General features: G+C 43.1%; 415 protein-coding genes, 16 tRNA genes, 3 rRNA genes, 1 other RNA gene and 10 pseudogenes (1 of these 445 only partly in view). 196 read left to right on the forward strand and 249 right to left on the reverse strand.

Annotation, left to right across the window (positions count from 1 at the left end; genetic code table 11):
* Positions 1-1,419, reverse strand: partial view of a calcium-binding protein gene (locus AC30SF_RS05665; protein WP_489607844.1) — the 5' end (the start) only. It extends 1,950 nt beyond the left edge of the window; 1,419 of the gene's 3,369 nt are visible here — the first part of the coding sequence; the start codon lies at positions 1,417-1,419; its stop codon lies off the left edge, out of view.
* Between the two features lie 400 nt (positions 1,420-1,819).
* On the opposite strand from AC30SF_RS05665, the gene AC30SF_RS05670 reads away from it, so the two are divergent.
* Positions 1,820-3,952 carry a type I secretion system permease/ATPase gene (locus tag AC30SF_RS05670; RefSeq protein ID WP_314401733.1) on the forward strand — a complete coding sequence of 711 codons (2,133 nt, stop codon included), beginning with the start codon at positions 1,820-1,822 and terminating at the stop codon, positions 3,950-3,952.
* A 2-nt stretch (positions 3,953-3,954) separates the two neighbouring features.
* Positions 3,955-5,382: an HlyD family type I secretion periplasmic adaptor subunit gene (locus AC30SF_RS05675; RefSeq protein WP_489607845.1), complete on the forward strand. Its 1,428-nt coding sequence runs from the start codon at positions 3,955-3,957 to the stop codon at positions 5,380-5,382.
* A gap of 109 nt (positions 5,383-5,491) precedes the next feature.
* Here AC30SF_RS05675 and AC30SF_RS05680 read toward each other — a convergent pair.
* The 3 genes from AC30SF_RS05680 to dnaQ form a co-directional block, all read right to left on the reverse strand.
* Positions 5,492-5,568, reverse strand: a tRNA-Asp gene (locus AC30SF_RS05680).
* A 22-nt stretch (positions 5,569-5,590) separates the two neighbouring features.
* Positions 5,591-5,667 (reverse strand) — tRNA-Asp (locus AC30SF_RS05685).
* Between the two features lie 94 nt (positions 5,668-5,761).
* Complete coding sequence (gene dnaQ, locus AC30SF_RS05690; RefSeq protein ID WP_489607846.1) at positions 5,762-6,526, reverse strand: DNA polymerase III subunit epsilon; 765 nt, start codon at positions 6,524-6,526, stop codon at positions 5,762-5,764.
* Between the two features lie 67 nt (positions 6,527-6,593).
* On the opposite strand from dnaQ, the gene rnhA reads away from it, so the two are divergent.
* Complete coding sequence (rnhA, locus tag AC30SF_RS05695; RefSeq protein WP_489607847.1) at positions 6,594-7,070, forward strand: ribonuclease HI; 477 nt, start codon at positions 6,594-6,596, stop codon at positions 7,068-7,070.
* On the opposite strand, the gene uvrD is transcribed toward rnhA, so the two are convergent.
* Entirely contained in the window at positions 7,067-9,241 is a 2,175-nt protein-coding gene (gene uvrD / locus AC30SF_RS05700) for a DNA helicase II (RefSeq protein WP_489607848.1), read from the reverse strand. The two genes, rnhA and uvrD, sit on opposite strands and share 4 nt — an antisense overlap.
* A 232-nt stretch (positions 9,242-9,473) precedes the next feature.
* Here uvrD and rbfA point away from each other — a divergent pair, with 232 nt between their 5' ends.
* Entirely contained in the window at positions 9,474-9,860 is a 387-nt protein-coding gene (gene rbfA / locus AC30SF_RS05705; protein WP_005700694.1) for a 30S ribosome-binding factor RbfA, read from the forward strand.
* Positions 9,860-10,777 (forward strand): tRNA pseudouridine(55) synthase TruB, encoded by a 918-nt coding sequence (truB, locus tag AC30SF_RS05710; protein WP_489607849.1) that lies wholly within the window; start codon positions 9,860-9,862, stop codon positions 10,775-10,777. The genes rbfA and truB overlap by 1 nt, the downstream gene beginning before the upstream one ends.
* A gap of 68 nt (positions 10,778-10,845) precedes the next feature.
* Here the strand turns inward: truB and AC30SF_RS05715 are convergent, their stop codons facing one another.
* From AC30SF_RS05715 to AC30SF_RS05730, 4 genes are all read right to left on the reverse strand, one after another.
* Positions 10,846-10,968, reverse strand: coding sequence for a hypothetical protein (locus AC30SF_RS05715; RefSeq protein WP_376922810.1), 123 nt, complete (start codon positions 10,966-10,968; stop codon positions 10,846-10,848).
* Positions 10,969-11,038: 70 nt separating this feature from the next.
* The gene (locus AC30SF_RS05720) at positions 11,039-11,722 is read right to left on the reverse strand and encodes a hypothetical protein (RefSeq protein WP_489607850.1); all 684 of its coding nucleotides are present in this window, start codon (positions 11,720-11,722) and stop codon (positions 11,039-11,041) included.
* A gap of 106 nt (positions 11,723-11,828) precedes the next feature.
* Positions 11,829-13,409 (reverse strand): peptide ABC transporter substrate-binding protein, encoded by a 1,581-nt coding sequence (locus AC30SF_RS05725; RefSeq protein ID WP_489607851.1) that lies wholly within the window; start codon positions 13,407-13,409, stop codon positions 11,829-11,831.
* A 29-nt stretch (positions 13,410-13,438) separates the two neighbouring features.
* On the reverse strand, positions 13,439-13,804 hold the full coding sequence (locus tag AC30SF_RS05730) for a YbaN family protein (RefSeq protein ID WP_290521603.1): 366 nt from the start codon (positions 13,802-13,804) through the stop codon (positions 13,439-13,441).
* Positions 13,805-13,941: 137 nt separating this feature from the next.
* Between AC30SF_RS05730 and prlC the strand changes: the two genes are divergently transcribed.
* On the forward strand, positions 13,942-15,981 hold the full coding sequence (prlC, locus tag AC30SF_RS05735) for an oligopeptidase A (protein ID WP_489607852.1): 2,040 nt from the start codon (positions 13,942-13,944) through the stop codon (positions 15,979-15,981).
* Between the two features lie 129 nt (positions 15,982-16,110).
* On the opposite strand, the gene dcuC is transcribed toward prlC, so the two are convergent.
* From dcuC to wecA, 19 genes and pseudogenes are all read right to left on the reverse strand, one after another.
* Positions 16,111-17,469 carry an anaerobic C4-dicarboxylate transporter DcuC gene (gene dcuC, locus AC30SF_RS05740; protein ID WP_489607853.1) on the reverse strand — a complete coding sequence of 453 codons (1,359 nt, stop codon included), beginning with the start codon at positions 17,467-17,469 and terminating at the stop codon, positions 16,111-16,113.
* A gap of 171 nt (positions 17,470-17,640) precedes the next feature.
* Positions 17,641-18,420, reverse strand: a complete 780-nt coding sequence (locus AC30SF_RS05745; RefSeq protein ID WP_489607854.1) for a uracil-xanthine permease family protein — start codon at positions 18,418-18,420, stop codon at positions 17,641-17,643.
* 20 nt (positions 18,421-18,440) lie between these two features.
* Positions 18,441-19,013 carry a solute carrier family 23 protein gene (locus AC30SF_RS05750; protein ID WP_489607855.1) on the reverse strand — a complete coding sequence of 191 codons (573 nt, stop codon included), beginning with the start codon at positions 19,011-19,013 and terminating at the stop codon, positions 18,441-18,443.
* A gap of 780 nt (positions 19,014-19,793) precedes the next feature.
* Positions 19,794-20,087, reverse strand: a complete 294-nt coding sequence (gene cas2 / locus AC30SF_RS05755; RefSeq protein WP_109860519.1) for a CRISPR-associated endonuclease Cas2 — start codon at positions 20,085-20,087, stop codon at positions 19,794-19,796.
* A 3-nt stretch (positions 20,088-20,090) separates the two neighbouring features.
* Positions 20,091-21,104: a type I-C CRISPR-associated endonuclease Cas1c gene (gene cas1c, locus AC30SF_RS05760; protein ID WP_489607856.1), complete on the reverse strand. Its 1,014-nt coding sequence runs from the start codon at positions 21,102-21,104 to the stop codon at positions 20,091-20,093.
* A gap of 302 nt (positions 21,105-21,406) precedes the next feature.
* Positions 21,407-22,165 carry a hypothetical protein gene (locus AC30SF_RS05765; protein WP_489607857.1) on the reverse strand — a complete coding sequence of 253 codons (759 nt, stop codon included), beginning with the start codon at positions 22,163-22,165 and terminating at the stop codon, positions 21,407-21,409.
* A 275-nt stretch (positions 22,166-22,440) separates the two neighbouring features.
* Positions 22,441-23,091 carry a CRISPR-associated protein Cas4 gene (gene cas4 / locus AC30SF_RS05770; RefSeq protein ID WP_489607858.1) on the reverse strand — a complete coding sequence of 217 codons (651 nt, stop codon included), beginning with the start codon at positions 23,089-23,091 and terminating at the stop codon, positions 22,441-22,443.
* Between the two features lie 14 nt (positions 23,092-23,105).
* Positions 23,106-24,026, reverse strand: a complete 921-nt coding sequence (gene cas7c, locus AC30SF_RS05775) for a type I-C CRISPR-associated protein Cas7/Csd2 (RefSeq protein ID WP_489607859.1) — start codon at positions 24,024-24,026, stop codon at positions 23,106-23,108.
* 21 nt (positions 24,027-24,047) lie between these two features.
* Positions 24,048-26,120: pseudogene (gene cas8c, locus AC30SF_RS05780) on the reverse strand (type I-C CRISPR-associated protein Cas8c/Csd1).
* Between the two features lie 11 nt (positions 26,121-26,131).
* Entirely contained in the window at positions 26,132-26,839 is a 708-nt protein-coding gene (gene cas5c / locus AC30SF_RS05785) for a type I-C CRISPR-associated protein Cas5c (RefSeq protein ID WP_489607860.1), read from the reverse strand.
* A 7-nt stretch (positions 26,840-26,846) separates the two neighbouring features.
* A complete protein-coding gene (cas3, locus tag AC30SF_RS05790; protein ID WP_489607861.1) occupies positions 26,847-29,333 on the reverse strand; it encodes a CRISPR-associated helicase Cas3' in 2,487 nt (828 codons plus the stop codon).
* Between the two features lie 162 nt (positions 29,334-29,495).
* Positions 29,496-29,611 (reverse strand): 5S ribosomal RNA (gene rrf, locus AC30SF_RS05795).
* A gap of 173 nt (positions 29,612-29,784) precedes the next feature.
* Positions 29,785-32,681, reverse strand: a 23S ribosomal RNA gene (locus AC30SF_RS05800).
* Between the two features lie 250 nt (positions 32,682-32,931).
* A tRNA-Glu gene (locus AC30SF_RS05805) sits at positions 32,932-33,007 on the reverse strand.
* Positions 33,008-33,112: 105 nt separating this feature from the next.
* A 16S ribosomal RNA gene (locus AC30SF_RS05810) occupies positions 33,113-34,652 on the reverse strand.
* Together the 16S, 23S and 5S rRNA genes with 4 tRNA genes alongside form the textbook arrangement of a ribosomal RNA operon.
* A gap of 187 nt (positions 34,653-34,839) precedes the next feature.
* Positions 34,840-34,916, reverse strand: a tRNA-Pro gene (locus AC30SF_RS05815).
* A 1-nt stretch (position 34,917) separates the two neighbouring features.
* A tRNA-His gene (locus AC30SF_RS05820) sits at positions 34,918-34,993 on the reverse strand.
* A 31-nt stretch (positions 34,994-35,024) separates the two neighbouring features.
* Positions 35,025-35,101, reverse strand: a tRNA-Arg gene (locus AC30SF_RS05825).
* Positions 35,102-35,267: 166 nt separating this feature from the next.
* Complete coding sequence (wecA, locus tag AC30SF_RS05830; protein ID WP_489608311.1) at positions 35,268-36,341, reverse strand: UDP-N-acetylglucosamine--undecaprenyl-phosphate N-acetylglucosaminephosphotransferase; 1,074 nt, start codon at positions 36,339-36,341, stop codon at positions 35,268-35,270.
* Between the two features lie 125 nt (positions 36,342-36,466).
* Here wecA and hemL point away from each other — a divergent pair, with 125 nt between their 5' ends.
* Entirely contained in the window at positions 36,467-37,750 is a 1,284-nt protein-coding gene (hemL, locus tag AC30SF_RS05835; protein WP_489607862.1) for a glutamate-1-semialdehyde 2,1-aminomutase, read from the forward strand.
* 46 nt (positions 37,751-37,796) lie between these two features.
* Here hemL and AC30SF_RS05840 read toward each other — a convergent pair whose 3' ends face one another.
* The 4 genes from AC30SF_RS05840 to map form a co-directional block, all read right to left on the reverse strand.
* The gene (locus AC30SF_RS05840) at positions 37,797-38,603 is read right to left on the reverse strand and encodes an IS3 family transposase (RefSeq protein WP_489607421.1); all 807 of its coding nucleotides are present in this window, start codon (positions 38,601-38,603) and stop codon (positions 37,797-37,799) included.
* Complete coding sequence (locus tag AC30SF_RS05845; protein ID WP_489607422.1) at positions 38,600-38,974, reverse strand: transposase; 375 nt, start codon at positions 38,972-38,974, stop codon at positions 38,600-38,602. Before AC30SF_RS05845 ends, AC30SF_RS05840 begins: the two co-directional genes overlap by 4 nt.
* A gap of 102 nt (positions 38,975-39,076) precedes the next feature.
* Positions 39,077-41,668 (reverse strand): bifunctional uridylyltransferase/uridylyl-removing protein GlnD, encoded by a 2,592-nt coding sequence (gene glnD, locus AC30SF_RS05850; protein ID WP_489607863.1) that lies wholly within the window; start codon positions 41,666-41,668, stop codon positions 39,077-39,079.
* Positions 41,669-41,733: 65 nt separating this feature from the next.
* The gene (gene map / locus AC30SF_RS05855; RefSeq protein ID WP_314401601.1) at positions 41,734-42,537 is read right to left on the reverse strand and encodes a type I methionyl aminopeptidase; all 804 of its coding nucleotides are present in this window, start codon (positions 42,535-42,537) and stop codon (positions 41,734-41,736) included.
* Between the two features lie 135 nt (positions 42,538-42,672).
* Between map and erpA the strand changes: the two genes are divergently transcribed.
* From erpA to mrcB, 3 genes are read left to right on the forward strand one after another with little or no spacing between them, the layout of a single operon-like run.
* On the forward strand, positions 42,673-43,014 hold the full coding sequence (gene erpA, locus AC30SF_RS05860; RefSeq protein ID WP_021616501.1) for an iron-sulfur cluster insertion protein ErpA: 342 nt from the start codon (positions 42,673-42,675) through the stop codon (positions 43,012-43,014).
* A gap of 1 nt (position 43,015) precedes the next feature.
* Positions 43,016-43,378 carry a YacL family protein gene (locus AC30SF_RS05865; protein WP_315542901.1) on the forward strand — a complete coding sequence of 121 codons (363 nt, stop codon included), beginning with the start codon at positions 43,016-43,018 and terminating at the stop codon, positions 43,376-43,378.
* 30 nt (positions 43,379-43,408) lie between these two features.
* On the forward strand, positions 43,409-45,766 hold the full coding sequence (mrcB, locus tag AC30SF_RS05870) for a penicillin-binding protein 1B (RefSeq protein ID WP_315542898.1): 2,358 nt from the start codon (positions 43,409-43,411) through the stop codon (positions 45,764-45,766).
* Positions 45,767-45,897: 131 nt separating this feature from the next.
* Here mrcB and AC30SF_RS05875 read toward each other — a convergent pair whose 3' ends face one another.
* A complete protein-coding gene (locus tag AC30SF_RS05875) occupies positions 45,898-46,149 on the reverse strand; it encodes a YcgL domain-containing protein (RefSeq protein ID WP_021616498.1) in 252 nt (83 codons plus the stop codon).
* Positions 46,150-46,235: 86 nt separating this feature from the next.
* Between AC30SF_RS05875 and minC the strand changes: the two genes are divergently transcribed.
* On the forward strand, positions 46,236-46,898 hold the full coding sequence (gene minC / locus AC30SF_RS05880; RefSeq protein WP_314401603.1) for a septum site-determining protein MinC: 663 nt from the start codon (positions 46,236-46,238) through the stop codon (positions 46,896-46,898).
* Here the strand turns inward: minC and AC30SF_RS05885 are convergent.
* From AC30SF_RS05885 to AC30SF_RS05935, 11 genes and pseudogenes are all read right to left on the reverse strand, one after another.
* A pseudogene (locus tag AC30SF_RS05885) lies at positions 46,899-47,461 on the reverse strand (TorD/DmsD family molecular chaperone).
* Positions 47,440-48,072, reverse strand: a complete 633-nt coding sequence (locus AC30SF_RS05890) for an NAD(P)H-dependent oxidoreductase (RefSeq protein ID WP_315542893.1) — start codon at positions 48,070-48,072, stop codon at positions 47,440-47,442. The pseudogene AC30SF_RS05885 and the gene AC30SF_RS05890 overlap by 22 nt, the downstream one beginning before the upstream one ends.
* A gap of 49 nt (positions 48,073-48,121) precedes the next feature.
* A complete protein-coding gene (locus AC30SF_RS05895; protein WP_021616494.1) occupies positions 48,122-48,385 on the reverse strand; it encodes an NfeD family protein in 264 nt (87 codons plus the stop codon).
* 14 nt (positions 48,386-48,399) lie between these two features.
* Positions 48,400-49,407, reverse strand: a complete 1,008-nt coding sequence (locus AC30SF_RS05900; RefSeq protein WP_489607864.1) for a CAP domain-containing protein — start codon at positions 49,405-49,407, stop codon at positions 48,400-48,402.
* A gap of 30 nt (positions 49,408-49,437) precedes the next feature.
* Positions 49,438-50,172, reverse strand: a complete 735-nt coding sequence (locus AC30SF_RS05905) for an ATP-binding cassette domain-containing protein (RefSeq protein WP_315542889.1) — start codon at positions 50,170-50,172, stop codon at positions 49,438-49,440.
* A gap of 4 nt (positions 50,173-50,176) precedes the next feature.
* Positions 50,177-51,154: an iron chelate uptake ABC transporter family permease subunit gene (locus tag AC30SF_RS05910; RefSeq protein WP_315542886.1), complete on the reverse strand. Its 978-nt coding sequence runs from the start codon at positions 51,152-51,154 to the stop codon at positions 50,177-50,179.
* 72 nt (positions 51,155-51,226) lie between these two features.
* Positions 51,227-51,709, reverse strand: coding sequence for an REP-associated tyrosine transposase (locus AC30SF_RS05915; protein ID WP_489607865.1), 483 nt, complete (start codon positions 51,707-51,709; stop codon positions 51,227-51,229).
* A 100-nt stretch (positions 51,710-51,809) separates the two neighbouring features.
* Positions 51,810-52,616 carry a helical backbone metal receptor gene (locus AC30SF_RS05920; protein ID WP_315542880.1) on the reverse strand — a complete coding sequence of 269 codons (807 nt, stop codon included), beginning with the start codon at positions 52,614-52,616 and terminating at the stop codon, positions 51,810-51,812.
* Between the two features lie 66 nt (positions 52,617-52,682).
* Positions 52,683-54,611 (reverse strand): TonB-dependent receptor plug domain-containing protein, encoded by a 1,929-nt coding sequence (locus tag AC30SF_RS05925; RefSeq protein WP_315542873.1) that lies wholly within the window; start codon positions 54,609-54,611, stop codon positions 52,683-52,685.
* Positions 54,612-54,700: 89 nt separating this feature from the next.
* Positions 54,701-55,645, reverse strand: coding sequence for a 2-hydroxyacid dehydrogenase (locus tag AC30SF_RS05930; protein WP_315542870.1), 945 nt, complete (start codon positions 55,643-55,645; stop codon positions 54,701-54,703).
* Positions 55,646-55,797: 152 nt separating this feature from the next.
* The gene (locus AC30SF_RS05935; RefSeq protein WP_315542868.1) at positions 55,798-56,364 is read right to left on the reverse strand and encodes an anthranilate synthase component II; all 567 of its coding nucleotides are present in this window, start codon (positions 56,362-56,364) and stop codon (positions 55,798-55,800) included.
* Positions 56,365-56,458: 94 nt separating this feature from the next.
* On the opposite strand from AC30SF_RS05935, the gene AC30SF_RS05940 reads away from it, so the two are divergent.
* Both AC30SF_RS05940 and AC30SF_RS05945 read left to right on the forward strand, forming a co-directional pair.
* Positions 56,459-57,451 (forward strand): aminodeoxychorismate synthase component I, encoded by a 993-nt coding sequence (locus AC30SF_RS05940; RefSeq protein WP_489607866.1) that lies wholly within the window; start codon positions 56,459-56,461, stop codon positions 57,449-57,451.
* A 2-nt stretch (positions 57,452-57,453) separates the two neighbouring features.
* On the forward strand, positions 57,454-58,041 hold the full coding sequence (locus AC30SF_RS05945) for an aminotransferase class IV family protein (protein WP_489607867.1): 588 nt from the start codon (positions 57,454-57,456) through the stop codon (positions 58,039-58,041).
* 578 nt (positions 58,042-58,619) lie between these two features.
* Here AC30SF_RS05945 and hldE read toward each other — a convergent pair.
* Positions 58,620-60,050, reverse strand: a complete 1,431-nt coding sequence (hldE, locus tag AC30SF_RS05950; protein ID WP_489607868.1) for a bifunctional D-glycero-beta-D-manno-heptose-7-phosphate kinase/D-glycero-beta-D-manno-heptose 1-phosphate adenylyltransferase HldE — start codon at positions 60,048-60,050, stop codon at positions 58,620-58,622.
* Between the two features lie 116 nt (positions 60,051-60,166).
* On the opposite strand from hldE, the gene AC30SF_RS05955 reads away from it, so the two are divergent.
* Entirely contained in the window at positions 60,167-61,099 is a 933-nt protein-coding gene (locus AC30SF_RS05955; RefSeq protein ID WP_489607869.1) for a Kdo(2)-lipid IV(A) acyltransferase, read from the forward strand.
* A 95-nt stretch (positions 61,100-61,194) separates the two neighbouring features.
* Here AC30SF_RS05955 and AC30SF_RS05960 read toward each other — a convergent pair whose 3' ends face one another.
* From AC30SF_RS05960 to fdnG, 3 genes are read right to left on the reverse strand one after another with little or no spacing between them, the layout of a single operon-like run.
* Positions 61,195-61,911 (reverse strand): formate dehydrogenase subunit gamma, encoded by a 717-nt coding sequence (locus tag AC30SF_RS05960; protein WP_033002614.1) that lies wholly within the window; start codon positions 61,909-61,911, stop codon positions 61,195-61,197.
* Positions 61,904-62,836, reverse strand: coding sequence for a formate dehydrogenase subunit beta (gene fdxH / locus AC30SF_RS05965; protein WP_489607870.1), 933 nt, complete (start codon positions 62,834-62,836; stop codon positions 61,904-61,906). The genes AC30SF_RS05960 and fdxH overlap by 8 nt, the downstream gene beginning before the upstream one ends.
* 1 nt (position 62,837) lies before the next feature.
* Positions 62,838-65,921, reverse strand: coding sequence for a formate dehydrogenase-N subunit alpha (gene fdnG / locus AC30SF_RS05970; protein ID WP_489607871.1), 3,084 nt, complete (start codon positions 65,919-65,921; stop codon positions 62,838-62,840).
* A gap of 242 nt (positions 65,922-66,163) precedes the next feature.
* Here fdnG and fdhD point away from each other — a divergent pair, with 242 nt between their 5' ends.
* On the forward strand, positions 66,164-67,006 hold the full coding sequence (gene fdhD / locus AC30SF_RS05975) for a formate dehydrogenase accessory sulfurtransferase FdhD (RefSeq protein ID WP_489607872.1): 843 nt from the start codon (positions 66,164-66,166) through the stop codon (positions 67,004-67,006).
* 60 nt (positions 67,007-67,066) lie between these two features.
* Here fdhD and mdh read toward each other — a convergent pair whose 3' ends face one another.
* From mdh to ung, 8 genes are all read right to left on the reverse strand, one after another.
* Entirely contained in the window at positions 67,067-68,002 is a 936-nt protein-coding gene (gene mdh, locus AC30SF_RS05980) for a malate dehydrogenase (protein WP_489607873.1), read from the reverse strand.
* Between the two features lie 141 nt (positions 68,003-68,143).
* Entirely contained in the window at positions 68,144-69,481 is a 1,338-nt protein-coding gene (locus AC30SF_RS05985; protein WP_489607874.1) for a replication-associated recombination protein A, read from the reverse strand.
* A 12-nt stretch (positions 69,482-69,493) separates the two neighbouring features.
* Complete coding sequence (lolA, locus tag AC30SF_RS05990; RefSeq protein WP_489607875.1) at positions 69,494-70,111, reverse strand: outer membrane lipoprotein periplasmic chaperone LolA; 618 nt, start codon at positions 70,109-70,111, stop codon at positions 69,494-69,496.
* A 223-nt stretch (positions 70,112-70,334) separates the two neighbouring features.
* Positions 70,335-71,300, reverse strand: coding sequence for a 6-phosphofructokinase (pfkA, locus tag AC30SF_RS05995; RefSeq protein ID WP_209362051.1), 966 nt, complete (start codon positions 71,298-71,300; stop codon positions 70,335-70,337).
* 50 nt (positions 71,301-71,350) lie between these two features.
* A complete protein-coding gene (locus tag AC30SF_RS06000; protein ID WP_297931717.1) occupies positions 71,351-72,271 on the reverse strand; it encodes a cation diffusion facilitator family transporter in 921 nt (306 codons plus the stop codon).
* On the reverse strand, positions 72,271-72,831 hold the full coding sequence (locus tag AC30SF_RS06005) for a hypothetical protein (RefSeq protein WP_295976549.1): 561 nt from the start codon (positions 72,829-72,831) through the stop codon (positions 72,271-72,273). The genes AC30SF_RS06000 and AC30SF_RS06005 overlap by 1 nt, the downstream gene beginning before the upstream one ends.
* 5 nt (positions 72,832-72,836) lie before the next feature.
* On the reverse strand, positions 72,837-73,613 hold the full coding sequence (gene yaaA, locus AC30SF_RS06010; protein ID WP_489607876.1) for a peroxide stress protein YaaA: 777 nt from the start codon (positions 73,611-73,613) through the stop codon (positions 72,837-72,839).
* A 31-nt stretch (positions 73,614-73,644) separates the two neighbouring features.
* Positions 73,645-74,313: a uracil-DNA glycosylase gene (gene ung, locus AC30SF_RS06015; protein ID WP_489607877.1), complete on the reverse strand. Its 669-nt coding sequence runs from the start codon at positions 74,311-74,313 to the stop codon at positions 73,645-73,647.
* Between the two features lie 285 nt (positions 74,314-74,598).
* On the opposite strand from ung, the gene grcA reads away from it, so the two are divergent.
* On the forward strand, positions 74,599-74,982 hold the full coding sequence (gene grcA, locus AC30SF_RS06020) for an autonomous glycyl radical cofactor GrcA (protein ID WP_021616414.1): 384 nt from the start codon (positions 74,599-74,601) through the stop codon (positions 74,980-74,982).
* A gap of 838 nt (positions 74,983-75,820) precedes the next feature.
* On the opposite strand, the gene hchA is transcribed toward grcA, so the two are convergent.
* On the reverse strand, positions 75,821-76,684 hold the full coding sequence (hchA, locus tag AC30SF_RS06025) for a glyoxalase III HchA (protein ID WP_489607878.1): 864 nt from the start codon (positions 76,682-76,684) through the stop codon (positions 75,821-75,823).
* Positions 76,685-76,810: 126 nt separating this feature from the next.
* On the opposite strand from hchA, the gene AC30SF_RS06030 reads away from it, so the two are divergent.
* Complete coding sequence (locus tag AC30SF_RS06030) at positions 76,811-77,713, forward strand: LysR family transcriptional regulator (protein ID WP_489607879.1); 903 nt, start codon at positions 76,811-76,813, stop codon at positions 77,711-77,713.
* A gap of 31 nt (positions 77,714-77,744) precedes the next feature.
* Here the strand turns inward: AC30SF_RS06030 and AC30SF_RS06035 are convergent, their stop codons facing one another.
* Together AC30SF_RS06035 and AC30SF_RS06040 are read right to left on the reverse strand one after the other, a co-directional pair.
* The gene (locus AC30SF_RS06035) at positions 77,745-78,785 is read right to left on the reverse strand and encodes an LLM class flavin-dependent oxidoreductase (RefSeq protein WP_489607880.1); all 1,041 of its coding nucleotides are present in this window, start codon (positions 78,783-78,785) and stop codon (positions 77,745-77,747) included.
* Positions 78,786-78,796: 11 nt separating this feature from the next.
* Positions 78,797-79,027 carry a zinc-binding dehydrogenase gene (locus AC30SF_RS06040; protein ID WP_109104074.1) on the reverse strand — a complete coding sequence of 77 codons (231 nt, stop codon included), beginning with the start codon at positions 79,025-79,027 and terminating at the stop codon, positions 78,797-78,799.
* Between the two features lie 203 nt (positions 79,028-79,230).
* Here AC30SF_RS06040 and AC30SF_RS06045 point away from each other — a divergent pair, with 203 nt between their 5' ends.
* From AC30SF_RS06045 to era, 5 genes are read left to right on the forward strand one after another with little or no spacing between them, the layout of a single operon-like run.
* Entirely contained in the window at positions 79,231-79,461 is a 231-nt protein-coding gene (locus tag AC30SF_RS06045) for a hypothetical protein (protein ID WP_489607881.1), read from the forward strand.
* Positions 79,462-79,481: 20 nt separating this feature from the next.
* A complete protein-coding gene (lepA, locus tag AC30SF_RS06050) occupies positions 79,482-81,278 on the forward strand; it encodes a translation elongation factor 4 (protein WP_295976515.1) in 1,797 nt (598 codons plus the stop codon).
* A gap of 11 nt (positions 81,279-81,289) precedes the next feature.
* Entirely contained in the window at positions 81,290-82,312 is a 1,023-nt protein-coding gene (gene lepB, locus AC30SF_RS06055) for a signal peptidase I (RefSeq protein ID WP_489607882.1), read from the forward strand.
* A 1-nt stretch (position 82,313) separates the two neighbouring features.
* Entirely contained in the window at positions 82,314-82,994 is a 681-nt protein-coding gene (rnc, locus tag AC30SF_RS06060; protein ID WP_290521418.1) for a ribonuclease III, read from the forward strand.
* Positions 82,991-83,896 carry a GTPase Era gene (gene era / locus AC30SF_RS06065; protein WP_489607883.1) on the forward strand — a complete coding sequence of 302 codons (906 nt, stop codon included), beginning with the start codon at positions 82,991-82,993 and terminating at the stop codon, positions 83,894-83,896. The genes rnc and era overlap by 4 nt, the downstream gene beginning before the upstream one ends.
* Before the next feature lie 91 nt (positions 83,897-83,987).
* Here the strand turns inward: era and murA are convergent, their stop codons facing one another.
* From murA to mlaF, 7 genes are read right to left on the reverse strand one after another with little or no spacing between them, the layout of a single operon-like run.
* On the reverse strand, positions 83,988-85,265 hold the full coding sequence (murA, locus tag AC30SF_RS06070) for a UDP-N-acetylglucosamine 1-carboxyvinyltransferase (RefSeq protein WP_295976519.1): 1,278 nt from the start codon (positions 85,263-85,265) through the stop codon (positions 83,988-83,990).
* An 18-nt stretch (positions 85,266-85,283) separates the two neighbouring features.
* Complete coding sequence (locus tag AC30SF_RS06075; protein WP_314116096.1) at positions 85,284-85,541, reverse strand: BolA family protein; 258 nt, start codon at positions 85,539-85,541, stop codon at positions 85,284-85,286.
* Positions 85,541-85,900 (reverse strand): STAS domain-containing protein, encoded by a 360-nt coding sequence (locus AC30SF_RS06080; protein ID WP_021616403.1) that lies wholly within the window; start codon positions 85,898-85,900, stop codon positions 85,541-85,543. Before AC30SF_RS06080 ends, AC30SF_RS06075 begins: the two co-directional genes overlap by 1 nt.
* A gap of 3 nt (positions 85,901-85,903) precedes the next feature.
* Positions 85,904-86,545 (reverse strand): phospholipid-binding protein MlaC, encoded by a 642-nt coding sequence (gene mlaC, locus AC30SF_RS06085; protein ID WP_489607884.1) that lies wholly within the window; start codon positions 86,543-86,545, stop codon positions 85,904-85,906.
* Positions 86,546-86,572: 27 nt separating this feature from the next.
* Positions 86,573-87,085: an outer membrane lipid asymmetry maintenance protein MlaD gene (gene mlaD, locus AC30SF_RS06090; RefSeq protein WP_314116098.1), complete on the reverse strand. Its 513-nt coding sequence runs from the start codon at positions 87,083-87,085 to the stop codon at positions 86,573-86,575.
* A gap of 22 nt (positions 87,086-87,107) precedes the next feature.
* Complete coding sequence (gene mlaE, locus AC30SF_RS06095; protein ID WP_454901121.1) at positions 87,108-87,893, reverse strand: lipid asymmetry maintenance ABC transporter permease subunit MlaE; 786 nt, start codon at positions 87,891-87,893, stop codon at positions 87,108-87,110.
* Positions 87,887-88,684 carry a phospholipid ABC transporter ATP-binding protein MlaF gene (gene mlaF, locus AC30SF_RS06100; RefSeq protein ID WP_296027431.1) on the reverse strand — a complete coding sequence of 266 codons (798 nt, stop codon included), beginning with the start codon at positions 88,682-88,684 and terminating at the stop codon, positions 87,887-87,889. The genes mlaE and mlaF overlap by 7 nt, the downstream gene beginning before the upstream one ends.
* Before the next feature lie 246 nt (positions 88,685-88,930).
* On the opposite strand from mlaF, the gene lptC reads away from it, so the two are divergent.
* Genes lptC through rapZ form a run of 5 tightly spaced genes read left to right on the forward strand, consistent with a single transcriptional unit; the run spans position 88,931 to position 92,167 of the window.
* Positions 88,931-89,515, forward strand: coding sequence for an LPS export ABC transporter periplasmic protein LptC (lptC, locus tag AC30SF_RS06105; RefSeq protein ID WP_290521846.1), 585 nt, complete (start codon positions 88,931-88,933; stop codon positions 89,513-89,515).
* Positions 89,496-90,017: a lipopolysaccharide transport periplasmic protein LptA gene (gene lptA, locus AC30SF_RS06110; RefSeq protein ID WP_489607885.1), complete on the forward strand. Its 522-nt coding sequence runs from the start codon at positions 89,496-89,498 to the stop codon at positions 90,015-90,017. The genes lptC and lptA overlap by 20 nt, the downstream gene beginning before the upstream one ends.
* An 8-nt stretch (positions 90,018-90,025) precedes the next feature.
* A complete protein-coding gene (lptB, locus tag AC30SF_RS06115) occupies positions 90,026-90,751 on the forward strand; it encodes an LPS export ABC transporter ATP-binding protein (RefSeq protein WP_489607886.1) in 726 nt (241 codons plus the stop codon).
* A gap of 3 nt (positions 90,752-90,754) precedes the next feature.
* A complete protein-coding gene (gene ptsN / locus AC30SF_RS06120; RefSeq protein ID WP_489607887.1) occupies positions 90,755-91,282 on the forward strand; it encodes a PTS IIA-like nitrogen regulatory protein PtsN in 528 nt (175 codons plus the stop codon).
* A gap of 30 nt (positions 91,283-91,312) precedes the next feature.
* Positions 91,313-92,167, forward strand: coding sequence for an RNase adapter RapZ (gene rapZ / locus AC30SF_RS06125; protein ID WP_209361989.1), 855 nt, complete (start codon positions 91,313-91,315; stop codon positions 92,165-92,167).
* Positions 92,168-92,256: 89 nt separating this feature from the next.
* On the opposite strand, the gene ybeD is transcribed toward rapZ, so the two are convergent.
* From ybeD to rhlB, 8 genes are all read right to left on the reverse strand, one after another.
* Positions 92,257-92,559 (reverse strand): DUF493 family protein YbeD, encoded by a 303-nt coding sequence (ybeD, locus tag AC30SF_RS06130; RefSeq protein ID WP_021616393.1) that lies wholly within the window; start codon positions 92,557-92,559, stop codon positions 92,257-92,259.
* 98 nt (positions 92,560-92,657) lie between these two features.
* Positions 92,658-93,845, reverse strand: coding sequence for a serine hydrolase (locus tag AC30SF_RS06135; RefSeq protein WP_489607888.1), 1,188 nt, complete (start codon positions 93,843-93,845; stop codon positions 92,658-92,660).
* Positions 93,846-93,871: 26 nt separating this feature from the next.
* Positions 93,872-94,744: a septal ring lytic transglycosylase RlpA family protein gene (locus AC30SF_RS06140; RefSeq protein ID WP_448757166.1), complete on the reverse strand. Its 873-nt coding sequence runs from the start codon at positions 94,742-94,744 to the stop codon at positions 93,872-93,874.
* 48 nt (positions 94,745-94,792) lie between these two features.
* Positions 94,793-95,914, reverse strand: a complete 1,122-nt coding sequence (gene rodA / locus AC30SF_RS06145; RefSeq protein WP_489607889.1) for a rod shape-determining protein RodA — start codon at positions 95,912-95,914, stop codon at positions 94,793-94,795.
* Positions 95,901-97,841: a penicillin-binding protein 2 gene (mrdA, locus tag AC30SF_RS06150; protein ID WP_489607890.1), complete on the reverse strand. Its 1,941-nt coding sequence runs from the start codon at positions 97,839-97,841 to the stop codon at positions 95,901-95,903. Before mrdA ends, rodA begins: the two co-directional genes overlap by 14 nt.
* The gene (gene rlmH / locus AC30SF_RS06155) at positions 97,842-98,309 is read right to left on the reverse strand and encodes a 23S rRNA (pseudouridine(1915)-N(3))-methyltransferase RlmH (protein ID WP_489607891.1); all 468 of its coding nucleotides are present in this window, start codon (positions 98,307-98,309) and stop codon (positions 97,842-97,844) included.
* A 57-nt stretch (positions 98,310-98,366) separates the two neighbouring features.
* On the reverse strand, positions 98,367-98,675 hold the full coding sequence (gene rsfS / locus AC30SF_RS06160) for a ribosome silencing factor (protein WP_489607892.1): 309 nt from the start codon (positions 98,673-98,675) through the stop codon (positions 98,367-98,369).
* Between the two features lie 65 nt (positions 98,676-98,740).
* Positions 98,741-99,997: an ATP-dependent RNA helicase RhlB gene (rhlB, locus tag AC30SF_RS06165; RefSeq protein ID WP_489607893.1), complete on the reverse strand. Its 1,257-nt coding sequence runs from the start codon at positions 99,995-99,997 to the stop codon at positions 98,741-98,743.
* Between the two features lie 286 nt (positions 99,998-100,283).
* Here rhlB and rho point away from each other — a divergent pair, with 286 nt between their 5' ends.
* Positions 100,284-101,546, forward strand: a complete 1,263-nt coding sequence (gene rho, locus AC30SF_RS06170) for a transcription termination factor Rho (protein ID WP_021616385.1) — start codon at positions 100,284-100,286, stop codon at positions 101,544-101,546.
* An 89-nt stretch (positions 101,547-101,635) separates the two neighbouring features.
* Here rho and AC30SF_RS06175 read toward each other — a convergent pair whose 3' ends face one another.
* The 5 genes from AC30SF_RS06175 to AC30SF_RS06195 all read right to left on the reverse strand — a co-directional run bounded on the left by AC30SF_RS06175 (position 101,636) and on the right by AC30SF_RS06195 (position 109,506).
* The gene (locus tag AC30SF_RS06175; protein ID WP_489607894.1) at positions 101,636-103,957 is read right to left on the reverse strand and encodes a hypothetical protein; all 2,322 of its coding nucleotides are present in this window, start codon (positions 103,955-103,957) and stop codon (positions 101,636-101,638) included.
* Positions 103,958-104,088: 131 nt separating this feature from the next.
* Positions 104,089-105,135 (reverse strand): ferric ABC transporter ATP-binding protein, encoded by a 1,047-nt coding sequence (fbpC, locus tag AC30SF_RS06180; RefSeq protein WP_479744193.1) that lies wholly within the window; start codon positions 105,133-105,135, stop codon positions 104,089-104,091.
* A 16-nt stretch (positions 105,136-105,151) separates the two neighbouring features.
* Positions 105,152-107,209, reverse strand: coding sequence for an ABC transporter permease (locus AC30SF_RS06185; protein ID WP_489607895.1), 2,058 nt, complete (start codon positions 107,207-107,209; stop codon positions 105,152-105,154).
* A 66-nt stretch (positions 107,210-107,275) separates the two neighbouring features.
* The gene (locus tag AC30SF_RS06190; protein ID WP_315542272.1) at positions 107,276-108,310 is read right to left on the reverse strand and encodes an extracellular solute-binding protein; all 1,035 of its coding nucleotides are present in this window, start codon (positions 108,308-108,310) and stop codon (positions 107,276-107,278) included.
* A 155-nt stretch (positions 108,311-108,465) separates the two neighbouring features.
* Complete coding sequence (locus AC30SF_RS06195; RefSeq protein ID WP_311461372.1) at positions 108,466-109,506, reverse strand: extracellular solute-binding protein; 1,041 nt, start codon at positions 109,504-109,506, stop codon at positions 108,466-108,468.
* 259 nt (positions 109,507-109,765) lie between these two features.
* On the opposite strand from AC30SF_RS06195, the gene udk reads away from it, so the two are divergent.
* The 4 genes from udk to AC30SF_RS06215 are packed head-to-tail and all read left to right on the forward strand — an operon-like array spanning position 109,766 to position 113,394.
* Positions 109,766-110,416 carry a uridine kinase gene (gene udk / locus AC30SF_RS06200; RefSeq protein WP_311461374.1) on the forward strand — a complete coding sequence of 217 codons (651 nt, stop codon included), beginning with the start codon at positions 109,766-109,768 and terminating at the stop codon, positions 110,414-110,416.
* Between the two features lie 9 nt (positions 110,417-110,425).
* Entirely contained in the window at positions 110,426-111,010 is a 585-nt protein-coding gene (gene dcd / locus AC30SF_RS06205) for a dCTP deaminase (protein ID WP_296027585.1), read from the forward strand.
* Entirely contained in the window at positions 111,011-112,216 is a 1,206-nt protein-coding gene (locus tag AC30SF_RS06210; RefSeq protein WP_489607896.1) for a hypothetical protein, read from the forward strand.
* Positions 112,216-113,394 carry a sugar transporter gene (locus AC30SF_RS06215; RefSeq protein ID WP_489607897.1) on the forward strand — a complete coding sequence of 393 codons (1,179 nt, stop codon included), beginning with the start codon at positions 112,216-112,218 and terminating at the stop codon, positions 113,392-113,394. The genes AC30SF_RS06210 and AC30SF_RS06215 overlap by 1 nt, the downstream gene beginning before the upstream one ends.
* 27 nt (positions 113,395-113,421) lie before the next feature.
* Here AC30SF_RS06215 and AC30SF_RS06220 read toward each other — a convergent pair whose 3' ends face one another.
* From AC30SF_RS06220 to AC30SF_RS06270, 11 genes are all read right to left on the reverse strand, one after another.
* Entirely contained in the window at positions 113,422-113,946 is a 525-nt protein-coding gene (locus tag AC30SF_RS06220) for a DUF1523 family protein (protein ID WP_209364677.1), read from the reverse strand.
* 31 nt (positions 113,947-113,977) lie between these two features.
* Positions 113,978-114,760 (reverse strand): TatD family hydrolase, encoded by a 783-nt coding sequence (locus tag AC30SF_RS06225; protein WP_489607898.1) that lies wholly within the window; start codon positions 114,758-114,760, stop codon positions 113,978-113,980.
* Between the two features lie 3 nt (positions 114,761-114,763).
* Positions 114,764-115,747 (reverse strand): DNA polymerase III subunit delta', encoded by a 984-nt coding sequence (locus AC30SF_RS06230; RefSeq protein WP_489607899.1) that lies wholly within the window; start codon positions 115,745-115,747, stop codon positions 114,764-114,766.
* Entirely contained in the window at positions 115,744-116,376 is a 633-nt protein-coding gene (gene tmk / locus AC30SF_RS06235; RefSeq protein ID WP_489607900.1) for a dTMP kinase, read from the reverse strand. Before tmk ends, AC30SF_RS06230 begins: the two co-directional genes overlap by 4 nt.
* A 1-nt stretch (position 116,377) precedes the next feature.
* Positions 116,378-117,421 (reverse strand): endolytic transglycosylase MltG, encoded by a 1,044-nt coding sequence (gene mltG / locus AC30SF_RS06240; RefSeq protein WP_489607901.1) that lies wholly within the window; start codon positions 117,419-117,421, stop codon positions 116,378-116,380.
* Positions 117,422-117,708: 287 nt separating this feature from the next.
* Positions 117,709-119,760 carry an AAA family ATPase gene (locus tag AC30SF_RS06245; RefSeq protein ID WP_489607902.1) on the reverse strand — a complete coding sequence of 684 codons (2,052 nt, stop codon included), beginning with the start codon at positions 119,758-119,760 and terminating at the stop codon, positions 117,709-117,711.
* 63 nt (positions 119,761-119,823) lie between these two features.
* Positions 119,824-121,776 (reverse strand): DUF262 domain-containing protein, encoded by a 1,953-nt coding sequence (locus AC30SF_RS06250; protein ID WP_489607903.1) that lies wholly within the window; start codon positions 121,774-121,776, stop codon positions 119,824-119,826.
* A 1-nt stretch (position 121,777) separates the two neighbouring features.
* Positions 121,778-123,133 carry a DUF262 domain-containing protein gene (locus AC30SF_RS06255; protein WP_489607904.1) on the reverse strand — a complete coding sequence of 452 codons (1,356 nt, stop codon included), beginning with the start codon at positions 123,131-123,133 and terminating at the stop codon, positions 121,778-121,780.
* 77 nt (positions 123,134-123,210) lie between these two features.
* A complete protein-coding gene (locus AC30SF_RS06260) occupies positions 123,211-123,975 on the reverse strand; it encodes a PP2C family protein-serine/threonine phosphatase (RefSeq protein WP_489607905.1) in 765 nt (254 codons plus the stop codon).
* Positions 123,976-123,985: 10 nt separating this feature from the next.
* On the reverse strand, positions 123,986-124,819 hold the full coding sequence (locus AC30SF_RS06265; protein ID WP_489607906.1) for an SIR2 family NAD-dependent protein deacylase: 834 nt from the start codon (positions 124,817-124,819) through the stop codon (positions 123,986-123,988).
* A complete protein-coding gene (locus AC30SF_RS06270) occupies positions 124,816-125,016 on the reverse strand; it encodes a DNA translocase FtsK (RefSeq protein WP_489607907.1) in 201 nt (66 codons plus the stop codon). Before AC30SF_RS06270 ends, AC30SF_RS06265 begins: the two co-directional genes overlap by 4 nt.
* A 222-nt stretch (positions 125,017-125,238) precedes the next feature.
* Between AC30SF_RS06270 and AC30SF_RS06275 the strand changes: the two genes are divergently transcribed.
* Positions 125,239-126,234: a virulence RhuM family protein/type II toxin-antitoxin system death-on-curing family toxin gene (locus tag AC30SF_RS06275; protein ID WP_489607908.1), complete on the forward strand. Its 996-nt coding sequence runs from the start codon at positions 125,239-125,241 to the stop codon at positions 126,232-126,234.
* 57 nt (positions 126,235-126,291) lie between these two features.
* Here AC30SF_RS06275 and AC30SF_RS06280 read toward each other — a convergent pair whose 3' ends face one another.
* The 5 genes from AC30SF_RS06280 to rng form a co-directional block, all read right to left on the reverse strand.
* A complete protein-coding gene (locus tag AC30SF_RS06280; RefSeq protein WP_485862255.1) occupies positions 126,292-127,008 on the reverse strand; it encodes a hypothetical protein in 717 nt (238 codons plus the stop codon).
* Between the two features lie 204 nt (positions 127,009-127,212).
* Positions 127,213-127,515 (reverse strand): hypothetical protein, encoded by a 303-nt coding sequence (locus tag AC30SF_RS06285; protein WP_489607909.1) that lies wholly within the window; start codon positions 127,513-127,515, stop codon positions 127,213-127,215.
* A gap of 86 nt (positions 127,516-127,601) precedes the next feature.
* Positions 127,602-128,312 carry an SIR2 family NAD-dependent protein deacylase gene (locus tag AC30SF_RS06290; protein WP_489607910.1) on the reverse strand — a complete coding sequence of 237 codons (711 nt, stop codon included), beginning with the start codon at positions 128,310-128,312 and terminating at the stop codon, positions 127,602-127,604.
* A gap of 160 nt (positions 128,313-128,472) precedes the next feature.
* The gene (locus AC30SF_RS06295; RefSeq protein WP_489607911.1) at positions 128,473-129,426 is read right to left on the reverse strand and encodes a helix-turn-helix transcriptional regulator; all 954 of its coding nucleotides are present in this window, start codon (positions 129,424-129,426) and stop codon (positions 128,473-128,475) included.
* A gap of 181 nt (positions 129,427-129,607) precedes the next feature.
* The gene (gene rng / locus AC30SF_RS06300; protein ID WP_311463256.1) at positions 129,608-131,083 is read right to left on the reverse strand and encodes a ribonuclease G; all 1,476 of its coding nucleotides are present in this window, start codon (positions 131,081-131,083) and stop codon (positions 129,608-129,610) included.
* A gap of 137 nt (positions 131,084-131,220) precedes the next feature.
* Here rng and putP point away from each other — a divergent pair, with 137 nt between their 5' ends.
* The 5 genes from putP (at position 131,221) to AC30SF_RS06325 (ending at position 138,082) form a co-directional block, all read left to right on the forward strand.
* Positions 131,221-132,741, forward strand: coding sequence for a sodium/proline symporter PutP (gene putP / locus AC30SF_RS06305; RefSeq protein ID WP_489607912.1), 1,521 nt, complete (start codon positions 131,221-131,223; stop codon positions 132,739-132,741).
* A 23-nt stretch (positions 132,742-132,764) separates the two neighbouring features.
* Positions 132,765-133,730: a tRNA 5-methoxyuridine(34)/uridine 5-oxyacetic acid(34) synthase CmoB gene (gene cmoB / locus AC30SF_RS06310; RefSeq protein ID WP_489607913.1), complete on the forward strand. Its 966-nt coding sequence runs from the start codon at positions 132,765-132,767 to the stop codon at positions 133,728-133,730.
* Positions 133,731-133,818: 88 nt separating this feature from the next.
* Entirely contained in the window at positions 133,819-135,117 is a 1,299-nt protein-coding gene (gene purA / locus AC30SF_RS06315) for an adenylosuccinate synthase (RefSeq protein ID WP_489607914.1), read from the forward strand.
* Between the two features lie 66 nt (positions 135,118-135,183).
* Entirely contained in the window at positions 135,184-135,855 is a 672-nt protein-coding gene (locus AC30SF_RS06320) for a DUF484 domain-containing protein (RefSeq protein ID WP_489607915.1), read from the forward strand.
* Between the two features lie 640 nt (positions 135,856-136,495).
* Complete coding sequence (locus AC30SF_RS06325) at positions 136,496-138,082, forward strand: carbon starvation CstA family protein (protein ID WP_489607916.1); 1,587 nt, start codon at positions 136,496-136,498, stop codon at positions 138,080-138,082.
* A gap of 74 nt (positions 138,083-138,156) precedes the next feature.
* Here AC30SF_RS06325 and nagK read toward each other — a convergent pair whose 3' ends face one another.
* On the reverse strand, positions 138,157-139,071 hold the full coding sequence (gene nagK, locus AC30SF_RS06330; RefSeq protein WP_489607917.1) for an N-acetylglucosamine kinase: 915 nt from the start codon (positions 139,069-139,071) through the stop codon (positions 138,157-138,159).
* A gap of 53 nt (positions 139,072-139,124) precedes the next feature.
* The gene (locus AC30SF_RS06335) at positions 139,125-139,868 is read right to left on the reverse strand and encodes a phosphatase PAP2 family protein (protein WP_489608312.1); all 744 of its coding nucleotides are present in this window, start codon (positions 139,866-139,868) and stop codon (positions 139,125-139,127) included.
* A 73-nt stretch (positions 139,869-139,941) separates the two neighbouring features.
* Here AC30SF_RS06335 and ribA point away from each other — a divergent pair, with 73 nt between their 5' ends.
* The 5 genes and pseudogenes from ribA (at position 139,942) to AC30SF_RS06360 (ending at position 143,021) form a co-directional block, all read left to right on the forward strand.
* Positions 139,942-140,595 (forward strand): GTP cyclohydrolase II, encoded by a 654-nt coding sequence (ribA, locus tag AC30SF_RS06340; protein ID WP_489607918.1) that lies wholly within the window; start codon positions 139,942-139,944, stop codon positions 140,593-140,595.
* A gap of 267 nt (positions 140,596-140,862) precedes the next feature.
* Positions 140,863-141,093 (forward strand): annotated as a pseudogene (locus AC30SF_RS06345) (vitamin B12 dependent-methionine synthase activation domain-containing protein); the annotation flags it as partial.
* A gap of 48 nt (positions 141,094-141,141) precedes the next feature.
* Positions 141,142-141,609, forward strand: coding sequence for a hypothetical protein (locus AC30SF_RS06350; protein ID WP_489607919.1), 468 nt, complete (start codon positions 141,142-141,144; stop codon positions 141,607-141,609).
* Complete coding sequence (locus AC30SF_RS06355) at positions 141,599-142,306, forward strand: caspase family protein (RefSeq protein ID WP_223894099.1); 708 nt, start codon at positions 141,599-141,601, stop codon at positions 142,304-142,306. Before AC30SF_RS06350 ends, AC30SF_RS06355 begins: the two co-directional genes overlap by 11 nt.
* A gap of 421 nt (positions 142,307-142,727) precedes the next feature.
* Positions 142,728-143,021 (forward strand): hypothetical protein, encoded by a 294-nt coding sequence (locus AC30SF_RS06360; RefSeq protein WP_489607920.1) that lies wholly within the window; start codon positions 142,728-142,730, stop codon positions 143,019-143,021.
* Between the two features lie 96 nt (positions 143,022-143,117).
* On the opposite strand, the gene selD is transcribed toward AC30SF_RS06360, so the two are convergent.
* Positions 143,118-144,158, reverse strand: coding sequence for a selenide, water dikinase SelD (gene selD, locus AC30SF_RS06365; protein WP_489608313.1), 1,041 nt, complete (start codon positions 144,156-144,158; stop codon positions 143,118-143,120).
* Between the two features lie 633 nt (positions 144,159-144,791).
* Here selD and accA point away from each other — a divergent pair.
* The gene (accA, locus tag AC30SF_RS06370) at positions 144,792-145,745 is read left to right on the forward strand and encodes an acetyl-CoA carboxylase carboxyl transferase subunit alpha (RefSeq protein WP_021615598.1); all 954 of its coding nucleotides are present in this window, start codon (positions 144,792-144,794) and stop codon (positions 145,743-145,745) included.
* A gap of 65 nt (positions 145,746-145,810) precedes the next feature.
* A complete protein-coding gene (gene tilS / locus AC30SF_RS06375) occupies positions 145,811-147,121 on the forward strand; it encodes a tRNA lysidine(34) synthetase TilS (RefSeq protein WP_489607921.1) in 1,311 nt (436 codons plus the stop codon).
* A gap of 64 nt (positions 147,122-147,185) precedes the next feature.
* On the opposite strand, the gene AC30SF_RS06380 is transcribed toward tilS, so the two are convergent.
* Positions 147,186-148,517, reverse strand: coding sequence for an NCS2 family permease (locus AC30SF_RS06380; RefSeq protein WP_489607922.1), 1,332 nt, complete (start codon positions 148,515-148,517; stop codon positions 147,186-147,188).
* Positions 148,518-149,046: 529 nt separating this feature from the next.
* Positions 149,047-149,457 carry a DUF805 domain-containing protein gene (locus AC30SF_RS06385; RefSeq protein ID WP_489607923.1) on the reverse strand — a complete coding sequence of 137 codons (411 nt, stop codon included), beginning with the start codon at positions 149,455-149,457 and terminating at the stop codon, positions 149,047-149,049.
* A gap of 114 nt (positions 149,458-149,571) precedes the next feature.
* Here AC30SF_RS06385 and galE point away from each other — a divergent pair, with 114 nt between their 5' ends.
* The 4 genes from galE (at position 149,572) to adk (ending at position 153,025) form a co-directional block, all read left to right on the forward strand.
* Positions 149,572-150,588: a UDP-glucose 4-epimerase GalE gene (gene galE, locus AC30SF_RS06390; protein WP_489607924.1), complete on the forward strand. Its 1,017-nt coding sequence runs from the start codon at positions 149,572-149,574 to the stop codon at positions 150,586-150,588.
* A gap of 5 nt (positions 150,589-150,593) precedes the next feature.
* Positions 150,594-150,935: a hydrogenase maturation nickel metallochaperone HypA gene (gene hypA, locus AC30SF_RS06395; protein ID WP_489607925.1), complete on the forward strand. Its 342-nt coding sequence runs from the start codon at positions 150,594-150,596 to the stop codon at positions 150,933-150,935.
* 18 nt (positions 150,936-150,953) lie between these two features.
* Positions 150,954-152,249, forward strand: coding sequence for an AmpG family muropeptide MFS transporter (locus AC30SF_RS06400; protein ID WP_489607926.1), 1,296 nt, complete (start codon positions 150,954-150,956; stop codon positions 152,247-152,249).
* A gap of 131 nt (positions 152,250-152,380) precedes the next feature.
* Positions 152,381-153,025: an adenylate kinase gene (adk, locus tag AC30SF_RS06405; protein WP_048750318.1), complete on the forward strand. Its 645-nt coding sequence runs from the start codon at positions 152,381-152,383 to the stop codon at positions 153,023-153,025.
* A 96-nt stretch (positions 153,026-153,121) separates the two neighbouring features.
* Here the strand turns inward: adk and AC30SF_RS06410 are convergent, their stop codons facing one another.
* Positions 153,122-154,336: an aromatic amino acid transporter gene (locus AC30SF_RS06410; protein ID WP_295975330.1), complete on the reverse strand. Its 1,215-nt coding sequence runs from the start codon at positions 154,334-154,336 to the stop codon at positions 153,122-153,124.
* A gap of 166 nt (positions 154,337-154,502) precedes the next feature.
* Between AC30SF_RS06410 and AC30SF_RS06415 the strand changes: the two genes are divergently transcribed.
* Positions 154,503-157,556, forward strand: a complete 3,054-nt coding sequence (locus AC30SF_RS06415) for a glycoside hydrolase family 2 TIM barrel-domain containing protein (protein WP_315541757.1) — start codon at positions 154,503-154,505, stop codon at positions 157,554-157,556.
* Between the two features lie 405 nt (positions 157,557-157,961).
* Here the strand turns inward: AC30SF_RS06415 and AC30SF_RS06420 are convergent.
* The 5 genes and pseudogenes from AC30SF_RS06420 to uvrB all read right to left on the reverse strand — a co-directional run.
* Positions 157,962-158,555, reverse strand: a pseudogene (locus AC30SF_RS06420) (hypothetical protein); the annotation flags it as partial.
* Between the two features lie 104 nt (positions 158,556-158,659).
* Positions 158,660-159,130 carry a phosphohistidine phosphatase SixA gene (sixA, locus tag AC30SF_RS06425; RefSeq protein WP_489607927.1) on the reverse strand — a complete coding sequence of 157 codons (471 nt, stop codon included), beginning with the start codon at positions 159,128-159,130 and terminating at the stop codon, positions 158,660-158,662.
* Positions 159,131-159,148: 18 nt separating this feature from the next.
* A complete protein-coding gene (gene glmM / locus AC30SF_RS06430; protein ID WP_489607928.1) occupies positions 159,149-160,483 on the reverse strand; it encodes a phosphoglucosamine mutase in 1,335 nt (444 codons plus the stop codon).
* A gap of 93 nt (positions 160,484-160,576) precedes the next feature.
* Entirely contained in the window at positions 160,577-161,404 is an 828-nt protein-coding gene (gene folP / locus AC30SF_RS06435) for a dihydropteroate synthase (RefSeq protein WP_489607929.1), read from the reverse strand.
* Between the two features lie 120 nt (positions 161,405-161,524).
* A complete protein-coding gene (gene uvrB / locus AC30SF_RS06440; protein WP_489607930.1) occupies positions 161,525-163,567 on the reverse strand; it encodes an excinuclease ABC subunit UvrB in 2,043 nt (680 codons plus the stop codon).
* Positions 163,568-163,991: 424 nt separating this feature from the next.
* Between uvrB and AC30SF_RS06445 the strand changes: the two genes are divergently transcribed.
* A tRNA-Asn gene (locus AC30SF_RS06445) sits at positions 163,992-164,067 on the forward strand.
* A 129-nt stretch (positions 164,068-164,196) separates the two neighbouring features.
* On the opposite strand, the gene zevB is transcribed toward AC30SF_RS06445, so the two are convergent.
* Positions 164,197-165,207 (reverse strand): zinc transporter permease subunit ZevB, encoded by a 1,011-nt coding sequence (gene zevB, locus AC30SF_RS06450; protein WP_489607931.1) that lies wholly within the window; start codon positions 165,205-165,207, stop codon positions 164,197-164,199.
* A 121-nt stretch (positions 165,208-165,328) separates the two neighbouring features.
* Positions 165,329-167,020: a D-lactate dehydrogenase gene (dld, locus tag AC30SF_RS06455; protein ID WP_489607932.1), complete on the reverse strand. Its 1,692-nt coding sequence runs from the start codon at positions 167,018-167,020 to the stop codon at positions 165,329-165,331.
* Between the two features lie 265 nt (positions 167,021-167,285).
* On the opposite strand from dld, the gene AC30SF_RS06460 reads away from it, so the two are divergent.
* The 13 genes from AC30SF_RS06460 to yhbY all read left to right on the forward strand — a co-directional run bounded on the left by AC30SF_RS06460 (position 167,286) and on the right by yhbY (position 180,452).
* Entirely contained in the window at positions 167,286-168,908 is a 1,623-nt protein-coding gene (locus tag AC30SF_RS06460; protein ID WP_489607933.1) for a lactate permease LctP family transporter, read from the forward strand.
* 97 nt (positions 168,909-169,005) lie between these two features.
* Positions 169,006-169,737 (forward strand): (Fe-S)-binding protein, encoded by a 732-nt coding sequence (locus AC30SF_RS06465; protein WP_021616716.1) that lies wholly within the window; start codon positions 169,006-169,008, stop codon positions 169,735-169,737.
* A 1-nt stretch (position 169,738) separates the two neighbouring features.
* Positions 169,739-171,151, forward strand: a complete 1,413-nt coding sequence (locus AC30SF_RS06470; RefSeq protein WP_489607934.1) for a LutB/LldF family L-lactate oxidation iron-sulfur protein — start codon at positions 169,739-169,741, stop codon at positions 171,149-171,151.
* On the forward strand, positions 171,151-171,858 hold the full coding sequence (locus tag AC30SF_RS06475; protein ID WP_489607935.1) for a LutC/YkgG family protein: 708 nt from the start codon (positions 171,151-171,153) through the stop codon (positions 171,856-171,858). Before AC30SF_RS06470 ends, AC30SF_RS06475 begins: the two co-directional genes overlap by 1 nt.
* A gap of 195 nt (positions 171,859-172,053) precedes the next feature.
* The gene (locus tag AC30SF_RS06480; RefSeq protein ID WP_489607936.1) at positions 172,054-173,958 is read left to right on the forward strand and encodes an FTR1 family iron permease; all 1,905 of its coding nucleotides are present in this window, start codon (positions 172,054-172,056) and stop codon (positions 173,956-173,958) included.
* Between the two features lie 42 nt (positions 173,959-174,000).
* Complete coding sequence (locus tag AC30SF_RS06485; RefSeq protein WP_048749093.1) at positions 174,001-174,522, forward strand: iron transporter; 522 nt, start codon at positions 174,001-174,003, stop codon at positions 174,520-174,522.
* A gap of 175 nt (positions 174,523-174,697) precedes the next feature.
* A complete protein-coding gene (locus AC30SF_RS06490; protein ID WP_489607937.1) occupies positions 174,698-176,116 on the forward strand; it encodes a Fe-S-containing protein in 1,419 nt (472 codons plus the stop codon).
* Between the two features lie 2 nt (positions 176,117-176,118).
* Complete coding sequence (locus tag AC30SF_RS06495; RefSeq protein ID WP_489607938.1) at positions 176,119-177,444, forward strand: ABC transporter permease; 1,326 nt, start codon at positions 176,119-176,121, stop codon at positions 177,442-177,444.
* On the forward strand, positions 177,431-178,570 hold the full coding sequence (locus tag AC30SF_RS06500) for an ABC transporter permease (protein ID WP_109433368.1): 1,140 nt from the start codon (positions 177,431-177,433) through the stop codon (positions 178,568-178,570). Before AC30SF_RS06495 ends, AC30SF_RS06500 begins: the two co-directional genes overlap by 14 nt.
* A 1-nt stretch (position 178,571) precedes the next feature.
* On the forward strand, positions 178,572-179,243 hold the full coding sequence (locus AC30SF_RS06505; protein WP_209364577.1) for an ABC transporter ATP-binding protein: 672 nt from the start codon (positions 178,572-178,574) through the stop codon (positions 179,241-179,243).
* Positions 179,233-179,727: a TlpA family protein disulfide reductase gene (locus tag AC30SF_RS06510; RefSeq protein ID WP_489607939.1), complete on the forward strand. Its 495-nt coding sequence runs from the start codon at positions 179,233-179,235 to the stop codon at positions 179,725-179,727. Before AC30SF_RS06505 ends, AC30SF_RS06510 begins: the two co-directional genes overlap by 11 nt.
* A gap of 8 nt (positions 179,728-179,735) precedes the next feature.
* The gene (locus AC30SF_RS06515) at positions 179,736-180,047 is read left to right on the forward strand and encodes a c-type cytochrome (RefSeq protein ID WP_290521480.1); all 312 of its coding nucleotides are present in this window, start codon (positions 179,736-179,738) and stop codon (positions 180,045-180,047) included.
* 102 nt (positions 180,048-180,149) lie between these two features.
* The gene (gene yhbY / locus AC30SF_RS06520) at positions 180,150-180,452 is read left to right on the forward strand and encodes a ribosome assembly RNA-binding protein YhbY (RefSeq protein WP_314117153.1); all 303 of its coding nucleotides are present in this window, start codon (positions 180,150-180,152) and stop codon (positions 180,450-180,452) included.
* 77 nt (positions 180,453-180,529) lie between these two features.
* On the opposite strand, the gene AC30SF_RS06525 is transcribed toward yhbY, so the two are convergent.
* Both AC30SF_RS06525 and AC30SF_RS06530 read right to left on the reverse strand, forming a co-directional pair.
* Entirely contained in the window at positions 180,530-180,985 is a 456-nt protein-coding gene (locus AC30SF_RS06525) for an outer membrane lipoprotein (protein ID WP_021616729.1), read from the reverse strand.
* Between the two features lie 86 nt (positions 180,986-181,071).
* On the reverse strand, positions 181,072-181,659 hold the full coding sequence (locus tag AC30SF_RS06530; RefSeq protein WP_489607940.1) for a VOC family protein: 588 nt from the start codon (positions 181,657-181,659) through the stop codon (positions 181,072-181,074).
* A gap of 86 nt (positions 181,660-181,745) precedes the next feature.
* On the opposite strand from AC30SF_RS06530, the gene argS reads away from it, so the two are divergent.
* On the forward strand, positions 181,746-183,479 hold the full coding sequence (gene argS, locus AC30SF_RS06535; RefSeq protein WP_489607941.1) for an arginine--tRNA ligase: 1,734 nt from the start codon (positions 181,746-181,748) through the stop codon (positions 183,477-183,479).
* A gap of 119 nt (positions 183,480-183,598) precedes the next feature.
* Here argS and AC30SF_RS06540 read toward each other — a convergent pair.
* From AC30SF_RS06540 to rsgA, 5 genes and pseudogenes are all read right to left on the reverse strand, one after another.
* Positions 183,599-183,682: pseudogene (locus AC30SF_RS06540) on the reverse strand (IS200/IS605 family transposase); the annotation flags it as partial.
* Between the two features lie 362 nt (positions 183,683-184,044).
* Complete coding sequence (gene crr / locus AC30SF_RS06545; protein ID WP_033002689.1) at positions 184,045-184,545, reverse strand: PTS glucose transporter subunit IIA; 501 nt, start codon at positions 184,543-184,545, stop codon at positions 184,045-184,047.
* 62 nt (positions 184,546-184,607) lie between these two features.
* Positions 184,608-186,335, reverse strand: coding sequence for a phosphoenolpyruvate-protein phosphotransferase PtsI (gene ptsI / locus AC30SF_RS06550; RefSeq protein WP_489607942.1), 1,728 nt, complete (start codon positions 186,333-186,335; stop codon positions 184,608-184,610).
* A gap of 139 nt (positions 186,336-186,474) precedes the next feature.
* The gene (gene ptsH / locus AC30SF_RS06555; protein WP_209364563.1) at positions 186,475-186,732 is read right to left on the reverse strand and encodes a phosphocarrier protein Hpr; all 258 of its coding nucleotides are present in this window, start codon (positions 186,730-186,732) and stop codon (positions 186,475-186,477) included.
* A 230-nt stretch (positions 186,733-186,962) separates the two neighbouring features.
* On the reverse strand, positions 186,963-188,003 hold the full coding sequence (rsgA, locus tag AC30SF_RS06560; protein ID WP_489607943.1) for a small ribosomal subunit biogenesis GTPase RsgA: 1,041 nt from the start codon (positions 188,001-188,003) through the stop codon (positions 186,963-186,965).
* A 71-nt stretch (positions 188,004-188,074) separates the two neighbouring features.
* Here rsgA and orn point away from each other — a divergent pair, with 71 nt between their 5' ends.
* The 3 genes from orn (at position 188,075) to AC30SF_RS06575 (ending at position 188,892) form a co-directional block, all read left to right on the forward strand.
* Positions 188,075-188,623: an oligoribonuclease gene (gene orn, locus AC30SF_RS06565; protein WP_489607944.1), complete on the forward strand. Its 549-nt coding sequence runs from the start codon at positions 188,075-188,077 to the stop codon at positions 188,621-188,623.
* A gap of 98 nt (positions 188,624-188,721) precedes the next feature.
* Positions 188,722-188,797 (forward strand) — tRNA-Gly (locus AC30SF_RS06570).
* A gap of 19 nt (positions 188,798-188,816) precedes the next feature.
* Positions 188,817-188,892: transfer RNA gene (locus AC30SF_RS06575), tRNA-Gly, on the forward strand.
* Between the two features lie 135 nt (positions 188,893-189,027).
* Here AC30SF_RS06575 and AC30SF_RS06580 read toward each other — a convergent pair.
* From AC30SF_RS06580 to AC30SF_RS06590, 3 genes are all read right to left on the reverse strand, one after another.
* Positions 189,028-190,773 (reverse strand): ABC transporter ATP-binding protein/permease, encoded by a 1,746-nt coding sequence (locus AC30SF_RS06580; protein WP_489607945.1) that lies wholly within the window; start codon positions 190,771-190,773, stop codon positions 189,028-189,030.
* Between the two features lie 55 nt (positions 190,774-190,828).
* Complete coding sequence (locus AC30SF_RS06585; RefSeq protein WP_489607946.1) at positions 190,829-193,060, reverse strand: TonB-dependent siderophore receptor; 2,232 nt, start codon at positions 193,058-193,060, stop codon at positions 190,829-190,831.
* A gap of 157 nt (positions 193,061-193,217) precedes the next feature.
* A complete protein-coding gene (locus tag AC30SF_RS06590; RefSeq protein ID WP_489607947.1) occupies positions 193,218-194,615 on the reverse strand; it encodes an MATE family efflux transporter in 1,398 nt (465 codons plus the stop codon).
* 24 nt (positions 194,616-194,639) lie between these two features.
* Between AC30SF_RS06590 and AC30SF_RS06595 the strand changes: the two genes are divergently transcribed.
* From AC30SF_RS06595 to AC30SF_RS06660, 14 genes are all read left to right on the forward strand, one after another.
* Entirely contained in the window at positions 194,640-195,248 is a 609-nt protein-coding gene (locus tag AC30SF_RS06595; protein ID WP_489607948.1) for a riboflavin synthase subunit alpha, read from the forward strand.
* A gap of 72 nt (positions 195,249-195,320) precedes the next feature.
* A complete protein-coding gene (locus tag AC30SF_RS06600) occupies positions 195,321-197,039 on the forward strand; it encodes a class I SAM-dependent DNA methyltransferase (RefSeq protein WP_489608314.1) in 1,719 nt (572 codons plus the stop codon).
* Positions 197,032-198,369 carry a restriction endonuclease subunit S gene (locus tag AC30SF_RS06605; RefSeq protein ID WP_489607949.1) on the forward strand — a complete coding sequence of 446 codons (1,338 nt, stop codon included), beginning with the start codon at positions 197,032-197,034 and terminating at the stop codon, positions 198,367-198,369. Before AC30SF_RS06600 ends, AC30SF_RS06605 begins: the two co-directional genes overlap by 8 nt.
* A gap of 1 nt (position 198,370) precedes the next feature.
* Positions 198,371-198,958, forward strand: a complete 588-nt coding sequence (locus tag AC30SF_RS06610; protein WP_489607950.1) for a HEPN domain-containing protein — start codon at positions 198,371-198,373, stop codon at positions 198,956-198,958.
* 280 nt (positions 198,959-199,238) lie between these two features.
* Entirely contained in the window at positions 199,239-202,403 is a 3,165-nt protein-coding gene (locus AC30SF_RS06615) for a type I restriction endonuclease subunit R (protein WP_489607951.1), read from the forward strand.
* Between the two features lie 748 nt (positions 202,404-203,151).
* Positions 203,152-203,733, forward strand: a complete 582-nt coding sequence (rsxA, locus tag AC30SF_RS06620; protein ID WP_290522172.1) for an electron transport complex subunit RsxA — start codon at positions 203,152-203,154, stop codon at positions 203,731-203,733.
* Complete coding sequence (rsxB, locus tag AC30SF_RS06625; protein ID WP_290522171.1) at positions 203,733-204,326, forward strand: electron transport complex subunit RsxB; 594 nt, start codon at positions 203,733-203,735, stop codon at positions 204,324-204,326. The genes rsxA and rsxB overlap by 1 nt, the downstream gene beginning before the upstream one ends.
* On the forward strand, positions 204,327-206,729 hold the full coding sequence (gene rsxC, locus AC30SF_RS06630) for an electron transport complex subunit RsxC (protein WP_489607952.1): 2,403 nt from the start codon (positions 204,327-204,329) through the stop codon (positions 206,727-206,729).
* A 10-nt stretch (positions 206,730-206,739) separates the two neighbouring features.
* Positions 206,740-207,819 carry an electron transport complex subunit RsxD gene (rsxD, locus tag AC30SF_RS06635; RefSeq protein ID WP_489607953.1) on the forward strand — a complete coding sequence of 360 codons (1,080 nt, stop codon included), beginning with the start codon at positions 206,740-206,742 and terminating at the stop codon, positions 207,817-207,819.
* A 9-nt stretch (positions 207,820-207,828) separates the two neighbouring features.
* The gene (gene rsxG / locus AC30SF_RS06640; RefSeq protein WP_489607954.1) at positions 207,829-208,440 is read left to right on the forward strand and encodes an electron transport complex subunit RsxG; all 612 of its coding nucleotides are present in this window, start codon (positions 207,829-207,831) and stop codon (positions 208,438-208,440) included.
* Entirely contained in the window at positions 208,440-209,156 is a 717-nt protein-coding gene (locus tag AC30SF_RS06645) for an electron transport complex subunit E (protein WP_489607955.1), read from the forward strand. The genes rsxG and AC30SF_RS06645 overlap by 1 nt, the downstream gene beginning before the upstream one ends.
* Positions 209,157-209,367: 211 nt before the next feature.
* Positions 209,368-210,003 carry an endonuclease III gene (gene nth / locus AC30SF_RS06650; RefSeq protein WP_489607956.1) on the forward strand — a complete coding sequence of 212 codons (636 nt, stop codon included), beginning with the start codon at positions 209,368-209,370 and terminating at the stop codon, positions 210,001-210,003.
* 16 nt (positions 210,004-210,019) lie between these two features.
* Entirely contained in the window at positions 210,020-211,393 is a 1,374-nt protein-coding gene (locus AC30SF_RS06655; protein ID WP_314116770.1) for a sodium-dependent transporter, read from the forward strand.
* A gap of 321 nt (positions 211,394-211,714) precedes the next feature.
* Positions 211,715-213,169, forward strand: a complete 1,455-nt coding sequence (locus AC30SF_RS06660) for a glycoside hydrolase family 32 protein (RefSeq protein ID WP_489607957.1) — start codon at positions 211,715-211,717, stop codon at positions 213,167-213,169.
* Between the two features lie 14 nt (positions 213,170-213,183).
* Here the strand turns inward: AC30SF_RS06660 and prmB are convergent, their stop codons facing one another.
* Positions 213,184-214,134, reverse strand: a complete 951-nt coding sequence (prmB, locus tag AC30SF_RS06665; protein ID WP_489607958.1) for a 50S ribosomal protein L3 N(5)-glutamine methyltransferase — start codon at positions 214,132-214,134, stop codon at positions 213,184-213,186.
* A 62-nt stretch (positions 214,135-214,196) separates the two neighbouring features.
* Between prmB and smrB the strand changes: the two genes are divergently transcribed.
* Positions 214,197-214,706, forward strand: a complete 510-nt coding sequence (gene smrB, locus AC30SF_RS06670; protein WP_314955561.1) for an endonuclease SmrB — start codon at positions 214,197-214,199, stop codon at positions 214,704-214,706.
* Here the strand turns inward: smrB and yccS are convergent.
* From yccS to AC30SF_RS06690, 4 genes are all read right to left on the reverse strand, one after another.
* A complete protein-coding gene (gene yccS / locus AC30SF_RS06675; protein ID WP_489607959.1) occupies positions 214,703-216,844 on the reverse strand; it encodes a YccS family putative transporter in 2,142 nt (713 codons plus the stop codon). The genes smrB and yccS overlap by 4 nt on opposite strands.
* 15 nt (positions 216,845-216,859) lie before the next feature.
* Positions 216,860-217,315: a YccF domain-containing protein gene (locus AC30SF_RS06680; RefSeq protein ID WP_311462865.1), complete on the reverse strand. Its 456-nt coding sequence runs from the start codon at positions 217,313-217,315 to the stop codon at positions 216,860-216,862.
* 8 nt (positions 217,316-217,323) lie between these two features.
* Entirely contained in the window at positions 217,324-217,782 is a 459-nt protein-coding gene (mgsA, locus tag AC30SF_RS06685; protein WP_489607960.1) for a methylglyoxal synthase, read from the reverse strand.
* Positions 217,783-217,854: 72 nt separating this feature from the next.
* Entirely contained in the window at positions 217,855-218,520 is a 666-nt protein-coding gene (locus AC30SF_RS06690; protein WP_489607961.1) for a curli polymerization inhibitor CsgI-related protein, read from the reverse strand.
* 159 nt (positions 218,521-218,679) lie between these two features.
* Between AC30SF_RS06690 and AC30SF_RS06695 the strand changes: the two genes are divergently transcribed.
* Positions 218,680-218,952: an acylphosphatase gene (locus AC30SF_RS06695; protein ID WP_489607962.1), complete on the forward strand. Its 273-nt coding sequence runs from the start codon at positions 218,680-218,682 to the stop codon at positions 218,950-218,952.
* Here the strand turns inward: AC30SF_RS06695 and AC30SF_RS06700 are convergent.
* The 6 genes from AC30SF_RS06700 to AC30SF_RS06725 all read right to left on the reverse strand — a co-directional run bounded on the left by AC30SF_RS06700 (position 218,927) and on the right by AC30SF_RS06725 (position 223,576).
* The gene (locus tag AC30SF_RS06700) at positions 218,927-219,775 is read right to left on the reverse strand and encodes a metal ABC transporter permease (RefSeq protein WP_489607963.1); all 849 of its coding nucleotides are present in this window, start codon (positions 219,773-219,775) and stop codon (positions 218,927-218,929) included. The genes AC30SF_RS06695 and AC30SF_RS06700 overlap by 26 nt on opposite strands.
* On the reverse strand, positions 219,772-220,629 hold the full coding sequence (gene afeC / locus AC30SF_RS06705; RefSeq protein WP_209364529.1) for an iron ABC transporter permease subunit AfeC: 858 nt from the start codon (positions 220,627-220,629) through the stop codon (positions 219,772-219,774). The genes AC30SF_RS06700 and afeC overlap by 4 nt, the downstream gene beginning before the upstream one ends.
* Positions 220,623-221,519, reverse strand: coding sequence for an ironABC transporter ATP-binding protein AfeB (gene afeB, locus AC30SF_RS06710; protein ID WP_290521534.1), 897 nt, complete (start codon positions 221,517-221,519; stop codon positions 220,623-220,625). Before afeB ends, afeC begins: the two co-directional genes overlap by 7 nt.
* A complete protein-coding gene (gene afeA / locus AC30SF_RS06715) occupies positions 221,519-222,400 on the reverse strand; it encodes an iron ABC transporter substrate-binding protein AfeA (protein WP_021616593.1) in 882 nt (293 codons plus the stop codon). The genes afeB and afeA overlap by 1 nt, the downstream gene beginning before the upstream one ends.
* A 99-nt stretch (positions 222,401-222,499) precedes the next feature.
* Entirely contained in the window at positions 222,500-222,829 is a 330-nt protein-coding gene (locus tag AC30SF_RS06720; RefSeq protein ID WP_021616592.1) for a TusE/DsrC/DsvC family sulfur relay protein, read from the reverse strand.
* 84 nt (positions 222,830-222,913) lie between these two features.
* A complete protein-coding gene (locus tag AC30SF_RS06725) occupies positions 222,914-223,576 on the reverse strand; it encodes a Bax inhibitor-1 family protein (protein WP_006717583.1) in 663 nt (220 codons plus the stop codon).
* A 373-nt stretch (positions 223,577-223,949) separates the two neighbouring features.
* Between AC30SF_RS06725 and AC30SF_RS06730 the strand changes: the two genes are divergently transcribed.
* The 4 genes from AC30SF_RS06730 (at position 223,950) to metE (ending at position 229,540) form a co-directional block, all read left to right on the forward strand.
* Positions 223,950-224,990: a Slam-dependent surface lipoprotein gene (locus AC30SF_RS06730; protein WP_489607964.1), complete on the forward strand. Its 1,041-nt coding sequence runs from the start codon at positions 223,950-223,952 to the stop codon at positions 224,988-224,990.
* A 12-nt stretch (positions 224,991-225,002) separates the two neighbouring features.
* Positions 225,003-225,257 carry a hypothetical protein gene (locus tag AC30SF_RS06735; protein WP_295973969.1) on the forward strand — a complete coding sequence of 85 codons (255 nt, stop codon included), beginning with the start codon at positions 225,003-225,005 and terminating at the stop codon, positions 225,255-225,257.
* Positions 225,258-225,518: 261 nt separating this feature from the next.
* Positions 225,519-227,051 (forward strand): ribosome biogenesis GTPase Der, encoded by a 1,533-nt coding sequence (gene der, locus AC30SF_RS06740; protein WP_290521346.1) that lies wholly within the window; start codon positions 225,519-225,521, stop codon positions 227,049-227,051.
* Between the two features lie 215 nt (positions 227,052-227,266).
* Complete coding sequence (metE, locus tag AC30SF_RS06745) at positions 227,267-229,540, forward strand: 5-methyltetrahydropteroyltriglutamate--homocysteine S-methyltransferase (protein ID WP_489607965.1); 2,274 nt, start codon at positions 227,267-227,269, stop codon at positions 229,538-229,540.
* Positions 229,541-229,593: 53 nt separating this feature from the next.
* Here the strand turns inward: metE and AC30SF_RS06750 are convergent, their stop codons facing one another.
* Positions 229,594-229,824, reverse strand: coding sequence for a YgjV family protein (locus AC30SF_RS06750; RefSeq protein WP_209364521.1), 231 nt, complete (start codon positions 229,822-229,824; stop codon positions 229,594-229,596).
* A 280-nt stretch (positions 229,825-230,104) separates the two neighbouring features.
* On the opposite strand from AC30SF_RS06750, the gene lspA reads away from it, so the two are divergent.
* The 6 genes from lspA (at position 230,105) to nhaA (ending at position 236,286) form a co-directional block, all read left to right on the forward strand.
* Positions 230,105-230,605 (forward strand): signal peptidase II, encoded by a 501-nt coding sequence (lspA, locus tag AC30SF_RS06755; RefSeq protein ID WP_489607966.1) that lies wholly within the window; start codon positions 230,105-230,107, stop codon positions 230,603-230,605.
* Positions 230,602-231,546, forward strand: coding sequence for a 4-hydroxy-3-methylbut-2-enyl diphosphate reductase (gene ispH, locus AC30SF_RS06760; protein ID WP_314402259.1), 945 nt, complete (start codon positions 230,602-230,604; stop codon positions 231,544-231,546). The genes lspA and ispH overlap by 4 nt, the downstream gene beginning before the upstream one ends.
* Before the next feature lie 72 nt (positions 231,547-231,618).
* Positions 231,619-233,859 (forward strand): transglycosylase SLT domain-containing protein, encoded by a 2,241-nt coding sequence (locus tag AC30SF_RS06765; RefSeq protein WP_489607967.1) that lies wholly within the window; start codon positions 231,619-231,621, stop codon positions 233,857-233,859.
* A 39-nt stretch (positions 233,860-233,898) separates the two neighbouring features.
* Positions 233,899-234,207, forward strand: coding sequence for a trp operon repressor (gene trpR, locus AC30SF_RS06770; protein WP_021616581.1), 309 nt, complete (start codon positions 233,899-233,901; stop codon positions 234,205-234,207).
* Positions 234,185-234,946 (forward strand): monofunctional biosynthetic peptidoglycan transglycosylase, encoded by a 762-nt coding sequence (gene mtgA, locus AC30SF_RS06775; protein WP_489607968.1) that lies wholly within the window; start codon positions 234,185-234,187, stop codon positions 234,944-234,946. Before trpR ends, mtgA begins: the two co-directional genes overlap by 23 nt.
* Before the next feature lie 176 nt (positions 234,947-235,122).
* Entirely contained in the window at positions 235,123-236,286 is a 1,164-nt protein-coding gene (gene nhaA, locus AC30SF_RS06780; RefSeq protein ID WP_489607969.1) for a Na+/H+ antiporter NhaA, read from the forward strand.
* A 416-nt stretch (positions 236,287-236,702) separates the two neighbouring features.
* On the opposite strand, the gene AC30SF_RS06785 is transcribed toward nhaA, so the two are convergent.
* Positions 236,703-238,358: a sulfatase-like hydrolase/transferase gene (locus tag AC30SF_RS06785; RefSeq protein WP_489607970.1), complete on the reverse strand. Its 1,656-nt coding sequence runs from the start codon at positions 238,356-238,358 to the stop codon at positions 236,703-236,705.
* 117 nt (positions 238,359-238,475) lie between these two features.
* On the reverse strand, positions 238,476-238,688 hold the full coding sequence (rpmE, locus tag AC30SF_RS06790; RefSeq protein WP_021616576.1) for a 50S ribosomal protein L31: 213 nt from the start codon (positions 238,686-238,688) through the stop codon (positions 238,476-238,478).
* Between the two features lie 225 nt (positions 238,689-238,913).
* Here rpmE and priA point away from each other — a divergent pair, with 225 nt between their 5' ends.
* Positions 238,914-241,112, forward strand: coding sequence for a primosomal protein N' (gene priA / locus AC30SF_RS06795; RefSeq protein ID WP_489607971.1), 2,199 nt, complete (start codon positions 238,914-238,916; stop codon positions 241,110-241,112).
* Positions 241,113-241,215: 103 nt separating this feature from the next.
* Positions 241,216-242,097, forward strand: a complete 882-nt coding sequence (gene ftsN, locus AC30SF_RS06800) for a cell division protein FtsN (RefSeq protein ID WP_489607972.1) — start codon at positions 241,216-241,218, stop codon at positions 242,095-242,097.
* Between the two features lie 75 nt (positions 242,098-242,172).
* Here ftsN and pgeF read toward each other — a convergent pair whose 3' ends face one another.
* Entirely contained in the window at positions 242,173-242,910 is a 738-nt protein-coding gene (pgeF, locus tag AC30SF_RS06805) for a peptidoglycan editing factor PgeF (RefSeq protein WP_489607973.1), read from the reverse strand.
* A 1-nt stretch (position 242,911) separates the two neighbouring features.
* Entirely contained in the window at positions 242,912-243,886 is a 975-nt protein-coding gene (rluD, locus tag AC30SF_RS06810; protein ID WP_489607974.1) for a 23S rRNA pseudouridine(1911/1915/1917) synthase RluD, read from the reverse strand.
* A gap of 106 nt (positions 243,887-243,992) precedes the next feature.
* Here rluD and AC30SF_RS06815 point away from each other — a divergent pair, with 106 nt between their 5' ends.
* Entirely contained in the window at positions 243,993-244,781 is a 789-nt protein-coding gene (locus tag AC30SF_RS06815; RefSeq protein ID WP_489607975.1) for an outer membrane protein assembly factor BamD, read from the forward strand.
* A 35-nt stretch (positions 244,782-244,816) separates the two neighbouring features.
* Here the strand turns inward: AC30SF_RS06815 and AC30SF_RS06820 are convergent, their stop codons facing one another.
* The 3 genes from AC30SF_RS06820 to AC30SF_RS06830 all read right to left on the reverse strand — a co-directional run bounded on the left by AC30SF_RS06820 (position 244,817) and on the right by AC30SF_RS06830 (position 246,007).
* Positions 244,817-245,410, reverse strand: coding sequence for a 5-formyltetrahydrofolate cyclo-ligase (locus tag AC30SF_RS06820; protein ID WP_314402195.1), 594 nt, complete (start codon positions 245,408-245,410; stop codon positions 244,817-244,819).
* Positions 245,411-245,425: 15 nt separating this feature from the next.
* Positions 245,426-245,609, reverse strand: a non-coding RNA gene (ssrS, locus tag AC30SF_RS06825) — 6S RNA.
* 89 nt (positions 245,610-245,698) lie between these two features.
* A complete protein-coding gene (locus AC30SF_RS06830; RefSeq protein ID WP_021616569.1) occupies positions 245,699-246,007 on the reverse strand; it encodes a cell division protein ZapA in 309 nt (102 codons plus the stop codon).
* 130 nt (positions 246,008-246,137) lie between these two features.
* Here AC30SF_RS06830 and AC30SF_RS06835 point away from each other — a divergent pair, with 130 nt between their 5' ends.
* The 4 genes from AC30SF_RS06835 to AC30SF_RS06850 are packed head-to-tail and all read left to right on the forward strand — an operon-like array spanning position 246,138 to position 249,421.
* Positions 246,138-246,686 (forward strand): YecA/YgfB family protein, encoded by a 549-nt coding sequence (locus tag AC30SF_RS06835; RefSeq protein ID WP_489607976.1) that lies wholly within the window; start codon positions 246,138-246,140, stop codon positions 246,684-246,686.
* Between the two features lie 12 nt (positions 246,687-246,698).
* Positions 246,699-248,015: a Xaa-Pro aminopeptidase gene (gene pepP, locus AC30SF_RS06840; RefSeq protein ID WP_489607977.1), complete on the forward strand. Its 1,317-nt coding sequence runs from the start codon at positions 246,699-246,701 to the stop codon at positions 248,013-248,015.
* A 9-nt stretch (positions 248,016-248,024) separates the two neighbouring features.
* Positions 248,025-248,363 (forward strand): nitrogen regulatory protein P-II, encoded by a 339-nt coding sequence (gene glnB, locus AC30SF_RS06845; RefSeq protein ID WP_021616566.1) that lies wholly within the window; start codon positions 248,025-248,027, stop codon positions 248,361-248,363.
* Between the two features lie 2 nt (positions 248,364-248,365).
* Positions 248,366-249,421, forward strand: coding sequence for an AI-2E family transporter (locus AC30SF_RS06850; protein WP_489607978.1), 1,056 nt, complete (start codon positions 248,366-248,368; stop codon positions 249,419-249,421).
* 29 nt (positions 249,422-249,450) lie between these two features.
* Here AC30SF_RS06850 and mfd read toward each other — a convergent pair whose 3' ends face one another.
* On the reverse strand, positions 249,451-252,894 hold the full coding sequence (gene mfd, locus AC30SF_RS06855) for a transcription-repair coupling factor (RefSeq protein WP_489607979.1): 3,444 nt from the start codon (positions 252,892-252,894) through the stop codon (positions 249,451-249,453).
* Between the two features lie 204 nt (positions 252,895-253,098).
* Here mfd and AC30SF_RS06860 point away from each other — a divergent pair, with 204 nt between their 5' ends.
* On the forward strand, positions 253,099-253,329 hold the full coding sequence (locus AC30SF_RS06860; protein ID WP_311461286.1) for a zinc ribbon domain-containing protein: 231 nt from the start codon (positions 253,099-253,101) through the stop codon (positions 253,327-253,329).
* 66 nt (positions 253,330-253,395) lie between these two features.
* Here AC30SF_RS06860 and dusA read toward each other — a convergent pair whose 3' ends face one another.
* Both dusA and AC30SF_RS06870 read right to left on the reverse strand, forming a co-directional pair.
* On the reverse strand, positions 253,396-254,379 hold the full coding sequence (dusA, locus tag AC30SF_RS06865; protein WP_489607980.1) for a tRNA dihydrouridine(20/20a) synthase DusA: 984 nt from the start codon (positions 254,377-254,379) through the stop codon (positions 253,396-253,398).
* Between the two features lie 2 nt (positions 254,380-254,381).
* The gene (locus AC30SF_RS06870; RefSeq protein WP_489607981.1) at positions 254,382-255,770 is read right to left on the reverse strand and encodes a chloride channel protein; all 1,389 of its coding nucleotides are present in this window, start codon (positions 255,768-255,770) and stop codon (positions 254,382-254,384) included.
* Positions 255,771-256,031: 261 nt separating this feature from the next.
* Here AC30SF_RS06870 and AC30SF_RS06875 point away from each other — a divergent pair, with 261 nt between their 5' ends.
* The 4 genes from AC30SF_RS06875 (at position 256,032) to AC30SF_RS06890 (ending at position 260,181) form a co-directional block, all read left to right on the forward strand.
* Positions 256,032-257,036, forward strand: a complete 1,005-nt coding sequence (locus AC30SF_RS06875; protein ID WP_314116923.1) for an ornithine carbamoyltransferase — start codon at positions 256,032-256,034, stop codon at positions 257,034-257,036.
* 10 nt (positions 257,037-257,046) lie between these two features.
* Entirely contained in the window at positions 257,047-257,979 is a 933-nt protein-coding gene (arcC, locus tag AC30SF_RS06880; protein ID WP_021616559.1) for a carbamate kinase, read from the forward strand.
* Between the two features lie 109 nt (positions 257,980-258,088).
* Positions 258,089-259,618 carry a YfcC family protein gene (locus AC30SF_RS06885; protein WP_489606846.1) on the forward strand — a complete coding sequence of 510 codons (1,530 nt, stop codon included), beginning with the start codon at positions 258,089-258,091 and terminating at the stop codon, positions 259,616-259,618.
* Between the two features lie 95 nt (positions 259,619-259,713).
* Positions 259,714-260,181, forward strand: a complete 468-nt coding sequence (locus tag AC30SF_RS06890) for an Lrp/AsnC family transcriptional regulator (RefSeq protein ID WP_295974040.1) — start codon at positions 259,714-259,716, stop codon at positions 260,179-260,181.
* A gap of 79 nt (positions 260,182-260,260) precedes the next feature.
* Here AC30SF_RS06890 and lysS read toward each other — a convergent pair whose 3' ends face one another.
* On the reverse strand, positions 260,261-261,769 hold the full coding sequence (gene lysS, locus AC30SF_RS06895) for a lysine--tRNA ligase (RefSeq protein WP_489607982.1): 1,509 nt from the start codon (positions 261,767-261,769) through the stop codon (positions 260,261-260,263).
* A gap of 49 nt (positions 261,770-261,818) precedes the next feature.
* A protein-coding gene (gene prfB, locus AC30SF_RS06900) for a peptide chain release factor 2 (protein WP_442542017.1) occupies positions 261,819-262,917 on the reverse strand; the annotation gives its coding sequence in 2 pieces (ribosomal slippage) (positions 261,819-262,841 and positions 262,843-262,917; 1,098 coding nt in all).
* A gap of 175 nt (positions 262,918-263,092) precedes the next feature.
* Here prfB and dsbC point away from each other — a divergent pair.
* From dsbC to aqpZ, 14 genes are all read left to right on the forward strand, one after another.
* Positions 263,093-263,776 (forward strand): bifunctional protein-disulfide isomerase/oxidoreductase DsbC, encoded by a 684-nt coding sequence (gene dsbC / locus AC30SF_RS06905; protein ID WP_489607983.1) that lies wholly within the window; start codon positions 263,093-263,095, stop codon positions 263,774-263,776.
* A gap of 13 nt (positions 263,777-263,789) precedes the next feature.
* Positions 263,790-265,523 (forward strand): single-stranded-DNA-specific exonuclease RecJ, encoded by a 1,734-nt coding sequence (gene recJ / locus AC30SF_RS06910; protein ID WP_489607984.1) that lies wholly within the window; start codon positions 263,790-263,792, stop codon positions 265,521-265,523.
* A gap of 7 nt (positions 265,524-265,530) precedes the next feature.
* Positions 265,531-266,190, forward strand: coding sequence for a thiol:disulfide interchange protein DsbA/DsbL (locus AC30SF_RS06915; RefSeq protein WP_489607985.1), 660 nt, complete (start codon positions 265,531-265,533; stop codon positions 266,188-266,190).
* Positions 266,191-266,210: 20 nt separating this feature from the next.
* Positions 266,211-266,903, forward strand: coding sequence for a 5'-methylthioadenosine/adenosylhomocysteine nucleosidase (locus AC30SF_RS06920; protein WP_489607986.1), 693 nt, complete (start codon positions 266,211-266,213; stop codon positions 266,901-266,903).
* 151 nt (positions 266,904-267,054) lie between these two features.
* Positions 267,055-267,750, forward strand: a complete 696-nt coding sequence (locus tag AC30SF_RS06925; RefSeq protein ID WP_489607987.1) for a DUF4198 domain-containing protein — start codon at positions 267,055-267,057, stop codon at positions 267,748-267,750.
* A gap of 4 nt (positions 267,751-267,754) precedes the next feature.
* A complete protein-coding gene (locus AC30SF_RS06930; protein WP_489607988.1) occupies positions 267,755-268,258 on the forward strand; it encodes a carboxypeptidase regulatory-like domain-containing protein in 504 nt (167 codons plus the stop codon).
* A 2-nt stretch (positions 268,259-268,260) separates the two neighbouring features.
* Complete coding sequence (cbiM, locus tag AC30SF_RS06935; protein WP_489607989.1) at positions 268,261-268,911, forward strand: cobalt transporter CbiM; 651 nt, start codon at positions 268,261-268,263, stop codon at positions 268,909-268,911.
* Positions 268,908-269,573 (forward strand): energy-coupling factor transporter transmembrane component T family protein, encoded by a 666-nt coding sequence (locus tag AC30SF_RS06940; RefSeq protein ID WP_489607990.1) that lies wholly within the window; start codon positions 268,908-268,910, stop codon positions 269,571-269,573. Before cbiM ends, AC30SF_RS06940 begins: the two co-directional genes overlap by 4 nt.
* Entirely contained in the window at positions 269,570-270,193 is a 624-nt protein-coding gene (locus tag AC30SF_RS06945; protein WP_489607991.1) for an energy-coupling factor ABC transporter ATP-binding protein, read from the forward strand. Before AC30SF_RS06940 ends, AC30SF_RS06945 begins: the two co-directional genes overlap by 4 nt.
* Positions 270,194-270,271: 78 nt before the next feature.
* Positions 270,272-271,078: a hydrogenase nickel incorporation protein HypB gene (gene hypB / locus AC30SF_RS06950; RefSeq protein ID WP_489607992.1), complete on the forward strand. Its 807-nt coding sequence runs from the start codon at positions 270,272-270,274 to the stop codon at positions 271,076-271,078.
* A 15-nt stretch (positions 271,079-271,093) separates the two neighbouring features.
* Positions 271,094-272,206: a hydrogenase formation protein HypD gene (gene hypD, locus AC30SF_RS06955; protein ID WP_489607993.1), complete on the forward strand. Its 1,113-nt coding sequence runs from the start codon at positions 271,094-271,096 to the stop codon at positions 272,204-272,206.
* Positions 272,206-273,219, forward strand: coding sequence for a hydrogenase expression/formation protein HypE (hypE, locus tag AC30SF_RS06960; RefSeq protein WP_489607994.1), 1,014 nt, complete (start codon positions 272,206-272,208; stop codon positions 273,217-273,219). The genes hypD and hypE overlap by 1 nt, the downstream gene beginning before the upstream one ends.
* A 466-nt stretch (positions 273,220-273,685) precedes the next feature.
* Positions 273,686-274,552 carry a hypothetical protein gene (locus AC30SF_RS06965; RefSeq protein WP_489607995.1) on the forward strand — a complete coding sequence of 289 codons (867 nt, stop codon included), beginning with the start codon at positions 273,686-273,688 and terminating at the stop codon, positions 274,550-274,552.
* Positions 274,553-275,066: 514 nt separating this feature from the next.
* Complete coding sequence (aqpZ, locus tag AC30SF_RS06970; protein WP_489607996.1) at positions 275,067-275,756, forward strand: aquaporin Z; 690 nt, start codon at positions 275,067-275,069, stop codon at positions 275,754-275,756.
* Between the two features lie 742 nt (positions 275,757-276,498).
* On the opposite strand, the gene AC30SF_RS06975 is transcribed toward aqpZ, so the two are convergent.
* Positions 276,499-277,314, reverse strand: a complete 816-nt coding sequence (locus AC30SF_RS06975) for a shikimate 5-dehydrogenase (RefSeq protein ID WP_489607997.1) — start codon at positions 277,312-277,314, stop codon at positions 276,499-276,501.
* Positions 277,315-277,556: 242 nt separating this feature from the next.
* A complete protein-coding gene (locus AC30SF_RS06980) occupies positions 277,557-279,926 on the reverse strand; it encodes a carbamoyltransferase HypF (protein WP_489607998.1) in 2,370 nt (789 codons plus the stop codon).
* A 253-nt stretch (positions 279,927-280,179) separates the two neighbouring features.
* Between AC30SF_RS06980 and queA the strand changes: the two genes are divergently transcribed.
* The 4 genes from queA (at position 280,180) to AC30SF_RS07000 (ending at position 283,619) form a co-directional block, all read left to right on the forward strand.
* Positions 280,180-281,271, forward strand: a complete 1,092-nt coding sequence (queA, locus tag AC30SF_RS06985; RefSeq protein ID WP_489607999.1) for a tRNA preQ1(34) S-adenosylmethionine ribosyltransferase-isomerase QueA — start codon at positions 280,180-280,182, stop codon at positions 281,269-281,271.
* Between the two features lie 353 nt (positions 281,272-281,624).
* Positions 281,625-282,776, forward strand: coding sequence for a tRNA guanosine(34) transglycosylase Tgt (gene tgt / locus AC30SF_RS06990; protein ID WP_083014874.1), 1,152 nt, complete (start codon positions 281,625-281,627; stop codon positions 282,774-282,776).
* Positions 282,777-282,859: 83 nt separating this feature from the next.
* Positions 282,860-283,378: a hemerythrin domain-containing protein gene (locus tag AC30SF_RS06995; protein WP_489608000.1), complete on the forward strand. Its 519-nt coding sequence runs from the start codon at positions 282,860-282,862 to the stop codon at positions 283,376-283,378.
* A gap of 19 nt (positions 283,379-283,397) precedes the next feature.
* Positions 283,398-283,619, forward strand: a complete 222-nt coding sequence (locus tag AC30SF_RS07000; protein WP_489608001.1) for a sulfurtransferase TusA family protein — start codon at positions 283,398-283,400, stop codon at positions 283,617-283,619.
* A gap of 175 nt (positions 283,620-283,794) precedes the next feature.
* On the opposite strand, the gene trhP is transcribed toward AC30SF_RS07000, so the two are convergent.
* A complete protein-coding gene (gene trhP, locus AC30SF_RS07005) occupies positions 283,795-285,183 on the reverse strand; it encodes a prephenate-dependent tRNA uridine(34) hydroxylase TrhP (RefSeq protein WP_489608002.1) in 1,389 nt (462 codons plus the stop codon).
* Positions 285,184-285,410: 227 nt separating this feature from the next.
* Between trhP and lrp the strand changes: the two genes are divergently transcribed.
* Positions 285,411-285,896 (forward strand): leucine-responsive transcriptional regulator Lrp, encoded by a 486-nt coding sequence (lrp, locus tag AC30SF_RS07010; RefSeq protein WP_033002642.1) that lies wholly within the window; start codon positions 285,411-285,413, stop codon positions 285,894-285,896.
* Positions 285,897-285,907: 11 nt separating this feature from the next.
* Positions 285,908-288,676: a DNA translocase FtsK gene (locus tag AC30SF_RS07015; RefSeq protein ID WP_489608003.1), complete on the forward strand. Its 2,769-nt coding sequence runs from the start codon at positions 285,908-285,910 to the stop codon at positions 288,674-288,676.
* Positions 288,677-289,673: 997 nt separating this feature from the next.
* Here the strand turns inward: AC30SF_RS07015 and AC30SF_RS07020 are convergent.
* From AC30SF_RS07020 to lptF, 3 genes are all read right to left on the reverse strand, one after another.
* The gene (locus AC30SF_RS07020; RefSeq protein ID WP_489608004.1) at positions 289,674-291,473 is read right to left on the reverse strand and encodes a pilus assembly protein TadG-related protein; all 1,800 of its coding nucleotides are present in this window, start codon (positions 291,471-291,473) and stop codon (positions 289,674-289,676) included.
* Between the two features lie 165 nt (positions 291,474-291,638).
* A complete protein-coding gene (gene lptG / locus AC30SF_RS07025) occupies positions 291,639-292,706 on the reverse strand; it encodes an LPS export ABC transporter permease LptG (RefSeq protein WP_489608315.1) in 1,068 nt (355 codons plus the stop codon).
* 5 nt (positions 292,707-292,711) lie between these two features.
* Positions 292,712-293,815 carry an LPS export ABC transporter permease LptF gene (lptF, locus tag AC30SF_RS07030; RefSeq protein WP_290521458.1) on the reverse strand — a complete coding sequence of 368 codons (1,104 nt, stop codon included), beginning with the start codon at positions 293,813-293,815 and terminating at the stop codon, positions 292,712-292,714.
* Between the two features lie 150 nt (positions 293,816-293,965).
* Between lptF and AC30SF_RS07035 the strand changes: the two genes are divergently transcribed.
* The 7 genes and pseudogenes from AC30SF_RS07035 to accC all read left to right on the forward strand — a co-directional run bounded on the left by AC30SF_RS07035 (position 293,966) and on the right by accC (position 300,231).
* Positions 293,966-295,456 (forward strand): leucyl aminopeptidase, encoded by a 1,491-nt coding sequence (locus AC30SF_RS07035; protein WP_489608005.1) that lies wholly within the window; start codon positions 293,966-293,968, stop codon positions 295,454-295,456.
* Positions 295,457-295,501: 45 nt separating this feature from the next.
* Positions 295,502-296,302: a class I SAM-dependent methyltransferase gene (locus AC30SF_RS07040; RefSeq protein ID WP_489608006.1), complete on the forward strand. Its 801-nt coding sequence runs from the start codon at positions 295,502-295,504 to the stop codon at positions 296,300-296,302.
* Positions 296,303-296,388: 86 nt separating this feature from the next.
* Positions 296,389-296,655, forward strand: a pseudogene (locus AC30SF_RS07045) (nucleotidyltransferase domain-containing protein); the annotation flags it as partial.
* A gap of 21 nt (positions 296,656-296,676) precedes the next feature.
* Positions 296,677-297,678: an o-succinylbenzoate synthase gene (gene menC, locus AC30SF_RS07050; protein WP_489608316.1), complete on the forward strand. Its 1,002-nt coding sequence runs from the start codon at positions 296,677-296,679 to the stop codon at positions 297,676-297,678.
* Positions 297,679-297,783: 105 nt separating this feature from the next.
* Positions 297,784-298,233 (forward strand): type II 3-dehydroquinate dehydratase, encoded by a 450-nt coding sequence (gene aroQ, locus AC30SF_RS07055; RefSeq protein ID WP_489608007.1) that lies wholly within the window; start codon positions 297,784-297,786, stop codon positions 298,231-298,233.
* A gap of 148 nt (positions 298,234-298,381) precedes the next feature.
* On the forward strand, positions 298,382-298,843 hold the full coding sequence (gene accB, locus AC30SF_RS07060) for an acetyl-CoA carboxylase biotin carboxyl carrier protein (RefSeq protein ID WP_209364473.1): 462 nt from the start codon (positions 298,382-298,384) through the stop codon (positions 298,841-298,843).
* A gap of 41 nt (positions 298,844-298,884) precedes the next feature.
* Positions 298,885-300,231 (forward strand): acetyl-CoA carboxylase biotin carboxylase subunit, encoded by a 1,347-nt coding sequence (accC, locus tag AC30SF_RS07065; protein ID WP_311461261.1) that lies wholly within the window; start codon positions 298,885-298,887, stop codon positions 300,229-300,231.
* Positions 300,232-300,381: 150 nt separating this feature from the next.
* On the opposite strand, the gene AC30SF_RS07070 is transcribed toward accC, so the two are convergent.
* The 3 genes from AC30SF_RS07070 to AC30SF_RS07080 form a co-directional block, all read right to left on the reverse strand.
* A complete protein-coding gene (locus tag AC30SF_RS07070; protein ID WP_489608008.1) occupies positions 300,382-300,672 on the reverse strand; it encodes a YfcZ/YiiS family protein in 291 nt (96 codons plus the stop codon).
* Positions 300,673-300,783: 111 nt separating this feature from the next.
* A complete protein-coding gene (locus AC30SF_RS07075; RefSeq protein WP_489607421.1) occupies positions 300,784-301,590 on the reverse strand; it encodes an IS3 family transposase in 807 nt (268 codons plus the stop codon).
* A complete protein-coding gene (locus AC30SF_RS07080) occupies positions 301,587-301,961 on the reverse strand; it encodes a transposase (RefSeq protein WP_489607422.1) in 375 nt (124 codons plus the stop codon). Before AC30SF_RS07080 ends, AC30SF_RS07075 begins: the two co-directional genes overlap by 4 nt.
* Positions 301,962-302,157: 196 nt before the next feature.
* On the opposite strand from AC30SF_RS07080, the gene AC30SF_RS07085 reads away from it, so the two are divergent.
* The 4 genes from AC30SF_RS07085 (at position 302,158) to AC30SF_RS07100 (ending at position 305,644) form a co-directional block, all read left to right on the forward strand.
* Entirely contained in the window at positions 302,158-303,558 is a 1,401-nt protein-coding gene (locus tag AC30SF_RS07085; protein ID WP_489608009.1) for an outer membrane protein transport protein, read from the forward strand.
* 70 nt (positions 303,559-303,628) lie between these two features.
* Complete coding sequence (locus tag AC30SF_RS07090) at positions 303,629-304,168, forward strand: methylated-DNA--[protein]-cysteine S-methyltransferase (RefSeq protein ID WP_314117139.1); 540 nt, start codon at positions 303,629-303,631, stop codon at positions 304,166-304,168.
* The gene (gene mutH, locus AC30SF_RS07095; RefSeq protein ID WP_489608010.1) at positions 304,165-304,833 is read left to right on the forward strand and encodes a DNA mismatch repair endonuclease MutH; all 669 of its coding nucleotides are present in this window, start codon (positions 304,165-304,167) and stop codon (positions 304,831-304,833) included. The genes AC30SF_RS07090 and mutH overlap by 4 nt, the downstream gene beginning before the upstream one ends.
* A 64-nt stretch (positions 304,834-304,897) precedes the next feature.
* On the forward strand, positions 304,898-305,644 hold the full coding sequence (locus AC30SF_RS07100) for a TerC family protein (RefSeq protein ID WP_296026079.1): 747 nt from the start codon (positions 304,898-304,900) through the stop codon (positions 305,642-305,644).
* Between the two features lie 198 nt (positions 305,645-305,842).
* Here the strand turns inward: AC30SF_RS07100 and proB are convergent, their stop codons facing one another.
* Positions 305,843-306,949, reverse strand: a complete 1,107-nt coding sequence (gene proB, locus AC30SF_RS07105) for a glutamate 5-kinase (protein WP_489608011.1) — start codon at positions 306,947-306,949, stop codon at positions 305,843-305,845.
* 162 nt (positions 306,950-307,111) lie between these two features.
* Here proB and AC30SF_RS07110 point away from each other — a divergent pair, with 162 nt between their 5' ends.
* On the forward strand, positions 307,112-307,897 hold the full coding sequence (locus AC30SF_RS07110; protein WP_489608012.1) for a threonine/serine exporter family protein: 786 nt from the start codon (positions 307,112-307,114) through the stop codon (positions 307,895-307,897).
* A 1-nt stretch (position 307,898) separates the two neighbouring features.
* Positions 307,899-308,363 (forward strand): threonine/serine exporter family protein, encoded by a 465-nt coding sequence (locus AC30SF_RS07115; RefSeq protein ID WP_489608013.1) that lies wholly within the window; start codon positions 307,899-307,901, stop codon positions 308,361-308,363.
* A gap of 163 nt (positions 308,364-308,526) precedes the next feature.
* Here AC30SF_RS07115 and AC30SF_RS07120 read toward each other — a convergent pair whose 3' ends face one another.
* From AC30SF_RS07120 to AC30SF_RS07130, 3 genes are all read right to left on the reverse strand, one after another.
* Complete coding sequence (locus AC30SF_RS07120) at positions 308,527-308,874, reverse strand: YgiW/YdeI family stress tolerance OB fold protein (protein ID WP_295974142.1); 348 nt, start codon at positions 308,872-308,874, stop codon at positions 308,527-308,529.
* A 171-nt stretch (positions 308,875-309,045) separates the two neighbouring features.
* The gene (locus AC30SF_RS07125; RefSeq protein ID WP_489608014.1) at positions 309,046-311,694 is read right to left on the reverse strand and encodes a PqiB family protein; all 2,649 of its coding nucleotides are present in this window, start codon (positions 311,692-311,694) and stop codon (positions 309,046-309,048) included.
* A complete protein-coding gene (locus AC30SF_RS07130) occupies positions 311,654-312,940 on the reverse strand; it encodes a PqiA/YebS family transporter subunit (RefSeq protein ID WP_311461281.1) in 1,287 nt (428 codons plus the stop codon). Before AC30SF_RS07130 ends, AC30SF_RS07125 begins: the two co-directional genes overlap by 41 nt.
* Positions 312,941-313,160: 220 nt before the next feature.
* Here AC30SF_RS07130 and proQ point away from each other — a divergent pair, with 220 nt between their 5' ends.
* Positions 313,161-313,778: an RNA chaperone ProQ gene (proQ, locus tag AC30SF_RS07135; protein ID WP_084422199.1), complete on the forward strand. Its 618-nt coding sequence runs from the start codon at positions 313,161-313,163 to the stop codon at positions 313,776-313,778.
* Between the two features lie 67 nt (positions 313,779-313,845).
* Positions 313,846-315,906: a carboxy terminal-processing peptidase gene (gene prc, locus AC30SF_RS07140; protein WP_489608015.1), complete on the forward strand. Its 2,061-nt coding sequence runs from the start codon at positions 313,846-313,848 to the stop codon at positions 315,904-315,906.
* Between the two features lie 494 nt (positions 315,907-316,400).
* Here the strand turns inward: prc and radA are convergent, their stop codons facing one another.
* Together radA and AC30SF_RS07150 are read right to left on the reverse strand one after the other, a co-directional pair.
* The gene (gene radA, locus AC30SF_RS07145; RefSeq protein ID WP_489608016.1) at positions 316,401-317,774 is read right to left on the reverse strand and encodes a DNA repair protein RadA; all 1,374 of its coding nucleotides are present in this window, start codon (positions 317,772-317,774) and stop codon (positions 316,401-316,403) included.
* 9 nt (positions 317,775-317,783) lie between these two features.
* Positions 317,784-318,857 carry a CYTH domain-containing protein gene (locus tag AC30SF_RS07150; protein ID WP_489608017.1) on the reverse strand — a complete coding sequence of 358 codons (1,074 nt, stop codon included), beginning with the start codon at positions 318,855-318,857 and terminating at the stop codon, positions 317,784-317,786.
* Positions 318,858-319,020: 163 nt separating this feature from the next.
* Here AC30SF_RS07150 and AC30SF_RS07155 point away from each other — a divergent pair, with 163 nt between their 5' ends.
* The 7 genes from AC30SF_RS07155 to AC30SF_RS07185 all read left to right on the forward strand — a co-directional run bounded on the left by AC30SF_RS07155 (position 319,021) and on the right by AC30SF_RS07185 (position 325,591).
* Entirely contained in the window at positions 319,021-319,701 is a 681-nt protein-coding gene (locus tag AC30SF_RS07155; protein ID WP_021615149.1) for a TIGR00153 family protein, read from the forward strand.
* Between the two features lie 24 nt (positions 319,702-319,725).
* Complete coding sequence (locus tag AC30SF_RS07160) at positions 319,726-320,991, forward strand: inorganic phosphate transporter (protein ID WP_489608018.1); 1,266 nt, start codon at positions 319,726-319,728, stop codon at positions 320,989-320,991.
* A 141-nt stretch (positions 320,992-321,132) separates the two neighbouring features.
* Complete coding sequence (locus tag AC30SF_RS07165) at positions 321,133-321,744, forward strand: TIGR04211 family SH3 domain-containing protein (protein WP_290521526.1); 612 nt, start codon at positions 321,133-321,135, stop codon at positions 321,742-321,744.
* Complete coding sequence (locus AC30SF_RS07170; protein ID WP_489608019.1) at positions 321,744-323,036, forward strand: multifunctional CCA addition/repair protein; 1,293 nt, start codon at positions 321,744-321,746, stop codon at positions 323,034-323,036. Before AC30SF_RS07165 ends, AC30SF_RS07170 begins: the two co-directional genes overlap by 1 nt.
* 6 nt (positions 323,037-323,042) lie before the next feature.
* Positions 323,043-323,669: a lipoprotein insertase outer membrane protein LolB gene (lolB, locus tag AC30SF_RS07175; protein ID WP_489608020.1), complete on the forward strand. Its 627-nt coding sequence runs from the start codon at positions 323,043-323,045 to the stop codon at positions 323,667-323,669.
* A gap of 3 nt (positions 323,670-323,672) precedes the next feature.
* Entirely contained in the window at positions 323,673-324,599 is a 927-nt protein-coding gene (gene ispE, locus AC30SF_RS07180; RefSeq protein WP_489608021.1) for a 4-(cytidine 5'-diphospho)-2-C-methyl-D-erythritol kinase, read from the forward strand.
* Between the two features lie 41 nt (positions 324,600-324,640).
* Positions 324,641-325,591, forward strand: coding sequence for a ribose-phosphate pyrophosphokinase (locus tag AC30SF_RS07185; RefSeq protein ID WP_021615156.1), 951 nt, complete (start codon positions 324,641-324,643; stop codon positions 325,589-325,591).
* Positions 325,592-325,872: 281 nt separating this feature from the next.
* Here AC30SF_RS07185 and trxA read toward each other — a convergent pair whose 3' ends face one another.
* The 3 genes from trxA to AC30SF_RS07200 all read right to left on the reverse strand — a co-directional run bounded on the left by trxA (position 325,873) and on the right by AC30SF_RS07200 (position 328,441).
* A complete protein-coding gene (gene trxA, locus AC30SF_RS07190) occupies positions 325,873-326,196 on the reverse strand; it encodes a thioredoxin (RefSeq protein ID WP_021615158.1) in 324 nt (107 codons plus the stop codon).
* Positions 326,197-326,316: 120 nt separating this feature from the next.
* Entirely contained in the window at positions 326,317-327,312 is a 996-nt protein-coding gene (locus AC30SF_RS07195) for a 2-hydroxyacid dehydrogenase (RefSeq protein WP_033002311.1), read from the reverse strand.
* A 19-nt stretch (positions 327,313-327,331) separates the two neighbouring features.
* Positions 327,332-328,441, reverse strand: coding sequence for a methionine biosynthesis PLP-dependent protein (locus AC30SF_RS07200; RefSeq protein WP_314117324.1), 1,110 nt, complete (start codon positions 328,439-328,441; stop codon positions 327,332-327,334).
* A 241-nt stretch (positions 328,442-328,682) separates the two neighbouring features.
* Between AC30SF_RS07200 and AC30SF_RS07205 the strand changes: the two genes are divergently transcribed.
* The 4 genes from AC30SF_RS07205 (at position 328,683) to AC30SF_RS07220 (ending at position 329,078) form a co-directional block, all read left to right on the forward strand.
* Positions 328,683-328,758, forward strand: a tRNA-Gly gene (locus AC30SF_RS07205).
* 7 nt (positions 328,759-328,765) lie between these two features.
* Positions 328,766-328,839 (forward strand) — tRNA-Cys (locus AC30SF_RS07210).
* A gap of 27 nt (positions 328,840-328,866) precedes the next feature.
* A tRNA-Leu gene (locus AC30SF_RS07215) sits at positions 328,867-328,953 on the forward strand.
* 49 nt (positions 328,954-329,002) lie between these two features.
* A tRNA-Lys gene (locus AC30SF_RS07220) sits at positions 329,003-329,078 on the forward strand.
* 628 nt (positions 329,079-329,706) lie between these two features.
* On the opposite strand, the gene pal is transcribed toward AC30SF_RS07220, so the two are convergent.
* The 9 genes from pal to AC30SF_RS07265 all read right to left on the reverse strand — a co-directional run bounded on the left by pal (position 329,707) and on the right by AC30SF_RS07265 (position 337,646).
* Positions 329,707-330,174, reverse strand: coding sequence for a peptidoglycan-associated lipoprotein Pal (gene pal / locus AC30SF_RS07225; protein WP_295976232.1), 468 nt, complete (start codon positions 330,172-330,174; stop codon positions 329,707-329,709).
* 14 nt (positions 330,175-330,188) lie between these two features.
* Positions 330,189-331,469 carry a Tol-Pal system beta propeller repeat protein TolB gene (tolB, locus tag AC30SF_RS07230; RefSeq protein ID WP_489608022.1) on the reverse strand — a complete coding sequence of 427 codons (1,281 nt, stop codon included), beginning with the start codon at positions 331,467-331,469 and terminating at the stop codon, positions 330,189-330,191.
* A 35-nt stretch (positions 331,470-331,504) separates the two neighbouring features.
* Entirely contained in the window at positions 331,505-332,773 is a 1,269-nt protein-coding gene (gene tolA, locus AC30SF_RS07235; RefSeq protein ID WP_489608023.1) for a cell envelope integrity protein TolA, read from the reverse strand.
* Positions 332,774-332,791: 18 nt separating this feature from the next.
* Positions 332,792-333,214, reverse strand: coding sequence for a colicin uptake protein TolR (tolR, locus tag AC30SF_RS07240; RefSeq protein WP_021615164.1), 423 nt, complete (start codon positions 333,212-333,214; stop codon positions 332,792-332,794).
* Between the two features lie 82 nt (positions 333,215-333,296).
* Positions 333,297-333,986: a protein TolQ gene (tolQ, locus tag AC30SF_RS07245; protein ID WP_021615165.1), complete on the reverse strand. Its 690-nt coding sequence runs from the start codon at positions 333,984-333,986 to the stop codon at positions 333,297-333,299.
* Between the two features lie 23 nt (positions 333,987-334,009).
* Positions 334,010-334,420: a tol-pal system-associated acyl-CoA thioesterase gene (gene ybgC, locus AC30SF_RS07250; RefSeq protein WP_209364449.1), complete on the reverse strand. Its 411-nt coding sequence runs from the start codon at positions 334,418-334,420 to the stop codon at positions 334,010-334,012.
* Positions 334,421-334,526: 106 nt separating this feature from the next.
* Complete coding sequence (gene ybgE, locus AC30SF_RS07255; RefSeq protein ID WP_021615167.1) at positions 334,527-334,814, reverse strand: cyd operon protein YbgE; 288 nt, start codon at positions 334,812-334,814, stop codon at positions 334,527-334,529.
* Between the two features lie 112 nt (positions 334,815-334,926).
* Entirely contained in the window at positions 334,927-336,066 is a 1,140-nt protein-coding gene (cydB, locus tag AC30SF_RS07260; protein ID WP_209364448.1) for a cytochrome d ubiquinol oxidase subunit II, read from the reverse strand.
* Between the two features lie 14 nt (positions 336,067-336,080).
* Positions 336,081-337,646: a cytochrome ubiquinol oxidase subunit I gene (locus AC30SF_RS07265; protein WP_021615169.1), complete on the reverse strand. Its 1,566-nt coding sequence runs from the start codon at positions 337,644-337,646 to the stop codon at positions 336,081-336,083.
* A 445-nt stretch (positions 337,647-338,091) separates the two neighbouring features.
* Between AC30SF_RS07265 and AC30SF_RS07270 the strand changes: the two genes are divergently transcribed.
* A complete protein-coding gene (locus AC30SF_RS07270) occupies positions 338,092-338,433 on the forward strand; it encodes a DUF5339 domain-containing protein (protein ID WP_021615170.1) in 342 nt (113 codons plus the stop codon).
* A gap of 48 nt (positions 338,434-338,481) precedes the next feature.
* On the opposite strand, the gene ruvB is transcribed toward AC30SF_RS07270, so the two are convergent.
* The 12 genes from ruvB to aspS form a co-directional block, all read right to left on the reverse strand.
* A complete protein-coding gene (gene ruvB / locus AC30SF_RS07275) occupies positions 338,482-339,495 on the reverse strand; it encodes a Holliday junction branch migration DNA helicase RuvB (RefSeq protein WP_290521997.1) in 1,014 nt (337 codons plus the stop codon).
* Positions 339,496-339,510: 15 nt separating this feature from the next.
* Entirely contained in the window at positions 339,511-340,125 is a 615-nt protein-coding gene (gene ruvA / locus AC30SF_RS07280; RefSeq protein ID WP_489608024.1) for a Holliday junction branch migration protein RuvA, read from the reverse strand.
* 64 nt (positions 340,126-340,189) lie between these two features.
* Positions 340,190-340,762, reverse strand: coding sequence for a crossover junction endodeoxyribonuclease RuvC (ruvC, locus tag AC30SF_RS07285; RefSeq protein WP_489608025.1), 573 nt, complete (start codon positions 340,760-340,762; stop codon positions 340,190-340,192).
* Positions 340,763-340,819: 57 nt separating this feature from the next.
* Positions 340,820-341,251: an ACP-like domain-containing protein gene (locus AC30SF_RS07290; RefSeq protein ID WP_489608026.1), complete on the reverse strand. Its 432-nt coding sequence runs from the start codon at positions 341,249-341,251 to the stop codon at positions 340,820-340,822.
* 9 nt (positions 341,252-341,260) lie between these two features.
* Positions 341,261-342,001 (reverse strand): YebC/PmpR family DNA-binding transcriptional regulator, encoded by a 741-nt coding sequence (locus tag AC30SF_RS07295; protein WP_021615175.1) that lies wholly within the window; start codon positions 341,999-342,001, stop codon positions 341,261-341,263.
* 12 nt (positions 342,002-342,013) lie between these two features.
* Entirely contained in the window at positions 342,014-342,460 is a 447-nt protein-coding gene (gene nudB, locus AC30SF_RS07300; protein ID WP_489608027.1) for a dihydroneopterin triphosphate diphosphatase, read from the reverse strand.
* A 112-nt stretch (positions 342,461-342,572) separates the two neighbouring features.
* A complete protein-coding gene (locus AC30SF_RS07305) occupies positions 342,573-343,841 on the reverse strand; it encodes an NRAMP family divalent metal transporter (protein WP_489606892.1) in 1,269 nt (422 codons plus the stop codon).
* 266 nt (positions 343,842-344,107) lie between these two features.
* Positions 344,108-344,410: a hypothetical protein gene (locus AC30SF_RS07310; protein ID WP_489608028.1), complete on the reverse strand. Its 303-nt coding sequence runs from the start codon at positions 344,408-344,410 to the stop codon at positions 344,108-344,110.
* Positions 344,411-344,894: 484 nt separating this feature from the next.
* A complete protein-coding gene (locus AC30SF_RS07315) occupies positions 344,895-345,707 on the reverse strand; it encodes an IS3 family transposase (RefSeq protein WP_489608317.1) in 813 nt (270 codons plus the stop codon).
* Complete coding sequence (locus AC30SF_RS07320) at positions 345,692-346,045, reverse strand: transposase (RefSeq protein WP_489608029.1); 354 nt, start codon at positions 346,043-346,045, stop codon at positions 345,692-345,694. The genes AC30SF_RS07315 and AC30SF_RS07320 overlap by 16 nt, the downstream gene beginning before the upstream one ends.
* Before the next feature lie 154 nt (positions 346,046-346,199).
* Entirely contained in the window at positions 346,200-347,438 is a 1,239-nt protein-coding gene (locus AC30SF_RS07325) for a hypothetical protein (RefSeq protein ID WP_489608030.1), read from the reverse strand.
* 53 nt (positions 347,439-347,491) lie between these two features.
* A complete protein-coding gene (gene aspS, locus AC30SF_RS07330) occupies positions 347,492-349,261 on the reverse strand; it encodes an aspartate--tRNA ligase (protein ID WP_489608031.1) in 1,770 nt (589 codons plus the stop codon).
* A 164-nt stretch (positions 349,262-349,425) separates the two neighbouring features.
* Between aspS and cmoA the strand changes: the two genes are divergently transcribed.
* Positions 349,426-350,148: a carboxy-S-adenosyl-L-methionine synthase CmoA gene (cmoA, locus tag AC30SF_RS07335; protein ID WP_489608032.1), complete on the forward strand. Its 723-nt coding sequence runs from the start codon at positions 349,426-349,428 to the stop codon at positions 350,146-350,148.
* Between the two features lie 94 nt (positions 350,149-350,242).
* Here the strand turns inward: cmoA and gdhA are convergent, their stop codons facing one another.
* The 9 genes and pseudogenes from gdhA to AC30SF_RS07380 all read right to left on the reverse strand — a co-directional run bounded on the left by gdhA (position 350,243) and on the right by AC30SF_RS07380 (position 358,933).
* Positions 350,243-351,592 (reverse strand): NADP-specific glutamate dehydrogenase, encoded by a 1,350-nt coding sequence (gdhA, locus tag AC30SF_RS07340; RefSeq protein ID WP_489608033.1) that lies wholly within the window; start codon positions 351,590-351,592, stop codon positions 350,243-350,245.
* 252 nt (positions 351,593-351,844) lie between these two features.
* Positions 351,845-352,039, reverse strand: a pseudogene (locus AC30SF_RS07345) (hypothetical protein); the annotation flags it as partial.
* Positions 352,040-352,427: 388 nt separating this feature from the next.
* Positions 352,428-353,663: an NADH:ubiquinone reductase (Na(+)-transporting) subunit F gene (gene nqrF, locus AC30SF_RS07350; RefSeq protein WP_209364440.1), complete on the reverse strand. Its 1,236-nt coding sequence runs from the start codon at positions 353,661-353,663 to the stop codon at positions 352,428-352,430.
* A gap of 11 nt (positions 353,664-353,674) precedes the next feature.
* Positions 353,675-354,271, reverse strand: coding sequence for an NADH:ubiquinone reductase (Na(+)-transporting) subunit E (nqrE, locus tag AC30SF_RS07355; protein WP_005633378.1), 597 nt, complete (start codon positions 354,269-354,271; stop codon positions 353,675-353,677).
* 3 nt (positions 354,272-354,274) lie between these two features.
* Complete coding sequence (locus tag AC30SF_RS07360) at positions 354,275-354,904, reverse strand: NADH:ubiquinone reductase (Na(+)-transporting) subunit D (RefSeq protein WP_295973685.1); 630 nt, start codon at positions 354,902-354,904, stop codon at positions 354,275-354,277.
* Complete coding sequence (locus AC30SF_RS07365) at positions 354,904-355,689, reverse strand: Na(+)-translocating NADH-quinone reductase subunit C (RefSeq protein WP_489608034.1); 786 nt, start codon at positions 355,687-355,689, stop codon at positions 354,904-354,906. The genes AC30SF_RS07360 and AC30SF_RS07365 overlap by 1 nt, the downstream gene beginning before the upstream one ends.
* Positions 355,682-356,917 carry an NADH:ubiquinone reductase (Na(+)-transporting) subunit B gene (locus AC30SF_RS07370; RefSeq protein ID WP_489608035.1) on the reverse strand — a complete coding sequence of 412 codons (1,236 nt, stop codon included), beginning with the start codon at positions 356,915-356,917 and terminating at the stop codon, positions 355,682-355,684. The genes AC30SF_RS07365 and AC30SF_RS07370 overlap by 8 nt, the downstream gene beginning before the upstream one ends.
* A 2-nt stretch (positions 356,918-356,919) precedes the next feature.
* Positions 356,920-358,260, reverse strand: a complete 1,341-nt coding sequence (locus AC30SF_RS07375; RefSeq protein WP_489608036.1) for a Na(+)-translocating NADH-quinone reductase subunit A — start codon at positions 358,258-358,260, stop codon at positions 356,920-356,922.
* A gap of 361 nt (positions 358,261-358,621) precedes the next feature.
* On the reverse strand, positions 358,622-358,933 hold the full coding sequence (locus tag AC30SF_RS07380) for a BolA family protein (RefSeq protein WP_489608037.1): 312 nt from the start codon (positions 358,931-358,933) through the stop codon (positions 358,622-358,624).
* Positions 358,934-359,028: 95 nt separating this feature from the next.
* On the opposite strand from AC30SF_RS07380, the gene AC30SF_RS07385 reads away from it, so the two are divergent.
* Entirely contained in the window at positions 359,029-359,622 is a 594-nt protein-coding gene (locus tag AC30SF_RS07385) for a YajG family lipoprotein (protein ID WP_489608038.1), read from the forward strand.
* A gap of 573 nt (positions 359,623-360,195) precedes the next feature.
* Here the strand turns inward: AC30SF_RS07385 and AC30SF_RS07390 are convergent.
* The 5 genes and pseudogenes from AC30SF_RS07390 to mutY all read right to left on the reverse strand — a co-directional run bounded on the left by AC30SF_RS07390 (position 360,196) and on the right by mutY (position 363,026).
* Positions 360,196-360,271: transfer RNA gene (locus tag AC30SF_RS07390), tRNA-Asn, on the reverse strand.
* 4 nt (positions 360,272-360,275) lie between these two features.
* Positions 360,276-360,351 (reverse strand) — tRNA-Phe (locus tag AC30SF_RS07395).
* 203 nt (positions 360,352-360,554) lie between these two features.
* Positions 360,555-361,632, reverse strand: a pseudogene (mltC, locus tag AC30SF_RS07400) (membrane-bound lytic murein transglycosylase MltC).
* A 1-nt stretch (position 361,633) separates the two neighbouring features.
* On the reverse strand, positions 361,634-361,909 hold the full coding sequence (locus AC30SF_RS07405; RefSeq protein WP_033002507.1) for an oxidative damage protection protein: 276 nt from the start codon (positions 361,907-361,909) through the stop codon (positions 361,634-361,636).
* The gene (gene mutY, locus AC30SF_RS07410) at positions 361,887-363,026 is read right to left on the reverse strand and encodes an A/G-specific adenine glycosylase (RefSeq protein ID WP_489608039.1); all 1,140 of its coding nucleotides are present in this window, start codon (positions 363,024-363,026) and stop codon (positions 361,887-361,889) included. The genes AC30SF_RS07405 and mutY overlap by 23 nt, the downstream gene beginning before the upstream one ends.
* 220 nt (positions 363,027-363,246) lie before the next feature.
* On the opposite strand from mutY, the pseudogene trmB reads away from it, so the two are divergent.
* The 3 genes and pseudogenes from trmB to mutT form a co-directional block, all read left to right on the forward strand.
* Positions 363,247-364,008: pseudogene (trmB, locus tag AC30SF_RS07415) on the forward strand (tRNA (guanosine(46)-N7)-methyltransferase TrmB); the annotation flags it as partial.
* 23 nt (positions 364,009-364,031) lie between these two features.
* Positions 364,032-364,373, forward strand: a complete 342-nt coding sequence (locus AC30SF_RS07420; RefSeq protein WP_021616006.1) for a YggL family protein — start codon at positions 364,032-364,034, stop codon at positions 364,371-364,373.
* Positions 364,374-364,452: 79 nt separating this feature from the next.
* A complete protein-coding gene (mutT, locus tag AC30SF_RS07425; RefSeq protein ID WP_209364430.1) occupies positions 364,453-364,872 on the forward strand; it encodes an 8-oxo-dGTP diphosphatase MutT in 420 nt (139 codons plus the stop codon).
* On the opposite strand, the gene rlmC is transcribed toward mutT, so the two are convergent.
* From rlmC to hinT, 4 genes are read right to left on the reverse strand one after another with little or no spacing between them, the layout of a single operon-like run.
* Positions 364,861-366,036: a 23S rRNA (uracil(747)-C(5))-methyltransferase RlmC gene (gene rlmC / locus AC30SF_RS07430; RefSeq protein ID WP_489608040.1), complete on the reverse strand. Its 1,176-nt coding sequence runs from the start codon at positions 366,034-366,036 to the stop codon at positions 364,861-364,863. The two genes, mutT and rlmC, sit on opposite strands and share 12 nt — an antisense overlap.
* A 1-nt stretch (position 366,037) precedes the next feature.
* Complete coding sequence (gene nagZ, locus AC30SF_RS07435) at positions 366,038-367,084, reverse strand: beta-N-acetylhexosaminidase (protein WP_489608041.1); 1,047 nt, start codon at positions 367,082-367,084, stop codon at positions 366,038-366,040.
* Position 367,085: 1 nt separating this feature from the next.
* On the reverse strand, positions 367,086-367,439 hold the full coding sequence (locus AC30SF_RS07440; protein ID WP_489608042.1) for a YcfL family putative periplasmic lipoprotein: 354 nt from the start codon (positions 367,437-367,439) through the stop codon (positions 367,086-367,088).
* Entirely contained in the window at positions 367,439-367,789 is a 351-nt protein-coding gene (gene hinT, locus AC30SF_RS07445) for a purine nucleoside phosphoramidase (RefSeq protein ID WP_314401249.1), read from the reverse strand. The genes AC30SF_RS07440 and hinT overlap by 1 nt, the downstream gene beginning before the upstream one ends.
* Before the next feature lie 288 nt (positions 367,790-368,077).
* Between hinT and focA the strand changes: the two genes are divergently transcribed.
* From focA to pflA, 3 genes are all read left to right on the forward strand, one after another.
* Positions 368,078-368,929 carry a formate transporter FocA gene (focA, locus tag AC30SF_RS07450; protein ID WP_489608043.1) on the forward strand — a complete coding sequence of 284 codons (852 nt, stop codon included), beginning with the start codon at positions 368,078-368,080 and terminating at the stop codon, positions 368,927-368,929.
* A gap of 87 nt (positions 368,930-369,016) precedes the next feature.
* Complete coding sequence (pflB, locus tag AC30SF_RS07455; RefSeq protein WP_489608044.1) at positions 369,017-371,329, forward strand: formate C-acetyltransferase; 2,313 nt, start codon at positions 369,017-369,019, stop codon at positions 371,327-371,329.
* A 165-nt stretch (positions 371,330-371,494) separates the two neighbouring features.
* Positions 371,495-372,235, forward strand: coding sequence for a pyruvate formate lyase 1-activating protein (gene pflA, locus AC30SF_RS07460; protein ID WP_489608045.1), 741 nt, complete (start codon positions 371,495-371,497; stop codon positions 372,233-372,235).
* Positions 372,236-372,324: 89 nt separating this feature from the next.
* On the opposite strand, the gene AC30SF_RS07465 is transcribed toward pflA, so the two are convergent.
* The gene (locus AC30SF_RS07465; protein ID WP_021615996.1) at positions 372,325-373,188 is read right to left on the reverse strand and encodes a DMT family transporter; all 864 of its coding nucleotides are present in this window, start codon (positions 373,186-373,188) and stop codon (positions 372,325-372,327) included.
* A gap of 178 nt (positions 373,189-373,366) precedes the next feature.
* Between AC30SF_RS07465 and psiE the strand changes: the two genes are divergently transcribed.
* Entirely contained in the window at positions 373,367-373,786 is a 420-nt protein-coding gene (gene psiE, locus AC30SF_RS07470; RefSeq protein WP_376922972.1) for a phosphate-starvation-inducible protein PsiE, read from the forward strand.
* Between the two features lie 1,249 nt (positions 373,787-375,035).
* On the opposite strand, the gene AC30SF_RS07475 is transcribed toward psiE, so the two are convergent.
* From AC30SF_RS07475 to frdA, 5 genes are all read right to left on the reverse strand, one after another.
* A complete protein-coding gene (locus tag AC30SF_RS07475) occupies positions 375,036-377,285 on the reverse strand; it encodes a nitric-oxide reductase large subunit (RefSeq protein WP_489608046.1) in 2,250 nt (749 codons plus the stop codon).
* A gap of 368 nt (positions 377,286-377,653) precedes the next feature.
* Positions 377,654-377,998 (reverse strand): fumarate reductase subunit FrdD, encoded by a 345-nt coding sequence (frdD, locus tag AC30SF_RS07480; protein WP_448757488.1) that lies wholly within the window; start codon positions 377,996-377,998, stop codon positions 377,654-377,656.
* A 9-nt stretch (positions 377,999-378,007) separates the two neighbouring features.
* Entirely contained in the window at positions 378,008-378,400 is a 393-nt protein-coding gene (gene frdC, locus AC30SF_RS07485; protein WP_021615989.1) for a fumarate reductase subunit FrdC, read from the reverse strand.
* A gap of 11 nt (positions 378,401-378,411) precedes the next feature.
* The gene (locus AC30SF_RS07490) at positions 378,412-379,182 is read right to left on the reverse strand and encodes a succinate dehydrogenase/fumarate reductase iron-sulfur subunit (RefSeq protein WP_065295345.1); all 771 of its coding nucleotides are present in this window, start codon (positions 379,180-379,182) and stop codon (positions 378,412-378,414) included.
* A gap of 4 nt (positions 379,183-379,186) precedes the next feature.
* Positions 379,187-380,995 (reverse strand): fumarate reductase (quinol) flavoprotein subunit, encoded by a 1,809-nt coding sequence (gene frdA / locus AC30SF_RS07495; protein ID WP_021615987.1) that lies wholly within the window; start codon positions 380,993-380,995, stop codon positions 379,187-379,189.
* Between the two features lie 324 nt (positions 380,996-381,319).
* Between frdA and epmA the strand changes: the two genes are divergently transcribed.
* The 8 genes from epmA (at position 381,320) to AC30SF_RS07535 (ending at position 388,941) form a co-directional block, all read left to right on the forward strand.
* Positions 381,320-382,291, forward strand: a complete 972-nt coding sequence (epmA, locus tag AC30SF_RS07500; protein WP_296026163.1) for an elongation factor P--(R)-beta-lysine ligase — start codon at positions 381,320-381,322, stop codon at positions 382,289-382,291.
* A 168-nt stretch (positions 382,292-382,459) separates the two neighbouring features.
* A complete protein-coding gene (gene rlmN, locus AC30SF_RS07505) occupies positions 382,460-383,614 on the forward strand; it encodes a dual-specificity RNA methyltransferase RlmN (protein ID WP_209364414.1) in 1,155 nt (384 codons plus the stop codon).
* A gap of 25 nt (positions 383,615-383,639) precedes the next feature.
* Positions 383,640-384,194 carry a type IV pilus biogenesis/stability protein PilW gene (gene pilW / locus AC30SF_RS07510; RefSeq protein ID WP_376922179.1) on the forward strand — a complete coding sequence of 185 codons (555 nt, stop codon included), beginning with the start codon at positions 383,640-383,642 and terminating at the stop codon, positions 384,192-384,194.
* Between the two features lie 216 nt (positions 384,195-384,410).
* Positions 384,411-385,397, forward strand: coding sequence for a RodZ domain-containing protein (locus AC30SF_RS07515; RefSeq protein WP_489608047.1), 987 nt, complete (start codon positions 384,411-384,413; stop codon positions 385,395-385,397).
* Positions 385,398-385,407: 10 nt separating this feature from the next.
* Complete coding sequence (gene ispG, locus AC30SF_RS07520; RefSeq protein ID WP_021615982.1) at positions 385,408-386,511, forward strand: flavodoxin-dependent (E)-4-hydroxy-3-methylbut-2-enyl-diphosphate synthase; 1,104 nt, start codon at positions 385,408-385,410, stop codon at positions 386,509-386,511.
* Positions 386,512-386,536: 25 nt separating this feature from the next.
* Positions 386,537-387,814: a histidine--tRNA ligase gene (hisS, locus tag AC30SF_RS07525; RefSeq protein ID WP_489608048.1), complete on the forward strand. Its 1,278-nt coding sequence runs from the start codon at positions 386,537-386,539 to the stop codon at positions 387,812-387,814.
* A 9-nt stretch (positions 387,815-387,823) separates the two neighbouring features.
* Entirely contained in the window at positions 387,824-388,438 is a 615-nt protein-coding gene (locus AC30SF_RS07530) for a YfgM family protein (protein WP_489608049.1), read from the forward strand.
* A 50-nt stretch (positions 388,439-388,488) separates the two neighbouring features.
* Entirely contained in the window at positions 388,489-388,941 is a 453-nt protein-coding gene (locus tag AC30SF_RS07535; RefSeq protein WP_489608050.1) for a methyltransferase family protein, read from the forward strand.
* Between the two features lie 6 nt (positions 388,942-388,947).
* Here AC30SF_RS07535 and hda read toward each other — a convergent pair whose 3' ends face one another.
* The 4 genes from hda to ppiD form a co-directional block, all read right to left on the reverse strand.
* Positions 388,948-389,652: a DnaA inactivator Hda gene (gene hda, locus AC30SF_RS07540; protein WP_489608051.1), complete on the reverse strand. Its 705-nt coding sequence runs from the start codon at positions 389,650-389,652 to the stop codon at positions 388,948-388,950.
* Positions 389,653-389,766: 114 nt separating this feature from the next.
* A complete protein-coding gene (locus tag AC30SF_RS07545) occupies positions 389,767-391,011 on the reverse strand; it encodes a nucleobase:cation symporter-2 family protein (protein ID WP_109128241.1) in 1,245 nt (414 codons plus the stop codon).
* 132 nt (positions 391,012-391,143) lie between these two features.
* Positions 391,144-391,770: a uracil phosphoribosyltransferase gene (gene upp, locus AC30SF_RS07550; RefSeq protein ID WP_006719274.1), complete on the reverse strand. Its 627-nt coding sequence runs from the start codon at positions 391,768-391,770 to the stop codon at positions 391,144-391,146.
* A 123-nt stretch (positions 391,771-391,893) separates the two neighbouring features.
* Positions 391,894-393,741: a peptidylprolyl isomerase gene (gene ppiD / locus AC30SF_RS07555; RefSeq protein WP_489608052.1), complete on the reverse strand. Its 1,848-nt coding sequence runs from the start codon at positions 393,739-393,741 to the stop codon at positions 391,894-391,896.
* Between the two features lie 144 nt (positions 393,742-393,885).
* On the opposite strand from ppiD, the gene AC30SF_RS07560 reads away from it, so the two are divergent.
* Positions 393,886-393,980: transfer RNA gene (locus AC30SF_RS07560), tRNA-Sec, on the forward strand.
* 45 nt (positions 393,981-394,025) lie between these two features.
* Here AC30SF_RS07560 and AC30SF_RS07565 read toward each other — a convergent pair.
* The 7 genes from AC30SF_RS07565 to AC30SF_RS07595 all read right to left on the reverse strand — a co-directional run bounded on the left by AC30SF_RS07565 (position 394,026) and on the right by AC30SF_RS07595 (position 401,011).
* Positions 394,026-394,781, reverse strand: a complete 756-nt coding sequence (locus tag AC30SF_RS07565) for a Nif3-like dinuclear metal center hexameric protein (protein ID WP_489608053.1) — start codon at positions 394,779-394,781, stop codon at positions 394,026-394,028.
* 209 nt (positions 394,782-394,990) lie between these two features.
* On the reverse strand, positions 394,991-396,964 hold the full coding sequence (gene cpdB / locus AC30SF_RS07570; RefSeq protein WP_489608054.1) for a 2',3'-cyclic-nucleotide 2'-phosphodiesterase: 1,974 nt from the start codon (positions 396,962-396,964) through the stop codon (positions 394,991-394,993).
* A 365-nt stretch (positions 396,965-397,329) separates the two neighbouring features.
* Complete coding sequence (locus tag AC30SF_RS07575; protein ID WP_489608055.1) at positions 397,330-398,184, reverse strand: cysteine ABC transporter substrate-binding protein; 855 nt, start codon at positions 398,182-398,184, stop codon at positions 397,330-397,332.
* Positions 398,168-398,932 carry an amino acid ABC transporter ATP-binding protein gene (locus AC30SF_RS07580; protein ID WP_296026124.1) on the reverse strand — a complete coding sequence of 255 codons (765 nt, stop codon included), beginning with the start codon at positions 398,930-398,932 and terminating at the stop codon, positions 398,168-398,170. The genes AC30SF_RS07575 and AC30SF_RS07580 overlap by 17 nt, the downstream gene beginning before the upstream one ends.
* A gap of 9 nt (positions 398,933-398,941) precedes the next feature.
* The gene (locus tag AC30SF_RS07585) at positions 398,942-399,610 is read right to left on the reverse strand and encodes an amino acid ABC transporter permease (RefSeq protein WP_006719332.1); all 669 of its coding nucleotides are present in this window, start codon (positions 399,608-399,610) and stop codon (positions 398,942-398,944) included.
* Positions 399,600-400,259, reverse strand: a complete 660-nt coding sequence (locus AC30SF_RS07590; protein WP_021615968.1) for an amino acid ABC transporter permease — start codon at positions 400,257-400,259, stop codon at positions 399,600-399,602. The genes AC30SF_RS07585 and AC30SF_RS07590 overlap by 11 nt, the downstream gene beginning before the upstream one ends.
* A 170-nt stretch (positions 400,260-400,429) precedes the next feature.
* Positions 400,430-401,011 carry a TetR/AcrR family transcriptional regulator gene (locus AC30SF_RS07595; protein WP_489608056.1) on the reverse strand — a complete coding sequence of 194 codons (582 nt, stop codon included), beginning with the start codon at positions 401,009-401,011 and terminating at the stop codon, positions 400,430-400,432.
* Positions 401,012-401,181: 170 nt separating this feature from the next.
* On the opposite strand from AC30SF_RS07595, the gene AC30SF_RS07600 reads away from it, so the two are divergent.
* The 4 genes from AC30SF_RS07600 to AC30SF_RS07615 are packed head-to-tail and all read left to right on the forward strand — an operon-like array spanning position 401,182 to position 407,943.
* Positions 401,182-403,245, forward strand: coding sequence for a TonB-dependent receptor (locus AC30SF_RS07600; protein WP_489608057.1), 2,064 nt, complete (start codon positions 401,182-401,184; stop codon positions 403,243-403,245).
* A gap of 3 nt (positions 403,246-403,248) precedes the next feature.
* Positions 403,249-404,973 (forward strand): ABC transporter ATP-binding protein, encoded by a 1,725-nt coding sequence (locus AC30SF_RS07605; protein ID WP_489608058.1) that lies wholly within the window; start codon positions 403,249-403,251, stop codon positions 404,971-404,973.
* 8 nt (positions 404,974-404,981) lie between these two features.
* Positions 404,982-406,754, forward strand: a complete 1,773-nt coding sequence (locus AC30SF_RS07610) for an ABC transporter ATP-binding protein (RefSeq protein ID WP_489608059.1) — start codon at positions 404,982-404,984, stop codon at positions 406,752-406,754.
* On the forward strand, positions 406,711-407,943 hold the full coding sequence (locus AC30SF_RS07615) for an MFS transporter (protein ID WP_489608060.1): 1,233 nt from the start codon (positions 406,711-406,713) through the stop codon (positions 407,941-407,943). Before AC30SF_RS07610 ends, AC30SF_RS07615 begins: the two co-directional genes overlap by 44 nt.
* Before the next feature lie 132 nt (positions 407,944-408,075).
* Here AC30SF_RS07615 and gnd read toward each other — a convergent pair whose 3' ends face one another.
* The 14 genes and pseudogenes from gnd to AC30SF_RS07685 form a co-directional block, all read right to left on the reverse strand.
* Positions 408,076-409,530, reverse strand: coding sequence for a decarboxylating NADP(+)-dependent phosphogluconate dehydrogenase (gnd, locus tag AC30SF_RS07620; protein ID WP_489608061.1), 1,455 nt, complete (start codon positions 409,528-409,530; stop codon positions 408,076-408,078).
* An 82-nt stretch (positions 409,531-409,612) separates the two neighbouring features.
* Entirely contained in the window at positions 409,613-410,044 is a 432-nt protein-coding gene (locus AC30SF_RS07625; protein WP_489608062.1) for a toxin-antitoxin system YwqK family antitoxin, read from the reverse strand.
* A 129-nt stretch (positions 410,045-410,173) separates the two neighbouring features.
* On the reverse strand, positions 410,174-410,593 hold the full coding sequence (locus AC30SF_RS07630; protein ID WP_489608063.1) for a hypothetical protein: 420 nt from the start codon (positions 410,591-410,593) through the stop codon (positions 410,174-410,176).
* 157 nt (positions 410,594-410,750) lie between these two features.
* Complete coding sequence (locus AC30SF_RS07635; RefSeq protein ID WP_489608064.1) at positions 410,751-411,452, reverse strand: aspartate/glutamate racemase family protein; 702 nt, start codon at positions 411,450-411,452, stop codon at positions 410,751-410,753.
* Between the two features lie 228 nt (positions 411,453-411,680).
* On the reverse strand, positions 411,681-412,355 hold the full coding sequence (locus AC30SF_RS07640; RefSeq protein ID WP_489608065.1) for a hypothetical protein: 675 nt from the start codon (positions 412,353-412,355) through the stop codon (positions 411,681-411,683).
* A gap of 136 nt (positions 412,356-412,491) precedes the next feature.
* Positions 412,492-412,650: pseudogene (locus tag AC30SF_RS07645) on the reverse strand (GNAT family N-acetyltransferase); the annotation flags it as partial.
* 16 nt (positions 412,651-412,666) lie between these two features.
* Positions 412,667-412,999, reverse strand: a complete 333-nt coding sequence (locus tag AC30SF_RS07650; protein ID WP_005695120.1) for an avidin-fold protein — start codon at positions 412,997-412,999, stop codon at positions 412,667-412,669.
* A 32-nt stretch (positions 413,000-413,031) separates the two neighbouring features.
* Positions 413,032-413,448, reverse strand: coding sequence for a hypothetical protein (locus tag AC30SF_RS07655; protein WP_032822542.1), 417 nt, complete (start codon positions 413,446-413,448; stop codon positions 413,032-413,034).
* Positions 413,449-413,474: 26 nt separating this feature from the next.
* On the reverse strand, positions 413,475-413,867 hold the full coding sequence (locus AC30SF_RS07660; RefSeq protein WP_489608066.1) for a GNAT family N-acetyltransferase: 393 nt from the start codon (positions 413,865-413,867) through the stop codon (positions 413,475-413,477).
* A 33-nt stretch (positions 413,868-413,900) separates the two neighbouring features.
* On the reverse strand, positions 413,901-414,599 hold the full coding sequence (gene pgl, locus AC30SF_RS07665) for a 6-phosphogluconolactonase (protein WP_489608067.1): 699 nt from the start codon (positions 414,597-414,599) through the stop codon (positions 413,901-413,903).
* A gap of 94 nt (positions 414,600-414,693) precedes the next feature.
* Positions 414,694-416,178, reverse strand: a complete 1,485-nt coding sequence (gene zwf, locus AC30SF_RS07670) for a glucose-6-phosphate dehydrogenase (RefSeq protein ID WP_489608068.1) — start codon at positions 416,176-416,178, stop codon at positions 414,694-414,696.
* Positions 416,179-416,249: 71 nt separating this feature from the next.
* On the reverse strand, positions 416,250-417,068 hold the full coding sequence (cysQ, locus tag AC30SF_RS07675; protein WP_489608069.1) for a 3'(2'),5'-bisphosphate nucleotidase CysQ: 819 nt from the start codon (positions 417,066-417,068) through the stop codon (positions 416,250-416,252).
* A 25-nt stretch (positions 417,069-417,093) separates the two neighbouring features.
* Positions 417,094-417,522: a hypothetical protein gene (locus AC30SF_RS07680; RefSeq protein ID WP_314954336.1), complete on the reverse strand. Its 429-nt coding sequence runs from the start codon at positions 417,520-417,522 to the stop codon at positions 417,094-417,096.
* 64 nt (positions 417,523-417,586) lie between these two features.
* Positions 417,587-419,593 (reverse strand): OPT family oligopeptide transporter, encoded by a 2,007-nt coding sequence (locus AC30SF_RS07685; protein WP_489608070.1) that lies wholly within the window; start codon positions 419,591-419,593, stop codon positions 417,587-417,589.
* Positions 419,594-419,944: 351 nt separating this feature from the next.
* Between AC30SF_RS07685 and AC30SF_RS07690 the strand changes: the two genes are divergently transcribed.
* Together AC30SF_RS07690 and AC30SF_RS07695 are read left to right on the forward strand one after the other, a co-directional pair.
* Complete coding sequence (locus AC30SF_RS07690; protein ID WP_005715604.1) at positions 419,945-420,571, forward strand: YkgB family protein; 627 nt, start codon at positions 419,945-419,947, stop codon at positions 420,569-420,571.
* A 72-nt stretch (positions 420,572-420,643) separates the two neighbouring features.
* Positions 420,644-421,519 (forward strand): cupin domain-containing protein, encoded by an 876-nt coding sequence (locus AC30SF_RS07695; protein ID WP_489608071.1) that lies wholly within the window; start codon positions 420,644-420,646, stop codon positions 421,517-421,519.
* Between the two features lie 8 nt (positions 421,520-421,527).
* Here the strand turns inward: AC30SF_RS07695 and nudE are convergent, their stop codons facing one another.
* Positions 421,528-422,091 (reverse strand): ADP compounds hydrolase NudE, encoded by a 564-nt coding sequence (gene nudE, locus AC30SF_RS07700; RefSeq protein ID WP_489608318.1) that lies wholly within the window; start codon positions 422,089-422,091, stop codon positions 421,528-421,530.
* 81 nt (positions 422,092-422,172) lie between these two features.
* Here nudE and yrfG point away from each other — a divergent pair, with 81 nt between their 5' ends.
* From yrfG to hslO, 3 genes are all read left to right on the forward strand, one after another.
* Entirely contained in the window at positions 422,173-422,832 is a 660-nt protein-coding gene (gene yrfG, locus AC30SF_RS07705; RefSeq protein WP_308666496.1) for a GMP/IMP nucleotidase, read from the forward strand.
* 12 nt (positions 422,833-422,844) lie between these two features.
* Entirely contained in the window at positions 422,845-423,261 is a 417-nt protein-coding gene (gene hslR / locus AC30SF_RS07710) for a ribosome-associated heat shock protein Hsp15 (protein WP_489608072.1), read from the forward strand.
* Positions 423,262-423,327: 66 nt separating this feature from the next.
* Positions 423,328-424,200, forward strand: coding sequence for an Hsp33 family molecular chaperone HslO (hslO, locus tag AC30SF_RS07715; RefSeq protein WP_489608073.1), 873 nt, complete (start codon positions 423,328-423,330; stop codon positions 424,198-424,200).
* Between the two features lie 49 nt (positions 424,201-424,249).
* Here hslO and lysA read toward each other — a convergent pair whose 3' ends face one another.
* Together lysA and lptM are read right to left on the reverse strand one after the other, a co-directional pair.
* On the reverse strand, positions 424,250-425,500 hold the full coding sequence (gene lysA / locus AC30SF_RS07720) for a diaminopimelate decarboxylase (protein ID WP_489608074.1): 1,251 nt from the start codon (positions 425,498-425,500) through the stop codon (positions 424,250-424,252).
* A gap of 18 nt (positions 425,501-425,518) precedes the next feature.
* Positions 425,519-425,638: an LPS translocon maturation chaperone LptM gene (gene lptM / locus AC30SF_RS07725; protein ID WP_245193475.1), complete on the reverse strand. Its 120-nt coding sequence runs from the start codon at positions 425,636-425,638 to the stop codon at positions 425,519-425,521.
* A 122-nt stretch (positions 425,639-425,760) separates the two neighbouring features.
* Between lptM and cyaY the strand changes: the two genes are divergently transcribed.
* The 3 genes from cyaY to gyrB all read left to right on the forward strand — a co-directional run bounded on the left by cyaY (position 425,761) and on the right by gyrB (position 430,507).
* Positions 425,761-426,069 (forward strand): iron donor protein CyaY, encoded by a 309-nt coding sequence (gene cyaY, locus AC30SF_RS07730; protein ID WP_489608075.1) that lies wholly within the window; start codon positions 425,761-425,763, stop codon positions 426,067-426,069.
* Positions 426,069-427,964: a DNA helicase RecQ gene (gene recQ / locus AC30SF_RS07735; RefSeq protein WP_489608076.1), complete on the forward strand. Its 1,896-nt coding sequence runs from the start codon at positions 426,069-426,071 to the stop codon at positions 427,962-427,964. The genes cyaY and recQ overlap by 1 nt, the downstream gene beginning before the upstream one ends.
* A gap of 122 nt (positions 427,965-428,086) precedes the next feature.
* Positions 428,087-430,507, forward strand: a complete 2,421-nt coding sequence (gene gyrB, locus AC30SF_RS07740; RefSeq protein ID WP_489608077.1) for a DNA topoisomerase (ATP-hydrolyzing) subunit B — start codon at positions 428,087-428,089, stop codon at positions 430,505-430,507.
* Positions 430,508-430,591: 84 nt separating this feature from the next.
* Here gyrB and ilvC read toward each other — a convergent pair whose 3' ends face one another.
* Positions 430,592-432,070 carry a ketol-acid reductoisomerase gene (ilvC, locus tag AC30SF_RS07745; protein WP_314115745.1) on the reverse strand — a complete coding sequence of 493 codons (1,479 nt, stop codon included), beginning with the start codon at positions 432,068-432,070 and terminating at the stop codon, positions 430,592-430,594.
* A 588-nt stretch (positions 432,071-432,658) separates the two neighbouring features.
* Here ilvC and ilvY point away from each other — a divergent pair.
* Both ilvY and rarD read left to right on the forward strand, forming a co-directional pair.
* Entirely contained in the window at positions 432,659-433,537 is an 879-nt protein-coding gene (gene ilvY / locus AC30SF_RS07750) for an HTH-type transcriptional activator IlvY (RefSeq protein ID WP_489608078.1), read from the forward strand.
* A 27-nt stretch (positions 433,538-433,564) separates the two neighbouring features.
* Complete coding sequence (gene rarD / locus AC30SF_RS07755; protein WP_489608079.1) at positions 433,565-434,437, forward strand: EamA family transporter RarD; 873 nt, start codon at positions 433,565-433,567, stop codon at positions 434,435-434,437.
* 2 nt (positions 434,438-434,439) lie between these two features.
* On the opposite strand, the gene aroE is transcribed toward rarD, so the two are convergent.
* From aroE to AC30SF_RS07770, 3 genes are read right to left on the reverse strand one after another with little or no spacing between them, the layout of a single operon-like run.
* Complete coding sequence (aroE, locus tag AC30SF_RS07760) at positions 434,440-435,240, reverse strand: shikimate dehydrogenase (protein WP_489608080.1); 801 nt, start codon at positions 435,238-435,240, stop codon at positions 434,440-434,442.
* Between the two features lie 3 nt (positions 435,241-435,243).
* Positions 435,244-435,795, reverse strand: coding sequence for an L-threonylcarbamoyladenylate synthase type 1 TsaC (tsaC, locus tag AC30SF_RS07765; RefSeq protein ID WP_489608081.1), 552 nt, complete (start codon positions 435,793-435,795; stop codon positions 435,244-435,246).
* 4 nt (positions 435,796-435,799) lie between these two features.
* Positions 435,800-436,348: a DNA topoisomerase family protein gene (locus tag AC30SF_RS07770; protein ID WP_489608319.1), complete on the reverse strand. Its 549-nt coding sequence runs from the start codon at positions 436,346-436,348 to the stop codon at positions 435,800-435,802.
* A gap of 165 nt (positions 436,349-436,513) precedes the next feature.
* Between AC30SF_RS07770 and AC30SF_RS07775 the strand changes: the two genes are divergently transcribed.
* Positions 436,514-438,154: a DNA recombination protein RmuC gene (locus AC30SF_RS07775; RefSeq protein WP_489608082.1), complete on the forward strand. Its 1,641-nt coding sequence runs from the start codon at positions 436,514-436,516 to the stop codon at positions 438,152-438,154.
* A gap of 206 nt (positions 438,155-438,360) precedes the next feature.
* On the opposite strand, the gene lon is transcribed toward AC30SF_RS07775, so the two are convergent.
* Positions 438,361-440,775 carry an endopeptidase La gene (gene lon / locus AC30SF_RS07780; protein WP_489608083.1) on the reverse strand — a complete coding sequence of 805 codons (2,415 nt, stop codon included), beginning with the start codon at positions 440,773-440,775 and terminating at the stop codon, positions 438,361-438,363.
* A gap of 356 nt (positions 440,776-441,131) precedes the next feature.
* Here lon and AC30SF_RS07785 point away from each other — a divergent pair, with 356 nt between their 5' ends.
* Together AC30SF_RS07785 and rnb are read left to right on the forward strand one after the other, a co-directional pair.
* On the forward strand, positions 441,132-441,920 hold the full coding sequence (locus AC30SF_RS07785; protein ID WP_005703676.1) for an enoyl-ACP reductase FabI: 789 nt from the start codon (positions 441,132-441,134) through the stop codon (positions 441,918-441,920).
* A 121-nt stretch (positions 441,921-442,041) separates the two neighbouring features.
* Positions 442,042-444,021 (forward strand): exoribonuclease II, encoded by a 1,980-nt coding sequence (rnb, locus tag AC30SF_RS07790; protein ID WP_489608084.1) that lies wholly within the window; start codon positions 442,042-442,044, stop codon positions 444,019-444,021.
* Positions 444,022-444,076: 55 nt separating this feature from the next.
* Here rnb and bamJ read toward each other — a convergent pair whose 3' ends face one another.
* The 3 genes from bamJ to AC30SF_RS07805 all read right to left on the reverse strand — a co-directional run bounded on the left by bamJ (position 444,077) and on the right by AC30SF_RS07805 (position 446,361).
* On the reverse strand, positions 444,077-444,709 hold the full coding sequence (gene bamJ, locus AC30SF_RS07795) for a BamJ family beta-barrel-assembly machinery protein (protein WP_489608085.1): 633 nt from the start codon (positions 444,707-444,709) through the stop codon (positions 444,077-444,079).
* A 25-nt stretch (positions 444,710-444,734) separates the two neighbouring features.
* Positions 444,735-445,604: an archaetidylserine decarboxylase gene (gene asd / locus AC30SF_RS07800; RefSeq protein WP_489608086.1), complete on the reverse strand. Its 870-nt coding sequence runs from the start codon at positions 445,602-445,604 to the stop codon at positions 444,735-444,737.
* 274 nt (positions 445,605-445,878) lie between these two features.
* Positions 445,879-446,361, reverse strand: coding sequence for a Dps family protein (locus tag AC30SF_RS07805; protein ID WP_489606945.1), 483 nt, complete (start codon positions 446,359-446,361; stop codon positions 445,879-445,881).
* A 197-nt stretch (positions 446,362-446,558) separates the two neighbouring features.
* Between AC30SF_RS07805 and AC30SF_RS07810 the strand changes: the two genes are divergently transcribed.
* Together AC30SF_RS07810 and AC30SF_RS07815 are read left to right on the forward strand one after the other, a co-directional pair.
* Positions 446,559-447,719: an EmrA/EmrK family multidrug efflux transporter periplasmic adaptor subunit gene (locus tag AC30SF_RS07810; RefSeq protein WP_489608087.1), complete on the forward strand. Its 1,161-nt coding sequence runs from the start codon at positions 446,559-446,561 to the stop codon at positions 447,717-447,719.
* A gap of 12 nt (positions 447,720-447,731) precedes the next feature.
* A complete protein-coding gene (locus AC30SF_RS07815) occupies positions 447,732-449,246 on the forward strand; it encodes a DHA2 family efflux MFS transporter permease subunit (RefSeq protein ID WP_489608088.1) in 1,515 nt (504 codons plus the stop codon).
* A 7-nt stretch (positions 449,247-449,253) separates the two neighbouring features.
* Here AC30SF_RS07815 and AC30SF_RS07820 read toward each other — a convergent pair whose 3' ends face one another.
* The 6 genes from AC30SF_RS07820 to mobA form a co-directional block, all read right to left on the reverse strand.
* Positions 449,254-449,496, reverse strand: coding sequence for a recombinase RecA (locus tag AC30SF_RS07820; protein WP_489608089.1), 243 nt, complete (start codon positions 449,494-449,496; stop codon positions 449,254-449,256).
* Between the two features lie 78 nt (positions 449,497-449,574).
* Positions 449,575-451,239 carry a fructose-specific PTS transporter subunit EIIC gene (locus tag AC30SF_RS07825; protein WP_489608090.1) on the reverse strand — a complete coding sequence of 555 codons (1,665 nt, stop codon included), beginning with the start codon at positions 451,237-451,239 and terminating at the stop codon, positions 449,575-449,577.
* A gap of 4 nt (positions 451,240-451,243) precedes the next feature.
* Complete coding sequence (fruK, locus tag AC30SF_RS07830) at positions 451,244-452,185, reverse strand: 1-phosphofructokinase (protein WP_489608091.1); 942 nt, start codon at positions 452,183-452,185, stop codon at positions 451,244-451,246.
* Positions 452,186-452,187: 2 nt separating this feature from the next.
* Positions 452,188-453,726 carry a fused PTS fructose transporter subunit IIA/HPr protein gene (gene fruB / locus AC30SF_RS07835; protein WP_489608092.1) on the reverse strand — a complete coding sequence of 513 codons (1,539 nt, stop codon included), beginning with the start codon at positions 453,724-453,726 and terminating at the stop codon, positions 452,188-452,190.
* A 111-nt stretch (positions 453,727-453,837) separates the two neighbouring features.
* The gene (locus tag AC30SF_RS07840) at positions 453,838-454,359 is read right to left on the reverse strand and encodes a hypothetical protein (protein WP_290521611.1); all 522 of its coding nucleotides are present in this window, start codon (positions 454,357-454,359) and stop codon (positions 453,838-453,840) included.
* A gap of 65 nt (positions 454,360-454,424) precedes the next feature.
* Positions 454,425-455,033 (reverse strand): molybdenum cofactor guanylyltransferase MobA, encoded by a 609-nt coding sequence (gene mobA, locus AC30SF_RS07845; RefSeq protein ID WP_489608093.1) that lies wholly within the window; start codon positions 455,031-455,033, stop codon positions 454,425-454,427.
* Between the two features lie 66 nt (positions 455,034-455,099).
* On the opposite strand from mobA, the gene AC30SF_RS07850 reads away from it, so the two are divergent.
* From AC30SF_RS07850 to deoC, 6 genes are all read left to right on the forward strand, one after another.
* Positions 455,100-455,366 carry a YihD family protein gene (locus tag AC30SF_RS07850; RefSeq protein WP_033002488.1) on the forward strand — a complete coding sequence of 89 codons (267 nt, stop codon included), beginning with the start codon at positions 455,100-455,102 and terminating at the stop codon, positions 455,364-455,366.
* 22 nt (positions 455,367-455,388) lie between these two features.
* Positions 455,389-456,006, forward strand: a complete 618-nt coding sequence (gene dsbA, locus AC30SF_RS07855) for a thiol:disulfide interchange protein DsbA (RefSeq protein ID WP_209364358.1) — start codon at positions 455,389-455,391, stop codon at positions 456,004-456,006.
* Between the two features lie 58 nt (positions 456,007-456,064).
* Positions 456,065-456,394: a MaoP family protein gene (locus AC30SF_RS07860; protein ID WP_209364357.1), complete on the forward strand. Its 330-nt coding sequence runs from the start codon at positions 456,065-456,067 to the stop codon at positions 456,392-456,394.
* A 74-nt stretch (positions 456,395-456,468) separates the two neighbouring features.
* Complete coding sequence (trmA, locus tag AC30SF_RS07865; protein WP_489608094.1) at positions 456,469-457,566, forward strand: tRNA (uridine(54)-C5)-methyltransferase TrmA; 1,098 nt, start codon at positions 456,469-456,471, stop codon at positions 457,564-457,566.
* Between the two features lie 2 nt (positions 457,567-457,568).
* Positions 457,569-458,339: a class I SAM-dependent methyltransferase gene (locus AC30SF_RS07870; protein ID WP_489608095.1), complete on the forward strand. Its 771-nt coding sequence runs from the start codon at positions 457,569-457,571 to the stop codon at positions 458,337-458,339.
* Between the two features lie 89 nt (positions 458,340-458,428).
* Positions 458,429-459,100: a deoxyribose-phosphate aldolase gene (gene deoC / locus AC30SF_RS07875; RefSeq protein ID WP_489608096.1), complete on the forward strand. Its 672-nt coding sequence runs from the start codon at positions 458,429-458,431 to the stop codon at positions 459,098-459,100.
* A gap of 59 nt (positions 459,101-459,159) precedes the next feature.
* Here the strand turns inward: deoC and hpt are convergent, their stop codons facing one another.
* Positions 459,160-459,702, reverse strand: a complete 543-nt coding sequence (hpt, locus tag AC30SF_RS07880; protein WP_489608097.1) for a hypoxanthine phosphoribosyltransferase — start codon at positions 459,700-459,702, stop codon at positions 459,160-459,162.
* A gap of 242 nt (positions 459,703-459,944) precedes the next feature.
* Positions 459,945-461,306: a metalloprotease PmbA gene (gene pmbA, locus AC30SF_RS07885; protein ID WP_489608098.1), complete on the reverse strand. Its 1,362-nt coding sequence runs from the start codon at positions 461,304-461,306 to the stop codon at positions 459,945-459,947.
* Between the last annotated feature and the right edge of the window lie 67 nt (positions 461,307-461,373).

The raw sequence follows: 461,373 nt of genomic DNA on the forward strand, positions 1-461,373 counted from the left end.
GTTTTTATTAATTAAAAAACTATCCATGGAAAATACTTCTTTATATATTGTTTTCGATTCTATTTGCGCAAGTACATAATCTGTAAACTTCTTAAATTCAAGCTCTAATACTGCAGCAGAATTTCTATTAGGATTTGGCTCATTTCCTTGTCTAAATTCCCTGCCAGTTAATAATTCCAATACAGCGAATTTTCTTGCATCAAAATATCCACCTCGACTATCAGACGCAAGTTGTGCAACACCAGCCCATTCATAAACTAATTCATTAATTAGGTAAGATCTATCTTCTAAATTAGAATCAATATATTCTTGAATTACATGTTTTAAGATCTTATTTTTCTCCATTGCAGAATGTAAGTCTAATAAATTACCAAAAGCAATAACATTCGGCATGGATTTTATTTCATCACTAATAGTAATTTCTTCTCGAGAATAAGCTTTTGCTGTATTCACATCAAACCATACATCAGCAATTTCAGACTTTCTTCCATCTTTCCAAGAGACTGAGGAACGTTGACGATGATGATTTCCACTCTCATCGATATGATCAGTATTATTATATGATAAATTGATACTTTTAATGCCAGACTCAGATAATTTAACTAACTCTCCCGCTTCCGAAATTCCATTTTGATTACGATCAAACCATAATTGTAACTTAAACCATGCTTCATCTTTTTCATCAAAGATATTATCTTGGTTACTATCTAATTCCGCTAACGCAGCAAAACCATTTTCCGCTTTTTTACCAGAAGATAAGCGTGTATGATTTCCAAACAATTCATTACCAGAATCAATCACACCATTATTATCTCTATCCCAAACTAAGAAAGCATCACCTTTATCCACCCACCCTGTACTTTCTGCAAATAAATTATTATCCAAATCAAAGAAAACATTTTTATTAATTGAAATAGTTTTAATACCATTGTCATCCATATCAATAATTAATGGACAAGATGCATTTTCTCCCGGCTTCATATCAGGGCTACCACTACCAGGAGGAATAAGATCACCAAGAGGTATATGGGGAGGATTAACACAGCCATCACTTCCTTTATATTTCATTGCATCATATAGTGTAACAGCCAGTCCACTTACTGCAAAAACCGCCATTGCAGGCGTTATACCAAGCAAACCTGCAACCCCTCCCAAAATAGCAAAGAGATCACTCGCAGTTAATTTCCCGCTCCTACCAACATTAATCGCCGCTCCTGCTGTCGTCAATATATTACCACCTATTCTTCCTAGTGTAGATTTACTAAAAGAACCACCTATAAAACTTACAAGTGAAGATCCACTAGAAATTCCAACAGAAATACTATCGCTTTCTTTACAACTTCCTACAATTCCTGTCTTAACAACCCCCTTTAGAGCACCTATATTTCCCAGGAATTTTGCAATTAATGCCTCTTTCATAAGTTTTCCTCAATCTACTAAGTAGATAGTTATAGTATGACAACAATAAAACCTAAGTTTTAACATTAACATCTAGCTAATAAAATCCCAAAATAATTTTATTTAAATTGTGATAAAGATCACATTTATTTTTATAATTCTTTGCAATAGATACCTAATAGTAAACTTACCATTGCATAAGATATACTCTTTACTTGTTATACTTTAATGATACTAAATACTATTTCTAAATATCTTTTAGTAGATATGAGATACTAGCCATAAAAAGCAAAAATTACTCAAATTTTAAAATTTCAATTAAAAATGTGATCAGTATCACATAATATAGTATTCTCTAAATACTTACTTAGCGATATAATAAGCAAAATTATATTGTCTAGTTTTAATATTATCTACATATATGAAAGACACATCTGCATTAAAAGACGTTGCTTTACACGCTTTAGTTTTACTAGCTCGGTTTCATGGTATCGCTGTTAATCCTATGGATATTCAGCATCAATTTGATCCTCAAGGGACAGGATTGGACGTAATTAATTGGCAGCGAGCAGCTAAATCTCTTGGACTAAAAGTGCGGTTAATTCATAAAGAGATTTCTCGCTTGCCATTTGTTTCATTACCTGTGTTAGTTTGGGATGATAAGGAAAATAAACATTTTATTCTTGCCGGTATAGATAAAAAACAAGATAAATACCTTATTCATGATTTAGAAATAGAACAACCTAAAACATTATCTCAGCAAGAATTCAAACAGCGTTACTCTGGACAGATTATTGTTGTTGCTTCTCGGGCTTCTGTTTTAGGTCATTTATCTAAATTTGATTTCACATGGTTTATTCCTGCTATTATTAAATATCGCCATATTTTTATTGAAGTTATTATCGTTTCATTAGTTCTTCAATTACTCGCGCTCATTACACCTCTCTTTTTCCAAGTTGTTATGGATAAAGTATTGGTCCATCAGGGCTTCAATACATTAAATGTTATTGCTATTGCACTTTTTATCATTGTTATTTTCGAGATTATATTAGGTGGATTGCGAACTTATATTTTTTCCCATACAACAAGTAGGATGGATGTAGAATTAGGCGATAATCTATTTCGACATCTATTAAAATTACCATTGGCCTATTTTGAAAATCGACGTATAGGAGAAACAGTTGCTAGAGTTCGTGAATTAGAACAAATACGAAATTTTCTCACAGGTCAGGCATTAACTTCTTTATTAGACTTATGCTTTTCATTTATCTTCCTAACAGTAATGTGGTTTTATAGTAGTACATTGACAATCGTCGTACTCTGCTCTATTCCTTGTTATATTGCTTGGTCTTTAATTATTACGCCTATTTTACGTAAGAAATTAAATGATAAATTTGCACGTAATGCAGATAATCAAGCATTTTTAGTAGAATCTATTACAGCAATGAATATGATTAAATCTACCGCAGTTTCTCCACAAATGATAGCACATTGGGATAAACAATTAAGCGGTTATGTCAGTGCCGGATTTAGTGTTTCCAAAACTGCAATGATAGGAAGTCAAGGGGTTCAATTAATCCAAAAATTAGTGATGGTTATTAATCTTTGGTTAGGTGCTAATTTAGTCATTAGTGGTGATTTAAGTATCGGGCAACTTATTGCCTTTAACATGCTTGCTGGACAAGTTACAGCACCAGTTATCCGATTAGCTCAGCTTTGGCAAGATTTTCAACAAGTCGGGATTTCCGTAGAACGTTTAGGCGATATTCTTAATGCAATCACAGAAACGCCCAAAAGTCGTCTAGCATTACCAGAAATTAAAGGTCAAATTGATTTTGAGAATATAAGTTTTAAATATAAACCTGAAGGGAAATATATTCTGTCCAATATATCCTTTTCGATTCCTGCAGGAAATATTATCGGAATCGTTGGTCGTTCTGGTTCAGGGAAAAGTACAATAGCTAAATTAGTTCAGCGTTTATATATTCCGACGTCCGGCCAAATTCGTATTGATGGACAAGATATTTCACTTGCAGATCCAAATTGGTTACGAAGACAAATTGGTGTGGTATTGCAAGAAAATATTTTACTAAATCGCAGTATACGAGATAATATTGCCTTATCCGATCCTGGCATGCCTATGGAAAGAGTATTGTATGCAGCAAAACTTGCCGGTGCCCATGATTTTATTATGGAGCTAAGTGAAGGCTATGATACTCTCGTCGGAGAGCAAGGTACTGGTTTATCGGGGGGACAGCGGCAACGAATTGCAATAGCAAGAGCATTAGTCAATAATCCTCGTATTCTCATTTTTGATGAGGCAACTAGCGCTCTTGATTATGAATCTGAACATATTATTATGAAAAATATGAAGGCAATTTGTAAAAATAGAACAGTAATTATTATTGCCCATCGCCTTTCAACCGTGCAAATAGCAGATAATATTCTCGTGTTGGATAAAGGTAAAATCGCTGAATTTGGTACATCGGATGAACTGCTCAGTAATCCTGAGGGATTGTACTATTATCTTCATCAATTACAGAGCACGAGGTAAACATGGGAATTTATTGTGATGGAATAAAAATATTTTTCAGTCGATATATTCGATATTTTTATAAAGTTTGGAAAATACGTTCCGAACTAACACCTGCCGTGCGTAATAAGGATGAGTACGAATTTTTACCGGCACATTTAGAATTAATAGAAAAGCCTATTTCTCCCCTACCTAAATGGACGAGTAGAATCATTATACTATTAATTCTCATTACGATTTTTTGGTCAATCTTAGGCAAAGTAGATATTGTTTCTGTTGCTAGTGGGAAATTAGCTTATAGTGGAAAGAGCAAAACAATTCAACCTATTGAAACTGCTATGGTAAAAAAGATTTTTGTTCAAGAGGGACAAAAAGTTGAACAAGGTCAGATATTGCTTGAATTAACCGCATTAGGGGCTAAAGAAGATCAAGACAAATCACGACAATCTTTACAACTAGCATTACTGGCTCAAGCAAGAGCAAGAGCATTGTTAAAGGCCATTGAGCAAGATAAATTACCTGAGCTTACTTTACCAGAAGAAATTCCACAAGATAATAAAGATGTGCTACAGGCACAGCAACTCATTAATGAACAATTTAATACTTATCGCTCACAAAAAAGACAGATGGAGGCCCAATTTAATCAAAAACAAGCTCAGTTGAATTCAATTCAAGCACAAATTACAAAGTATGAAAATCTTTCTAAAGTAGAAACCGAGCGTTTTAAGGACCTTCACTCTCTTTATAAGATTAAAGCTATTTCTAAACATGAGTACTTTACACAAGAAATGAAATTGAATGAAGCCAATAATGAACTAAATTCGCAACGAAGTCATTTAAAAGAAATTGAAGCCTCAATTGAGCAAACTCGAGAAGAAAATGATCTGCTTAGCTATACTTTTAAACGAGATACACAAGAAGCCTTACGTCAAGCGAATGAACAAGTGGAAAACCTTAAATTCGAATTAGAAAAAACTTCACAGCGCTATGGAACAACAGAAATAAAATCACCTGTTACCGGCACAGTGCAGCAACTGAGTATCCATACCATAGGCGGTGTCGTCACTGCAGCACAACCATTAATGGTAGTAGTTCCCCAGGAAGATAAATTAGAAGTCAATGCTCTAATTAGCAACAAGGATGTTGGTTTTGTTCGACCAGGTCAGAAAGTTGTTATTAAATTAGAGGCATTTCCTTATACTCGTTACGGATACATTACTGGTATGGTAAAGTCAATTAGCTTTGATGCTATTGAAAATGACAAACTCGGACTCGTTTTTTCAGCTATTGTAGAAATGGACAAAGATTACTTAATATATGAAGATCAAAAAATTAATTTAACAGCAGGTATGAGCGTATCCGCTGAAATAAAAACAGGTACAAGAAAGGTAATTAGTTATTTATTAAGTCCATTACAAAGTACCTTAGATGAAAGTTTTAGAGAAAGATAATGTACGACTAGGTCATTGATTTTGTAAAATTTTAACAAAAAATAGCTTGCTATTTTAAAACATAAATTAATGAATAGATAATTTTTGAATTTGGGATCTATTTAAGAAGTGGCGGAACGGACGGGACTCGAACCCGCGACCCCCTGCGTGACAGGCAGGTATTCTAACCAGCTGAACTACCGCTCCGAATTAGAATTGAGATAAAAATTGGCGGAATGGACGGGACTCGAACCCGCGACCCCCTGCGTGACAGGCAGGTATTCTAACCAGCTGAACTACCACTCCGCACAGGTGAGGTGCATAATAATGTTGAAGGATAGCAACGTCAACTCTTTTTTGTTTTTTTCCGTCTGTTTGTCTAATCAGTGAACGATTCTTTTTACTGCAAGGTTTCCTCTTTTGTGCGGTGATCCCACAAGCAATTTTCTTTGCTTTTTTTGTTAATTAATTTGAGATATTCCAAATGGGCTGACAGTTCTTCTTCTGTCGGTGTAAGCAAGCGTAAATGATGCGAAAAAGCCACCGCACTTTTTACCTGCTGATCCGTTACCACTTGTGGAATGACATCCGCTTCGTTTTCATCAAATAAACTGGTTTGCCCGCCGGTCATGGCAAGGTAAACGTCTGCTAAAATTTCCGCATCCAACAACGCGCCGTGCAAGGTGCGCTTACTGTTATCAATGCCTAAGCGGGAACATAATGCGTCCAAATTGTTCTTTTTGCCGGGATACATTTGGCGCGCCATCACCAAGGTGTCGGTGACCGTGCAAATATCGTTGGTTTTTATCGGTAAATTCAGCTTACGAAATTCATAATCCATAAAGCCCACATCGAAGGGCGCATTATGGATCAATAACTCAGCACCTTTGATGTATTCAATAAATTCATTCGCGACTTGGCTAAAATCCGGTTTGTCCGCCAACATTTCATCAGTAATGCCATGCACTTTAATCGCATCGGGATCGACCGGCCGATCAGGTTTAATATAAATGTGGAAATTATTGCCGGTGTAACGACGGTTAATTAGTTCCACCGCACCGATTTCAATAATGCAGTGGCCTTCATAGTGAGCGCCTAATTGATTCATACCGGTGGTTTCCGTATCCAGTACGATCTGGCGATTTGGATGGGGTTGAATACTCATATCTTGACTTTTTATCCGCAAAAATTTCGGGTATTATCGCCTCATTTGCAATAAATTAGTAGTCAATATGTGTAAACAAATCGAAATTTTTACCGACGGTTCCTGCCTTGGAAACCCAGGCGCCGGCGGCATTGGCGTTCTGCTTCGTTATAAACAACATGAAAAAAGCCTCTCAAAAGGTTATTTCCTCACCACCAATAATCGCATGGAGTTATTAGCTGTTATTGAAGCGTTAAATAGCCTCAAAGAACCCTGCGACATTCATTTATACAGCGACAGCCAATACATGAAAAACGGCATCACGCAATGGATTTTCAATTGGAAAAAAAACAATTGGAAAGCCAGTAGCGGCAAACCGGTAAAAAACCAAGATTTATGGATAGCATTAGATCAAGCTATCGCTCGTCATAAGGTTGATTGGCGCTGGGTCAAAGGACACGCCGGGCACCGTGAAAATGAACTCTGCGACCAGTTGGCAAAACAAGGCGCGGAGAACCCGACATTGAATGATGAAGGGTATCGGCCGGAAAACGGAGAGGCTTAAAGTCTCTCCAACTTCGCCAAATGCGCAATCAACCATTTTATTCCTTGATTTTGGAACGCGATTTGTAAGCGCAAATTATTATCAGCCCCCTCTACATTAATCACCGTGCCAACACCGAACTTTTCATGTTTCACTTTTTGCCCCATTTTCCATTCGCTTTCGTTAGCAATCGGCGAAACGCTACCTACTTTGGCTTGATTTAAGGCGCGGGTAACGGTGCCGCGTAAACGGATTTCCTGCAAACATTGTTGTGGTAATTCCGTGATAAAACGAGAAGGCAAATGGCGTTCTTCTTTGCCATATAAACGACGGCTTTCCGCATAAGAAATGGTGAGTTTTTGTTTGGCACGGGTAATCCCCACATAAGCCAAACGACGTTCTTCTTCCAAACGCCCGGCTTCTTCAAAAGAGCGGAAACTTGGGAATAACCCTTCTTCCACGCCAATCATGAAGACCCGAGGAAACTCCAAGCCTTTTGCCGAGTGCAAGGTCATCATTTCCACACAGGCTTGATGCGGTGCTGCTTGTTCTTCACCTGCTTCTAATGAGGCGTGCGTCAAGAACACGGTGAGCTCTGTCATGTCTTCCGCCTCTTCTGGCTTGATAAATTCGCGGGCGGCAGAGACCAACTCTTCCAAGTTTTCAATACGCACTTCGCCTTTTTCGCCCTTTTCCTGTTTATACATTTCATACAAACCGGAATGCTTAATGACAAAATCCGTTTGTGCAAACAACGGCATTTCTTCCGTATGCCGTTGCAAGGAATTAATTAATTCCATAAAGCGAAGCAAAGCGGTCGCGGCACGGCCTGCCAGTTTATTTTCCTGCAATGCCAAATTGGTGGCTTGCCATAACGTGATTTGATGTTCGCGAGTCAGATTACGCAAGGTGTCCAACGTGCGATCGCCAATGCCCCGTGGAGGCGTATTAATAACGCGCTCAAAGGCGGCATCGTCTTGGCGATTGGCAATTAAGCGCAAATAGGCTAACGCATCTTTAATTTCCTGACGTTCGAAGAAGCGCATACCACCATAAATACGATACGGAATTTGTGAACGAATTAACGCTTCTTCAATCACCCGTGATTGACTGTTACTGCGATATAAAATGGCGCAATCGTTGAGTTTGCCGCCGTCTTCAATCCACGTTTTAATTTGTGAGGCAACAAACAGTGCTTCATCCAATTCGTTAAAAGCCGCATAAATGCCTACAGGGTCACCTTGATTGCCTTCCGACCATAAATTTTTCCCTAGTCGATTGTTGTTATTGGAAATCAGCTCATTGGCCGCCTGCAAAATATTCATAGTAGAACGGTAATTTTGCTCCAATCGAATGGTTTGTGCATTGTCAAATTCTTTTAAAAATAACTGAATATTTTCGATTTTTGCACCGCGCCAGCCATAAATAGATTGATCATCATCCCCCACAATCATTACTTTGCCGGTGTTGCCCGCCAACAAACGAATCCATTCATATTGAATTTTGTTGGTGTCTTGAAACTCATCCACCAAAATATGCTGAAAACGTTGTTGGTAACGTTGCAAAATCAGTGGCTTATGTAAAAACAATTCATATGAGCGCAATAAAATTTCAGCAAAATCTACCAGTCCTGCACGATCGCAAGCATCTTGATAAATCTGATAAATTCGAATCCACTCTCGTTCTTGACGATCGTGATGATCATCAATTTGATTCGGGCGCAAGCCTTCGTCTTTTTTATTATTAATATACCAAGCGGCTTGTTTTGGCGGGAAACTTTTTTCGTCAAAATGATGTAATTTCATGAGGCGTTTAAGTAAACGCAATTGATCTTCCGAATCTAAAATCTGGAAATCCTGTGGTAAATCCACATCAAGATGATGGGCACGCAGAAGTCGATGAGCAATGCTGTGAAAGGTGCCGACCCACATGCCAAACAAACGCTGATTGCCGTCGGACAAGACGGATTCAATACGATGGCGCATTTCTGCGGCCGCTTTGTTGGTGAAGGTTACCGCCATAATGCTCCCTTCGGAGACACCTTCAACACCAATCAACCACGCAATTCGGTGCGTCAATACGCGGGTTTTACCGCTCCCTGCGCCCGCCAACACCAAATAATTGCCCAACGGCGCACTCACCGCTTCCCGTTGTTTATCGTTTAAACCGTCTAATAATTCTGCGAAATCCATTATTCTCACTCACAAATACTGTTTTTTTGTACAGGCGAAATTATAGCGAGTTTTGCTAAAAACTCAATGAAGGAAAGGGAAAAGAAGAAAAAGTGCGGTGGTTTTTAAATACGATTCGTTGCTTTCTAGTCTAATAACGCAAAAATCAGATTCACATATCACATTGCTTTTTCGTGCTAATTGACATGAATTCCAGTAGAATAAGCCCCTTATATCACAAAGGGTAATCATTATGGCTCGAGAATTCAAACGTAGCGACCGTGTCGCACAAGAAATCCAAAAAGAAATCGCGGTGATTTTACAACGCGAAGTGAAAGATCCGCGTATCGGTATGGTGACGGTGTCCGACGTGGAAGTATCCAGTGATTTGGCTTATGCAAAAGTGTTCGTCACTTTTTTATTTGATCACGATGAACAGGCGATTGCACAAGGCATGAAAGGCTTAGAAAAAGCCGCGCCTTATATTCGCACGCTGTTAGGCAAAGCTATGCGTCTGCGTATCGTGCCGGAGATTCGTTTTATTTACGATCAATCTTTGGTGGAAGGTATGCGCATGTCTAACTTGGTGACAAATGTTGTGCGCGAAGATGAGAAAAAACACGTTGAGGATAAAGACTAATGTCCAAACCGCGTAAACGTGGGCGTGATATTCACGGCGTGTTTTTGTTGGATAAGCCGCAAGGTATGTCTTCCAATGACATCATGCAAAAAGTGAAACGTATTTTTCAGGCGAACAAAGCTGGGCATACCGGCGCGTTAGATCCGCTTGCCACCGGCATGTTGCCTATTTGTTTGGGCGAAGCCACTAAGTTTTCGCAGTTTTTGTTGGATGCCGATAAGCGTTATTTAGTGACGGCAAAACTGGGGGAACGTACTGATACATCCGATGCGGAAGGGCAGATCGTTGAAACCCGTGATGTGAATGTTAAAACGTCTGAAATTTTGACCACACTTGAACAATTCCGTGGGGATATTTTGCAAGTGCCGACGATGTTTTCGGCGTTGAAGTACAATGGCAAACCGCTTTATGAATACGCCCGTCAAGGTATTACGGTAGAGCGGGAAGCGCGCCCGATTACAATCTTTGAACTGAACTTCATCGAATATAATGCGCCCTATTTAACCCTTGAGGTGCATTGTTCCAAAGGCACTTATATTCGCACTTTGGTAGATGATTTGGGTGAGGCGTTGGGCTGTGGTGCTCATGTGACGATGTTACGTCGTACAGCAGTGGCGGATTATCCGACAGAAAAAATGTTGGATTGGAATGCGTTGCAAGCTTTGGCAGAACCACAAGATTTGAGTTCGTTAGATGCCTTATTATTGCCAATGGATACTGCCGTGGCGAAGTTGCCGGCGTTAACCTTAAATGAAAGCCAAACGCAAGGCATTGGATTTGGTCAACGTATCAAATTCGATAACCTTAACAGGCTACAAGGTCAAGTGCGGTTATTTTCCCATGAAAATCGCTTTCTTGGCGTGGCGGTGATTGATGAGAATAACGTGATTCGTCCACAGCGATTAGTGGTGTATTGATAAACCCTTAAACGTTAAAAGCATTGCAATGAGCAATACTTTTAACGTTTAAGTGATTGATTCAAGAATTAAAATCGGACACCGGTTCCCACACCAATGCCTACGCCATTTGATCCGCCACCGGCGCCCACGCCGAATGAACAGGCGGTCAAACTCAGGCATAACAGACCAACCATGAGCCCTCTTTTCATATTAGATGTCCTCCACTTATTAAGCCCAATAACGGCATTATTGGGCATTAATCTATTGTGTATTTATCCTTTATTTTTTACTCAAACTTAATTTTACAACGCGATTACCGCTTAACTGACAATCCATTTTATAAAATTGATTACCGTTTAAACGCACATCCGCAATTAAGCGAGAATCACTTTTCGCCATATTTGCCGAACTACGGAATACCCGTTGCGTTTGAGCCACTTGTTGCAGTTTAGTAATACATAAATAATTTAATTTTGCATCGCTGCCGGTTTTAATATTCTCAGCATTTTTATCTGCACTATTTAAACCCAATATTTTTTGTAATTTCGCCCCTTCTTGAACAAGTGATGGCGGAATATTTTTATCCTCTGCACGATAACGTTGTTGTTGATGTTCAACTAACGTGAGCGCACCATTTTTATAGGCAAACGTCGTCGTTTCACTGCCTTTATTGACTTTAATGAGTTCCGGTTGTGGATTCAAAAATGCCGTATATTGCGTATCCAGTAAAATATACTCAAAGCGCGGTAAGTTTTCTGCCTGTTTTATGGCATTTTGTGATTCAGCCATTTCCGCTTTTGGCAATTTCGCTTTAGGGGATTCACTCTGCGTCTGCGGAGCTGTTGCAGAAGGTTTTGGTGAGTCATCACCGATCATGGAATTCCATGCGGACTCTAATGATGAACATCCGGTAAATAAAAATACCGAAGAAAATAAAACAGCTTTCGTGATAGATGAATGCATCATAACTCCTTATTCATAATCAAATTTGGCATAGTTTACCGATTTTTTCTATTTTCACAATATGACGGCACGGGGTTTATTATGCGCATAATCTTTCGTGTGATAGTTAGAAATTTCTACGAAATAAATCTTTACTGTAAATGACCTCAGTAGGATTGGATAAATCATAGCCGTTTAGGGTGGGATGAAGATAAATGGGGATCGTAGTTTGATATAAGGGCAATACCACATTTTCTTGTTGCAGAATTTGTTCGATTCGACTGTAAAGTGCGGTGCGTTCTGACGATGGAATCCGTTGTAAACTTTGCTCAAATAAGCGATCTACCTCTTCATTGTGGTAACCACTTATATTGTCCGGGCTGTGGCTGTAAAACAAACTTAAAAATGCAGAAGGATCGTAATAATCGGCGCACCAGCCGGCACGAGCAATCTGAAAATCGCCTTTTGCCATCTTCTCTAATAATTGTTGTTTCGGCAGTGCTTCTCCGCTAACCCGAATCATATCCGATTGTGCCCACATACGCATTAATGACTGAGCCATTTGATGTTGAAATTCGGTTTGATCATAACTTAACGTAACCTTTAACGGTGATTTCTCATTAATATCACTTTGAATTAACAACTGCTCCATTGGCGTTTGCTCCCAATGGCTTTCTATTGTTTGCATCGATATCGGCAAGAAATTATCACTTAAATAAATAAAATTTTTGCCACTCAGATTCACGTGACGAGAAGAGGCCATAATAGATAACGCTTTTCTGACCGAACTTTGTGCCAATTTCGGGTGTTTCATATTAAAGGCGTAGAAATAGGTACAAAGTTGCGGAAAATATTGCGCTTGCTCAGTTTGCGTAGGATTAATCACCAAATCCAAGTCGCCAAGCGCTTGTTGTGTCGTCATTTTTTGGTAATCCACCTGCTGAAACGACACCTTCTCTTGCGCCCAATAATGCGGATTTTTTTCTAAGTGAATCACATTATTTTCTTGCCCTGTCACATAATAAGCGCCATTTGTAATAATCTCTTTTTGTTCTGATGAATACTGAGGTAATAAACTGATATGCGCTAACATTTGTGGCAAATAAGGCGTCACTTTATCTAAGCTAATAAGCAAAGTGCGGTCATTTTCTGCCGCAATTCCAAGCTTATCAGCCGATAACTCCCCTTTTAATACTGCATCGGCATTGGCTAAATTCATGTATACCAAATACGATTTTAATGGACTCGTCGAGGTAGCTAAGACTTGCCAACTCGCCACAAATTGTTGCGCCGTTACCGGTTCGCCGTTCGACCATTTGGCATCTTGTCGCAAACGAAATGTCCATGTTTTGTTATCTTTCGTTTGCCAGCTTTCCGCCACCGCCGGAATCACATTACCACGCGGATCGTAAATCACTAATCCTTCAAATAAATCACGCAAAAGCGCCACTTGTGTGACATCTTCGGCTTGCGCAGGATTCAACACAAAATCCTTATATCCTGCGCGAATCAATAAATGCCGATTGTTCTGTGACGGCGTTGGTAGCGACGTTGACTGCGGCTGTAAGGTTTCCGTTGGGAGAGAAGAGACAACAGGTTCGTTTGACTTTTCATCACAAGCACTCAAGGCAAAAACGCAACAAAAAAGCACCGCACTTTTTAATGGAAGAAGACGAAAAGGCGCGCGAAAAAAGTGAACTCTATGCATGGCAATCATTTCATGAAAACAAAACTACCCTATTCTTCTTCCAGCGTTTTAATCCAGAAAAAGAAGAACCAATATTTGATCAATAAGACAGCAACGATGATGCTTTTACCGACAATGCTCGGCGTAAAATAAAACCCGATCATCAACATCGTGGTGGAAAACATCAGAATGGTCATTTTCGTTTTTTTCGTTAATGCCCGCTGTTCGTGGAAATCTTTTAAATGATTTTGATAAATCTTCGTGCCGATAAACCAATTATGTACACGTTCGGAGCCTTTTGCAAAAAAGAAAACGGTTAACAATAAAAATGGCGTGGTAGGCAAAATCGGCACCACAATACCGATCAAACCAAGAATAAGAAAAAGAAAACCTAACGTGATATAAAAATACTTCATAGATACCTCAAAACAAAAATTATTCGCAATTATCCCTGAATGGCTGGATTTTTCAACCTTGAAATCATAAAATCCTCCCCAATTTATTCAACGTTTAATCGTTATTTCCATCCGTTTTTCTTTTTAAGGAAGTCTTTATGTCAAACCCACTACTTACACCAACCGATTTACCTGCTTTTAGTAAAATTGAACCGCAATACATTGAATCCGCCATCAAACAACTTATTCAAGAAAACCGCGAAACCGTAGAACGCGTGGTAAATCAACCGCACTTTACTTGGGAAAATTTCATTCTACCGCTAACCGAAGCCGGTGATCGCTTAAGCAAAGTATGGTCGCCAATCTCGCATTTAAACTCGGTGAAAAATAGCCCGGAATTACGTGAAGCCTATCAAGCCTGTTTGCCATTATTGGCAGAATACAGCACGTGGGTCGGTCAACATCAAGGATTATATGAAGCCTATTTACAATTAAAAAATAGCCCTGAATTTGCCGGTTATACTCAAGCGCAAAAGAAAGCCATTGAAAACAGCTTACGCGATTTCAAATTATCGGGCATATCCTTGCCGGCAGAAAAACAAAAACGCTATGGTGAAATCGCGGCTCGTTTATCCGAACTCAACTCACAATTTAGCAATAACGTATTAGACGCCACCATGGGCTGGGAAAAGATCGTTGAAGATGTCAGCCTGCTCAAAGGCTTGCCGGAATCTGCCCTGGAAGCAGCCAAACAATCCGCAGAAAGCAAAGGTGTCAGCGGCTATCGCTTCACCTTGGAATACCCAAGCTATATTCCGGTCATGACGTATTGTGAAAACTGTGAATTACGCGAAGAAATGTATCGTGCCTTTGCCACCCGCGCGTCCGATCAAGGGCCAAATGCCGGTAAATGGGATAACTCGGCGATTATGCAGGAGATCCTCAGCCTACGCGTAGAATTAGCCAAATTATTGGATTTCAACACCTATACCGAATTATCCCTTGCCACCAAAATGGCAGAAAATCCGCAGCAGGTGTTGGATTTCTTAGAAAATCTCACTACACGTTCTAAAGCCCAAGGCGAACGTGAATTGCAAGAATTAAAAGACTTCTGCAAAACACACTATAATTTGACCGCACTTGAACTTTGGGATCTGTCTTTTTATAGCGAAAAACAAAAGCAACATTTATATGCCATCAACGATGAAGAATTGCGTCCGTATTTTCCGGAAGATCGCGTATTGAGCGGTTTATTTGAATTAATTAAACGCATTTTCAACATTCGCGCGGTAGAACGTCATGGCGTTGAGACTTGGCATAAAGATGTCCGTTTCTTCGATTTGCTTGATGAAAAAGACGAGATTCGCGGCAGTTTCTATCTAGACCTATACGCTCGTGAACATAAACGCGGTGGCGCTTGGATGGATGATTGTATCGGTCGTCGTAAAAAGATTGACGGCAGCCTACAAAAACCGGTGGCGTACTTAACTTGTAACTTCAACCGCCCACTTGGCGACCAACCTGCCTTATTCACGCACGATGAGGTCACTACTCTATTCCATGAATTCGGCCATGGCTTACATCATATGTTAACAAAAATTGATGTGGCGGATGTTGCCGGTATTAATGGTGTGCCTTGGGATGCCGTGGAATTGCCAAGCCAATTTATGGAAAACTGGTGTTGGGAAGAAGAAGCGCTACAGTTCATTTCCGGTCATTATCAAACCGGAGAGCCTCTACCAAAAGAAAAACTCAGCCAATTACTCAAAGCTAAAAACTTCCAAGCGGCGATGTTTGTTTTGCGTCAGTTAGAGTTTGCGCTGTTTGATTTCCGCTTGCACCACACATTTGATCCGAGCAAGCAAAATCAAGTATTAGCGATGTTACACGAAGTGAAAAGCCAAGTTGCCGTCATCCCTGGCGCAGAATGGGGAAGAATGCCACACAGCTTCAGCCATATCTTTGCCGGTGGCTATGCAGCCGGCTATTATAGCTATTTATGGGCGGAAGTCTTATCGGCAGATGCCTACTCCCGTTTTGAAGAGGAAGGGATTTTCAATCCACAAACCGGTCAATCCTTCTTGGATGAAATTCTTACCAAAGGCGGCTCTGAAGAACCGATGACCTTGTTCAAAAACTTCCGTGGCCGTGAGCCGCAATTAGATGCGTTATTACGTCATAAAGGCATTGCCTCATAATCAGTATGACGAACTAAAAAACGGCGCACTGTTTAATGCCGTGCGCCCTTTTCTTTTCTTTAAATAAGTAATAACGCCTTTCTCAATCTCAAAATACGGTGAAAACTCACCGCACTTTAAGTCAGAAAATTAAGCGCCCGGAATAAAAAATTCGGTGGCGATAATCACGCAAATGAAACCGACTGCCATTGGTACGGACATCCGTTTGACAATTTCAAATGGGGAAATTCTTGCCATACCGGATACGGCAACCACAACGCCGGACACCGGCGATAAGCCGCGACCTAAGTTGGAGGCTTGTAACATTGGCACGGTTAAATAGGCGGGATTTGCACCCATTTGGGTAGCGAGTTTTGGAATTAATTCGGCGAAGGCATAGAATGCCGCATTGCCCGAACCGGTCGCCATGGTGGCTAGAATCGTAATCACTGCTAAAACCAACATCATAAATAATCCGCTACCGCCGAAGGATTGGGCAGAATTAATCAGATTGGTGATAAAGCCAATGGTGCTTAAACTTTGTGCGAATACGCCGGCGGCAACCAATAACATCACCACACCGGCAAAGGCATCTGCCATGCCACGATAGGCAATCACTAAATTGTCGAAGGTTTTTTTCGCACTGAAATTACGTATGAAGTCGATGACTGCGGTGATCACAAAGCAAAGAATAATGACGGTGACGATGTGTAATTCAGGCAAGTTAAACCATTTACCATCAAAGAGGATTACACCGATGATAGGTAATAATGGCAAAATGGCGTAAAAGGTCGGTACATCGGTTCTGATTTCGGACATATCGACCGGTTTTGCACTCACTTTTTCTTTGCGATCCAAATAACGTTGCCAGAAGAAATGAGCCGCACCAATGCCACAAATCGCCACAATGGACACCGGCAAGCTGGTGGAAAAGGCGAATTCGCTTAATGATTGTTTGGAAATCTCCGCCGACAACACCACGTCTCCTGAGGTTGGCGATAAGATAATAGAAATCGGCGATGCACAAATGGCGGCGGCTGCACCACGAGAAATGCCCATATTAACCATGACAGGGAATAAAGTTGCCATTAATAACACACCCAAGCCTGTTGCAGAAGCAACCGCAAAAGACATCAAACAAGCAAGAAAATACGCCAATACCATCAGCACGTAAGGGGAGCGAATATTTTTTAACGGCATGGAAACGATTTTTACCACCATGTCGTTGGCGCCTAAGTGAGTCATGTAGGCGGAGAAACCGCATAAGATCATGATCATTAAGCCTAACCCACCACTGCGGTTGGAAAGCAAATATTTCACGTATTCAAGAATATCGAAATAGGCTGAGCCGGTACTTTTGACGTTTTCCGGCAAAATGGAATGTCCCATTAACACCGAAATCAATAACAAGACTAAACCGCCGAACATGAGCACGCCCGTCGCGGAATAGCCTTTCACGATATAGTAAGCGACCATAATAATCGCCACTAACCCGATGATTAAATCCATAATATCTCCTTAGGTTTAAAATCAGTTACGAGGGAAAATTTAGCGAAAAAATAGCAAGTTTGTAAACGACCTTATGTGGAAAACTTGAAATAGATCATAGAAAAAGTGCGGTGATAAATCATAACGTTTTTTTTAGACGTTTTTATCACCGCGCGTCTATCGTGCATTCGTTTATTTTTCGGTCAAATAAATGCTTTTATCCTGCTCATCTCGCGGCAGAATTAAATTTAACACCACTGCCGTAATTCCGCCTGCCGCAATGGCATTACGGAAAACTTCCGGCAACATTTTGAATACGTCCGGTTCAAAAGCAACACCCAATCCCACGCCGACGGCTGTTGCAGCAATGACCGCTTCACGACGGTTGATGCCGTGAGTCATGATAATCCGCACACCGGCAATAGCGATTAATCCGAACATTAATACCATAGCGCCGCCGAGTACCGGGCTTGGAATGGTGGTGAAAGCGCGACCGACAATCGGGAATAAACCAAATAACACCAAAATAGCCGCGATAAATTTCCCCACATGACGGGAAGCCACGCCCGTCATTTGAATGACACCGTTATTTTGGGCAAAGGTGGTCAGCGGTAGAGAACCTAGCGCAGTGGCGATCACAGACACTAATCCATCGGCAAACACCCCGCCGCGTAAACGTTGGCGAAATGCTTCGCCTTCATAAGGCTGACCGGAAACCATCGCCGTTGCGGTTAAATCACCAACGGCTTCAAATACGCTTAATAAATAGATGATGGCCGCAACCCAAAAGGCTGACCAATCAAACGCAAAACCATATTTAAAGGGCATCGGGATGGTGAAAAAGTCCACGTCTTTTAACGGTGAAAAATCAACCATGCCTAAGGTTAATGCTACGATGTAGCCTGCAATGAGTCCTACGGCAATGCCACTCATGCGTAAAAACGGATTGCGCATACAGTTAAAAATGAGCACAACAACCAAGACTAAGGAAGCTAAACCGATATTTTGTAACGAGCCAAACGCCTCCGTGCCTTTGGCGCCAAACCCGCGCCAAAATCGGTGATACCGATGTCAATCAAACTCAAGCCGATTAATAACACGACCACACCACTGACGGTTGGGGTGATGACACGTTTTAAATAAGGCAGCACCCAAGCGGCAGCGCACACAAGAAACGCCCCGACAAACGACACGCCAAGCAAGGTGGAAATCATGGTGTTTTCGTCAATGCCATTTCCTTTCATGCTGAGCCCAACGGCAATCATTACGCTGACGAAAGAGAAGTTTACCGATTGAATGGAAAGCATACCGGAGCCGATAAAACCGAAACGATGTACTTGAATATAAGTGCCGATACCGGACGCAACCATCGCCATGGAGACCAAATAAGCCGTCATGTGGACCGGTAAACCAAGCGCACCACCTACGATAAGCGCAGGCGTGACCATGGGGACGAAAATCGCCAATAGATGTGTAATGGCACTGATTAAAGCATTAAAAAAAGGCGGTTTGTCTTCTAAACGATAGACCAAATCCGCTTCCGCAGTTTGTTGTTCATGTTCCATGAGAGGATCCTTAGAAAGGGAAAGTGATAAGAGAATAATAGGGTCGAAATTTTAGTAGATTTTTAGCACTCGCGCAAACGATTGCTTTTTATTTTTAAAAAGATAATTTTAAAAAGGAAACATGAAAGTGCGGTGGATTTTTACTATAAATTTTTGTTGCTAGAAATTTTGAATACGAAGGATAAAAAATAATACAAAAAATGACCGCACTTTACTCTCCCCTCCACTCATTTCACAAAAATATAATACCTTAATGCACCATCCCCGTAGCGTGCAACTTGTTGCACGAAAACATCATTCATGCCACCTGAAGGTGGCTGCACAATCTCAGTAAAATCAGACCAATCTTCAACCTTGTTTCAACACACAGCCGCACGAAGGCGGCTGCACTCATATCGGTCAGGCACCGTCCCCAAACGGCGGTTTCAACACACAGCCACGCGAAGGCGGTTGCATCCGTAAATTTGTTGCATCGGGTCATAGAGCTTAATGTTTCAACACGCAGCCGCGCGGAGGCGGCTGCTTCGGTGAAAAAACAAAACTATCTCACAATGATTGTTTCAACACACAGCCGCGCGGAGGCGGCTGCTCCCTACATAAAAAAGCAAGAAAAATCAGCAAATTAACCACTGCATTTCGCTAACGGATTTTATGACAAGGAGTTTGGTAAGTATAACGGCCACATTGTCGTTATACAAATAGATTAATTCATCCAAATTGTTAAAGAAAACGAAGATCGCTACCCCATCAGGGTTTTAATGAGAACAACAGGTTAGCGAACTAAATGACAAGCACATCTTTAAATACATCTACTGCCGGTTTTGCCCCATGATGCTCCACTTTATTACGCCACTTACTGCCCAAGTGGTAAAAACGCAGGCTGTCACATGTGGGATCGTAGGTTTCCAACAGTTTGTTTTTCAATATGACCCATTGGTCAGGCGTGACATCACATTCAAATACTGAATATTGCGCCCGCACGCCGTAATCTAAGCAATGTTTTGCGATACGACGCAATCGCGCTTGCCCGTTTGGGTCGTCAAAAGAAATATCATAAGTAATCAGCATTAACATGACTTATCTCATCAAAAACGGCGGGTATTCCGCCAAATCTCCGCGCAAATGGCGCGCCAACAGCATGGCCTGAATATACGGTAGTAGCCCTATTTCTACTTCCTCGCCTAAAAATGGATGAACGATTTTCTCCTGCTTTTTCGCCTGCAAAGCTTGGAACAACAGCTTACGCGCCTCCGCTTTCAAGCTTACAGCGCCGCTTGCTTCGGTAACGAAATCCTGCGGTTTGATTTGCCCTCGGTTAATCAATGAAAGCACCAACCTGTCCGCCCACCACGCGCGGAATTCTTCCAAAATATCTTGCGCCAAACTGTCGCGCCCGGGCCGGTCGGCGTGCAGAAAACCCACCTGCGGATCCAGCCCCACGCCTTGCAGCGCGCCGCTGATGTCCTTGCCTAACAGACTGTACACAAACGACAACAGCGCGTTCACCCCGTCTCTGGGCGGACGGCGGTTGCGCCCGTCAAAAGAAAAGCCGCTTTTTTCGCTCAAAAGCTGCCCGAACACGCCAAAATAACGCGCCGCCGCATCGCCCTCAATACCGCGCACCACGTCCAGCTCCACCGCGCCCTTCAACTGCCGCAGCGAAATGTTCAAAGCATCGACCGCACTTTGAATCGCCGCATTCTCGCCGTAATTGCGAATCTGCCGCTGAAGCACCCGCTTACTCGCCTGAATCTTCGCCACAATGATATTGCGCGCAATCGGCACAGGATTTTGCTCCGACACCCGATACTGCGCCCGACGCAACAGCACATTACCGCTCTGCCGTCCCTGAAGCCGTCCCAAATAACGCCCATTTTCGGTAAAAAACGCCAAATTCACATTATTTTCGCCGCAAAACCCCAGCAAAAACGGCGACACCAGCACATTCCCAAAACAGAAAATATGCCCGATAGAATGCACCGGCAATTGCGCCACCTTCTTGCGCTCCTGCTCCACTACCAGCGTCTCCCGCTCCTTATGCAGATAGCTGCCTTGGATGGTGATATAGAGCGTGTTTTGCAGTTTGCGCATGGGGAAAACTCCTTGGGTTTTGAACGCAGTTTGGGGACGTTTAACAGGGGTGGGCTACCTGAAAAACGGTAGGTCGGATTCTCGAATCCGACATTTTCAAAATTGCAGAAAAAATTTCAAATCATATAAATATCAAAAGGTTGTCGGATACAAGTATCCGACCTACATAGACTGAAACATAAGGTCGTCTGAAAGTTTGAAACAATGGCTTGAACAACAAAAACCGCGTGCGAACCACACACATCTTACATTTTGATTTTAAAGGTGGAGGTGTAGGCTACGGTTTACTTACTTTACCCTAGTTACTCAACCTTTTTATATAAAACTGCGTTTCTATTCTCAAGTTTAATATCTAAATATCCATTATCAAAATTAGCAGTGCCAATAAAGACAATTTTATACACTGAATCTTTATCAAAACTTTCATTTATTGAACCACGATACAGGCTAGTTCTATACTTCCATTCTCCATCTTTATTTTTTGTTTTTATAACCCATCTAAAATAAGTGTTTCCTGTTTTTGATTTTTTTTCTTCAGATAAAATCTGAACATCCCCATAGAAAAGATAAAGCTTACCTGAAATATCTGAGTCAATCCATCCAGAAAGCCTTTGTTTTCTTATCGTCTTTTTTATAACCTTTTTACTTTGAGCATTTTCTTCCTCATCAAAAAGAAAAGAATTGTTTTCGATAGTCAGATTAGATTGTAATTCTGCTATATCATTTTTACTTGGCATTAATTGACGCATCATGCTATTTAACCGATTTTTTACTTGCTCAGAAGTTATTTTTTCTAGATACTTTAAAATAGTAGTTTTCCTTGCATAAGGATAATTATATGAGCAAGTATTTGAGTGAGGAGATGATGGAATACTTCTTAGATGAGGTGTTTTACCATGAACAAACGATAAGACAGCGATATAACATTCTGGACAAAAAATATGGTTTAAATAGGGACTGATATTGCCATGTTTATCATCATAATCTATCAAAACATCAACTGTTTTAATTAAATTACTCGCTCTATCAAAAAAATCTTCAAATTTTTTTAGTTTTGACATTTTTAACTCCTTAATAACCAAACTGTCTCACAAATATAGTTTAGCACATATAAATAAATTTAAAAATTAACGAATCTTCGTTCATAATTTATGGACTACTAGTTTTAGATTGAGACGAAATCTTTATAGAAATAAGATAAAATTAATATGTTAACAGATGTTTTTATAGTAAATTAAATTCAAACTAGTACATTCTGCCAATACCCTTATATGTCATTTGTATATAACAAGCATTGATGCCTTGTCTTCATTTGAATTCAATCTGCCATATTCTCCTATTCCCCAAACACCCCCTCCACATACCCCACACTTCTATCCCGTTTTCCCAACAACTCCGGCTGGCAAATCTCCACCAGCGAGCAGGCTTTGCAGCGTTTGCCGTAGTTAGGCGGTGGGGTTTGGCCACTGTTTAAGAGTTCGCGCACGGCGGCGATGGTGGCGAGGGTTTGGGCGCGCAGGTCGTCTGAAAACAAGACGGGGACGCGGTGACGGGTTTGCATATACCACAGCGCGCCCTCAGAGACGGTTTGTCCCGTCATTTCTTCCAAGCACAAGCCTTGGGCGCAAAGCTGGATTTCGTCCATCGGGTCGGGTTTGGGCTTACCGCGTTTGTATTCCACGGGTTTCAGACGACCTGTTTTTGTTTCCACCTCCACCAAATCCAACACGCCGCTGATGCCAAGTTTTTCCGCAGACACATGCACCGTCCGCTCAAAGCGCACGCCCTTGCGCATTTCCGGCTCGCCCGAATCCACCCGCTCGTGCAGCGCCTTGCCCTGCGCGGTCAAATAGTTCTCCGCCCACGCCTGCTCGTTATGAATCAAGGCACATTGACGCGGGCAAAAGGCGTAGTGTTGCAGGGCGGAAAGGGGAATCAGGCGCATGTCCTGATTTTCCCCTTGGCTCTCAGTTGAAAGTGCGGTCATTTTTTTGAATGTTTTTAGAAGCCGTCGATTTCCTGCGGAGTTAAACCATCAAGTTTTTCCAGTTCATAGCCACCATCGGCATTCACTTTCAGGCTGCCATGCACTTTGGCGGAAGAATATTGCCCTGCTTTGCTGTTGTGTTCCCACCAGATGAGTTTCAGCACCTGCATGCTGCCTTCTGGGCGGGCAGATGATGCGTCGCCTTCAAAGAGTTTGATGAGCACGGCTTTGATTTTTTCGGCATCGTCGTCTGAAAAGCCGGTGCGCTCGGCAAGTTGCGGTGACATAGCACCAAAGGCAACGTACACGCCATGATCGATGCGGTGTTTCATGCCCATGGTGTCGGAGCTTCGTGAACCGTCTGTTGTATCATCACCATTAACACTCTTCGTGATTTGTGTACTTGTAATATTTATTGGCTGAACACTGAACGCTGATTGGATTGTAACAGGGCCACGAATTGGAATAGATACTCCAGAACTTGAATTATCAGTTTCGCTTTGAATATCAGATCTGCCTTTTTTCGGTTTGAATGCAAATACCTGCCCAAAACTACGAACATCTATCCATTTTTCGCAAGCTTGTTTAGCAGTTCGATCTTTATTTTTAGGATCGCTAAAAGCATCCTTACCCAAGCCAATCTGTACTTCAATTTCCTGTCCATCTTTATTTTTAATTTTTATTTTATCGCTAGATCTAGCACGGCTGGCTAGGCTGGTCATGCCATCAGTTTTCTTTTCGTCCGATTGCACAAAAATGCTCTCACCACTGTCTTTCAGGCGATCGCGGATTTTGCGTTTCAGGCACACGTCGGTCATTTCACCAAAACCTTGGAAATCGGCACGCGGGCGGTTGCCGTTCAAAGGGTCGCCGTTAGGGTTGGCGTTGGTGACTTTCAGAATTAAGGCGAAATCGATTTTTTTGGTTAAGCTCATTTTGGTTTTCCTTTAAATGGGTTATTCGTGGGTTTCGGTTACTTCTTGCTCGGGTTGGTTGGATTTGTTGCGATACGCCATTTTTTGGCTGTGGTATCCCAACAGAAATTCTGGTTCCAAAGGTTTGTCTAAATCGCATCCTTCCTGTTTCAAATCATCCAGAACACATATAAGCTGATTAATTTCGTTTTCTCGATTACTTAAAAAGCCTATCGGGTTGGTTAAAACAAATTTTTCCGAAATCCTAACTGGGTAGTCTTTACGCAATCGATCTTTATACGGTTTCAGATTGGTTTCAAGCTGCTCCCATGTATGAAACGGACGCATAACAAAACGCTGCATATAGTTTTCCGCATTAGTTGCACGGGTTTCATTGGCTATTCTCAATGCGGTGCGTTCTAAATGTTCGGCAACTGCCAGTAATCTGCCAAATATATAATCGCGCGAGCGGTTTTCAGTATCTAAGCTCATAGAATATCTCCGTTGTGATGGATATTTACGGGCGTGCCAGCCTTTGTATAGGGCACAGGCAACGCCGATGTTTCTTTGCCAATTTGCAGAGCGAATTTTTTCTCCAGCTTCAGGGCGATAATTTACAAAAGGATTGCAGGCTACCTGAAAACTTTTTTGAACTAAGTCATAAGGGATGTGTACTGATTTGCCGCCCGAAATCACAGGTAGAAGACGGGCGTAAAGCTGTCTTCTCGATTTTCTATCCTTATCTTCAAATTCCGTCTTAGTTAACACTACTTCCGCAATACGTTCTAAGGAGGGGGCAGAAAAAATCCAAGATGATTTATATTCTTGATACCAAGCAAAATCATCCTGCCATTCATCTAAATCACGGAAATAATCATCCCTTAATTTTTCTTGATAAAATGCCAAAGACATTCTGCCACCTGTTTTTGATGGTTCATCAACAATTAATAAGGAAATTTGCTCATTAGCTGCCAGTTTTTCTTTATATCCATGGAATTTTTTCTTTAATTGTTCCACAGTTTTTAGGCCAAGATCGGCTGAATGATCAATCTTATCTTTCGCAAATAAAGAAGTATAAATATCATCTCCTTGATAAAGATTTGATAGAAGTTTATCCTCGTCCGATATGCAATTGTTCGACTAAGCTAAAATTACTTGCTTGCCATTTCGTATTCCTTGTCGATTAATCAGCCATTTCAGTGCGCTAAATGCCTTCTGTGAGGCATTTTTCCCTAGTATCACAGCCTGACTACCTAGTTCTGATTTGTCTCCATTATCTTTATCTCCATAAAATCTTCCTCGAAAGGTAAATCCAGTATCATCGTTAGCTGAAACCAATTTGGCATTACCGTTTATTTTTGGATAAGCTTCAGTCGGATAATCTAAATCTCCGGTAATACAACATAAAGATTTATGGCGACCTTTTTGTATCAGACTTTCTTGATATTCAATCCACCGACTCTGTATACAAGGCTTATTCCAAAGATCAGAATGTGGATCGTTAGATATTTCAACAGCCCATACAATGGTCAAGCTAAAAGGATCATCTTTTCCTGCCGACAAAATATTATTCTTGAAAGAAAAAATCTGTTTCTCTAACAAATCTTCAATCAATGAACCTTTTTGAATATATTGCAAAACAATATTTATTTCTTTCAAATTTCCGAACTCAGCCCAGCCAGATAATTGCTTTTCATAAAACTCAAAACAATCTTTATATTTTGCTTTTTCCGTATCGGCAAATTTCTGTTTATCTTCATCAGTCCCTGCAAGAAATTCTTTCCATTTATTTCCGTTGTCCTTCTCAGCCACTTTAGAAAGATATTCAATTGTTAAGTAATTTCCCGCTGTTTTAGCAATATATTGCAAGCCATCATGTAACGCATAAGAAGCGATAGTTGATCCTGCACGTTTTGATGATTTTTCAGTTACCTGTATCGGAACTTGTTTCTTTACCTCAAATCTCTCTGCCCCAACGAGCTCTGCTTTATCATTCAAAATAACTTTTAAATGAACCGCTTTGGACATATGAAACGGCAATGCCAAGTCTTCATCATTCAAACCTTGTTCTTGGACATATTCATACGTCCGATAAAGTTTCTGCATCCAGCTCATAATTCCAGCTCCTAGGCTTCGTCTTCCACAGGCTTAACGTTTTCGCCGCGCTTGAACGGTTTTTCAGGCTGCATTTTGCGGATAAATCGGGTTTTCAGACGACCTTCTGTATCGTCGATACTTGGAAACTTAATCACACCGTTTTGCATATTCGCCATCCAAAAACGGCTGACCAATTCGGGCTTTCCGGTTTCTTCGGGATAGCCGAAACTATGGAACATCAGGCCAAAATCCAAGTTATCGATTTCATCGTAAAATCCTTCACCTTCGCCGAAAGTGCACGGCTCAACATAGCCTTGGCAATCGCGCGTGCCGAGAAAAATATCCTGTCGCCCGCCGCGTTCCAACATTCTTCTGGCAATGGCGATGTGTTTGCCGAAATTACGGTCGCCAGCCAATTCTTCCCAATGCTCGTTCCATTCAAAATGAGCTTCCACTTGGTATTCCACGTCCTGCAAAAAGGTGTAAATCGCCAAGGTATTGCCGCCGTTCCAGTCCAGCGGTTTGGTGGATTTGCTTTGGGTGCGGATGGGCTTCATTACGCGGATGCGATCGATGCACCAAATCAACGTGGGTTTCCAATAAATGCTTTTGACAATGCCTTTAATGGCTTCGTATGTTGGCACTTGGTAGCTGAATTTTTCACCGCCGATTTTGGTAACAGGGTCGGTAAACAAGGCTTGCCGTCCCCATACGCGGAAACTGATTTTGCTGTCCATATTGCTCCTATAAGTCGTAAAAAGTCATTTCGCTTGTTTCATCTAAAGACAAGCCGAATTCATCGTTGTAATAGCGTTCATTCAGATAATAAATACCCGAGCCTTCAATGGCTTCATGCAGGGCGTTTTCTTTTTGCAATTTATCCCAAACGTTGGAAAAGACGTTCACGCTGTAACGCTGGGCTTTTTGCAAAGTGCGGTGCATTTCTTTCGGATCCCATTCGCCACAGAGTTTGGCAATGAGTTCCGCACCTTCACCATACGGTACAATCACGGCGTATGTCGGCGCCTCTATGGCTTGGAAAATACGCCCCGCACTTTTAAAGGATTGCATAAGCAACGGATACAAATCACGATTTCTCAAAATATCATTTTTTAGATAGCCACTAAATTTTGCACCTCTATTAAAGCAGTTATCGCTCAACCAATGCAGCAAACCATCATTTTTATTTATTGGATAAACCATTTCACCACTGCGGTTGTAAAAATAATACTCAAAATAACGCTTCATCGCTTCTGGCTGCAAAATATCCTGTCCGGCAAAATCGCGAAACACGCGTTCGGCATGGGTTTTGCCTGCCTGAATATCGGGCAATATCAGCGTAAAATCCTGTTCCTGCAAATTCAACACCCAAACCTGCCCTTTGCCTTTCTTCTCACCGTGTCGGTTACAACGTCCTGCCGCTTGGGCGATGCTGTCCAACCCGCCTAAGGCGCGAATCACGCAAGCCATGGAAATATCCACACCGGCTTCAATTAACTGGGTGCTGATGCAGATAACGGGTTGTTTGTTTTCCAGACGAGCTTTGATGGTGTCAAAAATCGCTTTGCGGTACACCGCGCATTGGTGGGTGCTTAAATGAAACAAGGCCTCGGGCGGCACGTTCTGCCCTTGGCAATATTGATAAAGCTCTTGCGCCCATTTTTTGGTATTGACGATAAATAGGCAGCTTGGGGTCGTCCGAAACTGTTCCAGCAAAAACGCGCCAGCCTCTGCCACATTCCAGCCACCTGCTTTTTCGTTGAATCGGATTTCCACGCGTGACAAATCAGCAAACAATTTGTCCAAATCCTGATGCTTGCCCATGATTTCAGCATTTTCAGGCAGCCTTAACAAACCGCGTGCAGCAATGCTTTCCCCTTTCCCTTCAGGGAAATTCTGCAAGCCCGATTCGCCGAGCAAAGGCTGCGTTGCCGTACACAAAACCGCCGTGCTTTTACCAAATATCGTCAGCCAGTTCAAAACGTTGCAAAACAAATGTACGCATTTCACAGGCAGGGTTTGAATTTCGTCAAAAATCAGCACCGCATTGGTCATCGGATGGATATGCCGCGCGCCGCGCGTACCGCCGCCGAACCAGGCATCCAAGAACTGCACCATGGTGGTAAATACAATGGGCTTGTCCCAGTTTTCGGATAGCAGTTTGTCCTGCCAGCTTTGCTTTTCAGGTTCTAAATTAGAATGGTGTTCGAGCACCCAATCTTCACCGAGAATTTCGCGCACGGCTTGGGCGTTTTGGTCAATGATAGAAGTGTAGGGAATGATGTAGATGATGCGGTCGAGATGGTGTTTTTGCGCATGATGGAGAGCATAGCGCAGACTGGCCAATGTTTTGCCGCCGCCGGTCGGCACAGTCAGTGTATAAACACCTTGAGAATCGGCCGCTCTTTTTAAGCAGTCGTCTGAAATTTTGCGGCGGATTTCATCGATAGGATAACGGTTTTCAAAACCTGCTAATTTGGCTTCCAATTGATCAATCGCCGTTTGCCAATCAGGTTTTTCCGTTAAGCGACGGGCTTCTTTTTGCGCTTCCCGCTCAAAATCCGAGCTGTTGATGCGGTCGGCATCAATCAGGCAACTGAATAGGAAACGTGTCAGACAGCCGAGATAAAATTCTTTGATTTTGTTATTGGTGGCTTGGTCAGAGAGAATCGGTTTCACTGCATTTAGCAGGCTGCGAATTAGGTTTTCACCGGTCAGTTCTTTCGCTTTTTGCAGAACAGCTTCATCGGCATTTTGCTCACATTCCGCCAAATGCGTTAGTTCATCAGTTTTATTAAACCGTTCAATCCATTTCGGATTACCTTCTCCATCCAAACAGTCAATCAAGCCTTCGCCGTGGTGTGATGCTATGCATAAACCCAGCATTTGCCCGAACAATTCGCCGATACCCTGCGCCGCACCGAATTTTCTCAATTCGCGGTAAACCCATTGCGCACTAGCGGTGGAATGATCCACTTTACTACCGTTCGGCGTACTTTCTTCATCATCGAAATCAGGATTAAACAAACCGGTTTCATCATGGAGATATTTTTGGAATTTGCGGGAATATTTACCGAAATCGTGCATGAGACCAAGGAATTCACCAACCAAATCTAAATTCAGTTTTGCGGCAAGCTGCCCAGAGATAGTAGAGGTTTCTAGTAGGTGATCAATAAGTAATTGCTGTAATCCATCAAGTTTACGTACATGAGCAATTGCATCTTTAGGCATTAAGAATCTCCTTTTGCTCAAAATAATATCAAGAAAAACGGCGTTTTAGTAATTCATATAAAATTCAGGGTGATATCAAACTAGCAAACAAAATACGCACATAATAAATATATAAAAATCAAAAACCCCCGATGCTTTCACATCAGGGGTTCATACGAATAAACTTGGCGGTGACCTACTCTCACATGGGAATCTCCCACACTACCATCGGCATAACAGCGTTTCACTTCTGAGTTCGGTATGGAATCAGGTGGGTCCACCGCATTATCGCCGCCAAAAATCGGTCGATGATATTCTTCTCTTTCTCTCTTATCTCTTTCTTTTTATTTCTCTGTCTTCTTCAAACTAAAACAAGCTGACTCTCCACTTTCTCTTCTTCGTCTACTCTCTTAACTGTTACCCTCTACTTCACTCCATGCTCCAGGTCTCCCCCAAAACACTTGAGCGTTGTATGGCTAAGCCTCTCGGGCAATTAGTATGCGTTAGCTCAATGTATCACTACACTTACACACCGCACCTATCTACGTCTTAGTCTTAAACAACCCTTACACACTTGATGTGTGGGAGAACTCATCTCTTGGCAAGTTTCGTGCTTAGATGCTTTCAGCACTTATCTCTTCCGCATGTAGCTACCCGGCAATGCGTCTGGCGACACAACCGGAACACCAGTGATGCGTCCACTCCGGTCCTCTCGTACTAGGAGCAGCCCCAATCAATTCTCCAACGCCCACGGCAGATAGGGACCGAACTGTCTCACGACGTTCTAAACCCAGCTCGCGTACCACTTTAAATGGCGAACAGCCATACCCTTGGGACCTACTTCAGCCCCAGGATGTGATGAGCCGACATCGAGGTGCCAAACACCGCCGTCGATATGAACTCTTGGGCGGTATCAGCCTGTTATCCCCGGAGTACCTTTTATCCGTTGAGCGATGGCCCTTCCATGCAGAACCACCGGATCACTATGACCTACTTTCGTACCTGCTCGACTTGTCTGTCTCGCAGTTAAGCTTGCTTATACCATTGCACTAACCTCACGATGTCCGACCGTGATTAGCAAACCTTCGTGCTCCTCCGTTACGCTTTGGGAGGAGACCGCCCCAGTCAAACTACCCACCAGACACTGTCCGAGACCGCGTTTCGCAATCTTCGTTAGAACATCAAACGTTAAAGGGTGGTATTTCAAGGACGACTCCATAATCACTGGCGTGACTACTTCAAAGTCTCCCACCTATCCTACACATCAAAATTCAATGTTCAGTGTCAAGCTATAGTAAAGGTTCACGGGGTCTTTCCGTCTAGCCGCGGGTACACCGCATCTTCACGGCGATTTCAATTTCACTGAGTCTCGGGTGGAGACAGCCTGGCCATCATTATGCCATTCGTGCAGGTCGGAACTTACCCGACAAGGAATTTCGCTACCTTAGGACCGTTATAGTTACGGCCGCCGTTTACTGGGGCTTCGATCAGGAGCTTCTCTTTCAATTACACCATCAATTAACCTTCCAGCACCGGGCAGGCATCACACCCTATACGTCCACTTTCGTGTTTGCAGAGTGCTGTGTTTTTAATAAACAGTTGCAGCCAGCTGGTATCTTCGACCGGTTCAACCTTCAGGGGCAAGCCCTTACAATCTACGCCGGCGCACCTTCTCCCGAAGTTACGGTGCTATTTTGCCTAGTTCCTTCACCCGAGTTCTCTCAAGCGCCTGAGTATTCTCTACCTGACCACCTGTGTCGGTTTTCAGTACGGTTTAGTAAAGCCTTTCGCTTAGTGGCTTTTCCTGGAAGTGTGGTATCAGTTACTTCAGCTCCGTAGAGCCTCGTCATCATCTCTCAGTGTTAAGGAAGTCCGGATTTGCCTAAACTTCCCACCTACCAACTTAAACGTACATATCCAACAGTACGCTAACCTAACCTGCTCCGTCCCCACATCGCAGCTTTACCAAGTACGGGAATATTAACCCGTTTCCCATCGACTACGCTTTTCAGCCTCGCCTTAGGGGCCGACTCACCCTGCCCCGATTAACGTTGGACAGGAACCCTTGGTCTTCCGGCGAACGGGTTTTTCACCCGTTTTATCGTTACTTATGTCAGCATTCGCACTTGTGATACGTCCAGCATGCTTCTCAACACACCTTCATCCGCTTACACAACGCTCCCCTACCCAACAGACTTACGTCTGATGCCGCAGCTTCGGTGCTATATTTGAGCCCCGTTACATCTTCCGCGCAGGCCGACTCGACTAGTGAGCTATTACGCTTTCTTTAAATGATGGCTGCTTCTAAGCCAACATCCTAGCTGTCTAAGCCTTCCCACTTCGTTTCCCACTTAATATAGACTTTGGGACCTTAGCTGGCGGTCTGGGTTGTTTCCCTCTCCACGACGGACGTTAGCACCCGCCGTGTGTCTCCTGAGTATCACTCTTCGGTATTCGTAGTTTGCATCGGGTTGGTAATCCGGGATGGACCCCTAGCCGAAACAGTGCTCTACCCCCAAAGGTGTCCGCTCAAGGCTCTACCTAAATAGATTTCGGGGAGAACCAGCTATCTCCCGGTTTGATTGGCCTTTCACCCCCAGCCACAAGTCATCCGCTAATTTTTCAACATTAGTCGGTTCGGTCCTCCAGTTAGTGTTACCCAACCTTCAACCTGCCCATGGCTAGATCACCGGGTTTCGGGTCTATACCTTGCAACTCAACGCCCAGTTAAGACTCGGTTTCCCTTCGGCTCCCCTATTCGGTTAACCTCGCTACAAAATATAAGTCGCTGACCCATTATACAAAAGGTACGCAGTCACCCTTGCGGGCTCCCACTGCTTGTACGTACAAGGTTTCAGGTTCTATTTCACTCCCCTCACCGGGGTTCTTTTCGCCTTTCCTTCACAGTACTGGTTCACTATCGGTCAATCAGGAGTATTTAGCCTTGGAGGATGGTCCCCCCATCTTCAAACAGGATATCACGTGTCCCGCCCTACTTCTCGTTAGCTTAGTACCACGACCTGGACTTCGAGTACGGGGCTATCACCCTGTGTCGCCAAGCTTCCCAGCTTGTTCCTCTGTCTCTATCGCTATCACTAACAGGCTCTTTCGCTTTCGCTCGCCGCTACTCACAAAATCTCGGTTGATTTCTTTTCCTCGGGGTACTTAGATGTTTCAGTTCTCCCGGTTCGCCTCACTTACCTATGAATTCAGTAAGTGATAGTAGATTCTTCATCTACTGGGTTTCCCCATTCGGACATCTTGGATTAAACGCCTCTTATCGACTCATCCAAGCTTTTCGCAGATTAGCACGTCCTTCTTCGCCTCTGATTGCCAAGGCATCCACCTTGTACGCTTTGTCACTTAGCCATACAACCTCAAGTATTCTTAGGATGAACAATCTGATGAAGATAAAATGGAATTTAAAGTTAAAATCCACTCTACATCACAGATTGACGCTAAAAACACGTTAGGTTTGTCAGCCGTAACAGTTAATTTATTCAGAATCATTGCCTTTTATCAATGACCCTTACTCAGACTTTCTTGAAAGTCTCGTTTTCAGCTTGTTTCCAGTTTGTTAAAGAACAGTTTATTAAGAAGACAAAAAATCATCTTTAAATGGCGTCCCCACGGGGATTCGAACCCCGGTTACCGCCGTGAAAGGGCGATGTCCTAGGCCTCTAGACGATGGGGACAACATGTAAAGATATTCTTCACATCTTGCTTTATTTGTTTATTCTTCTTTTGTTTACAATCATCAGCCAAACTGTGTGGACACTTAAAGTCAATTCTATCTTTGGTAAGGAGGTGATCCAACCGCAGGTTCCCCTACGGTTACCTTGTTACGACTTCACCCCAGTCATGAATCATACCGTGGTAAACGCCCTCCCGAAGGTTAAGCTATCTACTTCTGGTACAACCCACTCCCATGGTGTGACGGGCGGTGTGTACAAGGCCCGGGAACGTATTCACCGCGACATTCTGATTCGCGATTACTAGCGATTCCGACTTCATGGAGTCGAGTTGCAGACTCCAATCCGGACTTAGACGTACTTTCTGAGATTCACTCCACCTCGCGGCTTCGTCACCCTCTGTATACGCCATTGTAGCACGTGTGTAGCCCTACTCGTAAGGGCCATGATGACTTGACGTCATCCCCACCTTCCTCCGGTTTATCACCGGCAGTCTCCTTTGAGTTCCCGACCTAATCGCTGGCAACAAAGGATAAGGGTTGCGCTCGTTGCGGGACTTAACCCAACATTTCACAACACGAGCTGACGACAGCCATGCAGCACCTGTCTCATGGTTCCCGAAGGCACTCCCGTATCTCTACAGGATTCCATGGATGTCAAGAGTAGGTAAGGTTCTTCGCGTTGCATCGAATTAAACCACATGCTCCACCGCTTGTGCGGGCCCCCGTCAATTCATTTGAGTTTTAACCTTGCGGCCGTACTCCCCAGGCGGTCGATTTATCACGTTAGCTACGGGCACCAAGCTTAAAGCCCAATCCCCAAATCGACAGCGTTTACAGCGTGGACTACCAGGGTATCTAATCCTGTTTGCTCCCCACGCTTTCGCACATGAGCGTCAGTACATTCCCAAGGGGCTGCCTTCGCCTTCGGTATTCCTCCACATCTCTACGCATTTCACCGCTACACGTGGAATTCTACCCCTCCCTAAAGTACTCTAGCTACCCAGTCTGAAATGCAATTCCCAGGTTAAGCCCGGGGATTTCACACCTCACTTAAATAGCCGCCTGCGTGCCCTTTACGCCCAGTTATTCCGATTAACGCTCGCACCCTCCGTATTACCGCGGCTGCTGGCACGGAGTTAGCCGGTGCTTCTTCTGTGATTAACGTCAATTTGTTGCGCTATTAACACAACAACCTTCCTCGTCACCGAAAGAACTTTACAACCCGAAGGCCTTCTTCATTCACGCGGCATGGCTGCGTCAGGGTTGCCCCCATTGCGCAATATTCCCCACTGCTGCCTCCCGTAGGAGTCCGGGCCGTGTCTCAGTCCCGGTGTGGCTGGTCATCCTCTCAGACCAGCTAGAGATCGTCGGCTTGGTAGGCCTTTACCCCACCAACTACCTAATCCCACTTGGGCTCATCTCATGGCATGCGGCCTCGCGGTCCCGCACTTTCATCTCTCGATTCTACGCGGTATTAGCGACAGTTTCCCGTCGTTATCCCCCTCCATAAGCCAGATTCCCAAGCATTACTCACCCGTCCGCCACTCGTCAGCAAGAAAGCAAGCTTTCTCCTGTTACCGTTCGACTTGCATGTGTTAAGCCTGCCGCCAGCGTTCAATCTGAGCCATGATCAAACTCTTCAATTCAAAAAGTTTAATCGCTCAATACTGCTGACTTAATTAATCATCTATAATAAATAAACGAATCTTCGTAGCACTATTCAGTTCAATTTTAAAATTCTTTAATGATAAAAATAAATCTTCAAGTGCCCACACAGTTTGTCTGATTGATTGTTAAAGAACAAAAAATCCTAAGAAATCTCAGAATTAAAATTGGTCGGCGAGATAGGATTTGAACCTACGACCCACTGGTCCCAAACCAGTTGCGCTACCAAACTGCGCTACTCGCCGATGGGGTGGCTAATGGGACTTGAACCCACGACAACCGGAATCACAATCCGGGGCTCTACCAACTGAGCTATAGCCACCATATTTTAATAAGTTGAACTTGCATGACCTTGGCGCGCTCGACAGGATTTGAACCTGCGACCTTTGGCTCCGGAGGCCAACGCTCTATCCAACTGAGCTACGAGCGCTAGAAGCGTCGTTGCGGGGCGTATATTAAAAGTTTAAAAAGTGCTTGTCTAGTTTTTTTTTATAAAAATTTATCATCAGCTATTTTTTTAGCCAAAATGAATATAATTTATAAAATTTCTGGTTATTTTTTATTTAACTCTAACTTTTTAGTGAAAAATTTAACTTCTATTTAGTTTTAGCGCGTTTAGCCGCACGACGTTTCATTCGACGTATCCAACGGGTAATCTTCCAAGCTTTCGTAATAGAATAAGAATAAAGGAAGAAAAGAATAATGAATGCGATGAACATGATCCATTCATTAATGTAGTAAATTTCCCCTAAAATCCCAAAGCCGGCACACAATGCCGCGACAAAGGTAATTAACAAAAACGCCTGACGGGAAGTTAAACCTGCACGCACCATCAAATGATGGACATGCAAGCGGTCCGGACGGAATGGGCTCTTCCCTTTTCTTAAACGACGATAAATAATCGCCACCATATCCACCAACGGAATAGCAATCACCCAAAGTGCGGTTACCGGATTCATCGGATGACCTTTGCCTTGCGTACTTAGCAACAGAATCCAAATAATCGTAAAACCGATCAACGTACTGCCGGCATCGCCCATAAAGACTTTAAATTTTGGTCCCAACGGAATCCCCAGATTCATCATTAAATAAGGAATCGTTGCAATAATTAAGCCAAAACTCCAATAAGCCAAATCCATTTGCCCATCGCGATACATCAAAATACCGATCGCAGCGAAAGAAACACAAGACAATCCGCCCAGTAAACCGTCAATACCATCGATCATATTAAAAGCATTAATAATGCCGATGGTCGCCAACACAGTAATAATTAAGCCGATAGATCCTAACGTGAGCTGGAATGGCCCTAAAATTTGCCCTAAATGATCGAGGTAAACATTCCCCATATCAATCATGAGAATGGCTAAAAATGCCTGAACACCTGCGCGCAAGAAAGGGCTAATGTCATAACGGTCATCAACAATGCCCATTAATAGCAAGACTAAAATACTGAATAAATAAAGATAAGGTAAACGCGTTTGATCCCACTGCATGAGATAAAAACAAAGATTTCCCATAAACAATGAAATGCCGCCAATTAACGGAATTGCGCCTTGATGGCGTTTACGATAGTTAGGTTTATCCACCAAACCGATTTTAATAGCAACGGGACGCATCACAAGTAAAGTTAAAAGTGCCCCAAGAAATGTAACAAATAACGTCAGTAACATAGGTTTTCCCATGAAAATAAAATGCGCAAAGGATATCACAAAGGCAAAAGGCTACATAAATATTTTTACTCACCTTCCTTTTTTTCAGTACAATAAAGCATTTTTTGTATATAAGGATAAAAACGATGGCAAATTCAACCGCACTTTTCTCCCGTGCCCAACATGTTATTCCGGGCGGCGTTAATTCACCAGTTCGCGCTTTTAACGGCGTCGGCGGCACACCGGTCTTTATTGAAAAAGCACAAGGCGCTTATATTTATGACACAGACGGCAAACAATATATTGACTACGTAGGGTCTTGGGGCCCGATGATTTTAGGACACAATCACCCCACTATTTTAAATGCCGTGATGAAAACCGCACAAAACGGCTTGAGTTTCGGAGCACCGACACCGTTGGAAATCGAACTTGCCGAATTAGTGTGTGAACTTATCCCTTCAATTGAAATGGTCAGAATGGTGAGCTCCGGCACCGAAGCCACGATGTCAGCCATTCGCTTAGCCCGCGGCTATACAAATCGAGATAAAATCATCAAATTCGAAGGTTGTTATCATGGTCATGCGGATTCCCTGTTAGTCAAAGCCGGTTCCGGCGCATTAACATTGGGGCAACCTAACTCACCGGGTGTGCCGGCAGATTTTGCCAAACACACACTCACCTGTACCTATAACGACATCGACTCTGTCAAACAAGCCTTCGAGCAATATCCTGACGACATCGCTTGCGTGATTGTTGAACCGGTCGCGGGCAACATGAACTGCGTTCCACCAAAAAATGATTTTCTGCAAGGGTTGCGCAAACTTTGCGATCAATATGGCGCCGTATTCATCATTGATGAAGTAATGACCGGTTTCCGTGTAGCACTTGGCGGTGCACAACGTTACTACAATGTCACACCGGATTTAACCTGTTTAGGCAAGGTGATCGGCGGTGGCATGCCGGTGGGTGCCTTTGGTGGTAAGAAAGAAATTATGCAACACATTGCCCCAACCGGCCCGGTTTACCAAGCGGGCACCTTATCCGGCAACCCGATAGCGATGGCAGCTGGTATCGCTTGCTTAACAGAATTGAAAAAAGCCGGTAATGAGCAAAAACTGGCGCAACAAACGGAAAAATTAGCAAAAGGCTTGCAACAGCTTGCCGATAAGCATCAAGTGCCGTTTACCGTCAATTATGTCGGCGGCATGTTCGGTATTTTCTTTACTGATAAAAAAGAAGTGACGTGTTATCAGGACGTGATGACGTGCGATACCGAAAAATTTAAACGCTTTTTCCACAAAATGTTGGATTTAGGCGTTTATCTGGCGCCGTCTGCATTTGAGGCAGGCTTTATGTCTCTTGCGCATTCTGATGAAGACATCGAGCGCACGCTAGCGGGAGCAGATATTGCTTTTGCTGAATTGGCATAATTCATAAAACGCAAAGTGATCTGCCCCCAAAAGTTGGACAGGTTAGTTAACTTAAATATTGAGCTCGGTATTGCACCGGGCTCAATCCTTTGAAAGCAAGTTTAATTCGTTTTTGGTTGTAATACACTAAATATTCTTCAATTTCAGCCTGTAATTCAGCAATTGAATGATAAGTTCGAGAGTAAAAGCACTCTGATTTTAATATTGCAAAAAAGCTTTCAATCACCGCATTATCGTAGCAATTTCCTCGGCGGCTCATACTTTGCACCGCTTTACCCTCCAACATCTTTACCCATTCCGCCGAGCCATATAATACGCCTTGGTCGCTATGAATAATCGGGCATTCTGTCGGTTTAAGCCTACTAAGCCCTTGTTCTAACATCTTTTTTACCAATGAAAACTTCTGGCGTGTTGCAAAGTTATAGGCAATAATTTCTCGGTTAGCCAAGTCCATCAACGGTGAAAAATAAAGCGTTTCTTGCCCAACCTGAAATTCCGTTACATCCGTTACCCATTTTTGATTGAGTGCCGTTGCTGTAAAGTCACGATTCAGCAAATTCGGGGCAATATGCGATGTTTTTCCTCGTTTTCCATGTCTTTTCTTACGTAAAATGGAATGAATACCTAACTCGTTCATCAGTTTTAACACCGTTTTATGATTCAAATGAAAACCCATTTGGCGTAATTTAAACGTCATGGGGCGATAACCATCTCGTTTTCTGTTCTTTTTGTACAGCGATAAGATAGTCTCTTTTACCTCGTGATAATTTCGCTTAATCTCTTTATAGTAAAAGCTTGAGCGAGGCATTTTAGCCACATGAAGTAAATCATTTAACGCGTGGTCCGGCTTCAATCTTTCAATGATTTTTCTTTTTTCTGTCGTTGTTTTTGACGGTCGAGCTTCTCCAACTCCTTTAGGTAAGCAATCTCCGCACGAGCCAAGGCGAGTTCTCGTTGTAACTTTTTAAACGCTTTAGGTGAAAAGTCTGTGGTTTCCGGGATTTCAATGTCTTTCTTTTTCATTTTTGACTTCACTATTTTCGGTGTTTGAAGGTTTGTATAAGGCGATTTTACGCCATCAATCCCTCTTTCCCGAAATGCTTTTAGCCAATAGATGACGGCAGAATGGGGAATGTTATGAAGTTTAGCCACCTCACGGATACCATAATCCTGTTCGGTGACGAGTTTGATAATTTCTAAACGAAATTGATAAGAGTAAGACATAATCTGCACCTCAAAATAGGTGTCCAGGTTTTGGGGTGCAGATCAAAGTGCGGTCAGATTTAAAAACGTTTTTAAATCTGACCGCACTTTTATGTTTAAACACTAATTTAAAATTTGCAACAAACGCGTCAATAACGCAGCTCTCTCCGACTCGTCCAAGGCACGTCCGAATTTGTTCGTTAAAATAAAGAAGTCTTCTGCTTTTTCACCAATGGTGGTGATTTTAGCATTGAGCAAATTCAGCTCTAAGTCGCAGAACACAGCACTCACATCTGCCAACAAACCGGCCTGATCCAGCGCAAACAATTCCATTTCAGTTTGATCGGTTTTATCAAGATTTAAAAAACGTACGTCGGTTTTCACATGGAAATGAGCCAAATGGTGTTTTTCTCGCAGGCGTTGTTTATTCACCGTTTCTGACGTTAGGCTTTTCGTCAGAGCATCTTCCAACATGCGACGACGATCAAATGGCAACTCCGCACCATCCAGTTCCGTCACAATAAAACTGTCCAACACATAGCCGTCTTGCGTGGTAATAATTTGTGCATCGTGAATGCTGAGTTTTTTCGCTCCGATGGTACTCACCACTTTATTAAACAGGTTCGGGCGGTCGTTGGTATAAATAAAAATTTCCGTACCGCCGGCGGAAAACCGATTGCTCACTTTAACCAAGACATCACCGGTAAATTCAGCAAGCAGTTGCGTGTGCCAGCTGATTTGCTGCGGCGAATTACGTAAAAAATAATCCAACGGGCAACGTTGCCATAGCTTTTCAATTTGCGACTCAGAAAGTGCGGTATTTTTTTCACGTATTTCTAACAACGCCAAGTGGCGATGCTCTTCAGCCTTTGCCTGATTGTCCAACAAGGTTGCCAGCCCTTGGGCAAATTGTTGCGTGGTGTAATCGTATAAGGTCGCTAGTAAAGAACGCTTCCAGCTGTTCCATAAGGTTTCATTGGTCGCCACAATGTCGGCAATAGTAAGGCAGGTTAAATAATCTAAGCGCACTTGATTACGAACACGCTCGGCAAAACTCAACACAATTTCAGGATCGTGAATATCCCGTCGTTGTGCGGTCACCGACATCAACAAATGCTGTTCTACCAGCCATGCCATGGTTTCTGTTTCGCGTTGGTCGAAGCCATGCAGTACGGCAAACTCGCGTATATCTTCCGCCCCCAGCAATTCATGCGCGCCACCACGCCCTTTGGCAATGTCATGAAATAAGGCGGCAATATACAATAAAGTGCGGTCAGAAATTTGATGCATTATTTGATGGCAAATCGGGTGATTTTGCGCCGATGCTTCCGCTAAAAAACTTTCCAGTTTTAACATCACGCGCAGAATATGTTCATCCACGGTGTAACAATGGAACAAATCAAACTGCATTAAGCCGACAATATTGCCCCATTGCGGTAAATAGGCGGTCAGCACACCATATTGATGCATCGGAAAAAATGCGCGTTGGATGGCATTGGGCTGATTAAACAATCGAATAAATTTTTCTCGTGCCGTCGGTAAATCGCATAAATACCCTTGCCGTTGATCTAACGCCAAATACAGCTCACGTAATACGGAGGAATGGATCTCCGCTTGCGGATATTGCGTTAAATAATAGAAAAGATCGAGGATGCTTTCCGGCTGTTGTTCAAAGCATTGGCGATAACGCAAACAAATGGATTGATTTATCAAGCTAAAATTCACATCAAGCACTTGCTCGTTCATCACTTCATGTGGGGTTAAAAAATGCTCCTGATAATGTTTGACCAGCAATTCGCTCAGCAACGAAATGGAATGTAGCGCCTGGAAAAATTGCTTCATCATGGCTTCTACGCCTTGATTTCCCTCACCTTGAAATCCTAACAATTCACTGACTTTTAATTGACGATCGAACAAAAGGCGGTTGTCATAACGTTTTAAAATCAAGTGCAACGCATACCGCACTTTAAACAGAAATTGTTGGCTTTTCAGCAACAAAGCATACTCCGCCGGATGAATAAATCCCGCTTGCAAAATTTCCTGCAAATTTTTCGCCCCGTTGTGGCGAAGGGCAATCCAATACAACAAATGCAAATCCCGCAAGCCGCCTGGACTGTATTTAATGTCGGGTTCAAGATTGTAAGACGTATTGTTATAACGTTGATAACGCTCATTTTTTTCTTGAATCTTTGCCTGACAGAAATCGGTTTTTGACCAAAAAGTCGATTGTTGCACCAATGCGACCAACTGTTTGAATAACATTTGATTGCCGATTAAATAACGCGCTTCCAACAAATTTGTCGCCACCGTGATATCCGCTATGCCCTCCGCTTCACATTCAGCAAGGGTACGGATGCTCTGCCCAACGTTAAAACCGCAATCCCATAAAAATTGCACGAATTGACCGAGTGTTTCTTGTAACGCCTCGCTTGGAACGTGCTCGGTTAAAATCAAAATATCCAAATCGGAAAGCGGGAACATTTCCTGCCGCCCGTAACCGCCCACGGCAATCAGACTTAATGTGGGATTGTCGGCAAATTGAAAATGGCGCCACAAGTGCAAAAGGAATTGATCATAAAACGCCGTACGATTGGCAATCAGTTGATCAATGGCTATTTTGTCAAAATTCGCCAGTTCAAACTGTTTTAAATTTTCTCTCTGAATTTTGACCGCACTTGGTGTGAGCTCGGCTTGGGTATCGTAAGGAAAAAGCATAGGTTGTCTTGCAAAAACGGGAAATAGAAAAATCCGCCACGGGAAACGTAGCGGATTTCAGTTAATTAAACGTTCACCATAACACGTTGGATACGCCCTTCGGCAATCTCTTCGTCACGGATGGTCATCACTTCACAGCCGTTTTCCGTCACCACAATTTGGTGCTCAAATTGGGCGGAATGGCTGCGGTCTTTGGTTTTCACCGTCCACCCATCGCCCATTAAACGCACTTCTTTTTTACCGGCGTTAATCATTGGCTCAATGGTGAATACCATGCCCGGTTTTAACACCACGCCGCCATCGTCTGCATAATAATGCAAAACCTGTGGTTCGCAGTGGAATTCCGTCCCAATGCCATGGCCGCAATATTCGCGCACCACACTAAAAGTTTGAGATTCCGTATATTTTTGTACGGCTCTACCGATTTCATTTAAACGAATGCCCGGTTTAACCGTACGCAGACCGACATAAAGCGCTTCTTGTGCGGCTTCCACCAGTTTTTTACTGCGTAAATTGGTTTCGCCAACGATATACATTTTGGAATTATCACCAAAATAACCGTCTTTTATCACCGTGACATCAATATTCACAATATCGCCATTTTTCAGATGCTTATCAAAACTTGGGATGCCATGACAAACCACTTCATTAATGGAAATGCAAGTCGCTTTCGGGAAACCATGATAATTCAAGCAAGCTGGAATAACTTTTTGCACGTTCACCATATAATCGTGACAAATGCGATCCAATTCTCCGGTACTCACGCCTTCTTTAATATACGGTTCAATCATCACCAACACGTCGGATGCCAGTTTGCAGGCTTCACGTAATTTAACAATTTCCTCTTCCGTTCTTAATGGAATACTCATGTTTATCTCCCTATTTAAAAATTAATGGGCGGAATTATAGCACTGTGACAGAGAAAAATCCTTGATAAATTCTTGAATGGACTAGTCGGTTATTGGATAATACGCGCTCAAATAAATCGTGGGGAATTATACAATATGACAGAGATATCCGTTCCATTAACGTTTACAGATGCTGCGGCACAAAAAGTGAAGTCTTTAATTACCGAAGAAGAAAACCCGGCACTTAAATTACGCGTCTATATTACCGGCGGCGGTTGTAGCGGCTTCCAATACGGCTTTACCTTTGACGAAAAAGTCAATGAAGGTGACTTAACCGTAGAAAATGCCGGCGTGCAATTAGTTATCGATCCGATGAGCCTACAATATTTAATCGGTGGTACCATTGACTATACCGAAGGCTTGGAAGGTTCACGTTTTGTGGTGAATAACCCGAATGCCTCATCCACTTGCGGTTGCGGATCCTCTTTCAGCATCTAATATGGATTTTCAATTTACCTCCCATCAAGGCAACACTGTCGCGAAGTGCTCCATGGAGCACGAAGCCTTTGCCAACTGGTTTAACATCGAAGTGCGGTCAAATCCACAACTAATTTCTACCGCACTTTTTCATTTACAAAACTTGCCTGCGCCCCATGCGGCGGATGTGGTGTTAACCGGTGCCGAATACAGCTTATACATTAACGCGGATGAGGTGATGGCGAAGGCAAATAATCTCGCCATTGAGAATCCAGACGCGTTGGAAGACGGTTTTTATTATTACGATGATGAAAGTATCGCCTTTTGTGGCATTGAAGATTTTACCCATTTTTTACACTCTTACTTGGATTTTATCCGCGCCTAATCCCAACATTCAGCCCAAATGGTAACGCACATGGCAACAACAAAAGAGCAACAGACTTCGACTGAACAGCCACCGATAAAATCCAGAAGATCTTGGACAATTCAGCTGTTAAAAATCGCATTCACTTTTTTTTGTATGCTATTTTCTTATTCTGCTTATTTGGATTGGCAGATTCGCAGCAAAATGGACGGCCAAATTTGGCGTTTGCCGGCAGAAGTGTATAGCCGAATTGAAAGCATTCGGGTGAGTGATCAACTCAGTTTTGAGCAAATCAAACAACTTCTCTTAGAAAATGAATATCGCCAAACCACCATGATTGCCGCACCGGGCGATTTTAAAATTGAAAATAACACGATCGTCTTATTGCGTCGTGCATTCCCTTTTCCCGACACACCAGAAGCGCAACGGGTTTTTCGCCTGCGTTTTGAAAACGATAAACTGGCAGTCATTGAAGATCTGATTAATGTTAAAGCCATTGATGAATTTCGTTTGGCGCCGAAGTTGATCGCCATTTTGCAATCAGACAAAGAAGAACGCCTTGCGATTTCTTTGCAACAATACCCGCGCTTACTCATTGATGCCTTATTACTGACGGAAGATCGTCGTTTCTTTCAACATGATGGTATCAGCCCACTGGGTATTTTGCGTGCCATGATCACCAATATCCAAGCAGGGCAAACGGTACAAGGCGGCAGTACGCTAACCCAACAACTGGTGAAAAACTTATTTTTAAGCAACGAGCGCACCCTCACCCGTAAAATTAACGAAGCCTTGATGGCGTTAATTCTCGATTGGCGTTATGACAAAAACCGTATCTTAGAAACCTACTTAAACGAAATTTACCTCGGGCAGAACGGCGACAACCAAATTCATGGTTTTGAATTGGCCAGCCAGTTTTATTTCGGACGTTCCGTGCGGGAAATCAGTTTGGATCAAATTGCATTATTAGTGGGCATGGTCAAAGGCCCTTCCCTCTATAACCCATGGCGAAATCCCAATTACGCCCTTGAACGCCGCAATGTGGTGTTGCATTTGATGTTGGAACACAAAATCATCGGCGATGAACTCTATCAACTATTAAGCCAACGCCCGCTCGGCGTGCAAGAAAAAGGGAAAATTAGCCGTAAATACCCAGCGTTTATTCAAACCTTACAAACCGAATTACGCCACCAACTTGGCGAAGGGAAAACTGAAAATTTACTGGGTGCGCGCATTTTTTCTACGTTAGACATCAAACAACAAGATCAGGCTGAACACGCGGTAATCAGTGCCGTATCCGATTTACAGCTCAAACATAAGAATCCGTTTTTAGAATCCGCCATGGTGGTAGCCGATTATCAAACCGGTGAAGTGCGCGCCATTGTAGGGGGATTGCAAACCCAATTTGCCGGGTTCAACCGAGCCTTATCGGCTAAACGCCAAATCGGCTCATTGGTAAAACCGTCCATTTATTTGACCGCACTTATGTATCCGGATCAATTTCGGTTAAACACGCCGATTAACAACCAACCGATTACTATCAACGTGAAAGGCAGCCAACCATGGCAACCACGCAATTACGACCGCCGATACAGCGGTTCCGTCATGCTGATGGATGCATTAGTACGCTCGTTGAATATCCCAACGGTCAATATCGGCATGAAGCTTGGGTTAACCAAAGTGATTTCCATGCAACAAGCCATGGGCTGGGATAAAGTCACGATTCCAAAAGTACCTTCCATGCTGCTAGGTTCCTATGCCATTTCACCTTATGACGTGACCAAGCTTTATCAAACTATCGCCAACGAAGGCGCCAGCATTCCGCTCAGCACGATCAGTAGTATTGCGGATAGACAAGGCAATGTGATTTATGAGCATGATCTCGAACCCAAACAAGTTGCGCCACCTGAAGCCGCATTCCAAACCCTCTTTGCTATGCAACAAGTGGTTGATCGTGGCACCGCTCACAGCTTGCAACCGGATTACGCCCATTTACACTTAGCCGGCAAAACCGGTACTACTAACGATGCGCGCGATACTTGGTTTGTGGGAATTGATGGCGAAAACGTTGTCACCATTTGGCTTGGTCGAGACGATAACGGTGAAACCAAACTCACCGGTGCTAGCGGTGCGTTACAAGTCTATAAGGCCTATTTACAACGTGCGGCTATTCGCCCATTAAAATTAAACAAACCACAAAGCATCAAGTGGATCGGAATTAATGCCTACGGCGGTTGGGATTGCAGCAGCTCACGCACGATCCCTGTTTGGGCAGACAGAAATCAATCATTCTGCCAACAAAGTCCACTCGCACAAACCGGCTCCATGATCAGCAATACAGCAACGCAAGCACCGACAACCCCGGTAAAACAAGAAAGCGTATGGGATGTACTAAAAGAAGGTGAATAAAAAATGGACGGTTACACGCAGAATAAAAACACCTAACAAAATGACCGCACTTGAGGAGATAAGTGCGGTCATTTTTTATGGTGTTTTTAACTATTCATCAATAGAATGAAAAACTCAATAAACTCAAACCGTTATAGACGAAATAACCAATCGTCTTTTTTCGGCGTTTGTAAGTAAAAGCCTTTTTCTTTAATTTGCTGCAACACTTCCGTTTTATCCGCATTGACTAACGGTTTGCTGCCGGCAAGATTAAACAACATCACAAAAATCGGTTTGCCAAAAGCCGTTAACAATGCGTCAGGTAGCGCATCAAATTGATCGCGTTTTTCAATATAAAGATACATGCCCGGTTCTTTTGGGCTTTTATAAATGGCACAGAGCATAAATCGGATTCCTTAATTAGGTTGAAGTTGCCGATTTTGCAATAATTCATTATCATTAAGCAACTCTTTTCATTGGAATTTTGCTTATGGCTCAAGATATTATCGAACTACGAACAGGTCAATTTTCTGCGCTGTTTATCAGTATTAATAGTTCAAGCTTGACTGCCATTAAGCGTGCATTGGCAAAGAAAAACAAAACCTCACCATCATTATTTAAAAATATTGAGGTGATTTTGCAGTTCAATCCGATGCTGGAAAAAGTCAATCTTATCGCATTAAAAGACTTATTGGCAGAATATCAAATTCATCTTATTGGCGTGGCAGATTGGCAAAATCATCTGCAAAGAGAGCTCATTCTTGCTGCCAACCTCTCCATTCTTGGCAATATTAATAACCTCTCTGAAATCCTTCCGGAACCACGCGATTTACCCACAAAAATTGTGCCGCATAATGTTATCGACAAACAGGTTATTTATGCGAAAAACAGTGATTTGATTATTCATGGCGATGTGGAACAAGGTGCTGAAGTCGCTGCAGATGGCAATATCCATATTTATGGCGAATTATTAGGACGTGCCATGGCAGGTGTCAACAGCAGTTCCGGTGCGATTTATACACAATATTTAGATGCGGAATTTATCGCCGTCAACAGCCGTTTTCTCTATAAAGAAAAAATCCCAACGGAATTTTTATATCGTTCCGTCAGGATTTTTGCCGAAAAGGATCAGTTGAGTTTTCATCCTTTCTAATTACAAGTCAACAGACTCCAATTCATCTGCCATGGCGGACAATATCTCGCGTGTAAGATACGCTAACGCACGATAAAATGGCAGTCCTGCCGATTGTTCCACCTTGTTTAAAAACTTCGCTGCACAAGGCAATAAAAACTGTTCAAACAAGTCCTGTTGCGCAGATAATGAATCGGCATTGTCTTCCAACCATGAGGCCGTTAAAAGCAACATGGCAAAATGATCAAGGTTATCACTTGGCGGTAAATTACGTTCTTGACGAAAGTTTTCAAAATCCGCCACTGAAATATCGTAAGCAGAAATTTGCGTTGCCACCGCGCCTTTCTCACCCAATAACTTTTGATATTCTTTCTCCAAAAGCGTTAAATCTATCGGCATTTGTAATGCGTCTAAGGCTTGTTGACTTTCTGCATCTTCCGTTAATGGCCACACTTCAGATAATTGGTGTTGTTGTAACCATGTAAATACACCAGAAAGAATATTATCTGTTGGCTGGCGATAAAATAAATTTCCAAATAATCGCTAATTAAAGAGAAATGATTTAATTGGATTTTTTCTTGCATGAATTTTTGTCCTTCTCTGATAAAAGTGCGGTCAAATTTTCCAATGTTTTTTCAAAGACGGAGGTTAAAACTGACTGATACCCCACCTCATCTAATAAATGAATATTGCCAAAAAACTCATGTCGGATGTCTGTTATTCCGCAAAAATTAAACAATCCATCAACCAAACAAGATTGCAAGGCTTTATCAAAAGCCAGTTGTTGATATTTTTCTATGCTATTTCCCATGGTAATAAAATGCTGTAGTTTTTTATTTCCCAGTAAACCAACAGACGCACCATTTTCATTTTTGTAGGCAAAGCCGTAACTTAACACACGATCTAAATATCCTTTTAATATTGCCGGGAATCCCATCCACCAAAGTGGGTAGATAAAGGTAATTAATTCGGCTTCTGCAATCAATTCTTGCTCAAACTTAATCTCAGCAGGCACAATGCCATCCATTGTTGCACTCAATTCAGACCAAGATAACACCGGATTAAAATCTAATGTATACAGATCACGAATCACTGCTTCCACACCGATTTGCCGGGTCGCTTTTATGACTTCCTCCACTAAAGTGCGGTTAAAACTCTGTGAATTTGGGTGAGCAAAAATAATCAAATGTTTCATTTTATTCCTTAAATTTTATCGCATTTAATCAAACTGGCTGAATAATGCGTTATTTTAAAACAAGAATGATCGCAATATAAATTGACACAAGAACAAAAAGAGGGATCGGTAAAATCAATTTCATCACCCCGGCAATCACCGCTACCGCAAGTCCCCACCATAATAAAAACATTCCGGGCACGGCAATTTCTGCGACAAGTAAAACACTGCCTAACATAAACCAATGCCACTCATTCCAATGAATCAGGTAGCGTAAAATATCCCAGTGAATAAGCCAGGAAAAAAACTTGAAACTAATTAACCATTCAATCATAAATATTCTCTAAATTAATCTGTGATATTAAACCAATACTCATAATCTTTTGCTGTTCCATTGATCATCACATTCTTAATTTTAACAGAATATTTTTTATTTTTTTGAAGACCATCAACACGCCATTGAATATGATTCCCTAATCCCATATAGTCTTTATCTTTATTAGGATCTGTATATTTTATGCTATGCACACGCATCGTTCTTCCATCTGCTGATCTGACAGAAACACTCGCATTGGCATAATTTACCGAAGTAATATTCTTTTCTCTGGAAGATCTATCCGCAATGACCGAAAAATGAAGAAACCAATCTAAAGTAAACCAATTTGAAGGGTAGTTTTTATCCGGATAAGCAATATAATCGGCTTTGGTATTTATAATATTTTGTCTTGTATTGCTAATATAAATACTTACCGCATCGGCCACACGCTGATGATTATCAACATGAGTAACACGTCCATAGGAAATATCCCCTAAAAAAGGATCTAAAAACCATAATCGGTGGCCTAATGAAAACACATTATCGTCAATAATTAATTCATCAATGACTTTTTCGGCAAAATTCTCCGGTAGAAACACAATATAATCAGAAGTTAAATGCATATTGCTATGGCGACTTCCTTCATATCCGTCTTTCGAATAACATTTCAAACGAGAAGAAGGATAATGATCCAATAACCGATTTGCCGATGAAATTAATGCAGAGGCCGTGGTAAAACGATCTTTTGTCTCATCATAGCCTACGGCTTCTAAACCGTGAGCTTGACGAATTAAATTGAGTTCTTTCAACGCCCGTCTTTTCTCTAATTCCGTCACCTTGCCGGCATAACAGTTATCCACATCCGGAAAACGTTGATAGCTTTTTTGTAACATTTTTAATGCTTGACTTTCGGCTTTCTCTTTTTCGCCTTCATTTCGGTAAGTAAATTCACTGGAACGAAGTGAATACGTTTTCCCAACTTCAGCAGATACGAAAGCCGAAATAAAAGAAAAATATAAAAGAATAAATAAAAATTTCATCATCTCTCTCTTGTCTTAAAAAGCACGCTATTATACTAATTTAGTGATATTATCCAATACTTTGTTTTCTTGATTAATATCCGCATGAATATGAAACGCGTTTGCCAAATGCTCAACCGTTAATACGCTTGTCGTTTCTCCGCTCGCAATGATTTGTCCTTGATTCAATAAAATGACTTCATCGCAGAATTTATAGGCTAAAGAAAGGTGATGAATTGCGACCACGCAGGTGTGGCTGGGCGTAAGGGATTTCAGTTGTTCCATCATATCGATTTGATAAAACGGATCGAGGGCGGCAATGGGTTCATCAGCAAGCAATAAAGGGGCGTTTTTGATACAACAACGGGCAAGTTGTACGCGAGCTTTTTCGCCGCCGGAAAGTTGGCGAAAAGATTTTTCTAATAAATGTGAAACGGAAAACATTTCTGAAATCGACCGCACTTTTTCTTGTTCTTTGGCTCGATGAAGCAGATTTGGTAACCCCAACGCGATAACATCATACACAGATAAATCCCAGTGAATTTCCGTGTTTTGTGCAAGGTAAGCCAACTGTTGGCTTTTTTGTTCCGCAGTCATTGTGGTTAATTTGTGATTGTCGAACCAAATTTCACCGCTTTTGATAGGCAAAATACCGGCAATGGTTTTCAGCAACGTCGATTTGCCCGCACCATTAGCCCCCATAATGCCGACCAATTTGCCCGTTGGGATAGTGCATTGAATGCCTTTTAAGCCATAAGGTTGGGAGAGATTCTCGATTTTAATCATAAGGTTACCTTGCCAATCTGCGTTGTTCCGTCAATAAAATCCAAATCAAACATGGCGCACCAATCATTGCCGTGAGTGTGCCAATATAAATGTGAGAGAAAAACGGCACATATTGCACACAAAGATCTGCAATTAACAGCAATAAAGCCCCAAATAAGGCACTGGTTATGTAAAGTTGTGATGGGCGTTTTTTCAGTAGGATGCGTGCGAAGTGCGGTGCGATTAAACCGATAAAACCGATGGCACCCGTTTGTGGAATGGTTGCGCCGACGAGCAATGCAACGCCAAAGGTGGTGATAAAAAAGCTGCGTTTCGGATCGATCCCCATGGTGCCGGCGGTCTCTTCACCGAAACTGAGTAAATCCACATAACGACGTTCGCGGTATAAACAAACTAAACCAAACAGAACAATCAGCAGTGAAATCACCAAAGTGTCAAGCTTCGCCCACACTAATGAGCCTTGTAACCAACGGTAAAGCTCCGCCAACGCCCAAGGGCTTTCGGCGTTAGATAACAACAACGCAATGGCGGCGCCAAGCAACATATTCACCGCCAAGCCGCTGAGGATCATCATGGTTGTGCCATGATTTTTGGCAATGGCATACACCAATAAAAAACTCGCTAATGCCCCCGCAACACCGCCAAATAGCAATAGCGTAAACGGCACAGAAAAATAATAAAGAATCAGCACACTGGCAGCAGTTGCCCCGGCGCTACTGCCGAGCAAACCTGGACTTGCCAATGGATTTTGGAAAATCCCCTGCATGGCATTGCCCGCAAGGGCAAGACTGGCACCGGTTAAAATTGCTAAACCAATGCGCGGAACACGGATATCCCACAGCACAAGCGAACGCATATCAGTGAGCACCCCATCCGCATTTTTGAGATGGGTAAAATCGCCAAGTTGATGATAAAGGGCGATGCCTGTTATCAACAGCAAGAATGAGAAAAGTATTGCGTTTAGACGTTTTGGATTCTTCATTATTATTCCGTAGGGACAGACTTTATGTCTGTCCTATAAATATTATTAGTAATATCAGACAGGGATAAACTCCTAGGAGTGATAAAATCGATCTAATTCCCACTGCAAAGGATTATTTTCAATGTAGGTAGCAATTCGTTCATAATCTTTATCATCCCGAATAATATGTTCATAAAAACTACGTTGCCATAAAGGTTCATAGGCTTTATTTTGAGAAATCATAAAACTATGGTACTGCTTTGTTACATTTCCTTTAAATTTTTTGACAATTTCTGATAACGGTACATTGTCTTGATTAAACCAAATAAAATGTAAATGGTTTGGCATAATGACAAAATCCGTAAGAATACTATTCGGATAATACTTCGTTAGACTTAATAAAATTTCTTTTAATATTTCACCAAATACATTTAATTGCATTACACCATCAATAATTTCGCCAAATACACACTGACGATTTTTAGTGCAAATCGTAACAAAATAACAACCATATTGAGAATAATCGAAAAATAGTAATCGTAAATGTTCACGGCGGCGATAAGATGACTGAATCATGTTGACCTTTTATTTTCTCTTGCTTTTGTAGAAATAAACTTATCTCTGTTCTATCAATATTTGTTATGCCATCGGACAGACATAAAGTCTGTCCCTACGATCATTTTTTCATAAGTTTCTGACTGTGAATACTTTGGTTATAAATCCTCTCCGCCCCCTGCCACACGCCATGATCAAAGCAATAAGTATATTTCATCGGAATGCGAAAGTGCGGTCGATTTTTAAAGTGTTTTTTTAGTAACGGATGGTCAAGCAATTCTGCCTGTTCGTTATAGCTTTGTTGATCGGTAATTTCGATCAACCCGTTAGGTTGAGCAAGCAGCACTTTTTCCAATGAAAAATTTTGTGGGGTCAATGGGTATTGTAACGGTGTTAAACCAAGCAATGTTAATAGCACGTTATATTGCGGGAAAATAGATTCCACTACGCCGGTTTCCGACAACATTAGCGTATCGGTCAATGTCACATCCAGTTTGGTCTTTTGTGATTTTAATTTTTCCACCAACTGTTCCGCATGGGCTTCATTGCCGGTGAGTTTGCCCAGTTGTAACATCAAATCAAACAATGCTTCTGGCGTTTGAGGGCTATCGTTAATCGGTACAATTTTTGCGCCAAGGCGCTTTAAATCAGCGACCAATTGCGGATAAAAGGTTTCATTAATCAACAGCGTTTTATCCAAATAAGGCAACAATGCGGTAAGTTGCGGTTCAATGGTCGGTTTATCCCGGTTAATTTTATCCAGCATCATGCGCGGATGTTGAGAGTAAGGCGACATTGCCGCGATTTGTTCCGGACGGGCAATTTCCGCAAGCAGGCGGTCGCTGCACAAGGTGAGCGAAACAAATTGCTCGGTGTGTGCAGAAAAGGAAAGAAAAAGTGCGGTGAAAATAAAGGATGTTTTTTTCATATAACGAAGGCGGGTTTTCAGCCCGCCATGATTAAAAAATTCGGCAGACTAAAGCCCGCCTTACGATTAGAACGATCCTCTCAAGCCAACATAAACATTGCGCCCTTCTTGGCCGTAACCAAGGACGTTTTCGTATTTTTTATTGAATACGTTGTTAAGGTTTGCGTAAACCGTCAAACTCTCCGCCACTTTGTAATTCACGCCTACGTTTGCCAAGGTATAAGATGGCAATTTCACTTTATGTGTACTGTAGCTTGGTGAATAGTAGGTATCCATACGTTTGCCAGTGTAAGACAAATTCACATCTGTACCCAATTTTTCAGTAATCTGATAGGCTAAGCCTGTGTTGGCTAAATGTTTCGGACGGCGTGCCAATTCAATCCCTTTGCTGTCTCGGGTTTGGGTATATGTATAGTTCGCATAAGCGGTTAATGCATCTGTGATTTTACCATTGTAAGCCACTTCAAGACCTTTAACCTTGCTCTTCCCATCAAGATTGACGGCACGGCTTGCGTAGGTGACGGAATTAATCACTTCGCTACTAATCGCATTTTTCACGTTACGCGTGAAATAAGTGATATCAACGCTATGGCGGTGATCATCTGTTTCAAATAAGAAACCAACATCGCCCCCTACGCTTTTTTCCGGTTGTAAATTTGGGTTGCCGATATAGCGTGCGTTATAGCCATAATATTCTGTAATTGTCGGATTTTGAATTGCTGAACCAATGCTTGCATGTGCTTTCACATTGTTATGTAAGCGATAAGCCCCGGCAATACGACCTGTCCATGAATTTTCGTATTCAGAGCTATCAGTGTAACGACCACTCATATTCAAACTATGATCCGCATCGTGTAATAGGCGATATTCTGCCGCGACGCTTTTCTCAATGAGCTTTTTATTACCCGCATTATTGAAATAAGACGAGTTAAAATCTGTTTTTTGATAGTCTGTTAAGAAACTTAAACCTTGCGTGATGGAGCCTTCACGATCGAAATTCACATCTAATTGATAGTTCGCATTGAGTTTTTTCGCATCGTAAGCTGAGGCATAGCCAACCGTATCGCTGTCGGTTTTGATATGGCTTACGCCAACTTTATGTTTAAATAATTCATCGCCATTACCTAAGAAACCACTTAATTTAAATAAGGTGTCACGTGTGCGGGTGTAATGACCTTTTTCATCTGTTGCACTGTTATCAAAATTAGCGGTTTGGCTGCTGTGAGAGGTTAAGAAATCAAAACCTTTTTGGTTATCATCATAGCCGAAACGAAGAGAGGTATTATCACGGTGGAATTTATCGCGCTCACTTGCTCCACCGGTACTGACCGCTGTGCCATCTTGTGCCGTGTAGTTAAAACGGTCTTTGCTGAGTGCTGAAATACCTTTGGTATGGTGGCTGTCACCATGTAAAGCATAATAGAAATTGTTGTTTGAGCCTGAAAAGGTTAATGAACCATCAACAGTGCGGTGAGATCCTGTACCAAAATCATAGTCAACATTGAAGGTTTTGCCTTTTTCTAGGCCCTTTTTGGTGGTGATATAAATCACACCGCCCATTGCATCACTTCCCCAAAGCGCAGATTGCTCACCGCGTAAGATTTCGATGCGTTCGATGTTGCTTAAAGCTAATCCACCGAAATCAAAACCGTAGCCGGAAACCGGATTGGCTTTTACACCATCAATAATCACGGCAGTGTGGTTTGCATCCGCACCACGTAAAAAGACGTTGGTCAATGTACCACGACCGCCTGAAGTGCTTACGGCAAGGCTTGGCACGGTTTTCAATACATCACTCACATACGTAGCGTTGCGTGCAGCGAAATCTTTTTCCGTTAAAACTGTCACAGAAGACGCGGTTTGGTCTTGGTTTACCGGTGTGGCATACGCAGAATAAACGACAATCGGAGCTAATTCGGTTTTTGTGTTTTCACCGGCAAAGGCGATCGTTGGAAGCGCAAATAACATTGCAGTTGTGATAAGATTTTTTTTCATGGTCAGGTTTCTTTAAGTTAGAAAATGTGATTTGCCATCAAAAATGGCGCCCTTTTTTAGGCGCCACATCATACCACAGGAAATAAGAATTACTTACCGTGCGCCACAAAATCTTCGATATTTTGAGCGACTTTATTCACTAAGGTGGTGACCGCAGAATCACTTGCCCAAGCAACGTGAGGCGTGATTAATAAATTCGGCAAACGTTTTGCCGCTTGAATTAACGGATTGTCCTTTTCCGGTGGTTCTTTAACCAATACATCCAAGGCTGCTCCGGCAATTTTTCCGTTTTCTAGCGCCTCCAACAATGCTGCTTCATCCACCAATGGGCCACGGCCGGTATTGATGAGATAAGCGGTCGGTTTCATTAATGCTAACGTTTCCGCATTGATTAAATTTTTGGTGGTGTCGGTTAACGGGCAATGCAGCGTGACGATATCCGCTTGTTTCAATACGGTTTCAAATTCAGTGTAGCCTTCACGAATATGGCTTGCCCCTTTGTGTTCCGCATACAACACGTTCATGCCCAATAATTGCGCCAAACGCCCTACTTCTGTGCCTAAACAACCCTTACCAAATACACCTAACGTCGCGCCACGCACATCCGTTATCGGGTAATCGGTGTAGCAGAACTGTCCGCAGGTGGCCCAACGATCAGAAGTCACTTGATCGCGATGATACCCAATAAGACTGTGTTTTAATGAGAAAATCATGCCCAATACATGCTCCGGCACGGCCACACTGGAATAACCGGGCACATTTTTTACGGCAATACCGAGGTCTTTCGCAGCATCTAAATCAATGTTGTTGGTACCGGTCGCCGTAATGGCGATGAGTTTTAATTTCGGTAATCGGCTTAATAATTCTCGGTCAAACACCACTTTGTTGGTCACCACAATATCGGCATCTTTGGTGCGTTCAAAGGTTTCCTCCGGCAAAGTGCGGTCATATTCCATCCAAGTGTGTGGAAAGCTTGGGCGTGGAATATCATGGCTTGCGGGAATACTGGCACGATCGAGAAAAACAATGTTCATCAAAAACTCCTTTAGTTTCACAACGTTTGAATATCGCGTCTAACCTTAAAGAAGTCCTTGCACAAAAACAAGAGAGAGAAAGGATTTTTGTGATTTGTGTGATCTCGATCTAAAAAATGCAGCGAAAAAGCACCGCACTTTGATGGCGATTCTTAAGAGTCCAGCAACCAATTTCGCAAAATTTGCTCACCATATTCCGAAATATAGGATTCCGGATGAAATTGCACCCCGTAAATCGGCAACGTTTTATGCTGCATGGCCATAATGATGTTGTCATCACAACGGGCAGTGATTTGTAATGCGCTTGGAAAATTCTGCTCACTTACCGCCCAAGAATGATATAAACCGATTTGAAAGGTTGGTGGCATATTTTTAAAGAGACGGGATTCTGTCGCACACTGTAATTGCTTGGCTTGCCCATGACGAGGGGTCGGAAGATTATGTAATTCTGCACCAAAAAATTCGCATAACATTTGATGTCCTAAACACACGCCTAAAATGGATTTGCTGTGCTGATAACGTGCCAGCAAGTCAAATAATTGCGGATAAGCGCGCGGCACATCCGGGCCGGGAGAAATCAATAAATGAGAAAAATCGCCCACGGCATCTAAATCCAGTTCTTCCACATTGACCACTTGAAATGGCACGTTCAACCGGCGGATATAATCCACTAAGTTGAACGTAAAAGAATCGTGATTATTGATGATCAGTAGCGACATAACATCTTTCTCTGAGGGCTAAGTAGGCGGTGAAGTATATCATTTTATGGCAATTTAAGCTAAAATTTTCGCCGTTTTTTCATGAGATAATGTTATGTGGCAAGATTTTATTCAACAAACGAACCAATTTGGCGAAGCGAAAACGCCCTTCTTCTTTTTAATCGATTTTGAGCAACAAAAACCGATATTGTGTCCGTTAAATGAAATGGCTGAACAAGGGATTTTCGTCCAATTTCCAGACTATACCAACGTGAATTGGCGGGAAGATTTGCCGCATAAAACATCGCCGATGCCACCTTTTTATTTACATAAACAGCCAATGGATTTTGCCGCCTATCAAAAAGGCTTTGATTTAGTACAACAGGAACAGCGCTTCGGCAACTCCTATTTACTTAATCTGACCTACCCGACACCGATTGAAACCAATTATTCACTGCGCCAACTGTTCCAACAGAGCCAAGCGAAGTATAAATTGTTGTTCAAAGATCAATTTGTGTGTTTTTCACCGGAATGTTTTGTCAATTTATACGACAACCAGATTTTCACTTATCCGATGAAAGGCACGATTGATGCAACGCTGCCCCATGCTCAAGCCACCTTGCTCAACAATCAAAAAGAACAGCGAGAACATTACACCATCGTGGATTTAATGCGCAATGACTTAGCCACCGTGGCAAAAAATATTCACGTAACGCATTTTCGTTATGTGGAAGAAATCCAAACAGAACGTGGTGCCATTTTGCAAACCAGTTCCGAAATTCGTGGTGAATTGGCGGAAAACTGGCAGAAAGAAATCGGTTCTCTTCTTGCCAAACTGTTACCCGCCGGCTCTATCAGTGGTGCCCCAAAAGAAAAAACAGTACAAATTATTCAACAGGCCGAACAACAACCTCGTGGCTATTACACAGGTATATTCGGTATTTTTGACGGTGAAAAATTACAAAGTGCGGTGGCAATTCGTTTTATTGAAGACACAGAAAAAGGCTTTGTTTTCCGCAGTGGCGGTGGCATTACCATTCAAAGTGACGCACAGGAAGAATATCAAGAATTGATTCAAAAAGTGTATGTGCCGTTACAGAAGGTTTAACCATGGAATTTCCTTTATTTGAAACCCTTGCCATCGAACAAGGCAAGATCCGCAATATCGAACGTCATCAACAACGCTACGAACGCAGTTTACAGGCGTTTTATGGCAAACAAAGTGCGGTCGTTTTTCCTCGCATTTTTCAGCTTGCCGAACATATTCGTGTCCCGCTCGAACTGACTGCCGAACCGCTGATTCGTTGCCGAATCGATTACAATGCGGAGCAAATTCAATGCCGTTATTTTCCTTACCAGCGTAAACATTACCGCACCTTTAAACCGGTTGTCTGCGACCTCATTGACTACGGCTTGAAATACGCTGACCGCACTTTATTAAACGAATTACTCACGCAAAAAGGCGATTGCGATGAAATCATGATCATCAAAAACGGACATGTCACCGATTGCACTATCGGCAACCTTATTTTCCGCCAAGGCACACAATGGTTCACCCCCGACACACCACTTCTTGAAGGCACCCAACGGGCGGCATTATTAGCCCAAGGTCGTCTAAAAGTGCGGTCGATTTTAGCCACGGATTTGAGTTTGTTTGAGGAAATCAGGTTGATCAATGCGTTGAATGGATTGGAATAGCAATCCGCACGTAAAACGTGCGGTTTTTAGTAAATCGTAGCGTGCAACTTGTTGCACGAAATCATGAATGTCCGAAAGGGTTAAATAACGTACCGTGCGTGGTTTGGTCGTGCATCAAGATGCACGCTACGCATGAAATGCGTGAATTACACATCGAAGTTAATTATTCGTGCAACAAGTTGCACGCTACGCATGAAATCGTGAATTACACATCGAAGTTAATCATTCGTGCAACAAGTTGCACGCTACGCATGAAATGCATGAATTATGCATCGAGATTAATTATTCGTGCAACAAGTTGCACGTTACGCATGAAATCGTGAATTACGCATCGAGGTTAATTATTCGTGCAACAAGATGTATGCTACGCACAAAATCGTAAATTACGTATTAAGGTTAATTATTCGTGCAACAAGTTGCACGCTATAAGGAAGGACTCCATACGCATAGCGTATGGTTTTTATAGCCAGACTTTGGCTGGCTATAATAAAAAAATCTGCACCTTAATTCCCTTAATTCGTTGAAAAGTGAGTCCAACTTTGGGGATGCAGATTATAGATGATGCTTTTTTATTGGCGTTATTTTTCCAAACGCTTAATTTTCTTGATTACGTTCGATGTGGAAAAACCATTCTCAAAATTCAACACTTTCACATCGCCACCGTTTGCCCAGACTTCTTTACTACCGGCAATGTCTTCCGGTTTATAGTCGCCGCCTTTCACCAATAAATCAGGCAAGACTTCACCAATTAAACGTTGCGGCGTATCTTCATCAAAGGCCACCAGCCAATCCACAGAAGAAAGACCGGCAAGCACGGCCATTCTCGAGGCTAAAGGATTAATCGGTCGTTCTTCCCCTTTTAAGCGTTTTACCGATTCATCCGTATTCACAGCAACAATTAAGCGATCGCCTAGCTTACGGGCATTTTCTAAGTAAGACACGTGACCAGGATGCAAAATATCAAAACACCCGTTTGTCATCACGATTTTCTCGCCACGCTCTTTTGCCAATTTAACCGCTTGTTTCAATTCAGCTTCGGTCATCACACCAAAACCGGTGGTAGTTCGTCCATGAATCGCATTTTCCAACTCGACGGTTGAAACGGTTGATGTGCCCAATTTACCCACCACAATACCGGCGGCTACATTGGATAAATAACAGGCCTCTTCAAAACTACGGCCATCCGCTAACGCGATTGCCAGCACACTGATCACCGTATCGCCCGCCCCTGTCACATCAAAGACTTCTTTTGCCTCTGTCGGCAAATGGAATACCGGTTGATTTGGACGCAATAAGGTCATGCCTTTTTCAGAACGTGTCACCAAAAGTGCGGTGAGATTGATGTCTGAAATGAGTTTCAGCCCCTTGTCGATAATCTCTTGTTCGGAATGACATTTCCCCACGACCGCTTCAAATTCCGACATATTCGGTGTTAACAAAGTGGCTCCACGATAACGTTCAAAATCCGTCCCTTTCGGATCGATCAATACCGGCACATTGGCATTACGCGCAATTTGAATCATTTTTTGTACATCATTTAAGGTGCCTTTGCCGTAATCCGAAAGCACTAAAGCACCGTAATTTTTGACCGCACTTTCTAATTTTTGTAATAAATTTTCGCTTGTCACATTTTGAAAGCCTTCTTCAAAATCAAGACGTAAAAGCTGTTGATGACGGGATAAAATACGTAACTTGGTAATCGTTGGATGGGTAGATAATTGGACAAAGTTACAATCGATTTTTTGTTGTTGTAATAATGCGGTTAATGCAACACCCGCCTCATCCTGACCGGTCAAACCAAGTAACTGTACCGGCACATTTAATGACGCAATGTTCATTGCCACGTTCGCTGCGCCGCCCGCACGCTCCTCATTTTTCTGAACGCGTACCACCGGCACCGGCGCTTCCGGTGAAATTCGATTGGTCGCACCAAACCAATAGCGATCCAACATCACATCGCCTAATACCAAAACTTTTGCCTGATTAAATTGTGCAGAATATTGAGCCATTTGATTTTCTCTTAACTGATTGAAATAAAAATTTCGCTAATATTACCACAGCAGAAATGCTATTTCCCCAAAATTCCGTTAAACTAAAAACCTATTGAAGTCACCCCGTAATCCTTATGGCAAAATCCGTTCTTCCGACATTTAAAATTGAATTTCTCCACCCAAAACACTGGGGCTTTTGGCTCGCACTCGGTATTTTCCGCTTAATTCTACTTCTACCCTATCCTATTTTATGCAAAATTGGCAATGGATTAGGATGGCTCTTTGCGAAAACCGGTGTGGGTAAGCGACGCGCTAAGATCGCGAAACGCAATCTGGAGCTTTGCTTTCCTGACTGGTCTGAACAACAAATCCATCAGATTTTACACACCAACTTACGCGCCACCGGAATGGCGATTATTGAAACAGGTATGGCGTGGTTTTGGTCTGATCGTCGTATAAAAAAATGGTCTAAAATTGAAGGAGTTGAGTATTTAAAAGACAATCTGGCAGACGGCATTATTTTCGTTGGCATACATTTCTTAACGCTGGAATTGGGCGCTCGCATTGTCGGTATTCATCAACCGGGGATTGGGGTTTATCGCCCTAACGACAATCCATTATTTGATTGGCTTCAAACACAAGGGCGACTACGTTCCAATAAATCGATGCTGGATCGTAAAGATCTCCGTGGCATGATTAAGGCGATACGAAATGGCGATATTATTTGGTATGCACCGGACCACGACTATGGTCGAAAAAATGCCGTTTTCGTGCCGTTCTTTGCGGTTCCTCACGCTGCAACAACAACCGGCAGTTATTACTTATTAAAGTCTTCTCCAAACAGTAAAGTGATTCCTTTCGCGCCGCTTAGAAACGCAGATAATTCCGGTTATACGGTCACCATCTCTCCACCGGTGGATTTTTCTGATTTGCATGATGAAACTGAAATTGCAGCAAGAATGAATCAAGTGATTGAGCAAGAGATTATGAAGGGGGTTGAACAATATATGTGGTTACATCGTCGTTTTAAGACACAACCGAATGAAGAAAACCTCTATAGTGAATAAACTTTAACAATATTTCTCATAAAAAAAGTGCGGTTAAAATCCATTTTGTTTTTTAACCGCACTTTGTTTTATGTGTTGATTGATGTCTGTTCTAGTTAGCCATTAATGCCTTTGAACAATGCTTTGGCTTTCACTTGCTTACCTTCAGCTTCATTTTTCAGGTCTTCTTCAAGTTTAGAAAGCACTTCTTCACGATACCATTTCGGGTGGTGTTTTTTCGCCCAGCGAACAGTTACCCAACCCTCAACAATGCCACGAATGGAACCTTTCACCCAAAATGCCATATACATATGCACTAAGATACCGGTGAACAACATGAATGCACTCGCAGAGTGAAGAAGAATCGCAATTCTCAATACTGGGATAGAGAAATAATGCGAGAAATATTGACGCCACATAATAATGCCGGTCACAAGCAAGGTTACCATTGCCAAATTTAATGTCCAGAATAACATTTTTTGACCCAGGTTATACTTGCCGTTATCAGCAACAGCGTGCTCATTTCCCTTTAAGACTTCCAACATCCCTTTTGCCCAACGAATATCGTTCTTCTCCGGAATATTATGATCCCAGTAAAGATAGCCGAGATAAATAAAGGCAAAGAACATTAAGATACCGGTGAACGGGTGGATTGCCCGAGCCAATTGCGGTGTCCCTAAAATCTCAGTTAGCCACGCAAAGTCCGGGAAGAAAAATGCCACCCCGGTGAACATCGTCATAAAGAAGCAGATAACAAGTAGCCAGTGGCTTAAACGCGCAGGCGTTCTATGACGAATGATTCGAGTATCATTGCTAATCTCAATCTTACTCATCTTTTCCTCCTTTGTCTGCTTCTTCAAATTCATGGTGATGATCTTCCACATCTTCTTCTACGTTTGGGCCCACCGTTAAGTAGTGACCAATTTCAGCCAAGGCTAAACCGCCCATGGCAACCGCAGCAACCGGTTTCAAGATATCTTTCCATAAAGTAATGCTTGGGTCGATTTGCGGATCTTTCGGGAGACCGGAATACAATTCAGGTTTATCCGCATGATGTAACACATACATCACGTGTGTGCCACCCACACCTTCCGGATCGTAAAGACCGGCATTTTCATAGCCACGTGCTTTAAGATCAGCGATGCGTTTTTCCGCATAGACTTTCATTTCTTCTTTAGAGCCGAAACGAATTGCACCGGTCGGACAGGTTTTCACACAAGCCGGTTCTTGTCCCACAGAAACACGGTCAACACAAAGGGTACATTTGTACACACGATTGTCTTCCGGATTCATACGTGGAATGTTGAACGGACAGCCTGCGATACAGTAACCACAACCAATACATTTATCAGATTGGAAATCCACAATACCATTTGTATATTGGATAATTGCACCCGGTGCCGGACAGGCTTTTAAGCAGCCCGGCTCTTGGCAGTGCATACAGCCATCTTTACGAATTAACCATTCTAAACGATCGTTTTCTTCTACTTCGTTAAAGCGCATCACTGTCCATGCTTTTGCATTGAGATCTACCGGGTTATCGTAGATCCCAACACATTGTGCATTAACGTCAGAACGAATATCATTCCATTCTGAACAACCCACTTGACAAGCTTTACAACCGATACAGGTTGTTACGTCAATGAGTTTTGCCACTTCAACTTTATGATCACGCGCATGCGGTGCCGGCGTTAAACCGGACGTTGCGGAGATCTTAATAATATCTTGCGTTTGAACGCCTTGAGCAGTTCCTGCCATATTATGCCTCCGCCTTTTCGATATTTACCAAGAATGTTTTGTATTCCGGTGTTTGCGTGATTGCCTCACCCCAAGATGGTGTTAAGGTATTAGTAGAGAATCCACGGTTACCTTTACCATTTAAGGCTTTCATATTCCAGTGAATCGGAAGGCCTACATGGTGTACGGTACGTCCATCGATTTCTAAATCTTTCAAACGCTTCGTTACTACTGCAACAGCTTTAATATAGCCACGGCGAGAAGTAATTTTCACCATATCACCTTTTTGGATGCCTTTTTCTGCCGCCAATTTTTCACCGATTTCCACAAATTGTTGTGGTTGTGCAATGATATTTAACGCAGATTGTGCCGTCCAACTGTGGAAATGCTCGGTTAAACGATAAGTGGTTGCCACATATGGGAAATCTTTATTTGAGCCGATAAATTCACGGTCTTCTTTATAAATACGAACAGTCGGATCAGAGACCACTTTCGGGTGCAATGGGTTCGTATCAATCGGACTTTCGATCGGTTCATAATGCTCAGGCATTGGACCATTTGCAATTTTATCTACCGCAAATAAACGCCCTACACCTTCTGCGGACATAATAAATGGACCGGTGTCGGAACCTGGTGGTTGTGTGCCATAGTCGGCGACATCAAACCAGTTCCAGTTTTTACCATTCCATTTAATTAATTGACGGTGTTTATCCCAAGGATTACCGTTAATATCCAATGAAGCACGGTTATAAAGAACACGGCGGTTTGCCGGCCATGCAAAGCCCCAGCCTAAAGTACAGCCTAAACCGGATGGGTCAGAGTTATCACGGTTTGCAGTTTGGTTACCTTTTTCTGTCCACTGACCGGTATATAACCAGTTACCGGCAGAGGTTGTACCGTCATCACGCAAGTGTGCAAAGCCACTGAGTAATTGACCTTTTTTGTACATTAAATTGCCGTTAGCATCATACAGATCTTCAAGTGCATAACCATTTAATTCTTTGGCTAATTCTTCCGCACTTGGTGAATGAGGAATACCATAATTCCATGTCATGGCTTCAAAAGATTCAATACCGCGACCGCCTTCTTTCTTATAGAGCTCGTGCATTTCTTCACGAATCATCGAAAGAATATCTGCATCTGGTAATGCTTCGCCCGGTTGGTCACAAGATTTCTCGTGCCATTGCGCCCAACGACCGGAGTTGACGATAGAACCGTCTTCTTCCGCGAAACAAGTGGTTGGCAAGCGGAACACTTCTGTTTGGATTTCAGCAGAATTCACGTTATTTGATTCGCCAAAGTTTTTCCAGAATTCAGAAGATTCAGTTTGAAGCGGATCCATCACGATTAAGTATTTTAATTTGCTCATACCGGCAACGGTTTTGTTTTTATTCGGTAATGAGTTTAATACGTTGAAACCTTGTAAGATCCAACCGTTTAACTTGCCATCATTCATTAACTTAACATTCGTGATAGGGTCGTATAAGCGGTCTGCTTTTGGCAAGAAATCGAAACCCCAACCGTTTTCTTTGGTGGCTTTATCACCATAGAACGTTTTCATCATACTCACGAAGAATTTCGAGGTATTACGATAATAGTTTACTTGGTTTGGTACGATATCTTTCGGTGTAATCGCATTGATATACTGCTCATAAGAGGTATCTTTGTCGTTTGGTAAACGCATATAACCCGGTAAAGACATCGGCAATAAGCCCATATCCGTTGTACCTTGTACGTTGGAGTGCCCGCGTAATGCATTAATACCACCACCCGGCATACCCATATTACCTAGGAGCAATTGGATCATCGCCATAGAACGAATATTTTGCGTACCGATTGTGTGCTCGGTAAAGCCTAACGCATATAAGTGCGTCATGGTTTTATTCGGTGCAGAGGTTTTACCAATTTCTTCACAGATTTGTAAGAAGGTTTTTTGTTTCACACCGGTAATACGTTCAACCATTTCCGGCGTATAGCGAGAAACGTGATCTTTCAAGATATTAATCACACAGCGTGGATCTTGTAAGGTCATATCACGTTTAGCATGGCCATTTTCGTCGAATTGGTAGTTCCATTTAGATTTATCGTAAGCGTGTTTTTCTTCATCGAAGCCCACAAATAAACCATCTTCAAATTTGAAACCTTCATCCACTAAGAAGGACGCATTGGTGTAGTGTTTAACGTATTCGTGTTGAATTTGATTGGTTTCCAATAAGTAACGGATCACACCCATTAAGAATGCAATATCAGAACCGGAACGAATTGGTGCATGAAAGTCAGCAACAGAAGCCGTACGGTTAAAGCGCGGGTCAACTACGATGAGTTTCGCACCGTTTTTCTTCGCTTCAATTGCCCAACGGAAGCCAACAGGGTGGGCTTCAGCAGGGTTACCCCCTTGAACAAGAATAAGATTGGCATTTTTGATGTCAACCCAGTTATTTGTCATGGCACCGCGACCAAATGATGGAGCAAGACTTGCTACCGTTGGTCCGTGTCAAGTATTCGCTTGGTTACACATCGGCACCATGCCCAACATCCGCACCCATTTATGAGTCAGTAGTGCGGCCTCGTTGCTCATGGCGGAGGCGGTCATAATCCCTGTGGTTGTCCAACGGTTAACCGTTTTGCCACTCGCATCTTTTTCAACGAAGTTGGCATCACGGTCATCTTTCATTAGACGGGCAATACGTTTAATTGCATCTTGCCAAGAAATGCGTTCCCATTTATCGGAACCCGGTGCACGATATTCAGGGTATAACGCACGGCTTTCACTATTGATATAGTCTAATGCACCTGCACCCTTCGGACATAATGCCCCACGGCTGACCGGATGATCCGGGTCACCTTCGATATGGAACAATTTAGAGCGGGTATTGGTTGAGGTATGGCCGCTTAATGTATTAGATGGAATACCTGTACTATACATCAACATACCGCAGCTTACGGCACAATATGTACAGGTTTGACGCGATTCTTTCGCACGCAATAGTTTGTATTCGCGTGGTGCAGCTAAGGCTGTGGACGGTGCAAAACCTAACATCGCAACGGATGTTCCGGCCATACCGCCAGCACAGACCTTGAAGAATTTTCTTCTTGAGATCTGCATAAATACTCCCCACAATCAACAAAACTTGTTGTTGATCTTTGTTTAATGTTTAATAGTTATAAATCACATTTGAGTAGATAACTTAGTCATCGATTTTGTTAAAATAGTATTACAATTAAACGCCACCGAGACTAAACCTAACGTAACAAGAGATACGACCTATCTATTCGTTAGCGTGCGCTAGAATACCTATTTTTCAAACATAAATCTATAATCACTAATAATTAAAAGGACAAAAAAAATTGAGTTGGATCACAAAAAGAACAATTAATTTTATCAAAAATTTAACAAATCCGGCGACATCGGACAGTGACATCATCGTCACCGAAAGGCAGGACACCTTAGCGAAAGAAGTGCCTGTTGCTCTCGTGTATAACGACATCGCCCATACCGTCATGATGTGTTCACCACGAGATTTAGAGGATTTTGCCATGGGCTTTTCCCTCACAGAAGGCATTATCGACAAGCCGGCGGATATTTATGGCATTGATATCGAGGAAGTGTGTAACGGTATGGAAGCCAGAATTGAACTGGCGACCCGTTGCTTTGTGGCATTGAAAGATCACCGTCGCACCTTAACCGGACGCACCGGTTGTGGCATTTGCGGTGCAGAACAAATCCAACAGGTTTACAAAAACATCAAAAAATTAGACCGCACTTTAACGGTAAATGCCAACCAATTAGATGGGTGCTTGCAACAATTATATGAGGCACAAGAACTTGGCAAGCAAACCGGCTCCACACATGCTGCAGCATTTTTTTCCGTAGAAGGGAAACTACTCGCCATTCGTGAAGATGTCGGTCGCCATGTGGCATTAGATAAATTATTGGGATGGCACGCTAAAGCTGACAAGCCACAGGGTTTTATCGTTGTCACCAGTCGCGCCAGTTATGAAATGGTGCAAAAAACCGTTTCTTGCGATATTGAAATGCTTGTTGCGATTTCTGCCGCAACAGACCTCGCTGTACAAATGGCAGAACAATATAATCTAACCCTTGTTGGTTTCGCCCGAGAAGGTCGATCAACGATCTATAGTGGTAAAGAAAGATTGCTGACGCCCCTTCTCTCCTCTGTTCACGCATAAAATTTATCAAAAAAATCCCCCGCACTTTTCAGCTTGGGGGATTGTTATTTTCCAGTTGAATTATGGATTAACGAATTTTTCACCTAATTCAATGTCTGCACGCAATGTCGGCAGCATAGCATCTAACGCTTGTTGCTCAAACGCGCTGAGTTTACCAATTGGCAGAATTTCTTCTACGCCGTTTTTACCGAAACGAACCGGTTGAGCAAAGAAGCGAGCATATTTACCATCGCCTTCCACATAGCTACATTCAACCACCGTTTCGCCTTGTAATCCGCGTACTACCGCATTTGCAAAACGTGCCGCTGCTTGGGCCATGGATAAGGTTGCAGAACCGCCACCAGCTTTAGCATTTACCACTTCAGTACCGGCGTTTTGAATACGTTTAGTTAATGGCTCAATTTCTTCCTCTTTCCATTCAGCGTATGGCACTTGAGATAATAAAGGAAGAATGGTCACGCCGGAGTGTCCGCCGATTACCGGAACGGTTGTACGATAAACGTTTAAGCCTTTTAATTCGGCAACAAAGGTTTCAGAACGAAGCACGTCCAATGTGGTCACACCGAATAATTTACGTTTGTCATAAACTCCGGCTTTTTTCAAGACTTCCGCGGCAATCGCAACGGTGGTATTTACCGGGTTGGTAATGATCCCAATGCACGCTTTCGGACAGGTCACTGCGACTTTTTCAATTAAGTTGCGTACGATGCCTGCGTTAATATTGAATAGATCTGAGCGATCCATTCCCGGTTTACGTGCTACGCCGGCAGAAATCAGCACGACATCCGCACCTTTTAATGCTGGTGTCGGATCTTCACCGGCAAAACCTTCCACTTTAACCGCGGTCGGAATGTGGCTGACATCCACAGCAACGCCCGGGGTTACCGGTGCAATATCATAAAGTGATAGCTCGGAACCTGCCGGCAATTGTAGTTTCAGCAATAATGCTAATGCTTGACCGATACCGCCTGCGGCACCTAAAACTGCAACTTTCATTTCATTCTCCTCATGTCGTAAGAAATGGATAGTTAAAAATTTGTAAAAATTGTACGCTCCCCTATTTTTAAATTCAAACGGGCAAATGCAAATCTGTGAGCAAATTCAAATTTTTTCTGCGAATACAAAAAGGAAAACCGCTTAATAACGTTTTTGCTGACTCTGAGCATCCTGTTCCCGCAACCTGTCCAACTTCTCCTTAATCTTAATTTCCATCCCTCTTGTCGTCGGAAAATAAAATTGTGTGTCTTTAAGTTCTGGCGGGAAGTAATTTTCACCGGCAGCGTAGGCGTTGGGTTCATCGTGGGCATAACGGTATTCGGCACCGAAGCCCAAATCTTTCATGAGATTGGTTGGGGCATTGCGGAGGTGTTCCGGCACATCAAAATCAGCCGATTCAGTCGCCAGTTTTTTCGCGGCTTTAAAAGCAAGGTAAACCGCATTGCTTTTTGGTGCAACGGCTAAATACACGATAGCTTGCGCAATGGCGCGTTCGCCTTCAGCTGCACCGACACGGGTAAAACAATCCCAAGCGGCAAGGGCGACTTGCATTGCGCGCGGGTCAGCATTGCCCACGTCTTCCGAAGCAATTGCCAACAAACGGCGTGCCACATAAAGGGGATCGCCGCCGGCAGTGATAATCCGAGCATACCAATAGAGTGCTGCATCCGGTGCGGAGCCGCGAATAGATTTATGCAGCGCAGAAATGAAATCATAGAAACGGTCGCCTTGTTTGTCGAAGCGCGCTTGACGCTCCCCCAGCACTTCCGTAAGTAAAGTGCGGTCTAAAATTTTACCGTTTTCGGATTCGGCGGCCATATCCACCATCATTTCCAAACAGTTTAACGCAAGGCGTGCATCACCGTTGACATATTCTGCCAAAAGCGACAACAAATTTTCCTGCAAATCTAACCGCACTTTGCCCAAGCCGTTTTCCGGATCGTCGATCGCTTGTTGCAACACACGCTCAATTTCCTGCGTGGAAAGCGGTTTGAGAATATAAACTCGTGCACGGGAAAGCAGCGCGTTATTTAATTCAAAGGAAGGATTTTCTGTGGTGGCACCGATAAAAATAATGGTGCCGTCTTCAATATGCGGCAGGAACGCATCTTGCTGGCTTTTGTTAAAACGATGGACTTCATCCACAAATAAAATGGTACGCAGCCCCGCCAATTTATTTTGTTTCGCTTTTTCAATAGCTTCACGAATTTCTTTAATGCCGCTGGTGACGGCGGAAATTCGCTCCACTTCAGCGTTAATGCGTTGTGCAATAATTTCCGCCAAGGTGGTTTTGCCGGTGCCGGGTGGCCCCCAGAAAATCATGGAATGAACATAGCCTGCCTCAATCGCTTTGCGCAACGGTTTCCCCTCGCCCAACAAATGAGACTGACCACAATATTGCGCCAAAGTAGTTGGGCGCATTCTGGCCGCTAAAGGGCGAAAGTCATTTTCGTTGAAATCAAAGCTAAAGTTAGACATGGTTCAATTCGCTTATTTTTTACGTTGGTCGTCCAATTCTATACCCTTTGGAACGGTGAATTTAAACAAACTGCCATCTAAATTTTGGTTGGTAATATTGCGCAAAATATATTGATTAGACTGTCCATCTTTTTCAATAGTACTAAACCCTTTTAATACGCCGTTTTGATCGATACGAATATCAAATTGCTTAATATTGCTGTTTTTGGCTTTCGGTTTTAACACGAATCTGTCATCTTTTTGTTCCACCGTATATTGCGCCCAATGGCTTTTGTCATTGCTGGTGAGCAACACGAATGGCGTATTATTTACCGCCTCTTTTACCCAATTGGCCGTCACTTGTTCCACAAACGGATCATAAAACCAAAGGGTTTGTCCATCAGCAATAATTTGGGTTTCTTGTGGTGATTTGGTGTCCATGCGGAACAAATTCGGACGCTTAATTTGTAACTTTCCGTTGCCTTGTTGCACATTTTTACCATTTGCCGAACTCACCGTTTGTGCAAAATCTGCACTTAACGTATCCACTTTATTTAAGCGATTCTGTAACTCAATATCAGCATTTGCCCAAGCCATAGAGGCCATCGCAAAAAGAGAAAGTGCGGTGAGTTTTTGAAACGTTTTTTTCATAACATGATTCCTTTTTAACACAATGCGTCAGGAAGATGGAACTACCACCAACGCAGTTTTACACGTGGCGCATTATAGCCAGAACACCTGACGAAATGCAAAATCAGCAACGCATTTCTTGTGCGTTCACACACAGATTCAGATTGACATAAAACAAAAAGTGCGGTCAAAAAACACCATGAATTTTAACCGCACTTTGACGTTCTCAAATTCGCGATTGAGCTTAGTCTAAACGTTTGAACATTTTTAACCAATCTGCTTTAAATTCACGGCGCATATTATTGATCGCATCGATAATATCGTGGTGAACCAGCTGTTCATTTTGAATCCCAACGCAATAGCCGCCTTTACCTTGCAGCAACAAGTCAATCGCATAAACGCCCATGCGGGAGCCGAGGATACGGTCGAAGGCACAAGGCGAACCGCCACGTTGGATATGACCTAAAATGGTGGCGCGGGTTTCATGGTGAACGCGTTCTTCAATTTCTTTTGCTAACTCATTCACATCACAAATTAACTCGGTAATCGCAATAATCGCATGGCGTTTACCTTTAATGATGCTGCGTTCAATTTGGCGAATCAGTTCTTCGCGGTTAAATTCCACTTCGGAAGCCACTATATATTCACAACCGCCGGCAATCCCTGCGGAGATCGTCAAGTCGCTACAGTGGCGGCCCATGATTTCTACGATGGAAATACGTTGGTGGGAACTGGAGGTATCGCGTAAACGGTCGATCGCTTCAACTGCTGTTTCTAAGGCAGTTTGGTAGCCGATGGTATAGTCGGTGCCGGCAACGTCGTTATCGATTGTCCCCGGAATCCCAACGCATGGGAAACCGTGTTCTTCGGTCAATAATTTCGCCCCCATGTAGGAACCGTCCCCGCCGATAACAACGAGAGCATCAATGCCGTGAGAACGTAAAATATCGGCGCATTTGGCGCGGACCTCAGGATTTTTAAATTCCGGAAAACGGGCAGAACCTAAACAGGTGCCGCCGCGGTTGATGATGTCAGATACACTATAACGGGTTAATTGCTTAATGTTGTTGTGGTATAAGCCATAATAGCCGTCATAGATACCATAAACTTCCAACCCTTCAGACAACCCTGCGCGAACCACTGCGCGAATTGCCGCGTTCATGCCCGGAGCGTCGCCGCCACTTGTTAGTACTGCAATTTTTTTAATCATGCGTTATTCCTATTAAAATATAAAAGAATGAATATTAAAAACTGTATAAATTATATCACTTTTTTATCTAACTGCATTTCCTGTTGCACAACAAATGTGGGTTCCGGATGAATCACAATATCACTGCGCGGAAATGTCTTACATAGGCAACGTTCCAAATGTTCGGTGATATCATGGGCTTCAATAAAAGACAGTTCATCGGCTAATTCTAAGTGAAATTGAATAAAACGAATGGCACCGGAACGACGGGTTCGTAGCGCATGGAAACCGAGCATTCTTGAATCTTGAGCAATTTCTTGATTAAGTACGGCGTGAATTTGTTCAATTTCCTCCGGCGGTAACATTTGATCAAGCAACAACTGTGTTGAACTAAACAGCATTTTGGCTGCATTTAATAAAATATAAAGGGAGATTAAAATCGCAAAAACTGCATCTGCCCATAAAATACCGTGCACACTTAAGCCTAAGGAAATCAAAATGGCAAAGTTCATCAGCAAATCTGTTTGATAATGCAACCGATCCGCTTTAATTGCCGGGCTATCTGTTTGTTCAATTACGCGTCCTTGATACCACACTAATAATAGTGTCGCAAAAATGGAAAATACGGTGACCAACATACCCAGTATTGTATTGTTCAAGGTTTGCGGGGAATTAAAACGATGAATGCCTTGTAATAACAAGAAAATCGCCGAACCGGAAATAAACGCACTTTGCACGAGCGAAGCCAGGGATTCCGCCTTGCCATGCCCAAAAGAATGGTTGTGATCCGCCGGCATAAGCGCAAATCGCAAGATCAGCATATTCATAAACGATGCCAGCAAATCCAACATGGAATCGGTAATCGAGGCCAACATGCTCACCGAACCGGTTTGCCACCAAGCGATGCCTTTCGCGATAATCAAAATCAACGCCGTGATAATGGCAAAATTGGCCGCTTTTTTGACTTGCGCGGAATATTCTACAGCAGACATTAAGCTTTACACGATAACAGCCAATCGGCTTTCATTAACTGTTTCATTTCTTTTTCCACCACGTATTTTTTCAGGTGGTTAATAACCCGTTTTCCGTTCATATTCATCATCTTATGATTTTTAGGAATCTTTAATGAATATTGATATTGCACAAAGCCACAAAACGGCAGCTCTTTACCTTTCGCCACATCAATTTGCCAATCTTTATTTTCTACAGAAGGCTCATAAATCACATAAGCATAAAGCGTATTATCCTGAGCATAGAGGTGGAAATTTTTTATCCCGGTGTTGGTATAAATCCGTTTACGCCAGTCAATACGTTCCTGCAAAGTGCGTTTTTGTTTGTTACGATCTAACAAAATTTCCACCGCACTTTGCCAATGCTGTGCGCTTTCGTTCGGTAAGACATAAAAATAACGAACGACCGACTCCAGGTCCTGTTTCGTGGCTAAGTGATAGGTTTTCTTGTTGTGCTCTACCGTTTCAGGCGCATTAAGTTGCGGTGGGCTGACACAGGCCGATAAAAAAAGTGCGGTCAAAATAACAAGTGTTTTTTTCATCATGTTTATTCCGCCAAATCCCGTTTAAAGACAAATTCTGTTTTTGTAGATGCCGCGCTATCAAACCAGTAGCCGCCAAGGTCAAATTCCTTGAGCTGTTCTACGTCGCTAAGGCGATGTTGAATGAGATAACGACACATTAAGCCGCGTGCCTTTTTAGCATAGAAGCTAATCACTTTATACTTCCCATTTTTGTTATCTAAGAAGATCGGTTTGATAATCTGCGCTTTTAATTGTTGCTCTTGCACCGATTTGTAATATTCATCAGAGGCTAAATTAATTAAAATGCCGCCTTGTTCATCAATTGCTTGTTGTAACACAGGAGTGATGACGCCCTGCCAGAACGCATATAAATCCTTGCCTTTCGGGTTAGCGAGTTTTGTTCCCATTTCCAAACGGTATGGCTGGATTAAATCTAATGGCGTTAATAAGCCATATAAGCCGGATAAAATACGCAAGTGTTGCTGGGCAAATAACACGTCTTCTTCGTTGAGGGATTCAATCTCTAATCCGGTGTAAACATCGCCTTTAAACGCATAAACCGCGGCTTTGGCATTGTGTTCGTTATGGTTTTGTTGCCATTCGGCAAAACGGGCGGCGTTAAGTCCCGAGAGTTTATCACTGATTGACATTAATGAACCGATGTCTGCCGGTGTCAGTTCACGGCAAATATCGATCAGTTGCTGGCTTTGCGCTAAAAAGTGCGGTTGAAAATGCGGGAGTTTTTTGGGCACCGCATTTTCAAAATCTAATGTTTTTGCGGGAGAAATAATCGCTAACATAAACAATCCTGTAATGGTTCTGATAACAACGCTAAAGCGCGCTTAATTGCCAATTAATCGGGGCAATACCCTGTTGTTGTAAATAGGCGTTGGCTTTCGAAAAATGCTGGCAACCGAAAAAGCCGCGATGGGCGGATAGTGGTGATGGATGCACGCTGGTTAAAACACAATGCTTGTGGCGATCAATGAATTGCCCTTTTTTCTGTGCCGGGCTACCCCATAATAGAAAGACCAGATTTTCGCGATGTTGATTCAAGGCTTCAATCACTTTATCGGTGAAAATTTCCCACCCCCAATTGGCGTGGGAATGGGCTAACCCCTGTTCTACGGTTAAAACCGAGTTAAGCAATAACACGCCTTGCTGTGCCCATTCCACTAAATAACCGTGATTCGGCATCTGAAAGCCTTCAATGTCATCGGACAATTCTTTATACATATTTAACAAGGATGGTGGCGGTTTGATACCGGGTTTAACAGAGAAAGATAAGCCATGCGCCTGATTTGGCCCGTGGTAAGGATCTTGCCCTAAAATCACCACTTTGACTTGATCAAATTCGGTTAACTTGAACGCGTTAAACACATCATGCGCCGGCGGATAAATGATTTTACCGGCCTCCCGTTCTGCGTGAACTCGCTGCAAAACGTGCTGGAAATAAGGCTGTTGTTTTTCTTGTCCAATCACATCTGTCCAAGTTTTCATCATGGCGTCCCAATCAATTTTGAATGACGGAAATTATAAAGAACCTAAGGCAAAATTCATAGCCATAAGTTGCCTTTCTTGGTTTCTAAAATGTAAGAAAACTATCTCAATTCTGTGAAATGTTAGAGAAAAATGACGCAATATTCTTGATTAAAATCAAATACCTCAAAATAATTAAAAAAAGACTTTGGTTCTACATCAAATTTATTTGAAAACTTCAAAAGTTTTGATAAAATCCGTTCAGTTCAATTAATATACAGAAAAGCCAAACTTAGGAGGCATTTTATGATTAAAGGTATCCAAATTACCCATGCTGCTAACGACAATCTTTTAAACTCTTTCTGGTTGTTAGATAGCGAAAAAGGTGAAGCCCGTTGTTTATGTGCAAAAGGTGATTACGCGGAAGACCAAATCGTCGCCGTAAGCGAATTAGGTCAAATCGAATACCGTGAATTACCGGTAAACGTTGCACCAACGGTGAAAGTAGAAGGCGGTCAACACTTAAACGTGAACGTATTACGCCGTGAAACATTAGAAGATGCGGTAAAACACCCTGAAAAATACCCACAATTAACCATCCGTGTTTCCGGTTATGCAGTGCGTTTCAACTCGTTAACCCCTGAACAACAACGCGATGTTATTACCCGTACTTTCACTGAAAGTTTGTAATTTCATATTAAGTAAAAAGAACCCCCGATAAATTCGGGGGTTTTGCTTTTTTTCCCCATGTTTTCCGATCATTCAGTATGACCACTTGGGCAGTGAAAATAAACGGAAAGTATAGGGTGCTGTCAGAAACGAAACTTACGTTTAATCCGTGGGTAATAAATTACCCATGGTTAGACATAGTTGCTCACTTTTGGGGAACTTGCAGTTTGTAAAATAATTATGGATATGAAACCTTATGTTTAAGAAAAAATCAATAGAGTTAAACCATGATGCATTTTCTATTCCTGAAGATGATCTATTAGTTACTGGCGCACCTGTTGGCTAGTATGCCATAGTTATGCCGCCTCCACACAAACCAAAGACGCAAAACAGGTGTGAATGTGTTAAAGTAAAAAATGTTGTTTTTTTCCACCGCTCTTTTTAACCCTTGAATTTACAATCCAAGTGCAACAAACGAATGAAACCCGTCCCAATTTGGTCATTGTGAACGTGAAGCCGTCGGAAAATGAGAAATTTAAAGCCATGGTGTTGCCGGAAATGACGTAATCCCTGAAAGTGGAGCCGGGTGTGCCGGCGATGTATGTCGCTACGGTGAAAGAACAATCGAATCGTTGGGTGTTCTTTGAAATCTACGCCAACGATGAGACTTATACGGCACACCGATGAGATGTTGCAGGATAAGCAAAGTATCGAAATCCGTCCGACCTATTTGGACTACAAAGGCAGATTGGTTTTTAATGTAAGTGGCAGATAAGCTTGCACAAACGTAAAAAGTGCGGTCGAAATTCATGGTGTTTTTCGACCGCACTTTATGTTATTTCAAGAAGGAGAAAGGTGATTAAGCGACGGCTTTTAACAACTCCTCTGCAGCTAAAATGCCTAAATTGTTAGACGCAAGTGGGCTGTCGCCGGTGAGCACGTTGCGGTCTTTGTTCACTTGACCGGTAATGCCTTCGTTCAACACTTTCACGCCTAACGCTTCTAAACGTTCAGCCAATAACCATTGTAATTTACCCGGAATGTAGCCGATATCCACGTTTGCGCCTTCGTCTAATGCATCTGGAAACACACAGATTTCATAACCTTTGAATGGGAAATCTTCAGGTTTTTCGCCTACGCTTGCTGCTAAGAATGCCGCAGGACCATGACATAAGCTGATGATATATTTATCATTTGCAAACGCCCAATTTAACACCGCTTTCACATCGTTACTGAACGGAAGACCGTGTAATGCTGCGTGACCACCCGGGATCAACACACCTAAATATGGAGAATCTTCCGCTGTGACTTCCGCCAAAATATCCGCTAATTTGTGTGGATTTTTGAATTTCGGCAAGTAGGTTTCGTATAAGCCCATCACCGCTTCATCTTCGGTTGGCATCGCCCACATTTCAAATTTTACCGAGTTACCTGAAAGGGTTGCCACTTCAATTTCAAAACCAGCGTGGTGAATATGCAACATTGGCAACATCGTTTCCACAGGGTGGTTACCCGTTGAAAATAATTTTCCGTTTTTCATTTCTAAATAGCGTTCGTCAGAAGCCACCATTAAAATTTTGTGTTTGCCACCTGTGTAAGGTTTGTCGAATTTAAAACCGTCGAAATCCGTTTTTTTCGCCACATATTGGCTTAATGAGTATTCTGATGGGAAAAATGCGTTATGTTCTGCACGGTCTGCTACTGGGCTTTTTAAATCTGCCATTTTTTTTCCTAATGTTAAAAGAATGTTTAAAAAAGATTGTTTGTTGTAATGGGGGCATTATATCCTAGTCTTTCAGTTTGAAAATTAATAAAATAAGAATAAACTATTCTGAAAAAAGGAATAATGATGAATAAATTAGAAGCTCTTCGTTATTTTTGCTCCGCTGCGGAAACCCTTAATTTCCGTGAAACCGCTCAACGCCTTGCAGTTTCGCCCCAAGTAGTCACGAGAATGATTGCCGATCTCGAAACGTTATTAGGCGAAAGCCTGTTCAAGCGTAACACTCGAAACATCAAACTCACCGAATTTGGCGAGCAATTTTTACCGAAAGCGACGCAATATTTGGCGAAAGGTGAACAGCTATTTGCTAAAAACAATGTAAAAGAAAAAGCAATGCAAGGTGTAGTTCGGATTACCCTGCCGCCGATGCCTTACAACGATGAAATTCTGTTTGAATTATTGACCGCACTTGAGCCCTACCCCGACATTGCGATTGATTGGCGGGTGGGCATTGATAAGCTCAAAAGCGTAGATGACCAAATCGACATTGGCTTGCGAATTTGCCAAGAACCTGAGTTGGATTGGGTGGCGCAGCATATCTGCACTTTTTCGGAAAAAATTGTCGCCTCGCCCGCCTTACTCAAGCGATTGGATTTCCCTAAAGATTTGCAAGATTTAGCCCAAAATTATCCACTGAGTGGTTTGATTGACCCCAAACTGAAACGTATTTGGCAATGGCAAATCAACGCTGAACAACGTTTTATCCCCAACAGAGCGATATTCTTCGCCTCTGACGTGCAAAGCGAATTGCAATCAGCTCTCGCTGGGCGCACTTGTTCTTATCTTATAAACAGCGTTTGTGATCCCTATTTAGAAAATGATCGATTGGTGGAACTCTTCCCCGAAATTGAAAAGCAAAAATGGCAGCTTTATTTATACCGACCATATCAAACGATCGTCGCAGAGCGGGTGATGTGGGTGTATAACAGGCTGAAAGAGATCTTGTTAGCAAAAATAGTTCAGGCATAAAAAATGGCGAGATAATCTCGCCATTTTTGTTTCACGATTGCTTATCTACAATCGCTTTCAACATCGTGTAAGATTGGGCTTGTTTTTGCTCATCAAAAATATAGCTCACTGCCATAATTTCATCAAAATGTACCCGTTCGCGTAATTGCTTGAGTTGAAAATCCACGCTTTCAGGGCTACCGATAAGCGAACAAGCAGTCATTTGTTCCACTACGGCTCGCTCTTGGTTGTAAATCGAGATTTCCTCGAAATCGACTGGGCCAAAGTGCGGTTTCTTTTGAGCGTGCATTTGAGCTTTCCAAACATCTTCCTCTGATGCCAAAGGCGATTGTAAATTTTGTTGCGCGTTAGTGACCACATTTAAGAAAAATAGTGTTTGTGTTGTCGCCAGTTGTCTCGCTTCATTATCGGTTTCGGCAACAATCGCGTTCACACCTAAGATGACATAAGGCTCAGCAAGATAGGTAGAGGGTTTGAAGTTTTTGCGATAAATCTCCACCGCCATTTCCATCATGCGTGGCGCAAAGTGTGAAGCAAAGGCATAAGGCAAGCCAAGCTCGGCCGCAAGATAGGCACTTTCGGTGCTAGATCCTAAAATATAAAACGGTATATTCAAGCCTGCGGAAGGATAAGCTGAAACAGGATTGCTATCTTTAAAGTAACCTCGAAGTTCCGCGATTTCCGCAGGGAAATCCAGACTGTTTCGTCCACGACGAAGTGCTGCAGCCGTTTGCATATCCGTTCCTGGTGCACGCCCTAAACCGAGTTCAACACGGTTTGGATAAAGCGTCTCCAGTGTGCCATATTGCTCAGCCACCACATAAGGCGAATGATTCGGTAACATCACGCCACCTGAGCCCACGCGCAAGGTCTTCGTATTGGCTAGCGTATGCTGAATTAAAAGTGCGGTCGCTGAACTCACCAAATTTTTCATATTATGATGCTCAGCAATCCAATAGCGTTCAATGCCAATGCGCTCCGCGTGTTTTGCAAGATTCACCATCGAATCGACCGCTTGCAAATAAGTTTGCCCTTCACGAACGGGAGCAAGATTGAGAATAGAAAGTTTCATGGTGTTTCTCCTTATTGATTGAGCAAAGTGAAATCTAACATCACTTTCCCAATATGCGTGCCTTTGTCCATTTCTATATGGGCTTTTGCTACGTCTTTAAAATCAAATACTTGATGAATAATCGGTTTGCCGATTTCACCGTTGCCGAGTTTTTCCCAGAGCTCGTTAATTCTAACCGCTCTTTGATGATTTACTTGTATTATACGCTGACTATCATGAGTTAAAATACATAAAATGCGAATAAACTATTCTGAAAAAAGGAATAATATAAATAAACCGGATGCTCTGCGCTCTTTTTGCGTCGCCTGCGAAACCTTCAATTTTCGTGAGACTGTGCAGCGTTTGCGCTACGTCTTTGCAAGTGGTAACTCGCACGATCACCGAGTTGGAAGAATTGCTGGACGAAAGACGGTTTTAACGCAGCTCACGGAATATTCCCCCGAATTTGGCAAAATTTTTGCCGAAAATCACGCAATTTCCGGCGGAAAGCGAGCGTTTATTTGCTTCCCCAAAATTGAGCGAGAAAGCGATATATGGTGTGGTGTATATCATCTTGCCGCCAATGCCTCATAACGATCAAATGTTGTTTGAATTACTGACCGCACTTCCCTTTTCTTTTCTAGCGATTTCCACGCTTTTCGGGTACAATCCGCCAGTTAAATTTAATGACTTTTGAATGAGAAAACTGACTGATTTATGAAGAATATTCGCAACTTTTCTATTATTGCCCATATTGACCACGGTAAATCCACCTTATCTGATCGTTTAATTCAAACCTGTGGGGGACTTTCAGATCGTGAAATGGAAGCGCAAGTGCTCGATTCTATGGATTTGGAGCGCGAACGCGGGATTACCATCAAGGCACAAAGCGTAACGCTGAACTACAAAGCCAAAGATGGCGAAACCTATCAACTGAATTTTATCGACACACCGGGACACGTTGACTTTTCTTATGAAGTATCTCGCTCTCTTGCGGCTTGTGAAGGCGCATTATTGGTAGTCGATGCCGGACAAGGTGTAGAAGCACAAACGTTGGCAAACTGTTACACCGCTATCGAAATGAACTTGGAAGTGGTGCCGATTTTAAACAAAATTGACTTACCGGCGGCCGATCCTGAACGTGTTGCGGAAGAAATTGAAGATATTGTGGGAATTGATGCCATGGAAGCCGTGCGTTGTTCGGCTAAAACGGGCGTAGGCATTGAAGACGTATTAGAAGAAATTGTTGCCAAAATTCCGGCACCGGAAGGTGACCCAAATGCGCCATTACAGGCATTAATTATTGACTCTTGGTTTGATAATTATTTGGGTGTAGTGTCTTTGGTTCGCATTAAAAACGGCACGTTACGTAAAGGCGATAAAATCAAAGTGATGTCCACCGGCCAATCATATAACGTCGATCGTTTGGGGATTTTTACGCCGAAACAAGTGGATACCACTGTATTAAATTGCGGTGAAGTTGGTTGGGTCGTTTGTGCCATTAAAGATATTTTAGGCGCACCGGTAGGAGATACCTTAACGCTACACAATAATCCGGCAAGTTCCGTTTTACCGGGCTTTAAGAAAGTTAAACCGCAGGTTTACGCCGGTTTATTCCCGGTCAGCTCTGATGATTATGAAGCATTCCGTGATGCGCTTGGTAAATTAAGTTTAAATGACGCCTCCTTGTTCTATGAACCGGAAAATTCCACCGCACTTGGCTTCGGTTTCCGCTGTGGTTTCCTTGGGCTGTTACACATGGAGATTATTCAAGAACGTTTGGAGCGTGAGTACGATTTAGATTTAATCACGACGGCACCAACCGTGGTCTATGAAGTGGAATTAACCAATGGTGAGGTAGTCTATGTGGACAGTCCGTCAAAACTGCCGCCGTTAAACAATATTGCTGAAATTCGTGAACCCATTGCGGAATGTAATATGCTATTGCCACAAGAATATCTCGGCAATGTGATTACCCTTTGCGTTGAAAAACGTGGCGTGCAAACCCATATGGTTTATCACGGCAATCAAGTGGCGCTGACTTATGAAATCCCGATGGGCGAAGTGGTGCTGGATTTCTTTGATCGCCTGAAATCCACCTCGCGCGGTTATGCGTCTTTAGATTACGGTTTCAAACGCTTCCAAACGGCAGATATGGTGCGCGTGGATATTATGATCAACGGTGATCGTGTAGATGCGTTAGCGTTAATTGTACATAAAGACAATGCACCGTATCGCGGTCGTGAATTGGTAGAAAAAATGCGTGAACTCATTCCACGTCAACAATTTGATATCGCGATTCAAGCGGCAATTGGCAACCACATTATTGCCCGTTCTACCGTGAAACAATTACGCAAAAATGTGTTGGCAAAATGCTATGGTGGTGATGTCAGCCGTAAGAAAAAATTACTACAAAAACAAAAAGAAGGTAAGAAACGAATGAAACAACTCGGCAATGTTGAAGTGCCACAAGAAGCATTCTTAGCCATCTTACACGTAGGAAAAGACAAATAAGGAAAGTATTCATGTCGAACGTATTTACGATTATTTTAATCGCTGTCGGATATGGTTTGTGGAAAGTATTGGATCATTTTCAGTTACCCAATACCTTTTCCATTTTACTCATTATTTTTACCGCACTTTCTGGTGCCGTTTGGTGTTATTTGCGCTTTGGCGTGTTACCAAAACGCGCCAGACAAATTGCACGCTTGGAGCAACGCAGTGGCAAACCATTAAACGATGAGGAAAAAACTCAAATTGAACCGATTTCAGAAAGTTCTGAATTTGTCGCGTCTTTATTTCCGGTATTAGCTTTTGTATTGATTGTGCGCTCATTTATTTTCGAGCCATTTCAAATCCCCTCTTCTTCCATGGAACCCACATTGCGTATTGGTGATTTCATCTTAGTCAATAAATTTGATTACGGCATTAAAGATCCGGTTTTCCAAAATACGTTGATAAAACGAGGCGAGCCTCAACGTGGTGATGTCATTGTGTTCAAAGCACCGGAATCCCCTAGTACCGACTACATTAAACGTGTTGTAGGCACCCCCGGCGATCGCATAATTTATAACGAAGCGAATCGTCATTTAACCTTGGTTTACGCCAAAGACGGCAAAGAATGTTTGACCGATTGTAAAACCAAAGAATTTAGCTACACGCTGCCTCAACCGAATGAAAATTTCCGTTTTATTTTAGGACGAGATCACAGCGGTAAAGTGCAATACGGCCCTGCACCATTAGAAACCATTGAAACCGGTGATGTGACACACGCTATTCATTGGTATCCACAGCCGATTAACGAAGGATATCGTTATAAAGCCTTTAGCAAACAAGAAAATTATGTAACAGAATGGGTTGTGCCGGAAGGGCAGTATTTTGTCATGGGCGATAACCGTAACAACAGTGAAGATAGCCGTTTTTGGGGCTTTGTACCGTCACAAAATATCGTCGGAAAAGCCACCTATATTTGGCTGAGTTTAAAGAAAGAACAGGATGAATGGCCAACCGGCATTCGTACTGAACGCTTATTCCAAAAAATTCAATAATATGAGAGACCATAATTTAGATCGTTTACAACAAAAAATTGATTACCAATTTCAAGATACCGATCTTCTTAAACAAGCCCTCACCCATAGAAGTGCAGGGCATAAACATAACGAGCGCTTAGAATTTTTAGGCGATGCCATTTTAAACTTAACCATTGCCGATGCCTTATTTCATCAATTTCCCAAGTGCAACGAAGGGGAACTCAGTCGAATGCGGGCAACATTGGTGCGTGAGCCAACCTTAGCGATTTTAGCGCGCGATTTCCAGTTGGGAGACTATCTTTCACTGGGACAAGGGGAATTAAAAAGTGGCGGATTTCGTCGTGAATCTATTTTAGCTGATTGCGTAGAAGCCATTATTGGTGCGATTTCGTTAGATAGTAGCCTCACTCACGCCACTGAAATCGTAATCCGTTGGTATCAATCTTTATTAAAAGAGATTCAACCGGGCGATAACCAAAAGGATGCGAAAACCCGTTTACAAGAATATTTGCAAGGCAAAAAACTCCCTGTGCCGACATACAATATTGTGAATATTCAAGGGCAAGCTCATAACCAATTATTTATTGTGGAATGTTCCATTAAAAATGATGACCGCACTTTTATCGGCAAAGGTTCCAGTCGCCGTAAAGCAGAACAAGCGGCAGCAGAACAAATTCTTCAAGAGCTAAATATCAAATGACAGAACAACTTGAAACGTATTGTGGCTTTATTGCCATTGTAGGTCGTCCGAACGTAGGGAAATCTACCTTACTGAACAAAATTCTCGGACAAAAAATTTCGATCACTTCGCGCAAAGCGCAAACCACTCGTCATCGCATTGTGGGCATTAAAACTGAAGGTCCGTATCAGGAAATTTACGTGGATACGCCGGGGCTGCACATTGAGGAAAAACGCGCTATCAACCGTTTAATGAACCGTGCCGCCAGCAGTGCGATGACTGATGTGGATTTAGTCATTTTTGTGGTAGATGGCACACACTGGAATGATGACGATGAAATGGTACTGAACAAACTGCGCAAAACCAATGTGCCGGTTGTCCTTGCCATTAATAAAATCGATAACATTAAGCATAAAGACGATTTATTGCCATTTATTACGGAAATCAGCCGTAAATTTACCTTTACCGACATCGTGCCGATTTCTGCTGAAAAAGGGAATAATTTAGAGGTAATTGAGAATATCGTGCGTCAATCTTTGCGCCCGGGTGTACACCATTTCCCGGAAGATTATGTGACCGATCGTTCTCAACGTTTTATGGCATCAGAAATTATTCGCGAAAAATTAATGCGCTTTATGGGGGAGGAATTACCTTATTCTGTCACCGTAGAAATCGAGCAATTTAAGGTAAACGAACGCGGAACTTACGAAATCAATGCCTTAATTTTGGTTGAACGTGACGGACAGAAAAAAATCGTCATTGGCCATAAAGGTGAAAAATTGAAAAAAATCGGTATGGAAGCCCGTTTAGATATGGCGCGTTTATTTGATAATAAAGTCCATTTAGAACTTTGGGTGAAAGTGAAATCCGGCTGGGCAGACGATGAACGCGCTTTGCGAAGTCTAGGGTATATGGAAGACTAACTTTCAGCTAAACGCCATCACTTGATTTAACTCACTTCACACAATCAAAAATCCCCTAAGACTGTCGCCTTAGGGGATTTTTATTTAATCATTACACTTCTTCGTTTTCTTCAGAGAAACGCTCAATGCGAGCGCCAATACCCCGAAGTTTTTCTTCAATGCGTTCATAACCACGATCGATATGATAGATACGATCAACAATGGTTTCACCGGTTGCAATACAGCCGGCAAGAACCAAACTGATGGAAGCACGTAAATCCGTTGCCATGACTTCTGCGCCGGATAAATGATCAACGCCGTGGCAGATTGCCGTGTTACCTTCAATTTCAGCTTTGCCGCCCATCCGAATCAATTCAGGAATATGCATAAAACGATTTTCAAAAATGGTTTCCGTAATGATGCTGGTTCCATTTGCTACCATGTTTAACAAGGTAAATTGGGCTTGCATATCCGTTGGGAATCCCGGATAAGGTGCGGTGCGAATATTCACAGCTTTCGGGCGATTACCCAGCATATCGAGTGTAATCGTCTCTTCCGTTACATCCACTTGCGCACCGGCTTCACGTAATTTATCAATCACGGCATCTAAGGTGTCTGCCTTGGTATTTTTACAGACAATGCGTCCACCGGAAATGGCGGCGGCCACAAGGAATGTCCCGGTTTCAATACGATCGGGAACGATACTATGTTGACAACCGGTTAAGCGTTCCACGCCCTCAATGGTAATGGCATCAGAACCGGCACCGCTGATTTTCGCCCCCATTTTATTTAAGAATTCTGCCGTATCGGCAATTTCCGGTTCGCGTGCGGCATTTTCAATTACCGTTGTGCCTTTGGCTAGGGTTGCAGCAATCATAATGGAAAGAGTGGCGCCAACACTCACTTTTTCCATCACAATACGCGTACCACTTAAACGTCCATTGACGTGCGCTTTTACATAACCGTCTTCAAGAACAATTTGAGCACCAAGGCGTTCTAAACCGCTAATGTGTAAATCCACAGGACGGGCACCGATAGAACATCCGCCCGGCAGAGAGACTTGCCCTTGGTTAAAACGGGCGACTAAAGGAGCAAGTGCCCAAATGGAGGCACGCATGGTTTTAACTAATTCATAAGGCGCAACAAAGTGATCGATTTTAGACGCATCTAAGCTCACAACACCTTGCTCATTGCGCGTTACCACAACACCGAGTTGGCGTAAGATTTTTAGCGTTGTTTCAATATCTTTAAGATCAGGTACATTGGTTAATGTGACAGGTTCTGTCGCTAAAATTGCAGCAAAAAGAATGGGTAATGCCGCATTCTTCGCACCGGAAATTTCTACGGTGCCTTTTAAACAAGATTGACCATAAACACGAAATTTTTGCATGAGAATACCCTGTAGGAATTAAGCCGGTGGATTAAGTAAACGTTCGCGTTTCCATTTTTCAACGGTATAAGTGCGGATGGAAAGTGCGTGGATTTCATTGCTGGAAATATGCTCCAATAATGGCGCATAAATCATTTGTTGCTGTTTAACTTTAGATAACCCGGCAAACTGATCGCTGACTGCGATCACGCCATAATGGGCATTTTCACCTTGGACATAAACTTCATCAAGCTGAAGTGCTTCTTTTAAAATTCGTTCAATTTCTTGCGTTTCCATTAACGATTTCCATTTTGCGGGATAAATTGTGCAATCCAATCGGATAATCCGAAAAGATCGGCTAATGTTAGTAATTGTGATGGTGGATTTTGCAAAATTTGTCTCTGCGCTTTTGTTAACAAGGTTTGGTTATGTTGTAAAAAGTCACAGAGTAATGCAAAACCGGCGGAGTCAATACGGGTAATTTGGCTTAAATCCCAAACAATCATTTGCCCGTCTAGCTGCCCTTCCAATAAAAAAGAAGCACGTTGCTGCCAAAGTGGCAACAACGTGTTACGAGATAACTCTCCTGATAATTGGAGCGTCATTTTACCATCATTTACCTGTGATTCCCAATGTAAACTTTGTGTCTCTTGCATGGATTATTTGCTCAACGTAATTGGTGTATCCGCTGATTTTTGTAACTGTGCAGTCAATGCATCCAGCCCTTGTTTACGAATGATTGGGCTCCATTCTTGCTGTTTGGTATTCACCATGCTTGCACCACCGGCTGTCATGTCATACACCTGCCATTGACCGGTTTTACTGTTTTTATACCAATAGAAATCCACGTTTAAAGGCGGTTGATTATTCGGTTGCGCCACTTTAACGTTCACGGTCGCAAGGCTTGCAGATTCTTCCTTCATTTTGCCGATTTGAATACTTTGATCGCTATACATGGTTAACACTTGTGCATAAACCTGTTCGATGTATTTCTCTAAAACGGCAAAGTAACGATCCCGTTCTTCTTGGGTTGCGGTTTTATAGTTTTGTCCTAAAATTTTAGAGCCGGCATACTTCACATGAACATACGGCATTAAATCTTGGCGTACAATTGTTCTGAGGTAATTCGGATCTTGTTTAATTTTACTTTGGTTCGCTTTAATATCGCTAAACAGTTTTGCCGACACTTTTTGCGTTAAATCATAGGGCGTATCTTCCGCCATCACTTGTTGCACGGCAAAAAGTGCGGTGAAAATAACCAACGTTTTTGCTAACCAGCGTTTTACATTCAGTTTTAACATACATCCTTCTCCTGTAGGTTGTGTAATTTAGTGACTTTCGGCGGCGTCATTTGCTTCGCCTTCCGCTTTCTTATCTTCTTTATTACCGTATAAGAACTGGCCGATAAGATCTTCCAGCACCATGGCAGATTTGGTATCAACAATTTTGTCGCCATCTTTCAGCATCGCAATTTCACCGTCATCAAAACCGACATTTAATGCAATGTACTGTTCGCCCAATAATCCTGAGGTTTTAATGGATAACGAACTGGTTTCAGGAATCTTGTTGTATTCTTGATTAATCGCAATCGTTACTTTCGGCAAATACGTTTTCGGATCCAATTCAATATTGGATACGCGCCCAACCACGACACCGCCCACTTTAAGTGGCGCACGCACTTTTAGTCCGCCGATATTATCGAAAGTTGCATAGACTTGGTAAGATTTTGTTTCACTAAAGCCTTGTACGTTGGCAACTTTTAGGCCTAAAAAAACAAGCGAGGCAATACCTAAAAGCAAAAATAAACCCACCCAAAATTCATATTTAATTGTTTGTCGCATACTCTTTCCTTACAAACAGAGATTAATTTGCACCGAACATCATCGCTGTCAGCACAAAGTCTAAACCCAATACCACTAATGACGCATGAACTACCGTTCTCGTCGTGGCTTTGCTAATACCTTCGGACGTTGGCATACAGTCATACCCGTTAAATAACGCAATCCATACAACAGCAATAGCAAAAAAGACGCTTTTGATTGTGCCGTTTAGAATGTCATGTTCCCATGTAACTGCGTTTTGCATAACAGACCAAAAACTCCCGGCATCCACGCCTTTCCAGTCAACCCCGACTAAAGAACCGCCCCAAATTCCAATGGCGATAAAAATCATGGAAAGAAGCGGCATGGCAATAATCCCCGCCCAAAAACGCGGTGCAATCACCCGACGCAACGGATCGACTGCCATCATTTCCAAGCTGGATAATTGTTCGGTGGCTTTCATTAAACCAATTTCTGCCGTAAGGGCAGAACCGGCTCGACCGGCAAATAAAAGTGCGGTCACCACCGGGCCTAATTCTCGAAGCAGAGATAAGGCGACTAATTGCCCGAGGCTGGTTTCTGCGGAGAAATCCACTAAGACCACATAGCCTTGTAACCCAAGCACCATACCAATAAATAAACCGGAAAGCATGATGATTAATAAAGATTGTACGCCAAGAACATGCAGTTGCTTAATAAGAAGTGGGAAATGCTTCGTCACTTGCGGTTTCCCAACTAATGCGCCGAACAATAAAAAGCCGGCACGACCTAGCGCCCGTACAAAATTAATCACATAGCGCCCGAGGGCTGAAATGAAATTCACTAACATTCAAACAACTCCTCAATATAATTCGGTGCAGGGTAATGAAAATGCACCGGACCGTCTGCTTGACCTTGTAGGAACTGAGTCACCTGAGGATCTTGGCTTGCCAGCAGCTGCTCGGAAGTGCCTTCCGCGATAACATGTTTATCCGCGATAATATAAGCATAATCTGCAATGCTTAACACTTCTTGCACATCGTGCGACACCACGATCGATGTGAGATTTAAGGCTTCGTTTAACCGTTTAATGAGGCTGAGAATCACCCCCATACTAATCGGATCCTGCCCGGTGAACGGTTCATCGAACATCATTAAATCCGGATCTAATGCTATCGCACGGGCAAGGGCGGCACGCCGAGCCATCCCACCGGAAAGTTCGGAGGGCATTAAATCGGCTGCACCACGTAAGCCAACTGCTTCCAGTTTCATTAACACGATCTGACGAATTAATGACGGTGGCAAATTCGTATGCTCACGAATCGCAAATGCCACGTTATCGAAAGTAGAAATATCGGTAAACAATGCGCCCGATTGAAATAGCATTCCCATGCGTTTACGCACTTCATAAAGTTCACGATTTGACAGTTTGCAAATATCTTGCCCATCAAACAAAATTTCCCCCTCGGTCGGCAACAACTGCCCACCGATGAGTTTTAATAACGTGGTTTTACCAATGCCGGAAGGTCCCATAATGGCAGTAATTTTGCCCTTGGGAACCCTCAGATTCAGATCCTTATAAATAATTCGATCGCCACGCTTAAATGTCAGATGTTTAACTTCAATTAAAGATTCGTTCATAACACATTCGTTGCAAATAATAAGAGGCTATAAAATCGCCCCTAACTAAAATAAGCTGCGATACTCTATGAAATTCCACCGAATGTCAAATAGAATTATCTGAATTTACCCCATCGATTTTCCTTGCCGATACCTCAGTATCCTATGTAAAAACATCATAAAATCAGACCGCACTTTTACATGCTTTTCACAAAACTGTGCTATGATTGCGCCTTCTTATTAACTAGACTGACTTAACATAGGCTTATGAATATTCGCTGGAATATTATTTTATCGGTCATTGCGCTGGGGTTATTAGCTTGGTTTTATCGTTTAAATCAAGACGATAACCATTTAACTGAACTCATTAAATCAGAAGATCGGCCGGAATATATCGGACAAAAAATGGATACTGTCGTTTATTCGCCTAGCGGTAAAAAGCAATACCTCGCCACCTCTTTGCAAGTGGAATACTACACGGCTGACGGGCATACCGACTTTCAACAGCCTAAAGTGACATTACTCGAGCTGAATGTGCCTAATGCCAATACCGCAGAAAAAGAAAGCTGGGAACTCCGTGCTGATAAAGCGAGATTAACCAAAGATAATATGTTGTATTTAGAGGGCAATGTGGTGGCACAAAGCCTCTCTCCCCTCTCCCGTTTACAGCGCATTGAAACCGAAAGTGCAGTGGTAAATTTAACAACGCAGGATATTCGTTCAGACAAAATGGTTACGCTCAACGGGCAAAATTTTAGTTCAACCGGCTTGAAATTAACGGGCAATTTGCAACAACAAGTGGCTAATTTAAAAGAACAGGTAAAAACACATTATGAAATTAATAAGCAATAAACTTTTCCTTGCTTCCACATTAACTTTAATCGCTTTCTCCGCATTCGCGTTAAAAGACGATACCAATCAACCGATTAACATCGTATCCGATAACCAATCGTTGGATATGAACAGCCGTGTGGTCACCCTCAGTGATAACGTGGTGATTACGCAGGGTTCTATTCTTGTCAAAGCGGATAAAGTGATCATTACCCGTCCGGAAGAAAACGCCAATAAGAAAGATACCGTTGAAGCTTTTGGTAATCCCGTTACGTTTCATCAAATGATGGATGATGGCAAACCGGTGGACGGTAAAGCCAATAAAGTGTTTTATGATTTGAGTACAGAATTTTTAACCTTAACCGGCAACGCCGAATTAAAGCAATTAGATAGTAAAATTAGCGGCAATGTCATTACTTATGATGTGAAAAAACAACAGTTGAAAGCGAACGGTTCTTCCGGTTCTCGTGTAAAAACTGTCTTAATTCCAAACCAATTAAATGATGCTAAAAGCAAGAAATAAGGTGAAACATGGCGATTCTGTCTGCTGAAAATTTAGCGAAAAGCTACAAAAAACGCCAAGTGGTTTCTGATGTGAGTTTAACCGTCAACTCCGGTGAGATTGTCGGTTTACTCGGGCCAAATGGCGCCGGAAAAACAACCACGTTCTACATGGTGGTTGGCTTGGTGAATCATGATCAAGGCAAAATTCGAATTGATGAAGAAGACATCAGTTTGTTACCAATGCACAATCGCGCGCAAAAAGGCGTAGGTTATTTACCACAGGAAGCCTCTATTTTTCGCCGCTTGAGTGTGTATGAAAATTTAATGGCCGTATTAGAAATACGCAAAGATCTGACCGCACTTCAACGTCGCGAACGTGCCGATGAATTGATTGATGAATTCAACATTGGTCATATTCGAGACAATCTAGGGCAATCACTCTCCGGCGGCGAACGTCGTCGCGTGGAAATTGCGCGTGCCTTGGCAGCAAATCCGAAGTTCATTTTATTAGATGAACCTTTTGCCGGCGTTGATCCTATTTCGGTGATTGATATTAAGAAAATTATCAAAGACTTACGCGATCGCGGCTTAGGTGTGCTGATCACCGATCACAATGTGCGGGAGACGCTCGATGTGTGTGAGCGCGCCTATATTGTGAGTTCCGGTAAAATGATTGCCACCGGCACACCTACTGACATTATGAATAACAAATTGGTAAAAGACGTGTATTTAGGTGCAGATTTCCAACTATAGCTTATGAAATTTACCGAATTATTAACGCCTCAAACCCTTCGTCAGGGAATGATTTCTTCCAGCAAAAAACGGGTGTTTGAATCTATCGCGCGCATTGTGGAAGAACAATTACCCATGGAAAATGGGGAACAATATTGTTTTGATTGTTTATTTAATCGTGAAAAATTAGGCAATTCCGGTTTAGGCGGTGGCGTTGCGATGCCGAAAGGCCGTCTGCCGCAAGGTACAAAACCCATTGGTGTGTTTATTCAATTAGAAACCCCCATTGAGTATGATGCTGCCGATAAACGGGATGTGGATTTAATTTTTGCGGTATTAATTCCGGAAAATATGTGTAGCGATTATGCCCAGTGTCTGCCGAAATTGGCGGACTATTTAATGGATAAATCACTGTGCAAACAACTGCGTTCGGCAAAAAGTGCGGATGAAATTTGGAAAATTTTTCTGCATTATGATCAATGTGAAAATGAGCCGTCAGAATCCGATGAGGAAGATACGCTAATCCCAATGCCGGATAACGCGGAAGAATAAGTGCCATTTGAACGAATCAAGGGGAACATCATGGAAATTATCATCATTAGCGGACGGTCGGGCGGTGGCAAATCCGTCGCATTAAGAGCGTTGGAAGATATGGGCTATTATTGCGTGGATAATTTGCCATTGGATTTACTGCCGAAATTAATTGAAATCCTGTCAGTTAGCCAAACGGCCGCTGCGATTAGTTTAGATATTCGCAATTTACCGGCGTCCCCACAAGTGTTGGAAAAGACCATTAACGATCTTCAACAACAGCATAATGTTAAAATTATTTTCTTAGATGCTGATAACAGCACTTTAGTCCGCCGCTACAGCGATTCTCGTCGTTTACATCCGCTTTCCACCCATGATCTTTCTCTGGAAGCCGCCATTGAAGAAGAAGCGAAACAGCTTGACCCTTTGATTCAACAAGCCAACTTGATTATTGATACGGGCGCGTTATCCACCCATGAGCTTGCGGAACGCTTACGTGAATTTTTACGTGGGCATTCTGATAAAGAATTAAAAATCGTGGTGGAGTCTTTCGGATTTAAATACGGCATTCCACTTGATGCGGATTATGTATTTGATGTGCGCTTTCTGCCTAATCCGCACTGGAACCACGCTTTGCGACCGCTGACAGGATTAGATGAGCCGGTAGCGGAATTTTTAAATAAACACAATGATGTACACCAATTTATTTATCTAACCCGCTCTTATATCGAAACTTGGTTGCCCTTGCTGGAACAAAATAATCGCAGTTATTTAACCATTGCTATCGGATGCACCGGCGGAAAACATCGCTCCGTTTATATTGCCGAACAGTTGGGAAGATATTTCCAAGACAAAGGCAAAAACGTCAAAATTTTACACCGCTCTTTAGAAAAACATAAAAAATAATGCCCTTTCCATATCTGAAGAATGCGTGGTCATTTAAAAATAGAAAAATAAAAATAGGCGGAATAATGAATTTTATTCCGCCTATTTTGCTATAACACCATGCGAACGCCTTTAATTTCTGCCAATGTTTTGTAAAGCGTTTCAATCTGTTCAATATTGTCTGCACGCACCTTGATTGAAACAGAATGATACGTACCTTTGCCGCTTTCTTTCATGGTTGGCGTATAATCCCCCTTAATGGTTTTATGCACGGTTTGCACAACATCATCAATCAAATCTGCGCGTGCCGCACCGACAACTTTAAATGTAAAATCACAAGGGAATTCAAGTAAATCTTTGAGTTTCTTATTATGTGCAAGATCCGTCAAATTAACGGTTTTATCGTGAGTCATTGTTTTTCCTAAAATAAATAAAAAATTCACCGCACTTCGTCGCCGCTGATTACATCAAAAAATCAAAAAATGCGGTCGTTTCTGCCAAGATTTTAAGTCTAACTAAATAAACTTTTAATCGTCAAGACCAGCCAATCCCAAACACGGCCTAATATCCCCGCTTCTTTGACTTCTTGCATCACTTGCAAGTTTAAACTGGCAACATCTTTTCCATCCAGTTGGTAAACGACTTTCCCGACGACTTGACCTTTGGCAAGTGGCGCTTCGAGATATTTTTTATCCAACTCATAACGAGCTTTCAACTCGGTATTTTTACCTTTCGGGATGGTAATAAATCCATCTTGCAACACACCTAATTGCACGTTATTTTCATCACCATAATAGACACGCTGTTCAGAAATCAGTTTGCCTGCTTCTAATGTTTTAAAGGTCTCAAAGTTCGCAAAACCCCATTGTAATAATTTTTTGCTTTCCACCTCTCGCCCTTTGTAAGTCGGCACACCCATCACGACAGAAATTAAGCGCATATTATTCGGGTTCGTCGCTGAAGCCACCAGATTATAACCGGCTTTATCTGTATGACCAGTTTTCATCCCATCTACATTAATGGTTTTATCCCATAATAAACCGTTGCGGTTTGGTTGCTTAATTTTGTTAAAGGTAAATTCTTTTTCCGCATAAATTTTATATTCTTCCGGCAAATCATGAATAATATGTGAACCGATAATCGCCATATCACGTGCTGAAGAATACTGCCCTTCTTCGTCTAAGCCATGCACTGTCGTAAAATTCGTATTTTTTAGCCCAAACTGACGCACATATTTGTTCATGCTCTCAATAAAGTTGGTGGTATTACCGGAAATATGCTCTGCCATAGCAACACAAGCATCATTTCCTGACACGATAATAATCCCACGATTCAGATCTGCTACGGAAACCTGTTGGTTTAAATTTAAGAACATTTTTGAGGAGCCCGGGAAATTTTTCCCCCATGCGCTTTCCCCAATGGTTACCATATCTGTGCTATGGATTTTTCCCTGTTTTAATGCCTGCCCCACGACATAGCTAGTCATCATTTTGGTTAATGAAGCGGGATATTGTCTTTGATCCGGATTCAATGCCGCTAACACCGCACCGGAATTGTAGTCCATTAAAATATAGGTTTGTGCATTAATTTGTGGCGTAGTTACATCGTAGGCTACGTCATTTGCATTTGCGATAAAGGAGGCACTGAGCATTCCGGTAAGAAGTGCGATTTTTGTTTTTGTCGCGATATGATGAAACATAATATTAAACATCCTAGATTAGGTCATTATTTATTGTAAGCATACACAATTAAAGGCTCGGAATGTTTCCATTGTCTCAATTGTGTTTTGAGTTTTTCTATTTCATTTTTTGATTTAAAAGGGCCAAAGTGAACATTGTATTTTTTACCCTGCGCAATCATTTCCGCTTTAATATTTTTTGATGATAATTGCTTAATTATTTTTTCAGCCTCTTTTTTACTGGGAATATTCACCATCTTGATTTTATAACTTTCTTTTTTATTCCCTGCTTTATCCTTTTTGGCAACACGATTTTCATCGGTGGAAGCATTATTTTTAGCATTGGGTTTTAACCGTTTTAAGCCCTCCACATTTTTTGCTGATTTTGCCAATGTGGCACTCCCCGGTCCGGAAATATCGCCATTGGTATGCACGTGAAGGGCTTCAATCTGAACTAACCCCATTCCATAATTCACAATCCCAATTTCCTTTGCCGCCGCATGGGATAAATCAATAATGCGATCTTTAGCAAACGGTCCTCTGTCATTAATACGTACAATGACTTTCCGCTTGTTATACATATTAGTCACTACCGCGTAGGAATTGAGCGGAAGTGTCTTATGGGCTGCCGTGTATAAGGTGGAATCATAAGGCTCCCCCGTTGAAGTCGGGCGTCCATTAAATTTATGATGATAATAACTTGCAATACCTTTTTTCGTATATTCCTTGGCAGATTCAGGTGGATGCGTTACATAGACTTCACCATTGACTTCATAGGTTTTAGGCGAGTTAGATAACTGACGATAGATTAAACTCGGCCCTTGTATCCCATATAATTTTTTGGTTTCCGCTTGCACAGAAAGTGCGGTCGAAAACAGAAACAAAAAAAGCACGTATGTTACAGTTTGTTTTATATTCATAGAAGTTATCCCCTTCTGTCGAGTTATCTAACTAAGAAAACTGAAAACTTAATGAGTTCCCTTCAGAAAGTGTTCTTTGTGAGTATGAATCGACATAATGAGTCCGAAACCTGCCATAATCGACACATAAGAAGTGCCGCCATAACTCACCAACGGCAACGGCACGCCTACCACCGGTAAAATGCCGCTGACCATACCAATATTCACAAAAACGTAAACAAAGAAAATTAACGTTAATGCGCCAACTAAAATGCGTCCGAATGCACTTTGTGCACTCACACCAATCATGAGACCGCGCGCAATAATAAATAAGTAAATTGCTAGTAAAATTAAAAAGCCCACCATGCCATATTCTTCACTTAATACAGCAAAAATGAAATCCGTATGCGGTTCCGGTAAAAATTCTAATTGGGATTGCGTGCCTTGCATCCAGCCCTTTCCCCATAAGCCACCTGAACCGATGGCAATTTTGGACTGCCAAATGTGGTATCCCGCTCCCAATAAATCTTTTTCCGGATCAAAAAGGGTTAATACGCGAGCACGTTGATAATCGTGCATTAAGTAAAACCACATGATAGGGATAAAACCGGCAAGCCCGATGATTGCGGCTAAAATCAGCCACCAACTCATCCCTGCCAAAAATATCACAAATAACCCTGAGCCACTAACCAACACGGAAGTCCCTAAATCCGGCTGAACTGCCACCAGCAGGGTCGGCACAATAATAATGATTAAGGCAATAAAGGTTTCTTTCAGTTTAATCGGTTGTGGGCGATTCCCTAAATATACTGCCACCATTAATGGCACCGCTAACTTCACAATCTCCGACGGCTGAAAACGCACGATCCCTAAATCTAACCACCGTTGTGCGCCCTTACTCGTTGCGCCAATTAAATCCACTAAAATGAGCATCGCAATTCCAAGCCCAAATAAATAAGGCGCAATGCGCTTATAAAAATTAGGCGAAAGCTGTGCCATTACGAGCATGACCGCAAACCCTAAAACAACCTGAATAATACGGCTCTGAAACATCGCTTCATTCGCGCCGGACGCGCTATATAACACCAGCATGCCGTAACCGGTAATCACGACCAGACCAATAAATAACCACAAATCAATGTGCAGGCGACGCCATAATTCCTGCCAAACCTGACGCTCATTCATTTTCATTTGTTGATACTCCTGCCGGCATAAAGTCAGTGGGTTCGCCCATGAGCGGTTCACTTGTCTGTCTAAAATAATAATCCATAATTTTTCTCACCAGCGGTGCGGCATTACTTGAACCGCCTCCGGCATTTTCTAAAATAATGGACACCACCACTTTGGGTTTGTCATAGGGCGCAAAGGCAGTAAACCACGCATGGTCATGTAATTCTTTTTTTAGCGCACCAGCATTATAACTTTGATTTTCTTTTAAACTAAATACTTGTGCTGTGCCGGATTTGCCTGCCACCCGATAAGGCGCACCGGCAAACGCTTTACGACCAGTACCTGCCGCCGAGTTCACGACGTTATACATACCGCGTTTTGCGACATCCCAATAATATTGCTTAGGCTCGGTAATATCAGCGTATAATTTTGGATCTTGATAAGGTTCAATCGTTGTTCCCTCAATACGTTTCATTAAATGAGGTGTCATGACTTTACCGTTATTTACTAATATAGTGGTGGCTTTCGCTAATTGAAGTGGCGTAGCCGTCCAATACCCTTGCCCGATTCCCACAGAAATCGTATCACCTTGCACCCAAGGTTTTTTGTAACGTTTCTGTTTCCATTCTCGAGTGGGCATATTAGCACTGGTTTCCTCTTGAATATCAATACCGGTCGGCACACCAAAGCCAAACCGTTTCATCCAACCGGATAAACGATCAATGCCTAAATTATAGGCGGTTTGATAAAAATAGGTATCCGACGATTCGGTAATTGCCTTATTCAAATCCGTCATACCATGCCCGCCACGACGCCAATCACGGAAGCGTTTTGTGGTATTAGGCAACACCCAGTAACCGGGGTCAGAAATAGTCATTTCCGGCGTAATCACGTTCTCCTGCAACGCCGATACCGCAATAAACGGTTTCACCGTAGATGCCGGCGGATACGCGCCTTGGGTCACACGACTATACAAGGGGCGATTCGGATCATTTAATAAACGACGATAATCTTCACCGGAAATACCATCTACAAACAAATTATTATCATAACTTGGTACTGAAACCATCGCTAACACGCTGTTATCTTTCGGATCCATCACCACAACCGCCCCTTTTTGCCCCGCCAAGAGATCGGTAATATAAAGCTGCAAATTTAAATCAATCGTCAGATGAATGCTCTTGCCGGCGACAGCCGGTTGTTCGCGTAATTTACGAATCACTTTGCCACGACTATTCACTTCCACTTCTTCAAAACCGGTGGTGCCATGCAACGCATCTTCATAATAACGCTCAATACCTAACTTACCTAAATCATGCGTGCCTGAATAGTTGGCAAATTTTTCTTCTTTTTTTAATCGTTCGACATCACGATCGTTAATTTTAGAGACATACCCTAAAATGTGCGTTAACGGCTCGCCGTATAAATAGTGCCGTTTGAAATAAGGTTTCACATCCAAACTTGGAAAATTGTATTGGTTTACTGAAAAACGCGCGATTTGCTCTTCCGTCAAATTAGGCTTTAATAAAATCGGGGTATAGCGTGAAGAACGTTGACGTTCTTTTTTAAAATTCTCAATATCGGTATCAGTTAAGCCGACCAACACTCTTAATTCCTCGAAAGTGCGGTCTAAATTTTCAACTTTTTCCGGCACAATATACAATCCGAAAAAGGTTAAATTCTCAGCTAAAATTTGCCCATTACGATCATAAATCAACCCACGTGTCGGCGGTAACGGCAACAATTTAATTCGATTGCCATTAGAACGGGTTTGATAGCTGTCGTAATTCACCACCTGCAAATTGTAAAGATTTAAGATTAAAATTACTGATAACGCCAACACCCCGATAAATGACACCAAGGCGCGACGAGCAAATAAATTGCGCTCAGCCTTTTTATCACGAATCGGATCGTATTGTGGTTGCGACAATAATTTTTTTAAGTTCATTTATTCTCGATGATAAGGATGATTGGTGGTTAACGACCACGCACGGTATAAGCTCTCTGCGACAACCACGCGCACTAACGGATGTGGCAAGGTTAAAGGCGATAATGACCAACTTTGTTCAGCTGCCACCTTACATTCAGGTGAAAGTCCTTCCGGCCCACCAATCAACAAACACAGATCGCGTCCATCATTTTTCCAACTTTCTAATTGTTGGGCAAGTTGCTCGGTGGTCCAAGGTTTGCCGGGAATATCCAGCGTCACGATTTTGCCCTTGCCGGCCGCCGCCAACATGGCTTTGCCTTCCTGTTCCAAAATCCGTTTAATATCCGCGTTTTTGCCCCGCTTACCGGCAGGAATTTCAATCAACTCAAAAGGCATTTCTTTCGGAAAACGACGTTGGTATTCCTCAAAGCCTGTGGTTACCCACGAAGGCATTTTGGTTCCAACGGCAATTAACTGAATTTTCACCTTATCTCCTCAAAAAACAACGCAAAAACGACCGCACTTTATATGTTTTAATATGCCTTATGCCCAAAGTTTTTCTAATTGATACATCTCACGGCTTTCCGCCTGCATGATATGTACAATAGCTTCACCTAAATCCACAACGACCCAATCAGCCGTTTCTTTGCCTTCATCACCAAATACATCGATGCCGGCAAGTTTACATTCGGTGATTAATTTCTGCGCTAAGGAAGACACATGACGGGAAGAGGTGCCGGTGCATAAAATCATGGTATCGGTGATGTATAACTTCCCTTTTACGTTTAACGGTAAAATGTCGGTAGCTTTTAAATCCTCTAATTTATTCACCACAAACTCGACTAACGACATATTTTCTCCTCAATTCAAAAAACGGCGAATTTTAGCATTGAATAAAATCAACGCCAATCCTTTGGCTAGCGTTTCGCGCGAAACGGCTTGCGGCGTTGATTGTTCGGCGCGCTAAAATTGCCTTCCCGTTTCAAGCGATAAGGCTTCGGAATATCCTGCAACAATGCATTCGGATCATATTGACTCACCGGAATACTGTGCCCAATGTATTCTTCAATCGCCGGGAGATTCATGGCGTATTGTTCACAAGCAAAGCTAATGGAAATCCCACTTTCGCCCGCACGGCCGGTACGCCCAATGCGATGAACATAATCTTCCCGATCATCCGGCAAGTCATAGTTGAACACGTGTGTAACCTCTGCAATGTGTAATCCACGTGCCGCCACATCGGTCGCCACTAAAATGTCCAACTCGCCATCAGTAAATTGTTTCAACAAAGAAAGGCGTTTTTTCTGCGCCACATCGCCGGTTAACAAACCGACACGATACCCGTCTGCCGCTAAATAGCCCCAAATAGCCTCACATTGATGTTTCGTGTTGGCAAAAATAATGCAACGCTCCGGCCATTCTTCTTCTAACAACGTGAGCAATAGCGGAATTTTATCTTGGTTAGAAGGGTAAAATAATTCTTCTTTAATTTGCTGCCCGGTTTTTTGTTCCGGCTCAATTTCCACGTATTCCGGGTCATTCATATCTTCAAAGGCAAGTTCGCGCACTTTATAGGAAAGCGTGGCGGAGAACAGCATGGTCAGACGTTGTTGCGGAGATGGACATTTACGCAACAAATAACGAATATCGCGAATAAAACCTAAATCAAACATCCGATCCGCTTCATCCAATACCACCGTTTGAATCTGATCCAAGCGGATAATGCCCTGCTTCACATAATCAATGACGCGTCCGGTTGTGCCAATAAGCACATCTACGCCATTTTCGATGGCTTTTAATTGCTTGTCATAGCCATCTCCACCATAAGCAAGTGCGGTCTTAAATTTCGTTGTTTTTAAGAAAATCTGCGCGTCATGTTCAATTTGCACCGCCAATTCACGGGTCGGTGCCAAAATCAACGCACGGGGTTGATTCTTATCCGTCTCGGTTGGATGAGTTAATAAATGGTGAAAAAGTGCGGTCAAAAATGCAATGGTTTTTCCCGTGCCGGTTTGGGCTTGCCCTGCCACATCTTTTCCTTGCAATGTTACCGGCAAGGACAACGCCTGAATTGGCGTACAAAATTCAAATCCTTTATCGTTCAACGCCTGTAACACCAAAGGATGTAGCGGAAAATCGGCAAAACGTGCCGAACTTAAATAATTCTCTTGCATAATCATCAATTCAATCATAAAAAATTGGTGCTAAGCATAGCATGAACGGGAAAAATCCCCAAAAATTCGGCACAATTAATTCAATGGCTACTGTGAAATACGAAATATCCCTCAAAAAACACCGCTAAAAAGAACCGCACTTTCGATTTTTCTCTGCTCAATAAAATTGGAAAAAGACCGTTTAAAACTAGACAGGCTAGTAATTTAATGCTAATTTACGCACCAACTTCAAATACCCCATTCATTTATATCTAAATATCAAATCTAAACAACTCTCAAATTAACTATGCATCTTACAGAACTTAAAAATATGCCGGTTTCCGATCTTGTGAGACTTGGCGAAGGACAAATGGGTTTAGAAAACTTAGCCCGATTACGCAAACAAGACATTGTTTTTGCCATTTTGAAACAACACGCGAAAGGCGGAGAAGATATTTTCGGTGGTGGCGTTTTAGAAATTTTGCCGGACGGTTTCGGTTTCCTACGTTCAGCAGACAGTTCCTATTTAGCCGGCCCGGATGACATCTACGTTTCTCCAAGCCAAATTCGTCGTTTCAATTTGCAAACTGGGGATAAAATCGAAGGGAAAATTCGACCGCCGAAAGAAGGCGAACGCTACTTTGCCCTCCTTAAAGTTGACCAAGTCAATGACGACAAACCGGAAGTCTCCCGCAGCAAAATCCTTTTCGAAAACTTAACGCCATTACATGCCAATTCCCGTTTAAGAATGGAACGCGGCAACGGTTCTACCGAAGATTTAACCGCCCGAATTTTAGATTTAGCCGCCCCTATCGGGAAAGGCCAACGCGGTTTGATCGTCGCACCACCGAAAGCGGGTAAAACCATGTTGTTGCAAAATATTGCGCAAAGCATTACACACAACTACCCTGATGTCGAACTTATCGTGTTATTGATCGATGAGCGCCCGGAAGAAGTTACGGAAATGCAACGCTCCGTCAAAGGCGAAGTGATTGCCTCTACTTTCGATGAACCGGCAACCCGTCACGTTCAAGTGGCTGAAATGGTGATCGAAAAAGCCAAACGTTCTGTAGAACACAAAAAAGATGTGGTGATTTTACTTGACTCCATCACCCGTTTAGCGCGCGCTTATAACACCGTGACCCCGGCATCCGGTAAGATTTTATCCGGTGGTGTGGATGCCAACGCATTACACCGTCCAAAACGTTTCTTCGGTGCCGCGCGTAACGTGGAAGAAGGCGGCAGCTTGACGATCATCGCCACCGCATTAGTCGATACCGGTTCAAAAATGGATGAAGTCATCTTCGAAGAATTTAAAGGTACCGGTAACATGGAATTGCATCTTTCCCGTAAAATCGCGGAAAAACGTGTGTTCCCAGCTATTGACTTTAACCGTTCCGGCACCCGTAAAGAAGACTTACTTACCACCCCTGACGAGTTACAAAAAATGTGGATCCTCCGCAAAATCCTTAACCCAATGGGCGAAGTGGAAGCGATGGAATTCCTTATCGACAAACTCGCTGTGGCAAAAACCAACGAAGCCTTCTTTGAAATTATGAAACGTTCATAATGAATCGTTAGATGGGCTAAATATACCTATTCTGTACATAAGATAAACAAAGGGCTTGATATGAATCAAGCCCTTTTTTAGTGTCTCTTTTAATGGGATGTTGTCGTCGATTTTTCGGCTTTTTCCTTGTTGATGTCTTTTCCCTTATGGGTTTCAACGCTTTCTGATTTTTGAACGATATCCTCTTTAACAGAATTTTCTTGAACCGCACTTTCATTCGTGGAATGTTCCTTTACCTCCGGTTTACCGGAATCCTGTGGTGCAGCCGCATCTTTTATTGCTTCTGTCGCGATCGTAGAAGGATTCGCTATTCTAGCCTTATCGTTCGCCTCTAACACCGCAGGCGTTTCCGTTTCATGTTGTTCAGCTTTCTGAAGCGTTTCTTGTTCAAGCGCTTCCTGTTCAGCCGCGGCTTTCCGTTCGGCTTCCGCCTGAGCAAGACGTTCCTGACGAATCGCCTCTAATGTCTTACCATTCACAAGCCATTCCTTATCCTTTTCCAAGGTCATGACATATTTTCCATCTTGCTCAGTGAAAAGGGGGATCAGCTTACCTTCGGGTTTGAGTTCCGTCTGCCATGATTGCCAAAACATCGAATTCTTTTTGATTTTTGAAGCGGCTTCCTGTGTATCATCTAGTAGCGCCTTATCAAATGAAAACGTCATTTTTCCCTTAAGATTTTGCTTAAACAACCCAGCAGACTTTTTACTCTCTTGTGGCACAGATGCCGCCCCTTTAAGAGCAAGGTTCACAGGATAAGCTTTGGTTGTCGGATAGGTATTGAGATTCAATGCTACCGTTGTGCCCTCTGTTGACAGATCCAGCGTAGTCCAGAGATCATCGAACATTTTCTTATAGCTTTCCGGTGGAAAATACGCAGTACACAAGAGACTATGCATTCCCATACAGAATTGCGTTATTGCTAACTGAGGGTAATTGTTTAGCACCATCGGCATATTTATCTGCAATCCCTCAAGTTGCACTTGCAAATCAGGCAAGGCTAACGTTTTCAATGAAAGGTGCGATGTCCCGTAATAATGTTGATTTTCCACCTTCGCATCACCGTTTACCGCCAACGCCTCCAACGCTACATCACCATAGTGAAAAGCCTTCAGCGTCATCTCCCAATGTGCCTTATCTTCCATGGACTTCACCCATTGATCTCTCAAGGCGGATAATGCTTGACTCGCTTCTTTTGGTGGTGTTTTAGTCGCCAGCGCCTCTAAATAAAACGGAATAAACGCGAATTCTTTTTGTAACGGATAGTCATCCAGTTGATAGCGAATATCCGCACCGCTAAGTTGCCATTGTTTCGTTGGTTCTGTCGGTGTTTGTTTGATATCGGCGGCCTTTAATTGCAATGTAATACCGGCTTTGGCAAGATCTGTATTATTTAATTCAAGCTGGAGTGCAGTGTCCTTTAAAGAAAAATAAGGTTGCTGATCTTTTGGCACGTCAATGGATTTTACCGACAGCGAACCGTTAAAACGGTCATTATGGGTCAGTACACCAATGACAAAATTCACGGCATTTTTAACACTCGGCTGCTTGTTCAATGCGTTAAATTCACTGGCAAAATCCACCGCACTTTGCACGCCTTGTTGCTCAAGGTTCAGTGATAAGCCACGCACAATCGTTGGATTTTCCTCTGCCTTATGCGCTTTATCAGTAATTTGGAAAGTTTCACTATTAAATTGTGTCAATAAATCTCGTTGCTGTATCTCGGGATGCGGTTTGACATCAAGACGATAAGCGGCGTTTTTTAACTGAATTTTCGTGTTTTCACCATTTAATAAGTCCACCTCAACTTGCTTGGCATTCAGTTCTAATAGCCGAATAGCATATTCATTATCATCGACCCGCTGTAATTGCGCATGCCCTTGCAACTGTTCTAATTTGCTGTTTTTATCATAATTAAATCCGCTCAGCGTAGATTTCACTTTGATATTTTTGCTACTTGGATCAAAGTTAAATAGCACAGAAAGGGTTTGCGTTTTGTTCGTAAAATCACGAAATTCAGCAACAAGATCCGATTGCAAATAATCGCCTACCGGAGAAAATTTGCTGTTAATGGTGTTTTTATCAAGCGTGATATTAAGATTTTTATTTAATTGACGCACCAACTGTTCGGAAAGCTGAGATTCTGCCGTAATAAAAAAAGGCAACGCCGTCAGTTTGGTTGAAATCACCTCTGTGCGCTTACCCTCACTATTTTCCAAACTAAATGTGAGGTCTCGACTAAAAAAATGATTTCCCGTTTCGGTGACATGAAGGCTGAGCTGATTATCTAAAGAATAAGGGAATTTTTGCAAAACCCGATCCACTTGCTGGTTGGTATAAAACTGCGCGCCCCCACCCAGTGCAACAAGGATGGCAGCAAGGGTTAAAGTAACTTTTCTTTTTTTACTCATGTTATTCTCAAACTTAGATGAAAAACGTTTAGACGAATTGATCACGTCAAATTTAAAAGTGCCGTAAATAATAACCGCACTTTACTCTTTTGAATACAAAGTGCGGTTAAAATTTCAATTATTTTTAATTTTTACTGATTTTTTAACAAGAAAATGCCTTGCTCGGAAAGATGCACATAGGCTTCTTGCGATGCCGGGTTGAACTGTTCAGGACGGCAGTTAATCAACAAATCTTGACCATGCCATACTGCCACGACTTCCCAATGGTTGCCCATGTATACCGCACTTTTAATCGTGCAACGTTGGGCTTCTGTGCCGGTTTCATGGAGATAAACGGCTTCCGGGCGAACGCCTGCCAAGCAATCCCCATCCGGTAAATTGAATTGGGCAGCATTATTTAGGGCAAGTTCATAGCCATGAATGTTAACGGTATTTCCTTGCAATTTCGCCGGGAAAATACTGGATTCGCCCATGAAGTTAGCCAGGAATAACGAGTTCGGGCGTTGATACAGATCTTTTGCCGGTGCCTTTTGCATGATTTTCCCTTTATTCATCACGATAACTTCATCGGATACGGCAAAAGCTTCTGTTTGGTCGTGGGTCACGTATAAAGAGGTGATGCCTAGGCTTTGTTGTAATTCACGGATTTTTTCCCGCATCGCACGACGTAAGTTAGCATCGAGGTTACTTAACGGTTCATCGAACAGTAACACTTTCGGTTTGAGAACAAGCGCACGAGCAAGCGCCACACGTTGTTGTTGACCACCGGAGATTTGATCCACATAACGATCTTCAAATCCGGCTAAATCTACCAATTCCAAGGCTTCTTTAACGCGTTGTTTACGTTCTTCTTTGCTCACGTTTTGCATACGCAAACCATAACCCACATTATCACCGATGCTCATGTGCGGGAACAACGCATAGGATTGGAACACGATACAAATATCGCGGTTTTGAATGGACGATTTGGTTACGTCTTCACCGTCAATGAAAATTTGTCCGGAGGTTGGGTTTTCAAGACCTGCAACCAAACGCAAAATAGTCGTTTTACCGCAACCGGATGGTCCAAGTAACGTCACCATGGTGCCGCGTTTAATGGTTAAATCCAAATCATCAATTACCACAGATTTGCCAAAGGCTTTCGTGACATTTTTTAATACTAAGAAATCATTACTCATATTTTTTACCTACAACTTAATTCATTTTTTTCGCTTTGGAACGGGAAATGCGGGTGTCACCGACAATCCAGTCGAAGAATAAAATAATCGCCATCATCACCACGATTAAGATGGAGCCGTATGCAATGGCAATCCCATACTCACCGTCTTCGACACGGTTTAGGATGTATGCGGTTGCTACACGGGTATCCGCAGTAACTAAGAAGATGATTGCACTCACTGTCGTCATGGCACGCACGAAACTGGTGACAAGCGCAGAAAGCAACGCCGGTTTTAATAATGGCAACACGATATACCACAGGGTTTTCCATGAGCTACCTTTCAGAGAAAGGGAGGCTTCGTCTAGGGATTTATCAAGTTGTCCTAAGCCTGCAATCGCCGCACGCATACCAATTGGCAAATCACGCATCACCATGGAAATCACCACGATAATACTGGTGCCGGTGATGTACATTGGCGCATTGTTAAAGGCAAGAATGTAAGAGACCCCCGCCACTGTGCCGGGTACGGCAAAACAAAGCATAGTTAAGAACTCAAGGGATTTTTTCCCTTGGAAGTCTTTACGCACCACAATATAGGCAATTAATAAACCAAAAATGGCAGTAAGTGGTGCCGCGATACCGGCGTAAATTAAGGTATTAATTAAGGAAGGCCACGCGCCGTCACTCAATCCTTGTCCGAACAACATGGCGTAGTTCTTCAAGGTTAAGGTATAGTCCACACCCCAGTTGACGGTGAAGCTTCCGTAGAAAATACTGCCGTATAAAGCAAGGTTGAAGATAACCCAAGCGCCGAGCATGAAAATAATCGTGTATTTCAAGCCGGCAGGGAGTTCTTGCACATCGCCGCGATAAGATTTACCGGATACGGTCACATAAGAGCGGTTACCAATCCATAAATATTGAATGATAAAAATCGCCAAGGAGAAGATTAACAACATGGAGCCAAGGGTACTGGCGGAAGCGTAATCTAATTGTGAACCGGCAATGTAGAAGTAAATTTGCGTTGCAATAACGTCGAAGCTACCCCCCAATACCAACGGGTTACTAAAGTCTGCGAGCGATTGGATGAACACGATGAGGAACGAGTTCGCCAAGGCAGGGCGCAGTAACGGGAAAATGATGTTATAGAAAGTTTGGTAACGGTTGGCACGCAACGTATAAGACGCTTCTTCAATGGACGGATGCACGGATTTTAATGCGCCATCTAAAATCATGAAGGAAATTGGCGCAAATGCCAAAATCTGTGCAATAGCGATACCGTTAAAACCGTACAGCCAGTTGTGGTTGGTGAAACCGAAATTGGTGGATAAAAACTCGGTCACATAACCGGAACGACCCAGCATTAAGGTGACCCCTAATCCAACGACAAACGGTGGCGTCACAATCGGCAAAATAGAGAAGATTTTACCGATAAATGCGGTACGGCGCGCAATACGGGTGGTGTAAAGAGCAAATGCTAAACCGAACACCGTAGAAACGATACCCACGAAACCGGATAAGAACAAGGAGTTACTGATAACGCGCACAATGTAGCTTTGCGTCAAAATACGCATCACTTGTTGTGGTGCAAAAGTCTCTCCATCGTAGAACATGGAGACGAAAATCGCCAATGTTGGGTAAACGATGAAGAAGAAAATCAGCAAAATAATGCAAAGCAAGGAGGCGATAATAAATTTGTCGCCTTGCATAATCTTTAACTTCGCCAAAGAAAGCGTAGCAAGCGCGGTGAAAGCGATGAGTAAAACGATCACCGAATAGCCCATGCTGATTTTCAGTACGCTGGCGCTGATAAAGGTAAATAATGTCGCCAGTGCTAATAAGTAAAGTTCCGCTTTGGCTTGTGTATTGGTTGGTAATTTTAGCCACGGCAATAAACCGTACAAAATCACTGGCAAGAACCAAAAAGCGGTAATATTAAAAGATGACCAACCCATGGCATCAAAGAATTCATCGGCGGTGCTGTCAAACAAGCCGTAATCTAAGGCGTGGGAAGGGAGAACAAGAAATGCAACAATGGACAAGATTATCCAAAAATTCGCAGAATGTGTGATTGGTAGTTTATTTGCGTTCATACAACCTCGCATAAGAAGAAATAGAGAAGCAATGCAATAGACATTGCTTCTTTATTTAACAACAATTTATTTGGCTAGTTTAACATCATCAACCCATTTCGTGATTAAACGTTTGCGCAAGTCAGTGGCGCCGTATTTGTCAAAATCATAGTTAATCAGGTTAATCGATTTAAAATCCAACGCATAAGGGGATTGTTGCGCTGTGGTATTGGTTAAAATGGAATAGGCTTCGCCTTTTTGCCATGTTAATTCTTGCGCTTCTTTCGATAACGCCCAATCCACGAAAAGTTTCGCATTTTCAAGATTACGTGCGCCTTTAATTACGCTGACTCCACCAATTTCATAGCCCGTACCTTCGCAAGGTACCACTAATTCAACCGGGGCACCTTTGGCTTTTTCTAACGAATATTCGTGTAAAAAGCCGATGCCGATTGCCGTTTCGCCACGCGCCGTGTTACGGGTTGCGGTGTTACCGGATTTGGTATATTGCGACACGTTTTTGTTTAACGCTTTCAAGTATTTGAAGGCCTCTTCTTCGCCCCAAAGCTGGATATAGGTCGCTAATTGTGTATAGCCGGTTCCTGAGCTTTGCGGATCTGCCGCTTGAATTTCATTGCGATACATTGGATCAGCTAAATCTTTCCAGCATTTTGGTATTGGCAAATTGAGTTTTTGTAAACGTTCAGGGTTCACACCAAAACCTAATACACCAAGATAGATAGCTGAGGAATAGTTGCCTTTCATTTTAGCCGGATCACGGAACTGCTCTACAATTTGTGGCAGATTTGGTGATTTATAAGGCTCTAATAAGCCCATTTCACCCGCTTGGGAATGCGGATCCATGGTGCCACCATACCAAACATCACCTTGTGGGTTATCTTTTTCCGCATCGATTTTGGCTAAGATAGTGCCTGTGCCGCCACGAATAAAACTGGTTTTTACATCATATTTTTTCTCGAATGCCATGGCTTCTTGCTCGCACATGGTGTTTTGCGCACTGCAATAAATCACTAAGCGACCTTTCGCCGCAGCATTGCTGCTGAATAATATCCCTCCGAGTACCACACTTGAAAGTGCTACCGCAATTTTTGAGAGTTTCATTTCAACACTCCTGTGTTTTTGATGTCGAGGTAACGCACTTTTGTTGATGTGCGTCCTAATGATGGTGATAGGCTCGTGTCGTCAGGACACGAGCCATCCATATAAGAAAAGTGCGGTGAGAAAAAGACATGAATTTTCGACCGCACTTTAGCGTGTTATTTCGCTAATTTAACGTCTTGAACCCATTTTTCAATTAAGGCTTTGCGTTGTTCGGCGGCGCCGTATTTTTCAAAGTCATAATTGATGAGATTCAATTTATTTGGATCAAACGCCGTTGGGGATTGTTCTGCTGTTGTGTTGGTTAAGATTTGTAAGGATTCACCTTGTTTCCATGCCAATTCTTGGCCTTCTTTAGATAACGCCCAATCCACGAATAATTTTGCATTATCCAGATTACGTGCACCTTTTAAGATACTCACACCACCTAATTCATAGCCTGTGCCTTCACATGGCACTACAAGTTCCAATGGTGCGCCATTACGTTTTTCAAGGGCGTAATCGTGTAAGAAACCGATACCCACGACAGCTTCACCGCGAGCCGCGTTACGGGATGGGGTGACACCGGATTTGGTGTATTGGGAAACATTTGGATGTAACGCTTTTAAGAAATCAAAGGCTTTGTCTTCACCCCAAAGTTGTACGAATGTGGCAAGCGCCGTATAGGCTGTACCGGCACTTTGTGGGTCAGCAATTTGCACTTCGCCTTTCAAACGTGGATCCGTTAAGTCTTTCCAGCATTTCGGCACTTCTTTGATGCCTAATTTTTCCAGACGTTCTGTGTTCACGCCGAAACCTAAGATCCCCATGTAAATAGCAGAAACATAGTGACCTTTGGTTTTTGCCGGATCGCGGAAACGTTCTACGATTTCATCAATGTGCTTAGATTTGTAAGGTTCGATTAAGCCTAATTCAGCTGCTTGCGCTTGTGGGTCGAATGTACCGCCGAACCATACGTCTGCTTGTGGGTTATTTTTTTCTGCCTCTACTTTGGCAAAGGTACTGCCTGAGCCGTTACGAATAAAGGAGGTTTTGACATCATATTTTTCACCGAATGCCTTGGTGGTGGTTTCACATAAAATATTGGTGGCGCTGCAATAAACGACTAAGCGACCTTTTGCCACAGCCGCTTGGCTTGCCATTAAACCGCCGGCTAAAAGTGCGGTGGAAATTGCAAGAGAAAGTGATTTTAACTTCATGTTGTACCTCTTTATTGTCCATGAGATGAAAATAGCATGCCGATATCGCTCGGTATGCGCTTTTAGGTGAGCATGTTACATAAAATCCCACGCCATTAATGTGAGAAGCCTCACAAAACGAAGAATTTTCTGCATGAATCTGTTGCGTTACATCTGAATTATAGAAAAATAGCCAAGGGCGAAATCTAGTTATGTCAAAAAAATGCTTTTTTCTTTATAATTCCGCCAATTTATTCACATTATGAGAAAAGGGAAGGGTATGTCAGAAAATCAAACATCATCTTGTATTATTATCGCCATTGCGGGCGCTTCGGCTTCAGGAAAAAGTTCTATTGCCTCTACAGTACATAAAGAACTTTGTCATGAACTGGGTTGTGAAGAAATCGGCATTATTGCCGAAGATAGTTATTACAAAGATCAAAGCCACTTAGAGATGTCTGAACGGGTTAAAACCAATTATGATCACCCAAACTCCATGGACCGCGATTTGCTCATTGCCCATTTGAAAGCGTTGAAAGCCGGCAACGCCGTTGATATTCCCGTGTATAGTTATGTGGAGCATACCCGAACCGATGACGTGACCCATTTCACGCCAAAACGTATTGTGATTTTAGAGGGAATTTTATTACTTACAGACGAGCGTGTACGTCAGTTGGCAGATATTTCCGTGTTTGTGGATACTCCGTTAGATATTTGCTTTATTCGCCGTTTACAACGCGACATGGAAGAACGTGGTCGCACCCTTCAATCCGTCATTGATCAATATCGTGCCACGGTGCGTCCGATGTTCTTGCAATTTATCGAACCCTCTAAACAACATGCTGACATTGTGATCCCTCGCGGAGGGAAAAACCGCATTGCCATCAATATGTTAAAGGCACAAATCATGCAGCTTTTAAGCAAAAAATAGGAGCAGATCATGAGATTATGTGATACTGACATTGAACGTTATCTGGATGAAGGCTTAATTTCACTGAATCCGCGCCCGTCTAACGATAAAATTAACGGTGCGACGATTGATGTTCGTTTAGGTAATTCTTTTCGCGTATTTCGTGAACATTCTGCCCCTTACATTGATTTAAGCGGCCCGAAAGAAGAAGTCTCCGCGCAATTAGAATCGGTCATGAGCGATGAAATTATTATTGCCGATGACGAAGCTTTCTTTTTACACCCCGGCGTACTTGCCCTTGCCACCACCTTAGAATCGGTAAAACTGCCGGCGAATATTATCGGTTGGTTGGACGGACGATCCTCTTTAGCGCGTTTGGGTCTCATGGTGCACGTAACGGCACACCGTATTGATCCGGGTTGGGAAGGCAAAATTGTGTTGGAGTTTTACAATTCCGGCAAGTTGCCATTGGCGTTGCGTCCGAATATGGTGATTGGCGCCTTGAGTTTTGAAGTGTTAAGTGGCACGGCGGCGCGTCCGTATAACAGCCGTAAAGACGCTAAATACAAAAATCAACAAAATGCGGTTGCCAGTCGCATTGATGAGGATAAATAAATGAAAAAGATCGCCCTGATGACATTGGTCGTGATGTTGGCGATCTCAGCACTTTTTTACATTCAACTGAATAAGCTGGAAAGTGCGGTCAGTACCAAATTGGCACAACATGAAACTACCTTTCACGCCTTTAATCTAGGTATTCTCCCGCAACCTTATATTTCCTTCGATAAAGTCCAGTATAACCGAATCAGTATTGAAAAACTGACAGGCAAGTTCCCCTTATCGGCAATGTTGTTCGGTGATGTAAAGTTGCAGGAAATCGACATTCAAAATCTGAAACTCTCTGAAAATGCGCAAAACGCGGCAACTATTCAAATGCGTTTTTCTGATTTTTCCTTGGGTAACATTACTACCGATAACATTTCATTGAGTGGTGATAGTCAGATTCTGGTGGAGTTAGCGAAACCGCTGTACGGCAACAATCGTGTTTTTAATTTTCATTTTATGAAAGGCGGCGTTCAGCGCAGTGAGGAGAGAAAACTTGTCGCCTATTTTGATCATGTTGTTTTAAATGAAGAGAAGGTGGGCTTTGTTAAAACGACATTGGATTTATCCCAATACACCAAACATCTCACTGCGGATATTGATTCTTATTGTACGACGCGTTCACCTTGCCTCGCACACCTAGATTATGCAAGCGATCCCGATCAAAGTGCGGTCAGTTTTCGAGGCAAAAATTACCCTATCGAACGTTTATTGGCGTTATTTAATTTCCCAAATACGCTCACCGGTAACACGGATTTTGACATTACCGCCGAGTTCGTTCAGTCGCGAATAAAAGCCGGTAAATTCTATTTTAGTGCGCATGATGGCGAGTTATCCGGCGTGAATTTATTGGAACTTGCCGGGCAATATTTACCAATTAATTGGCAGAATGCCGAAGTTAAACAAAAAGACGCGATCAAAACGCCGTATAAAAAATTTGTTATGAGTTCTATGCTTCAAGAGAATCAATTGAAGATTGACAAAATCCTGTTAAAAACCACCGCACTTTCAGGGGAAGGACGCGGTCAGGTAAACTTAAAATCCATGCAATGTGATGTGAATTTAACGCTTCGATCAAATAATGAAAAATATTCGGAATTTGTTCTGCCCCTGCGTTTCTTTAATAATTGCTACTCCCCACAATATGAAGTGCTATTTGATAAAAACTTGCGCAATCAACTTAAAGATCTTCTTAAACGTAAATTAGGGCGGGAATAATGGCCACTTTAAAAATCGTACGACGCTTAAAATTTTTTCGCGTCATTTTGTTGGCATTTGCCGCCTTTGTTTTTAACACAACAGAATTCTTACCGGTCGCCTTGCTTTCAGACATAGCCCAAAGTTTTCAGATTCCGGTAGAACAAACCGGGCTGATGATTACTATTTATGCGTGGATTGTGTCGCTGATGTCCTTACCTTTTATGCTCATGACGGCAAAGCTAGAACGACGTAGTCTGTTAATCAAATTATTCATTATTTTTATTGCCAGCCACATTTTGTCAGTTTTGGCGTGGAATTTCTGGATATTGCTACTTTCCCGTATTGGCATTGCCTTTACGCACGCCATTTTCTGGTCAATCACCACGTCCCTTGCAGTGCGTGTCGCGCCAAAAGACAAAAAAGCACAAGCCATCGGGCTGTTAGCTATGGGCAGCGCATTAGCAATGGTGCTCGGCTTGCCGATAGGACGGATTATCGGACAATATCTCGGTTGGCGCGAAGCCTTTGGGATTATCGCTTTTCTTGCGTTTTGTCTTCTTCTACTTCTCTATCGTTTCCTACCGCACTTAGCCAGCCGCAATGCCGGTTCGCTAAGCAGTGTGCCTTCGTTATTTAAACGCCCACTTTTGGTGGGGCTCTACGTGTTAACGATACTGATCGTTTCAGCGCATTTTACCGCTTACAGTTATATTGAGCCTTTTATTGTTCGCATTGGAGAAATGAGTAATGGCGTTGCCACGGCAATCTTATTGATTTTTGGGCTTTCCGGCATTACCGCCAGTCTGCTCTTCAACCGCTTACATCGTTTAGCACCGGCAAAATTCCTCTTAACGTCCATGGCGATTTTGGTCATTTCTTTAGCCTTGCTATTACCTTTTAGCCACAGTGAATTTTCCATGTATTTGTTGGCATTTGTCTGGGGAATCGGTATTTCAGGGATTGGTCTAAGTTTGCAGGTTCGTGTGCTACAACTGGCACCGGATGCTACAGATGTGGCGATGGCAATTTATTCCGGACTCTACAATATTGGTATCGGCGGCGGTGCGTTACTTGGCAATCAAGTTATGCAGCACCTCGGTTTATCCAGCATTGGGTTTACTGGTGCCGCCTTTGCAACGATCGGGCTAATGTTCTTTCTCTATATCCATGTGCGTTATGGCAAAACGCGTTCCTAGGAAAAGCCGGTTTTGCCACTGAACACATTAATTTTCGCTATCAAACCAACCACGGATAAATTGAATCGCGAAAAAGAGCGTAAAGAGCAAAACAACATAAAGAATATAAGAAACAATCGGATGGCTGGGCGAATCTGTCTCAGCCATTGCTTTTATGGATAACGCATTCGGGAATTCATCAAACATTGTTAAACGCCAGCCGTAATATTTGATTTCCACGGTTTTTTCTTCATTACCCAAGGCTTGCGCCAATGCCTGTAAATTGGCTGAACCGAATTTGAAATAGAACGGAAAACCCCAACGAGTATCTTCGTTGCGATATACCATCACTTTGCCGTTTTCATGTTGCGTATTGATAAAATACACATCGCGGGTCGGACCGTCTGCCGGATTCGCTTTCGTAATCGGCCCGTCTTTATCTACCCGTTTTACTTCAACGCCGGTCACTTTGGTGACATCATAGCTCGGCATCGCATAATTTATCGCTGCAGCAATACATAAATGAAAAATAAAAATGACGGAAATAAAAAAATATTTTAGAAATTTTCTCATCTTTTTGTCCTATTGAAATGCGATTGGTTAATTATTGTACCTGAATTTTAAATAAACGCTCAAAGTTTTGTGTGGTGATTTGCGCCATTTCCTCGACTGAAACGCCTTTCAATGCCGCCACATATTCACACACTTCACGAGTGTACGCCGGTTGATTTTGTTTACCGCGATAAGGCACCGGTGCCAAATAAGGCGAATCGGTTTCTACCAACAGGCGATCTAACGGCAGTTTGCGCACCACATCCCGAAGTTCTTCCGCATTTTTAAAGGTGATAATCCCTGAAATGGAAATGTAAAAACCTAAGTCTAATGCTTGTTTTGCCATCTCATAGTTTTCGGTAAAACAATGCAAAACGCCACCGCACTTTTCTGCCTGATTATCGCGCAATAGGCGAATCGTGTCTTCTCGCGCTTGGCGTGTATGAATGATGACCGGTTTATTTAGCTGGTTGGCCACGTCAATTTGGCTGGCAAACACGGCTTGTTGGGCAGCTTTGTTTTCTGCACTGTAATAATAATCTAAGCCGATTTCGCCGATGGCGATGACTTGAGGATCTTGCGCCAAGCGTAACAAACGCGCGGCATCATAAGGTTCTTCTTCAAAATCCAGCGGGTGCACGCCACAGGCTAAAGAGACGTTATCGAATTTGGCTAATTCCGGATACACTTTTTCAAAACGGCTCAAGGTTACGCCAATCGCTAATAAATGTTTCACATCGCGTGCTTTTGCCTTTGCTACCACATCAGCAATATTTTCATGTAATGTTTCGTAATCCAAGGCATCCAAATGGCAATGGGAATCCACAATAAACATATTTTATCCTTCAAATACTTCAGTAATTAAACGGGTCAGCCCGTCGAGTAAAATCAATTCTAAATTCAACGCCGAATTTGCTGATAAATCCGACCGCACTTTGCTAACAATTTGTGTTGCTTTTAATAATGCCGGGGCAGACAGTCCTTGGCTAAATTGAATGACGCCCTGTTCAATATCCTGACAAATCCAGTCTTCATGAATATGCAGTTTATTTTTTAAACTATCACTCAAAAAGGCTAACAACCAATCCAGCTGCTGCAAGACAAGTTCTTTAGTAAAAAACGGCAGTAATTCTAAAGGCGAACAACGGCGATAGAATAGCCAAAATTGGCGTAAAAATTCCCGTCGTTGCGCCAGTAAATTTTGCTCTAACATGGCAAGCGCGAGCAGTGGTCGACCATAATTCACCCGAAGTGCGGTCAATATATCTTGCGTTTCGGCGGATGTTTGTGATTGCAACCACTGTAATGCCGTGTCTGTGTCCGGTGGTAAGAGATTCCACACTTGGCAGCGACTGTAAATGGTTGGCAACAACGCCTTTTGCATATCGCACTGCAAAATGAAATAGGTATTTGGACGCGGCTCTTCCAACGTTTTTAAAATGGCGTTGGCAGCGGCTTCCGTCAGACGATGCGCCTGTTCGATATAAATGACTTTATTGCCGTTTTGCTGCGCATGCTGCGTCGCTTGTTCGTTCATGGTACGAATTTGATCCACGCCGATGTCTTTGTTCTCAATAGGCGAGATGAGCTGGAAATCCGGATGGCTGTTGGCTTGCATTAAATGGCAGGCATGGCATTCGCCACAAGCCTCCGCCCCGTTGGGTGTTAAGCACATCAGACGTTTTGCCAATGCGGAACAAAGTTGTTCGGCACCGAGGCCGTCATCGGCACGAATCAGCAGAGCGTGATGCCCTAAAGCCTCATCAAACGCCTGTGTGATTTTGTGATAGGTCGGCACCAACCAAGGAAATAATGAGATCATTTTGACAGCGAAACCCACCAATTTTTGACCGCACTTTTAATGTCTGCCTGCACTTGCTCAATGGATTGTTCCGCATTGATCATCACGGCTTTCGGATTGTCTTTTACCAGTTCTAAATAACGGGCACGGGTCCGGTGGAAAAAATCCAGATCTTGTTGTTCAATGCGATCCAGCTCGCCACGTCCACGGGCGCGGGCTAAACCGACGGCAGGATCAATGTCTAAATACAGGGTCAAATCCGGCTCAAAATCGCCCAATACGGTTTGTTTTAAGTTAGTTAACAAAGCCTCTCCCAACTGGCGGCCACCGCCTTGGTAGGCTTGTGACGACATATCATGGCGATCACCCACCACCCATTTTCCTTGGGCGAGGGCAGGCTTAATGACATTGTCCACTAATTGAATCCGTGCGGCATATAACATCAACAATTCGGCTTTGTCTGTGACCGGTTCCTCTGTTTCATGTTTAATGAGGTGACGTAATTTTTCTGCTAACGGTGTGCCACCGGGTTCACGGGTAAAAAAAACATCCTTAATGCCTAATTCCTTTAAGGTATCCACGACGCATTGATGGGCGGTGCTTTTGCCCGCACCTTCCAAGCCTTCAATAACGATAAATTTGCCTGCCATATTATTTTCCGTTTTGTTGGCGGTACCAGCGTAAATATTCCTGCACCGCTTTATTGTGTTCATTCAAGTTCCGACTGAATTTGTGACCGCCCGTGCCGTCGGCAACGAAATAATAAAATTCCGTTTGCGCAGGATGCGCCACGGCTTGTAATGCCTCTTCGCTTGGCATGGCAATCGGTGTTGGCGGTAAACCGTCAATCACATAGGTGTTATAAGGGGTTGGCGTTTCGAGATCTTTTTTACGAATATTGCCGTTGTAATCCTCACCCATGCCGTAAATCACTGTCGGATCGGTTTGAAGCTTCATTTTGGCTTTCAAACGATTAATAAACACCGAGGCAATTTGGGGACGCTCTGCGGCGATGCCGGTTTCTTTTTCCACGATGGACGCAAGAATTAACATTTCATAAGGATCGGCTAGCGGCAAATTTTTATCCCGATTATTCCATGCCTTATCCAACGCTTTTTTCATGCGTTCTGCAGCGCGTTGCAACAGTTCTAAGTCGGTAGAATTCGGCGTGTAATTATAAGTATCCGGATACAACCAACCGTCGATTTTCATCCATTCATCAATGGCTTTTGAGACTTTTGGCAGTGCCAATAACTGGAAAATCTCTTGTTCGGATTTATCTTTTAAGGTCTGTTTTAAGTGCGGTGCGTTTTCGAGGTGTTTTCGCCAATTTTTAAAGGTGTTGCCTTCAATAAATTGCACGTTAAATTGCGCTTCTTTGCCTGAGTTGAGTAATTTCAGCAAATCTTCTACGGTTTTCACATCATCCAACAAATAAGTGCCCGCTTTCACTTTGCTCAATTCCGGGTGCAATTTTAAGGCCCAAGGCAATAATGCGGCACTGTCCAAAATACCTTCTTGTTCTAATAACGTGACTAATTTATTACCGGTTGTGCCACGTTCTACGGTAAGAAGTTGATCCTTTTGTACATTGACAGGCTGCTGTACAAACTGTTGTAGTTGTTGATATCCCCAAAAGCCGGCGCCGGCAAGTAGAATGAAGCATAAAAAGAGAAATAAAACGATTTTTTTCATAAATTAAGAAAATGAGAAATTTTGCGGATTATACCACAAGCTTTCCTTTTTCAGCCCTGTTGTTTTACCGTTTTTAGCGCAAGAAAGTGCGGTGGTTTTTCACGATGTTTTTCGCCGTGTTTTTTTAAGACTGTCGCTCAATCACCACTCTAATATCTTCCGGCGGGGCGTAATAAGTTTATCTGAAAAATAAATCATGTGTTCTCCTTAATAAATCGTCCTAAATGCAATAACCCCCAATAACGAGGTTTAGAATATTGTCTATATAAATCAAAATATAGCAACGATTAAAAACCGACCTTTTTACGGGAAAACGCCGGCTTCACACGACATTCGCCACACAAGGCTTCTAACCACTCTTCTAGATTCTCAAAGGATGAAAAATTGTGTCGTCTAGCAACAGCAGCAAAATCGCCCGGCGTGAGTAAGTTCAACTCCAGGAGACGTTTTGAATGGGTTTCATTCCACTCCCCTAAATTCAATTTTTCTGCTTGTTGTTTAGCAAAATCTAACCGCTGCTGAGGTGTTAAATAATCAAACTTTAATTTTAAATCAAAACGCCGTAATGCTGCCGGATCCAGCACATTCATCAAATTCGTTGAAACCACCATTAAGCCTTCAAAACGCTCAATTTGTGTCAACATCTCATTAACTTGAGAACGCTCCCAACTACGTTCTGCACCATCGCGTGAAAATAAGAATGTATCCACTTCGTCCAACACTAGTAAACAATTATCACGCTTCGCCGATTCAAATGCCTCCGCAATTTTTTGTTCTGTTCCGCCCACATAAGGATCGAGTAAATCAGACCCTTTGCAAAGCAACAACGGCATATCTAACTGCTCGGCAAGCCAACTAGCCCAAGCGGTTTTCCCTGTGCCCGGCGGACCATAACAACAAATTCGACCTTTCTTGGTTCGTATTAATCCTTCACTGATTTTATGAATATTTTCATTGCAGGAAACCCACTCAAGCTGATAACTCAGTTTACTTTCCACCAACGGCTCAATTTTCTTTTTACCTTGTGCCTGTAGGGCTTCATTAAACAGTGTAATCAAAACGTCAGAAAAGGCTTTTTTACCGTTATCAACCGCATTTGCTACATTAAACACGCGCGTTAAAATCGCCGGCGAAAGTGACCGCACTTTGGCAAAATGCTGCACATATTCCGCCGTTAATTTACCGCATGCCAGCTGCGAAATTAACGCCGATTTATTTTTTAACGGCAAATCCGGCATTTCAAACACAAAATCAAAGCGACGTAAAAAAGCCGCATCTATGCTGTGTACCGAATTGGATAACCAAATCATCGGCACGTTATTGTTCTCCAGCAACTGATTTGTCCACGCTTTATTTTTTTGTGCAACAGAACGCTCCATAAACGAGCCGTTAAACACATCTTCAATTTCATCAAAAATTAAAAGCGCCTGCTTCCCGTTCAATAACGTTTGCGCAAGACGACTGTAGTTCAGGCGTTGCTCTGCCTTCACAACATCTCCGTCAGAATCCATGTAAGTAATGTTATACGCCGAAATCCCTAATGCCTGTGCAAGCAATCCGGCAAATTCGGTTTTACCGGTGCCGGGCACGCCATAAATTAAAAGATTCACGCCTTTCTGATGATGTTTTAGTGCCTGTTGCAAATAGGTCAACATCATCTCTTTCATGCCGGCAATATGGGCAAAATCAACCAACTGCAAACTTGGCACTTGAGCGACTTCCGTACAAGATTTTAATAGGACATTTTCGTTTAATGGTTGTGTCACAAATTCATCAAAATCTAAGGTTTCGCCCCAGTCTAAATAATCATGCACACTATCGGGACGATAATCGCGATCAATCAGGCCATAAGCATCGAGTTTACTGCCTTTCTTTAAGGCAGATAGAATCTGATTTTTCGGCTGTTTAAGTAAATCCGCCATGATCGCCGCCGTTCTTTGTAAATCCGATTTCGGCAAGTACTCAAACAAATCTCGCATAGGCCCTTCACTGCGTAAATGCATGGCAAAGCGAAGAAGTTCCTGTTCAACGGGATTCAGCTGCAAAAATTCTGCCAACGTTGCCAAATTTTCATACGCCTGTTTCCATAACTCCGGTAAAAGTGCGGTAGATTTTTGAAGTGTTTTATACCGCTCTTTTAAAAGCCGACGAGCAACCGTGCGTAAATTTTTATCATTCTCTAATTCTTCAGGCAGTCCAAACGCACTGGCAATTTCATCACTTCGCCAACTACTCTCCCGAAACACTTCAGAAAAACCTTTATGCTCAAATAAAACTTTAAGCATCATATTTTCAGTATAAGAAGACACTGTTGGTGGGTTTAATTTATATTCGGACATAAAAAATACTCCTTACTGGGTTGGTAAGGAGTATTTTAGTGAGGGGTGCGACAAAAGATGTCGTTAGGAATTAGCCTTAGATAGCGGTTGATTTAGAATTTCGAGCATTTCTTTTCCATGCTTTAATATCTCCTCAGTTTTCCAATTATTAAGCTCTTTTGTTTTTTCCATCATTAAAGCCTGTTTTAGACTATCATAATTTTTATCTTGATAATAAGTACATTTAGCTTCAGGTGTTAAATTGCTTAAACGAGAGTTTTTACTTTGAGATAACAAATACAAGTTACCAAAATTATCTAAAGTCTCTTTCTCTAATCTCTCTAACCCATGTTCTTCTGAAGGGTGCTGTGGATAATGATGCTCAACAGAACTTCTGAATGTAAATCTAAACTGAGGATACGTCTTTTTATACTTTGTCCATAACTGATAGTCTAATCGATTAAACACAAAGTTAGGAACATTTACCCCTCTATCCCAACATTCTTTATCATTCGAATTTTCTTTACTTCCTGAGTTCAATTCAAATTCCACTTCCACTTTATCTAATATAATCTCTGTAATATCTTTTCCTTGACAGTTATTACCAAAATAGAATTTATCACAAAGTTCTTCTAGAAAATTAATATAGTTATCAGAAGTTATATTATCCTTATTATTAAATAACCAACGTAATACCGCATACAACCAGTTTTTGTAAATGCGAGATGGGTTAGAAACATGGAACATTGAAAGTAACATCACTACTTTTTTTGTAGGATCTGCATCATTAAGTGCTTCATCATCATTTTTATCTAAACTATTGTCGACAGACACATTTTTATAACTACCAAATGCATTTTTATAGTAATAACCTGATTTTCCTTTAACTATTTTCCATAACGACCAGTTTTCATAATCAGTTCTAATCATATTAGATTTAATCACGTATAAATCAAATAAATAACGACAAACCAATAATGTATAAATAAATATTCTAACTTTTTTAGGTTTTCCTTCAAACTTACCTTCAAATGATTTTAATAGTAACTTTTCATCTAATGACACATTGCATGGATCATTTTGGGCAGAATATTTACACTTATCAAACATTTCTAAATAAATTCGTAAAACATGCATTAAGAAATTAGGAAAATCAATTACTGAAGTAAATTCGCCATCATATTTATCCTGTGATTGTTCTTTTTTTTCTATTTTTACCTCGGCATTAATAAGTTCTACGATACTATTTTTAGGTTCTCTAGGATTTTCAGGTTTTCCAGAATTTTCATTCAAAATAGTCTTAAAAAATCCACGTGCTTTTCTCCAATCACCACCTAAAATGACTTCTCTTAATTCAGAATCAAACCCCATCACAACATAACGACTCATATCTGAGCATGAATCCCAGATTTTTGCAAATAATGATTGCTCAATAGGTGTTGGCAACACTTTCATCAAACGAGCTTTTAGAATTTCATGCTTTTCAAGCTGTTCTCCACGGGTATTCATAATTTCGAAATAATGGTTTAAATCTGTGCCTTCTGGCACTTCAGTTCGGATAATTTCAACTTTATCCAAAAGGAATTTTACAATTTTATCTTTATTATTTCCCCATTCATCAATAATTTTCTTAATTGTTTTTAATGCTTGTGAAAAATTACTTGGTAATTTTTCAGAATTAAGATTGGATAATGCTTGTTCAGATTCATCTCGATGTTCAAAAGAAACATTTCTAAAACTTAATTTACCAAGATGATGCATTATTAACGTAAGTGTTGTTAGTCTTTGCTGGCCATCAATTACTTCAAAATCACCATTGTCTCGGCGATAAACAACTAAGCTTCCAATATAATAATTTTTATCTTGTTCTTTATTTTTTTCACAAGCATTTTTTATATCTTGAAGTAATGAACTAATTTCATCGTCACCCCAAGCATAATTACGTTGGTAGATTGGAATAATATAGTTACATTTATTCTCATCATTAAATAAATCAGATATGGTTAATGTCTTTACATATTCTTTAGCATTACTCATTTTACACTCCAAAAACATCCTTTATTTTCTTGTCTATGTTACTAAACTTATCTTCACGTATTACTGAGGTATATCTCAGCACTTGTATTGGCATAGAGGATTTCTCTATATGATTAAATAGTCCATTTTTTGAGTGAGCTTCATCTTCTATAGTTTTGAAAGTAATACGCTGATATTCAAAACGAATTCGATAAACCCATAAAAATGCTTTATTTATAAATTCATCTAAATATACTTCACCAAACTTATCAAAATAGAATAATACTATGCATTCAAATAAATTTTTCAAATATTTATCCCCTACTCGATAGCAATACTCTTGATTATTAAGAAAAGTATTTACGCCTTTTTCTATATCTTTACCGTTAATTTTTTTCACTTTATCAACAAGCCCACTTCCTTCTTTAAATAATTTTTCATAGAGCTCAGAATAATACTGAACATAATCAAAAAATTGCTCTCCATTTATTAACGTTTGTATTGTTTGAAAACTTGTTTTCACAAATCTTGGATGATAAAACATAGGATTTTGTTGTGCTAATTTCTCTACAACCTTTGTTGCAAACAGTGGGCTAAGATAAGGATAGGTAGCACTTTCTGATACGCCCTTAAACGTCTCTAGCTCATCCGATGTAAAAACTTCTCCACTTTCTTGATAGTGCCATCGGCGTAATCTAAAAAGAATATAGTTGATAATTTTATCTAAGTTATTAATTTCTTGGGAAAGTGCAGATTTCTCCCAACGTTCAACACAATGATGAATAATCTCTTTTGGCTTATCTTTCATTTCTCGTAAATGATAAGCTTTCAGCAAATCGTAAGATTCTAAAGGTTTTCCTCTTGAGTTTTGCGAATCAAAAAATTGAAAGGCTTCGTCTAAATCATCTAATTCAACATAAACCATCTCACAAATCTCTAAAATATAAGTTTTAAATTCATCCTTATCAGAAATTGAATAATTCTCAATAAAATTATAATTATCAATTATATTATTCTTACTATGACTATGAGTTATAGTTTCATCTAATAAAGACTTTTCCTTGAATTTCTTTTTATTATTCAAATAATAAAGTAATAATGAAAGTGTAATTAAACGTTGCTGACCATCAACAATATCTAACTTTTCTTCAATTTTTTGAGTTTCTTTGTTTTCTTCATTATATTTATGTATTACCACGGTTCCAATTCGATAAACTTGTTGTTGATTACGGAAATGCGTCAGTAAATCATCAATTAATTGTTGAACGTGTTTTATTGTCCATTTATATGGGCGCTGGTAGCTCGGAATAGATAAATTCACATCTAAAATTTCTTTTATTTTCACTACCTTAGCTTTTTCTTCTTTTGGGTTACTCATGTTATTCCTTAAGTTTTATCTAAAATTGGTACACTATGCTATATATCTAAAAAAATAACTGCAAGCGGTTATTTTTTCTAATCATTTTGCAAAACTGTACAAACAACCACTGACAAATCATCATAAAATCTTTGTTTAGCAACTAATTTACGACACACCGTCAATCTAGATTTATCATTATCATATTGTTTCCAAATCTTTTCTCTTACTTCAGCAGAAAGTCCATCTGTTAATCCATCAGAACACAGTAATAAACTTTCCCCTTGTTGAATTTCAATTTCCTGATAAAAAATTTTATCTTGAAATTCGGAATAATCGGCAACCAAGCAAGAAGAAACACCGCCATAAATGGTGGCGAAATCTTCTTCTTTTTGATGAGGAGATAGTTCTAACAATTCGGACAAAATAGAATGATCCTTTGTAATTTGTCGCCATTTTCCTCCTTCATCAATAAGATAAGCTCTACTGTCACCCACGCTGACTATTTTGGCTTTTTGATTGATTTGATCAATTTCCGCCGCGACAAATGTGGTTGCAGAACCAAAATAGGTGTCTGCCAACTGTTCCGATAATTTATCTTGCAAATAAGGAATAGTGTTTCGACTTAATGTTTGAATCTTTTGCAACGCCGACATGACACACTTACTGGCTTTTTCCGCGTGATTGCTATTGGAAATACCATCGGCAATGCCAATGATAAAGTGCGGTCGATTTTCAACGCGTTTTTCCGCTGTTTTTAATTTAAACTGAAAAACCGTTTCACCATTAAATAACGCATCTTGATTGTGCCTTTTATTTTTTCCAATTTGCTGACAAAAGGTAATTTGACAGACATTTTGCATATTGTCTCCTTTATGCTGATTGCTTCAATAAAGTATCTATTGCTTTTAAAGCCTCAAGTGCGGTCATATCCAGCCCTAAAAAATGATGTTTTGATACGCCACCGTCTTGCGGATTAATGCGAATAAAACCGGCTTTCTTGGCTTTTGCCGTGCGTTCGGAAAAATATCGAACCGTTGGAATGGCTTTGCCTGCGCCAAGTTCAATCACCACTAAATTCGGCACGCCTTTAATCCATTGTTCTAAGGAGGTTCGTTTCAAATCTTGATAATTGCTATTGTAAAACCAGTCGTCAAACATTAAGACATTTTGTCTCGCTAAACCACCACAAAAAGGACAGCGCGGATAAGGACTCATTAAGCGCAAGTTAACATTATCCACTTCCGGTTGAAAATCCTTCGCCGTCCAACTTTGATGATGGCAATCATGAACACATTGCATACGTTCTAGCGTGCCATGCACTTCATAAACCCGTTTTTCTTCAAATCCGGCTTTTTGAAAATGGCCATCCACGTTGCTGGTAAACACAAAATAACCGTGTGGTTTTTCCGCTGCCCAGCGTTTTAAAATTTGGTAACCTTCATGTGGCGTCGTGTTACGATATTGCACTAGACGGTGTCCGTAAAACCAATAGATCAGCTCTGTGTGCGTTTCAAAGGACATCGGTGTCGCAATATCCTGAAAATTCAAGTTATGTTCACGAAATGCCGGATAAGCATTCCAAAATCCCCCACTACTTCTAAAATCCGGTAAACCTGAATCCACACTCATGCCTGCACCGGCAGTAATCAAAATGCCATCCGATTTGCGGATAAGCTCCACAGCATAGTTCAAATTATTTTTCATAGTACTTTTCTCTGCCCATTTTTCATTGTTGAAATAACACCGGCTTCTTCTAATTGCTCTAAAATTTGCCCCGCTCGATTAAAACCTATCCTAAATCGCCGTTGAATCATTGAGCAAGACGCAATTTTTTGTTGTTGTACAAATTTTTTTACATCCTCAAAAAGCGGATCTCGATTAAAAGTGACTTTCATTGGCATGATTTTTCTCCTCTATTGCGACGATAAATGGATTGAGAGAATTGTAAAAAATCTCTCTTTTATAAAAAAATGATACGGAAATAAGCGACAATTCGTGTCGTTAGGAAGTTTAACGCGAAATTCTTTTGAGAAGATTTTTTTGAAAATTAAGGTTATACAGTATTGCAATACATACATTTACCTGTTTATATATACAGATATTTTATTATTTAAAGGAAGAATATGAATAACCAAAACCCAATTGAAATTTACCAAGCGCAAGATGGCACGACACAAGTGGAAGTCAGATTTGAAAAGGATACGGTTTGGCTTTCTCAGGCGCAGATGGCAAATGTTTTCGATACTAGCTCAGATAATATTAGCCTACATTTAAGGAATATTTTTAATGAGTCTGAACTTGATGAAAATTTAACCTCCGAGGATTTCTCGGTAGTTCGCCAAGAAGGAAAAAGACAGGTTACTCGTAAAGTGAAACATTATAATTTGGATGCAATTATTTCTGTTGGCTACCGAGTGAAATCTAAATCGGCAACAAATTTTAGAATTTGGGCAACCGCTCGTTTAAAAGAGTACCTTACTCAAGGCTATACCATTAACCAACAGCGTTTAAAGCAAAACGCACATGAACTGGAACAAGCGCTTGCACTTATTCAAAAAACGGCAAATTCCTCAGCATTAACACTAGAAAGCGGTCGTGGATTAGTGGATATTGTCAGCCGTTATACGCATACGTTTTTATGGCTACAACAATATGATGAAGGTTTACTTGCCGAACCAAAAACTCAGCAAGGCGGGATGTTGCCCACGTATTCCGAAGCCTGCTCTGCATTGGCCGAGTTAAAAGCACAACTTATGGCAAAAGGCGAAGCAAGTGATCTGTTTGGACGTGAACGAGATGATGGCTTATCTGCTATTTTAGGCAATTTAGATCAAAGTGTGTTTGGTGAACCTGCCTACCCAAGCATTGAAGCAAAAGCCGCACATTTACTATATTTCGTCGTCAAAAACCATCCTTTTTCAGACGGTAATAAACGTAGCGGAGCATTTTTATTTGTGGATTTCTTACATCGAAATGGGCGTTTATTTGATCATAATGGCCATCCGGTTATCAATGATACCGGGCTTGCTGCACTCACATTATTAGTTGCCGAATCTGATCCGAAACAAAAAGAAACGCTCATTAGGCTTATTATGCATATGCTTAAGCAAGGGGAATAACGATAAATAGCGACCGAAGTCGCTATTTACCTATCAACGTTACACTTGGTAAAAACGTTATTTACATAATTCTTTTACCGAAGCAACTAATGTTTCCATTTTGTCATAAGAATTGATACCACTCGCGCCACCAAAAAATGGACAAACACAAATTAACGTATTCTTATACTTACGATAGAATATATTAAATTCTTCTAACTCTTTAGCTTCGTATACGGCTTCTCCAGTGAAAAACTTAAAGAAGTTATCTTTTTCTGTCACTCCCGTGCAAATAATCACTTTAGGATTACATTCATCTATAAGTTGACGGTAAAAAGCACCTCGATTTTCAACACACCAATTTCTATATTCATCAAAAGTTTCAAATCCAGTCAGCTTAATGAATTGTTCATTCCACTTAATCGATGATCTATTTTTAAAATTGATTGGTAGCATATTTAATTTAAAACCAATACCTTGTGGGTAAAGCACATTATAGGTTTTAACAAAATGCTCCGCACTTTCTCCATTTTTCCACTCTAAATTGTAGTAGTACCACAAAAACCAACATATTTTTCTATTATATTGAGCAGTCCAACTACCATCAAAATCATCTTCTAACCAAGAGTGCGGTATTAATTTAGGGCTTAAACTAAACTTCTCATAAAAATCATCCGAAGAGCTTTCATCGCCAATTCCCCATTCTAACCCACAAAACCAAACATCTGAGTTAGGATTTCCGCCATCTCCTCCAGCGAAGGATACTGCCACTTTTTTAAAATCTTCTGTTACCATCATTTTGTCCTTATTGTTTAAGTAGATTTATCCAAATTTCCATTGTTTCTTCTTGAATTACACCTTTTTCTTGACCTAATTTTATCGCCAGTTGTTGTAAACTTTTAGCCAACTCAGGATAACCACAATAATTTAAACTACGAATAATACGAGAAATCTTCTTACTTTCATGCCCAATATTGCGTAGCCAAACTTTACGTTCAGTTAATTCAGGTCTTGGGAATACTTGATTATCTTCACGATATAAACAGAAGTAATCCAGAATAAAATCAATAGAATGTAAATATTTATTTTGAATTGCTTCATCTCCAATAAAAAAGCGCGATCTTCTTCCTTAAAAACTGGTACGGAACGATTCCATTTTGAACTCTCTGTTACGGGTAAAAGCCAAGGAATATAAAAATAAGCATCACCAATCATTTTTTTTGGCATTGACCACATATCTTGCAAAGATAAATTATGTTGGCTTTTTCTTTGTTCTAAATAAAATTCGATTACTGGGTGCATATATTTCTCATTAATTTATCAACCGCAAAACCATGCAATATAGCGATACTAAACTCGATATTTACATGAAAAGTGCGGTCGTTTTTTTATGTATTTTTCACGTTCTCCAATAACTCTGCCACTACCTTTGGCACTCCCTCCCCTGCCTTTTCTTTTACTGCAATCACTTGCTTGCGTACAAAACCGGTATTGGGATTAGGATCGATTAAGTAAATCGGCGTATTGCGTGGGGCTTCATTAACCAAACCATTCGCCGGATACACTTGCAAAGAGGTGCCAATCACTAATACCACATCCGCTTGTTCTACAATCTCGATGGCTCGTTCTAGCATCGGCACCATTTCACCAAAAAAGACGATATAAGGGCGCATCGGATGTCCGTTTGGATCTTTATCGTCTAATTTCTGATCACCAAAACAATCCACGATATAACTTTCATCAAAACTACTACGCACTTTGTTTAATTCGCCGTGTAAATGCAACACATTTGAGCTTCCTGCTCGCTCATGTAAATCATCCACATTTTGCGTAATGATGCGGACATCATAGGCTTTTTCTAATTCAACCAATGCAACATGGGCTGCATTGGGTTTAGCTGCGGCAGCATTCTTGCGGCGTTGATTATAGAAATCGAGCACTTTCGCACGGTTCTTTTGTAAGGCTTCCGGCGTACAAACTTCTTCGACTTTATGTCCTGCCCACAAACCGTCTTCCGCTCTGAAGGTAGGAATGCCACTTTCAGCACTAATCCCCGCACCGGTTAATACGACACAAATTGGTTTATTTTTCGCTGTCATGCTTTTTCTCTCCTCTCATTTTTAGAATCTCATCAATCCGTCTATCTTTCGCTATCATGCCCAAAATATTTCCGCTTGATCAGGTGATTGATAAGGATTCATCTTAATGTCCTCTCTGTTGATGGCTTCATCATAAAACATAAAGCGACAATGTGTGTCGTTAGGAAATATCCTCAAGATATACACGCTCAATTTCTTGATAATTTTCGCCAAAATGCGCAATCCACCAGTTCAACATTTCACTCTCAATGACCGTGGCGGAAATTTCGTATTCACTACCGTAATCTTTTACATTTTGATCAACCGATAAAGGCGTTTCTGTCAAAAATCCACCAATCGCTTTATCCACTCTGAACGTTAAGCGAATTTTTCTGCCATAACTAAAACCGAATTTTTGGCTTTCAACATAAGCTTTCAAATTAAAATCCGGGCGATCAAATTGCATGGTACTCACAGTAACCTCAAGCAAACGATGCAAAGCAAGATGCAAAATATCACCATGTTCATATTGCGCGACGAGATAACTACTCGGGCCTTGTTGCACCAAAGCAAGTGGCTTAACTTGTGCTTTGTGCTCTTTGCCGTGAATACTTCGATAATGCACCTGTAAAAATCGATTTTGATAAAGTGCGGTACTGATTTGAGCAAAAATTTCGGGATCAATTTTGGCGGGCAATAACGGTTGGCTGGTTGGCGCAATCGCCACTTTGTTCAGCCATTCGGAACCGGATTTTTTATTGGCATCATAGACCAAGTTATATTCGGCCTGCTTAAAAAAGGATTCCATCGAATTGAGAATATTTGCAGGCAAAATGCCTTTTAAATATTGCTTCGCCAACATTAACACCAAGGATTGTTGCTCGTTTAAAATCGGCAAATCCAGCCCTTTGGTATTTTCTTTCCAGCGATAACTGTAAGGCTTGCTGAGAGTATTGCACTCAATATCAAACTGTTCAGACAGGCTTTTTAATTGACGTTGAATGCTACGAATATCGCGAGAAAATCCCATATCTTCCAGCTTCTGTTGGATTTCATGCGTGCTGATGTAACTACGTTTGGGAATTAAACGTAAAATTTCTAATTGAAAGTGCATTGTCTTGGATTCTTTTGCCATATTGTTTCTCAGCATTGTTATGTAAAAATCCCCAACATATTGTCGGGGATAAGAATTAAATTGCGTTATCCCAATACAACGATACGTTGCTCAGGACAGTTATTGTAGTGAGGGAAAAAACAACATTCGATGACGCAAAAGCTAAAACGTTCAAAAAATAGATTGTTTTCCCACCGCACTTTTACATCACCACCACATCAAACTGTTCCTGTGTGTAAAATGGTTCGGTTTTTACTTGGATTTGTTTGCCAATAAAGACTTCCAACTCGGCTAACAAACCGTGGGATTCTTCGTTGATTAAATAGTCGGCAACCGCGTGGGAGGCATAAACCACAAATTGTTCGCTGGCGAATAAATGGTGCACACGGATAATTTCGCGCATGATTTCGTAGCATACGGTTTCCACGGTTTTTACCCGTCCGCGGCCTTGGCAGGTTGGGCATTCGCAACACAATACATGTTCCAAACTTTCCCGCGTACGTTTACGGGTCATTTCTACCAAACCTAATTGCGTGAAGCCATTCACGTTTGTTTTCACCGGATCACGCGATAAGGCATCTTGCAAGGATTCCAACACGCGATTGCGATGTTCTTCACTTTGCATATCGATGAAATCAATGATAATCATGCCGCCGAGATTGCGCAGTTGAAGTTGTTGCGCGATGGTTTTAGTGGCTTCGATATTAGTGTTGAAAATGGTTTCTTCTAAATTACGATGCCCTACGAATGCACCTGTATTGATGTCGATCGTGGTCATGGCTTCTGTTTGCTCAATGATCAAATAGCCACCGGATTTGAGATTTACTCGTCTATCTAACGCGTGATGAATCCCCTTCTCCACACTGTACACATCAAAGAGCGGCTGATTTCCCGTGTATAAAATCAGTTTGTCGGTGAGGTTGGGGATGAACTCTTCGGTGAATTGTTTCACGTCATTGAAACAAAGTCGGGAGTCAATGTGAATTCGATCCAATTTGCCCCCGATAAAGTCGCGCAGAATGCGCTGTGTCAGCGCCAATTCGCCGTAAAGCATAGAACGAGTTGGGTATTTCGCACGACGCTCTAACACTTTTCGCCACAAGCGTTTTAAGAAATCGGCATCTTGTTGTAAATCCAGTTCAGTCGCCCCTTCGGCCGCAGTACGAATAATAAAACCGCCCAATTCATCACATAAAGGCAAAGTAAGTTCTTTCAAGCGATTACGTTCTTCCTCGCTTTCAATGCGTTGTGACACGCCCACATGGCTATTTTCCGGCATGAATACTAAATAACGGGAAGGCAAGGTAATATCCGTGGTGAGTCGCGCACCTTTCGTGCCAAGCGGATCTTTCACCACTTGCACCACAATATCCTGCCCTTCATGTACCAGTTGGGAAATGTCTTTCACCACAAATTGCTTTTGTTCACTTTCTTCCACACATTCAGTGTGCGATACAATATCTGACGCGTGTAAGAAAGCGGCTTTTTCCAGCCCGATGTCCACAAATGCCGATTGCATTCCCGGTAATACACGGGTGACGCGGCCTTTATAAATATTTCCCACAATACCTCGTTTGCCTTGGCGTTCAATATGCACTTCTTTGAGCAAACCGGTTTCCACTAAGGCAATGCGCGTTTCGCTTGGTGTCACATTGACCAATAATTCAACAGAATCCATAAAATATCTTATCCAAAATGTCGTTGTAATTGATTTTGCCGATTAGTCTAACGAAAAGGAAAATAGAATAACAGGGGCAAATAAGGTAAAATGCTCCCCTTTTTTTGAATATAAGAACTATTTTTAGGATTGATAGGATGTTTGGTTTAGATCCGACAATTGTTACATTTACTATTTATATTTTCGGCATGATTGGCATTGGTGTTGCCGCTTATTATTACACCAAAGATTTATCCGACTACATTCTTGGTGGTCGCCGCTTAGGCAGTTTCGTCACAGCAATGTCTGCCGGTGCTTCGGATATGTCCGGTTGGTTATTAATGGGATTGCCGGGCGCCGTGTATTTATCCGGTTTAGTCGAGGGCTGGATTGCCATCGGTTTGACTTTGGGAGCCTATTTAAACTGGCTCTTCGTTGCCGGACGTTTACGGGTTTACACCGAATTCAATCATAATGCCTTAACCCTGCCCGAGTATTTTCATCACCGTTTTGGCACGCGTCACAATGCGTTAAAAATCGTTTCCGCCTCTATTATTTTGGTGTTCTTCACCATTTATTGCGCCTCAGGCGTGGTAGCGGGTGCAAAATTATTCCAAAACCTCTTTTCAATTGATTATTCCACCGCACTTTGGTACGGCGCGCTCGCCACCATCGCCTACACCTTTATCGGTGGCTTTCTTGCGGTGAGTTGGACGGATACGATTCAAGCCACGCTGATGATTTTCGCCTTATTGCTTACCCCTGTTTTTGTGGTGATTTCTATCGGCGGCGTTGACGACTTACAAAGCGTCGTGCAACAAGCGGAAATGAGCGCGCAAAAAGAATTTACCGACTTATTCCATGGCACCACCATTATGGGCTTGTTAAGCCTTGCGGCATGGGGCTTAGGTTATTTCGGACAACCGCATATTCTCGCTCGCTTCATGGCGGCAGACTCTGTGCGCTCCCTCAATAAAGCGCGCAAAATCAGCATGACCTGGATGGTACTCTGTTTGGTGGGAGCCGTTGCCATCGGTTTCTTTGGTATGGCCTATTTCTATGCAAATGCAAACACCGCTTCCGCCGCTTTGGTAAACTATGAACCTGAGCAAGTTTTTATTGAATTATCCCGATTATTATTTAACCCATGGATTGCCGGTATTTTGCTTTCTGCCATTCTTGCCGCAGTAATGAGCACCTTAAGTTGCCAGTTGTTAATTTCTTCCAGTGCGATCACGGAAGACTTTTACAAAGGCTATATCCGCCCGAAAGCGTCTGAAAAAGAATTGGTTTGGTTAGGTCGCATCATGGTGTTGGTGATTGCCGCCGTTGCCATTTGGATTGCACAAGACCAAAACAGTAAGGTGTTGAAACTCGTTGAATTTGCTTGGGCGGGGTTTGGTAGCGCCTTTGGTCCGGTAGTTTTACTTTCACTCTTTTGGAAACGCATGACCTCTTCCGGTGCCATGGCGGGCATGCTCACCGGCGCAATAACCGTATTTGCTTGGAAAGAATGTTTACCGCAAGAAAGCGAATGGGCGCAAGTGTATGAAATGATTCCCGGCTTTATGTTCGCCGCCATCGCGATTATTATTGTGTCACTACTGTCCGCAAAACCGGATGCCGCGATTACCGACACCTTTGAGAAAGCTCAAAAAGCGTATCATGATGCGCTGTAACCTTAATTCACCGAGATAACGATATGATCGATTTTCGTCCTTTTTATCAACAAATTGCCACGACCCACCTTTCCCCTTGGTTGGAAACCTTGCCATTACAAATGAAACAATGGCAACAGCAAACCCATGGGGAATATGCCAAATGGGCAAAAGTCGTGGAATTTCTACCGCACTTGCCGGCTTCCCGTATTGATCTTAAAAGTGCGGTCAAATCTGAGTGCAATTCTGCGCTTTCCGATGGCGAACGTCAGCGCATTATTCACCATTTAAAACAACTCATGCCATGGCGCAAAGGGCCTTATCATTTGCTTGGCATTCATGTGGATTGCGAGTGGCGCTCCGATTTCAAATGGGATCGCGTGCTACCGCATTTAGCGCCGTTGCAAGATCGCACGATTTTAGATGTGGGTTGCGGCAGTGGCTATCATATGTGGCGCATGGTGGGCGAAGGCGCAAAAATGGTGGTGGGCATCGACCCGACAGAATTGTTCTTATGCCAATTTGAAGCGGTTCGCAAACTCTTAAATGACGATCGTCGCGCCAACTTGATTCCACTTGGCATTGAGCAAATGCAACCCCTTACCGCGTTTGATACGGTGTTTTCTATGGGGGTGCTATATCACCGCAAATCGCCCCTAGATCATCTTTCCCAACTGCGTGCGCAACTGGTTAATGGCGGTGAATTGGTGCTCGAAACCTTAGTGGTGGACGGGGATGAAAACACGGTGTTGGTACCGATGGATCGCTACGCGAAAATGAAAAATGTGTATTTCATTCCGTCCGTTGCTGCATTGATTCATTGGCTACAAAAAACCGGCTTTAAAAATGTGCGTTGTGTGGATGTCGCCGTCACCTCATTAGAGGAACAGCGGAAAACCGATTGGTTAGAAAATGAATCCTTAATTGATTTTCTCGATCCGGCAGATCACAGCAAAACCATCGAAGGCTATCCTGCCCCGAAAAGAGCGGTTATTTTAGCCAATAAATAGTCATAAATCTCATTGAGATCAAAGGTTAAAAAGAGTAAAGTAAGCAACCGTTGATTTTTATAAACTAGCTTAAAAAAGGCGGAAAATTATGGGTAAAAGTGTTGTTGTTCTCGGCGCGCAATGGGGCGATGAAGGAAAAGGAAAAATCGTTGATTTGCTCACCGACCGCGTCAAATATGTGGTTCGTTATCAGGGCGGTCATAATGCCGGTCACACCTTAATCATCAACGGTGAAAAAACCGTTCTACGTTTAATTCCATCAGGTATTTTACGCGATAACGTCACCTGTTTAATCGGTAATGGCGTTGTACTTTCCCCAGCTGCCCTCATGCAAGAAATGGGCGAATTAGAAAACCGTGGTGTGAACGTACGCGACCGTTTATTGATCTCCGAAGCCTGCCCATTAATTCTGCCTTACCACGTTGCGATGGACCACGCCCGTGAAGCGGCACTTGGCAAAAAAGCCATCGGTACCACCGGTCGTGGTATCGGCCCGTCTTATGAAGACAAAGTCGCTCGCCGCGGTTTGCGCGTGGGCGATTTATTTAATCGTGAAGCCTTTGCCGAAAAACTCAAAAATATCCTTGATTACTACAACTTCCAATTGGTGAACTACTACAAAGTCGAACCGGTTGATTATCAAAAAACCTTAGATGACGTGTTCGCCGTTTCTGATATTATCACCGGCATGGTCGCCGACATCACCACCATTTTAGATACCGCCCGTAAAAATGGCGACAACATTTTATTTGAAGGCGCACAAGGCACCATGTTGGATATCGACCACGGTACCTATCCATATGTGACCAGCTCCAACACCACTGCCGGTGGCGTTGCTACCGGTTCCGGTTTTGGTCCACGTAATTTGGATTATGTGTTGGGTATCATCAAAGCCTATTGTACCCGCGTGGGTGGCGGCCCATTCACGACCGAATTGTTTGATGAAGTCGGTGCAGAAATTGCCCGTAAAGGGAACGAATTTGGTGCGGTCACCGGTCGTCCACGTCGTTGCGGTTGGTTCGACGCGGTCGCCATTCGTCGCGCAATTCAATTAAACTCTATTTCCGGTTTCTGCATGACGAAATTAGACGTGTTAGATGGCTTCGATGAAGTGAAAATCTGCGTGGGCTACAAAATGCCAAACGGCGACATTGTAGAATACGCACCACTTGCCGCGAAAGACTGGGAAGGTGTTGAGCCAATTTATGAAACTATGCCGGGTTGGAAAGAAAATACCTTCGGTGTCACTGATGTGAATCAATTACCGCAAACTTGCCGTAATTACATCAAACGTATCGAAGAAGTCACCGGCGTACCGGTTTCTATCCTATCAACCGGACCGGATCGTGTACAAACCATGATTTTGCAAGATCCGTTTGCTGCGTAAAAACACATAGAAAAATGACCGCACTTTTGAAGTATCAAAGTGCGGTTCTTTTTTGGAGAGTTTTTTATGAATGAGCAGGAACAAAACATCATTACTTATTTGCGTGAACACACCGATTTTTTCACTACCCACCCCGAATTGCTCGCCAAACTATCTGTGGTTCATCCGCAAAAAGGCACGCTATCTTTGGTTGAAGCACAGTTGGAACAGCAACGCCAACACATCAAAACCCTGACGGCATTCTTGGAAAAATTCCATCAACTTGCCTATCAAGAGGCAGACATTTTCTACGCACTCATGCCTTTACAAAAGAAATTGTTTCAAGCGGAAGATTTCCAACGGGGCGAAGAAAAACTGAAACAATGGGCGCAGTCCTATGAATTGGACGGTGCAAAAATATTGCTGTTTCGAGATGCGTGGCAAAAAAATGAAACCATTCCCGAACAATATTGGATTGATCGCAAGGCGTTTGAACTGATTCGCTTGGAACGTCTCGGCTTGCGCCAATTTTACTTGGGCGATTTAAGCAACAAAGAAAAACACCTGATGTTTCTGCCGGAAGAATTTCCCATTGGCTCCGTGGCAATTTGTCTGCTTGGCGCCAAAACAAGTCACAAACCGACCGCACTTTTATTATTCACCTCCCGAGATACGGCTCGATTCCATAACGGACAAGACACCACCTTCTTAAAACACATTGTAGATATTGTGGAATTGCATTTAACACGTTGGCTGTGAATCCATTTAGACTATAAAGTGCGGTGCTTTTTGGCGGCATTTTTCGTTGCGAAAAAGAATCAGACCGCCTTTTCATCTTTCCCACCAACTCTAGTAACAATCCGCACGTAAAACGTGCGGTTTTTAGGCTCCCCTATAAGGGCCTATACTTCACAAGCCCTAAAGAGGCTTGTGAAAACCGGTAATCGTGTTTATTTTCATATCACTGTTTTAGTGAATCGTAGCGTGCAACTTGTTGCACGAAATCATAAATGCCCGAAAGAGTTAAATAACGTTCCGTGCGTAATTTGGTCGTGCATCAAGATGCACGCTACGTATGAAATCGTGAATTACGCATCGAGGTTAATTATTCGTGCAACAAGTTGCACGCTACGAGGGGTTAAATAATCGTCCTATATGTTGAATTTTGGCTCCATACGCATAGCGTATGGTTTTTATAGCCAGACGTTAGCGGCTATAATAAAAAACGTGACCGCCATCACATTTCAAAAAGATATTTCCCGACGATAGATTGCTGTCTGTTTACATCATTCGCCCACCACCCTACAATAGCGCCGCCTTACTCACTTTTGAGTAAATCGTTTAAATATCAATCTGAACCTGTTGTGTTGTAACCGGTTCTTCATATAGGAACTCTCATATGTTATGGTTTTTCTTCTGTATTTTGATGCTGCTTTTAGGCTACTTTGTTTATGGCAAAATCATTGAAAAGATTTTTGTCATTAATCCTAAGCGCCAAACGCCGGCCTACCAAATCAATGACGGCGTGGACTATATGCCCATGTCTAAAACCAAAATTTGGTTAATTCAATTATTAAACATTGCCGGTACCGGTCCGATCTTCGGTCCGATTCTTGGTGCGTTATACGGACCTGTCGCTATGTTGTGGATCGTTATCGGATGTATTTTTGCCGGTGCCGTACATGACTATTTCTGCGGGATGTTAAGTATTCGTCATGGTGGTGCAACCATGCCTTACTTAGCCGGTAAATTCTTAGGGCGTCCAGTAAAAGTCTTTATCAACGTTTTAGCGCTTATTCTTCTTTTATTAGTTGGCGTGGTCTTCGTTGCAAGCCCGGCGCAATTAATGGGTACGATCACCATGGACATCATGGGCGCATCTCAAGGCGCATTGCAATTAGGTGATACCGAAGCGGTTCATAAGGCTGTTGAAGCCGGTGGTTTGAGTGTTTGGGGAATGGACAAAGCAACAGTCGTTTCTGTATGGACAGCGATTATTTTTGCTTACTATATTCTTGCAACCTTGTTACCAATTGACAAAATTATCGGTCGTATTTATCCGCTCTTTGGTGCGTTATTGCTCTTCATGTCTGTGGGTATGGTGTACGGTTTAGTGTCTGCCCATTTCAGTGCAGTAGATCCTATCGAATTCTTCCGTACCGTTGACGCAGATGGTCAAGGCTTAACTTGGGATAAATTTACACAAAACTTCCAAGTGAAAGGCGATGTGCCGATTTGGCCATTATTGTTCTTAACCATTTCGTGTGGAGCATTATCCGGTTTCCACGCAACACAAACCCCATTAATGGCGCGTTGTGCTGAAAATGAAAAAGAAGGTCGTTTCATTTTCTACGGTGCGATGATTGCTGAAGGTATTATTGCATTAGTATGGTGTATGGTTGGTCTTGCATTCTATGAGAACCCGCAAGCGTTACAAGATGCGATCAGCGCAGGCTCACCTTCTAAAGTGGTATATGACAGCTCATTACACTTCTTAGGTTTCGTTGGGGGTATCTTTGCAGTGTTAGGTGTCGTTGTACTTCCAATTACTTCTGGGGATACGGCATTCCGTGCGGCACGTTTACAATTAGCGGAAATTTTCAACATTGATCAGCGTTCATTGACAAAACGTTTGTTCATTGCCGTGCCATTGTTCGTATTAGGTTATTTTGTTTCAACCATCGACTTCAGCGTGTTATGGCGTTACTTCACTTGGGCAAACCAAATGACGGCAATGGTAATGTTATGGACGGCGGCAGCTTATTTATACCGCTATCATAAATTCCACTGGGTGGCATCTATCCCTGCATGGTTTATTACTACTGTCTGTGCAACCTATTTGTATTACAACAAAATCGGTTTCGGTTTAGACTATCAATTGTCCGTTTACCTCGGCTTTGCGACAACGATTGTTTGTGTCGTGTTGTTCTTCGCATTGGTTAAACGCTCCGGCGAAGCGGATCCGGAAGCCTTAGTTAATACATAGGCGGAAGCCAAATAACCGATAAAAAATAGCACCATTTTAGGTGCTATTTTTATTTAACGGGAAAGATTAACAGATTAACGCGATAAAAATAACGCTGCCGCGCCACGCACACCACCGGAATCACCATATTTGGCTTTTTTGATCATAGGCACTTTTGCGCTGCGCATTAAATGTGGCGGTAATGATTTTGGCAACGCCTCATATAAATAATCGAAATTGGATAATCCCCCACCAAGAACGATAAGATGTGGATCGAAAGCCGTAATAATGTTGCCGATAGAAATCGCCGCAAGCTCAATAAAAATACCGACAAAATCCACCGCACTTTTATCACCGGCATAGAAACGTTGAATGATTTCTTTTGCCGCTAACGCTTCGCCTTTCAAATCACGGTATAGCATTTCAAAACCACGGCCGGATAAATAGGTATCCAAACAAGCTTTGTTGCCACAACCGCAATCATAAATCGGTGCCTTATCCCAACCGAGCAGTTTTAATGCGTGGTAGTTCAGTTGTAAATGCCCTAATTCGCCTGCCATACCGGTTTGACCTGAGTAAACTTTTCCGTTAATCACAAAACCGCCACCAAATCCGGTTCCCAAGATTAGGCCTAACACAGAAGGATACTGCGCATTTTCTGCATCCCATGCTTCCGATAAGGCAAAGCAGTTTGCATCATTTTCAGCCCGCACTTCACGATCCAACAACGCCGATAAATCACGCAAAATCGGCTTATTGTCCGCCACGCGAATATTGGTAATTTCCGCAATACCGGTGGATTGATTGACAAACCCCGGAATGCCTAATCCCACAGACCCTTTGCAACCAAATTTTTCATCGGCTTTTTTTACTAAATGGACAATGGTATTTAACCAATCTTCATAACAGTTTTTCGGTGTTTCCACACGCTCGGAATATTGTTTTTCCAACTGAGAATTGAACACCGCCAATTCAATTTTGGTTCCGCCGATATCTAATCCGTACAGCATTTGATTCTCCTTTTAAAAATACCTAAAAAAACAACCGCACTTTTGGCTAAAAATTAGTGATCCACCGGCTTAAAATAATTTTTCTTAGCCAAAAATTGAAAAATCCCTAAATGAATGAGCCAAGCAATCATAATAGAAATCAACAAATCAATCGGGTAATGCATACCGAAACGTAAACGGCTGATGAGCATAAAAATCGCCCAAAGGCTCATAAAACCGACCAATACTTTTGCACGGCGGCTTTTGTTACCGATTAATTGCATAAAGCCCACCGCCAACATGAGCCAGCTGGCAGCAAAAATAGTATGACCGGAAGGAAAAGAATACCCAACTTCTGCAGCATAATGCCCCTTGATCCATTCCGGCACATTACGTTGTGTTTGATAGAATTGGTCAACAATTTGCGCTCGTGCTTGACGATCTTGTGCATAAAACGCATCGGCACTGCTGCCGGTTTGTTCGGTGACATACGTCACGAAAGGACGCGGTTCGGAAAAGGCATTTTTTAAGCCGGATTTCACACCTTGGGTAATAACCATGGAAAAAGCCATAACAGCAACAGCTAAAATCCATTGTTTACGATTGAAAAATAATGGTAAAAATAGCAACGCAAAGACGCCGCAAGTAATGATGGCGTAAGGCACACTGCCACTTTCCGTTAACCAATATAAAGGATGTTCGTAGCTCTCGAAGACGATATTGCCATTCCACTGCCAAGCGGACAGCCAGACAAAAAGAGGGACAAGGCAAAGCAATAATGTATATAATGACAATCTTTTTAACATATTTATAACCATAAATGATAATCGGACTGCCATTTTATCATCAGAACTCACTAAAAGAAAAAGAATCAGGACAAAAGGACAAGTTATGGCAAAAATTGAACTGGTCGCCCAAGCCAATTTACCGACAGAATTCGGTTTATTTAAAATCGTGGGCTTTGAATTTCCGGACACTAAAAAAGAACACGTTGCTCTCGTTTTAGGCGATATTCGCAACAGTGATGAGCCTGTATTGGCACGCATTCATTCCGAATGTTTAACCGGCGATGCATTGCACAGTTTGAAATGCGATTGCGGTTTCCAACTGGCTGCCGCGTTGCGTCAAATTAATCAAGAAGGACGCGGCGTATTAATTTATCATCGTGAAGAAGGACGAGGCATTGGGCTAATTAACAAAATCCGCGCGTATTCCCTGCAAGATCAAGGCATGGACACCATTGAAGCCAATCTTGCTTTGGGCTTCGCCGCCGATGAACGGAATTTCAGTGTGTGTGCCGATATTTTTGATTTGCTTGGCGTAAAAAAAATTCGCTTGCTGACCAATAATCCGGAAAAAATTGACACCATGAAACAAGCCGGTATTAATGTGATGGAACGCGTACCGCTAAACGTAGGTGAAAATCGCTACAACACGGCATATCTGGACACCAAAGCCAAAAAAATGGGGCATTTTATTGTGCATAATGGCGAACAACATTTAATGGAATGCCCCTATTGCCAAGAAGAAGTGCCACAAAAATAACAGAAAAAACGACCGCACTTCTCTGATAGAGCAGATAGAAAATAGCTCGTTTCTCCCGAGCTATTTTTTTGATATAAGACAATGCGCATTTATTTTATGCATTGATTAACTTGTTCTAAAAAATCCATGAAAAAGCTTTGTATTCCCACAATAACTCACGTTTCCTAACGCGAGTCCAGAACATCAATTTCATTTGATTCAGATTTTCACTATTTTCATTAATGAATTTAGGTTATTTATTTTGGGTTAAAAGCACGCGTCAGAAGACGCGCGCTATCTGAGGATTTATTAAAGGTAGAACAACGCATCGGCATGAAACTCACCGAAAGCTACGCCATGTGGCCGGCAGCTTCCGTCTGCGGTTGGTACTTCACCCACCCTGCAAGCAACTATTTCACACTTGGTCGCATTGATGAAGACCAAGCTCAAGATTATGCCAAACGTAAAGGTTGGGATGAAAGAGAGATGATGAAATGGCTTGGAATTGCGATGAAATAGGTATAGTATTCAACGATAAATTACAATAATTCTAACAGGAGCCTAAATATGGAAATTGATACCACAATAATATCAACCTTTATTTCAATTTTTGTTTCAATTTTTGTTTCAGTTGTATCTACCATTGCTTTTAATTTTTTTCAAAGAAAAAAAGAAATGAAAGATTCTCTAGATAAAGAGTTAAGTGAGTTATTAAAACTAGCCTTGGAATATCCTTATCTTGAGAACCCTCATTTTACTAACTGCTGGACAAGTACATATGATCATAATGATGAAAAAGCATTAAGGTATGAAGTCTATGGAACATTGGTATTTAATTATCTAGAAAAATTTTCAGGATTTTATAAACATAATATTCAGAAAATGGAAAAGCATTTAGCTGTTAAAGATTGGGTCAGATTACATTCTAAATACTGGAGAGATCCAACCATCCCAAATGAAAACATAGATACTTATGATTCTAAATTTGTTGAATTAGTTGAAACACATCTAAGAGGATATAACCATGAAGCGTAAAGCTCTTTTAATCGGAAACTCAAATGGGTTATTTGGCGTACAGAAAGATTTATTAGATTTCCAAAAATTTCTATTATCAAATCAGGGCGGTGCTTGGTATAGAAGTGAGATTATTATCATTGAAAAATCTGATCTAAAAACAGTTAGAGATGCAATAAATGGAATAAAAAAAGAGTCTCCTGATTATGTAATTACATTATTTAGTGGGCATGGAGGATATAATCGTGAAACGATTCTTGAATTGTCTGATGGAAAGCTAATTAATGAGTCAGAGCTATTTGGTTTAGCTCCTAAGCAACTTAGTATCTTTGATTGCTGTAGAGTTTCTAATACTGTAGCTCTTTCAGCTAATTTTTCTATGGATAGCTACGATTTATCCGAATCCTCAAAAGAATCTGCTAGAAAAATATATGAGGGAAGAATTCAACAAGCTATTAATCAACAAGCTTATTTATATTCTTGTGCTATAAACGAATCTGCATATGATACATCTCAGGGTGGAATATATCTTCAAAATTTATTGAGTTCAGCTAGAAATTTTGACCAATATATAGAAGAAAATAAAGTTAGTACTTGCCACCAAAAAGCTAAGTATATAGTTGAAAGATCTAACATTACGTCAGGTAAACAACATCCAGAAGCTATATTACCAAGATGCTTATCCTCTCAAGAATTAATTTTATCGATTAACTATTAATTTAAATAAAAATGACGATGGCACACGCTTCCCCGCGTGTGCCTAATTTTACGAAAAAATGCCTCAAAAACTGACCGCACTTTATTTACTTTCTAGGACACGCGTTAGGAAATACGCGCCGGCATGAGCGTTAGTCATTAAAAGTGCGGTCAAAATTTTCAGCGTTTTGATATTTTCTGGGATATTAGTTAATTATTAGGGTGTAACTCAATTCTATCAAATCTCCCCTACCCCTCTTTGCTAAAGAGGGGATTTGGAGCATGAATTTATATTTTTTCGATTTAATAAAATCTTTTGAGAGTTAACTTTCTGAATATGTTGATGATATTAAAAAAAGCTAATGTTTAAACCCCCCCCTCTTTAGCAAAGAGGGGTAGGGGAGATTTGGCAGAATAAAATTACACCCTCATAACTAAATATTTTGAATGCAAAATTATATTTTACCCCCCACGATGGCGAAAGCGTCCTCACTTGCGCCTATCAACTAAAAATGCAGTCAAAAAATCCAAAGATTTTTGAATATTGGTTCTGCCAACGGCTTATAGATAAAATTCACAATGTTTTTATTAAACAGCACCAGCGTGGACGCTGGTTATTAGCACAATCTGTTACGCACGCTTCCCAGCGTGTGCCTCATTGCACAAAAACACCTCAAAAACTCACCGCACTTTATTTACTTTCTTTAGCACGCGTTAGGAAACGCGCGGCAGCATAAATGTTCATGACTAAAAAAATGCGGTCATTTCCTCAAACGTTTTTCATTTCAAAAAACACTTGGGAAAATGACCGCACTTTAATCAACAAATCAATGCTACTTCACCACAATAAATTCAGGTGTAGCTTGTCGTTCAATGAGTCTACCGACTGGATATAGCTCAACACCGGCGTTTTGTGCAACGGCAAAAACCTCTTTTTCCGCTTCCGGTTTAACGGCAATGAGCAAGCCGCCGGAGGTTTGCGGATCGCATAATACGGCTTTTTGTAAATCCGTTATTGGGGCGATTTTGTGTCCGTAGCTGTCGAAATTGCGATTTGTTCCGCCCGGAATGCAGCCTTGCGCGATGTAATCATCTACGCCGTCTAGGGTTTTAATGTTGGCGAAATCCACTTCGGCGTTAAGGTTGGAGCCTTCGCAGATTTCGGCTAAATGCCCTAACAAGCCGAAACCGGTAACATCCGTCATGGCGGTGACGCCGTCAATGTTTGAAAGCTGACTGCCTAGCAAATTCATTTGGCACATCCACTTGGTCGCCAAGCCTTTATGTTCTGGTTTTAATTTGCCTTGCTTTTCCGCGGTGGTTAATACGCCGATGCCCAGTGGCTTGGTTAAATATAAGTGGCAGCCCGCTTGTGCCGTGGCGTTTCGTTTCACTTTTTCAGTGTCGATAATGCCGGTCACCGCCAAACCGAAAATCGGTTCCGGTGAGTCAATGGAGTGTCCACCGGCAAGGGCAATACCTGCTTCCTGACAAGCAAAACGGCCGCCGTCAATAATGCGTTGTGCCACGCTTGCAGGCAATTTGTTAATCGGGAAGCCAAACACCGCAATCGCCATAATCGGTTTACCGCCCATAGCGAAAATGTCGCTCACGGCGTTGGTTGCCGCAATGCGCCCAAAATCAAAGGGATCGTCCACAATCGGCATGAAAAAGTCTGTGGTACTGATAATCGACGTACCATTGCCTAAATCATACACCGCCGCGTCATCCTTGGTGTCATTGCCGACAAGGAGATTCGGGTCAATAAACGGTGCCATTTCGGTATGCAAAATTTCCTCTAAAACCTTAGGCGATATTTTGCAGCCTCAACCGGCGCCGTGGCTATATTGCGTCAGCCGAATGTCGTTTGTTATGACGCATTCCTTCTGTTCCGCGTGCAAAGCCTGCTCTGTCATGCTTACTTCCTTTTTGTTAAACGAATGGCGTAATTATAGCGTGATTGGGTTTAGAATTCATTAATGGAAATGCCTTTTTCAAGACAAAAAGCAGGTGATATCGACAGTGTCAAGAGGTATAAATGAATGTGAAGATGAGAGAAAAAGGGTGGTGAACTAAGCAGAATTGGTCTTAACAGCAAGCGGTTCGCTGCGTCGCGTCCTTGCGGGTTTCTACCTAGTCCACCATTGATGGATGATGGTTTGTAGTTTGCGACATACTGATACTAAAAGTGTTCTATACCTTCAGCCCGCTTATTTCAGGAGACCAATCCTGACTTTCAAACATCTTATCTTGAAAGTGGTTACATAATAAAATCGTTTTAGCAGATTGTCAATTAGCGCATAACCTGATATTTCACGCATTTTTTTCATTTTTCGTTTCACGCGCAAAGGCAATAAATACTTTCATTACATAGCCTTAGCTGGTGTTACCAGATGAAATGGTATGACTTTTATGAAAAAAACGCATAGAATAGCGCGTCCAATTGCACCACTACCAAAATCTTGTTAAAGTGCGGTGCAAAATTTTCACAAAATTAGGAATCACACATGAGTCAAGAATACTTAGATTTTGAATTACCCATTGCCGAACTTGAAGCGAAAATCGAATCTTTACGTGCAATGACAACACAGGATAATGAAATTAATCTTGATGATGAAATTGCCCGTTTGCAGAAAAAAAGCATCGAATTAACCGAAAAAACCTTTGCAAATTTAGATGCGTGGCAAGTGTCAAAAATGTCTCGTCATCCGAATCGTCCTTATACTCTTGACTACATCGAACATATTTTCACCGAATTTGAAGAACTTGCCGGCGATCGTGCTTTTGCTGATGACAAAGCCATTGTTGGCGGATTAGCACGTTTAGACGGCAGACCGGTGATGGTAATTGGCCATCAAAAAGGGCGTACCGTGAAAGATAAAGTAAAACGCAACTTTGGTATGCCGGCACCGGAAGGCTACCGCAAAGCTTTACGCCTCATGCAAATGGCAGAGCGTTTCAAATTGCCTATCATCACCTTCATTGACACTCCGGGCGCTTATCCGGGCGTAGGCGCAGAGGAACGCGGTCAGTCAGAAGCTATCGCTCGCAATTTACGTGAAATGTCCACCCTAAAAGTACCGGTGATTTGTACTGTGATCGGCGAAGGCGGTTCCGGCGGTGCGTTAGCGATCGGCGTAGGCGATAAAGTCAACATGTTGCAATACTCCACCTACTCCGTGATTTCGCCGGAAGGCTGCGCTTCTATTTTGTGGAAAAGCGCCGACAAAGCTTCCACCGCGGCGGAAGTCATGGGATTAACTGCCAGCCGTTTAAAAGAACTCGGCTTAATTGATAATATCGTACCGGAACCGTTGGGTGGGGCGCACCGCAATTACGATGAAATGGCGCAAAACTTGAAAAAACGCCTGCTCGCCGATTTAGACGACCTTGACGTCTTTGACACAGAAAAGCTGCTAGAACGCCGTTATCAACGTCTAATGAGTTACGGCTACGTATAAAAAAAGCTTCATTTAAATCCCTCCCGAAGACGGGAGGGAATGTCCTCTACCCGTGCCATTCGCCTATGCTCCTCGACTGTTTTTCACAGCAATTACAACGGCTTGCTCCAAACCAAACTCACTTTCTTATCGGGTTTAGCGGTGGTTTGGATTCCACCGCGCTGCTCGCTTTATTTGCAAAACTTCGTGAAAAACAACCGCACTTTCAGCTGCGCGCCATTCATATTCATCATGGATTAAGCACCCATGCCGATGCTTGGTCAGCACATTGCCAACAAATTTGCCGCCAATTTCGTATTCCGTTGCAAATTCAACACGTGAACGTCAGCACAGAAAAGGGCATTGAGGCAGGAGCCCGCCAAGCCCGTTATGAAGCCATTGCACAGCAGATTTTACCGACTGAATGGCTCGCCACGGCACATCATCAGCAAGACCAAACGGAAACATTTTTCCTTGCCCTAAAACGCGGCAGTGGCGTGCAAGGCTTAAGCGCTATGCCGTCGAAAAGCAATGTTTACGGCGTACCTATTTTTCGCCCCTTATTGAATTTTAGCCGCCAACAATTACTGGCGTTTGTACAACAACAAGGGCTAAGTTGGGTTGAGGACGAAAGCAATGAGGACAATCAATACGATCGCAATTTTCTGCGTAATGCCGTGTTGCCTGAATTACGCCAACGCTGGGCGCATTTTGATTCTGCCGTACAACGTTCCGCGCAACATTGTTATGAACAACAACAACTGCTTAATGAGCTGTTAGCGGAAGAATATCAAAAAAACATCGTGAAAAATGACCGCACTTTTAACCTGCAAAATTTCGCCGACTATTCGCCGGTGAAACAACGCGCCTTGTTACGCTTATGGTTGCAAGATTGGGGCGTTACCCTCCCCTCTCTCGTGCAATTAGAGCAAATCATATCGGATGTTATTTTCGCGAAAGTCGATGCGCAACCGCAATTTCGCCTAGACGATAACATTGTCCGCCGCTATCAACACCGTTTATTTCTCACGCCGAGATTTAACGATATTTCACAGGAATATATTGAGGCAACATTTGAACACCCTATTTCCTTGCCGGATCATTTAGGCACGTTGTTACTGAAAAAAACAAGCGAAAAAATGACCGCACTTTGGCAAGACGAAAATGGGAAAACACATCAAGAAGCATTAAATTTACCCTTAGAGGGAACGAAAGTTTGGATTCGATTTCGTTATTCGGGCAAGGTGAAATTAACACCAAACGGCATAAATAAAGACATTAAAAAAGTGTGGCAACAGTTGAACGTCGCCCCTTGGCAACGCCAACGCATTCCGCTGATCTTCTACGATGATAAGCTACAAAGTGCGGTCGGTTTTTTCACTGTTTTTCAAGATTAAGGCAAACAAAAAGGCGCATTCTCATGCGCCTTCGTTATCTTTATCGTTGTCTTTATCGAGTGAATTAAATCGCCCAACCGCAAGCGTAGAACGCCACTAAAACAACAGCAATCACAACGGTGCCGATATTTAAGCGTTTAAAGTCGCCACTCACCACACGGCCAATCACCAATGCAGCAAAGCCCAACATAATACCGGTCACAATGTTTGCCGTTAACACGATAAACACTGCGCAAATCAAGCCGCTCATGGCGCCAACGAAATCATCAAAATCTAATTTGCTGACGTTGCTTAACATCAATAATCCCACGTACATTAACGCCGGTGCTGTCGCATAGTTCGGCACCAAGAAGGCTAATGGTTGGAAGAACAACATTAATAGGAACAATACGCCAACAACGATAGCGGTGATACCGGTTTTACCGCCGGCAGCAGTCCCTGCTGCGGATTCGATATACACGGCTGCCGGTGCCGTGCCGAAAATACCGGAGAATAAACTACTCACGGAGTCCGACGTTAAGGCTTTACCGCCGTTAATGATTTGACCGTCTTTGTCCAATAAATCCGCTTGCCCTGCCACGGCACGGATAGTGCCTGTAGCATCAAATACCGCGGTCATCACTAAAGCAAACACCACCGGTAAAATCGCCGGTTGCAATGCGCCCATGATGTCTAATTGCAAGAATAAAGACTCTTCACCGAAGCTTGGCATTTTGAAGACTTGACCGTTAAAGGTGACATTGGGATCGAAAATTAAGCCTACAATGGTAATGGCGATAATCACCCATAAAATGCCGCCTTTCACTTGCATTTTTTCTAAGCCGATAATTAACGCCAAACCAATTAATGACATCATCACCGGAAACGCGGTGAACTCGCCCAATTTTACCGGCAAACCGGCTTGGTTACTCACCACAAGCCCTACTCCGTTTGCGGCGATTAAAAGCAGGAATAAACCGATACCAATCCCCGCACCGTGTGCGATACCCACCGGTAAATTACGCAAAATCCACGCGCGAATGCCTGTGGCAGAAATAAGGGTGAAGAAAACCCCCATTAAAAAGACCGCACCTAAGGCGACCGGAATACTCACTTTTTGTCCGATAACCAAGCTAAATGCCGTAAATGCCGTTAAAGAAATAGCACAGCCGATTGCCATGGGTGCATTCGCCCAAAAGCCAATTAAAATCGAGCCTAAACCAGCCACTAAACAGGTGGCAATAAACACCGATTCTGCCGGAAAACCCGCCGCACTTAACATATTCGGCACCACGATAACGGAATACACCATCGCGAGGAAAGTGGTTAAACCGGCCACAATTTCTTTGCGTACGGTGGAACCGCGTTTAGTCAACTCAAAGCGTTTTTCTAAAGCGGAAGATGGAGAAGATGACATGACATTACCTTTTAATTTGTCGTTGAAAAAAGAGGGCGGGTATTTTACCGCAACGCCCACAGAAGTAAACGTTTGCGCAATAAATAAAAAAATTAGCTGATAATGAGAATCGTAGAGTGCAACTTGTTGCACGAAATCACAAACACCCCGAAAGGGTTAAATAAGGTTCCGTGCGTGGTTCGGTCGCGCATCAAGATGCACGCTACGTACGAAATCGTGAATTACGCATCGAGGTTTAATCATTCGTGCAACAAGTTGCACGCTACGTATGAAATCGTGAATTACACATCGAGGTTAATCATTCGTGCAACAAGTTGCACACTACGCACGAAATCGTGAATTACACATCGAGGTTAATCATTCGTGCAACAAGATGCACGCTACGCATGAAATCGCGAATGCCCGAAAGAGTAAATAACGTTCCGTGCTTGGTTCGGTCGTGCATCAAGATGCACGCTACGCACGAAATCGTGAATTACGCATCGAGGTTAATCCTTCGTGCAACAAGTTGCACGCTACGCACTAATAATTAACTGATAAAACGATCAGTTTCGACCGCAGGAAGCGTTTGTGATGCGACTTCTTTCGGATTTGCGCCAAAACGGTTTGTTCCCGGTTGGCTGTCTAAACAAATGAACACAAACAACACAATAACACCGATAAGAGGAATTAATGAAATTAAAATCCACCATCCGCTTCGATCCGTATCATGTAAACGGCGAACGACAACTGCGATACTCGGGATCAGAATCAGCAATGAATACAGCCCACTAAAAAGCCCGGCTTCATATTCCATGCTATACGTTCCTAGCAAGATATCCAACAGCGTCAATACAATGCTGATTAGTGCACTGATTAAAAAGAACATCCAATACTCTTTTCGTCTTGCTCGTCCTGAAAACGTGGCGTAGTTTTTAAGTACATGCAAATACCAATTCATAGTTTCCTCCCAAGAATAAATAAGCGGTTAATCCGTCTCATGTTTTGATTTCAAAACAGTGTTATACTAGCACACAATTTCTATGAGTTATATTCGCAATAAGGGGAAATTAAAATGTCCATTTTAGTCACCGGCGGTGCCGGTTATATCGGTTCACATACTGTCGTCGAATTATTAAATGCCGGCAAAGAGGTCGTGGTATTAGACAATCTTTGTAACGCCTCACCAAAATCCTTAGATCGCGTAAAACAAATTACCGGCAAAAGCGTGAAATTTTATGAAGGCGATGTATTAGATCGCGCCTTGTTACAAAAAATCTTTGCCGAAAATCCGATTCATTCCGTCATTCATTTTGCCGGTTTAAAAGCCGTCGGCGAAAGCGTACAAAAACCTGCTGAATACTATATGAACAACGTCACCGGCTCATTGGTTTTGTTACAAGAAATGAAAAAAGCCAGCGTGTGGAATTTCGTCTTCAGTTCTTCCGCCACCGTTTACGGTGATCCTGAAATCATTCCGATTACCGAAAACTGCAAAGTGGGCGGCACGACTAACCCGTACGGCACCTCTAAGTTTATGGTGGAACAAATCCTACGTGATATTGCCAAAGCAGAGCCGAAATTCAGTATGACCATTTTGCGCTATTTCAATCCGGTGGGCGCCCATGAAAGCGGTTTGATCGGCGAAGATCCGAATGGTATTCCAAACAACTTATTGCCTTATATCAGCCAAGTGGCTATCGGCAAATTGCCTCAACTTTCCGTATTCGGTAGCGACTACGACACTCATGATGGCACCGGTGTACGCGATTATATTCATGTGGTGGATTTGGCGATTGGTCACTTAAAAGCGCTGGATCGCCATCAAGACGATGCCGGCTTGCACATTTATAATTTAGGCACCGGTGTGGGCTATTCCGTATTAGATATGGTGAAAGCGTTTGAACAAGCTAATGACATTCAAATACCTTATAAATTAGTGGATCGTCGTCTGGGCGACATTGCCACTTGCTATTCTGATCCGAGCCTTGCTGCCAAAGAATTAGGCTGGAAAGCAGAACGTGGCTTGGCTCAAATGATGAAAGACACGTGGAATTGGCAAAAAAATAACCCGAAAGGCTATCGGGATTAAGTCTCATGCACGAACTCTCTTTGTGTCAAAACATCATTGAAATTGTTGAGCAGCAATGCAAACAACACAATGTCAATAAAGTCACCGACCTCTGGCTGGAAGTCGGTGCCCTTTCTTGCATTGAGCCGAGTGCATTGGAATTTGGCTTTGAAATGGTAGCGCAAGGCACACCGGCGGAAAATTGTAAGCTTCATTTAATTTCCATTCCCGCCAAAGCTTGGTGTTGGGATTGCAAACAACTGATCGAAATTCAAGCCAATAACAGCACGTGCCCACATTGCAGCAGCACGCATTTACAACGCCAAAGCGGCGATGAACTCCGCATTAAAGAAATTGCCGTCGAATAAAATTGCCCTGAAATCATAATGACAGAACAACCGATTAAGCCTTCTCTCGCCACCCAAATTTTCAGCCGCAATATGCTGATTTGTGTCTTTACCGGCTTCAGCTCCGGTTTGCCACTTTTCGTGCTGTTGCAGATGTTGCCGATTTGGTTGTCGGACAATGGCATTAGCGTGCAAACCATCGGAGCTTTTACCTTAGTCACCCTACCCTACACGCTCAAATTTTTGTGGGCGCCTTTACTGGATCGCTATTTTCCTCGATTTCTCGGTCGCCGTCGCAGTTGGCTCGCCATTTCCCAACTCTTGCTTCTGCTGAGTCTTTACTTGATCGGTTTATACGATCCGAAAGAACAAATGCAGATTGTCATTTTTCTGGCCACGTTCATCGCCTTTATGTCCGCTACTCAAGACATTGTGTTAGATGCCTATCGACGGGAAATTTTGCGCGATAACGAATTGGGTTTGGGCAATACCATTCACATTAATGCTTATCGCATTGCCGGTTTAATTCCGGGCGGACTGTCATTGTATCTCGCCACGTTCCTGCCATGGAAAACGGTGTTTTTATTGACCGCACTTTTCATGCTGTGTGGGCTGTTTATGACCTTCTTTTTAAGTCGCGAGCCACAAATTCAAATTCATCAAAGCAAGCAGCCGTTCTATCAGGCTTTTACCATTCCGCTACAAGAATTTTTCCAGCGTAAAGGCATTTATGCAGGCATTGGCTTTATTGCCTTTCTGTTCCTATATAAATTCGGTGATGCCCTTGCCACCACGTTGCAAAGTAAATTCATCGTGGACATGGGCTTTAGCAAAACCGACATTGCCTTAGTGGTAAAAAGCACGGCGTTGTGGTCGAGCATTATTGCCGGCATGGCAGGCGGCATAGTGATGTTGCGTCTCGGCATTAACCGTGCCCTTTGGGTCTTTGGTTTTATTCAACTGATTACTATCGGTGGCTTTATTTGGCTTGCCGGATTTGATTATTTCCACGTTGTCGATAACGCAGCTCGCTTAAAACTAGGCATTGTGATTTGTGGCGAATATATTGGCGTGGGGCTTGGCACCGCAGCGTTTGTAGCCTTTATGGCACGGGAAACCAACCCGCTTTACACCGCCACTCAACTGGCGTTGTTTACCAGCCTTGCTGCCTTGCCGAGCAAAGGGCTCGGTGCGCTTTCCGGCGAAATCGTTGCCGCAGTGGGCTACTATCATTTCTTTTGGATTTGCTTATTTTTAGCCATCCCGGGCATGCTCTGTTTATGCTGGGTTGCACCCTGGAACGAAAAAGTCACCGCACCGAACGCAAGCAATTGACATTTTTAGGGAATTAAGCAACCATACGCCACCATTAATAAAACATTTTCAACACCGACCGCACTTTCTTCCCGAAATAGGAAAAGTGCGGTGGTTTTTTCAGTTATTTTTCATTTAAAAAAGAGGACAACATGAAAATTATTCTATTAGGCGCACCGGGCGCAGGAAAAGGTACACAAGCACAATTCATCATGAATAAATTTGCCATCCCGCAAATTTCCACGGGCGACATGTTACGCTCTGCGATCAAAGCCGGCACCGAATTAGGCAAACAAGCCAAAACCTTAATGGACGCAGGTCAATTAGTGCCGGATGATTTAATCATTTCCTTAGTGAAAGAACGCGTAGCACAACCTGACTGCGCCAAAGGTTTCTTACTTGACGGTTTCCCACGTACCATTCCACAAGCTGACGCCTTGAAATCTGCCGGTATCGCCATTGATTATGTGTTGGAATTTGATGTGCCGGATGAAGTGATCGTAGAACGTATGAGCGGTCGTCGTGTGCACCAACCTTCCGGTCGTTCTTACCACATCGTTTACAACCCACCGAAAGTGGAAGGCAAAGATGATGTGACCGGCGAAGATTTGATTATCCGTGCCGATGACAAACCGGAAACTGTGTTAGACCGCTTGAAAGTGTATCACAACACCACCAAACCATTAGTGGATTACTACCAAGCAGAAGCCAAAGCAGGTAACACGCAATATTTCCGCTTAGACGGCACTCAAAAAGTAGAAGATGTCAGCAAAGCATTAGATAAAATCTTAGGGTAATTGCCAATAATAAGAAAAATTTGGCAGAATCTAATTGTTGATAAAAACCGCACTTTGATTACACCGATCAAAGTGCGGTTGTTTTTTTAGGTGATTTTAACCCACCACAAATGGCAGATAGCCGGCGCGGATGGCGAATGGGATGGAGGTAATGATGACGCCAAGGACTAAAACAATGAGTAGCGTGGCTTTGCCGCCCCAGACTTTATATGGCAAATTTGGGTGAATGCGGCGTGCTTTCCATACCAGCGAAACCGGAAGAACCACGGCGTAGAACGCAAACATTTGACCTGCGTAGCCTAACGCTAAAATGAAACCTTGTGGGTAGAATAAGGCGAAGACGATTGGTGGGATGAACGTCATTAAACCTAAGGAAAAACGTCCTGCATTGATGTTAAAAGAACGTTTTAATAGGTCTTCAATACATTCTAGTAAGCCAAGTCCCACGCCCAAGAATGAGGTGATTAACGCCAAGGTGGAGAAGATCTTCACAGCGTTTGCCATCATACTGCTTTGGGTAATGGTTAAGGTGGCGGTGACTAAGCCGTTCAACGTGGCATCTTGTTGCAAGATTTGCAGAAATTCGTTTTGTGTGAGCAAGCCGTGGGTGGAGAGTTGCCATAAAATGTAGGCGAACAAGGTGATACCGGAACCCACTAAAATGGAAATGCGCAAGGCTTTGACGTTACCGCCGAGGTATTTGTTTAAGCTTGGAATAGAACCATGGAAACCAAACGCGGTGAAAAATACCGGGCTGGCGGAAATGATCAGCGCATTATCAATGGGCATTGCCATCAAGTTGTCGAGTTTAATTTCCGGCAACATCAAACTTAACACCATCACGAACGTGGCAATCATCACAAAGAACAACACGCGGTTAATTTTATCTACGCTGTGCGTACCGATAATGATAAACGCGCCGAAGAAAAGGGTAAAAATCAATACGGCGACTTTGCCGGTCGTGTCACGATCAACGATGGTTGGCAGTGTATCGGTCAACAAAGAACCGCCACCACTGATGTAGGCGGCAATGAGCGCGTATAAAAAGACAATTAATACAGCGGTGGAAATAATTCGTCCCGGACGACCGAAATATTGCTCTGCCAGCGTGCCGATGCCGGCGTCACTTGGTGCGGTTTGGTAAAGCTCAACGAACAGCAACGCACTGAAGGTTAACAGCGTCCAAAGCCCAAGTAGAAGAAATAAGGTAGCGCCAAAGCCAATGCCGGCGGAGGTTAACGGCATGGCTAACATGCCTGCGCCAATCATGGTACCTGCCACGAGCAGCGTACTTCCTACTGTTTTATTCATAGATATTCCTTGTTGTGTATTTAAAAATTTACAATGATTGTATTGCAAATTTTACACTCTGTAAAATAAAGAATGTGATTTAAATCACAAAATTATCATTTTGTCTAAAATTGAGCGGAGAAATTGCGTATATTGGTTTCACAATTCGTTGTTTTTAAGGTGCATTATGTCATTGCCTCACTATTTTCAAGACCTTTCCATACTCCACATTAATACTACGCCGCACCATGCCTATTTTATTCCTCATGCGACACATAAAAGTGCGGTAGAAAATCCCAGAGAATATTCAGATTATTTCATTCCTTTAAACGGAAATTGGCAGTTTCAGTATTTTTCAAGCTATTGGGATCTGCCGGAAAACTTCCTTCAACTCACTCCAAATAGTCAGCTTCCCGTGCCGTCAAATTGGCAAAATCACGGATACGATCAACATCAATACACCAATGTCAATTATCCTTTTCCCTTTGATCCGCCTTATGTTCCGCAACAAAACCCATGCGGTTGGTATCAACGCCGATTGAACTTGACACTCAAAGCCAATAAGCGTTATTTGCTGAATTTTGAAGGCGTGGACAGTTGCTTGTTTTTATATCTCAACGAACAATTTGTGGGTTATAGCCAAATCAGTCATTGCACCTCAGAATTTGATGTAACGAATTATTTACAGTCTGGCAAAAATAACATCACGGTTATCGTGCTGAAATGGTGTGATGGCAGTTATTTAGAAGATCAAGATAAATTCCGAATGTCAGGCATTTTCCGTGATGTTTATGTGTTGGAACGGGAAGCCCATTATTTACAGGATTTCTTTATAAAAACGGCATTAAACGATGATTTCACGGCAGCGAATATCACGGTGAAGTGTATTTTCTCTGATCATCATGGGCAAGACATTCATTGGCAACTCTTTGATCCCAAACAGCGTTTAGTGGCGGAAAAGTGCGGTCAAGATTTCGAATGTTTTCTTGTTCAGCCGATCTTATGGAATGCCGAACAACCAAATCTTTACACGCTAGTTTTTCGTTATGGTTCAGAAGTGATTTGTCAGCGTATCGGCTTGCGTAAAATTGAGGTAAAAAATGGCGTGTTATTGTTCAATGGGCAAGCGATTAAATTTAAAGGGGTCAATCGACATGACAGCGACCCACGCACCGGTTATGTAATTCATCGTGAGCAGGCATTGCAGGATTTACGCCTAATGAAACAGCATAATTTCAATGCCATCCGCACAGCACATTATCCCAATGCGCCTTGGTTTACCGAACTCTGCGACCAATACGGTTTTTATGTCATTGCCGAAAGCGATATTGAATCTCATGGCACCAATGCCGTGTATGTGCCGACACCGGAAAGCAGCATTTTACTTGGCGTGAAAACAGACATCGATCAGGATGCCATTCGACAACAAACGATTGACAATTATTGTTACACGGCTCGCGCGCCTGAATTTAAAAATGCGATTTTAGACCGCACTCATGCCAATGTGGAGCGGGATAAAAACCGCACTTCGGTGGTAATTTGGTCGCTCGGCAATGAAAGTGGCTACGGTGAAAATTTTGAAGCGGCCGCCGCCTGGGTGAAAGCGCGTGATCCCAGCCGTTTAGTCCATTATGAAAATGCGATTTTCCAGCATTCCGCCCATCAAAATGATACCTCAAATTTAGACTTGCACAGTGAAATGTACACGGCCCCCGAAGACATGGACGCCTATTTTGCCAATCCACAAAATCGCAAACCTTATATTTTTTGCGAATATTTGCACGCGATGGGCAATTCTTGCGGCGATGCGGAAGATTATTTCCTCGCGATGCAAAAATACCTCGGTGCCTGTGGCGGTTTTGTGTGGGAATGGTGCAATCATTCGCCCTATTTGGCAGGAACCGACCGCATGGGCTACGGTGGCGATTTTGGCGATGTCCCCAATGATGGAAATTTCTGCGCTGATGGTTTGGTGACGGCAGATCGTCAAATTCAAAGTAACTTATTAGAGCTAAAAAACGTACAACGTCCCATTCGTGCCCAGTTAAAAGACGGCAAGGTGTGGCTGACCAATTATTGGGATTTCGCGAATACCGCCGAGTGCTTAAGCATTCGCTATCAACTTTCAGAAAATGGCATTGTCATGCAAGAAGGAAAAATAAATGGGATCCAAATTGCGCCAAAACACACCGCACTTTTGCCACTGGAACTGCCTGCAGATAACGGCAATTTATGGTTGTTAACCTTATTCTACGAACAATGTCAAGCCACTGATTTCATACCGGCGACATATATTTTAGGCTTCGATCAACTCAATCTTTTTCATCGCCCAAGATTGTCAATCATGCCGCCATTGGGCGTTGAGCCACCAACAAAAGCCACGTTTTCGGTACAGGAAGATGCCAAGCATATTCATGTGCAACAACAAGATCATTGTTATGTGTTTGATAAGCAAAAGGGCATTTTGCAGCAGGTTTCCCATCAGGGCGAATCCTTGTTGCAACAGCCATTAGATTTCAATATTTGGCGTGCGCCTTTGGATAACGATGTCTTAATCAACGCGCACTGGCAAGCAGCAGGATACGATCGCGCAATCACTCGCGCCTATGAATGCCATGTGACACAATATGAAAGTGCGGTCGAAATTAAAGTCAAATCAGCATTAGTGGCAGTATCCAAGGCTCGAATTTTAACCCTAGACGTCATCTATCGCCTAGATGAATTTGGCCCATTACACATCAAAATTCATGGGGAAAAAGCGCCGCACTTGCCTTTCTTACCGCGTTTTGGTTTACGTTTCTGTTTAGATCGCGCCTATCAACAGGCTGAATATTTCGGTTATGGCCCAACAGAAAGCTATATTGATAAACATCAGTCTTCCCTGTTAGGTCATTATCACACCACGGTTCGGCAAAATCACGTGCCTTATTTGAAGCCACAGGAAAATGGTAGCCATTATGGCTGTTCTTACGTTAAAGTGCGGTCAGAAAATCGGCAGATTTTTATCACGGCAACCACACCGTTTAGTTTCAATCTTTCGCCTTATCGCCAAGAAGAATTGGCAATGAAAAAGTATCATGATGATCTTGTCGAAAGCAGCAGTACTGTGCTGTGTGTTGATTACAAAATGAGTGGTATTGGGTCAAATTCCTGCGGACCTGCATTAAAGCAGCCATACCGTTTAAACGAAACGCTGTTTGATTTTGACGTAAAATGCCATTTTTTGACGCATTCAATTTAGGGCAAGAAAAAAGGGGGATTTCTCCCCCTTGTTACAAAATAATTTTCTGCTTTACTTGCCTTCCATTTCGCTTTTCACTGCATTTTTTACTTCCGCTGCTTTTTCAGATACGGCATCCTTTGCTTGATTCACTTTTTCAGCAGCCACGTCTTTCATTTCTGTTGCTTTGGTTGCCATGGAATCCATTTTCGCTGCAGCGGCCTCTTTCATTTCGCCCGCTTTGGTTGCCATAGATTCTTTCATTTCACCAGCTTTGGTTTTCATTGCATCCATTTTTTCTGTAGCAGCGTCTTTAGCCGCGGACATCTTTTCAGCTGCAGCATCTTTCATTTCGCCCGCTTTGGTTTTCATTGCATCCATTTTTTCAGACGCAGCGTCTTTGGCTGCGGACATCTTTTCAGCTGCAGCCTCTTTCATTTCGCCGGCTTTCGTTGCCATCGCATCCATTTTTTCAGATACGGCGTCTTTGGCTGCGGACATCTTTTCAGCGGCGGCCTCTTTCATTTCACCCGCTTTGGTTGCCATCGCATCCATTTTTTCAGACGCAGCGTCTTTGGCTGCGGACATTTTTTCAGCGGCGGCATCTTTCATTTCGCCGGCTTTTGTTGCCATAGAATCCATTTTTTCCGTGGCAGCGTCTTTAGCCGCGGACATCTTTTCAGCGGCGGCATCTTTCATTTCACCGGCTTTCGTTGCCATCGCATCCATTTTTTCTGCAGCCGCGTCTTTAGCCGCGGACATCTTTTCAGCGGCGGCATCTTTCATTTCACCGGCTTTCGCTGCCATCGCATCCATTTTTTCTGCAGCAACGGCTTGCGCGTCTTTTACAGCATCTGTTGTGCTGTTTTTCATGTCTTTTGCGGCATTCACAACCGCGTCTTTTGCTTCAGACACACTGGCTTTTGCCTGTTCAACGTGCTGTGAGGTTTTGCTGTCATCACAACCGGTCATACTGAATGTTGCGCCTAAAACTAAAGCGGCTAAGAGTGATTTTTTCATTGTAGCTCCTAATGCATATTAATAATTAAATAGAAATGCTTTACGGCATCAATTCGTAAAGCAGACCATAGTCTGTCGTAAAACAGCATAAAAAGAAACCGAATTTACGCAATTTTACTCACATATTTTATATCGTTTACCTTCGGCTGATCGTTATCCCAATGAATATCGACAATAGCCCCCGGATAAAAACTCGCCGGATTTCGACCGCACAATTCTTTCACAATATCACCGACCAAAGGCAAATGAGAGATAAGCAGAAGATTGCAATGTCCTTCTTTTTCCAACAAAGCCACATAAGAACTCACCAAGCCGGAATCACCATAAGGCGTAATGCCTTCCCACACTTCCAATTTATCGGAAAGTTGTTGCTCAAAAACCTGATTAATTTCATCAAAGGTTTCTAAAGCTCGGGTATAAGGGCTCACCAAGACTTTGTCGAACTCAAGTGCGGTGGATTTTAACCATATTCCTTGAAGTCGGGATTGTTCTCTGCCATTAGCGTTAAGATGGCGCGCTTTATCCGAGTTCGCCATCAATTCCGCTTCGCCATGACGCATAATAAATAAATGCATTTGCAACGACCTTAAAGATTAATTGGCCTTCACCGCTTCCGCGATTTCTTCTGCACATTGCTGCGCCAATGCGCCGTCTTCACATTCCACCATCACGCGAATTAACGGCTCAGTACCTGATTTACGCAGTAAAATACGTCCTTTGCCTGCCAAACGTTTTTCAACTTCTGCTGCAACTGCTTTTACAGCGTCGCTTTCTAATGGATTATTACCACCGGCAAAACGCACATTAATTAATACTTGTGGGAATAATTTAACTGCATCAGCAAGTTCATTCAGCGACAAACGATGTTTTACCATTGCTGTCAACACGGCTAAAGAAGCGATAATGCCATCGCCGGTCGTATTGCGATCAGCAATAATAATATGCCCCGAGTTTTCACCGCCTAAGCCCCAACCGCGTTCTTGCATTTGTTCCAACACATAACGGTCGCCCACATTGGCGCGCACAAACGGAATAGCTAATTGTTTTAAGGCAAGTTCAAGACTCATATTGCTCATTAAGGTGCCTACGACACCGCCTTGCAAACGCCCTTCGCGTAAGGCTTCACGCGCAATAATAAATAATATTTGGTCACCATCGACTTTATTACCGAGATGATCCACCATAATTAAACGGTCACCATCACCATCGTACGCCAAACCCACATCCGCTTTTACTTCTAACACTTTTTGTTGCAACGCTTTAATATCCGTTGCACCGCATTTTTCATTAATATTCATGCCATTCGGATGGGTGCCAATTTCAATAACTTCTGCACCTAATTCACGCATGACATTCGGCGCAATGTGGTAGGTTGCGCCATTGGCACAATCCACCACAATTTTATAACCTTCTAAACTCAAATGCGCCGGAAAGGTGCTTTTACAAAATTCAATATAACGGCCTGCCGCATCTTTAATTCGGCTGGCGCGACCTAGTTCGGCAGATTCAACACAGTCCATCGGTTGCTCCAACATGGCCTCGATGGCTTCCTCCACATCATCGGGTAATTTCGTCCCTTGTGTAGAAAAGAATTTAATCCCATTGTCATAATAGGGATTATGGGAAGCGGAAATCACGATACCGGCTTCGGCACGGAAAGTGCGGGTTAAATAAGCAATGGCCGGCGTCGGCATTGGGCCGGTGAATGCAGCGGATAAACCGGCTGCCGCTAAACCGGCTTCAAGGGCAGACTCAAGCATATAGCCCGAAATTCGGGTATCTTTACCAATCAGCACGACGCGAGATCCTTGTGTCGCTAACACTTTACCTGCTGCCCAACCGAGTTTTAAAACAAAATCAGGCGTAATCGGATGGTTACCTACTTTGCCACGCACCCCATCAGTCCCAAAATATTTACGTTCAGCCATGTTTCAATTCCTTCTTAATAAAAATGTCATTTATTATTTTATGCTATCGTTCTTCCGATAAGACAGCTAGCGTCCGACAGCACAACTACGTATTTAAGCATTTTGCGTTGCCAGCCAAATTTTAAGCGCATCGGCCGTTTCACCGACATCATGCACGCGCAAAATACTGGCACCTTTCATCGCAGCAATTAATGCGGCAGCCACACTGCCCACTGTCCGTTGTTCTACAGGCTTATCCAATACGGCACCAATCATGGATTTACGGGAAATTCCCGCCAACACCGGATACCCTTGTTCACAGAAAACCGAAAATTGTTGTAACAAACAATAATTATGTTGCACGTTTTTGCCAAAACCAAAGCCGGGATCCCAAATCAGATTCTCTTTTTTGATTCCCGAAGCCAAACATTGTTCCGTTCTCTGCTGCATAAATTTTAAAACATCCGCCACCACATCATCGTAATGCGGATTGAGCTGCATTGTTCGCGGCTGCCCTTGCATATGCATAATGCACACCGGCAATGCCAAACGAACGGCAGTTTGTAATGCATCAGGTTCTTGCAAAGCACGAATATCATTAATCAGATCCATGCCCACCTTAGCGGCCTCTTGCATCACCTGTGCTTTGGAACTATCCACCGAAATCCAGCAATCGAACCGTTTTCTCACCGCCTCAACTAAAGGAACAACCCGCTCAAGTTCTTCTTCTAACGTCACCTCTTCTGCCATCGGTCGGGTTGATTCTCCCCCAATATCAATAATCGATGCGCCTTGATTCAACATCCTTTCTACTTGAAACAACGCCTTATCTAATTGAAAAAATTTACCGCTATCAGAAAAAGAATCCGGGGTGAAATTGAGGATCCCCATAATTTTAGGGGTAGAAAGATCAAGTGTTTTATTATTTGCTGTTAATTTCATAGATGATTCGCTTACCGTTTAGGTAAAAAGTGCGGTGTATTATAAGCGAATTTTTGATGCCTGCAAAAATCCGCCGCCTGCCTTATCAAGAAAAATTCACCTTTGAAAACGACCGCACTTTTACTCGCCTGACAACATAAAACTTTCCCGTAATTGCTGTAATTGATCACGTACGGCGGCGGCTTTTTCAAATTCCAAATCTTGCGCAAATTTATACATTTGCTGTTCCAGTTTCTTGATTTGTTGTTGATATTCTTTCGCTGACGTAGGCACGGCATAAAGTGCGGTCGGTTCTGCCACCATTTTTCCGCGTTGTTTATTGGCTTTTGCTTTTTGATTGGCGCCCTGACCGATGTCTAACAATTCGCCCACTTTTTTATTTAACGCCTGCGGCACAATGCCGTGATCTTCATTGTATTTCGTTTGTTTTTCACGGCGGCGATTAGTTTCCGTAATGGTTTTTTCCATCGACTTGGTGATACTGTCCGCATACAAAATCGCTTTACCATTCAAATTTCGCGCAGCACGTCCGATGGTTTGAATTAAAGAACGTTCAGAACGCAAGAAGCCTTCTTTATCCGCATCTAAAATCGCCACGAGGGACACTTCGGGAATATCCAAGCCTTCCCGTAATAAGTTAATCCCGACCAATACATCAAATTCGCCTAGGCGCAAATCACGGATAATTTCTACACGCTCCACCGTATCAATATCAGAGTGCAAATAACGCACGCGAATGCCGTGTTCATCCAAATAATCCGTTAAATCTTCCGCCATTTTTTTGGTCAGCGTTGTCACTAAAACGCGCTCATTTTTATCTGCTCTTTGACGCGCTTCAGAAAGCAAATCATCCACTTGAATAGACACCGGACGAATTTCAATTTGCGGATCGAGTAAGCCTGTTGGACGCACAACCTGATCGATAATTTCTGCACCGGATTTTTCTAGCTCATAAGGCCCCGGGGTAGCCGAAACATAGATAGTTTGCGGAGCCAAACGTTCAAATTCCTCAAAACGTAACGGACGGTTATCCAACGCTGAAGGCAAACGGAAGCCATATTCCACCAACGTTTCTTTACGGGAACGGTCGCCACGATACATCCCGCCGATTTGCGGTACTGTGACGTGAGATTCATCGATAATTAAAATCGCATCAGACGGCATATAGTCAAATAAGGTTGGCGGCGGTTCGCCTTCATTTCTGCCCGACAGATAACGTGAGTAGTTTTCAATCCCCGAGCAATAGCCCAATTCGTTCATCATTTCAATATCAAATTGAGTACGTTGACTAATGCGTTGTTCTTCTAACAATTTATTCTCTTTAATGAAATATTCCCGTCGTTGCGCCAGTTCCACTTTGATTTTTTCAATAGCATCTAAAATGCGCTCGCGTGGTGTCACGTAGTGCGTTTTTGGATACACGGTGAAACGTGGCACGGCACCAAAACTGCTTCCCGTAAGCGGATCGAAAAGGCTCAAGCGCTCAATTTCATCATCAAATAATTCAATGCGTACGGCGCGCTCATCAGATTCTGCCGGGAAAATATCGATAATTTCCCCACGCACACGAAATGTACCGCGCTGAAATGCCTGATCGTTACGCGTATATTGCAATTCTGCCAACTTCGCCAAAATCTGACGCTGATTAATTATCGCCCCTTGTTGCAAATGCAACATCATTTGCAAATAAGAATCCGGGTCGCCCAAACCATAAATAGCGGAAACCGAGGCAACCACAATGGTATCCCGACGTTCCAAAAAAGATTTGGTCGCCGACAAACGCATTTGCTCGATTTGATCGTTAATGGACGCATCTTTTTCAATGAAGGTATCACTGCTCGGCACATAAGCTTCCGGCTGGTAATAATCATAGTAAGAAACGAAATATTCCACCGCATTTTCAGGAAAAAATGCTTTCATTTCCGCATAAAGCTGCGCCGCAAGCGTTTTATTCGGGGCAAGCAACATGGCCGGTCGGTTTAACTGCGCAATCACATTGGCAATCGTAAAGGTTTTTCCGGAACCCGTAACGCCCAGTAAGGTTTGGTGCGCCAAGCCGTCTTCTAAATTCTCGGCGAGTTTGGCAATGGCTTGTGGCTGATCGCCGGAAGGTTTGAAGTCGGAATGAAGAATAAATGGCTTGGTGTTAATTTTCTCAGACATAAAGTGCGGTCAATTTTTACGGTATTTCTAAATGCCACGCATTTTAGCATATTTCTCACACCACTCTCACGCCATATTGAGGCGTAATAAAAAATGAAGTTTTACACAGAGTTATATTTGTCAAGTAGCCTAAGTCACAAATTTCTAAAATTTTTTTAAAAAATTCGCTAGATTTTTATTAACTAATTGAAAAATAAGAAAATGTCATTTTACAATCAATTTTATCTTGGATTTCAATAAAGCCTGATTTTATCGGGGATGGCAGGATTTTTAAAATAATAACCCACAAACTTATCCACAGACTTTGTGGATAGAAAATTGACGCTGAAAAAGTAAAAAAATTTTTCTTTAGGGTGTTGACAAGATATGTTCGGATAAGTAACATACGCCACCTATCTTTTGATACCAAATGATACTGAATTATTCCTCCTTAGTTCAGTCGGTAGAACGGTGGACTGTTAATCCATATGTCGCTGGTTCAAGTCCAGCAGGAGGAGCCAATTTTTTGTCTTTTGGTTCAATCGTTTTTATTTGTCTCCTTTTATAAAAACAGTAATTTCCAAAAGATTTTGAGCCCATAGCCTCCTTATGGGCTTATTTTTTTCTGCTGAATCCTTTTTGTTTTTCTATCATCTCGCAAATAACACCGCGCCTCCACTCATCGGCAATGTTGTGCCATAAAGCAAAGCCAACGCAAAGAACAGCATAATGCCACCTGCCACCAGTTTCATCAGTGCCTCACTGTGATAACGTGTAAAACCTTTGCCGTACCAATTCCCAAGCGTGATCGCTAGATGTCTCGTGTATTTTACGAGCGCCGCAAAAAGCGCCAACATTAATCCTGTTCCTAATGACATTGCCAAAGTCGCCACCACGCCCCATAGGTAAATATCCAGCATATAAGATAAAAAGAGCACAAAGATAGCACCGCTACAAGGGCGCATACCAATGCTTAAAATTACCAGTAACTGCGATTTCCAATCTTCGGCTTTTTTTAATTGTTGGGCATTGGGTAAATGCTGATGACCACAGGCGCAGACAGGAGCGTGTTCCGTGGAAAAAGTACGGTGATTTTTGACCGCACTTTGCGAAGAAATTTGTGAAGAAGTTTGTGAAGAAGAAAGTGGCGTAAGTTTGTTAATTTGAAAAAGGGTTGTCGATGGTTTTTTCCACGAGCGGCTGCCTTGATAAATCCAATAGAGCCCTAACCCGACAAGCAATAAAAATGCGCCTCGCTCCAGCCACAACTGGCTTAATTTAAAATAACGAGAGGAGAGATTTAACACGATCAATACGACAGAGGTCGCCACCACCGCCACAATGCCCTGTGTAAGGGAGGAAAAGACACTGAGTTTAATGCTTTGCTTTAACCGACTCTCATGTGTCGATAAATAACTTGCGATGATGAATTTGCCGTGCCCCGGTCCCAGTGCATGGATAACACCGTATAAAAAACTCGCTGTAATGAGCGTTACGCCGGCCGCTGCTGAATGTTGTTGAATGTGATGTAAATTATCGCTGATCAACTGATTGAACAGTCGCTGCCAATCGGCTATCTGTGTAAACAACCGAGGAAAGGCGTAAGCAAGAAAGAAAATTAAAAAAAGAAGAAAAGTAAAATAAACTAGCCGTAATTTCATAGACATGGTTGATGAACAAAAGGACTTCGTTCTCCTTATGTGACGGAAATTCCGTCAAGCAATATTACATTCAAAAAGCGCATGGCAATGACCATACGCCTTTCCCTTATTAGTCAATGGGTTATTCCCAGTATTTTTTCTTCGAGGTATGCCCCAGCCCCGGATTGAAGCTATTTGTCGGATCTAGAGATTTATAGAATTTACGCAACTCCGGCTTGGCTTCATACAAATGCCCCACGTTGTGTTCCGCCGGGTATTGTGCGCCGCGTTTATCAAGCAATTCCAACATTTGATGCTCCAATTCCATGCAATCATGGCCTTTTTTAACGATATAATCCTGATGGAAAACATGGCACATAAAATGCCCGTAATACAATTTATGACTGATTTTTTGGTCGATCTCAGGCGGCAAAGTTTCAAACCACTCACGATCATTACGACGTAATGCAATATCCAGTGCCACAATGTCTTCCACTTCTTTTTCATGAATCGCACGATAACGAATCGCAGCTGAAGCCACAGCAAAGCGGTGTAACATTGCCGCTTGCGTTTCTACAGCATCACATTCAAAGAAAGCGCCTTTGCTGCCCTCTTTAAAGTAAGAGGTTAAATAATCTCGTGCTTCTTGCACGCCATCACCGCCTATTTTAACAATCAAGTGATGTTCGTATTGATCACGATATTGCCACAATTTTTTCGGCAAATGTTCCGGCAAAATACGAGAGAGGGTTTGCATCATCTTATCACTGAGATGATTTGGCAAGAAATCGATTTTTTTCGCCCATCGATCGACTTTGGCTTTCAAAGCAAACAATTTCGGTAACCAATGCGTTCCAAATTTTTTAATCACCCAAAACGTATCTTTGCCATACTTAGCCGCCACATCAAACGCATCGCGGTGAATATATTCACCGGAAATCGGTAGCTGTTTAAAATTCGCCAACATATGACGACGAAGATCATTTAATGCCTCTGTTTGATTAGTACCAATATAAAATACCGCCGTATTTTTCTCTGCCACAAAGGTATCTAACCGTACCGCAAAAATCGCTAATTTCCCTGCACAACCGGACGCCTCATAATGACGCGCCGGATCCGCGTTGAAACGTGCCGGGCTGTCTTCATCCACTTGGCGTACATGGTTGCAGTAAGCATGGTCGTGACCTTTGCCACAATCTAATTGGATGTCTTTGCGTTGATAACGTTGGTTCTCTAAATTCGCTAACATTTCTTCCGGCGTTTCACCTAAATCAATACCTAAGTGATTCACCAGTTGTAATTCGCCCTGCTCTGTTAATTGCGCATAAAGCGCCATTTCTGTGTAAGCCGGACCACGTTGCACCAACGCCCCACCGGAGTTATTACAAATACCGCCAATCACCGAGGCACCAATACAGGAAGAACCGATGACAGAGTGCGGTTCGCGTCCGTGCGGTTTTAACGCGATCTCTAATTCATTTAGCGTAGAACCTGGCAAACAAACCACTTGTTGTGCATCATTAATTAATTGAATACCTGAAATGCGCATGGCGTTGATAATCACAATGTCGCGATCATAGTTATTGCCATCAGGCGTAGAACCGCCGGTTAAACCGGTATTGGCAGCTTGAGCGATAACAATGACATCAGCTGCCACACACGCTTTAAGAATCGCCCAAAATTCCGTTAAATTTCCCGGTCGAACCACCGCCAACGCATTTCCATTCCCAAAACGATAACCGCTACGATAGGCTTCCGATTGGCTTGGGTCGGTAATCAAATATTTGTCGCCGACAATTTGACGAAGTTGACTAATTAATGCAGCACTGGTCATCGATTGTTACTCCTATGTTAAAAATTATGTTGCCAAGAAACACAAAAAGCATAACAGAATATACGCCACAAGACAGTGAAAAACACGCTTTTTTTTGACCGCACTTGAGCCGAGAAAGCAAGATTTTAAGCATGGCTGAAACAATTAAGTTAACGAGATCACAAATTTTAAAAAAATGTTAACTTTTTTTGATAACTAGATCACATTTTCCCAAAATAGGTATATTTTTTTTAGGACTACTCCATAAAATGCGACAAATGTTTTAATGTCCCATTATGATACAGGAGCCAATATGTCTTTTTTCCTAAGCGTATTCCCCATTGTTTTACTCATTTATCTCATGGTTAAGCGTAATGCTTTGCCGTCTTATGTTGCTTTACCTTGGGTGGCAGTGCTGGTGATGGTCGTGCATTTATTGCACTTCCATACGGATATTGTCACCATCAGTGCAAACATCGCTTCTGCGATCGTTGCCGTACAAACCCCGATCACCGTTATTTTCGGTGCGATTTTATTTAACCGTTTCAGTGAAGTCTCCGGTGCAACTGACATCATGCGTAAATGGTTGGGTAACATTAACCCAAATCCGGTGGCGCAACTGATGATTATCGGTTGGGCGTTTGCCTTTATGATTGAAGGCGCCAGTGGTTTCGGTACGCCAGCCGCCATTGCCGCGCCAATTCTAATGGGATTAGGTTTTAATCCGTTAAAAGTCGCGATGCTTGCCTTAATTATGAACTCCGTTCCGGTGTCTTTCGGTGCGGTCGGCACGCCAACATGGTTTGGTTTCGGTCCACTTAAATTATCTGAAGACATGGTACTAGAAGTCGGCTCCATCACAGCACTGATTCACTCTGTGGCCGCCCTGCTTATCCCATTATTGGCATTGCGTGTACTCGTCAGCTGGAAAGATATTCGCCAAAACTTGGTCTTTATTTATATCAGTGTCTTTGCTTGCGTCGTGCCTTATTTACTGATTGCACAATTTAACTATGAATTCCCGTCTTTAGTGGGCGGCGCAATCGGGTTGTTTGTTTCCGTCTGGGCGGCAAATCGTAATATCGGGTTAGCAAAAGTCGAAAATACATTGGATAGCAATGCGGTAACCACCGGTCAAGTGGTTAAAGCCCTCTTCCCTACCGGTTTGTTAATTGCGTTTTTAGTCGTAACACGTATTCACCAACTGCCGTTTAAAGCGATGATGAACGATACCACCGTTTGGTTTACTACTGCGTTAGGTTCATTAGGGACATTCGAAATCAGTAAAGGCCTTATCTTCAGCCTAAAAAATATCTTCGGATCAGATGTTTCCTCAAGCTATAAATTGCTTTATGTGCCGGCATTAATTCCATTTGTTATCACCGTATTAATCGCGATTCCGGTATTCGGCGTTTCCGGTGCCAAAATCAAAGATATTTTTTCCACCAGCTTAAAACAATCCAAAAATCCATTTATCGCCTTAATGGGTGCCTTAGTAATGGTGAACTTAATGTTAGTGGGTGGCGAACACTCTATGGTGAAAATCATTGGCCGCACCTTTGCAGAAGTCACCGGCGATGACTGGACGATTTTCTCCTCTTACCTTGGTGCAGTCGGTGCGTTCTTCTCCGGTTCTAACACCGTATCCAACTTAACCTTCGGTAGTGTACAATTATCCACTGCAGAAACGACCGGTTTATCCGTGGCATTAATCTTGGCACTACAATCAGTCGGTGGTGCAATGGGTAACATGGTATGTATTAATAATATCGTTGCCGTGTCCTCCGTATTAAACATTCAAAATCAAGAAGGCACCATCATCAAAACCACGATCATTCCAATGGTGATTTACGGTATTATTGCTGCACTTTGTGCCACCCTGTTAATTCCGTTGTTATACACGTTGTAGCGGCAACATATAAAATTAACTCAAAAAACGACCGCACTTTTGCGGTCGTTATTTAATTTTTTAACTGATTTTTCTTTTTTAATATTGGAGTATTACGATGAATGTGAATTTCTACGTGACCTGTATTGCCGATGTAGTCAAAAGCGGTGTAGCAAAAAACACCGTTCTGCTACTGGAAAAGTTAGGCTGTCAGGTGACCTTTTTAGAAAAACAAGGTTGTTGTGGGCAACCGGCGTTAAATAGCGGTTATACCAAACAAGCCCTTCCCGGCATGAAAAACTTAGTCGAAACCTTTGAAGCTAACGACTACCCAATCGTGGCCCCTGCCGGTTCTTGCGTTTATGCGGTTAAAAATTATCCGGATTACTTCACTCGCGCCAATGAACCGGAATGGGCGGAACGTGCTAAAAAAGTCGCCGCTCGTTTCTATGACTTAACGGATTTTATCGTCAATAAACTCGGCGTGACCGACATCGGTGCCCATCTGCCGGGTCGCGCCGTTTATCACCCTTCCTGCAGTCTTTTCCGTAAACTCGGTATTGTGAACGAGCCGATTGAGTTGCTCAAACATGTTAAAGGCTTAGAACTGTTGCCTATTCATAATCAACAAACCTGTTGCGGATTTGGTGGCACGTTCTCGGTCAAAATGGCAGAAATTTCCGGTGAAATGGTCAAAGAAAAAGTGGAACACGTTGAGGAAGTCGAACCGGAATACTTAATTGGGGCGGACGTGAGCTGCTTACTCAATATTGGTGGTCGCCTACAACGTGAAGGCAGCAAAATCAAAGTGATGCATATCGCAGAAGTATTAATGCAGGAGGGAAAATAAGATGTCTTTAAAAACCAGTAACCTCCCTTTTAAAGCACGCGTTGATCGCGAAGTCCATAATGAAATCATGCGCAAAGCCGTGGTAAAAGCCCAAGAAACCATCGGCACAAACCGTCAAAAAATGGTGGATGAGTTAGGCCACTGGGAAGAATGGCGTGATTTATCCAAACAAATCCGTAATCACGTTTTAGCAAACCTTGATGCCTATTTATACCAACTAAGCGAAAAAGTTACCGCCAATGGTGGGCATGTTTATTTTGCCGAAACGGCTGAAGAAGCCACCGAATACATTCGCCAAGTCGCGCTGAAAAAAAATGCCAAGAAAATCGTGAAATCCAAATCCATGGTAACCGAAGAAATCGGGTTAAATGGGGTGTTGGAAAAAGAAGGCATGCAAGTCATTGAAACCGATTTAGGTGAATATTTATTGCAAATTTCCGGTGACAAGCCGTCTCACATCGTGGTACCTGCGATTCACAAAGATCGCCACCAAATTCGTAAAGATTTACATGAAAAACTCGGCTATGAAGGTGCTGAAACCCCGGAAGACATGACCCGTTTCGTGCGTGAAAAAATTCGTCAGGATTTCTTAGAAGCAGACATCGGCATCAGCGGTTGTAACTTTGCTGTGGCGGAAACCGGCTCTGTTTGTTTGGTGACCAACGAAGGTAATTTACGTTTAGCCACCACCCTCCCTAAAACCCACATCGCCGTAATGGGAATGGAACGCCTAGCACCGACATTCCAAGAAGTGGACGTGTTAATTACCATGCTTGCCCGCAGTGCAGTGGGTGCCAGATTAACCGGTTACAACACCTGGCTTACTGGCCCTCGCCTTGCCGGCGAAACCGATGGTCCGGAAGAATTCCATTTAGTCATTGTCGATAACGGTCGTTCCGATATTTTGGCTTCCGAATTCCAAGAAGTTTTACGTTGTATTCGTTGCGGTGCCTGCTTAAATACTTGCCCGGCGTACCGTCAAATCGGTGGTCATGGTTACGGCTCTATTTATCCGGGCCCAATTGGTGCAGTGATTTCGCCATTACTTGGCGGCTATGACGAATTCAAAGAATTGCCGTATGCCTGTTCCTTGTGCAACGCCTGTAACTCCGTTTGTCCGGTACGCATTCCGTTAGCCCAACTGATTTTAAAACACCGTGAAAAAATGGTGGAACAAGGTAAAACGCCAGCCTTGGAACGCTTATCCATTTTCGGTTTTGGCTTTGCTAACTCACACCCAACCTTATGGAAAATCGGTGTAAACACCGGCGCCAAATTAGCGGGTAAACTCATTAAGAACGGCAAAGCGCCAATTCAACTCGGCGCACTCGCAGAATGGACAAAAGCCCGTGATTTACCAAAAGCTGAAGGCGAAAGCTTCCGTCAATGGTTTAACAAAAGAGGATCAAACTAATGGATTTACAAAATAGAGAAAACTTCCTCAATAAATTGGCAGCTAAAATGGGTAAACAACGCACCAATGTGCCGGAAACGATGGCGACACCGGTGAATACTTACCCAACAGAACGCCTTACTCATCTCACCCAAGCAGAACTTTGCGAAGAATTTGTAAACTTCGCCAAAGTGATGATGGTGGATGTGGTTGTGACGTCAGAAACATTAGCAAAACAGACCGCACTTGAGCTTTGCGAAAAATACGGTGGCGGCAATATCGTGTTAAACGACGACTCTCGTCTGGAAGAACTCGGTATTACCCAAGCGGTTCAAGAAAAATACACTTGCCACATTTGGTCACCGGAACAGGCAGAAGCCAACATTACCAAATCGGAACAAGCCAATATCGGGATCGTTTACGCCGAATACGGTTTAACCGAATCAGGTGGTATCGTGCTATTTTCCCAAGCCGAACGTGGTCGTTCTGTGAGCTTACTGCCGGAAAAATCCATTGTCGTTGTACGTAAAAGCAAGATACTTCCTCGTGTAGCACAACTGGCAAAAATCCTACATGACAAAGCGCAACAGGGCGAACGTATGCCTTCTTGTATTAACATCATTTCCGGTCCAAGTTCCACGGCAGATATTGAATTAATCAAAGTGGTTGGGGTACATGGCCCGGTGGCGAAAATCTATCTTGTCATTGATGATTTAGCACAAAACTAAAACATCCTCTCCATGAGATAAAAAGAGATAAAAAGGAAAGTTGCCAAACTTTCCTTTTTTATGCCCTAAAAAAATACCTCATTTTGTGTTCGATCTCAGCGATCAAACAAGAATTTACTTGCACTAAAATCTCATTAGAGGATAATAATGCTCGATTATATCTATAGGCAAATGCAATAAATCAAGGAGATGCGCATGTGTTTTTCCCGTTGGTCTCAATCTGTTCTTTTTAGTTTTATGCTTCTGTTTTCAGCATTTACCCACGCAGAAGATAACTATCAGCAATGGGTACAAGACATTGAAAATCGCTTGGATAAAACCGCCGCACTTTATGCCGAAAATAAAGTCGATGATGCCCGAACTGAAGTCCAAATGGCTTATTTTGAAGTGTTTGAAAATCTTGAAGGGCCGATTCGCATTAACTTTTCTGCCCAAAAAAGCTATCAAATGGAAGCCACCTTTGGTGAAATTCGTAAAATGATTGGTGAAAACCAGTCGCAAGAACAAGTCAAAGCGAAAATCGATGGTCTTAAAGCGGCATTACAAGAAGTACTTCCTTCCCTAACTGCAGGACACCAACTTAATGCCTCCGGTCAGCACGGCGTATATGAAAACGCAACGATTGTTACTCACTGGCAAAAAAGCTTTAAAACCATTGACGATTTGTTAGCGCAAGCCATGACGGCGTATGAAGCGAAAGATTACGCCACCGCCAAAAAACTGGTGCAACAAGCGCAATACGATGGGTATAAAAATTCCGAAATGGAAATGTCCATTCGCCAAAATCGTTCCGCTGCCATTTCCGGCAACCTTAATCAACAGTTTTATGATTTAATCAAACTGAGCGAACAACCGGATCAGATCAGCGACTTTGGTTATCAAATCACAACGCTGTTACAAGATATTGAAGAACAGCTTCCTAATTTACCAACGACCCGAGAAAACCAAATAGAACAAACAACCGATAAGGTTGCCGATACAACACCGGATAAAGATTGGGCGCAAATCAGCACACAAGTGAACGCCGGCGTTCAGCAAGCCATTCATTTATATGAACAAGGTGATACCGCAAAAGCCATGGTAACGGTGCAAGATACTTACTTTGACATTTTTGAAAGCACCGGCATGGAGAATAAAATCGGTTCTCGTGACAGCAATTTCAAAGCGCAATTAGAAGGCTATTTCACGCGTTTAGTGAGCTTAATGAAAGCCGGCGCAGAGAAAGAAAAGTTACAAGAACAAGCACAGGGATTAAGCCAAGGATTAAGCCAAGCTGTCGCCATGTTACAAGGCGGAGAACAAACCGACTGGAGTATGTTCCTCTACAGCTTATTAATCATCGTGCGTGAGGGCTTAGAAGCACTACTCATCGTGGCGGCTATCGTGGCGTATTTAGTGAAAAACAATCATCAAGACAAACTGCCGGTTATTCGCCAATCCGTCTATGTGGCATTGCTCGGTAGCGTCATTACTGCAGTGATCTTCCAACTCATTTTTTCCAATTCCGGTGCCAGCCGTGAATTGTTGGAAGGTTTCACCATGATGATTGCGGTGGTCATGTTGTTCATGATGAGCTATTGGTTGCTTTCAAAAGTCGAAGCGCAGAACTGGAAGCGTTATTTGGAAGGCAAACTCTCCACCGCATTAACCGCCGGCTCTCTTGTAGGTCTGTGGCTGACCAGTTTCCTTGCCGTGTATCGTGAAGGCGCAGAAACCGTGTTGTTCTACTATGCCCTCGCCGGCGATGCACAAAGTGCGGTGGATTATTTCTATCTTTTCGGGGGTTTCTTCCTTGGCGTGATAATTCTTGCCGTGTGTTATGTTCTCATGCGCTATACCGTGGTGAAATTACCGCTTAAACCGTTCTTTATGTTCACCGGTTCATTCATGTATTTAATGGCCTTTGTATTTGCCGGTAAGAGTGTACTTGAGCTGATTGAAGGCAAACTCTTTGAACCAACCTTAATCTCCGGCGTACCGGAAATTTCATGGTTGGGGATCTATCCTTATGTAGAAACATTGGTTCCGCAGGCTGTCTTGTTGGTGGCTGCTGTTTTTGCATTCATTTATATGAAGTACGAAAGCAGAAAATCTGCTTAATGTCGCACAAGCTATACTTATTCAGTTAAGGAGAAACTAAGTATGAAAAAAACATTAATCGCCACCGCACTTTTAGCCGGCATGATTACCGCACCGGCAGCCTTAGGCTTTAAAGAGTTCCCTGTGGGTGAACCGGTAACCATGAACGAAATGGAAATTGCCGCCGTGTATTTACAACCGGTTGACATGGAACCGCGTGGTATGGGATTGCCGGCAGCGAAATCCGATATTCACTTAGAAGCGGATATTCATGCAACCAAAGGCAACAAAAATGGTTTCGGTGAAGGCGAATGGATGCCTTATCTCACCATTCAATACACTTTGGTAAACACCGATACCGGTGAAAAACAAGAAGGCACCTTCATGCCAATGGTGGCAAGCGATGGTCCTCACTATGGTGCGAACATCAAAATGATGGGCGTGGGTAACTATAAATTAACCTACCACATTGATCCGCCACCAAAAGCGGGTATGCACCGTCACACCGATGAAGAAACCGGTGTTGGTCGCTGGTGGAAACCGTTTGATGTTAACTATGAATTCAAATTCACCGGTTTGAAATAAACCTTTCAGGTGTTAACAAAAACAAAAAATAAAACACCTTGAGGCATATCAAGGTGTTTTTGTTTATGTTGACGCATAATGAAAGGGCTTTCAAAAAGTGTCTTCCTCCAAAATACCGAGGAAGCCAAAGACTAAAAATAGGTGACATCCTCTCTTTCAATTTTCAGAGTAAGCTATGAACTATTTCTTTGTTTTTCTTATTCAGACCCAGCTCCCTTTTTCTTTACTACTGGCGTGTAGCTGGGTGCCGTATCCTCACGCTAATCGCAAAAAATTGGTATGGCTTGCCATTCTCGGGTTTATCATCGGCAGTGTCATCACATTAAGTTTGCCCAATACGCAAAGTGTTAAACTCACCCTCGCCATTTCTAGCCTAGGTATCTTCCTCTTTGCTTACGTTTCTCAATGTATTCATTGGCAAGGTTTAACCACGTTTTGGCATGTCATGCTCGCCGTATTAGCCGGCAGTTTTTGGGCGAAAGATCCCAATATCGCTGCGATCACCGGCACCGATGTCATCAACACAGATTTCTTATTACACATCAGCGCCATTGCACTCGGTTTTATTTTCTGTTTAGTGGTTGCCGGCTGGTGTGAGATTTTATTTGCGCAAAGTAAAACATCGGAAAAAACGACCGCACTTCGTCTCCTGCTCACCACGGTACTCACCCTCATTTTAGTCACGCCACTCCTTGGCGATGTATTACTGATTTTGATGAAATTGCAAGTCATCGAACTGACCAAAGTGCGGTTAAGTTTCGTGGCAAAATCCGGCAATATCACCATGTATTTGAACTACATTAATGCGGCTATTCTTGCCATTATCGTCTTTATTTTTGCGTTAAATATTCATCGCCCACGCGTGCGTACAGCCAATCACGAACAACAACCTATCGAAAAACGCAAAGCCCTTGCCGCCAAACGCACTTCCGGCAAGGTCATCGGCTATGGCATAACAGCAATTTTCATTATGCTCGCCACGCAACTTTATTGGGACAAAATCGCGTCCCAGCCGCCACAACTTTCCGAAGCGCAAAGAGTGACCTTAGACGCAGAAAACAACGTACACATTCCCATCGAACAAGTAAAAGACGGCAAATTACACCGTTTCCTTTGGGTTGCTGATGACGGCAAAGCGGTGCGTTTCTTCATTATTAATCGCCTGCCCGACAAACTCAGCCTTGCCGCGGTATTCGATGCCTGTATTTTATGTGGCGACCAAGGGTATGTCATGGAAGGCAATCAAGTAGTATGCGTCGGGTGTGGCGTACGTATGTTTACCCCTTCCATCGGCAAACCGGGCGGGTGTAATCCGGTGCCGATTGATAATTGGAAACAAACAGAGACGGAAGTCATCATCAACAAGAAAAACTTGGAAGATGGCTTGAATTACTTTACGACCATCATTGAAATTGAAGTGGTGGATCCCGTCAATGGCAAGAAATTGACTAACACCAAAACAGAATTCAAATACAACCATGAAGGCAAAACCTATTTCTTCACGGATGAAAAGAATTTAAATCTATTCCGCGATAATCCGGAAGCCTATTTAAACAAAGCTGATGAAGCCTCAACCGCCAAGGAGGAAAAATAATCATGTTAGCGCGTATGTTATTTCAATCTTGGCGTTATGGGCTAAAACGCAAGCTTCTTGCCATTGTTACCATTTTCCTCGCTGCCGGTTTGATTTCCGCCTTGCTCGCCGTGTCTATCGACATTGGTGACAAAATGGCAAAAGAGTTGAAATCTTACGGTGCCAATATTTTGGTGGAACCGGCTAGTAGTGCCGTTCTACCGGATGATGTCAGCGGTCGGAGTTCCCTCGCCACACAAGATTTTTTAGATGAAAAAGAACTGCCGAATGTGAAAGATATTTTCTGGCGCAATAACATTGTGGGGTTTGCGCCCTTACTCAGTGCGCAGGTAAAAGCCAACGTGGCTAACGGCACAGAAAAGGATGTGAGCATCCTCGGGACGTTTTTTGATCATAATATTCCTGTACCGGATGAAGAGGATTACCATACCGGGCAAAAAATCATCAGCCCTTACTGGCAAGTAGAAGGCGAGTGGGTGGATGATGCTACGGATGATTTCGGTGAACACATTCCTGCCCTACTCGGTGCCCAGCTTGCCAAACAACAGCAATGGAAAATCGGTGATGTAATTACCTTAAGCTATCAGGCAGAAGAAAATGCGTCACCACAACACATGACCACCATCGTGAAAGGCATTGTTAAAACCGGTGGCACAGAAGAACAACAATTGATTTTGCCGTTAAGTGCGGTGCAAAATTTACTTGGATTAGAAGGCAAGGTACAGGCGATTAAAGTCTCCGCGCTCACCGTGCCGGAAAATGATTTATCCCGCAAAGCCCGCGCCAATGTGGACGGTTTGGCCGCCGAGGAATATGACCGTTGGTATTGCACGGCGTACGTTTCCTCTATTTCCCATCAATTGGAAGAAGCGATTTCCGGTGCGATTGTTCGCCCGATTTGGCAAGTTGCGGCTTCTGAAGGCGTCGTCATTGAGAAAATTCAATTATTACTCGCTGTCGTCACCCTTGCCGCCCTGATTGCCGCTGCCATGGGCATTGCCTCATTAATGACCACTACCATTATCGAACGCAGCAAAGAAATCGGCTTAATGAAAGCGCTAGGTGCCTACCAATGGCAAATCGTCTTGCTGTTTTATTGCGAAGCCATCATCAGCGGCTTAATCGGTGGTATCTTAGGTTGCGTTGCCGGTTGGGGCTTAGCACGTTTTATCGGCGCCACATTATTTGGTGCGCCACTCAGCTTTGCTTGGGTCGTGATCCCTTGTGTCTTGGTGATTTCCGTCTTAATCGCCGTTATCGGCGCTTGGTTCCCGGCACACCGAATTGCCCGTCTTTATCCTATCGAGGTGCTTTATGGCAGACAATAAACCCATCAATATGTTTTGGCGCTTGGTATTACGCGCCTTGCGCCTGCGCTTGCAACGGGTATTCATCATTTTTGCCGCGCTCACGGTGGGCGCAAGCATTGTCACCGCAATGGCCGCAGTGTACTTCGACATTAATACCAAAATGAGCCAAGAATTGCGTACCTTCGGCGCCAATTTTTATATTGGCCCAAGCAACGGCAATTTAATCAAAGTGGATCAAGTGCAACAGATCCTTGACCAAGCACCGAAAGGCTTAATCACGGCGGCAAGCCCCTATTTATATGGTGTAACACGTAGTGATTTGGAGAAAATCGTGATTATGGGTGTGTGGTTTGAAGACATGAAAACCCTTGCGCCTTATTGGCAAATCACAGGCAATCCTATCGGGGTGAACTTCGACGAGCGCAACGCCATGATCGGTAAAACTCTCGCGGAACGGCTCAATTTAAACGTAGGCGATAAACTCACGTTAAGCCTCAATTCCGTGGATAAACACCAGTTCAATATTAAAGCCATCGTAGAGGCAGGCGATGCCACCGACAATATGTTGATCGTGAGCCTCGATTTTGCACAAAACTGGTTAGAAAAAGAAAACTTGGCGACCAACGTATTGTTAAACGTCAAAAACGATCAAGGCCAAGTGGATCAATTCGCCCAACAGTTGCAACAACAGTATCCCGATTTAGACATTCACCCGATCCGCAAAGTCTCCGCCTCCGAAGGACAAATTTTAGATAAAATCAAAGGCTTGATGGGCTTGATTTCTGTGGTAATTTTGATTTTAGCTACCCTTTGCGTGAACACCACCTTAATCGCCATTGTGGGCGAACGGGCGAAAGAGTTTGCGTTACAAAAAGCCCTTGGCGCGAAAAGCCGAGACATCATCAAACAAATCGGCGCAGAAACCTTGATTATCGCCCTTTGCGCCATTGTATGCGGCTTAATCATCGGCTATCTATTAGCACAGGTGCTCGGCTTAACCGTATTTAAAGCTTATATTGATATGCGCCTGCCGGTGCTCCCGATTACCATTACTTTATCCTTATTAGTGGCGTTTATCGCGGTTATCGTACCGACCCGCCGCGCTTTAGACATCCAAACCGCCAACGTATTGAAAGGGGAATAACATGGCTAAAATCGTCATTGAAACACAACATTTATACAAAAGATTCGGCCAAGTGACCGCACTTGAAGACATTAATATCCAAATTGCTGAGGGTGAATTCGTCTCTATCATGGGCGCCTCCGGTTCAGGTAAAACCACGTTAATGAATATTCTCACCGGCTTGGATACCGCAACCGAAGGTAAAGTGATTTTAGACGGTGTAGATGCCGCACAACTGGACGAAACGGGCAGACAACGTTTCCGCGCGGAAAAAATTGGCTTGGTGTTCCAACAATTTCACTTAATTCCCTATTTAACCGCACTCGAAAACGTAATGCTGGCACAACATTATCACAGCGTGGTCGATGAAGCGGCTGCCAAAGCTGTATTAGATCAAGTGGGTTTAGCACATCGTATGAATCACCGCCCAAGCCAACTTTCCGGCGGGGAACAACAACGGGTATGTATTGCGCGCGCCTTAGTGAACCAGCCACCGGTCATTTTTGCCGATGAACCCACCGGCAATCTCGATGAGACAAATGAACATTTAGTGTTAAATTTACTCACGGAATTAAATCGGCAGGGGCGTACGATCGTCATGGTGACCCATAACCCAGACTTAGGCAAACTCACCAACCGCATTATTTACTTACAACACGGCAAGTTATTGCGTGAGGAAAAAAATGCTGGCTAATTTTCTTCGTTTTCTCGGTATAAGTGCGGTCTTTTTTTTCAGCGTTTCCTGCAAAGAGGAATCCGCGCAAATCGGCCAACCCGCACCAGAAATCGCCGCCTTCGATCTGCAAGGCAATAAAGCCTCGTTAAGCGACTGGCAGGGCAAAACTGTGCTCATCAATTTCTGGTCGGAAACCTGCGGCGCTTGCATTGCGGAATTAAGAACCTTGCAACAATGGGAGGAAAAATACCCGAACCAAGTGCAACTGGTCGCGATGAATATCGACGGCGAAAAGGCCGACACACAAGCGATTGTCACTAAACGACAACTCACCTTGCCGATATTTAAAGATCAAATGAAAATTACGGCAGAACGTTACCAACTTGTCGGCACGCCGACATCTTTCGTGATTGACCCAAGCGGCAAAGTAATATATAAATTCGAGGGTTTACTCCCTGAAGAGGAACTACAACGTCTCTTTACCCCAACGAAAATCAATTAAGGAAAATCATGAAAATTTACTCTACTATGCTTTCTCTCATTGCATTAAGTGCAGTTTCAAGCGTTCATGCGGAAGGCAATATTGAACACGGACAAAAGATTTTTAACCGTTCATGTGCACTTTGTCACGGAAAACAAGCTGAAAAATCAGCAATGGGACAATCTCAAATTGTGAATACGTTCTCCCAAGAGAAAATTATTACCTCACTTCAAGATCGTAAAAGCGGAAAAATTGAAGGCCCCGGCAATCGCGTGAAAGAAGGATTAAGCGAACAAGATATGCAAGATGTTGCGAGTTATATCCAGACCCTCAAACAATAATGGAAGTGCGGTGAATTTTAGCGCCATTTTTCATCAGAATGTATTCGCTAAAATAGGCATTTTGCTTTAGAATCACCGCCTCCCTTTTTTCAAGAGATTATTATGTCGATTACATTATCAACCAAACAAAAACAGTATTTAAAAGGCCTTGCACACCATTTAAGCCCGGTGGTGATGTTAGGCGGTAACGGATTAACCGAAGGGGTATTGGCAGAAATTGATTTATCCCTCAGCCACCATGAGTTAATTAAAGTGAAAATTAGCGGGTCCGATCGTGAAACCAAACAACTGATCATCAATGCCATTGTGCGTGAAACCGGTGCGGCTGAGGTGCAAACGATAGGACACGTGTTAGTGTTATATCGCCCAAGTGAAGAAAATAAAATTTCACTGCCACGCAAATAACTTAACCTTAAAATAAACAAGCCATAAAAAAATCAGCCCCCTTAAAAATAAGGGGGCTGATTGGTTAGAGATTGCAATTAAAGTGCGGACACATTTAAACGAGAACCGCCTACGATGCGTACACGTGCGCCAGGAACAAGATTCGCTTCGGCTTTTTGCACCACAACGATTTCTTTACCGTCATCTTTCTTAATCACCATTTCAAGCGCACTAACTTGGCTGGCTTTTTCTTCGACTTTGCTACCAATGACCGCACCGGCAACCGCGCCTACCGCCGTCGCAATGGCTTGACCTGTACCGCCACCGATACCGGAACCGGCGATACCGCCGATAGCGCCGCCACCAATGGTACCAAGCACACCTTGATTATCTGCTTGAATTTTCACCGGACGGGTGGAAACAATGGTACCGTAGCTAATTGAACGCGCTTCTTTTGCTTGATCGCCAGAATAGACGTTACCGCCATAAATGTCTTCATTGGCACAACCCACAAGAGTTAAGCTCATTAGCACAGCGAATGCAATTTTTTTCATAAATGCTCCTTAAATACTGGATTAATTGTTACGTCGCCTTATTCATAAAGCGAGGCGACTCATTTTAGTAAAATCGTTTCATACAATCAAACCGCACTCACGATTTGTTTAATACTGTATGGATGAACCTTAATGCAAACATGATTACAGTGCTTATCTGCAAAACTGATCGCCACCGATAAATTGGCCAGTTTTTCACCATCCGCCTTCGGTTCGCTCGTTTTGACTTTCAACTCCGCCGATTGGTTCCGTAAAAACAAATTTTTTATACGGGTAAACCATTCTGCCTCACTTTCCCCCGTTAAAAACGGCACCACCACTTCAATATGCTCCCAGCTTTCCTGCGGATAAAATTTATCCTTCGGAAATGGCAACTCCACCACCTCAATTGCCTGTCCGGCAAGGTATAACAGTTGCGTTAAGGCAATTAAATAAATGACTCGACCATTCACCACATTATCACTTAATACCGAACCATAGTTTAATAATAATGCTAACCAGTCATGGGCTTTCTGATCAGAATTCACACGCAATGACAGATGATCGATTTCATATTGGCTAAGATCTAAATGAATCTTTGCAGCAAGCGCCTGAATTTTTTGTTCAAAATCCTGAAAATCAGCCAAAAGTGCGATCTGATTTTGAAACATTTCGTGGGGCAAATGACACGACATAATTTTCCTTTTTGGCTTTTCTGAAAAGTGAAAGAACGGTATTATATCCGCTATTTTTATCCCTCAAAAGAATTTAAGGTTCAGCCGTGAATATTCAATCTATTTTATCTGAAAAAATTAAACAGGCGATGATTGCAGCCGGTGCCGACGCACAATGTGAAGCCCTCGTTCGCCAATCAGGCAAAGTGCAATTTGGTGACTATCAAGCTAACGGCATCATGCCCGCTGCCAAAAAATTGGGCTTAAACCCACGTGAATTTGCGCAAAACGTGTTAGATAAAGCCGAATTACAAGACATTGCAGAGAAAACGGAAATTGCCGGCCCGGGCTTTATTAATATTTTTCTAAAAAACTCTTGGCTGGCAGAAAATATTAACCGTGCCGTGCAAGACCCGAAATTAGGTGTACACAATCCGGAAAAACAAACGGTCGTGGTGGACTATTCCTCCCCAAACGTTGCCAAAGAAATGCACGTGGGACATTTGCGTTCAACCATTATCGGTGATGCTGTCGTACGCACACTGGAATTTTTAGGTAACCACGTTATCCGCGCTAACCATGTGGGCGACTGGGGTACTCAATTCGGTATGCTGATTGCCTATTTGGAAAAAATGGAAAACGAACATGCCAGCGAAATGGAATTGAGCGATTTAGAAGCCTTTTATCGCGCGGCAAAGAAACATTATGATGAAGATCCGGTATTTGCCGAAAAAGCCCGTAATTACGTGGTGAAATTACAAAGTGGTGATGAATATTGCCGTACCATGTGGCAAAAACTGGTGAAGATCACCATGCAACAAAACCAACATAACTACGATCGTCTCAATGTGACCTTAACAGACAAAGATGTGATGGGTGAAAGCTTGTATAACCCAATGTTGCCGGGCATTGTTGAAGATCTGAAAAAACAAGGTTTGGCCGTAGAAGATGACGGCGCATTAGTGGTTTATTTGGATGAATTCAAAAATAAAGACGGCGATCCAATGGGTGTTATTGTGCAGAAAAAAGATGGCGGTTTCCTTTACACCACCACTGACATTGCTGCCGCTAAATACCGTTATGAAACCTTAAAAGCCAACCGTGCATTAGTCTTCTCCGATACGCGCCAAAGCCAACATATGCAACAAGCTTGGCTGATTACTCGTAAAGCGGGCTATGTGCCGGATAGCTTCCAGTTGGAACACAAAAATTTCGGCATGATGTTAGGCAAAGACGGTAAACCGTTCAAAACCCGTAGTGGTGACACCGTGAAACTGGCCGATTTATTAGACGAAGCCATTGAACGAGCGGGCGTATTAATTTCGCAAAAATCCACCGCACTTTCTGAACAAGAAAAAGCCGATGTGATTGAAGCTGTTGGTATCGGTTCGGTGAAATATGCGGACTTATCGAAAAACCGTACCACGGATTATGTGTTCGACTGGGACAATATGTTGAGCTTTGAAGGCAACACCGCGCCTTATATGCAATATGCCTACGCCCGCATTCGTTCGATTTTCAATCGTAGCCAAATTGCCCTAAGCGAAGTGGAACAAGCCAAATTAAGTATTACTGATGAAAAAGAACGTGCTTTGGCAATCAAATTATTGCAATTTGAAGAGGCCGTTCAAGTGGTTGGAAAAGAAGGTACACCTCATGTACTTTGCGCTTATTTGTACGAATTGGCCGGCGTATTCTCTTCCTTCTACGAACATTGCCCGATTCTGAATAACGACGATCAGCAAGTGAAACTCAGTCGCTTAAAACTGGCGTTGTTAACAGAAAGAACGCTAAAACAAGGATTGGATTTACTCGGTATTAAAACTGTCGAGAAGATGTAATCTCACATAACAACCTCAAAGGGCGAGTGTTCATGGGAGTTTTCCCATTCAACACCGCCCTTTTTTATTAAAATAACAACTGCATCTAATGGCTTCCCCGACACACATTTAAAAGAGGCAATATATTCTTCCACAACTTTTGTATTTAAGTTCAATGTGCTGACAAAAAATCCTTCTGCCCGGAAATGTCTATTTTCATATCGCTATTTTAGTGAATCGTAGCGTGCAACTTGTTGCACGAAATCACGAATGTCCAAAAGAGATAAATAACGTTCCGTGCGTGGTTTGGTCGTGCATCAAGATGCACGCTACGCACGAAATCGTGAATTACATATCGAGGTTAATCATTCGTGCAACAAGTTGCACGCTACGTACGAAATCGTGAATTACGTATCGAGGTGAATCATTCGTGCAACAAGTTGCACGCTACGCACTATTTGGATCCATACGCATAGCGTATGGTTTTTATAGCCGGACTTTGTCTGGCTATAAATAAAAAAGCCGATCTTAAGAAAACTTAAGATCGGCAATCAGCAAAATGCTTATTACACGCTTGCTGTCTCTATTATTTTTTTAGAACTAACACCACGGAATCACCGGCAACCACTTCCCCGGTTTTCTTCTCAAGATGATTAATCTCATCCATATTGGAAATCACTACCGGTGTTAGTACGGATTTCGCTTTAGCTTCCAAGAGAGGAAGATCTAACTCAATCACTGTGTCGCCACGTTTAACGGTTTGACCTTCTTGCGCCACACGAGTAAAGCCTTCACCTTTTAATTCTACGGTATCAATACCAAAGTGAACAAATAACTCCACACCTTCTTTGGATTCCATGGAAAACGCATGATTAGTTTCAAAAATTTTACCAATCACACCATCTACCGGCGCAACTAATTTATTGCCGGTCGGGCGAATAGCAATGCCATCACCAACAATCTTTTCAGAAAAAACGACATCCGGCACATCTTCAATATTCACGATCTCACCGGAAAGTGGGGCATAGATTTCCACTTCAACCGCTTTCTTCTCTTTTGAGCCAAATAGTTTGTCAAATAAACCCATTTTAATCATCTCCTGAAGTTTGAAATTTAGTCGTATTTTAGCTTAAAAAGCCTAATTTGTATTTAATTTAATGCTTTTTCTGCTAAAAAATCAATCACTAAACGTTCGATTTCTGCCGCAGTCGGTTGTTGCAACGCCTTTTCTGCCAGTAATTTTGCGTCTTGATAATTAACGTTACGAATTAATTTCTTAATCCGCGGCACAGAAATCGCACTCATACTAAATTCATCTAGCCCCATTCCTAACAACAAGACAGTAGCACGTTCATCGCCGGCTAATTCACCGCACATTCCCGTCCATTTTCCTTCCGCATGAGAAGCATCAATCACTTGTTTAATTAAACTCAGTACAGACGGACTCATTGGGTTATATAAATGAGAAATGAGCTCATTGCCACGATCTACGGCTAACGTATATTGGGTTAAATCATTTGTACCAATACTAAAGAAGTCCACTTCTTTCGCTAAGAATTTGGCATTCACTGCCGCTGATGGCGTTTCAACCATGACACCAATTTGAATATTTTCGTCAAAGGCCTTACCTTCATTACGCAATTCAACTTTCAATTCTTCAATGACGGATTTCAACTCACGAATTTCTTCTACAGAAATAATCATCGGGAACATGACGGCTAATCGACCGTAAGCGGATGCCCGTAACACAGCTCTTAATTGCGCATTTAAAATTTCTCGACGATCCAACGCAATACGAATAGCACGCCAACCGAGGAATGGATTCATTTCTTTCGGCAAATCCAAATACGGCAATTCTTTATCACCGCCAATATCCATGGTACGCAATATCACCAAATTGCCATTCATGGCTTCCACGACGTCTTTATAGGCGATAAATTGCTCTTCTTCTGTCGGCAATTGATCACGATCCATAAACAAGAATTCCGTGCGGTATAACCCTACACCTTCAGCGCCATTGCGATCCGCACCTTCAATATCACGAATGGTACCGATATTCGCAACCACATCCACGCGGTGTCCATCTAGCGTTAATGCCGGCAAATCTTTTAACTTCGCCAATTCAGCTTTCTCATCGGCTAATTTCGCTTGCAACGCTTTTAAACGCAGAATGTCTTCTTGGGAAGGATTAACGTAAACCACATTATTTAACGCATCCAGAATTAAAAAATCACCGGTATTTACCAACTCGGTAACATTGTTCGTCCCAACAATTGCCGGTAATTCAAGGGAACGCGCCATAATGGACGTATGTGATGTGCGACCTCCGATATCCGTCACAAAACCTAATACTTTGTCTAAATTTAGCTGTGCCGTTTCAGAAGGCGTTAAATCATAGGCAACTAAAATCGCCTCTTCATTAATTTCACCTAAATCAACGATGTGCATGCCTAAGATATTTTTAATTAAGCGATTGCCAATATCACGAATATCACCGGCACGCTCTTTTAAATACTCATCGTCAATTTCCGACAAAATGGCAACTTGCTGATTAATCACCACATTCGCCGCCACTGCCGCATTCACATGATTTGAACGAAGATAGTCAATGATTTCCTCTTCCAGCTCTTCATCTTCCAAAATCATTAAATGCCCTTCGAAGATGGCAGCTTTTTCTTCGCCTAAAGATTGATAAGCACGCTCTTTAATTGAGTTTAACTGCTCTACAGCCGCCTCACGTCCTGCGTAAAAACGCGCGATTTCTTCCTCGACTTGGCTGTCTTTAATCTTTTGCATATCCAGTACAATTTTTTCTTCTTTAAGCACAAGTGCTTTACCAAAAACAATGCCTGGTGAAGCCGGAATTCCTGAAATCATAGTTACCTTCTATAAAAAATCTATCCTAAAACTCAAATTGATTAAAAATCAATCATTCTTAAAATAAAGCAAAAGCCATGACCTGCTACATCGCCTCTTTAATCATAAAGAAAGATTGCCGCAAATCATGGCTTGGTTATTATTCTAAGGTTGGAATTAATGCCACAAGATGTTCAACAGCTTTTTCTGCATCCTCACCTTCTGCAGAAATCGTAATCACGGTACCTTGCGTGAGCATCAACGTTTGTAATTTAAACAAACTTTTTGCACTGGCACTTTTACCGGCTGAAGAAACCGTAATATCAGAAACAAATGCTTTCGCTTCTTTAACGAATTGTGCTGCCGGACGCGTATGCAAACCATTAGGTGCAGTGATTTCAACATCTTTTGAATACATATGAGTTTCCTCTAAAAAATTAATTGAATCCGATAAGTCCATTTAGCATTTTGATGGAATCTTGTCTAAAAAGACTAAAATAAATGCGCCGTAGTATCCTGATAATCGCTCCATTACGCAAGGCGATTTCAATAAAAATTTGAACTGGATCACAAAAAAACGACGTCAAAGTTTAATTTATTAACCAAAATTTAACAAGGTTTTGCGCAAAAGAAGTGGCTGACATTGACTTATTCAACAGAAAAATGGCGCTGCGATTTCATTTCTTTTTTACTGGTTAACAAACGATGATAATTTTCATAACGAACAGCACTGATTTTGCCTTCTTCTACCGCCTGACGTAAGGCACACCCCGGATCATTTAAATGCTTACAATCACGGAACTTACAGGTGCCCAGCACGCTTTGGAATTCACGATATCCTTTTGTAATCTGTTCATCTTCCAAATGCCACAAACCAAATTCACGGATGCCCGGTGAATCAATTAAACTGCCACCTTGCGGTAAATGATATAAACGGGAGGAAGTTGTGGTGTGTTGCCCAAGGCCCGAAGTTGAACTAATTTCTCCGACCAACGCGTCCACCTCCGGCAAGACAGCATTAATCAAACTGGATTTTCCTACGCCGGATTGTCCTACAAAAATAGACACGCCATCCGATAAAAGTGCGGTCAGTTTTTCCAGATTTTTTCCATTCTGCGCTGAAACCATCAGCGTTTGATAGCCAATATCACGATAAATTTTCAGCTGTGAATCCACCTCTTGCCACTGTTCTTCCGTCAGCATATCGGCTTTATTCAACACAATAATCGGTTCAATGTTGGCGTCTTCGCATACCACCAAATAACGATCAATAATATTCAATGACAAACTCGGCAGTACGGAAGAAATAATGATAATGCGATCAATATTAGCCGCGATGACTTTAATACCATCATAATAATCCGGACGGGAAATTTCATTTTTGCGTGGATGAACCCCTTCAATTACCCCACTCACTCCTTGCAACTGTTCATTGCCTTGCCGCCAAATCACGCGATCCCCGACGACAACGCTCGCTAATGTACGACGCAAGTTACAACGAAAAATCTCGCCTTGCGCATTTTCCACATCCGCATGACGGGCATAGCGTGTGACGACCAAACCATCCTGCGAATCGCCCAGCATATCATCCTGCCAATCAATGTCTTTCTTCTGATGGCGATGTAACACCTTATGATTATTGGACTGAATTCGGCGTTTTTGATTTTGCGTTAATTTGGGTTTACTCATATAAGTGCGGTCGTTTTTTCTCGCGTTTTTCGCTAGAATAAGGAAAATTTTTGCATAGGATACCTTATATAATGGCATTAGATAAACAAAATCTGATCTGGATTGATCTTGAAATGACAGGCTTAGATCCGGAAAAAGAACGCATTATTGAAATCGCAACCATTGTGACCGATAAAAATTTAAATATTCTTGCCGAAGGCCCTGTTCTAGCCGTCCATCAATCTGACGAATTACTCAATAAAATGAGCGACTGGTGCATGAAAACCCACACCGCAAACGGTTTGGTTGAACGCGTTAAAAACAGCAAATTAACCGAACGCGCGGCAGAATTACAAACCTTAGATTTTCTCAAAAAATACGTGCCGAAAGGGGTATCACCGATTTGTGGCAACAGTGTGGCACAAGACAAACGCTTTCTCTTTAAATATATGCCTGAGCTTGCAGACTACTTTCACTATCGCCACCTTGATGTCAGTACATTAAAAGAATTAGCCGCCCGCTGGAAACCGGAAATTCTGGACGGCTTTAGTAAACAAAATACCCATTTGGCATTAGACGATATTCGCGAATCCATCAAAGAACTCGCTTACTATCGCGAACATTTTTTAAAGATAGACTAAATCGACGAATATATAAACAAGCGCATCATTTTCATGATTTTATACTTGCACTGTCTAAAAATATTCGTATAATGCCGTCTCATTCATTTGATGTGAATGCGGGAATAGCTCAGTTGGTAGAGCACGACCTTGCCAAGGTCGGGGTCGCGAGTTCGAGCCTCGTTTCCCGCTCCATTCTCAACATCAACTCTCTGCGGGAATAGCTCAGTTGGTAGAGCACGACCTTGCCAAGGTCGGGGTCGCGAGTTCGAGCCTCGTTTCCCGCTCCAAATTCACAATCCCTCGCTTTTGCGGGGGATTTTTTTATGCTTAATTTTCGTTTCCCTTTCTCTGACGAAAAAGGGAACCTGTTTCTTCTGTGTTTTATTAATTTGGCTTAAAAAAGCACCGCACTTTTAGCGTATTTACAGCACTAACTGCTTATTATGAAACTGTTGCAACGTGCAACGATGACCGACACTGAGAATAATCATGTTTGGGAAACGGCTGCGGATGATTTTATACAGCAATTCTTCCGTCGGTTCGTCCAGTGCCGATGTGGTTTCGTCTAAAAAAATCACATCGGGTTGCATCAGAAGAATGCGAATAAACGCCACCCGTTGCAATTCTCCCGGCGAAAGAATAGCTTGCCAATCGTTGGATTCGTTAAGAGACGGAATGTATTTGCTCAAACGGCACTGCTCCATAGCCAACTCCAATTCGCCACGTTTAGGCTCAATATTCGGATAACAAATCGCTTCGCGTAACGTGCCTTGCGGCATATACGGGCGTTGTGGCAGAAACAGACTGTTGCTACATGGACGCTCTACCCGACCTTCCGTATCAAACGGATAAATCCCCGCAATGGCTTTGAGTAACGAGGTTTTTCCTGCGCCTGACGGGCCTTGAATAAGTAAAGCATCGCCATTTTGCAAATCCACGTTCAAATCCTTCAACAAGACTTTTCCAGTGCCGTCTTTAATCCCGAAATGATGCAATGACACCCGATGAGAACATTCCACCGGCTGATGAATATCCGTGCCGTCCAATTCGTCTAATTTGGTAAAAAAACCATATAAACGGTTTAAGCGCGCTTGATACAAGGTGAATTCTTCATAGAACAAGCGGAAGAAAGACAACGCCCGCATAAGGCGATTGAAGGCTTGCACCGTTTGGTGCATATCGCCTAATTTCACCTGTCCGGCAAAGAAACGCGGCGCTTGCAACATAAGCGGTAGAATCATGGCAATTTGCGTCACGCCGGTATTAAATCCGTCCAACCCCAACATACGGCGCACAATTACCCAACGGTTGTGAATGATAGCGTGAAATTTCTCTTGTAAATTTGACCGCTCTTTTGTTTCACCGCCGTAAAACGCAATACTTTCTGCGTTATCACGCACGCGAATCAAGGAATAACGGTAATCCCCGTTCAATCGTTCTTTATCAAAATTCAATTTAATCAGCGGGTGCCCAATCCAAACGGAAAGTGCGGTGGCGACGATGATAAAAATATAAATAAAGAACACCACGCCTTTCGGAATCGGCACGCCGAGCAACACCAATATCCCTGACAAGCCCCACAGAATAATCGTAAATTCAATGGTGGACATCACGGAATTAATCAAGCCTTGCAACATGGTAACCGTGCCGCTAATAAATTCACGGGCATCTTGTTCGATACGTTGATCGATGTTATCCGGCAATTCTTTTTCGTATTTCAGACGATAATAATTTTTATGGCGCAACCAACGCACGAGCATTTCATTATTGAGTTTTTCTAACCAACGAATTTCAAACAGCTGGCGTACAAAATAATTGATAATGGAATGCACGATTTTGAACATCACCAACAAGGCATTAAGCCCGGCAAAAAACCAAAAGGCATCAGCTTTTTGTTCTTGTAACGAGGTATAAAGTCCGTTATAGAAAAAGGAATTCAGCACGCTGATTCGCACTTCCAGCAAAATCAAGGTCAGCAACAATAAAAGCAAACCGATAATTTTGTATGCCGACGAGGTTTGCACACAAGGTTGTGTAATCAGCCAAAAGCGTTGCCCGAAGTCTGTTCGTTTAAGCGCCAATGCCAATACTGCCAACACCGCCGACACGCCCAAAAGTGCGGTCAAAATCCAAGATAAACTATTATTAACTTCTGTTTGCCAATCCATTTTAATATCCAAAAAGAAAGGGCGTTAAACGCCCTTTAGGGATGAATGTATTTAATTAGAATTCCACTTTGGTATTAAAGATAAACTCACGTCCATAACCCAACGCCACCGGAATCAGCGTGTTTGTTGCATTGCCTGAAGTGGATGGGAAGTAGGTTTTATCCGTTAAGTTTTTACCGTTAAGTTGGAATGAAACCTTCTTGCCGGAGATTTTGGTGTCGTAGGCAATGAAGGCGTCATACACTACGGCATGTGGAATTTTATACGATTTCGCGTAGTTATTGGTATAAGCATACCAAGAACCTAAATAACGTGCACCACTGCCAACACGGATATTACCGAAATCAAATTCCCCCACATTGTAAGCCAAGAATAAAGAAGCTTGATGTTTCGGTACGCCGGAAAGCTGTTGATTCACCGCCTCTGGGTATCTTGCATTTTCTAGGGATTTCACTTTCGTGTAAGTATAGTTTGCGGCGGCACTCAAGCGTTCGGTAAGTTGGCCGTTTAAATCAAATTCAACACCACGGGAACGTTGTTTACCAACAATGTTTAACTCTGCATTGGCGCCGCTGCCCACCGCTTCTGCCACATTGCGTTTATTAATATTAAATAAAGACACCATGGCGTTAAAATCAGCATTTTCATACTTCGCCCCCATTTCAATGGATTTACCTTGTTCCGGTTTTAAATCGCTGTTCACCGGAGTAGCCACACTCATTTGCGGACGGAAAGATTCCGCATAGTTGGCAAAGGTGGCGATATTCGGCGTGAATTTATACACTGCGCCTAGTTGATACAACAATTTGCCATCATGTTGATCTGTATTAGCGGTCTTCGTTAAGCTTTGCCCTTTTGATAAATCACAATTCGCCGCATTTAAGCAATGGCGACCGGCAAATTGGTCAAAATATTCATAACGCAAACCACCGGTAACAATAACGCTATCCGTTAAATAGGCTGTATCCTGAACATAAACGCCAAGGGTTTTTAGATGGTTATATTGATAGGCATTGCCGTTGCCGTTTTTCTTCTGTGCCACCGGATTGGTATAGTTTGGATGATCAATGCTGAGATCCGAATCCATGATGCCTTGGTTATAAATCGGGCCAATCTCACGAATATTACGCATCACATCCACACCGGCGACAAAACGATTACCAATCTCACCAATACCGAATTCACCCACAACATTAACGGTCCCGCTATGTACGCGTTGATCGCCTTGTTGTTGTTCAATGGCACGGCGCACATGACGTGCTTTTAATTCCGGAGAGGTAATCACACCTTTTTTATTTTTAACCGCAGGAATCGCTGTGTCTGTAACATTAATATTTGAAATACGCGCTTGATGATAGAAATATTCATAACGGGCATAGTTATAACCGGCGTTTAACTTCCAGTTATCGTTAAGCTTATGCTCAACTTTAAAATCAATGTTATCGGTTTTTGCCGTGGTTTCATTATTCGGTTCGTCTAAACGACGGGAGACCGGAATATTCGGCAGAGAATTTGTCGCCGTTAATAAATTCGTCCCACGATCAAACGGCTCAAGAATATCTTTATGCTCATACGCCACGAAGACTTTGGTGGTGTCATTTTCCCAAGAAAGAGAAGGCGCGTAAGTGGTGTTTTTAATTTTGCCGAAGTTACGCCAATAGTTCTTTTCTTGTTTGTCATAAATAAAACGATAAGCAAAGCCATTGCCTAAGCCGCCGGTGAAATCCACTTGTGTTCCCCACAAACGATGATTTCCCAATGTGCCGCCCACTACATATTTCGGCGTTTGTTGCGGTTTTTTGGTAATGATATTGACGACACCGCCCGGATCTTGAATGCCATAAAGCACAGAGGCAGGGCCTTTTAAGACTTCGACGGTTTCCGTGGTGGCACTAAAGTTCTTGGCAGGGCCGGCTTGCAAGCCGTTACGCATAATCGAATTATCACGATTGCCGCCAAAACCGCGTTTTTGAATGGAATCGAACATGCCGCCTAAGGTATTGGCTTGACTAACGCCACTCACATTGTAAAGCGCATCAATTAAGGATTCGGGTTTGCGATCTTTTAATAATTGGGTGGAAAGAATATTGACCGTGTTCGGTGTATCCAGCACAGGCACCTCGGCTTTTGAGACCACAGAGGTCCCGGTGGTTTGATAACCGTTTTGCTTAATGCCGGTATCTTCAACAGTGATTTGTTCAAGATTTTCCGCTTTTTCTTCCGTATAAGCAGACATGGATACCGCCGTTAAAAGTGCGGTGGAAATCACGCTTAATTTAAATTTCATAACATTACCTTTTCGAGTCAAAAAACGGCGACAGTATAGCTGAAAAGCTTCAGGTGAAAAAGAGAATTATTCTCTTTTAAATACACTAAAAAAACATCTTAAAAAACAACCGCACTTTAGATGAAAAAAGCCTGCTACAACGGTAACAGGCTTCTCTTTATTTCAACTTTTCCAAGCGTGCTAGCAGCACGTCATCAGGTAATCGCTGAATTTTTCGGAGACGATAAATTAATAAAATGGCCGCTAAGGTTAAACTCACAATAAACGCAATCCAGAACCCTTTTGCCGCAATACCACCGGTAATGATCCAATCGGTACGCGCCAATATGTAACCCAGTGGCATTCCGACAACCCAATAGCAAAATAATGTGATGTATAAAATAGCTTTGGTGTCTTTATAACCACGCAACACGCCACCGATAATCACTTGTACCGTGTCGGAAAATTGGTATAGCGAGGCAATTAATAATAAGGTGCCTGCCATGGCAATGACTTCAATGTCTTTCACAAAAATGGCAGCAATATGCTCACGTAAAGTTACTGTTAAAAATGCAGTGACTATTGCAACCGATAATCCGACCGCCAACGCAGAATAAGACACCAGTTTTGCCCCGTGTGGCGATTTTTCGCCTAAACGTTGCCCGACTAAGATCGTAGTAGCCATGCCAATCGACATAGGCAACATGAAGACAAACGAACTGGTGTTTAAGGCAATTTGGTGGCTCGCCACCACATCGGCGCCAAGCGGTGATAGAAATAATGAAGTCAATGCAAATAACGCTACTTCACAACAAAGCGCCATGGCGATAGGAAACCCAAGTTTCAGCAACTTGCTCAATGTACGCACATTTGGACGTTCGATAATCTTGTCGAAGACCTTTAAATCACGTTGATTTCTCGCGCGCATACAATAGGTCAACATGAAAAGACACATCGTCCAGTTCACGATTGCCGTCGCAATACCACAGCCCACCGCCCCAAATGCCGGAATACCGAGCTTGCCGTAAATGAAAATATAGTTAAGGGGAATGTTGAGCATTAAACCGAGGAAAGTAATCACCATGGCAGGCTTGGTTTTGGCAATACCGTCATTTAAACAACGAAAATTAATCATTAATAAATAACCCGGCAAGCCCCAAATCATGGCGTGTAAATAGCCGCTTGTGATCTCCGCCAAACGGGGTTCCATATCCATGTTTTGCAAGACAACGTCGCTGTGATAAATCAATAAACCAAGGGGAATGCAGCTAAAGAACACAATCCAAATGCCTTGGCGTACCTGATGAGCAATCCGCTTACGCTGACCGGAGCCATTCAAATAGGAAATAGTAGGAGGCAAGGCGAGTAACAACCCGTGTCCGAATAACACCAACGGCAACCAAATGGAGGCACCTACGGAAATGGCTGCCATGTCTGCTGCGCTCACGCGCCCTGCCATAATGGTATCCACCATCCCCATGGAGTTTTGCGCAATTTGCGCAAGCAAAATCGGAATGGCGATAGCAATTAATTTTTTAGCTTCAATATGATATTCTTTGACGAAGTTTACATTCATAAATAAATAGATTTAGAGGTCATTATGTTTACAGGCATTGTGCAAGGTACGGCACAAATTAAGGCTATTACAGAAGGGGCTAATTTTAGAACACACGTGGTGGAAATGCCACAAGAAATGCTGAAAGGATTACAAATCGGCGCCTCTGTTGCGCACAATGGCGTGTGTTTAACCGTCACGGAAATCAAAGGCAATTTGGTGAGTTTCGACTTAATGCAAGAAACCTTGAAAATCACTAATTTAGGCGCGTTAAAGGCTGGTGATTTCGTCAATATCGAACGCGCCATGCAAATGGGCACAGAAATCGGCGGGCATATATTATCCGGCCATGTGTATTGCACCGCAGACATCGTTGAACGCATTCCTTCCGAAAACAACCTGCAAATTTGGTTCCAACTGCCGAATCAAGACATGATGAAATATGTGTTAACCAAAGGCTTTATTGCTGTGGATGGCATCAGTTTAACCATCGGTGAAGTCCGTGAACAAAGCTTCTGCGTGAATCTCATTCCGGAAACAATTCGTCGTACGTTGATTGGCAAGAAACAGGTGGGCGAAAAAGTCAATATTGAAATCGATCCGCAAACACAAGCCATTGTGGATACGGTGGAACGTTATTTGGCACAGAAATAATCACAAAGTGCGGTCGAAAAAGGCAACGTTTTTTAAAAAAAAGCATGCCAAACGACCGCAAAAATCACACACATTTTCTTAAAATCACTTTACAAAGGATATAATTTATGCAAGCGAGACGAGACGACCAAGATTGTCGATGAAAATCACGCATTACAACAAGCATTTTTAAATGAATTAGATGAAAAACTTTGGGCATCTGCCGATAAACTGCGTCAACAGCTTGACGCCGCCAACTATAAACACATCGTTCTTGGTCTGATCTTCTTAAAATACATTTCTGACAGTTTCACCCACCAACAAGCCAAAATTCAGGCTGAACTGACCGATCCTGAAAACGCACTCTATCTTGACCGCACTTTTTACGACACCGAAGAAGAATACCAAGAAGCCTTAACAGCCGAACTGGAAAACCGCGACTACTACACTGCCGACAATGTGTTCTGGGTGCCGCAGCAAGCCCGTTGGGACGAAATTAAAGCCGTTTCTATCTTAGAGATTGGGACTGAATTACCTTGGGGCGGGAAATTTTCCGGCGTGGCAAAACTCATTGACGATGCCTTCGATTCCATTGAAAAAGACAACGAAAAGCTCTCACGAAATGGTATGGGCGTCCTCCAACGCATCAGCGGCTATGCCGTAAACGAAGACACCCTACGCGGGCTGATTATCCTCTTCTCCGATACCCACTTTACCCGCCCGACTTACAACGGCGAGCCCGTGCATTTAGGTGCAAAAGACATTCTCGGCCACGTTTACGAATACTTCCTCGGTCGCTTTGCTCAAGCCGAAGGCAAGCGCGGCGGCCAATATTTCACACCAAAATCCATCGTTTCACTCATTGTTGAAATGTTAGAACCCTACAAAGGGCGGGTGTATGACCCTGCGATGGGCAGTGGCGGCTTTTTCGTGCAAACCGAACGCTTTATCACCGCCCATCAAGGCAACATCAATAACGTTTCCATCTACGGGCAAGAATTCAACCCGACCACCTGGAAACTCGCTGCCATGAATATGGCGATTCGTGGCATTGATTACGACTTCGGCAAACACAACGCCGACAGCTTCACCCAGCCGCAACACATCGACAAAAAGATGGATTTCATCATGGCAAACCCACCCTTCAATATCAGCGATTGGTGGAACGAATCCCTTGCCGATGATCCACGTTGGGCATACGGCACACCACCGAAAGGCAACGCCAACTTCGCTTGGCTGCAACATATGATTTACCACCTCTCGCCAAACGGAAAAATGGCATTATTGCTTGCCAACGGATCCATGAGCAGTCAAACCAACAACGAAGGCGAAATCCGCAAAGCCATCATTAATGCCGACTTGGTCGAATGTATGGTTGCCCTGCCCGGCCAGCTCTTCACCAACACCCAAATCCCCGCCTGTATTTGGTTTTTAAACCGCAACAAAAAGCGCAAAGGCGAAGTGTTATTTATCGACGCCCGCCAAATCGGCTATATGAAAGACCGAGTATTGCGCGATTTCACCGCTGACGACATTGCCAAAATTGCCGACACCTTCCACGCGTGGCAAAAAGCAGACGGCTATGAAGACCAAGCCGCTTTCTGCAAATCCGCGACTTTAGAAGAAATTGCGGGCAACGACTTCGTCCTCACACCGGGACGCTACGTCGGCACCGCAGAACAAGAAGACGACGGCGTGCCTTTTGCAGAAAAAATGCAAAATCTGACCGCACTTTTGAAAGAACAATTTGCGAAAAGTGCGGAGTTGGAAGCGGAGATTAAAAAGAATTTAGGGGGATTGGGATATGAGTGATTGGCAAATGGTAACATTAGAAGATGTAACAGAAAGTATTAATACAGGATTAGATGCTATTCGTAGAGCTCCGATTGTTGAACATAAAACAAATTTACGTTGCTTGAGAATACAAGATATTTCTCAAAATAAGTCATTTGATAAATGGGGATATACTGAGGTTAAAGATGCAGACTTCAAAAAATTTCAGCTTGTTCCTAACGATATTATTATGGCAAGAACTTGTTCTACAGGTATTTGCTATCTAGTAAAAGAAGAATTACCTGCCGTTTTTAATAATGGCTTAGCAAGAATACGTTTGAAAATAGAAAAAGTTGATCCGCAATTTATTTATTATGTTTTCAAGTCAAAACATTTTAGCGGTTATATTGATGGAATATCTGGTGGTACATCTGTTCAATTAAATATGAAAATTGGTGATTTATCGAAATACCAATTTAAGTTACCTCCACTTTTAGAACAAAAAGAAATTGCTAGAATTTTATCTGATTTAGATAAAAAAATAGAACTCAATACTCAAATCAACCAAACCTTGGAACAAATCGCCCAAGCCCTATTTAAAAGCTGGTTTGTCGATTTCGACCCCGTGCGTGCCAAAGGCCAAGCTCTTTCAGACGGCCTTAGCCTTGAACAAGCAGAACTTGCCGCCATGCAGGCAATCAGCGGAAAAACAGCCGAAGAACTGACCGCTCTTTCACAAACACAGCCTGAACACTACGCCGAATTAGCCGAAACCGCCAAAGCGTTTCCGTGCGAGATGGTGGAGGTTGATGGGGTTGAAGTGCCGAAGGGGTGGGAGGTTAAGCCCTTAGGAGATTTAATTTCTTTTGTGAAAGGTAAAAAACCAAAATCTGTATCACCAAAACAAGAAGAAAATATGTTGCCACATATTCTTACTTCATCGTTAGAAGGTAAATACAATGAATTTTGTGAAAGTAATAAACTTGTAACTATTGAATATCATAATACTATTATGTTAATGGATGGTAGCAATTCAGGAAGAATTGCTATTGGTCATAATGGCGTAATTGGATCAACATTAGCCAAAATCAACCTTGATAATAACAAACTTTGGGCTGTTATTTATCAATTCCTTAAATATAAGGAAGCTGATATTCAAGCTAATACAACAGGAACAACTATACCGCACACAGATAAAAATAGAGTAAATAATTATCTGATGGTTATTCCTGATAATTTTCTACTAGAAAAATTTACTAACTTATTTGATAACTCATTGTTAAAAATAATTTCCAATAGAAATCAAATTATTAGTTTAGAAACAACCAGAGATTTGTTACTACCTAGATTGTTGAATGGAGTAATTTAGAATGAATAATAAAGAAAGAGCCGTAGAGTATTGGAGTGTTGGACAGCAATTTTTACAATTATCTTCTTTTACTTCTGAAAAAATAGCCAAGTCAGGTAATAAATCCATTATTCTATCAAATAGACCATTATCAATTAGAGAAATAGATAGAAAAACTAAATGGTCAGATTTGAGTATTTCTATTCCTGTTCTATTCAATTTTTATCACGGAATAGAATTAATGTTGAAAGGCTATATCATATTCAGCAATAATGAAGATAGAACTACTCATAGAATATCTAATTTATTGGAATATATTTCTGAACAGATTGGAAAAGATAATGAATTTATAATTTTATTGGATAAACATATAAATCCTAAAGAAAATATAATTTCTGATTTTTTAACAAAAAATAACATCAATATTGATAATTGGTATCAAGCATTGAAGTATCCTGAGAGCAACCAAGGAATCAAATATAATCATTTCAGCTTGAAGTATGGTGGTGATAGAACTATTGCATTCTGGCAAGAGTTGTCAAAAGACAGTTTAGAAATAATTAGACTCGCTAGAAAATATCATCTGGAAAATAGAGAAGATTCTGACTAATTATTATGAGGTTGATTTTACTCCTGCCAAATCTCCCCTAACCCCTCTTTGCTAAAGAGGGGGATTGAATCGAGGGTAATTTGAATTTTGGTTTACTACTTTAATATGCGATGAAAGATTGAAATTTTCTTAGATTAGAAATGAGCCAGTTGCCGGCAATTTACTCAAGAAATCCCCCTCTTTAGCAAAGAGGGGTTAGGGGAGATTTGGCAGTATCAATAAACGAAGAAATTAATCCATTAGCTCCCCAAAGACAGCAAATACACAAAAGGAATCCATCATGCTCAACGAAAACGACATCGAACAACTCACCCTTCAACGCCTGCAATCCCTCGGTTGGGAATATCGCTATGGTAAAGATTTGCCTGTTCATGAGGGGGAATTTGCCCGTGGCGATTTGAGCGGCGTAGTCTTTGTTGAGCAACTGCGTGAGGCACTGCGTAAACTTAATCCGCAGCTGCCTGAAAGTGCGGTGGATTCTGTAGTGAAATCGGCGACGAAAAGCGATATTGGCGATTTAGTGGTTCGGAATCAGGCGTTTTATAAACTACTGCGTGATGGCGTGCGGGTGGAATATACGTTAAACGGCGAACAAAAAATCGAGATGGCGCGCTTGGTGGATTTTGAGCATGGGAAGAACAACCTCTTTGTTGCCGTCAATCAGCTGGAAATCCGCAGCCGTAAAGGGGGCAAGCGTATTCCTGATATTATCGGCTTTGTAAATGGTCTGCCCTTGTTGGTATTTGAGCTCAAAAATCCGCTGCGTGAATCGGCGGATTTGTTGCAGGCGTTTAATCAATTTGAAACCTATAAAGATGAAATTGCCGAGCTGTTTGTTTACAACCAAGCCTTAATTATTTCAGACGGCATTGCCGCACGTTTGGGTTCGCTTTCGGCTGATTTCCAACGTTTTACACCGTGGAAAGTGGTCGATGAAAAAAATAAAAGCGCGCGGTTATATTTTGACGATGAATTGCAAAGCCTGCTCAATGGCTTAATGCAGCCCAAAGATTTGCTCGACTATATCCGCTATTTCGTCTTATTTGAACGGGATTCAGGTGGTAAAACCATTAAAAAAATCGCGGCGTACCATCAATATTACGGCGTAAATGAAGCAGTCGATTCCACCCTTTTTGCGACTTCAGAAAAAGGCGACCGCCGCATTGGCGTGATGTGGCATACGCAAGGTTCAGGTAAGTCGATTTCCATGTTGTTTTATGCCGGCAAACTGCTTGCGCAGCCTGAATTGAAAAATCCCACCATTGTGGTGGTCACCGACCGCAACGATTTGGACGGTCAGCTCTTCCAAACCTTTTCTTCAGGCAAAGATTTAATCAAACAAACGCCGCAACAAGTGGAAGATCGCGATCAACTGCGCCAACTGCTCGCGCAAAATGAAGTCGGCGGCGTGTTTTTTACCACGATTCAGAAATTCGCCTTAAATGAGGAAGAAAGCCGCTTCCCTGTTTTAAATGAGCGCAGCAATATTATTGTAATCAGCGATGAGGCGCACCGCAGCCAATATGGCTTTACGCAAAAGCTGCATAACGGCAAGTTTCAGGCAGGCTACGCCCGCCATTTGCGTGATGCGCTGCCAAATGCTTCGTTTATCGGTTTTACCGGTACGCCGATTAGCCTAGAAGATAGAGACACACAAGATGTGTTCGGACGTTATGTATCTGTTTACGATTTGCGAGATGCGATGGAAGATGGCGCAACCGTACCGATTGTGTTTGATGATGCTCGCCAAATTCGCTTAAATAAAAAAGACCATGATGCTTTGTTTGCAGAAATTGATGCTCTACTAGAAGAGGAGCCATCGACTTCCCTGCGTTTACAGGAAAAATTACTAGGCTCACAAGCACGTCTTATCGAATTAGCCGCAGATTTTGTGCAACATTTTGCCAAACGCAATGAAGTGGTGGACAGCAAAGCGATGATAGTGGTTTCCAGCCGTCAGATTTGCGTGGATTTATACAATGAAATCATCAAACTGCGCCCTGAATGGCATTCGGACAATATTAACGAAGGGGTGATTAAAATTGTGATGACGGGTTCTGCTTCCGATGCGCCGGAAATGCAGAAACACGTTTACAGTAAACAGGAAAAACAAACGCTGGAACGTCGCTTTAAAGACCCGAACGATCCGCTGAAAGTGGTGATTGTACGCGATATGTGGCTGACGGGCTTTGATGCGCCTTGTTGTAATACGATGTATATCGACAAGCCGATGCAAGGACACAACCTGATGCAAGCTATCGCCCGAGTAAACCGTGTATTCCGCAATAAAAGCCGAGAAAATGGCGGCTTGATTGTGGATTATGTAGGCATTGCTGACAAACTCAAAGAAGCCACTCTGCAATATACAAACTCACAAGGAAAGGGCAAGCTGACCGATAGCGTGATTGATGTGTTCTTTAAAATGAAAGAGCATTTAGAGTTCGTCCGTAGCCTGTTTGCAACGCCGGTTGAAGGGAAAACTTTTGATGTTCAAGCCGCCTTAGAGAAGGACGAGCCACATGAATTGCTGATGGCGATTCGTTTTGCCGCCAACCATATTTTAAGCCTCGATCAATTACCGTTTGATGGCAAAGCGCACGAGCAACATTGGTTTAATAAAAAAGAAGCCGAGCCACGCAAAAAAGCCTTTTTGAAAGCAGCGGGATTAGTGAAAAAAGGCTATATGTTGTGTGGTTCCTTAGCGGAAGTTGAGCCATACAACCAAGAAATCGCCTTTTACGATGCCGTGCGTGCCATTCTCACTAAGCGCGAACAAAACGGTACAGGCACAAATGAAAGACAGATTTTATTGAAAAAATTGGTCAATCAAACCGTCTATTCCGAAGGTGTGATTGATTTATTTGATCTGCTGGAAAAACCGCAACCACAAATCAGTTTGCTTTCCGAAGAGTTTTTACAGACCATCAAAAACAGCCCAACGAAGAACTTATGGGTGAGCGCGATGGAGCGGTATTTAGCAAGTGAAATCAAAGCCAAATCAGGCGCAAACCTCACCTTGCAAAAAGACTTTGAACAGCGTTTAAAAGAAGCCTTAAACCAATACCACAACCACAATTTAAGCGTCGTCGAAATTTTGGATGAGCTCTTCAAAATGAGCCAAGATTTTCAAGAACGCTTAGCTTTAGGTGAAAAGTTGGGGCTGAAAAAAGAGGAACTCGCCTTCTACGAAGCCCTCGCCCAAAACCAAAGCGCCAGAGAACTGATGGGTGATGAAGTATTGAGTAAACTCGCGAAAGAAATCACCGACACACTCAGAAAATCCGTGACTATCGACTGGCAATACAAAGAAGGCGTTCGTGCCAAAATGCGCATTCTCGTGAAACGCGCCTTGCAACGCTACAAATATCCACCGGATAAACAAGAAGAAGCCGTGAGCTATGTGATTAAGCAAGCGGAAGAAATTGCAGAAGAATTAGCCCAGTAACAATCCGCACGTAAAACGTGCGGTTTTTAGGCTCCCCTATAAGGGCCTATACTTCACAAGCCCCTCAAAGGGCGTGTGAAAACCGGTAACCGTGCTTATTTTCATATCACTATTTTAGTGAATCGTAGCGTGCAACTTGTTGCACGAAATCATAAATGCCCGAAAGAGTTAAATAACGTTCCGTGCGTAATTTGGTCGTGCATCAAAAAGCGCACTACGAACGAAATCACGAATTACACAGTGAATCGTCGCGTGCAACGTGTTGCACGAAATCATGAATGTCTGAAAGAGTTAAATAACGTTCCGTGCGTAATTTGGTCGTGCATCAAAAAGCGCACTACGAACGAAATCACGAATTACACAGTGAATCGTCGCGTGCAACGTGTTGCACGAAATCATGAATGCCCGAAAGAGTTAAATAACGTTCCGTGCGTAATTTGGTCGTGCATCAAGATGCACGGTACGCATGAAATCGTGAATTACGCATCGAGGTTAATTATTCGTGCAACAAGTTGCACGCTACGAGGAAGGACTCCATACGCATAGCGTATGTTTTTTATAACCAGACTTTGGCTGGCTATAATAAAACATCCGAAAAATCCACCGCACTTTTAAAATACGCTTTTCGGCGTATCAAAAAGTGCGGTCAGTTTTGTTAAAATTCATTCCGCCGCTGTACTGATTTTTTTATTGTTCTTCACAACAGAAATGACGATAATAGACGGCTCACAAGAATGAATTGAACGCTATGACACATTATATTTTATTGATTATCGGCACTGCATTGATTAATAACTTCGTGCTGGTCAAATTTCTCGGACTCTGCCCTTTTATGGGCGTCTCAAAAAAAATCGAAACCGCTATCGGCATGGGCTTGGCAACAACCTTTGTGCTAACGGTGGCGGCGCTTTGCTCCTATTTAGTGGATCATTATATTCTCGCCCCATTAAACGCAACATTTTTACGCACACTCGTTTTTATTTTAGTCATCGCCGTAGTAGTGCAATTTACTGAAATGGCGATTCACAAAACCAGCCCAACTTTATATCGTTTACTGGGCATTTTCCTGCCGCTTATTACCACCAACTGTGCCGTGCTTGGCGTGGCATTGTTGAACGTTAATCTTGCACATAATTTAACGGAATCGGTGGCTTACGGCTTTGGTGCCTCTGCCGGTTTTGCCTTAGTTTTAGTCTTATTTGCCGCATTGCGTGAACGCTTGGTTGCTGCTGATGTGCCGATGCCGTTTCGTGGTGCCTCTATTGCCTTGATTACGGCAGGCTTAATGTCGCTCGCCTTCATGGGCTTTACCGGATTGGTGAAACTATAATGGCAACTTTCTATTACGTTCTCATTGCCATTGTCATATTGGCGCTGATTTTCGGCGCCATCTTGGGCTTTGCATCCGTAAAACTGAAAGTCGAAGCAGATCCCATTGTCGAAAAAATCGATGCGATTTTACCGCAAAGCCAATGTGGCCAATGTGGCTATCCCGGTTGCAGACCTTATGCTGAAGCCATTGCCAACGGCGATGTGATTACCAAATGTATTCCGGGCGGCAGACCCACCGTCATTAAAATCGCCGAATTGCTTGGCGTTGAACCGCCGGAGACCGATAATTTAGCCGAAGATCCTGCGCCGAAAGTCGCCTTTATTGATGAAAATATGTGTATCGGCTGCACCAAATGCATTCAGGCGTGTCCAGTAGATGCCATTATCGGTAGCAATAAACTCATGCACACGATTATTCCCGATTTATGTACCGGCTGTGAGCTTTGTGTTGCGCCCTGCCCGACCAGCTGTATTTCCATGATTAAAGTCGAAAAAAATATTGATACTTGGGATTGGAAATTCGATCCTAATCTAGTGATTCCGATTGTTGATACCACATCGGCTGAAAAGAAAATCATTGTGGGGAAATAAATGGCGGATGTATTAACACGTTTTAACAGTGGCAAACTTTGGGAATTTGATGGTGGTATTCACCCGCCGGATATGAAGTCCCAATCCAACGGCACACCCATTCGCACGCTGCCCTTGCCCGATGATTTTTATGTACCGTTAAAACAACACGCCGGTCGTGCAGGAAACTTGTTAGTCAAACCCGGAGATCAGGTTCTCAAAGGGCAACCTCTGACGCAAGGCGATGGCTTGCAAAGCTTACCTGTTCATGCACCCACCTCCGGTACAGTGATTGATATCGCGCCTTATGTCGCGCCACATCCATCCGGGCTGACAGAAACCTGCGTGCATATCAAAGCAGACGGCTTGGATCAATGGCGTCCACAAATGCCAATCGAGGATTTTTTCACCCAAACTCGGGAACAGCTGATTGAAAAAATTTATCAAGCAGGTATTGCCGGCTTGGGGGGCGCGGTATTCCCGACTGCCGCCAAGATTCACTCTGCTGAAAAACAGGTTAAACTGCTGATTATTAACGGCGCAGAATGTGAACCCTACATCACCTGCGATGATCGCTTAATGCGCGATCGTGCCGATGAAATCATCGAGGGTGTGCGTATTCTGCGTTATATTTTACGCCCTGAAAAAGTCGTTATCGCCGTAGAAGACAATAAATTAGAGGCCGTCTCCGCCTTAGAACACGCTTTACATGGCGCAAATGACATTGACATCCGTATCATTCCGACAAAATATCCGTCCGGTGCGGCAAAACAACTCATTCAAGTGCTAACAGGTATGGAAGTGCCAAGCGGACAACGCTCTTCCAGCATTGGCGTCCTCATGCAAAATGTGGGAACTGCCTTTGCTATTAAACGCGCCGTACTTGATGACGAGCCTTTAATTGAACGTGTTGTTACCCTCACCGGTGATAAAATTCCAAACAAAGGCAATTATTGGGCGCGCTTCGGCACCCCGATTTATCATCTATTGCGTGAAACCGGCTACCAATATGACGATCGCTTTCCGGTCTTTATGGGCGGCCCAATGATGGGCGTGATTTTACCGGATTTAAATGCGCCGATGTCTAAAGTCGCAAACTGCTTATTGGCACCAGATCATTTTGAATATGCACCACCGGAACCGGAAAAAAGCTGTATTCGTTGTTCTGCCTGTTCCGATGCTTGCCCGGTAAAACTGATGCCTCAGCAACTCTATTGGTTTGCCCGCAGTGAAAATCACGAAAAGTCGGAAGAATATTCTCTCAAAGACTGTATCGAATGTGGTGTGTGCGCCTATGTTTGCCCAAGCCATATTCCACTGATTCAATATTTCCGTCAAGAAAAAGCCAAAATTTGGGAAATTAAACATAAAGCAAAATTAGCCGAAGAGGCGAAGATCCGTTTTGAACAACGCCAAGCCCGCCTAGAACGGGAAGAACAAGAACGCAAAGCGCGCTCTCAACGCGCTGCAGCAGCACGCCGTGAAGAATTAGCACAACAAAAAGGCATCGATCCGGTCGCCGCTGCCTTAGAACGTTTGAAGGCGAAAAAAGCGGAAGCTGCAGAAAATGCGCCAGTTGAACAAAAAACCCTTATTGATGAAAAAGGTCATATTCAGCCGGACAATAGCGACATCATGGCACAACGCAAGGCGCGCCGATTAGCTCGTCAAGCAGAACAGGCGGAGACTGCCGCTTTAAGTACAGCTGAAACTACCCAAAGTGCGGTTCAAATTTCCGATGAAAATCCAATAGAAGCGGATCCACGCAAAGCCGCCATTGCCGCCGCACTCGCCCGTGCTAAAGCGAAAAAAGCGGCACAGCAAGGGGACGCAGTCACCTCAAGTACGGCTGAAACTGCTCAAAGTGCGGTTCAAATTTCCGATGAAAATCCGGCAGACACGGATCCACGCAAAGCCGCCATTGCCGCTGCTATCGCCCGCGCTAAAGCCAAAAAAGCAGCACAGCAAGGGGACGCAGTCACTTCAAGTGCCTCTGAAATAGCCCAAAGTGCGGTTCAAATTTCCGATGAAAATCCAGCGGAAACAGATCCACGCAAAGCCGCCATTGCCGCTGCTATCGCCCGCGCTAAAGCCAAAAAAGCAGCACAGCAAGGGGACGCAGTCACTTCAAGTGCCTCTGAAATAGCCCAAAGTGCGGTTCAAATTTCCGATGAAAATCCAGCGGAAACAGATCCACGCAAAGCCGCCATTGCGGCTGCTATTGCCCGTGCTAAAGCGAAAAAAGCGGCACAGCAAGGAGACGTTGTCACTTCAAATGTGGCTGAAACAGCCCAAAGTGCGGTTCAAATTTCAGATGAAAATCCAGCGGAAACAGATCCGCGCAAAGCCGCCATTGCGGCCGCAATTGCCCGCGCTAAAGCCAAAAAAACAGCACAGCAAGCCCAACAAAATGAACAGCATTAAGGAATAACCCATGTTTAAGATGATAAGTTCACCCCATACTCATTCGGGAAAACTCACCATGCGAATTATGCTTTGGGTGATGTTAGCCATGCTGCCGGCGATTGCATTACAAGTGCATTACTTCGGCGTTGGCGTGCTGATTCAAGCCGCCTTGGCAATCAGTTTTGCTTTGTTGCTCGAATTGTTGGTGACTTTTTTGCGCAAACAACCGACCTTGAGTTACCTTTCCGATTTGAGTGTAATTTTGACCGCACTGATTCTTGCAGTGGCGATTCCGCCTTATGCGCCTTATTGGATTATTCTTATTGGCACATTTTGTGCGGTGATTTTGGGCAAGCACGTTTATGGCGGATTAGGGCAAAATCCCTTTAACCCAGCCATGGTGGGGTATGTGGTATTGTTGACCTCATTCCCATTGCAAATGACGACTTGGATGCCGACGATTCAACTTCTGCCGGAACCGCCGACCTTTGCCGATGCCTTACAATTGATTTTTCATGGTTTAACTACCGATGGTTTTAGCTTACACCAATTAACCGCCTCTATTGACGGCATGACACAAGCCACGCCATTGGATACCACGAAATTGTTTTATGCCACACAGGCTTCCGATCGCAATATCAGTGCAGTTTATGCCGACTTAGTGAAATTACCGATATTTACCCAAAACGGTTGGGATTTTGCGCAAGGTTGGTGGCAAATCAATTTCGCCTTTTTATTGGGTGGAATTTTCTTAATCCTGAAAAAAGCCATTCACTGGCACATTCCCGTGGCAATGTTAAGTAGCTTTACCCTTTTGAGTCTGTTAACCGAACTCTTCTCAACGAGTGGCCACTTAAGCACAGCAAGCCAACTCTTCAGCGGTGCCATGATGTTCGGCGCATTCTTTATCGCCACTGATCCGGTTACGGCTTCGATTACGCCGAAAGGCAAATTAGTATTTGGTGCATTGGTGGGATTATTCGTTTATTTAATTCGGTTTTATGGCAACTACCCTGACGGCGTGGCATTTGCCGTCTTGCTCAGCAACATTTGCGTGCCGTTAATCGATCATTACACCCGTCCACGGGTCGCCGGTCATCGCGGATAAGGAGACATCATGCAAGCAATCAAAATTACCTCCAAATACGGCGTGTTATTGGCTTTTGTGGCATTTTGTTGCACAGCAATTTCGAGCGGCGTTTATTTTCTCACGAAAGATAAAATCGATCAGGCAATGCAAGCGCAACAGCGGGCGTTATTATTACAAGTGATTCCACAGGATTATTTTACGAATGATTTAACGCAAGATTGCTACACGCCGAAAAACCACGCTTTACAAAACGTGGATATTCAGAAAATCTGTATGGCAAAAAAAGACGGCAAGATTACCGCTTATGCCTTTGAAAGTGTGGCACATGACGGTTATTCCGGTGACATTCGTATTTTAGTCGGCATGAAACCGAACGGCGAAGTGCTTGGAGTGCGCATTACAGAACATCATGAAACGCCGGGCTTAGGCGATAAAATCGAAACGCGTATTTCCAATTGGATTTTGAGCTTTGCTCATCAAGTCATCAGCCAAGAGAAAGCGGCAGAATGGGCAGTCAAAAAAGACGGCGGTAAATTCGATCAATTCGCCGGAGCGACAATCACGCCGCGCGCTGTGGTCAATCAAGTAAAACGGGCTGCACTTGCCATGTTGGATAACTTGCCGAAAGAGAAAGAATAATGGATAAACGAGATGAAATAACTGAAACGTCGGCAGAAAGCCAATCTGTCGAAAATAAAAGTGCGGTGACCATTTCAAATGAAAAAAGCATTTGGAAAACCATTTTCGTTCAAGGTATTTGGACGAATAACTCCACGGTGGTGCAATTGCTGGGATTGTGTCCGCTACTTGCTGTGTCCAATACGGCAACGAATGCCCTGGGTTTGGGGTTAGCCACCATGCTGGTACTCACCTGTACCAATACGGTCATATCGATTTTTCGTCAACATATTCCCAACGAAATTCGGATTCCGATTTACGTCATGATCATTGCCACGACGGTTACTGTGGTGCAGTTACTGATGAATGCTTATACTTACCCGCTTTACCAATCACTCGGTATTTTTATTCCGCTGATTGTGACCAACTGTATTGTGATCGGGCGGGCGGAAGCCTTTGCCTCAAAGAACAGCATCGCCCATTCTGCCTTTGATGGTTTTTCCATGGGGTTAGGGATGTTATGTGGCTTGGTCGCATTAGGTGGTCTACGTGAAGCTATCGGCAACGGTACGTTATTTGACGGCATCGAAAATTTATTGGGCAACTGGGCAACATTCATGCGCATTGAATTTTTCCATAGCGACAGTAATCTGCTACTGGCAATTTTGCCCCCCGGTGCATTTATCGGTTTAGCGTTGCTATTAGCGTTAAAAAATATCATAGATACAAAAAAGTAGTTTAAAAATAAATAATGCTCAGATAATTCGTCCCCATCTAATTTGCCTGAGCGACTGAGAATTTTTAGGAAAATTTAGCTTGTTTGAGCAACCTAGTTGCGAGTTCTAAATTTTCCGTAAAGAAAATTCTCACCAAGCTCAGACAAGCAAATTAGCTTGGGGTGTGTTTTTTGCTACTTTTTTGCACAAGCAAAAAAGTAGAAGGAAAAGTATGAATAAAGAAAAAAGAATTGAAATTCTAAAACGTCTGCGTGCTGCCAATCCGCACCCAACCACGGAACTGAATTTTAGCTCGCCCTTTGAATTATTAATTGCCGTGATTTTGTCAGCACAAGCCACTGACAAAGGGGTAAATAAAGCGACAGATAAACTCTTTCCTGTCGCCAACACGCCGCAGGCAATTTTGGCGTTGGGCGTGGAGGGCTTGAAGGAATACATCAAAACGATTGGTCTATTTAATAGCAAAGCAGAAAATATCATCAAAACCTGCCGTGATTTAATTGAAAAACACCACGGTGAAGTGCCTGAAGATCGCGAAGCGTTAGAAGCCCTTGCCGGCGTAGGAAGAAAAACGGCCAATGTGGTATTAAATACTGCATTTGGACATCCGACTATCGCCGTGGATACCCATATTTTTCGCGTCTGTAACCGTACCGGCTTTGCGCCCGGCAAAGATGTGGTGAAAGTCGAAGAAAAATTGATAAAAGTGGTTCCTGCCGAATTTAAGGTGGATGTACACCACTGGTTAATTTTGCATGGACGATATACTTGCGTGGCGCGCAAACCTCGCTGCGGTGCGTGCATCATTGAAGATTTGTGCGAATATAAAAATAAAACAGAATATTAAAAATACAGGAAAACTTATGACAACACCAAAATCAGAACGACAAACCTGGTCCAGTCGTTTAACTTATGTACTTACCGTTGCCGGCGCAACTGTCGGTTTTGGCGCAACATGGCGCTTTCCCTATTTGGTAGGAGAAAACGGTGGCGGTGCCTATGTATTGCTATTTTGCATTGCGATGATTGTCATTGGTATTCCAATGATTTTAGTAGAAAACGTGATTGGTCGTCGTTTACGGGTCAACTCCATTGATGCCTTTGGCGATAAGATTTTAGATAAAGGCAAAGGGATTTCAAAATATTGGAAACTGCTTGGCTATATGGGGCTTCTCGGTGCGTTCGGGATCATGGCGTATTACATGGTACTTGGCGGTTGGGTGATTACCTATATCATTAATCTCATCAGTGGTACGCTTGATATTTCTACGCCCATCACCAAAGATGTCGCAAAAGATTTCTACGATTTACACATCAGTAACAGCCCGGTTGAAATCATTATTTACACTGCACTTTTTGTATTCGTGAATTACATTATTTTGGCAAAAGGCATTATCGGCGGCATTGAGCGCTCCGTGAAATACTTAATGCCATTGCTGTTTATTTTCTTGATTGGCATGGTTATTCGTAATATTACCTTGCCGGGGGCAATGGAAGGTATCACCTTTTACCTCAAACCGGATTTTTCTAAAATCACCCCCAAATTATTTGTGTTCGTGTTGGGACAAGTTTTCTTCGCATTAAGCTTAGGTTTCGGTGTGTTAATCACCCTTTCCAGCTACTTAAATAAAGAAGAAAATTTAATCCAAACGGCGGTAATCACCGGTTTTACTAACACCATTATTGCCGTGTTAGCCGGCTTTATGATTTTCCCGTCCTTGTTTACCTTTGGCATTGAGCCGAATGCCGGCCCAACATTGGTATTCCAAAGTTTGCCAATCGTATTCTCCCATTTATGGGCAGGTAAATTCTTTGCAATTATCTTCTTTGGCTTATTGCTTATCGCTGCTTTAACGACATCTATCACCATTTACGAAGTGATCATCACGGCCTTGCAAGAAAAACTCAGAATGCGCCGTAGCAAAGCCATTATTCTAACGCTCAGCGGAATTTTTCTCTTGGGCAACGTGCCGTCTATTTTAGGGGATAATCTTTGGAAAGACGTCACCTTCTTCGGCAAAAGCATTTTCGATGCCTTTGATTTCGTCAGTGGTAATATCCTGTTTATGCTTACCGCACTTGGTTGCGCGCTTTTCGTGGGTTTTGTGTTAAAAGACGAAGCGAAAAAAGAACTGTCTCCAACGCCGGATTCTACTTTTACCAAACTTTGGTTTAACTATGTGAAATTTGTCGTGCCATTTATTATTTTGGTCATTTTTATCAGCAATTTACTTTAAGTGAGATCAAAGTCTGCTCAACACCGAGCAGGCTTTGTTTTATGAGCATAAATGCAATAGAGCCCCATGATGATCACGGTTTATTAAGCAAAAAAAAGTGCCTCACAGAGGCACTACTCGGAAAGCAAAATATGTTTGGCTATTTTTATAGCACTTGTTTTTATAGGGTTAAGCATACTCAACGCCACCTAACAACGCAAACGCTTATTTACAAATTTGTGAACTAACTCACGCTTTTAAATAATTTATTTTCACCAAACAGCGTCGCGTGATATTTAGCTTTCTCACGATTAGCCTCCCCCATCCAAACGGAGAAACCCCATGCAGATTTTTAACAACGGTAAATACAAAAGCATCCTTGCGGCAGAATCCGGTGAGCTTGCAGAAATTGCGCAAACCGTGAAAAAAGATAAGGATTTTCGACCGCACTTTCATATTGCACCACCCACTGGGCTGATGAACGATCCGAACGGTCTCATCTTTGATGGAGATAAATATCACCTTTTTTATCAATGGTTCCCTTTTGATGCCATGCACGGCATGAAACACTGGAAGCATTTAATCACCAAAGATTTCCAACATTATCAATCTGCTGACGATCTTATTCCTTGTGAGCTTTTTGAATCTCACGGCTGTTATTCCGGTGGTGCATTAAAAGTCGGTGATAAATTAGCCATGTTTTATACCGGTAACACCCGTCGCCCAAGCGATAATCAGCGTATCCCGTTCCAAAATTTAGCCATTTTCGATCTTGATGGAAAATTGCTCAGCAAGCGTCCGTTAATTGAAAATGCGCCTGAAGGCTATACGGAACACGTTCGCGATCCGAAACCTTATTTCACTGAAAACGGTAAAATCCGTTTTATCTGTGGTGCACAACGGGAAAACCTCACCGGTACGGCGATTATTTTTGAAATGGACGATCTTGAAGATACGCCGCGTTTGCTGGGAGAGCTTTCCTTGCCAGCGTTTGATAATACCAATGTGTTTATGTGGGAATGCCCTGATTTGTTGAAACTGGGCGATAAAGATGTGTTTATTTGGTCGCCACAAGGCAAAGATCGCGAAGCGCATCAATTCCAAAATAATTACCATGCGACTTATGCCGTGGGAAAATTAACGGAGTTAACCTTTGAAGCAGACTATATCGATGAATTAGATCAAGGCTTTGATTTCTATGCGCCGCAAACTTTTGCCGGTTTAGACAATAAAACCCAAGCCGTACTTTTCGGTTGGATCGGCTTACCGGACTTAACCTATCCAACGGACAAATTCAAATGGCATTCTGCTTTAACCTTGCCGCGAGAATTACGCTTAGAAGGCACTAAAATCTATCAACGCCCGATTGCAAAAACCTATGAAAATCTGACCGCACTTTCAACGCTTCATCTTAATGGAAACGCTGAAATTGCCGATTTAGATCGGGCTTATGTAAAATTTGAAGTCCATAATCAAGCCTTTGATTTGACGTTTTTCCAAAACGAACAAGGGCAATCCTTGCGTCTTTCTTATGAAAACGGCTTGGTTTGCTTAGATCGCAGCCAAAGCGAGCAAACCGAACTCATGGAAACATTCGGCAGTAAGCGTTTTTGTGAAATCGAGAATCTGCAAACCGTAGAAATATTCTTTGATCGTTCTATTGTGGAAATTTTCTTTAATCATGGTGAAAAAGCCATGACATCAAGATTTTTCATTGAAAACAGAAAAAATACTATGACCGGTAGTCGCCCATTGGATTTAATGGTGGGCTATTTGCCGGTCATTCATTTTATTTAAAGGAAATCAGCGCCTTAAGCAAATGCCGCTTGGTGTTCAAGCAATTGCGCTTTGGTTAAGGCGAATACGCCCACGCCGCCATTGGCAAGTTCAAGCCAGTTGAATGGCACTTGTGGGAATTGTTCAATTAAATGCACCATGCTGTTACCCACTTCGCAGACTAATACGCCATCGTCCGCTAAGTAATTCGGCGCTAGGCGCAGGATTTCTTTGGTGATAGTTAACCCATCATTGCCGGAGCCGAGAGCCATTTCCGGTTCGTAGTGAAATTCCTCCGGCATATCGGAGAGATCCTCCACATCCACATAAGGCGGATTGGTGACAATGAGATCATATTGTTCTTCCAATAAACGGGAGAATAAATCCGACTGAATCGGGAAGACACGGTGAGTTAAGTTGTAGCGTTCGATGTTGATCTCGGCAACATTTAACGCATCAAAAGAGAGGTCAACAGCATCCACATCTGCGTTAGGGAAGCGCTCCGCACAGGCGATGGCAATACAGCCGCTGCCGGTACACATGTCTAAAATGCGTTGCGGCTCACGCGTTAATAAGCCGGCGAATCCTTGTTGAATCAAGGCGCTGATAGGAGAGCGTGGAACGATCACGCGTTCATCCACATAAAACTCTAGGCCGCAGAACCAAGCACGGTGAATTAAGTAAGCGACAGGAATGCGTTTTTCAATACGGATGATGACCAAACGGATGATTTCAAGCTTTTCTGCCGTCGTGAGTCGAGCGTCATACAATTCACTTGGGAAATCCGGTGGTAAGTGCAAGGTGGCTAAAACTAATTGTTGTGCTTCATCCCAAGCATTGTCATAGCCGTGTCCATAGTAAATATCGGCACGATTGAATATGCTGTAGCACCAACGTAGGAAATCTTTGATCGTGTGCAGTTCTTCTTGTACGTTGGCGGAATAAATATCGTCAATAAGTTCCTGATTAAAGGTGATTGGGTTCATGATTTGCTCGTATCAATGTTAAAATTGCGCGTAGTTATACCATATTTGAGATAGGAAACGAAATGTTAGATGAGGAAGCCATTTCCCTGTTTCGCGCCGAAATGAAAGGCGTGAAACCGTTAAAACAGGATACCGTTGTGGTGACGACAGGTTCGCATAGAAAGAAAGCACAAGAGGCAATAAAGGAACAACGTGAACAACAAGATACGTTATTTTATTTTTCTGATGAATATGAGCCGTTGTTAGATGAGGAAAGTGCGGTCAAATATTTGCGTGAAAATGAAGATTCGTATTTATTGAAGCAATTACGCCGCGGTGATTTTTCACCGGAGATTTTTTTGGATTTGCACGGTTTAACGCGTGAACAGGCGAAATTAGAGCTGGCGGCATTAATTCAAACCTGCGAGAAAGAGCATCTTTATTGCGCCAGTATCATGACAGGTTACGGCACTTATACGTTAAAACGTCAGATTCCCCGTTGGCTAGTGCAACACCCGAAAGTGCGAGCATTGCACCAAGCCCCAAAGGAATGGGGCGGTGAGGCAGCCATTTTGATCCTGATTGATGTTTAACAACATTTATGAACGGCATGGTAAAGCGGCGGTAAAATTTGGTTGATCATACTAAGTTGCTGCATTGGAATGTGTCCTTGCAGCTGTGCCGCTTTATGATTTTTTTCTAAATGGCTTTGTGCCTGTTTCAAACTCACTTCAATGTTATTTTGTAATTTCTCGAAAACCATCGGTGTAAGTTGTTCAATATGCTCTAAAATGTAAATAATTTTCTTCGCTGCCGGATAAAATTCCGCCAAGAAAAAAGTGCTTTGCTGCATTTGTTTCATTTTACTGCGGTAAGCTCCTAGCGTAGAAATGTAACTCAGCAGAGAATAGTTAATTTTTAAAAGCTCAAATCCTGCCTGCAAATACGCCTGATATTTTTTCGGCTCATGGTTCATGTTGGAAATGGTGGCGCTTAATGCCGAAGCATATTCATGGGCATAGCGGCGGGCAATGCGGTATTTCAAGTTATCGCCTTTGCCAAACTGTAATTGACTGATGATATACAACAAATATTTCGCATCGCTTTTGATTGCCTGACGGCTGACTTTATCCAACTGCAAATACTTCCAATCCGGCCATAAGTAAGATACGGCAAACCAAGAAATGGTCGCCCCGATCAGGGTGTCAATGACGCGAGAATAAAGCGCTTGTTCCACATTAAAGCCCATCACATCGAAGCTGAAAATCACCTGTAAGGTAATGAAGAAGGTGGAAAAGCTGTAATTATTGGTGCGGAAAAAGAAAAATAGCGTGCTAGTCAGCACGATTAAACCTAATTGTAATTCCAGTGTCGGATTCGCATAGGGCAGAAGCGATGCCAGAATGACACCAAGAATGGTGCCGACAATTCGTTGTTTTAGTCGCAGTTTAGTCGCCGTGTAGTTGGGCTGGCAGACAAAAACAGCGGTTAGTAAAACCCAATACGCCCGATCTAAGGGCAAAAATTCGCCGATGGTGCAGCAAATGAACACGACAATCGACAAACGTACCGCATGGCGAAAGAGTTGCGAATTGAAATTAAAGTGGCTACGCAGGGCAAGCAGGATATTTTTAAAGCCGGTAATTTGTTCCGTATAAATTTGAGCCGTATCGGTTTGTTCCAACTCATTCACTTCTTGATCGATATGGCGTAATTGATAGTCAACGCTTTTTAAATTATCCAGTAAGGTTTGGAGATTAATGAGGTTTTCGGTTTCTTCAATATGGCTATTACTATAAAGCTCAAACGATTGATTTAATCCGTTAATGGCTTTTTCTAAACGCAGATCATAGCGGTAGGTTTTATTTTGTTGCAAACTTAGCGCAATATCACGGCACGCTTGGGCTTGGAGTTCCAGTAAGCGTTGAATGCGAAAAATTAAATCGGTATTTTTCAGATGTTCCGCAAGGGTTTGGTAGTCAAAATGATTGGAACTAATGCGCTCATGAATATCTTGCGCCGAAAAATAATAACGAATCATTTTGGTTGTGCGACTGTGGCGGTGTTGTCCTCGGATACGATAAAACAGCGCCGTTCTCGTCTCATTAAACGCATTTATCAGTTCACTATTTTTCATTGCCATGGCGATATGCTTATTTTCAATTTGCTCAATATCGTCAGGATCAAAAAAGGTGGCTTTCGCATCAAGGTAATTAGCTAGCGCAATAAACGATTTTGCAACGCTTTCCTGTACAGGGCGATTCGGAAAAAATAAATGCACGCATAATGTGGTGATACTGTAAAGCAAGGTGCCGCAAAGAATCATCAGTGGGTTCATATACCACACGGTTTCCGGCAAATAAGTCAGTGTGGTGTATAGCGCCACAACCAGCGTACCGAACGCGATGGTGCTATAACGTTGCCCGATTGCCCCAATCATCGTGAAAACAAAGGTCATCGCCGTCATCAGCACCATAAATTGAAAATTATGGTTGATGCTCAGTTGCACACTGATGGTAGAAACAGAAAATGCGAGCAGCGTATAAAGCACATTTTTGATTCGGCCGGTTAATCGGTTATCTAAATCCACCAAACCGCCGGCAATAATGCCCAAGACCAAGGGCATACTTTGCTCGGAAATATCAAAATACCAAATGGCAATCACCGCCAAATTGACGGCAATAAAAATCGGAATGGAGGCAATCACTTTTGCATTAAACCAGTGATTCATGCGAAATCCTTAAGACTACTTATAAAAACGATCATATTGAGTTGCGTGTTGTTGACGAATCAAATCCACCATTGCTTTAGGAACAACCCGTTGCCCAACCGGAAATAACGCAATTCTGGCGATATGAAAATTTGCCAAGCCGGTTGGAATACCGATGATGGTTAGGCATTGCGAAATGCCACAAAAAACATGAGCAAGAAACAACCACCAACCGAAAAGGATAAACCAGACGACATTGAGCACCGATCCGAGAGAATTTCCCACCGCACTTTTGGGTTCCAAATACTTCACATGAATTAAATCGTTGCCGAAGGGAACCAATGACATTTTACAAATTTCCCAACAGCTACGCGTATAAGGCAATGTGACGATCAACACGGCACTCATGAGGGTGGCGAATAGCCACCCTAACGTTGTTGCGAAGCCGCCAAGGACAAAATTGAGAATATTGAGAATCAGGCTTAAATTCATAACAATGTCTACTTTAAGCGTTCGTTTAAATAACCTTGATAGTCAGGAATACGAATATCGCAGGTATCGTTAAAGAGTGGTGAAGAAACCAGAAAATCGGCACTTGCCATATTCATTGCAACAGGAATATTCCAAACGGTGGCAATACGCATTAACGCCTTCACATCGGGATCATGCGGTACGGCATTCATTGGATCCCAGAAGAAAATCATTAAGTCAATTTTATTTTCAGCGATTAAGCCACCAAGTTGTTGATCGCCGCCCATTGGGCCGCTAAGCAAGCTATTGACGGTCAAACCGGTTTCACGATGAATGAGACTCCCTGTGGTGCCGGTACCATACAGGGTATGATGGGCTAATAAAGTGCGGTGTGTTTTACACCAGTTTATCAAATCCGCTTTACAGTGGTCATGCGCCACTAAGGCAATGTGTTTATTCGCCGACAATGTGCGATAGGTTGTTTTCATAAGTGCTCCTAAATAAAAAGTGAGCGAACAAGCTCACTTTTCGGACATAAATGAATGCGAAGAAATCACCGATTATTTTTGTTTTTTCGCCCAATCAATAAAACGTGCTTGGGTATCTTTATCGGCTTGTTGATACCAATATTGCAACATTTGTTCTGCCACATTTTCACCTTGTAATGTTACCTTGCCTTTGTTGACTTTACCGGCTGCGGCAGTGCCACCAACAGCCACTGCGACTGGTGCTGTACCGGCAAAGGCCGCCACCGCAGCAGGCGCGCCAGAGGCGTTATATTCACTTAAGTCTTTGATTAAGCTCACTGAAGGGAAGAAACCTTCTTGTTTTAAATATTCTTGCTGATTCGCAACGTCTCTTCCGGATGGCGTTTTTACGCTGATGATCGGGGCATGTTTAAATGCATTTACATCACGTTCATTTTGTAAACGAGGCGCAGAAATAACGATATCATCAGGGGTTCCCTGAAATGCCACAACGATCGGATCAGACTCAAACAAAACACGATCAGAACCGCTTTGAATAATTTCGGATACCCGCACGACCACTTGGTGTTTTTGTGTATCATTCACGTTAAATGCATGATTCTCTTTTAACATGGATTTAGCCGGTTTTTGACCATCAATGGCTAAAAAATCAATATTCGATGAACCGGTGACTACGCCGGCAAAGCTCGCCGTACTGGCTAAAAATGTTGCAGCTAATGCAGCGAAACGAAATTTCATATTTACTCCTGTTTTGAAGGGCATTCATTAAAATTAGATGACACTCTATAAAATAAAGCGTAGTTTGTATGCTATGCCAAATTAGCGAAAAATGAAAATAAAAAATACGTGTTAGGCGTGAGTTTTTGTATTTTTTCGCACATTTTAAGGAAAAAGCTGATGCTCAAAAAACGCTTTCGTATTTACGGCCATGTACAAGGTGTTGGGTTTCGTTATTTTACTTGGCAATATGCGCTGAAAATCGGCGTAACGGGATTTGTGCGTAATCTTGCCGACGGTTCTGTGGAAGTTATCGCCGCCGGTTCAGAAAGTCAAATTGACGCATTAGATGCTTGGTTACAACATGGTCCTCGTACTGCCATCGTGGACAATGTATTTGTAGAAGATTATCTTGGCGAAAAAGAATTTACGGCGTTTCAAGTGCTACACTGAAACGCAGTTTGATTTTGCTATAAATAAGTGCGGTCAAAAACACGGCTGCTTGTAGCAAAATAATGCAAGGGCCGGTCGCACCGTCAATGTGATAGCTGATAATTGTGCCAAAGAGACTGGTACTGATCGAGGTTACCAAAGCAATGGCGATCATATGATCAAAGCGCTTGCTTAAAATAAATGCCGTAATGCCCGGGGAAATAAGCATCGCAACGACCAAGATCACGCCTACCACTTGCATGGCGCTAACAATCGTTAAGGCAAGGAGAATCAGCAAGCTGTAATGCAAAAGTCGAGGCGATAAGCCTACAATTTTGGCTTGCGTAGCATCAAAACAATAAAGTAGAAAATCTTTCCGACGCAAAAAAATGACGAAAAAAACGACCGCACTTATGACAAGCGTTTGTAGCATTTCCGCATTGCTCACACCAAGCAAGTTCCCAAATAAAATATGGGTTAAATGTTGATCCGTTTCAATTTTGCTAAACAGGACAATCCCAAGCGCAAACATTCCTGAAAAGACAATCCCCATGGCGGTATCTTCTTTGATGCGGCTATTTTCTTTTAAATATCCCACACAGACAGAACAGAGCAATCCTGCGACAAAGGCACCGATGGTTAAAGGCAAACTCAACCAGAAAGCCACCACAATGCCCGGCAGAACAGCATGAGATATTGCATCTCCCATCAACGACCAGCCTTTCAACACTAAATAGCAAGATAACATGGCGCAAATAATGGAGACTAATAACGCCGTGATTAATGCGTTTTGCATAAATGGATAGGCGAAAGGCTCGGTGAACCATTGATAAATAGCATTCATTGTTGCACCTCTTCTTTCGTGATTGGTTTACGCTGGCGGATTAAGCCGTATTTTGGCGAAAAAATAAAAGCCAGCAGGAAAAGTGCGGTCTGAATACACACAATAACACCGCCTGTTGCGCCATCCAAGAAATAGCTGATATAAACGCCAATCGCGCTGGAAAGAATGCCTAGGATAACGGCAATCATGGCAAGGGTTTTAAAGCGATCAGTAAGCAAATAAGCGGTGGCACCCGGTGTGATCACCATGGCGATAACTAAAATCGCACCGACGGTTTGTAATGCGGCGACGACACAAGCGCTGAGTAACGTAAAAAACAGCACTTTGTAATAAATTGGGCTGAGCCCTACCGAGGTCGCATGGACTTCATCAAAGAAAATTAATAACAGATCTTTCCAAAAAATAAGCAATAAAATCAGACTAATGCCGATGATGATTGCCACTTGAAGAATATCTTCGTCTGCAATACCTAGGATGTTACCTAACACAATATCTTGCACATTGACGGAGGTTGGGTTGAGGGAAATGATCAACAAACCGAGCGCAAAAAAAGTGGTAAAAATGAAACCGATAACCGCATCTTCCCGCAGTTTGGTAATGGATTTCACCCATAAAATAGACACGGCGGCTAAGATACCGGAAAAGAAAGCGCCGAGTGCATAAGGCAGGGAAAGCGCATAAGCGATGGCAACACCGGGAACAACCGAGTGGGAAAGGGCATCCCCAATGAGAGACCAACCTTTTAGCATTAAATAAGCTGATAAGAAAGCACAAACGCCACCGACGGCAGAACTGAGCAAGATGGCTTTCACCATATAATCATAGGAAAAAGGTTCCAGTAAAAGATCTAACATGAGGATTTTTCCTCTGATTTGCAGTGTTTCACAATTGGCGCCGGTGGATCGACTTTAGTTTTTCCATAGAACACTGCCGCGCGCTCATCATCGGTAAGGACGGTAACAGCACGTGGATCTTCATCATCGTGCAAATCTGAACCAAGTAACTTAATGTGGCGCAATACGCCACCAAAGACCAATTCTAAGTTATGTTGATTGAACGTGGTTTCTGTTGAACCGGCGGCGATGACCGTACGATTAATCATCACCACCTGATCGCAAAAATCCGGTACGGAACCGAGGTTATGCGTGGAGACCAAAATAAGATGCCCTTCGTTGCGTAATTGCCCAAGTAAATCAACGATGGCATTTTCGGTTTGCACGTCCACGCCGGTGAAAGGTTCGTCTAATAAAATAATCTTACTTTGTTGAGCAAGTGCGCGAGCGAGGAATACGCGCTTTTTCTGCCCACCGGAAAGCTCACCAATTTGACGATGGGCAAGGTGCTCAATGTTCACCCGTTGCATGGCTTCTTGCACTTTTTGCTTATCGGTTTCACTGGGGCGGCGTAGAAAATTCATGTAACCGTAACGTCCCATCAGCACCACATCATAAACAGACACCGGGAATTGCCAGTCCACTTCTTCCGCCTGTGGCACATAAGAGACCAGATTTTGTTTTAATGCCTGTTTAATTGGCAAATGACACAACGTAATATTGCCTCGTTGTGGATGAATTAATCCCATGAGACTTTTAAACAAGGTCGATTTTCCGCTACCATTGACGCCCACGAGAGCACAGGTGGTGCCTCCTTCCAAGTGAAAGGAGACATTATGGATGGCGGTATGGCCGTTGTTATAGCGGACTGTAACGTCTTCAACACAAATCGAGGCAATATTCGATGACATTATTTTTCAAATCCTTTTACGATAGTGGACACGGTGGTATTTAACAAATCGACATAAGTCGGCACCGGGCCATTTTTATTGGAAAGCGAATCTACATAAAGCACACCACCGTATTTCGCGCCACTTTCTTTTGCCACTTGTTTTGCCGGTTTCGGTGAAATGGTACTTTCACTGAAAACGACCGGAATCTTATTGGCTTTTACGGTTTCAATCACTTTGCGAACCTGTTGTGGTGTACCTTGTTGTTCGGCGTTAATCGGCCATAAGTAGGCTTCTTTAAAACCATAGTCACGAGTGAGATAGCTGAAAGCGCCTTCACTGGTGACCAACCAACGTTGCGCTTCCGGCACTTGTGCTAATTTTTCGCGAAGCGGTTTATCCAACGCTTTGATTTTTTGTGCATAAAGTGCGGCGTTTTTTTCATACGTTTCTTTATTTTGTGGATCGTATTTCACCAACGCATTTTTAATGTTCTCAATATAAATCAAGGCATTGGAAGGAGACATCCAAGCGTGCGGATTTGGGTTGCCGGTATAAGGACCTTCATTAATAGACATTGGCTCGATACCCTCAGTCACAACAACCGCCGGTTTATCTTTCACGTTTTGGAAGAATTTTTCAAACCAACGCTCAAGGTTTAAACCGTTCCATAAGACTAAATCGGCAGATTGTGCTTTTACGATGTCTTTTGGGGTCGGCTCATAATCGTGAATTTCTGCTCCCGGTTTGGTGATTGATTCCACGGTAGCCGCATCACCGGCGATGTTTTGCGCCATGTCTTGAATGATGGTGAAGGTGGTCACTACTTTAAATTTTGCATAAGCAAAGCTGCTGCCTAAACTTAATGCAAGCACACTGATTAATGTCGCGAATAAACGCATGTTTTTCTCCTTTGAAAAGTATTAGTAAAAAATAACAACATAAGTTGCGGGGTGAATTATATTCTTTTATCTCTCAAATGCAAATGATTCTTAAATGAGTTATAGGCATTTTGCCGGTTTGGGTAACCCGGCTAATTTTGTGGCTTGTTTTGCCGGACCGTCAGGAAACAAACGTTGTAAATAACGGCTATTGCCTTTGTCTTCCCCCAGTTTTTGTGCTGTGGCTTTCACCAACATACGAATAGCCGGTGAAGTTTTGTATTCCTGATAAAACGCCCGCACAAAATGAATGATTTCCCAGTGGGCGTCGGTTAATTCCAACTGCTCTAACTTCGCAATGGCTTGCGCAACCTCAATATCCCAATCCTCAACATTGAGTAAGTAACCCGAAGCATCGGTTTCAATGTGTCTATTATTGACTTCAAGCATGATAATAACCTTAGTATTTATGAGGATGGATTATATAAAAACGCCCCAAAGAAGGGGCGTTGAATTTATCTATCAAATTAATAATTAATCTCTGGAAGAGAAGAAGGAAAGTAAGTTTAACAAACTGATAAACAGATTGTAGATAGACACAAATAAGCTGACCGTTGCACGAATGTAATTGGTTTCACCACCGTGAATGATGTTACTGGTTTCATACAAAATTCCCATGGTGGAGAAAATCACGAACAGCGCACTAATGCCTACATAAAGCGCCGGGAATTGGAAGAAGAAACTCGCGACCATACCGAGCAATAACACCACGAATAACGCTAAGATAGTGCCGGATAAGAAAGACATGTCTTTCTTCGTGGTTAAGACATAAGCGGAGCAAGCGAAGAACGTCGCTGCAGTGCCGGCTAATGCTAACACGATAGCGTCCCCCAAACCTGCGCTCACATAGGCATTTAAAATCGGTCCTACGGTGTAACCTAAGAAACCGGTGAAGGCAAAAGCAGATAAAATCCCTAATGCGCTATTTGCTAGGGCATTAGTTAAGAAAAGTAGCCCATAGAATCCCACAAGCATGATGATAAGCCCCGGTCTTGGTAGATTCATCGCCATAGATACATAAGCCACCACAGCGGAAAAGGCTAATGTTAACGCTAACAAGAAATAGGTGTTACGCAACACTTTGTGCGTGCTAAGCAACGATTCTTCTCTGCTGTCAACGATAATACGAGATTGCATAAAAACTCCTTTAAATTTAAAGAAAATAATCGGTTGAGATCTTTGTGTAAGGTAAGGGCTGAGACGCTAAATGTCAATTGCTCCGTGAATATTTAACATTGAAAAAAATTGAACTCAATAACCACCGCACTTTCATTTAGATGATCGTCATTTATTCATCATGAAAAATAAAAAATTTCTATTATTCACAATGGTTAACAAATAATTTTTCAAACAAACCCATATTTTATTAAATCATTTAACAAAAAAGTTGTTATTTTAGATAAATTTTATCACTTGCTTTCATTTTTTTTTTTTGATTTATAATTTTACCGTTATTTTTATATAACATTTAATTCAAGATTTAGTAAAAAAATAAAGGAGCTAGACTACTATGTCAAAAATTAAATTTTCCGCTTTAATATTAAGTACTCTCGTTATCAGTGCCTGCGGCGGTGGTGGCGGAAACAGCCATTCAGATCCTATTCCGCTCCCCTCGACACCAAATCCTCCTGTAGCAACCGCACCAACCACACCAGAAGAATCGGCTTCGTCTTCAGATACCTCAACGCCACCAACAACATCTGAAAATACATCAACGCAGCAAACAACGACTGAAGATGTCTCAAGAAATCCATCTGTTGCAACGACACCTCCTACTCCACAGCCGGAGTTAACGCCAATTCCTGCACCACAAACAACACCATCTGTTCCATCTACGCACTTAACTCGTTCTGATCTTACTATTTCCCAAGATGAATTTAAGAAGGGTATGCTAGAAAACATAACGGTTCACTCCGGTAACACCAAAGTCGGTACCCTTTCCGGCTATAACCGCACTTATTCCTTTAACGGCGCATTCAAAAAGGAAGAAGGCAACGATATACAAACACTGCTTGTTGACAACATGGCAATCAAGCTTATTGGGAAAGTATCTCAACCTTTTGCCGGACTCCCCTCCCCTATTGTCTCAAAAGGACTTAGCGCTGCTTGGAATGCAACAAAAGATCCTACGCGAGACATTTTCTACATGGGAAGCGAAACACCTGTTGAAAATATTCCACAACACGGTGTTGTTACTTACCAAGGCAATGCAAGCCGTTATGACAATGTCAAGAATCAAGTTAAAAACATTGGTGATGCTAAATTAGTCGCAAACTTCGATGATAAAACAATCTACGGCGAATTGGATATGAAGTACCCTCGAAGAAATATTGCGCTTCACAAAGCGTCAATTGTCGGAAACAGTTTCCAAGGTAAAGCGGTTGCTGAAGGAAACTTTCCTTTTTTCATAGATCGTGACGGTCAATACGAAGGTAAATTCTTCGGTCCTCATGCGGAAGAAGTCGCCGGTAAAGCAACATTTAGCGGAGAAACGCTGATCGGCCAAGTAGAAAGTTTAAATACCAGTTTCAGTGCAGAACAAACTAAATAAAAGGACAGCATAATGAAAAAAATGATTGTCAAAACAGCATTGCTAATTACTCTCAGTACGTTACTTAGCGGTTGCGAAATGCAGATGCAACACCGAGTTGAAGAGTGGTATAAAGAAGGCGTCAGTAAAAAAGACACCGATACAAAACTCGCTAAATGCACCTATGATGTAGGTATGAATAAAGTGGATCCGCTCCAAGAGCAAACCTTGATTACTGCCTGTATGAAAGCAGACGGTTTCCGTTGGCGCGTCAGAATGGTGAATTAAATCAGCTAAAAGTGCGGTGGGAATTTCTTTTGTTTTTAATCATCTTATTAATGAGCAAAAAAAGGATTCCACCGCATTTTATGCAAAAAATATTTCTAATGCACATTGCTCAAACAATCGCTTCCCTATTTTCCCCTCCCCTCATTCAACTCCCCCTTACCTTGTCATTTCTCATCACTGCCAAAATCCGCTATAATGCCAGCCATTTTTCAAGTGCCGAGATCAATATTCCTGTGGCACGTTCATTTATAAGAGGTTTTTATGACAACTCCTGTAGTTGCCTTGGTGGGTCGTCCAAACGTGGGCAAATCCACCCTATTCAATCGTCTCACCCGCACCCGTGATGCTTTAGTCGCTGATTTTCCCGGTCTGACGCGCGACCGTAAATATGGTCAAGCGCATCTTGCCGGACACGATTTTATCGTCATTGACACCGGCGGTATCGACGGCACGGAAGAAGGCGTAGAAGAAAAAATGGCGGAGCAATCGTTGCTTGCCATTGAAGAAGCCGACATCGTTTTATTCCTAGTAGATGCCCGTGCCGGCTTAACGTCAGCGGATATCGGCATTGCAAACTATTTGCGCCAACGCCAAAACAAAACCACCGTGGTGGTTGCCAACAAAGTGGATGGCATTGATGCTGACTCCCACTGCGCAGAGTTCTATCAATTAGGCTTAGGTGAGATTGCGCAAATTGCCGCTTCTCAAGGGCGTGGGATCACAAGCTTGATGGAACACGTGCTTGCCCCATTCGCAGAGCAAATGGCAGAAACCACCGAAGAAAGTGCGGTCGAAAATACCGATGTTTCTTCCGAAGTTACTGAATTTGACGAATGGGACGAAGATTTCGATTTTTCAAACGAAGAAGACACCGCACTTTTAGATGAAGAACTGGCACAAGAACAAACGCCGGATAACCAAAACATTAAAATCGCCATTGTGGGACGTCCAAACGTAGGGAAATCTACATTGACTAACCGCATTTTGGGCGAAGATCGCGTCGTAGTTTACGACATGCCGGGCACCACCCGCGACAGTATTTACATTCCAATGGAACGCGATGGACAAAATTACACGTTAATCGACACAGCGGGAGTGCGCAAACGCGGTAAAGTGCATTTAGCGGTAGAAAAATTCTCCGTGATCAAAACACTACAAGCCATTCAAGACGCCAACGTAGTGCTATTGGTTATTGACGCCCGTGAGAACATCTCCGACCAAGACTTGTCCCTCCTCGGCTTTATTTTAAACGCCGGCCGTTCCTTGGTGATTGTGGTCAATAAATGGGATGGATTGGACACCGATGTCAAAGATCGCGTGAAATCCGAGCTCGATCGTCGTTTAGATTTTATTGATTTTGCCCGAGTGCACTTTATTTCAGCTTTGCACGGCAGTGGCGTGGGCAATTTATTTGATTCCATTAAGGAAGCCTATGAATGTGCAACACAGAAAATGACGACATCTATGCTGACTCGTATTCTGCAAATTGCGGTGGACGAGCATCAACCGCCGATGATTAGCGGTCGTCGTGTGAAACTGAAATATGCCCACCCGGGCGGTTACAACCCGCCGATTATCGTGATTCACGGCAACCAAGTGGATAAACTACCGGATTCTTACAAACGTTATTTATCCAACCATTTCCGCCGTAGCCTGAAAATTATCGGCTCGCCGATTCGTCTGCAATTCCAAGAAGGGAACAACCCATTTGCCGGCAAACGAAATAAACTCACGCCAAACCAATTACGTAAACGTAAACGTTTGATGAAGTTTATTAAGAAATCCAAAAGATAATGTTAATGATAGACCCGATATTCCCATCGGGTCTTTTTAATTCAAGTGCGGTCAAAAATAAACACGTTTTTATAGCCTGCCGTACCGTAAAGAACATTAAAAATTTTCATCAACTTTCAGAAAATTATTAATTTGCATAATATGCCTAATTCCGTCATTCTAGCCTCGTACAGACGTTTAGCCGTCTAAATTATTTAATCTATCGAGGAATTAACATGACAACATTTCATTTATCGGGTTTCCCACGCGTAGGTGCAAAACGTGAACTTAAATTTGCCCAAGAACGTTACTGGCGCGGTGAAATCGCCGAAGCCGATTTATTAGACATTGCAAAAAAATTGCGTGAAATTAACTGGCAACATCAAGCCAATGCGAATGCGGATTTCGTGGCGGTTGCGGACTTTACTTTCTACGATCATATTTTAGATTTGCAAGTGGCAACAGGTGCCATTCCTGCGCGTTTTGGTTTCGACAGCCAAAACTTAACCTTAGATCAATATTTCCAACTGGCGCGTGGCAACAAAACACAATTCGCTATTGAAATGACCAAATGGTTCGACACCAACTACCACTATCTCGTGCCGGAATTCCACAAAGACACCCAATTTAAAGCCAACCCGGCGCACTATGTGCAACAAATCCGCGAAGCTAAAGCCCTTGGTCACAAAGTAAAACCCACCATCGTTGGCCCATTAACCTTCCTTTGGTTAGGGAAAGAAAAAGGTGCCGCATTTAATCGTTTCGATTTGTTAAACAAACTCGTGCCGGTTTATGTGGACATCTTAAACGCGTTGAGCGCTGAAGGTGTGGAATACATTCAAATTGACGAACCGGCTTTAACCCTTGATTTACCGGCAGAATGGATTGCCGCCTATAAAGCGGTTTATGCCACGTTTGCTGCGCAAGTCAATGCCAAACTCTTGCTTGCCACCTATTTCGGATCTGTGGCAGAACATGCGGATTTATTGAAAGCCTTACCGGTAGCCGGTCTCCACATTGATTTGGTGCGCGCGCCGGAACAAGTGTATGAATTCGTTGATTACGACAAAATCCTTTCCGTGGGCGTGATTGACGGCCGTAATATTTGGCGTGCGAACTTAAACCAAGTGTTAGACGTGGTTGAACCACTAAAAGCAAAATTAGGTGAGCGTTTATGGATTGCACCAAGCTGCTCCTTACTCCATACGCCTTATGATTTGGCGGTGGAAACCCAACTGCAAGCCAACAAGCCGGAGCTTTATCAATGGTTGGCGTTCACTTTGCAAAAAATTCAAGAATTACGCGTCATTAAGACCGCAATTGAGCAAGGCAGAGCAGCTGTACAAGCCGATCTTGATGCTAGCCAAGCGGCAGCTGACGCGCGTAAAAACTCTCGAGAAATCCACCGCACTTGTGTGGCGGAGCGTTTGGCAAATCTGCCGAAAAATGCCGATCAACGTAAATCGCCATTTGCGGAACGGATTAAATTACAAAATGCGTGGTTAAATCTACCATTGCTGCCAACCACCAATATTGGTTCCTTCCCGCAAACCACGGAAATTCGTCATGCCCGTGCCGCCTTCAAAAAAGGCGATCTCAGCTTGGCAGATTACGAAGCGGCAATGAAAAAAGAAATTGAATTTGTGGTGCGTGAGCAAGAAAAATTGGATTTAGACGTGTTAGTGCATGGCGAAGCAGAACGTAACGACATGGTGGAATACTTCGGCGAATTGCTTGATGGTTTCGCGTTCACCAAATTCGGTTGGGTACAAAGTTACGGTTCCCGCTGCGTGAAACCACCGGTGATTTACGGCGATGTGATCCGACCGGAACCGATGACCGTGCGTTGGTCGCAATATGCCCAAAGCCTCACAAACAAAGTGATGAAAGGGATGTTGACCGGCCCGGTAACGATTTTACAATGGTCTTTCGTGCGTAACGACATTCCACGTTCTACGGTGTGTAAACAAATTGCCGTGGCGCTTTCTGATGAAGTGTTGGACTTAGAAAAAGCGGGGATCAAGGTCATTCAAATTGACGAACCGGCCATTCGCGAAGGTTTACCGCTCAAACGTGCCGATTGGGACGCTTATTTACAATGGGCTGGCGAAGCTTTCCGTTTAAGTTCAATGGGTTGTAAAGATGACACGCAAATTCACACACACATGTGTTATTCCGAATTTAACGACATTTTACCGGCCATTGCCGCCCTAGATGCCGACGTAATCACCATCGAAACCTCCCGTTCCGACATGGAATTGCTCACTGCCTTCGGTGATTTCAAATACCCGAACGACATCGGCCCGGGTGTGTACGACATCCACAGCCCACGTGTGCCGACCGCAGAAGAAATCGAACATCTTCTTCGCAAAGCATTACAAGTGGTGCCAAAAGAACGCTTATGGGTAAACCCGGACTGCGGTCTAAAAACCCGCGGCTGGCCGGAAACCATCGCCGCATTAAAAGTGATGGTGGATGTCACGAAAAAATTACGTGCGGAATTCGCGTAATTTAACGAAAAAAGAAAAGCTGAATCTCAAAAGAGGTTCAGCTTTTTATCTTTCTATTGCTTCTCCTGTTTTAATCGCCACAGTTGATACAGATTTACGGCGACTAAAAAGATATTCAATAACGCAACCGGATAAGTCTGTTTAACAAGCCCATAAATGACGAATAAAATCGCGCCAATACAATTAACGGTTCTGAGGGAAACTATCGATTTAAACAAAAATGAAGCCGCGACAAAAAAGGTCGCGGTGTAACCTAACAGTTCAATAAAATCTATGCCAAACATAATCATCTCAATTCTAGAAATAAAAGGGCGGCTATCATATTGTAAATTTCACAAAAAGCAAGCCTGACTTCGGCACTCGACTGAAAAGTGCGGTGATTTTTCAGCACGTTTTAAACGCTTTGCCATTTCACGAAAATCCATTACGTCATTCCATGGTGTTCGCCTGCAACATAAAATGACGTGTATCTGTTCGATTTCTCACCACCTTTTTCTGTATAAACCCTCGCCTTGTGCTAGAATGGCGACCTAATTTTGATCATGATTTTATTTAGGAAACATTATGTCCCAACAAAAATCCGGACTCTCTTTTCTCTGGCTAAGTGCGGTCGCTTTTTTGCTTGATTTGCTGACAAAGTATATTGTGGTACAAAAATTTGATTTGTATGAAAGCGTGAATGTTCTGCCGGTGTTTAATTTAACTTACGTGCGTAATTATGGCGCGGCATTCAGCTTTTTGGCGGATCACGATGGTTGGCAAAAATATTTCTTTATCCTATTGGCGATAGGTATTTCCCTTATGTTGGCGTATTTCATGAAGAAAAATCGTGCCAATCAAATATTACAAAATGCCGCCTACGCGCTCATTATTGGTGGCGCACTTGCCAATATGGTCGATCGTGCCTACAACGGTTTTGTGGTGGATTTCTTTGATTTTTATTGGGATATTTATCATTATCCGGTGTTTAATGTGGCGGACATTGCCATTTGTATCGGCGCCGGTTTACTGGCATTAGATGCCTTTAAAGGTGATAAGAACAAACAAAAGAGCGGTCAAAAATGAAGATAATTTTAGCCAATCCACGCGGTTTTTGTGCCGGTGTCGATCGTGCCATCAGTATTGTTGAACTGGCGTTGGAAATTCACGGTGCGCCGATCTATGTCCGTCATGAGGTGGTGCATAATCGCTTCGTGGTGAATGGGTTACGTGAACGCGGCGCCATTTTTGTTGAAGAACTGAGCGAAGTGCCGGACGGCGCGATAGTCATTTTCTCCGCCCACGGAGTGTCTCAAGCAGTACGTCAAGAAGCCAAAGATCGCCGCTTGAAAGTCTTTGATGCTACTTGTCCGTTGGTGACCAAAGTACATATGCAAGTGGCGCGCGCCAGTAAAAAAGGTACGAAAGCGATTCTCATCGGGCATAAAGGTCACCCGGAAGTGGAAGGCACCATGGGGCAATATAGCAATCACGAAGGTGGCATTTATCTCATTGAAAGTATTGAGGATATTGCTAATCTCCCCGTAAGCCACAACGATGATTTAACCTTTATGACGCAAACGACGCTGTCTTTAGATGACACGGCGGAAACCATCAGTGCATTGAAAGAAAAATACCCTGCGATTCAAGGCCCACATAAAAACGACATTTGTTATGCCACCACCAATCGTCAACAAGCGGTACGCGAACTGGCAAAACAATCGGATTTAGTGGTCGTGGTCGGCTCCAAAAACTCCTCTAACTCTAACCGTTTGGCAGAGTTGGCTTCTCGCATGGGGGTGGCGTCTAAGTTAATTGATGATCCCAATGATATTCAGCCGGATTGGTTTAACGGCGTACAAACCATTGGTGTCACTGCAGGGGCTTCTGCGCCGGAAGAATTAGTGCAATCGGTGATTGCGCGCATGAAAGCATTTGGCGTCACGGAAGTGGAAGAATTACAGGGGCTTGAAGAAAATATGTTCTTTGAAGTGCCAAAAGAATTGCGTGTCAAAGAAGTGAATTAATCCCTTTGTTCATTTAACCCATTAAGGCAACAAAAGATAGGCGATAACACCACGATTTCTTGGGAAGCAACGATGCGATATTTGAAACACACTTCCATTTCTCTGCTCATATTGACCGCACTTTCGTTTTCTGCGTTAGCGCATCAACATCTGCCTAAATCTGCGCATAAATCGAATTTAGCTCAAACGCAAGCCCAATGGACAAAAGTACGAAATGCGGATGAACTTAAACGCATAACGCAACGCGCAACGTTTTTACAGTTAGAAAATCTGTTAAAAAGTGCGGTGAAAAATAACAACGTTTCTGATAACGCCGAGTTATATCTCAAACTGATTGAATCGTTAAAAGACTATCCTTTGAAAATGGATGCGATGACCGCCTACTTTGACGCACGAATTAAAAGCGTCAATCAAACCACGCCGCCAGAAGAGGTCAATGCCTTAAAACAAGAAATCGAACAAGCTATTGCACAAAATCCGACACATTTTTTGCGCACGCGATGGGAACAAAGCCTTTTTACCCTTTTCCAGAATGCTAACGATTTGGAGGGGTTCGTTCATTATGCGCAACGTGTTAAGCCAAGTTCCCTGGAAATGCAAATAGCCGTATTAAACGCCGAACTTCAGCTTGAAGGCACAGAAAACACAACAGATAAAAAGCAAGATTCCAACGCAAATACCCATATTATTTCTCGTTATGAACAGCTTTGGTTAGCTAACAGCAAGCTACCTAACGATGCTCAACTTTGGGCAGCGTGGTATGCTCGCGGCGGCAGAACGGCAGAGAAAATTTATCAAAAAGCGGAAACGCTCTTCGCCAAAAATGATGAAAACGGCTTGGTACAATTAGCCACAGAATTACATCGCATGACCGGCGAGAACGAAGATGAAAAGGTGGCTGCCCAATTACAACTGTTGCAAACACTCATCAAAACACCGGCAAGTTTAGCTGAATTCTCCGCAAGATTACCGATGACGGAAAATAACACTGCCCTACTGAAATTCGCCGTGCTGCAAAGCTTTCCCCGCTATTTGCGTACATTACCTGAGAACATGAAAGATCCCAGCTTTGCGCCTTATGCACAATGGGCAAAAAACTGGCAACTGACTGACGCAGAAATGCGTGAATGGGAAATTGCGTTTTTAAATCGTTTTTTTGATAACGAAAGTCCATTGTTTCAACAATGGCGAGATACAGAACTTCTTAATTTAAACGCGGACAACCTCACCGAACGCCGTTTGCGCATGGCGATTTGGCAAAAAACCGATTTAATGCCATGGCTCAACGCCCTCTCTGATGAAGGCCATCAAAAACAAGAATGGCGTTATTGGTTCGCCAAAACCATCGCGAAAAGCGATAGCCAAAAAACAAAAGAAATATGGACCGCACTTTCTCATGAACGAGGATTTTATCCGATGTTGGCGGCAGCCAAATTAGATCCCCAAACCCGTGGTAAGCGTTATCATTTCGGGCAACCTCAATTACTCGTTGCCCCAAGTATTACGGATGAAACTTGGGCGGATGAATTCCCCAAACTGAAACCGGCATTAGAAGAAATTGCTGAATTACGTCAATTAGATCGCCTCGGTGCGGCGAAACAACGTTGGCGTTTCCTGTTAGAGAATCTGCCTGCCGATCAGAAAAAAGAAAAACAAATTGCACTCAGCCAATATGCCAACCAACAAAACTGGTTTGATTTAGGCGTGGATGGCAGCATCATTGCCAAAGCCTTTGATCACATTCAATTACGCCTGCCTATTGCTTATAGTCATTATTACGATATTGCCCTTAAACCTCGCCGCCTCACCTTAAGCAAGCGCAAGCCGCAAGCGTCGCAAAATGCCACATCAATCAGCAAAACCTTTGCAATGGCGATTTCTCGTCAAGAAAGCGCATGGAATCCACAAGCACAGTCTTCCGCCAATGCGCGCGGATTAATGCAGCTTTTGCCAAGTACCGCCAAAGCGACTGCCAGTCATGCCAAATTGCCTTATACGGATGAAGTGGATTTATTTAAACCACTCAATAACATTTTGCTCGGCACGGCATATTTGGCAGAGTTAAATGCCAAATATCCGAATAACCGGATTCTCATTGCTTCAGCTTATAATGCCGGCGCACATCGTGTGGAAAAATGGTTGGCACGCGCCAATGGTAAGTTAGAAATGGACGAATTCGTGGCATCCATTCCTTTTTATGAAACGCGCAGCTATGTGCAAAATGTCCTGACTTACGATTTTTACTATCAGCGATTGCAAAACAAAGAAGATCCACAAACTTTTAGCAATGAAGAATATGATCGGCTATACTAGGCGCACTAGTTTAATAGTATAGGATGTAGGATCGTTGATATGTACATTAGTCGCAATTTAGAACAATGGAATGCCTTTCTTGATATGTTAAAAACCGCATTCGAACAGGGCAAAGCACAAGATGTCTTAACCTTATTGCTCACCGCTGACGAAAGGGATGCCGTGGGGCTACGCTTACAAATTATCGCGCAATTATTGGATAAAAACCTACCACAGCGAGAAATTCAACAAAATCTCAATACCAGCGCAGCAACCATTACACGGGGTTCCAATATGCTAAAAACCATGGATCCCGAATTTATCGACTGGATAAGAAACCAACTGAATGCGTCACAAAAAGCTGACTAATGTTATTTTGAACCGGTTAACGCCGTTTAACGTCAGATTGCGCCGATTTCACTTTTCCTACAAAAGTGCGGTGCGTTTTTTCATTCGTTTTTTTCTCGCTATCGTCGCCATCACATTTCTTTTTCGCTTTGTTCCCATCCCCTGCTCGGCGTATATGTTGCAACAAAAAATCGCCCATTTATTCGCCGGTGATATGAAATATACGACACGCTACCAATGGGTCAGTATTGACGATATTGCTTGGCCAATGCAATTAGCCGTGATTGCCGCAGAAGATCAAAATTTTCCGACACATTACGGGTTTGATTTCAATGCCATTGAAAAAGCCTTCAAATATAATCAAAAAAGCCAACGCACGCGTGGCGCCTCAACGATTTCCCAACAAACTGCTAAAAATCTCTATTTATGGCATGGGCAAAGCTGGCTTCGGAAGGGAATTGAGGTACCGACTACCCTGTTGTTAGAAACCCTCTGGTCTAAAAAACGCATTCTGGAAGTGTATTTAAACATTGCGGAATTTGGCGAAGGCATCTATGGCGTGGAAGCCGCCAGCCAATTTTATTTCAAAAAGTCAGCGAAAAATTTATCGTCAAATGAAGCCGCACTTTTAGCCGCCGTTTTACCTAACCCGATCGTTTATCACGTTAATGCACCGGGCGCTTACACCAAACGCAGACAGTTGTGGATTCAACATCAAATGAATCAACTCGGCAAAGCCTATTTATACTTCTTAAATTAATAGGCGATTTACGCCATTCTCAAAATAAACGAATCATCGAAAAAATAAGAAAAGAGAGATTATTACATTAATAAACCCCGACTTTTCTTGAAAATATCATTCATTTCCTGTAACTTTCTTAGCTTTCGTATTTATGCTTTGCCTTTCAGGCGTTATCTCAGGGAGTATTATTGTTTATGCAACGTATCCAAAAATTTTTCCAATCTGAAGCCAGCGGTGGCGTATTGCTGCTGATTTTTGCCTTGATGGCCATTGTGCTCGCCAACACGGCACTGAGTGAAAACTATTTTCACTTTTTAGATACCCCCGTCAGCGTACAATTTGGCGCATTTAGTATTGCTAAGCCCCTACTCATGTGGGTAAACGATGGTTTTATGGCCGTTTTCTTCGTGTTAGTGGGCATGGAAGTCAAACGTGAAATGTTAGAAGGATCTCTTTCCAGCTATCAACAAGCTATTTTTCCTGCCATTGCGGCCATTGGTGGGATGATTGTTCCTGCTTTAATCTATTCCTTTATTGCACAAGACAGCCCGGAAATTCAATCAGGTTGGGCAATTCCGATGGCGACCGATATCGCCTTTGCTGTCGGCATTGTGGCACTTTTAGGCAAGCGCGTCCCTTTACCGCTCAAAGTCTTTTTATTGGCACTTGCCATTATTGATGACCTGGGTGCCATTGTTGTTATTGCGATCTTCTACTCTCATGAACTCAGTACACAGGCTCTCATTTTAGCCGCTATCGCTATTGCCATGCTTGTTGTGATGAATCGCCTGAAAGTCAGCGCATTATGTGCTTACATGGTGGTCGGCTTAATTTTATGGGCTTCCGTACTCAAATCAGGCGTTCATGCCACCTTGGCAGGCGTGATCATCGGTTTTTGTATCCCAATGCAGGGACGTCAAGGTGAAAAACCCTTGCATCAATTCGAACACATTTTGACACCATGGTGTAGCTATTTAATTCTGCCGTTATTTGCGTTTTCTAACGCCGGTGTCTCCTTGGAAAACGTGGGATTCTCCAGCTTAAGCTCACCACTCACCTTGGGCATTATGCTCGGTTTAATCATCGGCAAACCGCTTGGCGTTTTCCTGTTCAGTTACTTATCGGTGAAATTACGCCTTGCCAAATTACCTGAAGGCATCCATTTCACGCAGATTTTTGCGATTGCCGTACTCTGCGGTATCGGCTTTACCATGTCGATGTTCCTTGCCGGCCTTGCCTTCGGAGAAACCGGGCATGATAACTTTGACACCCTCTCTCGTCTCGGTATTTTATTAGGTTCCTGTGTGTCTGCCTTGTTAGGTTATGCGTTGTTAAGAAAAACAACGTCAGCGCACTAAGCGCACTTAAGAGAAAATAAAAATAAGCAAACATTTTAAGTAACGATAAAAGAATCGTAGCGTGCAACTTGTTGCACGAAATCGTGAATGTCCGAAAAGGGTAAATAATGTTCCGTGCGTGGTTTGGTCGTGCATCAAGATGCACGCTACGCACGAAATCGTGAATTACGCATCAAGGTTAATCATTCATGCAACAAGTTGCACGCTACGCACGAAATCGTGAATTACGCATCGAGATTAATTATTTGTGCAACAAGTTGCACGCTACACACGAAATCGTGAATTACGCATCAAGGTTAATCATTCGTGCAACAAGTTGCACGCTACGTATGAAATCGTGAATTACGCATCGAGATTAATTATTCGTGCAACAAGTTGCACGCTACGAAGGTACAGTTTTTTTAACTTTCCACTTTTTATCTGGCGATTTTCAGATGTTGATATAAATAATGACGATAGTCGTTCACCAAACTTTGTACTTCCGCATCTTCTAATTTCCCTTCGCTCAAGATCCGCATGGCAATATTCGCACGCATAAAGTCATCTTCAACAGGCAATCCGGCAATCTCAAGCAATAATCCGCCAAGAAAAGCCAAATCCAAAAACGTTTGCTGTTGCGTAAAACTTGACGGCATATTACTTCGAACCACCACTTGCGTCACATAATCCGGATTCGTATACTGCCCCAACTTCGGCGGTAAACAATTATCAAACGCCACTTGGTGATCCCCAAAATACGCGAACACATAAGGCGTGTTGCGTTGTTTTAAATAGCGATGAAAGGTTTCTGTCGCTTGATTTAGCGCCACAATACGCTGCGTATAATCATTCAAACAGGCGATCGTTTTCTGGCTTAAGCCGTCTTTAACCAAATTAAAATGATTCGGCGTATCCGTATGATATGGCCCGTGTTCCTTCATGGTTAATACATAAACAAACATCGGTTGCTGTACGTGCTGTAATAACGGATGTTGTTTTTGCAAAATCATCTCGGCATATTTCAACATCTCATCACTGCCAATGTGCCACAGGTTTTTGCCCAACGGCGCAGGATAGCCTAAATCCTGTGGCTGTAACATTAAATCAAAACCGAAATGATCATAGGCCGATTTTGCATTGTAATTCCCTTTCGTGAAAGGCGATAAGGCAACACAAAAATAGCCTTGCTCACGCAAATTTTTCACCAATCCGCAGGTTAAATGCGGAACAACAGAATAGAACACACCGTTTGCCAATGCGCCAAAATCGGTGGATGGCACCCCTGCCAAGAAAGCAAACTCCGATTTCCATGTCGCCCCGCCTAAGGTATGCACACGCAACGGGCTCATAAAAACGGTCTCTTCTTGTTTTTCAAACATAGAAAGTGGTGGAATCGTCTGCTGATCAAAATCAAATTGATGCGGATTCAGTGTGGACTCTTGCAAACACACCACAATATCCGGCTTTGTTTCCCCTTGAAAATTCGCCTTCTGGGCAAAAAGTGCGGTCATTTTTTCATGAAATTTTTGACCATCACCGGAAAAGTTCGGCACACTAAAAAAGACACCTCGGCATGACATTGGCAAATTTAAAAACACATCTCTGCCATCATCCGGCAAAGAGTCCAGCCAAACTTTTGTCGCGTGAGGGTGGCGAGAATAATGCCACATCAGACCTAAAGCTACGGCACTTACGCCCCCTGCCAAAATCCGCCAAGACACCGGTAAGACATCGGCATCCGCCCAACCAAAAATGGCATAAATCAACAAACCGATCAAACCTAAAATCGCCAAAATCGCGCCTTTATAATGCAAGAGCGTTTCCCAATTACGCCAATCGGCGACCAGTAAAAAATCTGAAATCAATAAAGGCTGTTTGTAATAATGAATTTTTAATCGATGAAATAACATCAAGACAACAAACAGTATCGACGCAAAATTCACGCCTCTTTGCCACTGTCCGGAAAAGAAGGTCATTCCCCCGAAGAAAAAGAGAAATAACGCAATAGCAAAAAAATACGTCCAGCGATAGTGAGAATTAAAAATGAAAATAACGGCAGCCAAAAAAAACAAGGCTAAAAGAAGATAGGACATGGTGTAACTACCTAAAATATCAAACGTTAAATGCCATTAACGATGTTTGAAAAGTAATTGAAAATTAACGATTACCTGTAAAAAAGCCCTACCATAGGCAGGGCTTGCAAAATGAGATTATTTTGAACTTGGGATTTTGAAACGGCTGTTAAAGCGTTCAACACGACCGCCGGTATCAACAACACGTTGTTTACCTGTATAGAATGGGTGGCATTTACCGCACACATCCAGGTTGATGTCTTTGCCTAAGGTAGAACGAGTTTTGATCACGTTACCGCAAGAACAGGTTGCCGTAACTTCTTTATATTCAGGATGAATACCTTGTTTCATAGAAAACCTCAAAGTTGAAGCCATGCCGCTATCAAGCCAATCGCAAACGCAATCCCTGACACCGCATGAGATTAATATTACGCCATTATAAATGGCACGCTTGTGTGTAAGGTTGCGAATTTTACAGAAAAAGAAAATGACATTCAACCCATCCTCTCTCAAATAGACAATAATCCCCCAAAATGCTATATTCCGAGCCCATTTTATTTCACTGAATTTCCATTCATGCCATTTGCCCGAATCGCACTTCCGGTGCCGTTACATCGCTATTTTGACTATGTCCTCCCTGCGTCAATGAAGGTTGTCGTTGGGGCGCGGGTGCTTGTGCCCTTTGGGACGCAGAAACGGGTTGGCGTTGTCGTTGACGTTGTGGAACAGAGCGACGTGCCTAAAGAACAGGTGAAGCCTGTGCTAGCCTGTCTTGATGATACTTCACTGTTTTCTCCGGAAAGTTGGCAGTTCTTAAATTGGGCGGCAAATTATTATCATGCCCCATTGGGAGAAGTGTTGTCGCAAGCCTTGCCGGTGAAACTGCGTCAAGGTGAAAGTGCGGTGGAAAAACAAAAAAATTTTTGGAAACCAACCGCACTTGGTGAGCAAGCGTTGGCGCAAGGTTTGCTAAAACGTTCGAAAAAACAGCTTGAAGCATTGCAGGCGGCAAAGGATGGGCTGGAAAAAGGCAACAATCCCTTTGGCAGCGGCATTTGGTCGGCGTTGAAAGCTAAAGAATACATTACCGAAATCGCTCAAGAACCGGAAATTCAAACCTGGCAACAGCAATTAGTTGATAAACCTATCGTCAATAAAGCTGATCGATTAACACTCAATAAACAACAAGCGTTGGTATTCAGCCAATTGAAATTTACTCAAGGCTTTACGGCATGGTTGTTGGACGGCGTGACGGGTTCAGGCAAAACAGAAATCTATCTGCAATTTATTGAAGAGATTTTAAATCAAGGCAAACAAGTGTTGGTCTTGGTGCCGGAAATCGGGCTGACGCCACAAACGGTAAGTCGTTTCCAAGCCCGTTTTAACGTGGTGATTGATGTGTTGCATTCCAATTTAAATGACACACAACGATTACACGTGTGGCAACGTGCGCGCAGCGGGCAAAGTGCGGTCATTATTGGCACGCGATCAGCGTTGTTTACGCAATTTGCCGATTTAGGCGCGATTATTATCGATGAAGAACATGACGCGTCTTTTAAGCAGCAAGACGGTTGGCGTTATCATGCCCGCGATTTGGCGGTGGTGTATGCAAAACAATTGAATATTCCCGTTTTAATGGGGTCGGCAACGCCCAGTTTGGAAAGTCTGAATAATGTGCAGCAGGGAAAATATCAGCGTTTATGTCTATCAGAAAAAGCCAATCAGTCCACCGCACTTCAACAACACGTCATTGATTTAAAACATCAGTCAATGCGCAATGGTTTATCTGAAATCCTGTTAAAACGCATGCAGGCGCATTTAGAAAAAGGCAACCAGGTGTTGCTGTTTTTGAATCGACGCGGTTTTGCGCCGGTGTTGCTGTGCCATGAATGCGGCTGGATGGCAGAATGTCGCCATTGTGATAAACCTTACACGTATCACCAACAACACAATGTGTTGCGTTGTCATCATTGCAGTGCACAAAAGCCGATTCCGCGCCAATGCGGCAATTGCGGTTCTACTCAATTAATCACCACGGGATTAGGTACGGAACAGCTAGAAGATACCTTAAAAGCAATTTTCCCCAATTATGGCATTGCCCGAATTGACCGTGATACAACGGCGCGCAAAGGCAAGTTGGAAGGTTATTTAGCGGATATTCAACAGGGCAAAAGCCAAATTCTTATCGGCACCCAAATGTTGGCGAAAGGGCACCATTTCCCGAATGTCACCTTAGTCGCATTGGTAAATGTGGATAGTGCATTATTTTCATTGGATTTCCGTGCGGAAGAACGGCTAGCCCAACTTTATATGCAGGTGGCTGGCCGTGCTGGGCGCGGTGCGCAACAAGGCGAAGTGCTTTTACAAACCCATTACCCGGAACATCCTTTGTTACAAAGCCTGTTGCAACAAGGCTACAACCAATTTGCCCACAATGCCCTCGCCTTGCGTAAAGCCATGGGATTGCCGCCTTTCAGCTCACAAGCGTTGTTCAAAGCGCAAAGTCGCCATAGCGAAGACGCAGAGCATTTGTTGACGCAGTTTGCGGCATATTTGCAGCAGGTGAAACGAAATATTGCACCGGAATTACAAATCCTCGGACCGATGCCGGCGCCATTCAGCAAAAAAGCAGGGCAATATCGTTGGCAGTTATTGTTACAACATCCTTCGCGTGCCACCTTGCATCAGGTCTTGACAGCGTTTGAACGAGATCAAGCCGATCAAGCAACAAAAGTGCGGTGGATTTTAGATGTAGATCCATTGGATTTAAGCTAGTTTCGGCTTTGTGGTAGTCAATAAGGCAATTTTTCAGTAGAATTACGCGAATTTTTATTTCATCCCTTTAATGATTATCTTTTTAAATTGAACAGGTTTTATTGTGGCTCAACGTGATTACGCTGCGCGCAGCAGCATGAAGAAAAAGAAGAAACAAAATAAAAATAACAAATCCTTGCTATTAATGATTGCCGCCATGGTGGTCGTTGCTTTTGGACTTGGGCTTTATTTATTAAAAGAAAAAGCGCCGGAGCCTGTGGCGGAGTCTGCCACTACAGTGGAAAAAACACAGCCGAAAAGTGTCTTGCCGAATCGTCCGGAAGAAGTGTGGAGCTATATTCAAGCGCTAGAAACCCGAACCGTGCCAATTGATAATAATCCAAAATCGTTGGATAAAAATATGCGTTTAACGGAAGAACAACGTAAGATTTTAGCGGCGATGGAAGAAGAACAAAAACAAGCGGAACTGGCGCGCAGCAAAGCGGCTGAAGCTCAAGTCACAACCGCACCACAAACAGCGCAAGCACCGGTTCAAACCACTGCACAGACAACACAACCCCCAGTGCAACCACAAGCCAAACCGCAAGTGGTAGAAGCGAAAGAGGCGAAAAAAATAACGCCGCCAAAAGAAGAGAAAAAAGCGGAACCAGTCGTGAAGACCGAGCCACCGAAAAAACCTGAGCCGGTGCCACAACCGCAATCGCCGTCACAACCTCAGCCACAACAACAAACGGCAAAACCGGCATCACCACAAACGGCCAGCACAGGTGAGCGCCGCTACGGGTTACAATGTGGCGCATTTAAAAATAAAGCGCAGGCTGATGCGTTGCAGGTTAAATTAAACGCACTCGGATTAAATGCAAGAGTCAATGAAAGTGCGGATTGGAATCGTGTTGTTGTCGGCCCTGCCGGCGATCGAAATGCGGCCGTTAAAATGCAAGAAAAAGCACAAAGCGTGATTAGCTGCGTGGTGATTGGAATGTAATCAACGATAAAAATGAAATAAAAAAGTGCGGTTATTTTTTAACCGCATTTTTTATGACACAGATGAGAAATCAAATTATCCGTTCATCCACACAACCGATGCCATTCTTCCCGTAACATGATCTCGGCGATAAGAAAAGAATTTGTCTGCTTCAAGATAAGTACAGTGTTCGCCACCGCTGATTTGGGTGATGCCAAGAGCGTTGAGACGTTGCGTAGCGATTTGGTAAAGGTTGCCGAGGAATTTGTCTTTCGCTTTCGGATCTGCGATAAAGGCGGATGTGGCTGTAGGATCTTGGGCAACAAATTGATCGATAACCTCTTGACCTACTTGGAAAGCCATTGGACCAATAGCCGGTCCGAACCAAGCTAAAATGTCTTCAGGCGGACAGTGAAATTTGGTGACGGTTTGTTCTAATACGCCATCGCATAATCCACGCCAACCGGCATGGGCTGCGGCTACTTCCGTGCCCTGTTTATTGGTAAATAACACGGGCAAACAATCGGCAGTCATCACTAAACACACTTGATTCGGTTGGTTGGTATAAACCGCATCGGCGTTGAAATCTTCCCCGTCATAAGGCAGGGTTAATACGCGCGTGCTATGAGTTTGATTTAGGAACAACGGCATTTGTGGCAAATGGAATTTCTCCACCAATAAAGTGCGGTTAATTTTTACAGCGTTTTTATCGTCCCCGACATGATCACCCAAATTAAAACTGTCATAAGGAGCAAGGCTCACACCGCCATGGCGAAGCGTGGTGAACGCCCTCACGTTTTGAGGGACGTTCCAGTTCGGTTTAATGGCTTGCATATTAATAATCCAATTCGTCTTTGTGTAACATGTAATCCGCTTTTAAAGCACTCACTAATTCTACAAAATCGTCCGGCAACGGTGCGTACCATTCCATCATTTCACCGCTAATCGGGTGTTGTAAACGTAACATCACCGCATGTAATGCCTGACGCTTAAAATTGCGTAGCACCTCCATGAGTTCTTCACTGGCATTTTTAGGCGGGCGCGGACGACCTCCATAGGTTTGATCGCCTAATAACGGGTGGGCGATATGTGCCATATGCACACGGATTTGGTGGGTTCTGCCGGTTTCTAAACGTAAACGCAAGCGCGTGTAATCGCGGAAACGTTCCATAATGCGATAGTGGGTAACGGCGGGTTTGCCCATCGGATGCACAGCCATATGAGTACGTTTGGTTGGGTGGCGCGCCATGGGCTCATCCACGGTGCCGCCTTTGGTCATGATGCCACAGGCAACAGCTTCATATTCGCGGGTGATTTTGCGTTTTTGTAAATCTCGCACCAGCTGCGTTTGCGCGGGAATGGTTTTGGCGACGACCATCAAGCCCGTGGTGTCTTTATCTAAACGATGTACAATGCCCGCGCGCGGCACTTCGGCAATTTGTGGGTAATGGTAAAGTAGCGCATTGAGAACGGTGCCTTTAGGATTGCCTGCACCGGGGTGAACCACAAGATCTTTGGGTTTGTTGATAACGAGAATGTCCTCGTCTTCATACACGATATTTAACGGAATGTTTTCCGGCTCAAAACGGGTTTCATCTTCAATTTCTACGGTAATCTCAATGTGTTCATCACCGTAAACTTTGGTACGCGGCACATTTTGCACGACACCGTTGACCAGCACCAAATTCTCCTCAATCCATGTTTTTAAACGGGAGCGAGAATAGTCGGGGAACAATTCCGCCAAGGTTTGGTCTAAGCGCTGCCCCATTTGTTGCGGTTGCACGGTTGCCGAGAGAGTAATTTGTGCCATAAATAAAAAATCCGTTAATCAAGTTTGCTTATTTAGCAATGTTCTATACAATATCGGGCAATTGTAACTCATTTCTCATTTTTCGTAAAAATAAGGATTCTATTTAATGCGTAAACTTAAATCCCTTGCACTTTTGGCTTTTGTTGCATTGGCGGTTACGGCGTGTTCCGGTTCTAAGCAAGATGTCGAGCAAGCACCGGAGCAAGAATTATACAGTACCGGGCAAACCTATTTGCAAAAAGGGGATTATAGTCAGGCAATCCGTTATTTAACGGCGGTGGATAATCGTTTTCCGGGCAGTTCGTATAGTGAACAGGTGCAACTGAATTTAATTTATGCCTACTATAAATCACAGGATTACACCGAAATGTTAGTCACCGTTGATCGCTTTATTCAACGTTTTCCGCATAGCGATCATTTAGATTACGCCTTATATATGGCAGGATTAGCCAATTCCGCTTTGGGGGATAACTTCTTCCAAGATTTCTTCGGCGTCGATCGCGCAACACGTGAGAATACCTCGATTAAAACGGCTTTTGCCAATTTCCAAAATTTGGTGCAACATTTCCCGAATAGCCCTTATGCACCGGATGCCTTGGCGCGTATGGCCTATATTAAAGCGAGCCTTGCACGCCATGAGTTAGCGATCGCGAAGTTTTATTTTAAACGCGATGCCTATGTGGCAACGGCCAACCGTGTCGTGTCTATGTTGAAGTTGTATCCGGACACTCAAGCCACGTTAGAGGCGCTGCCATTAATGAAAGAATCTTATGAAAGAATGAATTTAAAACAATTAGCGGCTCAAACAGCGAAAATTATTGCCGCCAACGAAGGCAAAAAATTTGCCGAACCGGAAAAGCCAAAAGCGCCTGAATTGAAAGCACCACAAAAATAAACAAAAAACCTCCGAATTATCGGAGGTTTTGTTTTTTACCCGACCAAAATACGTTCCAACGGCATATCCCAGCTTTCAACGGGCAAGGTATCCACTTGCTGACACTGGTGCGCTAAACCAATCGGAATGAAATGTTTCTGTTGCCAATGTTGCAACGTGCGATCGTAAAATCCCCCACCCATGCCAAGGCGATTGCCCTGCTTATCAAACGCGACTAACGGCGTAAAAATCACGTCTAACTGCTCAAGCGGAATTACGTTTTGTACGTTTAAGTGCGGTTCAAAAATCCCAAATTTATTGGCTTTCATAGGCATATCAGGCAAATAACGCAAAAAGAGTAAATGCCCTTGGCAAAAGGGATGGAGCACCGGCAAATACACGTTTTTGCCCTGTTGCCATAACTGTTCAATAAGCGGTTGTGTCGCAATTTCGCCATCTACGGCAAGATATAAGGCAATATGCTGTGCTTGATGTTGTTCAATGAACGAAAGCGCTTGTTGAGTAATACGTTGAGCGGCTTGTTGTTGCTGAAGTGCGGTCAAATTCCGGCGCGTTTTTCGAATATGTTGGCGTAGTTGCTGACGAAATTGTTGATGTTGTTGTTGAATGGTTGAAAGGCGTGTTTGCATAAATGTCGTATCAGAAAGGAACCCGAGGTGCCGTTGTAGGTGATCAGTCCTTGAACCCTACGGTTCAAGGGAATTAGTTGAAATCATTTTTAGGCTTCTTAGTCAAGCTAAGCCTGCACACCAATGACAGGAAACCAATTCATAAGATTAAAAGTATCGGCTCAGGGACATAACCCACTGGCGAACACCTCAGGAAATTCTTTCATGTAATACTACTCGAAATTGCATTTTATGACTAGCAATAATTCATATCCTTACACTATTTTACATTGTAACCAAGGCAAAAAATTAGTTCATATTGAATTTTTGCGTAGAAAGATTATCCAGTGAATGATCGAGCGGTCGTAAGATTTTATTTTTCAAGACATCTTCAATTAAGTGCGTTTTCTGCTGCTCTTGCATCAGCTCGAAACTTAAATTTAATGCAACGATGGAAAGGACTTTTTCCACTTGCAAAATGCCGGTGCGTTCTTTCATTTCTGACACGCGTTGATCTAATTCACGGGCGGCATGGCGCAATGCGTCATGTTGTTCTTCCGGACAATTTAAGCGTAACAACTGCCCCAATACGGATAATTCAATACTTTTAGATGACATTTTTTGCCCCAAATTCGCTAATTAAAACTGTGCGCATTATGCCACAGGCGAAAAAACTTGCCAATTTCTAAACTGGTTACCTAAGGTGAAGAATGATAGACTAAGCACAATTTCAATAAGGATAATTTCAATGACCACAATTTCTTATCAACACCTAAATCAACAGCTCCAACACGCCTCTATTCCCCTTTCTGCCGCCGAATTACACGGTTTTTTGAGTGGCTTAATTTGCGGCGGCGTTCAAGATCAGAGCTGGCAGCCATTACTTTATCAATTTACCAATGATAATCACGCCTACCCTACCGCACTTTTAACGCAAATTACCAACATTTATCAACAAATTCGTCACCAATTAGCCGATAATGAAGCCTTTGACTTTGCGCTTTGTTTGCCCGATACGGAAAATATTTTTGAATATGCCGATGGTTTGGCAGAATGGTCGAACCACTTTTTGCTCGGTTTAGGTTTGGCTCAACCGCATTTGGATAAAGAAAAAGGCGACATTGGCGAAGCGGTGGACGATTTACACGATATTTGCCAGTTAGGTTACGAAGAAAACGATGATCCGGAAGAACTGGCGCAAGCGGTGGAAGAGATCGTGGAATATGTGCGCACCATTGCCACCTTGTTTTTTACCCATTTCACCAAACAAGAAGACAAACAGCCAACGTTACATTAATAAGGATACAATATGGATCTCGCATACATGGCAGCGTTACCGATGGAAGATTTTGCCCAACGCCGTGCCAAGGTTTTTGAACAAATGCAGGACGATTCCCTGTTTTTAGTCTTTTCCGATATTGAACGCCGCCGCAATGACGGCTGTGATTATCCTTTCCGTCAGGACAGCTATTTCTGGTATTTAACCGGTTTTAATGAGCCGAATTCGGCATTGTTATTGCGTAAACAGCAAGGTGAACAACAGGCGATCATTTTTGTTCGCCCGTCCGATAAATTACTGGAAATTTGGAACGGACGCCGTCTTGGCGTGGACAATGCGCCGCAAACGTTGTTGGTGGATACGGCGTATCCAATCGAAGAGTTTGTACCGCAGTTTAAACATTTAGCGCAAAAACAGACCGCACTTTATTATGCACCAAAGCAACAGCCTTGGGGTGATGCCTTGCTGGAACAAAGTGCGGTGGAATTTTTGAGTGTTTTTAATTGGAAGCCGATGCTCGGTGAAATGCGCCTGTTCAAATCGGAAAATGAAATTGCGCTCATGCAACAAGCGGGGCAAATCAGCGCGCTTGCCCACATTAAGGCCATGCAACAAACCCGCCCGAACCGTTTGGAATATGAGGTGGAAAGCGATATTCTGCATGAATTTAATCGCTTCGGTGCGCGTTATCCTGCCTATAACAGTATTATTGCCGGTGGTGAAAACGCCTGCATTTTACATTATTCAGAAAATGATATGCCGTTGCGCGACGGCGATTTGGTGCTTATTGATGCGGGCTGCGAATTTGCCATGTATGCCGGCGATATTACCCGCACTTTCCCGGTGAATGGTCAATTTAGCGAGGCGCAAAAAGCGATCTATGAGATTGTGCTACAAGCGCAAAAACGCGCCATTGAATTACTGGTACCGGGCAGTTCCATTGCGAAAGCGAACGAAGAGGTCATTCGTATTAAAACCGAAGGTTTAGTGCGTTTAGGCATTCTGAAAGGCAATGTAGATGAATTAATCGAACAAAAAGCCTATCGTGAATTTTATATGCATGGCTTAGGACATTGGCTCGGTTTGGATGTCCATGACGTGGGCGAATATGGTGAAAATCGCGACCGCACTTTAGAACCTGGTATGGCGCTGACCGTAGAACCGGGATTGTATTTATCTAAAGACGCCGATATTCCGGAACAATACAAAGGCATTGGCATTCGGATTGAAGATAATTTGTTGATTACCGAATACGGCAACAAAAATCTGACGTCTGCGGCACCGAAAGAAATTGCTGATATTGAAAAAGTAATGGCAGAAGCCAACGCCTGTTTTAAGCAAAATTAAGGAAAAAGAATGAAAAAAATTGAAGCGATTATTAAACCCTTTAAATTAGATGATGTGCGAGAAGCCTTGTCCGATCTTGGTATTACCGGAATGACGGTAACCGAAGTGCGTGGCTTTGGGCGTCAAAAAGGGCATACGGAACTTTATCGTGGCGCAGAATATATGGTGGACTTCCTGCCAAAAGTCAAAATGGAAATTGTGGTGCCCGATGACTTATTGGAGCCTTGTTTAGATGCCATTATAGAGACGGCACAAACAGGCAAAATCGGGGACGGCAAAATCTTTGTTTATGAAGTCGAGCGGGTTGTCCGCATTCGTACAGGCGAAGAAAATGAGGATGCAATTTAAACATGGCGCAGCATTCTTCTCTCGTCAAAGCACTGGTGGCCAGTGCATCAATTGTCATTGTTTTAGCCGGTATTAAAGCCGCCTCAGAAATTGTGGTGCCGTTTTTATTGGCATTGTTTATTGCGATTATCTGCTCACCTTTGCTGGCATTTTTGACCAAAAGAAAAGTGCCTTATTGGCTGGCGATTACCACCTTATTATTGTTGATTTTCGTGATCTTTTTCTTTCTTTTCGGGCTTATTAACAGCACGATCCAAGAATTTAGCCAATCTATTCCGCAATATCGACAATTATTGGCAGAACGCGTTAATGATGTTTTGACACTCACACAAAAATGGAAAATCCCGTTAGATATTTCGGAAAATAGCATTATGGAGAATTTCGACCCTAGTGCCATCATGAAATTCGTCCAACGTGTCTTTTTAAGCTTTTCCGGTGTGGTGACCAATATTTTTGTCTTATTGCTTGTGGTGATTTTCATGTTGTTGGAAGCCCCTCAGGCGAAGCATAAATTTGCTGTCGCATTTAGCGATAATCCCAATGATATCGGGCAGCAAGAGCATTATTTAGATCGCATTTTAAACGGCATCATGAGCTATCTCGCCGTCAAAACCATGATGAGCGTACTAACCGCCATTTGTGTTTGGGCGTTATTAGAAGTCGCCGGCGTACAGTATGCGATCTTATGGGCAACACTCAGTTTCTTATTGAACTATATTCCGAATATCGGTTCGATTATTGCTGCAGTGCCGATTGTCGTACAGGCATTGTTATTGAATGGTTTTATTATCGGCTTGGGCGTATTGGTCGCGATTGTCATCATCAACGTCGTTATCGGCAGTGTGCTGGAGCCACGTTTAATGGGGAAAAAACTGGGGCTTTCCACCTTGGTAGTTTTTTTATCCTTGCTGTTTTGGGGATGGTTATTAGGCACCGTAGGGATGTTGCTTTCCGTGCCGTTAACCATGGCGTTAAAAATCGCGTTAGAGGCCGGTTCCTCAACGGCGAAATACGCCCTCTTGCTTGGTGACGGTCATTCTCAACAAGCAAAACGCTAAAAATAAAGTCGCAGACGCGACTTTATTTTTTATCTTGCAACAATTTCCTTAACCAAATTCTCCACAAATTCCAACCGCACTTTGTAGTCCGTTAAATCTTTGGTAAAGCGGAATTTATGTGGACCGTCAAAACGATAAACCGCCGGATTGCGTTGGATTAACTGCAAAAAGATCATCGGGTCTAACTCAGTGTTCGGCGCAAATTCGATGAATCCGCCTTGCGCATTGGCATCCAATCTAATGACATTGAGCGGTTTTAAATCCAGCCGTAATTGCGCAATTTGCAACAGATTCCGCGTGGCTCCTGGCAAGGTGCCGAAACGGTCGATAAGCTCCACTTTTAATTCATCCAACGCGTCAGTATTTTCCGCACCGGCAATACGTTTATAGAAAGACAAACGCATATTCACATCGCCCAAATAATCCTCCGGCAACAACGATGGCATCCGTAAATCAATCTCAGTTTGTTGTTGGGTCAGTTCGTCCAATGACGGCTCACGCCCTTCTTTTAAGGCTTTCACCGCACGCTCCAACAATTCCATGTAAAGAGAAAAACCGATGCTTTCAATTTGTCCGCTTTGCTCGTTGCCCAGTAATTCCCCGGCACCGCGAATTTCCAAATCATGAGTAGCCAAAATAAAACCGGCACCGAGGTTGTCTAGGCTTTCCAAGGCTTCCAAGCGTTTTTGTGCATCCTTCGTCATTAGTTTCGGTGGTGGTGTGAGCAAATACGCATAGGCTTGATGGTGAGAACGCCCAACCCGTCCGCGCAGCTGATGCAACTGTGCCAGACCAAAATTGTCGGCACGTTCAATAATAATGGTATTGGCCGTCGGCACATCGATACCGGTTTCAATAATGGTAGAACACACCAGCACGTTATAACGTTGATGATAAAAATCCGACATCACGCGTTCCAGCTCACGTTCGCGCATTTGCCCATGTCCCACAATCACGCGCGCTTCCGGCACAAGTGCGGTCAGTTTTTCTGCCGTATTTTCAATGCTAGCCACGTCATTATGCAAATAATACACTTGTCCGCCACGCAAAATTTCACGCAAAATGGCTTCACGAATCACCAACTCATCCGTTTGACGCACAAACGTTTTAATGGTTAAACGGCGTGCCGGTGGCGTAGAAATAATGGAAAGATCGCGAATGCCATTCATCGCCATATTTAACGTACGTGGAATCGGCGTTGCCGTCAGGGTGAGAATATCAATGTTGGCACGCAATTGTTTCATTTTTTCTTTTTGGCGAACACCAAAACGGTGTTCTTCGTCAATAATCAACAAACCCAGATCATGGAATTGCACGTCGCCTTGAATAATTTTATGGGTGCCAATCAGAATATCCACTTTGCCTTCGGCTAAATCCTGAATCACCTGTTTCTGCTCTTTCGCCGTTTTAAAGCGGGACAACATTTCCACGTTCACCGGCAAGTTAGCAAAGCGGTCTTTGAAATTATCGAAATGTTGTTGTGCCAACAAGGTGGTCGGCACCAACACGGCAACCTGTTTGTGGTTCATCACCGCTAAAAAGGCGGCACGCATCGCCACTTCCGTTTTACCAAAACCCACGTCACCACACACCAAACGATCCATGGCTTTCGGTTGAGTCATGTCGGAAATCACGGCATTAATTGCCATAAGTTGATCATGGGTTTCTTCAAACGGGAACGTAGCAGTGAATTGTTGGAATTCCTCACGATCATATCGGAACGCAAAGCCTTTTTGTGCTTCACGTTGCGCATATACATCCAATAACTCCGCTGCCACATCACGAATTTTCTCCGCCGCTTTACTGCGCGCTTTGCCCCAGGCTTCGGAGCCCAACTTGTGCAACGGCGCGGTTTCATCGGAACCGCCCACATAACGGCTGATTAAATGTAACGATGCCACCGGCACGTACAATTTCGAGTCGTTGGCATAATTGAGCAACAAATATTCCGCTTTAATGCCGCCGTTTTCTAAACTCACTAAACCGCCGTAGCGCCCCACACCATGATCCAAATGCACGACCGGCTGACCGATTTGCAATTCGGCAAGGTTGCGAATCAAGGTATCAGGGTTCACCGTGCGGGATTTATCCCGCTGCCGTTGTTGCACGCGTTCGCCAAGCAATTCCGATTCACAAATAATGGCAAGCGGCACATCCTGCTCAATAATAAAACCATGCTCCAACGGGCTCACCATTAAAGCCAATTTTTCTTCCGTCGCTTGCGCCAAGGTATGAATCTGTTTTGGTTTCAGTTTTAGCGGAACAAGCAGGCTTAACAAGGTTTCACGGCGACCTTCCGTTTCCGCGATAAATAAAATATTACCTTTAAAATGCTCAATAAATTGGCGTAACTGATGTAACGGTTCTTTTTGTTGCGATTGAATGGTCACCGGCGGTAAGGGCGTAATGGCCAAATTTTTCTGCCGTGCGGACGACCGCACTTTTTCCGTTTTTAAGGCAATGGAAGGATAATTTTTTAACTGACGATTTACGTCATCAATGCGCAACCAAAGTTTATCGGGCGACAATAACGGACGCATCGGATCCACGCGGCGGCTCTCAAAACGTTGTTCTGCATCGGCGTAAAAACGCTCACCCTGCATTTGATTTTGCTCGCCGGTAATAAACAGCGTATTCGCCGGGAAATAATCAAATAAGGTCGCCATTTCTTCAAAGAACAAGGGCTGCCAATATTCAATCCCTGCCGCTAACGTGCCTTTGCTGATTTGTTGATAAATATGTTCCGGATCCCGTCGAATTTCACCAAACGTCGCGCGGAATTGGCTACGGAAAAATTCAATGCCTTGGCTATCCGTTGGAAATTCGTGAGCCGGCAATAAATTGATTTGATCGATTTCCTGCAACGTGCGTTGAGTATCTACATCAAAAGTGCGAATGGAATCAATTTCATCATCAAAAAAATCTAAGCGAAAAGGCACCGCACTTCCCATTGGGAAAAGATCCAACAAAGCACCGCGCACGGCATATTCGCCGTGTTCCAACACTTGCTCCACCGCGCGATAACCTGATTTTTCCAATTGCAAACGAAGTGTTTCAATGACAAAACGGTCGCCTTTGTTAATCAGTAACACCCGATGCTGTAAATAAGAGGGCGGGCAAACGCGTTGCATTAACGTGGCAATCGGCAAAATGAAAATGCCTTGTTTGCGTTGCTGTAAATGAAATAAAGCACTCAAGCGGGCAGAAATAATATCCTGATGAGGCGAAAAACTGTCGTAAGGCAAAGTTTCCCAATCGGGAAAAAAGGTGACATTAAGTGGGCTCAGTTGCGCTAATTCTTTTTCTAAACGCACCGCACTTCGGGTGTCGTTCGTCACCACGACGGTTAACCCGTTAAACTGCGCCGCAATTTCACTCACGGCAAGGCTATCCGCACCGGGCAGAATATTGGCTAAAATTTTATGATCTTGTGCTTGGGTTGGAATTTCGATGTGAAAAAATGGAGTTTGCATAAAACGACAATGTATTAAAAAAAATTGTCGCTAGTTTAGCTCAAACAGGGGGGATTTCCAATAAAAGTCTGTATAAAAAAACAGTAATAATAAGATTGATATTGGCGTAATTTATTCATACCGCATTGAAAAGAGGTCATTCATCCCTCTTGTGTTTTTTACCATTATCGTTACATTACCAAAAAACAGATGTATTAAAGGTGAATTATGTTACAACGATGCCCCGAATGTCGTAAAAAAATCAGTGAGAGCGCAACACATTGCCCGAATTGTGGCTTTTCTTTTCAAGCAGAAGATTTGGAACGCTATAAAGCCATGTTGGAAAAACGCCGTTTGCACAATCAAGAAGTGAACCGCAAAAGCGCGCGATTGCAGTTGATTTGGTTGCTTATTTTTGCGTTGGTCATTGGTGTGGCGGCTTATTGGGTGAATTAACGTGGCAGCCTGCTTTATGCTTAAGTGCGGTGGGGTTGAAAAAAATTTCCCAATCCCACCGCACTTTTACGCTTCCACAAACCCTAATGCGGTTTCTACCACGTCGATACCGGCGCCTTCTTTGTAGGCGTTTTCGCTTAAATAACGACGCCATTGGCGTGCGCCTTTGCAGTGTTGGAAGGCGCCAAGCATGTGGCGCACGATATGATTGAGATAGACACCTTGGCTGAGTTGCTGTTCGATGTACGGAAACATGTTTTCCACCGCTTGGCGTGGGGTGATAATCGGCGCATTTGCGTCAAACAATGCGTGATCGATATGACCGAGCAACGCGGGATTTTGATAGGCTTCGCGTCCCACCATGACACCATCCACATACTTCAAGTGCTGTTGCATTTCTTCAAGGGTTTTAATGCCACCGTTAATGCTGATGAGCAAATGTGGGAAATCCTGTTTTAGTTGATACACACGTTCGTAATTCAGCGGAGGAATTTCACGATTTTGTTTCGGGCTTAAACCGGATAACCACGCTTTACGGGCATGCACGATAAATTCCTGACAGCCGGCTTGATGCACTTTTTGGATGAAATTACACAGGAAATCATAGCTGTCAAAATCATCAATGCCGATGCGGGTTTTTACGGTAACGGGAATGTGCACCGCACTTTGCATTTGTTGTACGCACTCTGCAACCAGTTCCGCTTTTGCCATTAAGCAAGCACCGAACATACCGTTTTGTACACGATCGGATGGGCAACCTACGTTCAAATTGATTTCTTGGTAGCCGCGCTGTTGCGCTAATTGAGCGCAATGTTGAAGTTGTTTCGGATCGCTGCCGCCCAGTTGCAACGCCACCGGGTTTTCTGCCGCATCAAAATCAAGGTGATCGTATTTGGCATGAATGATGGCTTGGGTGGTCACCATTTCCGTATAAAGCAAGGCGTGACGGGAAAATTGGCGGTGGAAATAACGGCAATGGCGCGTTGTCCAATCCAGCATGGGCGCAACGGCAAAGCGGCCACGGTAAAAGTGCGGTTGATTTTGGGACATTTTTATGGGTTTTCCTTCATGTCTTTTTGCGTTTCTTCTTTTATCCGCTGGCGGAAACGCCCTGCCGCCATGTGATAAAACGGCTTCGGATTAAATTGGCGTGAAATAATGGAGGAAATCAGACAGCAAATCAATAGCCAAATCAATACGGGTTGGCAGCCGGTCATTTCCATCACGATAACGCTAGCGGTGACCGGTGATTGGGTCGCACCTGCAAGAAATGCTGCCATACATAACAACACCAGCAAGCGCTGATCGACTGAACCGTCAGTAAAGGCAGCCACTTGCACGCCAAGCCCTGCCCCGATGGTAAGTGATGGGGTGAAAATTCCACCGGCAATGCCCGTCCAATATGTGCCTACTGTGGCGAACAGTTTCATGATGCCAATGTCGCTTTGTACCGCTTGGCCATCGAGTGCTTGGGTGACGACTTGGTAACCTGTGCCGTAAGTTTGGCCGTTGGTGTAAACGCCAAGTGCGGTCAATATTAATCCTAAAATAATGGCGGTGAAAATAGGGTGCTTGCGTATCCAATGGCGACAGAAAGGGAAGGTTCCGGCTGCGCCTTTGATTAACAAACGGCCGAAAATTCCGCCGCTGATACCACTTACCGCACCACAAACTAAAACCCATAAACATAAATAAGGCATATCGGTGACACCTTGATATGTTGGGAAATAGGGGTTGTTGCCTTCAATCGCCACCAAAATAAAACCGGCAGCGAGTACGCCTAACAATACGCGTCGTTCCCAGCGCAATAGCACACCACGTCCCAATTCCTCTATGGCAAAAATAACGCCGGCTAAAGGCGCATTAAATGCAGCGGCGAGACCACCGGCTGCACCGGTTGCCATTAGTTCATTCGCACTCAATCCATTAAATGCCACACCGTATTTTCGGCATAAGTTACCCCACCATAACATCACGGCTGCACCGACTTGTACGGACGGCCCTTCCCGTCCTACGGAGGCGCCGATAAGCATCGCTAAAAACGTGAGTGGAATTTTCCACAGAGTTTGTCCAAAGGCGACTAAACGGTTTTTATTGGCTTGATGGGGCAGGCTAAGGGAGGCAATCACTTGTGGGATCCCACTGCCACCGACATAAGGTGTGTATTTGGCGACGAACCAGGTTAATAACGCCAAACCGCCGGGCAAAATAAACCAGACAGCAAGGGGATATTGTTGTGTCCAATGGGCGTTCCATTCCAAGCCCAAATCCGCAAGTTTGGCAAACCCAAGGGAAAATAACGAAACCAAGCTGGCGCCGATCAGTAAACAGGTAAATTCAACGCTTTTATGGGAGATTCGATAGGTTTGACGTAATTTCTTGTGTAAAACATACCGCACTTTAATGGCGTTATGACGTAAAAAAAGAAGCACAGTGTTCATGATGAGATTAATGTTGGGTGATAAGGTTAAAATTTTTTCATATAGAAAATTTTTTGTTCGAATTTTATACCAATAAAAAGCCCTTTGTTAGAAATTTGTTCAAAATCTTTACATTACGAGCGGAAATTCAGCACGATATTTACTTACCTTTCTTTTAAAATAAAGACGTTCGCAAGGAAGTAAGTTGTATGTCGAATAAATCGTTTGTGAATAGCTTGGCTATTCGGATGAAGTCAATAAACAAAAATCAAGGAGATTATTATGGCTTTCAATCTTAAAAACAGACACTTATTAAGTCTTGTTAATCACTCAGAACGTGAAATCAAATATTTATTAGATTTATCCCGAGACTTAAAAAGAGCAAAATATGCCGGTACTGAACAACAAAAATTAAAAGGCAAAAATATTGCGCTAATTTTTGAAAAAACCTCCACCCGTACCCGTTGCGCTTTCGAAGTTGCGGCTTATGACCAAGGCGCCCAAGTCACTTACATCGATCCAAACTCCTCTCAAATTGGCCACAAAGAAAGTATGAAAGACACTGCCCGCGTATTAGGCAGAATGTATGACGCCATTGAATATCGTGGTTTCAAACAAGAAATTGTGGATGAATTAGCAGAATATGCCGGTGTGCCGGTATTCAACGGTTTAACTGACGAATTCCACCCAACACAAATGTTGGCAGATGTGTTAACCATGATTGAAAATTGCGACAAACCATTAAGTGAAATCAAATATGTTTACATCGGTGATGCGCGCAACAATATGGGGAATTCCTTATTATTAATCGGCGCTAAATTGGGTATGGATGTACGTATTTGCGGACCAAAAGCCCTATTACCGGATCCAGAGCTAGTGGAAATGTGCGAAGGTTTTGCTAAACAAAGTGGCGCACGCATTACCGTCACTGATGATATTGATAAAGCCGTGAAAGGCGTTGATTTTGTACATACTGACGTGTGGGTTTCCATGGGTGAACCATTAGAAACCTGGGGCGAACGCATCAAATTATTATTACCGTATCAAGTTACTCCTGAATTGATGAAACGCACCGGCAATCCGCGTGTGAAATTCATGCACTGCTTACCGGCATTCCACAACAGCGAAACCAAAGTGGGTCGCCAAATTGCAGAAAAATATCCTGAATTAGCAAACGGTATTGAAGTCACCGAAGATGTTTTTGAATCACCAATGAATGTGGCATTCGAACAAGCAGAAAACCGTATGCACACTATTAAAGCCGTCCTTTATTCCAGCTTAATTTAAGAGGTGGCGTATGAGAATTGTTATTGCCTTGGGCGGAAATGCCCTATTGCGCCGCGGCGAGCCGCTCACCGCGGAAAATCAGCGATTAAACGTACGTATCGCTTGTGAACAAATTGCGAAGATTTATCCGAACAATGAATTAGTTATTGCACACGGCAATGGTCCGCAAGTGGGTTTATTGGCGCTGCAAGGGGCGGCTTATAAAGAAGTGCCGACCTATCCATTAGATGTGTTAGGCGCAGAATCCGTAGGCATGATTGGTTATATGATTCAACAAGAATTAGGAAATCTCGTGCCGTTTGAAGTGCCGTTCGCCACATTACTTTCACAAGTGGAAGTGGATATTAACGACCCGGCCTTTAAAAATCCGACCAAACCCATCGGTCCGGTCTATTCCAAAGAAGAGGCGGAACGTTTGGCGAAAGAGAAAAACTGGAGCATTGCACAAGACGGTGATAAATACCGCCGCGTGGTGCCAAGTCCGTTGCCAAAACGCATTTTTGAAATCAAACCGGTGAAATGGTTGTTAGAAAAAGGCAGCATCGTGATTTGTGCCGGGGGCGGTGGCATTCCGACTTATTACGATGAGCAACACAATCTACGCGGTGTAGAAGCCGTTATCGATAAAGATTTGTGTTCAGCTCTATTAGCCGAAAATTTGGACGCCGATTTATTCATCATTGCAACAGATGTGTCTGCCACCTTTGTGGATTGGGGCAAACCAACGCAAAAAGCTATCGCACTAGCACCACCGGATGAAATTGAAAAAATGGGCTTTGCTGCCGGTTCTATGGGACCGAAAGTACAGGCTGCCGTGAATTTCGCACGCAATACCGGCAAAGACGCCGTCATCGGTTCACTTTCTGACATCGTCGATATCGTGAAAGGCAAAGCCGGTACACGCATCACGAATAATGCGAAAGCCATTTCCTATTATTCATAATAATCAAAGTGCTTTGAGTATTTTAGCTGTTCAAAGGAGAAAGTGCGGTCGGCATAATGAATAAAAATAATTATGCCGATCCGCCGCTGTCATTGACAAGGAGTCTGCTATGGAAGCGTCTAATAAAAAAAAGGTCTTTAATTTCCCATCCGCGTTCACGATTTTATTCTTTATTTTAATTCTCGCCGTGGGATTGACCTGGGTTATTCCCTCCGGTTCCTATTCTAAGTTGACCTATAATACGACCGACAAGGTCTTTGTGGTTAAAACCTATGGGGAACAAGATAAAACCTACCCTGCAACGGAAGAAACCCTCAATAATCTTAATATTAAAATTAAACTGTCCAATTTCACCGAAGGGGTGATCAAAAAACCGATTGCCATTCCGGGCACCTATCAACGGATCACACAACATTATAAAGGCATCAAAGATATTCCTATCAGCATGGTGGAAGGGACGATTGAAGCAGTAGATGTCATGGTCTTTATCTTTGTACTGGGCGGTATGATCGGTGTGATTAACAGAACGGGATCATTTAACGCAGGGCTCATGGCGTTGGCACGGCGCACGAAAGGCAATGAATTTATGATTGTATTCAGTGTTTCCGTGTTGATGGTGTTAGGCGGTACCACTTGTGGTATCGAAGAAGAAGCCGTGGCGTTTTACCCGATTTTGGTGCCGGTATTTTTAGCGCTGGGCTATGATGCCATCGTCTGTGTTGGGGCAATTTTTTTAGCCTCCTCCATGGGTACGGCGTTTTCTACAATTAACCCATTCTCTGTGGTTATCGCGTCTAATGCAGCCGGTATTCAATTTACAGAAGGCATTGGTTTCCGTGCGCTAGGTCTTGTATTAGGAGCAACTTGCGTCATTGCTTACTTATATTGGTATGGTAAGAAAGTCAAAGCAGATCCGAGTTTTTCCTATACTTATGAAGATAGAGAAGAGTTTTATCATCGTTATATGAAAAACTTTGATCCGAATACCGTACTGGAATTTACCTTAAGAAGAAAACTCATTTTAATCCTCTTCTGTATTGCTTTCCCAATGATGATTTGGGGGGTTATGGCAGGCGGTTGGTGGTTCCCTCAAATGGCGGCGTCCTTCTTATCCATCACCATTATCATCATGTTTATCAGTGGGTTAAAAGAAAAAGAAATTGTGGAATCCTTTACCGAAGGGGCTTCCGAATTGGTGGGTGTCTCCTTGATTATCGGTTTGGCGCGTGGTGTAAACTTAGTGCTTGAACAAGGTATGATTTCCGACACCATTTTGGATTACATGTCTAACCTAGTAAGCGGTATGCCGGGTAGCGTCTTTATCCTCGGTCAATTAGTGGTCTTCATTTTCTTAGGTCTTATCGTGCCATCTTCTTCCGGTTTGGCCGTGCTTTCCATGCCAATTATGGCACCGCTTGCCGACGCCGTGGGAATTCCGCGTGATATCGTGGTTTCTGCCTATAACTGGGGTCAATACGCCATGTTATTCTTGGCACCGACCGGTTTGGTATTGGTAACATTACAAATGTTACACATTCCATTCAATAAATGGGTGAAATTTGTGATGCCGATGATTGGTTGCTTATTGGTCATCGGGGCAATCTTACTGGTTGTTCAAGTTTCCTTGTATAGCGTTTAAAAGTAAATTTCATAAAGGCCACCTATGTCACAGTTTTTCATAGGTGGCCTTGTTATAATGCGCTCGCTGTTTCTTTTCTAAAAAAGGATTTTTTTATGTTGAAGAAATTATTCGATAACATTGATACGCGCATTTTAAAAGCTTTACAACGCAACGGACGCTTACAAAATAATGAACTTGCCAATGAAATCGGGTTATCAAATTCAGCTTGTTTACGCCGAGTCAATCATCTTGAAGAAAATGGCGTAATTGATAGCTATGTGGCGTTATTAAACCCTAAGAAAGTCAATTGTCATTTAATCGTTTATGTTCAAGGCACTTTTTTTGAAGAAGATTCAGAACTCAAAGAGCGGTTCATTTTTGAGATAAAATTAATTCCGCAAGTTTTGGAATGCCACTTAATGGCAGGGAGTTACGATTTTTTACTCAAAATGTGCGTTGCCGATTTAGATCAATTCAATAGCATCAAAAATACCTATCTCACTAAAAATATTGGCATCAAAACCCTCAAATCTGAAGTCGCCTTAAAAACGGTAAAATCCACCACCGAGTTGCCATTATAAATATCAATTAATGCTCATAAAAAAACGGATTTCGATATCACACCGAAATCCGTTAATTTTTCCGTTTTACTTCATGTCATTATTTCTGACGCATTGCCGGAAATAAAATCACATCGCGGATGGATGGGGCGTTGGCGTAAAGCATGGCGAGACGGTCGATACCTAAGCCTTCGCCGGCTGTTGGTGGTAAACCGTGTTCAAGGGCGACAACGAAATCTTCGTCTTTAAACATCGCTTCGTCATCGCCGGCTTCTTTGGCCGCCACTTGCGCGTCAAAGCGTTCATTTTGATCTTCGGCATCGTTCAATTCGGAGAAACCGTTGCCGATTTCACGTCCGCCGATGAAGAGTTCAAAGCGATCGGTGACTTCCGGGTTTTCATCGTTACGACGTGCCAACGGTGAAATTTCCGCCGGGTGTGCCATTAAGAAAGTTGGTTGAATTAAATGATGCTCTGCCACTTCTTCAAAAATCGCGTTGACAATGCTGCCTAAGCCCCAAGATTTTTGGACTTCGATACCCAAGCGAGCGGCAACCGCTTTCGCGCGATCAATATCGTATAAATCTTCTTTGACGATACCTTTGTCTGCCCCGTATTTAATGGTGGCTTCGTGTAAGGTAATACGCTCGAATGGTTTGCCAAAGTCAAATTCGTACTCACCGTATTTCACGATGGTTGTTCCTAAAATGTCGATGGCAAGTTTGCGTAACAATTCTTCGGTGTTATCCATTAAATCGTGGTAGTCGGCATAGGCTTGGTAGTATTCAAGCATGGTAAATTCGGGATTGTGACGAACGGAAACGCCTTCGTTACGGAAGTTACGGTTTAATTCAAATACGCGCTCAAAACCGCCGACCACTAAGCGTTTTAAGTAAAGCTCAGGGGCAATACGCAAATACATATCTACGTCTAATGCGTTGTGGTGAGTCACGAAAGGACGTGCTGAAGCACCGCCCGGGATGACTTGTAACATCGGAGTTTCTACTTCCATAAATCCTTTGGAAATGAAGTAGTCACGAATGCCTGCAACCACTTTTGAACGAATGATAAAAGTGCGGCGGGATTCTTCGTTAGAAATTAAATCCAAGTAACGTTGACGGTAGCGCACTTCTTGGTCAGTTAAGCCATGGAATTTATCCGGTAACGGACGCAATGCTTTGGTCAGCAATTGTACATCGGTGGCTTTAACGGTGAGTTCGTTGGTTTTGGTTTTGAATAATGATCCTTTTACGCCCACGATATCGCCTAAATCCCAGTGACCGACATCATCGGCATACACGCCTTCAGGTAGATTGTCGCGTGCAACATAAAGCTGGATTTTGCCGCTCATATCTTGGATGGTGATAAACGTGGCTTTCCCCATGGCACGACGGGTCATGATACGACCGGCAACCGCCACTTCAATATGTTGTTCTTTTAATGCTTCGCCTTCTTCCGCATCATATTTATCATGCAAATCTTGAGCGAGTGCGTCACGACGGAATTGGTTTGGGAACGCATTACCTTTTGCGCGTAAGGCGGCTAATTTTTCACGACGGACTAACATTTCGCCGTTTAAATCTAATTCTTTCACTTCTTGTTCTGACATTTTGGTTTACCTTTAATTTTAAAAAACGTGTTTAAAAATGACCGCACTTTTAGAGTCCGGCCTTGAGACTGGCTTCGATAAACCGATCTAGATCACCGTCTAATACGGCTTGTGTATTGCGGTTTTCCACACCGGTACGTAAATCTTTAATACGGGAATCGTCTAACACATAAGAACGAATTTGGCTGCCCCAGCCGATGTCGGATTTGTTGTCTTCCATGGCTTGTTTGTCGGCATTTTTCTTTTGTAATTCCAACTCGTACAACTTCGCTTTAAGTTGTTTCATTGCCTGATCTTTGTTTTTGTGTTGGGAACGATCGTTCTGACATTGCACCACGATGCCGCTTGGCATGTGGGTGATTCGCACCGCACTTTCGGTTTTGTTCACGTGCTGACCGCCGGCGCCGGAGGCGCGATACACATCGATACGCAAATCAGCAGGATTGATTTCGATATCAATATCATCGTCAATTTCAGGATAGACGAAAGCCGCGCTGAATGAGGTATGACGACGGTTATTGGAGTCAAACGGGCTTTTGCGCACCAAACGGTGAATACCGGTTTCCGTGCGTAGCCAGCCGAAAGCATATTCGCCGCTAACACGAATGGTGGCTGATTTAACACCGGCCACATCGCCATCGGAGACTTCCATTAATTCAGTTTTAAATCCTTTGCTTTCCGCCCAGCGCAAATACATGCGAAGTAACATTTCTGTCCAGTCTTGCGCTTCGGTACCGCCGGAGCCGGCTTGTAAATCCACATAGCAATCACACGCATCGTGTTCACCACTGAACATGCGGCGAAATTCTAGTTTGGCGAGTTGTTGTTCCAGTTCGTCTAATTCGGCAACGGCTTCGTTGAAAGTGTCTTCGTCTTCCGCTTCTACGGCCAGTTCCAACAAGCCGTCCACATCTTCTAAGCCTTGCTCTAAATTTTTAATGGTGTTGACCACCTGTTCTAAAGAAACGCGCTCCTTGCCGAGTGCTTGCGCTTTCTCTGCGTCGTTCCATACATCAGGCTGTTCCAATTCGGCGTTGACTTCTTCTAAACGCTCGGTTTTGGCGTCGAAGTCAAAGATACCCCCGAAGCACTGAAGTGCGGTCGGTTAAATCGGTGATTTTATTTTTGATAGGATTGATTTCAAACATGATGATTAACTGTGTTTAAAGACTAAATTAAGTGCAGGATTATAAGGGATTTTCCATAGATTTGGTAGGGCGAAAGGGGATTCATCATGAAAATTGAATCGGGCTTTTGCATAAGCCGCCAATTACTTTTATAATTTGCACTTCTTTTCACTATTTCACAATTTAGGAACAAAAAATGAAAAAAATAATAACCGCACTTTCCCTTTTGGCAATGTCTGTCAGCGCTATGGCGGATGATGCTGCGCTAAAAAATAAGCTGGAAAAATTGGGGGTAAAAGACATTGAAATTCAATCCTCTCCGATTAAAGGATTACGCACTGTGATTAGTGATCAAGGTGTTTTTTATGCTGAAGAAGGCGGAGAGTATTTATTGCAAGGTAATATTTATAAGTTGAGCGATAAAGGCATTAGCAATATTTCCAACAATGTATTAATGGACAAATTGAATGCCTTAACAAGTGAAATGATTGTCTATCCGGCGAAAAATGAAAAACACGTTGTCACTGTTTTCATGGACATCACTTGCCATTACTGCCATTTATTGCATCAACAAATCAAAGAATATAACGATTTAGGCATTACCATTCGCTATCTTGCCTTCCCACGCGGTGGCACAGACAGCAAAACTGCCAGCCAAATGGAAGCGATGTTCACTGCGAAAGATCCGGCATTTGCGCTAAATGAAGCAGAAAACGGCAATTTACCAAAAGAATTGAAAACACCGAATATTGTCAAAAAACACTACAATCTTGGCATACAATTTGGCGTGAATGGTACTCCGACCATTGTTACCTCTAAAGGGGAAATTATCGGCGGTTATTTAAAACCACGCGAATTATTAGCCGAGTTAGAAGGCTAATCTAGGTTTCCTTGTGCAAAAACGTATCTTACGCCGCGATGTGCCGGCTGGCGATAAACTCTGTGACGATCCCTTGTTGGATCGTCTTTATCGTTCACGCCATATTAAAAGCGCCAACCAATTAGACCGCACTTTAAATGCCATGCACCATCCGAATCTCATGTCGGGCATGGATACCGCGGTAACCTTTCTTCTTGAAGCTTATCAAAAACAACAGAACATCGTCATTGTGGGCGATTTCGATGCCGATGGTGCAACCAGTACCGCATTGGCGGTGCTCGCGCTACGTCAACTAGGCTTTGCCAATGTTACCTATTTAGTGCCGAACCGTTTCGAGCAAGGTTACGGATTAAGTGTCGCTGTGGCGCAAGAGGCTTTGGCGTTAGGCGTTGAGTTGTTAATGACCGTGGATAATGGCGTTTCTTCCCATGAGGGGGTGGCATTTTTAAAGGCACAGGGTGTGAAAGTGATCGTCACCGATCACCACTTGCCACCGGAAACGTTGCCGAATGCCGATGCCATTGTGAATCCGAATTTGGCGCATTGCGGTTTTCCCTCCAAACATCTGGCGGGTGTGGGCGTTACTTTTTATCTTATGCTTGCCTTGCGGGCAAAATTCCGCGAACTTGGTCTATTTGATGCCAAAAATCAGCCGAATTTCACGGAATTGTTAGATTTGGTGGCGTTAGGCACGGTATCCGATGTGGTGCCATTGGATCAAAATAACCGCATTTTAGTCTATCAAGGCATTGCCCGTATTCGCGCCGAGCGTTGTCGATGCGGTATTCGTGCCTTGGCAGAAGTAGCGAAGCGGGATGTGACCCGTTTCGTGGCGGCGGATTTAGGGTTTTCCATTGGGCCACGTTTAAATGCAGCGGGACGGCTGGATAATATGTCCGTGGGCGTGGAGCTTTTGTTAGCCGAAAACATGGAAACGGCTCGCGCGTTGGCACTAGAGCTGGATGGATTAAATCAAGCGCGCAAAGAAATTGAGCAAGGCATGAAGTTAGAAGCTTTAACCATCTGCCAAAATTTGTTTGCAAATGCCACCGCACTTGAAACAGAAATCCCCTACGCTATCGTATTGTATCAAGCCGATTGGCACCAAGGTGTGCTAGGGATTCTCGCCTCACGGATTAAAGATCAATTCCATCGCCCGGTGATTGCATTTGCTCAAGATCAAGCAGGCATTTTGAAAGGGTCTGCGCGTTCCATCCCCGGGTTGCATATTCGCGATGTGCTGGAGCGGGTTTATTCACAGCATCCAGATTTGATCCTGAAATTTGGCGGACACGCCATGGCGGCAGGATTGAGTATTCAAGAAAGTCGCTTTGGCGATTTTCGTCAGATTTTTAATCAGACGGTCAGCGAATTATTGGCGGAAGATCAATTACAAGGCACGATTTGGACTGACGGCGAATTAAATGCAAACTTGTTAAACTTGGCGACGGCTGAAACTTTGCGGCAAGGCGGGCCTTGGGGGCAGGCATTCCCTGAACCGATGTTTGACGGCGAATTTAAAATTCTGCAACAACGCTTAGTGGGCGAAAAACATTTGAAAATGATGGTAGAGCCAAAGCTTGGCGGACCGTTGTTGGATGCTATCGCCTTTAACGTAGATACACGCTATTACCCTGATTTATCTGTAAAAACGGCAAGATTCGTCTATAAACTCGACATTAATGAGTTTCGTGGCAATCGCGATGTTCAGCTGTTGGTGGATTATATTGAACCCTTGGAAAGTTAGGCACATGATGTCAAGGCTTAGATTACTCATCGTTTTATTCTTTATCAGCGGATTTGCCGTTGCGCAAGAAAGCGTGTCTCATCTGCCTGCGGTAGATGAAGCCAGGCGCCTGTTTGAAGAAGGCAAAGACTATTTTTCTTACCAAGAACCGATCACGCTGCCGCCTCGAAAAGATCATCGCATTCCGATTCAATTCTTTTTTGATTACGATTGTCGTGTTTGCTCTTCTGCACAAGACATTCTTGAACTTTATAGTCAAATTAACCGCGATCGCGTGGTATTAACCGAATATCCGGTAGCAACCGCGAAAACGCGTTTTTCTGCAACGGTTTTTTATAGTTTGCAAGCGTTAAATGCCGATAACTTGTCTTCCGCCTTGCTGTTTGAAACCGCTGAAAAAAGCCAATATACGAAACTCTCTCAAATGGATAATCTATTGGCGTGGCTTGGGCGACAAGGCATTGAGCGCAACCGTTTTTTACAAACCTATACTTCGGAGCAGATTAAACAACAGGTAGATGAGGCAGTGCGTTTAACCGAAGATTACGGCGTGTTTACCTTTCCTTATGTCATTATTGACGGCAAATATGTGTTGACCGCGAGCACCTTATATAATGACGATTATGCCCTCGCGGTATTAGATTTTTTAATTAACAAAAAACAATAGCAAACTAGCAAAGGATATTTATGAAAATCGGTATTGTTGGCGCAATGGCGCAAGAAGTAGAAATTTTAGTCAATTTAATGACAGATAAGATCGTGACAAAATTGGCCTCCGGCACGATTTATGAAGGCAACATTCAAGGAAAACATGTTGCCTTGTTGCAATCCGGTATCGGCAAAGTTGCGGCTGCCATGGGCACGACCGCGTTATTGCAATTAGCCAAACCTGATCTTGTGATTAATACCGGTTCTGCCGGTGGCGTGGCGGAAGGTTTGAACATAGGCGATGTGATCGTTTCTACTGAAACCCAATATCATGATGCGGATGTGACGGCTTTCGGTTATGCCAAAGGGCAATTACCGGCGTGTCCGGTCACGTTTGTGTCTGATACCAAACTTGTTGAGCTGGCAGAGCGCGTTGCTACGCAATTAGGGCAACACGTGAAACGTGGGTTAATTTGTTCCGGCGACAGCTTTATTCAAGGTGGTGAACGGTTGGCACAAATTAAGCAGGATTTCCCTAAGGTGATTGCCGTGGAAATGGAAGCCGCTGCGATTGCGCAAGTTTGTCACGCGTTTAATGTGCCTTTTGTGGTGGTTCGCGCGATTTCTGATGCGGGGGATGGCAAAGCAAATATGTCCTTTGAAGAATTCCTTCCGCTGGCAGCGAAACAATCTTCTGACATGATCGTTGCCATGTTGGCAGAATTGAATTAATCCCTTCTCTCCGCGTATGGTGTATCGTACGCGGACGACATTCTCTGACCTATCTCTCTCATTTTTCGTCTGTTTTTCTAAAAAACGCTTGATTCTAGAGTTACTCCATATTTTATCATGAGCCAAACTTAACGATAAAAGGAGACATCAAATGAAATTTCTAAAAACAAGCGTAATTTGTACCGCACTTTTCGCTGCATCCCTTGCTAACGCCCATAACGTTTGGTTGGAGCCTATTAAAGATGCCAATGCCGCCGGACAATATGTGGTGAAATTCGGCCATGAACAGACAGAAGCTTACCCTGAACAAAAATTGAAAGCGGTTAAATTGTTGGATAGTAAAGGCAATGTCACTAACGCAATCTACCAATTTAAAGAAGGTGAAGCTTATCTTAATGCGGAGAAAGCCTCACAAGTATTTATCCGTTTTGATAACGGTGTTTGGTCTAAATTACCAAGTGGTAAATATGTAGAAAAAACGAAACAACAAGAACCGACAGCCGAACTTTCTGTGAATCCGGTGAAATTCGGAAAAGCCGTTTTACACTGGGACGAACAAGCGATGAAAGCGCATGGTATGGAATATGAATTGGTGCCACAAGCGCAACCAAAAGCCGGAAAACCATTGCAAATTTTAGTGTTACATAAAGGCAAACCGGTGAAAGACATTAAAGTGGGATTGGGCGAAGATGCGCCGTTCAACTTAACCAACGACAAAGGTATTGCTGAATTTACACCACAAGCAGGTGACAACAAAGTTTGGGCTGAATTTGAGGAAAACGTCAAAGACAATCCGGATTACGATCGCCGCTCAGTGGAATATATGCTGACCTTTGATGCCGAGTAATCGAATGAAAAAAACGTTGCGTATTCTGACCGCACTTTTCCCCTTGTTATTGTCTGCCCCTCATGTGTTGGCGCACGCACTTTATGTGTTCGCCCAGTATGATGGGCAAACTGTCACGGGAAAATCCTATTATTCCGATATGACCCCTGCCGCGGAAACCTATGTGGAAGTTTTACGTCATGGGGAAAATCAGCCATTGATGACGGGGAAAACCGACAACCGTGGTTATTTTCATTTTCCGTTAGTGGTCGAACCGAAAGTCGCCTTGAAAGTGGTGGTCGAAGGGGAAGAAGGGCATCGTGCGGCAGTGGTGGCGGATCGCATCACTGCGACACCAAGTACGCCAACGCAAGCAAGCGATGAAAGCCTGTTACTGTTACGGGGGGATATTGCGCAGTTACGCGACAAAATTTACCTGCACGATATTTTAGGCGGTATTGGTTACATCGTAGGCATTGCGGGCATTGCCGCTTGGTTAAGCGCCCGTAAATTAAGAAAAGGGCGTTAATCATGCATTTGTCGGAAGGCGTATTGCATACGCCGGTGTTATTAGCGGGCGTTGCTTTGGCGGGAGTCGGTGTTGCTGTCGGATTACGTCGTTTAGAGAGTGATCGTTTGCCTCTAACGGCGTTGTTTGCGGCGGCATTTTTTGTTGCAGGTACCATTCATGTTCCCGTGGGCATCGGCAGCGCTCACTTGATTTTAAATGGCATGGCAGGTGTATTTCTTGGCTGGGCAGTCTTCCCGGCTTTTCTTATTGCCTTATTGTTACAAGTGCTGTTCTTCTCTTTTGGCGGCTTTGCCGTATTGGGCGTAAACTTGTGTGTCATGGCATTGCCGGCAGTCGCGGTGCATTATGTGTTGCGTGGTTATTTAAAGCCGGATATGGGAGCTATGGCAAAACTGATTACCGGCTTGGGCGCAGGCATTATTGGTGTCGGTGGCGCCGGCGCATTAGCCTCTCTCGTTTTAGCGTTAGATGGCGGTAAACATTATCAGGATTTAATCGCCTTATTGCTGTTGTCACATTTACCGGTATTCATGTTAGACAGTATGATCAGCTACGGTGTGATTTCTCTCCTCAGCAAAATGTACCCGAGTGCATTACAATCTATTGGCATGTCACTGAACGTTGACGATACCAAACGGTGCGCACAATGAGCCCCGTTTCTCAGCGTTTTTTTCCACCGCACTTTTTTGCTCCTCACTTGCGCCTGATTTACCTATTCCTTTGGGGCTTGGTGATCAGCGCCTTGTCGAAGCACTCCCTGTTGCTATGGTTAAACGGAATCACCTTAATCTTATTGGTGGTCTTGATTTATCGTAGTCGATATCCTTATTTTCCTTATCTAAAACGCTGGCTGGTATTCAACATTTTTACTTTATTGCTTTGGGCAACCTTAAGTTGGCGTATCGGCACAGACGGCATTGAACTGAATCCCGAGGGTATGGAAACGGCGCTGTTAATTAGCTTACGCATGAACCTCTTGCTGTTTTCTTTATGGTTATTGCTATGGGAAATGAACGATGCGGTATTGGTACAAGCCATCGGGAAATTGCCCTTGCCGCCCAAATTAATTTGGCTTTTTGTCCTCACGGTGCGTTATATTGCTTTGTTAGGCGAATTACAACAGAAAATGGATTTGGCGATGCGTGCGCGAGGGTATCGCACCGGATTGAATCGCCGAACGTTATATGTCACCGCACAACGGGTTGCGCTGTTACTGGTACATGCTTTACTCAAAGCCGAGACAGCGCAAATCGCGCTCAAATGCCGTGGCTTTCGCTTTGGTGAAAAGACAAATTTAAGTGAGGAAAAATGACGGTTTTACAAGTCAACGGATTGCAAATTAAACGAGGTGAACGGCAGATTATCGACAATCTGTCTTTTCAAATTGAAGCAGAACAACGTTTTTTCGTACAGGGCGAAATCGGCACAGGAAAAACCACCTTGTTGCTTGCTTTGTTAGGCTTTGTGCCTGTTGCTCGCGGTGAGATTCATCTATTCGGGCAGTTGTGTCGGGAAGAAAAAGATTTTGCGCCTTTTCGTGGCACCGTGGGGCTTTGTTTTCAGCATGCCGATGATCAACTGTTTGGCCCAACTGTATTAGACGATGTTGCCTTCGGGCCGTTAAATCAAGGCTTGTCTCACCAACAGGCGTATGCGGTGGCTTTGCAGCAACTGGAACGCTTAGGGATTGCCCATTTGCAGGATCGCACTGTGCATACGCTCTCCGGTGGGGAAAAAAATTTCACAGCGTTGGCGGGCGTGTTGGCGATGCAACCGAAAATGTTATTGTTAGACGAGCCGACTAACGGATTGGATCGCAAAAATACCGAAAAACTGACCGCACTTTTGCGTGAACTGTCGCTACCTATGTTGGTAGCGTCTCATCATCAAGGATTTTCGGCTGAATTGGCTGACGATGTTCTGACTTTATGATCTCAATCAACCCGAAAAATCAAAGGTTGTGCTACCCTAGCGGGGTTTTTTGTAACCAGATCGTTAAGGGGCAATATTATGTGTACAACTTGTGGTTGTGGGCATCCTGAACAAGTCAGAATCGGTGAGGTAGCACACTCTCATCATGACCATGACGGCACACAAAGTGCGGTCAAAAATCCGAACTTTTCTCATTTCAAATTTCACTCGGTAGAATCGGCTTCTGAAGCCAATGAAACACAAAAACGCCTGTTGAAAGTGGAACAGGATGTGTTAGGTAAAAATAATCAAATCGCGGTGTACAACCGCTTTCTTTTCCAGCAACAACATATTCTTGCACTGAATTTGGTGTCCAGCCCGGGTTCCGGCAAAACCACCTTGCTCACCACTACGTTAAACGCGCTGAAAAATGACCGCACTTGTTATGTCATTGAAGGGGATCAACAAACGGAAAATGACGCCGATCGTATTCGAGCCACCGGTGTCTCTGCTATTCAAGTCAATACCGGTAAAGGGTGCCATTTAGATGCACAAATGATCAACGACGCCTTGTTCAAACTTGAGCCGAAACAAGACAGCCTACTGTTTATTGAAAACGTGGGTAATCTGGTTTGTCCGTCTGAATTTGATTTGGGTGAAAAAGCCAAAGTGGTGATTTTGTCCGTCACTGAAGGTGAAGACAAACCGCTGAAATACCCGCACATGTTTGCGGCGTCTAAGTTAATGATTTTAAATAAAGTCGATTTATTGCCATACCTTAATTTTGATGTGGAAAAATGTATTGCTTACGCCAAACAAGTAAACCCGCAAATTGAAGTGATTCAACTTTCTGCGACTACCGGCGAAGGCTTACATGCTTGGTTGGATTGGTTACAGGCACAATAAGGATGTAGAAACAAAATGCAGTTTATTGATGAGTTTCGTGATCCGAAATTAGCCAAAAGTTTAGTCAATCGCCTGAATGAATTAATGGCGAAATTGCCGCAATATACGGTGGAAAATCCGCTCTATTTAATGGAAGTTTGCGGTGGGCATACGCATACCATTTTTAAATTCGGTTTAGATCGTTTGTTGCCGAAGAGCATTGAATTTATCCATGGTCCCGGTTGCCCTGTATGTGTCTTGCCGATGGGACGCATTGATGTGTGTATTGAAATTGCGCAAAAGCCTGGCGTGATTTTCTGCACCTTTGGTGATGCCATGCGCGTGAAAGGGCGTCGAGGCTCCTTGTTGGAAGCCAAAGCAAAAGGTGCCGACGTGCGAATCGTGTATTCACCGTTAGATGCGATGAATATCGCAGTGAACAATCCTGACAAAAAAGTGGTGTTCTTTTCTCTTGGTTTTGAAACCACCATGCCGAGCGCTGCAGTGACTTTGCAACAGGCGAATAAGTTAAATATTCAAAATTTCTGGGTGGTGTGCCAAAACATCACTATCATTCCAACCTTGCACAGTCTGCTTTCACAAGATTATGTGAAAATTGACGGGTTTATTGCGCCCGGCCATGTGAGCATGGTGATTGGCACGTCGCCTTATCAATCCATCGTAGATAAATACCACAAACCTTTCGTCATCACAGGTTTTGAGCCGTTAGATATTTTGCAAGCCATCGTGATGTTGGTGCAGCAATTTGTGGACGGGCGTTGTGAAATTGAAAATCAATATAAACGTATCGTGCATTCTGAAGGGAATTTATTAGCGCAACAAGCCATGCGTGAAGTGTTCCAACTGAAAAAATCCAGCGAATGGCGTGGCTTAGGTGAAATTGAAGAGTCGGGTGTAGAACTGACCGACGCTTATAAACGCTTTGATGCAGAAGTGTATTTCCACAGCCAGCCACAACAAGTGGCGGATGACCCGAATTCTCGTTGTGGCGACGTGCTCACCGGCAAATGTAAACCTTCAGATTGCCCGTTATTTGGCACGCAATGTAACCCGGACAATGCCTATGGCGCTTTAATGGTGTCCTCGGAAGGGGCGTGTGCCGCCTATTATCAATATCGGAGAGAATAATGACAGATTTCATCACCATGGCACACGGCAACGGTGGCGGTGCCATGCAAAAACTTATTCAGGACTATTTCGTTGAAGCCTTTGACAATCCCATTCTTGCGCAAGGGGAAGACCAAGCACGTTTGCCCTTAGCAGCGCTCATGGCACAAGGAGAACAACTTTCTTTTAGTACCGACAGTTTCGTTATCGATCCGATTTTCTTTCCCGGTGGCAATATCGGCAAACTTGCTGTGTGTGGCACATTAAACGATGTTGCGGTGTGTGGTGCCGTGCCGAAATATCTCTCTTGCGGTTTTATTTTAGAAGAAGGCTTGCCTTTAGCCGAACTCAAAGACATCATTCAAGCTATGGCAAAAGCCTGCCACGCTGCCGGTGTGCAAGTGGTGACGGGCGACACCAAAGTGGTGCAAAAAGGCGCGGTGGATAAAATTTTCATCAACACCAGCGGCATTGGCGTTATTCCGCAAGGCATCGATTGGGGTATGCACCGTATTGACGCGGGCGACAAGATTATCGTCAGCGGCACTATCGGCGAACATGGCGCGACTATTCTCAATTTGCGTGAAAGCCTGGGAATTCAAACGGATCTCAAAAGCGACTGCGCGGTTCTTGCGCCACTCATCGATTTATTGCGCCCGATTGAGGGCGTAAAAGCGGTACGTGATGCTACTCGTGGCGGCGTAAATGCGGTGTTACACGAATTTGCTACCGCCCAACAATTAGGCATGCAAATCAACGAAGACGATTTACCCATCCGTTCTGAAGTGCGTGGCATTTGTGAATTGCTCGGCTTAGAAGCCTTAAATTTTGCTAACGAAGGCAAATTGGTGATTATTGCTTCCCCCGAAAAAACACCTGAAATTCTGACCGCACTTCATTCCCATGAATTAGGCAAAAATGCCACCGTGATTGGCGAAGTGACCGCGGATAAAAAAGTCAGATTATTAGGCAGTTTCGGGCAGTCACGGTTGTTGGATTTACCGATGAATGAGCCGTTGCCGAGGATTTGTTAGGTTGTTCTACTTTCTTGCTTGTGCAAGAAAGTAGCAAAGAACACACCCCGGATAAATTGCTATTCCTCCCTTTATTGCCATTTTCTTCACGGAAAATTTCGAACTCGCCACTACGTGGCTCAAACAAAGCGAAATTTTCCTAAAAATGCCAAGTCGTTCGGGCAATTTATACGGGGACCGTTTTATTTGAGCGTTATTGGATAAAAGTGCGGTGGGATTTTGGATTGTTTTTTGCGGTAAAAAACGTTTGGGATTTCAACTGTCTTTTTATATTATACCCCTTGGGGTCGACTTTATGTTTGTCCTTATTTATATCTTTAAGTATCGGATAGAGATAAAGCCTATCCCTATAAAAGTTTTCTATGATGGTTAAAACATCCATGTTTGGACCTAGGAAATAATCAGTGTAAAAGTTGTCATCTCAGGTGATGTAGTAATTGAAAATTTATAGTTCAGGAGATTAATAATGTTGAAATACAAGCAATTAAGATATTTGATTTTTTCTACAGCTATTATGTTAGTTAATGGTTGTGGAGTTTATGGAGCTAAGCAATTTGATCCTAATGTCGCAGCTAATGATTTATCTAAGCCATTAACTGAGCAATTTACTGATTATTTCTACGGTGTTCAATTAGATGATTTCTTATCAAGAGGTAGTGGTCCGAAAAATCATTATAGATATTATCCAGATGATGGAGATTCGTATCATGGAGTAGAAGTATTTACAACGGCTAAAATAAATTTAATAAACCTTGAATTATGGAATAAGATTTCTCAACAGCGTTGCAATAAGTATGGCGGTAATTTGGTTTCTAAAAAACATACTGCTTATTTTAATGTTATGTGTCTTAAGAATGATCTTCCACTTTTCTATATTAGTATTAATGATACTTATAATTCAGAAATTTATATTGGTAATAGTAATGGAGCACAAGGAATTTCTGCTGTTGTAGCTGAGGCGACTGATTATAACAATCAATCATGGTTATCTAAGGCGAAAAAAGAGGGATGGCAACCTGGTTATGAAAATAAGATTAAGTCTGATAATCTGCAATATGCTAATAAGCAGAAACTAATAAAAAAAGAAATCGACAAAGCGTATGCTGATACTAGTGTTAGTCCAATAGGCACTATGATTTGTAAGAATGGGGATGCATCAGGAAGTCAGATTTTAAGTATTGGTTATATAGAGGATAAAAGTGCTAATAAGTTAAAAATTTCATTAGTCAAAAAAATATATGTATCCTTGAATATGCCGGATCCATCATTTAGCCCAATTACTATTTGGGACCATGTAAAAAATTGGTATGTTTGTGATTATGATATCAATTAATTCCTTATTATAAAAAAACAAGCATTAGAAAAATTTCTCTAAAAATAAGCATCAGTGTTAACACTGTAGTTATTATAGCAAGACTTGGAGTTTCAGCTTATTTTTAGACTTTTATTTTTGTAAGGACAGACTTTATGTCTGTCCTTATTTATATCATCAGATTATCGGACAGGCATAAAGCCTGTCCCTACGAAAATCCCATGATAGCGCACGCTTCCCAGCGTGTGCTGTAACTTTATGATGGTTCAAGCGTCCACGCTTGGACCCAAAGAAGCACCAGCGTGGACGCTGGCGCTATCAAAGAGGCTATCAAAAAATTTAGCGCACAACGTAAAACGTACTTGCTGAAATTAAACAGATAATTGCTACGTTTTCAGGAACGTATCTACAATAGGTTTACATAACATTTACAATAATTTTCAGAACTAAACGCTCTCTTTTTTGACTAAAGGCCATTGCATTCGCAATATGTAAAGTTATCAAAGGACAACAACATTTTATATTGAGGTCTATTATGTCAAAAAAACTTTTTGCTGAATTTTTCGGTACATTTTGGTTAGTTTTTGGTGGTTGCGGTAGCGCAATCTTTGCTGCTTCAGTCAACCTTGGTATTGGTTATGTCGGTGTTGCCCTTGCATTCGGCCTAACGGTATTAACCATGGCTTATGCGGTAGGTCATATTTCCGGAGGACATTTTAATCCGGCAGTAACACTTGGTTTAGTGGCTGGAGGGCGTTTTTCTGCTAAAGATGCGCTGCCATACATCGTTTCTCAAGTGATTGGTGGATTGGCAGCAGGCGCAGCGCTTTACTGCATTGCCTCCGGCAAAATGGGCTTTGATGTGACAGCCGGTTTCGCATCAAACGGCTATGGTGAACATTCTCCTGAAGGTTATTCTTTAGCTGCCGTATTTTTAGCTGAAGTCTTATTAACTGCCTTCTTCTTACTTATCATCATGGGTGCGACACATAAAAATGCCCCAGCAGGTTTTGCACCAATCGCGATTGGTTTGGCTTTAACCTTAATTCATTTAATTAGCATCCCTGTTTCAAATACGTCCGTGAACCCGGCGCGTAGTACCGGAGTGGCATTATTCCAAGGCACTTGGGCTGTAGATCAATTATGGCTTTTCTGGGTAGCTCCGATCATCGGTGGTGTTTTGGGTGGTGTTATTTACCGCACTTTATTAGCCAAAAATAACTAAGATTTTACGCCGTATAAAAAAGCATCGTTAAGATGCTTTTTTATAAATTAAAATTCTTATCTTCGATAGCTCAGACTTCCCAATAGCTCGCCCCCTCTAATAGCGCACACTTCCAACCGTGTGCTGTAACTTTATGATGGTTCAAGCGTCCACGCTTGGACCTAAAGAAACACCAGCGTGGACGCTGGCGCTATCAAAGGGTGTTTTTTTAATGTGAAAAACGTTTGGGATTTCAACCGCACTTCTAGATTTTTGTTTGGTAGGGACAGACTTTATGTCTGTCCTTATTTATATCATCAGATTATCGGACAGGCATAAAGCCTGTCCCTACGAAAGCCCATGATAGCGCATGCTTCCCGGCGTATGCTGTAACTTCATGATGGTTCAAGCGTCCACGCTTGGACCCAAAGAAGCACCAGCGTGGATGCTGGCACTATCAAAGGGTGTTTTTTTAATGTAAAAAACGTTTGGGATTTCAACCGCACTTCTAGATTTTTGTTTGGTAGGGACAGACTTTATATCTGTCCTTATTTATATCATCAGATTATCGGACAGGCATAAAGCCTGTCCCTACGAAAGCCCATGATAGTGCACGCGTCCCCTCGTGTGCTGTAACTTCATGATGGTTCAAGCGTCCACGCTTGGACCAAAGAAGCACCAGCGTGGATGCTGGCACTATCAACGGCGACGCGCGCTATGGATAAAGTCTAAATGATAAAACACGTTCAAAATCCACTGCACTCTACGCATTTTTCCTCGCATAGTCTGCCGCTTCGGCGATGAGAGCTTCGCTTGGTCTCTTGCCGGTGTAGAGTTCGAATTGTTCGACGGCTTGTAACACAATCACTTCGGCGCCGGAGATGGTTTGTTTTCCGAGGGCTTGGGCGGTTTTGATTAATGGCGTGTCGGCAGGTTGGGCAACCACATCAAATGCGGTTGAGGCTTGACGGATCATGGCTTCGGGGAAAGCAAGATCGAATGCCTCTTTGCCACCTTTCATGCCGATTGGCGTGACGTTAATGAGAATCTCGGCAGTTTGATTGTCGAGGGAAGCGATATAATCGTAGCCATAAAGTGCGGCTAAATAGCTGCCTGTTTTTTCGTTACGGGCGAAGACGTTGAGTTTTTCAAAGCCTGAATGCTTAAACGCCGCCACGACCGCTTTTGCCATGCCGCCGCTGCCATGCACGATCACGCGGTCATGTTTATTCAATTGGTATTTCTCGATAAGTTTAACAATGGCAATGTAGTCGGTGTTGTAGGCGCGTAAAACACCGTTGTCATTGACGATGGTGTTGACCGATTCAATGGCTTGTGCGGAGGGTGAGATCTCGTCTAAAAACGGCATACAACTTTCTTTGAACGGCATAGACACTGCGCTGCCTCGAATACCTAAAGCGCGAATACCTTTGACGGCGTGTTCGATATCATCGGTGGTGAAGGCTTTGTAAATGAAATTCAAACCGAGTTTTTGATAAAGATAATTATGAAATGTGGTACCGAAGTTGCCGGGACGACCGGAGAGGGACATACAGAGTTGGGTATCTTTGTTAAGCATAAGAAGTATTCCTTTTATAGATAAAGAAATGATGTCACGAGTATAGCAGATGCCTGCTAAAACGTTTGGAAAACCGACCGCACTTTTACGAATTATGCACAAATAAGACGATTAGGCCCCATCTGAGCCGCCTGAGCGATTTGCAATTTTTAGGAAATTTTCGCTTGTTTGAGTGTAGCCCCTATAGATGGCGCGCGTCTCCTGACGCGTGCCTTTTACTGGCTTACTTCGGCGCGCGTCAGTTATGCGGTTTCTATCTCATTGAATTGAAAACTTGCAATAACTGCTTGCCCCAAACTCAATCCCCCATCGCCCATCGGAAACTGATGCGCACTCAATACCTTAAATTCAGCTAGCTGTTCTTTTATCAATCGCCGTAATAATTGGTTATGCCATACGCCACCGGAAAGCACGATTGTTTTGCACTGGTGGCGTTGAGCCTGTTGGCGAGCCAACTGAGCGAAGCCTTCTGCCAACGTATAGTGAAAAATAAAGGCTTTGTCGGCGTTGGACGAATCGAGCGCGATCCAAGCTTGCCAGAAATAGGCAAGATCCAATTTATTTTCAGTGTTAAGTGGCATTAAGGTTGGAAGCTCAATTTTATCGAAGGGCAAACTGGCGAGCACGGATTGAGAGGCAAGCATTTCTAATTGGCAAGCGGCTTCGCCTTCCCAGCTCAGTTGTGGCGGTGTGATGCCCAAGCCAAATGCTACAGCGTCAAATAAGCGTCCAGCGGAGGAAATCCGTGGGCTATTGAGATTGCGCTCAATGGCCTTAGCGAGCAGTTGCCAGTCGTAGTCGTGGCACGTTTGGGCGGCGATTTCTTGCCAATTTGGCACGAATTGATGCAAATGCGCTAACCAGTTGCGCCAAGGTTGTTTGGCGGCAAGATCGCCCCCCGGCAACGCTACCGCAGGTAGCCCCCCTAAATAATGGCAGTGTTTTTCATCGACCAACAAACATTCTCCACCCCAAAGTTGTCCGTTTTCACCCATGCCGATACCGTCTAACGCAAGCCCGATAACCTGTTCATGGCAATGATGTTCTGCCATCACGCTGACAATATGGGCGTGATGGTGGAGCACTTCTACATAAGGGATTTGGTGTTGCGCTGCCAAGCGTTTTCCTACTTCATGGGTGAAATAACCGGCGTGAGCATCAATGGCGATAAGTTCCGGTTTGAATTGGTAGATTTGGCAGAAGAGGGCGATGTTCGCTTCTAATTGCGACCGCACTTTTTCATTCGAGGTGTCGCCGATGTGTTGGCTGACGATGGCTTTATTTTGGCGCAACAAGCAGAACGTATTTTTTAAATCAGACCCCAGTGCCAACACATTGCGCGGGCTGTGCTGATCTAACAGGGTTTCGTCCGGCACATAGCCCCTTGCGCGACGTAGGGTTTCCACACCATCAAACGCAGCGCGCACTAAGGAATCGTCAGCGCGTTGCAAAATGTCGCGATTGTGGCAGAGAAAATAATCTGCCAAATCACTTAAATATTTATTCATAAGCTCACTTGTTCGCTTATTCACCCCTTCGGGGCCGTTGGCATGGCCAACGTTCAAAAAACGTTGTTTTTTGTCAACTGCACTTGGATTATCCAATACCGGCGGTTGTCCGCTTGGGTTGGCAGAGGTCATCACTAATGGGCGATTCACTTCTCTCAATAATAAATGCTGTAACGGGTTGCTTGGCAACATCACGCCGATTTCATTGAGTTGTGGCGCAATCTGTTCCGCTAATGCGGGCACTTTGTGTTTTGCCAATAGCACAATGGGCGCAGCCGTGCTGGTGAGTAATCTGATTTCTGTTTCCGTGAGATCGTTTAAAAAAGACACATCCGGTACCATCACCGCCAAGGGTTTACTTGGGCGGTGTTTGCGGTCGCGCAGTAATTGCACCGCATCAGTCTGGGTTGCATCACAGGCAAGATGAAAACCGCCGATGCCTTTTACTGCAACGATCTTGCCTTGCCGCAAAAAAAGTGCGGTGGTTTTTATTGGTGTTTTTTCATCGATAAGCGCGCCTTCTTGATTGCTTAACCAAACATGAGGGCCGCACACGGCGCAAGCGTTAGGTTGCGCATGAAAACGACGGTCGGCAGGATTTTTATATTCTTCAGCGCAATCAGGGCAGAGAGGAAAATCAGCCATGGACGTGTTTTTACGATCGTAGGGAATGGCTTTAATAATCGTAAAACGCGGACCGCAGTGGGTGCAGTTCGTGAAAGGGTAGTGATAGCGTCGATTGATCGGGTCAAATAACTCCTTCAAACAGGCGGGGCAAGTGGCGGCATCAGGCACGATTTGGGTATCCATGGCGTTGTTTTCGCTTTCACGGATTTCAAAGCCTTCAAAGTGCGGTGGATTTTCCCACGGTTTTTCATACTTCTGAATGTCGGTAATCAGCGCAAGCGGAGGCAGTTGGGTTTGCAGATCATGCAGGAATTGTTGCAGGTGTTGCTCAGTTGGTTCAAACAGGCGGATGAGTACGCCTTGCCCGTCGTTGTTGACATCGCCGCGTAATCCGTATTGATTCGCCAATAACCAGACGAAGGGACGAAATCCCACGCCTTGCACTTTGCCTTTTATTCGTAATTCAATGCCCTGCATATGCTTCCTGTTGCTATTACATCATCGCCACATGATGAAATGTGGCTATTTTAAGTGGCGCTATTTTAGCGTGCTTATTGCTTTATGATGAGGGGCATTTCTAAAAAATGCCAAAACGATGATCTTCATCAAGAATCTTATGTCGTGATGCGATGGTAGTGAGAGGCTTGGCAGGTTTGCGCCAGTTTCCCCTTGAGATTCTCCCCAATTCGCACTAGACTACCGCCCTATTTTTCAAACCAAATGTTCAATTATGCGTGTTGCCGATTTTTATTTTGATTTACCTGATGAGTTGATTGCCCGTTATCCTAAAACAGAGCGAACTGCCAGCCGTTTATTACAGTTGAATGGCGAAAACGGGGACATTTTCCACCGCTCTTTTGCCGATGTGTTGGAATTGATTCATCCGGGCGATTTGATGATCTTCAATAATACCCGTGTTATTCCTGCGCGGATGTTCGGGCGTAAAATCAGTGGCGGAAAAATTGAAGTCTTGGTGGAACGCGTATTAAGCGAATCCCGTTTTCTTGCCCATGTTCGCGCCTCTAAAGCACCAAAAGAAGGGGCTGAACTGATTTTAGGGGAAGATAAATTAGGCGAAGGCAACGGTGTAAAAGCCTTGATGGTTGGTCGCCAAGGCAGTTTATTTGAAATTGAAATTGCCGAAAAACAGACCGCACTTTTTGACGTTTTACAACAAATCGGGCATATGCCTTTGCCACCTTATATTGATCGTCCTGACGAAGAAGCGGATCAAGAGCGTTATCAAACTGTCTATAACAAAGTGCCGGGGGCGGTTGCCGCACCGACAGCCGGTTTGCATTTTGATGATGAACTTTTGGCAAAACTGAAAGAAAAAGGCGTCAATTTCGCTTTTGTGACCTTGCATGTGGGCGCGGGAACGTTCCAACCGGTGCGTGTTGAAAACATTGAAGATCATGTCATGCACGCGGAATACGTGGAAGTGCCGCAAGAGGTTTGTGATGCTATTTTAGCCACTAAAAAAGCCGGCAAACGCGTGATTGCTGTGGGAACAACTTCCGTGCGTTCCATTGAAAGTGCGGCATTAGCGGCAGAAGAAAAACAAGCTGCGGCGTTAATTGAACCGTATTTTTCCGATACGTCTATTTTCATTTATCCGGGCAAAAAATTCCGCGTGGTAGATTGTTTAATTACGAATTTCCATTTGCCGGAAAGCACGTTGATTATGTTGGTTTCTGCGTTCGCCGGATTTCGCCATACGATGAATGCGTATAAAAGTGCGGTGGAAAATCACTATCGTTTTTTTAGTTATGGCGATGCGATGTTTATCAGCAAAAATCCGAATGTGAAGGGAATGGAATAGAAATTGACTTATTTTAAGTCAACGCCTACAATAAAAAAACAAGGAATGGCGGGAACCATTCCTTGAATCGGTGAATCTGCTTAGCCAGTGCTACCTCTTAATAGCAGGCAAAGCAGAATAACGATGATTAATTTCACAGTAAATTTAATCATAGTTTTTATCCTTAATTAGATGTTGTAAAACATTAAGGATCTGCTTAAACAGCCCGTCAGGTGCGACTGGCGGACTGATTTTTCACAGATCCGCCTCTGCTCAAAGAGCATTGTGGAAAGTATATCATGAAGCCTGTATATTTAAACAGGCTTTTTTATTGACTAAAAACCTTCGAACTGTTTATTCGTTGAGGAAATAAAATGAAATATGAATTAGATAAAACCAGTGGCAACGCCCGTCGTGGTCGCTTGGTATTTGAACGCCCACAAGGCACCTTTACCGTTGAAACCCCGGCGTTTATGCCGGTGGGCACTTATGGCACGGTAAAAGGCATGACACCGGAAGAAGTACGCGCCACCGGCGCAGAAATTCTCCTCGGTAATACCTTCCATTTATGGCTTCGCCCGGGGCAAGAAGTGATGCGTAAACACGGTGATTTGCACGATTTTATGCAATGGCATCGTCCGATCCTTACCGATTCCGGTGGCTTCCAAGTGTTCAGTTTGGGCAAATTACGCAAAATTACTGAAGAAGGCGTGAAATTCCAAAACCCAATCAATGGCGAACGCATTTTCTTATCACCGGAAAAGTCCATGGAAATCCAATATGATTTGGGCTCTGACATTGTGATGATTTTCGATGAATGCACACCCTACCCTGCAACTTTCGACTACGCCAAAAAATCCATGGAAATGTCTTTACGTTGGGCACAACGCAGCCGCAACCGTTTTGATGAATTAGGCAACAAAAACGCCCTATTCGGTATTATCCAAGGCGGCACCTTTGAAGAATTACGCAAAGTGTCTTTGGAAGGTTTGGTGAACATCGGCTTCGACGGCTACGCCGTGGGCGGTTTGGCCGTGGGCGAACCGAAAGAAGATATGCACCGCATTTTGGAATACATTTGCCCGCAAATCCCTGCTGACAAACCACGCTATTTAATGGGCGTGGGCAAACCTGAAGACTTAGTGGAAGGCGTACGTCGCGGCATCGATATGTTCGACTGTGTCATGCCAACCCGTAATGCACGCAACGGTCATTTATTCGTCACCGACGGCATTGTGAAAATCCGCAACGCCAAATACAAAGACGATACCAGCCCGTTAGATCCACACTGTGATTGCTACACCTGTAAGCATTACACCAAAGCCTATTTGTATCATTTGGATAAATGCGGCGAAATCCTCGGCGCGCGCTTAAACACCATACACAACTTGCGTTATTACCAACGTTTAATGGCGGAAATCCGCCAAGCCATTGAAGAAGATCGCTTCGACGATTTCGTGGTGGAATTTTATGCGAGAATCGGCAAGCCTGTTCCGCCGTTACAACTTGCAGAAACAGAAAAATAATCCGCTAAAAATCATCCGTAAAAAGTGCGGTGAAAAATTGACGTATTTTTTCCACCGCACTTTTATCTCTCACAGGAGACCCTATGCAAATCCTTGAACCTCAAAAATTCGCCAGTTGGAATGAACCCATTGAAATGTTGTATGCCTGCCATGGCAAAGTGAAACGCTTTTGTCGGCAATTAACGATTTTGCCTGATTATTTGGCCAAAAACGGTTGTAATCAGGCGGTGAAAAATGACGTTCAGCAAATTCTCAATTATTTCAATCAGTCAGCCCCGTTGCACCATGACGACGAGGAAAAAGATTTTTTCCCGCTCTTGGTGAAACATGTGCCGGAAGCGCAAAATGACATTGATGAATTAGAAAGACAGCACATCACGCTACATGACAACTGGACGAAATTATCTGAACAGCTGCAAGCCTTGTTAAAGGATGAGCGCGAGAATATCGATGTGGCATTGATCAATCATTTTGTGTCAGGTTACGACAAACATATCGCGTTGGAAGAACCGTTATTTGAGCTGGGTAAACAACATTTGTCGGAATCGGAATTACGCGAAATCGGCGACATCATGAGTGCTCGTCGTCGCGTACAAGCTTAAGCCATCGTTGATTTAAACTATGGAATATCAACTTGATACGCGTGAGTATCGTTGTCCTCTGCCGTTATTAATGACGAAAAATGCCGTCAACACATTAGCTACAAATGATGTATTGACGGTGTGGCTTGCTGCGGAAAGTGACATCGAAGATTTTCGTTTATTTTGTGAAGCACAGCAGTTGTTTATTGATGTTGTAGATCAGGCGCAACGCATATTGAAAATTAAGAAGAAATGTGAATAACTGATTAAAAGGCCGCGAAAGTGCGGCCATTTTTTTACTTAATTTTAAACAAGGGAAAGAAAAAAGCCCTTTCAAAGGGGGGAAGTAAGGGCTTAATAAGTTTGGAGTCATTTTGTTAGGACTTATTTATACTACAACATACAATTAACAAAATCAACAAATAATTAACAAAATATTAACTTTTCTTTTCGTGCGGGTTGCGCGTGTTGGTATCAACCAAATTTCGCATGAGCAACGCATAGTCCAAATGAATGTCTTGCGGCACATCTAAAAAGACAAAGTGCCCATCGCCCAAGGCGGCATCGACCTCGGCATTTTTACGGTTGAGCATTTTGTCGATTTTAAAAATAATATTGCCTTGTGGTGTCATCATTTCCACTTCGTCGCCAAGCAAGAATTTATTCTTCACTGCCACTTCCGCCATGCCCTGCTCATTACGTTTACCGGTGAATTCGCCGACAAATTGTTGACGGTCAGAAATGGAATAGCCGTAGTCGTAATTTTGGTATTCATCGTGGGTGTGGCGACGTAGGAAACCTTCGGTATAACCACGGTGGGCAAGGGATTCTAAGGTATCCATCAAGCTTTCATCAAAGGGTTTGCCGGCAGCCGCATCATCAATGGCTTTGCGATATACCTGAGCGGTACGGGCGCAGTAATAGAAGGATTTGGTACGACCTTCGATTTTTAAGGAATGTACCCCAAGTGCGGTGAGTTTTTCCACATGTTGCACGGCGCGTAAATCTTTCGAGTTCATGAAGTAAGTGCCGTGTTCATCTTCAAAGGCAGTCATTTGCTCATCAGGATTTTGCGCTTCGGTGTAAAGGAACACTTTATCAGTGACGGCGCCTTCGCCCAAGGTTGGGGCGACATTTTTCACCTCAATCTGTTGGCTCAGGTCGAATTTCGGCACGATATTCCCCACGTCATCCACTTTGCCTTCTTCCATTTTGTATTCCCAGCGGCAGGCGTTCGTGCAGGTGCCTTGGTTTGGATCGCGTTTGTTGATATAGCCGGAAAGGAGGCAGCGGCCGGAATACGCCATGCAAAGTGCGCCGTGTACGAAAATTTCCAGTTCAATATCCGGCACTTGTTGGCGGATTTCGGCGATTTCATCAAGAGACAGTTCGCGAGATAAAATGACGCGGGTTAACCCCATTTGCTTCCAGAATTTCACGGTCGCCCAGTTCACCGCATTGGCTTGCACGGAAAGGTGAATATCAATCTCAGGGAAGTGTTCACGTACCAGCATAATCAAGCCGGGATCGGACATGATCAGCGCATCCGGCCCCATGTCGATTACCGGTTGTAAGTCTTTAATAAAGGTTTTGAGCTTGGAATTGTGCGGCGCAATGTTCACCACAACATAGAACTTTTTGCCGAGCGCATGGGCTTCATCGATGCCGATTTTTAAATTAGCGTGATTAAATTCATTATTGCGTACGCGTAAACTGTAACGCGGTTGACCGGCATACACGGCGTCTGCGCCATAAGCAAAGGCATAACGCATATTTTTTAAGGAGCCGGCAGGAGAAAGTAATTCAGGTTTAAATGGGGTTGTCATAAACGTCTCTTCTTATCTGATTTCAAGTCAGGAATTTGCACAAGGCAAATCGTAAAAACGGGTATTGTAGGCAGATTTTGAGGTTTGTAAAGCATAAGTGCAGTGGAAAAATTTACCGTTTATACGCAACAACCCCATGTTTTTTAAATGACGCGATTTTCTTACTGAAATTTCCTGCCGGCTACGCTAAAATCATCCTCCTTCTCGTTAATCGCAATCAGTCAGCCATGGAAAAAAAACTCACAAAAGCATTCGATGCCATCGATATCAAAATCCTAAATGAATTACAGCGCAATGGAAAAATCTCTAATATTGATTTGTCCAAAAAGGTTGGATTATCACCAACACCTTGCTTAGAGCGTGTAAAACGTTTAGAAAAACAAGGTGTCATTATGGGTTACCGTGCGCTGCTGAATCCGGAATTATTGGATTCGCCTTTACTGGTGATCGTTGAAATTACCTTAGTTCGCGGCAAGCCGGATGTGTTTGAAGAGTTTAATTTAGCCGTTCAACAACTGGAAGAAATTCAAGAATGCCACTTAGTTTCCGGAGATTTTGATTATTTGTTAAAAACGCGCGTGGCAGATATGGCGGCTTACCGCAAATTGCTGGGAACAACGTTGCTGCGCTTGCCGGGCGTGAACGATACCCGTACTTATGTAGTCATGGAAGAAGTCAAACAGACGAATTTTTTACAATTAAAACAAAAATAAAACCCTCACTTATGATAAAAAAACACACATTAGCGCATTTTTCTTTGAAAACCTACTTAGGCAATTTACTGCTCGGATTGACCGCACTTTTCGGGCTTTATTTAATTATTGCTTGGTCGGGCTATACCCCATTAGACAACTCATGGGCAACCTCCAGTTTTTCATCAGAAACCATCAACAAAGCCGGCGCACTGGGTGCATGGTTTGTGGATTTATTTTTCGTTTTTTTCGGCTATATCGGCAATCTTATTCCGTTTAGCTTATGTTTTATTCCGCTGTATTTACTTCGCACCCAACGCCTCAATCACCTAACCGGAACGAAAGTCGCATTGCGCTCTTTCGGTTTTATTTTACTCTTATGTGGCTTAACAGTGATTTGCACGTTATCGCTCAGCAATACCGCCAGTTACCTTGCCGGTGGCGTGTTGGGCGGAAGCTTAACGTTAAACTTATATCCGAGTTTGGGTAAATTCGGCTTGCTTTGCCTTGCGGTAGTATTTGCCGTGATAGGGTTTATCTTCTGTTCAGGCGCCTCTTTTATTCGCCTGATCGTGCGTTTTTATCAGTGGCTTACCATGCAAAATTCACCGGAAACGCCTCCGACTATGCACGAACACGTGATGCCACAAACCGAGGTTACCGCGGAAATGCCGGCTGCAGCATCTTCTTCAGAAATCCCGCAGGCGCCGCTCGCCAAAGAAAATCAAACAACGTCTCAACCGTCGTCTTCCTTAACAACGGCACCGATTACTATTCATGGATTACAAACGGTTGCCCAATCTGCGGATAACAACACGACGCCACTAACAACAGCGCCGCCACAAACAGAAGCAAAAACCTTTACTGTCACAGATTTTGAGCCAACAGAACCGTTGCCTCATGTGAGTATCGCGCAACAACAAAACAACGTGCTCCCTCAGGCAACACCGGTTTCTACGCATTCAATGACCGAGACAAATCGTCAACCAGAGACACAAAGTGCGGTCGATTTTGCATCAGATTTTTACACGCCTAATTTTAGCGAAGATAATGTGATTCCGTCAGTTTCGTTAGTTTATCCTAGAGAAGAGTCACCTTCACATGGAGAACAGGCACCTGAAAATCCATTAACTCGCCAACTTATTGCACAAGAACAACAACGCTCACAAGAAATGAGTACGCAAGAGGTCTCTCCGCAAATGGTGCAAGAACCTGAATTACCGACCACGACGCCGGAAAGCGCGGCCTATAAACCTTATGGCAATTCATTGGTGCATCCTGCCTTCCAACAACACAGTAGTCGTTTAGAAAAACCCACTACCCCATTGCCTAGCTTGGATTTATTAGAACATCATCATTCACAAGCACAAAATATAACCCAAGAAGAAATTGTGGAAACCTCACAACGCATTGAGCAGCAATTACGTAATTTTAACGTCAAAGCTAAAGTGAAGGATGTCTTAATCGGCCCCGTGGTGACGCGCTATGAACTGGAGTTAGATCCCGGTGTGAAAGCCTCTAAAGTCACCGGTTTGGATACGGATTTGGCGCGCGCATTAATGTTTCGCGCCATTCGTGTGGCAGAAGTGATCCCCGGTAAACCTTATATCGGCATTGAAACGCCAAACGATCACCGCCAAATGGTGCCATTGCGAGATGTCTTAGACAGCGATGAATTCCGCCATTCCAAAGCCTTGCTTTCGATGGCGTTAGGGAAAGACATTAGCGGCAAACCGGTCGTTGTGGATTTAGCCAAAATGCCACATTTACTCGTGGCAGGGACAACCGGTTCCGGGAAGTCTGTCGGGGTTAACACCATGATTTTAAGCTTGCTGTACCGTGTAAAACCGGAAGAAGTGAAATTCATCATGATCGACCCCAAAGTGGTGGAGCTTTCTATTTACAACGACATTCCACACCTATTGACCCCGGTAGTCACGGACATGAAAAAAGCCGCGAATGCTTTACGCTGGTGCGTAGATGAAATGGAACGCCGCTATCAATTATTGTCGGCTTTGCGCGTGCGCAATATCGAAGGATTCAATGAAAAAATCGATGAATATAATGCCTTAAATATGCCGATCCCGAATCCGTTATGGCGTCCGGGGGATTCCATGGATTCACTCGCACCGCCGTTAGAAAAACTCAGTTATATCGTCGTGATTGTGGATGAATTTGCTGATTTAATGATGGTTGCCGGCAAACAGGTGGAAGAACTCATCGCCCGGTTAGCCCAAAAGGCACGCGCCATTGGTATTCACCTGATTCTAGCCACTCAACGTCCATCGGTTGATGTGATTACCGGCTTAATCAAAGCGAACGTGCCAAGCCGTATTGCATTTACCGTGGCAACGAAAATCGACTCTCGCACGATTTTAGATGCGGTTGGGGCTGAATCCTTGTTAGGCAAAGGCGATATGCTCTATTCTCCGCAAGGTTCTACCGAATTAATCCGAATTCACGGTGCCTTCATGAGTGATGATGAGGTCGTGCGTGTTGTGGACGATTGGAAAGCGCGCGGTAAACCCAATTACATTGATGGTATTTTAGATGGTAACGATGAAAATGAAAGCGACAGTGAGCGTAATCTCGATCGTTCCGATGAAATTGATGAGCTCTTTGACGAAGTGGTAGATTTTGTTGTCAGCACCGGCACGACCTCAATTTCCGCTATTCAGCGCCGTTTCCGTGTAGGTTTCAACCGTGCCGCCAATATTATGGATCAGCTGGAAGAACAAGGCATCGTTTCCGCCGCTCAAAATGGAAAACGTGAGGTTTTAGCACGTAGTTCGGAATATTAACGACACTTAACATATTAAACCTCCCAAAAGTGCGGTGGATTTCAACAACGTTTTAAACGTCAGAAAAATCCACCGCACTTGATTTTATCTCCCTCGTGGCGTGTAACTTGTTGCACGAAATGAGGAATCGTTGATGTGAAGAATGACGTTCGGAGTTACATTGGGTCAATCCGCGAACAGCAGGGTATTCGATAAATCTGTGGGCGACATTGTGTGCGCGTGGAATCCGTCGTGCATCAAGATGCACGCTACCACGTCTTACTATATTAAACCTCCAAAAAGTGCGGTGAATTTCAACAACCTTTAAAACGTCAGAAAAATCCACCGCACTTTATTTTATCTCCCTCGTGGCGTGTAACTTGTTGCACGAAATGAGGAATCGTTGATGTGAAGAATGACGTTTGGAGTTACATTGGGTCAATCCACGAACGGCACGGTATTCGATAAATCTGTGGGCGACATTGTTGTGCGGTGGGGAATCCGTCGCACATCAAGATGTACGCTACCATGTCTTACTATATTAAACCTTCAAAAAGTGCGGTGGATTTCAACAACGTTTAAAACGTCAGAAAAATCCACCGCACTTGATGTTATCTCCCTTGTAGCGTGCAACTTGTTGCACGAAATCAGGAATCGTTGATGTGAAGAATGACGTTCGAAGTTACATTGGGTCAATCCGCGAACGGCAGGGAATTCGATAAATCTGTGGGCGACATTGTGTGCGATATGGAATCTGTCGTGCATCAAGATGCACGCTACAAAAAATGCCGATCGGTGTTCACTGATCGGCATTGTGTTTGGAAGAAATCAAGAATCGTTGATGTGAAGAATGACGTTTGGAGTTACGTTTAGTCAATCCGCGAATGGCAGGGTATTCGATAAATCTGTGGGCAACATCGTGTGCGGCATAGAATCTGTCGTGCATCAAGATGCACGCTACAAAAAAATGCCGATCGGTGTTCACTGATCGGCATTGTATTTGGAAGGTATTATCGCATTATTTGCGTTTTATTTTTTGTGAAGAAGATGTTCCCAATTCTTCTTGAATACCTAAAATTTCACCAAATGCATCAAGTAATTGTTGTTTGTTTCTTACAACATAGTAGTAATCATCAACACATTTCTTCCATGCATTATAGTTATCCATATTATCATTTGTAGTAGAATTTGCAGATCCTTTTTTAGGATCATAAGAAATTGCAATAAACCCGATTCTTGCATCTTCTTTATGATATTTTGGATTTTGTAAAGAGTTTAATTTATCCTTAATTTTTTGACACATTCCATTATCTTGGAATTCTACAAAGGAGCCCGCATATGGAAAGTTGTCTATCCCATCAGATACAACAACCATTATTTTCTTTGAATTTTTCCCAATCTTATTTAATTTAGCTCGATAAGCAGGATCTTCAGCTACCATAGTATTGGTTGCCATCAGCATACCAGAGGAAGCATTTGTTTGATTATGTGGCTTCATTGCATTTAATTCATTCATTAATGCCTTTTGTCCACTTTCTCCTTCAAACCAAGCTTGAGTAGATACCCCTTCAGTTTTATCTTTTTTATTTGGGCACATATAAAGAGCGGTATCTGCAGTAGCCTTATCAAGGATAAGATCGTATTTTCTTGGTTTTCCATCAAATAGGTCAATTTGATTAACCGTTTTTTGTATATCGATATACTCTTTCAACATCGCCCGTGCAGCGTCTGAATTCCATTCTTGAATTAAGATTTTTATCGCTTCTTCTTTCTTATCCTCGGCTTTACATTTATATACTGGTACTTTCTTTTTTACTGAAGTGCCATCTGCTGCTGTAAAGTCTCTCTCTACCTCACCATCTACACAATCATGAAAGTATCCATCTGAACGACCATACTTTTGAGCCATCTTTTTTAGAAAAGCCGCTTTATCAGATAACTTATAGTAGTTTATCAAACTAACTTCATAAGAAATTTTTTTATCTGCCTCACCAGTTTTTGGCAAAAAAGGCATTTGACAACGCTTGTCATTCCACTGACGAGATGCGTCATTAAAAAGTGTAAACCCCATGCGACTATTCTGTCCACTTAATACCGCTGCACTCACTTCATTAATTACTTGTTTTAATACTTCTTCCTTCGAGGGTTTATTTGATCCATTATTTAAATCTTCCTCCATTGATCCCGAAAAGTCAGCAACCAACATCACTTCAATCGGCACACCACCACTTGTTTTTACGGCATAAGACGCGCCTGAATTTACCGGCAGGCGACCATCCGGGCTTTTTACCCATTCATCAATGATGCCAAAACTATTTTTGCGACGGACATCCCCTTGCACGGTGCAAGTTACACCCTCTTCAGCCTTGCCGGATTTACTTATCGGTTCACAAAAGGCGGTAAAATCTTTTGTAATGGTAATTGGTGCGTTTGCGCCTTCACCATAAGAACGCAAATACAACTTCACCGTATCTTGTACTAATTCTTGATTACGTTTTGCCACTCTTGTACTAAATTGTTTGTCTGCCGGGAGTGCTTTTTCTTGCGCTGTTAAATTTTGGCGCATGAGATCACTGTGATCCTTTTTGGCACGAAATTCGTCATTCTCCGCTGTCAACAATAAGGCGGCTTGGTCGGTGGCTTGTGATAAACGGGTTTTATCAAGCAAAATACCGGTGGTTTCTACGGTAAATGCCACAAGCATGATCAACGGCAATAACAACAGTGCCGTCATGACACCATATACCCCTTGTTGATCGAGGTAAAATGCTTTTATTTTTTGCGATAAACGTGAAAGAAAGCTTTCTATTACGCTCATAACATGAACTCCAAAGTTAATTTAGCACACTTATTCATTGAAACTTTTCTCATTAAAGATCAGAATCCATACAGACTTGTACAGATTCTACACTATTTGGAACTCAGAGGGGAAGATTTACACAAATTTTACATTGTTTTTTGCTTTATATTCTATCGGTAGCCATTAGCTCCGTTTACGTGCCAGTAGCCACCATGTAATCGCTAAGAATAACATACTCGGCATCAGCGCACCGATTAACGGAGTGGTGTTGTAAACCAAGCTGAATTTGCCGAACAGTTCATTCACTACATAAAACAAGAAGCCAAAACAAATCCCGATGAGAATCCGTGCACCGGCGGTGACGCTACGCAACGGACCAAAAATAAAGGACAGCGCTAACATCATCATCACGCCCACAGAAATCGGTTGGAACAACTTGCGCCAATAGGTAAGCTCGAAGTTTTTTGAATCCTGCCCCGTTTCTTTTAAGAAGGTGATGTAATTAGATAATCCCGAAATGGACAACGATGTTGGTCTTAAAGATGCCACGCCCAGTTTGTCTGGGGTTAAATTGGTTTGCCATTCTTCATTTAAGCGGTTGACCGTGTTGACCCTATCAGGCTGGATGGTGGATTCATTGACTTGTTGTAACATCCACTTACCGTCATTAAATGTAGCCTGATTCGCGTGCTTGAGTTTTTCCAAGCGGCGTTGTTCATTAAAGGTGTAAATATAAATATCATGCAATTCTATGTCATCGGAAATGCTGCGAACATACACGAAATTGTTGCCATCTTTCGCCCAAATGCCGTTTTTTACCGATAACATCGACCCGCCGGAAATGGCTTTGGAACGCATATCACGGGCAAATTGTTCGGTTTGCGGAATGCCCCATTCCCCAATCATCATGGTCAATAAAACTAACGGAATGGTGGTTTTCATCACGGCAAGACCGATTCGCATACGGGAAAAACCGGAAGACTGCATGACGACCAATTCACTCCGGCTAGCAAGGTTGCCTAAGGCGATTAATGCGCCCAATAAGGCTGCCATGGGGAAGAACGTTTCCACATCTTTTGGCATGGTTAATACGGTGTAGGCAATCGCTTGCCAAATATCGTAAGTGCCTTTGCCGACGCTACGAAATTGCTCCACAAATTTAATGATCGCAGACAAACCGACCAACATGAATAACGTGGCAAAAATCGTGCCTAAAATGCTTTTACCGATATAGCGTTCTAATGTATTCATCATGTTTATCCTTGTTTTGCCGTCTTACCGAAGGAATAACGAATGCGATACATAAACGCACTATGCCAACTATTCAAGAAAATCGCAAAAGCGAAAAAGGCAATATTCACTAACGGCATGAACAACGAGGCATCTAATTTGCCTGCGCTGCCGGCAGACTTCAATGAGCTTTGTAATAGGAAGTAAATCAAATATAACAACAACGCCGGCAATACTTTGGCAAAGCGGCCTTGACGTGGATTCACACGGCTTAACGGCACTGCCAGCAATGCCATAATCGGCACCGCGAGAATCAAGGTTAGACGCCAATGAAACTCGGTTTTCATCGCCGGCGTATTGGCATTCCACAATTGCATAATGTCCATTTCACCGGCTTCATCGGCATCCTCTGCCACGGTTTTATGGCCTAAATAAGCTTGATATTCGTCAAAATGCGTAATGCGAAAATCAGGCAAAATTGCCGTGCCTTCAAAACGATCACTATTTTGCAAATTTAAGATCTGATCTCCATTCGGCAAGGCTTTTAATTCGCCTTTTTCCGCCACAATCACGGAAGGCTTGCTCTGCCCTTTCGGCTGGGTTTGGAAGACATAAACGTTATTGATTTGGTTATCTTGAATGTTATCAATAAACAACACGAAATCGCTGCTATTTGCCGTCATAAATTGACCGGCAGACAATGCCCCCATATTCGGATTGGCTTTCGCTTCTTCCACAATTTCCGTTTGCTTATGAATCGCCCACGGCGTCAACCATAAGGCATTGTAAGCCGCCACCGCAGCAGTAAACAAAGACAGGATCAAGACGACTTTAATCAAAATGCCTTGGCCGATACCGCAAGCGCGCATGACGGTAATTTCACTTTCGGCATAGAGCCGCCCAAGGGTCAACAAAATCGCAATGAATAAACAAAGCGGCAACATTAATTGCGCCATGGTTGGCATCCCTAACCCGAGCAAGGAAAACACCAAATCGGCAGGCACTTGTCCATTCGCTGCAGAACCCAACACGCGCACCAACTGTTGGCAGAAAAAAATCAACAGCAAAATGAACAAAATCGCTATTTGGCTTTTAAAAACTTCTTTCGTTAAATATCTGGTTAAAATCACGTTATTGCCTATTTTTTCTCTTGCTATTTCAGCAAAAGAGATTAAATTCGTTGCATTTGACACGGGCAAATTAAGTGCAAGCCCGAAATAATAAGTGGCGTATAATACCTTAAATTTGACATTGAAAACAGAAAAATAAGCGAGGAAAACATGAACTACAGCGCGCAACAAGTCGCCATAAACACATCTGCCGATTGCCTGATTGTCGGCGTTTTTGAAGAGAAAACCCTATCACCAAGTGCGGTTAAAATTAACGACATTTCACAAAATTACCTCAGCCGACTTGTCGAAAGCGGCGAAGTTAGCGGTAAATTAGGCGAAACGACATTATTACGCCATCTTCCCAACATTGCCGCCGAACGTGTGTTACTGGTGGGTTGCGGTAAAGCAGTCGAGCTGAATGAACGCCAATATAAACAGCTTATCCAAAAAACCGTCCAAGCCCTAAAAACTACCCAAGCTAAAAGTGCGGTCAGTTTTTTAACCGAAATTTCCCTGAGTCAACGTGATATTTATTGGAACATTCGCTTTGCTATTGAAACTATCGAACAGGATTTATATCAATTCACTCAATTCAAGAGTCAAAAAACAGCAGAAAAATCCACCGCACTTTGTGAATTGATTTTTAACGTTGATGCTAACGATCAGGAACTTGCCGAACAAGCGATCCAACACGGTTGCGCCATTGGCTTGGGCGTACGCCTTGCTAAAGATGTGGCGAACTGCCCACCGAATGTGTGCAACCCGGCATATTTGGCAGACAAAGCCCTAAACTTAGCCAAAACCTCACCGTTGATTAACACCACCATTGTCGATGAAGCGGAGATGGAAAAATTGGGTATGGGTGCCTATCTTGCCGTATCACGCGGCGCGCACAACGAGGCAAAATTAGCCATTATGGAATACCGCCATCACCCGAATCCAAATGCCAAACCGATTGTCTTGGTGGGTAAAGGGTTAACCTTTGATGCCGGCGGTATTTCCCTCAAACCGGCTGCCGACATGGACGAAATGAAATACGACATGTGCGGCGCGGCTTCTGTTTTCGGGGTAATGAATGCCTTAGCACAATTACAACTGCCGTTAAATGTGATCGGTGTCATGGCTGGCTGTGAAAATCTCCCAGACGGCAACGCTTATCGCCCGGGCGATATTCTCACTACTATGAACGGCTTAACCGTGGAAGTGTTAAATACTGACGCAGAGGGCCGCCTCGTCTTATGCGATACCCTCACTTATGTAGAACGTTTCGATCCTGAACTGGTCATCGACATTGCCACGTTAACGGGCGCTTGTGTCGTGGCATTAGGACAACACAACAGTGGTTTGGTTTCCACCCATGACGACATCGCCGTCGCGCTTGAACAAGCCGCACAACAAAGTGCTGACAAGGCATGGCGTTTACCGTTAAGCGAAGAATACCAAGAACAGTTAAAATCCAACTTTGCCGATTTAGCCAATATTGGCGGACGTTGGGGCGGTGCGATCACAGCGGGGGCGTTCCTCGCCAATTTCACCAAGAAATACCCATGGGCGCACCTCGACATTGCCGGTACCGCATGGCTACAAGGCGCAAACAAAGGGGCTACCGGCAGACCGGTTTCCTTGCTCGTACAATTCCTGTTAAATCGAGTGAAATAAAAATACGACCCAAAACGACCGCACTTAGAATGCCTGAGGATGATTATGACAATCGACGACATAGATTTTAATGCGCTTTATAAGCAACATCTTATCGCCTGTAATCATTATCATTTGCCGCCGGACAAATGGGATAAAAAAGCGCCCAAAATGGCTGAAAATTTGGTGGGTAAGCCAAGTTGCTATAACGCGCAGTTAATGGCGGCAATGCAAATGCAGTCGGATGAAACCCTCTTGGATATCGGCTGCGGTCCGGGTACATTTGCCGTACCTTTGGCGCAACATTGTCGTCAGGTTTACGCATTGGATTACAGCACGGGCATGTTGGCGGCACTGGCTGAGTTCAAACACGCCCTACAACTGGATAATTTACACTTACTCCATAAATCTTGGGCGGATAACTGGGACGATGTGCCGGCGGCAGATGTGGTACTTGCCTCCCGCTCTACCTTGGTCGATGACTTAGATGATATGATCGCGAAGATCTGCGCCAAAGCCAAAAAACGGGTGTATCTCACTTCGGTGACGCAACGCCATTTTTTAGATGAAGGCGTGTTTTCTGCGATTGGGCGTAATGATATTGGTTTCCCCACCTATATTTACCTGCTCAATCGGCTTTATCAAAAAGGCATTCAAGCGAATCTGAATTTCATTGAAACGGAATCCGGTCGCTTTATGGGCGAAACCTACGAAGACTTACTGGCTTCCGTAGAGTTTTCCCTTGGGGCGTTAAATGAACAAGAAAAACAACGTCTTGCGGAGTTTTATCGCCAAAAACAACAGCACAATGAACCGATTAAACACGGGCAACCCAAATGGGCGTTAATTTGGTGGGATGTCGCTTAAATGTGGCAAAAATCCCCCGCTTTCATCACGCATTTTATTCATCATAGACGGAGTAACAGACAATGGATTTCGGTTTAACAGACACAATGATTAAAAAAATCGGTTGGCATTTGCGCCATTTTCCCCAAGTTAAAACGGCGATTTTGTTTGGCTCGCGCGGAAAAGGGAATTTTCGTGAAGACTCGGACATTGATTTAGCCTTAAAAGGCGATGGCATTACTGATGAAATGTTACACGACATACAACAAACTCTGTCGCAAACTACCCTTCCGTATAAGTTCGATGTAGTCATTTATGACAAGATTACCGATCCGGCTTTACTGGAACATATTCAACAGGTGGGCAAAATTTTCTATGAAAAGAAAAATTGCGCCATTCAACATCGTCGTTACCAACTTTTCCGTTATTCCATTCCGGTGGATTCGCAGCTGATTTTGCGCAATCGCTTTTTGAAAAAGCGCGAAGGTCTTTTGGTGAAAGTGTGCTGTGGGCAAAATGAAGGCTGGGGCGAAATTGCACCGTTGCCGGAATTTAGTCATGAAACCTTAGACCAAGCGCAAGCCCAAGCCATCGAATGGCTGGAAAAATGGGATCAATCCCGCAGTTGTAACGTAAAACTGGATTTGACGGCGGATTTATATCCTTCTGTGGCATTTGGTTTAAGCTGTGCGTTATTTGAAATGAAAGGTCGCTTGGACGATGAAGGCAACTATCAAACGGCGCCTTTATGTTATGGCGATCCCGATGAACTTTATGAACCGCTGGATCAAATGCAGGGTGAAAAAGTGGCGAAAGTGAAAGTGGGGATGTATGAAGCTAATCGTGATGGCCTCATTGCCGACATGTTGTTAGAAGCGATTCCGGATTTGCAATTACGGCTAGATGCTAATCGCAGTTGGACGCCGGCTAAAGCGCAAATGTTTGCTAAATATGTGAAACCTGAGCATCGTGCGCGCATTCAATTTATTGAAGAACCTTGCAAAACCCGTGAGGAAAGTCGCCAATTTGCGGCAGAAACCGGCATTAACATTGCCTGGGATGAAAGTGTACGCGAGCCTGATTTTCGTGTGGAAAAAGAACCGCACTTGGCGGCGATTGTGATTAAACCGACTTTGGTAGGATCTATTGAGCGTTGTGCCGAGCTGATTGCACAGGCGCATGCGTTAGGTATGAAAGCGGTTATCAGTTCCAGCATTGAAAGTAGCTTCGGTTTAACTCAACTGGCGCGTATGGCAAAACAATATACGCCAAATGTCACGCCGGGCTTAGACACACTGGATTTAATGGATTATCAAGTCGTCAGAGCCTGGCCGGGATCGGAATTACCTATCGTTGGCTTGGATTCGGAATTTATCACCGAAGTGATTTTAGATTAAAAGTGCGGTCGTTTTTTCGGTTATTTTTTATAGTGCGGTTTTTACAGATTAGACCAGCCGAAAGCGAAAAATCATTATAATGCGCGCAATAAAAAGGAATGTGATATGTCATCAAAATACAACATTTTGCTGTTAAATGGCCCGAACTTAAATATGTTAGGCGTGCGTGAGCCTGGTCATTACGGGCATTTATCATTAACAGCAATTGAGCAGCATTTGCAACAACAAGCGGCAAAACAGCAAGTGGCACTGGATTGTTTTCAAGCCAATAGCGAAGAAAAATTGATTGAGAAAATTCATCAAAGCTTTCAAAAAGTGGATTTTATTATTATCAATCCTGCGGCCTATACTCACACCAGCGTGGCGTTGCGTGATGCGTTACTTGCCGTTGGCATTCCTTTCGTTGAAATGCATTTATCCAATATTCACAAACGCGAACCCTTTCGTCATCATTCCTATTTTAGTGATGTGGCGGAAAGTGTGATTTGTGGCTGCGGTGCGCAAGGGTATGATTTTGCGTTGCAGTTTGCGGTAAATTATCTTTCAAAAAAGTAAAATTTGACGAAATTTAACGAAAATCACAGAATTTTATCGCCAAAATGATGATTTTGCGGTAATCTCTCGACCGAAAATTTATCTTAATCCACACCGCGCTTTTTTTCTAAAAAGTGCGGTTTAAATTTAATATGTTTTAGGGAAAACTATGGACATTCGTAAAATTAAAAAACTGATTGAATTAGTAGAAGAATCCGGCATTACGGAACTTGAAGTTTCAGAAGAAGAGGGCTCTGTACGCATTAGTCGTGCTACAGTTGCTACACCGGCAAATGTTCAATATTCCATTCCGGCAGCGGCACCAACACCGGTTGCGGCACCTGCTGCACCTGTCGCAGCACCAGCAGCACCTGCTGCCGCACCTGAGGAAATTGCCGGTCATAAGATCCGCTCTCCGATGGTCGGCACATTCTATCGTAGCCCAAGCCCAGAAGCGAAAGCCTTTGTTGAAGTGGGGCAAACCGTAAAAGTGGGTGATGCACTTTGCATTGTTGAAGCAATGAAAATGATGAACCGTATTGAAGCGGATAAAGCCGGCGTAGTAAAAGCTATTCTGGTAAATGATGGTGAGCCTGTCGAATTTGATGAGCCGTTGATTATTATTGAATAATTAACATAGCAGACCATAATTTAAATAAGAATGGATTTATTATGTTAGAAAAAGTTGTTATCGCAAATCGCGGCGAAATTGCTCTGCGAATTTTGCGCGCCTGTAAAGAATTGGGCATTAAAACCGTTGCGGTACATTCTACGGCAGACCGTGAGTTAAAACACGTTCTGCTTGCGGATGAAACCGTATGTATTGGTCCGGCTCAATCGGCAAAAAGCTATTTAAATATTCCGGCAATTATTGCCGCAGCTGAAGTGACCGGTGCCGACGCTATTCACCCAGGGTATGGTTTTCTTTCTGAAAATGCGGATTTTGCCGAACAAGTAGAAAGTTCCGGTTTTATCTTCATCGGCCCAACCGCTGACGTGATTCGTTTAATGGGCGATAAAGTGTCCGCCATTAATGCGATGAAAAAAGCGGGCGTACCTTGCGTACCGGGGTCTGATGGCCCATTAACTTCTGACATCGCAAAAAATAAAGAAATTGCGAAACGTATCGGCTATCCGATCATTATCAAAGCCTCCGGCGGCGGTGGCGGTCGTGGTATGCGTGTAGTGCGTAGCGAAGAGGCGTTGGAAGAGTCTATTGCCATGACGAAAGCCGAAGCCAAAGCGGCTTTCAACAACGACATGGTTTACATGGAAAAATATTTGGAAAACCCACGTCACGTGGAAATTCAAGTATTGGCCGACACCCACGGCAATGCGGTTTACTTGGCAGAACGTGACTGTTCTATGCAACGTCGCCACCAAAAAGTGGTGGAAGAAGCGCCTGCACCGGGTATCACCGAAGAAGTACGTCGTGATATCGGTTCCCGCTGTGCGAAGGCTTGTGTGGAAATTGGCTATCGTGGTGCCGGTACGTTTGAATTCTTATATGAAAACGGTGAGTTCTATTTCATTGAAATGAATACCCGCATTCAAGTGGAACATCCTGTGACGGAAATGATTACCGGTGTGGACTTGGTAAAAGAGCAATTGCGCATTGCTTCCGGCTTGCCGATTTCTTTCAAACAGGAAGACATCAAAGTGAAAGGCCATGCCATTGAATGTCGTATCAACGCGGAAGATCCAAAAACCTTCTTGCCATCACCGGGCAAAGTTGATCATTTGCATTCTCCGGGCGGTTTAGGTGTACGTTGGGATTCGCACATTTACGCAGGTTACACCGTTCCTCCGCATTATGATTCCATGATCGCGAAATTGATTACTTACGGCGATACCCGTGAAGTGGCGATCCGTCGTATGCAAAATGCGTTATCAGAAACCATCATTGACGGGATTAAAACCAATATTCCGTTGCATGAACTGATTCTTGAAGATAAAAACTTCCAAAAAGGTGGCACCAATATCCACTATTTGGAGAAAAAATTAGGCATGCACGAATAATAGATTCGACTCGGTAAGTGCGGTAAAAATTTAACCTATTTTTACCGCCTTTTTATTATGTCGATCCGTAATCACTCGGGATACTCCAAATCATCTACAAAAAAAGCTTAAGTTCTCACACTTAAGCTTTTTTCTTTTTTACACGAAATTTTAGCGCGTAGAAAGTTGGAAAATCATGGATTCCGCTTGGCAGCAAAATTCAAATGTTGCTTTCAATTTAACGCCATTTTCCACCGCACTTATTTCGCTGTTAATATTGCACGGTTCGCTTTCTGCCGCTCTCGCTTTTTCAGTCAAATATTCTAATGCTTCTTTTGCCTGTGCTTCCGTGGCATAAACCTGCTCAAAATCGATGGTGCAATCAGAACCATCAATGACGGTGCCAACATCAACACAACAACACACTTTTGCTTCTTCAGCTTGGCATTTTAACGAGCTCATGTTCTCTCCTTTATAAAATCAGTTGATACTTTCAACTAGTTTAGCAATTATTAAAATACAATACAAAATTTGACCGCACTTTGATCTGCCCCCAAAAGTTGGACAGGTTAGTTAACTTAAATATTGAGCTCGGTATTGCACCGGGCTCAATCCTTTGAAAGCAAGTTTAATTCGTTTTTGGTTGTAATACACTAAATATTCTTCAATTTCAGCCTGTAATTCAGCAATTGAATGATAAGTTCGAGAGTAAAAGCACTCTGATTTTAATATTGCAAAAAAGCTTTCAATCACCGCATTATCGTAGCAATTTCCTCGGCGGCTCATACTTTGCACCGCTTTACCCTCCAACATCTTTACCCATTCCGCCGAGCCATATAATACGCCTTGGTCGCTATGAATAATCGGGCATTCTGTCGGTTTAAGCCTACTAAGCCCTTGTTCTAACATCTTTTTTACCAATGAAAACTTCTGGCGTGTTGCAAAGTTATAGGCAATAATTTCTCGGTTAGCCAAGTCCATCAACGGTGAAAAATAAAGCGTTTCTTGCCCAACCTGAAATTCCGTTACATCCGTTACCCATTTTTGATTGAGTGCCGTTGCTGTAAAGTCACGATTCAGCAAATTCGGGGCAATATGCGATGTTTTTCCTCGTTTTCCATGTCTTTTCTTACGTAAAATGGAATGAATACCTAACTCGTTCATCAGTTTTAACACCGTTTTATGATTCAAATGAAAACCCATTTGGCGTAATTTAAACGTCATGGGGCGATAACCATCTCGTTTTCTGTTCTTTTTGTACAGCGATAAGATAGTCTCTTTTACCTCGTGATAATTTCGCTTAATCTCTTTATAGTAAAAGCTTGAGCGAGGCATTTTAGCCACATGAAGTAAATCATTTAACGCGTGGTCCGGCTTCAATCTTTCAATGATTTTTCTTTTTTCTGTCGTTGTTTTTGACGGTCGAGCTTCTCCAACTCCTTTAGGTAAGCAATCTCCGCACGAGCCAAGGCGAGTTCTCGTTGTAACTTTTTAAACGCTTTAGGTGAAAAGTCTGTGGTTTCCGGGATTTCAATGTCTTTCTTTTTCATTTTTGACTTCACTATTTTCGGTGTTTGAAGGTTTGTATAAGGCGATTTTACGCCATCAATCCCTCTTTCCCGAAATGCTTTTAGCCAATAGATGACGGCAGAATGGGGAATGTTATGAAGTTTAGCCACCTCACGGATACCATAATCCTGTTCGGTGACGAGTTTGATAATTTCTAAACGAAATTGATAAGAGTAAGACATAATCTGCACCTCAAAATAGGTGTCCAGGTTTTGGGGTGCAGATCACTTTTCCTGCCTGACTGGTCTGAACACTTTATAAAAATCGAAAAGAACATTGCTCCCTCTCCCTGCCTTTCTTAGAATGACCAACTTTTAAAATAACAACCAAAAACTTTGACCAGACGCCACCTTCGGGCAGGCACAAAAAGGGAATAAAATGACAACAAGCAAATTGACAAAAACACTCCTCTCTACACTTCTTTTCAGTGCCGCAACCGGCGCATCCGCTGCCGCATTCCAATTAGCAGAAGTTTCTACCTCCGGTTTAGGTCGCGCTTACGCAGGTGAAGCGGCGATGGCAGATAACGCCTCTGTAGTCGCCACCAACCCAGCGTTAATGAACCTCTTCAAACAAAATGCCTTTTCTGCCGGCGGTGTTTACGTGGATTCTCGTATTCACATGAGAGGCCCGGTGCGTGCCAACGTACTAGGTGTTGAGGTCGCACAAGGTTCAGCCAATCACAAAAGCGTTGTACCCGGTTCGTTTATTCCGAATATGTATTTTGTTTCACCGGTTAACGATAAATTCGCTATCGGCGCCGGCATGAACGTGAACTTCGGCTTAAAAAGTGAATACGAAGATGGCTATGACGCCGGGCTTTTTGGTGGGAAAACCGATTTAACAGCCATTAATTTAAATCTCAGTGGTGCTTATCGCATGACTGAAAACTGGAGCGCCGGTTTAGGTTTAAACGCGATTTACGCTAAAGCCAAAGTGGAACGCACCGCCGGTATTTTAGACACCGCCATCGATAATGTACGCACCAGCCCGGCATTACAACGACAACTTGCCGCAAGAGCCGCAGCTGCAGGTTTGCCACCAACAGGTTTAATGGCTCGTCTTGGCGGATTAGGCGCACAAATTAATAAAGACACCTTGCTCACGCATTTACAAGACAAAGCCGCTTGGGCATTCGGTTGGAACGCCGGTTTACTCTATCAATTCGATGAAAAAAATCGCATTGGTCTCGCTTATCACGCCAAAGTAGACATTAATTTTAAAGATAACAATGCCATCAGTTACGCACCACGTGGCACTTCTGCTTATGTCGGCGAAGGCGGACTGACGTTACACTTGCCAAGCTATTGGGAACTTTCCGGTTTCCACCAACTGACCAATAAATTAGCGTTGCATTATAGTTACAAATACACGCAATGGCACCGCCTAAAAGATCTCCATGCGACCTATAACAACGGTCAAGTGGCGTTCCACAAAGAAGAAGGTTATCGTAATAACTCACGCTTCGCGCTGGGAACAACCTATGATTTAACCGAACAGTTAACCCTACGTGCAGGGGTAGCTTATGATAAGAGTGCCGCCGGAGAACATCATTCAGCCTCCATTCCGGATACCGACCGCACTTGGTATAGCGTGGGTGCGACCTATAAATTCACGCCGAATTTTGACGTAGATTTCGGTTATGCTTATTTACACGGGAAAAAACTTAACTTTAAAGAAAAACAAAGCTTAGCCAATGGCTTAGTTGTGGTAGAAGCGGATTATCACTCAAAAGCCTCTGCCAACCTTTACGGTTTAAACCTCAATTACCGTTTCTAATTGGCATCAAAATTCCGCATAATATCAGCGTACTTCGGTACGCTTTTATTTTTGTAAAACAGAGAAAAATATGACCGCACTTTTTTACCGTTATTATCCCTCGCCTATCGGCAAATTGCTGATGCTTTCTGATGGCAAATTTTTGACACATTTAGATTGTGAACTGGAACAATTTGCACCGAATCCCAAATGGCAGGAAAACAACGAGTTGCCTTTGTTTGCACAAGTGTGCGAGGCGCTGGATCGCTATTTTAACGGGGAACCGGAACGTTTTGATGACATTCCGCTAGCCCCACAAGGCACGGCGTTTCAGCAACGCATTTGGCAAGCGCTCCGCCAAATTGGCTATGGCGAAACCAGCAGTTACGGCGAGTTAGCCAAACGCATTGACAACCCCAATGCGGTGCGTGCGGTGGGTGGCGCAGTCGGAAGCAACCCGATCAGTATTATCATTCCTTGCCATCGTATTTTAGGCAAAGACGGAACACTGACCGGATTTGGTGGCGGCTTAGTCGCTAAACGTTTTCTGCTCCAGCTGGAAAACATCCCTTATATTGATAAAGGCAAAGAAACCGTTAAACCTCGTTTTTTCAAGAAGTATCACCAATGATCCCAAAAACGACTGAAGAACTTCTTTCCCGTGCACAAGCCATTGCCGGACTCAGTTTTGGCGAGCTAGCGGCACAGCTCGGCATTCCCGTGCCACCGGATTTAAAACGTGATAAAGGCTGGGTGGGTATGCTGCTTGAAACAGCGCTGGGTGCGACGGCAGGCAGCAAAGCGGAACAGGACTTCCGCCATTTAGGGATTGAGTTAAAAACGATCCCCATTAACGCGCAAGGCTATCCTTTGGAAACCACGTTCGTGAGCCTTGCCCCTCTCATCCAAAATAGTGGTGTGAATTGGCAAAATTCTCATGTACGCCATAAGTTATCCCGCGTGCTTTGGATTCCCATAGAAGGAAGTCGTTCTATTCCCCTGGCAGAAAGACGCATCGGTACGCCTATTCTTTGGCAACCTAGCGAACAGCAAGAACGCCAACTGCAACGAGACTGGGAAGAACTCATGGATTACATCGTGTTAGGTCAACTGGATAAAATTAATGCACGATTAGGGGAAGTCTTGCAACTCCGCCCGAAAGGCGCGAATAGTAAGTCCTTAACCAAAGGCATCGGCAAACATGGCGAAATTATTGATACGCTTCCTCTTGGTTTTTACTTGCGTAAAGCATTTACTCACGAAATTCTGCAACAATTTGTGCAACAGCGCATATAGCCTCTTTTCATTTCATCGTCAAAGCTATATGATCGCGCACCCATTTATATTTTAAGGAAACATTATGTTTGAATGGCTATTAAGCCCTGAGGCGTTAGTCGCCTTATTTACCCTTGCGGCATTAGAAATCGTATTGGGTATAGACAACATTATTTTAATCAGCATTCTTGTTGCCAAATTACCGGAAAAACAACGTCAACCGGGGCGTATTATCGGGTTAGGTCTGGCAATGGGAACACGTATCCTACTTTTATTAACACTTTCTTGGATGATGCGACTTACTGAGCCGCTCTTTGAGATTCTGGGCAAAGGCGTTTCCGGCCGTGATTTGATTCTCTTCTTTGGTGGTTTATTCTTGATCGTCAAAAGTATGAATGAAATTCGCGAAGCGATGGTGCCACATAAGGAAGAGGCACATCACGAAAACCATAAGAAAGTGAGTTTTATCGGCGTATTGATTCAAATTGCCTTACTGGACATTGTCTTCTCACTCGACTCCGTGATTACGGCGGTGGGGATGGTCAATCAAATTGGCATTATGGTCAGCGCCATTATTATCGCCGTGGGCATGATGATGTTTGCCGCAAAACCCATCGGGGATTTTGTGGAAAGCCACCCAACCTTCAAAATTTTAGCGTTGACCTTTTTGATCCTCATTGGGGTAACCTTAATCATTGAAAGTGCCGGTATTCATGTTCCTAAAGCGTATATTTATTTTGCTATGGGCTTTTCTGTACTGGTGGAATCACTGAACACAAAAATGCGAAAAAACCTCGCAAAACAAAAATCAAATTCATCCTCTATAGAGTAAAAATACGATGAAAAAAAGTGCGGTAAAAAAATTACCGCACTTTCTCTTAAATCAACGTCTTTAACACCTTTGGCTCCTATTCAATTACGCAATGTAACGAGCCACATGGAATACGCCACATCAAGTACATCACATAGGGCATAACGGCATAAAATACCATCAAATCCATGGAAAAGTGCGGTCAACATTGATCGCATTTTACAACACAATCATATCATCACGATGCACTGCCACTGCGCCATACTCATAGCCTAAAATCTGCTCAATATCTTGCGAATGTTTACCTTTGATAAGCTCTAACGCATCGCTATTATAACGCGGCATACCCAGTGCAATATCCTTGCCTGATCGCGTGCGAATACGCACCACTTCACCACGGGAGAAACGCCCGCTGACTTCGACGATACCTGCCGGCAATAAGGATTTATGCTGAATTAACACCGCACTTTCAGCGCCGTCATCCACCACCAACACCCCGGCCGAGGGTGCCGCAAATAACCACTGTTTACGACTTTCCAGACGATCCGCCTGCACGGTGAATTTCGTACCAATCGCCTGATCATACGCTAAATCGACGATCACATTGGCTTGATTGCCAGGTGCAATAATGGTTTCAATGCCGGAACGGGTGGCAACATCTGCCGCCGCGATTTTCGTGGACATTCCACCGGTGCCTAAATTTGTCCCGCTTCCCCCAGCGATAGAACGGATGTGATCGGTGATTTTATCCACCACGGGAATTAATTTCGCTTGCGGGTTTTTACGCGGGTCGCTGTCAAACAACCCTTGCTGATCTGTGAGCAAATAAAGCTGTTCTGCTTGCACTAAAATCGCCACCAATGCCGATAAATTATCGTTATCCCCGACTTTAATTTCCGCCGTTGCCACCGCGTCATTTTCATTGATGACCGGAATAATCTGATTGTCTAACAGAGCCTGTAATGTATCGCGGGCATTCAAAAAACGTTCGCGATCTTCAATATCAGCGCGGGTGAGCAACATCTGTCCGATGTGAATGTCATAAATCGCAAATAATTTTTCCCAGGTCTGGATCAACTGGCTCTGCCCCACCGCCGCCAATAATTGCTTAGAGGCCACTGTCGGTGGCAATTGCGGATGATTCAAATAATGACGCCCCGCCGCAATAGCGCCGGAGGTGACGATCACCAAGCGAAAACCGGCTTGATGTAATTGCGCAAGTTGACGCACAATTTCCATCATATAAGCCAAATTCAATTTTGGGGAACCTTGGGTTAATGTGCTGGTACCAAATTTCACGACAATCGTTTTATGATGATGTTGCATACTGACTCCTCATTGAAAATACGTTTAAGTTAGCATAAATCCTAAAATTTATCTAAAAATCACATCGCACTTTTGCGCCTGTTTCGAGGGGATTTCATTAAGCGTTTTTTGTTTTATGAGAAAGGTCTATAATGCTATGCGTTTATTTTAGGTCGATTCATTATGACAAAAGAAAATATCACGCACGAAGATCAACGGGAAATCACGCGTTTATGCGTGCAAACGGCGCTGTTATTGCTACAACATGGTGCGGAAAGCACCGTCGTGGCGCAAATGGCACAACGCCTTGGCTTGGCATTAGGGGTTGAAAGTGTCGAATGCGCCCTCACGGCTAATGCCGTCATTATTACCACCTTGGCGAACAACCACTGCATCACGACCACCCGTAAAAACAGCGACAAAGGCATTAATATGCAAATGGTGACGGACGTTCAACGCATCGTGATTTCTGCCGAACATAAAATATATAACCTGCACATGGTCAGGAAGAAGCTCGAACAACTCAAGCCATTAAAATATAACCGTTATTTCGTAATCTTGATGATTGGTTTATCTTGCGCCTCTTTTGCTCATTTATCGGGCGGTGATGCACTCATTTCGCTCATTACCTTCATCGCTGCCTCGGTTGCCATGTTTGTGCGACAAGAATTATCCAAACGGCATTACAATCCGATCATCGTCTTTGCCGTGACCTCTTTCGTTGCTTCACTTCTTGCCGGTATCAGCTTGAAATATCAACTCGGTAACGATCCGCAAATTGCCTTAGCGTCCAGTGTGTTATTGCTGGTACCCGGCTTTCCGCTCATCAATTCTTTGGCAGATATTTTAAAAGGGTATGTGAATATGGGGATCGGGCGTTGGGCAATCGCCACTATTCTCACTTTCGGCGCTTGTCTCGGCATTGTGTTTGCCTTAAGCGTACTCAACATCACCACTTGGGGACATTAAGATGGATTGGTTACTGCTATTATTGGATGATATGTTTTTTGCCGCGATTCCGGCGGTGGGGTTTGCCTTGGTGTTTAATGTGCCACCGAAAGCGTTAAAATATTGCGCACTCCTCGGTGCGCTTGGACATGTTACACGCACGATTCTCATGTATAACGATGTGCCTATCGTCTTTGCCACCTTGGTGGGTGCCGCATTAATCGGTTTTATCGGCGTGCATTTGTCTCATCGTTATCTGGCACATCCGAAAGTGTTTACTGTCGCTGCCATTATTCCCATGATTCCCGGCGTACAAGCATACAAAGCAATGATTGCCATCGTACAAATTCACCACTATGGCTTTTCCAACGCTTTATTTGAACAAATGATCGCTTCTTTTATTAACACGACCTTTATTCTCGGCGCGTTAGTTTTCGGCTTAGCCTTACCGGGTTTACTGTTCTATCGGGAAAAACCCGTAGTATAAAAAAATCGTGGTATAAAAACTGTAGTATAAAAAACCGTGGTATAAAAACTTGAGAAATAACAACCGCACTTTCATTGTTACATCACGCAGGAAAAACGCTTTAAAAGTGCGGTTGGTTTAATGGCTGTTTACATCCAATCAATGCCGAGGTAACACCGTGGCATTATTGAATTTTTCGAATTTGATACACATCGATCGTGGTGGGCATGATAAAACCTTTATCAATAGCCCCTTCAATGCGGACACGATCGTTTGGCGTAATATTGATACCGTTCCAAGCATAATCACCCACACCTACCTTAATTTCCCCCGTGGCATCGCGAAAAATAAATTCGTCATCATCAATTTGGCGAACCAATCGTCCCTCTAGCGCTACAACAGAATGCGCCTCCATGGACTTGACGGCCTGCACCGTCACCAAACAACTATCCAACTCATTCACATTCCGAAAACCGGCAAACAGGTCTGAGGAGACCATCAGCAAGGTTGTGAGTGTGATTGCATGTTTCATAAGTACTCCAGAAATAAAAATAAAGAAAAATAAAATAAAAAAAGAAAACCTCTTAGCTAATACCTAGCTAAGAGGTCGGACATTATAAAAAGAAAATTGGGAAAAATCTTCCGATTTTCTTACCTTTTACTTAATTTACACAACCTCACAAAAAGCTGATATTTCTACACATTATTGAGCCGGTAAGGCACCTTGATTCCACTTTTGTGCATCCGTCGGACGTTTTACTTGCAACAAGAAATGCTGATTCGCCTTCGCTTGTGCCTGCACAACAGTGCCTGATGGCGTAGAGAAAGAGATTCCGCCTTTCAGCAGTTGTTGTACGCTGCCGGTATTGAATTGTGCGCCGCCGGTAAGACTCAGGCTAAAGTCATAGCCGGAGGCGATCCAAAACTCAGAATTTTGACGAACTAAATGCTGATATTTCGGTGCAATAAGCACATGGATCAAGACCCGATCACCCAACGTATTCAATTCGAGGTTTTTAATCGTCCCCACTTCTACCCCACGATACATAATAGGCGATCCTGCTGTGATATTCAGTGCATCATTGGTTTCTAGCACAAGCGGTAAACCGTTGGTATATTTGATGTTATTGTTAACTGCTTGGCTGAGAGCAAATTGGGTTTTGGTTTTACCGGCGCCCACTTCCACATCAATATAAGGTTGCAACAGGCTATCGATATTCTCAATGCCGCCGGCAGAAATCTTCGGTGAAATCACGTTAAAACGGGATCCTTCCTTAGCAATCAACCCCATGTAATTTGGATGAATCAACGCTTTAGCAATAATTTTGTGACTCTTTTGATCAAGTTGAACACTCTCAATTTCCCCAATATTCAGCCCAAGATAGCGCAATGCCATGCCTTTGCTGAGGTTGGTGGCATCCTCTGCCGTTAATATGATTTGTTGACCGGCTGATTTCGCGCGCAATTCATTTGGATAAAGGGTGTGATTATTTTTACCGCCACTATTATCAAAGCTGATTGCGCCTTTGAGTGAGCGTGCCACCGGTGCAGCCTGAATACTAATGCCCTTTGGCGTAATATCAATTTGCGCCGCACTTTCCACCCAGAACACGCTTTTCTCTGTTAACAAATGCTGATATTTCGGATAAATAAACACATCCACCGCAAAGTTTTGGGTTTGTGGACGGATGTCTAAAATTTTTCCGACTTCATACTGACGATAAAGCACTAAAGAGCCTTTATTAATACTCGGCAAATTCGTGGTGTTTAAAGTGATTGTCGGTTTCGGTTGTGAATCAGTAATCCCGGCTTCCGCATTGGTTAAATCACTATAAAGCGCATAAGTGTCTTTCGGATGGCTTTGCGTTTTACCGGCAATTACGCGAATACCACCTTGTAGCCATTTTTCCGGCGTTGCCGCTTCAAAGCGTAAACCATCAATGCCGATAGTCACATCAAAATTCGATGCCGCGACAAAGAGGGTATCACCATGAATTAAATGACGATATTCGCCGGCAATCGCCACTTTAAATTTCACGCCATCGGTCTCAATATATTGCGCCACAATTTCACCGATTTGGATATTGTTATACATCAACGGCTGCCCTTCGCTCACGCCATAAGTTTCCGGTGCGGTGAGCGTGAGTACCAAGGTGTTAGGCTGTTTTAGCAACAGTTCGCTTTCTTTAGTAACATCAAACGCCATTTTGCTGTCACCGTTCCCCGGCAAGACTTCAAAATATTTTCCACGCAGTAGTTTTTGGATATTCGTTAAATCAGCCAGCCCCGGCCTTTTCTCGCGTAGCACAATATTAGAACCGGTCTTAAATAAATCCGCCAAGTTCGGCTCAATGAGCAATGAACCACTGAGCATTTCATCGTTATCTTCCACCGCACTTAATTTCGACAAGACACCGATTTCCATGTTTTGGTAATACACGCGGGTTTTACCCTCTTCCAATCCGGCGGTATTGGGAATATTGACATCAATATTGATACCACGTTTCGCCGCTTGTAAATTAGAATAAAGGGTATATTTTTCATTCATATCCGCCTTCGCGCTTTCATTTGGCGAATCAAAAGCAACCGCGCCTTGAACCACGGAATTTAAACTGTCCATGTTTACATTTAAACCTGAAACACCGAGGCTCGCACTAATGCCGCTAATATTCCAAAAACGGCTGTCTTTTTTCACAAATTTGGCATAAGGCTTATCAATGACCACATCAATTTCCACTTTTTTTCCGTCTTCAGAGAAATGATAGTCATAGATTTTACCGACCGGCATTTTTTTATAATAAATAGATGCGCCAATAGAAATGGAACCCAAATCTTCCGAAACCAAATGAATCAACAAATCACCGGGATTGAGTTGGGCAATCGGCCCTTCCGTTTCCGCAACAAATTTATGTTCCGAATCCCCATCACCGGGTTGCAACGTAATGTAGTTACCGGAGACTAACGCATCCAAACCGGAAATACCGGCCAAAGAAGCACTTGGCTTCACCAACCAAAATTTGGTATTTTTACGAAGAACACTTTTGGCTTCAGGATAAATATTGGCAACGACTTCCACTTTCTGCAAGTCATTGGTGAAATTCACTTTCTTCACCACGCCGATCTGCAATCCTTGATAACGAATCTGCGTTTTCCCCGCAACAATGCCATCACCACTGGAAAAGGTGATTCGAATACTAATGCCTTGCTCTTGCACAATCTGGAAGAACAAAACGGCGCCGATACATAAAGCGATAAAAGGAAGTAACCAGAAAGGTGAAATTCGTTTACTTTGACGAACTTTTGCCACAACTTCAGTTTCCGGCATGGAGGTGTTTTGCTTGTTGTTTGTCATAGATTTCCCAAATTAAGCGGCTGTCAAATTGCTCCGCTGCAACCATTGTTAAAAATACAGCAGCACCGAAATAAAAGGCGGCCGTACCTACAGAAAAATCAATAATTTGTCCGCGCGTAACCAAGGACATCATTAATGCTAATACGAATAAATCCAACATAGACCAACGGCCGACAAAATGCACAAGATGTAATAAACGCATTTGCCAACGAATGGAATGTTTGAGCTTAAAATGCACGCAAATCAGCAAATATAACATAATCAAGACTTTGCTAATCGGCACAAAAATACTGGCGGTAAATACGATAAAGGCGATGAAATAGCTTCCCATTTCCATAAAACTCATCACACCTGACATCAGCGTATCTGCACTAGGCGCACCGTTTAAATAAACCACCGACATTGGCAATAAATTAGCGGGGAATAGCATGATAATACCGGCAAGTAATAATGCCCACGTGCGTTGCAATCGAATAGAAGGGGGAATGTCGATTTGTGACAAACAGCGAGGACAGATATCTCGCCCCTTACGATCAGATAACGGATCAATAAAGCTATACTGACAAGCATGACAATAGCGCAAATCCTCTGCCTTCGTGAGTTCATTCACGCCTTTGCTTTGAGGATAGAAATCGTTCCACACTTCGGTCGGGTTAATTTTAATAAACAGTAATGTGGTTAAAAGTGCGGTGAAAACAAAAGCAATTAAATAGACATCCAATTGTAACGTGGCATATTCGCGCACTTTAAAAATACTCACACCTAAAGCCACCAAATACACGTCAAACATTACCCAAGGTTTGATATAGCCAAGAGAAATTAACAAATTGCGTGGCTGAATTTTCATCATTTTGGATAACTGCAATAAAATGACCAACAATGCAAAAACAATGGGCATAAAAACGGCACAAATAAAAATTAAAAACGCCGTATATGAAAATCCTTGGGTCGCCATTTTCCACACGCCCAACCAAACCGAGGCATCGATTTTTTCTCCAAGCAAATCAATGCTAAGTAATGGATACGTTAATGCAAAAGGCATGAGAATTAATATTGAAATGGCAATGATCGCGCAGCGCTTTAAACTCCAACCTCCACTGGTGTACAAAACATGGTGACAGCGTGGGCACACCGCACTTTGCCCCTGTTGCAAGGTGGAAATTTTAACCACAGCATTACAACCACCACAACGGACGATGCGGTAGAAATTCGCATTGGCAAAATTCACAGAAGAAGTTGCTGTCATGAGTAAGATGATCCAAGGGCTAAAAGAGAACGTATTCTACACTGTATTTCCATGCTTTTGTATGTATTCGCTGCATTTTCTAAATAAGTGCGGTCATTTTTAACCATGTTTTTTTATTTATCAAGCCGGAAATCGATTATTAATTGTCATTTTTTCTGAAAGTGAGCTAAACTAAACTATGGTGAGTTTTTCTACTTAAAAATCGATGCAGGATTTCATTATGACCGAAGTACAAAAGTTAACGAATAACAAAGAAATTATTGCTTATTTAGCGGAAAAATTTCCGCATTGTTTTTCAATCGAGGGCGAAGCAAAACCATTAAAAATCGGCTTGTTTCAAGATCTCAGCGAAGCATTAAAAGACGATGAGCGCGTCAGCAAAACCCAACTACGCCAAGCCTTACGCCAATACACGTCCAATTGGCGTTATTTACACGGCTGTCGCGCCGGCACTGTACGCGTAGATTTAAACGGAAATCCTGCCGGCGAATTGGAGCAAGAACACGCTGAACACGCCGCAAAACAATTGGCCGAAGCCAAAGCAGCTGTTGCACAAAAACGTGCGGCAGAAAGAGCAGCGAAAGGCGAAGTTGAGAAAAAAGACGCACCACGTCGCCATAAACGTACCACCAAACCAAGCGAAAGACCTGCCCGTAAACCTAAAACAACATTAAATAATGTGGATATGACCTCACTCCAAAAAGGTCAACACGTGAAAGTAAAAGTCGGTGAACGTGCGCAAAGTGCTGTGGTGTTAGCATTTTCTAATGAAACCGCCCGTGTAGAATTAGATAATGGTGTCGTCATCAACATCACCGCTGATCGTTTATTTGCCTAGTTTAGATTTCAATAGAGTTATCTTGCCGGATAACTTTTTTTATTGCGTATTTATTAGGAAAGCCTGAATGGAATTAACTAAAACGAAAAATTATTTGACCGCACTTGTGTTAGGGGTGCTTTTTCTTAATATCAGTGCTGCAGATGCCGTGCAACCAAAACTCAAAGCCAGCGATCTCGTGACATTGCAGCCTTCAGAGGCGAATATGTTCGCCACCAAGCGTGCCACTACTCGCCTAACACAATCTCATTATCGTAAATTTCAACTTGATGACGAATTTTCGGAAAAGATTTTTGATCGTTATCTTAAGGCGCTCGATTTTAATCGTACGACTTTTTTGCAATCCGATATCGATGAAATGCGCGAAAAATACGGCAAGAAAATTGATGACGAATTAAATGCCGGTACATTAACCATTGCTTTTGATATGTATGATTTAATGATGAAACGCCGTTATGAGCGTTATCGTTATGCCTTGTCATTATTAGATAAAGAACCGGATTTAACCGGTGATGATCAAATTGAAATTGATCGTGAAAAAGCGCCTTGGCCAAAAACCGAAGCAGACGCTGAAAAATTGTGGGAAGCCCGTGTTAAAAACGACATTATCAATTTGAAATTAAAAGATAAAAAATGGCCGGAAATTAAAGAAAAACTGGTTAAGCGTTACAATTTAGCCATTCGTCGTCTCACACAAACCAAAGCAGATGATGTGGTGCAAACCTATCTGAATGCCTTTGCGCGTGAAATTGATCCGCACACCAGCTATTTAGCACCACGTACAGCAAAAAGTTTTAATGAAAGCATGAACCTGTCTCTAGAGGGGATTGGTGCAACATTGCAATCAGAAGATGATGAAACCAGCATTAAATCTTTAGTGCCGGGCGCGCCGGCGGCTCGCAGCAAAAAACTCAAAGCCGGGGATAAAATCGTTGGTGTTGGCCAAGAAAAAGGCGAAATCGAAGATGTTGTCGGCTGGCGTTTAGAAGACATTGTTGACAAAATTAAAGGCAAAAAAGGCTCTAAAGTTCGCTTAGAAATCGAACCGGCGAAAGGTGGAAAATCGCGTATCGTCACACTGGTTCGAGACAAAATCCGCATTGAAGATCAAGCCGCCAAATTAACCATTGAAAAAGTTGATGGTACCAATGTCGCTGTGATTAAAATCCCAAGTTTTTATCTTGGCTTAACGGAAGATGTGAAGAAACTGCTGACTGAAATGCAAAGCAAAAATGCCGCTGCATTAATTGTTGATTTGCGTGAAAACGGCGGTGGTGCCTTAACAGAAGCCGTTGGATTAAGCGGTTTGTTTATTAGCGATGGTCCTGTCGTACAAGTGCGTGATGCATATCAACGTATTCGTGTGCATGAAGATCCGGATAATGCGCAACAATATTCCGGACCGCTATTGGTGATGATTAACCGCTTTAGTGCCTCCGCATCCGAGATTTTTGCCGCGGCAATGCAAGACTACAACCGCGGTATCATTATCGGTCAAAACACTTATGGCAAAGGTACCGTACAACAAAGCCGTTCATTGAATTTTGTGTATGATTTAGATCAAACGCCATTGGGTTTATTGCAATACACTATCCAAAAATTCTACCGAATTAATGGCGGAAGCACGCAGCTAAAAGGTGTCGCACCGGATATTACCTTCCCTGATGTCATTGATATGAAAGAATATGGTGAAGAGAAAGAAGACAATGCGTTACCTTGGGATAAAATGCCGTCTGTGAATTATGCCGAAGTGGCAAATGCACGACATTCCATCGCTGAATTAGCACAAAAACATCGTGACAGAATGGCGAAAGATCCGGAATTTATCGCCTTAAACGAGGATTTAAACGTGCGTGATGAACGTCGTGATCGTAAATTCTTATCCCTGAATTATGAAAAGCGTAAAGCAGAAAATGATAAAGATGATAACAAACGTTTGAAAGACTTAAATGCTCGCTTTAAGCGTGAAGGCAAGAAACCATTGAAAGACATTAACGATTTACCGAAAGATTACGAAGCGCCGGATTTCTTCTTGAAAGAAGCGGAAGCTATTGCGGTAGATGTGGTTAAATTCAATGGTGAAAAGGCTGCAATTAAGGCCGCTGACAACAAGCCGGCAAATCCCTAAACGTTTTCGTTTTTGACCGCACTTTCACGCTTTCCGCTGATAATTAGCAGGAAAGCGTGCCAAAACAAAATAGGACAGGCAATACCTGTCCTATCACATACTCAAACCCATCTAGAATTGTAGCGTGCAACTTGTTGCACGAAATCGTGAATGCCCGAAAGGGTTAAATAACGTTCCGTGCGTGATTCGGTCGTGCAACAAGTTGCACGCTACGAACTGAAAATTTGTAGGAAAGCGTGGCCCAAACAAAATAGGATAGGCAATACCTGTCCTATCACATACTCAAACCCATCTAGAATTGTAGCGTGCAACTTGTTGCACGAAATCTTGAATACCCGAAAGGGTTAAATAATGTTCCGTGCGTGATTTGGTCGTGCATCAAGATGCACGCTACAAACGAAATCACGAATTACACATCTAGGTTAATGTTAATCATTTATACAATAAAATAGGACAAGCAAAAACCTGTCCTATTACACATCAAAAAAACGCTCCTAGAAATTATCCAGCACCGCAATCGCATCGCCCAACTTCTTCACCGTAAAAACAGCCATATTTTCCACCGCACTTTTCGGCTTGTTGGCAAAGGGTACAATGGCACGTTTGAATCCGTGTTTTGCCGCTTCACTGATACGTTCTTGTCCGCTTGGCACCGGGCGAATTTCACCGGCTAATCCCACTTCGCCGAACACCACCAAATCTGGTGGCAATGGGCGATTACGGAAGCTAGAAATCAGCGCTAAGAGCAAGGCTAAATCCGCACCGGTTTCCGTGACTTTGACTCCACCGACGACATTGACGAAGACATCCTGATCGCCCATTTGTAGGCCGCCGTGGCGATGGAGCACAGCAAGCAACAAGGCAAGGCGGTTTTGTTCTAGTCCCACAGCCACCCGACGCGGATTGGCGAGCATCGAATGATCCACCAAAGCTTGAATTTCCACCAACAACGGTCGAGTACCTTCCCACAGCACCATTACCGAACTGCCTGCCGTTTGTTCATCACCTCGACTTAAAAAAATCGCAGAGGGATTTTTCACTTCACGCAAGCCTTGTTCCGTCATAGCAAATACGCCTAATTCATTCACGGCGCCGAAGCGATTTTTGTGGCTGCGCAACGTACGATAGCGCGAATCGGTTTCGCCTTCCAATAATAAAGAACAGTCGATAACATGCTCCAACACTTTCGGCCCTGCCAAGGTGCCATCTTTCGTCACATGACCCACCATCACGATTGAGACCTGACGGGTTTTCGCATAACGGGTTAAAAAAGAAGCACATTCGCGCACTTGCGCCACACTGCCAGGCGAGGATTGAATATCGGCTAAGTGCATGACTTGAATGGAGTCGATAACAATAATCTGTGGCTTTAACTGATCCGCCAAATTACAAATTTGTTCCACAGAGGTTTCTGACAGCATGTGGAGTTTTTCCGGCGGCAGTCCGAGGCGTTTAGCGCGCATTGCTACTTGTTGCAAAGACTCCTCACCAGTCACATAAAGTGCGGTCATTTTTTGCGACAAATGACACATCACCTGTAACAGCAACGTACTCTTCCCCGCACCCGGATGCCCACCGATCAAAATCGCACTGCCCGGCACAACACCGCCGCCTAGAACACGATCCAATTCTTTAAAACCGCTACTAAAACGCGGCGTTTCTTGCAGGCTAATTTGATCTAAGGTTTGGATTTTGGCGCGGGTTTCACCGGCATAACCGGAGAAACGATCCGCTTTATTATTTGGCGTAGAAACTAACCGCACTTCGGAAATGGTGTTCCATGCTTTACAAGCGGAACACTGCCCTTGCCAACGAGAATACTCTGCACCGCAATCATTGCACACATACGCCGTTTTTGCTTTTGCCATGATCGCCCCTTATTCTTCGCCAAGCGTTAATGTCATCAGATGAAGCATACGCTGTGCATACTGTGGCGTTTGGATAAGATCGAACAATTTACGCATTGCTAACCCATTGTCTTTCGTTTCGCTATGTAAGCGAATAATTTCACGAATTTGCGTCAAGAATTGGGCGTTGGCCTCGGTCAATGCCGTCAGCACATTTTCCAACGCATAGTGATGATTTGCTGCCAGCTGTTCGTTGAGCGCCGTTTCCAAGAGATTTTTGTTGTCGTCATAATAATGTGCCAAATTAAAAAAGGCGCCGACACGCTCAACGGTTTTAATAAAATCGGTCGCAAAATGATCCGCGCCCAATGCTAACGTTTCTTCGATTAAATCTTGTTCATAATGCAAAAGTGCGGTCAGTTTTTCCGATGTTTTTTTGGCGTATTTTTCCGTATGCAAAAAGCCACGCCAGCGTTCGATCCAATCTGAGGCTTTCGGTGCTACGCCCTGTGCCAGTTGATACCCCCTTTTGGCTTTGCTCACAGAATAAAAATGCACGTTGCCTTGATAATGGTTTAAAAAATCCGCCACAAAGGCAAAAAATGGTGCTAATCCGCCTTCTTTAATTTCAAATTCAATTTCACTAATCGTCTGCTGTTTTTCACCGGCAATCACCTTGCCTACATCCACCGCCACTTCAATTTGGCTCGTCGGCGTGGCTTGAATTAACCACATATGACGTTCAAAATCGGTGCTAAAAATCGCGTTTAGTGGCGCTGTTGTTTCTATCGATAATTCATAGTGTTCCGTTAATGCCGCCAAATTGGGTTCCGCATTTGGCAAGATCACATTATATTCAGGGCGAACATGCAAACCGCCTGACACCTTGCCGTCCGTTTTGAGCGTTAAAGTGTAATCCTTATCCTTTTGCCGAACGCGCAGCCCCATCTTATGTCGGGTAAAATATCCGTCAGCCGTATCATAATAGGTGTTCGCCAAGAAGGCTTTTTGATGCGCAATCACGTTAAATTGTGCCAAAATCGAGGCAAATTGTTCAATCTGAATATTTTCTACCGCCAGTTTTAATTCAATTTCATCCTGCATACGCTTTCCTTTAAATTCCTTCATTTTTCTGTTTTATTCGTATTTTCTCTACTGCATTATCCGATAAAAGCCTGATTTTTTCGATTAAAATCGTGAATTTTTCATTGACATCATGTAATATGCGCGCTGAATTATTAACCTTATCTCCTAAGGAGTTCCTTTTATGGCGATGAATAATATCCTTGGATTATTTGCTCACTCCCCTTTAAAACCTCTCCAAAAACATTCCAGCAAAGTTACCGAATGCTGTGAATTATTAATTCCTTTCTTTGAAGCTATCTTTAAAGAAAACTGGAGCGGTGCGGAGCAACTTCGTCTTGATATCTCCGCACATGAGCGCCAAGCCGATGCGTTAAAACGTGAAATTCGATTAAAATTGCCACGCGGTTTATTCATGCCGATTGAACGCACCGATTTGCTGGAGTTGGTAACTCAACAAGATAAATTAGCCAATTATGCAAAGGATATTGCAGGTCGCATGGTAGGACGCCAATTCGGTATTCCGCAAGAAATGCAGGAAGAATTTATGAGCTATGTTAAACGCAGCTTAGATGCCACAGAACAAGCGCATAAAGTGATTGAAGAAATGGATCAATTATTGGAAACCGGCTTTAAAGGACGTGAATTAAATTTTGTTAATCAAATGATTAACGAGCTTGACACCATTGAAGACGATACGGATCAAATGCAAATTAAATTAAGAAAAATGTTGTTTGAAATCGAAGGGCGTTATAACCCTATTGATGTCATGTTCTTATATAAAATTATCGAATGGGTCGGTGTATTGGCCGATCAAGCACAACGTGTCGGTTCACGTATTGAACTTATGCTGGCGCGCTCCTAATTTTCATTAATTTAGGTATTCTTCATGGAATTACTCTCTCAATACGGTTCACTATTAATTATTATTACAGCCGTTTTCGGCTTTTTCATGGCCTTTGGTGTCGGTGCCAACGATGTTTCAAACGCAATGGGAACATCCGTTGGCTCAGGTACCATCACCCCTAAACAAGCGATTATTATTGCCATGATTTTTGAAGCGGCCGGTGCCTATTTAGCCGGCGGCGAAGTTACCGAAACCATTAAAAGCGGTATCATTGACACCACTCAATTCATCAACCAACCTGAAGTCTTAGTTTTCGGCATGATGGCCGCCCTCTTTGCCTCCGGTGCTTGGTTATTAATTGCCTCCAAAATGGGCTGGCCGGTATCTACCACACATTCTATTGTGGGCGCTATTGTGGGTTTTTCTTGCGTGACAATAGGGTTTCAGTCAGTGGATTGGAGCAATATTAAAAATATTGTCGGCAGTTGGTTCATTACACCGGTCATTGCCGGTATTCTTGCGTATGCCATTTTTTATAGCACACAAAAACTGATTTTTGATACAGAAAGTCCGCTTCGAAACGCGCAAAAATACGGCCCTTATTACATGGGCATCACCATTTTCATTTTGTGTATCGTCACCTTAACCAAAGGGTTAAAACACGTTGGCTTAAACTTAAGCAATACAGAAAATATTCTGCTTTCATTCGGCATCAGTCTGATCAGTATTGTTTACAGCCATTTCTATTTTCGTAGCAGTAAATTCAAATTCAAAATGCTAGAAGGCGGCACTTTCGGCGGTGTAGAAAAAGTTTTCAGCATGTTAATGCTGATGACCGCTTGTGCGATGGCCTTTGCACATGGTTCAAATGATGTTGCGAATGCGATCGGCCCACTTTCTGCCGTTGTTGCCATTATCGAAAGCGATGGACAGATTATCAATAACGCTCCACTGGCATGGTGGATTTTGCCTTTAGGTGCAAGTGGCATTGTTGTTGGGCTCATTGTGATGGGCTACAAAGTCATGGCAACTATTGGTACCGGCATTACGGACTTGACGCCAAGCCGCGGTTTTGCCGCGCAATTTGCCACTGCGATGACCGTTGTTTTAGCCTCCGGTACCGGCTTGCCGATTTCCACCACCCAAACCTTAGTGGGTGCCGTCTTAGGGATTGGATTTGCACGCGGTATTGCAGCAATCAACTTGACGGTTATCCGTAACATCTTTGTTTCTTGGATAGTTACGTTGCCGGCAGGTGCATTATTTGCCATTATTATTTACTATCTGCTACAAGCCATTTTCCATTAATATCGGCTTAAGTGCGGTCTAATTTGGCAGCGGATTGTTGACGGCATAGTTAACCGGTTGTGTCATCTCAGCATTAGTGGGACAATCGGTTTGATCCGGAATCAGGCTTTTCATTATTTTATACAATAGAAGGGGTTCAATATGAAAAAAGTCATGCATTATTTGCTTGCGCCGTTTTTTTTAAGTGTTGGAATTTCTGCCGCTTATGCGGAAACACAATATGTTACAGAAAATCTTTCTACTTTTTTACGTAAAGGTGCCGGAGAACAATTTAAAATTGCAGGCTCAATTCAAGCCGGTGAAGCCGTCACCGTGCTTGATAAAAAAGATCGCTATACACTGATTCGTGACAGCAAAAATCGTGAAGCGTGGATTCTTAGTAGTGAACTCAGCCCGAACGCCAGCAGTAAGCTGGAAAATCCCAAACTCAAAAGCCAGATTCAAGAATTAAGCTTAAAACTCAATCGATTAGATGACGCTTGGCAACAACGTACGGCAGAAATGCAACGTCGAACCAAACAAGCGGAACAACAAAGCAGCGAATTATTAGAACAAAATTCGCAACTCAAACGCGAATTAGAAATCACAAAAAATAAAAACCGTGATTTAGAAGCCATGTTGGATGCCGGCAAACGCGAAATTGCTATTCAATGGTTTATTTACGGCGGTTCCGTATTGGGTGTCGGCTTATTAATCGGTTTAATCCTGCCATTAATTATGCCAAAACGCCGCCGTCGTGATGGTTGGGCATAATGGTTCAGACGCCATTTCACGTTTATTTGGTTGGTGGCGCAGTGCGTGACCAACTACTCAACCTTCCGGTAAAAGATCGCGATTGGGTCATTGTGGGCGCAACACCACAAACCTTGATCGATCTCGGTTATCAACAAGTCGGCAAAGACTTTCCTGTATTTCTTCATCCGCAAAGCAAAGAAGAATATGCACTCGCGCGCACTGAGCGTAAATCCGGTCAAGGTTATACCGGCTTTATTTGTGACTTTTCCGCAGAGATTACCCTCGAGCAAGATTTAATTCGCCGCGATCTCACCATTAACGCCATAGCACAGGATTTACAAGGCAATTTATACGATCCTTATCATGGCGCCAATGATTTACAACAGCGTATTTTGCGCCACGTTTCCCCGGCGTTTGTGGAAGATCCCTTGCGCGTGTTACGCGTTGCTCGCTTTGCCGCACGCTATCATCATTTGGGATTTACCATTGCACCGGAAACCTTGCAATTAATGCAAACACTCACGCAGCAAGGCGAATTGCAACATCTCACCGCTGAACGCGTTTGGGCAGAAACAGAAAAAGCGCTCAATGAGAAAAATCCTGAAATCTATTTCGAAACCTTGCGTCAGGTGGGCGCCCTTGCCCTCTTATTCCCGGAATTAGATGCCTTATATGGTGTGCCAAACCCTGCCAAATATCATCCTGAAATTGACAGTTTTGTGCACACCATGATGGTATTACAACAAGCCACCTTGCTTTCCGAACAGGTAGATTGCCATAAAAGTGCGGTGCGTTTTGCCGCCATTTGTCATGATTTAGGCAAAGCAAAAACGCCAAAATCCAATTGGCCACATCATCATGGCCATGAAAAATTAGGTATTACACCTACGCGCAATTTGTGCAAACGTCTCAAAGTCCCGTCCTATTATCAACAACTGGCGGAGCTCACTTGTGAATACCATACGCATATTCACAAAATCGTTGAACTTCGCCCGGAAACGGTGGTGAAACTGTTTAATACCTTTGATGTGTGGCGTAAACCATTGCGTTTTATGGAATTTCTCTTAGTGTGTTTTGCCGATACCCGCGGCAGAAAGGGCTTTGAACATAGCCAATACCCACAACAAGAATTTGCTTTGACTTTATATCAAGCGGCCTTAAAAGTCGATGTTCAATCTATTATTGCTGCCGGTTTTGAACATAAAGCCATTCGCGATCAGCTGAATCGCGGCCGTATTTTTGCCGTAAAACAAAAACGTGCGGAAATCTTACCGCACTTTTCTCCCCCAACGATCACTCAGGAAAAATAACGACTTATGAAAACTCTAACCTCTTATTTGTGGATGCTATTTATCGGTTTACTCTTAACCGGTTGTGTCGTCACCGATGAACAACGCCCAACGGATGTCAAACATATCGACAGCACCGATCCGAGTTGGCAACAACATTTGCAACAAATTAAACGAATTGAAGGCTATCAAGCCTTAGGGCAGCTTGGCTATATCAGCAAAAAGGAACGGTTTTCTACTCGTTTTGACTGGCAATACCATAATCCCCAAAATTATACGCTGAAATTGTATTCCACCCTCAGTAGCGAAACGTTGCAAATTCAAATGCACGCCCAAGGCATGACCATTTCCGACAATAAAGGGCGTCAACGTTCTGCGACAGATGCCAAACTGTTATTGCGCGAAATTATTGGCATGGACTTCCCATTGGATCAATTTGCTTTTTGGTTAAAAGGACAACCCAAAGATAACGATGACTATCATGTGGGGGAAAATCACCTACTTGCCTCGTTCACGCATTTCTTTGACGGTAAAACGTGGACGGCGGATTATTTGTCTTATCAATCCAGCTCTCAACCACCAATGCCGGAAAATATCTTGCTGAAAACTGACGGACAAACGCTGAAAATCCGTGTTGATGAATGGAAATTCTAAGGCATGAAAACATATCAATTTTCCACCGCACTTTTATCTCATCCGTCATTGGAAAGCGCACAACCGTTGCGCTTTCCTTGCCCGGCTAAATTAAATCTTTTCTTATACATCAATGGCAAACGCCCCGATGGCTACCATGAATTACAAACATTATTTCAATTTTTAGACTTTGGTGATTGGCTATCCATTCAAGTGAGAAATGATGGCAAAATTAATTTAGTCTCATCCATTCCTGATTTAAACGTAGAAGATAACTTAATTTATCGTGCAGCAACCTTGCTTCAACGCCATACTAATACGTCACTTGGTGCCGATCTTGAATTGGATAAAATTTTGCCGATTGGTGGTGGTGTCGGCGGTGGTTCATCCAATGCAGCAACGACTTTAGTGGCATTAAATGATTTATGGAAAACAGGTTTAACGACTGAAGAATTAGCCCAATTAGGCTTAAGCTTAGGAGCGGATGTGCCGATCTTTGTGCATGGCAAAGCCGCATTTGCCGAGGGCGTCGGTGAACAAATCACTTATTGTGAAGCACCGGAAAAATGGTATGTCGTGCTAAAACCGAATGTCTCTATTTCTACGGCTGTTGTATTTTCGGATCCTGCTTTACCACGGAAAACACCAAAGAAATCGTTGTCACAATTACTCCAAGAAGAATACGCAAACGATTGCGAAAAAGTTGTTCGTGATCATTATTCTGAGGTTGAAGAATTGCTTAACTGGTTGGTAAAATATGCACCGGCCAGACTCACCGGAACCGGCGCTTGTGTTTTTGCAGAATTTGATGATGAAAAATCTGCACAATGGGTTCTTGAGGCAAAGCCCCAAAATTGCTTTGGCTTTGTTGCAAAAGGATTAAACCTTTCTCCATTACATGCCATGTTACAACGCACAAATGTTGAAAATTTGCCCGACTCAAGCCGCTAATACTTACTTAATAAATCTATAACTCCCGAGGTTAAACGAATATGCCTGATATTAAACTCTTCGCCGGTAATGCGACACCGGAACTCGCCAAACGTATTTCAATATGCTTAAAAACCAAATTAAGCGATGCAACCGTTGGCCGTTTTAGTGACGGTGAAGTGCAAGTGCAAATTAATGAAAATGTTCGTGGTAGCGATGTATTCATTATCCAATCCACCTGTGCACCCACCAATGACAACTTAATGGAATTGTTAGTAATGGTTGATGCACTGCGTCGCGCTTCAGCAGGCCGTATTACCGCTGTGGTGCCTTATTTCGGCTATGCCCGCCAAGATCGCCGTGTTCGTTCTGCGCGTGTGCCAATTACCGCAAAAGTGGTGGCAGATTTCTTATCCGGTGTCGGCGTTGACCGTGTATTAACCTGTGATTTACACGCAGAACAAATCCAAGGATTCTTTGATGTGCCGGTGGATAACGTATTCGGCTCTCCGGTGTTAATTGAAGATATTTTAAAGAAAACTGACTTAGTGAATCCAATCGTGGTCTCTCCGGACATTGGCGGTGTTGTGCGTGCCCGTGCTGTGGCGAAACTATTAAATGATACAGATATGGCAATCATCGATAAACGTCGCCCACGTGCTAACGTTTCTCAAGTCATGCATATTATCGGGGATGTGGCTGATCGCGACTGTATCTTGGTAGATGACATGATCGATACCGGCGGTACTTTATGCAAAGCCGCGGAAGCATTAAAAGAACGTGGTGCAAAACGTGTATTTGCTTATGCGACTCATGCGGTTTTCTCCGGTTCCGCAGCAAAAAATCTTGCCAGTGATGCCCTTGATGAAATCGTTGTGACCGATACTATTCCTCTTACCGATGAAATTATCGCATTAGGAAAAGTGCGTGCCTTAACGCTTTCAAAAATGCTCGCCGAAGCGATTCGCCGTATCAGTAATGAAGAATCTATTTCAGCGATGTTTGATGAATAAGGCATAAATAAACGCTAATACATTCAAATCTTCCTTATTGCGCCCAAGTTAATGTAATGCATTAAGTTGGGCGTTTTTCTTAGATAAACCCAATGATCTTTGATGAGTAAAACGGCAGGACAAGTTTCTGGAAGTGATATTAATCGGAGAATTGAGGCTTTCTGCATTTAGTTAAAGGACTGATACCCTCCTTTAGGAAACATTTTAAGATAAATTAATCTGACAGCAACAAATCTTAGAAGTCGCTGCCAGATTCAGTATTATCTTCGCATCAAAATGCGTTAGATATTTTGATTGATGAATGCGGCTAATTGATTTTTAGGCAATGCACCTACTTGGCTTGCCACCGGTTTGCCGTCTTTGAACAACAATAATGTTGGGATACTACGAACACCGAATTGTGCCGGTGTAGCTTGATTGTCGTCGATATTGATTTTCACAATCTTTACTTTACCGGCAAATTCAACTGCCAACTCGTCTAAAACTGGGGCAATCATTTTGCACGGACCACACCATGGTGCCCAAAAATCTAACAATACCGGCACATCGGAATTGACCACATCGGCTACGAAAGTCGCATCGCTGGAATGTAATACTTCACTCATTTTTCTGTCCTTATTTCTTTTGATGAATCATGCCATTTGATCTGGCATTGCTTGTTTAAGTGTCTGCGCATAATAGCATAGCGTAGAGCCATTCGCACAAATTAGTTTAATTGCTGAAAACTAAGATGGTAGCACCTTGTTATCACAAGGCTTACCGCTCCCCACCGCATAAATATTTGATAAGGTCACATCGGCAATACTGGTTAATGCCTCTTCTGTTAAAAAGGCTTGATGCCCTGTGAGTAAGACATTGTGACAAGATGATAAGCGGCGGAAAACATCATCTAAAATGACTTCATTAGATTTGTCTTCAAAGAATAAATCTCTTTCGTTTTCATACACATCCATTCCTAAAGAACCGATTTTACGTTGTTTTAACGCATCAATCGCAGCTTGCGTATCAATTAAAGTGCCACGACTGGTGTTAATAATCATGACGCCATCTTTCATTTTGGCAAACGCATCACGATTTAATAAATGGTAGTTTTCCGGTGTAGCAGGGCAATGCAACGTAATGATATGTGAACGATGATAAATTTCATCTAACGTCACGTATTCCGCTCCAAGCTCTTCTGCTGCCTTATTTTTAAACGGATCATACGCCAAAATATGCATACCGAACCCTTTTAGAATGCGCATAACAGCCACACCAATCTTACCGGTACCAATCACCCCAACAGTTCGGCCATGCATATTAAAACCTATCAACCCTTCCAAAGAAAAGTTCGCTTCACGAGTCCGTTGATAAGCGCGGTGAATACGGCGATTTAACGTCAGCATTAGCCCAACCGTATGTTCCGCGACAGCTTCCGGTGAGTAGGCCGGTACACGAACCACAGTTAAGCCTAGCTCTTGTGCTGCTTTTAAATCCACATTATTAAAGCCGGCACAACGTAATGCGATAATTTTTACGCCAAGTGCGGCCAATTTTTCCAACACTTTTCGGCTTCCGTCATCATTAACAAAAATGCACACGGCATCACAATGTTCCGCCATTTTTGCTGTTCGCTCGCTAAGCATAAAATCAAAAAACTCTAGCACCAGCCCATACTTAGCATTAATTAATTCTAAATATTTTCGGTCATAACTTTTTGTACTGTACACCGCAACTTTCATTTTGCCCTCCGTGAATGACTTATTTAAGCTGTGCAAACGCCTGCATTAAATCCGCTTTAATATCCTCAATGTTTTCTAATCCTACTGAAAAACGCAATAGATTATTTGTAATACCGCGAGCAATACGCTCCGCTTCAGGAATATCCATGTGCGTTTGCGTTGCCGGATAGGTAATAAAACTTTCCGTGCCACCAAGGCTTTCAGCAAAGGTAATCAATTTAATGGCTTTTAAGAAAGTATTTACCCAATTTTCATCCTGCAAACGGAAAGAGAGCATTCCGCCCTTATTTGGGTATAACACATCTTTAACTTGTGGCTGTTGGCGTAAAAATTCGGCAACCGCTTTCGCATTTTCTTCATGACGTTGCATACGTAAAGCTAAAGTCTTCATGCCTCGAATGGTTAACCAAGAATCAAATGGTGATAGCACCGGACCAGAACCATTTTGAATGTAAAATAGACGATCACATAATTCCTGCCCTTTCGCCACAATTAAACCAACCAATACATCATTATGGCCGGCAATATACTTCGTGCCACTGTGGATAACAATGTCTGCGCCATGCTCCATTGGACGGAACAACACCGGTGTTAAGAACGTATTATCCACAATAAGTAATAAATTGTGTTTTTTCGCCACCTTCGCAATCGCATCCACATCACATTCTTCCATTAACGGATTAGAAGGGGTTTCAATAAAAATGGCTTTAGTATTTGGCGTAATCGCCGCCTCAATCTCACTGACAGACGCGGTATTCACATAGACCGGTTTCACACCGTGCGTATTTTTATAGCAAAAATCCAATAATCGATAGGTGCCACCATATACATCGCTGGATACAATCCACTCATCCGGTGAGGTAAAGAGAGACATTAGTAATTGAATTGCCGCCATACCGGAAGAACAAGCAAATCCGAGATCACCTTTTTCTAATTTAGCAATAGTTTCTTCTAGTACACTGCGGGTCGGGTTTTTCGTTCTTGTGTAATCAAATCCGGTACTTTCACCGATGCCATGATGCCCATAAGCCGTAGAAAGGAAAATTGGTGTGGAAACTGCACCGGTCCGCGCATCTGTACGATTACCGGCTTGAGCCAATAAGGTATCAATCTCATATTCTTGCGTCATAAATCCTCCGATAAAATAACAAAATTTTATACCGCACTTTTGATAAAAATCGTGCATGCATTTTGGCACAAAGCACAATGTGATTAAAGGAGATTTTTATAACGCTTTCATCAAATAAATGAAAAATTTACCATTGAAATTTTAAAATTTGCATTTTTTTTCAACAAACACATTTATTTTTCTAAATTGTTTATTGACAGTGAGACATAAGTCAGTAAAATGCACGCCACTAACAGCGAATGCGGGAATAGCTCAGTTGGTAGAGCACGACCTTGCCAAGGTCGGGGTCGCGAGTTCGAGCCTCGTTTCCCGCTCCAAACTAACGGCGTGTTAGCAAAGCGGTTATGCACTGGATTGCAAATCCATGTAGCTCGGTTCGACTCCGGGACACGCCTCCATAACCTTTTAGCGCAGTTAGTTATTTTGCCCGAGTGGTGGAATCGGTAGACACAAGGGATTTAAAATCCCTCGCCTTTCGAGGCGTGCCAGTTCAAGTCTGGCCTCGGGCACCATTTTAAAGATAATTTATTCTTTAAAATCCTCTAAATAAATCATATCGTTGGGTCGTTAGCTCAGTCGGTAGAGCAGCGGACTTTTAATCCGTTGGTCGAAGGTTCGAATCCTTCACGACCCACCAAATCAATCAATATTTTCAGATTAGTTTCCTAGTGCGCCATTTCTTTTTGTAAATGTCCTTCATTCAAGTAAATGAATTGTGAACATTAGTCACTTTTTTTAAAAAGTAACATTATTCTACTCTTACCTGCTCTACTATCCCTAGCAAAAGCAAAAATGTTTCAATACAATTTTTAATCTCTTTATTAGCTTGCCTGTAAAATCGTACACAATATTAGATCCGATAATAAACCATAAACGAATAATTTAAGACTATGCTATAATTAACTCGTTTTTTATTAACAAATTAGGTACCCCATGAAAAAACTACTCTTTATACTTGCCGGCATATTAACAATCACGGCTTGCTCTCAGCCCAAAGATATCTATTTTAACGGATCCGAGGGATCTCACTCTGGATTAAAATACGATAAAACAACGAAAACCATTGGGATAAACCCATAGTTCTCTAAAAAGTGCAGTGAAACTGCATTTTATACTGTTATACACAGATTATAGGAAACACTCTCTTATAAGCCTTTCAGAGATTCAAAGGCATCATGTGAATCTCAGAGAAAGATAATTTTCATTCTTTCTTCCATAATAAAAAACCGAGCATAAGCTCGGCTTTTTTATTCGTCTTGCAAAAATTAGTATGCTAACACAGCACGACGGTTTTTAGAGTAAGCAGCTTCGTCATGACCTAATACTGCTGGTTTTTCTTCACCGTAAGAAACGGTAGAGATTTGGCTACCTTGAACACCTTTAGAGGTTAAGAAGCTTTGCACTGCGTGTGCACGACGTTCACCTAATGCCATGTTGTATTCTGGTGTACCACGTTCATCGGTGTTACCTTCAACACGAACACTTGTTGCTGGGGTAGCTGTCAAGTATGCAGCATGAGCATCTAAGATTTGAGCATATTCGCCTTCAATATTGTATTTATCAAAACCGAAATATACAGTGTTATAACGTTGTTGCAAATCTTGAACAGAATAGCCACCAAAAGTTTGGCCATTACCATTACCGTTACCGTTTTCAGTTTTATTTGAAGATCCGCAAGCTGCTAATACAGCTACAGAACCAGCAACTAACAATGCTTTAGTTAATTTATTCATTGAATTCTCCTTGTTTATTTAGTTAAGTATGGTGACCAAGCTGGAAATTTCACTTGTCCATCATTTCCTGGTAAACGTGCTTTAAAGCGTCCGTCTGTGGACACTAATTGTAACACCTTTCCCAAGCCTTGGGTAGAGCTGTAAATAATCATAATACCATTAGGTGAAATACTCGGACTTTCATCTAAAAAAGTTGAACTTAGCACTTCGGAGCTACCTGATGCCAAATCTTGTTTCACGATGTTATTACTTCCATCTACCATCACCAACGTATTGCCATCTGCGCTGATTTGGCCACTACCACGTCCACCAACTAAAGATACACCGCCACCGGTTGCACTCATACGGTAAACTTGCGGAGAGCCGCCTCTGTCGGAGGTGAACACGATTGATTGGCCATCAGGCGACCAAGATGGTTCGGTATTATTACCTGCGCCACTGGTTAACTGAGAAACCTGTCCACTACCCAAATTTATTACATAAATATTTAATACACCATCTTTTGAAGACGCAAAAGCTAATCTTGAGCCATCCGGAGAAAATGCCGGCGCCCCATTATGTCCAGGGAATGACGCGACGACCTTACGCGCCATGGATCCTAAATCTTGTAAAATAATTTGCGCTTTTTTATTTTCAAAAGAAACATAGGCAAGTTTTTTGCCGTCAGGAGACCATGCCGGAGACATAAATGGCTGAGAACTCTTATTAATAATGAATTGATTAAATCCATCATAATCTGCTACGCGAACTTCGTAAGGCTGAGAGCCCCCATTTTTTTGTACAACATACGCAATACGGGTTCTAAATGCGCCACGAATACCGGTTAATTTTTCAAAGGACTCATCACTCACCGTATGAGCACCATAACGCAGCCATTTTTGTGTCACCGTATATTGATTTTGTGAAAGAATCGAACCGGCACTTCCCATGGTATCCACTAATTGATACGCAATATCAAAGCCTCCATTGGATGGGGTAACTTGCCCAACAATAACCGCTTCAATACCTTGTGCAGACCAAAGTTGAGGATTAACCTCCGCAGCTGACGTCGGTTGTTGAGGCATTTTCCCCACTGGCATAGGATTAAATTTTCCACTATTGCGCAAATCGTCAGAAATGATTTGCGCAATATCCGCCGGGGCACTGCCCGGTCCGTTCCACTTAAAAGGCACGACAGCGATTGGACGAGCAGAATCCATTACCTCATCAATTACGATACGTACTTCTGCCTGCGCTACGGACGAGAGTCCTAATAGCATGATCAATAAACTAAAAATTCGAATAACAATTTTCATTTGTTCTCCTATCGTTTTAAAAACGCAATAAAAAATTACCGCACTTTTCTTGGGTCAAATCCAAGTGTAAAACTCTTAAACATTTGATACTCTTCCGGTGTTGGCGCTCTACGCATTTTTTTCGCTTGTGAAATCGCATTTAATGCTGCAGCACATAAATCATTTGGTCCGGATTTTTTCTCATATGACAAAATAGTTCCATCACTCGAAATTTCCATTTTAATATCGCAAACTTTGCCGATAAATCGATTATCACCACGAAAATACGGTTTTATCGAAGAGTAAACAATGCCGGCATAGGCCGAGCCGGTTTTACCACCGTCACCCGCCCCCATTGATGCACCTGCACCAAGGCTTCCTTGTTTATTTGCATTACCACCCCGTGTTGCGCTACCTCCACCGATGTCACCACCGTTAAAGAAATCATCTAGCGCATTTTGATCTGCTTTCCGTTGAGCATCGGCTTTCGCCTTAGCTTCAGCCTCTGCCTTCGCTTTTGCATCTGCTTTTGCCTTGGCTTCCGCTTTTGCTTTCGCTTCGGCATCCGCCTTTGCTTTAGCCTCTGCTTTTGCCTTAGCTTCTGCATCCGCTTTTGCTTTAGCCTCAGCTTGTGCCTTAGCTTCTGCATCGGCTTTTGCTTTCGCTTCGGCATCCGCTTTTGCTTTCGCTTCGGCATCCGCCTTTGCTTTAGCTTCTTGCTTTGCTTTTTCAATAGCTGCAGCCTTTGCTTTTGCCTCTTCTTCAGCTTGTTTTGCCGCAGCAGCTAACCGTTTTGCTTCAGCATCTGCTTTTAATTTAGCTGCCTCAGCAGCTTGTTTAGCCTTAGCTTCCTCAGCTTGCTTTTGTTTTTCAAGCGCTTCCAGACGGGCTTTTTCTTCCTGCTGTTTTTTCTGCTCAGCTAATAATTTTTGTTTTTCCTGCTCTTTTTGTTGTTCCAGTGCTTTTTGTCGAGCAATTTCTTCTTGGCGTTGTTGCTCTTCTTTTAACGCCTCTTGTTGTTTTTGTTCTTGTTGTTCTTCCTGTTTTTGCGCTTGTTCTTCCTGTTTTTTATCTTCTAAAGATTGTTTTTTTTGCTTTTCGGCTTGACCTTTTTTCTGCTGTTGAATTCGACCCCATTCTTGTGCGGCAGAACCGGTATCAACCATGACTGCGCCAATCACTTCGCCATCATCACCTTCTCCGCCGCCCATAATATCAACGTTATGATAGAGCGAGCTCAAAATTAATAACACAAACAAAGCCAAGTGCATTATGATCGAAATCACAACGGCATTAACATCGCCTTTTTGTCGCTTATTCTGCACACTCGTTACCTATATTTATTAAATGGGATTTGTCATTAATCCAACTGATTTAATGCCGGCAAGGTGAAGTAAATTCAGTGCTTTAATCACCTCTTCATAAGGCACATCCTTTGCACCACCAACTAAGAACATCGTATTGTTATCTTTATCAAACTCTTGTTTTGATAATTGGGTAACCATATCTTCAGTTAAATTTTCCGTACGGTTACCACCAATTGAAATGGCGTACTGCCCCACACCCGATACCTCTAAAATAACCGGTGTTTTGTCTTCAGTAGACACATTTTGGCTTTGCACGGCATCCGGCAATTCAACTTCTACACTTTGACTAATAATAGGCGCCGTAGCCATAAAAATTAAAACCAATACTAAAAGCACATCCAAAAATGGCACAATATTGATTTCAGATTTGATATCGCGACGCTGACGACGATAAGACATATCAACCCTCTAAACTGAGAATTCTAAAAACAGCTAAAATAATGACCGCACTTTATCAAAATGCGGTGAGAACTCGTTACAATTAATTATGATGCGTTTTACCAAACACTTGACGGTGTAATATAGTTGTAAACTCATCAATAAAATTGCCGTAGTTTTGCTCTAATTTATTTACACGTAAACTTAAACGGTTATAAGCCATAACAGCCGGGATCGCTGCAAATAAACCAATTGCTGTTGCAATTAACGCTTCAGCAATTCCTGGTGCAACCATTTGCAATGTCGCTTGTTTTGCTCCGCTTAATGACATGAATGCGTGCATAATCCCCCAAACCGTACCAAAAAGACCGATATATGGACTAATAGATGCAACGGTTGCCAAGAATGGAACGCGCGTTTCAATATCTTCAATTTCGCGATTCATAGATAAATTCATTGCACGGGTACTTCCTTTAATGATAGCTTCCGGTGCATCTGGGTTTGCTTGTTTTAAACGCGTAAACTCTTTAAAACCAACATAAAAAATCTGTTCGCTACCGGTTAATCCATCACGACGATTAGACAACCCTTCATATAATTTATTTAAATCCTCGCCCGACCAAAAGCGTTCTTCAAATACCATGGATTCTCTTAAGGCTTTTGTTAACACACGGCTACGCTGAATAATAATTGCCCAAGAGGTGATTGAGAAAGCGATAAGAATCAGAATCACTAACTGAACAACGATACTCGCTTTTAGAAACAAATCTAAAAAGTTTAACTCTGCGGTCATTATATGCTCCGAAAATAATTTATTTATATTTGATGAGTTAGCATTGTCTTGATTACCTGTGGGATCGCAACAGGTTTCATTTTTCCAAGATCAACATAGGCTACCTTTACAGTAGCCTGACACAACGTTAATTCATCTCGTTTAATTGCTTGAGAGAAAATGAGAGAAGCCCCTTTTATTTCCGTAATACTGGTTTCAATATGTAATAAATCATCCAATTTTGCCGGAATTCGGTAATCCACATTCATGGATTTAACGACAAAGGCACTTTTATTTTCCGCTAACAATGCTTGTTGAGAAAAATTAAATGTTCTTAAATATTCTGTTCTAGCACGCTCTAAAAAATGCAAATAACGAGCATGATAAACGACTCCACCTGCATCCGTATCTTCATAATAAACACGAGCAGAATAATGAAAAACACTTTGTTCCAATTTTTCTTATCCCTAACCAAACTTCAAAAGGCAAGAAGTTGGCTATTTTAAAATGCTACAAAATGATTAGCAAGTAGCACTCATAAAAATATGCGTTGGATTATCTCTAAGTGAGTAGATTGTTAAACAGTGCGATAATTGCTGCAACATAGCCGAACCATGGCATAAAAATTGCGCGCCAAAACGCAGCTCGAATATCAAAACCGATACCATGAATCCATAAAATGACAACACCCCAAATCACTGCCAAAACATAATAAAATTCAACCGCTCTTAGCTGTGTTGAGAATTGATTGACATTTAAAAAGAAAAAAATCGTCAGTGCCAGTGCCAAAACAAATGAAAGGGTTCGTAACGAACCCTTATTTGCTAATTGATACAATGCGTTAATCATGCATTACTCGTCGAATTGACCTGAACGCTCTTTGTTCATTGTAATTTTTGCACTTACGCCTATCGCGAATAAAACACCGATGACCCAAATTGCATATAACATATTATTCTCCTTAGTATAAGGTGTTTTTATTGTCTTCAACAAAGCTTTCATCTAAACGACCAAACATTTTGTAGTATGACCAAATAGTGTAAAGCAATGAGATACTCACGAAGACTAATGCGAGATAGAACATTAACGTTAAGGTTAGTTCACTTGATGTTGCATCCCACATTAATAAGCTTTGTGCCGGGTGAGTACTTGAAGGCATCACAAATGGGAACATGGATACTGCTGCCGTAATAATCACGCCTGCCATGGTTAATACAGAGAAGAAGAACGCAAAACCACAACGATTTGCTTTAGAGGCAACCACATTTAATAAGGCACCAATAACAACCAATGCTGGGAAGATCCACAAAGCCGGAGTCTCGTTGAAGTTCTTGAACCATGCACCAACTTCAACCGCCACTTCTTTGCCGGAGGCTGGAGAAGATGGGGCAAAGTGATCCAATACGCTGGTTACAACATAACCTTCTTTAAAGGAAAGCCATACGCCCGCAAGAACAAAGGTAATTAATGTCACTAATGCGCCAATTTGGGTAATGGCTCTTGCACGATTGCGCAACTCTGCCGTTGTTTTCATTTGTAACCAGTTTGCGCCGTGTGTCACTAACATGGCAAGACTTAGCACGCCGCAAAGTAGTGCAAATGGGTTTAATAATGCAAAGAACGAACCTGTATAGGTCACTTGTGAAAGCTCATTTAATTCAAATGGCACACCTTGCAATAAATTACCAAATGCTACACCGAAAACTAATGCTGGTACAAAACCGCCGGCAAACAAGCCCCAATCCCATACTGCACGCCATGTTGGGTTATCAATTTTTGCACGATATTCAAAGCCAATTGGACGGAAAAATAATGCCGCCAACACTAAGAATAAGGCAATATAGAAACCGGAGAAGGCTACGGAATACACAATCGGCCATGCCGCAAAGATTGCACCACCGGCAGTTAATAACCAGACTTGGTTACCATCCCAGTGAGGAGCAATGGAGTTGATCATAATACGCTTTTCAACTTCTTTTTTACCGGCAACCGGTAAAAGTGCGGTCACGCCCATATCAAAACCATCGGTAACAGAAAAACCGATGAGTAATACAATGACTAGCACCCACCAAATAATACGTAGAAATTCATAATCAATCATAATTCGTCTCCTGCTTATTTAGATGATTGCTCAAAGTAGTATTTACCGGTTTTTAATGCGCTCGGACCTAAACGGGCGTATTTAAACATTAAGTACATTTCAACAATAATAAAGAAGAAATAAAGCACACAAATTAACCCGATAGAGAACCAGAGATCACTCACACTTAAATTGGATGCCGACACACCAACAGGCAATACTTCATAAATCGCCCAAGGTTGACGACCATACTCAGCTAGGAACCAACCAAATTCAATGGCTAAGAATGGCAATGGTAATCCCCATAACAATGCTTTAAGGAGTAATGGTGATGCAGTGACTCGACTACGTAAATTTTGCACAAATGCACCAAACGTTAATAAGATAATTAAACCACCGGCAGCTAACATTCCACGGAACGCCCAGAAGTTCGGACCGACATTAGGAATGGTATCACGTGCTGCTTGTTTAATTTGATCTTCCGTTGCATCCACAACTTTATCGGTATAACGTTTTAACAACAATCCAAAACCAAGATCGCCTTTCACTTCATTAAATTGCGCTTTAGTTTCTGGGTTAACCTGACCTGTTGCTTTTTTCTGTGCTTTTAACTGAGTAAACAAATCATAGGCCATAATACCATTGCGAACGCGCGTTTCATTTTTTGCTTGAAGCTCTTTTAGACCGGTAATTTCTTTATCTAAAGAACGTGTAGCAATTAAGCCACCAAGGTATGGAATTTCAATCGCAAAATCATTACGCATTTCTGCGGTATTCGGAAGAGCAACAGGATGGAATGGCGCTGGCGCAGCATGCGTTTCAAATTCAGCTTCCATCGCCGCTAATTTTACAGGTTGCGCCTTACCAATATCGTAACCGGATTCATCGCCCATCACTAACACAGCAATTGAGGCAATAAATCCCCAGGTAGCAGCAATAGAGAAAGAACGCTTAGCAAAGCCAAGATCACGACCTTTCAACAAATAGTAAGAACTGATTGCCAACACAAAGAACGCACCGGCAACATAACCGCCAGATAAGGTATGCAAGAATTTACTTTGTGCAACCGGATTCAACCATAAATCTAAGAAGCTGGTCATTTCCATACGAACGGTTTCAAAATTAAATTCTGAACCTGTCGGTGATTGCATCCAACCATTTGCCACCAAAATCCACATCGCAGAAAGGTTTGAACCGAAAGCGACACAATAAGTTGCCAATAGGTGTTTCCCTTTTGTTAGGCGATCCCAACCAAAGAAAAATAAACCCACAAATGTTGATTCTAAGAAGAATGCAAGCAATGCTTCGATCGCCAACGGCGCACCAAAAATATCACCTACATAGTGAGAATAGTAAGACCAGTTCGTACCAAATTGGAATTCCATAATGATACCGGTCGTTACCCCTAGGGCAAAGTTAATCCCAAATAACTTACCCCAAAATTTTGTCATATCTTTATACACTTCTTTACCTGTTACGACATAGGTCGTTTCCATGATGACAAGCACGAAAGACAATCCTAGTGTCAGCGGTACAAAAATGAAGTGATACAGCGCCGTTAAAGCAAACTGTAATCTTGAGAGTTCAACAACGTCTAACATCTCGACTCCTTGTAAAAGCTACAAGTCCTTAAATTCATGATTACTAAGTAATCACCCCATAAACATCAAAAATGTTTTGAATTTGCATAAGAAAATTATCTTTATAATGACTGCGGCTTAATTTGGATAAACATCAGTGATTACATAGACAACCCAAATGATTGGCACATTCTACTACTAAATATAGGGATAAAGAATAGAGAAATATGTCGCAAAGATCACATTTTTGAAATTAAATCAAAAACAACTCAAAATAAGTAATTTAGGCTAAATTGATCAGGATCAAATTATATATTCTATTAACATAATTTCAACATCTATTCACTTTAACTGCATAAAAATGAGGGTGATTCGAAAAAAGAGACTAGACATCACAAAGGGATTCTGATAACTTCATGCAAGATTTACACTTTGAAGATAACTTGAACAACAAAAAGGCTTCAATATGACACAAAAAATAACGCACATTTTTACCGCACTTTTCACGACAATGATGGTTGCAAGTGTTTCAAATGTAGCCAATGCCGCAGACGTGGATAAAGACAAAAACGCAAAATCCATTGCTAACGTTCCACAACAGTGCAAGGATTTATTCAGTGAAACCGAAAATTTGATTGCAGAAGCGGAGAAACAACCGGGTACACACCCTCAAGTCAATAAAATCCGTAGCAAGCTCAATCAAAGTAAAAAACAAATTCTTGAAATGGAGTTAGCTACGCAAATTAAAAGTTGCGATGTTGCCATGGCGAAACTCAACAGCATGAAACAACAGCAACAAACACAGTAATTTCTCACGAAACAAAAGGCTTATTAGATTGAATAAGCCTTTTGTTTTTTAGTCTTCACATGATATTTTTTCAATACCAAAATGACGATAAGTTGTTGAGGTTGCCATTCTTCCGCGAGGTGTTCGTTGTAAGAATCCCTGCTGAATTAAATAAGGTTCCAACACATCTTCAATGGTATCCCGCTCTTCCCCAATCGCCGCAGCTAAATTGTCTAACCCCACAGGCCCACCATCAAAACGCTCTAAAACTGCCGTCAGTAACTTCCTGTCCAAATAATCAAACCCGGCATCGTCAATATCCAACATAGACAACGCTGCTTTCGCAATGGCTTCGGTAATCACACCGTTATTACGCACATCGGCATAATCTCGCACTCGACGTAATAAGCGATTCGCAATCCGCGGTGTACCACGAGAACGGCGGGCAATTTCATAGGCGGCCGAATCATCAATTTTAAGCTGCAAACAGACCGCACTTCTTGACACAATAGACGTTAAATCCGGCACGGAATAAAATTCCAAGCGTTGCACAATCCCAAAACGATCGCGCAATGGCGAAGTTAAAGAACCGGCTCGGGTAGTCGCACCAATGAGCGTAAAGGGCGGTAAATCCAATTTAATAGAGCGGGCGGCCGGGCCTTCACCAATCATGATGTCCAACTGATAATCTTCCATTGCCGGGTACAATACTTCTTCAATGGCAGGGGAAAGGCGATGAATTTCATCAATAAATAACACATCATGAGGCTCAAGATTTGTCAGCATCGCCGCTAAATCACCCGCCTTTTCTAAAACCGGACCGGATGTGGTACGGATATTCACGCCCATCTCGTTAGCAACAATGTTCGCTAAAGTCGTTTTTCCCAATCCCGGTGGACCAAAAATCAACAAATGATCCAAGGCATCCTGACGTAATTGTGCCGCTTTAATGAAAATTTCCATTTGCTCACAAACTTGTGGTTGTCCCACATAATCCGCCAACAATTTTGGACGAATGGCACGATCAATGACATCTTCGTCTAATTTTGCCGTAGCACTGATAATTCTGTCTGCTTCAATCATCTTGTCTATCTCAAATTACAACGCGGCTTTTAAAGCTTCACGAATTAACTGTTCACTGGAAAGTTCCGGTTTAGAAACTTTTTTCACCATTTTCTCCGCATCAACCGGCTTATAGCCCAAGGCGATCAATGCTGCTACAGCCTCATTAGAAGGTTCAGTGGTTGCAACGGCTTCCATGCTAAAGCTTGGCAAATGATCCGCTTGCATAAAGAAATCGTTATTTTTCACGCCGTTAAACTTGCCTTTGAGTTCAACCAAAAGTCTTTCTGCGGTTTTCTTGCCGACACCGGGAATCTTCACTAATTTTGACAATTCTTCGCGTTCAATGGCATACGCAAACTCATCTACCGACATGGCAGATAAAATTGCCAACGCCAATTTAGGGCCTACACCATTGGTTTTGATCAATTCACGAAATAAAGTGCGGTCTGTTTTTTGTGCAAATCCAAAGAGCAAATGAGCATCTTCACGCACGACCAAATGGGTAAATAAGCTGGTTTGTTTGCCCACTTCGGGAAGATGATAAAAACTTGTCATCGGCAACAACAATTCATAGCCGACACCCTGCACATCCAACAAAATTTCCGGTGGCTGTTTTTCCATTAAAATGCCGGTGAGATGACCAATCATAGCAATCCTAATTATCAGTAAAAAAATCGCAGGTAGGATAAAATAAAACTGGATAAATATCCAGTTAAATTTTTAAACGGAAACGGCCTCGACTATATCGCGTGCGTAAAAGTGCGGTCATTTTTTCTTGTGTTTTATGCTGACCAGCTGCATCAGCGACATGGAAAGAGTGCTGTATGGAATGGGCATGCGTAATGGCGATCGCTAAAGCATCCGCTGCATCGGCTTGTGGCTTATCGGAAAGTTTAAGAATTCGCGTGACCATCTCTTGCACCTGAACCTTATCCGCCGAGCCAATCCCCACCACCGTTTGTTTGACTAAACGGGCGGCATATTCAAACACCGGCAAATCATGATTCACTGCCGCAACAATCGCCGTGCCACGTGCCTGCCCGAGTTTCAGGGCCGAATCCGCATTTTTTGCCATAAACACTTGTTCAATCGCAAACATATCCGGTTGAAATTGCGTGATGATTTCCGTCACGCCGGCATAAATACGTTTTAAACGAGTCGGTAAATCATCTACTTGAGTACGAATGGCACCACTACCAAGGTATTCCAACTGCCGCCCGGTTTGTCGGATAACGCCATAACCGGTCACGCGCGAACCGGGGTCAATGCCTAAAATAATTGTCATAATCGGGTATAAAACAAACGGCTAGAAGACCTAGCCGTTTTTATTTGACGTGAAAGTTTATTGATTTGCTTTTGCGGTCGCTTTCGCGTTCACATCACAGTTTTTCACGATGATTTTGTCGGATTTTTTGCCTTTTTGTAAAAGATTTACCGGCACGACAGAATCAAATTTATCCAAGGTTAAACCGCTGTCCACATTCCACACATAGTTGCCGGAAGTAAATGCGGTAAAATCTTTTTGAGATGCATCGCGAGCAAAATCTTTTGCAATCACTTTATTGCCTACCATCACCATTGCCCCTGTCGGTTCTTGACCTTCGAATTGATACACGGCAGTCACGGTTTTCTTGTTGCAAGAATACACGACGGTTTTATCCGTAATCGTTGGCATAGCGCCGGCAGCTTTGGGCTCTACATTGGCTGTTGCATTAGAACACGCCGCCAAAATGGCAACTGTAGCCATTGCAGAGAATACTTTAACAAATTTCATAAATGCTCCTTATAGCATTGCAGCGACTTCATCGCTAATTTCACCGTTGTGATAAACGTTTTGTACGTCATCACAGTCTTCCAACATATCAATTAAACGCAATAGTTTCGGTGCGGTTTCCGCATCCAAATCTACTGTCGTTGATGGAATCATTGTTACTTCCGCTTCTTGCACTTTAAAGCCTGCCGCTTCAATGCCATCGCGTACGGAACCTAATTCTTCCCATGCGGTATAAATTTCAAAAGAGCCGTCATCTTGCGGTTGAACATCATCGGCACCGGCCTCAATCGCCGCTTCCATTAATGCATCTTCATCCGCTTGATTAACAATAATCAAGCCCTTTTTACTAAATAAATAACCCACAGAACCTTCTGTACCTAAGTTACCGCCACATTTGGTAAAACTTGGGCGAACTTGGGAAATAGTGCGGTTAGCATTATCGCTCAAACATTCCACCATGACGGCCGTGCCACCCGGGCCGTAACCTTCATAGATTTTGGTTTCCATATTGGTGTCATCGCCACCACCAACACCACGCTCAATAGCACGGTTAATGGTATCACGGGTCATGTTGTTGCTGAGCGCTTTATCCACTGCCGCACGTAAACGTGGGTTCGATCCCACATCGCCGCCACCGATTTTTGCAGCGGTTACCAATTCACGAATTAATTTCGTAAAGATTTTGCCACGTTGCGCATCTTGCGCTGCTTTACGGTGTTTAATATTTGCCCACTTACTATGGCCTGCCATGTTGTTTTCCTTCTATTTTGTCAAATCAAATAAATATTTTCTTATCGCTTCTGCATTATTAGGCGATTTCGTCATCTGCACCGCCTGTGCCGGCGAAACCCATTGAAAAGCGAGATGTTCGGTTAATTCAGGGGTAAATTCCTGATCCACTGCCAACAAAAACCAGTGCTCTCGGCAGTGGGTAACATTCGGTGCGTATTTATAGCGGAAATGCGGAAAAATTTCAAACGTTACGCTTTCATGGCAATCACAAAGTGCGGTGCTTTTTGACGGCGTTTTTAACCGCACTTCTTCCCAAACTTCACGCACTGCCGCGTCATGCGGCATTTCATGTTCTTCCAAAGAACCGGTGACCGATTGCCAGAAAGCCGGATCATCTCGACGCTGTAGCATAAGCACTCTGCCACTCTCTTTGGCATAAATGACAACAAGGACAGATTGGTTGTTTTTATATTTCAATTGGATATCCACGCAAATAAAAAGTTCGCCATGTATTTTCACTTAAAACAACGTAAAAAAGAACCGCACTTTAAAGAAGTCCTTAAAGTGCGGTCGTTTTTAAAAAAAATTTTTAGCCTAACCAGCCGGCTTGCTGTGCAATAAAGAGTGCAGCAAACGCAGTTAAGTAGAATAAGCCGATGAAGGACAACCACAATAATCCACCTTTCACGCTGTGTTTCGCTTTCATGGTTAAGGATAAGTTCAACCATGCAAACACCGGCGCAGAAACAAAGGATGCAATCATTGCGAATTTCAACATCGGACCAACGGCGTTATTAAAATAGAAAATAATGGCTAAACCGGAGGCCGCGGCAAGCACCATGGCAATGTTTAAGGTTTTTACGGTGCTTTCGTGTTTACCAAGTAATAAACGCAAGGATTCAACGTTGCTACGGGAATAGCCGTCGATAACGGTAATGGTTGTTCCAAACATACACATGAAGGCAATCACGGCAATCAATAAACGCGCCCATTCACCGATGGTGCTGGCATACATATTGATTAATTGCGCGATATATTTACCGCCCACCATTTCCACGGTTTCAGGTGAACCGAATTGTACTAACGCACCAAGTGCCAAGAACACAACGGCTAAAATCGCTGTGCCGATGTAACCCACGTTAAAGTCAAACAAACCGTCTTGATAAGACACTTTGGTCAAGCGACGTTTTGCCACCACCCACATGGAGTTAATCGCAGAAATTTCAATCGGCGCCGGCATCCAGCCCATTAACGCCACCAAAAATGCCAATTTGCTTAATTCCCACGGGGAAGGCGCAACGAAATCTGCCGGTGCGACACCTTGCATACCGTTACGCATGAATGCAATCACCACGGCACTGACTGTTGTCACAGTTAAGGCGATCATGATGATTTTGGATAAGCTGTCTAATAAGCGGTATTTCCCTAACAGTAAAATGCCGGTTGTCACACCGATCACCAATAAACTGAGGACCGGCATTGGCAATGGAATAGGGATCACAAAAGTTAAAATGGCTGCGGTTAGCAAACCTACCGCGGCTGTGTTAATCACGGTGGCAAAAATATTTAATGCAAGGAATAGCCACAAATAAAATTTACCTTTTTGGCGGTAACCTTCCAACAAGGTATTGCCGGTATCTAAGGTATATTGCACGCCGAAACGGAAGAAAGGATATTTGAATAAATTCGCAAGAATTACGATGCTCACTAATTCCCAACCATAAATCGCTCCGGCTTGGGTGGAGGCGATAATGTGCGAACCGCCAACGGCAGCAGATGCCATGACGATTCCGGGACCTAAGGCAGAGAATTTACTCGCCCATGTAGATTTTTCAACTTGATTGATTGGTTCACTCATAAAATGTCTCTTTAAATGATAGAAAGGTGCGTATTTATAATAGAATTTTCATCTAGAGTAAAGTGAACCCAGCAATAAGAAAAAACAAAGAAAAAGATAAAAAACTATGTTTTTCTAAAAATCAGCATTTTATTCCAAAAAATGAGAGATTAAAAACGGATAAATCTTGCTAACTTGGCGAATGACAGTGAATAAAATTTTTAACCGAATCGTATGAAATTTATATTCACGGTACGCCTGATTGAGAGATTCAAGAGACGATGGTGCTATCCAGTATTTTTTTCGTGAAAAAATACATTTGCAGAAGGGTGAAATAGACAAATAAGATTAACAATTAACAACAAGACATGGCACATTGTGATAGGAACATTCTCAAACAACACATAAACCAGCACATCAACGGCAAGCAGCCACGCAATAAAAATATCTCTCGCCCAATGTCGGCCGCGTAAGATGTTTTTATTGAGGAAGAAAATGACGACAAAATTTAAATAAGGCATAAAAAGCAGAGCGCTGGACTGAATAAAGGAATCACCAATGGCAAGCACAATTAAGGTGAGTCCTAACACAATAAGATAATTAATAATGATATTAGTCCAACAAATAATCGGGATAGAACGCGGCTTTTTCATATTTTTTAATCTTATTCTAGTTATTTTGGCTTTTGTATTGAAACGATTTTGCAAATCGATTGTAGCAAGAAACCTAAAGCAAGTCATTTACTTAACATTTTTATTACATAAATCTTACATTGCGTAACATATCTTACATGAAAGTGTGACTTAATTCGCACAATTTTAACGAGAAATTTATTATTCCACAACCATTTTAGGCTTATTATCCATATTATTTATTATAATTCTTATTCGTAGTAGTAGTAGTAGTAGTAGTAGTAGTAGTAGTAGTAGTATCTATGCTATTGAAAAATAACGATATTTCAAGTGATAAAAAAGCTATATTTCAGTCATGAATAACATCACTAAAATATAGCTCATTGGTCTTCTTTGTTTCATAATTCAATCAAAATGATCTGACCCCCAAAAATCTAGACGATTAATTCAAGGACTGACAACGATATTGTATCGGACTCACTCCTTTTAATTTCAGTTGGATTCGACGGTGGTTATAATAGTCCCTTACTGCTTCAATTATCTCTTCTTTTGTTTTAAATTCCTTGCCATAAAAGCATTCCGTTTTTAATCGCCCAAAGAAACTTTCCATTGCTGCGTTATCTAAGCAATTCCCTTTTCTTGACATACTTTGAATGATACCCTGCTCGGCAAGTAGGCGACGACAAGCTACCGTCTGATACTGCCAGCCTTGGTCTGAATATAAAATCAAGCCCTCAACCTTATTCAGGCGTTTGCCCACCATGTTTAACATTGACTCAACTTGTACCCAATTCGGTGAGTAGCTGAGATTAAAGGCAACTATCTCATTGTTAAATAAGTCTAAAATCGGGGATAAATAGACTTTTCCCCCATCTTTCGCTTTAAACTCCGTGATATCCGTCACCCACTTTTGATTCGGGGCAGTTGCCGTAAAATCTCGCTCAAGACGATTCGGGGCAATATGGCCTATTGTGCCTCGATAAGTCGTGAATTTCTTGCCTTTTCTTGACCGCACTTGAAGTCCAAGTTCCCGCATTAAACGTTGGATTTTCTTGTGATTTACATCCGGCAAACAGGCATGAACACGTCGGTGGCCGTAATCAGGATGCCGGGATTTGATGTGTTTAATCGCCGCTTTAAGCCTCTTATCCTTATCCGGTTTAATCTGAAGTTTAGCAAAAAACGTACTACGCGCTAACTGTGCAAAGCCTAAAAGCCATTTTAACGGATAGCATGTTCTTAACCTTTGGATAATTTCCGTTGCTCGGCTTCGTCCTGAAGTCTGAGCCTTCTCAACTCCTTTAGGTAGGCTACCTCCGCTTCAATCTGTAAAATTCTCAGGCGCAAACGGTCTTCTTCTGTTTTGGGTGGCGGTGGCATTTTTGCATATTTAGGTTTCATCGGCGGTCGCCCTGATGGTTTGCGAGGAATAAGTCCTTTTATGCCACTTTTTTCAAACCGTTTCAACAACGTCCTGACTAAGGCGTTGGAAGGAATATTGTAAAAACGCGCGGCTTCTCTGATACTCATTTCTCTATTCAAGATAGGTCGGAAAATTTGTAATTTAAATTCTGTTGTGTAGTGTTTACCCATAAAAAATCTGCACCTCAATTGTTGGTTGGTGAGTCCAACTTTTTAGGGCGGATCATTTTGACCGCACTTTACATTTAAATCACATAATTTCTGTTTTTTGCCAGTACATAATCTTAAACAGGTTCAATAATGGCTCACCAAAACCAGCACATCATTAATCTCTCTTTATGCGAGGATTTTTTACGTTTAAAATACCATTCTGACAAATTAAATTAAAACACTCTTCTTGAGTCATTTCTCTCCGAGTAAATTTGTCATACATTTCTAGTAATTCTACTGTTTCAATGATTAATAAATAATATTTATTTTTTGCCATATCAATTTGTTGCTGATCTACAGGAATGCGAGATTTTAAGTCTTTATCCTTTTGATGATTCATCACAAGTAACTTGTGAATATTATTCTTATCTAAATCATCACCCCTCTCTTCTTTAAAGTACTCAAAATGTAGATCTAATTGAGCAAGATTAGTTGTTTTAATATTCTGATTAACGCCTTTTATTTCCCCTATAAAAATCTTATTTTTAAATGTAAAGGTAAAGTCTTCTTTCTTCTTATCTTTAAATCCTGAAAAATCCACATCAAATATCTTACTAAAAATATCCTTGACGACATCAACCAACTCATCACCTGAAGTATAAAGAATGGATTTAAACCGAGAATTCTCACTTAATTTACCTTTTGATACTGCAATAGAATCCTTACAACTTTTTATCTGAGCTTCATTCTGTTCTATCTTTTTTAATTGCTCCGCATCATCAAAAAGCATTACTTTATTCATCCAATCAGGAGCCACTGCATTAGGGCTAGCTTTTAATCCAACCTTTTCAAGAAAAAGTTGTAATTCTTCATCAGTAAGAATATCTAATGTTGTTAAAAATAAATTATCCTTCTTACAACAAGTCACTTTATCACTATCTATGGAGCGGAGTAAAATCTCAAAATCATCTCGTTCAGGAAAATAAAAATCAGCTGGAATATTTACGTCATCAGACAATTTTGTATCTGTTCTCTCAAAAGAGAAATTATATTCTAGCTCTTTATTTAATATACTAAATATATCAGATATATGAAAGATAATATCTTTAATAGGCGTTTTATAGACAAAACTTTCACGTCTAAAATTACAATAAAAATTAACATTCATAGGATAAAGAAATAAAAACTTTGTTTTCCTACTATTAAAAATCATTTTATTTATACTTAAAAAATCATTATTATAAATAATTCTATAATCGTTAGATTCTTTATTTTGATATATATACGGTGAACGTAAATCAATTATATTTACATCAAACATATCAAATGATTTAGGCGAAGAAAATTTATTTACCGCTTCTACAACAAAATTACTGTCATTTTTTCCATTTAGGTTTACTAATTGAACTTTCATGCTATCTCTCTTAAAAAAAAGAAGGCGATTATATAATCGCCTTATATTGAGTATTAAGTATTATTTTTTATAACCTGAATGCTCAACTCACCCAATGCCTGTGGATTCGCAAAACTTGGCGCTTCGGTCATTAAGCACGCTGCTGCCGTCGTTTTCGGGAACGCGATGACATCACGAATATTTTCAGTGCCGGTTAAAAGCATGGTTAAACGGTCTAAACCGAACGCCAAACCTGCGTGTGGCGGTGTACCGAATTTCAATGCATCCAACAAGAAACCAAATTTCTCGCGTTGTTCTTGTTCGTTGATGCCAAGAATGCGGAATACAGTTTGTTGCATTTTCGGATCGAAAATACGTACAGAACCGCCCCCCACTTCGTAGCCGTTGATGACCATATCGTAAGCATTCGCCACCGCAGTTGTTGGATCCGCTTCCAATTGTTCCGGTGTGAAATCACGTGGCGATGTGAATGGGTGGTGCATTGCCGCCAAATTGCCTTCATCATCACGCTCAAACATAGGGAAATCAATCACCCAAAGCGGTTGCCATTCGTCTAAACGGGTTAAGCCGAGATCGCGACCCAGTTTCAAACGCAATGCGCCCATGGCATCGGTGGTGATTTGCCATTTGTCTGCGCCGAAGAATAAGATATCGCCGTTTTGTGCTTTCACACGTTCTGCTAACGCTTTCCATACGTCTTCATTTAAGAATTTCGCAATCGGGCTTTGAACACCTTCAAGGCCGGCATTGATATCATTCACTTTCGCCCAAGCCAAACCTTTCGCACCGTAGATCCCAACAAATTGGGTGTATTCATCAATTTGTTTACGTGTAATTTCGCTGCCATTTGGTACGCGAATGACCGCCACACGACCATTTACATCATTGGCTGGGCCTTGGAACACTTTGAAATCTACCTCTTTAACGAGGTCTGCAACATCCACTAATTCCAGTGGGTTACGCAAATCGGGTTTGTCGGAACCAAAACGATTCATCGCTTCATGCCAAGTCATCACAGGGAATTTGCCTAAATCCACACCAATGATGTTTTGCCATAAACCGTGCACCATGCGTTCCATAATCTCACGCACTTCAGGCGCTGTCAGGAAAGAGGTTTCCACATCGATTTGGGTAAATTCCGGCTGACGATCTGCACGCAAATCTTCATCACGGAAACATTTCACGATTTGATAATAACGATCAAAACCGGACATCATGAGCAACTGTTTGAAAAGCTGTGGTGATTGTGGCAATGCATAGAATTTGCCTTTATGCACACGGCTTGGCACTAAATAGTCGCGCGCACCTTCCGGTGTGGCTTTGGTTAGCATTGGGGTTTCAATATCTAAGAAACCGTTGTCATCCATAAAACGACGTACAAAGCTGGTGATTTTTGCACGGGTTTTTAAACGTTGCGCCATCTCAGGGCGACGTAAATCCAAATAACGGTATTTTAAACGTTGTTCTTCCGTGTTGTTTTGGTTGAAGTCTAACGGCAACACATCGGAAGCGTTGTAAATTTTCAATGCTTTCGCCAAGACTTCCACTTCACCGGTCGCCATGTTTTTATTGATTTGGTTGTCCGGGCGAGCAATCACTTCACCTTTGATTTGAATACAAAATTCGTTACGCAAACCGGCAGCCGCGGTCAAGGCGTCTTGATATTTCGGGTCGAAACACACTTGCACGATACCATCACGATCGCGCATATCAATAAAGATCAACCCCCCTAAATCGCGGCGACGATGAACCCAACCGCTTAATGTCACTTCCTGACCTATATTTGCGCGGTTTAACGCACCGCAATAATGTGAACGCATCATTTTTTATTCCTTATTATATTCTGAATCATTAAAGAGAAATTAACCGTGCGATTATACGGAAATTGCCTGGGCTTTTGAATTGGAAAGCGAAATTTATTTGCTCCGTTAAAAACTTTCTCTAAAATAACCGCACTTTTTATTTCAAATCATTGCATCGCAAAAACATGAAAGACACCCTATTCTCTGCGCCTATTGAAAAATTGGGCGATTTTACCTTTGACGAAAGCGTCGCGGAAGTATTTCCCGACATGATCCAACGCTCTGTGCCGGGCTATTCCAATATCATCACAGCTATCGGTATGCTTGCCGAACGTTTTGTGACGGCAAACAGCCATGTCTATGATTTAGGCTGTTCTCGTGGCGCGGCAACCCTTTCCGCTCGTCGTCATATCAACCAACCCAATGTAAAAATTATCGGGGTGGACAATTCCCAACCGATGGTAGAACGTTGTCGTCAACACATCGCTGCCTACCATAGTGACATTCCGGTCGAGATTCTCTGTGACGACATTCGCTACATTGAGATCAAAAACGCATCCATGGTGATTTTGAATTTCACCCTGCAATTTCTACCGCCACAAGATCGCGTGGCGTTGTTAGAAAAAATTCATCAAGGATTAAATCCAAACGGCGTATTGGTGCTGTCAGAAAAATTTCGCTTTGAAGATGAGCAAACCAACGACTTACTGATTGATCTCCACCATCAATTTAAACGCGCCAACGGTTACAGCGAATTAGAAGTGAGCCAAAAACGTACCGCACTTGAAAATGTGATGCGCACAGACAGCATTGAAACCCACAAAGCGCGATTAAAAAATGTCGGCTTTTCTCATGTGGAGCTTTGGTTCCAATGCTTTAACTTCGGTTCCATGATTGCGATGAAATAAGCGCAAGCTCAAAATAAAGAAGTGCGGTGGATTTTTAACGTGTTTTAAAATCCACCGCACTTTTCTTTATCCTCGCAAGCGAAATATCGAAAAATTAATACACGCCTTGTGCCAACATGGCATCAGCCACTTTAACGAAACCGGCGACGTTCGCACCCACCACATAGTTGATGTTACCTTGCGCATCACTGCCGTATTTTTTACAGTTCGCATGAATGTCTAACATAATGCGGTGCAATTTGGCATCGACTTCTTCTCTTGTCCAACTTAAGCGTTGTGCGTTTTGCGACATTTCTAAACCGGAAGTGGCGACGCCGCCTGCATTTGCTGCTTTGCCTGGTCCGAAGAGTACGCCCGCGTCAATAAAGGCATTGGTGGCGTCAATGGTCGTTGGCATATTGGCACCTTCCGCTACCACTTGCACGCCATTGGCAATCAAGGCTTGTGCATCGCTTAATACTAATTCGTTTTGGGTGGCACATGGGAGTGCAATATCGACTTTTAAATGCCATGGTCGAGCACCGGCGACATATTTCAAGCCAAAGAGATCGGCATAATCTTTTACACGACCCCGTTTTACGTTTTTGATATCCATTAATGCAGCTAATTTTTCCGGAGTGAAACCTTCTTCATCCACAACGGTGCCGGATGAGTCGGAACAGCTAATGACTTTTGCGCCTAGTTGCAGGGCTTTTTCAATGGCATATTGTGCCACGTTGCCGGAGCCGGAAACCGCGATGGTTTTGCCTTTCAAATCTTGGCCTTTTTCTGCCAGCATCGCTTGGACGAAATAGACCAAACCATAACCGGTAGCTTCCGGACGAATTAAGCTACCGCCAAAGCTCAAGCCTTTGCCGGTAAAGACACAGCTGGTTTGATTGGAGAGTTTTTTCATCATGCCGGTTAAATAACCTACTTCACGTGCGCCGACACCAATATCCCCCGCCGGCACATCTGTATCCGGGCCGATGTGGCGATAAAGTTCGGTCATTAAGGCTTGGCAGAAGCGCATGACTTCCGCATCGCTTTTACCTTTCGGATCAAAGTCTGAACCGCCTTTGGCACCGCCCATTGGCAGCGTGGTTAAGGCATTTTTGAAGATTTGTTCAAAACCTAAGAATTTTAAAATGGACTGGTTGACGGACGGGTGGAAACGCATACCGCCTTTGAAAGGGCCGATAGCGCTGTTAAATTGAATGCGGAAGGCGCGGTTGACTTGCACTTGGCCTTTGTCATCGGTCCATGCTACACGGAATTGAATGATGCGTTCCGGTTCAACTAAACGTTCTAATAAGGCTTCAGAGCGGTATTTCGGGTTTTTCTCAAGGAATGACCAAATAGACGTGAATACTTCGCGTATCGCTTGTAAAAATTCCGGTTGGTTTCCGTCACGTTGTTCGACTTTGGCTAAGAAGGCTTCTAAGGAAGCGACTGCGTTAGACATAAAAAATCTCCTGTTGATGATGTTTGCATATATTGTTTTTATTAATCGGAATCACTATGCAACAACTCTTCTTATTTTTCCAAAACAACCATCAAAAATAGGAAAAATTTAAAATAAAAGATGAAATAATATAGATAATATCTAATTATTTAATAATTTTATTGAGATTCATCTAAATAACAACCCACACATAAAACGTGCGGTTTTTAAGCTCCCCTATAAGGGGCTATACTTCATAAGCTCCTCAAGGGGCTAGTGAAAACTGACAGGCGTGTCTAATGACTTCCTTGCATACCCCTTAAAAGGGTTAATATGCTCTTTCGTTGATAAATTATCTTGAACCATGTCTTCTTTTTCTTGATTCCTTATATCGTCCTCCACAACTTTTGTATTTAAGCCCACGATGCTGACAAAAAATCCTTTCACTCGGAAATGTCTATTTTCATATCCCTATTTTAGTGAATTGTGGCGTGCAACTTGTTGCACGAAATCGTGAATGCCAGAAAGCGTTAAATAACGTTCCCTGTGTAATTTGGTCGTGCATCAAGATGCACGCTACGCACAAAATCGTGAATTGTGCATCAAAGTTAATGTTTTAATCATTCGTGCAACAAGTTGCACGATACGAGGGGTAAGGGGTAAATTTAGCTCCATACGCATAGCGTATGGTTTTTATCACCAGACTTTGGCTGGCTATAATAAAAATCAAATAAAGCATTCGTTTAGACAAAAAATAAGCCCTGCAAAATACAGGGCTTATTGTGTTTAAACTGATCATAGAAAGCATGATGCTCAAGTGCGGTCAGTTTTGAGATAGTTTTCTCTCTATTATAGATTAACCACCGAAGTCATCTAATAAGATGTTTTCATCTTCAACACCGAGGTCTTTCAACATTTTAATTACCGCCGCATTCATCACCGGAGGTCCACACATGTAGTATTCACAATCTTCAGGTGCCTCATGATTTTTCAAATAATTTTCATAAAGCACATTATGAATAAAGCCGGTGTAACCTGTCCAGTTATCTTCCGGTAACGGATCTGATAATGCTACGTGCCATGTAAAGTTCGGGTTTTCTGCTTGAAGCTGATCAAAATCTTCTACATAGAACATTTCACGTTTAGAACGCGCACCATACCAGAAAGACATTTTACGTTTAGAGTGCAAACGTTTTAATTGGTCAAAGATATGGGAACGCATTGGCGCCATACCTGCACCACCACCAATAAAGACCATTTCGTTATCGGTTTCTTTCGCGAAGAATTCACCAAACGGACCAGAAATCGTCACTTTATCACCCGGTTTTAATGACCAAATGTAAGAAGACATTTGTCCCGGAGGTGCATCCGGTTGACGTGGCGGAGGCGTCGCAATACGCACGTTCAACATAATAATGCCTTTTTCTTCCGGATAAGATGCCATAGAGTAAGCACGGATAATATGCTCATCGACCTTGGACACATAACGCCACAAGTCATATTTATCCCAGTCTTCATGGTATTCTTTCGGAATATCGAAATCTTTATAGTAAACTGTATGTGGATCAGCTTCGATTTGGATATAACCACCGGCACGGAATGGTACTTCTTCACCCTCAGGAATCGCTAATTTCAGCTCTTTGATAAAGGTGGCTTTGTTATCGTTAGAGATAACGGTACATTCCCATTTTTTCACACCAAAGATTTCTTCCGGCAATTCAATGTCCATATTGCCTTTCACGTTCACCTGGCAAGAAAGACGATAGCCTTCTTTAGCCTCACGTTTGGTGATGTGAGATAACTCTGTCGGTAAAATTTCACCGCCACCGCTTTTCACTTTTACCACACATTGACCACAGGAACCGCCACCGCCACAAGCTGATGACACAAAGATCCCTTTGCTGGCAAGCGCGCCAAGCAATTTGCCACCGGCCGGTAACGTAATGGCTTTATTGGGATCATTATTAATTTGAATGGTAATGTCGCCGGAATCGACCAATTTAGATTTGGCAAATAGAATAATGGCGACAAGCACTAAAACGATAGCGGTAAAGGCTGCAACACCGAGTACAAGAATTGTTGTTTCGCTCATTTACGCCCTCCTTATAACTGAATACCGGAAAATGACATAAAGCCAAGCGCCATTAAGCCTGCAGAGATAAAGGTGATCCCTAAACCTTTCAAACCCGCCGGCACATCCGCATATTTCATTTTCTCAGTTAAACCGGCTAACGCAACGATTGCCAACATCCACCCCAAGCCTGCACCAATACCGTACACGGCAGATTCTGCGAAGGTATATTCACGTTGAATCGCAAAAGATACGCCACCGAAGATCGCACAGTTTACAGCAATAAGCGGAAGGAAAATCCCCAATGCGTTATAAAGTGCCGGGAAGAATTTATCGAGCGTCATTTCAAGAATTTGAACGATACCCGCAATAATCCCGATAAACGTAATAAAGCTTAAGAAGGATAAATCTACTCCTTCAACTAAAGCGCCATCTTTTAACACGTGTTCAAATACAAATTGGTTCGCCGGTACAGAAATGCCAAGCACAACGGTGACCGCAACCCCTAAGCCGAATGCCGTTGACACTTTTTTCGATACGGCAAGGAAAGTACACATTCCTAAGAAGAAAGAAAGCGCCATATTTTCAATGAAGATCGCCTTCACAAATAGGCTAATATAATGTTCCATTGATTATTTCTCCTGTTGCTCAGGTTTCCACGTTCTTAAGCCCCAAATGATGAAGCCGATAATAAAGAACGCACTTGGTGCAAGAAGGAACAAGCCGTTCGGTTGATACCAACCACCGTCTTGAATGGTTTGGAATACTGGGAAGCCAAGTAAACGACCAGAACCAATTAACTCGCGTAACGTTGCAACAATTAATAAAATTGCACCATAACCTAAACCGTTACCGATACCGTCAACAAAGCTCTCAAGTGGACGAGATTTCATCGCAAAAGCTTCTGCACGACCCATCACGATACAGTTGGTAATAATCAAGCCCACGAATACTGAGAGCTGTTTCGATAAACCATAAGCAAAAGCTTTCAATACTTGGTCAACCAAAATTACCAAAGACGCGATAATTGCCAGTTGTACAATGATACGAATACTATTTGGAATGTACTGACGAATCATCGAAATAAACATACTGGAAAAACCGGTTACTAAACTTACCGCAATTGCCATAACGATCGCGGTTTGTAATTGAGTTGTGACCGCTAATGCAGAACAAATACCCAAAATTTGCAGCGCAATCGGATTATTTTTTACGATCGGATCAAGCAAAAGTGCTTTTAAATTGCTTTTTGCATCAGCCATTATCTTGCCCCCGCTTTAAATTTTGCTAAGAATGGACCAAAACCATTTTGACTAAACCAATAATCAAAAGAACCTTGCACACCATTTGAAGTTAAGGTTGCACCTGATAAGGCATCAACGCCGTGTTCTTTGTTAGAAGACGCATTTTTAGCAACACGAATAGCCACACGTTGATTATCATCAAACAGTTTCTTATCTACGAAAAGTGCTTGCCAACGCGGATTGGCGATTTCACCACCAAGACCAGCGGTTTCACCTTGATCATAGTAAGTAATGCCTTTGATGGTATTGGCATCCGAGGCAACCGCAACGAAACCGTACATTGTTGACCATAAACCGCGACCGTACATCGGCAATATGACTTGATTGACCTGACCTTGTTCATCTTTTACAAGGTAAACACGCGCTTGATTCGCACGCACTTTAATCCCGGCTTTGTCTTGTTCCGCAGGAATGGCTTGACTAAGTGCGGTCGATTTTACCGCTGTTTTTGGATCAAATTTTTCCACATCCTCTTTTGAGGCTTGAACAAAATCACCACTTTGCAAATCCACTAAACGTGGTTCAATAAACTTGTTATAAGTGTCTTTAATGACAGAAGCATTATCTTCTTTCATTAGGCCGGCAACCGTTAAAATATTACGTTGAACGTCCAGTGCTTTTTGTTCATCTTGTTTTGATTTCAATGCCACCGCGGCACCGGAAACCACGATAGAACACACCAAACTTAGCAATACAACAACGGTAACTGTACCGCCAACGCTATCTTTATTAAATTTAGCCATTTGTTCTTGCTCTCCGACGTTTGATATTTGCTTGAACCACGATGTAGTCGAAAATTGGTGCAAACAAGTTTGCAAATAAGATCGCTAACATCATACCTTCCGGGTAAGCTGGGTTCACTGTACGAATTAATACTGCCATCACACCAATTAACGCGCCGTACCACCATTTACCGGTATTGGTAAATGAAGCAGATACAGGGTCTGTAGCCATGAAGATCATCCCCAGCGCAAAACCACCTAATACGAAGTGCCAATGCCAAGGCATGGAGAACATTGGGTTAGTATCGGAGCCAATTAAGTTAAATAAGGTTGCAGTACCAATCATACCGATCATCACACCCGCCATAATGCGCCAAGAAGCAATACGGGTGAATACAATGACGGCACCACCGATTAACAATGCAAGCGTTGAAACTTCACCCATGGAGCCAGGAATATTACCGATGAAGGCATCCATCCAAGTAATTGGCTCACCGGTGACCGTATGTTGCAATGCTGCTTGACCACCTTGTGACCATTGTGAAAGTGCGGTAGCGCCTGAGAAACCATCTGCCGCAGTCCATACTAAGTCACCGGAAATTTGTGCCGGATAAGCGAAGAATAAGAATGCACGGCCAGCAAGTGCAGGGTTCATAAAGTTACGACCGACACCACCGAAGATTTCTTTTGCTACTACGATACCAAAGGTGATACCAAGTGCCGCTTGCCATAATGGCAATGTTGGCGGAACAATTAAGGCGAAAAGAATGGTTGAAACGAACATCCCTTCATTTACTTCATGTCCGCGCACAACGGAGAATAGTAGTTCCCAAATCGTACAAACGGTAAATACTACGATATAAATCGGCAGGAAGAAGATCGCCCCTAATGCCATTTTTGAGCCCCAAGTTGCATTATTGGTTAAATCTAAACCTAGTGAACTTGCAAGGGCATAGTGCCAATCGTTAGCAATTAATTGATCTAAATTGCCTAATTGATTTAAGGCAGGGATCGCTTGGTTACCCACATTGTACATCCCATAGAAAATCGCAGGGAACAACGCAAGGAAAACCGTAATCATCATACGTTTTGAGTCTAACGCATCACGAACGTGTGTGTTTTTGTGCGTTACCGTACCCGGTGTATAAAGCAAGGTATAAATCGATTCAAAGATCGGATAAAGCTTGCTGTATTTACCACCTGGTAAAAACGCGGGTTCCATTTTTTCAAAAAGATTTTTTAAACCCATTTTTAACCTTCCTTCTCAATCTTATCTAATACTTGACGCAAGATTGAACCGTATTCATATTTGCCCGGGCAAACGAAAGAACATAATGCTAAGTCTTCTTCATCTAATTCAAGACAACCTAACGCTTGTGCCCCATCGGTATCGCCCACGATTAAATCACGTAGTAATAATGTCGGTAAAATATCCAACGGCATCACGCGCTCATAGCTACCGATTGGTACCATTGCACGTTCACCACCATTTTCTGCGGTAGTGAAGTTAAATAATTTCTTGCTAAAGTGACCAAGCACTGTACGGGTAATCGAATATTTATTTGATTGCGGCGTAATCCAGCCAAGGAATTCTTTCTCATTACCTTCAGCGATTACTGAGACTTGTAATGCATAACGACCAAGATAGTCATGCACACCTTTTGCCGTTTGACCGCAAAGCACAGAACCGGAAATCACGCGATTATTACCGTCTTTTAATTCATTTGCAGTTAATTGAGAGAGATTCGCACCGATGACTGTACGCACTAAACGTGGTGTTTTCACTTGCGGGCCGGCAAGAGAAATAATGCGTTCGACATTGAGCTCACCGGTGGTAAATAATTTACCGATAACAATCACATCTTGATAGTTGATATACCAAACGGTTTTATTGATGCCCACCGGATCAATAAAGTGGATATGTGTGCCACTTAATCCTGCCGGATGAGGCCCGGCAAATTCATCCACGATCACATTACTCGCGTGTGATGCCGGAATTTTATTATCAGGCGCTTTACATAAGTGAATGTTGCCGTCATGTAAACGACTTAACACGGTTAAGCCATTGACGAAATCATTTTCGGATGCAGCAATAATAACCGCAGGATCCGCCGCGAGGGGATTGGTGTCCATCGCATTAACGAAAATGGATGAAGGCACGCTATCAATCGCCGGAACTTTGCTGAATGGACGGGTACGGAACGCTGTCCATAAACCGGATTCCTGTAAATTTTTACGCACTTGCTCTGCACTTAACGTGTTCAGTTCAGCTGTCTCGTATTTATCGAAAGAAAGCGCTTCATTGCCTTCCACTTTAATTACCACAGACTGTAATACACGTTTCTCGCCACGATGAATCGCGGTGATCGTGCCACTCGCCGGTGCGGTGAAAATCACACCAGGATTCTTTTTATCTTCAAAAAGCACCTGACCTTTTTTCACTACATCACCTTCGCGAACCTTCATCGAAGGGCGCATTCCCACATACTCTTCACCCAGCAAAGCAACTTCAGTAACGGTATTCCCGTTATGGATTACCTGATCCGGTTTTCCTGCAATAGGAAGATCCAAGCCTTTTTTAATCGTAATCATATTGTTTGCACTACTTTTGTTAGATTAAAAATACAGCAATAACCCTGAGGTTATTACCTCGTCTTGAGTGATGGTTGTTGAAATGATTAAAGAAGAAACAACAAGATACCTCTACACCAAATAATCACTCTTCAACCGGTAAAAATAAAACTCAAATTCTGCTATTTATTTGTCAAAGGCACGCAACACCCATGACAAAACGTTAAAATATTGCTAAATATAAATGCCTTATTTTAACCAAATAATAACGTTCATGCCACTTTGAAACGTGGCTCTTTCTCGATTTTCCAATAAAAACTGCACATAACTTGCAAAAAATCAATTTTTTATTTTATTGCGTAATAACTAAAGAGGTAAGGAACTATAGCCCAACACCGGCACAACGAGGGGATTTCGGGAACTGCTGCCCTAATTCATCCCACTCTTGCTGAGTATAAAGATGCAATGCCAAGGCATGGATGCCATTTTGTAAATCTTGTGAAAGGAATTGATAGATTTTACGATGGCGTGCGACTTTACTCTGCCCTTCAAAGGCGTCACTGACTAATACGATTTTAAAATGTGAATCCTCACCACGCCCGGAGCTGTGCATATGACTTTCGTTTTCAACCGTAATAAAGTGCGGTTGAAATTCCTGACATAATCGTTGTTCTAATGCTTGTTGTTTTGACATACTTCTTCCTTAAGGGATTTATTAAATGAGGAGACTATACAATTACTTGTAACTTTGTAAGAATAGCGCAAATTAATCAAACTGATGAGGATATTATGAAATTTAATCTGAAAACCATCATTCTCGGCTCTGTTCTGCTTTCCAGTGCGGTATTAACCGGTTGCCAAAGCGAACCCAGCACCTTGAGCTTTACACCGCTATCACCACAAGCCACCATGAATGTGAATCAATCTACGGTTGTTTACGTTACCACTCGCGATATGCGCCAAGCGCCTGAAATTTCCAGTTATGTTGCCGATGGTAAACTCGTCAAGTTATCCGCAACGCCAAGTGTTACCGAATTATTCCAACAAGTGGCACAACAAGATCTGGTTAGCAAAGGTTTTCGTATCGGCATGGCAAATAATTCTAATGCTGCTGTCACTGTAGATGTGCAAGAGTTCTTTGCGAAAGTCAACCAAGGCAATCTACGTTACGATATTGATAGCAAAATTCAACTCGCTATCCATGTTCAAGGCATGAAGGGTCAATTCAGCAAAAATATTAATGCGACTCGCAACTACTCCGGTGCTTTCTCGGCAAGAAATGCAGAAATCCAGAAAGTACTAGGCGAAACGCTTAACGAAGTGGTTCAATCTATTTATAAAGATCAAGAAATCACTCAAGCGATTACCCAATACGCAAACTAAAAACGCCGCAAAAAATGACCGCACTTTCTAGCTTAGCTCAGAAAAGTGCGGTGAAAATTCCAAGTGTTTTTTAGGGCACAATCCCAAAGATAAAATTAACGCATAAATTTGATTCCGATTTATGCGTTATTTTTTACTTTGCAAAATACAAAATCAGAATCGTAGCGTGCAACTTGTTGCACGAAATCATGAATGTCCGAAAGCGTTAAATAACGTTCCGTGCATAATTTAGTCGTGCATCAAGATGCACGCTACGCATGAAATCGTGAATTACACATCGAGGTTAATTATTCGTGCAACAAGTTGCACGCTACGAGGGGTTAAATAATCGTCCTATATGTTGAGTTTCGCTTGTTAGCCTTGTTCATTATATAGAGAGGATTTTTTCTGTTCATCCCTTAAGGTATTTAGCTTCATGCGCGTAGCGTATGGTTTTTATAGCCGGACTTTGGCTAGCTATAATAAAATTAACGCATAAATTTGATTTCAATTTATGCGTTAATTTTTGCTTTACGAAATACAAAAGTTGAAAAAAAAGAAAAGCCGCTAATTGCTTAGCGGCTTTCTAGAATTTGGCTCCTCCTGCGGGACTCGAACCTGCGACATATGGATTAACAGTCCACCGTTCTACCGACTGAACTAAGGAGGAATAGTGGTGCCTCGAGGCGGAATCGAACCACCGACACGGGGATTTTCAATCCCCTGCTCTACCGACTGAGCTATCGAGGCAACTCATCAGTGGTGCGTATTAAACGTTTTTTTCGATTTCAAGTCAACACCTATTTTAAAAAAATGTGAAATAATTAATTCATTTGCACGTTTAACAAACAAAATGTATATAAATTATACACTTATGCGTTTTTTATGATCATAAAAATGCCCACAGCATATTTATTCTGTGGGCATTAACATTTTATGCTCGTGAAAATTCTTTAACGTCTAACACGATAACTTTTTTGCGCTTTATCGACTTTCAATAAATAATTACGCGCCTGCGCAGAGGGGTGGCTTGTCGTCAACATGCGATAAACCTGCTCCGGATACAGTTGATTAATTTGCATAATCGCAGCATCTTTATCGTCATTGAATACGCGCAATACCGCACCGGCACCGCTGTTATAGGCTGAAATCATGGCAAAGCGTTTTGATGTCGGGTTTGTAATGCCATCTAAATATTTATTTTGTAGCAACCACAAATAAGCCGCGCCGGCATCAATATTCTTCTCAGGATCAAACAAATAGTTTTTACTTGGTTGACCACTCATGCCTTTCATTTGGAACACATCACGCCCTGCAGTGCGGTACCACTTGCATTAAGCCCATGGCGTTCGCATAACTAATCGCATACGGGTTAAAACTGGATTCTGTTTGCATAATCCCAAGGATCAAGCTCTCATCCAATCCATAACGACGTGCCACTTTACGCACAATCGGAATATATTTCTGCGCACGCACTTCCACGTGGTTAGCAATCATTGGAATAACAACCAACTGTACTTGGTTACCATTCGCTAAACGGCGGGTTTGTAACTTATTTTGAATCAAATACGTAGCAAAGTTACTCGCCGTCAGCTGATCGGCAATTGGACCACCAAGATGATCAATCACCTGCCCCATCAAAAATGGACGAGAACTGATCGGCACATCACCGGAAGCAAATAAATCAATGCCATTCGCATCCGATCCCATCAATAATGTATGCACAATCGCATTATGCAAACGGTTTAAATCTGCCTGCGTTTCGATAGTAATCAAACCTTCATCAAAACTCACATGGCTACGGGTAAAGTAACGATCCGTATATTTCACATAGTCCTTACGACTGGCAACCAACAGCTCATTCACCCCCCAAATGCGGTCGATATTATTGGCAAATTGCCCGGTTAAAATATCTAAACCGCGGGTATCTTTCGCAAAGGCTTCATCAAAGTCTAGCCCTCGATGATGTGAACCTCCGCCGCCACACGCATACAAAAAGGGAATTAATGCCAGAATTAAATACTTCTTCATTTTACTTCGCTTCAGGTGGAGTATAGCCTTCAATGTGTACGTCTTTACCTTCAAACAGGAAATTCACCATTTCCTGCTCCAATAACTTACGATGTTCCGCATTCATCATGTTTAATTTTTTCTCATTCACCAACATGGTTTGTTTTTTCATCCACTCTCCCCACGCTTGTTTGCTAATGGAATCAAAAATACGTTTACCCAATTCTCCCGGATATAGTTGAAAATCCAAGCCTTCCGCTTCTTGTTTTAAACGTTCACAAAATACCATTCTCGCCATAATGATTCCTTACATATTGAGTTAATAAATTCTTCACGGGTGTTGCCAACCCGATAGGTTCAGGATGTTGCGGATCATACCAATATTTGACCGCACTTAATAGGTCTGATTGATATTCCTCCGTCTTTTCCGGCACTTTTTTCCAAGGGGAACAATCCACGTCCGCAGTCTCGATTAGACCGCCAACTTGCGCATAAATTGGATAAATATCTAAATGAAAATGGCTAAACGTATGGCGAAACGCCGGCCACTCCTGATATTGCTTAATTCCGTTTGCGGCTAAATAGGCTAACAACGCCTGCTTTTCAGTAAATTGCGGAAAACAATATAATCCGCCCCACAAACCGCTATTTTCCCGTTGCTCTAATGCAACTTTACCGTCTTTTTCCAACAGCAAAAAATAACTTTCCCGCACCGGCAATACTTTCTTCGGCTTTTTCCCCGGATACGCCTGCCAATTTTGTTCAGCATTGGCTCGACAAGTTAACTGTAACGGACAAAGGCTACATTTGGGTTTAGAGCGGGTGCATACCAGTGCACCAAGATCCATCATTGCCTGATTAAAATCCGCCACCTGTTCCGTTGGGGTCACCTGTGCTGTTAATTGCCACAAACGATCTTCCGTTTTTTTCTCACCCGGCCAACCGTCCACGGCAAAATAACGGGATAACACCCGCTTCACATTGCCATCCAAAATAGCATAAGGCGCATTCAAACAAGAAGATAACACTGCCCCCGCCGTGCTTCGCCCCACACCGGGCAACGCTAACACCTGTTCAAATTCTGTCGGAAACATACCGTCATATTGATCTCGCATGATTTGCGCGGCTTTATGCAAATTTCGCGCCCGCGCGTAATAACCCAAGCCCGTCCACAAATGCAGCACCTCATCTAACGGCGCATCAGCAAGTGCGGTCAAATTAGGAAATGTTTTAACAAAACGCTCAAAATACGGAATGACCGTCGCCACCTGCGTTTGCTGTAGCATTACTTCTGATAGCCAAACGCCGTATAAGGTTTTATGTTGTTGCCACGGCAAATTTTTCCGCCCGAACTTGGCATACCATGTTAATACAGACTGCGCAAAAGGCGCATGGGGAGAGGATTGAGCCAGCATAACGTTCTAATTATTCAATACCGAATTATGTAATAAAAGTGCGGTGGATTTTGTGAGTTTTTTCCAAATTACACCAAATGAAAGTCGTCAAAGTTTAGCATAAAGCCAAGGGCTTGTTGATTCCCGGTACCGAAATTGCCAAGGGTAAGGAAACCGCCTATAATCAGCAACGACTTTTTAGGACATTCTATTTTCGTTATCCCATAAATCACAAAATTTCATGTTAGACACACAATCTCAAGAACAACTTCCAACGACTTTTGCTGATCAAAAACGCAAAACCGTTGAATCCGCCGAATTTACCTCCGATGGTCGTTACAAAAGAAAAGTACGCAGTTTTGTGCTACGCACAGGTCGCTTAAGCGATTATCAAAAAAACGCCATGAACCAAAACTGGGCGGCGCTCGGCTTGGACTATCAACCGCAACCATTTGATTTTAAACGTATTTATGGAAATGAGAATCCTGTTATTTTGGAAATCGGCTTTGGTATGGGCAGTTCCCTTGTGGAGATGGCAGCACAAAATCCCGACAAAAACTACCTCGGTATTGAAGTGCATACACCGGGCGTTGGCGCTTGCATTGCCTATGCGGTGGAAAAAGGCGTAACAAACCTACGCGTCATTTGTCACGATGCCACCGAAATTCTACGTGACAGCATTGCCGACCAAAGTCTCGGCGGGTTACAACTGTTTTTCCCGGATCCGTGGCACAAAGCCAGACACCACAAACGCCGTATCGTACAACCGCACTTTATTGACCACTTATTAACTAAATTGCAAGCCGGCGCATTCATTCACATGGCAACTGACTGGCAAGATTATGCTGAACAGATGTTGTCGGTGTTGCAGCAATATCCGCAATTACGCAATACGTCAGACACAAACGACTACATCCCTCGCCCTGATTTTCGCCCGTTGACCAAGTTTGAACAACGCGGTCAACGCCTAGGACATGGCGTGTGGGATTTATATTTCATCAAACCGCAACATAAAGGAAACACATTATGGCGATCAAACGTAACCAAAGACAACGCAAAAAAATGCACCTTGCCGAATTCCAAGAATTAGGCTTTTTAGTGAAGTGGCAATTTGCCGAAGGCACCTCTGTAGAACAAATCGACAGCACTGTTGACCGCTTCATCGCTGAAGTTATCCAACCGAATGGATTGGCCTATGAAGGCAGTGGCTATTTACACTGGGAAGGCTTGGTTTGCTTAGAAAAAATCGGTAAATGTGATGCCAAGCATCAAGAATTAGTGAAAAATTGGTTAAGCCAAAATGGCTTACAACAAATTGAAATCAGCGAATTATTCGATATTTGGTGGGATTACCCGACAAACGCATAACTCATCTAAAGCGCCCCCGTCCCTCAATGGGGGCGTTTGTTATGCGGAAATGACCATATAGGCAAACACGGAGAAAAGCATGGAAAAACCGGTCATACAAGTTGCTGCCGGCATTATTCGTAACGAATTCGGACAAATTTATCTCACCCGACGATTAGAGGGTCAAGACTTTGCGCAATCGCTGGAATTTCCCGGTGGAAAAGTCGCGCCCAATGAAACGCCGGAGCAAGCGTTAAAACGAGAATTAGAGGAAGAAGTCGGTATTTTGGTTTCTCATGCTGTATTGTTTGAACGTTTTACCTTTGAATATCCTACAAAAATTCTGAATTTTTATTTCTACTTAGTGGATGAATGGCTAGGCGAACCTTTTGGCCGTGAAGGACAAGAAGGTTTTTGGCTGGAACAAGAGGAATTGGATATGGAACAATTTCCGCCGGCAAATACAAAACTCATCCAACGCTTGCTCGCTGAATATAAAAATTCGGCATCACACGGCTAATCGCAACAACACCAACACTTCATAATGCGCGGTATGTGGAAACATATCGAACAGTTGAATTTTTTCCAGTTGATAATGGGTCAAAGATCGCAAGTCTTTGCCCATGGTTTCTGCGTTACAGCTGGAATACAAAATAAAGTGTGGTCGCATTTTATTGAGAAATTCAGCAAGCGATTGACCAACACCTCGGCGAGGAGGATTGACGATCACCAAATCCGGTTTTTCGGCTTGTGCCAAGGCAAAATTTGCTGCATCTAACGACTGAAAATGAACCTGCGCCTCCAAGCCGAGTTGTTGTGCTGATAGTTTCGCAGCGGCAATGGCAGAAGCGGAGATTTCAATACCGGTGAGGTGAATTTGTTGTTCCGGATTCTGCATTTGCAATGCTTTCAAGCAATGTAGCCCGAAACCGCCCACTCCACAGAACAAATCCCAAAGTTGACGAATGGGCAGGTCTTTTATCCATTGTTGCGCCATGCCGTATAAGCCTTCAGCAACCGATGGATTCGTTTGAAAAAAGCCTTGTGGGCGAATAAAAAGCGGAATCTGATTAAACCTTTCGGGCAAGGTGTGTTGTTCCGTCAGGAAAATCTCTTTTTCACCTTCTAAAATCGCGGCATTTTGCGGCTGGATATTCACGCTAATGACGGCAAGTTGTGGCAATTTTTGACGCAATCCCGCCAGTTCACGTTGAATCAACGGCAATTTGGCTTCCGAACGTAACACAAAGCGCAACATGAGTTGGTGGCTGTGTTGACTTTCTGTCAATAAAAGATGTTTCAATTCGCCTTTTTGCCTTGCCACGTTATACGGCACAAGGCCTGCGCGTGCGATGAAATCTTTAAGAAGAGGAAAGATAGCTTGAAAACGTTGTGGATAAAGTGGGCAATCACATAAATCCACCGCACTTTGTGGCGCCAATGGGTTCGGCAAGATGCCGAGGACTGGGCGTTCGACTGCACCACTCACCACCATTTTGGCTTTGTTGCGAAACCCTTCTTGGGCAGATTGAAAAGGGGCAAACCAAATCAAATGAGACGTTTCTAAACCCTGCAACTGCTGTTGCAAATGTGCCGTTTTCTGTTCCAGTTGAACGGCATAGGGCAATTCCAACCATTGACAAGAACGGCAATCGCCTCGTTGATAATGTTCGCATTGAATCATATTAGTTTTTCGCTGCCAGCCATTGCTGTTGAAGTGCGGTCAGTTTTTGACGGTTTTCCAACCAACGGGGAGCACACTCTAATTCAGTCCAAGTAAGATTTTTGCGTTTGAAGAGACTTTGTAAGCGTTGTTGGCGCAACAAAAAGCACGATTGTTTTTCTGAGCGTTTTAAATTGTCTAAAACTTGGATCACACCATCTCGTTCATTACAAAGCAGCAACAAATCGCAACCTGCATTAAGCGCCTGTTCGCTACGCGCCACAAAATCGCCCATGAATCCCGCCCCTTTCATGCCAAGATCATCAGAGAAAATGGCACCGTTGAAATTCAGCTGAGCACGCAAGATGTCTTGTAACCAAAATTTAGAGCCACTTGCGGGTTGGCTGTCACATTGCGAATAAATCACATGTGCCGGCATGATGGCTTGCAGCAAATTTTGTTCGATAAGTTGTTGGAACGGCTGAATATCCTGATTGAAAATATCTTCTTGGCTACGCTCATCATAAGGGGTTTCCAAATGAGAATCGGCAATTACATGTCCATGCCCGGGAAAATGTTTTCCCGTTGCAGCCATGCCGGCTTGATGCATACCGCGAATAAAATTAGCCGCCAAATCCACAGCACTTTTTATCTCGCAACCAAAACTGCGATCGCCGATGGCTTTGCACGCATGACCAAGATCCAACACCGGCGCAAAGCTCAAATCGATATCAAGTGCGGTCATCTCTGCCGCCATTTGCCAGCCGGCTTCAAATGCCATCTTCCGTTGTTCAATAGGATCTTCAATCAGTGCGGAAAACGCCTGCATTGCAGGAAGTTGGGTGAAGCCGTCACGAAAACGCTGTACTCTGCCGCCTTCTTGATCCACCGTAATCAACAAGGGCTTTTTCACCTTTTGTCGCACAGAACGAATCAACCCTTGTAATTGCGCTCGGTCGTGAAAATTACGCGTAAAAAGAATCAATCCCGCCACGAGCGGATGTTCCAACAATTCGATTTCTTCTTGTTCCAGCTCGTAACCGGCTAAGTCAATGAGTAGTGTAGACATTTTAGTTTAGTCGAAGATATAAGCGGTAATTGGCGCTATCCGCCGTTGGTCGAGCCAATGTGAGCGCTTGTTTTTGCAGCGGTTGCAACGCCAATCTATGCCAAACGACAGGCTCTTCAGCCGTCACTGTTACGCCATGTTTGTCATACCAAAACAGGCGGTAAGCCAAGTTGACCGGCTGTTCAGTTTTATTTTTGACCCAAGCACTGTCACGCTCAACACCGGCCTCCACCCTTTCTGCGGCAGGGGCTTCAATATTTAGAATGGGATTTTGCGTGTTTAATAAGGTCGGCACCTTTGCGCTACATCCCGCTAAAAGTGCGGTCGCAAAAAAAAGGGAAATAGACTTTTTCATTATTTATCCAGCATTTTACCTAAAGGTTCACCACCAACAAGGTGCATGTGTAAATGGAACACTTCTTGTCCACCATGTTTGTTGCAGTTGACAATTAAACGATAACCGTCTTGCGCAATGCCTTCCTGTGCCGCCAGTTTCGCCGCCACCGTAAATAGACGACCTAAGGTTACTTCATCTTGTTCGGTTACATCGTTGACAGTTGGAATAAGCTTGTTCGGGATGATCAAAATATGGGTTTTCGCTTGCGGTGCAATATCGCGAAAGGCGGTAACAAGGTCATCTTGATAGACGATGTTGGCGGGAATTTCTTTGCGAATAATTTTGCTGAAAATGGTTTCTGCGGCCATGGCGTTCTCCTTAAAAAATATTGCGTTTTATGACCGCACTTTTTAACAGAAAACAACCCAAATAGCAATTTGGCTGTCGTCAAGAAAGGCTTTTGGACTACACCGATCTAATTATTGACAAAGAACAAGATTCTCGCATTAAAAGGGAGAAATATTTTTACTTTGCAGGGGAAAGAAAATATAATTAACAAAAATGATAAAAATTCAATTTTTTTTAGGCCTTTCCTTGTAATACCACGCTGTCGTGGACGTATTTACAAGCCAAATAAATTAACAGGGAATTCTGTAATGAATACCGAAACGTCCAAAACAACTTGCATGGTCTCTCCGGCAGAAATAAGCCAAATTGGCGAGGATGCCGGCGTCTATAAGGCATCTAAAAAACAAATTCTCTCTTTTTTCTCTGCCATTCCGGCAGGGGCGTTTATTGCGTTAGCGTTCGTTTTTTATACCACAACACAAACAGGCAATCTCGGGACTTCGTGGGGTTTAACTAAGCTGGTTGGTGGCGTGGTATTTTCTCTTGGTGTGATTATGGTCGTGGTCTGCGGCTCTGAATTATTCACCTCATCAACCATGACAGCTATCGCCCGTGCAAGCGGACGAATCAGCACTTTTCAAATGCTGCGAAATTGGATTGTGGTTTATTTCGGCAATTTCGTTGGCGCGCTTTTTATTGTTTCTCTCATTTGGTTTGCCGGTCAAACAATGGCAGCCAATGGGCAGTGGGGATTCACGATTTTAACGACCGCTCAACATAAGATTCACCATACATGGTTTGAGGCTTTTTGTTTGGGGATTTTGTGTAACGTGATGGTATGCATTGCCATTTGGATGACCTACGCAGGAAAAACCTTGACAGATAAAGCATTCATTATGATTTTACCCATTGCTTTGTTTGTTGCGTCAGGATTCGAACACAGTGTAGCGAATATGTTTATGATCCCAATGGGGATCCTCACGGCACACTTTAGCGCACCGGAATTTTGGCAAGCCATTAATATGGATTCTCAGCAGTTCGCAGATTTAAATCTTTATCATTTTATCGTGAAAAATTTGATTCCGGTGACATTAGGAAACATTGTCGGCGGTGGTTTTTGTGTTGGGTTGGTCTTGTGGTCAATCAACCGACCGCATTAATCGGTACACAATAAGGAAGGGAACTTGCGTCGTTTATTTCCTTCCTAGACAGGTTTATTTTTATCAATAATCTAAAAGAGGAATGTTATGACTCAATTAACAGAAGCTCAACAAAAGGCTTGGGAAGGTTTTGTCGGTGGTGACTGGCAAAATGAAGTCAACGTGCGTGACTTTATCCAAAAAAACTATACACCGTATGAAGGTGATGAATCTTTCTTAGCCGATGCAACCCCTGCAACAACTGCGTTGTGGGATAAAGTCATGGAAGGCATCAAAATCGAAAACAAAACGCACGAGCCGTTAGATTTTGACACAGACAACCCATCAACTATCACTTCTCACAAACCTGGCTATATCAACAAAGAATTAGAAAAAATCGTTGGTCTTCAAACTGATGCCCCATTAAAACGTGCCATTATGCCATACGGCGGTATCAAAATGGTTAAAGGCTCTTGTGAAGTTTACGGTCGTCAATTAGATCCAGAAGTAGAACATATTTTCACCGAATATCGTAAAACCCATAACCAAGGCGTATTTGATGTATATACTCCAGATATTCTTCGTTGCCGTAAATCCGGTGTGTTAACCGGTTTGCCGGATGCTTATGGTCGTGGTCGTATTATCGGTGATTACCGTCGTTTAGCCGTTTATGGTATCGACTATTTAATGGCTGATAAGAAAAAACAATTCGACTCACTTCAACCTAAATTAGAACGTGGCGAAGATATTCAAGCCACCATTCAATTACGTGAAGAGATTGCCGAACAACATCGTGCCTTAGGCAAAATTAAAGAAATGGCTGCCTCTTATGGCTATGACGTTTCCAACCCGGCAACTAATGCACACGAAGCCGTTCAATGGACTTACTTCGCTTATTTAGCCGCCGTGAAATCACAAAACGGTGCGGCAATGTCTTTCGGTCGTATTTCTTCCTTCTTAGATATTTATATCGAACGTGATTTGAAAAACGGCAAAATTACCGAACAAGAAGCACAAGAATTAATCGACCACTTAGTCATGAAACTGCGTATGGTGCGTTTCTTACGTACACCTGAATACGATCAATTGTTCTCCGGTGACCCAATGTGGGCAACCGAAACCCTTGGTGGTATGGGCTTAGACGGTCGTACATTAGTGACCAAAAACAGCTTCCGTATTTTACACACCCTTTACACTATGGGCCCATCTCCGGAACCTAACTTAACTATCCTTTGGTCTGAAAAATTACCTGAAGCCTTCAAACGTTTCTGTGCCAAAGTGTCTATTGATACTTCTTCCGTACAGTATGAAAACGATGACTTAATGCGTCCGGATTTCAACAGCGATGACTATGCGATTGCTTGTTGTGTCTCCCCAATGGTAGTGGGTAAACAAATGCAATTCTTCGGTGCCCGTGCGAACTTGGCAAAAACCTTGCTATACGCAATCAACGGCGGTATCGATGAGAAAAACGGTATGCAAGTTGGTCCGAAAACTGAACCAATCAAAGATGAAGTGCTTGATTTCGACACCGTAATGACCCGCATGGACAGCTTCATGGATTGGTTGGCAACACAATATGTGACTGCATTAAACATCATCCACTTCATGCATGACAAATATGCTTATGAAGCTGCATTAATGGCGTTCCATGATCGTGATGTTTACCGTACTATGGCTTGCGGTATTGCAGGACTTTCTGTTGCAGCCGACTCTTTAGCTGCAATCAAATATGCGAAAGTCAAACCAATTCGTGGCGATATCAAAGATAAAGAGGGCAAGGTTGTAGCATCTAACGTGGCAACAGACTTCGAAATTGAAGGCGAATATCCGCAATTCGGTAACAACGATGCTCGTGTAGATGATATCGCATGTGACTTAGTTGAACGTTTCATGAAGAAAATTCAAACACACAAAACTTATCGCAACGCGACTCCGACGCAATCTGTGCTTACTATTACTTCTAACGTGGTCTATGGTAAGAAAACAGGTAATACACCGGATGGTCGTCGTGCAGGAGCGCCATTCGGACCGGGTGCAAACCCAATGCACGGTCGTGACCAAAAAGGTGCGGTTGCGTCTTTAACTTCCGTAGCTAAACTACCATTTGCTTACGCGAAAGATGGTATTTCTTATACCTTCTCTATCGTCCCAAATGCGTTAGGTAAAGAATACGAAGCACAAAAACGCAATCTTGCCGGCTTAATGGACGGTTACTTCCACCACGAAGCGGAAGTAGAAGGCGGTCAACACTTGAACGTCAACGTCATGAACCGTGAAATGTTGTTAGATGCGATGGAAAATCCGGAAAAATATCCGCAATTAACCATTCGCGTTTCCGGTTATGCTGTACGTTTTAACTCATTAACCAAAGAACAACAACAAGACGTTATCACCCGTACATTTACACAATCAATGTAATTTCGTGATAAAACTGTGTTAATATTTCAGCCGCTTGCCGCAAGGTAAGCGGTCTGATTTTTTTAGGAACATTTCATTTTATCAACATGACGAGACCATTCAAAAAAACACTGGCAAAAACGACCGCACTTTTAACGAATCACATGACACATTATTGAGGAACATATGTCAGTTGTAGGAAGAATCCACTCTTATGAATCCTGTGGCACCGTTGACGGTCCGGGCATTCGTTTTATTTTATTTATGCAAGGCTGCTTAATGCGCTGCAAATATTGCCACAATCGTGATACTTGGGATGTCCATGGTGGCAAAGAAATTACGGTGGAAGAACTGATGAAAGAAGTGGTCAGCTATCGTCATTTTATGAATGCCTCAGGCGGTGGTGTGACCGCGTCCGGCGGTGAAGCGATTTTACAGGCAGAGTTCGTGCGTGATTGGTTTCGCGCCTGCAAACAAGAAGGCATTAGCACCTGCTTGGATACCAACGGTTTTGTGCGTCATTACGATCATGTGATTGATGAACTCATTGATGTGACGGATCTGGTTTTACTTGATTTGAAAGAACTCAACGATCAAGTGCATCAAAATCTTATTGGCGTACCGAACAAACGCACACTTGAATTTGCCAAATATTTGCAAAAACGTAACCAACCGGTTTGGATTCGCTACGTCGTCGTGCCTGGCTATACAGATTCTGACCATGACGTACATTTACTCGGTCAATTTATCGAAGGCATGACAAACATTGAAAAAGTAGAACTTCTTCCTTATCACCGTCTTGGCGCACATAAATGGGCAGCCATGGGCGAAAAATATGAATTAGAAGACGTAAAACCCCCGACAAAAGAATCGCTTGAACACATAAAAGCCATTCTTGAAGGCTACGGTCATGTCGTCAAATACTAATGCCCTCTAGGCAGAATCGCTTAAAAATACGCAAAAAACAAACCGCACTTTGAAGAGACGCTCAAGTGCGGTTCATTTTTACCGCGTTTTTAACTCGCTCGCCGAATTAAACGCGGATACACACTGGAAATTAATGTGGTCGCAATAACTGCCAAAATCCCCAACCAAGATAGTGGGCTAATATGCTCGCCTAACAGTAATACCGCCAACAAAATCGCAAATACCGGTTCGAGTGAAACCAAAATGCCTGCTAAATTGGAATCGACGCTATTAATTCCCTTATTCCATAAATAATACGCCAACCAGCTACAACCAACGCCAATATAAAGTAACCCTGCGATGCCTTGCCAATTCCAATGAATTTGCCAGCTTTCCGTCAGCCAAAGGGTGAAAGGAAGGCAAGTTATCGTGCCAAACACAATGCTACTGGTGGTGTAAACTTGCGCCGTGAGCTGTACGATGACTTTTTGCGTCCAACGCAAACACGAAGCAAAAACAACCCCGGCAATCAGCACCAAGCTACAGCCAAACAGGCTGATATTGCCCGTTTCTTCACCACCATAAATTAACAAGGCGACCCCAATAAACGCCACTAAACCAAAGATCCAGTGATGGGTTTGGGCTTTGTCGCCAAAGAAAAAATGCCCAATCAGCACCACCAAGAAGGGCTCTAACCCTAACATCGTTGAGGCACTGGATGCCGAAGTGTGGCTTAAACCAATAAATTGCAATAGAAAGATCACCGGATAATTTAATAATCCCAACCACCACACTTGCGGACGTAAGCCTTTCGGAATGCGCTTCCAAACACGCATAAACATCGGCAGCACAATGATGGTGGCAATCAATAAACGCAATTGCACCATCAACACCGGATCCAACATGGTGTAGGTGTATTTACCGGCGACAAAAGAACTGCTCCATAAAAATAATGCGATGAGAATGTAGCGCATGAGATTCCTTAAAAAAAGAAGGGAGATTAAACGATTATTGTAGTGCGCTTTTCACGCAGCGTAAACGAAAGGAGATAGGTTTATTTTTTAGGAAGCCTTTACAACACTATTTACCCTCTCTTCATCTTGCATTAGAATGCAGCGTTTTTACTCACCTCATTTCATTAGGAAGTCTATTATGGAAGAATCTCAATCCTTAGAAAAATTACCTAAAGTTGTTACCGGTATCCTCAAAATCGTGCTCTGCAGTGCATTAATTGCCTTAGCTTTGGTGTTGATCATCGCGCTGGCTAAAATCACGTATTCACTGGCGATGATGGTGTTAAACACCTCCAGCGTAGTGCCTTACGACGTTGCGGAACAAGCGGTTATGTTTTTCTTGTATTTCGGATTTATCGGCTTAATCGTGCAATATTTTAAAAGCGGCTATCATTTTCCACTGCGCTATTTTATTTACGCCGGGATAACGGCGATGTTGCGCTTGATTATCGTCAACCACGAAAGCTCCGTTGATACCATCCTATTTGCCGGAGCAATTTTGATTATGGTGATTGCGCTTTGCCTGGTACTCTATTCTAATAAATTGCGGAATCTTTAATGAAAGTGCGGTCGTTTTTGACCGTATTTCCTCGATAACAAAAGACCGATAGTGTAAAAACTCTCGGTCTTTGTTTATTAGTTGAATCGTAGCGTGCAACTTGTTGCACGAAATAAATAACGCTCTTGACGGTTGATAATACGTTATTTGAAAAAACACACGCAAAAATCACCGCACTTTATTTCGTTCCATGCGTGGCTTGGTCGTGCATCAAGATGCACGCTACCAGAAAATCATAAATCGTAGCGTGCAACGTGTTGCACGAAATCGTGAGTGCCCGAAAGAGGTAAATAATGTTCCGTGCGTAATTTGGTCGTGCATCAAGATGCACGCTACCAGAAAATCATAAATTGTAGCGTGCAACTTGTTGCACGAAATGAATAACGCTCTTGACGGTTGATAATACGTTGGTTGAAAAAATACCTTTAAAAATCACCGCACTTTATTTCGTTCTGTACGTGGCTTGGTCGTGCATCAAGATGATGCGCTACCGGAAAATCATAAATCGTAGCGTGCAACTTGTTGCACGAAATGAACAACACTCTTGACGGTTGATAATGCGTTGGTTGAAAAAAATACATGCCAAAATCACCGCACTTTATTTCGTTCCGTGCGTGATTTGATCGTGCATCAAGATGCACGCTACCAGAAAATCATAAATCGTAGCGTGCAACGTGTTGCACGAAATCGTGAGTGCCCGAAAGAGGTAAATAATGTTCCGTGCGTAATTTGGTCGTGCATCAAGATGCACGCTACCAGAAAATCATAAATTGTAGCGTGCAACTTGTTGCACGAAATGAATAACGCTCTTGACGGTTGATAATACGTTGGTTGAAAAAATACCTTTAAAAATCACCGCACTTTATTTCGTTCTGTACGTGGCTTGGTCGTGCATCAAGATGATGCGCTACCGGAAAATCATAAATCGTAGCGTGCAACTTGTTGCACGAAATGAACAACACTCTTGACGGTTGATAATGCGTTGGTTGAAAAAAATACACGCCAAAATCACCGCACTTTATTTCGTTCCGTGCGTGATTTGATCGTGCATCAAGATGCACGCTACCAGAAAATCATAAATCGTAGCGTGCAACTTGTTGCACGAAATCGCGAGTGCCCGAAAGAGGTAAATAACGTTCCATGAGGGGTTTATTCGTGCAACAAGTTGCACGCTACGAGGGGAGAAATAAAAGACCGATAGCATGAAAACTATCGGTCTTTGTTTATTGGCTAACTTTCGCTTTGTTGATTAGTTAGCAATGCGTTTTGGTTTGAAGAACACCATGGTGAAAATTTGCCAGAAGAATGCAAGCGCACCAAAGATGAATACAACGTCACCCACTAAACGAACCCAACGTAAGGTGTCGAATAACGGTTGTTGCATGAAGTCTTCGCTACGAGCATACCATAAGCCTTCAGAGATACTTGCGTAACCTTGGATGATACCGATTGGCAATAGGCTGGAGACGATCATTAAGATCAAACCGCTGTTAAGCAACCAGAAGCCCCATTTCATCAATTTGTCATTGAATGGTGTGTTTGGACGCAAGTAACGTGCGATTAAGAACACGAAACCTAATGCCAAGAAACCATATACCCCGAACAATGCCGCGTGGGCGTGTACTGCGGTGGTGTTTAACCCTTGGATATAGTAGAGAGAAATTGGTGGATTGATTAAGAAACCGAATACACCCGCACCCAACATATTCCAGAAGGCAACGGCAACGAAGCAGTAGATAGGCCATTTTAAGCGCTCCATCCACGGCGCTTTTTGTTTCATTGCCCAGTGTTCCCACGCTTCGTGGCCAAGTAACACTAATGGTACAACTTCAAGCGCGGAGAAGGACGCACCCACCGCAATGATTGGCGTTGTCGCACCGGAGAAGTATAAATGGTGGAAGGTTCCCGGGATACCGCCGATTAAGAACAATGCCGCTTCGGTGATGGTTGCCACAGTTGCTGTTCGGCGAGAAACCAAACCTAAACTGACGAAGATGAAAGAGAGTGCCGCCACGGAGAATACTTCAAAGAAGCCCTCTACCCAAAGGTGAACTACCCACCAACGCCAGTATTCCATTACGGATAAGTGTGTGTGTTCGCCGTAGAATAATGCCGGGCCATAGAATAAGCCGATAGCGATAACGGAGGCGAAGAACAAGGCAAGTAAGTTTTTGTCGCCAGGTTGTTTGAACGCATTCACGGTGCCGCGTAGCATTAACACTAACCAGAACAAGATACCGCCAAATTTCACGGCTTGCCAGAAACGACCTAGGTCAATGAATTCATAACCTTGGTGACCAAACAAGAAGCTCCATTCTTCAGGGATGATGTGCGCAATGGCCAAATAGCTACCGGTGAAGGAGCCAACTACCAAGACGACTAACGCCCAGAAGAGAATATCTACGCCAAGTTTTTGGTATTTCGGATCTTTACCGCCGTTGATAATCGGCGCAAGGAATAAACCACCTGCCAAGAATGCCATGGCGATCCAGAATAATGCTGCTTGAATATGCCAGGTACGTACTAAAGAATATGGAAGATATTGGGAAATATCTAAACCATAGAATTCCTGACCTTCAACCGTGTAGTGCGCCACAATCGCCCCTAAATTCACTTGTACAAAGAAAAGCGCAAGTACGGTAAACAAGTATTTACCTAAGGCTTTTTGTGATGGCGTTAATTGCAATTTGGTTAACGGGTCAACTTCCGGTGCAACAGGATCTTTTTCATCTTCACGACGTTTAAATGACCAAATCCACACCACAAAACCGATACCGGCAATAAGGAAAACAACGCTAGCGATAGACCAAATGACGTTTTCCGGTGTTGGCACGTTATTGATTAACGGCTCATGCGGCCAGTTGTTGGTGTACGTCGCATGGGTATTAGGACGTTCTGCAGAGGCAGTCCATGCTGTCCAGAAGAAGAATTTCGCTAAATCTTTACGCGCTTCCAAGCTTGGCAACGTATTGTCTTTCATGGCGAAGTGTTCACGCGTTACTTTGCTCGCAGGATCATCACCATATAAAGAAATATAGTATTGCGCCGTTTTATCCATGGCGGCTAAACGATTAGCGGAAAGCACAACAGTGCCGTTTTCGTCAACTTTACTGCCGCGATATTCTTTAGTTAAACGGCTTTTTAAGAGGGTTTGTTGGTCATCATTTAAGTCGGCAAAGTTTTTACCATACTCTTGATTTGCAACAATATCTAACCAGTTGGTTAACTCGCGATGTAACCAGTCAGCGGTCCAGTCCGGTGCTTGGTAGGCACCATGGCCCCAAACAGAACCCAACTGCATACCACCGGTGGTTTGCCATGCGGTTTGCCCGTGTAAAATATCGTTATGTGTAATCACCGGTTCGCCTTTTTCCGTCACATATTGTTTTGGAATCGGTGGCGCTTCACGGTAGATTTCAAATCCGTAGTAACCGAGAATAGAGAATGCCCCTATTAATACGGCGACTAACAGGTACCAGAACTTTTTGTACTGTCCCATTTGATCACTCCTTGAGAAAATAAAATATTGATAACTTAATAATTTGTGTCAGACACATTGAGATTTTACGATTTAAGTAAAATACCTGACTAATTATATCGGATTTAAAAAGGCGATATATTACCTAATAGTAGGTAAATGTGAGATATTCAAAGTGATGAAGTAAACACAAGGAGAGAAAGAAACTGACACGCTACTCTATTTTAGATTTAAAAATGACCGCACTTTGGTCTGAATTTCAAAATTTGGACAGATCGCTTTTATCACCATTCACTTGCGCAAGATAGCCTTTGACTTTATGTCGTGCTGTGAAATAGGTAGAAACAAAAAACTCCCGATAACGGGAGTTTTTTATTAAGGATGAGACATTATAAGTTGAACACGGCAAATAGCACGATGACGCTATAAAGTGTCGCTAAGCCGTAGAAAATAAATCCGCCGGCCGGTACATGGACTTTGATGTCGTGCATACCGTGGTGGACACGGTGTAAGCCTGCCCACATTGGGAAAATGGTTAGGGCTAGAATCACTAATTTCCCTATCCAATGATGGGCAAAGGCGATGATGTTATCTGGGCTGACTAAGCCGAAAGGCAGTAATAAGCCGAGAATAAGAATGAGCACAGGGAAAGCAAGTCCGCTTATCATGCCACCGGCACTGAACATTAACCAGACAGGTGGTTCGTTTGAACGTTTTGGATTTTGATTAACCATAATTTCCCCCTAGATAAAGACTAACACTAAAGCCAATACGGTGACGGCGACAAACGCGCCACGTAAAGCATTTTTAATGAGTTTTGCCGGCAAACCGGTGGTGCCTGACATCACTTCGCCTGTCATATCAAATAAGGTGACGGCATGGAGCAATAAAGCCGCTAATGAAATGATGTTAAGAATCACGACAATTGGATTTTGTAGGAACGGAATGAAATTCATGACAAATCCATCTGCCTTGCCTAAACAAATCACGCCATAAAGCAATACTAAGCTGAACCAAACTGTTGGCACCGCTGTGGCTTCACGTAGCATATAGAATTTGTAGAAATCCCAACTTTTCCACCAAGTCGGCGTAATTTCACGAACGTATTTTTTACGTTTACTTACTGTTGTTGTCATAATCTTTCCCCTTACGCCTTCGGTTTAAGCATGGAAATAAGGTAATCTTTGGCGCTTTCTAATTTGCCTTGGTTAATGGCGGTGGCTGGGCCCACGTGTTTTGGACACACTTCAGAACACGCACCTACGAAGGTACAAGACCAAACGCCATTTTCGCCGTTCATGATTTTCATCCGTTCTGCTTTGCCGTGGTCGCGGTTATCTAAGTTATAACGATGACCTAAAGTTAATACGGCCGGGCCGACAAATTCCGGGTTTAAACCGAATTGTGGGCAGGCGGCATAGCATAAGCCACAGTTGATACACATCGAGAATTGGCGGTATTTTTCCAATTGTGCCGGCGTTTGTTTAGTACGACTTTTCGCTAATTCTTTAGACGGATGCGGTTTACCGTCTAACTCAGGCGCTTGGTTGCCGATCACATAAGGTTTGATGGCTTCTAAGCTTTCGATGAAATGGCTTAAGTCCACAATTAAATCCCGTTCAATCGGGAAGTTGGCTAGAGCCTCAATACGCATATGGCCACTGTAGTCACGCAAGAAAGTTTTGCACGCCAATTTCGGAATGTTATTTACCATCATGCCGCAAGAACCGCAGATTGCCATACGGCATGACCAACGATAAGAAAGTTCCGGCTCCAACTTGTCTTTAATGTAACCTAACGCATCGAGTAAAGAGGTTTGGCTGTCATAAGGCACTTGATAAGTTTTCAAGTGTGGCTCTTTGTCAACTTCCGGATTGTAACGTAGAATTTCAACGTTCATGATTGATTGTTCGGCCATATTATTACTCCTTACCCGCTTGAGCTTGTTCTTTTGCTTTGGCGGCTGCTTCTGCTGCTTCTGCTTCCGCACCGTAAACACGTTTTGCCGGCTGTGATTTCGTGATTTTCACTGGGCTGTATTCAATGCGTGGCGCACCGTTTTCGTTATAGAACGCCAAGGTATGTTTCAAGTAGTTCACATCATCACGTTCGGTGTAATCCAAACGTTGGTGCGCGCCACGAGACTCTTTACGTTCAATCGCAGAGTTCGCAATAGACTGCGCCACATCCAAAATGTAACCCAATTCAACAGTGTATAATAAGTTGGTATTAAACACGCTGGAACGGTCAGAAACATGAATGCGTTTATAACGTTCTTTGAGTTCGGCAATTTTATCAACGGCTTGTTGCATACTTTCTTGCGTACGATAGATACCGCAACCTTCTTCCATGGCTTGACCCATTTCATCACGAATTTCAGACCAAGATTCCGTGCCTTCTTGAGCGAATAAGTCATTTAAGCGTTTAACGACATCTTGAGCTTGTGCATCAATCGCATTTTGGTTGCCTGATTTGGCTTCGACGGCACGTTGCGCCGCATATTCACCGGCAACGCGACCTAACACCACTAATTCGGCTAAGGAGTTAGAACCTAAACGGTTCGCACCATGTAAACCGGAAGAAGCACATTCACCTACGGCAAATAAGCCTTTAATTCGGGTTTCGCTGTTGAAGTCCACTTCGATACCGCCCATGGTGTAGTGTACGACCGGACGCACAGGAATTGGCGCTTTCGCCGGATCCACACCTTCATAGGCTTTTGCGAGTTCGCAAATGAATGGTAAACGTTCATGTAAATATTGTTCACCGAGATGACGTAAATCCAAATGCACCACATCCACACCTTTGGCGGTTTTTAAGGTATTGCCCTTGCGCCATTCTTGCCAGAACGCTTGGGATACTTTATCGCGCGGGCCTAATTCCATGTATTTGTTTTGTGGTTTACCGATTGGCGTTTCCGGTCCCAAACCGTAGTCTTGTAAATAGCGATAGCCATCTTTATTGACTAAAATACCGCCCTCACCACGGCAACCTTCAGTCATTAAAATGCCGGTATTCGGCAAGCCAGTTGGGTGATATTGCACGAATTCCATGTCGCGCAATGGCACACCATGGCGATACGCCATTGATAAACCGTCTCCGGTTACAATGCCACCATTCGTATTGAAACGGAAAGCGCGACAACCACCACCTGTGGCGATGACAACGGCGTTAGCATTAATTTGAACTAAAGAACCTTCCATCATGTTCATGGCAACCATTCCGCGAGCATGGCCATCATCCACTAAAATATCAAGAACGAAGTGTTCATCAAAACGTACAATTTGTGGGTATTGAATAGAAGTTTGGAAGAGCGTATGCAATAAGTGGAAACCGGTTTTATCGGCAGCGAACCAAGTACGTTCGATTTTCATGCCACCGAAACGGCGTACGTTTACGTCACCATCTGCCTTACGGCTCCAAGGACACCCCCAACGTTCAAGCTGGGTCATTTCTACCGGTGAGTGCTCCACGAAATATTCGACAACGTCTTGTTCACAAAGCCAGTCACCACCTGCGACGGTGTCCTGAAAGTGTTTGTCATAAGAGTCTTCCTCTTTAATGACCGCCGCTGCCCCCCCTTCTGCCGCAACCGTGTGGCTACGCATTGGATAAACTTTTGAGACTAACGCAATTTTAAGGTTGGGATTAGCTTGCGCTGCAGCAATCGCCGCCCGTAAACCACCGCCACCGGCGCCAACAATGGCGATATCAACATTCACAGTTTGCACGATATTCCTCCAAGTAAAGAAATGACAATAATAAAAACACCAAATCGCTCTTTGGCGCTGTTAGGGTAAGGTCATTTTGCCATTATTTTTTATGATGAAAATCTTTTTTCTCAACTTTGTTACGATTTTGTGATCTACCTCAAAAAAGTTAACGCACGATACGAATTGTTCATCTTTTGTCTTTAAAATAACAAGTAATTAACAAAGATTTAACTAAAGACCAATAAAAGTGCGGTGAAAAAAGGATTCGTTTATGCATTTTGATTCACTTGCTTTAAAATGCGCAATCACGCTTTCGCAATTATCTTTAATAAAGGGATATCGATGTTTGAACAAACTCAATGGCAACCTAGCGCCTCCATTAAAAATTTGCTAACTCGTGCAAAATTAATTGAAGAAATTCGCCGATTTTTTACCGATCGTGGTTTATTGGAAGTGGAAACGCCGGTGTTGAGTGAATTTGGGGTGACCGATGTGCATCTCGCCACCTTCAGTACAGAATTTATTTCACCGTTTGGTGAGCAGTCGAAAACTCTGTGGCTTTCCACCAGCCCGGAATATCACATGAAACGCTTGCTGGCGGCAGGCAGCGGCCCGATATTTCAAATCGGCAAAGTGTTCCGCAATGAAGAAGCGGGCAATCGACACAACCCCGAATTTACCATGCTGGAATGGTATCGACCGCACTTTGATATGTATCGCTTAATTAACGAAGTGGATGATTTACTACAACAAATTTTGGAATGTCCGCCGGCAGAAAGCATGAGTTATCAATTTGCGTTCCAACAATATGTTGGCTTGGATCCGTTGTCAGCTGATCTCGCCGAATTGGTGGAAAAAGCCAAAAAACACCAGTTAATGGGTGCAGAAAATGAAAGTCGCGACACCTTACTGCAATTTTTATTTAGTGCGGTCGTCGAGCCGCAAATTGGGCAGGAAGCGCCTGTCGTGGTGTATCATTTTCCGGCAAGTCAGGCGGCTTTAGCGCAAATCAGTTCGGAAGATTTGCGCGTGGCAGAACGCTTTGAGTTTTACTATAAAGGATTGGAACTCGCTAACGGTTTCCACGAATTGTCTGACGCACGCGAGCAATTAAGACGCTTTCAGCAAGATAATCTGCAACGAGAAAAAATGGGGTTACCTGTGCGTGCCATTGATACGCGCTTATTATCCGCCTTGCAGGCAGGTATTCCGAATTGTTCCGGTGTCGCATTAGGTGTGGATCGCTTATTGATGATTGCCATGGGTGCGGAACACATTAAAGAGGTGATCTCTTTTGCCATTGATAACGCCTAGCTTGATCACGCGTAAAAGTGCGGTCATTTTTCTGGGTGTTTGTATGGCGCATACAAAATCGCTAGATTAATCAAACCGAAATCAGTACAATCGCACCCTTATTTTTCTATTGTTTAAAATATCACCAAAAATTTCGGTATCCGCCGTAATGTGTAATAACGAGGCTCCATGTCAGAACAAACAGTATCAGTGCAAGCTGTTGCCGAACCGGCAAAAAAAGTCAATTTAATGAATTTAACCCGTGCGCAGATGCGTGAGTTTTTTGCCGAATTAGGTGAAAAACCGTTCCGCGCCGATCAGTTGGTGAAATGGATTTACCATTTTGGTGAAGACAATTTCGACAATATGACCAATTTAAATAAAAAGTTACGGGAAAAATTAAAGTCCGTGGCAGAAATTAAAGCCCCGGAAGTGGCGGTGGAACAGCGTTCTGCTGACGGCACCATTAAATGGGCGATGCAAGTAGGCGATCAGCAAGTGGAAACCGTGTACATTCCGGAAGCGGATCGCGCAACGTTATGCGTTTCTTCACAGGTTGGCTGCGCATTGGCTTGTACTTTTTGTTCGACCGCGCAACAAGGCTTCAACCGCAATTTAACGGTGTCAGAAATTATTGGGCAAGTGTGGCGTGCATCGAAAATTATCGGCAATTTCGGTGTCACCGGTGTGCGTCCAATTACCAATGTGGTGATGATGGGCATGGGTGAACCGTTGCTGAATGTGGCGAATGTGGTGCCGGCGATGGAAATCATGCTGGATGATTTCGCTTATGGTTTATCTAAACGCCGTGTGACATTATCCACGTCCGGTGTGGTGCCGGCGCTTGATAATTTAAGCAAAATGATCGATGTGGCGTTGGCGATTTCCTTGCATGCACCCAACGATGAATTGCGTGACGAAATCGTGCCACTAAACAAAAAATACAATATCAAAACCTTGATTGATTCGGTGAATCGCTATTTAAGCGTTTCCAACGCCAACCACGGCAAAGTGACTATAGAATATGTCATGTTGGATCATGTGAATGATCATGTGGAACACGCCCATCAATTAGCGGAAGTGTTAAAAAATACGCCATGTAAAATCAATTTGATTCCATGGAACCCGTTCCCGGAAGCGCCTTATGCGAAAAGCTCCAACACGCGTATTGACCGTTTCCAGAAAACCTTGATGGAGTATGGTTTGACGGTGATTGTACGCAAAACCCGTGGCGATGACATTGATGCGGCTTGCGGACAATTAGCCGGCGATGTGATTGACCGCACCAAACGTACTGCACAGAAAAAACGTTTTGGCGAGGCGATTGCCGTTCAAGTTCAATAAGTTGATAAGTAAGAGAGGAAAAATTATGCGCCCTATTCAGTTTATCTTTTACCGTTTTGCGATCTTTATTTTTCCTTTTTTACTTTCTGCCTGCGTCAGCCATTCCGACACATCCGATTTTGATAAACAGGCGGCGGCAAAAGCCCGTGTAGAACTGGCATTAGGTTATTTACAACAACAAAACGGCAGCCAAGCGAAATTAAATTTGGATAAAGCCCTTTCTTATGCCCCTAAATACGCTTTGGTGCACGCTGCGTTAGCCTATTTTTATCAACAACAAGGGGATATGGCACGCGCTAAACAAGCGTATTTAACAGCCATTAAATTGGATGATAAACAAGGGGACATCTTAAATAATTTCGGTGCGTTTTTGTGTGCTCAAGGGGAATATCAGGCGGCCTATAAACAATTCACACAGGCATTAAATAGCCCGCAATATTATCACCAAGCAGATACTTACGAAAACTTGGCACTCTGCGCCTTATCCGCGAAAGATCAGAAAATTTACCAAGAAAATCTGACCGCACTTGAGAAGATCGCACCAGAACGTGCAAAGAGATTCGCTCAATTCACAAAATAGCCTGATAAATTACCGAAAAAGTGCGGTGAATTTTTCCCCTGTTTTTGTTGCTTGTTCATTCGCTTCTTTTCAAGCGTATTTTCCGCCTTTATTTTTTCGCTCAAAATGCTTAACAAATTCTCTCGTGGCGCAGAATCACACTATATAACAGTTGCAAAAGACGCCTGACAACCTTAAACTTTACCCGTTAAATTTTAGTAAAAAAACCTTTCATTTATGAACACACAAGAATGCCAAACCGATTCACCAGAAATAACACTCGGTGATAAATTTCGTATCGCGCGAGAAGCATTACACCTTTCTTTGGAAGAGGTCGCCGAAGCTATCGCATTACGCCCATCAATTTTAAAAAGTCTGGAAGAAAATCAATTTGTGAATGCAGCCGTTCCGGCGACATTCATGCGAGGTTATGTGCGAAACTATGCTAAATTTTTACGCATTCCGGAATCTGAATGGACAAATTTAGTACATTTTGGTCATGACCAAGAAAATGATTTAGGCAAAAATGCAAGAGCGACACATGCTGTCAATCAATACACATCACATCATCGTTGGGTGGGTTATTTAACTGCGTTGGTGGTGCTTGTCGTGATCGGCATGACAGGAATGTGGTGGTGGGAAAATCATCAGCATGCCAATGAAGAGCGCGATAATTTAGTCAACGCCTACACTCAAACCATGGCAACCACTTCAACGCCTGCTGCAGTATCCAATGACAAACCGCAAGATGCTACCGGTGCTATTACCGCAACAGGTTCTACTGCGGACAGCCCGGCAATAAGCAACGCAGCAACGCCATCGGCGAATGAATCTGCTGCAGCAGTGCCAACCAATGCATTACAAGCGGAAATGGATAAAATCACCGGCGCCAAACCGGCATCAACTGCAGAGGCAACCACGGCGCAGCAACCGCAACAGCCGCAACAACAAAGTGCGATGGAAAATTCAAGTGTTTCTGCAGCTGCGACAAAAGATGCTTTATTCATTGAAGTTATCGGTAATTGCTGGATCAGTGTGAAAGACAAGAACCGCAAAGTGTTAGCGCAAAAAGAATATAAGCAAGGCGATGTCCTCAATTTCAGTGAAGGAGAGCCTTATTCTTTGATCATCGGTGCGCCGGCAAATGTGAAAATTACATATAAAGGCGAAGCCTTCCCGTTGACGGTGGATGGACGTGTCGCAAAATTTAAATTACCTCAATAATGAGTAAACAATGTTAGAAAAGCCAAAAATTCAGCGTAGAGAATCCACAAAAATTTATGTCGGGAATGTCCCCATCGGGGGTGATGCACCGATTGCAGTACAGTCGATGACCAACACACGAACGACTGATGTTGAAGCCACGGTCGCACAAATCAAATCGTTAGAGCGCGTGGGTGCCGATATTGTGCGTGTGTCTGTGCCGACCATGGAAGCGGCGGAAGCTTTTAAATTAATTAAACAGCAAGTGAGCGTGCCATTAGTCGCCGATATTCATTTTGATTATCGCATTGCGTTGAAAGTCGCTGAATATGGTGTGGACTGCTTGCGCATCAATCCAGGTAATATCGGACGTGAAGATCGTATTCGCGCCGTAGTGGATTGCGCGAAAGATAAAAATATCCCCATTCGTATTGGGGTGAATGCCGGCTCACTGGAAAAAGACATTCAGGAAAAATACGGTGAACCGACACCACAAGCATTGTTGGAATCGGCATTGCGCCATGTTGAAATTTTAGATCGTTTGAACTTCGATCAATTTAAAGTGAGCGTTAAAGCCTCCGATGTGTATTTGGCAGTGGAATCCTATCGTTTACTGGCGAAAGCCATTAAACAGCCCCTGCATTTAGGCATTACTGAAGCCGGTGGTGCGCGTGCCGGTGCAGTAAAATCTGCCATCGGATTAGGAATGTTGTTGGCTGAAGGCATCGGTGACACGCTACGAGTGTCTTTAGCCGCCGATCCGGTGGAAGAAATCAAAGTGGGCTTTGATATTTTAAAATCACTGCGTATTCGTTCTCGTGGCATTAACTTTATTGCTTGCCCAACCTGTTCCCGTCAAGAATTTGATGTAATTGGCACCGTGAATGCACTTGAACAGCGTTTAGAAGATATTATTACGCCGATGGATGTGTCAATTATCGGTTGTGTCGTCAATGGTCCGGGAGAAGCGTTGGTATCTGATTTAGGCGTCACCGGAGGCAATAAGAAAAGCGGCTATTATCTTGACGGTGAGCGTCAGAAAGAGCGTTTTGATAACGACGATTTAATTAATCAATTAGAAGCGAAAATCCGCGCCCGTGTTGCGCAGCAAGATCCGAAAAATCGTATTCTTTAATTTTTAATAAACACAGGAAGTTATTGTGGCAAAAACTATTCAGGCAATTCGTGGGATGAACGATTGCTTACCAACAGAAACCCCGCTATGGCAATGGGTTGAGAATAAAGTGCGGTCTGTTTTAAGTGCATATGGTTACGCGGAGATCCGTATGCCAATTGTGGAAAGCACACCGTTATTCGCTCGCGCTATCGGTGAAGTTACCGATGTCGTGGAAAAAGAAATGTTTACGTTCGAGGACCGTGATGAAGAAAGTTTGACTTTACGTCCGGAAGGTACAGCCGGTTGTGTACGCGCAGGTATTGAACATGGTTTGTTGTACAACCAAGAACAACGCTTATGGTATATGGGGCCAATGTTCCGTTATGAGCGTCCGCAAAAAGGCCGTTACCGTCAGTTCCATCAGGTTGGTGTGGAGATTTTCGGAATTCCTAATCCGGAAATTGATGCGGAGCTTATCGCCTTAACCGCCCGTTTATGGAAGGATTTAGGCATTTTTGACCATGTCACGCTTCAACTAAACTCCATTGGTTCATTAGAGGCGCGCAAAAATTATCGTCAAGCCTTGGTCGATTTTTTACAAAATCACATCGATATTTTAGATGAAGACAGCAAGCGTCGTTTAACCACCAATCCGTTACGCATTTTAGACAGTAAAGATCAACGTGTTCAAGAAGTGCTAAATGATGCACCGAAATTACACGATTATCTTGATGACGATTCCCGCGAACATTTTGCGCAATTATGCGCCTTGCTGGATAATTTAGGCATTCAGTACGAAATCAATCAAAAATTGGTGCGCGGCTTGGATTATTACAACAAAACCGTATTTGAATGGGTGACTTCCGCTTTAGGCGCACAAGGCACAGTCTGCGGTGGTGGTCGTTACGATGGGTTGGTTGAACAGCTAGGCGGTCATGCCACAAGTGGTGTTGGTTTTGCTATGGGCTTGGAGCGTTTGGTACTGTTGGTACAAGAAGTAAATACACAGATTACCTTGCCAAGTGCGGTGGATATTTACATCGTTTATCAAGGTGAAGGCACTACCGTGGCAGCCTTTAATTTGGCGGAAAAACTTCGTTCAGACTTACCGCACTTACGTACGCTTTTACACTGCAGCGGCGGGAATTTCAAAAAGCAATTTAAACGTGCCGATAAAAGTGGTGCGAAGTTAGCCTTAGTCATCGGCGAAGATGAAGTGAAAAACCAACAAGTGGTGGTAAAAGACTTGTTGCAACATAGCGAACAAGCCGTTGTGGCATTAAGCGACATCATCAATCACATTCAAAACACATTCAAATAAGGAAAAAACATGGCATATACCATTGAAGAAGAACAAGAACTCAGTGCGATTAAGGCGTGGTGGCAAGAAAACTATAAGTTTATTATTGCTTGTTTTGTGATTGCCTGTGTTGGCGTATTCGGCTGGAACTATTGGCAATCTTATCAGCTACAAAAAATCCACAATGTTTCTGCTGAATATGAGCAAGTGTTGTTTAACTATAAAAAAGATCCACAAGCACAAGAAGCGCAATTTGCTCAATTCATTAAAAACAATGAGAAAACTGCCTACGCGGTGTTAGCCTTGTTAGATAAAGCAAAAATTGCTGTTGAAAAACAAGATTTTACGCAGGCTGAAGAGGCGTTAAAACAAGCGGTGGCACAATCAACGGATGATATTTTATCTTCTGTAACGGCGTTGCGTTTGGCGGCAGTACAATTCCAGCTTGGACAATTTGATCCGGCGTTAGACAGTTTGAAATTAGTGAAAGATGAGGCTTGGAATGGCGCTAAAAATATCTTAGTTGGCGATATTCAGTTGGCGAAAGGAGATAAGGAGGCTGCGAAAAGCGCTTATCAACAAGCCCAGCAAAATGCCACCCCGTTAGAGCTACAACTCATTCAAGTGCGGTTAAATAATTTATAGTTTTTAAGGCTTGGGAAAACCAAGCCTTTCTTTTAACAATGAGGAACCTCATGGCGAATAATCAACGCAAAATCCCTATTCCACCCCCATTAATTTTTGTCTTCTGTGCTTTGCTAATGAAAATGCTCCCACCTGTTTGGCAATTTCCATCTCCATTGTGGTTGGTGATTGTACTTGGCGGAATGGGTTGCATGATCGGCATGATGAGCGTCTTACAATTTTTATTCGCTAAAACCACGATTGATCCACTAAAAATCGAAAAAGCCTCACAATTAGTGACGAATGGAATTTATCAATACAGTCGTAATCCAATGTATCTAGGCTTAGCCTTTGTTTTATTGGCGTGGAATGCTTACCTTGGCTCGTTGTCAGCCATATTAGGTGTGATGCTATTTGTGTGGTATATCACCGAATTTCAAATTAAGCGGGAAGAGGAAAATTTACAAAATATTTTTGGTGATGCATTTACGGCGTACTGCCAACGTACTCGCAGATGGTTGTAACAGCAATTATAAAGATAAAATTTCTTTAACGAAGGGAATCGTTAGTTTACGTTGCGCCTGTAATGAGGCCTGATCGAGTTTTTCTAACGCATTAAATAAGGTTTTCATATCCCGTTCTAAACGTTTGAAGAGAAAATTAGCCGTTTCGTCAGGCAATTCAATGCCGCGCTGATGTGCTGCCAGTTGTAAGACCGTGATTTTTTGCTGATCATTTAACGGCATTAATTGATACACTTCGCCCCATGTAAGACGAGAAGCCAAATCCGGTAAATGGATCGATAAATTGGTCGGCGATTGATCCGCGCCGATCACTAAAAGCGTTTTTCCGGTCTCTCTGATTCGATTGATTAAATCGAAAATAGCCACTTCCCAATCCGGATTACCAATCACCTCTTGTAAATCATCCAAACACACTAATTCTTGTTGCTCTAGATTTTCCAGTACTGCCGGAGAGAAATATTGTGCTTTGTTCAAAGGCACATATAAGGCAGGGCGTTGATGCGTTAAGTAATGATGACAAATGGCTTTTAATAGATGGCTTTTCCCACAACCACGCTGCCCCCAAAGATAGAAAAAAGGTTGGCTAAGGTGAGAAAAGTTTTTTTGTAACGAGCTGAGCAGAAGCTGATTGTTTTCCGCGTAGAAATTTTCCAGCGTGTCATTATCAAATTGATGAATGGGGAGAGGAAGTTGGAAATGTGGCTCGCTCAAATCAAATACCAAAAATACTGAAATAAAGTGCGGTAAGAATAAACGAAATTTTTAAAATTAGAAAGTCATTAGCGGATATTTTTCCTCTCCGCTAATGACGGTAAGAGAGGCGTTTTATGCGGCTTCGTTTTTCGCTTTAGGTAATACCAAGTTCAAAATAATGGCAACCACGGCGCAAAGACTGATTCCTTTTAAGGACACGCCACCGACATCAACGAACATGTTACCGATCCCAAATGTCATGACCACAGCAATGATGCAAAGGTTACGTGCTTCGGTGACATCGACTTTGGCGCGGATCAAGGTGCTCATGCCCACAACGGCAATGGAACCGAATACTAACATCATGATACCGCCCATCACGATGGTTGGGATAGTAGATAAAAAGGCACCGACTTTTCCACAGAAGGAAATCGCAATTGCCCAGACCGCCGCCCAAGTCATGATGTTTGGATTGAAATTACGGGTGAGCATGACCGCACCGGTGACTTCTGCATAGGTTGTATTTGGCGGACCGCCTAATAATGATGCTGCGCTCGTTGCGATACCATCACCTAACAAAGTGCGGTGTAATCCCGGTTTTTTGATGAAGTCTTTGCCGGTCACGGAACTAATCGCCATAATGCCACCAACGTGCTCCACAGCGGGCGCAATGGCAATTGGCAGTAAATATAAAATGGCTTCTAATTTAAATTCCGGTGTGGTGATGTTTGGCAAACTAAACCAAGGTGCATCTAAAACCGGTTGGAAATTAATGAGCCCCATGAAAAGACATAGGATATAGCCCACCGCAATACCGAACATAATCGGGATAAGTTTCATTAACCCTTTGGAGAAGACGGCCACACACAAGGTGGTGATGAGGGTTACCATAGACACTAAAACAGCATCATTGTATTGGTAAGCGCTATTTTTACCGAGTGCCATATCAACGGCGACCGGCGCTAAGCCCATACCGATGATAATAATCACGGGGCCGACAACCACCGGAGGGAAAATGCGTTCCAATGCCGCGGCACCACGTAATTTAACTAAAGCGCTCAGTGCCAAATAAACCAAGCCGGCACAGGCTAAGCCGCCCATGGTGACAGGAATCCCCCAAGTGGCAACGCCGTATTGGATCGGCGCAATAAAGGCAAAAGAAGATGCCAAGAAAATCGGCACTTGTTTGCCGGTGCAAAGTTGGAATAATAAAGTACCGATACCGGCAGTAAGCAAGGCAGTATTAGCATCTAATCCGGTAATTAACGGCACTAAAACCAATGCACCAAAGGCAACGAATAGCATTTGTAAACCCACAAATGCTTGTTTAACGGAACTCTGTTGCTCCGTGATGGGAGCTTGTGTTGTATTTGTCATGTAAGTTTCAACTCGCTGTCTGAATTAACTTAAAAAGTGCGGTCATTTTTCGAAATGTTTTTTGTTTCTTTTTACCGCAAAAAGGCGGATAAAAATCCGCCTAACCTGTTAATAAAATTTTCGGTTTCAGGATTATTTGGTACCAAAAATTTTATCGCCTGCATCACCTAAACCCGGAATGATATACCCGTTTTCGTTTAAGTGATCATCAATTGCCGCGGTGTATAATTCAATGTCCGGATGCGCTTTTTCTAATGCAGCAAGACCTTCCGGTGCAGCAACTAATACTAAAACTTTAATGTGTTTGCACCCTTTTTGTTTGAGCAAATCGATGGTTGCGATCATAGAACCACCGGTTGCTAGCATCGGGTCAACAACGATAGCTAAACGTTCATCTAAATCGCTGGCTAATTTTTGGAAATAAGGTACCGGCTCAAGGGTTTCTTCATTACGGTACATCCCCACAACGCTGATACGCGCACTTGGAACGTGTTCTAACACCCCGTCCATCATACCCAGACCGGCACGCAAAATCGGTACAACAGTGACTTTTTTACCTTTGATTTGGTCAATTTCAACCGGACCGCACCAACCATCAATAATCACTTTTTCTGTTTCTAAATCCGATGTGGCTTCATAAGTTAATAGGCTTCCGACTTCGGTGGCTAATTCACGGAATTTTTTCGTGTTAATTTCTGCTGCACGCATTAAACCCAATTTGTGTTTCACCAATGGATGTTTGACTTCGACTAATTTCATTTTTTATCTCCTTCATATTAAACGGTTCACTGCGAAAAGAATCGCGATGCATACATTAAAGCATACGGTTTCTTAAATTTAGCTCAAAAATAATGCCTATGAAATCATAGGCATTACGCTTGATTATTGCTCTTGGTTAATAAATGCGTCGTTTATCTCGATTTTCGCTTTAGCGCGTAGCGCATTTAATAGGCTATTTTGCAAACTGATGCGATCGGTTTGTTCTAATTGTGCTGCAAATTGTTTTTTCTCTGAGGCAGTTAACTTACCGTCCTCAACGTTATCCAACGCCACAATCACTACGCCACCTTCTGCGTTTTTAGCGGCCTTATAAGTCACGCTGCCATCAGCCGGTTTTTTCATTGAGAAAATAACGTCTCCAAGGACAGGATCTTTCGTTTCGGCAAAAATCCATGTTTGGGCTTCACCAAAATTTAATCCCTCTACGGCTTTCCCAGCCGTCAAATCTTGTACAAACTTATCCGCCTGCGCTAACACAATGACTTCAGCTTTTTGGTGTTTTAATGTTGCTGCGATTTCGCCCTTCATATCCTCCAAGGATCGGGTGGACTGAGGTTTATGATCAAGCACACGTACCACTAAAGAATGTTGCTCGCCTACACTCATCGGCTCAGAATTGCTACCGCCTTGAGAAAGATCAGAATCAAAAATTGCCGACGTGACATTCGGATAATTTAATTCTGACGGCACATCCTTACGAGAGAAATAGCCGGTTTCCTGAACTTTCACGCCAGCCTCATCTGCGGCAGCTTTTAATGAAGACGCGTCTTCAAAAGCTTTATCTGCTACGCGTTTTTCAATAGAAAAGAATTGGTTACCCATTAAATTTTGACGAATTTGTGCAGCGATTTCGGCTTTTACCTCATCTAAAGGTAACACTTTCGCAGGTTTGCGTTCTTTCACTAAAATAATATGGTAATTGCCATCCACTTTTATCGGTTGACTATATTTTCCAACCTCTAACGCATTTGCCGCCTCTTCAAAAACGGCTGGAAATTCACCCGCACTTACCCAACTTAAATCACCGCCCTTTTCTGAACTGGTTGGATCGATAGAGTGATTTTTCGCTAACTCCTCAAAGACAGCCCCTTGTTGTAATTGATGATATAAATCCTGCGCTTGTTGCTCGGTTTTTACTTGAATATGGGCTAAATGTTGCTGACCTTGTGTCGTAAATTGCGCTTTATTATCTTGATAATACTGCGCAATTTCTACATCAGTCACATTCATATTTTTTTCCATGTTCGCACCGGATAAATCAAGATATTGCACCTTAACCTGTTCCGGAAGGGTAAATTCCGCTTTATGCGCCTCATAGTAAGCTTGGATTTCCTCATCGGTTACGCTTTGTTTCTCAATTTCATCCAAAAGCGATAACTTCGCAAAACGCACTTGACGACGTTGGAAAAATAATTTTTCCAATGCTTCCTGTTGCACCGGAACGCTAAACATCGTGGCTGCCAACGCATTTTGAAGCTGTTCTAAACGCAATGCTTCTCGTACATAGCCGGCATAGGTTTCAGCGGAAATGCCATTACTTTGTAGCATTTGCTGATAGAGGGTATTGTCAAATTTTCCGTTATTTTGGAAAGACGGTGTCGTCACGATCTCTTGTTTAACACGGTCGTCACTGACACCTAATTTAAGATCATTCGCATATTGGCGTAATAATTCTTGGTTAATTAAAGACGCTAAAATTTGTGTTTTGAGCTGAGTGATTTGCGCCGGCGAATCGGCATCTTGCGGACTTAAATTACGGGAGGCAGCATTATATTGATTTTGGAACGTGTGCTGTGAAATCTCTTCGCCATTGACTTTTGCCGCAGAATTATCAACGCGAGTATAAAGATAGCCTGCCATCGAACTGATAACAAATGTGACAGTAATAAAACCAAAAAGAAACTTAGAAGCCCAGCTGGTTGAAGCTCCGTGTAGTTTTTCCATTACCATGAAATGTATCCTATAAAAATAAAGCAAAAAATCCTTGCGATTATAATCTAAAGCACTATTTCCCGCACTAACAAAAGTAAATTTTTTACCGTTTCTCTTGAAACACCTCGGCTTTTACGCTAAAGTTAGCACGATTTTTTAAAGGGAAGATCGTCGTTTCCGGTGAAGCGGCAGGACTTCAAATCCTGTTGAGGCTGCCAGCAGTCTCGGGTAGGTTCAACTCCTACGATCTTCCGCCAATGCCTCTTACCTTTATCTTGCCTTCTTATTAAAAGCGCCGTATTTTACGCTGGATTATCCATATCCTTAAATTCAACATCCAATCCGTATTCTTTTGCTAACCATTCTCCGAAGGCTTTGACCCCATACCGTTCGGTCGCATGATGACCAGCCGCAAAAAAATGGATGCCCTGTTCTCTTGCACTGTGGATGGTTTGTTCAGACACTTCACCGGTAATAAAAGCATCACAGCCTTGTTGTGCGGCAAGATCGATATAACCTTGCCCGCCACCGGTGCAGAGGCCAATTTTATGAATAAAGTGCGGTCCGTTTTCGATACAAATTAACGGCTGGCGATGCAAAACTTGTGCAATGCGCTCAGCAAATTGTTCGCCCGTTAAAGGGTGTTTTAAATTTCCCCACATAGGAATGCTGGTTGCCCCTTGTTCTAACGGTTGCAAATTTTCAATGCCTAATAATGCCGCAAGTTGTGCGTTGTTACCTAATTCAGGATGAACATCCAAAGGCAAGTGATACGCATATAAATTGATTCCATGGGTTAATAAGGTACGAATCCGATTGCCTTTCATACCCCGAATACAAGGATCTTCGTTTTTCCAAAAATAGCCGTGATGCACCAGCAAGGCATCGGCGTTTTGTGCTACCGCATAGTCAATCAGCGCTTGGCTGGCGGTTACTCCTGTGACGATTTTCCGGATTTCCGATTTGCCTTCAACTTGAAGTCCATTAGGGCAATAGTCGACAATCAATCGGCTATTTAATTTTTGATTGAGCTGTTTTTCGAGCGCAAGGTTATGCATAAATGTATCTCTAAAAAGAAGAAAGAAAGCTTTAATAGTAAAGCTTTTGAGGGGGAATAAGAAGAAAAAAATGGCTAGTACAAATATCTTTCAAAAAGACGTGGGGGAGTTTTTGTACTAGCCCTGTGTTTAAGTATGACGACAATCTTAACATTAAACAAACGAGTTCATTATATATCTAAATATATAATGATCAAGTTTAATTTTGATTATTTCGTCAAATCAATTTGATACACCGCAAATCCCACTTCATCCGTACCCACCTGTTTCATTGGGTATTGGGCGTTTTCTTTAATAAATTTTGCCGCCTGTTCACTTGGTGACGTTTCAAAACGGACATCTAATTTATCGTTGCCTTTGATCGACACAAAACGCCAGTTTTTATCAGCACTTGGGTTCACCGCGCCCTCTTTTTCACTGGTGGCTTTGATGTAATCCGCCAGCACTTGACGGTTTTCATCCGGCGCAGCGTAAACAATGTGCTTGTCGCCGGTGCCCGGGAATTTATTACCATAAGCACGGTAGTTATTGGTGGCGATTAAAAATTCCGCTTTCGGATCCACCGGTTTGCCTTGGTAAGTCAGATTCACTACACGGTGTGCATCCGGATTGATTAACTTGCACTCGCCGTCATAACGTGGCGGTTGGGTCAAATCGTATTCGTAATTGACACCATCGATCACATCGAAGTTATAGGTACGGAAGCCATCCCAATCCAATAAAGATTGTGGTTTATCGCTCGCCGGATCGATTTGCTTAAACATCCCTGCGCTGCATTCCAACCATTCTTTCAGTTGTTCGCCACTGACTTTCACCACGACCAAGGTATTTGGATACAAATACAAATCTGCCGCATTGCGGAACGTTAACTCGCCTTTGTTCACTTCGGTGTAGCCTGTTGGATCGTTTTTACGACCGCCCGCTTTAAACGGTGCGCCTGCACTTAAAATTGGTAAGCCAGCCATCACCGGTACGCTTGGGGCAACGTTTTCCACGTAGGCTTTTTGCGCTTGGTTAACAATTTGAATGGTCGGGTCGTCTTGCACCAAGGCCAAATAGCTATACATATTGTCGGTGGCTTTACCAATCGGTTGTGCCACGAATTTACGGGTCGCTTCATGGGTTTCTTTTAAAAGTGCGGTCATTTCCGGGTCATTTTCTGCCAACGCTTTTTTGTTTTCCGCATCATAAATCGGACGTAATACTGCTTTGCCGTCAGTGACAATCCATTTGCCGTTATGCTCGCTCAATACTAAATCTACGACACTGATATTGTTCGCCCAATAGCCCGCCATACTTTCCGGTACGCCTTTTACGGTGCCTTTGGCAATATCTGCGTTCGGTGATTTGGCAAATTCTTTATTTGGGAACAAGCGGTGGGAATGACCGAAAATCACCGCGTCAATGTGCGGCACATCGGCAAGATAGAACGCGGAGTTTTCTGCGCCTTCATGGTACGGCTCGTCGGATGGGCCGGTGTGCGCCAACGCCACGATAATATCCGCGCCTTTTTTCTTCATTTCCGGTACATATTTTTGCGCGCTTTTTACAATGTCGCGGGTTTCCACTTTGCCCGTTAAATTGGCTTTATCCCACACCATAATTTGCGGCGGCACAAAACCAATATAACCGATTTTTAGCTTATGCGACTTGCCTTTGTTGTCCACCACTGTTTTTTCCTGAATCACGTAAGGTGTGTAATAAGGCTCCTCAGTTCCCGCTTTCACCACGTTGGCGTTCACAATCGGGAACTTCGCCTGTTTAATCGCATCGGCTAAATAATCCAAACCGTAGTTAAACTCATGGTTACCCAATGTCCCCACTTCATAATGCATGGCATTTAAGCAATCCACCGCCGGGTTTGGTTTACCTTCTTTATAGCCCACTGCCGCTTGATAATCGGCAATCGGGTTGCCTTGAATCAAATCGCCGTTATCCACCAACACACTGTTTTTCACTTCTGCACGAGCTTGACGAATCAAACTTGCCGCACGGGTAAAACCAAATTTCTCTGTCGGCGCGTCTTTGTAATAGTCAAAATCCGTCAAAAAACTGTGAATATCAGTAGTACCGATAATGCGTAAATCAACTTGATTATCGCTTTTCGCGAACGCCATGCGATGGCAACTGAGCGCCAACACGCTGGTCGCGCCAATTTGAATAAAACGTCTTCTGTTTATCATAATAAATGCCTCCTGTTAGGTAATTAGCGGGCTTATTGTAAAAGAAATTAAGCGCGGGGTAAAAGGCAAGCGATATATCAATCTCCCTCACCTGGTTGTGGTATGAAGATCACCGCTCACCAAGTACAACCGTAAAAAAACACCTAACACCGTAAATGCTGTTGTAGTTGCACGACTGAAGTGCGGTCAGTTTTGGATGAATTTTGGGATGAATTGGCGGAAGGAAAAATAAACGTAAAAGGGCATTCAGAATAAAAAACGACTGTAATTGAATCGCCAAAATTTATACCCCAAAGGTTGTTATGCTTAAACAAACAACAACGCCCTATTTTCACATAACAGGGCGTTTTTATGAAGGCGTTTAGTTATTTATACTCCACCACCACATCTGCTTCCGTAATGGCATCGCCATAAATTGGCTTTAAGGTTTTTTCATAGGCTTGTTTTAACACGCCTTGTTTGCCTAATTTTTCAATTTCAGCATTTAACCAGTTCAACAATTCGGTATCCCCTTTTCTCACTGCCGGCGCAATGAAATCTTGATCACCTAAATTTTTCACGCCCACTGTAAAGCCCGGATTTTCTTTCGCCCAGGCAAACAACAATGTGTTGTCATGGGCAAGCGCATCGCCACGACCGTCACGTAAAGCTTCGAAGGTTTCGGTATTTTGCTCAAATTTCAACAGTTTGATGTCAGGATAATTTTTAGTGAAATACGCATCTGCGGTGGTACCTTTATTGATTAACAAGGTTTTGCCTTTTAATTGGTTCACATCGGTAATCACTGATCCGTCTTTTGACACCACACCTAAGGCTACTTTCATGTAAGGTTTCGCGAAATCCACCACTTCCGCACGGGCAGGCGTAACGGTGAAGTTGGCAAGGATAATGTCCACTTTATTGGAGGTGAGGTATTCCACGCGGTTAGCTGCTTCAACTAACACATATTCCGCTTTATTTTCATCGCCCAATAAATCCTTGGTGATGGCTTTGGCGATTTCCACATCAAATCCTTGGCTTTTGCCTTGACTGTCCACATAGCCGAATGGCGGTTTGTCACTAAATACGCCAATACGCACTTTGCCGGCTTGTTTGAGTTGCTCAATCGTTGATGAAGCCGCTGATTCTGTTTTGCCTTCTTTATCGTTGCAGGCAGTTAAGCCCATTGCCAATAATGCGGTGGCGAAAAGTGCGGTCACTTTTTTAAATGTTTTGTTCATAGTTAACTCCTCTGGGTTCGTAATTTAAAATGTTAAGAAAGGTTTTCGCACGGTCGGTTTGCGGATTAGTGAAGAAATCTGATGGCGAAGCCTGTTCAACGATTTGTCCTTTATCCATAAACACAATGCGATTCGCCACTTGGCGGGCAAAAGACATTTCATGGGTCACGATAAGCATCGTCATGCCGTCTTTCGCTAAGCCTAAAATCACATCCAACACTTCACGCACCATTTCCGGGTCAAGTGCGGCGGTGACTTCGTCAAACAGCATAATATCGGGATTCATACACAAAGAACGCACAATGGCGATGCGTTGTTTCTGTCCGCCCGATAACTCGCGCGGATAGGCATTTTTACGCTCAAACAATCCAACCCGTTTCAGTAATATATCGGCTTGAGCTTCTACTTCAGCACGTTGGCGTTTCTGCACTTTAAGCGGGCCGAGCAAAATATTGTCGATGACCGACATATGCGGAAATAATTCATAGCTTTGGAACACCATGCCAATATGTTGTCGAGCTTTCACCCAAGGCAAATCTTTGCCCAATACGCCTTCATTTTGCAAAATTAATTGACCGCTCTTTATCTCCTCTAAGCCGTTAATACAACGTAAGAGCGTACTTTTACCGCAGCCGGATGGACCTAAAATTACCACCACCTCGCCTTTTTCAACGGATAAATTAATTCCATTTAAGGCAAGGGTTTCACCGTAATATTTCACTAAATTTTTAATTTCTAATAAGGGCATATACACCTTCTATTTTTCCCAATAGGTTTCTAAATAACGTGAAAATAAGGATAACGGATAGCAAATCACAAAATATAACAAGAAAATCACACCATAAATCCACAAGGCAGCGGAGGGTTCCGTAAACAGGGAGGTTTCAATAATCTGCTGCCCGACTTTAATCACTTCCAATACACCGATTAACATAGCAAGCGAACTGGTTTTCACCATGCGTGTAAACAAGTTAATGGCACTTGGCGTAACACGTTTCAAACTTTGTGGCAATAAAATATAACGAAACGTTTGTAATGGCGTTAAACCCAAGGCATAAGCAGATTCTGTCTGATGTTTTTCAATAGACGTCAAGGCACCACGCACTAAATCGCCCATTTCCGCGGTTCCCCAAAAAATGAAGACCCAAATACAAACAGTCACGCCATCAATATGCGTATTAAACCATTTTGCCACCCCGAAATAGGTAATAAATAACAATACCAATAACGGAATAATACGGACAAATTCCAAATAAAAACGGCAAACAGCACGAATCAGGCGATTTTTGCTTGTCATCAACAAGCCAAGAAGAATACCGAGAATGCAGGCGAAGAAGACAGAGACAAAGGCAATTTTTGCCGTTACCCAGAGACCACCCAATAACCGTTCAAAATTACTCCCTTCAAATAACACATTAAGCCCCATATTTCGCTCTCCGTGTACGACGTTCCAAGTAAGTGATAAACAATGACACCGGTAATAAAATCAACAAATAAAACACCACTAATAAAAAGAGGGCTTCATTCGTTTTGTAATCCATGCCGATAATCTCTTTTGCCATAAACATTAACTCCGCAATGGCAATCGCACTGACCACGGAAGTTTCTTTCATTAAAAATAAACTGTTAGCGCCGATCGCCGGTGCAGCAACCGCAAAGGCTTGGGGGAATAAGACATAACGAAAGGCTTGTGCCGGTGTCAACCCTAAACTTAACGCTGATTCCAACTGAGCACGGGGAATCGCTTCCAAACCACCCCGAATGGCTTCTGACATATAACTTCCCCCTAAAAACGCAAGGCCAATCACCGCACAAGTAAAGCCGTCTAATTTGATACCCACCTTAGATAAGCCGAAATACAGGAAAAAAACCTGAATCAACAAAGGCGTGTTGCGGGAAAGTTCAATATAAAATTTCACAATGGGATTGAGCATACGCACTTTATATGTCGTCACAATGGCGCAGAAAAAACCGATGAACAACGAAAGGACAATCGCCCAGAAAGAAAGCTGCAACGTTATCCAAGTCGCATCAATAAAACGTGGTAAGGTGTTCCAGATATATTGCCAATTCATATGTAATTCAAAACGAAACAAGATTTTCGTGCATTATAAAAAGAAGACAATTTTTTAAGGAAAGAACGGTTTTTTATATGTTATAACCGGAAATCATGACGAACGCTGCCTGATGCCGTCATCCTCCATGCTAAGTGCGGTTAGTTTTTGAAATGTTTTTACTCAAAGAATCAGGCAGCGTTTTTCTGATAAGCAATGCCATGCATAAAAAGCTGTAACACATCTTTAAAGAGTTGCTGTTCTTTGCCGGCATAATGTTGTTGTAAGACCGAAGAATGAATCATTTCATCCATTTTTTGAATCAACACATCAATTAAAATCACAGGAAAATCATCCCGCACGCTTTTGCGTTGTTGTAACGTGCTGAAAAAATAGTGCATATAGAGATATTTTTCCTGTGCCATTTGCCGAAAAAAAGCCTGTAAGGTTTCATCTTGATCATGATTTAAATCATGTAATACGGCGGTGGAATACAACGTTGCCATGGATTCTTGCTGCATCGTCAAAATCTGCTGGATCACCGTGGCTAAATCTGCCTCTGTGGCTAACAATCTATCAAATTCCCGCCGCATATTATTTTTTTGTTCTTCAAAAATACTTTTCACTAAATCTTGCTTGGTAGGGAAATATTTATAAAACGTCACTCGACTTACCCCTGCCGCCCGACAAATTTCTGCGACAGAGGCTAATCTCCAGCCTTGTTGATAAAACAGTTCAGTGGCAACCTGTTTCAAAAAAATATCTTTTTTCATGGTTCGCTCCTTAAGGGGCAATAACATAGCCGAAAGCCTTTAATTGTCAAATGTCAAATTTGAGAAAAATTCTTATTTACTTTCGTATTGTGATTGTGTTAGGTTTACATTATTAATCAGTTAATGCAAAAAGTGTAAACTTTAAACCAAAATGAAGCCTAGGAGAACCCATGAACAAGTTATCCCCACGACTCAGTTTTATCAGCCTTTGCCTGATGAGTGCCTATTCTTTTTCTACCCATGCCGAAGAAAGTCAGCAGACCACAGTACTAGACGAAATCACTGTGACCGGTGAAAAATTCGAACGTAGTCAATCCTCTACCGGTTCAAGCACCTCCGTGGTAACCGCCGAACAACTCAAACGAGAAGCCAATTTACTGTCTGCGACCCAATTATTAAAACGCGATGTGAATATTTTAGACACCGGCTTGGGCAATGACTTACCCACTGTGCGTGGCGTTGACGGGTCCGGCCCGGCGGTAGGTGCGGTGGCATTTTTTGCCGGTTCACGCCCAAGACTAAATATGCAAATTGACGGTAGAACGTCCAGCTATAACGAACTGGCATTCGGTACAAAATCCCTCTGGGATATGAAACAGGTGGAAATCTACCGTGGGGCGCAAAGCTATGCCCAAGGGCGTAACGCCATTGCCGGTGCGGTGGTCATGACCAGCAATGACCCAACGCAAGAATGGGAAGGCGCTGCGAAATTAAATATGGGAAATCATCGATTGGCACAAACAGCAGCCCTGATTTCAGGCCCGGTGGTGAAAGACGAATTGGCGTTTCGTTTAAGCGTAGATCATCAACAACGAGAAACAGCTGTGGATTTACCGCATTATGATCCCGTCGGTAACCCACGTTGGTTTAAAGCCACCAACACCCGCGCCAAATTACTGTGGACCCCGTCTGCATTGCCGGATCTCTATAGCCGTTTAACATTCAATCATTTAAATGCGCGAGCGCCACAAAGTGAAACGGAATTACAACCTAATTCACCACGTTACACGCCGGAACGCCCGGTATTCCAAACTCGCTCTGCCAGCACCATTTGGGACATAGGCTATCAACTCTCAGAGCATTGGAAATGGGAAAATAAATTGGTTTATACCCACTTTATTCACGATAGAAAAACGACTTCGCCATTCAACACCGCATTGCCGCCAAATCGTCGAGGTGTTCCGGCTCGTGTTGATGGCAATGAATTCCAAATTGAACCCATTGTAAAATACGAAAGCGAAAAATACCGTGGTTTATTCGGTTTGTTCTATTTCAATGCGAAACAAGATGAAAGTGTTACGATGCTCAACGGACGCATTGCTCGCACGCCGATTACAACAAATTTTAATGATAAAACGAAAACCAAGGCGGCCTTTGGTGAAATTACCTTTACGCCGGATATTCCGTTTGAATTAACGCTTTCTGCTCGCTATGAACAGGAACATCATCAGCGTAAAGGCAAAAGTGCGATGTTTTCCATCAACCGGGATAAAAAATACAATGTCTTCCTGCCAAAAGCAGACATTGCATGGAAAATTAACGATGATCAACGCTTAGGCTTTAAAGTAGGCAAAGGTTACAATCCAGGCGGTGCCGGTGTGACCTTCGGTGTGCCGTACACCAGCTATGAATATGACGCGGAATATGTCTGGAACTACGAACTTTATCATCGTTGGACATCCGCAGATAAACGCCTACGCATTAACAGCAACCTATTCTATAACGACTATAAAGACATGCAGTTACCGTTCACTCTTGGTCCAAACTCCATCGTGATCCGCAATGCCGATAAAGTCATCACCTATGGTGCAGAAATCAATACCGAATGGCAGGCCACGGAGAAACTGGCACTTAATGCGGGCATCGGGATGTTAAAAACCGATATCAAACGTTATCCAAACAGCGGCATTGAAGGGAATAAACTCGCTCGCGCACCGAGTTTCAGCGGAAAAGTGGGGGCCAATTATCGTCTTCTTGACCATCTAGAAATTGGTACCAATTACAGCTACAACAGCAGTTATTATTCCACTGCCGACAACTTAGCCAATGGTAAAGTAGGGCATTATGACCAACTTGATGTTTATTTAGCGTACGACTTTAAGCATGCCAGAATCACGCTTTATGCCGACAATGTGCTTAACTCACGCAAAGATATCTTACTCGTACCGCGCTCAGGCGACATTACCCGTCAGCCGGAACGTCAAATTGGACTTTCTACCGAGTTAAGATTTTAAACAATGAGTCAGCAGCACCAACAAATTTGCCAACCTGTTGCCGCGCAATTACGCGCCTCAATGTGGTTGGCAACCTTCGCGCAAGGCTTAAAAATCGGGATTTGGCTTTTGATGATCCACATTGTGTTCACCGTCAGCCAATCTCTTACGTTTCCTTATTGGCAGATTTTCGCGCTGCTTGCCACATCCATTTTGTATTACACCTGCAAAATTAAAGCGCACGACAAATCTCATTATGCGGCCTTTGAATTGGAAAAAATGCTACGTCAACAGCTTGCAAAAAAAATCAGTCAATTATCGTTAGGCAAAGTCAATGAAATCGGGTCAGGCGGTTTAACCAAAATACTGTGCGATGACGTAAACGAATTGCACACCTTTGTTGCCGATGCACCGCCCCTTAAAGCGGAGGCTTATTCCACACCGATTTTCGTGTTGGCGGCATTGTTTTGGTTAAATTGGCAAATGGCATTGGCTGTGGTGATTTTCCTTGTCGTGTTGTTTACGATTCTGCAGCGTTTAATGCAAAAAAGTCGGTTGAATTATCGTGATTACGGTGCTGCTGTGAGCCGAATCAATAGCGCGATTATTGAATATATTCAAGGTATGAGCACGATTCGCACCTTTGATGCGGGACAAAGTTCGTACAGCCGTTTTAGCATCGCATTGGATAATTTTAATCAGGTTATCTTCGCTTTTTTAGCCAAAGTGGGCGCCCCAACACGTCTTGCCCGTTCGCTCTTTACGCCAATGCCGATCATGTTGTTTTTGATCGTGCTAGGCGTGTATTTACACTCGCTTGCGCTGCTTTCCACCTTTGGCTTTTTTGCCTTTTTAGTATTAGCCGCCGGGTTAATTGAAACCATGCATCCTTACATGGGGCTGTTTCATTTATTGGAACGCTCCCGTGCCGCCATTGAACGCATTAACGAAATAAAAACGTTGGAAAATGCCACCGCACTTTTACCGCGACAAACGCCAAAGGGGTATGCGGTTCAATTTGAACAGGTCAATTTCAGCTATGATGCCGACAAAGCAACACTGAAAAATATCGACTTCAGCGTGTCGCAAAATAGTTTTACCGCCATTATTGGCACTTCAGGTTCCGGCAAAACTACCTTGCTCAATTTGCTGTTGCGCTTTTGGGATGTCGATAGCGGAAAAATCACTTTAGGTGGTGCGGATATTCGTCATATGGAACAAGATCAACTCATGAAATATTGTTCGGTCGTATTTCAGGATAATTTCTTATTTTCTTGCTCTATTGCCGAGAACATTGCTTACGGTATAGAAAATGTGACGGAGGAAGCGATTATCAATGCCGCCAAACAAGCCCGCATTCACGACTTTATTATGACTTTGCCGGAGCAATATCAAACGAAAGTGGGTGAACGCGGACAATTATTGTCAGGCGGACAAAAACAACGTATCAGTATAGCCCGCGCCTTTTTACAAAATCGCCCGATTTTATTGCTAGACGAACCCACTGCCTTTTCCGATGCAAAAAACGAGGCAGATTTAATGCAGGCATTTCATGCGCTGATGCAAAATAAAACAGTGATCATGGTGGCACATCGCCTGTCTAGCATTACCCAAGCCGATCAAATTATTTATTTAGAGAACGGCAAAATCATCGCTCAAGGCAATCACCAAGCCTTGTTGCAAACCAATGTTGCCTATCAAACCCTTTGGGCGGAATATCAACAGGCAAAATCTTGGACGATACATTAGAGAATGTTATGCAATCTTACTTTAATCCCGAAACTCAACGTGTAAAAAGCCTATGGCAAACTTATCACGCCTTATTTGCCGCCGCCCAACAGCAACAAAACGCATTCTTACGCTGTCTCGCTTTTGCGGCACTATCTGCAACCTTATTCGGCGTGGCTATCGGTTTGCTGTATCCGCTGCTTTTGGCATTAGAACAAACTGAAGCAGGACAAAGTGCGGTCATTTTTTGGAGTGTTTTGTGTGGCGTGCTTTTAATCGCCAGCCTCCTTTTCCGTATTTGGGCGGAATATTATGACACCAAAGGTGATTCATTTTTGGCGACATATCAATTAAGACGTCAACTAGGCGAAAAACTTCGCCGAGTATCTCTTGCTGTCCTCAGTGGATTTCGTGCAGGCGAACTCAGTGCCGTTGCCATCCAAAGTATTAATGAAGCGACGAATTACGCATTCAGTTTAATCAGCATTATGATTTATGGCATCGTAACGCCGGTGTCTGCCGCCCTTTGTCTTTGTTTCTTTGATTACCGCTTTGGGCTGCTGATCTTCATTATTTTTCCGCTTATCGTGCCACTTTATTTATGGCGGAGAAAAGCTTTCCGTCGTGGATTTAGTATTTTGGCAGAAGCTAATCAGCGACTTAAAGGCGAAACCATTGAGTTTGTGCAGGGGTTGGAAATTCTGAAATCAACAGGGCAGACAGAAAACAAACAACATATTTTCAACCGTGTGATTGAAGATGTGGCAAACATTCAACGCATCGGCACTAAAAAAGGCGAACGTCCGAATTTGATTATTACCTCAAGCATTCAATTAAGTCTTATTGCGGTATTAATTGTTGGCACATTTTGGGTGATTTCCGGTAGCGCTCATTGGGTATTGTTAGCCACAGTGCTGATTTTAATTGCGCGAATTTCAGATGTATTGAACTTCTTTGTGCAAATGTCTTCGCTCTTAGAAATTTTTGTGATTAGCTGTGAAAAATTTGAAAAACTGATGGCATTGCCTGAATTGGCGGAAAATCATGGCAGCAGATTACCCACAGATTATCGTATTCGCTATGAGCATGTCCGCTTTGGTTATAATGCTGAAAAAACCATCCTAAACGACATTAATCTGGACATAAAACCTAACAGCCTCAATGCTTTTGTGGGCACCAGCGGTTGTGGTAAAACAACATTACTTCGCTTGTTGTTGCGTTATGCTGATCCGCAATCAGGGAGAATTACGATCGGCGGTATCGATATTCGGGATGTTAGCCAAGAACAGCTCATGCGCTTAATTTCTGTGGTGTTTCAAGACGTGTATTTATTCCAAGACAGCGTATTAAATAACATCCGAATGGCAAAACCCAATGCCACCGATGAAGAGGTGATTCACGCCTGCAAACTTGCCCAATGCCATGATTTTATTCAGGCATTACCACAAGGGTATCAAACGCAAGTTAATGAAATTGGGAGTAATTTTTCCGGCGGTGAAAAGCAACGACTTGCTATCGCCCGCGCGATTTTAAAAGACGCACCGATTCTCATTTTAGATGAACCGACAGCATCGTTGGATACCCGCAATGAGCTGGCAGTGCAAAAAGCGTTGGATCAGCTGGTTAAAGACAAAACCGTGTTGATTATCGCTCACCGACTTTCCACCATTGTGGGCGCGCATTGCATTTATGTGTTGGAAAACGGCAACATTGCCGAACAAGGCACGCATCAAACACTCTTAGAACAAAAAGGACGTTATGCAGCGTTTTGGCAATGCCAACAAGGCAACATCACTCACTAAGCAGGATTGGGCAATCCTTGCCACGACCGCCGGTTTTAAATTCTGCATAGTGGCATTTTATATGATTGGTCTCATCACCATGTTAAAAGAGATGGGGTTCGATCTTAAACAGCTTAGTTGGTTCTATTTGCTTGGTGGAATGGAAATGGCGAAATTCATCGTTTCGCCGTTAATTGAACGCTATCGTCTTAAGCGTATCGGGCAATTTCGCGGCTGGCTATGCTTTTCCTCGATAATCATTTTTATTGCCTTATTCATGTTGCATTTCATCCAACCGCAACAGGATTTTACACTGCTTATGGTGGCGTGTGTGCTATTGAACCTAAGCAGTTTATTTTTCGGTTGTGCGGCGTTGGGGCTGACGTGTGCCATCCTGCCTTTTGAGCAACGTGGCTTTGGCGGTGTCATTCAGGTGATCGCAGGACGTGTAGGTAAAATGCTTGGCGGTGGTTTAGTGTTATTGATTTATCATCATTACGGCTGGCAAAGTGCGGTGGATTTAATCAGTGTTTTTGCGCTACTGCTGATTCTACAAATCAGCCTATATTCCGAACCTACAGTTGCTGCTGAACCGCAAAATCCGCCATTATGTTTTTTATTCACACGCTTTTTCCACTTTTGGCAACAACCGCACATTTCATTTCGTTGGTTGATTTTATTGTTATTTGTGTTTATTCCCAGTGGCATGGTGGTCAGTAGTTTCATTCCGCGACTCAACGCTTTGGGCTGGAGCAGCCAACACATTGGGCTATTACTTTCCGTATTCGAACCCCTTTGTGCTATCGCCTTTGCGCCGCTAAGTGGTCTATTACTCAAAAAATATTCTCGGGTTTCTGTCACCCAATGGGTATTATTTAGCCAAATCTTTGCCTTCTGCTTATTTATTTTATTTGAATATGTCGGCACGGATTTTCCTTATCTTATCGCCGTACCAATCTTATTATTAAGTATGACTTACGCATTACTTGTGCCGTGCTTGCTCGCCATGATTATGGACAAATCCACGCAAACTTACGCCACGCTCGACAGCGCCTTGCAATTCTCTGTCGCCCTCTTCGGCGCTTACCTAGCAGGCTTTGTCTCCCTACGCCTCGCGCATGCCTTTGACTATCTCACAGTTTACCTCACCGCCACCTTCATTGCCGTTGGAATATGGCGATTTTTTGGATGCCGAAAAGAAGCATTCTGAAGTTCATTATAGATTCCGCCCCCTACGGCAGACAAAATACGCATAAAAAAATCTGCACCTTACACATTGACGCTGAGCCAAGTAGTGTAAGGTGCAGATCAAAGTGCGGTCGGTTTATCGCACGTTTTTTACTTAGACATCATAAGTAGTAGATGCGGTATTACCGCCGCGCCCCGTCCAGTTGGTGTGGAAGAATTCACCGCGTGGTTTGTCGGTGCGTTCGTAAGTGTGTGCGCCGAAGTAGTCACGTTGCGCTTGCAACAGATTTGCCGGCAAGCGGGCGGAAGTGTAGCCGTCTAAGAAGGTAATCGCCGACGTCATACATGGCATTGGAATGCCCACTTCGATGGATTTTGCCACCACTTTGCGCCATTCGCCCATCGCATTTTCTAAAATGCCTTTGAAATAGCTGTCAGAACCTAAGAAGATTAAATCTGGGTTCGCTTCGTACGCATCGCGAATGTTGCCTAAGAAACGGCTACGAATAATACAACCTTCGCGCCATAATAAGGCGGTGTTGCCGTAGTTGATGTTCCAGTTAAAGTTTTCAGACGCTTCACGAATCAACATAAAGCCTTGTGCGTAAGAAATGATTTTTGACGCCAACAAGGCTTTGCGCACCGCTTCAATCCAGACATTTTTATCGCCTTCCACTTTGCCGATGGTTTTGCCGAATAATTGGCTTGCGGCAACGCGTTGATCTTTAAAAGCAGATACGCAACGTGCGAATACGGATTCGGTGATTAAGGTCAACGGAATGCCGAAATCAAGGGCATTGATCCCCGTCCATTTGCCGGTGCCTTTTTGCCCTGCAGTGTCTAAAATTTTATCCACAAGGCGGTTACCGTCTTCATCTTTATAGCCAAGAATATCGGCAGTGATGTCGATTAAGTAGCTGTCTAATTCGGTGTTGCGCCATGCTTTGAAAGTGGCTTCCAACTCATCATCAGACAAGCCCACGCCCTCTTTTAAGAATTGGTAGGCTTCGCAAATTAATTGCATATCGCCGTATTCGATACCGTTATGCACCATTTTCACGAAATGACCTGCACCATCTTTGCCCACCCAATCACAGCACGCTTCGCCTTTATCGGTTTTGGCTGAAATCGCTTGCAATACCGGTTTTACGAATGGCCATGCTTCTTCGTTACCGCCCGGCATAATGGATGGTCCGTGGCGTGCGCCCTCTTCACCGCCGGAAACGCCGGTGCCGATAAAGCGAATGCCTTTTTCACGCAACGCCGCCACACGACGGTTGGTGTCCGGATAGTTTGAGTTACCACCATCAATAATGATGTCGCCTTCTTCTAAGTGCGGTAGCAATGCATCAATAAATTGATCCACCACCTCACCCGCACGCACCATTAACATCACTTTGCGCGGTTTTTCTAATTTAGCGGCCAAATCTTCCAAAGAATAAGCACCGATAATGTTCGTGCCTTTTGCCGCACCTTGTAAAAATTCATCCACTTTGGATGTGGTACGGTTATACGCCACCACTTTAAACCCGTGGTCGTTCATATTTAAAATGAGGTTTTGCCCCATTACGGCTAAGCCGATAACACCGATGTCGCCTTTTACTGACATTGTTTTCTCCTGTTGTAGGGTACAAGTTGTTGTACCGATTTGAATATGTTGGTGCAATGAGCTGCACTCTACAAAATAAATTCTATTCTTTAATATCTTTAATCAAAGAACCTTTTTCATCATAGACTTGAAATTGAACTAGATGTCCATTTTTATAAAGAATTTTTGTTCTTAACTTACCTTCTTGCGTATAACCTTCAGACCATCCTTGAGCTAGTCCTTGTACCAATGGTGTATGAGAGTGCAATTTCCCATTAGGGTGATAAACATCAAAATATTTATCTACATATCCATTTTTTACAACTGTTTTAAAAGTTCGGCCATTACTTGCACTTCCTGTAAATTCACCATCTTTTATATTAGCAGGAACTTGTTTTTTAGAGATCGTTCTCATACTTTCAGGAATATCACTAATCTGATTAATTTCAGGCTGTGAAGAAGTAGCCTTGTTATTATCTGTCACACATGCGGTCAATATGAGAGATGCAAATAATGTTACTAATATTTTTTTCATATTTTTACCCTAAAAAATAAATGTTATTAAATTAAAAACCCTATGATAGCGCGTGTCTCCTGACGAGTGCCTTTATCTACAAGCACACGCTATGAAGCGTGCGCTATCAGTGAGTTGCTATCAAACCGATTACTTTTTGTTAATGAAATAATGTAATTTAATATTTTTTCTGCTTGCAGCTTTTTCTAGATCCGCTTTATCGCTTTCACTGTCGCCCATCATATAGACACCGACATTTTTACCGACTTGCGTTACATGTTCGAATGCATAAAGTGCAGTGGCTTTATTAATCATTTGACTATTCCCTGCCACACCAATATTGGCATTATCAATAGATAAAGCCTGCACCATACTTGATGTTGATGGAGAGCCTGATGTTTTAATCATTCCTACCACCATCGAATCTGAAAGTGGATTACTGGATGCAGGGATTTGCAACACAAAAGTGCGGTCATTTTTCGGCATTTTCATCATAAGCTCATCAACATTGATCCCTGAAGAACAAGCAATAAGCATAGCTGCTAAAGCAATTATTAAAAGTTTTTTCATCTTTTATCTCCATTAAAGAGGTATTTGTAAAATTATTGCCACCACCGCCGGCAATCCCTACCCCCATGATGGCGCGCGTCTCCCGACGCGTGCCTTACAAATTTAGTAAGTTATCAGCACGCGTCAGGAGACGCGCGCTATCAAAGTGGTCATTTTTCTAAGTGTTTTTTACACCTAAAACAAAATCAGCAGCCATTTGAGAATGCAATTTAGCCGTGTCGAAAAACGGCAATGGCGAGTCGCTTTGATTAACCAACAATCCGATTTCCGTACACCCTAAAATTACGCCTTCTGCCCCCTGATTTTTCAATTCATCAATGATTTTTAAATAAAATGCTTTTGATGTCGGTAAAAATTTACCCACACAAAGCTCATCAAAAATAATTCGATGTATTTCGTTTTGGGTTTCATCACTTGGCACAATCGGCATAATGCCTCTCTGCTGTAAACCGTCGCGATAAAAATTATCGCTCATAGTAAATTTGGTACCGAGCAAAGCCACTTTATTTAAGCCTCGCGATTTAATAGCATCTGCTGTAGCATCTAAAATATGCAAAAACGGAATTGAAATAGCTTGTTCAATTTGTGGTGCAACTTTATGCATGGTATTGGTGGCAAGCACAATACCCTCTGCACCAATCATCTCTAATTTTTTTCCTGCGTTAGCGAGAATCTCTCCGGCTCGTTGCCATTCACTTTGTTTCTGGCATTGCACAATTTCTTCAAATTCCACACTCACCATGACAATAGGCGCAGAAATATTCCCACCTTTTTTCTGATTCACTAAACGATTGATCTCAGTGTAATAAGTTGCCGTACTTTCTGGGCTCATTCCACCGATAATACCTAATATTTTCATATTGCTCCTTCCTGTGCGCATGTTTCCCAACGTGAGCCTTTATCTACAAGCACCGGCTATGAAGCATGCGCTATCAGTCATCCTTCTTCTTGCTACCTAAAAGTGCGGTCACTTTTCCAAGCGTTTTTAACTTCCATGATGGCTCGCATCTCCCGACGCGTGCCCTATAAAACATTAAATTACAAGCACGTATCGGGAGACGAGCGCTCAAAGGACTATCCTATTTATTTAACGATCCCCACAAAACTTAGTGAACCCGGCACAAGCAGTGATCATTTTAACCACGTTTTTATCGGGATAAATGACTAAAGCATGATATATCTTTTCATTAGGCACTTGCGTCACAAAAACTTTAGCATCCTCAGCAGCTAATGTGCTTAATTCTATATTCTCAGCATTACCTTTGACCAATAAATCAAAATATTCATAATAAGGGTTTATTTTTCTTATATAAGTAAAATCTGAAATTAACCACCGTTTTTCCACTTCTGTTGTTGGATAATATATAGCTCGTCCAATACATTTTTTAGATTCTTTCCAATCAGGATAAAGTTTTTCTAATTCTTTAATATGAATCTCTTTTGAATAAATTTGTTTTATTTTTTCTTCATTTATACCTGTCGGCTTCTCAAAAAAGTTAACATAACAGGCAAAAAACTCATCGTCCCCATAAGGCGACTTAAAACGATAACTTATTAAAGAATGTGGCCTCTCCGTCCCTGCAAAAGATATCAGTAAGTTTCGATCATATTGTTCAAACTCAATAAAATTTTGTTTTACTCTGTTGTAATTTTCTATTTCATAAGATACATACATAGAAGATAGCCAAATCACCGGTAACAGATACATACCAATGATGGTATATAAAATACAAAATATAATGCGGTAATAATCTTTCTTCATCTTATCACACTAGTCCCCTACGATAGCGCACGTTTCCCAACGTGTGCCTTCATCTACAAGCTCACTCTATGAAGCGTGCGCTATCAGAAATCCATCTTCTTGCTACGCAAAAGTGCGGTCGTTTTTCTAAACATTTTTAACTCTTCGTCCACGCACTCATATGCTGAGCAAAACCAATATGCGGATAGTAATCCACAGCTTGCGGAGCCGATAAAAGCACGATTTTGGCTTGTGGATGTAAGGTTTGTGTAGTGTGTTCAATCAACTGCAAGATGATACCTTGCTTCTGATATTCTATAGCAAAACTTCTTTTAAATTTCTCTAATTAAAGAGCTACCTTGCTCTAACGTATCTAGCCACTGCCATTTTTCATGACCGATGAGTTTACTTTCTTCTAAAGAAAATGTTGTATAGCAACGCCCCAAACGATTTTCTAGAGATTGATTTAAATGTTGATACGTAAATTCAATTTGAGTATCGTCAACCCATTTCCCAATTAAAAAGCCTTTTAAAATTTCACCGCCACCATATTCGGCCCAAATCATTTTACCTTGTTGATGGTAATGAAATTCTGTTTGGCTACTCACCTCACCATTTACGGTGTTTTCAACAGCAACAAATTTTTTATTATCTAAATTCAACATTAAAGTCACTCTGCATCTAATTCATCTGTATCTTATTTTTGCATAATGTAATGCATTTCTACATTTTTCGCTTTTGCGGCTTTTTCTAGATCTGCTTTATCACTTTGACTATCTCCAACAAGGTATAAAGATACATCTTTGCCGACCTTTTCTGCATTATTTAGTCCATACATAGCAACTGCTTTATTCACAGATTGACTGTTCCCTGCAATTCCGATGTGTAAATTATCTGTAGCTAAAAGAGATACGAGTCGTTTTCCTGAAGTACCACCTGCGGTTCTAATCGTTGCTACAAGCATTCCATTTGAAACTGGGTTTCCTGCTTCTGGAACTTGAAGCATTACTGAGCGATTATCTTTTGGCATTTGTGCCGCTAACTGATCTAAAGATGGACCAGATGAACAAGCAAATAACAAAGTTGAAGTAAGTAGCACAAACAATTTTTTCATTTTTGTCTCCATACCATTCTAATAAATTAACTCTTCGTCCACGCACTCATGTGTTGTGTAAATCCAATATGCGGATAGTAATCCACCGCTTGCGGGGCGGATAACAGCACAATTTTTGCTTGTGGATGTAATGCCTGTTTGGTGTGTTCAATTAACTGCAAACCGATACCTTGTTTTTGATATTGCTCGTCCACCGCCAAATCAGACAAATAACAACAATAGGCAAAATCCGTCACCGAACGGGCGACACCCACCAATAACTCACCATCCCAAGCTGTCACTAACAAATCGGCATGGTGTAACATCGCCGCCACACGTTTTTTATCTTCTAATGGGCGACGTGCGCCTAAAGTAGTTTTATTGAGCAACTCAATAAATTGTTCTACTGAAATAGGAAAATTGGTTTTGTATTCGATCATGTCTTTAAACCCACTATGCCTAATCGCAATCCGTTATAGCAACTTCGCCGCTGCTTTATCCAAATACCACTCCGTCACGCCGTTTTTCGCCTGAATTTTAGCTGCTGGGTAAGGCAAGTTTTCCGCCGGTGTGGTTTGAATTTCTTTGAGGATTTCTGCTTTGCCTTCTCCTGTCACCAAATAGGTAATGCGTTTGGCTTGTTCAATTAATTTGGCGGTTTTTGAAATGCGGATCTGTCCGCTTTCAGGATGTTTAGCGATCACCGCAAGGTTTTCATCCGCAAAATCGGTTTGATGTGGGAACAAAGAAGCCGTGTGCCCGTCTGCGCCCATGCCGAGGATAATCCAATCAAAAACGCCGTCAGGAATGACCGCACTTAATTCTTCTTCAAAGCGTTTAAGCTCTAAGTGCGGTTCGTTTTCACCACGAATTCGGTGAATGTTTTCAGCAGGAATTTGAATGTGATCGAATAAGAGTTTTTGCACTTCGCCATAGTTGCTTTCAGGATCGGATGGCGGCACCATGCGATCATCGCCCCACCAGAAATGAAGGTTTTTCCAATTAATGGTATCCGCGTACGGGGCTTGCGCCAAGGTTTTAAACAATAATTTCGGTGTAGAACCGCCGGACAAGGAAATGTGTACGGGGTGATTTACTTGGCTATAAATCACAAATTCTTGGGCGATTTTTTCCACCGCGTGTTGAGCAGTAGGGAAAGTAATATAGTTCATTATTTTTCCGTAGGGTGGGCTTTAGCCCACCATTTTATTATGTTAGAGATTAGGAACGGTGGGCTGAAGCCCACCCTACATGAGATTAACTAAATTAAACTTTTTTCTTCATCAAACCACTCGGTTTGCGCCACACTTTGCCTTCTTTGGCAATCAGTTTATCGGCTGCTATCGGGCCCCAACTGCCGGCTTCGTAGTCATACACGCGACCGCCTTGAGCTTTGTAATCCAAAATCGGTTGCACGAATTTCCACGCGGCGTGTACGGCATCGGTACGAGCAAATAAGGTGGCATCACCTTTCATGGCATCAAGCAATAAACGCTCGTATGCGGTCATCACGGTGGCACCCTCTAAATCCGCATAGCGGAAATCCATAGACACTTCTTTTGCTTCAAAACCGGCGCCCGGTTTTTTCAACCCGAAACGCATAGAAATAGCTTCATCCGGCTGAATACGGATAATCAATTTATTTTCCGGTGCATTTTGACTGAACACCGGGTGCGGTGTGGTTTTGAAGTGAATCACGATTTCGGTGACACGCGCCGGTAAACGCTTGCCGGTGCGCACATAAAACGGCACGCCCGCCCAACGCCAGTTTTCAATTTCACAACGCAATGCCATGTAGGTTTCTGTGCGGGAATCTGCCGGCACGCCTTTTTCTTCCAAATAGCCTTTCGCCATTTTGCCGTTAATTTCTGCGGCAGTGTATTGTCCAAGCACCAAATGATGCTCCATGTCTTCATGGGTTAAAGGACGTAAGCAGTGCAACACTTTCGCCACTTCATCACGCATAGAATCCGCATTGATAATCGCCGGTGGCTCCATTGCCACCATCGCCAACACTTGCAGTAAATGGTTTTGGAACATATCGCGCATTGCGCCGGAACCGTCGTAATAACCACCGCGATCTTCTACGCCAATGGATTCGGCACCGGTAATTTCCACGTATTCAATAAAGTTACGGTTCCAAAGCGGCTCAAACCAACCATTAGAAAAACGCAATACAAGCAGGTTTTGTACGGTTTCTTTACCAAGATAATGGTCGATACGATAAATTTGGTGTTCCTCAAAGAAGCGGTGAATTTGAACGTCCAACGCTTCCGCCGTTTTGCGATCATAACCAAACGGTTTTTCCACAATGAGACGTTTCCAACCATTCTCTTCTTTGTTTAAACCATGCTCTGCCAAACATTCCGGAATCACGCCGTATAAACTTGGTGGGGTGGATAAATAATATAAGGTGTTACCGTTGGTTTTATAGTTTTCATGCAAGGCATCAAGGCGCGGAATCAGTTTGGCATAATCCGCTTTGTCTGAGGTGTTAACGGCTTGGTAATATAAGTGGCGACAAAATTGTTCTAAACATTCGCCTTCCGCGCCTTCGTGTTCAATTAGCGTTTGACGCATTTTTTCACGGAAAGAATCGTCGTTTAATTCAGTACGCGCCACACCCAAAACGGAGAAATCATCGCCCAACCGATCAATTTTATAAAGGTCATACAACGCCGGAATAAGTTTACGATAGGTTAAATCTCCGGACGCGCCGAAGATAACGATACAACAGTTTTCTGTTTTCATTTGGTTACCACATTAATGTTACGATTTAATAAATGCGTCGTATGATAAGGAAAATCATCCGGCATTTCTAATCACTCTGATAAATCGGAGCGAAAGATATTATCCCATGGAAAATCTCGCGTAACGCCCATTAAAAAGTTCGGATTCACGAAAGATTCCCGTTGATTGTAAGTCAGCGGTTGATAATTTAAGTCAAAAATCACTCCGCCCATTTCCGCCAGCAAAATCTCTGCGGCAGCCGTATCCCACTCACCGGTGCGACCTAAGCGAATATAGCAATCGCATACACCATCGGCGACCAATGTGCTTTTTAAGCTACTGGAACCACAAATGTGAAATGCATAATCAAAATTCGGGTTCAAAATCGACCGCACTTTTTCGGCGGTTGCTGCAGAACCGACGGCAATGCGCAAAGGTCGGTCTAACGCAATGTCGCGGAACGCCAATTTACACGGTTTTCCCTCTTGCAGCTTATAGGCGCCAAATCCTTTCATGGCGTAATAGGTGTAGCCCAATATCGGTGCATGAATCACGCCCAACACCGGTTGATGATTTTTCACTAAGCTAATGAGCACGGAAAATTGATCGGTGCGATTAATAAATTGTTGCGTGCCATCAAGAGGGTCAATTAACCAATAGGACTCCCACGCCTGCCGCTCCGCAAGGGGAATGTTGCAATTTTCTTCTGACAAAATGGGAATTTGCGGTGTAAGTGCGGTCAGTTTTTCCGTTAAAAATTGACTGACAAACAAATCCGCTTCCGTCACCGGTGTGTTGTCCGCTTTGATTTGAACAGACACCGAATGTTGATAAAAACGACGTAAATGCTCGCCCGCTTGCCGGGCGATATGAATCACATCCTGTAATAAATGTGTGGTGAGAATTGGCATTGCGTCCTCTCTTATCTTTGCCGGCTTATCTCTCTTTTGGCAACAGCAACGGGAGTGTCAACACGGAATAAAGCGCCATACCGCAACTAAATAATAAGGCAACATCCAACGCACCACTATATAACCAAGTCCCAAAGGTCATCGATGTTTCGAATAAGGTCATGTAAATATACCCGGCAACATTGCTATAACAAAATGCAATAATCGCTGAAATCAACACAATCGCAAACACATTATAACGGGTATAACGGTAGGCCTTCGCCCATAAGGCAATCAGAAACGCCGGAATGGTGGCAATAAAAAATGTGCTGGAGAAATAGAATACGATTAAATCAGCAACGGTAAATGTTTCATTGATATTATCGCTAAGACAAAACCCGATGATCGATCCTAAAATTTGCAGAATAGATGGAAATACAATGAATGCTTTTAAGTAAGGAAATTTAGACGGCATAAGAATTCCTAAGTAAAAAAAATAGGCTATCAGAAGATAGCCTATTGTAGAGGAATTTTAGCGATTACGCAGATTTTTTTGCACGTAACACACGCAAGGTGAAAATGGTCACACCGGCGATAAATACGGCTAAACCAAGCGCCTCACCAATCAGATCCCAATTTTCCAAATTCAAGGCCAATGGCGCTTCAGACCCACCGGAAGTCACGGAAGCCGCAATGATAAATGCCAGCACAACACCCATTAAGCTTTCGCCTACAATCAAGCCTGCCGCGAACAAGGTGCCAAAACGCTCTGCTCGTTTATTCACGTCTTTGTCGCCGCTACGCGCTGCATATTGGGTGATGTGGCGATTAATTAACCACGCCAAGAATGCCCCAATTACAACCGGCATATTGATAGAGGGTGGTAAGTAGATACCAATCCCCACAGCCAACACCGGTAACGCAAAGGCTTTGTTGCTCATTTTTTTCAAGAAACTGTCAATAATAATTAACACCGCACCTAGACCCACGCCGGTTAAGATGTAAGTCCACTCTAATTTATTAGAGAAAATCCCTTGTGAAATGGTGGTCATTATCGTTGCTTGCGGTGCAGATAAGGCTTGTGATGGATCCATGTCCGGACGCGGTAATGCGCCGGTGAAACCGTAGGCGTGGTAAAGGATCTCCAATACCGGAGCAATCACTAATGCACCCACGAAACAACCGATAATTAACGCTACCTGTTGACGCCAAGGCGTCGCTTCGACCAATAAACCGGTTTTTAAATCTTGCAGGTTATCGTTAGAAATGGTCGCTGTTGTTAACACGATAGACGCGGTAAACAAGGTAAGTGCGGTCAAGAATTTCTGCCCATCCGCCGTTTCAAATAAACCGGAAGCATTACCGATAGAAACCAATACCAAAGAAATCACGATCACAGAGATAATCCCGATACCGGAAATTGGACTGGAGGAAGAACCCACAAGCCCCGCCATGTAACCGGAGGCTGCCGCCACGAAGAAACCGATAAATACCGCCAAGAAAGTACAGACAACCACTAACAATAACGCCAATTCCGGAGAAACCGGTGCGGCAGCGATAAAGTGATGTAAGGAAATCACGATTAACGCCACAGTGGCAATTAAAATGTAAATCATGGTTTTTGGTGAAAGGTCGATATCAATACGATGTTCCGACGCACCTTGTGTGCCTTTCAACATACGGAAAGAATGCACCATGCCTTGCACCATTGGTTTCATCAGAATCAATAACGTCCAAATCGCCGCAATCCCGATTGTTCCCACACCGATAAAACGGACTTTCGTTTTCCACATGCTCATGGCGTAACTCACGATAGTTCCATCAGTTGGCATATCACCGGACATGGTAAAGAATGGCACCGCTAAGCCCCAAGCAAAGAAGGTACCCAACAAAATCGCAATACCGCCCACAATACCGATTAAGTAACCGGCACCTAATAAGGCTAAAGAAAAGCCCATCGGAATTTGGAAAATCGCTTTGCCGCCCGGGCCGGTAAACCACGCGCTGGCACCATCTGCCATCAAGCGTAAACCGTTCGTTAAGAAAGCCACGACGCTGGCAAAAATACCGCCATAAGCAATATCTTTCACGCCGCTGTCTGCATCAGAATTGTTACCGGCTTTTAAAATTTCTGCCGCGGCAACGCCTTCCGGATAAGGCAAATCACTGTTTACCACCATGGCACGACGTAATGGAATTGTGAACAATACGCCCAATGTACCACCCGCCGCACAAATCAACATGGTTTGCCAGAACGGAAAGTCTTGCCAGTAGCCCATCATCAATAAGCCCGGCAACACGAAAATCACTGAAGAAAGCGTCCCCGCAGAAGATGCTTGAGTTTGCACCATGTTGTTTTCCAAGATACTGGAATCTTTAAAGAATTTCAGTACCGCCATGGAAATAACTGCCGCCGGAATCGACGACGCAAATGTCATCCCCACTTTCAGACCCAAATAAACGTTAGATGCGGTAAACAACACCGTAATCAACGCCCCAAGGAACATTCCTCGGAAGGTCAACTCTTTTAAGTTTGTAGATTGCATAACACATTACCTATCTTTTAAATAAAAAAACGTTGCCACATTGACAAAAAAGCGGCGAATAATCAAGTTTCATTCAATTTATTTTGCTTAAATTGAATTTTATTTAAATATCAGCCATATTTTTAAACTATTTATAATCCTATAACCTATTCAATAGTAAAACTGTCCTCTACCCAACATCGCTATAATCTTAAATCCATCTGATTTAGTCTCAATTATAAAAAATAGCGAGTCTCATCAAGTTATTTATTCTTCATATCCTATATAGTTCGCCGAGCCTATTCCATTTAGGTAAATAACCACTACATTTTGTATCATCCACTGAATGATGAAGTTCTATGAGGCTAAAAAATGAATGCATTAATTGAATTACTCGCAAAAATTGTTGCCCCGATGCAACGCCAATTTATTAACTTTATACGGATCGCCATTTGTATCGTTATGGTATGGATTGGCGGGTTAAAAGTATGTCAATATGAAGCAGATGGTATTGCCCATTTTGTCTCGAACAGTCCATTTTTAAGTTTCCTCTATAAAAACGGACCGAATTTAGTGCAAAACGATAAAGGCGAATTGGTAAAAGAATATACCCTTTATAAAAATCCCGAAGGTAAAATGGTGGCGAAAAATATTGAATGGCACAAAGCTAACGGGACTTACACAGCGTCTTACATTATCGGTGCAATCATTGTGACCATCGGCTTATTAACGTTAGCCGGAATCTGGTCTCCGACTTTCGGGCTACTCGGTGGTTTGCTGACGTTCGGTATGTCCATTGTCACCCTGTCGTTCCTGATCTTCACGCCGGAAACGTGGGTGCCTAATTTAGGAGGCGATTTGCCTACACCAAATTACGGCTTTCCATATTTATCCGGTGCGGGACGTTTGGTTATTAAAGATATTATTATGATGGCAGGGGGATTAGTTGCTGCTGCTGAATGTGCAAATCGCTACTTAAAATATAAAGCATCTGTCTAATTGAAACACCGATATGAAGCTTATCACTCTGTGATAGGCTTCTTCATTTGTTAACCAGGAGAAAAGTAGAACATGGACTATTTAGATCAGCTTGTCCGACAGTCAGGCATTGAGGGTGAAATCAATATACTCTGTCGTTTTCAAGGTGACTGGCTAATCCATCATAAACAGGAACCGAATTTAATCGGCAGATTTCATATTGTGTCACGAGGGGAATGCCAAATTCGGCTGAAAGACCAAACCTGCAGGCTCAAACCGGGCGATGTCATTTTTCTGCCCTACGGAGAAGAGCACGTTATTTATCAGGGCACCGACACAGAAACACAAATTACTAAAACTACACAAGGTATTTTTACATTACATCGCAATAGCTCAAGCGAATCTGCTGATTTTGAAATGTTTTGCGGTTATTTCCGTTATTTAAACGTTGCGCAAAGTTTACTGTTTAATCTGCCGCAGTGGCACCTTGCCGGAAATAACGATTCCATCATGGCCTTACTGAAATTGCTACGCAAAGAAACAGAGGATAACCTCGGCAATCAAGTTGTCGTCAATGCGTTATGCAACATTCTTTTCACTTATTTAATCAGAGATTACCTTCACCACCATCAGGTCAATCAAGGCATCTTAGGCGCATTACAGGACAAGCGTTTAAGAAATGCCGTGAATGCCATCATAGCCAATCCCAAGGAAAGCTGGAGCATGGAGAGCTTAGCAGAAAGTTGCGCCATGTCGCGCGCCAATTTTATTCGTGCATTTAAACAAAAAACGGGCATTTTACCCGGTAAATTTCTGACCATAATGCGAATGAATATGGCAGGAATATTACTAAAAAATACACAAAAACCGATTAACGTAATTGCATCGGAAGTCGGCTACCAATCAGACACCCACTTTACTAAAGTGTTTAAATCCTATTACGGCATTTCTCCTGGGAAATACCGATAAATACCAATTTATGGGTTAACACAGGCTTTCCGGTGTAAATAATCCCGAAGTAAATAAAGTGCGGTCAGATTTTTCGCTTCATTGAATTCAGGGTCATACAATAATTCGTTAATGTTTGCCAACGGCACGCGTACCACTTGTAACGGTTCCGGCTCGTCACCTTCCAGTTTGCTCGGATAAAAATTCTGCGCCAATAAAATGTGCATTGGATTATTCATGAAGCCAACGGATGAATTAATCGTACGTAAATGCACCCAAGATGTTGCGCCTAAACCAATTTCTTCTTGCAACTCGCGATTGGCACTTTGTTCCGGCGTTTCACCGGCATCCATTCTGCCCTTCACAAATCCTAACTCATAGCGCTCTGTTCCCATGGCATATTCACGCACTAACAACATATCCTCGCCATCAATCGCCACCACCATCACCGAGGCATATTTGCCGGGGCGAAAACGTTCATAAGTGCGGTGTGTTCCATTGGCGAATTTCAAATCCACCGATTGAATTTCAAATATCGTTGATTTTGCTACCGTTTTTATATTGAGGATGGTTGGTTTTTGTAACATTGTTATCTTCTTCCCTTGTTTTACAAACTACTGAAATAGCGATACCATACCCCACTATTTTTACAAAGAAAAGGGACCACAACAGGGATGGCGCAACAAAAATTTGACTGGCAAGCAATCGACACCGTGATTCTGGATTTAGACGGCACGCTAATCGATCTGTATTTCGATCATCGTTTCTGGAAAAAGGTGGTGCCGCAGGCGTATGCCAACAAATTCAAGCTTTCTGTGGAACAAAGTCGCGAACTGATCCATCGTCGTTATCAGCAGGTGGAATTCAGTATGCAATGGTATTGCATTGATTTTTGGGCGAAAAATTTAGATTTACCGTTGCGTGAATTGTTACAACAACAGCGCGATTACATCAAAGTGCGGTCGGATGTTTATCCGTTTTTACAAGCCGCCCGCGAACGCCGCAAGAAATTAATTTTGCTCACCGACAGCCATCCGTTCAGTTTGGCAGAAAAATTAAAACACTGCGATTTAGCACCGCACTTTGATTTGTTGCTTTCCAGCCATCAGTTTAATGCGCCAAAAGTGGAACAGTCTTTGTGGCAACGTTTGCAACAATTCACGCCATTCGATCCGAGCCGAACCCTTTTTATCGACGACACAGAACCGGTGTTAGATAGCGCTAAAAAATTTGGCATCGCCTACACCATCGGCGTGGAAAATCCGGACAGTACATTGGCGGACAAATCCTTTGAGCGTCATTTCTCCGTCAAAAACTACCGCACTTTACTGTAAGGACGCGGCAACATGGCAAAACATTCTCAAATGGAAGAAGAAAAAGAAGCAGTGCGTTTGGACAAATGGCTGTGGGCAGCGCGTTTTTACAAAACCCGCACACTCGCCAAAGAAATGATTGACGGAGGCAAAGTCCATTACAACGGGCAACGCAGTAAACCGAATAAAATCGTGGAAGTGGGCGCTACCCTAAAAGTACGCCAAGGCAGTGACGAAAAGGAAATCGTTGTGTTGGCGCTTTCCACTCAACGACGAGGCGCACCGGAAGCGCAATTGCTCTATCGGGAAACGGAACAAAGTCTTGCTAATCGAGAAAAACTTACCATAGCGCGCAAAATGAACGCCCTGTCCATGCCGCACCCTGATCGCCGCCCGGACAAAAAAGAACGTCGCAATTTACTTAAATTCAAACATCAAAACCAAGCATAAGCGCCACCTTGTAATCGAGAGAAACGCCCTTATATTTGGCGAACAACATTCAATTAGGAATAAAAGATGACCACTTATACTAAAGACAACGACCAACTTTATCGTTATCTATTCAAAGACCGCGCCGTACGTGGCGAATGGGTGCGATTAAATCAAACCTTTAACGACACCTTAAACACCCATCATTACCCACAAGCCGTGCGCAATTTATTAGGCGAAATGATGGTTGCCACCAGTTTGCTGACCGCCACCTTAAAATTTAACGGCGATATCACCGTGCAAATTCAAGGCGATGGCCCGTTAAAACTGGCGTTAGTCAACGGCAACGATCAGCAGCAAATCCGTGCCCTTGCCCGTTTGCAAGGTGATATTGATAACAACATGAGCCTACACCAAATGATCGGCAAAGGCGTGTTGGTGATCACCATTGCGCCAAAAGAAGGCGAACGTTATCAAGGTATCGTACCACTGGACAAACCCACCATCAGTGAATGTTTGGAAGACTATTTCGTCCGTTCCGAACAACTCCAAACACAACTGATTATCCGCAGTGGTGAATATGACGGCAAACCGGTCGCCGCCGGTGTGTTATTGCAAATTGTCCCGGATGGTTCGGGCTCACCGGGCGATTTTGAGCATTTAGCTACCTTAACCGCCACCATTAAAGACGAAGAGATTTTTGGTTTAAGCGCAGAAGAATTGTTGTACCGCTTATACCACGAAGAAACCGTTGAACTCTTCGCGCCACAATCGGTGACCTTCCACTGTGGTTGTTCGCAAGAACGTTCAGGTGCTGCCTTGTTGTTAATTTCGGAAGAAGAAATTGACCATATCCTTGCTGAACACCAAGGCACCATCGACATGCAATGCGAATGCTGTGGCACACATTATTTCTTCAATAAAGAAACGATTGAGAAATTAAAAGTATCAACCCACTAACAAAAAATCCCGCAAGCACTTTGCGGGATTTTTTATGTTTTACGTTGCGTTACGGCAGCAAGTTTTCTAATTGCCATAATTCGTTTAACGCCTCGCGGCGACGGATGAGATGCGCTTTATCGCCATCCACCATCACTTCCGCCGTTCTTGGGCGAGAGTTATAGTTAGAAGACATACTTGCGCCGTAGGCACCGGCAGATCGTTGGGCTAAATAATCCCCTTCCGCAATGGCAAGTTTGCGTTGTTTGCCGAGGAAATCGGAAGTTTCGCAAATCGGGCCGACCACATCGTACATTTTTTCTTCACGCGCTAAAGTGCGGTCAATTTCGAGAATGTTCATGTAGGCTTGATACAACGCCGGGCGAATCATGTCGTTCATGCCGGCATCCACAATGGCAAAATTACGGCTTTCGTTGGATTTTAAATACTCTACTTTGGTGACCAAAATCCCAGCGTTTGCAGTAATGGCGCGTCCGGGTTCGACGATGATTTCCAGTTCGCTAAAAGCACTCAATTTTTCCCATAACGCTTTGGCGTAGTCTGTCGGATGCGGCGGCGTTTCGTCCGTATAAGTCACACCCAAGCCGCCGCCTAAGTCTAAGTGTTTTAAATGAATACCATCTTGTTTTAATTGTTCCATGAGTACAATTAAGCGATCTACCGCATCTAAAAACGGTTGTAATTCCGTGAGTTGTGAGCCGATGTGACAATCCATACCGACAATTTTAATATTTGATAAGGTAGCGGCTAATTTATAGACTTCTCGAGCTTGTTCTACGCTCACGCCGAATTTATTTTCTTTTAACCCTGTGGAAATGTAAGGGTGGGTATGGGCATCCACGTCCGGATTTACGCGCAATGAAATCGGGGCGATTTTGCCCATATCACCGGCGATTTGGTTAATGCGCAACAATTCTGCTTCCGACTCCACGTTGAAACACCGAATTCCCACTTCCAGCGCCCGAGCAATTTCTTGGTGAGATTTTGCCACACCGGAAAAGACCACGTTGGCGGCATCACCGCCGGCGGCAAGGACGCGCTCCAATTCCCCTTGGGATACAATGTCAAAGCCTGATCCTAATTTTGCCATTACATTTAAAATCGCAATGTTCGGGTTGGATTTCACCGCAAAACACACCAAGTGCGGATGCTCGCCGAAAGCGTTATCAAAAGCGTGCCAATGGCGTTCAAGGGTAGCTTTAGAGTAAATATACAAAGGCGTACCAAATTGTTCGGCCAATTGTTTGACCGGCAGATTTTCCGCCATGAGTTGATTGTTTTTATATTGGAAAAAGTCCATAAGATCGCCTATAAAAAGTTATTTCGTTGTTTGCTGAGTGCTATCTTGTTCTGGAAAATATAATGGGCCTTTAACACCGCAACCGCTACTTAGCGCACACAATGTGACGAGTAAAAATACGGAAATCAGTTTTTTCATGGGTTGCTCCTTGCGCTTCACTTCGGCTACTCTTTTTACCACTAAATCCGGCTTTGTGCTATCACAACGCACGGAAAATCTTTATAATCGCCATTTTAACAGGATTTACGAGGAGTGGTTTTATGAATGTGATGGAATTTCATCAAAATATTGAACAAATTTGGAATCAAATCGAAGAACAATTAGAAGCGCAAGATTGCGATGTGGATTGTGATCGTCAAGGATCCGTGTTCACCATTACCTTTGAAGATCGTAGCCAAATCGTGGTGAACAAACAGGAACCGCTGTTGGAATTATGGTTGGCAAGCCATAACGGCGGTTTCCATTTTGCTTACAAAGACGGCCGTTGGGTGAATCATGAGGGCTTGGATTTCTGGCAAGCCTTAACCGAAGCCTGTGCCAAACATGGTGAACAAGTGCATTTTGCTTAATGTCCGCTTCAGCCTCATCTTCATCTGTTCAACAAAGTACGGTGGCTTTTTCCAATAAATCTGCGGAAAATCTCACCGCACTTTCTTCCAACGCACTGGATGTTTTACATTCCGTTTTCGGCTATCAATCTTTCCGCAAAGGGCAGCAAGAGATCATTCAGGCGGCGCTAAATGGGCAAGATTGTTTGGTCATTATGGCGACAGGTACGGGAAAATCGTTGTGCTACCAAATTCCAGCATTGTGTTTTGATGGGATGACCTTGGTGGTGTCGCCGTTGATTTCGCTGATGAAAGACCAAGTGGATCAGCTACGCGCCAGTGGCGTAGAAGCGGATTATTTAAACTCCTCGCAAACCTTTGAAGAACAGCAACAGGTGCAAAATAGGGCGATTTCCGGGCAGTTAAAATTATTGTATTTGTCCCCGGAAAAAGTCATGACCAACAGCTTTTTCCAATTTATTTCTTTATGTCAGGTGAGCTTTATCGCTATTGATGAGGCGCACTGCATTTCTCAATGGGGACACGATTTTCGCCCTGAATATACCCAACTTGGCGGCTTAAAAGGCAGTTTCCCGAATGTGCCGATTATGGCGCTGACAGCCACGGCAGACCCTACAACGCAACAAGATATTCTGCAAAATCTCCGCCTAAATCGACCGCACTTTTACGTGGGCAGTTTTGATCGTCCGAATATTCGTTACACCTTGGTGGAAAAATTTAAGCCGATGGAACAGCTGTGTCGTTTCGTGCTGGCTCAAAAAGGTAAAAGCGGCATTGTTTATTGCAACAGCCGCAACAAAGTGGAACGCATTGCGGAGACCTTGTGTAATAAAGGCGTGCGGGCCGCGGCGTATCATGCGGGCATGGAAAATAGCTTACGGAAAAAGGTACAACGGGATTTTCAGCGGGATAACATTCAAGTGGTGGTGGCGACGATCGCCTTCGGTATGGGGATTAATAAATCCAACGTACGCTTTGTGGCGCATTTTGATTTGCCGCGTAGCATTGAATCCTACTATCAAGAAACCGGCCGTGCAGGGCGTGACGATTTGCCGGCAGAGGCGGTGTTGTTTTACGATCCGGCGGATTATGTGTGGTTGAATAAAATGTTGATGGAAAAGCCGGAAACGCCACAACGCCAAATTGAACAGCATAAACTGCAAGCCATCGGTGAATTTGCCGAGAGCCAAACCTGTCGCCGTTTGGTCTTATTGAATTATTTCGGCGAACATCGTCAAACAGCCTGTCAAAATTGTGATATTTGTCTCGATCCCCCGAAAAAATACGATGGATTGTTGGACGCACAAAAAATCATGTCGGCAATTTATCGTACCGGTCAATGTTATGGTGCTCATTATGTCATTGCCGTCTTGCGTGGCATGAATAATCAGAAAATTCGCGATCAGCAACACGACCAACTGAGTGTGTACGGCATCGGCAAAGAACACAGCACGGAATACTGGCAGTCCGTGTTGCGTCAGCTCATTCATTTGGGCTTGGTGCGTCAAATGATCGGCGAATATGGCAACACGTTACAGCTCACGGAGAACGCCAAGCCGATTTTGCGGGGGGAACAGCCGTTGGAATTGGCAACGCCACGTCTATCGTCAATCGTTACCACTGCGATGATGCACAAAAGTGCGGTCATTTCTTACGACAAAGATTTATTTGCACGCTTGCGCTTCCTGCGTAAGCAAATTGCCGATAAGGAAAATATTCCTCCGTATATCGTGTTTAACGATGCGACTTTGCAAGAAATGGCGCAATATCAACCGGTTAGCGATATTGAAATGTTACAAATTAATGGCGTAGGGAGCATTAAACTGGAACGTTTTGGGCAGCCGTTTATGGCGTTAATTCGTGAACATAAAAATGCCCGAAAAACCGAAGGATAAAACACGTTGTTGTGATGAATTTTGCGCCTTTTTATGTGTGTGATCTCACTTATTTTTAGCTAATGACGCAAAATTTTGCTATAATTCCGCCCAATTTTTTACGAATAAAATAGAGAATGATTATGTCAACAAATACCCCTGAAAATTACGGTGCAAACAGTATTAAAGTACTCAAAGGCCTTGATGCAGTGCGTAAACGTCCCGGTATGTATATTGGGGATACAGACGATGGAACAGGTTTACACCATATGGTTTTCGAGGTGGTGGATAACGCTATTGACGAAGCCTTAGCCGGGTATTGTGATGATATTATCGTGACCATTCATTCCGATAATTCCGTTTCCGTGCAAGATGACGGACGCGGCATTCCGGTAGATATTCACCCGGAAGAAGGCGTTTCCGCCGCCGAAGTGATCATGACCGTCTTGCACGCCGGCGGGAAATTTGACGATAACTCCTATAAAGTCTCCGGTGGTTTGCACGGTGTGGGCGTGTCTGTGGTTAATGCGTTGTCTGATAAATTACAACTGACTATTCGCCGTCAAGGCAAAGTGCATGAACAATTTTATCGCCTTGGCGATCCCGTTGCTCCGTTAGCAGTTATTGGTGAAACCGACCAAACCGGCACAACCGTACGCTTTTGGCCAAGCCCAACGATTTTTACGAACATTGAATTTGAATACGATATTTTAGCCAAACGCTTAAGAGAGTTATCTTTCTTAAACTCCGGTGTTTCTATTCGTTTAATTGACGAACGCACCGATAAACAAGACCATTTCCATTACGAAGGTGGTATTCAAGCGTTTGTGGAATATATCAATCGTGGCAAAACTCCGATCCACCCGAAACCGTTCTATTTCTCTGCGGAAAAAGACGGCATTGGCGTAGAAATTGCGTTGCAATGGAACGATGGTTATGCAGAAAACATTTACTGCTTTACCAACAACATTCCACAACGCGATGGTGGTACGCACTTGGCAGGTTTCCGCGGGGCGATGACCCGTACGCTGAATAACTACATGGAAAATGAAGGTTATACCAAAAAATCTAAAGTAGCGACTTCCGGTGACGACGCTCGTGAAGGCTTGGTGGCCGTGATTTCCGTGAAAGTACCGGATCCAAAATTCTCTTCTCAAACAAAAGACAAATTGGTTTCCTCCGAAGTGAAAAGTGCGGTGGAATCTTTGATGAACGAGTATTTGCAAACCTATTTGTTGGAAAATCCAAACGATGTAAAAATCATCGTGAGCAAAATTATCGATGCGGCACGTGCGCGTGAAGCTGCACGTAAAGCGCGCGAAATGACCCGTCGTAAAGGCGCATTAGACTTGGGCGGGTTGCCGGGTAAATTGGCGGATTGTCAGGAGCGTGATCCGGCGTTATCCGAACTTTATATCGTGGAGGGTGACTCTGCGGGCGGTTCGGCAAAACAAGGGCGTAATCGTAAAAACCAAGCGATTCTGCCGTTAAAAGGGAAAATCCTGAACGTGGAAAAAGCCCGCTTTGACAAAATGTTATCTTCCGCAGAAGTGGGTACATTGATTACGGCGCTAGGTTGCGGTATCGGTCGTGACGAATATAACCCGGATAAATTGCGTTATCACAGCATTATTATCATGACCGATGCGGATGTGGACGGCTCGCACATTCGTACGTTGTTATTAACCTTCTTCTATCGTCAAATGCCGGAGCTGATTGAACGCGGTTATGTGTATATTGCCCAGCCACCGTTGTATAAAGTGAAAAAAGGCAAACAAGAGCAATACATTAAGGACGATGAAGCCATGGCGGAATTTGAATTGGCGATTGCGTTGGAAAATGCGGCGCTTTATGTGAATGACAATGCACCGGGCATGCAAGGTGTGGCGTTACAAAATCTCGCTTCCGAATATCTTGCAGTACAAAAAATGACGACCCGCTTGAGCCGTTATTATCCGGAAAGTGTGTTGAAAGAATTGATTTATCAACCGGCGTTGACCACAGCGTTAATGCAACAGGAAAGTGCGGTCAATTCTTGGGCTGATTCTTTAGTTGCTTCTTTAAATGGAAAAGAAACTGACGGCAGACATTATAGCTATCGTTTGCAATTCAATGCTGAACGAAACTTGCATGAAGTGGTATTAACGGTAAGAACACACGGGATTGATACGGATTATTTCTTGAACTTCCAATTTGTGACCGGTAATGAATATGCCCGTTTAATTGCGTTGGGTGAAAAATTGGTCGGCTTATTAGAAGAAAATGCTTATGTTATGCGCGGTGAACGTAAAGTTGCAGTAACTTCTTTTGAGCAGGCGATTGAGTGGTTAATGAAAGAATCTCGCCGTGGTTTGATGATTCAACGCTATAAAGGGTTAGGTGAAATGAACCCGGAACAGCTTTGGGAAACGACAATGGATCCGAATACTCGCCGTATGTTGAAAGTGTCTATCAAAGATGCGGTGGCGGCAGATCAGTTATTCACTACCTTAATGGGAGATGAAGTAGAGCCTCGTCGCGAATTCATTGAAAGTAATGCATTAAGAGCGAATTTGGATATTTAAAACAGCCTATTGCGTTTTATCCTGTTCATATAAGCATAGAAAAGCCGGCAATATCGCCGGCTTTTTACGTTATGAATGCTTCCATTAACCTTGTAATGACACGCGTTTCATATCTTTCATGTAACCACGCAATTCTTGACCGATTAATTCTACCGGATGATTACGGATTGCATCGTTCACATCGCGTAAGGTGATGTTGTCGATTTCCACGGTTGGTGTTGGTTCACCGATATCACCTTTGCGTAAGGTTGGCACCAATGCTTTTTGCATAATCGGACCGGCAACGTTAGCGAATAAGTAGTTACCGTATTCTGCCGTGTCGGAAATCACCACGTTCATTTCATATAAACGTTTACGCGCGATGGTGTTGGCGATTAACGGCAATTCGTGTAAGGACTCGTAGTAAGCGGATTCTTCGTAAATGCCGCTGGCCACCATGGTATCGAATGCCAATTCAACACCGGCTTTCACCATCGCAATCATTAACACGCCATGGTCGAAATATTCTTGCTCACTGATTTTGCCCTCATATTTCGGTGCGTTTTCAAAAGCCGTTTTGCCGGTTTCTTCACGCCATTTTAAGAGGTTGGCATCGCCGTTTGCCCAGTCTTCCATCATCACACGGGAGAATTCGCCGCTGATGATATCGTCCATGTGTTTGGCAAATAAGAATGCCAATTCTTCTTTGATTTGTTCCGCTAACTCGAACGCACGCAATTTTGCGCTGTTGGACAAGCGATCCATCATCAACGTGATACCGCCTTGTTTTAAGGCTTCGGTGATGGTTTCCCAACCGTATTGCACTAATTTGCCCGCATAGGCCGGATCTTTGCCGTCAGCCACTAATTTGTCGTAGCAAATGAGAGAACCCGCTTGCAACATACCGCAAAGGATGGTTTGCTCACCCATTAAGTCGGATTTGACTTCCGCCACGAAAGAAGATTCCAACACGCCTGCACGATGACCACCGGTTGCTGCCGCCCAAGCTTTGGCAATTTCTAACCCTTCGCCTTGCGGGTCATTTTCAGGGTGCACGGCGATTAACGTCGGCACGCCAAAACCACGTTTATATTCTTCACGTACTTCTGTACCCGGGCATTTTGGTGCCACCATTACGACGGTGATGTCAGGACGGATTTGCTCGCCCACTTCAACAATGTTTAAACCGTGGGAATAGCCCAATGCTGCGCCTTTTTTCATTAACGGCATGACATCAGCAACCACTTTGGAATGTTGTTTGTCCGGGGTGAGGTTAATGACTAAATCGGCTGTTGGAATCAGTTCTTCATAAGTGCCCACTTTAAAGCCATTTTCACTGGCACGTTGGAATGAAGCACGTTTTTCTGCGATGGCTTCCGGACGTAATGCGTAACTGATGTCTAGACCTGAATCACGCATATTTAACCCTTGGTTTAACCCTTGTGCACCGCAACCTACGATAACGATTTTCTTGCCTTTCAAGAAATCCGCTTCCGTTGCGAACTCACTGCGATCCATAAAACGGCAGCGACCGAGTTGGTCTAATTGTTGGCGTAAGTTTAAGGTGTTGAAATAATTAGCCATGATGTTTTCCTTTTGTGTGGGAGTGTTTGTTTAGGTTTGGGTGATTATAGGGTGTTTTGGTGTTGCGTAAAGTGATATTATTGGGATTTTGTGTTGCGGTTTTTGCAATTATATATGGTGCGAGGGATTTCGCCCTAGGGCGTTCTTCTTTCTTTGATTCGCTTCGCTCAAACAAAGCGAAATTTAGCTAAAAATTGCATTTCCATAAGGGAGTCTTACTTACACGGAGAAAATAATTTGTTTTTTTAAAAAGTGCGGTTGAATTTTTAGATATTTTTTATTTCAAAAAACATTTTTAGAAATGACCGCAATTTTGAATCTATTGACAGAATACACTTTAAGTAGCGCTCGAATAAAATGGGGGCCCCATCTGAACCGCCTGAGCGATTTGCAATTTTTAGGAAATTTTCGTTTGTCTGAGCCGCTGGCGGCGAGTTCGAAAATTTTCGTAAAGAAAATTGCAAGTGAGTGAAGATAAGCGGTGAAGCTGGGGTGTGTTTTCTTTTGCCTACTTTGCTTTGCACAAGCAAAGAAAAGTAGGTCATTCTCAATGAAATTGAGAATGAAACCTAACTTAAAATTAAAAACATGACTTTTACCGATCTCAAAATCTTCATCACCCTCACCCAAACCCAAAACTTCGCCAAAACGGCGGCGTTGCACCATATGTCGCCGTCAACCTTGTCCCGTCAAATTCAAAAAATCGAAGAGGAACTGGGCCAGCAGCTTTTGTGGCGGGATAATCGTCAGGTGTTGTTAACGCCGAATGGTGAGGTGTTTTTGGCGTTTGCACAGCAGCAATGGCAGAATTGGATGCTATTTCAACAACAACTACATACTCAAGAGGAAGAACTTAGTGGGGAACTCAAACTGTATTGCTCGGTGACGGCGGCGTATAGCCATTTGCCGGGGATTTTGGAGAAATTCCGTGCGCATTATCCGAAAGTGGAAATTCAACTGACCACAGGCGATCCGGCGCAGGCGGTACATTTGGTGCAGGCGCAACAGGTGGATTTGGCGTTGGCAGGGAAACCACCGGTATTACCGAGTGCGGTGACGTTTCATTATATCGATGATATTGCGTTGTCGATGATTGCGCCTCGAGTGGCGTGCTCGGCGACGCAGTTATTGCAGCAAGATCCCATCAATTGGCAGCAGGTTCCCTTCATTTTGCCCTTAGATGGTATGGCGCGGCAGCGGATTGAAGAATGGTTTAAACAAAAAGGCATTAAACACCCGAAAATCTATGGCACCGTGGCGGGGCACGAAGGTATTGTGTCCATGGTGGCACTCGGGTGTGGTTTGGCGTTATTGCCTGATGTGGTGATTAAGAACAGTCCGTTGAACAGCCAAATTTCTACCTTGCAGTTAGAGGAACCAATTACCCCTTTTGAACTCGGTGTGTGCGCCTTGAAACCTGCCTTAGAACGCCCTTTAGTTCGTGCATTTTGGCAGTTATTAGCGTAAAGTGCGGTCATGGTTTAAGGAGTTTTTATGCTAAAAGGCGTTGCGTTTTCTTTATTTGCCTCTCTGCTGTTTGGCTACATGTATTATTTTTCTACGCTGTTGCTGCCGTTGAGTGGCACCGATATTTTCGGTTATCGCATTGTATTCACTCTGCCTTTTGTGGCGGCGGCTGTGTTTTTGTTTAAACAAAAAATGGCGTTGATTGCCCATTTAAAACGCATTCAAAGACAACCGCACTTCGCCTTGGCTTTTCTCTTTACCGGTGCGTTGATGGGCTTTCAAATGTGGCTATTTTTATGGGCACCTAATAATGGTAGCTCGTTGAGCGTTTCTTTCGGTTATTTATTACTGCCTTTAGTGATGGTGGCAGCAGCGCGAATTATTTTTAAAGAACGGATTTCACGCATTAAGTTTTTGGCCGTATTGATTGCTGCAGTGGGGGTCATTTCCAACATCGCCTTAAAAGGGGAAATTTCTTGGGAAGCGCTAGTGATTTGTGTGGGTTATACGACTTACTTTGTGCTTCGTCGAATATGGAAAATGACCGATCTTGCGGCGTTCTTCTTAGAAATGTTAACCCTTTTGCCATTTTGTGCGTATTTTGCGTGGCAAGTGGATATTAGCCAAGTACAACAAAGCAATCCGCATATTTTGGTTTTATTGCTACTGCTCGGCTTGATTAGCGGAACGGCGCTCAATTCTTATATTCTTGCCAGTAATCATTTGCCGATGAATCTGTTGGGCTTACTTGGTTATGTAGAGCCTTGCTTGATGGTAGGGGTTTCTTTGTTAATCGGCGAAGAAATTGATGCGCAAAGTTATCCGCTGTTTATTTGTTTGGTCCTTGCCATGCTCTTGATTATCACGGATGGCATTCTACAAGCGAAAACACGCCAATAGCCTTATAACTGCTCAAACAACGGCGTAATGTTCGGCATTACGCCACGCCATAAATGGAAAGCATGCGCCGCCTGCGCCAATAACATGCCGAAACCGTCACTTCGGTTTTGTACGCCTAACGTACGACAGCGTGCTAAAAACGGCGTGTCTTTTTGTCGATCATATTGCATGTCATAAACTGCTTTTGCTGCACGTAGAATCTCATCGTTAATCGCTACTGTTCCGCCGTGCAAACCTGAGGAGGTCGCATTGATAATCACATCAAAGGATTGCGTGGGAAGTTGACTCAGTTCCACGGCACGAATGTTTCCGTAAGGCGAAAATTTCTCTGCCAACAGTTGCGCTTTGGCTAAAGTGCGGTTGGCTATCACAATGTTTTGCTGTGCATATAAAAGCGGTAACAACACGCCTTTCGTGGCACCGCCTGCCCCTAAAATGAGTAGAATTTGATTCGGCTTAAGCCAATTCAACCGCTGTAAATCCGTCACCAATCCTGCACCATCAGTATTGTCCGCATACAGCGTGCCATCGTCTAATTTTTTCAATGTATTGCAGGCTTCCGCTATCAGGCAACGCTCACTGTATGCATCTGCCAGCTTGAACGCGCGCTCTTTGAAAGGCGAGGTGATATTACATCCTGCTGCGCCTTGGGCAAAAAATGCCAATAATTGCCGTTCAAAATCCTGTTCGTCGCCTAACATAGCATCGTATTGCACGTCTTGGGCGGTTTGTTTGGCAAAAATACGGTGAATTTGCGGCGATTTGCTTTGAGCAATCGGGTTGCCCCAAACGGCATATAACATGATTTATCCTTGACGAAAAACTTGGTTGGTGAAAATGTCGCGAATTTCGGACGGATTCACTGCGTCGCCCACAGGCATATCCAGCACCGGGAAATCCGTGCCGAATTGCTGTGTCACTTCTTGTGACGTGCGGCAAGGCGGCAGTCCGGTTAAGTTGGCGCTGGTAGAGGTAAGTGCAAAGCCTGCCTGTTCGCATAACAGCTTAACGGCAGGGTGTTGGCTGATGCGCACCGCAATACTGTCAAAATCGCCGGTAAGAAATTTAGGTGTCGTTGTTTTTGCCGGTACGACCCATGTCGTTGGCCGATCATATTGCGTAGTTAAGCGTTGCCAATGTGCTTCCATCAAACGTCTTTCATCTATAAAAGGCAACAAAAAATCCGTGCTCGGCGCAATTAAAATCAGCCCTTTTGACATCGGGCGCTGTTTTAAAACCAGTAAATTTTCCACCGCACTTTGGCTGTTTGGATTACAACCTAAGCCGAAAACCGCTTCGGTGGGGTAAGCGACGACTTGCTGATTTTTTAAATGGTTAACAATCTCTTGTAAATTCATGAGGTTACTCGGTCATAAAAATATGGCGGCAGGTTTTATTCACACATTGCCAAGTGCGTTGTTCGCCCTGTTGTTTTTTTAATAAGGCTAAATTGCCATGGCATTGCGGACAATCCACTAAATAAGGTTTAGTTGGCAAGGAAAACTTACAATGCGGAAAACGGTTGCAGGCGTAAAATAGCTTGCCGGCACGTCCACGCCGCGCCACTAACTGCCCTTCTTGACATTCCGGGCAAGGTACGTGTTCTTCCGTTTCCTCTTCTGTTTCCTCATGCACCACAAAATGACAGTCGGGGTAATTGCTACAACCGATAAACATGCCAAAATGCCCTTGTTTTAACGCCAATAAATGGCCGCATTGGGGACAGGTTTGTTCCAATATTTTGAGGATTTTTACTTCATTAGAAGCCTGTAACGGTTTCAAATAATCACATTGCGGATAGGCAGAACAGCCGAGAAACAGCCCTTTTTTCCCTTGCTTTATTTGCAATAACGCACCGCACTGCGGGCAGTGTTCCTCGTGTTTGGTAGGCTGAAATAAAGGTTGGTTCATGGCATGCCCTAAAAGTGCGGTGATTTTTCTCGACAAATATTCAAACGCTTCAAGCGCCATTCTACCGCAAGTTTTGCGCCTTTTGCCACCCACGAAATGAAAAAGCAAAAGGTCGGCAAAGACCACGGATTTCCTTTATACTAACTCCCAATATCAGGAGGGAACATGTTTGCATTGGATATTGATTTAAATCTGTTATTGAGCGTTTGCGTCGCATTGGGCGTGCTTTGCCTTATTTTGCTTTTTGTCAGCGCACGCCGGAAACGGGATAGCCTGGAATTACAACAGGATTTAAATAAAAACATTGAGGATTTTAATCGCTTATTAGAAAAATTTGATGCCGTTACTGCCCGTAAAAATCAATTAGAACAAGAGGTAGTGAAAGCGCAAACCACGGCGGATGGGCTACAAATTCGCTTAAACGAACGGGATGAAAAAGTACAGTATTTACAAACGGAACTGAACGAAGAACAGGCACGTCATTCCACCATCGCAGAACAAATAACGACGCTGAAAGAACGTTTTGGTGTGGCCTCGGCACAGGCGGACAGCTTGCGTGGACAACTTGCGCAAAGCCAAGCGCAGCTTACCCGCAAAGAAGAATTGCTGACAAATTTAACGGAAAAACACACCACACTTTCGCAGGAACTGGCGGAACTCAAAACCACGTTAACAGAAAAAGAAAAGCATTTTGTCGAGCAGCAACAACATGTTGAACAAACCAAACAGCAGCTCAATACAGAATTTCAAAACCTCGCCAATCGTATTTTAGAAGAGAAAAGCCAGCGTTTTCAGCAAACGAACCAAGCGTCGATGGACAGTCTGTTAAAGCCTTTCCGTGAGCAAATTGAGAGCTTCCAAAAACGGGTGAATGAAATTCACTCGGAATCCCTTAAGGGCAACGCAGGCTTGGAAGCGGAAATTAAGAAAGTGTTAGAAATCGGTTTGAGTATGTCGCAACAGGCGAACAACCTCACTTCCGCTCTGAAAGGGGAAAAGAAAACCCTTGGTAACTGGGGTGAAATACAGTTGGAGCGGGCGTTGCAATCTGCCGGCTTGGTGGAAGATGAACATTACACAGCACAGGCGCATTTCAAAAACGAAGAAGGCAAACGCAATTATCCCGACTTTATTCTTAACATTCCGGATGAGAAACATTTGATTATCGACAGCAAAATGTCGCTTAACGCCTATGAAAGTGCGGTCAGTACTGAAGATGAAATTGCGCGTCAGGCGTTTCTGCGCGAACACATTAAGGCGTTGCGCAATCACATCGACGACTTATCCCGCAAAGATTACAGCAACCTTATCGGTGTACGTAGCCCGAATTTCGTGTTGATGTTTATTGCCGTGGAACCGGCTTACATTGAAGCCTTAAAAATGGACCCGAGTTTGTTCGGTTATGGTTATGACAAAAATGTCATTATGGTGTCACATACCACGCTGATGCCTATTTTACGCACAGTAGCGAACCTGTGGCGGGTGGAGCGCGGTAATGCGGAAGCGCGTGAAATCAGCGAAAAAGCCGGCGACATTTACAACCAAATCTGCTTACTCGCAGAACGTTTAGCGAAAGTGGGGAATAGTCTTTCCACCGTCAGTTCGCACTATAACAGCGCTGTCACGGCGCTCGTAGGGCAACAGGGCTTAATGGGCAAAGTGGAGCGCTTTAAAGCACTTTCTGCCAAAGCCAACAAAACAATGCCTGATATCGAACCGCTGCATCATGATTTTGAAACGGAACGGCTGTTGCTGAATAAAGAAAAAACAGAGAACGAACCTAAAGAAAACCTAGAAAGCACATAAAAAATGTGCAAAAAAATACCGCACTTTAATAAATTACATTAAAGTGCGGTTTATTTTAAGACCAAACCAAGCACGGAACGTGATTTCACCCTTTCGGATATTCACGATTGCTACACATGAAACGTTAACCCTTTCGGGCATTCACGATTTCGTGCAACAAGTTGCACGCTACTCTATGGCTCCTTATCGTATTGAAAAACTTTTCATTAATTGACCGCACTTGGTGCAATGCCTTTCTTCCGGCGACTATTTTTCACCGTAGAAATCGGTTCAAGTTTGACAAACTCAACACCGCTTGGTGGATTTTCCAATGCAATAGTTAGCACTTCATCAATGGTTTCTACTGCGTGAATGTTCAAATCACGTTTAGCGTTTTCCGGAATCTCTTCCAAATCTTTCACATTATCTTTTGGAATAATGACGGTTTTAATGCCGCCACGGTGGGCTGCCAGTAATTTTTCTTTTAAACCGCCAATTGGCAATACTTTGCCACGTAGGCTGATTTCACCGGTCATTGCCACTTCCGATTTCACCGGATTACCGGTTAAACAAGACACCAATGCGGTACACATAGCAATCCCTGCACTCGGGCCGTCTTTTGGTGTCGCACCGTCCGGAACGTGAATATGAATATCACGTTTTTCATGGAATTCCGGATTAATGCCCAATTTGTCTGCACGGGCGCGTACGACAGTCATGGCAGCTTGAATAGATTCTTTCATCACATCCCCCAAGGAGCCTGTGTAACTGAGTTTGCCTTTGCCTAGCACTGAGGCGGTTTCAATCGTCAGTAAATCGCCGCCGACTTCCGTCCATGCCAAACCGGTGACTTCACCAACACGGTTTTGTGTATCTGCACGACCAAATTCGAAACGTTTTACGCCAAGGTAATCGTGTAGATTTTTCGCGGTCACTTTGATGGATTTTAATTTCTTATCTAACAGTAAGGTTTTTACGGCTTTCCGGCAGATTTTCGAAATTTCACGTTCTAAATTACGCACACCGGCTTCACGAGTGTAATAGCGGATAATATCCACGATCGCACTGTCATCAATGGTTAATTCACCGGCTTTTAGCCCGTTGCGTTCCATTTGTTTGTTGATCAAATGGCGAGTGGTGATATTCAGTTTTTCATCTTCTGTATAACCGGATAAACGAATTACTTCCATACGATCTAATAATGGCGTTGGAATGTGCATGGAGTTTGAGGTCGCCACAAACATGACATCGGATAAATCGTAGTCCACTTCCAAATAATGATCGTTGAAATGGGCGTTTTGTTCCGGATCCAACACTTCTAATAAAGCAGAAGCTGGATCGCCACGCATATCAGAAGACATTTTGTCGATTTCATCTAACAAAAAGAGCGGATTTTTTACACCGACTTTTGCCATTTTTTGAATCAATTTGCCCGGCAAGGAACCAATATAGGTTTTCCGGTGACCACGAATTTCTGCTTCATCACGCACGCCGCCTAATGCCATGCGCACATATTTACGCCCTGTTGCATTGGCAATAGATTGTCCTAAAGAGGTTTTACCGACACCAGGAGGGCCTACCAAGCAAAGAATTGGCCCTTTTAATTGATTTAAACGGGTTTGCACAGCAAGGTATTCCAAAATACGCTCTTTCACGCGCTCCAAACCATAGTGATCGGCATCTAAAATTTCTTGTGCTTTGGCGAGATCTTTTTTCACTTTGGTGCGTTTATGCCAAGGCACTTGAATCATCCAGTCAATATAACTGCGCACAACGGTGGCTTCAGCCGACATTGGGGACATCATTTTCAGTTTTTGCAATTCAGCTTCGGCTTTTTCACGTGCTTCCAAAGGCATTCTTGCCTCTTCAATTTTTTGACGAAGCTGTTCAATTTCACTTATCGCATTTTCTTCTTCACCAAGCTCTTTTTGAATGGCTTTAATTTGTTCGTTTAAGTAATAATCGCGCTGGCTTTTCTCCATTTGTTTTTTCACGCGACTACGAATGCGTTTTTCCACCTGTAATAGATCCGCTTCGGACTGCATTAACCCCAGCAAATACTCAAAACGTTCCACGACATTGCTCATTTCTAATACAGTTTGTTTTTGGGCAACGGAAACCGGTAAATGGGAGGCTAAGGTGTCACTTAATTGTTCCAAATTTTCAATTTGTTGAAGTGCGGAAAGAATATCCGGCTGCACTTTCTTATTTAAATTTATATAATTTTGGAATTCATCTAAGGCGGCTTTGTGAACAACTTGCAATTCTTTTTTATTACCAAGCGTACTTTCAATCGGCTTAATTTGCGCTTGGAAATGTTCACCGGTATCTTCTAATTGATAAATCTGCGCACGTTGCTGCCCTTCCACTAACACTTTTACCGTGCCATCCGGCAGTTTGAGCAGCTGAATAATATTGGCAATGGTACCGACATCGTATAAATCTTCCACGCCCGGCTCTTCCAGTTCCGGCTGTTTTTGCGATACTAACAATAACTGCTTTCCATGATTCATCGCCTCATCAAGGCTATGGATAGATCTCGGTCTGCCGACAAATAACGGCATCACCATATAAGGAAACACAACGACATCGCGCAATGGCAATACCGGTATGGTTTGTAATTCTGATTTTTTTGTTCTCATCGCATACTCTCTTTTCTATTCTGCTAATTTGGCTCTATATGGAGATGATTTCGTTAAATTCAAGATTTAGAAAAAAATCTACCGCACTTAATTCACGCTTTCACCATATTCTCAATTGCAATGCAACCGTTTAAATGAACGGATTGATTCTAGAGGAAAGCGCAGTATAATTCTATGCTTTCATCATATTTTATAGACTGACCACATGTGTTTTAGCTAAATTAGCGTAACATTCAACCGCACTTATTCACCACTGAATAAGTGCTTTTTGTTTTGATAAATTGGTCGGCTTTGTATTCAAAGGCGTTTTCGCTTATACTACGCCACAATTTTTAACGCAAATCACAGGAAATATTATGGGTTTCTTAACAGGTAAACGTATTTTAGTTACAGGTCTCGCCAGTAATCGTTCTATCGCCTACGGCATTGCAAAAGCGATGAAAGAGCAAGGCGCAGAATTAGCCTTCACTTATTTAAATGAAAAATTACAACCGCGTGTTGAAGAGTTTGCGAAAGAATTTGGCGCAAACATCGTGTTGCCGTTAGATGTGGCTACCGATGAAAGCATTCAAAACTGCTTCGCAGAATTAAGCAAACATTGGGATAAATTCGATGGTTTCGTACACGCTATCGCCTTCGCACCGGGCGATCAATTAGACGGCGACTATGTGAATGCGGCAACCCGCGAAGGTTATCGCATTGCCCACGACATCAGCGCATACAGTTTCGTGGCAATGGCGCAAGCAGCACGTCCATATTTGAATCCGAATGCCGCATTATTAACGTTGTCCTATTTAGGTGCAGAACGTGCCATTCCAAACTACAACGTGATGTGTTTAGCCAAAGCGTCTCTTGAAGCGGCAACCCGTGTGATGGCGGCAGATTTAGGCAAAGACGGCATTCGTGTGAACGCCATTTCTGCTGGCCCGATTCGTACCTTAGCGGCTTCCGGCATTAAAAACTTCAAGAAAATGTTGGCAACCTTCGAGAAAACCGCTGCGTTACGTCGTACCGTGACAATCGAAGATGTGGGCAATTCTGCGGCGTTCTTATGTTCTGATTTAGCCTCCGGGATCACCGGTGAAATCGTCCATGTTGATGCCGGTTTCAGCATCACCGCCATGGGCGAATTAGGCGAAGAATAATTTTTTCTTCCTTTATTTATCGGCAGGTTTTTTAACCTGCCTTTTCTTTTGTAAGGTGGACTTCAGTCTGCCGTTATCGTTTTTCACTTTATCTGCGGACGAAAATCCGCCCAACGTAATTATGTTCCAAGATAATCCATTACTCGCACAACTCAAACAACAAATTCATGACAGCAAAGAACGTGTGGAAGGCACGGTGAAAGGTACGGACAAGGCTTACGGCTTTTTGGAATGCGACAAGAAAAGCTATTTCATTTCCCCTATTGCCATGAAAAAAGTCATGCACGGCGACAAAATCAGCGCCACGATCGAAAAACAAGGCGATAAAGAACAAGCGGAACCGGAAGCCTTAATCGAGCCGATGCTTACCCGTTTTATCGCAAAAGTGCGGTTCAATAAAGACAAGAAATTGCAGGTGCTTGTTGATCACCCTAACATTAATCAGCCTATTGGCGCTGCACAAAGCAAAGCCGTCAAAGAAGAGTTACAGGAAGGAGATTGGGTTGTGGCAACTTTAAAAACCCACCCTTTGCGCGACAATCGTTTTTTCTATGCGCAAATCACTCAATTTATTTGCCACGCTGATGATGAACTGGCACCTTGGTGGGTAACTCTTGCGCGTCACGAACAACCGCGTGAACCGGTGCAAGGACAAGATCACTATGAAATGCAGGATCAAGAAACGCGCGAAAATCTGACCGCACTTCACTTCGTCACTATCGACTCTGAAACCACACAGGACATGGACGACGCCTTGTATATTGAGCCTATTGCCTCAAACGGTGAACAAACCGGCTGGCAATTAGTGGTGGCAATTGCCGATCCAACTGCTTATATCGCTCTGCATTCACAAATCGAAAAAGACGCCAAACAACGTTGTTTCACCAATTATTTGCCCGGCTTCAATATTCCGATGTTGCCGCGGGAACTGTCTGACGAGCTATGCTCCCTCAAACCGAACGAAATCCGCCCGGCATTAGTGTGTTATATTCAAACAGATTTAGCCGGCAACATCACCGCGCCTTCACGATTTGTATTGGCAGAAGTGCAATCTAAAGCCAAATTAGCCTATAACAATGTTTCCGATTACTTAGAAGGCAAAGACAATGCTTGGCAGCCGGAAAATCCGGAAACGGCACAGCAAATTCACCGGTTGCATCAATTTACCCTAACCAGAACGCAATGGCGCAAAACCCACGCTCTGCTCTTTAAAGAAAAACCGGATTATTCTTTCGTGCTGGCAGAAAATGGTAAAGTGCAAGAAATTAAAGCGGAATACCGTCGTATTGCCAACCAAATCGTCGAAGAATCCATGATTATCGCCAATATCTGCGCTGCCCAATTTTTACATGAAAATCTGCAATGCGGTATTTTCAACACACACAGCGGATTCGATAAAAAGTTCTTGGAAAATGCCCACCATTTCTTGTTAGCCAATTTAGCCAATGAGGAAAACAAAGCAGAATTACAAAGCCGTTATGCGCTTGAAAAGCTGGCAACCTTAAACGGCTATTGCCAAATGCGCCATGATATTGAACCGATTGAAGGAGATTATTTGGAATTCCGTTTGCGCCGTTTCCTCACTTTTGCAGAATTTAAAGCGGAATTGGCACCGCACTTTGGCCTAGGCTTAAATGGCTATGCCACGTGGACCTCGCCAATCCGTAAATATTCGGATATGGTGAACCATCGCTTAATCAAAGCCCATTTAACCAACCGCGATTTCACCAAACCGGAAGAAAGCGTACTCGCCCGTTTACAAGAAGCACGCCGCCAAAATCGTTTGGTGGAACGTGATATTGCCGATTGGTTATATTGTCGTTATTTGGCGAATAAAGTCGCTGAAAAACCGGAATTTGATGCGGAAGTGCAAGACGTCACCCGTGGCGGCTTACGCGTCATGCTGTTAGAAAATGGCGCTTCCATGTTTATTCCTGCCTCAACGCTGCACGACAATAAAGAAGAGGTTGTGATTAATCCTGATGAAATCGCTTTTTATGTGAAAGATCAGCGGTTATACAAAATTGGCGACCCAATTCGCGTACAACTCACTGAAGTGCGGGAAACGACCCGAAGTATTGTGGGAACCGTCGTCAAATAGGAATAAAAAAGCTACACGTCAATATCGCGTGTGGCTTTTTTATGAGAGGGATAAATTAAAGAATCTCTAACAATTCCACTTCAAAGACTAATGGACTAAATGGTGGGATGGCTGCGCCTGCGCCACGTTCGCCATAGGCTAATTCATGTGGAATTGCCAAACGCCATTTGGAACCAACCGGCATCATAGAAAGCGCTTCAATCCAACCTTTGATTACGCCGTTAACCGGGAATTCTGCCGGTTGGCCGCGAGCGACGGAACTGTCGAATACGGTACCGTCCGGTAATGTGCCGGTGTAGTGAACGCGTACTTTATCGGTTGTAGATGGTACGTTGCCGTTGCCTTCAACTAACACTTCATATTGCAAGCCGGAATCGGTGACTTTCACGCCGTCTTTTTGTTTGTTCGCCGCTAAGAAAGCTTTGCCTGCGGCTTCAATTTCTTTGAATTGCGCTTGTTGGGCTTCCGCGGCTTGTTGTTGCAATTGTTGCAACGCTTGGCTGATTTCATTGAAATCTAATGCCGGCGCATGTTGATTTAACACATCGTAAATCCCTTTTGCTACCGCTTCCGCTTTTACCGCTAATTGGCTATCCAATAATTGTTGACCGATTTGCAAACCGATACCGTAACTGCCTTTGGCTTCGGTATCGTCTAATCTCACTTGATTGAAAAATTCTGCTGTCATGTTGTTTTCCTTTCTGTTGATAAAACTATTTCATTGTGGCTAAGATTTCGCCCATTCTTACCGGAACATCCACCTCTAAATGTTCTGCTAAGGTCACGGAATTCGCCGGGAACAAGTTAATGACGGTTGAGCCCAATTGGAATGCGCCCATCTCTTGGCCTTTGGTTAATTTGATGGCGCTGTCTCCTTGATATGTCCAGACTTTGACTTCACCGGTGCGCGGTGGATTAATGACGCCAGCCCAAACCGTACTCATACTGGCAGTAATGGTCGCGCCCACAAGAATTTGTACCATTAGGCCGAACGCTGTATCAAAAACACAAATAACACGTTCATTGCGAGCGAATAAATTTGGCACGTGTTCCGCTAAGAACGGATTGACCGAGAATAAATCGCCCGGTACATAAATCATTTTGCGCAAAGTTGCATCGCACGGCATGTGGACGCGGTGATAATCACGCGGAGATAAATAGATCGTCGCAAATTCGCCGTTTTTAAAGGTGTCAACTAATTCTTCATCGCCGGCTAATAAATCAGATAGGCTGAAAAAATGCCCTTTGGCTTGCAATAAACGTTCATCGTCAATATGCCCGATTTGGCTCACACGACCGTCGGCAGGTAAGCAAAGTGCGGTCGGATTTTCATTGATTTTTCGCGCGTCGTCTTTTAACTCACGAATAAAAAATTGGTTGAAGCTTTCATAATCGCTAAAGTTCTCTTTTTTTGCTTCGCTCATGTCCACGTTGTATTTCTTCGCGAAAGCCTTAATCACGAAATGTGTTACCGCACCCCATTTTTGTTGGGCAAACCAACCGGCTAATTGGGTTAAATACAGTTGCGGCATAATGTATTGAAAAGCAACTTTCGCACGTTGCCAATAAGTGAATTTCGTCATAATGTCTATTTCTTGTACAAATAAAAATGAATAAGGGCGTGATTATATCAACTTTTCTTCGCCTTCCAACCTTAATTTATCCAAACGCACAAATAACAACAGTACCATTCCCCAATGCGTTTAATCGCAATTCAACTTATTGAAACAAAAAAGAGCGGTGAAATATAAAAGGATTTTTATTTGATAAACCGTCCTAAAATTTCACCGCACTTTATCCATAAAAAAACCTGCTTAATCTCAATCAAGCAGGTTTTTCTTTAAAAAATCGCGCAAATTAGTTTGCACAAGTTTGGCAAGCGGCTTGGAACATCCAAACTAATTTTTCTTGTGCTTTAATGTAATCACTCATTTGTGAAACGGTGCCTTCATCGCCGGCATCTGCCGCCAAAGCAAGAATTTCACGTTGTTGAGCCAGTAACACTTTAAAGCCTTCTAGTGTGCCTCTTAAGCAAGCAACTGCAGAGCTCACAGCAATATCTTCCTTAATACGAGAATGGCTTAAATATTGGCTAAACGCATTGTTTGGGGTGTAGCCCAAGGTTAAAATACGTTCTGCCACTTCGTCCACTTTTTCCACTAAATCGGTGTAAATTTCTTCAAATTTCGCGTGTAATTCAAAGAAATTCACGTCTTTAATATTCCAGTGATAACCACGCACGTTGGTGTAGAAAACTTGATAAGTGGCTAATAATTCATTTAATTTTGCAGCTAATTCTTTAGATTTTGCGGTATCTAAACCAATAAATGTTTTTGACATAATATGTTCTCCTATACTTTACTTTGTTAATTTATAAAAAGATGAACGATTGAAAATCCTAACACCGTTCGTTTTTGTTGGCGTAAGTATAGAAAAAAGCACATAATGGCGCTAATTGTTACATTGAATAGAATTGATAGATAATAAAGATGGAATTATTAATAATCATTTCTAAAAACTATCAAAAAGGAACATAAATGACAGACGCAAGCAAGCCAACCGTACCCACGTCTAAAAAGACCCGCAAAAAAGCCTTAGGCATTTTCTTTTTTCTTCTTATTCTCATGGCGATCCTCGCCGGATTATATTGGTTCTATTTTATTAAGGATTATCAAACCACTGAAGACGCTTATGTGAGCGGCAATCAGGTGATGATTTCTTCGCAAATTGCCGGAAACGTGCGACAAATTAACGTAGAAAACATGGATTTTGTGCATGCGGGAGATGTGTTACTTGAATTGGATGACACGGATTATCAACTGAGTTTTAACCAAGCACAAAATACCTTGGCAAGTGCAGTACGCCAAATTTCGCAACTCGGCTACACTGTGAAACAACTGGAAGCAACGGTTCAAGCCAACCAAACGGCGTTGACGAAAGCCCAAGGCGATTTAGCGCGCCGTGAACAGTTAGGAAAAAGCGGAGCGATTGATAAAGAATCGCTACAGCACGCCAGAGAAGCGGTAATGACAGCGGAAGCCAACTTAAACGCCGTGAAAAACCAACTTGCTGCTAATAAATCTTTATTAATGAATGTGCCGCTGAAAGAACAGCCGGAAATTCAAAAAGCCATCAGTTCGGTCAAACAGGCGTGGCTCAATTTACAACGTACTAAAATCACCAGCCCGGTCGATGGCTATGTGGCACGCCGAAGCACACAAGTAGGGCAAAAAGTTGCCGTGGGTAGTGCGCTGATGGCAATTATTTCCAACGAACAAATGTGGGTTGATGCCAATTTCAAAGAAACACAATTAAAAGATATGCGAATCGGGCAGCCGGTGAAATTATCCTTTGATTTATACGGTCATGATGTGAAATTTGATGGCAAAGTAGAAGGCATTGAAATGGGAACCGGCAGCGCATTTTCTTTGCTCCCCGCTCAAAATGCCACCGGTAACTGGATCAAAGTGGTGCAACGCGTGCCGGTTCGTATTAGCCTAGATGCACAACAAATCGCTAACTACCCGTTGCGTATGGGCTTATCTACCTTGGTTGAAGTGAATATTTCAGATACCCGTGGTGAAATGTTATCGCAACAAAAGCGTACTGCGCCGCTCTATTCCACCAATACGTTGAATTATGATCAAAGTGCGGTGGAAAATCTCATCGAAAAAATTATTCGCGATAACACAAACTAAGGCTTGCCCATCATGCAAAAACCTATTGAAGGTGCTGCCCTTGGCATCATTACGTTAGCGCTGTCTCTTGCCACGTTCATGCAAGTATTGGATTCCACTATTGCAAACGTGGCGATCCCCACGATTTCCGGCGATCTTGGCGCATCGTTCAGCCAAGGCACTTGGGTTATCACCTCTTTCGGCGTCGCCAATGCCATTTCTATTCCCATTACCGGCTGGCTTGCCAAACGTTTTGGGGAAGTAAAATTATTCCTCATTTCCACCGCACTTTTTGTTTTAGCCTCTTGGTTATGCGGCATTTCCCATAGCTTGGAAATGTTGATTCTGTGCCGTATTTTCCAAGGATTAGCGGCAGGCCCGATTATTCCGCTGTCTCAGAGTTTGCTACTCAATAACTATCCTCCGGAAAAACGGGGTATGGCATTGGCATTTTGGGCAATGACCATAGTAGTTGCACCGATTTTCGGTCCCATTCTCGGCGGTTGGATCAGTGATAATTTACATTGGGGATGGATCTTCTTTATTAATGTGCCCGTTGGACTGTTCATTATCAGTACCAGTTGGAAAATATTAATGCCACGAGAAAGTAAAATTCAGCACCAACCTATTGATACGGTGGGACTAGTCTTATTGGTGTTAGGCGTAGGCTGCTTGCAATTAATGCTGGATCAAGGACGTGAGCAGGATTGGTTTAACTCCACTGAAATCATTATCCTTGCCGTCATTTCCGCCGTAACCTTAACCGCGCTTGTCATTTGGGAACTGACGGACGACAACCCGGTAGTAGATATTTCCTTATTCAAGCAACGCAATTTCACTGTGGGCTGTTTATCCACCAGCTTGGCATTTTTAATTTACCTTGGCTCAGTGGTGTTAATTCCCTTGTTGTTGCAACAGGTTTTTGGCTACACCGCCACTTGGGCAGGTTTAGCATCCGCCCCCGTAGGACTGTTCCCGATTTTGTTATCCCCTCTTATCGGTAAGTTTGGACATAAAATCGATATGCGTATTTTGGTGACCATCAGCTTTGTAGTCTATGCCATTACCTTTTATTGGCGCGCCGTTACCTTTGAACCGGGCATGAGCTTTGCCGATGTGGCATTGCCGCAAATGGTACAAGGCTTAGCCGTCGCCTGTTTTTTCATGCCGCTTACCACCATTACGCTGTCCGATTTACCGGCACACAAAATGGCCTCCGCCTCAAGCTTGTTTAACTTTTTGCGTACCCTTGCCGGTTCCATCGGCACATCGCTGACCACCTTCTTATGGTATAACCGCGAAGCCGTTCACCATACACAATTGACCGAAGCCATTACGCCGTATAACCCCGCCGCACAACAGTATTACCAAATGATGGAGCGTTTTGGCATGGGCGAAGTCCAAACCTCTTCCCTGCTTGCCCGTAACATTACATCGCAAGGTTTTATCATCGGCGCCAACGAGATTTTTTGGTTATCCGCCGTGCTGTTTTTGGTGTTATTTATTTTGGTCTGGTTTGCCAAACCGCCTTTTGGAAACCGACACTAAAGTGCGGTTATTTTTGAGAGCGTTCTTTCGCCCAATTTACCGCTGTTTCAATCGCCTTTCGGGCTTGTGGGCTATTTCGCCAACAGGTTGAGCCTGTGATTTCGGCACCTCTTTGAAGAATAAAATCCGGGTTAGTTGTCGCCAGTATTTTGACATCATCTAATCCCATTTCTTCCAAACGTTTCAAGATCGTTGCGCCGATACCTTTTTCAGCTAAAAGGCTGCGTTTTTCTTCTTCACTCCATGACATACCAGTTCCTTATAAGAGAAAAAATGCGGTAAAAACCTACCGCACTTTTGTTCAACGTTATGCTTCATTTGTTCAACGTTATGCTTCCGCCTTCGGCTTAATCAATGCATAAATCACACCGGTAACAACAGCGCCTATCGCAATCGCTGCAAGATACATCAACGGTTCAGAAACAAACGGCACCACAAATAAACCACCGTGCGGCGCTTGCAAGGCAATGCCTAAGCTCATGGAAATCGCGCCGGCAGTTGCGCCACCAATCACACAGCTGATAATCACACGGAGCGGATCGGCCGCCACAAATGGCAACGCCCCTTCGGAGATAAAACACAAACCAAGCACAAAAGAGGCCTTGCCTGCATCACGTTGATTTGCAGTGAATTTATTGCGCGCTAACCACGTGGCGATTGCCATACCGATCGGTGGCACCATGCCTGCTGCCATTGCCGCTGCCATTGGCGTAAAGACTTGCGAGGCCAGCATTCCTACGGAGAACGTGTAAGCCGCTTTATTTACTGGACCACCCATATCAATACACATCATGGCGCCAATAATCACGCCGAGTACAATGGCGTTAATGTCCCCTAAAGACTTCAACCAATCGCTTAACGCCGCCATAATTTTCGCTACCGGCGGATTAATCACATAAATCATGGCTAAGCCCACAATAAGGGTTCCCAGCAATGGCAAGATCAAAATCGGTTTTAAAGACGTTAAGCTTGGTGGTAATTTAATCACATTATTAAGCCCTTTCACCACATAACCTGCAAGGAAGCCGGCGATAATTCCGCCTAAAATCCCCGCACCTGCGGTCGTCGCCAACATCCCACCGATTAAGCCTACGGCAAGTCCCGGACGGTCGGCGATGGAGAACGCCACATAACCTGCGAACACCGCGATCATTAAGTGGAACGCCGCGCCACCACCGATATCCATTAAGGCTTTCGGCAAGCCGCCCGCGATGTTTTCGTCTTTGAATGCTTCAATACCGAACATAAAGGAAATGGCAATCAGCAAACCGCCCGCCACCACCAACGGCAACATGTGCGATACGCCGGTCATCAAGTGCTTATAGACGCCTTTCTTCTCGCCGCGCTCTTCGGCCTTCGCCGCGGACGTTGCGCCGCCTTCGTAAATTTTGGCTTCTTTAAAAGCTTTATCGAATTCTTGCGCGGTTTTCTTCAGCGCAAGTCCGGTAGAAGTACGATACATTAATTTGCCTTTGAATTTGTCCAACGGCACGTCAATATCCGCTGCCACAAACACCAAATCGGCTGCCTCCACTTCTTCCGCCGTAATTTCATTGCCTGCACCCACTTGTCCGCGGGTTTCCACTTTCACCTGCCAGCCTTGTTGTTTGGCGTAGGTTTCGATGGCTTCGGCAGACATGAACGTATGCGCGACGCCTGTCGGGCAAGCAGTCACCGCCACAATATTTTTCATTTTACCGTTAGAAATGACCGCACTTTCGGCAGGCGGAACATAATCCTGCGCCTGTTGAATGGCGGTATCTAACAAGTTCTCAGGGGCGTTGAAATGCTCGTCAATTTTTGCCAAAAACACTTTTTTGCCATTGAATTGAGCATGATTGGGTAAAGTATTCCCCAAAACGATGATCAAATCCGCCTCCTCGGCACTGTCCACGATTTGATGTTGCGCTTGTGCGGCTTTACTTAGCATTTCACGCAATAAAAAGGCCTTTGCATGACCGAAGTTGGCGGTTGGGGTTAAATAAATATGCATAAGATTATCCCTCAATGACAGTGATGTTGACATTGTTTAAAATTGGTTCAAGCAAAGTGCGGTCAGAAATACCTACGTTACTTTGTGATACAGCAAAGGCAGACACCGCACTGGCAAAGGCAAGGGTGTCTTTTTGTGGAAGACCATTAAGTAAGCCGTAAATCAAGCCCGCCACCATAGAATCGCCTGCGCCCACAGTACTCACCACATTTTCGCATTTTGGCGGTTGCGCTTGGATCACAGCCTTGTCACTTAACCAAACGGAACCTTGAGCGCCCATGGAAATAATCACATTGGAAATGCCCTGCGCTTTTAATTTCTTGGCGGCAGACACAATTTCTTCCAGTGAATTTAAGGTATAACCCACCCAGGCTTCTAATTCGCGATGATTCGGTTTCACCAACCAAGGGCGTGCGCTCAACCCCGCGACTAGCGCTGCATTACTGCTGTCTAATACGACTTTTATGCCCGCCTGATGGAGTTGTTTTAGCCAATCGGCAAACAAGTCCGGCGTCACGCCTCGCGGTAAGCTACCGCACACGGCAACGATGTCGAAGGATTTGCAATACGCGAGAGAATCCACCACAAATTGTTGCCACGCGCTTTCACTGATTTCATAGCCTAAAAAGTTTAAATCGGTAACATCTGCCTCGGTTTCGGTAATTTTCACATTGATTCGGGTTCTGCCTGGCACGCGCTGGAATTTGTCTTGTAATCCCAGTTTGTTGAAAAGCGTAACAAAGTCCCCTTGGTTATCTTCACCAAGAAAACCACCTACCGTGACATCAACGCCTAAATCTTTTAACACTTTCGCCACGTTAATGCCTTTGCCCGCAGGGAAAAGTCCGAGGGTTTCCACGGTGTTGACTTCGCCCAATTCGATACGTTTTAAACGCCCGACCAAGTCATAAGCAGCGTTTAAGGTGATAGTTGCGACGTTTGCCATCATTATTCCCCTAATCCTGCGTTAATTGCGGCCCCGATACCCTCAATAGCTTGTTGTGCTTGCTCGCCGGTCGCCACAAAACGTAAACGATGGCCTTTCACTACACCTAACGCCACCACTTTCATTAAGCTTTTTGCGCTGACAAATGGCGTATTGCGATCGAGATTTTGTACGGCAACATTGGCGTTATATTTTTTCACTTCACTGACGAGAATCGCCGCTGGGCGCGCATGCAATCCATGTTCATTTTTGACTTCAAAAACCCCTTCTACAGATTCACTCAGATTTTCTACCGCACTTTCACCACTTGGCGCAGAAGTTGTTGGTGCAACTTGGTCCATCACTTCGATGGTGTCCGGCTCACTTGGTGGCACGGCAGAAATCGCTTCGCCAAGTCCTGACGCAATCACCTTGCCAATAGCTTCCACTGCGGCTTGCGCATCCTCGCCCTCTGCCACAAAACGTAAACGATGACCTTGCGTCACGCCCAAAGCGACAATTTTCATCAAGCTCTTAGCACTCACCGACGCACTGCCGCGCGTGAGGTTTTCCACGGTTATTTGAGAAGTAAATTTTTTCACTTCGTTAACCAAAATGGCACTAGGACGGGCGTGTAAGCCATGTTCGTTACGAATGGTAAAGGTGCCGACAACACGACTGCCCGAGACAGGTGGCGTAACAGAAATGGTTGATGCTGTCTGTGTCGCGACTTGCGGAATCCGCTTGCCATTTAATGCTGCTACGATTTGCTCGCTGCCACCGTTTAACAAGATGTGCTGTACTTCGGCATCTAACAGACGGGCTAAAGCTTCGTCAATTTGCTCGTTGGCATATGCCACCGTCACCACGCCATGCACCATTTTATTATTCACATTAAACGCCTGTTTTGCGCGACTGAATGCCAGCCCATTTTTTTGATTGCCGACTACGGCATCGGTCACCCATAAACCCTGCACCAACGGCAATGCCGGATTGGCAATGACTTCCGAAACGTACTGATGATTGACCGCACTTTGTTGTTCTAATTTGCCGGCATTAATGGCAATTAGAGTGAGCAAACTGCTGGTGTCCACATCCAAGCTGATGTTTTCGGCAGCCACATTCAATTCGTCTGCTTCGCCCATTAAAATGGCGCGGAATTTTTTCACATCGGTGAGCGTGGCTAATCTTGTAGCCGTGTCTTCATCGCCGAGAACGTGAGTCAGTTGACGCAATAATGCCAAATGCTCGTCAGAACGTGCCGCAATGCCGATCACCACATAGGCGATATTACCCTCGCCCCATTCAATCCCTTGTGGAAACTGGAAAATCTGCACGCCGGTGTTTTTCACCATACGACGGGTTTCTAACGTGCCGTGCGGAATGGCGATGCCATTGCCTAAAAAGGTCGATGTTTGTTGTTCACGCCCTAGCATGCCTTGTAAATAACCGCCTTCCACATAACCAGCCTGTTCAAGGGCATTTGCCGCCAGCGTAATGGCTTGCTGCTTATTATCGGCACTCGCCGCCAAATGAATGTTGCTTTCGGGTAAATTAAACATTCTGTCTCCTTGTTTCTACGAGGGTATCAATGGGGTGCTGAATTCTGCAAAAACCTTTCAGCTAGGTTTTAAAATACAAAAAACTGCCGGTAAAAACCGACAGTTTTTTGATTATTTGCCACCGCAAAGTTTAAGTAATTCTTCTGAACCCTGCACGATATATTCGTCATTTTCAGACCGCACTTTGCCACGTTGTAAATCTAACATGGCATCATAAATACCTTGCGTCACGCTTGGCGTATCAATATAGCTCCAGCATTTTGCATTTAACTTACCAAAATTGGTTTGTAACGCTGCGGCGTGGATTACGCCACTGTAATACGCATAGATATTCGAGTCATGTCCGCCTTTATGTAATTTTTCTTTGATTTGTTCCACCGGCACAAGAATTCGACCTAAATACCAATCGTTCGCACCGCTGGCAAAAGAATTCACATAATAATCACGATCAACACGACCTTCATATGTTTCAACCGTTGCCGCATAGGCAGTCGCATAAGATTTTTTATCGATTTTTGATTGTTCTAAATTAATCACCGTTTTTTTATGCGCGGAAGAAAAAGGCAAATAAGAGGAAAACGAACACGCACTGAGCGTACCAATTAAAAAACAAACAGAAAGTTTTTTTAACATGAGAAACCTTTAAATTTCACTTAACCATAAATAAAAATAAGCTGTTATTCTATAACGCAGCTCCCCTATTTAGCAATAAACCCCGAAAAATCCTTCTGCTGATTAAAATACGTTAAATCCGCTAATGTATTGATGTTGGTGAATGCCTGTTTATTTTCGGAAAAGTCCACACTCACTGCCCCGTTTTGACGCATAAACTGCAACATTCTGCGCTCGCCGGAAGCTAAATAAGCCGCCAACTTGTCTTTTAGGCTGCGCGCCATTAAACAAAACGTAGGATGTTCACGTTCGCCATCATGCACATAAGCAATAGAAACGCCGTGAAAATCCACCGCACTTTTGAGTTTTTCCAGTAAATTGTCCGGGAAGAATGGGCTATCACAAGGAACAAATAAAACAAAATCGGAATCAGCGCGTTCCAACGCGGTCAAAATCCCACTTAACGGCCCGTGAAAGCCTTCAAGATTATCGCCAAACACCGGCAACCCGGCCGTCGCATAAATCGCCTGATTGCGATTGGCGTTAACAGAAATCTGTTCCACCTGCAAACGTAGGCGGTCGTAAATAAATTGAAACAGCGGCTTACCGTGCAATAATTGCAATCCCTTATCCGCCCCCTCCATTCGCTTGGCTTGTCCGCCGGCTAAAATGACGGCACTAATTGACATTGTCATATTTTCTTCCGAGGTTAATTACAGTATGATCTTGCTTAATTTTTTTTCAATAATAAGGAAATGCGTATGAAATGTCATCGCCTGAATGAAGTGTTGGAACTTTTACAACCTTATTGGTCTAAAGACGCCGATCTCTCATTAATGCAGATTTTACAAAAAATCGCTGATGAAGCCGGGTTTGACAAACCGCTTGCGGAACTGCCTGACGAAGTCGTTATTTATCACTTAAAAATGGCCGGCAAAGACAAATTCGAGCCGATTCCCGGCATTAAAAAAGATTACGAAGAAGACTTTAAAACCGCGTTATTAAAAGCTCGCGGTATTATTAAATAAATCAATTAGTTGAGGATGACACATGAAAAAATGGTTCTTTTTAGCAATGGCTGCTGCCTTTTCGCTTTCTACACACGCGTTGGATTTAACGGAAGGTAAACAATATCTTGTCATTGAAGGACAACAGCGCACCGCACAACCTGAAGTGATCGAATTTTTCTCTTTCTATTGCCCACATTGCTATGCTTTTGAAACGCAATATCATATTCCGCAAAAAATTGCCGAGGCATTACCTGAAGGCACATCATTCAAACAATATCATGTGGACTTCTTAGGTCGTCAATCGGAAAACCTCACTCGCGCATGGGCATTAGCCTTAGCCATTAATGCTGAAGAAAAAGTCAGAATGCCATTATTTAAAGCGGCACAGGCTAACGCATTAAAATCCATGGATGACATTCGTCAAATCTTCATTGATAACGGCATTTCTGCTGAACAATTCGATGGTGGCATTAATAGCTTTGCCGTCAATGGTTTGGTCAGCAAACAGCAAAACTTAGTGGCAAAATACCAAGTGCGCGGCGTACCGGATTTTTATGTTAACGGCAAATATCGCGTGAATATGGAAGGCTTAGCCCATAATGAAAACAGTTTTGTGGATGAATATGTGCAAACCGTAAAAGGTTTATTGCAAAAATAACGAAAAATTGGTTTAATGCCTGCCGATTTTATTTTTGATACGTATTTTAGAGGATTATATGGCTGAGAGTTTTAGCGTAACCCGTCGTTTTTTTGACGACAAAAATTATCCGCGCGGTTTTGCCCGCCACGGTGATTACACCATCAAAGAAGCACAAGCCTTAGAGCAACACGGTCAGGCTTTCCGTGCATTAGATGCCGGCGAACGCAAACCGGAAACGCAAGAAGAAAAAGACTTCGTGGCGTTCTGTCGTGGTGAACGTGCCGCAGAAACCTTCTTTGAAAAAACTTGGCAGAAATATCGCAGCCGTATCTCTACCAACAAACGCCTTTATACCTTATCCGGTGTGGTTGGCGTAGATAATCTAGACGATTACGCCGCAGACTAAACCACCGACATAACAATCAGAAGGCTTGGGATTCCGAGCCTTTTGTTTTTACGACCGCCAATCCCATGAATGCTATGCTTAATTTACCCGTTGATCGTTACGCCGAATTGCTCGCAGAAAAGCAACAAAAACTGACCGCACTTTTATCGCCATTTAATGCACCTGATTTGCAGGTGTTCGCCTCGCCAACGCAGCATTTCCGTATGCGTGCGGAATTTCGCATTTGGCACGACGGCGATGATTTCTATCACATCATGTTTGACCAACAGAGCAAACAACGTTATCGGGTGGATGATTTTCCTATCGCCAGCGAACTGATTAATCGCATGATGACGGCATTGTTACCGTTGTTAAAACAGCAAATGGTATTACACCACCGCCTGTTCCAAATCGATTATTTAAGCACGCAAAGTCAGCAGATTATCGTCAGTTTGTTGTATCACAAAGCCTTGGAGGAAGATTGGCAAACCGCGGCGCAAACCTTGCGTTCACAACTCCAACAGCAAGGTTTTAACGTGCACATTGTTGGACGTGCCAGCAAACAAAAAATTTGTCTGGAACAGGATTATGTGGATGAAATCCTAAACGTTCACGGCAAAGGCTACATTTATCGCCAAGTGGAAAACAGCTTCACGCAACCAAACGCGGCAGTAAACAGCAAAATGTTGGAATGGGCGGTGGATTGCACGCGTAACAGCCATGGGGATTTATTAGAGCTTTATTGCGGCAACGGCAATTTTTCTATCGCGCTAGCGCAAAACTTCCGCAAAGTCTTGGCCACAGAAATTGCCAAGCCTTCGGTAGCCGCCGCGCAATTTAACATCGCAGCGAATCAGATAAACAACTTACAAATCATCCGAATGTCAGCGGAAGAATTCACGCAAGCGATGCAGGGCGTGCGCGAATTTAATCGCTTAAAAGGCATTGATTTGAAAGCCTATGAATGCAACACCATTTTCGTTGATCCACCACGGGCCGGCTTAGATGCGGAGACCGTTAAACTAGTGCAACAATATGAGCGTATTTTGTATATTTCCTGCAACCCGCATACGTTATGCGACAACCTGCAAACGCTCAGCCAAACCCATCGCATTGAAAAAGCCGCCCTGTTCGATCAGTTTCCTTACACGGAACACATGGAATCAGGCGTTTGGTTAGTGAGAAAGGGATAAACATGAACATTCAACTTCTCTGCGAAACCCAAACGCTGCAAAATTCTACCGCACTTTTTGCCGAAACCGGCTTAACACATGATCCGAACAGCCCGTTGGCATTAGTGTGGACGGAAGCGGAAGGCGTGACGCGCTTAGAATTACGTAAATTAGACGAGCCCAAATTAGGCGCGGTATTTGTGGATTTTGTCGGCGGCACCATGGCACATCGCCGCAAATTTGGTGGTGGTCGCGGTGAGGCGGTGGCAAAAGCGGTAGGTATTAAACAAGATAATCTGCCGACGGTGATTGATGCCACGGCAGGCTTGGGGCGTGATGCCTTTGTATTGGCGGCGCTCGGTTGCCAAGTGAAACTGGTTGAACGCCACCCGGTTGTTCGTTTGTTATTACAAGATGGCTTACAACGTGCTTATGCCGACGAAGAAATCGGCCCATGGATGCAACAAAATATGCAACTGTTGCCTTATCAACATATCAATCAACTGGATCCTGACACGGATTTTGCGGATGTGGTGTATCTCGACCCCATGTACCCACACAAAGCCAAAAGCGCCTTGGTGAAGAAAGAAATGCGTGTGTTTCAACATTTAGTCGGTGCCGATTTAGATGCGGACGAACTGCTTGCGCCCGCACTCCAACTCGCCCGTCAGCGCGTCGTGGTGAAACGCCCCGACTACGCCGATTTTCTCGCGCAAAAAGCACCGCACTTTTCGCGCGAAACGAAGAATCACCGCTTTGACGTGTATGTGAACCATCACATTCATGATCGCTAAATACACAAAATAGCATCCAGATCACAACCCAGATAGGTCTTTGCGTTATAATTTACTTCTATTTATTTGCAATAACAGGAGTCTTCATAATGAACGCAAAGCACCTCGCTCACTACATTGATCACACCGCGCTAACTGCAGAAAAAACAGAAGCGGATATCTTAACATTATGCGATGAGGCCATTGAATATCAGTTTTTTTCAGTTTGTATTAACACTTGTCATATTCCTTTGGCCAAACAAAAATTGGCCGGTACACCGGTAAAAATTTGTACTGTTGTCGGCTTTCCATTAGGCGCGAATTTAACCTCAGTCAAAGTATTTGAAACACAAGCCGCCATTGCTGCCGGTGCAGATGAAATTGATATGGTCATCAATGTGGGCTGGATTAAATCAAATCAATGGGCCGCTGTAAAAGAAGATATTCAAGCCGTCTTAGCCGCCTGTCAGGGCAAACCGTTAAAAGTCATTTTAGAAACCTGCTTGCTCACAAAAGAGGAGATTGTAAAAGCCTGTGAAATCAGTAAAGCCTTAGGGGTCGCCTTTGTTAAAACATCAACCGGCTTTAATCGGGGCGGTGCGACCGTCGAAGATGTGGCACTAATGAAACAGGTGGTTGGAGACATAGGCGTTAAAGCCTCCGGAGGGATTCGAGATACGCAAACAGCGCTTGCGATGATTGAAGCCGGCGCAACACGCATTGGTGCCAGTGCCGGTATTGCTATTGTGAAAGGGATTAAAGACAATAATAGCGATTATTAATCCGCCTCATTTAAGATGGGAAATCAGCGTCTGTTGATGTTCCCATCTGGTGGGCTTATCTATTCGTCCAAAATCACTTTGCCAATGTAACCCAAATTACGATGGCGTTGTGCGTAATCAATACCATAGCCGACAACAAACTCATCAGGAATGGTGAATCCCACCCAATTGACCGGCACATCCACTTCACGGCGTGAAGGCTTGTCCAATAACGTGCAAATGGTCAATGAGCTCGGCTCGCGTAAATTTAAAATATCACGCACTTTTTGTAAGGTGTAGCCGGTATCGATAATATCTTCCACGATTAACACATGTTTGCCTTTAATGTCGCCATCAAGATCCTTGCTGATACGCACATCATGATTAGAATTCATGGCATTACCGTAACTGGATGTGGTCATAAAATCGATTTCCACAGGCAAATGAATTTCGCGCACCAAATCTGCCATAAACATGAAAGAACCACGTAACAAGCCGACAACAACCAATGGCGTATAGATATTTTTATGTTGATAAAAATTGGTAATTTCTTGGCCTAATTCCGCAATGCGACTGCGCACATCCTGTTCGGAAATCAGAATATCAACATGGTGTTTTTTCATAGAACAACTGCCTTTAACTGGGGATAACGTGCGAGTATTTTAGCAAAAAAAAGACTGAAGTCTAAACTTCAGTCTTTTGAATACCCTAACGAATTTACTTTTTACTCTACCTGTTATGGAGCATGATGCAAACTTTAAAATGAAACCAATCACCTTAACTGCAATACTTAACAGATGGAACGCATTGTATCAGAGATCTTATTCTTGTCAATAAGAATTATTATCATTTAATAAAATAGAATCTAATTTCCGGAAATTTTCAGATTTTCCAACAGGATCGAACCGGTCTGGATATTTGAACGATGTTCAATATCATCCCCAACTGCCACAATATTACGTAACATATCCTGCAATCTGCCAGCAATGGTGATTTCAGCCACCGGATATTGAATTTCACCGTTTTCCACCCAGAACCCGGCGGCGCCACGTGAGTAGTCACCGGTAACCAAATTTACCCCTTGCCCCATCACTTCTGTTACCAATAACCCGCATCCCATTTCACGTAAAAGTGCGGTCAGTTTTCCAGATGAATTGGGCTGGACCAACCAGTTGTGAATGCCACCGGCGTGTCCCGTGCTTTGCATACCCAGCTTACGACCGCTATAACTGGTGAGCAAATAGGTTTGCAAAATCCCTTGACGAATAATCTCCAAATCCTGCGTTCTAACGCCTTCGCTATCAAATGGCGTTGAGGCAAGGCGGCCAATTAAATGTGGTTTTTCACTAATCTGAAACCAATCGGGCAATACTTGTTTGCCAAGGTGATCCAATAAGAAACTGGCTTTACGATATAAACTGCCACCACTAATAGCGGCCGCCAAATGACTGATTAATCCTGTTGCCACATCATTTAAGAAAATCACCGGTGCCTGCTGCGTGGCGATTTTTTGCGGTTGTAAACGGGCAAGGGTTTTTCGTGCGGCATTTTCACCCACCCATTGTGCCTTTTCCAAGGCATTCATATCTCGAGAAACCGTGTATTCATAATCCCGTTCCAGTTGATCATCATGTGCAGCGATAACTGAGCAAGACAACGAATAGCGGCTAGACAAATAACTTTGCAACATACCATGGCTATTGCCATACACTCGCACGCCGGTATGTGCATTAAAAGACGCGCCTTCGCTGTTAACAATGCGTTTGTCAAATGCTAGCGCCGCATTTTCTGTTTCTAATGCCAACTGTGCTGCACGATCCACATCAATATCCGCCTCGTGATATAACTCTAAATCTGGTGCATCAAACGCCATTAATGCTTTGTCGGCTAAACCGGCACAATCATCGGGTGAGGTATATTTCGCAATCGCTAATGCGGCTTCTACGGTATTTCTAATGGCTTCAGGACTTAAATCGGAAGTGGAGGCATTGCCTTTTTGTTGGCCTAAATAAACTGAAATGCCTAATGCGCCATCATTATTAAATTCAACGTTTTCAATGTCTTTTAAACGGGTAGAAACCGATAACCCACCTGATTTCGTCACACCCACTTCAGCCGCCGCACCGGCTTTTTGGGCGATTTCAAGGGCAAGACTGACCGCATCGCGTAATTGTTGTTCTTGTTGCTGTAAAAGTGCGGTCTGATTTTCAAGAGTTTTTACTGACATAAAGGAATTTCTCGTGATTAAAAATGCCCTAATTTTAGCCTATTTTTCTTCTTAAGGCTAACCGCAA

It is taken from the genome of Aggregatibacter valvarum (assembly GCF_980468985.1).

Coding starts and splice junctions, on each gene's coding strand:
- AC30SF_RS06680 (WP_311462865.1), bottom strand. CDS start 217,315: ATGAATTTAAGCCTGATTCTCAATATTCTCAATTTTGTCCTTGGCGGC.
- AC30SF_RS05765 (WP_489607857.1), bottom strand. CDS start 22,165: ATGTCAAAACTAAAAAAATTTGAAGATTTTTTTGATAGAGCGAGTAAT.
- AC30SF_RS06530 (WP_489607940.1), bottom strand. CDS start 181,659: ATGTCGTGTCATTTGCCCCACGAAATGTTTCAAAATCAGATCGCACTT.
- AC30SF_RS07195 (WP_033002311.1), bottom strand. CDS start 327,312: ATGAAAGTTGCGGTGTACAGTACAAAAAGTTATGACCGAAAATATTTA.
- proQ (WP_084422199.1), top strand. CDS start 313,161: ATGACCGAAGTACAAAAGTTAACGAATAACAAAGAAATTATTGCTTAT.
- AC30SF_RS06210 (WP_489607896.1), top strand. CDS start 111,011: ATGAAAAAGATCGCCCTGATGACATTGGTCGTGATGTTGGCGATCTCA.
- AC30SF_RS06580 (WP_489607945.1), bottom strand. CDS start 190,773: ATGGATTGGCAAACAGAAGTTAATAATAGTTTATCTTGGATTTTGACC.
- ybeD (WP_021616393.1), bottom strand. CDS start 92,559: ATGACTCACGATAAAACCGTTAATTTGACGGATCTTGCACATAATAAG.
- AC30SF_RS07110 (WP_489608012.1), top strand. CDS start 307,112: ATGACAAAAGAAAATATCACGCACGAAGATCAACGGGAAATCACGCGT.
- rluD (WP_489607974.1), bottom strand. CDS start 243,886: ATGGCACAAATTACTCTCTCGGCAACCGTGCAACCGCAACAAATGGGG.
- AC30SF_RS07515 (WP_489608047.1), top strand. CDS start 384,411: ATGAACACACAAGAATGCCAAACCGATTCACCAGAAATAACACTCGGT.
- AC30SF_RS06400 (WP_489607926.1), top strand. CDS start 150,954: ATGACAGAACAACCGATTAAGCCTTCTCTCGCCACCCAAATTTTCAGC.
- pmbA (WP_489608098.1), bottom strand. CDS start 461,306: ATGTCAGTAAAAACTCTTGAAAATCAGACCGCACTTTTACAGCAACAA.
- aroE (WP_489608080.1), bottom strand. CDS start 435,240: ATGTTATATGCCGTTTGGGGCAACCCGATTGCTCAAAGCAAATCGCCG.
- mrdA (WP_489607890.1), bottom strand. CDS start 97,841: ATGAACTTAAAAAAATTATTGTCGCAACCACAATACGATCCGATTCGT.
- tilS (WP_489607921.1), top strand. CDS start 145,811: ATGCTCCTCGACTGTTTTTCACAGCAATTACAACGGCTTGCTCCAAAC.
- AC30SF_RS06940 (WP_489607990.1), top strand. CDS start 268,908: ATGAGCCCCGTTTCTCAGCGTTTTTTTCCACCGCACTTTTTTGCTCCT.
- rpmE (WP_021616576.1), bottom strand. CDS start 238,688: ATGAAACAAGGTATTCATCCTGAATATAAAGAAGTTACGGCAACCTGT.
- lptC (WP_290521846.1), top strand. CDS start 88,931: ATGAATATTCGCTGGAATATTATTTTATCGGTCATTGCGCTGGGGTTA.
- AC30SF_RS06655 (WP_314116770.1), top strand. CDS start 210,020: ATGACAACACCAAAATCAGAACGACAAACCTGGTCCAGTCGTTTAACT.
- AC30SF_RS05890 (WP_315542893.1), bottom strand. CDS start 48,072: ATGAAACATTTGATTATTTTTGCTCACCCAAATTCACAGAGTTTTAAC.
- AC30SF_RS07000 (WP_489608001.1), top strand. CDS start 283,398: ATGGAATATCAACTTGATACGCGTGAGTATCGTTGTCCTCTGCCGTTA.
- AC30SF_RS07015 (WP_489608003.1), top strand. CDS start 285,908: ATGATAAAAAAACACACATTAGCGCATTTTTCTTTGAAAACCTACTTA.
- dcuC (WP_489607853.1), bottom strand. CDS start 17,469: ATGGATTTAATCATCGGGTTAGTGGCGATTATTATGGTCGCTTACTAT.
- AC30SF_RS05720 (WP_489607850.1), bottom strand. CDS start 11,722: ATGCATTCATCTATCACGAAAGCTGTTTTATTTTCTTCGGTATTTTTA.
- AC30SF_RS06505 (WP_209364577.1), top strand. CDS start 178,572: ATGGCTAAAATCGTCATTGAAACACAACATTTATACAAAAGATTCGGC.
- fdxH (WP_489607870.1), bottom strand. CDS start 62,836: ATGGCAGGAACTGCTCAAGGCGTTCAAACGCAAGATATTATTAAGATC.
- AC30SF_RS07785 (WP_005703676.1), top strand. CDS start 441,132: ATGGGTTTCTTAACAGGTAAACGTATTTTAGTTACAGGTCTCGCCAGT.
- AC30SF_RS07685 (WP_489608070.1), bottom strand. CDS start 419,593: ATGCAATCTACAAACTTAAAAGAGTTGACCTTCCGAGGAATGTTCCTT.
- rlmC (WP_489608040.1), bottom strand. CDS start 366,036: ATGATTCAATGCGAACATTATCAACGAGGCGATTGCCGTTCTTGTCAA.
- AC30SF_RS07650 (WP_005695120.1), bottom strand. CDS start 412,999: ATGTTGAATTTAGATAATAAAAAATTTGTTGCTGTTGAAAACACCGTA.
- mlaF (WP_296027431.1), bottom strand. CDS start 88,684: ATGAACGAATCTTTAATTGAAGTTAAACATCTGACATTTAAGCGTGGC.
- mfd (WP_489607979.1), bottom strand. CDS start 252,894: ATGCAAACTCCATTTTTTCACATCGAAATTCCAACCCAAGCACAAGAT.
- ispG (WP_021615982.1), top strand. CDS start 385,408: ATGTTAGAAAAGCCAAAAATTCAGCGTAGAGAATCCACAAAAATTTAT.
- proB (WP_489608011.1), bottom strand. CDS start 306,949: ATGCAACATCATCATAAAACGATTGTCGTGAAATTTGGTACCAGCACA.
- AC30SF_RS06820 (WP_314402195.1), bottom strand. CDS start 245,410: ATGCAAACACGCCTTTCAACCATTCAACAACAACATCAACAATTTCGT.
- lolA (WP_489607875.1), bottom strand. CDS start 70,111: ATGAAAAAAACGTTTCAAAAACTCACCGCACTTTCTCTTTTTGCGATG.
- AC30SF_RS06285 (WP_489607909.1), bottom strand. CDS start 127,515: ATGCACCCAGTAATCGAATTTTATTTAGAACAAAGAAAAAGCCAACAT.
- AC30SF_RS07440 (WP_489608042.1), bottom strand. CDS start 367,439: ATGAAAAAGTCTATTTCCCTTTTTTTTGCGACCGCACTTTTAGCGGGA.
- AC30SF_RS07545 (WP_109128241.1), bottom strand. CDS start 391,011: ATGACAAATACAACACAAGCTCCCATCACGGAGCAACAGAGTTCCGTT.
- dnaQ (WP_489607846.1), bottom strand. CDS start 6,526: ATGAGTATTCAACCCCATCCAAATCGCCAGATCGTACTGGATACGGAA.
- AC30SF_RS06385 (WP_489607923.1), bottom strand. CDS start 149,457: ATGAATTGGTATTTGCATGTACTTAAAAACTACGCCACGTTTTCAGGA.
- AC30SF_RS07200 (WP_314117324.1), bottom strand. CDS start 328,441: ATGACGCAAGAATATGAGATTGATACCTTATTGGCTCAAGCCGGTAAT.
- AC30SF_RS07150 (WP_489608017.1), bottom strand. CDS start 318,857: ATGCAGGATGAAATTGAATTAAAACTGGCGGTAGAAAATATTCAGATT.
- AC30SF_RS07475 (WP_489608046.1), bottom strand. CDS start 377,285: ATGGGACAGTACAAAAAGTTCTGGTACCTGTTAGTCGCCGTATTAATA.
- AC30SF_RS06175 (WP_489607894.1), bottom strand. CDS start 103,957: ATGAGTAAAAAAAGAAAAGTTACTTTAACCCTTGCTGCCATCCTTGTT.
- cpdB (WP_489608054.1), bottom strand. CDS start 396,964: ATGATAAACAGAAGACGTTTTATTCAAATTGGCGCGACCAGCGTGTTG.
- prmB (WP_489607958.1), bottom strand. CDS start 214,134: ATGAACCCAATCACCTTTAATCAGGAACTTATTGACGATATTTATTCC.
- AC30SF_RS07635 (WP_489608064.1), bottom strand. CDS start 411,452: ATGAAAATATTAGGTATTATCGGTGGAATGAGCCCAGAAAGTACGGCA.
- ilvY (WP_489608078.1), top strand. CDS start 432,659: ATGACTTTTACCGATCTCAAAATCTTCATCACCCTCACCCAAACCCAA.
- AC30SF_RS07695 (WP_489608071.1), top strand. CDS start 420,644: ATGGACTATTTAGATCAGCTTGTCCGACAGTCAGGCATTGAGGGTGAA.
- glmM (WP_489607928.1), bottom strand. CDS start 160,483: ATGGCTGAACGTAAATATTTTGGGACTGATGGGGTGCGTGGCAAAGTA.
- AC30SF_RS07615 (WP_489608060.1), top strand. CDS start 406,711: ATGCAGCGTTTTGGCAATGCCAACAAGGCAACATCACTCACTAAGCAG.
- AC30SF_RS07600 (WP_489608057.1), top strand. CDS start 401,182: ATGAACAAGTTATCCCCACGACTCAGTTTTATCAGCCTTTGCCTGATG.
- nqrE (WP_005633378.1), bottom strand. CDS start 354,271: ATGGAACATTATATTAGCCTATTTGTGAAGGCGATCTTCATTGAAAAT.
- uvrB (WP_489607930.1), bottom strand. CDS start 163,567: ATGTCTGAGAAAATTAACACCAAGCCATTTATTCTTCATTCCGACTTC.
- AC30SF_RS07820 (WP_489608089.1), bottom strand. CDS start 449,496: ATGTCATGGAGTGAAGAAGAAAAACGCAGCCTTTTAGCTGAAAAAGGT.
- accB (WP_209364473.1), top strand. CDS start 298,382: ATGGACATTCGTAAAATTAAAAAACTGATTGAATTAGTAGAAGAATCC.
- putP (WP_489607912.1), top strand. CDS start 131,221: ATGTTTGGTTTAGATCCGACAATTGTTACATTTACTATTTATATTTTC.
- AC30SF_RS06135 (WP_489607888.1), bottom strand. CDS start 93,845: ATGTTTCATCATATCGCGACAAAAACAAAAATCGCACTTCTTACCGGA.
- AC30SF_RS07420 (WP_021616006.1), top strand. CDS start 364,032: ATGGCGATCAAACGTAACCAAAGACAACGCAAAAAAATGCACCTTGCC.
- AC30SF_RS06190 (WP_315542272.1), bottom strand. CDS start 108,310: ATGAAACTCTCAAAAATTGCGGTAGCACTTTCAAGTGTGGTACTCGGA.
- AC30SF_RS07125 (WP_489608014.1), bottom strand. CDS start 311,694: ATGACAAACAACAAGCAAAACACCTCCATGCCGGAAACTGAAGTTGTG.
- AC30SF_RS07805 (WP_489606945.1), bottom strand. CDS start 446,361: ATGTCAAAAACATTTATTGGTTTAGATACCGCAAAATCTAAAGAATTA.
- AC30SF_RS06835 (WP_489607976.1), top strand. CDS start 246,138: ATGACCACAATTTCTTATCAACACCTAAATCAACAGCTCCAACACGCC.
- AC30SF_RS06195 (WP_311461372.1), bottom strand. CDS start 109,506: ATGAAGTTAAAATCACTTTCTCTTGCAATTTCCACCGCACTTTTAGCC.
- AC30SF_RS06695 (WP_489607962.1), top strand. CDS start 218,680: ATGCTCAAAAAACGCTTTCGTATTTACGGCCATGTACAAGGTGTTGGG.
- AC30SF_RS06220 (WP_209364677.1), bottom strand. CDS start 113,946: ATGAGAAAATTTCTAAAATATTTTTTTATTTCCGTCATTTTTATTTTT.
- tsaC (WP_489608081.1), bottom strand. CDS start 435,795: ATGAATTTACAAGAGATTGTTAACCATTTAAAAAATCAGCAAGTCGTC.
- priA (WP_489607971.1), top strand. CDS start 238,914: ATGCCATTTGCCCGAATCGCACTTCCGGTGCCGTTACATCGCTATTTT.
- AC30SF_RS06915 (WP_489607985.1), top strand. CDS start 265,531: ATGTCAAGGCTTAGATTACTCATCGTTTTATTCTTTATCAGCGGATTT.
- AC30SF_RS06295 (WP_489607911.1), bottom strand. CDS start 129,426: ATGGCAAAAGAATCCAAGACAATGCACTTTCAATTAGAAATTTTACGT.
- tolB (WP_489608022.1), bottom strand. CDS start 331,469: ATGAAAATTGTTATTCGAATTTTTAGTTTATTGATCATGCTATTAGGA.
- AC30SF_RS06975 (WP_489607997.1), bottom strand. CDS start 277,314: ATGCTTAACAAAGATACCCAACTCTGTATGTCCCTCTCCGGTCGTCCC.
- crr (WP_033002689.1), bottom strand. CDS start 184,545: ATGGGTTTATTTGACAAACTATTTGGCTCAAAAGAGAAGAAAGCGGTT.
- mrcB (WP_315542898.1), top strand. CDS start 43,409: ATGGCAACAACAAAAGAGCAACAGACTTCGACTGAACAGCCACCGATA.
- AC30SF_RS06945 (WP_489607991.1), top strand. CDS start 269,570: ATGACGGTTTTACAAGTCAACGGATTGCAAATTAAACGAGGTGAACGG.
- AC30SF_RS06765 (WP_489607967.1), top strand. CDS start 231,619: ATGCGATATTTGAAACACACTTCCATTTCTCTGCTCATATTGACCGCA.
- AC30SF_RS06925 (WP_489607987.1), top strand. CDS start 267,055: ATGAAATTTCTAAAAACAAGCGTAATTTGTACCGCACTTTTCGCTGCA.
- ribA (WP_489607918.1), top strand. CDS start 139,942: ATGGCAAAAATTGAACTGGTCGCCCAAGCCAATTTACCGACAGAATTC.
- AC30SF_RS06890 (WP_295974040.1), top strand. CDS start 259,714: ATGTTGAAGAAATTATTCGATAACATTGATACGCGCATTTTAAAAGCT.
- cas3 (WP_489607861.1), bottom strand. CDS start 29,333: ATGCCTAAAGATGCAATTGCTCATGTACGTAAACTTGATGGATTACAG.
- AC30SF_RS05715 (WP_376922810.1), bottom strand. CDS start 10,968: ATGAAAAGAGGGCTCATGGTTGGTCTGTTATGCCTGAGTTTGACCGCC.
- hemL (WP_489607862.1), top strand. CDS start 36,467: ATGGCAAATTCAACCGCACTTTTCTCCCGTGCCCAACATGTTATTCCG.
- erpA (WP_021616501.1), top strand. CDS start 42,673: ATGACAGAGATATCCGTTCCATTAACGTTTACAGATGCTGCGGCACAA.
- trmA (WP_489608094.1), top strand. CDS start 456,469: ATGCTTAATTTACCCGTTGATCGTTACGCCGAATTGCTCGCAGAAAAG.
- AC30SF_RS07535 (WP_489608050.1), top strand. CDS start 388,489: ATGGCGAATAATCAACGCAAAATCCCTATTCCACCCCCATTAATTTTT.
- mutY (WP_489608039.1), bottom strand. CDS start 363,026: ATGCTGGCTCAATCCTCTCCCCATGCGCCTTTTGCGCAGTCTGTATTA.
- AC30SF_RS06290 (WP_489607910.1), bottom strand. CDS start 128,312: ATGACAGCGAAAAATAAACCAATTTGTGTCGTATTAACCGGTGCGGGG.
- lysA (WP_489608074.1), bottom strand. CDS start 425,500: ATGGACTTTTTCCAATATAAAAACAATCAACTCATGGCGGAAAATCTG.
- upp (WP_006719274.1), bottom strand. CDS start 391,770: ATGAAATTAGTCGAAGTCAAACATCCATTGGTGAAACACAAATTGGGT.
- AC30SF_RS05875 (WP_021616498.1), bottom strand. CDS start 46,149: ATGCTCTGTGCCATTTATAAAAGCCCAAAAGAACCGGGCATGTATCTT.
- lrp (WP_033002642.1), top strand. CDS start 285,411: ATGGAAAAAAAACTCACAAAAGCATTCGATGCCATCGATATCAAAATC.
- nhaA (WP_489607969.1), top strand. CDS start 235,123: ATGCAACGTATCCAAAAATTTTTCCAATCTGAAGCCAGCGGTGGCGTA.
- AC30SF_RS06500 (WP_109433368.1), top strand. CDS start 177,431: ATGGCAGACAATAAACCCATCAATATGTTTTGGCGCTTGGTATTACGC.
- glnB (WP_021616566.1), top strand. CDS start 248,025: ATGAAAAAAATTGAAGCGATTATTAAACCCTTTAAATTAGATGATGTG.
- dld (WP_489607932.1), bottom strand. CDS start 167,020: ATGACCAGTGCTGCATTAATTAGTCAACTTCGTCAAATTGTCGGCGAC.
- AC30SF_RS07530 (WP_489608049.1), top strand. CDS start 387,824: ATGGCATATACCATTGAAGAAGAACAAGAACTCAGTGCGATTAAGGCG.
- AC30SF_RS05935 (WP_315542868.1), bottom strand. CDS start 56,364: ATGTCGCTACTGATCATCAATAATCACGATTCTTTTACGTTCAACTTA.
- AC30SF_RS06005 (WP_295976549.1), bottom strand. CDS start 72,831: ATGAAAAAAACACTTGTTATTTTGACCGCACTTTTTTTATCGGCCTGT.
- AC30SF_RS07170 (WP_489608019.1), top strand. CDS start 321,744: ATGGTTCAGACGCCATTTCACGTTTATTTGGTTGGTGGCGCAGTGCGT.
- lon (WP_489608083.1), bottom strand. CDS start 440,775: ATGAGAACAAAAAAATCAGAATTACAAACCATACCGGTATTGCCATTG.
- AC30SF_RS05865 (WP_315542901.1), top strand. CDS start 43,016: ATGGATTTTCAATTTACCTCCCATCAAGGCAACACTGTCGCGAAGTGC.
- AC30SF_RS07375 (WP_489608036.1), bottom strand. CDS start 358,260: ATGATTACGATTAAAAAAGGCTTGGATCTTCCTATTGCAGGAAAACCG.
- zwf (WP_489608068.1), bottom strand. CDS start 416,178: ATGAAAACAGAAAACTGTTGTATCGTTATCTTCGGCGCGTCCGGAGAT.
- AC30SF_RS07380 (WP_489608037.1), bottom strand. CDS start 358,933: ATGTCAAAACAACAAGCATTAGAACAACGATTATGTCAGGAATTTCAA.
- ispE (WP_489608021.1), top strand. CDS start 323,673: ATGAAAACATATCAATTTTCCACCGCACTTTTATCTCATCCGTCATTG.
- AC30SF_RS05725 (WP_489607851.1), bottom strand. CDS start 13,409: ATGCATAGAGTTCACTTTTTTCGCGCGCCTTTTCGTCTTCTTCCATTA.
- AC30SF_RS07115 (WP_489608013.1), top strand. CDS start 307,899: ATGGATTGGTTACTGCTATTATTGGATGATATGTTTTTTGCCGCGATT.
- AC30SF_RS07490 (WP_065295345.1), bottom strand. CDS start 379,182: ATGGCCGAACAATCAATCATGAACGTTGAAATTCTACGTTACAATCCG.
- AC30SF_RS06510 (WP_489607939.1), top strand. CDS start 179,233: ATGCTGGCTAATTTTCTTCGTTTTCTCGGTATAAGTGCGGTCTTTTTT.
- AC30SF_RS06645 (WP_489607955.1), top strand. CDS start 208,440: ATGGATAAACGAGATGAAATAACTGAAACGTCGGCAGAAAGCCAATCT.
- frdD (WP_448757488.1), bottom strand. CDS start 377,998: ATGGTTAATCAAAATCCAAAACGTTCAAACGAACCACCTGTCTGGTTA.
- tmk (WP_489607900.1), bottom strand. CDS start 116,376: ATGGCAGGCAAATTTATCGTTATTGAAGGCTTGGAAGGTGCGGGCAAA.
- AC30SF_RS06920 (WP_489607986.1), top strand. CDS start 266,211: ATGAAAATCGGTATTGTTGGCGCAATGGCGCAAGAAGTAGAAATTTTA.
- ptsI (WP_489607942.1), bottom strand. CDS start 186,335: ATGATTTCAGGAATTCCGGCTTCACCAGGCATTGTTTTTGGTAAAGCA.
- yccS (WP_489607959.1), bottom strand. CDS start 216,844: ATGAATCACTGGTTTAATGCAAAAGTGATTGCCTCCATTCCGATTTTT.
- lptM (WP_245193475.1), bottom strand. CDS start 425,638: ATGAAAAAACTGATTTCCGTATTTTTACTCGTCACATTGTGTGCGCTA.
- nagK (WP_489607917.1), bottom strand. CDS start 139,071: ATGCTGTACGGATTAGATATCGGCGGAACCAAAATTGAATTGGCGGTG.
- AC30SF_RS05750 (WP_489607855.1), bottom strand. CDS start 19,013: ATGGAACATGAACAACAAACTGCGGAAGCGGATTTGGTCTATCGTTTA.
- dcd (WP_296027585.1), top strand. CDS start 110,426: ATGAGATTATGTGATACTGACATTGAACGTTATCTGGATGAAGGCTTA.
- AC30SF_RS06590 (WP_489607947.1), bottom strand. CDS start 194,615: ATGAATGTAAACTTCGTCAAAGAATATCATATTGAAGCTAAAAAATTA.
- rng (WP_311463256.1), bottom strand. CDS start 131,083: ATGGATTCTGTTGAATTATTGGTCAATGTGACACCAAGCGAAACGCGC.
- bamJ (WP_489608085.1), bottom strand. CDS start 444,709: ATGACAGCAGAATTTTTCAATCAAGTGAGATTAGACGATACCGAAGCC.
- AC30SF_RS06470 (WP_489607934.1), top strand. CDS start 169,739: ATGTCTTTAAAAACCAGTAACCTCCCTTTTAAAGCACGCGTTGATCGC.
- AC30SF_RS06410 (WP_295975330.1), bottom strand. CDS start 154,336: ATGAATAAAACAGTAGGAAGTACGCTGCTCGTGGCAGGTACCATGATT.
- AC30SF_RS07020 (WP_489608004.1), bottom strand. CDS start 291,473: ATGAGCGTAATAGAAAGCTTTCTTTCACGTTTATCGCAAAAAATAAAA.
- mtgA (WP_489607968.1), top strand. CDS start 234,185: ATGCGTCACAAAAAGCTGACTAATGTTATTTTGAACCGGTTAACGCCG.
- prlC (WP_489607852.1), top strand. CDS start 13,942: ATGTCAAACCCACTACTTACACCAACCGATTTACCTGCTTTTAGTAAA.
- rarD (WP_489608079.1), top strand. CDS start 433,565: ATGCTAAAAGGCGTTGCGTTTTCTTTATTTGCCTCTCTGCTGTTTGGC.
- hinT (WP_314401249.1), bottom strand. CDS start 367,789: ATGGCCGCAGAAACCATTTTCAGCAAAATTATTCGCAAAGAAATTCCC.
- frdC (WP_021615989.1), bottom strand. CDS start 378,400: ATGACAACAACAGTAAGTAAACGTAAAAAATACGTTCGTGAAATTACG.
- AC30SF_RS06325 (WP_489607916.1), top strand. CDS start 136,496: ATGTTATGGTTTTTCTTCTGTATTTTGATGCTGCTTTTAGGCTACTTT.
- AC30SF_RS07775 (WP_489608082.1), top strand. CDS start 436,514: ATGTTTGCATTGGATATTGATTTAAATCTGTTATTGAGCGTTTGCGTC.
- AC30SF_RS07270 (WP_021615170.1), top strand. CDS start 338,092: ATGACACAAAAAATAACGCACATTTTTACCGCACTTTTCACGACAATG.
- AC30SF_RS06690 (WP_489607961.1), bottom strand. CDS start 218,520: ATGAAATTTCGTTTCGCTGCATTAGCTGCAACATTTTTAGCCAGTACG.
- AC30SF_RS07130 (WP_311461281.1), bottom strand. CDS start 312,940: ATGACAGCAACTTCTTCTGTGAATTTTGCCAATGCGAATTTCTACCGC.
- AC30SF_RS05940 (WP_489607866.1), top strand. CDS start 56,459: ATGTGGCAAGATTTTATTCAACAAACGAACCAATTTGGCGAAGCGAAA.
- focA (WP_489608043.1), top strand. CDS start 368,078: ATGAATACCGAAACGTCCAAAACAACTTGCATGGTCTCTCCGGCAGAA.
- lspA (WP_489607966.1), top strand. CDS start 230,105: ATGTCCCAACAAAAATCCGGACTCTCTTTTCTCTGGCTAAGTGCGGTC.
- AC30SF_RS06415 (WP_315541757.1), top strand. CDS start 154,503: ATGTCATTGCCTCACTATTTTCAAGACCTTTCCATACTCCACATTAAT.
- mlaD (WP_314116098.1), bottom strand. CDS start 87,085: ATGCGACAAACAATTAAATATGAATTTTGGGTGGGTTTATTTTTGCTT.
- rhlB (WP_489607893.1), bottom strand. CDS start 99,997: ATGCAAGAGAATTATTTAAGTTCGGCACGTTTTGCCGATTTTCCGCTA.
- AC30SF_RS07325 (WP_489608030.1), bottom strand. CDS start 347,438: ATGAAAGTTCAATTAGTAAACCTAAATGGAAAAAATGACAGTAATTTT.
- afeC (WP_209364529.1), bottom strand. CDS start 220,629: ATGTTAGATCTTTTACTGGAACCTTTTTCCTATGATTATATGGTGAAA.
- AC30SF_RS05920 (WP_315542880.1), bottom strand. CDS start 52,616: ATGAAAAAAACATCCTTTATTTTCACCGCACTTTTTCTTTCCTTTTCT.
- AC30SF_RS06965 (WP_489607995.1), top strand. CDS start 273,686: ATGTTGAAATACAAGCAATTAAGATATTTGATTTTTTCTACAGCTATT.
- ptsN (WP_489607887.1), top strand. CDS start 90,755: ATGAAATTTACCGAATTATTAACGCCTCAAACCCTTCGTCAGGGAATG.
- metE (WP_489607965.1), top strand. CDS start 227,267: ATGACAACATTTCATTTATCGGGTTTCCCACGCGTAGGTGCAAAACGT.
- AC30SF_RS06815 (WP_489607975.1), top strand. CDS start 243,993: ATGCGTAAACTTAAATCCCTTGCACTTTTGGCTTTTGTTGCATTGGCG.
- AC30SF_RS06515 (WP_290521480.1), top strand. CDS start 179,736: ATGAAAATTTACTCTACTATGCTTTCTCTCATTGCATTAAGTGCAGTT.
- rlmN (WP_209364414.1), top strand. CDS start 382,460: ATGTCAGAACAAACAGTATCAGTGCAAGCTGTTGCCGAACCGGCAAAA.
- lepB (WP_489607882.1), top strand. CDS start 81,290: ATGTCGAACGTATTTACGATTATTTTAATCGCTGTCGGATATGGTTTG.
- rnb (WP_489608084.1), top strand. CDS start 442,042: ATGTTCCAAGATAATCCATTACTCGCACAACTCAAACAACAAATTCAT.
- hypA (WP_489607925.1), top strand. CDS start 150,594: ATGCACGAACTCTCTTTGTGTCAAAACATCATTGAAATTGTTGAGCAG.
- smrB (WP_314955561.1), top strand. CDS start 214,197: ATGTTAGATGAGGAAGCCATTTCCCTGTTTCGCGCCGAAATGAAAGGC.
- AC30SF_RS06585 (WP_489607946.1), bottom strand. CDS start 193,060: ATGAAATTTAAATTAAGCGTGATTTCCACCGCACTTTTAACGGCGGTA.
- AC30SF_RS07405 (WP_033002507.1), bottom strand. CDS start 361,909: ATGGCGAGAATGGTATTTTGTGAACGTTTAAAACAAGAAGCGGAAGGC.
- cmoB (WP_489607913.1), top strand. CDS start 132,765: ATGATCGATTTTCGTCCTTTTTATCAACAAATTGCCACGACCCACCTT.
- AC30SF_RS05985 (WP_489607874.1), bottom strand. CDS start 69,481: ATGTCTAACTTTAGCTTTGATTTCAACGAAAATGACTTTCGCCCTTTA.
- rsxG (WP_489607954.1), top strand. CDS start 207,829: ATGCAAGCAATCAAAATTACCTCCAAATACGGCGTGTTATTGGCTTTT.
- AC30SF_RS07870 (WP_489608095.1), top strand. CDS start 457,569: ATGAACATTCAACTTCTCTGCGAAACCCAAACGCTGCAAAATTCTACC.
- map (WP_314401601.1), bottom strand. CDS start 42,537: ATGAGTATTCCATTAAGAACGGAAGAGGAAATTGTTAAATTACGTGAA.
- rbfA (WP_005700694.1), top strand. CDS start 9,474: ATGGCTCGAGAATTCAAACGTAGCGACCGTGTCGCACAAGAAATCCAA.
- hypE (WP_489607994.1), top strand. CDS start 272,206: ATGACAGATTTCATCACCATGGCACACGGCAACGGTGGCGGTGCCATG.
- AC30SF_RS07590 (WP_021615968.1), bottom strand. CDS start 400,259: ATGAATTGGCAATATATCTGGAACACCTTACCACGTTTTATTGATGCG.
- asd (WP_489608086.1), bottom strand. CDS start 445,604: ATGACGAAATTCACTTATTGGCAACGTGCGAAAGTTGCTTTTCAATAC.
- AC30SF_RS07680 (WP_314954336.1), bottom strand. CDS start 417,522: ATGCCGTCTAAATTTCCTTACTTAAAAGCATTCATTGTATTTCCATCT.
- AC30SF_RS07610 (WP_489608059.1), top strand. CDS start 404,982: ATGCAATCTTACTTTAATCCCGAAACTCAACGTGTAAAAAGCCTATGG.
- cas2 (WP_109860519.1), bottom strand. CDS start 20,087: ATGTTAATGCTGATTACTTATGATATTTCTTTTGACGACCCAAACGGG.
- cas7c (WP_489607859.1), bottom strand. CDS start 24,026: ATGAGCTTAACCAAAAAAATCGATTTCGCCTTAATTCTGAAAGTCACC.
- AC30SF_RS06615 (WP_489607951.1), top strand. CDS start 199,239: ATGCTCAACGAAAACGACATCGAACAACTCACCCTTCAACGCCTGCAA.
- mobA (WP_489608093.1), bottom strand. CDS start 455,033: ATGACAATGTCAATTAGTGCCGTCATTTTAGCCGGCGGACAAGCCAAG.
- AC30SF_RS06480 (WP_489607936.1), top strand. CDS start 172,054: ATGTGTTTTTCCCGTTGGTCTCAATCTGTTCTTTTTAGTTTTATGCTT.
- AC30SF_RS06870 (WP_489607981.1), bottom strand. CDS start 255,770: ATGAACACTGTGCTTCTTTTTTTACGTCATAACGCCATTAAAGTGCGG.
- AC30SF_RS07840 (WP_290521611.1), bottom strand. CDS start 454,359: ATGTTAAAAAAACTTTCTGTTTGTTTTTTAATTGGTACGCTCAGTGCG.
- pal (WP_295976232.1), bottom strand. CDS start 330,174: ATGAATAAATTAACTAAAGCATTGTTAGTTGCTGGTTCTGTAGCTGTA.
- purA (WP_489607914.1), top strand. CDS start 133,819: ATGGGTAAAAGTGTTGTTGTTCTCGGCGCGCAATGGGGCGATGAAGGA.
- mlaC (WP_489607884.1), bottom strand. CDS start 86,545: ATGTTAAAACTGAATGTAAAACGCTGGTTAGCAAAAACGTTGGTTATT.
- lolB (WP_489608020.1), top strand. CDS start 323,043: ATGAAAACTCTAACCTCTTATTTGTGGATGCTATTTATCGGTTTACTC.
- mutT (WP_209364430.1), top strand. CDS start 364,453: ATGGAAAAACCGGTCATACAAGTTGCTGCCGGCATTATTCGTAACGAA.
- AC30SF_RS07360 (WP_295973685.1), bottom strand. CDS start 354,904: ATGGCTGATGCAAAAAGCAATTTAAAAGCACTTTTGCTTGATCCGATC.
- AC30SF_RS06255 (WP_489607904.1), bottom strand. CDS start 123,133: ATGAGTAACCCAAAAGAAGAAAAAGCTAAGGTAGTGAAAATAAAAGAA.
- dusA (WP_489607980.1), bottom strand. CDS start 254,379: ATGTCCCAAAATCAACCGCACTTTTACCGTGGCCGCTTTGCCGTTGCG.
- lepA (WP_295976515.1), top strand. CDS start 79,482: ATGAAGAATATTCGCAACTTTTCTATTATTGCCCATATTGACCACGGT.
- pfkA (WP_209362051.1), bottom strand. CDS start 71,300: ATGATTAAAAAAATTGCAGTACTAACAAGTGGCGGCGACGCTCCGGGC.
- AC30SF_RS07070 (WP_489608008.1), bottom strand. CDS start 300,672: ATGAGCTCGTTAAAATGCCAAGCTGAAGAAGCAAAAGTGTGTTGTTGT.
- hpt (WP_489608097.1), bottom strand. CDS start 459,702: ATGAAAAAACACCATGTTGATATTCTGATTTCCGAACAGGATGTGCGC.
- AC30SF_RS06485 (WP_048749093.1), top strand. CDS start 174,001: ATGAAAAAAACATTAATCGCCACCGCACTTTTAGCCGGCATGATTACC.
- AC30SF_RS07295 (WP_021615175.1), bottom strand. CDS start 342,001: ATGGCAGGCCATAGTAAGTGGGCAAATATTAAACACCGTAAAGCAGCG.
- aspS (WP_489608031.1), bottom strand. CDS start 349,261: ATGATGCGTTCACATTATTGCGGTGCGTTAAACCGCGCAAATATAGGT.
- AC30SF_RS07860 (WP_209364357.1), top strand. CDS start 456,065: ATGGCTGAGAGTTTTAGCGTAACCCGTCGTTTTTTTGACGACAAAAAT.
- nth (WP_489607956.1), top strand. CDS start 209,368: ATGAATAAAGAAAAAAGAATTGAAATTCTAAAACGTCTGCGTGCTGCC.
- AC30SF_RS06460 (WP_489607933.1), top strand. CDS start 167,286: ATGTCCCATTATGATACAGGAGCCAATATGTCTTTTTTCCTAAGCGTA.
- ruvA (WP_489608024.1), bottom strand. CDS start 340,125: ATGATTGGTCATCTCACCGGCATTTTAATGGAAAAACAGCCACCGGAA.
- AC30SF_RS06280 (WP_485862255.1), bottom strand. CDS start 127,008: ATGGTAACAGAAGATTTTAAAAAAGTGGCAGTATCCTTCGCTGGAGGA.
- AC30SF_RS06750 (WP_209364521.1), bottom strand. CDS start 229,824: ATGTTTGGCATAGATTTTATTGAACTGTTAGGTTACACCGCGACCTTT.
- AC30SF_RS06245 (WP_489607902.1), bottom strand. CDS start 119,760: ATGTCCGAATATAAATTAAACCCACCAACAGTGTCTTCTTATACTGAA.
- AC30SF_RS06495 (WP_489607938.1), top strand. CDS start 176,119: ATGTTAGCGCGTATGTTATTTCAATCTTGGCGTTATGGGCTAAAACGC.
- gnd (WP_489608061.1), bottom strand. CDS start 409,530: ATGTCAGTAAAAGGCGACATCGGTGTTATCGGCTTAGCCGTAATGGGG.
- AC30SF_RS07565 (WP_489608053.1), bottom strand. CDS start 394,781: ATGCATAACCTTGCGCTCGAAAAACAGCTCAATCAAAAATTAAATAGC.
- AC30SF_RS05900 (WP_489607864.1), bottom strand. CDS start 49,407: ATGAAATTTTTATTTATTCTTTTATATTTTTCTTTTATTTCGGCTTTC.
- lysS (WP_489607982.1), bottom strand. CDS start 261,769: ATGTCAGAACAAGAAGTGAAAGAATTAGATTTAAACGGCGAAATGTTA.
- rnc (WP_290521418.1), top strand. CDS start 82,314: ATGAGAGACCATAATTTAGATCGTTTACAACAAAAAATTGATTACCAA.
- accA (WP_021615598.1), top strand. CDS start 144,792: ATGAGTCAAGAATACTTAGATTTTGAATTACCCATTGCCGAACTTGAA.
- AC30SF_RS06490 (WP_489607937.1), top strand. CDS start 174,698: ATGAACTATTTCTTTGTTTTTCTTATTCAGACCCAGCTCCCTTTTTCT.
- rsgA (WP_489607943.1), bottom strand. CDS start 188,003: ATGAGTAAACCCAAATTAACGCAAAATCAAAAACGCCGAATTCAGTCC.
- hypD (WP_489607993.1), top strand. CDS start 271,094: ATGCAGTTTATTGATGAGTTTCGTGATCCGAAATTAGCCAAAAGTTTA.
- wecA (WP_489608311.1), bottom strand. CDS start 36,341: ATGTTACTGACGTTATTTGTTACATTTCTTGGGGCACTTTTAACTTTA.
- pepP (WP_489607977.1), top strand. CDS start 246,699: ATGGATCTCGCATACATGGCAGCGTTACCGATGGAAGATTTTGCCCAA.
- AC30SF_RS06320 (WP_489607915.1), top strand. CDS start 135,184: ATGAATGAGCAGGAACAAAACATCATTACTTATTTGCGTGAACACACC.
- uvrD (WP_489607848.1), bottom strand. CDS start 9,241: ATGGATTTCGCAGAATTATTAGACGGTTTAAACGATAAACAACGGGAA.
- pgl (WP_489608067.1), bottom strand. CDS start 414,599: ATGAACTATATTACTTTCCCTACTGCTCAACACGCGGTGGAAAAAATC.
- mgsA (WP_489607960.1), bottom strand. CDS start 217,782: ATGAAAACAACCTATCGCACATTGTCGGCGAATAAACACATTGCCTTA.
- tgt (WP_083014874.1), top strand. CDS start 281,625: ATGAAATATGAATTAGATAAAACCAGTGGCAACGCCCGTCGTGGTCGC.
- rsxB (WP_290522171.1), top strand. CDS start 203,733: ATGGCAACTTTCTATTACGTTCTCATTGCCATTGTCATATTGGCGCTG.
- AC30SF_RS07120 (WP_295974142.1), bottom strand. CDS start 308,874: ATGAAACATGCAATCACACTCACAACCTTGCTGATGGTCTCCTCAGAC.
- orn (WP_489607944.1), top strand. CDS start 188,075: ATGGCATTAGATAAACAAAATCTGATCTGGATTGATCTTGAAATGACA.
- folP (WP_489607929.1), bottom strand. CDS start 161,404: ATGAAATTAACAGCAAATAATAAAACACTTGATCTTTCTACCCCTAAA.
- psiE (WP_376922972.1), top strand. CDS start 373,367: ATGGAAGAATCTCAATCCTTAGAAAAATTACCTAAAGTTGTTACCGGT.
- AC30SF_RS05910 (WP_315542886.1), bottom strand. CDS start 51,154: ATGAAGAATCCAAAACGTCTAAACGCAATACTTTTCTCATTCTTGCTG.
- ung (WP_489607877.1), bottom strand. CDS start 74,313: ATGAAAACTTGGACAGATGTGATTGGACAAGAAAAACAACAGCCTTAT.
- udk (WP_311461374.1), top strand. CDS start 109,766: ATGTCAGAAAATCAAACATCATCTTGTATTATTATCGCCATTGCGGGC.
- AC30SF_RS06265 (WP_489607906.1), bottom strand. CDS start 124,819: ATGAAAAATAATTTGAACTATGCTGTGGAGCTTATCCGCAAATCGGAT.
- epmA (WP_296026163.1), top strand. CDS start 381,320: ATGTTTGAACAAACTCAATGGCAACCTAGCGCCTCCATTAAAAATTTG.
- pflB (WP_489608044.1), top strand. CDS start 369,017: ATGACTCAATTAACAGAAGCTCAACAAAAGGCTTGGGAAGGTTTTGTC.
- dsbC (WP_489607983.1), top strand. CDS start 263,093: ATGAAAAAAATAATAACCGCACTTTCCCTTTTGGCAATGTCTGTCAGC.
- AC30SF_RS07465 (WP_021615996.1), bottom strand. CDS start 373,188: ATGCGCTACATTCTCATCGCATTATTTTTATGGAGCAGTTCTTTTGTC.
- AC30SF_RS06995 (WP_489608000.1), top strand. CDS start 282,860: ATGCAAATCCTTGAACCTCAAAAATTCGCCAGTTGGAATGAACCCATT.
- AC30SF_RS07630 (WP_489608063.1), bottom strand. CDS start 410,593: ATGAAAAAACTTTTAATAATTGCTTTAGCAGCTATGCTTATTGCTTGT.
- AC30SF_RS06850 (WP_489607978.1), top strand. CDS start 248,366: ATGGCGCAGCATTCTTCTCTCGTCAAAGCACTGGTGGCCAGTGCATCA.
- AC30SF_RS06610 (WP_489607950.1), top strand. CDS start 198,371: ATGAATAATAAAGAAAGAGCCGTAGAGTATTGGAGTGTTGGACAGCAA.
- AC30SF_RS06980 (WP_489607998.1), bottom strand. CDS start 279,926: ATGCAGGGCATTGAATTACGAATAAAAGGCAAAGTGCAAGGCGTGGGA.
- AC30SF_RS05930 (WP_315542870.1), bottom strand. CDS start 55,645: ATGAACATTGTTTTTCTCGATCGTGCCAGTATTCCCGCAAGCCATGAT.
- AC30SF_RS07815 (WP_489608088.1), top strand. CDS start 447,732: ATGCAAAAACCTATTGAAGGTGCTGCCCTTGGCATCATTACGTTAGCG.
- gdhA (WP_489608033.1), bottom strand. CDS start 351,592: ATGTCTAACGCAGTCGCTTCCTTAGAAGCCTTCTTAGCCAAAGTCGAA.
- deoC (WP_489608096.1), top strand. CDS start 458,429: ATGAACGCAAAGCACCTCGCTCACTACATTGATCACACCGCGCTAACT.
- AC30SF_RS06720 (WP_021616592.1), bottom strand. CDS start 222,829: ATGCTTGAAGTCAATAATAGACACATTGAAACCGATGCTTCGGGTTAC.
- AC30SF_RS06380 (WP_489607922.1), bottom strand. CDS start 148,517: ATGTCATCTTCTCCATCTTCCGCTTTAGAAAAACGCTTTGAGTTGACT.
- tolQ (WP_021615165.1), bottom strand. CDS start 333,986: ATGACCGCAGAGTTAAACTTTTTAGATTTGTTTCTAAAAGCGAGTATC.
- mltG (WP_489607901.1), bottom strand. CDS start 117,421: ATGAAAAAAATCGTTTTATTTCTCTTTTTATGCTTCATTCTACTTGCC.
- mutH (WP_489608010.1), top strand. CDS start 304,165: ATGATCCCAAAAACGACTGAAGAACTTCTTTCCCGTGCACAAGCCATT.
- cas4 (WP_489607858.1), bottom strand. CDS start 23,091: ATGACCGCACTTTCAACTGAGAGCCAAGGGGAAAATCAGGACATGCGC.
- pflA (WP_489608045.1), top strand. CDS start 371,495: ATGTCAGTTGTAGGAAGAATCCACTCTTATGAATCCTGTGGCACCGTT.
- AC30SF_RS05845 (WP_489607422.1), bottom strand. CDS start 38,974: ATGTCTTACTCTTATCAATTTCGTTTAGAAATTATCAAACTCGTCACC.
- AC30SF_RS07320 (WP_489608029.1), bottom strand. CDS start 346,045: ATGGGTAAACACTACACAACAGAATTTAAATTACAAATTTTCCGACCT.
- AC30SF_RS05905 (WP_315542889.1), bottom strand. CDS start 50,172: ATGATTAAAATCGAGAATCTCTCCCAACCTTATGGCTTAAAAGGCATT.
- recQ (WP_489608076.1), top strand. CDS start 426,069: ATGTCCGCTTCAGCCTCATCTTCATCTGTTCAACAAAGTACGGTGGCT.
- AC30SF_RS06035 (WP_489607880.1), bottom strand. CDS start 78,785: ATGAAACTTTCTATTCTCAATCTTGCTCCCGTTCGTGAAGGGCAAACT.
- AC30SF_RS06275 (WP_489607908.1), top strand. CDS start 125,239: ATGAATAACCAAAACCCAATTGAAATTTACCAAGCGCAAGATGGCACG.
- AC30SF_RS06260 (WP_489607905.1), bottom strand. CDS start 123,975: ATGCAAAATGTCTGTCAAATTACCTTTTGTCAGCAAATTGGAAAAAAT.
- der (WP_290521346.1), top strand. CDS start 225,519: ATGACAACTCCTGTAGTTGCCTTGGTGGGTCGTCCAAACGTGGGCAAA.
- AC30SF_RS06270 (WP_489607907.1), bottom strand. CDS start 125,016: ATGCCAATGAAAGTCACTTTTAATCGAGATCCGCTTTTTGAGGATGTA.
- radA (WP_489608016.1), bottom strand. CDS start 317,774: ATGGCAAAAGCAAAAACGGCGTATGTGTGCAATGATTGCGGTGCAGAG.
- AC30SF_RS05945 (WP_489607867.1), top strand. CDS start 57,454: ATGGAATTTCCTTTATTTGAAACCCTTGCCATCGAACAAGGCAAGATC.
- AC30SF_RS07770 (WP_489608319.1), bottom strand. CDS start 436,348: ATGAACCAACCTTTATTTCAGCCTACCAAACACGAGGAACACTGCCCG.
- galE (WP_489607924.1), top strand. CDS start 149,572: ATGTCCATTTTAGTCACCGGCGGTGCCGGTTATATCGGTTCACATACT.
- sixA (WP_489607927.1), bottom strand. CDS start 159,130: ATGCATTTATTTATTATGCGTCATGGCGAAGCGGAATTGATGGCGAAC.
- AC30SF_RS06230 (WP_489607899.1), bottom strand. CDS start 115,747: ATGATCTCATTATTTCCTTGGTTGGTGCCGACCTATCACAAAATCACA.
- AC30SF_RS06215 (WP_489607897.1), top strand. CDS start 112,216: ATGGCCACTTTAAAAATCGTACGACGCTTAAAATTTTTTCGCGTCATT.
- AC30SF_RS06785 (WP_489607970.1), bottom strand. CDS start 238,358: ATGTCCTATCTTCTTTTAGCCTTGTTTTTTTTGGCTGCCGTTATTTTC.
- AC30SF_RS07040 (WP_489608006.1), top strand. CDS start 295,502: ATGACAATCGACGACATAGATTTTAATGCGCTTTATAAGCAACATCTT.
- trpR (WP_021616581.1), top strand. CDS start 233,899: ATGTACATTAGTCGCAATTTAGAACAATGGAATGCCTTTCTTGATATG.
- AC30SF_RS07825 (WP_489608090.1), bottom strand. CDS start 451,239: ATGCATATTTATTTAACCCCAACCGCCAACTTCGGTCATGCAAAGGCC.
- grcA (WP_021616414.1), top strand. CDS start 74,599: ATGATTAAAGGTATCCAAATTACCCATGCTGCTAACGACAATCTTTTA.
- AC30SF_RS07165 (WP_290521526.1), top strand. CDS start 321,133: ATGAAAAAAGTCATGCATTATTTGCTTGCGCCGTTTTTTTTAAGTGTT.
- AC30SF_RS06830 (WP_021616569.1), bottom strand. CDS start 246,007: ATGTCATCTAAAAGTATTGAATTATCCGTATTGGGGCAGTTGTTACGC.
- AC30SF_RS06000 (WP_297931717.1), bottom strand. CDS start 72,271: ATGTCTGCTGTAGAATATTCCGCGCAAGTCAAAAAAGCGGCCAATTTT.
- AC30SF_RS07640 (WP_489608065.1), bottom strand. CDS start 412,355: ATGAAGAAAGATTATTACCGCATTATATTTTGTATTTTATATACCATC.
- AC30SF_RS07100 (WP_296026079.1), top strand. CDS start 304,898: ATGTTTGAATGGCTATTAAGCCCTGAGGCGTTAGTCGCCTTATTTACC.
- AC30SF_RS07305 (WP_489606892.1), bottom strand. CDS start 343,841: ATGAGTGAACCAATCAATCAAGTTGAAAAATCTACATGGGCGAGTAAA.
- ruvB (WP_290521997.1), bottom strand. CDS start 339,495: ATGATTGAAGCAGACAGAATTATCAGTGCTACGGCAAAATTAGACGAA.
- AC30SF_RS06525 (WP_021616729.1), bottom strand. CDS start 180,985: ATGAAAAAAATTGCATTCGCTGTGCTAATGAGCTTAACTCTTGTGGGT.
- AC30SF_RS07690 (WP_005715604.1), top strand. CDS start 419,945: ATGAATGCATTAATTGAATTACTCGCAAAAATTGTTGCCCCGATGCAA.
- AC30SF_RS06475 (WP_489607935.1), top strand. CDS start 171,151: ATGGATTTACAAAATAGAGAAAACTTCCTCAATAAATTGGCAGCTAAA.
- AC30SF_RS06735 (WP_295973969.1), top strand. CDS start 225,003: ATGAAAAAAATGATTGTCAAAACAGCATTGCTAATTACTCTCAGTACG.
- gyrB (WP_489608077.1), top strand. CDS start 428,087: ATGTCAACAAATACCCCTGAAAATTACGGTGCAAACAGTATTAAAGTA.
- AC30SF_RS06605 (WP_489607949.1), top strand. CDS start 197,032: ATGAGTGATTGGCAAATGGTAACATTAGAAGATGTAACAGAAAGTATT.
- rodA (WP_489607889.1), bottom strand. CDS start 95,914: ATGAAAATGAATGAGCGTCAGGTTTGGCAGGAATTATGGCGTCGCCTG.
- cas5c (WP_489607860.1), bottom strand. CDS start 26,839: ATGGACAGCAAAATCAGTTTCCGCGTATGGGGACGGCAAGCCTTGTTT.
- AC30SF_RS07585 (WP_006719332.1), bottom strand. CDS start 399,610: ATGGGGCTTAATGTGTTATTTGAAGGGAGTAATTTTGAACGGTTATTG.
- mdh (WP_489607873.1), bottom strand. CDS start 68,002: ATGAAAGTTGCAGTTTTAGGTGCCGCAGGCGGTATCGGTCAAGCATTA.
- accC (WP_311461261.1), top strand. CDS start 298,885: ATGTTAGAAAAAGTTGTTATCGCAAATCGCGGCGAAATTGCTCTGCGA.
- truB (WP_489607849.1), top strand. CDS start 9,860: ATGTCCAAACCGCGTAAACGTGGGCGTGATATTCACGGCGTGTTTTTG.
- hslO (WP_489608073.1), top strand. CDS start 423,328: ATGACCACTTATACTAAAGACAACGACCAACTTTATCGTTATCTATTC.
- AC30SF_RS07185 (WP_021615156.1), top strand. CDS start 324,641: ATGCCTGATATTAAACTCTTCGCCGGTAATGCGACACCGGAACTCGCC.
- aqpZ (WP_489607996.1), top strand. CDS start 275,067: ATGTCAAAAAAACTTTTTGCTGAATTTTTCGGTACATTTTGGTTAGTT.
- afeA (WP_021616593.1), bottom strand. CDS start 222,400: ATGCGTTTATTCGCGACATTAATCAGTGTGCTTGCATTAAGTTTAGGC.
- minC (WP_314401603.1), top strand. CDS start 46,236: ATGGCTCAAGATATTATCGAACTACGAACAGGTCAATTTTCTGCGCTG.
- aroQ (WP_489608007.1), top strand. CDS start 297,784: ATGTCATCAAAATACAACATTTTGCTGTTAAATGGCCCGAACTTAAAT.
- AC30SF_RS05670 (WP_314401733.1), top strand. CDS start 1,820: ATGAAAGACACATCTGCATTAAAAGACGTTGCTTTACACGCTTTAGTT.
- AC30SF_RS06660 (WP_489607957.1), top strand. CDS start 211,715: ATGCAGATTTTTAACAACGGTAAATACAAAAGCATCCTTGCGGCAGAA.
- AC30SF_RS06465 (WP_021616716.1), top strand. CDS start 169,006: ATGAATGTGAATTTCTACGTGACCTGTATTGCCGATGTAGTCAAAAGC.
- rsxC (WP_489607952.1), top strand. CDS start 204,327: ATGGCGGATGTATTAACACGTTTTAACAGTGGCAAACTTTGGGAATTT.
- era (WP_489607883.1), top strand. CDS start 82,991: ATGACAGAACAACTTGAAACGTATTGTGGCTTTATTGCCATTGTAGGT.
- cyaY (WP_489608075.1), top strand. CDS start 425,761: ATGAATGTGATGGAATTTCATCAAAATATTGAACAAATTTGGAATCAA.
- hslR (WP_489608072.1), top strand. CDS start 422,845: ATGGCAAAACATTCTCAAATGGAAGAAGAAAAAGAAGCAGTGCGTTTG.
- dsbA (WP_209364358.1), top strand. CDS start 455,389: ATGAAAAAATGGTTCTTTTTAGCAATGGCTGCTGCCTTTTCGCTTTCT.
- glnD (WP_489607863.1), bottom strand. CDS start 41,668: ATGCTTTTTCCTTACGATACCCAAGCCGAGCTCACACCAAGTGCGGTC.
- AC30SF_RS07365 (WP_489608034.1), bottom strand. CDS start 355,689: ATGGCTAAATTTAATAAAGATAGCGTTGGCGGTACAGTTACCGTTGTT.
- AC30SF_RS07160 (WP_489608018.1), top strand. CDS start 319,726: ATGGAATTACTCTCTCAATACGGTTCACTATTAATTATTATTACAGCC.
- yhbY (WP_314117153.1), top strand. CDS start 180,150: ATGTCGATTACATTATCAACCAAACAAAAACAGTATTTAAAAGGCCTT.
- ruvC (WP_489608025.1), bottom strand. CDS start 340,762: ATGACAATTATTTTAGGCATTGACCCCGGTTCGCGCGTGACCGGTTAT.
- AC30SF_RS06080 (WP_021616403.1), bottom strand. CDS start 85,900: ATGCAAGAGACACAAAGTTTACATTGGGAATCACAGGTAAATGATGGT.
- rnhA (WP_489607847.1), top strand. CDS start 6,594: ATGTGTAAACAAATCGAAATTTTTACCGACGGTTCCTGCCTTGGAAAC.
- rsfS (WP_489607892.1), bottom strand. CDS start 98,675: ATGTCGTTAGTCGAGTTTGTGGTGAATAAATTAGAGGATTTAAAAGCT.
- murA (WP_295976519.1), bottom strand. CDS start 85,265: ATGCAAAAATTTCGTGTTTATGGTCAATCTTGTTTAAAAGGCACCGTA.
- cbiM (WP_489607989.1), top strand. CDS start 268,261: ATGCATTTGTCGGAAGGCGTATTGCATACGCCGGTGTTATTAGCGGGC.
- AC30SF_RS07155 (WP_021615149.1), top strand. CDS start 319,021: ATGGCGATGAATAATATCCTTGGATTATTTGCTCACTCCCCTTTAAAA.
- AC30SF_RS06875 (WP_314116923.1), top strand. CDS start 256,032: ATGGCTTTCAATCTTAAAAACAGACACTTATTAAGTCTTGTTAATCAC.
- rsxD (WP_489607953.1), top strand. CDS start 206,740: ATGTTTAAGATGATAAGTTCACCCCATACTCATTCGGGAAAACTCACC.
- cydB (WP_209364448.1), bottom strand. CDS start 336,066: ATGATTGATTATGAATTTCTACGTATTATTTGGTGGGTGCTAGTCATT.
- nagZ (WP_489608041.1), bottom strand. CDS start 367,084: ATGTCTACACTACTCATTGACTTAGCCGGTTACGAGCTGGAACAAGAA.
- AC30SF_RS06885 (WP_489606846.1), top strand. CDS start 258,089: ATGGAAGCGTCTAATAAAAAAAAGGTCTTTAATTTCCCATCCGCGTTC.
- ispH (WP_314402259.1), top strand. CDS start 230,602: ATGAAGATAATTTTAGCCAATCCACGCGGTTTTTGTGCCGGTGTCGAT.
- AC30SF_RS07660 (WP_489608066.1), bottom strand. CDS start 413,867: ATGATCGAATACAAAACCAATTTTCCTATTTCAGTAGAACAATTTATT.
- AC30SF_RS06250 (WP_489607903.1), bottom strand. CDS start 121,776: ATGAGTAATGCTAAAGAATATGTAAAGACATTAACCATATCTGATTTA.
- adk (WP_048750318.1), top strand. CDS start 152,381: ATGAAAATTATTCTATTAGGCGCACCGGGCGCAGGAAAAGGTACACAA.
- AC30SF_RS07605 (WP_489608058.1), top strand. CDS start 403,249: ATGAGTCAGCAGCACCAACAAATTTGCCAACCTGTTGCCGCGCAATTA.
- afeB (WP_290521534.1), bottom strand. CDS start 221,519: ATGTCATCGAATATTGCCTCGATTTGTGTTGAAGACGTTACAGTCCGC.
- AC30SF_RS07595 (WP_489608056.1), bottom strand. CDS start 401,011: ATGAAAAAAGATATTTTTTTGAAACAGGTTGCCACTGAACTGTTTTAT.
- AC30SF_RS07850 (WP_033002488.1), top strand. CDS start 455,100: ATGAAATGTCATCGCCTGAATGAAGTGTTGGAACTTTTACAACCTTAT.
- AC30SF_RS06595 (WP_489607948.1), top strand. CDS start 194,640: ATGTTTACAGGCATTGTGCAAGGTACGGCACAAATTAAGGCTATTACA.
- AC30SF_RS07080 (WP_489607422.1), bottom strand. CDS start 301,961: ATGTCTTACTCTTATCAATTTCGTTTAGAAATTATCAAACTCGTCACC.
- AC30SF_RS06730 (WP_489607964.1), top strand. CDS start 223,950: ATGTCAAAAATTAAATTTTCCGCTTTAATATTAAGTACTCTCGTTATC.
- AC30SF_RS06185 (WP_489607895.1), bottom strand. CDS start 107,209: ATGAACGCAAATAAACTACCAATCACACATTCTGCGAATTTTTGGATA.
- fruB (WP_489608092.1), bottom strand. CDS start 453,726: ATGTTTAATTTACCCGAAAGCAACATTCATTTGGCGGCGAGTGCCGAT.
- AC30SF_RS05955 (WP_489607869.1), top strand. CDS start 60,167: ATGGCAAAATCCGTTCTTCCGACATTTAAAATTGAATTTCTCCACCCA.
- AC30SF_RS07625 (WP_489608062.1), bottom strand. CDS start 410,044: ATGAAAAAAATATTAGTAACATTATTTGCATCTCTCATATTGACCGCA.
- AC30SF_RS05675 (WP_489607845.1), top strand. CDS start 3,955: ATGGGAATTTATTGTGATGGAATAAAAATATTTTTCAGTCGATATATT.
- arcC (WP_021616559.1), top strand. CDS start 257,047: ATGAGAATTGTTATTGCCTTGGGCGGAAATGCCCTATTGCGCCGCGGC.
- lptG (WP_489608315.1), bottom strand. CDS start 292,706: ATGAATACATTAGAACGCTATATCGGTAAAAGCATTTTAGGCACGATT.
- pgeF (WP_489607973.1), bottom strand. CDS start 242,910: ATGCAAGCCATTAAACCGAACTGGAACGTCCCTCAAAACGTGAGGGCG.
- AC30SF_RS07575 (WP_489608055.1), bottom strand. CDS start 398,184: ATGAACAAAACATTTAAAAAAGTGACCGCACTTTTCGCCACCGCATTA.
- AC30SF_RS07810 (WP_489608087.1), top strand. CDS start 446,559: ATGACAGACGCAAGCAAGCCAACCGTACCCACGTCTAAAAAGACCCGC.
- AC30SF_RS06140 (WP_448757166.1), bottom strand. CDS start 94,744: ATGAATATAAAACAAACTGTAACATACGTGCTTTTTTTGTTTCTGTTT.
- AC30SF_RS05895 (WP_021616494.1), bottom strand. CDS start 48,385: ATGATTGAATGGTTAATTAGTTTCAAGTTTTTTTCCTGGCTTATTCAC.
- ilvC (WP_314115745.1), bottom strand. CDS start 432,070: ATGGCTAATTATTTCAACACCTTAAACTTACGCCAACAATTAGACCAA.
- hldE (WP_489607868.1), bottom strand. CDS start 60,050: ATGGCTCAATATTCTGCACAATTTAATCAGGCAAAAGTTTTGGTATTA.
- trhP (WP_489608002.1), bottom strand. CDS start 285,183: ATGACAACCCCATTTAAACCTGAATTACTTTCTCCTGCCGGCTCCTTA.
- fbpC (WP_479744193.1), bottom strand. CDS start 105,135: ATGAGTAATGATTTCTTAGTATTAAAAAATGTCACGAAAGCCTTTGGC.
- rsxA (WP_290522172.1), top strand. CDS start 203,152: ATGACACATTATATTTTATTGATTATCGGCACTGCATTGATTAATAAC.
- AC30SF_RS06335 (WP_489608312.1), bottom strand. CDS start 139,868: ATGGTTATAAATATGTTAAAAAGATTGTCATTATATACATTATTGCTT.
- AC30SF_RS07290 (WP_489608026.1), bottom strand. CDS start 341,251: ATGAAATTTGTTAAAGTATTCTCTGCAATGGCTACAGTTGCCATTTTG.
- cas1c (WP_489607856.1), bottom strand. CDS start 21,104: ATGCGCAAACTGCAAAACACGCTCTATATCACCATCCAAGGCAGCTAT.
- AC30SF_RS05915 (WP_489607865.1), bottom strand. CDS start 51,709: ATGATTCAGTCATCTTATCGCCGCCGTGAACATTTACGATTACTATTT.
- pilW (WP_376922179.1), top strand. CDS start 383,640: ATGCGCCCTATTCAGTTTATCTTTTACCGTTTTGCGATCTTTATTTTT.
- AC30SF_RS05960 (WP_033002614.1), bottom strand. CDS start 61,911: ATGAGTAAGATTGAGATTAGCAATGATACTCGAATCATTCGTCATAGA.
- AC30SF_RS05730 (WP_290521603.1), bottom strand. CDS start 13,804: ATGAAGTATTTTTATATCACGTTAGGTTTTCTTTTTCTTATTCTTGGT.
- rapZ (WP_209361989.1), top strand. CDS start 91,313: ATGGAAATTATCATCATTAGCGGACGGTCGGGCGGTGGCAAATCCGTC.
- AC30SF_RS07265 (WP_021615169.1), bottom strand. CDS start 337,646: ATGTTAGACGTTGTTGAACTCTCAAGATTACAGTTTGCTTTAACGGCG.
- ppiD (WP_489608052.1), bottom strand. CDS start 393,741: ATGGTAATGGAAAAACTACACGGAGCTTCAACCAGCTGGGCTTCTAAG.
- AC30SF_RS07580 (WP_296026124.1), bottom strand. CDS start 398,932: ATGCCCTTATTAGAAATTAAAAATTTAGTGAAATATTACGGTGAAACC.
- AC30SF_RS06225 (WP_489607898.1), bottom strand. CDS start 114,760: ATGTTTATTGTGGATTCCCATTGCCATTTGGATGCCTTGGATTACGAA.
- rho (WP_021616385.1), top strand. CDS start 100,284: ATGCATCTTACAGAACTTAAAAATATGCCGGTTTCCGATCTTGTGAGA.
- AC30SF_RS06350 (WP_489607919.1), top strand. CDS start 141,142: ATGGAAATTGATACCACAATAATATCAACCTTTATTTCAATTTTTGTT.
- nqrF (WP_209364440.1), bottom strand. CDS start 353,663: ATGAGCGAAACAACAATTCTTGTACTCGGTGTTGCAGCCTTTACCGCT.
- AC30SF_RS05925 (WP_315542873.1), bottom strand. CDS start 54,611: ATGAAAAAAAATCTTATCACAACTGCAATGTTATTTGCGCTTCCAACG.
- lptB (WP_489607886.1), top strand. CDS start 90,026: ATGGCGATTCTGTCTGCTGAAAATTTAGCGAAAAGCTACAAAAAACGC.
- trxA (WP_021615158.1), bottom strand. CDS start 326,196: ATGAGTGAAGTATTACATTCCAGCGATGCGACTTTCGTAGCCGATGTG.
- yrfG (WP_308666496.1), top strand. CDS start 422,173: ATGGCGCAACAAAAATTTGACTGGCAAGCAATCGACACCGTGATTCTG.
- AC30SF_RS07655 (WP_032822542.1), bottom strand. CDS start 413,448: ATGAAAAAATTGTTTGTGCTACTTACTTCAACTTTGTTATTTGCTTGT.
- AC30SF_RS07090 (WP_314117139.1), top strand. CDS start 303,629: ATGACCGCACTTTTTTACCGTTATTATCCCTCGCCTATCGGCAAATTG.
- AC30SF_RS06700 (WP_489607963.1), bottom strand. CDS start 219,775: ATGAATGCTATTTATCAATGGTTCACCGAGCCTTTCGCCTATCCATTT.
- cysQ (WP_489608069.1), bottom strand. CDS start 417,068: ATGCCAATTCTCACCACACATTTATTACAGGATGTGATTCATATCGCC.
- lptA (WP_489607885.1), top strand. CDS start 89,496: ATGAAATTAATAAGCAATAAACTTTTCCTTGCTTCCACATTAACTTTA.
- queA (WP_489607999.1), top strand. CDS start 280,180: ATGCGTGTTGCCGATTTTTATTTTGATTTACCTGATGAGTTGATTGCC.
- AC30SF_RS06930 (WP_489607988.1), top strand. CDS start 267,755: ATGAAAAAAACGTTGCGTATTCTGACCGCACTTTTCCCCTTGTTATTG.
- AC30SF_RS06725 (WP_006717583.1), bottom strand. CDS start 223,576: ATGCAATCTCGTATTATCGTTGACAGCAGAGAAGAATCGTTGCTTAGC.
- ybgE (WP_021615167.1), bottom strand. CDS start 334,814: ATGATTAACGCATTGTATCAATTAGCAAATAAGGGTTCGTTACGAACC.
- yaaA (WP_489607876.1), bottom strand. CDS start 73,613: ATGTTAGCGATTATTTCTCCCGCAAAAACATTAGATTTTGAAAATGCG.
- AC30SF_RS07370 (WP_489608035.1), bottom strand. CDS start 356,917: ATGGGTTTAAAAAATCTTTTTGAAAAAATGGAACCCGCGTTTTTACCA.
- hchA (WP_489607878.1), bottom strand. CDS start 76,684: ATGGCAGATTTAAAAAGCCCAGTAGCAGACCGTGCAGAACATAACGCA.
- AC30SF_RS07085 (WP_489608009.1), top strand. CDS start 302,158: ATGACAACAAGCAAATTGACAAAAACACTCCTCTCTACACTTCTTTTC.
- AC30SF_RS07035 (WP_489608005.1), top strand. CDS start 293,966: ATGAACTACAGCGCGCAACAAGTCGCCATAAACACATCTGCCGATTGC.
- cmoA (WP_489608032.1), top strand. CDS start 349,426: ATGAAAGACACCCTATTCTCTGCGCCTATTGAAAAATTGGGCGATTTT.
- AC30SF_RS06030 (WP_489607879.1), top strand. CDS start 76,811: ATGAATAAATTAGAAGCTCTTCGTTATTTTTGCTCCGCTGCGGAAACC.
- mlaE (WP_454901121.1), bottom strand. CDS start 87,893: ATGTTAGTGAATTTCATTTCAGCCCTCGGGCGCTATGTGATTAATTTT.
- prc (WP_489608015.1), top strand. CDS start 313,846: ATGGAATTAACTAAAACGAAAAATTATTTGACCGCACTTGTGTTAGGG.
- AC30SF_RS06355 (WP_223894099.1), top strand. CDS start 141,599: ATGAAGCGTAAAGCTCTTTTAATCGGAAACTCAAATGGGTTATTTGGC.
- AC30SF_RS06075 (WP_314116096.1), bottom strand. CDS start 85,541: ATGGAAACGCAAGAAATTGAACGAATTTTAAAAGAAGCACTTCAGCTT.
- hypB (WP_489607992.1), top strand. CDS start 270,272: ATGTGTACAACTTGTGGTTGTGGGCATCCTGAACAAGTCAGAATCGGT.
- fruK (WP_489608091.1), bottom strand. CDS start 452,185: ATGGCAAACGTCGCAACTATCACCTTAAACGCTGCTTATGACTTGGTC.
- AC30SF_RS07385 (WP_489608038.1), top strand. CDS start 359,029: ATGAAATTTAATCTGAAAACCATCATTCTCGGCTCTGTTCTGCTTTCC.
- zevB (WP_489607931.1), bottom strand. CDS start 165,207: ATGAAATTACGGCTAGTTTATTTTACTTTTCTTCTTTTTTTAATTTTC.
- tolR (WP_021615164.1), bottom strand. CDS start 333,214: ATGTCTTATCGTCGTCAGCGTCGCGATATCAAATCTGAAATCAATATT.
- ptsH (WP_209364563.1), bottom strand. CDS start 186,732: ATGTATTCAAAAGATGTTGAAATCACTGCACCTAATGGTTTGCATACG.